The organism is Bradyrhizobium sp. 192 (assembly GCF_023100965.1).
Lineage (GTDB): Bacteria > Pseudomonadota > Alphaproteobacteria > Rhizobiales > Xanthobacteraceae > Bradyrhizobium > Bradyrhizobium symbiodeficiens.
Window position 1 is genome coordinate 4,802,022 of record NZ_CP064690.1, and the last position, 446,824, is coordinate 5,248,845.

Annotated in this window: 450 protein-coding genes, 6 tRNA genes and 6 pseudogenes (1 of these 462 running past the window's edge); 197 read left to right on the plus strand and 265 right to left on the minus strand. The window is 64.3% G+C overall.

Annotation, left to right across the window (positions count from 1 at the left end):
• Nucleotides 1-300, minus strand: partial view of a tyrosine-type recombinase/integrase gene (locus IVB24_RS21960; RefSeq protein ID WP_247768668.1) — the 5' portion only. The gene continues 210 nt to the left of window position 1, outside the view; only the first 300 of its 510 coding nucleotides appear in the window; its start codon is at nt 298-300; its stop codon lies off the left edge, out of view.
• A 472-nt stretch (nt 301-772) separates the two neighbouring features.
• Between IVB24_RS21960 and IVB24_RS21965 the strand changes: the two genes are divergently transcribed.
• From IVB24_RS21965 to IVB24_RS21990, 6 genes are all read left to right on the plus strand, one after another.
• Nucleotides 773-1,618, plus strand: coding sequence for a hypothetical protein (locus IVB24_RS21965; protein WP_247768670.1), 846 nt, complete (start codon nt 773-775; stop codon nt 1,616-1,618).
• Nucleotides 1,615-3,828 (plus strand): Mu transposase C-terminal domain-containing protein, encoded by a 2,214-nt coding sequence (locus IVB24_RS21970; RefSeq protein ID WP_247768672.1) that lies wholly within the window; start codon nt 1,615-1,617, stop codon nt 3,826-3,828. The genes IVB24_RS21965 and IVB24_RS21970 overlap by 4 nt, the downstream gene beginning before the upstream one ends.
• On the plus strand, nt 3,825-4,817 hold the full coding sequence (locus tag IVB24_RS21975; protein WP_247768673.1) for a TniB family NTP-binding protein: 993 nt from the start codon (nt 3,825-3,827) through the stop codon (nt 4,815-4,817). Before IVB24_RS21970 ends, IVB24_RS21975 begins: the two co-directional genes overlap by 4 nt.
• Nucleotides 4,814-5,722: a hypothetical protein gene (locus tag IVB24_RS21980; RefSeq protein WP_247768675.1), complete on the plus strand. Its 909-nt coding sequence runs from the start codon at nt 4,814-4,816 to the stop codon at nt 5,720-5,722. Before IVB24_RS21975 ends, IVB24_RS21980 begins: the two co-directional genes overlap by 4 nt.
• Nucleotides 5,719-6,597: a hypothetical protein gene (locus IVB24_RS21985; RefSeq protein ID WP_247768676.1), complete on the plus strand. Its 879-nt coding sequence runs from the start codon at nt 5,719-5,721 to the stop codon at nt 6,595-6,597. The genes IVB24_RS21980 and IVB24_RS21985 overlap by 4 nt, the downstream gene beginning before the upstream one ends.
• 492 nt (nt 6,598-7,089) lie before the next feature.
• Nucleotides 7,090-7,953, plus strand: a complete 864-nt coding sequence (locus IVB24_RS21990) for a transglutaminase family protein (protein WP_247774150.1) — start codon at nt 7,090-7,092, stop codon at nt 7,951-7,953.
• Here the strand turns inward: IVB24_RS21990 and IVB24_RS21995 are convergent.
• Nucleotides 7,950-8,177, minus strand: a complete 228-nt coding sequence (locus IVB24_RS21995) for a hypothetical protein (RefSeq protein WP_247768678.1) — start codon at nt 8,175-8,177, stop codon at nt 7,950-7,952. The two genes, IVB24_RS21990 and IVB24_RS21995, sit on opposite strands and share 4 nt — an antisense overlap.
• 142 nt (nt 8,178-8,319) lie before the next feature.
• On the opposite strand from IVB24_RS21995, the gene IVB24_RS22000 reads away from it, so the two are divergent.
• Nucleotides 8,320-8,730, plus strand: a complete 411-nt coding sequence (locus IVB24_RS22000; protein WP_247768680.1) for a BA14K family protein — start codon at nt 8,320-8,322, stop codon at nt 8,728-8,730.
• Between the two features lie 378 nt (nt 8,731-9,108).
• On the opposite strand, the gene istB is transcribed toward IVB24_RS22000, so the two are convergent.
• The 7 genes and pseudogenes from istB to IVB24_RS22035 all read right to left on the minus strand — a co-directional run bounded on the left by istB (nt 9,109) and on the right by IVB24_RS22035 (nt 19,179).
• Nucleotides 9,109-9,972, minus strand: coding sequence for an IS21-like element helper ATPase IstB (gene istB, locus IVB24_RS22005; RefSeq protein ID WP_346771335.1), 864 nt, complete (start codon nt 9,970-9,972; stop codon nt 9,109-9,111).
• A gap of 8 nt (nt 9,973-9,980) precedes the next feature.
• Nucleotides 9,981-11,471: pseudogene (gene istA / locus IVB24_RS22010) on the minus strand (IS21 family transposase); the annotation flags it as partial.
• A 113-nt stretch (nt 11,472-11,584) separates the two neighbouring features.
• Nucleotides 11,585-11,857, minus strand: a pseudogene (locus IVB24_RS22015) (hypothetical protein); the annotation flags it as partial.
• Between the two features lie 85 nt (nt 11,858-11,942).
• A complete protein-coding gene (gene fsrB / locus IVB24_RS22020; RefSeq protein WP_247768681.1) occupies nt 11,943-13,232 on the minus strand; it encodes a siderophore utilization protein FsrB in 1,290 nt (429 codons plus the stop codon).
• A 167-nt stretch (nt 13,233-13,399) separates the two neighbouring features.
• Nucleotides 13,400-15,388, minus strand: a complete 1,989-nt coding sequence (locus IVB24_RS22025) for a TonB-dependent siderophore receptor (protein ID WP_247774151.1) — start codon at nt 15,386-15,388, stop codon at nt 13,400-13,402.
• 584 nt (nt 15,389-15,972) lie between these two features.
• Nucleotides 15,973-17,967, minus strand: coding sequence for a primary-amine oxidase (locus tag IVB24_RS22030; protein ID WP_247768683.1), 1,995 nt, complete (start codon nt 17,965-17,967; stop codon nt 15,973-15,975).
• A gap of 15 nt (nt 17,968-17,982) precedes the next feature.
• A complete protein-coding gene (locus IVB24_RS22035; RefSeq protein ID WP_247768685.1) occupies nt 17,983-19,179 on the minus strand; it encodes a serine hydrolase in 1,197 nt (398 codons plus the stop codon).
• A gap of 180 nt (nt 19,180-19,359) precedes the next feature.
• Here IVB24_RS22035 and IVB24_RS22040 point away from each other — a divergent pair, with 180 nt between their 5' ends.
• Nucleotides 19,360-20,349: a helix-turn-helix domain-containing protein gene (locus IVB24_RS22040; RefSeq protein WP_247768687.1), complete on the plus strand. Its 990-nt coding sequence runs from the start codon at nt 19,360-19,362 to the stop codon at nt 20,347-20,349.
• Between the two features lie 35 nt (nt 20,350-20,384).
• On the opposite strand, the gene IVB24_RS22045 is transcribed toward IVB24_RS22040, so the two are convergent.
• Nucleotides 20,385-21,191: an enoyl-CoA hydratase/isomerase family protein gene (locus tag IVB24_RS22045; protein ID WP_094974176.1), complete on the minus strand. Its 807-nt coding sequence runs from the start codon at nt 21,189-21,191 to the stop codon at nt 20,385-20,387.
• A 120-nt stretch (nt 21,192-21,311) separates the two neighbouring features.
• Here IVB24_RS22045 and nthA point away from each other — a divergent pair, with 120 nt between their 5' ends.
• From nthA to IVB24_RS22060, 3 genes are read left to right on the plus strand one after another with little or no spacing between them, the layout of a single operon-like run.
• Nucleotides 21,312-21,947 (plus strand): nitrile hydratase subunit alpha, encoded by a 636-nt coding sequence (gene nthA, locus IVB24_RS22050; RefSeq protein WP_247768689.1) that lies wholly within the window; start codon nt 21,312-21,314, stop codon nt 21,945-21,947.
• Nucleotides 21,944-22,603, plus strand: a complete 660-nt coding sequence (gene nthB / locus IVB24_RS22055) for a nitrile hydratase subunit beta (RefSeq protein WP_247768691.1) — start codon at nt 21,944-21,946, stop codon at nt 22,601-22,603. The genes nthA and nthB overlap by 4 nt, the downstream gene beginning before the upstream one ends.
• Nucleotides 22,603-22,980 (plus strand): nitrile hydratase accessory protein, encoded by a 378-nt coding sequence (locus tag IVB24_RS22060; protein WP_162308544.1) that lies wholly within the window; start codon nt 22,603-22,605, stop codon nt 22,978-22,980. Before nthB ends, IVB24_RS22060 begins: the two co-directional genes overlap by 1 nt.
• 75 nt (nt 22,981-23,055) lie before the next feature.
• Here the strand turns inward: IVB24_RS22060 and queC are convergent, their stop codons facing one another.
• Nucleotides 23,056-23,769 carry a 7-cyano-7-deazaguanine synthase QueC gene (gene queC, locus IVB24_RS22065; protein WP_247768693.1) on the minus strand — a complete coding sequence of 238 codons (714 nt, stop codon included), beginning with the start codon at nt 23,767-23,769 and terminating at the stop codon, nt 23,056-23,058.
• Between the two features lie 137 nt (nt 23,770-23,906).
• Here queC and mazG point away from each other — a divergent pair, with 137 nt between their 5' ends.
• Nucleotides 23,907-24,725 (plus strand): nucleoside triphosphate pyrophosphohydrolase, encoded by an 819-nt coding sequence (gene mazG / locus IVB24_RS22070; protein ID WP_166475082.1) that lies wholly within the window; start codon nt 23,907-23,909, stop codon nt 24,723-24,725.
• A gap of 38 nt (nt 24,726-24,763) precedes the next feature.
• Here the strand turns inward: mazG and hflX are convergent, their stop codons facing one another.
• The 7 genes from hflX to dusB all read right to left on the minus strand — a co-directional run bounded on the left by hflX (nt 24,764) and on the right by dusB (nt 34,652).
• Nucleotides 24,764-26,143, minus strand: coding sequence for a GTPase HflX (gene hflX, locus IVB24_RS22075; protein ID WP_162406499.1), 1,380 nt, complete (start codon nt 26,141-26,143; stop codon nt 24,764-24,766).
• A gap of 11 nt (nt 26,144-26,154) precedes the next feature.
• Entirely contained in the window at nt 26,155-26,403 is a 249-nt protein-coding gene (hfq, locus tag IVB24_RS22080) for an RNA chaperone Hfq (protein ID WP_007591126.1), read from the minus strand.
• A 307-nt stretch (nt 26,404-26,710) separates the two neighbouring features.
• Nucleotides 26,711-28,081, minus strand: coding sequence for a sigma-54 dependent transcriptional regulator (locus IVB24_RS22085; protein WP_094974183.1), 1,371 nt, complete (start codon nt 28,079-28,081; stop codon nt 26,711-26,713).
• A gap of 17 nt (nt 28,082-28,098) precedes the next feature.
• A complete protein-coding gene (locus tag IVB24_RS22090; RefSeq protein ID WP_247768695.1) occupies nt 28,099-30,516 on the minus strand; it encodes a PAS domain-containing sensor histidine kinase in 2,418 nt (805 codons plus the stop codon).
• A 510-nt stretch (nt 30,517-31,026) separates the two neighbouring features.
• Nucleotides 31,027-32,469 (minus strand): nitrogen regulation protein NR(I), encoded by a 1,443-nt coding sequence (gene ntrC, locus IVB24_RS22095; protein WP_028144677.1) that lies wholly within the window; start codon nt 32,467-32,469, stop codon nt 31,027-31,029.
• 9 nt (nt 32,470-32,478) lie between these two features.
• On the minus strand, nt 32,479-33,654 hold the full coding sequence (locus IVB24_RS22100; protein WP_094974255.1) for a nitrogen regulation protein NR(II): 1,176 nt from the start codon (nt 33,652-33,654) through the stop codon (nt 32,479-32,481).
• Nucleotides 33,651-34,652 carry a tRNA dihydrouridine synthase DusB gene (gene dusB / locus IVB24_RS22105; protein ID WP_247774152.1) on the minus strand — a complete coding sequence of 334 codons (1,002 nt, stop codon included), beginning with the start codon at nt 34,650-34,652 and terminating at the stop codon, nt 33,651-33,653. Before dusB ends, IVB24_RS22100 begins: the two co-directional genes overlap by 4 nt.
• Before the next feature lie 283 nt (nt 34,653-34,935).
• Here dusB and IVB24_RS22110 point away from each other — a divergent pair, with 283 nt between their 5' ends.
• Both IVB24_RS22110 and IVB24_RS22115 read left to right on the plus strand, forming a co-directional pair.
• The gene (locus tag IVB24_RS22110) at nt 34,936-36,117 is read left to right on the plus strand and encodes a bifunctional 2-C-methyl-D-erythritol 4-phosphate cytidylyltransferase/2-C-methyl-D-erythritol 2,4-cyclodiphosphate synthase (protein WP_247768697.1); all 1,182 of its coding nucleotides are present in this window, start codon (nt 34,936-34,938) and stop codon (nt 36,115-36,117) included.
• A 4-nt stretch (nt 36,118-36,121) separates the two neighbouring features.
• Nucleotides 36,122-36,733, plus strand: a complete 612-nt coding sequence (locus IVB24_RS22115; RefSeq protein ID WP_140479618.1) for a CinA family protein — start codon at nt 36,122-36,124, stop codon at nt 36,731-36,733.
• Between the two features lie 5 nt (nt 36,734-36,738).
• On the opposite strand, the gene IVB24_RS22120 is transcribed toward IVB24_RS22115, so the two are convergent.
• Entirely contained in the window at nt 36,739-37,518 is a 780-nt protein-coding gene (locus IVB24_RS22120) for a mechanosensitive ion channel domain-containing protein (protein ID WP_247768699.1), read from the minus strand.
• A gap of 933 nt (nt 37,519-38,451) precedes the next feature.
• Between IVB24_RS22120 and IVB24_RS22125 the strand changes: the two genes are divergently transcribed.
• Genes IVB24_RS22125 through IVB24_RS22150 form a run of 6 tightly spaced genes read left to right on the plus strand, consistent with a single transcriptional unit; the run spans nt 38,452 to nt 43,581 of the window.
• Nucleotides 38,452-39,159, plus strand: coding sequence for a c-type cytochrome (locus tag IVB24_RS22125; RefSeq protein ID WP_247768701.1), 708 nt, complete (start codon nt 38,452-38,454; stop codon nt 39,157-39,159).
• A gap of 11 nt (nt 39,160-39,170) precedes the next feature.
• Complete coding sequence (locus tag IVB24_RS22130; RefSeq protein ID WP_247774153.1) at nt 39,171-40,409, plus strand: cytochrome c; 1,239 nt, start codon at nt 39,171-39,173, stop codon at nt 40,407-40,409.
• 8 nt (nt 40,410-40,417) lie between these two features.
• Nucleotides 40,418-40,594 (plus strand): hypothetical protein, encoded by a 177-nt coding sequence (locus tag IVB24_RS22135; RefSeq protein WP_247768703.1) that lies wholly within the window; start codon nt 40,418-40,420, stop codon nt 40,592-40,594.
• The gene (locus IVB24_RS22140) at nt 40,591-41,157 is read left to right on the plus strand and encodes a cytochrome C oxidase subunit II (RefSeq protein WP_140479612.1); all 567 of its coding nucleotides are present in this window, start codon (nt 40,591-40,593) and stop codon (nt 41,155-41,157) included. Before IVB24_RS22135 ends, IVB24_RS22140 begins: the two co-directional genes overlap by 4 nt.
• Nucleotides 41,144-42,766 carry a b(o/a)3-type cytochrome-c oxidase subunit 1 gene (locus IVB24_RS22145; protein WP_166475078.1) on the plus strand — a complete coding sequence of 541 codons (1,623 nt, stop codon included), beginning with the start codon at nt 41,144-41,146 and terminating at the stop codon, nt 42,764-42,766. The genes IVB24_RS22140 and IVB24_RS22145 overlap by 14 nt, the downstream gene beginning before the upstream one ends.
• Nucleotides 42,766-43,581: a c-type cytochrome gene (locus IVB24_RS22150; protein WP_247768705.1), complete on the plus strand. Its 816-nt coding sequence runs from the start codon at nt 42,766-42,768 to the stop codon at nt 43,579-43,581. The genes IVB24_RS22145 and IVB24_RS22150 overlap by 1 nt, the downstream gene beginning before the upstream one ends.
• 162 nt (nt 43,582-43,743) lie before the next feature.
• On the opposite strand, the gene IVB24_RS22155 is transcribed toward IVB24_RS22150, so the two are convergent.
• Both IVB24_RS22155 and lipA read right to left on the minus strand, forming a co-directional pair.
• Nucleotides 43,744-44,211 (minus strand): type II toxin-antitoxin system RatA family toxin, encoded by a 468-nt coding sequence (locus IVB24_RS22155; protein ID WP_247768706.1) that lies wholly within the window; start codon nt 44,209-44,211, stop codon nt 43,744-43,746.
• An 18-nt stretch (nt 44,212-44,229) separates the two neighbouring features.
• Complete coding sequence (lipA, locus tag IVB24_RS22160; RefSeq protein ID WP_247768708.1) at nt 44,230-45,186, minus strand: lipoyl synthase; 957 nt, start codon at nt 45,184-45,186, stop codon at nt 44,230-44,232.
• 130 nt (nt 45,187-45,316) lie between these two features.
• Between lipA and IVB24_RS22165 the strand changes: the two genes are divergently transcribed.
• Entirely contained in the window at nt 45,317-45,919 is a 603-nt protein-coding gene (locus IVB24_RS22165; protein ID WP_247768710.1) for a DNA-3-methyladenine glycosylase, read from the plus strand.
• A 2-nt stretch (nt 45,920-45,921) separates the two neighbouring features.
• Here IVB24_RS22165 and IVB24_RS22170 read toward each other — a convergent pair whose 3' ends face one another.
• The 12 genes from IVB24_RS22170 to IVB24_RS22225 all read right to left on the minus strand — a co-directional run bounded on the left by IVB24_RS22170 (nt 45,922) and on the right by IVB24_RS22225 (nt 60,674).
• A complete protein-coding gene (locus IVB24_RS22170; protein ID WP_247768712.1) occupies nt 45,922-48,798 on the minus strand; it encodes a valine--tRNA ligase in 2,877 nt (958 codons plus the stop codon).
• A 124-nt stretch (nt 48,799-48,922) separates the two neighbouring features.
• Nucleotides 48,923-49,699: a DUF2497 domain-containing protein gene (locus IVB24_RS22175; protein WP_247768714.1), complete on the minus strand. Its 777-nt coding sequence runs from the start codon at nt 49,697-49,699 to the stop codon at nt 48,923-48,925.
• A gap of 303 nt (nt 49,700-50,002) precedes the next feature.
• Nucleotides 50,003-51,388, minus strand: coding sequence for a TolC family outer membrane protein (locus tag IVB24_RS22180; RefSeq protein ID WP_094974199.1), 1,386 nt, complete (start codon nt 51,386-51,388; stop codon nt 50,003-50,005).
• A 206-nt stretch (nt 51,389-51,594) separates the two neighbouring features.
• Nucleotides 51,595-52,257 carry a protein-L-isoaspartate O-methyltransferase gene (locus tag IVB24_RS22185; RefSeq protein WP_247768716.1) on the minus strand — a complete coding sequence of 221 codons (663 nt, stop codon included), beginning with the start codon at nt 52,255-52,257 and terminating at the stop codon, nt 51,595-51,597.
• A gap of 136 nt (nt 52,258-52,393) precedes the next feature.
• Complete coding sequence (locus tag IVB24_RS22190) at nt 52,394-52,567, minus strand: hypothetical protein (protein WP_094974201.1); 174 nt, start codon at nt 52,565-52,567, stop codon at nt 52,394-52,396.
• Nucleotides 52,568-52,784: 217 nt separating this feature from the next.
• Nucleotides 52,785-52,859 (minus strand) — tRNA-Asn (locus IVB24_RS22195).
• A gap of 247 nt (nt 52,860-53,106) precedes the next feature.
• The gene (locus IVB24_RS22200; protein ID WP_166469392.1) at nt 53,107-53,490 is read right to left on the minus strand and encodes a RidA family protein; all 384 of its coding nucleotides are present in this window, start codon (nt 53,488-53,490) and stop codon (nt 53,107-53,109) included.
• Between the two features lie 14 nt (nt 53,491-53,504).
• Nucleotides 53,505-55,838 (minus strand): acetamidase/formamidase family protein, encoded by a 2,334-nt coding sequence (locus IVB24_RS22205; protein ID WP_247774154.1) that lies wholly within the window; start codon nt 55,836-55,838, stop codon nt 53,505-53,507.
• Nucleotides 55,839-55,972: 134 nt separating this feature from the next.
• Nucleotides 55,973-57,214: an acetamidase/formamidase family protein gene (locus IVB24_RS22210; RefSeq protein WP_140479590.1), complete on the minus strand. Its 1,242-nt coding sequence runs from the start codon at nt 57,212-57,214 to the stop codon at nt 55,973-55,975.
• A 58-nt stretch (nt 57,215-57,272) separates the two neighbouring features.
• Complete coding sequence (locus tag IVB24_RS22215) at nt 57,273-58,895, minus strand: amino acid ABC transporter permease/ATP-binding protein (RefSeq protein ID WP_247768718.1); 1,623 nt, start codon at nt 58,893-58,895, stop codon at nt 57,273-57,275.
• 194 nt (nt 58,896-59,089) lie between these two features.
• On the minus strand, nt 59,090-60,007 hold the full coding sequence (locus IVB24_RS22220) for an ABC transporter substrate-binding protein (protein ID WP_247768719.1): 918 nt from the start codon (nt 60,005-60,007) through the stop codon (nt 59,090-59,092).
• A 406-nt stretch (nt 60,008-60,413) separates the two neighbouring features.
• Nucleotides 60,414-60,674, minus strand: coding sequence for a hypothetical protein (locus tag IVB24_RS22225; protein WP_094974207.1), 261 nt, complete (start codon nt 60,672-60,674; stop codon nt 60,414-60,416).
• Between the two features lie 260 nt (nt 60,675-60,934).
• Here IVB24_RS22225 and IVB24_RS22230 point away from each other — a divergent pair, with 260 nt between their 5' ends.
• A complete protein-coding gene (locus tag IVB24_RS22230; RefSeq protein ID WP_094974208.1) occupies nt 60,935-61,144 on the plus strand; it encodes a hypothetical protein in 210 nt (69 codons plus the stop codon).
• Between the two features lie 81 nt (nt 61,145-61,225).
• On the opposite strand, the gene IVB24_RS22235 is transcribed toward IVB24_RS22230, so the two are convergent.
• The 9 genes from IVB24_RS22235 to IVB24_RS22275 form a co-directional block, all read right to left on the minus strand.
• Nucleotides 61,226-61,372 (minus strand): hypothetical protein, encoded by a 147-nt coding sequence (locus IVB24_RS22235; protein WP_155527929.1) that lies wholly within the window; start codon nt 61,370-61,372, stop codon nt 61,226-61,228.
• 188 nt (nt 61,373-61,560) lie between these two features.
• Nucleotides 61,561-61,634 (minus strand) — tRNA-Cys (locus tag IVB24_RS22240).
• A gap of 313 nt (nt 61,635-61,947) precedes the next feature.
• Nucleotides 61,948-62,337, minus strand: a complete 390-nt coding sequence (locus IVB24_RS22245) for a hypothetical protein (RefSeq protein WP_247768721.1) — start codon at nt 62,335-62,337, stop codon at nt 61,948-61,950.
• Between the two features lie 117 nt (nt 62,338-62,454).
• Nucleotides 62,455-63,186: a tRNA-uridine aminocarboxypropyltransferase gene (locus tag IVB24_RS22250; protein WP_247768723.1), complete on the minus strand. Its 732-nt coding sequence runs from the start codon at nt 63,184-63,186 to the stop codon at nt 62,455-62,457.
• A 37-nt stretch (nt 63,187-63,223) separates the two neighbouring features.
• Complete coding sequence (locus IVB24_RS22255; protein ID WP_247768725.1) at nt 63,224-66,328, minus strand: efflux RND transporter permease subunit; 3,105 nt, start codon at nt 66,326-66,328, stop codon at nt 63,224-63,226.
• Nucleotides 66,328-69,477 (minus strand): efflux RND transporter permease subunit, encoded by a 3,150-nt coding sequence (locus IVB24_RS22260; protein ID WP_094974212.1) that lies wholly within the window; start codon nt 69,475-69,477, stop codon nt 66,328-66,330. Before IVB24_RS22260 ends, IVB24_RS22255 begins: the two co-directional genes overlap by 1 nt.
• A gap of 43 nt (nt 69,478-69,520) precedes the next feature.
• Nucleotides 69,521-70,918 (minus strand): efflux RND transporter periplasmic adaptor subunit, encoded by a 1,398-nt coding sequence (locus IVB24_RS22265; protein ID WP_247768735.1) that lies wholly within the window; start codon nt 70,916-70,918, stop codon nt 69,521-69,523.
• Complete coding sequence (locus IVB24_RS22270; protein ID WP_247768737.1) at nt 70,908-72,395, minus strand: efflux transporter outer membrane subunit; 1,488 nt, start codon at nt 72,393-72,395, stop codon at nt 70,908-70,910. Before IVB24_RS22270 ends, IVB24_RS22265 begins: the two co-directional genes overlap by 11 nt.
• A gap of 234 nt (nt 72,396-72,629) precedes the next feature.
• Nucleotides 72,630-72,905, minus strand: a complete 276-nt coding sequence (locus tag IVB24_RS22275; RefSeq protein WP_247768739.1) for a hypothetical protein — start codon at nt 72,903-72,905, stop codon at nt 72,630-72,632.
• 213 nt (nt 72,906-73,118) lie between these two features.
• On the opposite strand from IVB24_RS22275, the gene IVB24_RS22280 reads away from it, so the two are divergent.
• Nucleotides 73,119-74,153, plus strand: coding sequence for a cysteine synthase A (locus IVB24_RS22280; RefSeq protein WP_140479574.1), 1,035 nt, complete (start codon nt 73,119-73,121; stop codon nt 74,151-74,153).
• A 31-nt stretch (nt 74,154-74,184) separates the two neighbouring features.
• Here IVB24_RS22280 and IVB24_RS22285 read toward each other — a convergent pair whose 3' ends face one another.
• The 8 genes from IVB24_RS22285 to IVB24_RS22320 all read right to left on the minus strand — a co-directional run bounded on the left by IVB24_RS22285 (nt 74,185) and on the right by IVB24_RS22320 (nt 86,344).
• Entirely contained in the window at nt 74,185-74,613 is a 429-nt protein-coding gene (locus tag IVB24_RS22285) for a hypothetical protein (RefSeq protein WP_181956769.1), read from the minus strand.
• Nucleotides 74,614-74,749: 136 nt separating this feature from the next.
• Complete coding sequence (locus IVB24_RS22290) at nt 74,750-76,990, minus strand: glycosyltransferase family 41 protein (RefSeq protein ID WP_247768740.1); 2,241 nt, start codon at nt 76,988-76,990, stop codon at nt 74,750-74,752.
• Nucleotides 76,991-77,103: 113 nt separating this feature from the next.
• Nucleotides 77,104-79,377, minus strand: coding sequence for a glycosyltransferase family 41 protein (locus IVB24_RS22295; RefSeq protein ID WP_247768742.1), 2,274 nt, complete (start codon nt 79,375-79,377; stop codon nt 77,104-77,106).
• Between the two features lie 112 nt (nt 79,378-79,489).
• Entirely contained in the window at nt 79,490-81,730 is a 2,241-nt protein-coding gene (locus tag IVB24_RS22300) for a tetratricopeptide repeat protein (RefSeq protein ID WP_247768744.1), read from the minus strand.
• Nucleotides 81,731-81,830: 100 nt separating this feature from the next.
• Nucleotides 81,831-82,568 carry an amino acid ABC transporter ATP-binding protein gene (locus IVB24_RS22305; RefSeq protein ID WP_247768751.1) on the minus strand — a complete coding sequence of 246 codons (738 nt, stop codon included), beginning with the start codon at nt 82,566-82,568 and terminating at the stop codon, nt 81,831-81,833.
• A gap of 11 nt (nt 82,569-82,579) precedes the next feature.
• The gene (locus IVB24_RS22310) at nt 82,580-84,100 is read right to left on the minus strand and encodes an amino acid ABC transporter permease (RefSeq protein WP_247768757.1); all 1,521 of its coding nucleotides are present in this window, start codon (nt 84,098-84,100) and stop codon (nt 82,580-82,582) included.
• Nucleotides 84,097-85,302 (minus strand): ABC transporter permease subunit, encoded by a 1,206-nt coding sequence (locus IVB24_RS22315; RefSeq protein WP_247768759.1) that lies wholly within the window; start codon nt 85,300-85,302, stop codon nt 84,097-84,099. Before IVB24_RS22315 ends, IVB24_RS22310 begins: the two co-directional genes overlap by 4 nt.
• 25 nt (nt 85,303-85,327) lie before the next feature.
• Entirely contained in the window at nt 85,328-86,344 is a 1,017-nt protein-coding gene (locus IVB24_RS22320; protein ID WP_247768761.1) for an amino acid ABC transporter substrate-binding protein, read from the minus strand.
• A 389-nt stretch (nt 86,345-86,733) separates the two neighbouring features.
• Here IVB24_RS22320 and metC point away from each other — a divergent pair, with 389 nt between their 5' ends.
• Complete coding sequence (gene metC / locus IVB24_RS22325; RefSeq protein WP_247768810.1) at nt 86,734-87,918, plus strand: cystathionine beta-lyase; 1,185 nt, start codon at nt 86,734-86,736, stop codon at nt 87,916-87,918.
• A 155-nt stretch (nt 87,919-88,073) separates the two neighbouring features.
• Complete coding sequence (locus tag IVB24_RS22330) at nt 88,074-89,765, plus strand: Na/Pi cotransporter family protein (RefSeq protein ID WP_247768822.1); 1,692 nt, start codon at nt 88,074-88,076, stop codon at nt 89,763-89,765.
• A 34-nt stretch (nt 89,766-89,799) separates the two neighbouring features.
• On the opposite strand, the gene IVB24_RS22335 is transcribed toward IVB24_RS22330, so the two are convergent.
• From IVB24_RS22335 to IVB24_RS22370, 8 genes are all read right to left on the minus strand, one after another.
• Entirely contained in the window at nt 89,800-90,660 is an 861-nt protein-coding gene (locus IVB24_RS22335; protein ID WP_247768824.1) for an EamA family transporter, read from the minus strand.
• A gap of 69 nt (nt 90,661-90,729) precedes the next feature.
• A complete protein-coding gene (locus IVB24_RS22340) occupies nt 90,730-91,266 on the minus strand; it encodes a TetR/AcrR family transcriptional regulator (RefSeq protein WP_247768831.1) in 537 nt (178 codons plus the stop codon).
• A gap of 172 nt (nt 91,267-91,438) precedes the next feature.
• Nucleotides 91,439-91,777, minus strand: coding sequence for a lipid-A-disaccharide synthase N-terminal domain-containing protein (locus tag IVB24_RS22345; RefSeq protein ID WP_212278634.1), 339 nt, complete (start codon nt 91,775-91,777; stop codon nt 91,439-91,441).
• Nucleotides 91,774-92,532: a glycosyltransferase family 2 protein gene (locus IVB24_RS22350; RefSeq protein ID WP_247768833.1), complete on the minus strand. Its 759-nt coding sequence runs from the start codon at nt 92,530-92,532 to the stop codon at nt 91,774-91,776. Before IVB24_RS22350 ends, IVB24_RS22345 begins: the two co-directional genes overlap by 4 nt.
• Nucleotides 92,533-92,575: 43 nt before the next feature.
• Nucleotides 92,576-93,421, minus strand: a complete 846-nt coding sequence (locus IVB24_RS22355) for a phosphatase PAP2 family protein (protein ID WP_247768841.1) — start codon at nt 93,419-93,421, stop codon at nt 92,576-92,578.
• 1 nt (nt 93,422) lies between these two features.
• A complete protein-coding gene (locus IVB24_RS22360; RefSeq protein WP_247768853.1) occupies nt 93,423-95,165 on the minus strand; it encodes a glycosyltransferase family 39 protein in 1,743 nt (580 codons plus the stop codon).
• 50 nt (nt 95,166-95,215) lie between these two features.
• Complete coding sequence (pbpC, locus tag IVB24_RS22365) at nt 95,216-97,327, minus strand: penicillin-binding protein 1C (RefSeq protein WP_247768861.1); 2,112 nt, start codon at nt 97,325-97,327, stop codon at nt 95,216-95,218.
• Between the two features lie 99 nt (nt 97,328-97,426).
• Complete coding sequence (locus tag IVB24_RS22370) at nt 97,427-102,631, minus strand: alpha-2-macroglobulin (protein WP_247768863.1); 5,205 nt, start codon at nt 102,629-102,631, stop codon at nt 97,427-97,429.
• 405 nt (nt 102,632-103,036) lie between these two features.
• On the opposite strand from IVB24_RS22370, the gene IVB24_RS22375 reads away from it, so the two are divergent.
• Both IVB24_RS22375 and IVB24_RS22380 read left to right on the plus strand, forming a co-directional pair.
• Nucleotides 103,037-103,113: transfer RNA gene (locus tag IVB24_RS22375), tRNA-Arg, on the plus strand.
• A 141-nt stretch (nt 103,114-103,254) separates the two neighbouring features.
• Entirely contained in the window at nt 103,255-103,482 is a 228-nt protein-coding gene (locus IVB24_RS22380; RefSeq protein ID WP_247768864.1) for a hypothetical protein, read from the plus strand.
• Nucleotides 103,483-103,515: 33 nt separating this feature from the next.
• On the opposite strand, the gene IVB24_RS22385 is transcribed toward IVB24_RS22380, so the two are convergent.
• Nucleotides 103,516-104,802 (minus strand): hypothetical protein, encoded by a 1,287-nt coding sequence (locus IVB24_RS22385; RefSeq protein ID WP_247768871.1) that lies wholly within the window; start codon nt 104,800-104,802, stop codon nt 103,516-103,518.
• A gap of 116 nt (nt 104,803-104,918) precedes the next feature.
• On the opposite strand from IVB24_RS22385, the gene IVB24_RS22390 reads away from it, so the two are divergent.
• Nucleotides 104,919-105,146, plus strand: a complete 228-nt coding sequence (locus tag IVB24_RS22390; protein ID WP_018323146.1) for a DUF2171 domain-containing protein — start codon at nt 104,919-104,921, stop codon at nt 105,144-105,146.
• Nucleotides 105,147-105,275: 129 nt separating this feature from the next.
• Here the strand turns inward: IVB24_RS22390 and IVB24_RS22395 are convergent, their stop codons facing one another.
• Entirely contained in the window at nt 105,276-105,494 is a 219-nt protein-coding gene (locus IVB24_RS22395; RefSeq protein ID WP_094974232.1) for a hypothetical protein, read from the minus strand.
• 692 nt (nt 105,495-106,186) lie between these two features.
• Between IVB24_RS22395 and IVB24_RS22400 the strand changes: the two genes are divergently transcribed.
• The gene (locus tag IVB24_RS22400; RefSeq protein ID WP_247774285.1) at nt 106,187-106,360 is read left to right on the plus strand and encodes a hypothetical protein; all 174 of its coding nucleotides are present in this window, start codon (nt 106,187-106,189) and stop codon (nt 106,358-106,360) included.
• Between the two features lie 345 nt (nt 106,361-106,705).
• Here IVB24_RS22400 and IVB24_RS22405 read toward each other — a convergent pair whose 3' ends face one another.
• The 3 genes from IVB24_RS22405 to IVB24_RS22415 all read right to left on the minus strand — a co-directional run bounded on the left by IVB24_RS22405 (nt 106,706) and on the right by IVB24_RS22415 (nt 108,213).
• Entirely contained in the window at nt 106,706-107,479 is a 774-nt protein-coding gene (locus IVB24_RS22405) for a hypothetical protein (protein ID WP_247768873.1), read from the minus strand.
• Nucleotides 107,480-107,654: 175 nt separating this feature from the next.
• Nucleotides 107,655-107,897, minus strand: coding sequence for a hypothetical protein (locus IVB24_RS22410; protein WP_140479544.1), 243 nt, complete (start codon nt 107,895-107,897; stop codon nt 107,655-107,657).
• Between the two features lie 79 nt (nt 107,898-107,976).
• Nucleotides 107,977-108,213, minus strand: coding sequence for a hypothetical protein (locus IVB24_RS22415; RefSeq protein WP_094974236.1), 237 nt, complete (start codon nt 108,211-108,213; stop codon nt 107,977-107,979).
• A gap of 266 nt (nt 108,214-108,479) precedes the next feature.
• On the opposite strand from IVB24_RS22415, the gene IVB24_RS22420 reads away from it, so the two are divergent.
• Nucleotides 108,480-108,827 (plus strand): DUF6481 family protein, encoded by a 348-nt coding sequence (locus IVB24_RS22420; RefSeq protein ID WP_247768875.1) that lies wholly within the window; start codon nt 108,480-108,482, stop codon nt 108,825-108,827.
• 137 nt (nt 108,828-108,964) lie between these two features.
• Here IVB24_RS22420 and IVB24_RS22425 read toward each other — a convergent pair whose 3' ends face one another.
• Nucleotides 108,965-109,207: a pentapeptide MXKDX repeat protein gene (locus IVB24_RS22425; protein WP_094974238.1), complete on the minus strand. Its 243-nt coding sequence runs from the start codon at nt 109,205-109,207 to the stop codon at nt 108,965-108,967.
• Between the two features lie 335 nt (nt 109,208-109,542).
• Between IVB24_RS22425 and dctP the strand changes: the two genes are divergently transcribed.
• Genes dctP through IVB24_RS22440 form a run of 3 tightly spaced genes read left to right on the plus strand, consistent with a single transcriptional unit; the run spans nt 109,543 to nt 112,471 of the window.
• A complete protein-coding gene (gene dctP / locus IVB24_RS22430) occupies nt 109,543-110,565 on the plus strand; it encodes a TRAP transporter substrate-binding protein DctP (protein ID WP_247768885.1) in 1,023 nt (340 codons plus the stop codon).
• Complete coding sequence (locus IVB24_RS22435) at nt 110,562-111,116, plus strand: TRAP transporter small permease (RefSeq protein WP_247768890.1); 555 nt, start codon at nt 110,562-110,564, stop codon at nt 111,114-111,116. Before dctP ends, IVB24_RS22435 begins: the two co-directional genes overlap by 4 nt.
• Entirely contained in the window at nt 111,113-112,471 is a 1,359-nt protein-coding gene (locus IVB24_RS22440; RefSeq protein WP_247768891.1) for a TRAP transporter large permease, read from the plus strand. The genes IVB24_RS22435 and IVB24_RS22440 overlap by 4 nt, the downstream gene beginning before the upstream one ends.
• 18 nt (nt 112,472-112,489) lie before the next feature.
• Here the strand turns inward: IVB24_RS22440 and IVB24_RS22445 are convergent, their stop codons facing one another.
• The 4 genes from IVB24_RS22445 to IVB24_RS22460 are packed head-to-tail and all read right to left on the minus strand — an operon-like array spanning nt 112,490 to nt 118,226.
• Nucleotides 112,490-113,401, minus strand: coding sequence for a hydroxymethylglutaryl-CoA lyase (locus tag IVB24_RS22445; RefSeq protein WP_247768892.1), 912 nt, complete (start codon nt 113,399-113,401; stop codon nt 112,490-112,492).
• 15 nt (nt 113,402-113,416) lie between these two features.
• Nucleotides 113,417-115,420 carry an acetyl/propionyl/methylcrotonyl-CoA carboxylase subunit alpha gene (locus IVB24_RS22450; protein WP_247768893.1) on the minus strand — a complete coding sequence of 668 codons (2,004 nt, stop codon included), beginning with the start codon at nt 115,418-115,420 and terminating at the stop codon, nt 113,417-113,419.
• A 4-nt stretch (nt 115,421-115,424) separates the two neighbouring features.
• Complete coding sequence (locus IVB24_RS22455; protein WP_094974244.1) at nt 115,425-117,029, minus strand: carboxyl transferase domain-containing protein; 1,605 nt, start codon at nt 117,027-117,029, stop codon at nt 115,425-115,427.
• Between the two features lie 24 nt (nt 117,030-117,053).
• On the minus strand, nt 117,054-118,226 hold the full coding sequence (locus IVB24_RS22460) for an isovaleryl-CoA dehydrogenase (RefSeq protein ID WP_162308535.1): 1,173 nt from the start codon (nt 118,224-118,226) through the stop codon (nt 117,054-117,056).
• Between the two features lie 123 nt (nt 118,227-118,349).
• Here IVB24_RS22460 and IVB24_RS22465 point away from each other — a divergent pair, with 123 nt between their 5' ends.
• Nucleotides 118,350-119,378 (plus strand): AraC family transcriptional regulator, encoded by a 1,029-nt coding sequence (locus tag IVB24_RS22465; protein ID WP_247768894.1) that lies wholly within the window; start codon nt 118,350-118,352, stop codon nt 119,376-119,378.
• Nucleotides 119,379-119,476: 98 nt separating this feature from the next.
• On the opposite strand, the gene IVB24_RS22470 is transcribed toward IVB24_RS22465, so the two are convergent.
• The 4 genes from IVB24_RS22470 to IVB24_RS22485 form a co-directional block, all read right to left on the minus strand.
• Entirely contained in the window at nt 119,477-119,773 is a 297-nt protein-coding gene (locus tag IVB24_RS22470; protein WP_094974246.1) for a DUF3551 domain-containing protein, read from the minus strand.
• Nucleotides 119,774-119,990: 217 nt separating this feature from the next.
• Complete coding sequence (locus IVB24_RS22475) at nt 119,991-120,479, minus strand: Lrp/AsnC family transcriptional regulator (RefSeq protein WP_247768895.1); 489 nt, start codon at nt 120,477-120,479, stop codon at nt 119,991-119,993.
• Between the two features lie 187 nt (nt 120,480-120,666).
• The gene (locus tag IVB24_RS22480; protein ID WP_247768896.1) at nt 120,667-120,897 is read right to left on the minus strand and encodes a hypothetical protein; all 231 of its coding nucleotides are present in this window, start codon (nt 120,895-120,897) and stop codon (nt 120,667-120,669) included.
• Between the two features lie 103 nt (nt 120,898-121,000).
• On the minus strand, nt 121,001-121,306 hold the full coding sequence (locus IVB24_RS22485; protein WP_094974248.1) for an ETC complex I subunit: 306 nt from the start codon (nt 121,304-121,306) through the stop codon (nt 121,001-121,003).
• 253 nt (nt 121,307-121,559) lie between these two features.
• Between IVB24_RS22485 and IVB24_RS22490 the strand changes: the two genes are divergently transcribed.
• Nucleotides 121,560-122,735 carry an OpgC domain-containing protein gene (locus IVB24_RS22490; RefSeq protein WP_094974249.1) on the plus strand — a complete coding sequence of 392 codons (1,176 nt, stop codon included), beginning with the start codon at nt 121,560-121,562 and terminating at the stop codon, nt 122,733-122,735.
• Nucleotides 122,736-122,903: 168 nt separating this feature from the next.
• Complete coding sequence (locus tag IVB24_RS22495) at nt 122,904-123,302, plus strand: translational machinery protein (RefSeq protein ID WP_162308534.1); 399 nt, start codon at nt 122,904-122,906, stop codon at nt 123,300-123,302.
• A gap of 89 nt (nt 123,303-123,391) precedes the next feature.
• Here the strand turns inward: IVB24_RS22495 and IVB24_RS22500 are convergent, their stop codons facing one another.
• The gene (locus IVB24_RS22500) at nt 123,392-123,586 is read right to left on the minus strand and encodes a hypothetical protein (RefSeq protein WP_094974251.1); all 195 of its coding nucleotides are present in this window, start codon (nt 123,584-123,586) and stop codon (nt 123,392-123,394) included.
• Nucleotides 123,587-124,015: 429 nt separating this feature from the next.
• Here IVB24_RS22500 and IVB24_RS22505 point away from each other — a divergent pair, with 429 nt between their 5' ends.
• Nucleotides 124,016-124,156, plus strand: coding sequence for a hypothetical protein (locus tag IVB24_RS22505; RefSeq protein WP_247768897.1), 141 nt, complete (start codon nt 124,016-124,018; stop codon nt 124,154-124,156).
• A gap of 88 nt (nt 124,157-124,244) precedes the next feature.
• Here the strand turns inward: IVB24_RS22505 and IVB24_RS22510 are convergent, their stop codons facing one another.
• Nucleotides 124,245-124,628, minus strand: a complete 384-nt coding sequence (locus IVB24_RS22510) for a hypothetical protein (RefSeq protein WP_166469416.1) — start codon at nt 124,626-124,628, stop codon at nt 124,245-124,247.
• A 201-nt stretch (nt 124,629-124,829) separates the two neighbouring features.
• A tRNA-OTHER gene (locus IVB24_RS22515) sits at nt 124,830-124,913 on the minus strand.
• A 371-nt stretch (nt 124,914-125,284) separates the two neighbouring features.
• On the opposite strand from IVB24_RS22515, the gene IVB24_RS22520 reads away from it, so the two are divergent.
• The 4 genes from IVB24_RS22520 to IVB24_RS22535 are packed head-to-tail and all read left to right on the plus strand — an operon-like array spanning nt 125,285 to nt 129,796.
• The gene (locus IVB24_RS22520; protein WP_247768898.1) at nt 125,285-126,562 is read left to right on the plus strand and encodes a DUF87 domain-containing protein; all 1,278 of its coding nucleotides are present in this window, start codon (nt 125,285-125,287) and stop codon (nt 126,560-126,562) included.
• Entirely contained in the window at nt 126,559-127,410 is an 852-nt protein-coding gene (locus IVB24_RS22525) for a hypothetical protein (RefSeq protein ID WP_247768899.1), read from the plus strand. The genes IVB24_RS22520 and IVB24_RS22525 overlap by 4 nt, the downstream gene beginning before the upstream one ends.
• Nucleotides 127,407-128,072 (plus strand): hypothetical protein, encoded by a 666-nt coding sequence (locus IVB24_RS22530; RefSeq protein ID WP_247768900.1) that lies wholly within the window; start codon nt 127,407-127,409, stop codon nt 128,070-128,072. The genes IVB24_RS22525 and IVB24_RS22530 overlap by 4 nt, the downstream gene beginning before the upstream one ends.
• Nucleotides 128,069-129,796, plus strand: coding sequence for a DUF87 domain-containing protein (locus IVB24_RS22535; RefSeq protein ID WP_247768901.1), 1,728 nt, complete (start codon nt 128,069-128,071; stop codon nt 129,794-129,796). Before IVB24_RS22530 ends, IVB24_RS22535 begins: the two co-directional genes overlap by 4 nt.
• 138 nt (nt 129,797-129,934) lie before the next feature.
• On the opposite strand, the gene IVB24_RS22540 is transcribed toward IVB24_RS22535, so the two are convergent.
• A complete protein-coding gene (locus tag IVB24_RS22540; RefSeq protein WP_247768902.1) occupies nt 129,935-131,515 on the minus strand; it encodes a recombinase family protein in 1,581 nt (526 codons plus the stop codon).
• 746 nt (nt 131,516-132,261) lie between these two features.
• On the opposite strand from IVB24_RS22540, the gene IVB24_RS22545 reads away from it, so the two are divergent.
• The gene (locus IVB24_RS22545) at nt 132,262-132,615 is read left to right on the plus strand and encodes a hypothetical protein (RefSeq protein ID WP_247768903.1); all 354 of its coding nucleotides are present in this window, start codon (nt 132,262-132,264) and stop codon (nt 132,613-132,615) included.
• Here IVB24_RS22545 and IVB24_RS22550 read toward each other — a convergent pair.
• From IVB24_RS22550 to IVB24_RS22570, 5 genes are all read right to left on the minus strand, one after another.
• Nucleotides 132,585-132,980, minus strand: coding sequence for a hypothetical protein (locus IVB24_RS22550; protein WP_247768904.1), 396 nt, complete (start codon nt 132,978-132,980; stop codon nt 132,585-132,587). The genes IVB24_RS22545 and IVB24_RS22550 overlap by 31 nt on opposite strands.
• Before the next feature lie 105 nt (nt 132,981-133,085).
• A complete protein-coding gene (locus tag IVB24_RS22555) occupies nt 133,086-133,352 on the minus strand; it encodes a hypothetical protein (RefSeq protein ID WP_247768905.1) in 267 nt (88 codons plus the stop codon).
• Nucleotides 133,352-133,597, minus strand: coding sequence for a hypothetical protein (locus IVB24_RS22560; RefSeq protein ID WP_247768906.1), 246 nt, complete (start codon nt 133,595-133,597; stop codon nt 133,352-133,354). The genes IVB24_RS22555 and IVB24_RS22560 overlap by 1 nt, the downstream gene beginning before the upstream one ends.
• Nucleotides 133,563-133,988 (minus strand): hypothetical protein, encoded by a 426-nt coding sequence (locus IVB24_RS22565; RefSeq protein ID WP_247768907.1) that lies wholly within the window; start codon nt 133,986-133,988, stop codon nt 133,563-133,565. Before IVB24_RS22565 ends, IVB24_RS22560 begins: the two co-directional genes overlap by 35 nt.
• Nucleotides 133,989-133,990: 2 nt before the next feature.
• Nucleotides 133,991-135,247: a peptidoglycan-binding protein gene (locus IVB24_RS22570; RefSeq protein ID WP_247768908.1), complete on the minus strand. Its 1,257-nt coding sequence runs from the start codon at nt 135,245-135,247 to the stop codon at nt 133,991-133,993.
• Between the two features lie 58 nt (nt 135,248-135,305).
• Between IVB24_RS22570 and IVB24_RS22575 the strand changes: the two genes are divergently transcribed.
• Entirely contained in the window at nt 135,306-135,944 is a 639-nt protein-coding gene (locus tag IVB24_RS22575) for a hypothetical protein (RefSeq protein WP_247768909.1), read from the plus strand.
• On the opposite strand, the gene IVB24_RS22580 is transcribed toward IVB24_RS22575, so the two are convergent.
• The 21 genes from IVB24_RS22580 to IVB24_RS22680 form a co-directional block, all read right to left on the minus strand.
• Nucleotides 135,928-137,115, minus strand: coding sequence for a tail fiber protein (locus tag IVB24_RS22580; RefSeq protein WP_247768910.1), 1,188 nt, complete (start codon nt 137,113-137,115; stop codon nt 135,928-135,930). The genes IVB24_RS22575 and IVB24_RS22580 overlap by 17 nt on opposite strands.
• Before the next feature lie 2 nt (nt 137,116-137,117).
• Complete coding sequence (locus IVB24_RS22585; RefSeq protein WP_247768911.1) at nt 137,118-138,503, minus strand: hypothetical protein; 1,386 nt, start codon at nt 138,501-138,503, stop codon at nt 137,118-137,120.
• A 2-nt stretch (nt 138,504-138,505) separates the two neighbouring features.
• On the minus strand, nt 138,506-139,306 hold the full coding sequence (locus IVB24_RS22590) for a hypothetical protein (RefSeq protein WP_247768912.1): 801 nt from the start codon (nt 139,304-139,306) through the stop codon (nt 138,506-138,508).
• Nucleotides 139,299-140,264, minus strand: a complete 966-nt coding sequence (locus IVB24_RS22595; RefSeq protein ID WP_247768913.1) for a hypothetical protein — start codon at nt 140,262-140,264, stop codon at nt 139,299-139,301. The genes IVB24_RS22590 and IVB24_RS22595 overlap by 8 nt, the downstream gene beginning before the upstream one ends.
• 613 nt (nt 140,265-140,877) lie before the next feature.
• Nucleotides 140,878-141,294 carry a hypothetical protein gene (locus IVB24_RS22600; protein WP_247768914.1) on the minus strand — a complete coding sequence of 139 codons (417 nt, stop codon included), beginning with the start codon at nt 141,292-141,294 and terminating at the stop codon, nt 140,878-140,880.
• 27 nt (nt 141,295-141,321) lie between these two features.
• The gene (locus IVB24_RS22605) at nt 141,322-141,753 is read right to left on the minus strand and encodes a hypothetical protein (RefSeq protein WP_247768915.1); all 432 of its coding nucleotides are present in this window, start codon (nt 141,751-141,753) and stop codon (nt 141,322-141,324) included.
• 24 nt (nt 141,754-141,777) lie between these two features.
• Nucleotides 141,778-142,176 (minus strand): hypothetical protein, encoded by a 399-nt coding sequence (locus IVB24_RS22610; protein WP_247768916.1) that lies wholly within the window; start codon nt 142,174-142,176, stop codon nt 141,778-141,780.
• Nucleotides 142,173-145,730, minus strand: coding sequence for a hypothetical protein (locus tag IVB24_RS22615; RefSeq protein WP_247768917.1), 3,558 nt, complete (start codon nt 145,728-145,730; stop codon nt 142,173-142,175). The genes IVB24_RS22610 and IVB24_RS22615 overlap by 4 nt, the downstream gene beginning before the upstream one ends.
• Before the next feature lie 6 nt (nt 145,731-145,736).
• Nucleotides 145,737-145,931: a hypothetical protein gene (locus IVB24_RS22620; RefSeq protein ID WP_247768918.1), complete on the minus strand. Its 195-nt coding sequence runs from the start codon at nt 145,929-145,931 to the stop codon at nt 145,737-145,739.
• 98 nt (nt 145,932-146,029) lie between these two features.
• Nucleotides 146,030-146,482, minus strand: a complete 453-nt coding sequence (locus tag IVB24_RS22625) for a hypothetical protein (RefSeq protein WP_247768919.1) — start codon at nt 146,480-146,482, stop codon at nt 146,030-146,032.
• Nucleotides 146,483-146,612: 130 nt separating this feature from the next.
• On the minus strand, nt 146,613-148,103 hold the full coding sequence (locus IVB24_RS22630) for a phage tail tube protein (protein WP_247768920.1): 1,491 nt from the start codon (nt 148,101-148,103) through the stop codon (nt 146,613-146,615).
• Nucleotides 148,104-148,147: 44 nt separating this feature from the next.
• On the minus strand, nt 148,148-148,558 hold the full coding sequence (locus tag IVB24_RS22635) for a hypothetical protein (RefSeq protein WP_247768921.1): 411 nt from the start codon (nt 148,556-148,558) through the stop codon (nt 148,148-148,150).
• 1 nt (nt 148,559) lies between these two features.
• A complete protein-coding gene (locus tag IVB24_RS22640) occupies nt 148,560-149,210 on the minus strand; it encodes a hypothetical protein (protein ID WP_247768922.1) in 651 nt (216 codons plus the stop codon).
• Complete coding sequence (locus IVB24_RS22645) at nt 149,207-149,530, minus strand: hypothetical protein (RefSeq protein ID WP_247768923.1); 324 nt, start codon at nt 149,528-149,530, stop codon at nt 149,207-149,209. The genes IVB24_RS22640 and IVB24_RS22645 overlap by 4 nt, the downstream gene beginning before the upstream one ends.
• 3 nt (nt 149,531-149,533) lie before the next feature.
• A complete protein-coding gene (locus IVB24_RS22650; RefSeq protein ID WP_247768924.1) occupies nt 149,534-150,562 on the minus strand; it encodes a major capsid protein in 1,029 nt (342 codons plus the stop codon).
• Between the two features lie 110 nt (nt 150,563-150,672).
• Complete coding sequence (locus tag IVB24_RS22655) at nt 150,673-151,347, minus strand: head decoration protein (RefSeq protein WP_247768925.1); 675 nt, start codon at nt 151,345-151,347, stop codon at nt 150,673-150,675.
• A gap of 65 nt (nt 151,348-151,412) precedes the next feature.
• Nucleotides 151,413-152,897, minus strand: coding sequence for a S49 family peptidase (locus IVB24_RS22660; RefSeq protein ID WP_247768926.1), 1,485 nt, complete (start codon nt 152,895-152,897; stop codon nt 151,413-151,415).
• Nucleotides 152,894-154,477 carry a phage portal protein gene (locus tag IVB24_RS22665; protein WP_247768927.1) on the minus strand — a complete coding sequence of 528 codons (1,584 nt, stop codon included), beginning with the start codon at nt 154,475-154,477 and terminating at the stop codon, nt 152,894-152,896. Before IVB24_RS22665 ends, IVB24_RS22660 begins: the two co-directional genes overlap by 4 nt.
• 2 nt (nt 154,478-154,479) lie before the next feature.
• Nucleotides 154,480-154,698: a hypothetical protein gene (locus tag IVB24_RS22670; RefSeq protein ID WP_247768928.1), complete on the minus strand. Its 219-nt coding sequence runs from the start codon at nt 154,696-154,698 to the stop codon at nt 154,480-154,482.
• 3 nt (nt 154,699-154,701) lie between these two features.
• Nucleotides 154,702-156,690, minus strand: a complete 1,989-nt coding sequence (locus IVB24_RS22675; RefSeq protein WP_247768929.1) for a terminase gpA endonuclease subunit — start codon at nt 156,688-156,690, stop codon at nt 154,702-154,704.
• A gap of 46 nt (nt 156,691-156,736) precedes the next feature.
• Nucleotides 156,737-157,381 (minus strand): hypothetical protein, encoded by a 645-nt coding sequence (locus IVB24_RS22680; protein WP_247768930.1) that lies wholly within the window; start codon nt 157,379-157,381, stop codon nt 156,737-156,739.
• Between the two features lie 118 nt (nt 157,382-157,499).
• Between IVB24_RS22680 and IVB24_RS22685 the strand changes: the two genes are divergently transcribed.
• From IVB24_RS22685 to IVB24_RS22720, 8 genes are all read left to right on the plus strand, one after another.
• Nucleotides 157,500-158,252 carry a hypothetical protein gene (locus IVB24_RS22685; RefSeq protein WP_247768931.1) on the plus strand — a complete coding sequence of 251 codons (753 nt, stop codon included), beginning with the start codon at nt 157,500-157,502 and terminating at the stop codon, nt 158,250-158,252.
• 62 nt (nt 158,253-158,314) lie between these two features.
• Nucleotides 158,315-159,226: a hypothetical protein gene (locus tag IVB24_RS22690; RefSeq protein WP_247768932.1), complete on the plus strand. Its 912-nt coding sequence runs from the start codon at nt 158,315-158,317 to the stop codon at nt 159,224-159,226.
• Between the two features lie 167 nt (nt 159,227-159,393).
• On the plus strand, nt 159,394-160,218 hold the full coding sequence (locus tag IVB24_RS22695) for an outer membrane beta-barrel protein (protein ID WP_247768933.1): 825 nt from the start codon (nt 159,394-159,396) through the stop codon (nt 160,216-160,218).
• A 668-nt stretch (nt 160,219-160,886) separates the two neighbouring features.
• Nucleotides 160,887-161,153, plus strand: a complete 267-nt coding sequence (locus IVB24_RS22700; RefSeq protein WP_247768934.1) for a hypothetical protein — start codon at nt 160,887-160,889, stop codon at nt 161,151-161,153.
• A gap of 336 nt (nt 161,154-161,489) precedes the next feature.
• Nucleotides 161,490-161,732, plus strand: coding sequence for a hypothetical protein (locus IVB24_RS22705; protein ID WP_247768935.1), 243 nt, complete (start codon nt 161,490-161,492; stop codon nt 161,730-161,732).
• 158 nt (nt 161,733-161,890) lie between these two features.
• Complete coding sequence (locus IVB24_RS22710) at nt 161,891-162,619, plus strand: Crp/Fnr family transcriptional regulator (protein ID WP_247768936.1); 729 nt, start codon at nt 161,891-161,893, stop codon at nt 162,617-162,619.
• Between the two features lie 87 nt (nt 162,620-162,706).
• Nucleotides 162,707-163,018, plus strand: a complete 312-nt coding sequence (locus tag IVB24_RS22715; RefSeq protein WP_247768937.1) for a hypothetical protein — start codon at nt 162,707-162,709, stop codon at nt 163,016-163,018.
• A gap of 900 nt (nt 163,019-163,918) precedes the next feature.
• A complete protein-coding gene (locus tag IVB24_RS22720) occupies nt 163,919-164,077 on the plus strand; it encodes a hypothetical protein (RefSeq protein WP_247768938.1) in 159 nt (52 codons plus the stop codon).
• Nucleotides 164,078-164,331: 254 nt separating this feature from the next.
• Here the strand turns inward: IVB24_RS22720 and IVB24_RS22725 are convergent, their stop codons facing one another.
• The 4 genes from IVB24_RS22725 to IVB24_RS22740 are packed head-to-tail and all read right to left on the minus strand — an operon-like array spanning nt 164,332 to nt 167,463.
• Nucleotides 164,332-164,631, minus strand: a complete 300-nt coding sequence (locus IVB24_RS22725; RefSeq protein ID WP_247768939.1) for a hypothetical protein — start codon at nt 164,629-164,631, stop codon at nt 164,332-164,334.
• Nucleotides 164,631-166,202, minus strand: a complete 1,572-nt coding sequence (locus IVB24_RS22730; RefSeq protein WP_247768940.1) for a hypothetical protein — start codon at nt 166,200-166,202, stop codon at nt 164,631-164,633. Before IVB24_RS22730 ends, IVB24_RS22725 begins: the two co-directional genes overlap by 1 nt.
• Nucleotides 166,203-166,242: 40 nt before the next feature.
• Complete coding sequence (locus IVB24_RS22735) at nt 166,243-166,521, minus strand: hypothetical protein (protein ID WP_247768941.1); 279 nt, start codon at nt 166,519-166,521, stop codon at nt 166,243-166,245.
• A 15-nt stretch (nt 166,522-166,536) separates the two neighbouring features.
• Nucleotides 166,537-167,463: a site-specific integrase gene (locus IVB24_RS22740; protein WP_247768947.1), complete on the minus strand. Its 927-nt coding sequence runs from the start codon at nt 167,461-167,463 to the stop codon at nt 166,537-166,539.
• A 304-nt stretch (nt 167,464-167,767) separates the two neighbouring features.
• On the opposite strand from IVB24_RS22740, the gene IVB24_RS22745 reads away from it, so the two are divergent.
• The gene (locus IVB24_RS22745) at nt 167,768-168,022 is read left to right on the plus strand and encodes a hypothetical protein (protein ID WP_247768949.1); all 255 of its coding nucleotides are present in this window, start codon (nt 167,768-167,770) and stop codon (nt 168,020-168,022) included.
• 56 nt (nt 168,023-168,078) lie between these two features.
• On the opposite strand, the gene IVB24_RS22750 is transcribed toward IVB24_RS22745, so the two are convergent.
• The 6 genes from IVB24_RS22750 to IVB24_RS22775 all read right to left on the minus strand — a co-directional run bounded on the left by IVB24_RS22750 (nt 168,079) and on the right by IVB24_RS22775 (nt 171,354).
• On the minus strand, nt 168,079-168,867 hold the full coding sequence (locus tag IVB24_RS22750; protein ID WP_247768950.1) for a site-specific DNA-methyltransferase: 789 nt from the start codon (nt 168,865-168,867) through the stop codon (nt 168,079-168,081).
• A gap of 145 nt (nt 168,868-169,012) precedes the next feature.
• Nucleotides 169,013-169,258, minus strand: coding sequence for a hypothetical protein (locus IVB24_RS22755; protein WP_247768951.1), 246 nt, complete (start codon nt 169,256-169,258; stop codon nt 169,013-169,015).
• A gap of 211 nt (nt 169,259-169,469) precedes the next feature.
• On the minus strand, nt 169,470-170,096 hold the full coding sequence (locus IVB24_RS22760; RefSeq protein ID WP_247768952.1) for a transcription termination/antitermination NusG family protein: 627 nt from the start codon (nt 170,094-170,096) through the stop codon (nt 169,470-169,472).
• A gap of 181 nt (nt 170,097-170,277) precedes the next feature.
• Nucleotides 170,278-170,568, minus strand: a complete 291-nt coding sequence (locus tag IVB24_RS22765; protein WP_247768954.1) for a hypothetical protein — start codon at nt 170,566-170,568, stop codon at nt 170,278-170,280.
• Between the two features lie 27 nt (nt 170,569-170,595).
• Nucleotides 170,596-170,925: a hypothetical protein gene (locus IVB24_RS22770; protein ID WP_247768956.1), complete on the minus strand. Its 330-nt coding sequence runs from the start codon at nt 170,923-170,925 to the stop codon at nt 170,596-170,598.
• A 69-nt stretch (nt 170,926-170,994) separates the two neighbouring features.
• Nucleotides 170,995-171,354: a hypothetical protein gene (locus IVB24_RS22775; protein ID WP_247768962.1), complete on the minus strand. Its 360-nt coding sequence runs from the start codon at nt 171,352-171,354 to the stop codon at nt 170,995-170,997.
• A 184-nt stretch (nt 171,355-171,538) separates the two neighbouring features.
• On the opposite strand from IVB24_RS22775, the gene IVB24_RS22780 reads away from it, so the two are divergent.
• Nucleotides 171,539-171,724 carry a hypothetical protein gene (locus IVB24_RS22780; RefSeq protein ID WP_247768964.1) on the plus strand — a complete coding sequence of 62 codons (186 nt, stop codon included), beginning with the start codon at nt 171,539-171,541 and terminating at the stop codon, nt 171,722-171,724.
• Nucleotides 171,725-171,928: 204 nt separating this feature from the next.
• On the opposite strand, the gene IVB24_RS22785 is transcribed toward IVB24_RS22780, so the two are convergent.
• The 6 genes from IVB24_RS22785 to IVB24_RS22810 form a co-directional block, all read right to left on the minus strand.
• Nucleotides 171,929-172,189 (minus strand): DUF2312 domain-containing protein, encoded by a 261-nt coding sequence (locus tag IVB24_RS22785; RefSeq protein WP_247768966.1) that lies wholly within the window; start codon nt 172,187-172,189, stop codon nt 171,929-171,931.
• Nucleotides 172,189-172,428, minus strand: a complete 240-nt coding sequence (locus IVB24_RS22790; RefSeq protein WP_247768968.1) for a hypothetical protein — start codon at nt 172,426-172,428, stop codon at nt 172,189-172,191. The genes IVB24_RS22785 and IVB24_RS22790 overlap by 1 nt, the downstream gene beginning before the upstream one ends.
• On the minus strand, nt 172,425-173,489 hold the full coding sequence (locus IVB24_RS22795) for a DnaA N-terminal domain-containing protein (protein ID WP_247768969.1): 1,065 nt from the start codon (nt 173,487-173,489) through the stop codon (nt 172,425-172,427). Before IVB24_RS22795 ends, IVB24_RS22790 begins: the two co-directional genes overlap by 4 nt.
• Nucleotides 173,486-173,779: a hypothetical protein gene (locus IVB24_RS22800; protein ID WP_247768970.1), complete on the minus strand. Its 294-nt coding sequence runs from the start codon at nt 173,777-173,779 to the stop codon at nt 173,486-173,488. Before IVB24_RS22800 ends, IVB24_RS22795 begins: the two co-directional genes overlap by 4 nt.
• Complete coding sequence (locus IVB24_RS22805) at nt 173,779-173,997, minus strand: hypothetical protein (protein WP_247768971.1); 219 nt, start codon at nt 173,995-173,997, stop codon at nt 173,779-173,781. The genes IVB24_RS22800 and IVB24_RS22805 overlap by 1 nt, the downstream gene beginning before the upstream one ends.
• A 215-nt stretch (nt 173,998-174,212) precedes the next feature.
• Complete coding sequence (locus IVB24_RS22810; protein WP_247768973.1) at nt 174,213-174,464, minus strand: hypothetical protein; 252 nt, start codon at nt 174,462-174,464, stop codon at nt 174,213-174,215.
• 45 nt (nt 174,465-174,509) lie between these two features.
• On the opposite strand from IVB24_RS22810, the gene IVB24_RS22815 reads away from it, so the two are divergent.
• The 9 genes from IVB24_RS22815 to IVB24_RS22855 all read left to right on the plus strand — a co-directional run bounded on the left by IVB24_RS22815 (nt 174,510) and on the right by IVB24_RS22855 (nt 178,892).
• Nucleotides 174,510-174,866 carry a helix-turn-helix transcriptional regulator gene (locus tag IVB24_RS22815; RefSeq protein WP_247768975.1) on the plus strand — a complete coding sequence of 119 codons (357 nt, stop codon included), beginning with the start codon at nt 174,510-174,512 and terminating at the stop codon, nt 174,864-174,866.
• A 512-nt stretch (nt 174,867-175,378) separates the two neighbouring features.
• Nucleotides 175,379-175,774, plus strand: coding sequence for a hypothetical protein (locus IVB24_RS22820; RefSeq protein ID WP_247768976.1), 396 nt, complete (start codon nt 175,379-175,381; stop codon nt 175,772-175,774).
• A complete protein-coding gene (locus IVB24_RS22825) occupies nt 175,771-176,064 on the plus strand; it encodes a hypothetical protein (RefSeq protein WP_247768978.1) in 294 nt (97 codons plus the stop codon). The genes IVB24_RS22820 and IVB24_RS22825 overlap by 4 nt, the downstream gene beginning before the upstream one ends.
• On the plus strand, nt 176,061-176,315 hold the full coding sequence (locus IVB24_RS22830; protein WP_247768979.1) for a hypothetical protein: 255 nt from the start codon (nt 176,061-176,063) through the stop codon (nt 176,313-176,315). The genes IVB24_RS22825 and IVB24_RS22830 overlap by 4 nt, the downstream gene beginning before the upstream one ends.
• A 161-nt stretch (nt 176,316-176,476) precedes the next feature.
• Nucleotides 176,477-176,896 carry a hypothetical protein gene (locus IVB24_RS22835; protein WP_247768981.1) on the plus strand — a complete coding sequence of 140 codons (420 nt, stop codon included), beginning with the start codon at nt 176,477-176,479 and terminating at the stop codon, nt 176,894-176,896.
• Nucleotides 176,897-176,913: 17 nt separating this feature from the next.
• The gene (locus IVB24_RS22840) at nt 176,914-177,129 is read left to right on the plus strand and encodes a hypothetical protein (protein WP_247768982.1); all 216 of its coding nucleotides are present in this window, start codon (nt 176,914-176,916) and stop codon (nt 177,127-177,129) included.
• Entirely contained in the window at nt 177,126-177,308 is a 183-nt protein-coding gene (locus IVB24_RS22845; RefSeq protein ID WP_247768983.1) for a hypothetical protein, read from the plus strand. The genes IVB24_RS22840 and IVB24_RS22845 overlap by 4 nt, the downstream gene beginning before the upstream one ends.
• A complete protein-coding gene (locus IVB24_RS22850; RefSeq protein WP_247768990.1) occupies nt 177,305-177,721 on the plus strand; it encodes a hypothetical protein in 417 nt (138 codons plus the stop codon). Before IVB24_RS22845 ends, IVB24_RS22850 begins: the two co-directional genes overlap by 4 nt.
• Nucleotides 177,675-178,892 carry a hypothetical protein gene (locus IVB24_RS22855; RefSeq protein ID WP_247769002.1) on the plus strand — a complete coding sequence of 406 codons (1,218 nt, stop codon included), beginning with the start codon at nt 177,675-177,677 and terminating at the stop codon, nt 178,890-178,892. Before IVB24_RS22850 ends, IVB24_RS22855 begins: the two co-directional genes overlap by 47 nt.
• 64 nt (nt 178,893-178,956) lie before the next feature.
• Here the strand turns inward: IVB24_RS22855 and IVB24_RS22860 are convergent.
• The 4 genes from IVB24_RS22860 to IVB24_RS22875 all read right to left on the minus strand — a co-directional run bounded on the left by IVB24_RS22860 (nt 178,957) and on the right by IVB24_RS22875 (nt 181,340).
• Nucleotides 178,957-179,033 (minus strand) — tRNA-Pro (locus IVB24_RS22860).
• A 63-nt stretch (nt 179,034-179,096) separates the two neighbouring features.
• Nucleotides 179,097-179,582: a DUF192 domain-containing protein gene (locus tag IVB24_RS22865; protein WP_166475038.1), complete on the minus strand. Its 486-nt coding sequence runs from the start codon at nt 179,580-179,582 to the stop codon at nt 179,097-179,099.
• A 135-nt stretch (nt 179,583-179,717) separates the two neighbouring features.
• The gene (locus tag IVB24_RS22870) at nt 179,718-180,380 is read right to left on the minus strand and encodes a cold-shock protein (protein ID WP_247769004.1); all 663 of its coding nucleotides are present in this window, start codon (nt 180,378-180,380) and stop codon (nt 179,718-179,720) included.
• Between the two features lie 198 nt (nt 180,381-180,578).
• Nucleotides 180,579-181,340, minus strand: a complete 762-nt coding sequence (locus IVB24_RS22875) for an NAD-dependent protein deacetylase (protein ID WP_166475037.1) — start codon at nt 181,338-181,340, stop codon at nt 180,579-180,581.
• A gap of 239 nt (nt 181,341-181,579) precedes the next feature.
• Between IVB24_RS22875 and IVB24_RS22880 the strand changes: the two genes are divergently transcribed.
• On the plus strand, nt 181,580-181,744 hold the full coding sequence (locus tag IVB24_RS22880) for a hypothetical protein (RefSeq protein ID WP_162848652.1): 165 nt from the start codon (nt 181,580-181,582) through the stop codon (nt 181,742-181,744).
• Between the two features lie 68 nt (nt 181,745-181,812).
• Here the strand turns inward: IVB24_RS22880 and IVB24_RS22885 are convergent, their stop codons facing one another.
• Complete coding sequence (locus IVB24_RS22885) at nt 181,813-182,103, minus strand: hypothetical protein (protein ID WP_247769006.1); 291 nt, start codon at nt 182,101-182,103, stop codon at nt 181,813-181,815.
• A 50-nt stretch (nt 182,104-182,153) separates the two neighbouring features.
• Between IVB24_RS22885 and IVB24_RS22890 the strand changes: the two genes are divergently transcribed.
• Nucleotides 182,154-182,543 carry a hypothetical protein gene (locus IVB24_RS22890; protein ID WP_247769008.1) on the plus strand — a complete coding sequence of 130 codons (390 nt, stop codon included), beginning with the start codon at nt 182,154-182,156 and terminating at the stop codon, nt 182,541-182,543.
• Nucleotides 182,544-182,699: 156 nt separating this feature from the next.
• Nucleotides 182,700-182,825: a hypothetical protein gene (locus IVB24_RS40065; RefSeq protein ID WP_256471481.1), complete on the plus strand. Its 126-nt coding sequence runs from the start codon at nt 182,700-182,702 to the stop codon at nt 182,823-182,825.
• A 15-nt stretch (nt 182,826-182,840) separates the two neighbouring features.
• Here IVB24_RS40065 and IVB24_RS22895 read toward each other — a convergent pair whose 3' ends face one another.
• The 5 genes from IVB24_RS22895 to IVB24_RS22915 form a co-directional block, all read right to left on the minus strand.
• Nucleotides 182,841-183,038, minus strand: coding sequence for a hypothetical protein (locus IVB24_RS22895; protein WP_094974265.1), 198 nt, complete (start codon nt 183,036-183,038; stop codon nt 182,841-182,843).
• Nucleotides 183,039-183,359: 321 nt separating this feature from the next.
• Nucleotides 183,360-183,506 carry a hypothetical protein gene (locus IVB24_RS22900; RefSeq protein ID WP_162848651.1) on the minus strand — a complete coding sequence of 49 codons (147 nt, stop codon included), beginning with the start codon at nt 183,504-183,506 and terminating at the stop codon, nt 183,360-183,362.
• Nucleotides 183,507-183,689: 183 nt separating this feature from the next.
• Entirely contained in the window at nt 183,690-183,839 is a 150-nt protein-coding gene (locus IVB24_RS22905) for a hypothetical protein (protein ID WP_166469418.1), read from the minus strand.
• Nucleotides 183,840-184,064: 225 nt separating this feature from the next.
• Entirely contained in the window at nt 184,065-184,202 is a 138-nt protein-coding gene (locus IVB24_RS22910; protein WP_162848650.1) for a hypothetical protein, read from the minus strand.
• 458 nt (nt 184,203-184,660) lie between these two features.
• Nucleotides 184,661-184,957: an HU family DNA-binding protein gene (locus IVB24_RS22915; RefSeq protein ID WP_094896974.1), complete on the minus strand. Its 297-nt coding sequence runs from the start codon at nt 184,955-184,957 to the stop codon at nt 184,661-184,663.
• Between the two features lie 350 nt (nt 184,958-185,307).
• Here IVB24_RS22915 and IVB24_RS22920 point away from each other — a divergent pair, with 350 nt between their 5' ends.
• The 3 genes from IVB24_RS22920 (at nt 185,308) to IVB24_RS22930 (ending at nt 186,709) form a co-directional block, all read left to right on the plus strand.
• On the plus strand, nt 185,308-185,799 hold the full coding sequence (locus tag IVB24_RS22920; RefSeq protein WP_247769010.1) for a hypothetical protein: 492 nt from the start codon (nt 185,308-185,310) through the stop codon (nt 185,797-185,799).
• A 112-nt stretch (nt 185,800-185,911) separates the two neighbouring features.
• On the plus strand, nt 185,912-186,214 hold the full coding sequence (locus IVB24_RS22925; RefSeq protein ID WP_094974268.1) for a hypothetical protein: 303 nt from the start codon (nt 185,912-185,914) through the stop codon (nt 186,212-186,214).
• 222 nt (nt 186,215-186,436) lie between these two features.
• Nucleotides 186,437-186,709 carry a hypothetical protein gene (locus tag IVB24_RS22930; RefSeq protein WP_247769012.1) on the plus strand — a complete coding sequence of 91 codons (273 nt, stop codon included), beginning with the start codon at nt 186,437-186,439 and terminating at the stop codon, nt 186,707-186,709.
• 176 nt (nt 186,710-186,885) lie between these two features.
• Here the strand turns inward: IVB24_RS22930 and IVB24_RS22935 are convergent, their stop codons facing one another.
• Together IVB24_RS22935 and IVB24_RS22940 are read right to left on the minus strand one after the other, a co-directional pair.
• Nucleotides 186,886-187,050 (minus strand): hypothetical protein, encoded by a 165-nt coding sequence (locus IVB24_RS22935; protein WP_247769013.1) that lies wholly within the window; start codon nt 187,048-187,050, stop codon nt 186,886-186,888.
• Between the two features lie 104 nt (nt 187,051-187,154).
• Nucleotides 187,155-187,433, minus strand: a complete 279-nt coding sequence (locus IVB24_RS22940; protein WP_247769015.1) for a hypothetical protein — start codon at nt 187,431-187,433, stop codon at nt 187,155-187,157.
• Nucleotides 187,434-187,503: 70 nt separating this feature from the next.
• On the opposite strand from IVB24_RS22940, the gene IVB24_RS22945 reads away from it, so the two are divergent.
• The 4 genes and pseudogenes from IVB24_RS22945 (at nt 187,504) to IVB24_RS22960 (ending at nt 190,256) form a co-directional block, all read left to right on the plus strand.
• Nucleotides 187,504-187,812 carry a type II toxin-antitoxin system RelB/DinJ family antitoxin gene (locus IVB24_RS22945; RefSeq protein WP_140479520.1) on the plus strand — a complete coding sequence of 103 codons (309 nt, stop codon included), beginning with the start codon at nt 187,504-187,506 and terminating at the stop codon, nt 187,810-187,812.
• Nucleotides 187,809-188,101 (plus strand): annotated as a pseudogene (locus IVB24_RS22950) (type II toxin-antitoxin system RelE/ParE family toxin). The gene IVB24_RS22945 and the pseudogene IVB24_RS22950 overlap by 4 nt, the downstream one beginning before the upstream one ends.
• Nucleotides 188,102-188,862: 761 nt before the next feature.
• Nucleotides 188,863-189,315, plus strand: a complete 453-nt coding sequence (locus IVB24_RS22955; protein ID WP_106950805.1) for a VOC family protein — start codon at nt 188,863-188,865, stop codon at nt 189,313-189,315.
• A gap of 302 nt (nt 189,316-189,617) precedes the next feature.
• A complete protein-coding gene (locus tag IVB24_RS22960; RefSeq protein ID WP_247769017.1) occupies nt 189,618-190,256 on the plus strand; it encodes a glutathione S-transferase in 639 nt (212 codons plus the stop codon).
• Between the two features lie 125 nt (nt 190,257-190,381).
• Here the strand turns inward: IVB24_RS22960 and IVB24_RS22965 are convergent, their stop codons facing one another.
• From IVB24_RS22965 to IVB24_RS22975, 3 genes are read right to left on the minus strand one after another with little or no spacing between them, the layout of a single operon-like run.
• Nucleotides 190,382-190,549, minus strand: a complete 168-nt coding sequence (locus IVB24_RS22965) for a hypothetical protein (protein ID WP_140479510.1) — start codon at nt 190,547-190,549, stop codon at nt 190,382-190,384.
• Nucleotides 190,550-190,554: 5 nt separating this feature from the next.
• Nucleotides 190,555-190,800: a hypothetical protein gene (locus IVB24_RS22970; RefSeq protein ID WP_094974273.1), complete on the minus strand. Its 246-nt coding sequence runs from the start codon at nt 190,798-190,800 to the stop codon at nt 190,555-190,557.
• Nucleotides 190,801-190,856: 56 nt separating this feature from the next.
• Nucleotides 190,857-191,111, minus strand: a complete 255-nt coding sequence (locus tag IVB24_RS22975) for a PilZ domain-containing protein (protein WP_094974274.1) — start codon at nt 191,109-191,111, stop codon at nt 190,857-190,859.
• Between the two features lie 222 nt (nt 191,112-191,333).
• Between IVB24_RS22975 and IVB24_RS22980 the strand changes: the two genes are divergently transcribed.
• Nucleotides 191,334-191,408: transfer RNA gene (locus IVB24_RS22980), tRNA-Glu, on the plus strand.
• 18 nt (nt 191,409-191,426) lie between these two features.
• On the opposite strand, the gene IVB24_RS22985 is transcribed toward IVB24_RS22980, so the two are convergent.
• Complete coding sequence (locus IVB24_RS22985; protein ID WP_247769019.1) at nt 191,427-193,091, minus strand: hypothetical protein; 1,665 nt, start codon at nt 193,089-193,091, stop codon at nt 191,427-191,429.
• A gap of 5 nt (nt 193,092-193,096) precedes the next feature.
• Nucleotides 193,097-194,548, minus strand: a complete 1,452-nt coding sequence (locus IVB24_RS22990; protein WP_166469425.1) for a glycosyltransferase — start codon at nt 194,546-194,548, stop codon at nt 193,097-193,099.
• 18 nt (nt 194,549-194,566) lie between these two features.
• Here IVB24_RS22990 and IVB24_RS22995 point away from each other — a divergent pair, with 18 nt between their 5' ends.
• The 8 genes from IVB24_RS22995 (at nt 194,567) to IVB24_RS23030 (ending at nt 201,482) form a co-directional block, all read left to right on the plus strand.
• On the plus strand, nt 194,567-194,833 hold the full coding sequence (locus IVB24_RS22995; RefSeq protein WP_247769021.1) for a hypothetical protein: 267 nt from the start codon (nt 194,567-194,569) through the stop codon (nt 194,831-194,833).
• A 70-nt stretch (nt 194,834-194,903) separates the two neighbouring features.
• A complete protein-coding gene (locus IVB24_RS23000; protein WP_247769022.1) occupies nt 194,904-195,599 on the plus strand; it encodes a hypothetical protein in 696 nt (231 codons plus the stop codon).
• Nucleotides 195,600-195,821: 222 nt separating this feature from the next.
• Complete coding sequence (locus IVB24_RS23005) at nt 195,822-196,448, plus strand: PilZ domain-containing protein (protein ID WP_166469427.1); 627 nt, start codon at nt 195,822-195,824, stop codon at nt 196,446-196,448.
• Between the two features lie 122 nt (nt 196,449-196,570).
• A complete protein-coding gene (locus IVB24_RS23010) occupies nt 196,571-197,578 on the plus strand; it encodes an acyl-CoA desaturase (RefSeq protein ID WP_247769024.1) in 1,008 nt (335 codons plus the stop codon).
• 137 nt (nt 197,579-197,715) lie between these two features.
• Entirely contained in the window at nt 197,716-197,979 is a 264-nt protein-coding gene (locus IVB24_RS23015) for a hypothetical protein (RefSeq protein WP_166469428.1), read from the plus strand.
• Nucleotides 197,980-198,474: 495 nt separating this feature from the next.
• Nucleotides 198,475-199,515: a PrsW family glutamic-type intramembrane protease gene (locus IVB24_RS23020; protein WP_094974279.1), complete on the plus strand. Its 1,041-nt coding sequence runs from the start codon at nt 198,475-198,477 to the stop codon at nt 199,513-199,515.
• 69 nt (nt 199,516-199,584) lie between these two features.
• On the plus strand, nt 199,585-200,163 hold the full coding sequence (locus tag IVB24_RS23025; RefSeq protein WP_094974280.1) for an HdeD family acid-resistance protein: 579 nt from the start codon (nt 199,585-199,587) through the stop codon (nt 200,161-200,163).
• Between the two features lie 233 nt (nt 200,164-200,396).
• A complete protein-coding gene (locus IVB24_RS23030; RefSeq protein WP_276578211.1) occupies nt 200,397-201,482 on the plus strand; it encodes a 3-deoxy-7-phosphoheptulonate synthase in 1,086 nt (361 codons plus the stop codon).
• 68 nt (nt 201,483-201,550) lie between these two features.
• On the opposite strand, the gene IVB24_RS23035 is transcribed toward IVB24_RS23030, so the two are convergent.
• The 3 genes from IVB24_RS23035 to epmA are packed head-to-tail and all read right to left on the minus strand — an operon-like array spanning nt 201,551 to nt 204,013.
• Nucleotides 201,551-201,814 carry a hypothetical protein gene (locus IVB24_RS23035; protein WP_094974282.1) on the minus strand — a complete coding sequence of 88 codons (264 nt, stop codon included), beginning with the start codon at nt 201,812-201,814 and terminating at the stop codon, nt 201,551-201,553.
• A 43-nt stretch (nt 201,815-201,857) separates the two neighbouring features.
• On the minus strand, nt 201,858-202,952 hold the full coding sequence (locus tag IVB24_RS23040) for a lysine-2,3-aminomutase-like protein (protein WP_247769026.1): 1,095 nt from the start codon (nt 202,950-202,952) through the stop codon (nt 201,858-201,860).
• On the minus strand, nt 202,949-204,013 hold the full coding sequence (gene epmA / locus IVB24_RS23045; protein WP_094974284.1) for an EF-P lysine aminoacylase EpmA: 1,065 nt from the start codon (nt 204,011-204,013) through the stop codon (nt 202,949-202,951). The genes IVB24_RS23040 and epmA overlap by 4 nt, the downstream gene beginning before the upstream one ends.
• Before the next feature lie 162 nt (nt 204,014-204,175).
• Between epmA and efp the strand changes: the two genes are divergently transcribed.
• The 3 genes from efp (at nt 204,176) to IVB24_RS23060 (ending at nt 207,457) form a co-directional block, all read left to right on the plus strand.
• Nucleotides 204,176-204,742: an elongation factor P gene (gene efp / locus IVB24_RS23050; RefSeq protein ID WP_028161298.1), complete on the plus strand. Its 567-nt coding sequence runs from the start codon at nt 204,176-204,178 to the stop codon at nt 204,740-204,742.
• 23 nt (nt 204,743-204,765) lie between these two features.
• On the plus strand, nt 204,766-206,388 hold the full coding sequence (locus IVB24_RS23055; RefSeq protein ID WP_247769028.1) for a M23 family peptidase: 1,623 nt from the start codon (nt 204,766-204,768) through the stop codon (nt 206,386-206,388).
• Nucleotides 206,389-206,473: 85 nt separating this feature from the next.
• Entirely contained in the window at nt 206,474-207,457 is a 984-nt protein-coding gene (locus IVB24_RS23060) for a DUF808 domain-containing protein (RefSeq protein WP_247769030.1), read from the plus strand.
• A gap of 10 nt (nt 207,458-207,467) precedes the next feature.
• Here IVB24_RS23060 and IVB24_RS23065 read toward each other — a convergent pair whose 3' ends face one another.
• Together IVB24_RS23065 and IVB24_RS23070 are read right to left on the minus strand one after the other, a co-directional pair.
• On the minus strand, nt 207,468-207,971 hold the full coding sequence (locus IVB24_RS23065) for a cupin domain-containing protein (protein WP_247769034.1): 504 nt from the start codon (nt 207,969-207,971) through the stop codon (nt 207,468-207,470).
• Nucleotides 207,972-207,992: 21 nt separating this feature from the next.
• A complete protein-coding gene (locus IVB24_RS23070; protein WP_247769040.1) occupies nt 207,993-208,472 on the minus strand; it encodes a carboxymuconolactone decarboxylase family protein in 480 nt (159 codons plus the stop codon).
• A 53-nt stretch (nt 208,473-208,525) separates the two neighbouring features.
• Here IVB24_RS23070 and IVB24_RS23075 point away from each other — a divergent pair, with 53 nt between their 5' ends.
• Nucleotides 208,526-209,047, plus strand: a complete 522-nt coding sequence (locus IVB24_RS23075) for a MarR family transcriptional regulator (RefSeq protein WP_247769050.1) — start codon at nt 208,526-208,528, stop codon at nt 209,045-209,047.
• A gap of 7 nt (nt 209,048-209,054) precedes the next feature.
• Here the strand turns inward: IVB24_RS23075 and IVB24_RS23080 are convergent, their stop codons facing one another.
• The 3 genes from IVB24_RS23080 to IVB24_RS23090 form a co-directional block, all read right to left on the minus strand.
• The gene (locus IVB24_RS23080; RefSeq protein ID WP_247769055.1) at nt 209,055-209,240 is read right to left on the minus strand and encodes a hypothetical protein; all 186 of its coding nucleotides are present in this window, start codon (nt 209,238-209,240) and stop codon (nt 209,055-209,057) included.
• Nucleotides 209,241-209,324: 84 nt separating this feature from the next.
• Nucleotides 209,325-209,576 carry a hypothetical protein gene (locus IVB24_RS23085; protein ID WP_166469436.1) on the minus strand — a complete coding sequence of 84 codons (252 nt, stop codon included), beginning with the start codon at nt 209,574-209,576 and terminating at the stop codon, nt 209,325-209,327.
• 60 nt (nt 209,577-209,636) lie between these two features.
• Nucleotides 209,637-209,891 carry a hypothetical protein gene (locus IVB24_RS23090; RefSeq protein WP_094974291.1) on the minus strand — a complete coding sequence of 85 codons (255 nt, stop codon included), beginning with the start codon at nt 209,889-209,891 and terminating at the stop codon, nt 209,637-209,639.
• Between the two features lie 124 nt (nt 209,892-210,015).
• On the opposite strand from IVB24_RS23090, the gene IVB24_RS23095 reads away from it, so the two are divergent.
• Entirely contained in the window at nt 210,016-211,245 is a 1,230-nt protein-coding gene (locus IVB24_RS23095) for a lytic murein transglycosylase (RefSeq protein WP_247769060.1), read from the plus strand.
• Nucleotides 211,246-211,374: 129 nt separating this feature from the next.
• Here IVB24_RS23095 and IVB24_RS23100 read toward each other — a convergent pair whose 3' ends face one another.
• The 3 genes from IVB24_RS23100 to recJ all read right to left on the minus strand — a co-directional run bounded on the left by IVB24_RS23100 (nt 211,375) and on the right by recJ (nt 215,010).
• Nucleotides 211,375-212,172 (minus strand): aldolase, encoded by a 798-nt coding sequence (locus IVB24_RS23100; RefSeq protein ID WP_247769062.1) that lies wholly within the window; start codon nt 212,170-212,172, stop codon nt 211,375-211,377.
• Nucleotides 212,173-212,267: 95 nt separating this feature from the next.
• The gene (locus tag IVB24_RS23105; RefSeq protein ID WP_162308528.1) at nt 212,268-213,077 is read right to left on the minus strand and encodes a glucose 1-dehydrogenase; all 810 of its coding nucleotides are present in this window, start codon (nt 213,075-213,077) and stop codon (nt 212,268-212,270) included.
• A gap of 91 nt (nt 213,078-213,168) precedes the next feature.
• Nucleotides 213,169-215,010 carry a single-stranded-DNA-specific exonuclease RecJ gene (recJ, locus tag IVB24_RS23110; RefSeq protein WP_247769069.1) on the minus strand — a complete coding sequence of 614 codons (1,842 nt, stop codon included), beginning with the start codon at nt 215,008-215,010 and terminating at the stop codon, nt 213,169-213,171.
• A gap of 279 nt (nt 215,011-215,289) precedes the next feature.
• On the opposite strand from recJ, the gene IVB24_RS23115 reads away from it, so the two are divergent.
• From IVB24_RS23115 to IVB24_RS23125, 3 genes are all read left to right on the plus strand, one after another.
• Entirely contained in the window at nt 215,290-216,366 is a 1,077-nt protein-coding gene (locus IVB24_RS23115) for a methyl-accepting chemotaxis protein (RefSeq protein ID WP_247769074.1), read from the plus strand.
• Between the two features lie 364 nt (nt 216,367-216,730).
• Nucleotides 216,731-217,474: an SDR family oxidoreductase gene (locus IVB24_RS23120; protein ID WP_247769076.1), complete on the plus strand. Its 744-nt coding sequence runs from the start codon at nt 216,731-216,733 to the stop codon at nt 217,472-217,474.
• A gap of 39 nt (nt 217,475-217,513) precedes the next feature.
• Nucleotides 217,514-217,930, plus strand: a complete 417-nt coding sequence (locus IVB24_RS23125) for a cupin domain-containing protein (protein WP_247769078.1) — start codon at nt 217,514-217,516, stop codon at nt 217,928-217,930.
• 3 nt (nt 217,931-217,933) lie between these two features.
• Here the strand turns inward: IVB24_RS23125 and IVB24_RS23130 are convergent.
• Nucleotides 217,934-218,479: pseudogene (locus tag IVB24_RS23130) on the minus strand (4-hydroxythreonine-4-phosphate dehydrogenase PdxA); the annotation flags it as partial.
• Between the two features lie 290 nt (nt 218,480-218,769).
• On the opposite strand from IVB24_RS23130, the gene IVB24_RS23135 reads away from it, so the two are divergent.
• The gene (locus tag IVB24_RS23135) at nt 218,770-219,753 is read left to right on the plus strand and encodes an MBL fold metallo-hydrolase (RefSeq protein ID WP_247769079.1); all 984 of its coding nucleotides are present in this window, start codon (nt 218,770-218,772) and stop codon (nt 219,751-219,753) included.
• A gap of 49 nt (nt 219,754-219,802) precedes the next feature.
• Here IVB24_RS23135 and IVB24_RS23140 read toward each other — a convergent pair whose 3' ends face one another.
• The 3 genes from IVB24_RS23140 to IVB24_RS23150 are packed head-to-tail and all read right to left on the minus strand — an operon-like array spanning nt 219,803 to nt 221,355.
• Entirely contained in the window at nt 219,803-220,006 is a 204-nt protein-coding gene (locus IVB24_RS23140; RefSeq protein WP_148667316.1) for an efflux RND transporter permease subunit, read from the minus strand.
• 20 nt (nt 220,007-220,026) lie between these two features.
• On the minus strand, nt 220,027-220,569 hold the full coding sequence (locus IVB24_RS23145) for a hypothetical protein (protein WP_247769081.1): 543 nt from the start codon (nt 220,567-220,569) through the stop codon (nt 220,027-220,029).
• Nucleotides 220,570-220,626: 57 nt separating this feature from the next.
• Entirely contained in the window at nt 220,627-221,355 is a 729-nt protein-coding gene (locus IVB24_RS23150; protein WP_247769087.1) for a haloacid dehalogenase type II, read from the minus strand.
• Between IVB24_RS23150 and IVB24_RS23155 the strand changes: the two genes are divergently transcribed.
• A complete protein-coding gene (locus IVB24_RS23155) occupies nt 221,354-222,709 on the plus strand; it encodes a hypothetical protein (RefSeq protein ID WP_247769092.1) in 1,356 nt (451 codons plus the stop codon). The two genes, IVB24_RS23150 and IVB24_RS23155, sit on opposite strands and share 2 nt — an antisense overlap.
• A 77-nt stretch (nt 222,710-222,786) precedes the next feature.
• On the opposite strand, the gene glpX is transcribed toward IVB24_RS23155, so the two are convergent.
• From glpX to IVB24_RS23175, 4 genes are all read right to left on the minus strand, one after another.
• The gene (gene glpX, locus IVB24_RS23160; protein ID WP_094974310.1) at nt 222,787-223,788 is read right to left on the minus strand and encodes a class II fructose-bisphosphatase; all 1,002 of its coding nucleotides are present in this window, start codon (nt 223,786-223,788) and stop codon (nt 222,787-222,789) included.
• Nucleotides 223,789-223,882: 94 nt separating this feature from the next.
• Complete coding sequence (locus IVB24_RS23165) at nt 223,883-225,199, minus strand: homoserine dehydrogenase (protein ID WP_247769094.1); 1,317 nt, start codon at nt 225,197-225,199, stop codon at nt 223,883-223,885.
• A 29-nt stretch (nt 225,200-225,228) separates the two neighbouring features.
• The gene (locus tag IVB24_RS23170; RefSeq protein ID WP_094974312.1) at nt 225,229-226,449 is read right to left on the minus strand and encodes an LL-diaminopimelate aminotransferase; all 1,221 of its coding nucleotides are present in this window, start codon (nt 226,447-226,449) and stop codon (nt 225,229-225,231) included.
• A 216-nt stretch (nt 226,450-226,665) separates the two neighbouring features.
• A complete protein-coding gene (locus IVB24_RS23175) occupies nt 226,666-226,941 on the minus strand; it encodes a hypothetical protein (RefSeq protein WP_094974313.1) in 276 nt (91 codons plus the stop codon).
• A 251-nt stretch (nt 226,942-227,192) separates the two neighbouring features.
• Between IVB24_RS23175 and phaC the strand changes: the two genes are divergently transcribed.
• Entirely contained in the window at nt 227,193-229,001 is a 1,809-nt protein-coding gene (phaC, locus tag IVB24_RS23180; RefSeq protein WP_247769096.1) for a class I poly(R)-hydroxyalkanoic acid synthase, read from the plus strand.
• A 64-nt stretch (nt 229,002-229,065) separates the two neighbouring features.
• Nucleotides 229,066-229,464 (plus strand): MAPEG family protein, encoded by a 399-nt coding sequence (locus tag IVB24_RS23185; RefSeq protein ID WP_094974315.1) that lies wholly within the window; start codon nt 229,066-229,068, stop codon nt 229,462-229,464.
• Nucleotides 229,465-229,499: 35 nt separating this feature from the next.
• Here the strand turns inward: IVB24_RS23185 and IVB24_RS23190 are convergent, their stop codons facing one another.
• The 5 genes from IVB24_RS23190 to IVB24_RS23210 all read right to left on the minus strand — a co-directional run bounded on the left by IVB24_RS23190 (nt 229,500) and on the right by IVB24_RS23210 (nt 233,645).
• Nucleotides 229,500-230,087, minus strand: coding sequence for a class I SAM-dependent methyltransferase (locus tag IVB24_RS23190; protein WP_094974316.1), 588 nt, complete (start codon nt 230,085-230,087; stop codon nt 229,500-229,502).
• A gap of 14 nt (nt 230,088-230,101) precedes the next feature.
• The gene (gene argC / locus IVB24_RS23195; protein WP_247769102.1) at nt 230,102-231,148 is read right to left on the minus strand and encodes an N-acetyl-gamma-glutamyl-phosphate reductase; all 1,047 of its coding nucleotides are present in this window, start codon (nt 231,146-231,148) and stop codon (nt 230,102-230,104) included.
• Between the two features lie 96 nt (nt 231,149-231,244).
• Nucleotides 231,245-232,228, minus strand: coding sequence for an N-acetyl-gamma-glutamyl-phosphate reductase (argC, locus tag IVB24_RS23200; RefSeq protein ID WP_247769114.1), 984 nt, complete (start codon nt 232,226-232,228; stop codon nt 231,245-231,247).
• The gene (locus IVB24_RS23205; protein ID WP_247769116.1) at nt 232,225-232,890 is read right to left on the minus strand and encodes an FMN-binding negative transcriptional regulator; all 666 of its coding nucleotides are present in this window, start codon (nt 232,888-232,890) and stop codon (nt 232,225-232,227) included. The genes argC (IVB24_RS23200) and IVB24_RS23205 overlap by 4 nt, the downstream gene beginning before the upstream one ends.
• A 224-nt stretch (nt 232,891-233,114) precedes the next feature.
• The gene (locus IVB24_RS23210) at nt 233,115-233,645 is read right to left on the minus strand and encodes a DedA family protein (protein ID WP_094974319.1); all 531 of its coding nucleotides are present in this window, start codon (nt 233,643-233,645) and stop codon (nt 233,115-233,117) included.
• A 274-nt stretch (nt 233,646-233,919) separates the two neighbouring features.
• On the opposite strand from IVB24_RS23210, the gene parE reads away from it, so the two are divergent.
• The 4 genes from parE to IVB24_RS23230 all read left to right on the plus strand — a co-directional run bounded on the left by parE (nt 233,920) and on the right by IVB24_RS23230 (nt 238,432).
• A complete protein-coding gene (parE, locus tag IVB24_RS23215) occupies nt 233,920-235,965 on the plus strand; it encodes a DNA topoisomerase IV subunit B (RefSeq protein WP_140479465.1) in 2,046 nt (681 codons plus the stop codon).
• A gap of 424 nt (nt 235,966-236,389) precedes the next feature.
• Complete coding sequence (locus IVB24_RS23220; RefSeq protein WP_247769118.1) at nt 236,390-237,172, plus strand: porin family protein; 783 nt, start codon at nt 236,390-236,392, stop codon at nt 237,170-237,172.
• A gap of 282 nt (nt 237,173-237,454) precedes the next feature.
• Complete coding sequence (locus tag IVB24_RS23225) at nt 237,455-237,640, plus strand: hypothetical protein (RefSeq protein ID WP_094974322.1); 186 nt, start codon at nt 237,455-237,457, stop codon at nt 237,638-237,640.
• Nucleotides 237,641-237,661: 21 nt separating this feature from the next.
• The gene (locus tag IVB24_RS23230) at nt 237,662-238,432 is read left to right on the plus strand and encodes a glucose 1-dehydrogenase (RefSeq protein ID WP_247769119.1); all 771 of its coding nucleotides are present in this window, start codon (nt 237,662-237,664) and stop codon (nt 238,430-238,432) included.
• A gap of 112 nt (nt 238,433-238,544) precedes the next feature.
• On the opposite strand, the gene IVB24_RS23235 is transcribed toward IVB24_RS23230, so the two are convergent.
• From IVB24_RS23235 to IVB24_RS23245, 3 genes are all read right to left on the minus strand, one after another.
• Entirely contained in the window at nt 238,545-239,309 is a 765-nt protein-coding gene (locus tag IVB24_RS23235; protein ID WP_094974324.1) for an outer membrane beta-barrel protein, read from the minus strand.
• Nucleotides 239,310-239,488: 179 nt separating this feature from the next.
• Nucleotides 239,489-240,736 carry an FAD-dependent oxidoreductase gene (locus tag IVB24_RS23240; RefSeq protein ID WP_247769121.1) on the minus strand — a complete coding sequence of 416 codons (1,248 nt, stop codon included), beginning with the start codon at nt 240,734-240,736 and terminating at the stop codon, nt 239,489-239,491.
• Between the two features lie 700 nt (nt 240,737-241,436).
• Complete coding sequence (locus IVB24_RS23245) at nt 241,437-242,951, minus strand: caspase family protein (protein ID WP_247769123.1); 1,515 nt, start codon at nt 242,949-242,951, stop codon at nt 241,437-241,439.
• Between the two features lie 207 nt (nt 242,952-243,158).
• Between IVB24_RS23245 and IVB24_RS23250 the strand changes: the two genes are divergently transcribed.
• The 4 genes from IVB24_RS23250 (at nt 243,159) to fabA (ending at nt 247,822) form a co-directional block, all read left to right on the plus strand.
• Nucleotides 243,159-244,118 carry a helix-turn-helix domain-containing protein gene (locus IVB24_RS23250; RefSeq protein WP_247769125.1) on the plus strand — a complete coding sequence of 320 codons (960 nt, stop codon included), beginning with the start codon at nt 243,159-243,161 and terminating at the stop codon, nt 244,116-244,118.
• A 300-nt stretch (nt 244,119-244,418) separates the two neighbouring features.
• A complete protein-coding gene (locus IVB24_RS23255; RefSeq protein WP_247769127.1) occupies nt 244,419-245,960 on the plus strand; it encodes a DEAD/DEAH box helicase in 1,542 nt (513 codons plus the stop codon).
• Between the two features lie 166 nt (nt 245,961-246,126).
• Nucleotides 246,127-247,194, plus strand: coding sequence for a GGDEF domain-containing protein (locus IVB24_RS23260; protein ID WP_247769128.1), 1,068 nt, complete (start codon nt 246,127-246,129; stop codon nt 247,192-247,194).
• A 97-nt stretch (nt 247,195-247,291) separates the two neighbouring features.
• Nucleotides 247,292-247,822 (plus strand): bifunctional 3-hydroxydecanoyl-ACP dehydratase/trans-2-decenoyl-ACP isomerase, encoded by a 531-nt coding sequence (gene fabA, locus IVB24_RS23265; protein WP_247769134.1) that lies wholly within the window; start codon nt 247,292-247,294, stop codon nt 247,820-247,822.
• Nucleotides 247,823-247,948: 126 nt separating this feature from the next.
• On the opposite strand, the gene IVB24_RS23270 is transcribed toward fabA, so the two are convergent.
• From IVB24_RS23270 to IVB24_RS23305, 8 genes are all read right to left on the minus strand, one after another.
• On the minus strand, nt 247,949-248,368 hold the full coding sequence (locus IVB24_RS23270) for a TfoX/Sxy family protein (protein ID WP_247769136.1): 420 nt from the start codon (nt 248,366-248,368) through the stop codon (nt 247,949-247,951).
• 179 nt (nt 248,369-248,547) lie between these two features.
• The gene (locus IVB24_RS23275) at nt 248,548-248,958 is read right to left on the minus strand and encodes an iron-sulfur cluster assembly accessory protein (protein ID WP_166469460.1); all 411 of its coding nucleotides are present in this window, start codon (nt 248,956-248,958) and stop codon (nt 248,548-248,550) included.
• Nucleotides 248,959-249,021: 63 nt separating this feature from the next.
• Entirely contained in the window at nt 249,022-249,393 is a 372-nt protein-coding gene (locus IVB24_RS23280; RefSeq protein WP_007609827.1) for an SUF system Fe-S cluster assembly protein, read from the minus strand.
• Entirely contained in the window at nt 249,390-250,637 is a 1,248-nt protein-coding gene (locus IVB24_RS23285) for a cysteine desulfurase (protein WP_247769138.1), read from the minus strand. Before IVB24_RS23285 ends, IVB24_RS23280 begins: the two co-directional genes overlap by 4 nt.
• Complete coding sequence (gene sufD, locus IVB24_RS23290; RefSeq protein WP_247769140.1) at nt 250,634-251,938, minus strand: Fe-S cluster assembly protein SufD; 1,305 nt, start codon at nt 251,936-251,938, stop codon at nt 250,634-250,636. The genes IVB24_RS23285 and sufD overlap by 4 nt, the downstream gene beginning before the upstream one ends.
• An 11-nt stretch (nt 251,939-251,949) precedes the next feature.
• Nucleotides 251,950-252,702: a Fe-S cluster assembly ATPase SufC gene (sufC, locus tag IVB24_RS23295; RefSeq protein ID WP_162406473.1), complete on the minus strand. Its 753-nt coding sequence runs from the start codon at nt 252,700-252,702 to the stop codon at nt 251,950-251,952.
• 62 nt (nt 252,703-252,764) lie between these two features.
• A complete protein-coding gene (gene sufB, locus IVB24_RS23300; protein ID WP_247769142.1) occupies nt 252,765-254,261 on the minus strand; it encodes a Fe-S cluster assembly protein SufB in 1,497 nt (498 codons plus the stop codon).
• A gap of 125 nt (nt 254,262-254,386) precedes the next feature.
• Nucleotides 254,387-255,526, minus strand: a complete 1,140-nt coding sequence (locus IVB24_RS23305) for a cysteine desulfurase family protein (RefSeq protein WP_247769144.1) — start codon at nt 255,524-255,526, stop codon at nt 254,387-254,389.
• 350 nt (nt 255,527-255,876) lie between these two features.
• Between IVB24_RS23305 and IVB24_RS23310 the strand changes: the two genes are divergently transcribed.
• Entirely contained in the window at nt 255,877-256,524 is a 648-nt protein-coding gene (locus IVB24_RS23310; RefSeq protein ID WP_014495555.1) for an alpha/beta hydrolase, read from the plus strand.
• A gap of 102 nt (nt 256,525-256,626) precedes the next feature.
• Here IVB24_RS23310 and IVB24_RS23315 read toward each other — a convergent pair whose 3' ends face one another.
• Entirely contained in the window at nt 256,627-257,304 is a 678-nt protein-coding gene (locus tag IVB24_RS23315; RefSeq protein WP_247769146.1) for a glutathione S-transferase family protein, read from the minus strand.
• Nucleotides 257,305-257,659: 355 nt separating this feature from the next.
• Between IVB24_RS23315 and IVB24_RS23320 the strand changes: the two genes are divergently transcribed.
• Nucleotides 257,660-258,595: a DUF4238 domain-containing protein gene (locus tag IVB24_RS23320; protein ID WP_247769148.1), complete on the plus strand. Its 936-nt coding sequence runs from the start codon at nt 257,660-257,662 to the stop codon at nt 258,593-258,595.
• Nucleotides 258,596-258,601: 6 nt separating this feature from the next.
• Here IVB24_RS23320 and IVB24_RS23325 read toward each other — a convergent pair whose 3' ends face one another.
• A complete protein-coding gene (locus tag IVB24_RS23325; protein ID WP_166469465.1) occupies nt 258,602-259,114 on the minus strand; it encodes a hypothetical protein in 513 nt (170 codons plus the stop codon).
• A 561-nt stretch (nt 259,115-259,675) separates the two neighbouring features.
• On the opposite strand from IVB24_RS23325, the gene IVB24_RS23330 reads away from it, so the two are divergent.
• Nucleotides 259,676-261,280 carry an IS1182 family transposase gene (locus IVB24_RS23330; protein ID WP_247769155.1) on the plus strand — a complete coding sequence of 535 codons (1,605 nt, stop codon included), beginning with the start codon at nt 259,676-259,678 and terminating at the stop codon, nt 261,278-261,280.
• Between the two features lie 766 nt (nt 261,281-262,046).
• Here the strand turns inward: IVB24_RS23330 and IVB24_RS23335 are convergent.
• Entirely contained in the window at nt 262,047-263,150 is a 1,104-nt protein-coding gene (locus IVB24_RS23335; RefSeq protein WP_247769157.1) for an anhydro-N-acetylmuramic acid kinase, read from the minus strand.
• Nucleotides 263,151-263,315: 165 nt separating this feature from the next.
• Between IVB24_RS23335 and tyrS the strand changes: the two genes are divergently transcribed.
• From tyrS to IVB24_RS23355, 4 genes are all read left to right on the plus strand, one after another.
• Complete coding sequence (tyrS, locus tag IVB24_RS23340) at nt 263,316-264,569, plus strand: tyrosine--tRNA ligase (RefSeq protein ID WP_140479445.1); 1,254 nt, start codon at nt 263,316-263,318, stop codon at nt 264,567-264,569.
• Nucleotides 264,570-264,626: 57 nt separating this feature from the next.
• Nucleotides 264,627-265,919, plus strand: a complete 1,293-nt coding sequence (locus tag IVB24_RS23345; RefSeq protein WP_247769159.1) for an MFS transporter — start codon at nt 264,627-264,629, stop codon at nt 265,917-265,919.
• A 210-nt stretch (nt 265,920-266,129) separates the two neighbouring features.
• Nucleotides 266,130-266,534, plus strand: a complete 405-nt coding sequence (locus IVB24_RS23350) for a DoxX family protein (RefSeq protein ID WP_247769161.1) — start codon at nt 266,130-266,132, stop codon at nt 266,532-266,534.
• A gap of 384 nt (nt 266,535-266,918) precedes the next feature.
• Nucleotides 266,919-268,613 (plus strand): methyl-accepting chemotaxis protein, encoded by a 1,695-nt coding sequence (locus tag IVB24_RS23355; RefSeq protein WP_247769175.1) that lies wholly within the window; start codon nt 266,919-266,921, stop codon nt 268,611-268,613.
• 163 nt (nt 268,614-268,776) lie between these two features.
• Here IVB24_RS23355 and IVB24_RS23360 read toward each other — a convergent pair whose 3' ends face one another.
• Nucleotides 268,777-272,589 (minus strand): AsmA-like C-terminal region-containing protein, encoded by a 3,813-nt coding sequence (locus tag IVB24_RS23360; protein WP_247769177.1) that lies wholly within the window; start codon nt 272,587-272,589, stop codon nt 268,777-268,779.
• A 204-nt stretch (nt 272,590-272,793) separates the two neighbouring features.
• Here IVB24_RS23360 and IVB24_RS23365 point away from each other — a divergent pair, with 204 nt between their 5' ends.
• A complete protein-coding gene (locus IVB24_RS23365; RefSeq protein WP_247774156.1) occupies nt 272,794-273,483 on the plus strand; it encodes a peroxiredoxin in 690 nt (229 codons plus the stop codon).
• A 110-nt stretch (nt 273,484-273,593) separates the two neighbouring features.
• A complete protein-coding gene (locus tag IVB24_RS23370) occupies nt 273,594-274,946 on the plus strand; it encodes a M23 family metallopeptidase (RefSeq protein ID WP_247769179.1) in 1,353 nt (450 codons plus the stop codon).
• A 29-nt stretch (nt 274,947-274,975) separates the two neighbouring features.
• Here the strand turns inward: IVB24_RS23370 and IVB24_RS23375 are convergent, their stop codons facing one another.
• The 6 genes from IVB24_RS23375 to IVB24_RS23400 all read right to left on the minus strand — a co-directional run bounded on the left by IVB24_RS23375 (nt 274,976) and on the right by IVB24_RS23400 (nt 283,570).
• Nucleotides 274,976-276,208 (minus strand): ABC transporter substrate-binding protein, encoded by a 1,233-nt coding sequence (locus IVB24_RS23375; protein WP_247769181.1) that lies wholly within the window; start codon nt 276,206-276,208, stop codon nt 274,976-274,978.
• Between the two features lie 106 nt (nt 276,209-276,314).
• Nucleotides 276,315-277,226, minus strand: coding sequence for a DMT family transporter (locus IVB24_RS23380; RefSeq protein ID WP_140479433.1), 912 nt, complete (start codon nt 277,224-277,226; stop codon nt 276,315-276,317).
• 86 nt (nt 277,227-277,312) lie between these two features.
• Complete coding sequence (locus IVB24_RS23385) at nt 277,313-278,185, minus strand: NAD(P)-dependent oxidoreductase (RefSeq protein WP_247769183.1); 873 nt, start codon at nt 278,183-278,185, stop codon at nt 277,313-277,315.
• A 2-nt stretch (nt 278,186-278,187) separates the two neighbouring features.
• Nucleotides 278,188-279,319 (minus strand): peptide chain release factor 2 gene (prfB, locus tag IVB24_RS23390; protein WP_247769185.1). Its coding sequence is split into 2 segments (ribosomal slippage): nt 278,188-279,249 and nt 279,251-279,319, totalling 1,131 coding nucleotides; the frame shifts between segments, so codons are not numbered across the junction.
• Nucleotides 279,320-279,428: 109 nt separating this feature from the next.
• Nucleotides 279,429-281,936, minus strand: coding sequence for a penicillin-binding protein 1A (locus tag IVB24_RS23395; RefSeq protein WP_247769187.1), 2,508 nt, complete (start codon nt 281,934-281,936; stop codon nt 279,429-279,431).
• Nucleotides 281,937-282,274: 338 nt separating this feature from the next.
• Nucleotides 282,275-283,570 (minus strand): N-acetylmuramoyl-L-alanine amidase, encoded by a 1,296-nt coding sequence (locus IVB24_RS23400; protein WP_247769189.1) that lies wholly within the window; start codon nt 283,568-283,570, stop codon nt 282,275-282,277.
• Nucleotides 283,571-284,275: 705 nt separating this feature from the next.
• Here IVB24_RS23400 and IVB24_RS23405 point away from each other — a divergent pair.
• Nucleotides 284,276-287,344 (plus strand): ribonuclease E/G, encoded by a 3,069-nt coding sequence (locus tag IVB24_RS23405; RefSeq protein ID WP_247769191.1) that lies wholly within the window; start codon nt 284,276-284,278, stop codon nt 287,342-287,344.
• 68 nt (nt 287,345-287,412) lie between these two features.
• Nucleotides 287,413-288,645 carry an FAD-binding oxidoreductase gene (locus tag IVB24_RS23410; RefSeq protein WP_247769193.1) on the plus strand — a complete coding sequence of 411 codons (1,233 nt, stop codon included), beginning with the start codon at nt 287,413-287,415 and terminating at the stop codon, nt 288,643-288,645.
• 27 nt (nt 288,646-288,672) lie between these two features.
• On the opposite strand, the gene IVB24_RS23415 is transcribed toward IVB24_RS23410, so the two are convergent.
• Nucleotides 288,673-289,509, minus strand: coding sequence for a helix-turn-helix transcriptional regulator (locus IVB24_RS23415; RefSeq protein ID WP_166469472.1), 837 nt, complete (start codon nt 289,507-289,509; stop codon nt 288,673-288,675).
• Between the two features lie 105 nt (nt 289,510-289,614).
• Between IVB24_RS23415 and IVB24_RS23420 the strand changes: the two genes are divergently transcribed.
• Complete coding sequence (locus IVB24_RS23420) at nt 289,615-290,499, plus strand: SDR family oxidoreductase (protein ID WP_247769195.1); 885 nt, start codon at nt 289,615-289,617, stop codon at nt 290,497-290,499.
• A gap of 28 nt (nt 290,500-290,527) precedes the next feature.
• Here IVB24_RS23420 and IVB24_RS23425 read toward each other — a convergent pair whose 3' ends face one another.
• The 3 genes from IVB24_RS23425 to IVB24_RS23435 form a co-directional block, all read right to left on the minus strand.
• Nucleotides 290,528-291,862: a dicarboxylate/amino acid:cation symporter gene (locus tag IVB24_RS23425; RefSeq protein WP_247769197.1), complete on the minus strand. Its 1,335-nt coding sequence runs from the start codon at nt 291,860-291,862 to the stop codon at nt 290,528-290,530.
• Nucleotides 291,863-291,945: 83 nt separating this feature from the next.
• Entirely contained in the window at nt 291,946-292,503 is a 558-nt protein-coding gene (locus IVB24_RS23430; RefSeq protein ID WP_140483379.1) for a biotin transporter BioY, read from the minus strand.
• 88 nt (nt 292,504-292,591) lie between these two features.
• On the minus strand, nt 292,592-293,779 hold the full coding sequence (locus tag IVB24_RS23435; RefSeq protein ID WP_247769202.1) for an aminotransferase class I/II-fold pyridoxal phosphate-dependent enzyme: 1,188 nt from the start codon (nt 293,777-293,779) through the stop codon (nt 292,592-292,594).
• 190 nt (nt 293,780-293,969) lie between these two features.
• Here IVB24_RS23435 and IVB24_RS23440 point away from each other — a divergent pair, with 190 nt between their 5' ends.
• The 10 genes from IVB24_RS23440 (at nt 293,970) to aat (ending at nt 303,864) form a co-directional block, all read left to right on the plus strand.
• Complete coding sequence (locus tag IVB24_RS23440; RefSeq protein WP_247769203.1) at nt 293,970-295,370, plus strand: M48 family metalloprotease; 1,401 nt, start codon at nt 293,970-293,972, stop codon at nt 295,368-295,370.
• A 98-nt stretch (nt 295,371-295,468) separates the two neighbouring features.
• A complete protein-coding gene (locus IVB24_RS23445) occupies nt 295,469-296,236 on the plus strand; it encodes a DsbA family protein (protein WP_094974362.1) in 768 nt (255 codons plus the stop codon).
• A 209-nt stretch (nt 296,237-296,445) separates the two neighbouring features.
• Nucleotides 296,446-297,246, plus strand: a complete 801-nt coding sequence (locus IVB24_RS23450) for a DUF1236 domain-containing protein (protein WP_247769204.1) — start codon at nt 296,446-296,448, stop codon at nt 297,244-297,246.
• A 257-nt stretch (nt 297,247-297,503) separates the two neighbouring features.
• Entirely contained in the window at nt 297,504-297,971 is a 468-nt protein-coding gene (gene aroQ / locus IVB24_RS23455) for a type II 3-dehydroquinate dehydratase (protein WP_247769205.1), read from the plus strand.
• 38 nt (nt 297,972-298,009) lie between these two features.
• Nucleotides 298,010-298,498, plus strand: coding sequence for an acetyl-CoA carboxylase biotin carboxyl carrier protein (gene accB / locus IVB24_RS23460; RefSeq protein ID WP_094974364.1), 489 nt, complete (start codon nt 298,010-298,012; stop codon nt 298,496-298,498).
• Nucleotides 298,499-298,579: 81 nt separating this feature from the next.
• A complete protein-coding gene (accC, locus tag IVB24_RS23465) occupies nt 298,580-299,938 on the plus strand; it encodes an acetyl-CoA carboxylase biotin carboxylase subunit (protein WP_247769206.1) in 1,359 nt (452 codons plus the stop codon).
• Between the two features lie 105 nt (nt 299,939-300,043).
• Nucleotides 300,044-301,570 carry a CHASE3 domain-containing protein gene (locus tag IVB24_RS23470; RefSeq protein WP_247769207.1) on the plus strand — a complete coding sequence of 509 codons (1,527 nt, stop codon included), beginning with the start codon at nt 300,044-300,046 and terminating at the stop codon, nt 301,568-301,570.
• Nucleotides 301,567-302,007: a response regulator gene (locus IVB24_RS23475; protein ID WP_094896865.1), complete on the plus strand. Its 441-nt coding sequence runs from the start codon at nt 301,567-301,569 to the stop codon at nt 302,005-302,007. The genes IVB24_RS23470 and IVB24_RS23475 overlap by 4 nt, the downstream gene beginning before the upstream one ends.
• Entirely contained in the window at nt 302,004-303,119 is a 1,116-nt protein-coding gene (locus IVB24_RS23480) for a histidine kinase dimerization/phosphoacceptor domain -containing protein (RefSeq protein ID WP_094974366.1), read from the plus strand. The genes IVB24_RS23475 and IVB24_RS23480 overlap by 4 nt, the downstream gene beginning before the upstream one ends.
• A gap of 64 nt (nt 303,120-303,183) precedes the next feature.
• Entirely contained in the window at nt 303,184-303,864 is a 681-nt protein-coding gene (aat, locus tag IVB24_RS23485; protein WP_247769208.1) for a leucyl/phenylalanyl-tRNA--protein transferase, read from the plus strand.
• A 40-nt stretch (nt 303,865-303,904) separates the two neighbouring features.
• On the opposite strand, the gene IVB24_RS23490 is transcribed toward aat, so the two are convergent.
• Nucleotides 303,905-304,915: a DUF2155 domain-containing protein gene (locus tag IVB24_RS23490; RefSeq protein ID WP_247769209.1), complete on the minus strand. Its 1,011-nt coding sequence runs from the start codon at nt 304,913-304,915 to the stop codon at nt 303,905-303,907.
• 207 nt (nt 304,916-305,122) lie between these two features.
• On the opposite strand from IVB24_RS23490, the gene IVB24_RS23495 reads away from it, so the two are divergent.
• Both IVB24_RS23495 and IVB24_RS23500 read left to right on the plus strand, forming a co-directional pair.
• Entirely contained in the window at nt 305,123-306,070 is a 948-nt protein-coding gene (locus IVB24_RS23495; protein ID WP_247769210.1) for an alpha/beta hydrolase, read from the plus strand.
• 117 nt (nt 306,071-306,187) lie between these two features.
• Nucleotides 306,188-307,195: a Na+-dependent transporter gene (locus tag IVB24_RS23500; protein ID WP_247769211.1), complete on the plus strand. Its 1,008-nt coding sequence runs from the start codon at nt 306,188-306,190 to the stop codon at nt 307,193-307,195.
• A 53-nt stretch (nt 307,196-307,248) separates the two neighbouring features.
• On the opposite strand, the gene IVB24_RS23505 is transcribed toward IVB24_RS23500, so the two are convergent.
• Nucleotides 307,249-307,413 carry a hypothetical protein gene (locus IVB24_RS23505; RefSeq protein ID WP_155526020.1) on the minus strand — a complete coding sequence of 55 codons (165 nt, stop codon included), beginning with the start codon at nt 307,411-307,413 and terminating at the stop codon, nt 307,249-307,251.
• A gap of 224 nt (nt 307,414-307,637) precedes the next feature.
• Here IVB24_RS23505 and IVB24_RS23510 point away from each other — a divergent pair, with 224 nt between their 5' ends.
• Nucleotides 307,638-307,793 (plus strand): hypothetical protein, encoded by a 156-nt coding sequence (locus tag IVB24_RS23510; RefSeq protein ID WP_247769212.1) that lies wholly within the window; start codon nt 307,638-307,640, stop codon nt 307,791-307,793.
• Between the two features lie 91 nt (nt 307,794-307,884).
• Here the strand turns inward: IVB24_RS23510 and IVB24_RS23515 are convergent, their stop codons facing one another.
• The gene (locus IVB24_RS23515; RefSeq protein WP_247769213.1) at nt 307,885-308,787 is read right to left on the minus strand and encodes a LysR family transcriptional regulator; all 903 of its coding nucleotides are present in this window, start codon (nt 308,785-308,787) and stop codon (nt 307,885-307,887) included.
• Between the two features lie 98 nt (nt 308,788-308,885).
• Here IVB24_RS23515 and bla point away from each other — a divergent pair, with 98 nt between their 5' ends.
• Both bla and IVB24_RS23525 read left to right on the plus strand, forming a co-directional pair.
• Complete coding sequence (gene bla / locus IVB24_RS23520; RefSeq protein ID WP_247769214.1) at nt 308,886-309,770, plus strand: class A beta-lactamase; 885 nt, start codon at nt 308,886-308,888, stop codon at nt 309,768-309,770.
• Nucleotides 309,771-310,009: 239 nt separating this feature from the next.
• Nucleotides 310,010-310,225, plus strand: a complete 216-nt coding sequence (locus tag IVB24_RS23525; RefSeq protein WP_244637452.1) for a PepSY domain-containing protein — start codon at nt 310,010-310,012, stop codon at nt 310,223-310,225.
• A 33-nt stretch (nt 310,226-310,258) separates the two neighbouring features.
• Here the strand turns inward: IVB24_RS23525 and IVB24_RS23530 are convergent, their stop codons facing one another.
• Nucleotides 310,259-311,197, minus strand: coding sequence for a GlxA family transcriptional regulator (locus IVB24_RS23530; protein ID WP_247769215.1), 939 nt, complete (start codon nt 311,195-311,197; stop codon nt 310,259-310,261).
• Nucleotides 311,198-311,292: 95 nt separating this feature from the next.
• On the opposite strand from IVB24_RS23530, the gene IVB24_RS23535 reads away from it, so the two are divergent.
• The gene (locus IVB24_RS23535; RefSeq protein WP_247769216.1) at nt 311,293-311,979 is read left to right on the plus strand and encodes a DJ-1/PfpI family protein; all 687 of its coding nucleotides are present in this window, start codon (nt 311,293-311,295) and stop codon (nt 311,977-311,979) included.
• Nucleotides 311,980-312,465: 486 nt separating this feature from the next.
• On the opposite strand, the gene IVB24_RS23540 is transcribed toward IVB24_RS23535, so the two are convergent.
• Nucleotides 312,466-312,873: an NADH:ubiquinone oxidoreductase subunit NDUFA12 gene (locus IVB24_RS23540; RefSeq protein ID WP_166469487.1), complete on the minus strand. Its 408-nt coding sequence runs from the start codon at nt 312,871-312,873 to the stop codon at nt 312,466-312,468.
• Between the two features lie 245 nt (nt 312,874-313,118).
• On the opposite strand from IVB24_RS23540, the gene IVB24_RS23545 reads away from it, so the two are divergent.
• From IVB24_RS23545 to IVB24_RS23555, 3 genes are all read left to right on the plus strand, one after another.
• Nucleotides 313,119-313,781 carry a BA14K family protein gene (locus IVB24_RS23545; protein WP_247769217.1) on the plus strand — a complete coding sequence of 221 codons (663 nt, stop codon included), beginning with the start codon at nt 313,119-313,121 and terminating at the stop codon, nt 313,779-313,781.
• Nucleotides 313,782-314,026: 245 nt separating this feature from the next.
• Nucleotides 314,027-314,446: a response regulator gene (locus IVB24_RS23550; RefSeq protein ID WP_247769218.1), complete on the plus strand. Its 420-nt coding sequence runs from the start codon at nt 314,027-314,029 to the stop codon at nt 314,444-314,446.
• Nucleotides 314,443-316,701 (plus strand): CHASE3 domain-containing protein, encoded by a 2,259-nt coding sequence (locus tag IVB24_RS23555; RefSeq protein ID WP_247769219.1) that lies wholly within the window; start codon nt 314,443-314,445, stop codon nt 316,699-316,701. Before IVB24_RS23550 ends, IVB24_RS23555 begins: the two co-directional genes overlap by 4 nt.
• A 63-nt stretch (nt 316,702-316,764) precedes the next feature.
• On the opposite strand, the gene IVB24_RS23560 is transcribed toward IVB24_RS23555, so the two are convergent.
• From IVB24_RS23560 to IVB24_RS23570, 3 genes are all read right to left on the minus strand, one after another.
• Nucleotides 316,765-317,823 (minus strand): transporter, encoded by a 1,059-nt coding sequence (locus IVB24_RS23560; RefSeq protein WP_247769220.1) that lies wholly within the window; start codon nt 317,821-317,823, stop codon nt 316,765-316,767.
• Nucleotides 317,824-317,900: 77 nt separating this feature from the next.
• The gene (locus IVB24_RS23565) at nt 317,901-320,339 is read right to left on the minus strand and encodes an arylsulfatase (RefSeq protein WP_247769221.1); all 2,439 of its coding nucleotides are present in this window, start codon (nt 320,337-320,339) and stop codon (nt 317,901-317,903) included.
• A 103-nt stretch (nt 320,340-320,442) separates the two neighbouring features.
• Nucleotides 320,443-320,676: a hypothetical protein gene (locus IVB24_RS23570; protein ID WP_247774157.1), complete on the minus strand. Its 234-nt coding sequence runs from the start codon at nt 320,674-320,676 to the stop codon at nt 320,443-320,445.
• A 71-nt stretch (nt 320,677-320,747) separates the two neighbouring features.
• On the opposite strand from IVB24_RS23570, the gene IVB24_RS23575 reads away from it, so the two are divergent.
• Both IVB24_RS23575 and IVB24_RS23580 read left to right on the plus strand, forming a co-directional pair.
• A complete protein-coding gene (locus tag IVB24_RS23575; RefSeq protein ID WP_247769222.1) occupies nt 320,748-322,304 on the plus strand; it encodes a DUF1254 domain-containing protein in 1,557 nt (518 codons plus the stop codon).
• A 283-nt stretch (nt 322,305-322,587) separates the two neighbouring features.
• Nucleotides 322,588-324,957 carry a tetratricopeptide repeat protein gene (locus IVB24_RS23580; protein WP_247769223.1) on the plus strand — a complete coding sequence of 790 codons (2,370 nt, stop codon included), beginning with the start codon at nt 322,588-322,590 and terminating at the stop codon, nt 324,955-324,957.
• Here the strand turns inward: IVB24_RS23580 and IVB24_RS23585 are convergent.
• A complete protein-coding gene (locus tag IVB24_RS23585; protein ID WP_247769224.1) occupies nt 324,954-325,850 on the minus strand; it encodes a DMT family transporter in 897 nt (298 codons plus the stop codon). The genes IVB24_RS23580 and IVB24_RS23585 overlap by 4 nt on opposite strands.
• A 765-nt stretch (nt 325,851-326,615) precedes the next feature.
• On the opposite strand from IVB24_RS23585, the gene IVB24_RS23590 reads away from it, so the two are divergent.
• The 3 genes from IVB24_RS23590 (at nt 326,616) to IVB24_RS23600 (ending at nt 333,077) form a co-directional block, all read left to right on the plus strand.
• The gene (locus IVB24_RS23590; RefSeq protein ID WP_247769225.1) at nt 326,616-330,386 is read left to right on the plus strand and encodes a vitamin B12-dependent ribonucleotide reductase; all 3,771 of its coding nucleotides are present in this window, start codon (nt 326,616-326,618) and stop codon (nt 330,384-330,386) included.
• Nucleotides 330,387-330,550: 164 nt separating this feature from the next.
• Nucleotides 330,551-332,323 carry an ATP-binding protein gene (locus tag IVB24_RS23595; RefSeq protein ID WP_247769226.1) on the plus strand — a complete coding sequence of 591 codons (1,773 nt, stop codon included), beginning with the start codon at nt 330,551-330,553 and terminating at the stop codon, nt 332,321-332,323.
• Nucleotides 332,324-332,564: 241 nt separating this feature from the next.
• The gene (locus IVB24_RS23600; protein WP_247769227.1) at nt 332,565-333,077 is read left to right on the plus strand and encodes a ParB N-terminal domain-containing protein; all 513 of its coding nucleotides are present in this window, start codon (nt 332,565-332,567) and stop codon (nt 333,075-333,077) included.
• Between the two features lie 228 nt (nt 333,078-333,305).
• Here the strand turns inward: IVB24_RS23600 and IVB24_RS23605 are convergent, their stop codons facing one another.
• Nucleotides 333,306-333,572 (minus strand): DUF2312 domain-containing protein, encoded by a 267-nt coding sequence (locus tag IVB24_RS23605; protein ID WP_246927820.1) that lies wholly within the window; start codon nt 333,570-333,572, stop codon nt 333,306-333,308.
• A gap of 107 nt (nt 333,573-333,679) precedes the next feature.
• Here IVB24_RS23605 and IVB24_RS23610 point away from each other — a divergent pair, with 107 nt between their 5' ends.
• Entirely contained in the window at nt 333,680-334,462 is a 783-nt protein-coding gene (locus IVB24_RS23610) for a class I SAM-dependent methyltransferase (protein ID WP_276578212.1), read from the plus strand.
• Between the two features lie 34 nt (nt 334,463-334,496).
• Here IVB24_RS23610 and IVB24_RS23615 read toward each other — a convergent pair whose 3' ends face one another.
• From IVB24_RS23615 to IVB24_RS23645, 7 genes are all read right to left on the minus strand, one after another.
• Nucleotides 334,497-334,715 (minus strand): hypothetical protein, encoded by a 219-nt coding sequence (locus tag IVB24_RS23615; RefSeq protein ID WP_166474966.1) that lies wholly within the window; start codon nt 334,713-334,715, stop codon nt 334,497-334,499.
• 82 nt (nt 334,716-334,797) lie between these two features.
• Complete coding sequence (locus tag IVB24_RS23620) at nt 334,798-335,103, minus strand: GlsB/YeaQ/YmgE family stress response membrane protein (protein WP_094974392.1); 306 nt, start codon at nt 335,101-335,103, stop codon at nt 334,798-334,800.
• Between the two features lie 767 nt (nt 335,104-335,870).
• On the minus strand, nt 335,871-336,152 hold the full coding sequence (locus tag IVB24_RS23625; protein WP_094974393.1) for a hypothetical protein: 282 nt from the start codon (nt 336,150-336,152) through the stop codon (nt 335,871-335,873).
• A gap of 244 nt (nt 336,153-336,396) precedes the next feature.
• Nucleotides 336,397-336,723, minus strand: coding sequence for a hypothetical protein (locus IVB24_RS23630; RefSeq protein WP_247769228.1), 327 nt, complete (start codon nt 336,721-336,723; stop codon nt 336,397-336,399).
• 88 nt (nt 336,724-336,811) lie between these two features.
• On the minus strand, nt 336,812-337,483 hold the full coding sequence (locus IVB24_RS23635) for a cell envelope biogenesis protein TolA (protein WP_247769229.1): 672 nt from the start codon (nt 337,481-337,483) through the stop codon (nt 336,812-336,814).
• Nucleotides 337,484-337,604: 121 nt separating this feature from the next.
• A complete protein-coding gene (locus tag IVB24_RS23640) occupies nt 337,605-338,009 on the minus strand; it encodes a VOC family protein (protein ID WP_247769230.1) in 405 nt (134 codons plus the stop codon).
• 173 nt (nt 338,010-338,182) lie between these two features.
• Nucleotides 338,183-338,542, minus strand: a complete 360-nt coding sequence (locus tag IVB24_RS23645) for a cytochrome c (protein WP_247769231.1) — start codon at nt 338,540-338,542, stop codon at nt 338,183-338,185.
• Between the two features lie 219 nt (nt 338,543-338,761).
• On the opposite strand from IVB24_RS23645, the gene IVB24_RS23650 reads away from it, so the two are divergent.
• Nucleotides 338,762-339,145, plus strand: coding sequence for a zinc ribbon domain-containing protein YjdM (locus tag IVB24_RS23650; protein ID WP_247769232.1), 384 nt, complete (start codon nt 338,762-338,764; stop codon nt 339,143-339,145).
• On the opposite strand, the gene IVB24_RS23655 is transcribed toward IVB24_RS23650, so the two are convergent.
• From IVB24_RS23655 to IVB24_RS23670, 4 genes are all read right to left on the minus strand, one after another.
• Nucleotides 339,121-340,041, minus strand: a complete 921-nt coding sequence (locus IVB24_RS23655) for a DMT family transporter (RefSeq protein WP_247769233.1) — start codon at nt 340,039-340,041, stop codon at nt 339,121-339,123. The two genes, IVB24_RS23650 and IVB24_RS23655, sit on opposite strands and share 25 nt — an antisense overlap.
• Nucleotides 340,042-340,143: 102 nt before the next feature.
• The gene (locus tag IVB24_RS23660; RefSeq protein ID WP_166473872.1) at nt 340,144-340,341 is read right to left on the minus strand and encodes a hypothetical protein; all 198 of its coding nucleotides are present in this window, start codon (nt 340,339-340,341) and stop codon (nt 340,144-340,146) included.
• 237 nt (nt 340,342-340,578) lie between these two features.
• Nucleotides 340,579-340,827: a hypothetical protein gene (locus tag IVB24_RS23665; RefSeq protein WP_166474960.1), complete on the minus strand. Its 249-nt coding sequence runs from the start codon at nt 340,825-340,827 to the stop codon at nt 340,579-340,581.
• 211 nt (nt 340,828-341,038) lie between these two features.
• On the minus strand, nt 341,039-341,209 hold the full coding sequence (locus IVB24_RS23670) for a Flp family type IVb pilin (RefSeq protein WP_140479345.1): 171 nt from the start codon (nt 341,207-341,209) through the stop codon (nt 341,039-341,041).
• A 325-nt stretch (nt 341,210-341,534) separates the two neighbouring features.
• Here IVB24_RS23670 and IVB24_RS23675 point away from each other — a divergent pair, with 325 nt between their 5' ends.
• The gene (locus IVB24_RS23675; RefSeq protein ID WP_247769234.1) at nt 341,535-342,845 is read left to right on the plus strand and encodes a hypothetical protein; all 1,311 of its coding nucleotides are present in this window, start codon (nt 341,535-341,537) and stop codon (nt 342,843-342,845) included.
• Between the two features lie 5 nt (nt 342,846-342,850).
• On the opposite strand, the gene pdxY is transcribed toward IVB24_RS23675, so the two are convergent.
• From pdxY to IVB24_RS23690, 3 genes are all read right to left on the minus strand, one after another.
• The gene (gene pdxY, locus IVB24_RS23680) at nt 342,851-343,669 is read right to left on the minus strand and encodes a pyridoxal kinase (RefSeq protein ID WP_247769235.1); all 819 of its coding nucleotides are present in this window, start codon (nt 343,667-343,669) and stop codon (nt 342,851-342,853) included.
• Nucleotides 343,670-343,718: 49 nt separating this feature from the next.
• Nucleotides 343,719-344,360, minus strand: a complete 642-nt coding sequence (locus IVB24_RS23685; protein ID WP_247769236.1) for an FMN-binding negative transcriptional regulator — start codon at nt 344,358-344,360, stop codon at nt 343,719-343,721.
• Nucleotides 344,361-344,453: 93 nt separating this feature from the next.
• Entirely contained in the window at nt 344,454-345,098 is a 645-nt protein-coding gene (locus IVB24_RS23690) for a TetR family transcriptional regulator (RefSeq protein ID WP_247769237.1), read from the minus strand.
• Between the two features lie 98 nt (nt 345,099-345,196).
• On the opposite strand from IVB24_RS23690, the gene IVB24_RS23695 reads away from it, so the two are divergent.
• The gene (locus tag IVB24_RS23695; RefSeq protein ID WP_247769238.1) at nt 345,197-345,862 is read left to right on the plus strand and encodes a class I SAM-dependent methyltransferase; all 666 of its coding nucleotides are present in this window, start codon (nt 345,197-345,199) and stop codon (nt 345,860-345,862) included.
• Between the two features lie 128 nt (nt 345,863-345,990).
• Complete coding sequence (locus IVB24_RS23700; protein WP_094974405.1) at nt 345,991-346,335, plus strand: multidrug efflux SMR transporter; 345 nt, start codon at nt 345,991-345,993, stop codon at nt 346,333-346,335.
• Between the two features lie 22 nt (nt 346,336-346,357).
• Here IVB24_RS23700 and IVB24_RS23705 read toward each other — a convergent pair whose 3' ends face one another.
• The 5 genes from IVB24_RS23705 to IVB24_RS23725 all read right to left on the minus strand — a co-directional run bounded on the left by IVB24_RS23705 (nt 346,358) and on the right by IVB24_RS23725 (nt 350,622).
• Nucleotides 346,358-346,675, minus strand: coding sequence for a hypothetical protein (locus IVB24_RS23705; protein ID WP_247769239.1), 318 nt, complete (start codon nt 346,673-346,675; stop codon nt 346,358-346,360).
• 70 nt (nt 346,676-346,745) lie between these two features.
• A complete protein-coding gene (locus IVB24_RS23710) occupies nt 346,746-346,925 on the minus strand; it encodes a hypothetical protein (protein WP_244607589.1) in 180 nt (59 codons plus the stop codon).
• Nucleotides 346,926-347,088: 163 nt separating this feature from the next.
• Complete coding sequence (locus IVB24_RS23715) at nt 347,089-347,367, minus strand: hypothetical protein (protein ID WP_247769240.1); 279 nt, start codon at nt 347,365-347,367, stop codon at nt 347,089-347,091.
• Between the two features lie 160 nt (nt 347,368-347,527).
• Nucleotides 347,528-348,544 (minus strand): SH3 domain-containing protein, encoded by a 1,017-nt coding sequence (locus IVB24_RS23720; RefSeq protein ID WP_247769241.1) that lies wholly within the window; start codon nt 348,542-348,544, stop codon nt 347,528-347,530.
• Nucleotides 348,545-348,699: 155 nt separating this feature from the next.
• Nucleotides 348,700-350,622: an FAD-binding monooxygenase gene (locus IVB24_RS23725; protein ID WP_247769242.1), complete on the minus strand. Its 1,923-nt coding sequence runs from the start codon at nt 350,620-350,622 to the stop codon at nt 348,700-348,702.
• Between the two features lie 102 nt (nt 350,623-350,724).
• Here IVB24_RS23725 and IVB24_RS23730 point away from each other — a divergent pair, with 102 nt between their 5' ends.
• Both IVB24_RS23730 and IVB24_RS23735 read left to right on the plus strand, forming a co-directional pair.
• Nucleotides 350,725-351,189, plus strand: a complete 465-nt coding sequence (locus IVB24_RS23730; RefSeq protein ID WP_094974410.1) for a MarR family winged helix-turn-helix transcriptional regulator — start codon at nt 350,725-350,727, stop codon at nt 351,187-351,189.
• Nucleotides 351,190-351,310: 121 nt separating this feature from the next.
• Complete coding sequence (locus tag IVB24_RS23735; protein ID WP_094974411.1) at nt 351,311-351,745, plus strand: hypothetical protein; 435 nt, start codon at nt 351,311-351,313, stop codon at nt 351,743-351,745.
• A gap of 46 nt (nt 351,746-351,791) precedes the next feature.
• Here IVB24_RS23735 and IVB24_RS23740 read toward each other — a convergent pair whose 3' ends face one another.
• Entirely contained in the window at nt 351,792-352,388 is a 597-nt protein-coding gene (locus IVB24_RS23740) for a L,D-transpeptidase (RefSeq protein WP_162848648.1), read from the minus strand.
• A 371-nt stretch (nt 352,389-352,759) separates the two neighbouring features.
• Here IVB24_RS23740 and IVB24_RS23745 point away from each other — a divergent pair, with 371 nt between their 5' ends.
• The gene (locus IVB24_RS23745) at nt 352,760-353,776 is read left to right on the plus strand and encodes a hypothetical protein (protein ID WP_247769243.1); all 1,017 of its coding nucleotides are present in this window, start codon (nt 352,760-352,762) and stop codon (nt 353,774-353,776) included.
• A 376-nt stretch (nt 353,777-354,152) separates the two neighbouring features.
• Entirely contained in the window at nt 354,153-354,383 is a 231-nt protein-coding gene (locus tag IVB24_RS23750; RefSeq protein ID WP_094896824.1) for a hypothetical protein, read from the plus strand.
• On the opposite strand, the gene IVB24_RS23755 is transcribed toward IVB24_RS23750, so the two are convergent.
• Entirely contained in the window at nt 354,384-355,169 is a 786-nt protein-coding gene (locus IVB24_RS23755; protein WP_247769244.1) for an SDR family oxidoreductase, read from the minus strand.
• Between the two features lie 130 nt (nt 355,170-355,299).
• On the opposite strand from IVB24_RS23755, the gene IVB24_RS23760 reads away from it, so the two are divergent.
• Both IVB24_RS23760 and IVB24_RS23765 read left to right on the plus strand, forming a co-directional pair.
• Nucleotides 355,300-355,689, plus strand: coding sequence for a hypothetical protein (locus IVB24_RS23760; protein ID WP_094974413.1), 390 nt, complete (start codon nt 355,300-355,302; stop codon nt 355,687-355,689).
• A gap of 108 nt (nt 355,690-355,797) precedes the next feature.
• Nucleotides 355,798-356,046, plus strand: coding sequence for a hypothetical protein (locus IVB24_RS23765; protein ID WP_247769245.1), 249 nt, complete (start codon nt 355,798-355,800; stop codon nt 356,044-356,046).
• Nucleotides 356,047-356,065: 19 nt separating this feature from the next.
• Here IVB24_RS23765 and IVB24_RS23770 read toward each other — a convergent pair whose 3' ends face one another.
• From IVB24_RS23770 to IVB24_RS23790, 5 genes are all read right to left on the minus strand, one after another.
• A complete protein-coding gene (locus IVB24_RS23770) occupies nt 356,066-356,251 on the minus strand; it encodes a hypothetical protein (protein WP_094974415.1) in 186 nt (61 codons plus the stop codon).
• Nucleotides 356,252-356,428: 177 nt separating this feature from the next.
• On the minus strand, nt 356,429-356,710 hold the full coding sequence (gene minE / locus IVB24_RS23775; RefSeq protein ID WP_247769246.1) for a cell division topological specificity factor MinE: 282 nt from the start codon (nt 356,708-356,710) through the stop codon (nt 356,429-356,431).
• Nucleotides 356,707-357,522 (minus strand): septum site-determining protein MinD, encoded by an 816-nt coding sequence (minD, locus tag IVB24_RS23780; RefSeq protein ID WP_140479319.1) that lies wholly within the window; start codon nt 357,520-357,522, stop codon nt 356,707-356,709. Before minD ends, minE begins: the two co-directional genes overlap by 4 nt.
• 19 nt (nt 357,523-357,541) lie before the next feature.
• Nucleotides 357,542-358,240 (minus strand): septum site-determining protein MinC, encoded by a 699-nt coding sequence (gene minC, locus IVB24_RS23785; RefSeq protein ID WP_094974418.1) that lies wholly within the window; start codon nt 358,238-358,240, stop codon nt 357,542-357,544.
• A gap of 295 nt (nt 358,241-358,535) precedes the next feature.
• On the minus strand, nt 358,536-359,540 hold the full coding sequence (locus IVB24_RS23790) for an ABC transporter substrate-binding protein (protein WP_247769247.1): 1,005 nt from the start codon (nt 359,538-359,540) through the stop codon (nt 358,536-358,538).
• Between the two features lie 101 nt (nt 359,541-359,641).
• Here IVB24_RS23790 and IVB24_RS23795 point away from each other — a divergent pair, with 101 nt between their 5' ends.
• From IVB24_RS23795 to IVB24_RS23820, 6 genes are all read left to right on the plus strand, one after another.
• On the plus strand, nt 359,642-360,289 hold the full coding sequence (locus IVB24_RS23795) for a TetR/AcrR family transcriptional regulator (RefSeq protein WP_094974420.1): 648 nt from the start codon (nt 359,642-359,644) through the stop codon (nt 360,287-360,289).
• Between the two features lie 83 nt (nt 360,290-360,372).
• Complete coding sequence (locus IVB24_RS23800; protein ID WP_247769248.1) at nt 360,373-361,143, plus strand: ABC transporter permease; 771 nt, start codon at nt 360,373-360,375, stop codon at nt 361,141-361,143.
• Nucleotides 361,144-361,156: 13 nt separating this feature from the next.
• Nucleotides 361,157-362,194, plus strand: a complete 1,038-nt coding sequence (locus IVB24_RS23805) for an NAD(P)-dependent oxidoreductase (protein ID WP_247769249.1) — start codon at nt 361,157-361,159, stop codon at nt 362,192-362,194.
• A complete protein-coding gene (locus IVB24_RS23810; protein WP_247769250.1) occupies nt 362,181-363,002 on the plus strand; it encodes a GNAT family N-acetyltransferase in 822 nt (273 codons plus the stop codon). Before IVB24_RS23805 ends, IVB24_RS23810 begins: the two co-directional genes overlap by 14 nt.
• Before the next feature lie 6 nt (nt 363,003-363,008).
• Nucleotides 363,009-364,064 carry a dihydrodipicolinate synthase family protein gene (locus tag IVB24_RS23815; protein ID WP_247769251.1) on the plus strand — a complete coding sequence of 352 codons (1,056 nt, stop codon included), beginning with the start codon at nt 363,009-363,011 and terminating at the stop codon, nt 364,062-364,064.
• A complete protein-coding gene (locus tag IVB24_RS23820; RefSeq protein WP_094974425.1) occupies nt 364,052-364,834 on the plus strand; it encodes an ABC transporter ATP-binding protein in 783 nt (260 codons plus the stop codon). Before IVB24_RS23815 ends, IVB24_RS23820 begins: the two co-directional genes overlap by 13 nt.
• A 147-nt stretch (nt 364,835-364,981) precedes the next feature.
• Here IVB24_RS23820 and IVB24_RS23825 read toward each other — a convergent pair whose 3' ends face one another.
• The 3 genes from IVB24_RS23825 to IVB24_RS23835 all read right to left on the minus strand — a co-directional run bounded on the left by IVB24_RS23825 (nt 364,982) and on the right by IVB24_RS23835 (nt 367,527).
• On the minus strand, nt 364,982-366,073 hold the full coding sequence (locus IVB24_RS23825) for a substrate-binding domain-containing protein (protein WP_094974426.1): 1,092 nt from the start codon (nt 366,071-366,073) through the stop codon (nt 364,982-364,984).
• A gap of 176 nt (nt 366,074-366,249) precedes the next feature.
• A complete protein-coding gene (locus tag IVB24_RS23830) occupies nt 366,250-366,507 on the minus strand; it encodes a hypothetical protein (RefSeq protein ID WP_094974427.1) in 258 nt (85 codons plus the stop codon).
• 66 nt (nt 366,508-366,573) lie between these two features.
• Nucleotides 366,574-367,527, minus strand: coding sequence for a DUF2778 domain-containing protein (locus IVB24_RS23835; RefSeq protein ID WP_247769252.1), 954 nt, complete (start codon nt 367,525-367,527; stop codon nt 366,574-366,576).
• Between the two features lie 200 nt (nt 367,528-367,727).
• Between IVB24_RS23835 and IVB24_RS23840 the strand changes: the two genes are divergently transcribed.
• On the plus strand, nt 367,728-368,159 hold the full coding sequence (locus IVB24_RS23840) for a DUF1810 domain-containing protein (protein ID WP_094974429.1): 432 nt from the start codon (nt 367,728-367,730) through the stop codon (nt 368,157-368,159).
• A gap of 109 nt (nt 368,160-368,268) precedes the next feature.
• Nucleotides 368,269-370,350 (plus strand): HAMP domain-containing methyl-accepting chemotaxis protein, encoded by a 2,082-nt coding sequence (locus IVB24_RS23845; RefSeq protein ID WP_247769253.1) that lies wholly within the window; start codon nt 368,269-368,271, stop codon nt 370,348-370,350.
• Nucleotides 370,351-370,585: 235 nt separating this feature from the next.
• Here IVB24_RS23845 and IVB24_RS23850 read toward each other — a convergent pair whose 3' ends face one another.
• The 4 genes from IVB24_RS23850 to IVB24_RS23865 form a co-directional block, all read right to left on the minus strand.
• Nucleotides 370,586-372,976 carry an arylsulfatase gene (locus IVB24_RS23850; RefSeq protein WP_247769254.1) on the minus strand — a complete coding sequence of 797 codons (2,391 nt, stop codon included), beginning with the start codon at nt 372,974-372,976 and terminating at the stop codon, nt 370,586-370,588.
• Between the two features lie 227 nt (nt 372,977-373,203).
• On the minus strand, nt 373,204-373,575 hold the full coding sequence (locus IVB24_RS23855) for a hypothetical protein (protein WP_247769255.1): 372 nt from the start codon (nt 373,573-373,575) through the stop codon (nt 373,204-373,206).
• A 481-nt stretch (nt 373,576-374,056) separates the two neighbouring features.
• Nucleotides 374,057-374,647 (minus strand): NADPH-dependent FMN reductase, encoded by a 591-nt coding sequence (locus IVB24_RS23860; protein WP_247769256.1) that lies wholly within the window; start codon nt 374,645-374,647, stop codon nt 374,057-374,059.
• 48 nt (nt 374,648-374,695) lie between these two features.
• A complete protein-coding gene (locus IVB24_RS23865) occupies nt 374,696-375,643 on the minus strand; it encodes a helix-turn-helix domain-containing protein (protein ID WP_247769257.1) in 948 nt (315 codons plus the stop codon).
• A gap of 284 nt (nt 375,644-375,927) precedes the next feature.
• Between IVB24_RS23865 and IVB24_RS23870 the strand changes: the two genes are divergently transcribed.
• Genes IVB24_RS23870 through IVB24_RS23880 form a run of 3 tightly spaced genes read left to right on the plus strand, consistent with a single transcriptional unit; the run spans nt 375,928 to nt 378,540 of the window.
• A complete protein-coding gene (locus IVB24_RS23870) occupies nt 375,928-377,037 on the plus strand; it encodes a DUF2336 domain-containing protein (RefSeq protein WP_247769258.1) in 1,110 nt (369 codons plus the stop codon).
• Nucleotides 377,034-377,366, plus strand: coding sequence for a PilZ domain-containing protein (locus IVB24_RS23875; RefSeq protein WP_247769259.1), 333 nt, complete (start codon nt 377,034-377,036; stop codon nt 377,364-377,366). Before IVB24_RS23870 ends, IVB24_RS23875 begins: the two co-directional genes overlap by 4 nt.
• Before the next feature lie 52 nt (nt 377,367-377,418).
• Nucleotides 377,419-378,540: an HD domain-containing phosphohydrolase gene (locus IVB24_RS23880; RefSeq protein WP_094974437.1), complete on the plus strand. Its 1,122-nt coding sequence runs from the start codon at nt 377,419-377,421 to the stop codon at nt 378,538-378,540.
• 45 nt (nt 378,541-378,585) lie between these two features.
• Here the strand turns inward: IVB24_RS23880 and IVB24_RS23885 are convergent, their stop codons facing one another.
• Nucleotides 378,586-378,789, minus strand: a complete 204-nt coding sequence (locus tag IVB24_RS23885; protein WP_094974438.1) for a hypothetical protein — start codon at nt 378,787-378,789, stop codon at nt 378,586-378,588.
• Nucleotides 378,790-378,920: 131 nt separating this feature from the next.
• Complete coding sequence (locus IVB24_RS23890) at nt 378,921-379,598, minus strand: nitroreductase (RefSeq protein WP_247769260.1); 678 nt, start codon at nt 379,596-379,598, stop codon at nt 378,921-378,923.
• 105 nt (nt 379,599-379,703) lie between these two features.
• Here IVB24_RS23890 and IVB24_RS23895 point away from each other — a divergent pair, with 105 nt between their 5' ends.
• Nucleotides 379,704-380,666, plus strand: coding sequence for an alpha/beta hydrolase (locus tag IVB24_RS23895; protein WP_247769261.1), 963 nt, complete (start codon nt 379,704-379,706; stop codon nt 380,664-380,666).
• A gap of 7 nt (nt 380,667-380,673) precedes the next feature.
• Here IVB24_RS23895 and IVB24_RS23900 read toward each other — a convergent pair whose 3' ends face one another.
• Complete coding sequence (locus IVB24_RS23900; RefSeq protein ID WP_247769262.1) at nt 380,674-381,138, minus strand: cupin domain-containing protein; 465 nt, start codon at nt 381,136-381,138, stop codon at nt 380,674-380,676.
• Between the two features lie 206 nt (nt 381,139-381,344).
• Here IVB24_RS23900 and IVB24_RS23905 point away from each other — a divergent pair, with 206 nt between their 5' ends.
• Nucleotides 381,345-381,593: a hypothetical protein gene (locus IVB24_RS23905; RefSeq protein ID WP_094974441.1), complete on the plus strand. Its 249-nt coding sequence runs from the start codon at nt 381,345-381,347 to the stop codon at nt 381,591-381,593.
• Between the two features lie 168 nt (nt 381,594-381,761).
• Nucleotides 381,762-382,625: a DMT family transporter gene (locus IVB24_RS23910; protein ID WP_247769263.1), complete on the plus strand. Its 864-nt coding sequence runs from the start codon at nt 381,762-381,764 to the stop codon at nt 382,623-382,625.
• Nucleotides 382,626-382,699: 74 nt separating this feature from the next.
• On the opposite strand, the gene IVB24_RS23915 is transcribed toward IVB24_RS23910, so the two are convergent.
• Both IVB24_RS23915 and IVB24_RS23920 read right to left on the minus strand, forming a co-directional pair.
• Entirely contained in the window at nt 382,700-383,575 is an 876-nt protein-coding gene (locus tag IVB24_RS23915) for an MBL fold metallo-hydrolase (protein WP_247769264.1), read from the minus strand.
• Nucleotides 383,576-383,645: 70 nt separating this feature from the next.
• A complete protein-coding gene (locus tag IVB24_RS23920) occupies nt 383,646-385,268 on the minus strand; it encodes an ABC-F family ATP-binding cassette domain-containing protein (RefSeq protein WP_247769265.1) in 1,623 nt (540 codons plus the stop codon).
• 318 nt (nt 385,269-385,586) lie between these two features.
• Between IVB24_RS23920 and IVB24_RS23925 the strand changes: the two genes are divergently transcribed.
• The 4 genes from IVB24_RS23925 (at nt 385,587) to IVB24_RS23940 (ending at nt 387,754) form a co-directional block, all read left to right on the plus strand.
• On the plus strand, nt 385,587-386,003 hold the full coding sequence (locus tag IVB24_RS23925; protein WP_166474937.1) for an SRPBCC family protein: 417 nt from the start codon (nt 385,587-385,589) through the stop codon (nt 386,001-386,003).
• Complete coding sequence (locus IVB24_RS23930) at nt 386,000-386,197, plus strand: hypothetical protein (protein ID WP_247769266.1); 198 nt, start codon at nt 386,000-386,002, stop codon at nt 386,195-386,197. The genes IVB24_RS23925 and IVB24_RS23930 overlap by 4 nt, the downstream gene beginning before the upstream one ends.
• 643 nt (nt 386,198-386,840) lie before the next feature.
• A complete protein-coding gene (locus tag IVB24_RS23935) occupies nt 386,841-387,050 on the plus strand; it encodes a cold-shock protein (RefSeq protein ID WP_094974446.1) in 210 nt (69 codons plus the stop codon).
• A gap of 497 nt (nt 387,051-387,547) precedes the next feature.
• Complete coding sequence (locus IVB24_RS23940) at nt 387,548-387,754, plus strand: hypothetical protein (RefSeq protein WP_094896792.1); 207 nt, start codon at nt 387,548-387,550, stop codon at nt 387,752-387,754.
• 129 nt (nt 387,755-387,883) lie between these two features.
• On the opposite strand, the gene IVB24_RS23945 is transcribed toward IVB24_RS23940, so the two are convergent.
• From IVB24_RS23945 to IVB24_RS23970, 6 genes are all read right to left on the minus strand, one after another.
• Entirely contained in the window at nt 387,884-388,588 is a 705-nt protein-coding gene (locus IVB24_RS23945) for a hypothetical protein (protein ID WP_094974447.1), read from the minus strand.
• Between the two features lie 280 nt (nt 388,589-388,868).
• Nucleotides 388,869-389,018, minus strand: a complete 150-nt coding sequence (locus IVB24_RS23950; RefSeq protein WP_007591825.1) for a hypothetical protein — start codon at nt 389,016-389,018, stop codon at nt 388,869-388,871.
• A gap of 69 nt (nt 389,019-389,087) precedes the next feature.
• Entirely contained in the window at nt 389,088-389,900 is an 813-nt protein-coding gene (locus tag IVB24_RS23955; protein WP_247769267.1) for a tetratricopeptide repeat protein, read from the minus strand.
• Nucleotides 389,901-389,940: 40 nt separating this feature from the next.
• Complete coding sequence (locus tag IVB24_RS23960; RefSeq protein ID WP_247769268.1) at nt 389,941-390,624, minus strand: substrate-binding domain-containing protein; 684 nt, start codon at nt 390,622-390,624, stop codon at nt 389,941-389,943.
• A gap of 18 nt (nt 390,625-390,642) precedes the next feature.
• Nucleotides 390,643-391,344 (minus strand): GrlR family regulatory protein, encoded by a 702-nt coding sequence (locus IVB24_RS23965; protein WP_247769269.1) that lies wholly within the window; start codon nt 391,342-391,344, stop codon nt 390,643-390,645.
• Nucleotides 391,345-391,543: 199 nt separating this feature from the next.
• Nucleotides 391,544-392,578, minus strand: coding sequence for a glutamine synthetase beta-grasp domain-containing protein (locus IVB24_RS23970; RefSeq protein WP_094896739.1), 1,035 nt, complete (start codon nt 392,576-392,578; stop codon nt 391,544-391,546).
• Nucleotides 392,579-393,115: 537 nt separating this feature from the next.
• On the opposite strand from IVB24_RS23970, the gene IVB24_RS23975 reads away from it, so the two are divergent.
• Nucleotides 393,116-393,319 carry a DUF2735 domain-containing protein gene (locus tag IVB24_RS23975; RefSeq protein WP_094974450.1) on the plus strand — a complete coding sequence of 68 codons (204 nt, stop codon included), beginning with the start codon at nt 393,116-393,118 and terminating at the stop codon, nt 393,317-393,319.
• A 132-nt stretch (nt 393,320-393,451) separates the two neighbouring features.
• Here IVB24_RS23975 and IVB24_RS23980 read toward each other — a convergent pair whose 3' ends face one another.
• Nucleotides 393,452-393,757: an MliC family protein gene (locus tag IVB24_RS23980; RefSeq protein WP_247769270.1), complete on the minus strand. Its 306-nt coding sequence runs from the start codon at nt 393,755-393,757 to the stop codon at nt 393,452-393,454.
• Between the two features lie 71 nt (nt 393,758-393,828).
• Here IVB24_RS23980 and IVB24_RS23985 point away from each other — a divergent pair, with 71 nt between their 5' ends.
• The 4 genes from IVB24_RS23985 (at nt 393,829) to IVB24_RS24000 (ending at nt 396,460) form a co-directional block, all read left to right on the plus strand.
• Nucleotides 393,829-394,572 (plus strand): tyrosine-protein phosphatase, encoded by a 744-nt coding sequence (locus IVB24_RS23985; RefSeq protein ID WP_247769271.1) that lies wholly within the window; start codon nt 393,829-393,831, stop codon nt 394,570-394,572.
• A gap of 23 nt (nt 394,573-394,595) precedes the next feature.
• Entirely contained in the window at nt 394,596-395,276 is a 681-nt protein-coding gene (locus IVB24_RS23990; RefSeq protein WP_247774159.1) for an SDR family oxidoreductase, read from the plus strand.
• 97 nt (nt 395,277-395,373) lie between these two features.
• Entirely contained in the window at nt 395,374-396,060 is a 687-nt protein-coding gene (locus IVB24_RS23995) for a DUF2161 family putative PD-(D/E)XK-type phosphodiesterase (RefSeq protein ID WP_247769272.1), read from the plus strand.
• A gap of 94 nt (nt 396,061-396,154) precedes the next feature.
• A complete protein-coding gene (locus IVB24_RS24000; RefSeq protein ID WP_028136768.1) occupies nt 396,155-396,460 on the plus strand; it encodes a hypothetical protein in 306 nt (101 codons plus the stop codon).
• A gap of 74 nt (nt 396,461-396,534) precedes the next feature.
• Here the strand turns inward: IVB24_RS24000 and IVB24_RS24005 are convergent, their stop codons facing one another.
• From IVB24_RS24005 to IVB24_RS24035, 7 genes are all read right to left on the minus strand, one after another.
• Nucleotides 396,535-397,140 (minus strand): GNAT family N-acetyltransferase, encoded by a 606-nt coding sequence (locus tag IVB24_RS24005; protein WP_094974454.1) that lies wholly within the window; start codon nt 397,138-397,140, stop codon nt 396,535-396,537.
• 152 nt (nt 397,141-397,292) lie between these two features.
• A complete protein-coding gene (locus tag IVB24_RS24010; protein WP_247769273.1) occupies nt 397,293-397,691 on the minus strand; it encodes a PaaI family thioesterase in 399 nt (132 codons plus the stop codon).
• Between the two features lie 260 nt (nt 397,692-397,951).
• On the minus strand, nt 397,952-399,154 hold the full coding sequence (gene kynU, locus IVB24_RS24015; RefSeq protein WP_247769274.1) for a kynureninase: 1,203 nt from the start codon (nt 399,152-399,154) through the stop codon (nt 397,952-397,954).
• A 19-nt stretch (nt 399,155-399,173) separates the two neighbouring features.
• Entirely contained in the window at nt 399,174-400,013 is an 840-nt protein-coding gene (gene kynA / locus IVB24_RS24020) for a tryptophan 2,3-dioxygenase (protein WP_247769275.1), read from the minus strand.
• 41 nt (nt 400,014-400,054) lie between these two features.
• Nucleotides 400,055-400,864 carry an alpha/beta hydrolase gene (locus IVB24_RS24025; RefSeq protein WP_247769276.1) on the minus strand — a complete coding sequence of 270 codons (810 nt, stop codon included), beginning with the start codon at nt 400,862-400,864 and terminating at the stop codon, nt 400,055-400,057.
• Between the two features lie 277 nt (nt 400,865-401,141).
• Nucleotides 401,142-402,419, minus strand: a complete 1,278-nt coding sequence (locus tag IVB24_RS24030) for an ArgE/DapE family deacylase (RefSeq protein ID WP_247769277.1) — start codon at nt 402,417-402,419, stop codon at nt 401,142-401,144.
• Nucleotides 402,420-402,471: 52 nt separating this feature from the next.
• The gene (locus IVB24_RS24035) at nt 402,472-403,197 is read right to left on the minus strand and encodes a pyridoxamine 5'-phosphate oxidase family protein (protein WP_247769278.1); all 726 of its coding nucleotides are present in this window, start codon (nt 403,195-403,197) and stop codon (nt 402,472-402,474) included.
• Nucleotides 403,198-403,273: 76 nt separating this feature from the next.
• On the opposite strand from IVB24_RS24035, the gene IVB24_RS24040 reads away from it, so the two are divergent.
• Complete coding sequence (locus IVB24_RS24040) at nt 403,274-404,764, plus strand: PLP-dependent aminotransferase family protein (RefSeq protein ID WP_247769279.1); 1,491 nt, start codon at nt 403,274-403,276, stop codon at nt 404,762-404,764.
• Nucleotides 404,765-404,831: 67 nt separating this feature from the next.
• Nucleotides 404,832-405,077 carry a DUF6719 family protein gene (locus IVB24_RS24045; RefSeq protein WP_166469546.1) on the plus strand — a complete coding sequence of 82 codons (246 nt, stop codon included), beginning with the start codon at nt 404,832-404,834 and terminating at the stop codon, nt 405,075-405,077.
• Here the strand turns inward: IVB24_RS24045 and IVB24_RS24050 are convergent, their stop codons facing one another.
• Entirely contained in the window at nt 405,078-405,443 is a 366-nt protein-coding gene (locus IVB24_RS24050; RefSeq protein ID WP_247774160.1) for a hypothetical protein, read from the minus strand. It abuts the gene before it with no gap.
• Between the two features lie 34 nt (nt 405,444-405,477).
• Entirely contained in the window at nt 405,478-405,642 is a 165-nt protein-coding gene (locus IVB24_RS24055; protein ID WP_162848647.1) for a hypothetical protein, read from the minus strand.
• Nucleotides 405,643-406,056: 414 nt separating this feature from the next.
• On the opposite strand from IVB24_RS24055, the gene IVB24_RS24060 reads away from it, so the two are divergent.
• A complete protein-coding gene (locus IVB24_RS24060; protein WP_247769280.1) occupies nt 406,057-406,251 on the plus strand; it encodes a hypothetical protein in 195 nt (64 codons plus the stop codon).
• 12 nt (nt 406,252-406,263) lie between these two features.
• On the opposite strand, the gene IVB24_RS24065 is transcribed toward IVB24_RS24060, so the two are convergent.
• Nucleotides 406,264-406,812 (minus strand): CreA family protein, encoded by a 549-nt coding sequence (locus IVB24_RS24065; protein WP_247769281.1) that lies wholly within the window; start codon nt 406,810-406,812, stop codon nt 406,264-406,266.
• A 207-nt stretch (nt 406,813-407,019) separates the two neighbouring features.
• On the opposite strand from IVB24_RS24065, the gene IVB24_RS24070 reads away from it, so the two are divergent.
• From IVB24_RS24070 to IVB24_RS24085, 4 genes are all read left to right on the plus strand, one after another.
• Nucleotides 407,020-408,609 (plus strand): L,D-transpeptidase, encoded by a 1,590-nt coding sequence (locus tag IVB24_RS24070; protein WP_247769282.1) that lies wholly within the window; start codon nt 407,020-407,022, stop codon nt 408,607-408,609.
• Nucleotides 408,610-408,757: 148 nt separating this feature from the next.
• Nucleotides 408,758-409,327, plus strand: coding sequence for a glutathione peroxidase (locus IVB24_RS24075; RefSeq protein ID WP_247769283.1), 570 nt, complete (start codon nt 408,758-408,760; stop codon nt 409,325-409,327).
• Nucleotides 409,328-409,494: 167 nt separating this feature from the next.
• A complete protein-coding gene (locus tag IVB24_RS24080; protein WP_247769284.1) occupies nt 409,495-410,520 on the plus strand; it encodes a polysaccharide deacetylase family protein in 1,026 nt (341 codons plus the stop codon).
• 6 nt (nt 410,521-410,526) lie between these two features.
• On the plus strand, nt 410,527-411,078 hold the full coding sequence (locus IVB24_RS24085; RefSeq protein WP_162308518.1) for a dihydrofolate reductase: 552 nt from the start codon (nt 410,527-410,529) through the stop codon (nt 411,076-411,078).
• Between the two features lie 4 nt (nt 411,079-411,082).
• Here IVB24_RS24085 and IVB24_RS24090 read toward each other — a convergent pair whose 3' ends face one another.
• Nucleotides 411,083-411,535, minus strand: coding sequence for a DoxX family membrane protein (locus IVB24_RS24090; RefSeq protein WP_094974468.1), 453 nt, complete (start codon nt 411,533-411,535; stop codon nt 411,083-411,085).
• 341 nt (nt 411,536-411,876) lie between these two features.
• Nucleotides 411,877-414,183, minus strand: coding sequence for an NADP-dependent malic enzyme (locus IVB24_RS24095; RefSeq protein WP_094974469.1), 2,307 nt, complete (start codon nt 414,181-414,183; stop codon nt 411,877-411,879).
• 246 nt (nt 414,184-414,429) lie between these two features.
• Between IVB24_RS24095 and IVB24_RS24100 the strand changes: the two genes are divergently transcribed.
• Entirely contained in the window at nt 414,430-416,397 is a 1,968-nt protein-coding gene (locus IVB24_RS24100; RefSeq protein ID WP_247769285.1) for a hypothetical protein, read from the plus strand.
• A 64-nt stretch (nt 416,398-416,461) separates the two neighbouring features.
• Here the strand turns inward: IVB24_RS24100 and aspS are convergent, their stop codons facing one another.
• A complete protein-coding gene (aspS, locus tag IVB24_RS24105) occupies nt 416,462-418,234 on the minus strand; it encodes an aspartate--tRNA ligase (RefSeq protein ID WP_094974471.1) in 1,773 nt (590 codons plus the stop codon).
• 196 nt (nt 418,235-418,430) lie between these two features.
• On the opposite strand from aspS, the gene IVB24_RS24110 reads away from it, so the two are divergent.
• The 6 genes from IVB24_RS24110 (at nt 418,431) to rnd (ending at nt 425,681) form a co-directional block, all read left to right on the plus strand.
• Nucleotides 418,431-419,903: a protein adenylyltransferase SelO gene (locus IVB24_RS24110; protein WP_247769286.1), complete on the plus strand. Its 1,473-nt coding sequence runs from the start codon at nt 418,431-418,433 to the stop codon at nt 419,901-419,903.
• Nucleotides 419,904-420,105: 202 nt separating this feature from the next.
• On the plus strand, nt 420,106-420,954 hold the full coding sequence (locus IVB24_RS24115) for a phosphodiesterase (protein WP_247769287.1): 849 nt from the start codon (nt 420,106-420,108) through the stop codon (nt 420,952-420,954).
• Between the two features lies 1 nt (nt 420,955).
• A complete protein-coding gene (locus IVB24_RS24120; protein ID WP_247769288.1) occupies nt 420,956-421,906 on the plus strand; it encodes a sugar ABC transporter permease in 951 nt (316 codons plus the stop codon).
• Nucleotides 421,903-422,772, plus strand: a complete 870-nt coding sequence (locus IVB24_RS24125) for a carbohydrate ABC transporter permease (RefSeq protein WP_247769289.1) — start codon at nt 421,903-421,905, stop codon at nt 422,770-422,772. Before IVB24_RS24120 ends, IVB24_RS24125 begins: the two co-directional genes overlap by 4 nt.
• 11 nt (nt 422,773-422,783) lie before the next feature.
• The gene (locus tag IVB24_RS24130; protein ID WP_247769290.1) at nt 422,784-424,118 is read left to right on the plus strand and encodes an ABC transporter substrate-binding protein; all 1,335 of its coding nucleotides are present in this window, start codon (nt 422,784-422,786) and stop codon (nt 424,116-424,118) included.
• Between the two features lie 411 nt (nt 424,119-424,529).
• A complete protein-coding gene (gene rnd / locus IVB24_RS24135) occupies nt 424,530-425,681 on the plus strand; it encodes a ribonuclease D (protein ID WP_094974477.1) in 1,152 nt (383 codons plus the stop codon).
• 89 nt (nt 425,682-425,770) lie between these two features.
• On the opposite strand, the gene IVB24_RS24140 is transcribed toward rnd, so the two are convergent.
• From IVB24_RS24140 to IVB24_RS24160, 5 genes are all read right to left on the minus strand, one after another.
• The gene (locus IVB24_RS24140) at nt 425,771-427,153 is read right to left on the minus strand and encodes an aspartate aminotransferase family protein (RefSeq protein ID WP_247769291.1); all 1,383 of its coding nucleotides are present in this window, start codon (nt 427,151-427,153) and stop codon (nt 425,771-425,773) included.
• A gap of 216 nt (nt 427,154-427,369) precedes the next feature.
• Entirely contained in the window at nt 427,370-427,540 is a 171-nt protein-coding gene (locus IVB24_RS24145; RefSeq protein ID WP_162848646.1) for a hypothetical protein, read from the minus strand.
• A gap of 29 nt (nt 427,541-427,569) precedes the next feature.
• Nucleotides 427,570-428,133, minus strand: a complete 564-nt coding sequence (locus IVB24_RS24150) for an isochorismatase family protein (RefSeq protein WP_140479246.1) — start codon at nt 428,131-428,133, stop codon at nt 427,570-427,572.
• A gap of 25 nt (nt 428,134-428,158) precedes the next feature.
• A complete protein-coding gene (locus tag IVB24_RS24155) occupies nt 428,159-428,779 on the minus strand; it encodes a GNAT family N-acetyltransferase (protein ID WP_094974481.1) in 621 nt (206 codons plus the stop codon).
• The gene (locus tag IVB24_RS24160) at nt 428,766-429,383 is read right to left on the minus strand and encodes a hypothetical protein (RefSeq protein WP_247769292.1); all 618 of its coding nucleotides are present in this window, start codon (nt 429,381-429,383) and stop codon (nt 428,766-428,768) included. Before IVB24_RS24160 ends, IVB24_RS24155 begins: the two co-directional genes overlap by 14 nt.
• Nucleotides 429,384-429,454: 71 nt before the next feature.
• Here IVB24_RS24160 and IVB24_RS24165 point away from each other — a divergent pair, with 71 nt between their 5' ends.
• A complete protein-coding gene (locus tag IVB24_RS24165; protein WP_094974483.1) occupies nt 429,455-430,495 on the plus strand; it encodes a LysR family transcriptional regulator in 1,041 nt (346 codons plus the stop codon).
• Between the two features lie 11 nt (nt 430,496-430,506).
• On the opposite strand, the gene IVB24_RS24170 is transcribed toward IVB24_RS24165, so the two are convergent.
• On the minus strand, nt 430,507-431,631 hold the full coding sequence (locus tag IVB24_RS24170) for an autotransporter outer membrane beta-barrel domain-containing protein (protein ID WP_247769293.1): 1,125 nt from the start codon (nt 431,629-431,631) through the stop codon (nt 430,507-430,509).
• Between the two features lie 374 nt (nt 431,632-432,005).
• Here IVB24_RS24170 and IVB24_RS24175 point away from each other — a divergent pair, with 374 nt between their 5' ends.
• Together IVB24_RS24175 and IVB24_RS24180 are read left to right on the plus strand one after the other, a co-directional pair.
• Nucleotides 432,006-432,212: a cold-shock protein gene (locus IVB24_RS24175; RefSeq protein ID WP_007591938.1), complete on the plus strand. Its 207-nt coding sequence runs from the start codon at nt 432,006-432,008 to the stop codon at nt 432,210-432,212.
• Nucleotides 432,213-432,284: 72 nt separating this feature from the next.
• The gene (locus tag IVB24_RS24180) at nt 432,285-432,524 is read left to right on the plus strand and encodes a hypothetical protein (protein WP_094974485.1); all 240 of its coding nucleotides are present in this window, start codon (nt 432,285-432,287) and stop codon (nt 432,522-432,524) included.
• Nucleotides 432,525-432,538: 14 nt separating this feature from the next.
• Here IVB24_RS24180 and purN read toward each other — a convergent pair whose 3' ends face one another.
• Nucleotides 432,539-433,192 (minus strand): phosphoribosylglycinamide formyltransferase, encoded by a 654-nt coding sequence (gene purN / locus IVB24_RS24185; protein ID WP_247769294.1) that lies wholly within the window; start codon nt 433,190-433,192, stop codon nt 432,539-432,541.
• Nucleotides 433,193-433,206: 14 nt separating this feature from the next.
• A complete protein-coding gene (gene purM, locus IVB24_RS24190; RefSeq protein WP_247769295.1) occupies nt 433,207-434,280 on the minus strand; it encodes a phosphoribosylformylglycinamidine cyclo-ligase in 1,074 nt (357 codons plus the stop codon).
• Nucleotides 434,281-434,436: 156 nt separating this feature from the next.
• On the opposite strand from purM, the gene IVB24_RS24195 reads away from it, so the two are divergent.
• The 4 genes from IVB24_RS24195 (at nt 434,437) to ppx (ending at nt 439,609) form a co-directional block, all read left to right on the plus strand.
• Nucleotides 434,437-434,979 carry a CDP-alcohol phosphatidyltransferase family protein gene (locus tag IVB24_RS24195; protein ID WP_094974743.1) on the plus strand — a complete coding sequence of 181 codons (543 nt, stop codon included), beginning with the start codon at nt 434,437-434,439 and terminating at the stop codon, nt 434,977-434,979.
• 92 nt (nt 434,980-435,071) lie between these two features.
• A complete protein-coding gene (locus IVB24_RS24200; protein WP_166470125.1) occupies nt 435,072-435,749 on the plus strand; it encodes a DnaA/Hda family protein in 678 nt (225 codons plus the stop codon).
• Nucleotides 435,750-435,898: 149 nt separating this feature from the next.
• Nucleotides 435,899-438,091: an RNA degradosome polyphosphate kinase gene (locus IVB24_RS24205; protein ID WP_247769296.1), complete on the plus strand. Its 2,193-nt coding sequence runs from the start codon at nt 435,899-435,901 to the stop codon at nt 438,089-438,091.
• A 15-nt stretch (nt 438,092-438,106) separates the two neighbouring features.
• Complete coding sequence (gene ppx, locus IVB24_RS24210) at nt 438,107-439,609, plus strand: exopolyphosphatase (RefSeq protein ID WP_140479240.1); 1,503 nt, start codon at nt 438,107-438,109, stop codon at nt 439,607-439,609.
• A 36-nt stretch (nt 439,610-439,645) separates the two neighbouring features.
• Here the strand turns inward: ppx and IVB24_RS24215 are convergent, their stop codons facing one another.
• Genes IVB24_RS24215 through IVB24_RS24225 form a run of 3 tightly spaced genes read right to left on the minus strand, consistent with a single transcriptional unit; the run spans nt 439,646 to nt 442,013 of the window.
• On the minus strand, nt 439,646-441,025 hold the full coding sequence (locus IVB24_RS24215; protein ID WP_247769297.1) for a sensor histidine kinase: 1,380 nt from the start codon (nt 441,023-441,025) through the stop codon (nt 439,646-439,648).
• Nucleotides 441,022-441,687 (minus strand): response regulator transcription factor, encoded by a 666-nt coding sequence (locus tag IVB24_RS24220; protein ID WP_247769298.1) that lies wholly within the window; start codon nt 441,685-441,687, stop codon nt 441,022-441,024. The genes IVB24_RS24215 and IVB24_RS24220 overlap by 4 nt, the downstream gene beginning before the upstream one ends.
• Nucleotides 441,687-442,013 carry a PepSY domain-containing protein gene (locus IVB24_RS24225; protein ID WP_247769299.1) on the minus strand — a complete coding sequence of 109 codons (327 nt, stop codon included), beginning with the start codon at nt 442,011-442,013 and terminating at the stop codon, nt 441,687-441,689. The genes IVB24_RS24220 and IVB24_RS24225 overlap by 1 nt, the downstream gene beginning before the upstream one ends.
• A 133-nt stretch (nt 442,014-442,146) precedes the next feature.
• Between IVB24_RS24225 and IVB24_RS24230 the strand changes: the two genes are divergently transcribed.
• The 4 genes and pseudogenes from IVB24_RS24230 (at nt 442,147) to IVB24_RS24245 (ending at nt 444,710) form a co-directional block, all read left to right on the plus strand.
• Nucleotides 442,147-442,422, plus strand: coding sequence for a PepSY domain-containing protein (locus tag IVB24_RS24230; protein WP_247769300.1), 276 nt, complete (start codon nt 442,147-442,149; stop codon nt 442,420-442,422).
• A gap of 11 nt (nt 442,423-442,433) precedes the next feature.
• Nucleotides 442,434-442,754: pseudogene (locus IVB24_RS24235) on the plus strand (cytochrome b/b6 domain-containing protein); the annotation flags it as partial.
• Nucleotides 442,753-444,402, plus strand: a pseudogene (locus IVB24_RS24240) (efflux RND transporter permease subunit); the annotation flags it as partial. The pseudogenes IVB24_RS24235 and IVB24_RS24240, both read left to right, overlap by 2 nt.
• Nucleotides 444,399-444,710 carry a DUF3240 family protein gene (locus IVB24_RS24245; RefSeq protein ID WP_094974496.1) on the plus strand — a complete coding sequence of 104 codons (312 nt, stop codon included), beginning with the start codon at nt 444,399-444,401 and terminating at the stop codon, nt 444,708-444,710. The pseudogene IVB24_RS24240 and the gene IVB24_RS24245, both read left to right, overlap by 4 nt.
• A 110-nt stretch (nt 444,711-444,820) precedes the next feature.
• Here IVB24_RS24245 and IVB24_RS24250 read toward each other — a convergent pair whose 3' ends face one another.
• Together IVB24_RS24250 and ndk are read right to left on the minus strand one after the other, a co-directional pair.
• Nucleotides 444,821-445,681, minus strand: coding sequence for a TerC family protein (locus IVB24_RS24250; RefSeq protein ID WP_094974497.1), 861 nt, complete (start codon nt 445,679-445,681; stop codon nt 444,821-444,823).
• Nucleotides 445,682-445,722: 41 nt separating this feature from the next.
• The gene (ndk, locus tag IVB24_RS24255; RefSeq protein ID WP_094896700.1) at nt 445,723-446,145 is read right to left on the minus strand and encodes a nucleoside-diphosphate kinase; all 423 of its coding nucleotides are present in this window, start codon (nt 446,143-446,145) and stop codon (nt 445,723-445,725) included.
• A gap of 314 nt (nt 446,146-446,459) precedes the next feature.
• On the opposite strand from ndk, the gene IVB24_RS24260 reads away from it, so the two are divergent.
• Nucleotides 446,460-446,714 (plus strand): sulfur globule protein precursor, encoded by a 255-nt coding sequence (locus IVB24_RS24260; RefSeq protein ID WP_166474906.1) that lies wholly within the window; start codon nt 446,460-446,462, stop codon nt 446,712-446,714.
• The last annotated feature ends 110 nt before the right edge of the window (nt 446,715-446,824 follow it).

The following is a 446,824-nucleotide window of genomic DNA, read 5'->3' on the forward strand; positions in this document are numbered from 1 at the left end:
GTGCCCCCTGCGGAAGACGAACTCGTCGTCGCCGCTCTCCGCGTCCTGTTGCATCAAGATCGACAGTCGCTCGCTTGCGCCCTTCGGGACCGGCAGCGTCCGCGCCCTGGCGCCGAGCACAGTGAGCAGCGTTCGTTGCGAAACCGCGACATCGCCCCTCTTGAGGTCGAGCACTTCCGAATTGAACATGCCGCAACCGTACAGAAGCGCGAAGGCCGCGTTGTATAAATACGCGTCGGCACGGTCATCGAACGACACGATCGCGATGCATTGTGCGGCGGAGGGAATGAGCTGCTGCATCCCATCTCGCTACCCGACGTGCCCGAAAAGATCGACAGGCGATCACGCGCCCGGCCACCCGATTCGGCCCGCTGCGATTGCTAGTTCTGAGATCACCCGCTTGGGTCGTGCGCCAAATCGGTTGACAACAGGCCGATTGGCAAGGCCATTTTGGGTCGGAAAAGTGCTTACAAAACAAGTGCTTGCTGAGTCAGCGCTCGACTCGGTAAAGTTGTCGTTAGGAGAACCTAGAATGACCTAGCATCCCAGACGATGGGAAGACGACGCGAGACCTTCTTAGCCTAGCCAGCAGGAGCAATCTCGCGTCGTCCGATCCACATCGACAATCCAAAACCGCGGGAAGTCCTCGGACATCCATCGGAAATTGAACGGCTCGTCGAGAGCACGGAAAGAATCGCACACCGGCGGAATCTCCGTCAAGCGAATTTTTCCGGCGTCGACTTCGGCCGCCTTCAAGTCGAGCAGCCGGCGCATGTACAACGCGATAAACGATTTCGATCGCTTTCCGCCCGATATCGGCAGCGTGGTGCCGCGCTCGATGATCGAGGCTGCCGTCGGCCTTGAAGCGTTCCTCACCATTCCCCTCAGCGCCGAACTGAAGCTGCATCGGCGCCGCGACTTCGACCGCGTGCGCAAGCCCGTCGACGGCAAGAGAGGTCACAAGACAGGAAAATTCCACACGCGCAAGGATCCGCGCCGGCCGGTCATCATGAACGAGTCCTTCGTCGGAGAGCGCTGGCGCAATCTATACTACGAAGTTCATCCTTCCATTCTGCGTCATCTGGATCAGAGGTTCATAGTCGAGATCAACGACAGGAACGGTGCCTGCTGGGCCGTCCCGGATTCGTACCTCGAAGGCTCTGACGGCACCTTTGCAATCTGCGAGGGAAAGACAGCGCTGATCTTCGAATTCCTGCCGGAAGGCGGAAAGAAGCTCGTTCGCGGTTTGACGGACAGGGTCCAAAACCAGCAACTGCGAATTCAGGACGCGTTCAGGCAAGCGGGACACATTTACGAGGTGTTCGATCAGGCCTGGTCTGCACATCCGATCCGCACGGGCAACATCCGCAAGATCCTGTCCGCAACGAAGAAGCTGCCGTTCGGAGTCGCCGAGCGTCTCGCGATGGAGCGCTTGTTGAGGGGCGACGATCTTACGGTCGGCGACTGCGCGCGCGAATTCGCCGGTCGCGGCGATTGCCCGGAAGAGTGGATTTGCGCGGCGATGGGCAATGGCGTTCTGGAGATTGACTTCGATCGTCCCATCGACCGCGCGTCGCGCGTCTCACTTCCCTCGCCTCCGTTCTGGAGCGACCGATGAACGCGCCTTTCACGATCACCGTTCGGACAAACACGGGCACTGTCCTCATATCACGCGGCCAGTTCATGAAGCTGGACGACGTCCTTTGGCAATTCGTTGGGCTGAGCGAAGACGGGCTCCAGGAGTTTTACAGCCGAACTCTGAAAAGGCACCAGCCCTTCCACCCCGACGAACTGCACGAATTCTGGAAAGCCGGGCGCCTGGTGGTTTTGCCGGACACGAAGAGGCCCACCAAGCCCTCGGTCCTCCGCAACATCCAGGTTCCTTTCGAGAACAACTACACCCCCGAACAGAAGCGGATCATGCTTATTCGCGAGCATTTCGCGAAGCGGTTTCATGAAGATCATCCAGGGAAGGTTGGCAGAAGCCCGGTCAGCGTCGAGAAGTGGCTTGAAGGCGTCGAACCGCCCCCGGTGCCCCATGAACCTAAGGAGCGCTTGTCGAAATGGAGCGTCGTTCGCGCCTACGACGACTGGATCGCAGGCGGCCGCCGCATCGAGGCCCTGGCGCATGGCAACGCCCACGGAACGCACGAGAGCACGCTCGCGCCGGTACGCCACATCATCGAGGAAGTGATCGAGCAGTTTCACGTTCCCTATAAGGAAATCGAGGTGCCGGAAGTGCTCGGCATCATCCTGAAGGAGATCGAGCGGGCGCAGCAGGACGGCGAAGTCCCGGCGACGGACGAAAGCGGTGCGCCGCTGGTTTTCGAACCGTGCCGGCAGACTATTCACAACTACATCAAGAAGCTGAGCGGCTGGGAGGTGGAGCGGATCCGTGGAGGGATCGACGAGGCAGACGACAAGCACGCGCCGAAGGGGCGCAAGCCGCGCGTCGAATATGCCTTTCAGGAATGGCAGGGCGACCATGCCCTCATCCCGATCGAGGTCGGCACGAGCATCATCGATCAATACGGGACCGCGCACGACATCAGCATGGGCGGGCTCTGGCAGACCGCCATCGTAGACGTCGCGACCCAGTACGTTTTCCCGCTGGGTCTCGGCGTGGACGCTCCTTCCACTGCGCGCAGCATGGAGGTCCTCCGGACGGCGATGTGCCCGAAGGGCGAATACTTCGAGCGAATGGGACTGAGCGGCCAGTACGACCCGACGATCATTCCGGAGATGCTGTTTCTGGACAACCAGATCGACAATCACGGTAGAGACCAGGCCGCTGCCATGATGGATCTCGACATCGAGAACGGCTACGCGGGAGCCTACAAAGGCAGCCATAAGGAAAGCGTCGAACGTTGGAATAGAAAGTTCAAGAAGCACTGGCGGAAGTTTCCGGGCGCGCTGCCAAGGGCCGAGGACCTCGGTCGCGGCAAGCGTCCGCGCAAGCGCGCCGCAGTTCCGTTGAGCATCGAGGACATTCGCCTGGAGTCGGCGCGCTTCGTCGCCGAACACAACGACACCCCGCAAAAACGGCTCGGCTACATCTCGCCCAACGAGGCTATGCGGCGCCACGTCGCCAAAATCGAGGACGAACGGCGGAAGGGTAACCCGCTTCCGTTCCGCCCCATCCACGAGAAGAGCGCCGTCGACGTCCAGCGCATATTCTCGATCCGCGCGGTCGTGACCGTTCGCGAACACGGCGTGCGCTACCGGTATCTCGAATGGGTCTGCGACGCGTTCAAGGACAGGGAGGGGCACCGGGTCGAGCTTTTCATTCCGCCGGCCGACGTCTCGGAGATCTGGGCCTTCGATCTGGACGACAAGGTCTGGATCCAAGCCTACGGTGCCTGGCCGTTCTACATGGTCGGACTTCCGTGGACCGAGCATATGTTTGTTCGCGCCCGAATCCTTAAGCACGAGGCCTCGCTGGACGAGGGCGGCACGCGGCGCTCGGTGGATTTCAAGCGCAAGTATATGGCGAACAAGGCAGAGGGCCTGCGCCGTTTGTTCGATCTCGCAGGCAAGTCCTTCGAATTACAGCGCGGCAAGCCGCGCAACGAGCGCCTTTGGAAGCGATCCCTCCCCGTCGGCCATCTCGACTTTGCACTCCTCTCGACGCGGGCCGCCGCGGTCGACATGCGCGAAGGTCGCATCCCGCCCGGCATGGAGAGAACGTTCAAGCTCGCGGAGAACAAGGGGACGAAGCGGCCGATGCAGATCATGAACCCCTCGCTCGATAAGGCGCCCGCGTACTGGGAAACCGAGGACTATACGGAAGATCCGCTGGCTCGCGGCGACGGAGGCGAAGATCTATGAGCAAGAGTGTGCCTGCAGTCGTCGGCCGGAACCCGGTCACATCGTCGGCGAAATGGATGGAGATGTCCGCGTCGGACCGTCTTAAGGAATTGCGGTCGCTCAGGGTCTTTGCGCCGGACGCGGCGAAATGTTTGACACGGCTAAATGCTCGGCTTCGTGGCGACAGTCCTGCCTCCAGCGGAAACGCCGGCATTCTCATTACCGGACCGGCCCATATCGGAAAGCATTCGTTGATCGCACATCTTGCCGATAGCAATCCTCCGACGCCGACCGAGACGATTGATCGCCACAGCATCGTGGTTGTTCCGCCTATCGCGCGGCCGGACCCGGGCGGACTGACCGAGGCCATCGAATTGGCAACGGGTTGGAGATATCAAGGGGCACGTCTCCTGGGTGGCGCCGGCCCGGCTTTCCAGGTCAACAGGATCTGCCAAGCGAAAGGCGTCAGAATCCTGGCGTTCGATCGCGCGATGTTTCTGTGCGGCCGGCACGCGATAGCGCCGGAGGCGGTCCCGTTCCTCAGCGGCATCATGGATGCCGGACAGACGCTGGTCGTCCTCGTGGGGCCGAAGACACTGGAGGATCGGATCAGGAAGACCTCGGGGCTTTCTGAAAGGTTCTTCTTCTGGCGCCTCGCGCCTTTCGCGTACGGAGACGAATGGGTCGCCGTGCTCGGAAGTTACGAGCGAGCGATGCCGTTTGCCCCCGGTAGCCTGACTTCCGGAACGATGCCGGCACGGCTTTATCTCGCGTGCTGGGGAAAGCTGCCTCGTTTCGGGCAACTGACAATCGAGGCCGCCCGCAACCGGCTGAGGAACCGCAGCTCGAACGCCGTCATCGAGCTTCAGGACTATTACGACGCCTACGCCGAGTTGATGCCCGACGACAAAAAGAACCCGTTCCGAAAAGACTATACCGCGCAGGTCCTCGCCGAGGACATCGAGCGCGGCCCGCGGGTCGACGCCGCCACGCTGACGGGAGTCGAATGATGATCGAGACCCGATGGACCGATAGTTTTCCTCTGATGAACGGGGAAAGCGCGAGCTCGTTCTCGCTCAGGCTCGCCAATTTCCTGACGGTCAGGCCGGAGGGGTTCCTGAAATCCGCCTTCGGCGACCCGCGCAGCCTTGCCCACGCGGTGCACCGTCACGACAGGCTGGAGTTCTTGAGCGACGCGAGTGGGCTCGATCCAGTCGCACTTTCACGCGCGTTCGTCCTGCCGACCGATGGCTCGTCGCGCGAGCTTGCCGTCTTGGACTTCACCCTGTCCGAGAACCATCTCGATCAGAGCGTCCGCCGCGTCAGTCCGCTCGCTCTTTCGCTCGACGTGGCGGCGTCGACGCCACCGTATCACCGTATCACCTGGTGTTTGCGGGATCTCAGGTTCGATCCGGCGACCAACGCCCCTCTTATTTCGGCGTGCGATCATTGCGGGAGAGCTCTTACCTGGGAGACTTGCTCGGATCCGGGGACGTGCGGTCGGTGTGGCAGGCCACTGTGGCGGGCTGCGGCGCCGCACGTGCCCATGACCCAGTTCGATCTTTTCCTCTGTGATCTCTTTCATCCGAACGCGGCGGTGCGCTGGGACCGGAGAACGAAATTGGCATCGCCCCTCAGGAACTGGCCTGAGGGCGACTTGATCGACCTGCTGCGCGCGCTGCAGCGTGTGCAACGTCTTTTTCCGTCCGCGCATTCGACCGACGACGCCGTCGGACCGTCCGTCATCGAAGCGGACGGTTCGATAAGCGAGATGCTGAATCAGAACATAAAGGCAGCCGGATCGGGCTCGAGCACGGCCGTCACGGTTGCCGCTGCGGCCACGATGGCTGTGCTGAAAGAGTCCCCTCGCCCAGTCGCGGAATTCCTGACCTCCTTACTGGTGAGCCGAACATGACGATTCGCCAACGCATCGTGGATCACATCGCTCGAACGATCAGCGCCGGCGAAGCCCGCGAGGCGAACATTCTGCTCGGCTTGCTGATCGCAAATTTCGCAGGGATCGATGGCTTCCTGGACGCCACTACCGCGCAACTCGGCGGGTTCCTATCGGCGCGCTATCACTCCGCGGCTACCTTCGCACGGCGTTTGAGTACGATGCGGTTGATCTACACCACGTTGATTATGTGGAGGATGCTTGAATTCAATCCAGCGACCGACATCCGGCGCCCGACCGTTGTCGTCCACGCGACCGACTTCGATGTCTCTCCGGCGGACGTACAACGGCTCATAGAGGCACAGGAGACTGTCGTACGGTGCGGCAACGCGTCCGACTATTACTGGGCGCACCAGCAACGCGTCGTTTTGGCCTCGATGTATCTCGTCGCGAGCGGGGTGCTTCTTTCGGAGCTTGAGGACCTGAAAATGCGCGACTTGGGCTGCGGAATCCTGAAGGTAGGGTGCGGCACGCTACGCGAACGCGTAATTTGGCCTTCGAATGCCGCCCTTGAGGCGATCGGGAACGCTGCTCATTCCACTCGCATACTGCCGCCTGTGCCAGGCGCGCCGTTGTTCGTGCAACCCCACGGAGCTCTTCTGAACACGAAGCTTGTATCAAAATGGTTCAGAAGGGCAATCGAACGCGCTGACATACCCGGCCTAACGCCCGCAAAAATTCATCGATCCGCCGCCAAGGGCGTTCTCGAAAACGGGCTTGGATGGGACGTTGCGCGGAACCCATCCGGTTACCGTCGGATCCCAAAGATGAGCGACGTTCCGTCTTTGACCGACATGGAACGCGCGATCGCGCGCCATCCGCTCGAGTCGGTCTAAAAACCGTCCGCGACTGTTTTCCTAGCCTGACCACCGCTGGTTATGTAGCCGGCGGGCTTTCGTGCGCTCGCGCCAAACGGCGCGCGATTTCCGATGGACAGTCCTGACGAAAAGCAAGTTCTGATGGACCGTCGCAACGAAAAGCAGTTTCCAATGGACCATTCGACGGCAAAAAGCAGATTTGGATGGACGCAGATTTTGAGGGAAGCAAATTCACTTCGACCAGGTGCATTGAAATAATTGGAGTTTTTTAGAAAGACGGTGCAAATTCATCTGGATTCTTCACCAGCCAAATCCAGGGCTACCCCGAACCCCGCTCCCGGCCGACAATCCCGGCGCGCTACGACCATCGATGTTTTGCTTGCACTTTGATGCCCGTCAACCTGGTCGCGCCTGGATCGACATTTGCATGGGCAGGTTCAACCCGGCCATACTTCCCGAGGGGCCATTGGATAAGAGCCCAGGTCACAAGCTGCCCGATTGGAGCTTTCGCTGACGACGCTGAAGGTTCTTCACACGACAACCTATCGATTCAACGAACATGTGCGCCTGTTGCCGCACCGCCTCATGCTTCGTCCGCGCGAAAGCCGCGAGCTTCGTCTGATCTCGAGCAACGTCACGGTGACGCCGCCTGCGGCCTTGACCTGGGCGCACGATGTGTTTGGCAATGCGATCGCGACGGCGACGTTTCAGATGACGGCCTCCAATCTGGTGATCGCCAGCGTCGCGGAGCTTCAGCTCGACGCCGTCGCATGGCCTGTGTTCGATATCGCGGTCTCCGCCATGTCTTACCCATTCCGCTATTCTGGCGACGACTGGACCGACCTCGGCGCCCTCGCCCTCCCCCAGTTCTCGGACCCGGCGGGGGTCCTGCGAAATTGGGCACAAATGTTCGTCCGAGGAAGTCGGACTGACACGCTGTCGTTGCTAAAGGACCTCAGCGTCGGCGTTTCCGAAGCTGTCCGGTATCAGAGCCGTGAGGACGAGGGCACCCAAACGCCGGTAGAAACCCTGCATCGTGGCTGGGGGTCATGCCGGGATTTCGCGGTGCTTTTCACGGAAGCAGCACGCATGCTCGGGTTCGGAGCCAGAATCGTCTCCGGCTATCTTTACAATCCAGAACGACGGAGCATCGGGTCGAGCGGTGCAGGATCGACCCACGCGTGGGCGGAGGTCTTCGTACCGGGAGCCGGCTGGATCACATTCGACCCCACCAATCGCAGCCTCGGCGGCTTCAATCTAATCCCGGTCGCGGTCGCGCGCGATATCCGGCAAACGATCCCGGTGTCCGGCAGCTTCGTCGGCAGCACCGGTGCCTTTGCCGGGATGTCCGTAGAAGTTTTTGTCTCGTCTTAGGTCGACCTTCGGCGGATTGCCGGCCGGCTTTCGTTGACGAACCTGTCGATGGCCCAGAAGCAAAGTGCCCCGACGACGCAAATGATCAGGATCCCGCTGATGAGCGAAAGCATGGAAGCGCCCTGTGCTGCCTTGGCAGCGAAGCGCGCGCGACTGGGGATGAAGGAAAGATCGCCCATCGCTCCCGCGCCGGACACTGCTTCGCGAATTTCTCCGATCGGCAAGACCAAGTCTGTCCAATCGATGCGCGCTCACGTTGCGCTAGATCAATTCACGTAAGGCCTCCTGGATCATTATCGCGCATCCTTCCGAAGACGCCGGCTTCAGACCGCCGCGCTACCCGAAAACGCATCTGGAGATGCTGTTATGAGCAAATCGTCCAAAACCACGCTTGTTGCGCTCATCGCCGCCACGACGCCGTGGCTAGTCGCGCCCGTCGCTGCGGCGCCGCTCACTTCCCCGCTGATGCTGCGCGGCGCGGTAGCACCATCGGTAGAGACGGTGCAATATCGCCGCGGCTGGCGCGGCGGCTATCATGGCGGTGCAGGAATTGGAATTGGTGCGGGCATCGCCGGCGCTCTGATCGGCGGAGCGATCATTGGCGCAACGCAACCCTACGGGTATTATGGCTATGGCCCCGGCTACGGGCCGGCCTACGTCGCTCCGCCTCCCTATGTTGACGACGCGGTCGGCTATTGCGCACGGCGCTTCAGGTCCTATGACCCGTATTCCGGAACCTATCTCGGCTATGATGGCCTGCGGCATCCCTGCCCGTAACGACGGCAACCTCGGTCTGGGCAGTCTGATATGCTGGTCGGGCTGCCCACAGATATTCGAAGCCGTCGTTGATCCACGTCAATTCGTTCGCGAAAAACAAATCCGCCATAGGCGGGAACGCCTGTCCGCCGCTTCTATTCGTTCTTTGTCCGATCCCGGACGAACAAGAATTGGTGGATTCCATGAAACGCACCCTATTGGCGACGGTCGCAGTCCTCGCACTCGCATCTCCGTTATTCGCGGCTGAGACCGGCAAGACCGTTGGGCAATCGCCCTCGTCGTTTTACCTCGCTCAGGATACCGCGACGATGAAGTGTCAGATCGTCGAGAGCCAGCCTGCTACCGGCAGCAACATGAAGGTCGTCGGCGCCGCCCATGTCAATCGGCGTTTGACTGGGACCCCCTATCGGCATCCAAAATGGACCCCTTTGATCGGCGTGCTCTGCTGGTAGCGCTCGGGTCGTCGGAGCTGGTCGGGGTTGCGGAGACGGCGCGAGCGCGGGTTGTTTGAACATCGTCGCGGCTTTTGAATCGCCAGCTGTCGTTGCCGGTCTCGACGATGTCGCAGTGATGGGTCAATCGGTCGAGTAGCGCGGCGGTCATTTTGGCATCGCCGAACACGCTCGGCCATTCGCCGAACGCAAGATTGGTGGTCACGATGACGGAGGCGCGCTCATAGAGCCGGCTGACGAGATGGAACAGAAGCTGGCCACCGGACTGGGCGAAGGGCAAATAGCCGAGTTCATCCAGCACGATGAAGTTCATCCGGGTCAGATGCTCGGCGAGCCGTCCTTGCCGTCCGTTGCGGGTCTCGGTCTCGAGGCGATTGACGAGGTCGACGACGTTGAAGAAGCGGCCGCGGGCACCGGATCGGATGCAGCTTCTTGCAATTGCAATGGCCAGGTGGGTTTTGCCGGTGCCAGTGCCGCCAACCAGCACGACGTTGCGTTGCTGGGCGATGAAGCCGCCGCCAGCGAGATCATTGACGAGAGTCTGATTGATCGGCGTGCCGTCGAACTGAAAGTCGGCGATGTCCTTGGCAAGCGGCAGCTTGGCAATGGTGAGCTGATATTTGATCGACCTGGCTTGCTTCTCGTTGATCTCGGCGTTGAGCAGATCGCCGACAATGCGCTGAGGTTCGTGCTGGCGCTTGACGGCAGTTGCCATGATCTCGTCGAAGGCAGCCTTCATGCCGTAGAGCTTGAGTTCGCCCATGAGGTCGAAGATTTGGGTTCGTTCCATCAGATGGTCCTCCGGAGGTTGTCGTAGCGGGCACAATCGGCGATCGGTGCATGACGGAGCGTCAGTGCGGCCGGTGTCATGATGTTGGCCGGTGGGGCGGGTTCACGTTGACGGGCCAGGATGTTGAGCACCACATCGGCGGAATGGACGCTGTGACTGAGCGCTTCGGCACAGGCCGCTTCCACCGCGGGCAGACCGTCAGTCAGCACCGCGTTGAGGATATCGACCATCTGCCGATTGCCATCGTCGGTGCTGGCAAGCTTGCGCCGGATCCGCTCGATCGCGGCCGGCAACACCCAGTCTTTGAAGGGAGCACCGTTGCGCAAGGCGCCGGGTTTGCGGGCGAGCACCGGCACATAATGCCAGGGGTCGTAAACGGTATCGCCGCGCCCAAAGGATCGCGGGTGCTCGGCAACGATGCGTCCATCCTGACGGATCACGATGCGATCGGCATAGGCTTGAACCTCGACCGGTCGTCCGACTGCGCTGGCTGCGACCGAGTATTTGTTGTTGTCGAAGCGCACCAGGCAGGTCTTCGAGACCGATGCCGTCACCGCATGGAAGCCGTCGAAGCGGCCGGCATAGGGAACGAGTTTGGGGCGTTCGGCTTCGAACACGTCCCAGATCGTCTGATCGACTAGCTCCGGATGGCGATGAGCCTTGGCGTAGGCGATGCATTTGTCGAGCAGCCAAGCGTTTAATTCCTCGAGGTTTTTGAACCGCAGCCGCGGCGTGAAGAAGCGTTCCCTGACCAGCCCGACCTGGTTCTCGACCTGCCCCTTCTCCCAGCCCGACGCTGGCGTGCAGGCGACCGGATCGACCAGATAGTGGCTGCACATCTGCAGGAAGCGACGATTGTAGAGACGCCCTTTGCCGACGAAGATCGTCTCTACGGCGGTCTTCATGTTGTCGTAGATGCCGCGGGTGCAGGTGCCTTTGAACAAGGCGAACGCCCGGTCGTGGGCGTCGAACACCATCTCCTGCGTCTCCCGCGGATAGGCCCGCACGAACAGCATGCGGCTGTGACAGAGCCGGACATGGGCGGCCTTCACCATTACCGTGGTGCCGCTCAACAGGACCACCTCGTGGCTCCAGTCGAACTGGTAGGCTTCGCCTGGGTCAAAGCTCAGCGGGACATAAGCGGCCGCGGTCGATTGCCCGCGTTCCTTGCTCCAGCGCCTGGCGTATCGACGAACCGCATCATAGCCGCCGGCATAACCCAGGCCGCGAAGCTCCTCGAATAGCCGGATCAGTGTCAGCCGTTCCCGCGCCGCCTTGCTCTCATTCCCTGCCAGCAACCGATCAAGCTCGGCACTCCAGGCACCCATCTTCGGGAGCGGCTGCGTCTCGCGCTCGTACCGGAACTCCGTCGCTTGAGAACGAATGACCTTGCGAACCACCTTCCGCGATACGCCAAGTTCTCGGCAGATCGCCTTGATCGGACGACCATCAACAAAGTAGGCGCGACGGATCTTACCAATCGTCTCCACCACCAGCATCCCAACCTCGGCTTCCATGACTCGATGGAAGCCACTGTGGACCCTTATCCCGGGGTCCCGATTGGATGCCGATCACCCCGAAAACGGGGTCCTTATTCCATGCCGAAACACAGGCCGAAGCCGGAGTCATCCCTGAAGAGCGTGTCGACGTTGGACTTGCCGTCTCTCGAGAGCTCTTTGATCGTGACCCGACCCATCAGGCCGCGCAACACGCTCGTCAGCTCTTTCAGAGCCGCGTCATGCTGCTTGGAGAGCTCGTCGCTCTCCTTCGCCTTCGAGAACTTTGCGATGTAGCGATCGCGGAGGTCGAGATAAGACTGCTCGGGCGCTGCGGCCTGGACGGGCGCCGCCAGGACGATCAGGCAGAGCAAGGCATAGGATTTCATGGGGATCCGCGGAACTGGGGATATCTCCCATCTTTGTGGCCCTGCGAAACCGGAAGGTTCATCCCGACGACCGTTTCACCGTGCCCTACTCCGCCGGCGTCAGCTGCCGGCTCAGCCGCATCGCAGCGGTCTCGCGCACCCGAACCCGGGCACGGCGCTTGCGCCACCAGATCACGACGCCGGTGACGGAGAGCACGGCGACCACCAGCCCCATGATCGAGATCAGGATGCGGCCGAACAGGCCGACGATGCGGCCCGAATGCAGGGGGAATTGCGCCTGGACGAAGATGTCGGCGGCGGTGCCGACCCAGGGCAGCCGTTCGCCGATCGGGCGGCCGTCCTCGCTGTCGTAATAGAGCTGGGCCGGGCCTACGCCGCCGGCGCCGTGATCGTCGCCGGGGTGGAAGAAGGCGGCGGCGTAGACGCCATGAGCCGGGCCGTAATTGATCGAGCCGACCGGGATGGTCCAGCCGCGCGCCTTGCCGTCGGCGGCAGCGCGTGCGGCAATGTCGGCGAAGCTGACCTTGGGCTCGATGGGATCGTCGAGATCGCGATAAGGCCGCTGCTCATAGGGTGTCGGCGTGTAGTTCGACACCATCTTCATCAGCGGCGAGAACACCTCGAAATAGAGGTTCAGCGAGAACGCCGTGAAGGCGATGACGAACAACACGCCCCAGGTCCAGAGACTGAAGGCGCGGTGGATGTCGAAATTGATCCGGTAGGCGCTGCCGGAGGTCTTGATGGTCCAGGCCGGCGCCCATCGCGCCCAGAAGCCGCGCTCGAGCTGGCGCGTGACGGCAGGTGCCCGCGCCGCCTTGGCCCGCCGGCGCGACGGCAGCGTCAGATAGAAGCCGACGAAGCAATCGATGGTCCAGATGATCGCGATGACGCCGAGCACGCGCATGCCCCAGCGGTCGCTGCCCCAGAATTCCGGAATGTGCATCGTGTAGTGCAGCTTGTAGAGAAACGAGACGAAGTTTTCCCGCGTCACCGGCCACACCGCGCCCCAATAGCGGCGGCCCAGCTCCGCGCCGGTGTTGGGATCGAGGAAGACCTGATTGTAGTCGAGCGCGTAGCGCTTGCCGGTCGCCGGATCGATCCGCGGCATCACGAAGAACCACAGCGAATGGCCCTCCTCCGGCGTCATGAAGAGGTAGACGACGCGCGCACGGGGATCGCGCTGCTCGATTGTCCTGGCGAGCTCGATCGAGGGGATCGCCGGGCCTTTGCTGCTGACGTCGAACAGATGGCTGTTGAGGACGTCGTCGAGTTCGTGATCCCAGGAGATGATCGCTCCGGTGATGCCGGAGAAGAACAGGAATCCGGCCGTGAGCAGTCCCGCCCAGCGATGCAGTCTGCCGAATATCGCTCTCATGGTTGTCTTTCACAGAGCTTCGACGCCGTCATGGCCGGGCTCGTCCCGGCCATCCACGTCTTGCGGCGACGCTCGAAGAACGTGGTTGCCCGGGACAAGCCCCGGGCATGACGACGTTTTGTGGAGGACCATATCTGCCTGCTCTGGCCATCGATCACCGTGTCTACTCACCAGCGGTAAGTCAGCTTGCCGATCGCCTTGCGTCCCTCCGCGTAGAAGCAGCCCGACAGGCTGTAGCAGGCGGCGACATAGCGGGTGTCGGCAAGATTGGTGACGTTCAGCGACAAGCGCCAATTGTCACGGGTGTAGGCGAGCAGCGCGTCGAGCACGGTCGCCGATCCCACCTTGAAGGTGTTGGCATCATCGCCCCAGGTCGCGCCGACATAGCGGATGCCGCCGCCGAACTGCAAGCCGCCGAGCAGCCCGTTCTGGAGCGTGTAGTCGCTCCACAACGAGGCGCGGTTGAGCGGCACGGTGACCGGAGCCTTGCCGACATTCACCGGATCCTGCGTGACCATGCCATCGACATAGGCAAAGGCGGCACGCAGGTTCCAGCCGTCGGCGAGCGACATCGTGCCTTCGAGCTCGATGCCGCGCGATTTCACCTGCCCGGTTTGCTCCGCGATGTAGAGCGGCGGTGCGTAGGTGACGACGTTATCGCGTGTCAGGTCGAAGGCCGCGAAGGTGAACAGCGCATTCCAGCCGAGCGGCTGGTACTTGACGCCGACCTCGTACTGGACGCCGGTCTCGGGATTGAGCATCTGTCCGGACGCGCCGGTCGCGAGCACCGGCAGGAACGATTCCGAGTAGCTGAAGTAAGGTGCGATGCCGTTGTCGAAATTGTACATCACGGCCGCGCGGCCGGTGAAGGCCGATGCATCCTTCGCGACAGTCGTGTTAGCGAGGCCGCTGTCGACCTGCGTCGTCACGAAATCCTGGCGGCCGCCGAGCTGGAACGACAACCGGCCGAGCTTGATCTGGTCCTGGGCATAGAGGCCCACCTGCGACTGCTTGACCCCGGTATTGTCGCTCATGGCGCCGACGGTCCAGTCGTAGCTATAGGCCGGATTGAAGACGTTGATCTCCGGCGCTGACGTCGTGACCGAGAAAGCGGTGTCGCGGAAGGAGGTGTTGCGATAGTCGACGCCGACCAGCGTGGTGTGGCTGAAAATGCCCGTGGTGAACTTGCCCTGGAGCTGATTATCCACCGCGAAGGAATTGATGTAGGAGTTGCTGTAGCTGCCGAAGCGCGCGAGCTGCCCCGCGGCCTCGTCGGTGTAGCCGCCGCCGTAAAACACCTTCTCCTCGTTGTGCTGATAGGCATAGCGCAGGTTCTGCCGGAACGTGATGTTGTCGGTGAAATTGTGCGAGAGCTGGTAGCCCGCGGTTGCGATCTCGGTGTTGAAAGCGTTGAAGCTCGGCACGCCCGCGAAGAACGAGACCGGGATGGTGCGGCCGTTGTTCGGCCACACCGTGCCCGAGGCCGGCAGGAACTGCAGGCCCCACCCTGCCCGGTCGCGCTGGTAATTGGCGAGCAACGTGATGGTGGTGTCCTCGTTCGGCTTGAACGTGACGGCGGGCGCGATGAAGACGCGGTTGTCCTTGGTGAAGTCGACCTGGGTCTCGCCGTCGCGGACGACGCCGGTGAGGCGCCACAGTACCGTGCCGTCCTTGTTGGCGGAGCCGCCCATGTCGAACTGGCCCTGATAGCGGTTGAAGCTGCCGCCGGAGACTGAGACCTCGCCGAACTGCTGCGCCGTCGGCAGCTTGGTCACGTAGTTGAGGATGCCGCCGGTGCCGCTGCCGCCGTACATCGCCGATGACGGGCCCTTGAGCACCTCCAGGCGCTCGGCGCCGTAGGGACCGAGGCCGTTGAAGTGCACGTAGTTGCTGGAGGGGATCCGCAGGCCGTCGACGTAGAGGCCCGACATGGTGGTGTCGAAGCCGCGGATCTGCAGAGCGCCGAAGCGGGTGTCGGAGCCGCCATTGACGTCGCCGCTGACGCCGGCGGTATAGCGCAGGGCCTCGCCGATCGAGACCGCGCCCTGGTTCCTGACCTGGTCGGTGGTGACGACGGAGACCGACTGCGGGGTTTCGATCAACGGCGTATCGGTCTTGGTTGCCGTGCCGCTTCGCGTCGCAACGAAACCGCGCACCGGACCATTGGCGCGTTCGCCCGTCACGCCGTTCGACGACGCCGACTGGGTCGGCGTGGCCGGCTGCGCGGGAGAGCGACGATTGGCGCGCGAGGTGCGTGTCGCCGCCCTTCGCGACGAAGCAACCGCCGCAGGGCGGGCGCGCTGAGTTGGCGCGTCGACGGTGACGGCGGGAATCTGCGTCTGCGCCTCCACGGAACCAAAGGGAACCACGAGCGAGAATGTACTGACCGCCCCGAGCAGCAGCACCCGAATCTGTCGATGGCGCGTGTCCCCACGCGAAGAAAATTGGAAGTCGGTCACGTCGTTTTAGGCCCCACGCACTGCCGGCTTTGCCGGTATCATTTTTGATGACCCGCCCTAACTCAGGCAATTTGCGAGTGCGATAGGAACGCCGTTAGAATTTCTCCAGACCTGTGTGCCGCACGTGCGACGAATGCGCTCACGCGCAATGCGCTGTCGCTTCTTTAGAATTGGAATATTTCCAGACTGACTTGGCAATCTGTTTGAGACGCCGCCGTATGCGATGGCTGCATCGCGCGATCAGCGTTGCGAGCGAAGCAGAAGGCGCGAGCCGTTGAAGGTTACGCTTCGGCCGCGTGACAACAGGTTGCGGCGGTGCTCTTTTCGCCGGCTACCACGCTGCGGCTATTGCGGTCCGGCGGGATGTCGCCGGCAGCATTGGCCGCGAAGAAGCCGGTCGGCTTCAGTATGAATCCGGCGTATTCGACCGGCATGATCGGAAAGTCCTCGGGCTTGCAGACATGGGTGTGGCCGAAGGAATGCCACACCACAATGTCGGCATTCTCGATGTTGCGGTTCTGCGCGGCGTAACGCGGCAGGCCGTCGCCGCCGGCATGGACGTTCGGATAATCGCCGCTGGCGTATTTCTCGGCGGGATCGAATGCAGTCACCCAGACATGCTTGGTTGCAAAGCCGCCGCGCTTGCGCACATAGCTGCCCTCCTGCGCCAGCATCAAGGGGCTTGGATTGACCACGAGCTTGTAGGCCGGCGCGCCGCCGACCGAATTGGTCTCGTTGGGATTATTGATCTTCCAGAACCGGCCGGTCTCGCCGTTGGCAACCGCCGCGGCATCACGCTCGCGCGACAGCACGCGCGTCGTGGTGTCGAAGACGTTGCCGTGCGGATTGTCGTCGCCCCAGGGCCGCGGCACGAACTCGTGCTCCGTCACCGTGTTGCCGCCGCCGTCGAGATCCATGTGCAGGCGCACGTTGAAGAAGTGCTGGTGCGTTGGGCCGCCGAGATTGTCGTCGACCATGCCGCCCCATTTGTAGGTCTTGCCTGACGGCACGGCGGCGGTCTGGATGATGCCGGTGAGTTTTGTCTCCAGCTGGATCGTGCCGTCCTGGTATAGATACCAGTAGAAACCGTAATCGTAATTGCCGACAGTCGCGAAGAACGAGATCACGAGCCGCCGGGATCTGCGGACCTCAAACAGGCCGTTGCGGAATTCGTAGTGTTTCCAGGCAATTCCGTAGTCTTCTTCATGCATGCAGATCGCGTTCTGCATGACGAAGGGCTCGCCCTTGTTGTCGGCGGCGGGCACGTCGAAATAATGGATGTTGCCGAGACAGTCGCAGCCGAGCTCGAGCGCGTTGGCGAGCATGCCGAGCCCATATTCGCCCGCATCGAACGCCGACTTCCAGAAATGGTTCGCGGTCGGGTCCGCGTAAGGAACCACCATCTCGGTGACGCTGGCGCGATGGATCAGCGAGCGCTTGCGCGCGCCGTCCTGGTAGGCGAGCTGATGCAGCACCAGGCCCTCGCGCGGCGTGAAACCGACGCGGAAGCTCCATTTCTGCCAATCCACTTTCCAGCCATCGACCTTGAAGCTTGCACCCTCGGGCTGCTCGATATGCAGCGGCTTGATGTCGGTGCGCGGATTGGTGACTTCATGCGCGCCGTAGTTCCGCTTCTTGCGCGGGATCGGCACGATCGGATCTGCGTCCGTGAGATCGATCACCTTACCGGCGATCAGGTCGACCACGGCCACCACGCCCTCGATCGGGTGGGCGTAGCCGTTGTCCTGCAGATGCTCGCGGAAAAAGCTGACGGCGCGCACGATGCGGGCGCCGCGCTCGTACTCGAAATCGAAGAAGCCCGAGGAGAACGGATCGACCTGTACCAGTTCGATGTCCTTGTCGGTCAACCCGCGCCGAACCATCGCCGCGCGCCAGCCGGGATCGGCCTTCACCACGGCCTCACACTTGAAGAATTCCTCCAGCATCACCGGCGGCTGCCCATAAGGCGCCTCGCGGTTCGGAATGACCTTGCGGCCGACCATCTCACTGCGGCCGAGATCGACGATGTGCTCGATCGCTTCGCCCGTGGTGATGTCCAGGGTCAGCGCGAAGGCGCGGCGCCCTGCTGCGCCCGCAGCCAGCTCCTGCCTGGTCGGCTCCTCCAGCCGCACCGTCGGGAAGCGGCAGTTTTCCGGCGAGGCCGCAGCGGCGCGCACCAGCGTGCAGGCGGCCGCGATCTCCTCGGCTGTCAGCGGATCGAGCGGATGCGGCGTCGCGGTCTGCGCGGGGGATTTGGCTTTGACGGTATCGAGCATGGTGATGTCCAGAGGTCAGCGCGGGGCAAGATGCGCGGTGATGGCGCGGAAGGCGGCGAGCCAGCGATGGTCGAGCGGAATGTCCATCGCCTTCGGCTGGGTCGCGAGCTTAACGATGACGGTGTCGGTGGCCGCGTCGATGTAGAGCCACTGGCCGTGGATGCCGATCCCGGCCAGATCGTTACGTGAGGGATCGATCGTGTACCATTTGCTGCGGTAGCGGGCGCCCGGGAAGATGTCGGCGAGATCGCCGTCGGCCCAGGCCTTGGGATCGCCGTTCTCGTGGATGTCGTCGATCCACCAGCCCGGCACCACCTGCCGCCCCTCGACCACGCCGCGGTTGCGGATCATCTCGCCGAAGCGCAACAGGTCGCGCGCAGTCACTGAGAGCCCGCCGGCGATGCGGCCCATGCCGTGGCCGTCAAGCGTCATGGAGCCGTCTTCCTCGGCACCCAGCGGCTGCCAGAGATAGTCCGACAGGATGCGCGGATAAGGCATGCCGCAGGCACGCTCATAGAACCAGCCGAGCACCTCGGTATTGGTCGAGACGTAGTGGAATACCTTGCCGTGCGGCTTGCCGGTGCCGCGCAGCGTCGTCAGGTAAGCACGCTGATTGCCGGGCTCGACGCCGGGCGGCGGCACGTCCCAGCCCGAGGAGAAGCGATAGCGCGCGACATCGCCCGCGGGATCCTCGTAGTCTTCCTCGAACTTGATCGCGACCGCCATATCGAGGACGTTGCGCACGGTGCAGCTGCCATAGACCGAGCTCTCCAGCTCCGGCACGTAGCGCACCACCCTCGCCTCCGGATCGAGCAGCCCACGCGCGGCCAGCACGCCGCCGAGCGTGCCCGCGACCGACTTGCTGATCGAGCAGATCAGATGCGGCGTGATCGCGCTCATGCCGTCGCCGTACCATTCGTGGATCAGCGTGCCCCGCTGCATGACCAGCAGCGCATCGCCAAAGGTCTCGCGCAGCGTCGCCTCGATCGTGGTCGGCTTGCCGTCGGGTGCCGTGAAGCCGAGCTTCTGAAGCTCGTGCGGCGCGCTCGGTATCGGCGTCGGACGCGCGGAGCGGCGGACCTCCGCGGTCGGCAGCACTTCGCGGGTGTGGGTAAAGCCCCAGCGGATCGCCGGAAAGCTGCGCCAGTTGGCGCGCGTCACCTGGGCCTCGGGCGCCGGCGGGCTGCCGCGCATGACATCGGTCGGTCGCATCTCGATCCTCCGCGAAGTGCCACCCCGACTGCGATGTCGGAACGGCAGGACGCAAGCCTGCACCGCGGCGTCGTCAGGCGTTATCGAGATCCGGCAATATTTTGCTGGACTCGAGCGTCGGGCGTGCCAGTCTGGGCGCTATGCCCTCTGGTTTGGGCTGATCATTTTCCACGTATCGTCATGATCTTGAGCGCAACTCCTCCGATTCAGGACTCGGCTGCCAGCCTGCTTCAGGTGAGCAGCACGGATGTCGACGAACACTGCGGCGGCCTCGGCCGCTGGCGGCTGAGCTACGATCAGATCAGCGCTGGCTCTTTCCGGGGCAGCTTCACGCAACTCTCCCTGCCCCACCTGGAGGTGTTCCGCGAGATCACCAGCCAGCAGGTCCGCCAGTACGGCCAGCTCGGTGCCGACAGTTTTGGCATCGGCCTGCCCTGGCACGGGGATGGCGAGGTCAATTGCAACGGCGCCAGCGTGGCCGGCGCCCAGGTCATCGCCTGCGTCGACGCAGAGGTCGACATGTGCACACCGAAGGCGTTCGAGCTGCGCGGCGTCGTCGCCAGCGCGGCCCTGATCGAGGAGCTGGCCGCCCGCCTCGACATCGCGCTGCCGCGCGCCGTCTGGCATCAGCTGAGGGTCATCGAAATGGCGGAGGCGCCGGTCTTGCGGCTGCGCGCCCATCTTGCCGCGATCTACGAGACCGTCTCCGCCGCCCCCAAACGGTTCGACGATCCCGTGGCGCGGCAGGCGCTGGAAGACGCGCTCCTCGTCGAGATCATGGACATGCTGCCGACGGCGCGCACCAGCGATCCCGGCCGCAGCGCGGCTGCACGGAGGCGAACCGTCGATCGCGCCCGCGAGTTGATGCATGGCAGCGGCGATCGCTCGCTCTCGCTGCTGGAGGTCTGCAAGGCGGTTGGCGCCAGCCCGCGCAAGCTCGGCTATTGCTTCAAGGAGGTCTTGGGCACGAGCCCGATGCACTACTGGCGGGCGATGCGGCTGAACCGCGTGCGCCGTGACCTCAAGCGCGCCGGCGGCATCGAGACGTCGATCTACGACATCGCCGTGCAGCACGGCTTCTGGCACTTCAGCCAATTCTCGCTCGACTACAAGCGCCACTTCTCCGAAAAGCCCTCGGAGACGCTGCGGCGCGCCAGGCTGGCCGCCTGACGCGCTCGTTCGCCTTGTCAATGGGCTGGCATAATCTACCGCCCCTTGAAGCGCGGCTTGCGGCGGCCCAGGAACGCATCGACTCCCTCTTTGTGATCCTCGCTGAGGCTGGCGAGCGCGAACTGGTCGACGTCCATGTGGCTGGCGAGATCGTCCAGCGCATGCGCGAGCCGGTTGACGGTCAGCTTCGTCATCGCGACCGAGAGCGGCGGCTGCGCGGCGACCTTGCGGGCGAGCTCCATGGCGGCATCGAAGGCATGGCCGGGATCGACCACCTCCTCCACAAGACGCCACTCATGGGCCTCGTCCGCCGAGATGCGCTGGTCGGCCAAAATCACCGCCTGCTTGGTGCGGGCGGGTCCCATCAGATGCAGCATGCGCGGGATGCTCTGCCAGCTCATGTTCATGCCGAGCCCGATTTCGGGCACGCGCAGATGCGCATCGCGGCCCATGATCCGGAAGTCGAGCGCGACGGCCAGCGCGACGCCGCCGCCGACACAGAAACCCTCGATCGCCGCGATCGTGATCTGCTCCATCTCCTGCCAGGCGTGCGTCAGACGCGGCCCGAGCTTGAGGTGCCGCCGCAGGGTGCCGAGATCCATCTCCTTGCGCGAGCGCCCTTCGGTATCCTTGAGATCGAAGCCGGCGCTGAACGCGCCCGAGCTGCCGGTCAATACGACGACCGACGTCGCGGAATCGTCCTCGAAGCTGCGCGCCGCCGCGGTGAGCTGCCGCAACGCCTCGGGCGACAGGGCATTGATGCCGTCGCCCCGATCGAAACGCACCACCGCAATCCGGCCCTCGGGCCCGAGGCCCTTTTCGATCTTCACGTAGTCCGTCAACGAAATCTCCCCTCTGCTTTGCGGCAATGCTAGCCTACATCCGGCCTCACGAATACGGGACCCGGTTGCGCCGCAGCGCATACTCGACAGGCCCGGGCCATTGCGCTTATCTTCGCCACCATGAGCCATGATCACGACCACCATCACCACCACGATCACGACCATTCCGAGCTGTCGGAGACCGAGCTGCGCGTGCGGGCGCTCGAGACAATCCTGACCGAAAAAGGCTATGTCGAGCCGGCCGCGCTCGACGCCATCATCCAGGCCTATGAGACCAAAATCGGCCCGCATAACGGCGCCCGCGTCGTTGCCAAGGCCTGGACCGATCCGGCGTTCAAGAAAGCGCTGCTGGAGGATGGCTCCAAGGCGATCGGCACGCTCGGCCATGTCAGCCGCGTCGGCGACCATCTCGTCGTGGTCGAGAACACGCCGCAGCGCCACAACATGGTCGTGTGCACGCTGTGCTCCTGCTACCCCTGGGAAATGCTGGGATTACCGCCGGTCTGGTACAAGGCGGCGCCCTACCGCTCGCGCGCGGTGAAGGACCCGCGCGGCGTGCTCGCCGATTTCGACGTCAGCCTGCCGAAGGACGTGGAGATCCGGGTGTGGGATTCCACCGCCGAGACGCGGTTTCTGGTGCTGCCAATGCGCCCCGCAGGCACCGAGGGGTGGAGCGAGGAGCAGCTCGCCGAACTCGTCACGCGCGATTCCATGATCGGCACCGGATTCCCGCGACAGCCGGGGGCGCCGTCATGAACGGCGTGCACGACATGGGCGGCATGGACGGGTTCGGCAAGGTCGAGCCGGAGCCGGACGGGCCGATGTTTCACGCGCATTGGGAAGAGCGTGTGCTGGCGATGGTGCGCGCGATGGGCGCGGCCGGTGCCTTCAACATCGACACCTCGCGCTTCTATCGCGAGACGCTGCCGCCGGAGGTTTATCTCTCGAGCTCCTATTACAAGAAATGGTTTCTCGGTCTCGAGGAGATGCTGATCGAGAAGGGCTACCTCTCCCGCGAAGAGGTCGCCGCCGGCCATGCGATGCAGCCGGCCAAGGCGCTCAAGCACGGCAAATTCGATCTCACCCAGGTCGAGCGCGTCATGGTGCGCGGCAAGTTCGGCCGCACGGCGCCTGCGCCCGCCAGGTTCAACATCGGCGATCGCGTGCGCGCCAGGAACATCCATCCGGCCACGCACACGCGGCTGCCGCGCTATGTCCGCGGCCATGTCGGCGTGGTCGAGCTGAACCATGGCTGCCACGTGTTTCCTGATACGGCGGCGATGGAGCGCGGCGAACATCCGCAATGGCTCTACACGGTCGTGTTCGAGGGTCGCGATCTCTGGGGCGAGGACGGTGATCCCACCCTGAAGGTCTCGATCGACGCCTTCGAGCCTTATCTGGATCCGGCGTGATGAGCAGTGCGGCAGCGGCGGTCGCGACGGCGGCCATTCCAAGCATTCCCCGCGATGACGACGGCCCGGTGTTCCGCGCACCTTGGGAGGCGCATGCCTTCGCGATGGCCTTGACGCTGCACGAGCGCGGCGTGTTCACCTGGCCGGAATGGGCGGCCGCCCTCGCCGCGGAGATCAAGCGCGCGCAGGCGGCGGGCGATCCCGATACGGGCGAGACCTATTATCTGCACTGGCTCGCGACGCTGGAGGGCTTGGTTGCGCGCAAGGGCGTTGCGTCGACGGAGACGCTGCATCGCTATCGCGATGCCTGGGACCATGCGGCCGATCGCACCCCGCACGGCAAGCCGATCGAGCTCAGGCCGGAGGATTTTGGGTAGGTCGCGCTGCACTCGTGTCCCGGAAAGCTGCAACGCGCAAGCGCCGCGTCCGGGCACGCGAGAAATGCGTGGCTCCTATCGCCCCGCCACGAACTCCCGCCATCCCTTCGCCCGCAGGCTGCATGCCGGGCACTCGCCGCAGCCATAGCCCCACTCGTGCTGCGCGCCGCGTTCGCCGAGATAGCAGGTGTGGGAGTGCTCGCGGATCAGGTCGACCAGCCCCTCGCCGCCGAGATCCTGCGCGAGCTGCCACGTCGCGGCCTTGTCGATCCACATCAGCGGTGTATGCAGCTCGAATTTTCTGGCCATTCCCAGCGACAACGCGGCCTGCATGGCGCGGATGGTATCGTCGCGGCAATCGGGATAGCCGGAATAATCGGTCTCGCACATGCCGCCGACGATATGCGTGATACCGCGCCGGTAGGCCAGCGCCGCGGCGAACGTCAGGAACACCAGATTGCGGCCGGGCACGAACGTATTCGGCAGGCCGTCAGCGCCCATTGCGATCGCGACGTCGCGCGTCAGCGCGGTCTCGGACACCGCCGCCAGCGTCGGGATCGACAGCGTATGGCTCTCACCGAGTTTTGCCGCCCAATCCGCACGCAGGCCCTTGATGCCGCCGAACAGCCGCTCACGGCAGGTGAGCTCGATGGCGTGGCGCTGGCCGTAGTCGAACCCCAGCGTCTCCACGCGCGCAAAACGGTTCAGCGCCCAAGCGAGGCAGGTGGTGGAATCCTGGCCGCCGGAGAACAGGACCAGCGCGGTTTGTGATGAAAATGCGTCACTCATGGCCCGCGCTTTAGCACTGCGGGCGCTCCTCGCCAATTGGCGGCCATTCGTTGGAAATCCGCCCGTTCCGCGCGCCCGCGCTGGGAACGGCGGCCCGCTTTTGGCATAAGGCTTTGGACCCAGGAGACCGTCCCGCAATGACCCCTTCCCACGACATTTCCCGCCTGATCGAGATCATGGCGGCGTTGCGCACGCCGGTGACCGGCTGCCCCTGGGACCTCGAACAGGATTTTGCGACGATCGCGCCCTACACGATCGAGGAGGCCTATGAGGTGGTCGACGCCATCGACCGTGGCGATCTCGATGATCTCAAGGACGAGCTCGGCGACCTCCTGCTCCAGGTGGTGTTCCACGCCCAGATGGCGTCCGAGCAGAACGCTTTCGCGTTCGGCGATGTCGTCGAAGCCATCACGCGAAAAATGATCCGCCGCCATCCTCACGTCTTCGTCGACAAGGACGGCAATCTCGCCGCCTCCCACGTCAAGGAAGTCTGGGACCGCATCAAGGCCGAGGAGAAAGCCGAGCGCGCCGCGCGCCGGCCGCCGGAGGCAACGCCACCTCACAAATCACTGCTGTCGGGCGTGAAGGCCGGCCAGCCCGCGCTGACGCGGGCCATGGAGCTACAGCGCAAAGCGTCCACCGTCGGGTTCGACTGGAACGACCCGCGCGCGGTGCTGGCCAAGATCCGCGAGGAAGCCGACGAGATCGAGGCCGCGCTCGACCGCAACGACAGCGAGGGGCTTGCGGAAGAGACCGGCGACCTGATGTTCGCCCTGGTCAATCTCGCCCGCCATGTTGACGCCGATCCGGAAGCCGCGTTGCGCGCGACCAATGCGAAATTCGAGCGGCGCTTCGCCTATATCGAACGGGCGCTTGAGGCGCAGGGCCGGACACTGGAGCAGGCGTCGCTGGCTGAGATGGATGCACTGTGGAATGCGGCGAAGACGGCTACCTGATACGAGGATACCCAGTGGACATCATCGCACCCTCGGGATCAAGCCACGCGCGGCACCGCGTCGAACCTCGACACCACGATATCCCGCTTGGTCTCGTCCACCCTCACGGTCATATCAAAACGGCCGTCGTGCAGCTCTTTCGCGAGCACCTCGGCGTTGCGATGCAGCCAGCTGATGCCGGCGCCATCGGCGGCGTCGATCGAGAGGTCGAGCGTGGTTCGCTTGGCCGCCAGCCGCTCCTCGATCGCGGCGAGCAAGGCGTCGACGCCCTCGCCTGACACGGCGGACACAAGCATCGCGGGATGATCCTCCGGCCTGCGCGCGGCGATGTTCAAAAGCTCCTCGCGCTGCTCGGAATCGTAGCGGTCGATCTTGTTCCAGACCTCGATGATGCGGCCGCTGTCATCAGGGTTGATGCCGAGCTGGCGCAGCACGGCATCGACGTCGCTCTGCTGGGCCTCGGCATCTTCATGGGATATGTCGCGCACATGCAGGATGACGTCGGCTTCGAGCACCTCCTCCAGCGTGGCGCGGAACGCGGCGACGAGCTGGGTCGGCAGGTTGGAGATGAAGCCGACGGTGTCCGACAGCATAGCCTTGCCGCCATGCGGCAGGTTGAGGGCGCGCAAGGTCGGATCGAGTGTCGCAAAAAGCATATCCGCCGCCTGCACATCGGCGCGGGTCAGGCGGTTGAACAGCGTCGACTTGCCGGCATTGGTGTAGCCGACCAGCGCGACGACGCGATACGGCACGCGCTGGCGGCCGGCACGATGCAGTCGCCGCGTCGCCTGCACCTTCTTCAGCTCGCTTTCGAGCTTGGAGATGCGCTCCTGGATCAGGCGTCGGTCCGCTTCGATCTGCGTCTCGCCGGGACCGCCCATGAAGCCGAAGCCGCCGCGCTGGCGCTCCAGATGGGTCCATGAGCGCACCAGGCGCGAGCGCTGATAGTTGAGATGCGCCAATTCGACCTGGAGCGAACCTTCCTTGGTCTTGGCGCGGCGGCCGAAGATTTCCAGAATCAGCCCGGTGCGGTCGAGCACCTTGGCTTGCAACTCCTTCTCGAGATTGCGCTGCTGGATCGGTGCCAGCGCGCAATCCATCACCACGAGCTCGACATCGAGGCTCTTGGCCAGCGCGGCGATCTCTTCGACCTTGCCCTTGCCAATGTAGGTCGCGGGGCGGATCTGGTTGATCGGCGCGATGATTGCGTCTGCAACGACGAGATCAATCGCGCGCGCGAGGCCGGCGGCTTCATCGAGCCGGGCTTCGGCATTGCGTTGGATATGACTCTCCGATTGCGCGTCGGCACCGCCTGCGCGCACCCGCAAATAGGGGCCGATGACAAGCACCCGCCCCGTCTGCTTAGCCCCTGCCGACCGCGGACGGTCGGCATCCCCGTCGAAATTCCGGGGTTCCAATCAGATCACTCTCAAGCCGGCTGATCCTCGCCACCTTCGAACAACTGGATCGGCGCACCCGGCATGATGGTCGAGATCGCATGCTTGTAGACGAGCTGCGAATGACCGTCGCGCCGAAGCAGCAAACAGAAATTGTCGAACCAGGTCACGATGCCCTGGAGCTTCACTCCGTTGACCAGAAAGATCGTCAGTGGCGTCTTGGTTTTGCGAACGTGGTTGAGGAAGGTGTCCTGCAGGTTTTGTGCGCGGTCTGCCGCCATTGTTTTTTTCTCGCTTTGAGTTTCTTTTTATTGCGCCGGTTGCGGCCCTCTTTGTGACGTTCGGGGCCTCTCCCGGTTGCCGTTCCTCATGAGATCCCCCTCGGAAGGAACAGCCGTGCGATTAGAGGACAGGTGGACTTATTAGGCAAGCCGCTTCAAGCGGCAGCCGGCGCCGTACTGCCCCGAAAAACTACGGAATTCGATCAATTTCCTCGCTTTACGCATAAGGTGACGTCGCGGCGTTAGAATCTTGTTTTAACGGCGTTTTCCCAACGCGAACCGGTGCCCTGCGTGGTACGAAAACGGGTCAGCCGACACCGAGTGCTTTCAACTTTCGATGCAGCGCCGACCGTTCCATGCCAACGAACTCGGCTGTGCGAGAAATATTTCCTGAAAAACGGCTGATCTGTGCAATCAAATAGTCGCGTTCGAACACTTCGCGGGCCTCGCGCAGCGGCAGGCCCATGATGTGCTCGCCATTGTTGCTGGTCGGCATCGCCGGCACCATGGAGCCGACATCCTGCGGCAACATGTCAGCGGTGATAATGACCTCGGGTCCGCCCGCAGCCAGAATCATGACTCTCTCAACGTTGTTGCGGAGCTGGCGCACATTGCCCGGCCAGACGTGCGATTGCAGCACCGCCATCGCGTCCTGCCCGATCTGCCGCTTGGGCAGGCCGCTGCCGGCCGAGATCTGCTCCATGAAATAATCGATCAATTCCGGGATGTCCTCCCGCCGCTCCGACAGCGCAGGCACGCGGATCGGCACCACCGACAGCCTATGATAGAGGTCCTCGCGGAAATGGCCGGCGGCGATCTCCTCTTCGAGATTGCGCGCGGTCGAGGAGATGATGCGGACGTCGACCTGCATCTTGGCGGTGCCGCCGACGCGCTGGAACGACTGCTCCACCAGCACGCGCAGGATCTTGTTCTGGGTTTCGCGCGGCATGTCCGCGATCTCGTCGATGAACAGCGTGCCGCCATGGGCTTCCTCGAGCGCGCCGGGCTTGCGCGCCTGCTCGCCGTTGGACTGTTCCACGCCGAACAGCTCGTGCTCCATGCGGTCGGGCGTGATCGCGGCTGCGTTGATGACGACGAAGGGACCGTCGGCCCGGCCCGAGGCCGTATGCAGCGTGCGCGCCGTCAATTCCTTGCCGGCGCCGGCGGGACCGACGATCAGGATGCGGCTGTTGGCCTTCGCGGCGCGCTCGATGGTCTGGCGCAGCTGATTCATGCTGGGCGAACGGCCGACGAGCGAGCTGGCGCTCGGCGCCAGCTGCTTCAGCTCCTTGACCTCGCGCTTGAGCCGCGAGTTCTCCAGCGCTCTGGTCGCGACCAGGATCAGCCGGTCGGCCTTGAACGGCTTTTCGATGAAGTCGTAGGCGCCGCGCTTGATCGCGGCGACGGCGGTCTCGATGTTGCCGTGGCCGGAGATCATCACGACCGGCAGGTCGGCATTATCCTTCTTGACCTGCTCCAGCAACTGCAAGCCGTCGAGCTTCGAGCCCTGCAGCCAGATGTCGAGAAACACCAGATGCGGCCTGCGGTTGCCGATTTCAGCCAGCGCGGAGTCGCTGTCGCGTGCGGTCCGCGTGACGAAACCCTCGTCCTCGAGAATGCCCGCAACGAGATCGCGAATATCGGCTTCGTCATCGACAATCAGAATTTCACTAGCCATGGGTCGCGCCTGTCTTGTCAGCTGCCTGTTGAGGCTTCGATTTTCGTTGAATCATTGGTCTTTTCAGCGGCCTCTTTGGTTTCGGCCGCCGGCTTATTTGTTTCCTGCGCCAGGTCCTTGACAGGAGCGCCAGCCTGCCCGCCGGTTGCGTCCTTGACCGCGGCCGCCGGGGCCTGTTCGGCTCCCACCGGGGCCTGCTCGGCTCCCTCGGCCTTCGCGGGCAGGCCCGAGATCGCAAAGCGCATCCGCATCCAGGCGCCGCGCTGGCCCGCGCGGAAGTCGGAAGCATCCTTCAGCTCGATGCGCCCGCCATGGTCTTCCAGCACGCGGCCGACGATGGCAAGGCCGAGGCCGGTGCCCTTGGCGCGTGTCGTCACATAGGGCTCGAGCAGCCGCGAGCGCGCGACCTTGGGCAGGCCGATACCGTTGTCGATGACGTCGATCAGCACGTCCTCGCCCTGGCGCGACACCACGACGTCGATGCGGCCTTTGCCGAGCTCCTCGGGCGGGACCTGCTCGATCGCCTCGGTGGCGTTCTTGACGATGTTGGTGACCGCCTGCGAGATCAGCCGCCGGTCGAACTGGGCGCGAAGCGGATCGTCTTTGAACTCGACCTCGATATCGATCTCGGGATGGGCGACCTTCATCAGGAACACCGCCTGCCGCACCGCGTCGGCGACGTCCTCGCCCTCCATCACGGGCTTCGGCATCCGAGCAAAGCGCGAGAACTCGTCGACCATGCGGCGGATGTCGTCGACCTGGCGCACGATGGTGTCGGTGCACTGCTCGAAGATCTGCTTGTCCTTGGCCTCGGTGATGTCCTTCCCGAACTTGCGGCGGATGCGCTCGGCCGAGAGCTGGATCGGCGTCAGCGGGTTCTTGATCTCGTGGGCGATGCGCCGCGCCACGTCGCCCCAGGCCGAGGTGCGCTGCGCCGAGACCAACTCGGTGATGTCGTCGAGCGTGATGATGTAGCTGTCGTGCGGCTGGTTCTTCTCGGCGCTGACGCGGACCGAGAGATTGCGCTCGGTGCCGTCGCGGGTGATCGTGATCTGGCCCTGCACCAGACGCTGGCTCCCTTCCCGCGCCGCGGTCATCGTCTCGTCGAGCTCTGGCAACACGTCGGAGAGCGGATGACCGAGCGTCTCCGCCTCGGAGTGCCCGATCAGCTTCTCCGCCGAGCGGTTCAAAATGCCGACGCTGCCTGATGTATCGACGCCGATGATGCCCGCGCTTGCGGAAGACAGCACCGCTTCGATGAAGCGGCGGCGGCTGTCGATGAGGTCGCTGGCGTTGACGAGCTCATCACGCTGGCTGCGCAACTCCTGCGTCATCTTGTTGAAGGTCTCCCCCAGTTGGGCGAGATCGCCTTCCGACTGCTGCACGGGCACCTTGACATTAAGGTCGCCGGTCGAGACCGTGTGGGCCGCGTTCATCAGCCGCCGGATCGGCGAGACCAACGAATTGGCGAAGTTGAGGCCGATCAGCACCGAGGCCATCAGGATGGTCAGCGCGATCACGGCGAACATCAGCGCGAAGGCCACCTGGATACCGAGCCGGCGCGACTCGATCTGGGCGTATTCGGCGACGCTGACCTCGGTCTGCTTGACCTGATTGACGACATTCGGATCGAGGGGGCGGGCGACATAGAGGAAGGTGTCGCTGAAGGCGCGCAGCCGGATCACCGCGGCCACGTAGCTCGCATCGGGAAGGATCGCGATCTCGGGCTCGGATTCGTTGACGTTGCTGAGGAAGTCCGGCGCGGGCGGCGAATAGGCGAGCCGCATCCCGGTGTCGGCGGATTCCAGGATGTTGGTGTTCTTGTCGATGATCATCGCGCCCGGCAGGTTGCGCGAAGCGGCGCTGGCGCTCAGCATCTCCCGGAACGAGCGGCGATCCTGGTCGTAGAGTGGCCGGGCATGCGCGATGTCGTTGGCCATGCCGAGAATGTCGCCACGGATCAGCTGCGCATGGTCCTGCATATAGGCCCGCGCGATCGTCAGCGAATTCTGGATCACCTCCTTGGTCGGGCCGGAGAACAACCGGTCGAGGCCGCGTTCGATGGTGACGTTGGCGACCACGGCGACCAACACCGCCGGCAGCACCGCCACGATCGAGAACAGGCTGACGATCTGGACATGGAGCCGCGCCGCCGCCCTGCCCCGCCGCCGCGCCAGGATCAGCTGCCAGAGCTCGCGGATGATGATGCCGACCAGCAGCAGGATCGTGGCCGCGTTGGTCAGGTAGATCGAGCGGACCACCGCCGGCGTCGGGTCGATTGTGGTCAGGCCGGTCAGAACCAGGAAGGTCAGGAAGGCCGAGAGCAGCGCGAGCACCACGGCAAAGGGCGCCAGCCAGCGCCGCGCCGACCAACGCCGGGGCTCTTCCGCTGGTGCCGTGTCAAAGTGTGCGGCCGAGGTGTCTGCGCTGGTCATTCCGGCAATGGCGATGCTGAAAACGGGTCCGCGATTGGCGGCCACTGATGTATTCGTACCACATTGTTGCCGAATTGCGACAATTCCGCGGCGCCTTCGCCGCGACGGACCGGCGCATCCACAGGGCAATGCCGGATCAGCGGGAACAGACTCGGGCCGTTCCGGCTTGATCCGGCATGGACAGGATCTTTCTCGCGATAATGACTTCCGCTGTGCTGCTACTGATCGTGGCCTCTGACCTGCTGGTCAACGGCCCGGGTCTGCAGGAGCCGGCTGACTTGGCCATGCTGCCGACATCAGCCCGCTTGGTCAGATAGGAGTGGCGATGCGCTTAGCGGATCAAAAAGCCGAGATCGTCCTCTTTCAGTGGAACGTTCAGGCCCGATACCGACTTCTGCTCACCGCGTCAGCCACAACGGCCAGCGCGATCCGGACAGGCTCGGCTCCGCTCTGGTAGGGGGAGCCGAGCCACCGTCCGCGCAAGCGTGATTAGCGTTCGTCGCGGAAGAGCTATCCCCCGCTCCGATACACCTGGATGTCGAGGTCCCGGATCTTCTTGCGCAGCGTGTTGCGGTTGAGGCCGAGCAGGTCTGCGGCGCGGATCTGGTTGCCGCGGGTGGCGGCGAGCGCGGCCGTGAGCAGCGGCACCTCGATCTCTTTGAGGATGCGGTGATAGAGGCCCGGCGGCGGCACGCCGTTCGGGAAACCCTGGAAGTGCGAGGACAGATAGGCCTCCACGGCGCCGCCGAGATTGTCGACGCCCTGCTGCACGGCTGCACCCGGGCTGACCGAGGGCGGCGCGAGCTCGCCGTCGATGACGGAGGCCGTGATCACATCCTGCGGATAGAGCGCAGCGAGCCGCCGGGCGAGGTTTTCCAGTTCGCGCACGTTGCCCGGCCAGCGATGCTGCTTCAGCCGCTCCAGCGCCAGCACGTCGAGCTTCTTGGGCGGCAGGCCGTCCTTCTCGGCCAGCGCGAAGAAGTGACGGATGAGATCGGGCAGGTCCTCGATGCGTTCGCGCAGCGGCGGTAGCCGCAGCGGCACCACGTTGAGGCGGAAGAACAGGTCTTCCCGGAACAGCCCCTGCTGGATCAGGACGCGCAGATCCTTGTTGGAGGCCGCGACGATGCGCACGTCGGTCTTGATCGGGGTGCGGCCGCCGACGGTGGTGTATTCGCCCTGCTGCAGCACGCGTAAGAGACGGGTCTGTGCCTCCATCGGCATGTCGCCGATTTCGTCGAGGAATAGCGTGCCGCCCTCGGCCTGCTCGAACCGGCCGGAGGCGCGGGTGTTGGCGCCGGTGAAGGCGCCGCGCTCATGGCCGAACAGCTCGGATTCGATGAGGTCGCGCGGGATCGCCGCCATGTTGACCGCGACGAACGGGCCGTTGCGGCGCTTGCCGTAATCGTGCAGCGCGCGCGCCACCAGCTCCTTGCCGGTGCCGGACTCGCCGGTGATCATCACGGTGAGATCGGTCTGCATCAGCCGCGCCAGCACGCGGTAGATTTCCTGCATCGCCGGCGAGCGGCCGACCAGCGGGATCGCCTCCATCTCGGCGTCCTCGTCCGGCGTCGAGACCCGCTCCTTCGGCTCGGCCAGCGCGCGGCCGACGATGGCAATCAGCTCCTTGAGGTCGAACGGCTTCGGCAGATACTCGTAAGCCCCGCGCTCGGAGGCGCGGATCGCCGTCATGAAGGTGTTTTGCGCGCTCATGACGATGACGGGCAAATTCGGCCGCATCTTCTTGATCCGCGGCAAGAGGTCGAAGGCGTTTTCATCCGGCATCACCACGTCGGTGATGACGAGATCGCCCTCCCCTTGGCTGACCCAGCGCCACAGCGTCGCGGCATTGCCGGTCAGCCTGACTTCATACCCGGCGCGGGAAAGTGCCTGGTTGAGAACCGTGCGGATGGCGGTGTCGTCATCAGCTACGAGAATGCTACCTGCGGGCATCGTTGATCCTCATTTTGCCCCCTGAGATGCAGCCGACGACTTCCCGGCAGAGCCGTCGTGACTGCCGTGATCGGCATGTTTCACCGATGTGGAATACATCGGCATCAGCACGCGGAAGGTGGTTTTGCGCGGCTGAGATTCGCATTCGATGATGCCCCCGTGATCGCCGATGATCTTGGCGACCAGTGCGAGACCGAGGCCAGAGCCGGTCTGCTTGGTGGTCACGAAGGGATCGAACAGGTTGGGCAGAAGATCGTCCGGTACGCCTGGTCCATTGTCCCTCACGCAGAATTCGAGCGGCAGGGAGACCCGGGATTTTTGACCGGGGACCGACAGGCGCACGCCGGGGCGGAACGCGGTGGTGAGCTGGATCTCGCCGTCGGGAACGTCGATCAGCGCTTCGGCGGCGTTCTTCACGAGATTGAGGAACACCTGGATCAACTGGTCCTGGTTCGCCAGCACCGGCGGCAGCGAGGGATCGTAGTCCTCGATGAAGCGGATGTTGCGGGCAAAGCCGGACTGCGCCAGCCGCTTGACGTGGTCGAGCACCGAATGGATGTTGACGGGGCCGCGCAACACGGGGCGCTCGTCGCCGAACACCTCCATGCGGTCGACCAGCGTCACGATGCGGTCGGCCTCGTCGCAGATCAGGCGCGTCAGCATGCGGTCCTCGGACGAGGCCTGCTGCTCGAGAAGCTGCGCCGCGCCGCGGATGCCCGAGAGCGGATTCTTGATTTCGTGCGCCAGCATCGCGGCCAGCGCGATCACCGAGCGCGCCGCGCTGCGATGGGTGAGCTGGCGGTCCATCTTGTCGGCGATCGAGCGCTCCTGCAGCATCACCACGATATGGCCGGGCCGCTCGGTCAGCGGCGCAACGTGAAGATCGACCTGGCGGTCGCCGCCCATGCGCGGCGTGCCGAGATCGACCTTGTATTCGTTGACCGGCGCGTTCGACGAGCGCACCTGGTCGATCAGCGCCAACAAGGGACTGCCGAACGGCACCAGCTCTTTCAGCGACTGCCGCTTCAAAAACTGTGTCGAAATGTCGAAGAAGGCTTCGGTCGCGATGTTGGCGGCGACGATCTTCCCGTCCGGCCCGATCATGAGCACGGGATTGGGCAAGGCATCCAGGATCGCGTCGCTGTCGGACGGAACCGGCCGACGATGTTCAGCAGCTGAGCTCATGCAGCAGCGCTCCATGCGAAGTCGTCGAAGGCATCTTGCAGTGATTGGTGGACGCGGCCCGGATCCTCGGAGGTGAGGATTGTCTGCCGCCAGGATTTCAGCTTCTCGGCCGGCGCGCGGCTCGCCTGCGCTGCGACGTCGAGGGCCCAGCCGAGATGCTTGCGGGCATGCCTGAGACCGATGCACAGACCATAGAGCGCGCAGACGCCCTCATAGAGCGTGCGGACATAATGCAGCTGCGTGTCCAGCGAGGGCACAGCCTCCTCGGCCCCGCCCTTCAGGCGGCGGCCGATCTGACCCGGCAGCCAGGGCTGGCCATTGGCGCCGCGCCCGATCATCACGGCGTCGGCGCCGGAGGCCTCGAGCGCCGCGAGCGCCTTCTCGTAAGTCGTGATGTCGCCATTGACGACGAGCGGAATCGAGACCGCCTCGCGCACGGCACGGATCGCATCCCAATCGGCCTCGCCTTTGTAGAACTGGCTGCGGGTGCGGCCGTGGACGGTAACGAGCTTGACGCCGGCGGCTTCCGCGCGCCGTGCCAGCTCCGGCGCGTTGCGGGTCTGGTCGTCCCAGCCGAGCCGCATCTTCAGCGTCACCGGCACCTTCACCGCCGCGATGGTGGCATCGATCAGGCTGACGGCATGGTCGAGGTCGCGCATCAAGGCCGAGCCGGACTGGCCGCCGGTGACGTGGCGGGCTGGACAGCCCATATTGATGTCGATGATGTCGGCGCCCTCGGCCTCGGCGATCCGGGCGCCCTCGCCCATCCAATGGGTCTCGCAGCCGGCGAGCTGGACCACGTGCGGGCCGATGCCGGTGGCTTCGCAGCGCAACCGGGACATCCGGTGACCATTGGCGAGTTCATCGCTGGCGGTCATTTCCGAGACGACGAGACCGGCCCCAAGCTCGGCGGCCAGCCGGCGGACGGGCGAGTCCGTCACTCCCGACATCGGCGCCAGGAAGACCGGGGTGACGACATCAATATCGCCTATTTTCAACGGCTTAGAGCCGAATACTGCCGAACCGGTCACAGGGGTCTCGTCGACTGGGCAGGGGCCTCATCGCGCCTGCCATGATCTATCTTGCGCACAATTCTTGTGCAGTCAAGCGTCATGCCTACAGTTTAGACAATTCTGCAAATCTTTCAAGTGCAGTGCAGCAAAATGCTGTCTCCAACAATCCGGGGAAACCCCCTTTTTTTGCGGGCCTGCCGTGCTAGAGGCATGCGGCAATCACCCCACTCCCCGACTCTTTCCATCACCGACTGAGTATTTGAGTCCTATGGCGAAATCACAACGCACCGCAGTCGTCCTCGTCGCAGCCGGACGGGGATTGCGCGCCGGCGCCGGCGGGCCGAAGCAATATCGCGAGATCGGCGGCGTGCCCGTGATCTACCGCGCGATGGAAGCCTTCAGCCGCCATCCTGACGTGTTCGCGGTACAGCCGGTGGTGAACCCCGATGACAGCGCCATGTTCACGGCGGCAGTCGCAGGATTGAAGCACGAGGCGCCGACCAGTGGCGGCGCTACCCGCCAGGCTTCGGTGCTCGCCGGTCTCGAAGCGCTCGCCAGGCACAAGCCGGACGTCGTCCTGATTCACGACGCCGCCCGTCCCTTCGTCTCGGAAGGCCTGATCTCGCGCGCGATCGAAGCCGCAGGCCGCACCGGTGCGGCGATCCCCGTCGTCGCCGTCACCGACACGATCAAGATCACCGGTGCGGGCGGCGATGTCGAGGGCACGCCGGAGCGGGCTTCCTTGCGCATCGCGCAGACGCCGCAATCCTTTCGTTTCGACATCATCCTTGAGGCGCATCGTCGTGCCGCGAAGGACGGCCGCAGCGATTTCACCGACGATGCCGCGATTGCCGAATGGGCGGGATTGACGGTTGCAACCTTTGAAGGCGATGTTGCCAATATGAAGCTCACCACTCCCGAGGATTTCGTGCGCGAGGAAGCGCGCCTGGCCGCCCAGCTCGGCGACATCAGGACCGGCACCGGCTACGACGTCCACGCCTTCGGCGAAGGCGACCATCTCATGCTCTGCGGCGTGCGCGTGCCGCACACAAGGGGTTTTCTCGCCCATTCCGACGGCGATGTCGGCCTCCATGCGCTGGTCGACGCCATCCTCGGCGCGCTCGCCGACGGCGACATCGGCTCGCACTTTCCGCCGAGCGACGCGAAGTGGAAGGGCGCCTCCTCCGACCAGTTCCTGAAATACGCCATCGAGCGCGTCACGGCGCGCAGCGGCCGCATCGCCAATCTCGAGGTCACGATGATCTGCGAGCGGCCGAAGATCGGCCCGTTGCGCGACACCATGCGCGCGCGCATCGCCGAGATCTCCGGCGTCGACATCTCGCGCGTCGCGGTGAAGGCGACCACCAGCGAGCGGCTCGGCTTCACCGGCCGCGAGGAAGGCATCGCCGCCACCGCCAGCGCCACCATCCGCCTCCCCTGGAGCGCGTAAGGCCATGGCCGGCAGCGACGCACGTGCCCTCTCCCGCTCGCTGCTCGACCTCTGCCGGATGCGCAAGCTGACGATCGCCACGGCTGAATCCTGCACCGGTGGCCTCGTCGCGGGCGCGCTGACCGACATCCCCGGATCGTCTGACGTGATCGACCGTGGCTTCGTCACCTATTCCAACGATGCCAAGCGCGCGATGCTCGGGGTCGAAGCCGGCACGCTTGCCAATTTCGGCGCCGTCAGCAAGGAGACCGCGATTGCCATGGCGGTCGGTGCGCTGGAGCGCGCCGATGTCGATCTCGCCGTTGCCATCACCGGCATTGCCGGCCCGGGCGGTGCGACGCCCGGCAAGCCGGTCGGTCTCGTGCACTTCGCCGCCGCGGCGCGCGACGGCCGCATCATCCACCGCGAGCACCGGTTTGGCGCGATCGGCCGCAGCGCCGTACGTGCCCGCTCGGTGGTCGAGGCGCTGCGCATGCTGATGGATCTGGCCCGCGGCCCGCAGGCGCAGGCCAAGCCGAAGCGCGCCGCCGCAGTAACCCGCCTGCGCCCACGCGTGACCCGCTCGCCCCGCCGGCATGTCGCCAAACGACGGACCCCGCGCGCGCCGCGCGGTTGAGCGCCTCAGGCTGCCGCCAACAGCGCGCTCGCGTGGTCGAGCACGCACTGCTTGACCGCAACGGCCTCAGAAGGTTTCGCCTTCGCGCTGACGGTCAATTCCAGGATCGGCGCCGCGGGATTGCCGACATCGAGGACCTTCGTGACGGAGACGCTCGGTTGCGCCTGAGCGTCGATGCGGGAATCGTTGCGCAGCTCCCTCAGAATGCGATCCGCGAGCGCGTTGGCCGCACTGGCCGGGACGGGAAACGCCACCTTGACCTCGCCCGTGCCGGGATAGACGCTGTGATTGACGATCGCCGCGCCCCACACCTGTCCGTTCGGCAACAGGATCTGCGTGTTGTCGGCCGCGACCAGCTCGGTCATGAACAGCGACAACGACCTCACCTTGCCGGCCTTGCCGGCCACCTCGACATCGTCACCGATGCGGAAGGGCCGGAACAGCAGCAGCATCACGCCTGCGGCGAGATTGGAGAGCGTGCCCTGTAGCGCCAGACCGATGGCGAGCGATGTCGCGCCCAGCACGGCAACCAGGCTCGCGGTCTGGATGCCGAACAGCTGAAGCACGGCGATGCCGACCACCGCCAGCACGCCGTAACGGACGAGGCTGCCCACGAACAGCGTCACCAGCGGGTCGACGCGGTGCGTGACGCTCAACAGGCGCGTGACGAAGCGCTGCATGGCGCCGGAAAGATACCAGCCGACGGCGAGCAGGAGGATCGCGTAAAGCGCGTTCAAGCCATACAGGACGAGCGAGGCCTTCAGCGTGTCGAAATTGATGGTCATGGCGGCTCCAACCCGGACGATCCGTTGCAAACTCGCCGCGGCGCGAATTGATCCCGGCAATAGGCGCCGCAGAATTTCGTAGCCCGGGTAACCTAAGTGAGACCCGGGCCACCGCCCGCGTGCCCCCCCCGGATGTCGCTACGCTCATCCGAGCTACAAGCCGTTGCGCTGCCGACGGGCAAAACACGCCAGCCGTAGGGCAAGACAGCGGCACCAAAATATTCGCCTTTACAGAATTTCTGATTTGTCGCACTGTGCCGCCACCTCACCCCGGTCAGAGGGGCGTATCGCGATCGTCACGAAACGTGGGGTGAGCCGTGGTGGACGCTCGTCACATCGGCGCGAAAGGCATCGCAGGGCGGGCAACCGTGAGCGACAGCCAATCGCGCACACGACCGGTGTGATCTGCGTACGGCAAAACCGTGTCGTCCTGACGCCCGGGGTCTGTGCGTCAAGTCTTGCGGTGATGTGTGTTGCCCGACCGGGTGCGCATGTCAGCGATCTGCAAGGCGACGGGGGCAATAGTGCATCGCTCCCCGGGGAGAGCTCGGCATAAGCCGTAAACCCACTGCGCAGGGAAGGCCGGGTTGTCCTGGCTACACCTGTATGCCGCTGTGCAGCTTCTTGTCACGCAGGATTCGCACAGTGGACCGCGGGTGCCAGCCGGCACCCGGTCTTCCCTGCGCCCTCTGACAAAAGAGGGGGCCGAGATGAAGCAAGACTCGGACAGAACCTGTCGCGAGACTGCGGGGTTATGCCCATTTTTCCAAAAAGCACGCAAGTTTGTCGAATTCGATCGAAATCGCAACGCAGACGGCGCGACCAAATGCCTTCGCTCGTGTCCGATCTTGCGCGAGAATATATTGGCGCAATAATGCCGCTCTACGTTGTGATCCGGAATCAACCGGACCAGCCCAGTGGAGGGCGACGAAATTGTTCGCTCGCGCCGCGACCTCAGTCGCCGTGATCATCACCTTGGCCGCCCTTGATGGTGCGGTCGCACAAACGGCGAGCCAGCCGCCTGATACGATGGCGGCACGGGTCGAGGCCTGCACACCCTGTCACGGCAACAAGGGCGAAGGCACCAGCGACGTCTATTTCCCGCGGCTTGCCGGCAAGCCGGCCGGCTATCTCTACAACCAGCTGCTCGCCTTCCGCAGCGGCCGCCGCAAATACCCGCCGATGAACTATCTGCTGGAGTTTCTGCCTGATCCCTATCTCGAGGCGATGGCAGAGTATTTTGCCGGCGAGCATCCGCCGCTGCCGCAGCCGGCTCCGAGCGAGGTCAGCAAGGACGTGCTGGCGCTGGGCGAGCAGCTCGCCACCAGCGGCGATGCCGGCCGCAACATTCCGGCCTGCGTCAGCTGTCACGGCCCGGGACTCGCAGGCATGCAACCCGGCATCCCCGGTCTGCTCGGCTTGCGCGCCAATTACATCAGCGCCCAGCTCGGCGCCTGGCGCTACGGCACCCGCACGGCGAAGTCGCCCGACTGCATGCAGCTTGTCGCCGGCCATCTGACCGAGGCCGACGTCACCGCAGTCGCCGCCTGGCTTGCGACACGCCCGGCCCCTGCAAACCCTGCTCCCGTCCCGAAAGGCACCTACGCGCTGCCCTTCGGGTGCGGCAGTCAGCCCAACTGACGAGGCGGATGATGGGCTCGAAACTGTCGATCGCACTGCTCGCTCTCGCCGCGCTCACGCCGGCCGCGCAGGCGCAGGACAAGAGCAGCGACATCATCGCGCGCGGCGAATATCTGGCGCGAGCCGGCGACTGCACGGCGTGCCACACCGCGCCGGAGGGCCGCCTGTTCGCCGGCGGCCGTGCCATGCCGACGCCATTCGGTACGCTCTACACCTCCAACATCACGCCGGACCCGGACACGGGAATCGGCAAGTGGAGCGCCGACGATTTCTACAAGACCATGCACAGCGGCCGCTTTCCGGACGGCGGGCTGATCTATCCGGCGATGCCGTTTGCGTCCTACACCAAGGTCACGCGCGCCGACAGCGACGCGATCTACGCCTATCTGCGCGTGATCGCCCCGGTGAGCCAGAAGAACAAGCCGCACGAGCTGCGCTTTCCCTACGACAACCGGCAGCTCATCCTGGGATGGCGCACGCTGTTCTTCAGCGAGGGCGAGTTCAAGCCCGATCCGAAGAAATCGGCGGAATGGAATCGCGGCGCTTATCTGGTCGAAGGCCTCGGCCATTGCGGCATGTGCCATTCGCCAATCAACGCGCTCGGCGGCACCTCGCAATCGGATGCCTTCAAGGGCGGCCTGATCCCGATGCAGAACTGGTACGCGCCCTCGCTCACGTCGAACCGCGAGGCCGGGCTCGGCGACTGGAGCATCAAGGACATCACCGACCTGCTCCAGACCGGCGTCTCCATGCGCGGCGTGGTCTACGGCCCGATGGCCGAGGTCGTGCACAACAGCCTGCAATATCTCAACGACGAGGACACGCGCGCCATGGCAGTGTACCTCAAGGGCATCGCCGAGGGTTCGTCGCCGCCGGCGGCAGCTACAGCGCTGCCGACCACCGAAAGCAGCCTGCTGATCAGTCTCGGCAAGACCGTCTACGACAAGCATTGCGCGAGCTGTCATGGCACGCAGGGCGAAGGCAAGCCGCCGCACTGGCCGCCGCTCGCCAACAACCAGTCGATCGAGATGCAGTCGGCGGTCAACCCGATCCGCATGGTGCTCAATGGCGGCTATCCGCCAGGCACCAAGGGCAACCCGATGCCCTACGGCATGCCGCCGTTTGCGGGTCTGTTGTCCGACAACGAGATCGCCGCCGTCGTCTCCTACATCCGCACCGCCTGGGGCAATCGCGGCACGCCGGTCGCGGCGCGCGAGGCCAACGAGCTACGCTCCGCACCGCTGAACTGAGAGGCCGCATGTTCAACTCCGATCCGCCGACCAGCCCGGCCACCGCCGACCAGGCCGTCGAGGAGGTCGTCGCGCAGGGCCCGTCCGGCGCGATCATGCTGGCCGGCATCGCCACCGCCTGCGTGGTCGCGATGTGGTTCGCCTTCTATCTGTTCGTCTTCCTGCCGCGCGGATCGCTGCAATGAGCGCAGAGGAAACGCATCACGCCAGCGCCGAGGTCGCGGCCCGCGTCGAGCGGCGCTGGGCCACCATCGCCGTGATCATCGTCGTGATGATGGCGTTGCTGGCGGCCTTCGCCGGCATCCATCGCGCCACCATGCCGCAGCCGCGCGTCGAGACCATCGACCCGTCGCGAATTCATCTCTCGGGCGAGTTCGTCGAGAGCAATCTCGGCAGCGTGCTCGAGGCCAACGGCACCGTGACCGTGCGCGCGATCGGCCAGCAATATTCCTTCACGCCGGCCTGCATCGTGGTTCCCGCCGACACGCCGATCACGCTGCGGGCCACCAGCGCCGACGTCGTGCATGGCATCCTGATCCAGGCCACCAACGTCAACACCATGCTGGTGCCGGGCTATATCTCCGAGCAGCTGATGCGCTTCACCAGGACCGGCGACTATCTGATGCCCTGCCAGGAGTTTTGCAGCTTCGGCCATGAGGGTATGTGGGGCAAGGTCAAGGTGATCGACAAGGCCGAATTCGCCGATCGCGCGAAGGGTGGCGGGAGGCTGAGCTGTGTTGGTCAATAGGAAGCTCATCCTCGCCCATTTCTGGCTGGCCTTCGCCGTATTCGGCATCGCGCTCACGCTCGGCGCGTGGCAGATGTTCATCCGCAGCCCGATCGGCACCTGGCTGTCCAATCCCGAGCTCTATTACCGGTCGCTGACCGCGCACGGCACGGTGATGGGCTACGTCTTCCCGACGCTGGTCGCGATGGGCTTCGGCTACGCCATCAGTGAAGCCGCGCTGCAGCAGCGCCTGGTCGGCGTGCGCTGGGCCTGGACCGGCTTCTGGCTGATCGTGATCGGCAGCATCATGGCGGTGATCCCGATCGCGCTCGGCCGCGCCTCGGTGCTCTACACGTTTTACCCGCCGCTGATCGGTAACGTTTTCTATTATCTCGGCGTCGTCCTGGTCGTGGTCGGCTCGTGGATCTGGGTCGCGCTGATGTCGGTCAATCTGCGCGTCTGGCGCAAGGCCCATCCCGGCGCCCCGGTACCGCTCGCTATGTTCGCCAATGTTGCGGGTTCGTACTTGTGGGCCTGGACCGCGGTCGGCGCCGCGCTCGAATTGCTGCTGCAGATCATTCCGGTCGCGGCCGGCCTGAAAAACACCATCGATGCCGGCCTCGCTCGCGTGTTCTTCTCGTGGACGTTGCACGCCATCGTCTATTTCTGGCTGATGCCGACCTACATCGCCTATTACACCATCGTGCCGCGCGCGATCGGAGGCCGGGTCTATTCCGACTCGATGGCACGAATCTCCTTCATCCTGTTCCTGGTGGTGGCGATGCCGATCGGCATGCATCACACCTTTGCCGACCCGCAGGTCGGCGCCGGCTTCAAGTTCATCCATTCCGCCTTCACGGCACTGGTCGCGCTGCCGACGCTGCTGACTGTGTTCACGATCTGCGCCTCGGTCGAGATCGCGGCGCGACTGAGGGGCGGCCGCGGCATGTTCGGCTGGATCAGGGCCCTGCCCTGGGACAATCCGATGATGCTGGCGCTGGCGTTCTCGTTCGTCATGCTCGGCTTTGGCGGCGCCGGTGGCCTCATCAACATGAGCTATCAGCTCGATGCGTCGATCCACAACACGCAGTGGATCACCGGCCATTTCCACCTGATCTTCGGCGGCGCCATCGTGATCATGTATTTCGCCATCGCCTATGATCTGTGGCCGCACTTAACGGGACGCGAGCTGATCGATGTCAGGCTGATCCGGACCCAGCTCTGGCTGTGGTTCATCGGCATGATCGTCACGACGTTCCCGTGGCACTGGGTCGGCATTCTGGGCATGCCGCGCCGCATGGCCTATTTCGACTTCGGCGATCCCGCGATCGCGCCGCAGGCACTCTCCGTCACCCTGTCGGCGATCGGCGGCTTCATCCTGCTGGCGTCGGGCATCATGTTCATCGTCATCCTGGCGCGTGGCATGCGTACGTCCAAGATTGACCCCGGCCCCTACCGCTTCGCGCTGGCCGTGCATCAGCCGGCGACCGTGCCGGTCGCGCTCAACACCCACGCGCTGTGGGTCGCGCTGATGATCGGTCTCACGCTGACTAATTACGGCTATCCGATCCTGAATCTGGCGCTGAGTTCGGGCACCTCGGTGCCGGCCGTCTATGTGGGAGCGCAGTGATGAGCACGCGCGACCTCTTCACCCTCCGCAACGGCCATTTCAGGATTGGCGTCGGCATCACCGCCGCGATCCTGATCGTGACGGCAATTGCGGGCTTCATCGTGCTGCCCTTCGCGCAGCCCTGGGTGCAATTCGCTAATGTCTGGGACGCGATCTGCAGTGCCGCCGGCGTGCCGCAGCGGGCGGCCAGTGTGACGGCGCCCGAACAGGCAAAACGATTGTCGGAGGTCGTGCTGACCTCGAATACGTTGTCGCGCCCGAGCCAGGAAGCGATTGGCCGCGGCGCGACGCTGGCGCAGCGCTGCGCGATCTGTCATGGCCCGACCGGCGTCAGCCGCGCGGACTCGCCCAATCTCGCCGGCCAATATGCGGCCGTGATCTACAAACAGCTGCACGATTTCCGCTCCGGCGCACGCACCAACGCCGTGATGTCGCCGTTCGCGGTCAACCTGACGGACCAGGAGATTGCCGATCTCTCCAACTATTACGCCTATCTGCCGCGGCTTCCGGCCTATCATCCGACGCCGCAACTGCCGAAGCCCAACATCGTCATCTACGGCGCGCCGATGCGTGGCATCGCCCCCTGCGGCGCCTGCCATGGCAGCCTCGACAACAAGACTGGCAGCCCGTGGTTGGAAGGGCAATCCGAGGCCTACATGAAGGCTCAGCTCCACGCCTTCGCCTCCGGTGAACGGCGCAACGACATCAGCCAGCAGATGCGCAACATCGCGCGCGCAATGACGCCGCAGGAGATCGAGGCGGCCGCGGCGTATTATGCCTCGCAGCCGCCGAACGTGGTGAAGGCGGTGGATTGAAGTGGGGAGCTCGTGCCGCGGACGCAGCGCAGCGCTCCTTCAACGGTGCGCTGCAGAGCCGGGGCCCATCCATCCACGCGAGGAGACTGCGGCCATGGGTCCCGGCTCTACGCAGCAACACTCCGCGTTGCACCGCGTCCGGGACACGAGAGTTGCCACTGGTTACGACGGCGCCAGCTTGCGCCCGTAAATCGCGTCCGCCCGCTTTTCGAACGCGGTCGAGAACCGCGCGAAGGCAGCATCGAACATCGAGCCCATCAGCAGCGCCAGCATGCGGCTCTTGAACTCGTAGGCGAGGTAGAACCCGACGTCGCAGACGCCCTCGCCCTTGGGCTCGAACGTCCAGCGATTCTCGAGATTGCTGAACGGACCTTGCAGATATTCGACCAAGATCGTCAGGTTGGCACGGTCGAGGCTCACGCGGCTGGTGAAGGATTCCCTGACCAGCTTGAACGACACCGTCATGTCGGCGACCAGCACCTCGGTGCCGTCGGGCTTCGCCATGCGCTGGCGCACCTTCAGCGCGCTGCACAGCGGCACGAATTCCGGATAGCGCTCGACGTCGGCGACCAGATCGAACATCTCGGAGGCGCTGTGATTGACACGGCGCTTGCTCGAAAATTTGGGCATGGTGACTCAGATGGCGGTTCAGCGGGCGCTGGCGGCCCGCGCGGCCTTCAGTCTCGCAAAATCCTCGCCGGCATGATGCGACGAGCGCGTGAGCGGGCTCGCCGACACCATCAGGAATCCCTTCGTATAGGCGACCTTTTCGTAGGAGGCGAACTCGTCCGGCGGCACGTAGCGCATTACGGCGTGGTGCTTGCGGGTCGGTTGCAGATACTGGCCGATGGTCAGGAAATCGACGTCGGCCGAGCGCAGATCGTCCATCACCTGCTGCACCTCGTGGCGCTCCTCGCCGAGGCCGACCATGATGCCGGACTTGGTGAAGATGGTGGGATCGAGCTCCTTGACCCGCTGCAACAGCCGGATCGAATGGAAGTAGCGCGCGCCCGGCCGCACCGTCAGATAGCGCGACGGCACGGTCTCGAGATTGTGGTTGAAGACGTCGGGCTTGGCAGCAACGACCACCTCGAGCGCCCCCTCCTTGCGCAGGAAGTCGGGCGTCAGGATCTCGATCGTGGTCGAGGGGCACGCGGTGCGGATTGCGCGGATGGTCTCGGCAAAATGCTCGGCGCCGCCATCGGCGAGATCGTCGCGGTCGACAGAAGTGATGACCACGTGGGCAAGGCCGAGCTTGGCCACGGCCCCCGCGACGTTCCGCGGCTCGGCCGCATCCAGCGCGTTCGGCAGGCCGGTCTTGACGTTGCAGAAGGCGCAGGCCCGGGTGCAGGTGTCACCCATGATCATGAAGGTTGCGTGCTTTTTGTCCCAGCACTCGCCGATATTCGGGCAGCCCGCCTCCTCACACACCGTGTGCAGGCCGTTCGACCGCACGATATTGCGGGTGTCGGCATAACCGCGGGTGTTGGGCGCGCGCACGCGAATCCAGTCCGGCTTCGGCGGCGAAGCGGAGTCGGGACGATTCACCTTTTCAGGGTGACGCGGGCGCAGCGGGTTCGTGATGGTATCGACAATAACGACCATGGTCTGTCCGGTCTGTTCAGGTCCTACCTAGTCTGTCTGCCTGCCTGCCGCAACCCGGCTCGCGCCGCTTCAGGGAACATGGCAGATATGGGCAATATCCTGCTCTGTTCTCAGGCGATTCTCACCTCGAATGGCTCCAGTATCGAAGACTTCCACACCGCGGCTCGGCAAGGTCCTGAAGCGAGCCTTTTTCGATCGCGACGTCCGCCAGGTCGCGCCGGACCTGATCGGTGCGACCATGCTGGTAGACGGCGTCGGCGGCCTCATCGTCGAGGTCGAGGCCTATCATCATACCGAACCGGCGGCGCATTCCTTCAACGGGCCGACGCCGCGGAACCAGATCATGTTCGGCCCGCCCGGCTATGCCTATGTCTACCGCTCCTACGGCATCCATTGGTGCGTCAACTTCGTTTGCGAGGAGGCTGGCTCAGCGGCCGCCGTGCTGATCCGCGCGCTGGAGCCGACACATGGCTTGGCGGCGATGCGCCGCCGCCGCCATCTCCAGGATGTGCACGCGCTGTGCTCGGGCCCGGGCAAGCTGACCGAGGCGCTCGGCATCACCATCGCCCACAACACCCTGCCCCTCGATCGACCGCCGATCGTGCTGCATGCGCGGACGGAAGACGTCGAGGTGGTGGCCGGCATCCGGATCGGCATCACCAAGGCGGTCGAGCTGCCCTGGCGCTATGGCGTCAGGGGCTCGAAGTTTCTGAGCAAGCCGTTTCCGAAATAGGCTTACGAGGCCTGCTTCAGCCGCTCCAGCGCCTCGAGCAGCTTGGCCTTGCGGGCCAGCGCGGCCTCACGCTTTTCGCGCTCCTCCTCGACGACCTCCTCGGCCGCGTTGGCGACGAATTTCTCGTTCGCAAGCTTGGACTCGGCGCGCTTGATATCGGCGTCGGCCTTGCCGATCTCCTTGTCGAGACGCGTGCGCTCGGCGGCGACGTCGATCACGCCCTTGAGCGGCAGCGCGGCCACTTCGCCACGCACGAGCAGCTGGACCGCACCGTCGGGCGCGCGGTCGGCGAAGGAGATGTCCGAGAGACGCGCCATGCGCTTGATGATTTCGGTCCAGCGCGGCGCGCGCTCCCTGGTTTCGGCGGACGCGCCGACCAGCACCAGCGCCGTCAGCGTTGACGGCGGAATGTTCATCTCGGCACGTATCGAACGGATCTGCGTGATCAGGTCGATCACCCAGCCGATCTCGGCTTCCGCCTGGGGATCGGTGAAGTCGGCATGGTCGAAGATCGGCATGACCAGCATCGGCGACACCAGCGGATCGGTCGGTCCGGCCGCCGCAGCAAGCATTGCGAGCTGCTCCGGCGTCGGCTCGGCCGGCTTCAACGGCCATTGCGCCAATGCGAGCAAACCGTCGCGCTTGGCCGTCACTTCCCACAGCTCCTCGGTGATGAAGGGCATGAAGGGGTGCAGCAGCTTCAGGATCTCGTCGCGGGCCCAGGCGACCATGGCGCGGGTCTCGTCCTTGGCCGGGCTGTCCGGTCCGAGCAGGACGGGCTTTGCGAGCTCGACATACCAGTCGCAATAGACGTTCCAGACGAAGCGGTAGATCGCACCGGCCGCATCGTTGAAGCGATAGGCTTCGATGGCCTCGGTCACCTCGCGCGTGGTGTGCGCGCTCTCATGCGCGATCCAGCGGTTCAGCGTCTCCTTGGCCTTCGCCGGCTCGAAACCGTCGGGCACGGCGCACTGGTTCATCTCGGCGAAGCGCGACGCATTCCACAGCTTGGTCGCGAAATTGCGGTAGCCCTCGACACGGCTGGTGGCGAGCTTGATGTCGCGCCCCTGCGCCGCCATCGCGGCCAGCGTGAAGCGCAGCGCGTCCGCGCCGTATTCGTCGATCAGGTTGAGCGGATCGATGACGTTGCCCTTCGACTTCGACATCTTGGCGCCCTTCTCGTCGCGGACGAGGGCGTGGATGTAGATGGTCGAGAACGGCACCTCCTTCATGAAGTGCAGGCCCATCATCATCATGCGGGCGACCCAGAAGAAGATGATATCGAAGCCGGTCACCAGCGCATTGGTCGGATAGTAGCGCTGCACCTCGGGCGCGTCCGCGGGCCAGCCGAGCGTCGAGAACGGCCACAGCGCCGAAGAGAACCAGGTGTCGAGCACGTCCTCGTCGCGGGTGATAAAGCCTTCGCGCTTGTTGCGGTCGAGCGCCATCTCGCGGCCCTGCTCGGCCGTGATGACTTCCTGCTCGACGTAATAGCCGAGCGCGTGGCTAACGGCCTCCTCCTCGGTCTCGGCGACGAACACCTTGCCGTCCGGACCGTACCAGGCCGGGATCTGGTGGCCCCACCAGAGCTGGCGCGAGATGCACCAGGGCTGGATGTTCTCCATCCACTCGAAATAGGTTTTTTCCCAGTTTTTCGGCACGAAATTCGTCTCGCCCGAACGCACCGCCGCAATCGCGGGCTTTGCCAGCGTCTTGGCATCGACATACCATTGGTCGGTCAGGTACGGCTCGATCACGCTGTTGGAGCGGTCGCCGTGCGGCACCATGTGGGTGTGCGGCTCGATCCGCTCGACGAAGCCGAACGATTCCAGCCGCTCGACGATACGCTTGCGCGCGACGAAGCGGTCGACCTTGTGGAATTCCTCGGCGAACTGCGCGGCGCCTTCCGGCAGGTCGCGCAGATAGTCCTCGTTGTCGACGAGATCGAGACAACCTTCCCGGTCGATCACGCTGATGCGGGCGAGGCCGTGGCGATTGCCGACCTCGAAATCGTTGAAGTCGTGCGCCGGCGTGATCTTGACCGCGCCCGAGCCCTTTTCCGGATCGGAATAGTCGTCTGCGACGATCGCAATCTTGCGGCCGACCAGCGGCAGGATCACGTTTTTGCCGACCAGCTTCAGATAGCGCTCGTCGTCCGGATGCACGGCAACGCCGGTATCGCCGAGCATGGTCTCGGGGCGCGTGGTGGCGACGACGATGAAGCTCGAGGGATCCTCGGGGCTGAATGTTTTGCCTTCGATAGGGTAGCGCAGATACCAGAGGTGGCCCTTGACCTCGGTCTGCTGCACTTCGAGATCCGAGATCGCGGTGAGCAGCTTGGTGTCCCAGTTCACCAGCCGCTTGTCCTTGTAGATCAGGCCGTCACGGTGCAGCTCGACGAACACCTTGACGACGGCCTTCGAGAGGCCCTCGTCCATGGTGAAGCGCTCGCGCGACCAGTCGCAGGAGGCGCCGAGCCGCTTGAGCTGGTTGATGATGGTGTCGCCGCTCTCGGCCTTCCACTGCCAGACCCGCTCCAAAAACTTCTCGCGGCCCATCTCGCGTCGGCCGGGCTGCTGGCGCTCCATCAGCTGCCGCTCGACCACCATCTGGGTGGCGATGCCGGCGTGGTCGGTGCCGGGCTGCCACAGCACGTCGCGACCGCGCATGCGCTCGAACCGGCACAGGATGTCCTGCAGCGTGTTGTTGAGGGCATGGCCCATGTGCAGCGAGCCCGTCACGTTCGGCGGCGGGATCACGATGGTAAAGGGCACGGCGTCGCTGCGGTCGGGACGGCCGGCCTTGAACGCAAGGCTGTCCTCCCACACCACGGACATGCGGGCTTCGATATCGGCGGGCTGGTAATTTTTCTCGATCATGGGCGCTAGAAAGCCGCGTGCGCGGGTCAAGTCAACGGGAAGCTCAGCGGCAGCGGCTTTCCGGCCCGATCCGCAGGCCGAATATGCCGTAGGAGCAGGGCTTTATCGGGGCCGCAGGGCCGTGTCAGCGGCCGCCACGCGAGACCCGCTCAATTTCGGCCTTCACGATGCGTTCAACCATGCCCGGCAGATTGTCGTCGAGCCAGGATTTCAGCATCGGACGCAGCATCTCCTTGACCAAATCCTCCAGCGTCCGCGCATTGCTGCTGAGCACCGTATGGGCCAGGGAATTGAAGGCGGATTCGACCGCCGAGACCGTCGATTGCGCCAGGATTGGCTGCTGCGGCGGCACCGGGGGCGCGTCGAAGTCCACCGGCGCGTAGGACGGCGGCGGCGTCGGGCGCGGCGGCGATTCGGCGAATTCGAGATCGTCGCGCGGCTCGACCTTGCGGAAGCTCGGCGGCGGCGGAGGCGGCGTCGGGTCCATCGCCATCTCGTCGGTCAGTTCGAGCACGTCGGCCTCAGGCTCAGGCTCAGGCTCCGGCTCAGGCTCGGGTTCCGGCGCGCGGACCTCGGGCGCAGGCGTGGCCGCATCAAGCCCTGCCAGCAGAGCGTCGATATCGTCCTGGTTGTTTGACGCATCCGCCGCAGGGGCAGCTGGCGGAGGCGGAGCCGGCTTTGCGGCGGGGGCTGGTGCGGGCTTCTCGGCGGCCGGTTTACCGGCTGCGACCTTGGACGGCGGAATGTCGTTCATGACCTGCGGCTTTGGCGCAGCCGCGGCCGGCGCTGGCTTGGCGGCTTCTGCCGGCGGCGGCTTGGCTTCATCGTCGGCAATGATGCGCCGGATCGAGGCCAGAATCTCCTCCATCGAGGGTTCTGTGACCTTTGCAGGCTGCGTCATCTCCGACTCCACATCATCAACGCCCTCGCATGCGTTGTTTTACACCAAGCACGACGGGATTGGCCGGTTCCGGATGGGTGGCCCGACATTTTCGTCGCGGCAGCCCGACTTGTCCCCAGATCACGGCTCAACGTACAGCGGTGCGCCCCTGCCCCCGGTACTCAAGCTTTACGCACGCAGCATCAATGCGAGCCGAATCGACCCGCATCGTCTTGCCAAGGCTATGTCAGGGAATTTGACGATTGCAAGCAAAGCGCTGGTCGGCCTCGTCTCATCGCGAGGCCGACCGGACGCCTACGGGTGTTAGCGCCCGTCAGGCGTACGCACGCCGGCCCAGCTGTCGCGGACCTGTTGGTAGTGAACGCTCGGATCGTAAATCGTGGTCGCAAGGCCCAGGACCTGCGGCGCCAGACGGCCGACGGCAGCCAGCACCTGATAGGAAGCGACGACGCGGTCGTGCTGCGCGGTCACCAGCGCGACGCGCGCATTGACCAGCGCCTGCTGCGCGTTGAGCACGTCGAGCGTGGTGCGCTGACCGGCCTTGGCCTCTTCACGAACGCCGTTCAGCGCGATCTCGGACGCCGTCACCTGCGCCTGCGCCGACTGCACCTGCGCCTTGCCGGCCTGCAACGACCCCCACCACTGCACCACGGTCGCACGGGTCTGGTCGCGCGTGGTTTCGAGGTTGAGACGCTGCTGCGCCAGGTTTTCCTTGGACTGGCGGATCAACGCATATTCTGAGCCGCCCTGATAGATCGGCACCGAAAGCTGAGCAGTCGCGGCGGCGTTGAAGGATCGCAATTGAATGATGGACTGTTCGTTGGCCTGCGTGGCCGATGCCTGGATCGTAAGCGTTGGCAGCAACGCACCTTCGGCGACCTTGACCTGCAAATAGTTGACGTCGATGCCGTACATGGCGGCGGTGACGTTGGGATGCTCAATCAAGCCGAGCTCCACCGCGGCGGCGAGCGACGGGGGCAGGAAACGGTCGACCGGCGAGCCTGGCGCAAGGTTTGTCGGCTCGTTGCCGATGATGCGGCGATAAGTGGCACGGGTCGTGTTGAGATTCGCTTCAGCAGTCAGCGCCTGCGTCCTGCCGGCTGCCAGCTGTGCTTCCGATTGTGCGACGTCGGTGCGCGTCACTTCGCCGACATTGAAGCGGTCACGAGTCTGCTTGAGCGTCTGCTCGAGCACCCGAACGTTGCTGCGCTGGACTTCGAGCGTGGCCGAGTCGCGCAGATAGTCCATGTAAGTCGTGGCGGCTTGGAGAAGGACGCTTTGATCGAGGCTGCGCAGCGCTTCGCGCGAGCCGGACACCTGACTCTCCGCGGCGCGTGTCCGGTTGGCAGTCTGGTTACCGTTGTAGAGCGTCTGGGAAGCGGTGATTCCAACGCTGCGAGGCATGGTGGTTCCATGGATCGCGTTGGTACCCACGCCACTCTGGAGGTCCTGATATTGATAGCCACCGCTCGCCGTGAGCGAGGCCCGGGGCCGATAGCCGGACAGGGCCTGAGGCACGTTTTCGTCGGTCGAGCGCACCTGGGCGCGCTGTGCGTTGAGCTGCGGATTGTTCTGATAGGCGCGCACCAGCGCGGACTCGATCGTATCCGCCAAGGCAGGCGTCGGCCCGGCAAGCGCGAGCAGCAGGACCGAAACCGCAGCTCCGGTGAAGAGCTTCACCCCATGCATCCCAAAATTTCCGTTCATTCTAGCGCCCGGCTCGTGCCCGCGAGCTGGGTTACCATCTACCGAGTGGAGTCGTTGCCCCGCCGCAACATAGGATGCGAATCGGCGCGACGGAACTACCTCAGCGTAGTTCCCGGTGGAAACTCTTAACGTGCAGCATCCCGGCCACACTTCTGATTCAGAACGGGATTTTAACGGGCTTTGGGCCGTCAGAAGACGAAGGCGGCAGCCCGTGCCAGCCCGGGAAGGACCGGGGCGGCGGCGTCGAACAGGGCCCGATGGCCGAATTCGCCGTGGGTATGGGTCACGATCATCGCCCGCGGCGGCCTGGATTCGGCGGACACCCCCACCAGACGCCCGCCCTCCTTCAGCTGCCCGAGCAGCGCTTCCGGCGTCACCTCAGTCGCGCCATTGAGGATGATCACGTCGTAGGGAGCGGCGGACGGATCGCCTTCGGCGCAGGCCGCGGCCTTACAGGTGACGTTGGCAAGGTTCAGCGCAGCCAGGGCGGCCTTGGCCTTCGTAGCCAAAGCCGAATCGCATTCGGTCGCGGTCACCTGCCGCGCGAGCTTGGCGGTCAGTGCGGCGAGGTAGCCCGTGGCGCAGCCGACCACCAGCACGTTGTCGCCCTCGCCGATCTCGGCGGCCTGGAGCAGCTTGCCGGTCAACTGCGGCTTGATCAGGAAGCGCTTGGCTTCGCCCTCGCTCACATCGAGGTCGAGATCGAGATAGGCCAGCGCCTGCCGGTCGGCCGGCACAAAGGCCTCGCGCGGAACCGCGAGCATGGCATCGAGAACACGACGGTCTGTGACGTCATTGGTGCGCACCTGGCCATCGACCATTTTAAGGCGCGCGGTCGAGAAACCGGACATTTGCGGACCCTGCAAGGCGGACGACGCCGCGGACGAAATTCGCGGCATCTTTGGAGCATGCACGGCCAAAACGCAACACGGCCGTTAGCCTGCGGGGCTAGGCTTCCGCATCTTACCGCCTCGGGGGCGGGCGGGATTATTCGATCGCTACCGCCAGGCGACCGATCAGGGCGGCGACCTCGTCCAGCCGTGCCGAATCGGGCGTCTCGACCGCTCGCGCCAGACAGGCCAGGCATTCGTCGTCGCTCAGTTCGGGAATCTCGGCCGGAAGAATCGAGGGGGCCATATGGTCGACCTGGACGTCTGGCATGGGAATCAGCTCCGTTAAGATCCGGCTATCGCGAAGCTCGATTTCAATTGAGTCGATTTGGCGCCGTCCGCATGGCGTGACGGGGCCACTCCACAACACATCTGCTTGAATGCGATTCCCGGCCGCGATCGCGCAAAGCGTCGTTCAGAAGCCACGGCAACGAGATCGCGCATCGCGCGAGGGCGCAACCGTAAACTGTTGAATGTGCGGTAGAATTTGGCTCCCCGGGCTGGATTCGAACCAGCGACCATCCGATTAACAGTCGGATGCTCTACCGCTGAGCTACCGAGGAAAAGGCGAACCAGTCGTTCGCGCGCGGCTGCGTATAACAAAGCCGCTTGCGCTTGCAAAGGACGAATTCGTCATCACCCGCAACGCGCCGGAGGAAGGTTGGGATGCTCCCTCCTCCGGACCATCCCGGCCGAGGGCTACTCCGCGAGGAACGAGGTCGTCTTGGTGCCGGGATCGTAGCGCAGCCGCAGCGCGGTCATCTTGCAGAGGTTGCGGATTGCGCTTCGCTAATCCACCCCACGCTGCTATCACGGCCGCCGACAGACCAGATCGATCTCGATCAATGCGTCATACGCCAAGCCAGTGACACCGACGCAGGTCCGGGCTGGCAGGCGGCCGGGCGCGAAGTACGTGCGGTAGGTCTCGTTCATCGCCGCATAATCTTCCTTGAAACGCGTCAGATAGATCCGCGTCATCACGACGTGCTCGAGGCCGAGATCGAGGCCTGCCAAGACGATCTTCAAGTTCTCCATCACTGCGCGGGTCTGCGCGACGATGCCCTCGGGCAACTCGCCCGGCGCTTGCGGCGTGTCCGGCATCTGGCCGGTGACGAAGACGAAGCCATCGGTCTCCACGGCGTGGCTGAAGGGTGCGACCGGCTTCGGGCCGCCGCTGATCATGTGGAATTTCACCAAAAATGTCCTTGTTAAGGTGCGTCCTGAAACAGGCGCTTGCTGAGGATGGCGTGCACGCCCCAATTGCCGTCGACGACTTGCGTGACGCCGAAATCGACGGCGGCCGACATCAGCGCGATCGCCTCGTCCTCGCTGAGGCCTTTGACGTTCATCAGGAAGCGCCGCATCTTCCGGAATGCGTCCTTCATGGCGAGATCGAGCGACGACTTCGCGTAAACCTCGCTCTGCCCCTGGGCGCCGAACTCCGCGAGGTAGTTCGGATGGCTGAAGCCGGTCAGCACCCAATCGGTTGCAGTCTCGATCAGGGGATAAGAGAGATCGGCGAAGGGCTGTCCGGCGAGATCGGCCTTCTTGTGCAGGATCACCTCGAAGGTGCCGGTCATCGAGCATTCGATCGCGGTGCCGCTGAGTTCGCCGTCGCCCTGGGTGGCATGGGGATCGCCGACCGACAACAGCGCGCCGGGAACCGAAACCGGAAGATAGACCGTCGACCCCTTCCCCAGCCGCCAATTGTCGAGATTGCCGCCGAAATATGAGGGTGGCACGGAGTCGATGAAATCCACCTCGCGCGGGGCCACCGCGATCACGCCGAAATGCGGCCGCAAGGGAATCTTGATCCCATCGAGCACGGCATGCCGGCGCTTCACCGTGCCGGGCGCCACGGGAACTCCGGGATAATCATAGGCCGCGTGCACCACCCCGAACGGATCGGTTTGCGGTTCCCAGCGGTAGGAATAGAGCGCGCGGGCGTGCGGCGCGTCGATGTCGTCGAATATCTCATAGATCGTCACGACCTCGCGCGGCTTCGGACCCGCGAGAAACTCGTTGTAGTGATATCCCCACCAGGCTGCGACGGAGGAGCCGAACACGCGGCCTGAATGTTTGGGATGACGGCTCGCGCGCGGCACGATGTCGAGGATCCGCACCTCCAGCACGTCGCCCGGCTGGGCGTCCTTCACTGCCACGGGACCCGTGCAGATGTGCACGCCAAAGCCTTCGCCGGCGCCGCGTCCGAACACGCTGGCATCCATCGGACCCGCGCCGCGGCGATCCACGTTCTTCCTGGCCTTGGTCCAGCCGAACACGCTTTCAGCGGCGGCATCGCCCGCGATCATCAGCTCGGGGTCGTCGGAGGCATGCTGGGTCAGCGTCTCGATGGTGACGGTATCGCCCGAAGCGATCTCGAGCTGCGGCTGCAGCGAGCGGCTGAAATAGCCCCAGTGAACACGGTTGGCTTCGATCGGGAGATGATGGTGCTTGCGACCCTCAGCTCTCGGCGCGTCGAAGTCGGCGAGGCAGACATTGCTGCGCGCCTCCGTCCCCGTCTGATGCGCGCGGAGCTGTGCCAGCGCGTCCTGCGGCCAGCCGCGCTGACCGATGATTCCGTGCTGTGCCGTCGCGCGCTCCGCCTCCTGCTGGCGAAACTCGCGCGGCGGCAGGCCGAAGCGATGGCGGAAGGCGCGGCTGAAATGCGCGGAGTCGCCAAAGCCGTAGGCGTAGGCGATCTCCGAGATCGAACGATGCGCCTCGGTCGGATTGGACAGGTCGGCCCAGGCGCGCTGAAGCCGCCGCTCGCGAACGTAGTGGGTGAAATTGTCGCCGACCGTCTCGAACAGTTTCTGCAAATAGCGTTCGGAAATTCCCTCGGCTTGCGCCACGCGGGCCGGCACCAGATCGGGATCGTCGAGGCGACGCTCGATAATCTGGCAGATCCGGTGCAGCAGCGCAGACTGCGCCGCGCTGGATCCAGCATCGGAGGTCGACGCCGCCAGCTGATGCGCGAGCGTCAGGAGAAGATCGACGAGCGACTGCGCGAGCGAATTCCATTCGGCGTCACTCAGCGTGTCGAGCGTGCGCGCGGCCGCGTCCAGCAGGCGCGAGAACACGTCGGCAAAGCCGGTGGTCGGCACGACCCGAGCCTCGCCGAGCCGCGGCTTGCCCGAAAGGCGCCCGTGCAGTGCTTCGGACGTCACCGACAGCACGATGGCGCGCATGTCGCGCTGGAACACGATGCTCCAATCGCCGCTGCGCGGCAGCAGCACGAGGTGGCCGACGGGAACGATACGATGACTGCCGGCGCTTTTCAGCACCATGCCGTCCTCGACCGGCATCAGAGCGATGGGGAGGTCCTCGTTCGCTCGCGAGAGCGGACCAACGCTCTGCGCGCCCGCGGCCATCCGCGTCAATGCGACGCCCGCGGAGTGCCGGTGCGAGGCGGTCGCGTGTCCGTCGAACAGGCCGTGACCACCCGCGGGTTGCAGGCCGACCGCAGCCAGCACGTCCCGCCACGCATCGGGCCGGTCGTCTTGCGCGTAGGACTCGCTCGTGAACGGGCGGAAGCTCATCGGATCGACCCAGATTGCAGTCGATCGAAGCAACCTCCGTGCCAGACGTGCGCGGTCATCGGTCGCAGCGACGGGCCGCAGATGCGGGTTCTCCTTCACGCCTTCATCCCGAATATCGAATACACATCAATGCATTAGTCGCACCGAAAAATGTTCTTGCGGATCGTGCCATGGACGCCCCAATTGGCGTCGACGACCTGGGTGACGCCGAAATCGGCGCCGACCGACAGCAGCGAGATCGCCTCGTCCTCGCTGAGACCGTGCACTGTCATCAGAAACCGACGGAGTTTTCTGAACGCATCGCGCATCGCACGGTCGAGACTCGCGTGATTGGCAATCTCGGTTTGCGCATCTGCGCCGAGCGCGGCGAGATAGTTCGGATAGGTAAAGCCGTAGAACGACCAGGCATGATCGGTCTCGAGCATGGGGTGGTCGAGGCCTTCGAGGCTGGTGCCGGCCAGATCGGCCTTCTTGTGCAGGATGAATTCGAAGTCGCCGGTCAGCGAGGTCTCGATCGCGGTGCCGCCGAGTTCGCTGTCACCTTGCGCGGCGTGGGGATCGCCGACCGAGAAATAGGCCCCTGATACGGCGACGGGATAGAACATCCGCGCGCCCTTGCCGATGCGCCAGTCGTCGATGTTGCCGCCGGTATAGCTTGGCGGGATCGAGCTGACGAAATCGGCTTCCGATGGCGCAAGGCCCATGGTGCCGAAGTGCAACCGCGCCGGCACCTTCACGCTCGAGAGGATGTTCTCGCGCTTCCTGATGGTGGCGTGGTCCACGCGCACGCCGGGATAGTCGATGGTCGGATGCACGATGCCGTCGGGGTCGGTCTGCGGCGTCCAGACGTAATTGTAGACGGCCTTCGCGTAGGGCTCGCCGGAGGTGTCGAGCTCGAAAATGGTGACGACCTCGCGCGGCTTCGGCTCCTCGATGAGGTCGTGGTAGTGAAAGCCCCAGTTCGCTGCGACGTTGGAGCCGAAGCAACGGCCGGCGTGGCAGGCACTGCAACTCGGCCGGGGCCGGACGTCGAGGATGCGCACTTCGAGAATATCGCCGGGCTCGGCGCCTTCGATTGCGACCGGACCGGTGAGGAGATGCACGCCGATCCCCTCGCCTGCCCCGCGGATGAACGGGCCCTCGACGGGGCCGGAGCCGCGGCGCGCCACCGCCTTGTGCTCCCGGGTCCACTGGAACACGCTCTCGGCGCCCGGGTCGCCCTGGATCATGCGCTCGTAATCGTCATTCGCATGATGCGTGAGCGTCTCGATTGTGGCGCGATCTCCGGAACGCAGCGTCAGGGCCGGTGCGACCGCCTTGGAGAAATAGCCCCAGTGAACGGTCTTCGGCGAAACCGGCAGCGTGACATGCTTCATGACTTCAACTCTTCTGACCTGGCCTGTTTGGGAGTCGTGAATCTTGCGGCGACGGCACTCAACGCACCGCCTCCGGCGTCTTGTCGGCTTCCATCACGTTGAGGAAACGCGCCGTCAGCGGGTTGCGGGGATTGGAGAGCACCTCATGCGCCGGCCCCTCCTCGATGATCGCGCCCCCGCTGAGGAACGCGACGCGGTCGGCGACCTCATCGGCGAAGCGGATCTGGTGCGTCGAGATGATCATCGTGAGGCCGTCGTCGATGGCAAGGCGGCGGATTACCTCCAGCACTTCGTTGACGAGCTCGGGATCTAGCGCGGAGGTCGGTTCGTCGAGCAGCAGCACGCTCGGGTTCGGAGCGAGCGCGCGGGCGATGGCCACACGCTGCTGCTGGCCGCCCGAGAGATGCCGGGGCAGCGCGTCGGCGCGATGCGAGAGACCGACGCGGTCGAGCAGCTCGGTGGCACGGCGGTCGGCATCGATGCGGGTCATGCCGTGCACCCAGCGCAGGGGGCCGGCGACGTTCTCCTTGGCCGACAGATGCGCGAACAGATTGAACTGCTGGAACACCATGCCGACGCCGACGCTGGCGCGCTCATCGGCGATGGCGCGCGGCGACAGCCGCTTGCCGTTATCGTCGAAGCCGAGGCGGCGGCCGCCGACGCGCACGGTGCCGGCGTCCCAGTTTTCAAGATGGTTGATGCAGCGAAGCAGCGTGCTCTTGCCGGAGCCGCTGGGACCGAGCAGCGCAACGACCTCCCCGACCCGCACCGTGAGGTCGAGGCCGCCGAGCACTTTTTGCGCGCCATAACTCTTGGTGAGGTCCTTGGTCTCGACCGCGATGTTGTTGCGCGCGATCGTCGCCGCACGCCGGGTGCGCTCCTCACGGGTCAACGCCAGCGGCGGTGTGTCGGCAGGCTCGGCCTGCACGGGTTCGGGATCGGCGACGGTCGTCTCGGCCAATTCGACCTTGGTGGTGAGGTCAACACGACGCCACGGCAGACAATCGGCGAGCTTGCGCTCGCGGCGCGTGGTGCGGTCGAGATCGAGCCACCATTCGACCACAAGCTGGATGACGCTGATGGCGAAGGTCAGCACGAGGTACAGCAAGCCTGAGGCGAAGAAGATCGAGAAAAAGTCGAAGGTCGAGGACGCCAGCTGCGTCGAGCGCAGGGTCAGCTCCAGCACCGCGACGACGGAAGCGAGCGAGGAATTCTTCAGTGCGCTGACGGCCTCGTTGCCGAAGGCCGGGATCATGGTGCGGATGGCCTGCGGCGCGATCACCCGGCGCATCAGCACCGACGGCGTCATGCCGAGCGCCTGCCCCGCCGTCACCTGACCGCGGTCGACGCCCAGCACGCCGGCGCGCAGCATCTCCGCGATGAACGGCGCCTCGTTGCAGGCGAGCGCGAGGCCGGCGGCCAGCACCGCCGGCAGCTTGATGCCGATATGCGGCAACGCGTCGTAGGCGAACACCATCTGCAGGATCAATGGCGTGCCGCGGAAGATCACGGTGTAGGCCCTGGCGATTGCCGCAAGGAGCCAGAAGCGCGAGAGCTGCATGCCGGCGAGGATTAATCCGAGGATCAATCCGCCGCCGAGCCCGAGGGCGGTCACCTCGAGGGTGAGCTCGATGCCCTCGAGCAGATACGGCATGCTCAGATAGTGGAGGAACAGCGACATCAGCCAGCCGTCATGAGAGCGGGATCAAGTTTGGTCGAAGGCGGTGGATGGGCTGATCACCTCTCCCTTAGGGAGAGGTCGGATCGCGTCGTTCGATGCGATCCGGGCGAGGGTTACGCTTGCACCGAGTTTGCCGCGCCCCCTCACCCGGCGTTTCGCGCCGAGCTCTCCCCGTCGGGAGAGGTGAGCCGCACTCAATCGGCGGTCAGGATGTCCGGCTCCTTGAAGTTGTTCACGTCGAGCCCATGCTTCTTCAGAAGCTCCATATGCGTGCCGGCCTTCTGCACCTCGATCAGCGCAGCCAGCACGGCGTCGCGGAATTTCGGCTTGTCCTTGGGCACGGCGATACCGACAGAATACGGGATCGTCACCGCGATGGCCTTCTCCAGCTTGTCCGGATAGGCCTTCACCGCGCTGTCGACGGTGTTGACGTCGTTGACATAGGTGTCGGCACGGCCGGCGAGGATCGCCTGGATGCAGTTGGCGTTGTTGTCGTAGAGCTGGATGGTCGGCTCGGCCTTGCTGGCCTTCTTGCACTCGGGGATCAGGGCCTGGATCAGGGGCACCTCGACGTAGCCGGTGTTTTCGGCGGCAGCCGCGCCGCACATCGACATGTTGATGCCGTTGATGCCCTTCGGATTGCCCTTGGCGACCAGCACACCGTCGAACACCTTCGAGTAGGTGATGAAGTCGGCCGCCTTGGCACGCTCCTTGGTGGCATAGATGTCGGAGATGACGATGTCGGCCTGGCCCGCGGCCAATGTGGTCAGCAGTGCCGCGAATGTCACCGGCTTGTAGGTCAGCTTGAAGCCGAGGCATTCACCGATGGCCTCGCCGAGATCGATGTCGAAGCCGATATACTTGCTGGGATTCTTCGGATCGATCGTCTCATAGCCCGGCGTGTGCGGATTGATAGCGTTGACGAGCGTCTTGCCCTTCCAGTCCGGATATTTCTCCTGCAACGCGGCACAGGCGGCGGGCGCCGCAGCCTGTGCGCTCAGCGGTGCTGCGGCAACCAGGCCAAGGACGACGCTGGCGCCGAGCGCGAGCTTGCGCAAAGGCGTTGCGCGCGCCGTTCCCCGCCGCGCCTGGGGCAATACCCGTCTCTCCATGTCCCGCTCCTTCGAATTGTCATGGCAAAGGCCATGTTCCAGATCTCGGAGGCGAGCCTAGGGGGAGAGCCGGCGGGAAAGCTTGTCCGCGGGCGTACAAAAAATTGGATGGAGGGGGCCTGCGATTTGGGCAGGCGTCTGCCCAAAAACTGCTCGGGGCGCGAATTGGCGCGATACGCAATTGTCGAATTCGGGGGAATCAATGGTTTCGATTGAGAGAGATCTGCACGATCAAAGCCTCACACAGTGAGGCCGCTTGACCGAGATAAGACGGGCGCTGGACGCATCTGCCCGCCGACGCCGCGATATCCACAGCCTGTCCGCAGCATATCCACAGGCCGGCTATGCCGGATTCGCCAGCCCTCGCGAGGCACTTGCTGCGCACAAATCCACCGAGCCAGCCATGTCAGCCGCCGGCCTGATCGAACACGCTGCGGCAAGCCTCGCTCAAGCTTGAGCGGTTACGGCGCAGGCAGGCTGTGATGGCGCGGACATTGGGGATCTCGCCGGCGCAGAGCCGGTAGACGTCGGGCGTGCAGGCCCGGCGCTGTTCGGCCGTCCCCTGCCCGTGGGCGGCGGAGGCAAACAGCGTCAGGAACAGCCCGACCGTGGAGGCGCGGCGCGCCCGGCTCTTCACACCCGCAAACCGCAAGAACCTCGCCTTCATGACCAGTCTCCCATTCCGCCCTGCCCGCTCCGGCCTGCATTGGCCGGTATGCCAATGGGTTAAGAGAAATAAACCGCTGAAGATGTGATCTCTTTCACACTGCCGGCGCAGCGGAGGAACCTAGAGTTTCGCCGGGGATTTTTAGAAATCGCTAACCAATCGGGGCCCGATCGCCGGATCGTTAAAATGCGAACGATCGGCTCAACCGGGTAACAAACCGGCTTTGCGACATTGCGCCGTCCGCGTTCTGCGAGGGTGCGATGAGAAGCGAAGCCGAATTCAATCTGCTGCTGGATGCCGTCCGGGACGCCATGGTCGTTGAAGATTTTGCGCCCGCGCCGGAGGAGGAGTTCGTGCCACGCTCGTGGAGTTTTGACGCGACGTCCGGGAGAACTCCGATGGCCGCCAATGACAACGAGGGTGCCTGGCCCCTCCTGCCGTTCCCCGACGGCTGGTATGCGGCCTGCTGAGGCTGCTATCACTTTGAGCCGTAGCGACCGCCTCGCCGGCGTTTTGCCGTAGGCGCTGTGTGAAAGCCGGCGCCGCGACGATCAGGTCTTGACGCGTTCCTCGCCATCCTGCGGCACCCGGTCGGGTGCGGCCGATGGAAAGATGCTGTCATAGATCGCACGGGCCTCACGGATGAGACGAGCCCGCTCCAGCTCGGATTTCGGGACAAATCGGACGATGTCGCCCACGGGTGCTCCAGCGCTCGTTGATGTCAGTCGCATCACTTCGCAGATGCGAAGTGTATGCCAACGGGCGTGAATCCAGGGTTTCCAGCGCCCCCCGGGCAAATCCGGGGGACACCAAGAGGCGAGCCTCTCCGGCGCACCCAACGGAATACGTCAGAACTGAGTTCCGCTGGAAAATCAGACATTTATGATGGAGGCCACGTCGGGACTCGAACCCGAGTAAACGGTTTTGCAGACCGGCGCGTAACCACTCCGCCACGTGGCCCCGTAAGGGCGGACCAATATAGGGGATCAACGGGTTAGGCAACCGCCTTCGCCCAATTTTGGCCGGAGGCCGCCCCTAAAGCGCAATGAGATCTGGATGCATCCTCATCGCGCCCTAGCTCGTTGTTTGCGCATGATCTCTTCCGAAAACCGCTTCGCACTTTTCCGGATCATGCCTTAGCGGGGACCTTCGCACCGCTACGCGTTCCTCGCGCCGACCCGAGCCAGATATTGCGCGAGAATCGTATCGGTTACCCCGGCCGCGATGATCCGCCCCTGCTCCAGCAGAATCGCCCGGTTGCAGGTGCTCTGGATCAGCTCGATGTCGTGCGAGGCAAGCACCAGGACGCCGGCGCGGGCGACGATCTCATCGAGCCGCTGCCGCGCGCGCTGTCCTCGGTCCAGATGATCGGCGTGAGAAAGAAGACGAATTGCAGGCCGCTGACGATCGCCGAACCAATGTCGCGGAAACGCACGCAGAGCATGCCGAGCGCGACCGAGCCGCCGAGCAGCGCGAGGAACAGGATCGCAAAGCCGGGCAGCGCGAGCGGCATGCTCCAGTGCAGCGGCCAGGGCATCACGACGTAGAGCAGCACGACGATGACCAGATGATGCGCGAAGATGCGCACGTTGCGTGCGATCATCTGAAGGACATGAACGATCAGCGGCGCCGGCACCGCCGTGATGAGATGGCCGGACGCCACGAAGACGTTGGAGCCGTCCTGCAGCGTCGCGGCTAGATCCGCGACCTGTGCCGCCGACGGTCTCTAGACGCCCGCGCCTCGCGGTGCGATCGACCGTACAGATGAGTTCGGCCGAAGTCAGGCCCGTTTGCGCCGCCGGAAGTCGCGCCGGCCCTTCGGGGCAGGTTTGGGCGCCAGTTCCGGCATCTCGGCCTGGACCTCCCGGTAGCGTGTTAACAGCCGTTCGAAACTGGCGTTCAGGGTCTCCGCGATGTCGGGACGCCGCTCGAGGCCGGCGAGAATCGTTGCCGCGGCCTCGATGGTCGACAGCCCGTCCTTGCGCGGCTCCTTGCGCAGACGCCCATAGCGCGAGGGGTGCGCGGGGTTGAGGATCACGCGCTGGCACTTGAGCATCCAGGGATTGCGCCACCACAGCGCCTTGGCCTGGCTCCAGGTGCCGTCGAGCAGCACGATGCCTTCGAGCTTGCCGAGGATGGCGCGCTGGTTGTCCGCGACCTCGCCCTTGCGGTTGAGCGCGACGACCTCGGCTGCCGCTTCGAGATCGGCGGCACGGGCCGAACCGAGATAAAGCACGGCCCAGTGCGAAGCGTTCTCGACGTGATGGCCCAGCGCCTTGGACAGGCTCGGCCAGGACAGGCCGACCCGCACCGTCGCCTTGGCGAAATGCCCGGCAAGCAGGCGCGCTGTGCCGAGCGCCCTGTCCTGCTCCTGCGGGTGCTGCAGGATCAGGAGCGACAGCCGATTTTCAATCGGCGTGATGCTGTCGCAGATGCACAGCGGCATCGGCTTCTGGCAATGCGGGCACTCAGGAATCGGCTCGGCCGCGGCTGGATCTGGTGAGTTCGACATGGGCGCCGCTATACGCTTGATGCGGCGCTTCAACAACCTATTCCGCCGGCGCAGGCACCGGACGCGGCTCCGACCGCCGCCGCAGGCGGTCGATCAGCAGGTAGATCACGGGCGTGGTGTAGAGCGTCAGGATCTGCGAGACGAACAGACCGCCGATGATGGTGATGCCGAGCGGACGGCGCAGCTCCGTGCCGGGGCCGGTCGCCACCACGAGCGGAATGCCGGCGAACAGCGCCGCCATGGTCGTCATCAGGATCGGGCGGAAGCGCGCCTGGCAGGCCTCGAAGATCGCCTCCGCCGAGGACAGGCCGCGCTGGCGTTCGGCGTCGAGCGCGAAATCCACCATCATGATGCCGTTCTTCTTGACGATGCCGATCAAGAGGATGATGCCGACGAAGGCGATCACCGTCAGCGGCGTATTGGTGAGCTGCAGGGCGAGCAGCGCACCCAACCCGGCCGAGGGCAGCGTCGAGATGATCGTGAGCGGATGGGCGAGGCTCTCATAGAGCACCCCGAGCACGATATACATCGCCACCAGCGCGCCGAGGATCAGCAGCGGCTGGCGGCCGCTGGTCTTGGCGAAGTCGGCGGCATTGCCGTCGAAGCTGCCGCGGATGCCTTCGGGCATGTGCAGTTCTTCCACCGCGCGCTGGATGTTCTGCGTCGCCGCCTGAAGCTGCACGTCCGGCAGCAGGTTGAACGACACCGTGGTCGAAGGGAACGACTGCGAATGATAGACCGCGAGCGCGGCCAGTCCGCGCGTCGCATGCACCACGGCCGACAGCGGCACCTGCGCATCGCCCGCGCCGGCAACGTAGATACGCTCGAGGTTGGAGGGATCGACCTGGAATTTCGGATTGATCTCCAGCACGGTCATGTACTGGTTGCGCTGGGTGTAGATGATCGAGATCTGCCGCTGCGAGAACGCGTTGTTCAGCGCGTTGTCGATATCCTGAACCCTGACACCGAGCGCCGAGGCCTTCTGGCGGTCGATCGTGAGCGTGAGCTGGAGGCCGCCGGGATCGCGATCGCTGGAGACGTCGGTGATACCCTCGACGCTTTCCATGCGCTTGGCGACAATCGGAGCCCATTTCTGCAGCAAACCGAGGTCGGTGCTGGTCAGCGTGTACTGGTAGTCGGAGTCGCTCTGCCGTCCGCCGGCGCGCACATCCTGGGCGGCGAACATGAAGAGGCGGATGCCGGGCACCGGGAACAATGCGCGCCGCAGGCGATCGATCACGACCTGCGTCGAAACGTGATTGCGCTCCTCCGGCGGCTTCAGGCTGATGAACATGGTGCCGCGGTTCGAGGTTGCGCCGCCCGGCCCGCCTCCGCCGCCGACCGTCGAGCCGATGCCGGCCACCGCCGGATCCTGCATGACGATGTCGGCGAGCCGCTGCTGAAGGCTAAGCATAGACTGGAACGAGATGTCCGCGGAGGCGCGCGTCGCGCCGATGACGAAGCCAGAATCGTCGGTCGGAAAATAGCCCTTGGGGACCTTGATGTAGAGCATCACCGTCAGCCCGATCGTGGCGAAGAACACCAGCAGCGTCAGCAGCGGGAATTCCAGGACGGTACGCAGGGTGCGGGCATAGAATGCGACGATTCGCGACAGCGATCCCTCGATGATGCGATCGAACAGCGTCGCGGTGCCGGACGTGGTTTGCCGGATGTAATGGGCGCAGATCATCGGCGTGACCGTCAGCGACACCAGCGTCGACACCACGATCGCGAAGGTCAGCGTCAGCGAAAACTCGCGCAGCAGACGACCGACAATGCCGTCCATGAAGATCAACGGCGTGAACGCTGCGATCAGCGACAGGCTGATCGAGACCACGGTGAAGCCGATCTGCCTGGCGCCCTCGATCGCCGCTTGGAACGGCCGCATGCCGTGCTCGAGATTGCGGTACATGTTCTCGATCATGACGATGGCGTCGTCGACCACGAATCCGACCGAGATCGCCAGCGCCATCAGCGACAGATTGTCGATCGAGAAGCCCGCGACCCACATGCCGGCGCAGGTGCCGGCCAGCGCCAGCGGCACCGAGATGCCAGCCGCGATCGTCGGCGTCAGACGGCGCAGGAACACGAACACCACGACCATCACCAGGATGGCAGTCGCCAGCAGCGTCCATTGCATGTCCATGACGCTGGCGCGGATCGTGCTGGTGCGGTCGACCAGGGTGGAGACCTCCACGCCGGCCGGAATCCACTGCTTCAGCTCGGGGATCAGCGCCTTCACCCGGTCGACGGTATCGATGACGTTGGCGTCGCCCTGTTTGGTGATCTGGATCAGCACCGCCGGCTGCTTGTTAAACCACGCGATCGAACGGGCATTGCGGACGCCATCCTCGATCTCGGCGACGTCGGACAGCCGCAGGAAACTGCCGTTCGCGCTCTTGATGATGATGTCCCGGAATTCCTTGGCCGTGCGCATCTGCTTGTTTAGCGACAGCGTCTCACTCTGGCGCTCGCCGTTGAAGATGCCGACGGGGCCGAGCGGATTGGCGTTGATGATGGCAGTCCGGACGTCGTCGGTGGCGATGCCGGCGTTCGACAGCGCCACAGGATTGAGCTGGATCCGCACCGCCGGCTGGTCCGCGCCGCTGATCGTCACGTTGCCGACGCCGGGGACCTGGGAGATGCGCTGGGCCAGCACGGTGTCGGCGACATCGTAGATCGCGCTTGCCGCAAGGGTCTTCGAGGTCAGCGCCAATACGAAGACGGGCGCTCCGGCGGTGTTGGCCTTGCGGAAGCGCGGAAGCGCCGGCAGGTCGCTCGGCAGGTCGACCAGCGATGCGTTGATCGCCGCCTGCACGTCGCGCGCGGCCTTGTCGATGTTGCGGCCGATGTCGAACTGGAGCTGGATGTTGGTGGTGCCCAGCGACGACGTCGATGTGATCTGGTTGATGCCGGCAATCTCGCCGAGCCGCCGCTCCAACGGCGAAGCCACGGTCGCCGCCATCACGGACGGATCGGCGCCCGGCCGGCTGGCCGAGACGAAGATGGCGGGAAAATCGACGTTCGGGACCGAGGCGACGGGAAGGAAATCGTAGGCCACGACACCCAGCAGGAACAACCCGATCGACAGCAGCGTGGTCGCGACCGGGCGGCGAATGAAGGGTTCCGAGATCGATGCCATCACTGCATCCCCTCGGTCGCGCCCGCGACCGGCGGACCTCCCGGCTCGGCCGGCGGCAGCGCGCGCTCGAGGCGGCGGTTGATGCGGTCGAGCGCGAGGTAGATCACGGGCGTGGTGTAGAGCGTCAGCAACTGGCTCAGCAACAGGCCGCCGATGATGGAGATGCCGAGCGGGAAGCGCAGCTCGGCGCCGGTGCCGCTCTCGATTGCGAGCGGCAGCGCACCGAACAGCGCTGCCAGCGTCGTCATCATGATCGGTCGAAAGCGCAAAAGGCACGCCTGCACGATCGCTTCCTGCGGCGACATGCCCTGCCCGCGCTCGGCTTCGAGCGCGAAGTCGATCATCATGATCGCGTTCTTCTTGACGATGCCCATCAGCAGGATGATGCCGATCAGGCCGATCACCGAGAGGTCCTGCCCGCACAGCATCAGCGCGAGGATGGCGCCGACGCCGGCCGAGGGCAGCGTCGAGAGGATCGTGATCGGGTGGATGTAACTCTCATAGAGCACGCCCAGCACGATGTAGATCGTGATCACGGCGGCGAGCAGCAGCCATGGCTGTCCTGCCAGCGCCTTGGCAAATTCGGCGGCGTCGCCGGAATAAACGCCGACGATGCTGTTGGGCATTGCGATACGGGTCTCGATCGTCTTGACCGCTTCGACGGCATCGCCGAGCGCTGCGCCCGGCGCCAGGTTGAAGCTGAGGGAGATCGCGGGGAATTGCGCCTGATGGGAGATCGCCAGCGGCGCAGTGGTGCGCTTCAGCGTCGCCACGGCCGACAGCGGCACCTGCGCGTTGGGCGTGCCTGCGGTCGCGCTCGCGGCCCCCGGCAGATAGAGCTTCGACAGGATCGAGGGATCGCGCTGGTACATCGGCAGCGCCTCCAGCACCACGCGGTACTGGTTGGCCTGGCCGTAGATGGTCGAGATCTGTCGCTGTGCGAAGGCGTCGTTCAGCGTGTCGGTGATGCCTTGCAGGCTGACGCCGAGCTGGCCGGCACGGGTGCGGTCGACATCGAGCTGCGCGCGCAGGCCGCCTTCCTGCGCCTCCGAGGAGACATCGCGGAACAATGGATCGCGCCGCATCTCCGCGACCAGCTTGCGCGCCCATTCCGACACCAGCGCCGCATCCGTGCCGGTCAACGTGTACTGGTACTGCGAGCGGCTCGACTGGGTCGAGATCTGCACGTCCTGCACCGGCTGGAAATAGACGGTCATTCCGGGGATGCCGGACACCCTCTCCTTCAGCCGGACAATGACCGCGCTGACATCGTCGCGCCGCTCGCCGCGCGGCTTCAGCGACATGACGAGGCGGCCGACATTCGTAGTCGGGTTGACCGAGCCCGCCCCGATGACCGACACCACCCCGGTCACATCAGGATCGGCCTTGATGGCATCGGCAACCTCGGTCTGCCGCTTCCGCATCTCCGCAAACGACACGTCGGGCCCCGCCTCCGTCACCGCCGTGATCGAGGCGGTGTCCTGAAGCGGCAGGAAGCCTTTTGGCGCGACGACGTAGAGGACGAGAGTCGCGACCAGCGTGGCGAAGGTCACGACCAGCGTCGTGCGCTGGTGCTGCAACACCACCAGCAGCGTACGGTGGTAGGCCTCGACGGTGCGGTCGATGAAACGGCTGATGGCGGCGAGGCCCGGCACCGCCAGCTCCTCATGCGCGTGCTTGAGCAGCCGCGAGCACATCATCGGCGTCAGCGTCAGCGAGACCACGGCCGAGGTCACGACCGCGATCGTCAGTGTCAGCGCGAATTCGCGGAACATTCGCCCGACGAGGCCTGACATGAACAGCAGCGGGATGAACACCGCGATCAGCGACACCGTCAGCGAGATCACGGTGAAGCCGATCTCGCTGGCGCCCTTCAGCGAGGCCTCCATCGCGCTGTCGCCGTTCTCCATGTGGCGGACGATGTTCTCGATCATCACGATGGCGTCGTCGACGACGAAGCCGGTGCCGATCGTCAGCGCCATCAGCGACAGATTGTCGAGGCTGAAGCCGGCGAAATACATGATGCCGAAGCTCGTGATCAGCGACAGCGGCAATGCCACGCCGGCGATCAGGGTCGCCCGCAGCGAGCGCAGGAACAGCAGCACCACCAGCGTCACCAGCACGACACTGAGGACCAGCGTGAACTGCACATCGTGGACCGAAGCGCGGATGGTCACGGTGCGGTCGGAGACGATAGTGAGGTTCACGCCGGCTGGGATCGCGCGCTGCACCTTGGGGATTTCGGCGCGGATCTGGCTAACGACGTCGATGACATTGGCGCCGGGCTGGCGCTGGATGTCGATGATGACGGCCGGCGTGCCCTGGTACCAGCCGCCGGTGCGGTCGTTCTCCAGGCCGTCGACGATCTGCGCGACGTCGGCGATAGTGACCGGCGAACCGTTGCGGTAGGCGATGATGATGGGCTTGTAGGCGTCGGCGGCGGCGATCTGGTCGTTGGCCGCGATGATGTAGGCCTGCTGGGCGCCGTCGAGCGAGCCTTTCGGCCCGGAGACATTGGCATTGGCGATCGCAGTGCGCAGATCTTCCATGGCAATGCCGTAGGCGGCGAGCCGCGCCAGGTCTGCCTGGATGCGTACGGCCGGCTTCAGACCGCCCAGCACCGAGACGCGCCCGACGCCGGAAATCTGGCTCAGCCGCTGCGCCAGCAGCGTATCCGCGATGTCGCTCATGGCCCGCAGCGAGATGGTGTCGGAGCGCAGCGCCAGCGTCATCACCGGAGCGTCCGCCGGGTTCACCTTGGCGTAGGTCGGCGGATAAGGCAGCGTCTTGGGCAGCACGCCCGCCGCGGCGTTGATCGCGGCCTGCACGTCCTGGGTCGCGCCGTCGATGTCGCGGTTGAGATCGAACTGCAGCGATATCTGGCTGACGCCGAAGGAGCTGGTCGAATTCATCGCCGACAGCGAAGGGATCTGGCCGAGCTGCCGCTCCAGGGGCGCTGTGATCAGCGAGGCGATCACGTCGGGGCTCGCGCCTGGAAGCTGCGTCGTCACCTGCACGGTCGGGAAATCGACCTGCGGCAGCGCCGAGACCGGCAGCGCGAAATAGCCCAGCAGCCCGCCGATCAGAAGCGCGATGCCAAGCAGCGAGGTCGCGATGGGACGGCGGATGAAGGGTTCGGAGACACCCATGGGATCTGCCTACCGCGTCAAGCGGCTGTTGTCGGGATCGGGATCATGGTTGTTTGGCTCCACTTCCCGATGCACCAGGCCCTGGTGCCGGCCCGGTCTGTCCCTTCTGGTCACCCTCGCTGCTCCTGCGCTTGGCGCGGAACTCGCTGTCCTTACCTTGTCCGTCCTTTTGGCCTTCCTTGGCACCGTCCTTCTTCTGGCCGTCCGGACCGCGCGTGCGCTTGCGGGGCGCGAGATCGGCCGACGGGGTCTGGTCATCGCGGCCGATGACCACCTTCGAGCCGTCGGACAGATTGGCAAAGCCCGTGGTCACGACCCTGTCGTTCGCCGACAGGCCGCTCGCGATGACAGCATCATGCTCGTTTTGCTGGGTCACCGTCACGGGTTTGGCCGAGACCAGATTATCCTCGCCGATGACGTAGCTGAACGTCCCGATCGGGCCGCGCTGTACGGCCGACGTCGGCACCACCAGCGCCTGCATCAGCGTCTCGACCTTGAGGCGAACGTTCACGAACTGGCCCGGCCAGAGCTGGTAGTTGGCGTTGGGAAATTCCGCCTTGAGCTTGAGCGTGCCGGTGGTCTGGTCGACCTGGTTGTCGATGCCGGTGAGCTTGCCGGTGTCGATCACCGTGACGCCGTCGTTGCCGAACACATCGACTGCGAGCGGACCCTTGGCGGCCGCGGCGTTGACGCGCATGATCTGTTGCTGCGGCAAGCTGAACCACACCGCGATCGGCTGCAATTGCGTGATCACCACGAGCCCCGTGGTGTCGGAGGCGTGGACGATGTTGCCCTGGTCGACCTGACGCAGACCGGCCCGACCGGAGATCGGCGCCACGATCTTGGTATAGCTTAGCGTCGCCGCCGCGTTGTCGATCGCGGCCTGGTCGGCCTTGACCAACGCCTCGGTCTGCGCGACCAGCGCGCGCTGGGTGTCGGCCTGCTGCTTGGAGCCGGCATTGGAGGCAGCGAGCTGCTCATACCGTGTCAGGTCGATGCGCTGGTTGGCGAGCTGGGCCTGATCCTGCGCCTTCTTGGCGACCGCCTGATCGTAGGTGGCCTGGTAGAGCGCGGGATCGATCTCGCCTAGCACGTCGCCCTTCTTGACGTCCTGCCCTTCCGTAAAATTCACGGCGATGAGCTTGCCGTCGACCTGCGAGCGCACGGTCACGGTGTTGAGCGCGCGAATCGCGCCGACGCCGTCGAGATAGACAGGAACATCCTGGATGCGCGGCGTCGCCGCCAGCACCGGCACCGGCAGATCGGGCCGCTGGTTGCGGCCGTTCGCCTGCTGCGGCTGCTGATGCCAGACGGTCCAGCCGTAATAACCGAGCCCGCCGAGGATCGCGAGCGTGATCAGGGTCATGATGAAGCCGCGGCCGCGCGGTTTCTTCGCCGTCCCCTGCTCTACGCCTTGCTTGCTATCCGGCTTAAAGAGCATTGACCGGTTTCTCCATGCGCGGCTCCCAGCCGCCGCCGAGCGCCTGATACAGGCTGACGATGGCGAGCAAGCGGGCCAGTTGCGCCTGTGACAGCGCGTCTTCCGCCTGGAACAGGGTCAGTTGAGTGTTGAGCACGGTCACGATGTCGGCGGTGCCGGCGCGCAATTGCTGCTCGGCGAGATCGAAGGCGCGCCGCGAGGCCGTGACGACATCGCGCTGCAATTGAAGCTTGATCGTGGTCTGCTTGATCGAGAACAGCGCATTGTCGACGTCGGCAAAGGACTGAATGATCGTCTTGCGATAGGTCTGGAGCAACTCGTCCTGCCGCGCCTTGGCGAACTCGAAATTGCCAAGGATCCTGCCGCCGTCGAAGATCGGTTGCGTAGCGCTGCCGACGAGCTGGAAGAAGGCCGCATGGGGCTGGAACAGCGAGACCAGGGCCGAGCTCTGATAGCCGCCATTCCCGGTGAGCTGGATGGTCGGAAAGAACTGCGCGCGGGCGTTGCCGATATTCGCCGTCGCCGAGGCGAGCTGCGCCTCCTGCCGGCGAATATCCGGCCGCTGCGTCAGCAGCTCCGACGGCAGGCCGGGTGTCACACGCGGGATCGCGATCCGGTCCAGCGAGCCGCCAAGCACGCGCACGCTTTCCGGCGGGCGCGAGACCAGCACGGCGAGCGCGTTGACGTTCTGGTCGAGCGTCTGGCGCAGCGGCGGCACCAGGGCCTTCTGGTTGGCAAGCACGCTCTCCTGCTGGGCGACGTCGAGATCGGTGCCGGTGCCGGCCTTGCGCCGCTCCCTCACGGCATCGAGGATGCGCTGCGCGCTCGCAATGTTGCGCTGTGAAGTCCTGATGCGGTCCTGCGAGGACAGCACCTGGAAATAGGCATTGGCAACGGCTGCGAGCGTCGTCAGCGCGACGGTGTCGCGGTCAAAGCGGTTGGCGTTCGCCGTCTCCTCAGCCGTCTGCAGCGCATCCCGGTTCTGACCCCAGAAGTCGAGCTGGTAGCTCGCGCTCAGCGATGCCTGGTAGTTGACGACCTCGCGGCCGCCATTGGTAAGCCCTGAAGCGGAGGAGCCGGAGGTGCGCGAATAGGCCTCCTGCCCGGTGCCGGACAAGTTCGGCAGCAGCGCCGCGCCCGCCTGCCGGGCCTGGGCGTCAGCCTGGACGATGCGCGCCACTGCGGCGGCGATGTCGAGATTGACGGTCTGCGCCTCCTCCATCAACTGCGTCAGCTCCGCGGAGCGGAAGCTGCGCCACCAATCCAGCGACGGCGGCGCATCCGCCTTCCCGGCATATTTGTACTGCGCGGGAACATCGAGGGCGGGATCGGGAAGATCCTGGGTCAGCACGCAAGCGCCGGAACCGACGGCGAGGCACACCACCGCAAGCCAGCGCGCCGCGCGCAGCGTCGTCCGGGATGCAGAACCTTCAGACCGCTGCACGGCGATCCCAGGAACATCCTGTGTCACATCCATCCCCCGCGGGGCAGATCGAACCGCCGCGCAGCCGGATTAACCGATTCGCGGCGGGACAGTCGGGGGTCTTTGGACAACTCATTCACAGGCGGCGATGCTTTCTGCGGAACCTCAAAAATCATACTAGCCGGGCGCCGAACTGCGGGACAGTCCCGCAGTTGCGAAATGGCCACGCAAACGAAGTGGAACGAACCACCTTAAATTCAAAAGGTCGTTGTCTTGCAGTTATTTTTCTCATTTTGAAATATTGAGATGCCCAATCAAGCTTACCAAGATTTCATGTGATATTGCTGCCACAGCGACACTTGGGCCTTTTCCGTCCGAACGCACCGTGCCGCTTCGGTCGCGCTCACTGGCTGAGTCATCCCACAAGCCCGTCAATCGCCGAGAGAAGGCCGTTCTTCGGGCAGATTTGATTTCGGCCATCCAGGCGCCATCTACAGCCATCGATGGCGGGAAGTCCCGCTCTTGGCAAAAATTGGTCGCGAGGAGGCGGATGACGACTGTCATCTTCCCTGGCCGGACGGAGCGCGGGCATTTCCTCCTCCCGATGTCCCGGCTTGCGGCCGAGCGCATCGTCGCCGGGCGCGTCTCTCAGGAATATCGTTGTTTGAGCAGAGGTTTCGCCCGGTTTCGCCGCAGCGCAAAAGCCTTCCCCTTTGGCCTCCCAGGCACTACGTTCTGGCCAACCAGATCAACCTCCTTGGTAGCGATTTCCCCGACATGATCATTCGAAACGACGTTGTCGAAGCCATCGGCAACACCCCGCTCATCAAGCTGAAGCGCGCCTCGGAATTGACCGGCTGCACCATTCTCGGCAAGGCCGAGTTCATGAATCCCGGCCAGTCGGTGAAGGATCGCGCCGGCAAATGGATGATCCTCGAAGCCGAGAAGCGCGGCGAGCTCAAGCCCGGCGGTCTCGTGGTGGAATCGACCGCCGGCAATACCGGCATTGGCCTTGCGGTCGTCGCGAGCGCGCGCGGCTATCGCACCCTGATCGTGATCCCGGAGACGCAGAGCCAGGAGAAGAAGGACTTTCTGAAGCTGTGCGGCGCCGAGCTGCTGGAATCGCCGGCACTGCCCTACTCCAATCCCAACAACTACCAGCATGTCGGCCGCCGCCTCGCCGACGAGTTGCGCAAGACCGAACCTAATGGCGTGCTGTTCGCGGACCAGTGGAACAATCTCGACAATGCCAAGGCGCATTACGAGTCGACGGGACCCGAAATCTGGCAGCAGACCGGCGGCACGGTCGACGGTTTCGTCTGCTCGGTCGGCAGCGGCGGCACGCTCGCCGGCACCAGTCGCTACCTCAAGGAGAAGAACAAGAACATTCGTATCGCTTGTGCAGACCCGCACGGCGCCGGCATGTACGAATACTTCAGGACCGGCGATGCCAAGGCGACGCCGGGCGGCTCGATCACCGAGGGCATCGGCCTCAACCGGGCGACCGCGATCGTCGAGACCGCGAAGGTCGATGACGCCTATCTCATTCCCGATGCCGAAGCCGTCGGCGTGATCTACGAGCTGCTGCAGCACGAGGGCCTGTGCCTCGGCGGCTCGACCGGCGTCAACGTCGTGGGCGCCATGCGCCTCGCCAGGCAGCTCGGACCCGGCAAGACGATCGTCACCGTGCTGTGCGATTCCGGCAGCCGCTATCAGTCGAAGCTGTTCAACGCGGACTTCATGCGCGCCAAGAACCTGCCCGTGCCGGAATGGCTCGAGAAGCGCAGCAACATCAAGCTGCCGTTCGTCTAGAAAGTCGAACGGCACCTCATCTCGTCGTGCTTCAGGCGTGATCGTCGCCGCTCGGCCAGAACAACAGCGCCAGCGTCAGCACGAGATTGGCGATGCCGCCGACGATCGTGCCGGTATGATTCTGGCCGATCGCATAGGCGGGAAACCGCGTCGCGACGACATAGTCGACGATCATGAGCGCGATCCAGGCCGGGACCACGCAAACCGGGTCCCACCCGATGTCCCGGAAGCGCATCGAGTAAAGCGTCACGGTCGCCAGCGCGAAGAATGCGATCGCTGCGATCATCCCCCAACTCTTCAGGAGATCCGCGGGACGAACATTGGCCGGCGTGATGTCGCGCAGCACGGACATCGCGACAGCAAAGCAGATCGCGGTCGTCACCACCGCAAGCACGATCGTGGCTAGGAAGAACTGCAAGCGTCCCAGCCGGGTATTGAGGCCGAATACGAGGTCGAGCATTGGCACACCCTTTTGGTGCCACATGCGCCCAAACAGCTTTCGGACCGGTGAAGCGGGCTGCTGCAAGCAGCCTCATGGTTTCCGGACGACTAAGCCGGTTCCGGCAATGCGCGGCTTTTGTCCCGGGCAGGCAGCATCACGCCCCCTCGCCGCCCTTCGAAGCCGCGGCGCAATAGTCGCGCCAGAACTGGCGATAGCCCTCCTCGACCCCGCGCGTGTAGATCTCGACATTGCCGGCGGGCGAACCTGCGATCAGAGCCGGCAATCCCGCGCGCAACTTCGCCAGCTGCTCGGGCCGCGAGGCAAATTTGCGAGCGATCTCGACATAACCATCGTCATCCTCGGCGACCCAGTCGCCGAGACCGACGGCGGTCACGATGGAGGCGCCGGCACGCGAGGAGGCGCCGTGGCCGAGCTTGGCGACGACGGGAACGCCCGCATAGAGGGATTCCCAGGTGCTGACGCCGCCATTCTGCGGAAATGGATCGAGCGAAATATCGACTTGCGCGAAGGCTCGCAGATGCTCTTTGCGCTCGGTCGAGCCCAGGCAGGTGATGTTCTCTTCGGCAATGCCTTGGGCCATGAACCGCGCGAGCAGACCATCGCGCAGCATGGGATCGTCAAGCTGCGTGTGCTTGATGATGATCTTCGATCCGGGCACCTCCCGCATCACCCTGGACCACACGCGGATGACCTCATCCGATATCTTGGAGATGCGATTAAAGACGCCAAACGTCACGTGGCCGTTGCGGAGCATGGGAAGCTCCGAAGCGCAAACATCCAGGATCGGATCGATCGTGATCAGGCACGGCAGATCGTAGACCTTTTCGGCCAGCAGATGACGGGCCGATTCCGGAATGAAGATCGGATCGGCGAGCACGTATTCCATGGTCTGAAGGCCGGTGCCCGTGGCATGTCCGAAGCCCGTGACCTGGATCGGGGCCGGCTTGCGGGCGAACACCGGGAGCCTGTTGCCGGTCGTATGCCCTGACACGTCGATCAGGATATCGACCTTGTCGGCCTCGATACGGTCGGCCAGTTCATCGTCCGAAAGCTGCCGGGCGTCGACCCAGACATCCGCCGACGATTTGAACTTTGCAGTCATTTCATCTCGGACCGGCGAGCAGGAATAGCAGACGATCTCGAACTTGGCGTGGTCATGGTGGCGCAGCACCGGTAACAGGCCGAACGCCGCCGAGTGGTACCAGAACTCGGCCGCGACATAGCCGACCACGATCCGCCTGTCGGGATCGAGCTGCCGGGGCGCGAGCTTTCTCCGTGGCAATCTGGCGCCGACCGCATCCCACCAGGATTTGCGTGCCGCCTGCTGGACCGCGAAATCGGCATCCGAGAGAAAGTCCAGAAAATAGATCTTCCGCGCGATCAGCTCCGGCTGGTCCGGCGCGATTGCGAGGGCGGCGTCGAGATGTTCGATCGCAGCCGCGATCTCGCCCTGGTTGGCGAAGCAGGAACTCAGCAGCGCCAACGCGATTGCCGAGCGCGGATTTTCCTCGAGCAACGCCGTGCAGGCCAGAATCGCCTGCGCCGTATTCCCCATGCTCAGCGCGACTTCTGCCTTTCCCCGCAGGGCCACTTCAAGCTTCGGTGACAGCGCAAGCGCTGCGTCAAAATCCGCTGCCGCCTGTTCCGGCCGCGACAGCGCAAGATTAAGCCGTCCACGGTGCGCGAGGACCTTCGCCGAACCTGGCCTGATCGCGAACGCCGCTGCGAGCGCGGCTTCCGCCTCGTCATAATGCTTGAGCTCGATCCCGACCACGCCCTTGCCGATAAGCGCTTCGGCGTGACGCGGCTGAAACAACAGAGCGCGCTCGAAACTCTGCTTGGCGCGGTCTAATCGGCCCAGCGCCAGCTCGGCCAGACCACGATTGCAGAGCGCATCGGCGTTGTCGGGCTTCAGAGCGATGGCGCGGTCATACAGTTCGATGGCTTGCTCCGGCAGGTTCATCTGGAGCAAGGCGTTGCCGAGGCCTGCCAAGGCCGGCGGAAAATTCGGCTTCAGTGCGATCGCTCTTTCCTGACACGCGCGGGCGGCCTCGAATTTCTGAAGCGACAGGTGGACAGCGGCGAGATTGTGATGCGCCTTGTGCGAACGCGGATCGATTGCGATCGCGCGCTCAAGCAGGTGTTGCGCCTCGACGAGACGCCCGCCTTGTTGCACGCTCAAACCGAGCAGATGCGTGGCGTCGAAATGATCCGGAACGGCCTGCACGATCTGGCGGCAGAGCGCCTCGCTCTCCGCATATCTGCCTTGGCCATAAGCGCTCGCCGCGGCGGAGATGATGGCATCGGCCTGCTTCTTCAACTTCTTCTGCAATCGCGCATTCTGGAATGCGCGCGCGCCGGCGCTGCTTTGCAAAGTGTTTCTCCGGGAGATGGCCCGGGGCGAGTCTAACTGATTCGCGCGGGCCAGCCGGTCGGCGGGACCGGAAATCCTTCCGGGCTATTCCGGGGCTCGCCGCAGGATCCGGCTCAGGAGCCGCTAGGTGCTGTCCCGCCTACCGCAGCGTCGTTGCTCTTCTCCGGGGCGCCAGCACAATAGTCGCGCCAGAACTGACGGTACCCCCCCTCGAGCTCGCGCGTGTAGATCTCGACATTGCCGGCGGGCGAGGCTGCGATCTGAGCCGGTAATCCCGCCCGCAACTTCGCCAGATACTCGGGCTGCAAGGCGAACTTGCGGGCGATCTCGACGTAGCCGTCGTCATCCTCGGCGACCCAGTCGCCGAGACCGACAGCGGCTACGATCGAGCCACCGGCACGCGAGGATGCTCCAATGCCGAGCTTGGCGACGACCGGAACGCCCTTGTAGAGGGATTCCCAAGTGCTGATGCCGCCGTTTTGTGGGAACGTGTCGAGGGAAATATCGATCTGATCAAAGGCCTTCAGATGGTCGTCGCGCGAGGTGGTGCCGAGACAGGTAATGTTCTCCTCCGCGATGCCCTGCGCGATGAAGCGTGCGACCAAGCTGTCGCGCAGCAAGGGATCATCGAGCAAACCATGCTTGAGGACGATCTTCGATCCCGGCACCTCCCGCATGATGCGCGACCACACACGAATGGCATCATCCGAGATCTTGTAGATGCGGTTGAACACGCCGAAGGTGACATAGCCGTTGCGGAGCATCGGCAGCTCGGAGGGCTGCTGATTGGTGACGGGCTCCATCGTGATCAGGCATGGCAGATCGTAGATCTTTTCCGGAAACAAATGCCGAGCCGATGGCGGAATGAAAATGGGATCCGCGAGCACATAGTCCATGGTCTGCATGCCCGTGCCCGTCGCGTGTCCGAAGCCCGTGGCCTGGATCGGGGCCGGCTTCCGCGCGAAACACTGCAGCCGGTTGCCGGTCGTGTGGCCGGACACGTCGATCAGGATGTCGACATTGTCCGCCTGAATGCGATCGGCGAGCTCGTCGTCCGACATCTGCCAGGCGTTCACCCAGACGTCCGCCAACTCCTTGAACTTGGCGGTGTACTCGTCCTCTCCCGGCCAGGAATAATAGCAGATGATCTCAAACTTGGTGTGATCATGGTTGCGCAGCACGGGTAGCAGGGTGAGTCCCGCCGAGTGCTGCCTGAATTCAGCGGCGACATAGCCGACCACGATCCGTTTGTCGGGATCGAGCGGCCGCTTGGGCAACGTCCTTTGCGGAATCTTCGAACCGATCGCATCCCACCAGGACTTTCGCACCGCCTGCTGGACCGCGAAATCGGCGTCTGCGAGGTAGTCCAGCAAGAAAATCTTGCCCCTGATCGCATCTCCGTAATCCGGTCGGAGCGCAAGCGCGCGATCGAGATATTGGATCGCGGAGTCCATGTCTCCCTGGTTCGAATAAGCGAATCCCATCAACGCCAACCCCATCTCGGAGCGCGGATTTCGCTCGATCAAGGTCGTCGCGGCCCCCATCGCCTGCGCGGTCCTTCCCATGACGAGGCAGACCTGGGCCTTGCCCCGAAGGGCCAGTTCGAGCTTGGGCGAAATCGCAAGCGCCGCATCAAAATCCGCAAGCGCGGGCTCCAGGCGCTGCAGCTCGTAACTGAGCCGCCCGCGCTGGGCCAGGATCCTCGGCGCGCCCGGCTTGATCGCGAGCGCCGTGGCGAACTTGGCTGCCGCCTCCTCGTGGTGCCGCAGCTCCATGCTGACCATGCCGCTGCCGACGATGGCCTCAGCGTGACGCGGCTGAAACAGCAGGGCGCGATCGAAACTCTCCTTGGCGCGCATGATCTGCCCGAGCACGATCTCGACCATGCCGCGATTGCAGAGGGCATCGGCATAATTCGGTTTGATCTTGATGGCGCGCTCGTGCATCTCGAGCGCCTTTTCGTAGAACCCCAGATGCATCAGCGTGTTGCCGAGATTGGTCAACGCCACCGCGAAATTCGGCTTCAGCGCGATCGCCCTCTCCTGGCACCGGCGCGCCTCCTCGTAATTGCCGAGGTCGAAATGCACGGTGGCGAGGTTGTTATGGGCATCGTGCAGGCGCGGATCGAGCGCGATCACGCGCTCCAGCAGCTGCTGTGCCTCCTCCAGGCGCCGGCCGTCATGGGCGCACATGCCGAGCAGGTGCAGGGCATCGACATGATCCGGAAGGGCTTTCAGGATCTCGCGGCACAGCGCCTCGGTCTCGGCATAGCGGCCTTGGCCATAGGCGTTCGCCGCAGCGGCGATGACGGCGTCGGCCTGCTTCAACAACTTCTTCTGCAATCGCGCATTCTGGAATGCGCGCGCGCCGCCGCCGCTGTTCTGCAAGGTGTCTCTCCGGAGGATGCCCTCAGACGAGTCTAACTGATTCTCAGCCCCGGCCGGCCGGTGACCCGACTTGCAGCGACTCCGGGATTTCCCGGGGGCGGCGCAAGGTCGGCTACCCGACCTCGCCGCGTTCCGAGGCGCCGGCACAGTAGTCATGCCAGAACCGGCGATAGGCCGCTTCGACCTCACGCGTGTAAAGTTCGACGTTGCCGGCGGGCGAGGCTGCGATCCGAGCCGGCAGATCCGCCCGCAATTTGGCCAGGCGAGCGGGCTGCGTCGCATATTTGCACGCGATCGCGGCGTAGCCGTCATCATCTTCGGCGACCCAGTCGTCGAGGCCGACGGCCGCCACGATCGAGCCGCCAGCACGCGCCGAAGAGCCGTTGCCGAGCTTGGCGACGACCGGAACGCCCGCATAGAGGGATTCCCAGGTGCTGATGCCGCCATTTTGCGGAAAGGTGTCGAGCGAGATGTCGACTTGCGCAAAGGCCAACAGATGCTCGTGGCGCGTGGTCGAGCCAAGGCAGGTGATATTGTCCTCGGCAATGCCCTGGGCCACGAAGCGTGCGACCAGGCCGTCGCGCAGCAAGGGATCGTCGAGCAGCCCGTGCTTGATGATGATCTTCGATCCCGGCACCTCCCGCATGAGGCGCGACCACACACGGATCGCGTCGTCCGATATTTTGTAGATGCGGTTGAACACGCCGAAGGTGACGTGGCCATTCCGGAGCATGGGAAGCTCCGAAGGCGGCACGTCCAGAATGGGATCGATCGTGATCAGGCATGGCAGATCATGGACCTTTTCGGCCAGCAAATGCCGCGTCGATTGCGGGATGAAGACTGAATCGGCGAGCACGTAATCCATGGTCTGAAGGCCCGTGCCCGTGGCGTGTCCGAAACCCGTGACCTGGATCGGGGCCGGCTTGCAGGCAAATACCGGGAGCCTGTTGCCGGCCGTATGCCCGGACACGTCGATCAGGATGTCGATCCTGTCCGCCTGGATGCGATCGGCCAGTTCGTTGTCCGAAAGCTGCGCGGCGTCGACCCAGACGTCCGCGAGAAGCTTGAATCGCTCGGTGATCTCGTCCTGCAACGGCCAGCAGGAATAGCAGACGATCTGGAACCTGGTATGATCGTGATGGCGCAGCACCGGCAACAGCGCGAACGCTGCCGAGTGGTTCCTGAATTCCGAGGCGACATACCCGACGACGATCCGCCTGTCAGGATCGAACTCTCCGGGCGGCAGCGTCCGTTGCGGCAGTCTGGCGCCGACCGCATCCCACCAGGACTTTCGCGCCGCCTGCTGGACCGCGAAGTCGGCCTCGGGCCAATAATCCAGGATGAATATCTTGCGTGCGATGGCATCCGCATAGTCAGGCGTGATCTCGAGTGCCGCGTCGAGGTGCTCGAGCGCGGTGGCGACGTCTCCCTGGTTCGCATAGCAGGCGCCGAGCAGCACGATGGCGTAATCCGACCGCGGATTGTCTTCGAGCAGGGTCTTGACGGCCGCGATCGCCTGCGTCGTGTTCCCCAGCAGAAGGTTGACCTGCGCCTTGCCACGCAGCGCAAGCTCGAGCCGTGGCGATTGGGCCAGCGCCGCATCGAAGTCCGCCGCCGCCTGTTCCAGCCGGTGCAGATCGAAATTGAGCCGTCCGCGCTGCGCCAAAATCCGCGGTGAACCCGGCTTGATTGCGAGACCAGCTGCGAGGGCGGCTTCCGCCTCCTGGTAGTGCCGGAGCGCGATGCACACCATGCCCTTGCCGGCGATCGCTTCCGCATGACGCGGTTGAAACGAGAGGGCGCGATCGAAACTGTCCTTGGCGCGCTCGGACCGGCCAATCATCAGCTCCGCCATGCCACGGTTGCAGAAGGCATCGGCATAGTCTGGCCGCAGCCTGATAGCGCGTTCGTGCAGTCCGATCGCCTGCTCGCCGAGGCCAATGTTCAGGAGCGTATTGCCGAGATTGGTCAAGGTGATCGGACAATTCGGCTTCAACGCAAGGGCCTTTTCCTGGCATGCACGCGCGTCCTGGAATTTCTGAAGGTCGAAATACACGGCGCCGAGATTGCCATGGGCATCGGGCGAGCGCGGATCGAGGGCAATCGCGCGCTCGAACAGCTGTTGCGCCTCCTCAAGCCGCCCGCCCTCATAGGCGCGCAGGCCGAGCAAATGCGTGGCGTGGAAATGATCCGGAACCTCCTCCACGATCCCGCGACAGAGCGTCTCGGACTCCGCAAATCTGCCCTGCCGGAGAGCCTCGATCGCGAGGGACATGACGGCGTCCGCCTGCTTCCTCAACTTCTTCTGCAATCGCGCATTCTGGTATGCGCGCGCGCCGACACTGCTCTGCAAGGTCTCTCTCCGGAGGATGGTCCGAAGGGAGGCAAAGCTGATTCGCTGGTGCCAGGCTGGCGGGTCAGTCAGCCGGCGCGGCCTAGGGGATGGCAGCTGCTCAGCGCAGGATCTGGCTCAGGAACAGCTTCGTGCGGGCGTGCTGGGGCGCCGCAAAGAACTCGTTCGGCGTGTTGGCCTCGATGATCTGGCCGGCGTCCATGAAGACCACGCGGTTGGCGACCTCGCGGGCAAAGCCCATTTCATGGGTGACGACCAGCATGGTCATGCCTTCCTCGGCAAGGTCCACCATGGTGTCCAGCACCTCCTTGACCATCTCGGGATCGAGCGCCGAGGTCGGCTCGTCGAACAGCATGACCTTCGGGTTCATGGTCAGTGCCCGCGCGATCGCGACGCGCTGCTGCTGGCCGCCGGACATCTGCCCCGGGAACTTGCTGGCCTGATGCGGGATCTTGACCCGCTCCAGGAACTTCATCGCGTTGATCTCGGCGTCCTTCTTCGGGATGTTCCGCACCCAGATCGGCGCCAGCGTGCAGTTCTCCAGCACGGTCAGATGCGGGAACAGGTTGAAGCTCTGGAACACCATGCCGACCTCGCGACGTACCGCGTCGACGTGCTTGAGGTTTGGCCCGAGCGCGATGCCATCGACGACGATCTCACCCTCCTGGAACTCCTCCAGCGCGTTGATGCAGCGGATCAGGGTCGACTTGCCGGAGCCCGAGGGCCCGCAGATCACGATGCGCTCGCCCTTCTCGACCGCGAGGTCGATGTCACGCAGCACGTGAAAATCGCCGTACCATTTGTTGAGGCCGGAAATCTTGACGATGGGGTCGGACATGGTGACCTCGATCAGTTGCGACGGTGGGCGTTGAGGCGATGCTCGACGAACAGCGAGTAGCGCGACATTCCAAAGCAGAAGATGAAATAGATGATACCGGCGAAAGCGAAGCCGGTGAATGCGGTCGACGGCGTCGACCATTTCGGGTCCGAGAACGAGGCCCTGAGCGATCCCAGCAGGTCGAACAGCGCCACGATCGAGACCAGCGACGTGTCCTTGAACAGCGAGATGAAACTGTTGACCAGATTCGGAATGACGTGCCGCAGCGCCTGCGGCAACACGATCAGCGAGGTCGTCTTCCACCAGGACAGGCCCAAGGCTGCGGCCGCCTCGCCCTGCCCGCGCGGGATCGCTGCGAGCCCGCCGCGGACGTTCTCGGCCTGGTAGGCGCCCGTGAACAACGCGATGCCGATCAGCGCGCGGACGAGGCCGTCGACCGTGAAGTTGCCGGGCAGGAACAGCGGCAGCATGTAGGTGGCGAAGAACAGCACGGTGATCAGCGGCACGCCGCGCCAGAACTCGATGAAGGCGATCGAGAAGATCCGGATCAGCGGAATCGTGGAGCGGCGGCCGAGCGCCAGCGCGATGCCGATCGGCAGCGAGGTGACGATGCCGGTGACGGAGACCACCAGCGTCACCAGCAGGCCGCCCCACAAATTCGTCGTCACGACGGGCAGTCCACCGCGATCGAGCCCCATCAGCTTGATCACGAGGGCGATGGCGACGAAGGTCGCGATGCTCGAGGCGAGCGCGCGCCAACCGGTGCGCAAGCCGCCGCCGAGGCCGAAGGCGATCAACGAGACGATGACGGTCGTCATGGCGAAATCGCCCCAGACCGGCTGGCCCGCCCCCTGGATCTGATCGCGCAGCCAGGTCAGCGGGAGGATCAGCCAGGAGATCGCCACGCCGACCAGCACGATGAAATTCCCGACCACCCAGAACAACGGCGCGACGGCGGATGTCTTGCTGACACCGAGCACGGCCTGCCCGGCACCGATGATGCTGTCGTCGAACAATTCCAGCACGCCGGCGGTCCAGCTGAGGCCGAAGCCCTTGATACCGCCACCGTGCAGCAGAAAGAACGCGACCACAGGAAATGCGAAGAAGAACAGGCCGGCGTTGAGCCCTTTCGCCGGCAGACGCGGTACGAGCAGCGGCACCAGTAGGGCCACCGCCAGGATGAAGGTGAGGTCGACCCGCCAGCGCTCGGCCTCGGGATAAAAGCCGTAGATCAGTTGCGGCAGCTTGGCCTGGATGTAGGGCCAGCAGGCGCCGACCGCAAAGCCGGCATTCTCCGTGAGGCATGCTGCGCGGTCCTTGCCGCTCCAGACCGCATCGACCATCAGGAACTTGACCGCGGGAATGATGGTGAACCACAACAGCAAGACGCCCACGATCGTGAGCAGGATGTTGGTCGGCGAGTTGAACAGGCGCGTGCGCATCAGCCCGACGAAGCCCGTGGTCTTCACCGGCGCCGGACGTTCGGTGAGCAGATCCTTCCGGACGAAGCTGGTCGAGGCGATATCGCTCATGCGCCCAGACTCCGGCTGACGCGCCAACCGTAGACGCTCATGATCGCGCTGGTGAGCAGCGAGATCAGGAGATAGATGCCCATGGTCATGGCGATGATCTCGATCGCCTGCCCGGTCTGGCTCAGCGACGTGCCGGCGAACACCGAGACGAGGTCGGGGTAGCCGATCGCGACCGCCAGCGACGAGTTCTTGGTGAGATTGAGGTACTGGTTGGTCAGCGGCGGCACGATGACGCGCATGGCCTGCGGCACGACGACCAGCCGGAGCGTGGCGCCGCGGCTGAGGCCGAGCGAGGCCCCCGCCTCCATCTGCCCCTTGTGGACGGACAGGATTCCGGCGCGCACGATCTCGGCGATGAAGGCAGCGGTATAGGTCGACAGCGCCAGCGTCAGCGCCACGAATTCCGGGATGATCCGCGAGCCGCCGGCGAAGTTGAAGCCCTTGAGCTGCGGCAGCTCGAAGGTGAACGGCAAGCCGAACACCAGCATGGTGGCGAGCGGGAGTCCGACCAGCAGACCCAGCACAGTGGGCCAGATCCGGATCATTCGCCCTTCCTGAAACAGCGCGCGCCGCGCATGGAAGCGCAGGGCGAGTGACGCGACGACGCCGAGCGCCAGCATCGCCAGGAATGGCTCCAGGCCGCTCCCGCCGATCGGGCTTGGAATGACGAGGCCGCGATTGCTGATGAAGGCGATGCCGAGCAGCGAGATGCTCTGGCGCGGATTGGGCAAGGCCGCGAGAACCGCGAGGTACCAGAACAGGATCTGGAACAGCACCGGCAGGTTACGGATGATCTCGACGTAGATCTCGCCGACGCGCGACAACAGCCAATTGGGCGAGAGCCGGCACAACGCGACGACGAAGCCGATCAGTGTGGCGAAGACGATGCCCACCACGGAGACCACGAGCGTGTTCAGGAGCCCGACCACGAAGACGCGCAGGAACGTGTCCGAGCCGCTATAGGAAATCAGGGTCTGGTTGACGTCGAAGCCGGCATTGTTCCTGAGGAAGCCGAAGCCGGCGGCAATATGCTGGTTCTCCAGATTGGCGCGGGCATTGGAGACGATCTCATAGCCGATCCAGCCCAGAATCCCCGCGAAGGCAAACTGGACGGCAACGCCGTTCCAGCCTGCCTTTCCGCCCAGAATGCGCCTGATCTTCAGGGCGATCTGGGGCGGCGGATTTCGGGCCTCGGTGCTCATGCCGCTGCCAGCGGGTCAGAGGCGATCAGCGGATCGGCGGCGCGTACTGAAGACCGCCCTTGTTCCACAGATTGTTGAGACCGCGATTGATGGCGAGCGGCGAGCCCGCGCCGACATTGCGATCGAACACTTCGCCGTAATTGCCGACCGCCTTCACGATCCGCACCACCCAGTCCTTGGTCAGGCCGAGCTGTTCGCCGAAATTGCCGTCGGTGCCGAGGACGCGCTTCAACTCCGGATTTTCCAGCTTCGCTTTCTCATCGACGTTCTTCGAGGTCACGCCAAGCTCTTCGGCGGTGACCATCGCGAACAGCGTCCACTTCACGATGTCGAACCATTGGTCGTCGCCATGACGCACCATGGGGCCGAGCGGCTCCTTCGAGATGATCTCGGGAAGCACCATGTGGTCGTTGGGATTGGCAAGTTTGAGACGGTTGGCGTACAGGCCCGACTGGTCGGTGGTGAAGACGTCGCAGCGTCCGGCCTCGTAGGCCTTGACCGTTTCGTCGTTGGTGCCGAACGCGATCACCTCATACTTCATGTTGTTGGCCTTGAAGTAGTCGGCCAGATTCTGCTCGGTGGTGGTGCCGGTCTGCACGCAGACCGAGGCGCTGTTGAGCTCGAGCGCCGAATTCACCTTGAGCGACTTCTTCACCATGAAGCCCTGCCCGTCATAATAGGTCACACCGGTGAAGTTGGCGCCCAGCGAGGTATCGCGCGAGATGGTCCAGGTGGTGTTGCGCGAGAGCACGTCGATCTCGCCGGATTGCAGCGCGGTGAAGCGGTCCTTGGCGGACAGCGGCACATACTTGACCTTGGTCGGATCGTTGAAGATCGCTCCGGCGATCGCGCGGCAAACGTCGACGTCGAGGCCGGTCCAGTTGCCCTTGTCGTCGGGCGAGGAGAAGCCCGGCAAGCCCTGGCTGACGCCGCAGGACAGCATGCCCCGGTCCTTGATGGTCTTGAGCGTTTGCGCATCGGCGGCTTGGGCGCCGAGGCCGGCGGCGAGAGCAAGGGTGAGAGCCAGGGTTACGCGTTTCATGGGCTTTGGGCCTTTCAAAGTCGTCTCAAGGATCGTTGTCTCAGGATCATCGCTGCCAGGGCCAGGCGTATCAAGGCCAGCCCTGCAAGAGTCATGCTGGAAAACCTTGCCGAACACTCGCCGATCCCGGGAGGCCATACCTTAATCCCCGCCGCAGCGCCCGCCGATATGGCTGTGGCGCAAGGTCCGGTCAGACGGTGGACGAAGGTCGCGGCAGGCCCCTCAACATGCGGCGACTGAATAGCACCTGCGCATCACAGAACGACTGGCGTGCCGGGTCAAGGGGTTGACGGGAGTCTTCTGTGTTCTGTTATTAACGACAGCGGCCACCGGCCGGCCTCCAGGGCGCCTCTCGCGTCCGGCGGAAACGCGGTTTTGAAAGCAGACGCATGGATTCCTCGCACCCCTCCCAGCAGCATGCCGAGACCCGGCTGGTCACCTCCGGCCGCGACACCAAGGCGCAGAAGGGGTTCGTCAATCCGCCGGTCTTTCACGGCTCGACCGTGCTCTACCCGACCGCCGAGGATCTGCACGCCCATCGCGGCGAGTTTACCTATGGCCGCCACGGTTCCCCCACCACCAAGGCATTCCAGGAAACGCTGATGGCGCTGGAGGGACCGCAATGCGCCGGCGTCGGCATCGTCCCGTCGGGGCTCTCGGCGATCTCCACCACCCTGCTCTCGGTGTTGAAGGCTGGCGACCATATCCTGGTCATCGACAACGTCTACCGGCCCTCGCGCAATTTCTGCAACGGTATGCTCGCCCGCTTTGGCGTCGAGACCACCTATTTCGATCCGTTGATCGGCACCGGTATCGACAAGCTGTTCAAGCCGAACACCCGCGCCGTGCTGGTGGAGGCCCCGGGCTCGCAGTCGTTCGAGATGCCGGACATTCGCGCCATCGCCGAGGTTACGCATGGGCGCGGCGCGCTCGTCATCGACGACAACACCTGGGCGACGCCGCTCTATCACCGCTCGCTCGAACAGGGCGTCGACATCAGCATGCAGGCCGCGACCAAATATATCGGCGGCCATTCCGACATCATGTTCGGCACGATCTCGGCCAACGCCAAGGCCTGGCCGCAGATTGCGGAAGGCATCCGTCTGCTCGGCGTCTGCGCCGGTCCCGACGATGTCTTCCTCGCGCTGCGCGGCCTGCGCACGCTGTCGGTGCGGCTGGCGCAGCATCACCGCTCCGGGCTCGACATGGCGCGATGGCTCGCTGCTAGACCCGAGGTCGCGCGCGTGCTGCACCCGGGGCTCGAGACCGATCCCGGCCACGCGATCTGGAAGCGCGACTTCACTGGCGCCTCCGGCCTGTTCAGCATCGTGCTGAAGCCAGCGCCACAGAAGGCCGTCGACACCATGCTCAACACGCTCAAGCTGTTCGGCATGGGTTTTTCATGGGGCGGATTCGAGAGCCTCGCGATTCCCTTCGATTGCGACGCCTATCGCACCGCGACCAAGTGGTCGCCCGGCGGCCCGACGCTGCGTCTGCACATCGGGCTCGAGTGCGTCGATGATCTCAAGGCCGATCTCGATCGCGGCTTCGCTGCCTTCAAGGCGGCAATGTGAGCTAGCTCACAAGGCACAACGCCTGCGGACGCGCCAACGCGCGCCACGGGAACGTGCAGCTGGCGCAAACGTTAACGCTGATGCGCCAACAAAAGGTTTGAACCTCAAGCATTTGGCGCTAGCCTCACCAATCGACTCCAATCCGGACACGGAGCATGGGAACGTTGGTTCTGCTCGATCTGATGGGCGGCGTTGCGCTGTTGCTGTGGGGCCTGCACATGGTCCACAGCGGGATCCTGCGCGCCTTCGGTCCTGACCTCAGGCGTCTGCTCGGCAAGGCGCTGAGCAACCGCCTCAGTGCTTTCGCTGCCGGACTCGGCCTCACCGCACTGCTCCAGAGCAGCACGGCGACTGCCCTGATCACCTCCTCGTTCGCCGCCGAGGGGCTCGTCAGTCTCGCCGCCGCGCTCGCCATCATGCTCGGGGCCAATGTCGGCACGACACTGATCGTGCAGGTGCTGTCGTTCAACATCGCAGCCGTTGCGCCGGTGCTGTTCGTGCTCGGCCTCGTCGCCTTCCGCTCCGGCCCGCGATCGCGGATCAAGGACATCGGCCGCGTCTGCATCGGCCTCGGCCTGATGCTGCTCTCGCTGCACATCCTGCTCGACACGCTTGCGCCGGCGGAGAACGCACCGGGCGTCCGGATCATGATGTCGGCCATCACGGGCGATCCCATACTGTGCATCGTCATTGCCGCCCTCGTCACATGGGCCGTGCATTCGAGCGTCGCCAGCGTGCTGCTGATCATGTCGCTGGCCTATTCGCAATTCATTACGCCTGAGGCGGCGCTGGCGCTGGTGCTCGGTGCCAATCTCGGCAGCGCCATCAATCCCGTGTTCGAGGGTGCCAAGCGTGACGATCCCGCGAGCTATCGCTTGCCGGTCGGCAATCTCGTCAACCGCGTTGTCGGCATCGCCCTCGTCCTGCCCTTCCTCGGCACGATCGCCGAGCACATGCATGCCTGGCAGCCCGATCTCGCCAGGATGACGGCGGCGTTCCACATCGCCTTCAACGTCGGCACCGCCGTGATCTTCATCGGCCTGCTCGACACCATGTCGCGCCTGCTGACCCGCCTCTTGCCGGATCGCGTGCAGGAGGCCGACCCGGCCCGCCCGCGCTATCTCGACGAGACCGCGCTGGAGACGCCGTCCCTGGCGCTCGCCGACGCCTCTCGCGAGACGTTGCGGATGGGCGATCTCGTCGAAGTCATGCTGCGCAAGGTGATGGCGGCGATGATGACGGGCGACCGGGCGCTGGTCGACCAGGTCACCAAGATGGACAATCTCGTCGACGGTCTCGACGAGGCTATCAAGCTCTACGTGACCAAGCTGATGCGGGGCAGCCTCGACGAGAGCGAAGGACGGCGCGCAATGGAGATCATCTCCTTCGCCATCAACCTCGAGCATATCGGCGACATCATCGACAAGAGCCTGAGCGAACTCGCCACCAAGAAGATCAAGCGGCGTTTCCAGTTCTCGGCGGAAGGGGCGGACGAGCTCGCTGCCTTCCACAAGCGCACGATGGACTCACTGCGGATCGCCTTCGGCGTCTTCATGTCGGGTGACGCCAACGAGGCGCGCAAGCTGCTGGTGGAGAAAACCGCGCTGCGCAACACCGAGCTCGCCGCGGTCGAGCGGCATCTCGACCGCCTGCGCGAGGGCCGTCCCGAAACCATCGAAACGACCTCGCTGCATCTGGACGTGCTGCGCGACCTCCGGCGCATCCACTCGCACATCTGCTCGGTCGCCTATCCCGTGCTGGATGCGGCCGGCGAGCCTTATCGCCGGACCCAGGCGGAGACAGCTGCCCTGCCCGCCTCAGGCGCTGCGTCGGCAGTGCCGCGCTAGGCGGCCGGGCGCCGACTGAAGTCATGCCCGACGATCAGGCTGGTTGGGCGCGTGGGCGCACCTGCGTCATGGCGACGCCCGAGATCGCGAGCAACCCGCCGGCGATCAGCTTTGGGCTTATGCGTTCGTCGAGGAAGATGACGCTGGAAGTCAATGCGAACACCGGCAGCAGCAGACCGAAGGGCGCGACGCGCACCATCGAGCAACGGGCGATCAGCCAGAACCAAAGGCCAAACCCAACAATTCCGCCGATGAAGATTGTGTAGGCGAGCGCCAGCCAGCCACGTTCGTCTGCCGTGACAAGGCTCGCCATTTGTCCGGATTCGAGCAGCAACGACATCAGCATGACCTGCGGCACCGTGAGCAGCGACGACCAGCCCATCAACATCAGGGGATCAAAAGGGCCATAGCGCTTCGTCAAGACGTTGGACACCGCAAATGCGAAAGCTGCCCCGACAACAAGCAGCAGCGGAAGCGCGTTTTCCGACACGCCAGGCCCCGCTGCCAGCACGACCACACCGATGAAGGCAAGTAGCACGCTGGCGGACGTAGTTAGAGACGGCCTCTCCGCGAGCAGCGGCCAGGCCAACAAGACGGTGAAAGGTGCGGCGAGTTGATATGCGACGGCTGACATGCTTCCCGAGCCGAGCCCGAGACCAACGTAGAACAGGCCGAAGTTCAATCCACCAAGGAAAAGCGAAATGGCTGCGACAGGTCCGAGCTGCCCGCGCCTCGGCCTTTCGACGAACGGAACGAGCAGCAGCGCGATTGCCAGGAAGCGCAGTGCGAGGAAGAAGAGAGGCGGAAACTCCCCCACGCCCACTTTGATGACCACGAATTGATAACCCCAGAGCAAAGGAACGACCACCGCGCAGACAATCTGCAGGGCGGACATGGCATCGTCACCTTCAAGACCATTCGGTCCAGATATAGGCCTGCGCACGGGGGAAACCTCCATGGTTGTCTACCTGATGAAGCGGTCGAGAAGAGCGTCGACGGTGGCTTGCGAAATGGTCCGTGTCGGCGCCGTCTTACCGACCACCCGCAGGCCCTCGACGAAACAGACGAGAATTCGCGCGGCACTCGAAGGCTCGACACCATCGGCCAGTCGGCCCGCTGCCTTCGCACGGGAAAATGCACCAGCCACCCGAGTCTCCATGGCTTTGAAAAAGCTCTCGATGCGACGATCAACCTCGACGTCACGGCCAGCCAGTTCCATGGCTGTGGCTACCAGCAGGCATCCGCGCCGGCCATTAGCGCCGCTGTTGCGGTCGACGTAGCCGGCAAGGTAGGCCCTTAGGCCCTCGACCGGCTCTCTGCGGTGGTCGAGTTCGGTATCCATCCGCGTCAAGGCAATGGCAATGTAGCGATCGAGCGCACGCAAGAACAGCGAGTGCTTGTCACCAAAAGCGGCGTAAAGGCTGCCACGCGAGAGTTTCGTCGCACGAAGCAGGTCCGGCAGCGCCGTGGCGTGATAGCCGAGCGACCAGAATACATTCATCGCGCGTTCGACAGCGGCTTCCGTGTCGAAACTCCGGGGGCGGCCACGGGGCAGCTGTACTGGGGCGGGGCGACGCATGGCGATATATGAACCAATCGGTCGTGAAATAGCAAGAGTTGATTAGGCCACATATCCCACAGTTTTAGGAGAAGTCCCGGAGGCTGGTTCGGGTTTAGCGCTCCAGCGTCTTCGACGCCTTGCTGCGGTTCTTGATGATCAGCATGATGTTGCGGATATAGATCACCGTCGCGAGCGATTGTCCGAGGATGATGACTGGCTCGCGCTTCACGACGCCGTAGACCAGCGTCATCAGCCCGCCGCCCATCGAGCAGAACCAGAACGCCATCGGCACCACGCTGTTGCCGGCGCGCTCGCTCGCGATCCACTGCACCAGGAAGCGCGCGGTGAAGAACAGCTGCGCGACGAGGCCGAACGCCAGCCAGAAATCGAACTTGGCGACGAAGACGTCGTAGAGATAGTTGCTCAGCGCCTGACCGTATTGGATGATCATGCGTTCACCTCAGTCACTTCCGGTGTCGGCTTCTTGCGGCGGATCAGCCACCATACCCCAGCGAGGTCCATGATGCCGATCCACAGCCGGTCGAAGAAGCCGTAGTTCGACACGCCGGAATGGCGCGGCCGGTCGATCACGTCGACATAGGCGATGTCGTAGCCTTCGCGCCGGACCAGCGCCGGCAGGAAGCGATGCAGCCCGTCGAAATAGGGCATTATCAGGAAGACCTCGCGGCGGAATGCCTTCAGCCCGCAGCCGGTATCCCGCGTGCCGTCCTTCAGGATGGAGTTGCGGACGCCGTTGGCGACGCGCGACTGGAATTTCTTGAAGCCGGTATCCTTGCGCCCGACGCGCTGCCCCGCGGCGAGACCGACGCGCCCTGCCCCCTTCTCGACCGCCGAAATCAGGTCGGGCAGGAAGGCCGGATTGTTCTGGCCGTCGCCATCGAGCGTCGCCACGATCGCGCCGCGCGCCGCGCGCACGCCGCTGCGCACCGCCGCGGATTGACCGCCTGATCTGGCATGGCGAAGCTGACGCAGATTGTCTCGCTGCGCCATGATTGCTGCGAGGCGTTCGCCGGTCGCATCGGTCGAGCCGTCGTTGATGTAGATGATCTCATAGGCCCAGCGGCCATCGAGCGCCGCGCCGATCTCCGCGATCAGCGGCGCGATGTTGTCGGCTTCGTTGCGCACGGGAACGACGATGGAAACCGAAGGCTGGGGCGTCGACAATTCAGAGCTCGTGGTTGGCATTGGCCAGCGACATGGAACCGAGGGCTCCCGCAGGCAGCCGCTTTTATGGGGCGGATGCCCCGTGGGCAACCCTTTTGAGGCGGGTCGAGACCGGCCCCGCAAGCGGCACGATGGTGCCGTCGGCGCGGATGGCAAAGCCCAGCCGCCGGGCCGCGAACCAGTAGCGGACCGCCATGGCGCCGACCATGCCGACCAGCGCGCCGGCCACGACGTCGCTCGGGTGGTGCGCCAGCAGCACCAGCCTGGTCAGCAGGATCACGATTGCGTAAGTGAACATGAACACGCGCAGCCGCGGCCAGAGTGCGGAGACCGCAAATGCCAGGGCGAACGCCGCGATCGCATGCCCCGACGGCAGGCTGGCATGAGCCCCCGTTCCCTCGAACGGAACGAAGTTGAAGGGGTTGGCTGTTCCACCGACGAATGGTCGCCCCCGGCCGATGACGTATTTCAGGACCTCGCCAACGAGCGCCGACAGAGCCACCGACAGAAACAGGTACTGCAAGCGGGTGCCGAGTCCGAGCAGCAGCGTACGGCGCGTATCGCGAAGCCCAGCCGCAAAAAGCGCCACGATCACCAATGCCGCCCCCAGCGCCGACAGCACATACTCGTCCTTGCCGAAATCGGTGAGGATGCGGATCGGCCACAGGCTCGGCGTGCCGCGCGCCGGCATCAACTGGATCTCGGACTGGTCGAACGCGACCATCAGCGCAATGACCAGTGCTGCGCCCGCCGCGCTGAGCCACAGCGAATGCCGCGCCAGTTTTCGCGCGGCCTCTGCGCGGCGTGAATGCGAGGGCGTGCGAACCAGCTGCGCCAGCGCGCGGCCCGACACGGTAAGCAACTGCGCGGGATAGCCCGAACGCAGATCGGGGCTGGTCAGGGACGGCATCCTATTCGGTGCCTTCCGAGCGGAAGATCGAGATCGAGATCGCGCGTCCCTGCGAGAAATTGTAGCCGTCGATGCGGGTACCGACCTTGTAGCGCAGCCCGATCGCCTCGGCACGCTGAACGAAGTTCCGCTCCGAACGCTGCTCGATCAGCGCGAAGCGGCAGCTGCCCTGCCGCAGGAAATCCGCCGCGCCCGAGCCGTCCGTGAGCACGGTCTGGGTACCCGTCAGGAACACCAGGCTCGGCTCGTGATAGCCGGCAGCAGCAGCCTTCGGTCCGACGCAGGTGACGTTGCGCAGCGCCCGCGCGATTTCGATGCTCGGAAACAGCGGCGTCAGCGACGGCAGCACGATGCCGTACACCACAACCGCCAGCATCAGGGCCGCGACCAGCGCATTGAGCAGCGAGCGCTCGGCGCGGTTGTTGTCGTAGAGCCACCAGGCGAACAGGCCGAAGATCAGCGCCGCCGCGATGAACGGCCAGGCCACGAAAGCCGGATGCCGCGTCAGCATCACCGCACCCACCACCGCGGTGATCGAGGCGGCCGCGGGGATCGCGAACCACCAGGCCGAACCGCGCATCAGCCAGGAGCGCGACAGCACGCGTCGCTCCACGGCGCCGGCGGTGAGGATGGCGATCGCCGGATAGAGCGGCAGCACGTAATGCGGCAGCTTGGTCAGGACCGCCTCGAACACGATCCAGGACGGGATCAGCCAGGCCAGCAGAAACTGCGCGCCCGGCTCGCGTCTGGCCCGCCACACCGCGGGCGCCGCCATCGCCGCGAGCGGCGCGCCCGGCCAGAACGTGATCCAGAACAGCGCGAGGTACAATCCGGGCGGCGCGCCGTGGGATTCCTGGGCGCCGATCTTGCTCAGCATGTCGCCGCCGACGGAGTCCGCAAAGAAGGCATCGCCCGCGCGCCAGAAGATCGCGATGAACCAGGGCAGCACCAGCACCAGCATCCACATCAGGCCCCAGAGCGGACGCAGCTTCCACAGCCAGGAGGAATCGCGGTCCTGGATCGCGAGCGCGACGATGGTCAGGCCTGCAAACATCAGGATCAGCGGGCCCTTGATCAGGATGCCCACCGCAAGCGCTGTCCAGAAGATCGCGGGCCAACTCCAGGGCGGATGTGTCTCATCCTCAGCGCGCTGCCACGACAGATAGGCCCGCGCCATCGCGCCCATCGCGGCGACCACGCAGAACAGCAGCATCGCGTCGGTCTTGGCGAGACGCGCCTCGACGCCGAGCAGCACGGAGGCACACATCATCAGCGCCGCCAGCACCGCGGCACGTCGCGTGACGAAGCCGAGCGCGGCCCAATAGGTCATGAGCACGGCGCCGACAGCGCCGATCAGCGACGGAATCCGGTAGACCCAGATCCGCAATTCGGCCTTCGGCAACTTCAACGCCGAGGCGATCTCGACTGCCGCCGATTGCAGCCAGTAGATGCCGACCGGCTTCTTGTAGCGGACGTCTTCCTGGAAGCGGATGTCGACGTAATCGCCGCTCTCGACCATCTGCTTGGTGGCCTGGGCGAACCGCGCCTCGTCGCGATCGACCGGCGGGATCGTGAAGAAGCCCGGCAGGAACAACAGCAGTGCGCACACCAGCAGGAAGGCAACGGCGCGGGTATGGCTGGCCGTGACGACATCGAGCATGCTCACGAGCCGGCTGCCCGGATTCGCGGACGATTTCGGCTCGCGGGGCGCTCCAAAACGGGGGGTAGGATAGGTCTCGGCCATTGGTTCCGCTTACGCCGAAACCGCCATCGCCACAACCGCTTGAGGCGGGGTCATTGAATTCGAATGACGACTGTGTCCGCGGCGCCCGTGGCATCGATCACGGTGAGGCGCGCAAAGCCGGGACCGGGTGGATCGATCAGGCGTTGGCGGCGGCCGTCGATCTCGCCGAGCGCCGTACCGTTAACCATGACGGTCATGGGCAGCACCCCACCGGCGACCTTGACCGGCATCGCGGCGCTCTCCTGCCCCCCGGAGCGATCGACATCGATCCGCGAGCCGTTCAGCGGAAACTGGATGTGCAGCGCCTGCTCGCGGCCCGTTCGCACCAGCTCTCCCACCGGCCGGAACCGTTTCAGCGGCAACGGCAGCTTGGCATTGCTGGCAACCAGGGTTCCCCGTGGCGGCTTCGGCAAGGCGGCCAACGTCTTGCCGGTGCGGGCGAAGGCATCGAACAGGATCGGTGCCGCGGCGACGCGGCCGATCAGGCCCGGAACCGGCGCGCCGTCGGGACGGCCGACCCAGACGCCGATGGTCATGCGGCCGTCGAACCCGACCGACCAGGCGTCGCGATAGCCGTAGGAGGTGCCGGTCTTGAAGGCGATGCGGTTGTGTGCGGCATTCTCCGGTGGCGGCGTTCCCAGCAGAATGTTGCCGACCTGCCAGGCCGCGACCTGATCCAGCAGCCGAAGCGGCTCCCGGTCGTCCTTGTCAGCCATCACCTCGCGCAACGGCTTGGTGGTGCCGAGCCGGGCGAAGCCGGTGTAGAGCTGGGCGAGATCCTGCAGCGTCACGCCGACGCCGCCGAGCCCCATGGCGAGCCCCGGCGCTTCGTCCTTGGGCAGAACCACATTGCCGCCGGCCTGCCGCAGCCGCGAGGCCAGCCGGCTGGAGCCGACGCGATCGAGCAGCACGATTGCGGGCACGTTCAGCGAGAGTTGCAGCGCCTTCCTCACCGGCACCGTACCCTGGAAGGTCATGTCGAAATTCTCGGGCGCGTAGGAGCCGAAGCGGACCGGCCGGTCGTCGATCAGGCTCTCCGGATGAACGAAGCCGTCCTCGAAGGCGAGCCCGTAGATGAAGGGCTTGAGCGTTGAGCCCGGCGAGCGGATCGCACGGGTCATGTCGACCTGCCCTGCCCGGCTCTCGTCGAAATAATCGGCCGACCCGACACGCGCCAGCACGTCGCCGCTCTCATTGTCGACCACGATGATGCCGACCGAGATGTTGGGCCCCAGCGCAATTGCGCGATCACGGGCCAGCGGCTCCAGCACCTTCTGCAGGTTCGCATCCAGCGTCAGCTTGATGACCGCCGTGTCCTTGACCGTCGACAGCGCGGTGTCGGAGGCATGAGGCGCCAGGATCGGCATCGGCTTGCGCAGCTTCGGCACGGGCACGGCCTTGGCCTGCCTGGCGTCGTCCGCGCTGACCACATGCTCCTCGACCATGCGGTCGAGCACGCGGTCGCGCGCCTTGCGTGCGGCCTCGGGATGGCGGTCGAGGCGGCGCCTCTCCGGCGATTGCGGCAGCGCGACCAGCAGCGCGGCTTCGGCCAGCGACAACCGCTTCGGCTCCTTGCCGAGATAGCCGATCGAGGCGGCGCGGATGCCTTCGAGATTGCCGCCGTAGGGCGCCAGCGCAAGATAGAGATCGAGAATCTGGTCCTTGCTCATGCTGCGCTCGATCTCGATCGCACGAACCATCTGCCGCAGCTTGGCGTAGAGCGAGCGGTGCCGCCGCGGCTCCATCAGCCGCGCCAGCTGCATGCTGATGGTCGAACCGCCCGACACGATGTGGCCGCGTGTCGCGAGCTGCAGGACGGCACGCCCGAGCGCCAGCGGGTCGAGACCGTTATGCGCGTAGAAGCGCTGGTCCTCATAGGCGAACAGCAGTTTCAGATAGGTCGGATCGACGTTGGATTTGGCATCGACCGGCAACCGCCAGCGACCGTCCGGCATCGCATAGGCGCGCAGCAGCTTGCCGTTGCGGTCGACGATGGTGGTGGAGACGTGCCGGGCTTCGTCGAGCGGGAGAGGTCCGAGGGAGTAAACCCAGCCGACGAAGGTGCAAATGGCGATGATTAAGGTGAGAGCAGTTGCCGAGAGAAGGCGAAGAGCGATCCGCCCTCTGTGCCCGTCGCGGCCGGGCTTGTCCCGGCCATCCACGTTCTTAACTCCGGCCCCAAAGTCCGTGGATGCCCGGGACAAGCCCGGGCATGACGACGGAGAATTTGGCTCGTTCAGAGCGTCACTCATCCTCGTTACTCACTTCGCCGCCCGCACCTCGACCGTCCCCGTGCCCGTCCGACCGTAGCGCGAGGGATTGTACATGTCCTCGACATAGGCCTGGGGCAGCACGTATTTGCCGGGAGAGACCACGCGCACGATATAAGCGACGGTGAAGACCGACTTGGAGTCCGCGGCGCGATCGACCGCGGCGGTGAAGCGGTCGTCGCGGAACTCGGTGTCCTCAGGCTCCTCGCCGTCCTCGATCCAGTCCAGCGTGCCGCTGTCGCCCGACGACACCAGCCTCGGGTTGTCGATCTCGAGGCCCGCCGGCAGATAGTCGGACACCATGATGTGGCCGTACTCGGGCTTGGCCTCGGTGATCTTCAGCACCACCGCAAAGCGCTGGTTCTGCTTTACCTTGCTGATGTCGGCCGGCTTCCCGTCGAGCGTGAAGTAATTGCGCTCGATCTTGAAACCGTTGGACGCTGCCGGCTCCGGCGTCACCGGCGAGCCCGACACCGAGATCACCGCCTGCACGGGCGCGTCGCCGGTGTTGGTGATCTTCAGCGGCTTGCCCTCCAGCGTCGCAGCCTTGTAGCTGCGGTAGAGCGCGGTCTTGACCGGCTGGCCGTCCACGTCCATGGACAGGTTCTCCTTGGCCAGCGCGCGCGCCGCCAGCACCAGCCACGCATTCTCCTGCGTGGAGGTGTAAGGCGTAAGCCCGCGCGCGGTCTCGACCCGGGACACCGCCTGCGTCAGCGTCGCCTTCGGCGCGTTGCCTTCGCTGGCCAGCGACACCAGAGCCGCGGCATCGCGAAGCTGCGAGCCGTAGTCGGTGCGGCCGAACTCCAGGACCGGCTTTGGCGCGAGGCTGTCGAGCGCGGCACCATAGACCCGCTCGGCGCGGTTGCGGTCGCCGACGAGAGCGAGCGCCGCCGCGAGCTGCGACTTCGCGATCGGGGTCGCGAGGTTGTTCAGCTTGGTGTCGGCGAGATAGCGGAGATCGCCGATCGGCGCCGCGCCGTTGCGGGCGAGCACGTAGAGGCCGTAAGCGAGATCGCGCCCGCCGTCCTTCTCCGGCTCGTTGCCGTTGACGACGGAGTTTCTGACACGGTCGAGCGCGTTCTTGAACAGCACGTCCGGCACCACAAAGCCCTTTTCGCGGGCACGGGTCAGGAAGTCCGTCACGTAGGCATCGAGCCAGGCATCGTCGCCACCGGCCGACCACAGGCCGAACGAGCCGTTCGAACCCTGACGGGCCAACAACCGCTCGATCGCATCGCGGATGCGTTGATCGACTTCGGTGTCCATGGCCAGGTGGGCACCGGCCGCGAGGTCGTTGACATAGAGCAGCGGCATGGCGCGGCTCGTGATCTGCTCCGAGCAGCCATAGGGATAGCGATCGAGCGCTTTGAGGATCGTCGCGGCGTCGAGCGCGGTCGACAGGCTGGCCGAGACCGAGACGGTGCCGGTGCCCGGCACCAGGTCAGAGAACATGTCCGAGGTCAGCGTCAGGCTCTCGCCCTTCGCCAGCGTCCGGATCGAGCGCCGCGCCAGCACCTGCGTCGCCGCCTTGACGTCGAACGCGTAATGGCGCGCCAGCGTCAGGCCGTTCGGCCCCTTGATGTCGACGTCGAGCGTCGCCTGCCCCGCCGCGGTCGCGTCGATCGCGAGCGCGAAGGAGTTGCGCTGCTTGGCGGCGAGCTTGACCGTGGTCGCGGGGTTGCCGGTCATCTTCACCGGGCCACCGGTCTTCACGTTGATGACGTAGTCGCCGGCCTGGCCCTCGACATTGTCGATCTCGAGATTGACCGTGCCGTGATCGCCATTGAGCAGGAAGCGCGGCAGGGTCGTGGTCAGCACCACGGGGTCGCGGATCACGACATCGGTGTTGGCACGGCCAAGCTTGGTCGCGGTCCACGCCACTGCCATCACGCGCGCGGTGCCGGCGAACTCCGGAATGTCGAAGCTGACTTCCGCTGTGCCGTCAGCGCCGACCGTCACGATGCCCGAATAGAGCGCGAGCGGCTTTTGTGTGGGCGGCGAGCCCTGCAGCTCCGCCGCACCGGCGTCACCGCCGGACTTGATCTGGCCGCGCGTGCCCGACATGCCGTCGATCAGCTGCCCATAGAGATCGCGGATCTCGGCGCTCAGACGGCGCTGGCCGAGATAATAATCGTCCGGCGCCGGCGGCTTGTAATTGGTGAGGTTGAGGATGCCGACATCGACCGCAGCGATGACGATCTTGGCGTCCTCGCCCGGATTGAGCCCGTCGAGCTTGACCGGGATCTTCAACGCCGCGTTCGGCCGGATCAGTGCCGGCGGCGACAGCTTCACCTGCAAGGTGCGGGTCTGCTTGTCGATGCCGAACCATTTCAGGCCGATCGCCCGGCCCGGCATGCGCTGGGCCGCCGCGTCGAGCGGACGGCGCAGCGTCGCCACCACGTAAGCGCCCGTGCCCCAGTCCTTGCCGACCGGGAGCTTCACCTGGGCGGTGCCTTCCTTGACGTCGATAGTCTGGGTCGTCAGCAGGCGGTCGCCGAGCACATTTATGGTGAGCTTGCCGGCGCTGCGGACATTGACCGACACGGTCATAGTGTCGCCGGAGGAATATTGCGGCTTGTCGATCGAGGTCTCCAGCAGGTCCGGCGTGTCGGCGCTGCCGTCGGAATACCAGCCGACGTCGAACTGCACCGAAGTCACCGGGCCATCGGCATCGTTCGACTTCACGTCGAGGCGGTAGCGGCCGGGTTGGGGGTTGAACGAAATCCGCGCCGGCTTGTCGGCCGCAATGGTCACGTCACCGTCGGCGACGCGCGAGGTCGACTTGACCGGCTCGTACTCCCAGTAATTGTTCTGGCGATACCATTGGTAGCGCGCCTCCATCTTCAGGAGTTCGTAGCGCAGGCCGTCGCGGTGCAGCTTCTCGCCCTCGGGCGAGACGAACAGAACGTCGAACTCGGCCTTGTCGCCCTCGGCGACGTTCTTGGCGCCGAACAGCGGCTTGACGCCGATCTGCGCCGCACTGGGCGCCACCGGCAGCACGATCTTGCGCTCGACGGCGCGGCCGCCGGTCTCGACCATGCGCACGAAGATCTGCGCCTCCTGCGGACGGGTCGAGGCCGGCTGCTTGTCCAGCGTCACCGGGAAGGTCGCAACGCCGTTGGCGTCGGCCTCGGGCAGATTCTCCAGCGGCGTACGCTCGTTCGAGGTGGTTTCCTCGTCGGCAACGCCGAACTGATAGCCGGCAAAGCCCGGGCGCTCGGCCGCTGGCGCGACCAGCAGGTCGCCTTCGAGCTGCAGGCCCGAGGCCGGCGCGCCATAGAGGAAATGGCCGTCCGCCTTAAGCTCCATTGGAGCGTTAGCTTTGATCAGCTTGTCCTTGGCGGACAAGTCGAATTCGATCCGATCAGGAACGTAGTCCTCGACCATGAAAGTGGTCTCGCCGACCGAGGGGCCCTTCGGATCGGTGAAGGCACGCGCCCGCCACGTCCCGGTCGGCACGGCCGAGTTGAGCGGCACTGACAGCGTACGGCCGCCCGCGCCCTGGTCGGCGAGCACGGCGCGTCGGTATTCGACGCCGTCGGGACGCTCGATCACCATCGTCAGCGGCCCGCCGCTGACGGCATTGCCCTGCCCGTCGCGCAACAGCGCGGTGAGATAGACGGTCTCGCTGGAGCGGTAGACGCCGCGCTCGGCATAGACGAAGGCATCGGCGCCTGCGGGCACCGGGCGGCCGGAGACGCCGCGATCGGACAGATCGAAGGCAGAGGACTTCAGGCTGAGGAAGGCATAATCCGCCTTCTCGCCGGTGACCGTCAGCATCGCCGGCGACAAGCCGCCCTCGCCGCGCGCAAGGCCCGCCTCGAACAGCACATGGCCGCTGTCGTCGGTCTTGCGGGTCGCCAGGATCTCGTTGTTGCGGGCAACCAGCCGCACCTCGGCCTTGCCGACCGGATCGGTCGAGGCCAGCGAGTTGACGAACACGTGGATGCCGTCATTGCCGGAATAGGCGGCGACGCCGAGATCGGAGACGATGAACCATTGCGTGGCGAGCTGATAATCGTCGTCCGAGCTCGGGCCCTTGGCGGCGGCCGTCATCACGTAGACGCCGGGCTGGAGCTCGCCGAGCGCCTGGTCGACCGGGAATGCCGTGGTGACGTCCTGGTTCAGCGTCATCGCGGTGGCGAGCTCGCCGGTCCAGACCTTCACGCCGCGCTCGTCGCCGAGATCGGAGAGCTGGTATTTCGACAGCGTCTTCTGGAAATCGCTGTCGACCACCGTGTTGATCAGATTGCGGTCACCGATCCGGAAGACGTTGATGTTGACCGCGGGCGTGTTGACGCTGACCACAGGAATGCCGCGCTGGCCGGTTCGGGGCAGCACATAGGCCCGGCTGGTGAAGCGCACGAACGGCTTGCGGTCGCGCACATAGACGTTGAACTCGGCCGATTTCGGCAGCCCCTCCTTCACCGTGGACGGCAGGCCGGCGCGCAGATTGATGTTGTAGCGCTCGCCGTGCTTGAGGCCGTCGACGCAGAGCTGCTTGCCTTCGACCGAGAGCGCCGGCTTGTCCTGCCCCGCCAACGCCAGGTACGGCGCGAAGTCGGTGCGCTTGGCCAACTCCTCGGAGAACTGGAAGCAGGCGCGCGGGCTCGCCGAATCCGAGTCCACGGTATAGTCGAGCAGCCGGAAGCCGTGCTCGTCGCGCATCTTCTCATATTGGCCGCGGACGTCGGCGACCTCGCGCATGTCGAGCGACAGCCGCAGCGAATCCAGCGCCGGCCGCCACAGCTTGCGCTCCGACAGCGACTTGCCGAGCACCGCGAGCGCGTCGGCCTCCTCGCCCGGATTGCCGGCGCGCAGATAGGCGATGTAGGCCGCGGTCGAGGCGCGCTCCAGCAGGAAGGTCTGCTCGCTCGAGTTCTTCGGCGATATCTGGAAGATGACCTTGGCGAGCCGCAGCCAATTGCCGGCGTCCTCGGGCGTGGTCGCCGCGATCTGACCGAGGACCGACAGGCCGGTACGATAATCGTTGCGCCGGAAGGCGGCGTCGGCGTCCGTCTTGAGCGTCGCGTTGGTCTTGGCGACGGGCCCCGCCTCGCTCTTGATCTGGGCCTCGAGCTTGATCGCGGAATCGGCGAGGTCGTCCCGCTTGAACGCCTTGTCGGCGGCATGCGCTGCGCCGAGGCCGAGTGCCAGCGTGGCGCAGATTGTGACGGCGCGAACAAGACCGATCATGATGGACTCCCGGAAGTCGCGGACAGCCGCCCGCAGGCAGCATGAAATGCGCGAAAAGGTGACGGACTCAAGGCGATGGAACCAAAGGTGCAAATCGTCGCATTCGCCATGGAAAGGCAAGCCCAGAGGAGACCGATCAAGATACCGCCGCTCACGCCGTCCTGATGGCGCAGCGATACCCGACCCGTCGACCGGCGGCCACATCCCGGAAGCTGGCCAGCGTTCCCGGCGATGTAATCCATCGTCCAGTCCGCTGCCGCTCAACCCGGCACCCTGACATGCCACGGTCTCGCTTTGTCGCGGCTCTGAGCAAAACGGTTCGGTTCAGACTTGGCGAAAGACGATATTTTTCATATTTGGCATGGTAGATGAACAGCCAGCCTCGCCTCTGGGGCGGCTCAAGACGGTCCCGTAGCTCAACTGGATAGAGCATCAGATTTCTACTCTGAGGGTTGCAGGTTCGATTCCTGCCGGGATCGCCAGCCCCATTCTAATCCACCGCCCTTCACGAACGCGTGGGTAACCATACGCCGGCCTTTGATCGGCGCCGATCAGTCCTATGTATGCGCCGGGCGAATTGCGCCCGGTCAAGGACTCCGATGCTTCCAGCCGAATGGACGAGAATGGCTATCGCATCTGCGGTGGCAATCGTCGCGATGTCGTATCTGGCAATTGACGCAGGCGTTGTGAACACCAGCGTGGTCACGAGGCCCATCAAGGTGGCTCAAGCATCGATCATTGGCGCCGCCATGGGCCAGCATCAGCTTTCCTTCGCCGTTCAGGAGTGGGCGCGTCCCAGCCGCGACAACGACGAAAAGCCTGCCCTGGAGCATTGCCTGGCGATCGACTAATCGAGGCGTCCTCTGTCGCGCAAGCGACGATATTCATCCTCCGCCACCTCTCGATTGACGAACCTGCCACCACCGCGCAATGGCCGCGGTGAGATCGTCCCACACCTGCGTCGGCAGGTCGGATACCGCCACGCGGACGCTGTACTGGTCCGTGGTCACGTCGTGAAACCATTCGGTCGCGGCAAAGTCGAAACCGAAGCTGCCGGCATGACGAATCGGGAGGCCCTCGGCACGCAGTTCGTTGCTCATGTCCTCAGCGGCCTGCCGCGCGCTCGCCTCGTCGAGAGGGCGACTGCCTCGCAAGGTGACGTAGAGACCATGGGCGAAATGGAGTTCCGCCGAGAGCGCCGGGAGCCTTGCTGCAAAATAGCGGGCCGTGCTTCGGCCGTTGCGCAGGATCGCCGCGACACGCCGCTTCGTGAGGTCCCGGTAGGCCGCGCTGCCGACAAAGGGCGGGAAATGCGCCGGCAAGGCCGCGCCGCCGAGCAGTCGCACCGCGTTGCGGGTTTCGGCTTCAAGACGTCTCCATTCAGGCCGCCCTGCCCGCTGCCGGTCATCATTCCCCTGCACGAAAACCGCCGAGCCGAGGCGGCCATATTCAGCCCCGAGCGAGTCGAGCTTGTTGTGGCTTCGCACCAGTACCAACGGAATGCCGCAGCGCCGGGCCCAGCTCAGGACACGCCGGATCCGGCCCGAGCTGCCCGCGAAGCATGTCGTATCGAACAGCACGAGATCGAGACCCGAGCCGTCGCTTCGGACCGCCGCCTCGAAAGCACCGGCGAGGGAGCAGGAATCCAGTAACAGAATCTTCGGCGAGTTCGCCGAAACGAACGCATCGCCCAGCGGCAGACTCAAAGCCACGAGCCGCAGATGAGGAACAAGGCCCCGGATCAGCTCCAGCGTCTCGCCATAGGAGCCGGGAAGCACCAACAAATCAGCTTTCTCGACGATTTGCGCGGAGGCGAGCAGCACGGCGGAGATCGCAGCCATGCCTGAGGCCGTATAGACCGCCGCGCTTATGCAGCCGCCATCGAACTCATAGAAGGAAGGACCGCGCACCGTGAAATCGGCACGCTGGTAGTCGTAACGGAACTCGAAGGGCCCGCTGACGGGATCGGCGGCATGCGACCAGGCTGTTTCCGTTGCCTTCCACGCCTGCAGCTCGTGCTCTGCCCTGAGCGCCGCAGTGATCTGGAATTTGGACCCGACGACCTCGTCGACCGATCGCGGAGGCGCCAGATCCAGCGGCTTTGTCAGGCAGTCGTTCAACAGCCTGAGTTCCCTGTGCTTCCGTTCGAGATAGGCCTGAATGGTCTCCATGCGCGTCTTGGGCAGATCCGAGAGGACGTCAACGCGTGGAGATCGCCTTGGGTCCAACGCGCGCCCGCTGCAACGAACGTCGATCATGGCCGTTGAGACGGTGCAAGGAGGACATCATGTCTGAGATCAGAGAGCACATGAAAATCATCGGCAAGGACGGCGCACATGTCGGCACAGTCGACCGCGTCGAGGGCAACCGCATCAAGCTGACGCGGAAGGACAGCCCGGAAGGTCACAAGGACCATCATCATTACATCGACACGAAATATGTCGGCGCCGTCGAAGGCGATGTCGTCAAGCTTTCAATGAATGCCGATGCGGTCCCAAAGACGGAAGCCGCCTGAGCATTGAGCCCCTTCGGAGGCCTTTTGTTTGTTCACGATCCGACTCCGCTTCGTTCCAAAAGCACGAATCGTAATCGCAAAATCGGCGCTGCCGACGTCTTAACGTTGCGTTTCGTCGGATCGGATCGGTCACGTAGCCATGGACACGAGCATCGGTCGCAAGCGGTAGGCGTCGATCGCGGCGTTCGACAACAGCAGCCTGCGCCGCTCCCCTCGCAGCATCAACCTGTCGATCCGGTTCAGGATGAAGCGAGCGGAGTCCTCGCGCTCGCCTGTGAGCAAGCCGGATCGGTCCAGATATTTCCAGGCGATGTCGAAGGACTGTGCGCGTAACTCGGGGTCGGTCATGGACGGCCAACGTCCGCGAGGAACGGAGGTTCCTGTTCGAGCGGGAGCAAGCCGAGCCGCCCCGCGCAACGCCAGGCCTGTCGAGCACGGCACAACAAAATGCGCAGCGGCGCGGAACGAGATCACGACCGGCACGTTGGATGGCATGAAATCAGGTGGTGCCGACCTCCCTGCCCCGGTCGGCTTTGAAGGGCCCCGTGCTTGTCCCCCGAGCACGGGGCTTTCTCATCGAGATCAACCGTCTGACCCGATCTCGGCCCGCATCGTTGACGCGACAATCCCCTGCGAATGCCCTCAGTCCGCCCGCTCATCGCGACGATCGCGGGCCAGTTCGTGCCAGGCCAGGGCCAATTGGATCAGCCGCTGCCGGTCGGCGCCTTCCGATGCCGCGGCCCGCTTCATTGCGGCCTCCGCTTCGTGCTGTGGGTCGTACTTGATACACATGAGACCGAACTCTAGCCGGCCATCTGGACAAGCACATGGCAATTTCGTCCGTATGATTGCGGGGTAACGTCCGCGTCTGCCGGACTGCGGCAATCGCGCCGGCACGATTGCCTCGCTATGCGCATGCGCCGATTGCGAAGCCATTCGGCTGGGCTTCTTCCAGGAGATCTGTGAATTGGGTCACAGTCTGCGACCTGTATCTCGGTTAAACCGTGTTTCGACGCTCCCGGCAGCACGTGGAGGCATCGATGGTATTTCCCGTCATGACGCAAGACGCAGCAACTCCGGCCAACGTCCCGACGCAACGACAAAGGACCGACCTGCTCGGTATCGCCTATCTCGGGACCATCGGCATCGTGATGCTGGCCTGGATCACCGGCCTCGTCTGGGGCGCGATTGCGTTCTTCAACTGGCTGGTGTGACGCCGCGCGATCCGCCGCGTTGGCGCGCAGGGCTCGCACCGCTTTAGAACAGGCAGTGCACCACCTGCCCCAGCTTGATCCCGCCGCAAACGATCATGGCCCAAAGCGCCAAGCTGATCTGGATTGCATCCAGCATGTCCCACGTCCCCGCGAATCGCTTTCCCAACTTTTTTCTTTTGAGAATCGCGTGAAGCGGCGCCGGGAGCCAGTGCTTTTTTCAGGCAGTTGTTGTGCGCCGCCGAACGCCGCCCCGAGATACGCATCCAGACAATCGGTTGACAGCACCAGAATAAAAAGAGGCGGACAATTCGCCCGCCTCTTTCAGCTCAGGATGCGAGCAGTGCCTTAGCGGCACGCCCGCGGATCGGTCGGTACGTACTGCCCGTCCGGATAGCGGTAGTAGCAATTGCCTTGTGACCAGTAGTAGCCCGGCTGGGATGCGGCGGTGGCACCGGCGATGGCTCCGGTCGCGCCGCCGAGAACCGCGCCCGCGGCAGCCCCGGTCGCGTTGCCCGAGATCAGTCCACCCAGCACGCCGCCGACGATGGCGCCGCCAAGCGCGCTCGCGCCGGGATCAGCCGGTGGCGGAGGCGGAGGTGGCGGTGCATAGGCGACCGGAGGCGGCGGCGGGGCATAGGCCACCGGCACGTCGTCGTAATACTCTTCAGAGATGTAGCCGGGCGGACCAGCCATCCGTTGCGGATAATAATACCAGACACCGCCAACGTCCCACCACCAGCCGGAGCGACCGTTGTGGACTTCGTGGCGCCAGCGCCCGCCGTCCCAGGAGCGATTGCCACGATAGGCATGTCCGCCCCAGTCGCGCGTTGGAGCGGGACCGCGGGCCACATAACGTCCCGGCGGCGGACCGCCGGCGCCGTGCGGACCGGGACCCGCATGGGGCTGGTCAGCGGGCCGCGGCGCGGGCCGGGCCGCCTGCTGCGGCGGTCTCTTGCGGATGTTCTGACTGTCCGGAGGCGGTGCCCCTGCGCCCGGGCGGGCCGGAGGGTGGCCGGCGTCCCTCGGTGGCCTGGCGTCCTGGGCCTGCGCCGAAAGCGCGAGCAACGACATGGCCGAAACCAAGGGAATGATGATCTTCATGCGGCTGGACGCACTCATGCGTGCTTGACCCCCTACTTTCTCGATTGCCGTGGTGCCTGGCGCAACAGACGATTCGAATCGCGCTTGGCTTGATGCCGGCTGATATAGCTGCCCCGCTTGGTCGGCTAAGTCGCGTTACAAATGATTAAGATCACGGCATTTTTTCGGCTCGACGGGCCGCGGTGGAGCGCTTCTAGCGGGCCGGCTCGATCACGTTGCAATTGCGTCGCCCGGACATCAGGCAGTCCTGCATCTTGCTGGCCGCGGTCAGGTCCCGCGCGAGCCACCAGCCGACACCGAGGATCAGGATCGCGATGATCAAGCCGGCGACCGCGCCGCGGCGGTTATCACCGGATTGAGGCTTCGGCCGGGATTTCGCCTTCTCGCCCGGTTCGGGCTTGGACTCGAGCTTGGACTCGGGCTTGAACGTGGGCATGGCTACCTACCGCGCGGGCGAGCCGGCTTACCACCTCTGCGACGTCCCGTCACATCCCGATCAGCCCAGATCGTCAGGTTCAGCCCCGGGTCGCCCGGATCGCATCCTTGCGCGAGGTTTCGACCGCGGGGATCGCCTGCTGGAGCCGCGGTGCACAGGTGGTGAGCACGAGCGCGGTCTGGGTGCATTCCCAGTCGGCCCCCAGGACGGTACTTTCGATCGGCTGCGGACGGGCGAGCAGCAGCACCGTGCCGGCCATTGCTGCCACCGCGACGGCGATTGCGAGCGCCTTCAGGCTCAGTCTGGAGATCGTCATGCCCGTGCTCCGCGTTTCGTAGCGGGCGAACGCTAGGCGCCGCTCCGCGTGCCCCTTATGAGGGACATCACAATTCGGCAGTTTTTCGGGGCTACGAGAGATCGTCGGGGGAGCGATTTTTCGTCTACCTGATCGGCTGCGATTATGGGTGGCGTCGCGACGCGCGGCGATGTAAACGCTTCTGCGTCGCGTGGCGCCTGCTATGCCCAGCCGACGTACCAACCGCAGTGATGTAGGATCGGAAGCGAGGAAGACAAGGCTCGTCGATGAGTGGATTTAGGGAACCAGGCTTCTCCGACCGACAAAAGGCGGCACAGGAAGCACGCAAAAACCTTTTGAACAAATTCAAGTCGCAGCCGGGACCGGATGATCCAGCGGTTGTGGCGAAGCGTGCCGAGCGCGAGGCCCTCGCGGCCAAGCGTGCCGAGGCAAAGGCTGCGCGCGAGGCGGAAAAGGCCGAGCAGAAGCGCCTTGCAGAAGAAGTTGCCGCGCTCGAGGCCGCACGGATCGCCCGCGAAGCCGAAGAAGCCCTCGCAAAGGCGGCTGAAGCCGAGGCCGAGCAAAAGGCAAGGCGAGACGCCCGTTACGCCGCGCGCAAGGCGAAGCGCAAGTAACGTCCGCAAGTAACGTTTGAATTTGAGCTGAGACATGATTCCGGGGCGGCCCACGTGACCGCCCCGGAATTTTGCCGTTCCGGTCGTTTCAAGCGCGTGTTTGGCTTTGCGTAAACACCCGTGACGAGGACCGAAGATCAGTGCTTCTTCATCATCCCGTCGTCTTTCTTCATCCCGTCCTTCGACATCGTATCCTTCTTCATGCCGTCGTCCTTGGACATGGTGTCCTTCTTCATGCCGTCCTTGGCCATGGTGTCCTTTTTCATCATGCCGTCATCCTTGCCCATCTTGTCCTGGGCAAAGGCGGCCGGTGCGAGCGCGAGACCGAGCGAGAGGGCGGCAGCGGAGACGCCGAGCACGATGCGGGTACGAATGGTCATGAGCGAAATTCCCTTCAGGATGGAGTTTGTCAGCGACGGACGCCGCTATTCAGTCTCGACGGATTGAAGCCCTGCGTTGTTACGGCCTCGCCGATAAATTTCTGGAGGCGCCGCCGTTCATCGCAATCACGTCCGCGCGAGCCGCACTGATTGCGAACGGCCCAAGTGCTGCAGCGCAGCACGACCACCCCTTGCCCCGGCAATCGGTCTCGAACTATCAGATGAGAGAATATCGGGTGAAAGACCGGCTAGGATGGGCCTACGCACCGGTTACATGACCTGCCCACATCACGCCAACAAGAACCGTTCGAAGAAACGCTCAAGGGGATTACACCATGCTCACGCGCCGCCATCTGCTCGCGACCGCCGTCGCTGCACCCGCCATCCTCCGCTTCGGCACCGGCACCGCGCATGCCGCGACCACGCTGAAGATCTCGCATCAATTCCCGGGCGGCACGATAGACAAGGGTGATTTCCGGGACCGGCTCTGCCGCATGTTCGCTGCCGAGGTCGCCAAGCGCAGCAACGGCGACATCGCCGCCGAGATCTATCCGAACTCTTCGCTGATCAAGACCAACGCGCAGTTCTCCGCGATGCGCAAGGGCGCGCTCGACATCAGCCTCTATCCGATGCCCTACGCCGGCGGCGAGCTGCCGGAGACCAATATCGGTCTGATGCCCGGCCTCGTGACCACCTACGACCAGGGCCTGCGCTGGAAAAAGGAGCCGGTCGGCAAGGCGCTGACCGACTTCCTCGCCGACAAGGGCATCATCCTGCTCACCTGGGTTTGGCAGGCCGGCGGCGTCGCCAGCCGCTCCAGGCCGATCGTCGCGCCGGAAGACGCCAAAGGCCTCAAGGTTCGCGGCGGCTCGCGCGAGATGGACATGGTGCTGCAGACCGCCGGCGCATCGGTGCTGTCGGTGCCCTCGAACGAGATCTATGCGGCAATGCAGACCGGCGCCTGCGATGCCGGCATCACCTCCTCCACCAGCCTGATCTCCTTCCGACTGGAAGAGGTCGCGAAGTCGCTGACGTCGGGTGCCGGCGCATCCTACTGGTTCATGCTCGAGCCGCTGATGATGTCGAAGGCGATCTTCGACAAGCTGCCCAAGAACCAACAGGACATCCTGCTCGCGGTCGGCACCGAGCTCGAAGCCTTCGGCCGCAAGGGAGCGCAGGACGACGACGTCGAGGTTGCCAAGGTCTACGAGAAGGCCGGCGCCAAGGTCTCGGCGCTGGATGCCGCGACCGTCGGCAAGTGGCGCGACATCGCCCGCGACACCGCCTGGAAGGATTACGGCGCCAAGACCGCGACCTCGGCGAACCTGCTCAAGCTCGCCACCGACGTCGCTGCATGAGCCACGGTCCGCTTCCGGATCGCGACCACCATGCCAACGCTGCCGCAAGCTCAGGCCTTGCGGCGGCGCTCGATCGCGGTCTCGCCATCCTCAACAACATCATCGTCGTGTTCGCCGCGATCGCGCTGGTCGCGGCCTGCGCCATTCTCAGCTACAGCGTGCTCAGCCGTGCCTTGTTCAAGGCCGCCAATTACTGGCAGGACGAGGCCGCGGTGTTCCTGCTGGTCGGAGCGACCTTCATGACAGCTGCCTACGTACAGCAGAACCGCGGTCACATCGGCATCGAGGCCTTCGTCGGCCTCTTGTCGCCGCTGGCGAACAAGATCCGGCTCTGGCTGGTCGATGCTGTCACGTTCCTGTTCTGCGCCTTCTTCACCTGGAAGTCCTGGACGCTGGCCCATGAGGCCTATGTCGACGGCCAGGTCTCGAACTCGATGTGGTCGCCGCCGCTCGCCATTCCCTATTCGCTGATGGCGCTCGGCATGAGTCTGCTCTGCATCCAGATCCTCGTGCAGCTTGCGCTGCCCTTCACCGGAGCCAAGCGTTCATGAGCGTATTCGGTATCGGCGTTGCCTACGGCGTTGCGACGCTGCTCGCGATGTTCTCGGGCATGCCGATCGCGTTCGCGCTCGGTGCGGTCGCGATCGTGTTCATGGGCATCTACATGCCCACAGCGTCCCTCGATACGGTGACGCAGAACGTCTACGAGGAGATGGCCTCGATCACGCTGTTGTCGATCCCGCTCTTCATCCTGAAGGGCGCAGCGATCGGCAAGTCGCGCGCGGGCCAGGATCTCTATTCGGCTCTGCATGCCTGGCTGCACCGCGTGCCCGGCGGCCTCGGCGTCGCCAACGTGTTTGCCTGCGCGCTGTTCGCGGCGATGGCGGGCTCTTCGCCCGCGACCTGCTCGGCGATCGGCTCGGCCGGCATCCCCGAGATGCGCAAGCGCGGCTATTCCGGCGGCTTCGCGGCCGGCATCATCGCGGCCGGCGGCACGCTCGGCATCCTGCTGCCGCCCTCGATCACCATGATCCTGTTCGCAGTCGCTGCGGAAAAGTCGCTCGGCCGGCTGTTCCTCGCCGGCATCGGTCCCGGGCTGCTGCTGGTCACGCTATTCGGCGCCTACGCGGTGTTCCGCTTCCGCCGGGAATATGCCGCAGCTGAAGCGGTCTACAAGAACGGCGGACCGGAGCATGCGATCCTCGCCCGCGACGAATACACGCTCGCCGAACGCTTCAGCGTGCTGCCGCGGGTAATCCCGTTCGTGCTGCTGCTCACCGGCGTCATGATCGCGCTCTATGGCGGCTATGCCACGCCGTCTGAGACCGCCGGCCTCGGCGGCCTGCTTGCACTGGCGCTGATCGCTGCGATCTACAGCGTGTGGCGGCCGAGCGACCTCGCGCCGATCATGAAGTCGACGATCCGGGAATCGACCATGCTGATGATGATCATCGGCATGTCGCTGCTCTATTCCTACGTGATGAGCTATCTGCACATCTCGCAGTCGGTCGCCGAATCCATCGTCGCGATGCACCTGCCGCGCTGGGAGCTGCTGTTCGCGATCCTCGTCATGGTGGTCGTGCTCGGCTTCTTCCTGCCGCCGGTCTCGATCATCCTGATGACGGCGCCGATCATCCTGCCTCCGTTACGTGCCGCCAATTTCGACATCATCTGGTTCGGCGTGGTCATGACCATCGTGATGGAGATGGGACTGATCCATCCCCCGGTCGGCCTCAACATCTTCGTCATCCGCAACGTCGCACCGGACATTCCCCTGCGCGAGGTGATCTGGGGCACGCTCCCGTTCGTGCTGCTGATGATGCTCGCGGTGCTGCTGCTGTGTTTCGTGCCGGAGATCTCGACCGGGCTGCCCGATCTGGTGATGGGGCCAGACGGGAGCAGGTGACGGTGCAATGACGGAGAGTTAGGAAACAGCCCGCTTCTTCTTCGCATTCAGCGCGGACGCCACCCGGCTCACGGGCGCCTTGCCCAGCACACCGCTCATCCCGTTCGTGGCCGCAAGCAGCTTCTCCATGTCGACCCCGGTCCTGACGCCCATGCCTTCGAGCATGTAGACGACATCCTCGGTCGCGACATTGCCGGTCGCGCCGGGGGCGTAGGGACAGCCGCCGAGGCCGCCGGCGGCGGCATCGATGACGCTCACGCCCTCCTCCAGGCCGGCATAGAGGTTGGCCAGCGCCTGCCCGTAGGTGTCGTGGAAATGCATTGCGAGCCTGGCTGCGGGTACGTTGGCGGCAACCGCGCGCAGCATCTCCTTGGCCTTGGTTGGCGTGCCGACGCCGATGGTGTCGCCGAGCGAAACCTCGTAGCAGCCGAGATCCCACAGCGTATTGGCGAGATCGGCGACGGCCTTCGGCTTGATCTCGCCGTCGAACGGGCAGCCCAGCACGCAGGAGATATAGCCGCGCACCGGCACGCCGTCCGCCTTGGCACGTGCCAGCACCGGCTTGAACCGGTCGATGGATTCCGCGACCGTGCAGTTGATGTTGGCGCGCGAAAACCCCTCGGAGGCCGCGGCGAACACCGAGACAACTTTCGCGCCAGCGGCGCGCGCGGCATCATAGCCCTTCTCGTTCGGCACCAGCACGTGGAACTCGGCGCCCGTCAAATGGGCGACGCCGCGCAGCACGGCATCCGAGCTCGCCATTTGCGGGATCGCCTTGGGCGAGACGAAGGCGCCGACCTCGACGGTCGTCAGGCCGGCTGCGACCAGCGCCTCGACAAAGTCGATGCGGGCCTCGACGCTGACCGGAATCTTCTCGTTCTGGAGCCCGTCGCGCGGCCCCATTTCGATGATGCGAACCTCGTCGTTCATCTCACTCTCCCCAAGTCATTCTTCCGAAGGCTCGACCACCGCGAGCTCGACGCCCTCCTGCACGATGTCGCCGACCTTGCACTTGATGGACTTGAGCACGCCGGCATAGGGCGCGCGCAACGTCTGCTCCATCTTCATCACTTCCAGCGTCAGGATGGGCGCGCCCTTGTCGAGCTTCGCCCCCTCCTCGGCCAGCACGGCGACGACGGTACCCGGCAGCGGCGCTGCGATCTTGTCCTCGCCGGTCTGCTCTTCGGTCTCGCCGCCGAACGGGTCGACCCAGTGCAGGTCGAAGCGGCCGTTACGCGTGCGCAAGTAAAGCTCGTGGCCGGTGATGACCGCGGCGACCGACGATTTGACGCCGTCAAGCGTCAGGTCGAAGCCGCCGTCCTTGGCTACGGTCGCGAACGCCAATTCGCGCTCGTCGATGACCAGCGTCGACGGTCCGCTGCCGTAGTTCAGCACGACCCTCTGCTCCGGGCCGTGCCCGACGCGAAAGGCAAAGCTGCGCTGCCGACGACCGACCGGCTGCCAGCCGAAGGTCTGCCATGGCGAATTCGCCTCGCTTTGAGCGGCCCGCTGCTCGTCGTTGATGACAGCAGCCACCGCCGCGCAGAGCTCGAGCTCACCGGGCACCGGCGCCGCCTGTGTCAGCACGGCCAGTTCGCGCTCGATGAAACCGGTGTCGATCGCATTGGTCCGCACCTTCGGATGCGTCATCAGCGCCGACAGGAACGGGATGTTGGTGACGATGCCGCGAACGTCGGACTCTTCCAGCCCCCGGTTCAACCGTTCGATCGCGACATCCCGCGTCGGCGCCCACGCGATCATCTTTGCGAGCATGGCGTCGTAATAGGGCGAGACACTATCACCCTCGCGATAGCCGGCATCGATGCGCAAGCCCCCGCCTTCCGCCGGCAAGCGCCAGGTCGAAATCCTGCCGACCGACGGCATGAAATTCTTGGTCGGGTTCTCGGCATAGACGCGCGCCTCGACGGCGTGGCCGTTGAGCCGGATCTCGTCCTGCTTCAGCGGCAGCGCCTCGCCGAAAGCGACGCGCAATTGCCATTCGACCAGATCGATCCCCGTGATCAACTCGGTCACGGGGTGTTCGACCTGGAGACGGGTGTTCATCTCGATGAAGAACACGTCCTTGCCGTCGGAGACGAACTCGATGGTACCGGCGCCGACATAATTCACGGCGCCCGCCGCCTTTCGCGCGGCGGCGCAGACCGTCTCGCGCTGGGCAGCGTTGAGCGTCGGCGACGGCGCCTCCTCGATCACCTTCTGATGGCGCCGCTGCAACGTGCATTCGCGCTCGAACAGCGACAGCAGATTGCCCTGGCTGTCGCCGACGATCTGCACCTCGATATGGCGGGGATTGTCGACATATTTTTCGATCAGCATGCGATCGTCGCCGAACGCGGCCTTGGCCTCGCGCTTGGCGCTGACGATCGCTGGCGCAAGCTCGTCGGCCGAGCGCACGATGCGCATGCCGCGGCCGCCGCCGCCGGCGGAGGCCTTCACCAGGATGGGGAAGCCGACCTTGTCGGCCGCCTTCGCCAGCGTCGCGTCGTCCTGCGCATCGCCGTGATAGCCGGGTACCAGCGGCACGCCGGCCTTTTCCATCAGCGCTTTCGAGCCGGACTTCGAGCCCATCGCATTCATCATTTCGGCGGTCGGGCCGACAAAGACGAGGCCGGCATCGAAACACGCTTGGGCAAATTCGGCATTTTCGGACAGGAAGCCATAGCCGGGATGCACGGCCTCGGCGCCGGTCTTGCGCGCGGCCTCGATCAGCCGCTCGACATTGAGGTAGCTGTCGCGGGCCCGCGCGGGTCCGAGCAGCACGGCTTCATCCGCGAGCGCGACATGCATCGCGTCGCGATCGGCCTCGGAATAGACCGCGACGGTGCGCAGGCCCATGGCGCGGGCGGTGCGGATGACACGGCACGCGATCTCGCCGCGGTTGGCGATCAGGAGCGTGCGAAAACGCCGGTAGAGCTTTGAGCGGTCCATCGCATCACATCCTGAACAGGCCGAATTTCGTCGGCTCGATCGGCGCATTCGACGCCGCCGAGAGGCCAAGGCCGAGCACGAGGCGCGTGTCGGCGGGGTCGATCACGCCGTCGTCCCACAGCCGCGCGGTGGCGTAATAAGGATGCCCCTGGCTCTCATATTGCGCGCGGATCGGCTCGCGGAATTTGTCTTCGTCTTCCTTCGACCAGTGATCGCCCTTGGCCTCGATATTGTCGCGGCGGACCTGGCTCAGCACCATCGAGGCCTGTTCGCCGCCCATCACCGAGATGCGCGCGTTCGGCCACATCCAGAGAAAGCGCGGCGAATAAGCCCGGCCGCACATGCCGTAATTGCCGGCACCGTAGGAGCCGCCGATCACCACGGTGAATTTAGGCACCGAGGCGGTCGCGACCGCCGTGACCAGCTTGGCGCCGTCGCGCGCAATGCCGCCCGCCTCGTATTTCTTGCCGACCATGAAGCCGGTGATGTTCTGCAGGAACACCAGGGGAATGCCGCGCTGGCAGCACAGCTCGATGAAATGAGCGCCCTTCAGCGAGCTCTCGCTGAACAGGATGCCGTTGTTGGCGATGATACCGACCGGATAGCCCCAGATGTGGGCGAAGCCGCACACCAGAGTCGTGCCGTAAAGCTTTTTGAATTCGTCGAACTCGGAGCCGTCCACGACGCGGGCGATGATGTCGCGCACGTCGAACGGCTTGCGGCCGTCGACCGGCACCACGCCGTAGATCTCCTCCGCCGCGTACAGCGGATCGCGCGGCTTGTGCATGTTGAGGTTCGGCCGCATCGAAGGCTTCAGCGTGCCGACGATGCGCCGGGCGATGCCGATCGCATGGGCATCGTTCTGGGCGTAATGGTCCGTGACGCCCGACTGCCGCGAATGCACGTCGGCGCCGCCGAGCTCTTCCGCGCTGACGACCTCGCCGGTCGCGGCCTTTACCAGCGGCGGGCCGCCGAGGAAGATGGTGCCCTGATTGCGCACGATGATGCTCTCATCCGACATCGCCGGAACATAGGCGCCGCCGGCTGTGCAGGAGCCCATCACGATCGCAACCTGCGGAATGCCCTGAGAGGACATCTGCGCCTGGTTGTAGAAGATGCGGCCGAAATGCCGCTCATCCGGAAAGATCTCGTCCTGCAGCGGCAGGAAGGCGCCGCCGGAATCGACCATGTAGACGCAAGGAAGATTGTTCTGCCGCGCCACGTCCTGCGCGCGCAGATGCTTCTTCACGGTCATGGGGTAATAGGTGCCGCCCTTGATGGTGGCATCGTTGGCGACGATCACGCATTCGCGACCGGCAACGCGCCCTACCCCCGTCACGACGCTGGCCGAATGCACGTCACCACCATAGAGGCCGTAAGCCGCCAGCGGCGACAGCTCCAGGAACGAGGTACCGGGATCGACCAGGAGATCGACCCGCTGGCGCGCCAGCATCTTGCCGCGCGAGGTGTGGCGGTTGCGCGAGACCTCGCCGCCGCCGCCGGCGACTTGGCTGAGCTTTTCGCGCAAGTCCGCGACAAGCGAGCGCATGGCCTCGGAGTTACGCGCAAAGTCTGACGAAGACGGATCGATGCTGGAATGGAGCGGCATGTTGATTCCAATTGGGTGAAGGTTTTAAGCCGTCTCGGACATCAGTTCGCGACCGATCAGCATGCGGCGAACTTCGGACGTCCCCGCGCCGATCTCGTAAAGTTTTGCGTCGCGCCAGAGGCGCCCCACAGGAAATTCGCTGGTGTAGCCGACGCCGCCAAGCGCCTGGATCGCCTCGCCCGCCATCCACGTTGCCTTCTCCGCGGAATAAAGGATCGCAGCCGCCGCGTCCTTGCGCAAGCTGCGGGCGTGGTCGGCGCGGTCGCAGGCGCGGCCTACCGCATAGACGTAAGCGCGCGTGGCCTGCCAGGTCGCGTACATGTCGGCGAGCTTGCCCTGCATCAGCTGGAAATCGCCGATCGGCTGGCCGAACTGCTTGCGCTCGTGCATGTAGGGCACGACCGCGTCCATGCAGGCCGCCATGATGCCGAGCGGGCCGCCCGACAGCACCGTGCGCTCATAGTCGAGGCCGGACATCAGCACCTTGACGCCCTCGCCCACCTTGCCGAGCACGTTCTCCTCCGGCACCTCGCACTCGTCGAAGAACAACGGATAGGTGTTGGAGCCGCGCATGCCGAGCTTGTCGAGATGTTGGCCGTGGGTAAACCCCTTGAAACCCTTCTCGATCAGGAAAGCGGTCATGCCGCGCGGGCCGGCCGCCGGATCGGTCTTGGCGTAGACGACGAGCACGTCGGCATCGCCGCCATTGGTGATCCACATCTTCGAGCCATTGAGCACGTAGCGATCGCCGCGCTTGTCGGCGCGCAGCTTCATCGAGACAACGTCGGAGCCGGCACCCGGCTCCGACATCGCGAGTGCGCCGACATAATCGCCGGAGATCAGCTTCGGCAGATAGCGCTGGCGCTGCGCGTCGTTGCCGTTGCGGCGGATCTGGTTGACGCAGAGGTTTGAATGAGCGCCGTAGGACAGGCCGACGGCCGCAGAGCCGCGCGAAACCTCCTCCATGGCGACGATGTGGGCGAGATAGCCCATGTTCGAGCCGCCATATTGCTCCGGCGCGGTCATGCCGAGCAGGCCGAGATCGCCGAGGCGCTTCCATAGGTCCGCGGGGAACAGATTGGCCTTTTCGATCTCGGCCGCCCGCGGCGTGATCTCCGCCTCCACGAAGGCGCGCAGCGTGTCGCGCAGCAGGCTGATGTCTTCGCCCAGATCGAAATCGATGCTCGGGATGTTCAAGGCGATTCCTCCGTATTTTGTGGACCGAACCTAGCGGGGTCAGGGCCCTCTTGCGGTCGAAAAGGTTGCATTTTCCGCCAAACTTGGCGAGGATTTTCCCGAGGGAGTTCCCAAAGGTTCGTAATGCCTTTTCAAGCCGCAACCGCAATCCCGCGCCGCGCCGTCACCCCCGCCGCCTTCGTCCGGGGCGTGGTTGCCGCCTATGCGCGATACGGACGGGATCCGGCCGAGGCATTGCAGCGGGGGCAGGTCGGGCCAGACCTTGTCAGTTCTCGGGACGGGCGGGTCACGGCAGCCCAGTTCGAGGCCCTGGCGGGCCATGCCATGCGCGAACTGGACGACGAGGCGCTCGGCTGGTTCTCGCGCCGCCTGCCTTTCGGCACCTACGGCATGCTGTGCCGCGCCTCGATCACGGCACCGACGCTGGAGGTGGCGCTCAAGCGTTGGTGCCGGCATCATCGCCTGCTCACCGAGGACGTGCTGCTCGATCTCGAGGTCGGCGAGGAGACCGCTTTGGTGTCCATCCGGGAGCTGCGCGATCTCGGGCCGCTGCGTGAATTCTGCCTGGTCACCCTGCTCCGTTACGTGCTCGGCTTCTCCTGCTGGGCCGTCGATTCCAGGATCGCTTTGCGCGCCGCGGAGTTTCCTTATCCGGAGCCTCACCACGTCTCGGTCTACCCGACCATCTTTTGTCGTAACATCCGCTTCGACGCGGACCGCGCGGCGATCACCTTCGACAAGCATTATCTCTCGCTGCCGCTGACGCGCAGCGCCGCCGATCTCGACAACATGCTCAAGGGCGCGCTCAGGCTGACCGTGCTGCCCTATCGGCGTGACCGGCTGCTGGTCGAGCGTGTCCGCCGCGTGCTGCGCAGTGCGCGTGGACGCAGCCTCGGTGCCGAGGATGTCGCAAGCGAACTGGCGCTCTCCACCCGTACCATGCATCGGCGCCTGCGCGAGGAAGCCACCTCGCTGCGTGAGCTCAAGGAAGAGACGAAGTTCGAATTGGCAAAACAGGAGCTGATGCGCGGCCGCACGCCAATCAAACGCATCGCGGAGATCTCCGGCTTTCGCAACGAAAAGAGCTTTTCTCGCGCCTTCCGCAGCTGGACCGGCGCGAGCCCGCGCGAATTTCGCGGCCGTTACCGGTGAGGCGCGAGCCAGCGGCACCTTGCGCGTCCATCATGGATGGCGGCCCCGAGATGGATCCCGGAGGCCGCTACGTCCCTGAGCCGGTCCAGATTGCAACGTCAGTTCGAGTTGGTCTGCCCACCCGGTCGGAGCTTGCGCGATTGCGACCGCTTGGGCTGATAGGCCAATGCATCGTTCGAGGTCTTCGCGCCAGCGCTCTGCGAGCAAATGCCGCCGATGCCGCCGGCCGCGGCCCGGCAGGCTTCCATCGTCGGATAGCCGCAGCCGTGAGCGGCCTGGGCACCGTTGGTGATACAGTACTCCTCCGCCTGCGCGGCCGGCGCAGCCATGATGAGGAACGCAGATGCAAACAGCATCGCAGCGGATGCGACAAACGTTTTCGAGATCGATGTCATGGTGTCTTTCCTGCTAAAGGGTCCCGCAAAGGAGGCCTCGGCATGCCAACACGCTGGGGTTCGCACCTCGCATCTAGGCGGCACACGAGAACCGGCAATCACGGCTCCCCGCATTGCAGGGCTTCCCGGTTCACATGTCACAGTTACGTGACTTACTAATGTATAATAATTCGGATTACCGATATTTCGGTTGTCGCCGGGGGAGTGTTCGGATTCCCTATCCTGCAGTCGCCGCAACGTCCTGCAGCGGCAGCGGCACATCCTTCGCAACACCCAGCACCGGGAAGCTGCGGACGTTCTTCACGTCAGGCATGGCTGCGAAATGCAGCAGCTGCTGGCGCATACTCTCGACGCTCGGCGCCACGCATTTGAGGAGATAGTCGGTGTCGCCAGAAATCCGCCAGCACTGCTGGATGCGCGGGATCGCGGCAATCGAGCTCTCGAACGCCTCGAGCACCGGTTGCGCCTGGCTGCCAAGCTGGATCGAGACGAACGACACCACCTCATAGCCGAGGCGCCGCTCGTCGATGACGGCCCGCACCGCCCGTATCACGCCGCGACTGAACAGCGATTTCAGCCGCCGCAGGCAGTTCGGCGCCGACACGCCGACGCGCAGCGCCAGCTCGTTGTTGCGGATACGCCCGTCCTGCTGCAGCTCGGATAAGATCTTCAGATCGATGCCATCGAGCTGGTCCCGCCCGGCCATCCCCCCACCTCGCCCTTGATCTGGTCACGGGAGGCAGCGAAGCACGAGGCGGAATTGGCGCCAAGGGCTTTCCAGGACATCGGCGGAACAGTTCGGCTCAGCTGTAGACACCAGGCGCGCATAGAGATGCTGCCGACCGCTGGGCTTCCGGAATGCGCCGGCAAATCGCGGCCTGGCTATAGGGCGCTTATTCGCGGCTGGCTTCGCGCGCCGCAAGGCGCTTCCGGAAAGCTATGGTGCCATCCGCAAAGCTGGCGACGCAGTTATGACCCCTTGCAAAATTGCGCAAACGCCCAACGGCTACATCATTCTCGCCAAACAGGCGCTCGTAATCGCCTCGCGGCAGATCGTGAATGGCGCCCTCCTCGAGGCCGTTCAACATGACCTCAAGCTCGGGCAGCGTGAAGTTGCGCCGCATCTTCGACCCTTCCGCCAAATGCCGGCCCATATAAGCCCGGCCTCACGCGGTAGAGTTGATGCACGTCAACCGAAACCGGGGTGTCTCTGGCTCGGTCAGCCCCTCAATGCGTCCAGGGCTCGCCGCGGCGGAACGAGAAATTGTCGGCATAGGCGACCGGCCGGCGGATCGAATCCTGGGGCTCGATGACTTGGTAGGCGATGCCCTTGCGCTCGCAATAGGCGACCGCCTCTTCCTTGCTGTGGAAGTGCAGCGTGATCTGCTGCTTCATGTCGCCCGACGAGGTCCAGCCCATCAGCGGCTCGACCGAACGGGGCTGCTCCGGCTCGTAGTCGAGCTGCCATTCCTTCGTCTTGGACCGGCCGGATTGCATCGCGTTCTTGGCGGGCTTGAAAATGCGTGCGGTCATGGGTGATCCGGGCCTCTTCGTCTTTTCGTTCGATTTCGGTGCGTCACGGTGGCAGTTGGTGGAAACCGCGGGCATAGTATAGAGACACCGGTCGGGAACTGATCGGTGATTCCGGCCCTGGCACCCTCCCCGACGGTATAGTCATTATGCTGCACCGTGACAATTGCGTACCCGCCTTCCGCGCCGGGGTCCCGCCCGGCGGCACCACCTCGCCGACCTCGGCGTATCCGTCCCCTTCGAGAGCTTCCGTCGCATGGCCTTCCTGAACATCAACGCCACGCTTCCTGAAAAAGGCCGTGACCTCCGGCTCGACCTGTTTCGCGGCGTCGCGAACTGGGCGATCTTCCTCGACCACATTCCCGACAACGTCGTGAACTGGGTGACGACGCGCAATTACGGCTTTTCCGACGCCGCCGATCTGTTCGTGTTCATCTCCGGCTATACCGCCTCGTTCGTCTATGCCCGGATGATGCTGGACCGCGGCTTCCTGGTCGGCGCCACCAGGTTGACCAAACGGGTCTGGCAACTCTACGTCGCCCACATCATCCTGTTCGTGATCTATATCGCCTCGATCAGCTATCTGGCGCTGCGTTTCGGCGATAGCGAGATGATCAACGAGTTCAACGTCGCCGGCCTCGTGGACAACGCCACCGAGACGCTGCGCCAGGGCTTGTTCCTGCGATTCAAGCCGCTCAATCTCGACGTGCTGCCGCTCTACATCGTGCTGATGGGCCTGTTTCCGCCGGTGCTGTGGTTCATGCTGCGCAAGCCCGATTTGACGATGGGACTGTCGATCGTGCTGTGGCTGACGGCACGCCATTTCGGCTGGAATTTGACCGCCTATCCGGCCGGCCAGTGGTACTTCAACCCGTATTGCTGGCAGGTGCTGTTCGTGTTCGGCGCCTGGTGTGCGATGGGCGGCGCGCGGCGTTCGATGGGTTTGATCAATGCGCCGGTCACGCTGTGGCTGTGCCTCGGTTACATGCTGTTCGCGCTGGTGATGACCATGGCCGGCCGCTTCCCGGCCTTGGGCGGGCTGTTCCCGGAGTGGCTGTTCTCGGCCTTCAACCCGAACGACAAGACCAACCTCGCGCCCTACCGCTTCCTGCATTTCGTCGTGATCGTGATCCTGGTGATCCGCTTCGTGCCCAAGGAATGGCCGGGGCTGGAATGGAAGGTGTTCGATCCCCTGATCGTCTGCGGCCAGCAATCGCTCGCCGTGTTCTGCGTCGGCGTGTTCCTGTCCTTCGTCGGCCATTTCGAGCTGTCGATGAGCTCCGGCTCGCTGCTCGCACAGATCTTCGTCAGCATCGCCGGCATCGCGATCATGACGACGGTGGCCTATTACATTTCGTGGTCGAAGAAGCAGGACAAGCCGCTCAAGCCACCGCCACCCAAGCCTGCGGCAGCCGCGACGAAGGCGGCCTGAGCCGGGAACGCCTGCCGGTTGCAGCGCCCCCTTCAATCGCCATCGGCGCAGATCGATTGACAAAGACTGGTTGACTTGGGTCAACCAGAGGCGGTGGCGGCCGGCCTAGTGTCGTCATGACACGCGCTGCCGCACCGGCGGCCTCCTCTCGGACAAGGCCAAAAGCACATGCCCTCTCATTTTCACGCCGTGGTATGGATCGACCATTCGCAGGCTAGGATCTTCCATCTCGGCTTGAGCGGCTCGGACGAAATCACGTTGCATCCGCAACTGGCGACGCGTCACCTTCATCACAAGGCAAACGCAATCGGCAGCGGCCATGCCGCCCCTGACAAGGCGTTCTACGGCGAGGTGACCAAAGCCCTGGCCGATGCCGGTGAGATCCTCATCATCGGTCCGGCCAGCGCAAAGACGGAGCTTGCCAGCCACATTCGCGCGAGCGCACCCGATATCGCCAAGCGGATTGCCGCGGTGGAAGCCGCCGATCATCCCTCGGACGCCGAAATCGTCGCCTATGCCAAACGTCACTTCAAGCTGCCGCTGCCGCGTGTGCAGGCGCCGGGATAGGCTGGGGGAAAACGACACGCGGGCTGGGGCCGCACGGCCTCAGCAATAGCCCAGGGCGCCATAATGGCTCATACCGAGCTCATCGCGCTTCAGGCGGCTTCTTCGCCATCGAACTCAGTGAATTTCTTGTAGATCCAGTCGCGGCCGTCGTGGCGGCGCCAGACCTTGCCGACCACGAGCTGTCCGTTGATCGAGCGGCGGGGCACGATCACGGTCCAGAGGTGCCAGATCTCGCTCCAGCTCGATTGCGGACCGGTGGTTTTGAAGTTGCGATCTAAGGACATGACGCAGAACTCACAGGATACGCGCGCTGCGACGAACCGTCACCGTGTCTGAGCACGAAGTTCAGGCAGCCCATCGCGAGCCGGAATCGATCTGATAACGATCGCCGAAGCGGCCGCAACAACCGCTCGTCCTTAACCTAACCGGTCAACCTTACCTCTCCCGGCCTGGAGCCGAGATCGGTTGAAAGCGGCCGCCGAATTACCTAGAATGCACGCACGATTTGAGAATGACCGCGCCATCTGGGCGCGTAGCTAATTGATTGAGCTGACGTCCGATTTTGTAAGTTGAATTTCGAGGCGATTCGTCAGGGCGACCACAATGAATTTGCAATGTGAACGTCTGCGCCTGGCGCTGGCATCGACACCTCCTGTGCCGATCGCGAGGACGTCAGCGCAACAGCCGAAAGCCGCCAACGACAACCACGGGATATGGCCGCTGCTGCCATTTCCGCTCGGCTGGTACGCTTCCAGCTGATCGGCCGGATTCCAAAAAGCGACACGAAAAAACGAGACCTGGAAAAGCGCAACGCCGCGCAAGCGGAATATCATCGCTTGGCGGCGTCCGTTTAGACATTGGGCGCTGAAATCCCCAACATACATATGTCTATGGCGACAGCCAAAGGTTCGATGAAGCCTTGGTTATTCTGACCGGGGTCCCTCAGAGGCCGGCGCTGGACGCCGTCTGGCCGCTGCCTTGAAGCCCGCCTTGCGCGTTGTAGGTCTGTCCCGACTGACTGCCCTGACCGTCTTGCGCACTCGCCGAAGTCTGCACCTCGGTGGTACCGTCGGAGTAGGTAATCGTCGTGGTGGTGACCCCGTCGAGGGTGATGGAGACCTCGCTGACAATCGTCTTGGCCGAGCCGCCGCCACCCGATCCCGCGCTGCCGCCCGCCGATTGCGAGGACGACGTCTCCGACGTCGACGATGCCGCCGATGCCGCCGATGCCGCCGACGTCGTGGAAGCCGTGGAAGCCGGCGTCGTGGCGGCCGAAGGGGACGACGTCACCGTTGCACTGGCCGAAGCAATCGCACTGATCGACATGAAGACCTCGCCCTGGACCAGATATCGGGCGTCGCGTCGATCGCGCGCCCTCTCCTTCAACGCGGCGGGCGGTCGAAGCAGGCGCTGGATTTGCGCCCCTCGGCCGGATCGCCGAGCCTGACGCACAAGCGGTGGCGCGCCGGGCAACATGCTGCGCGGGTCGAAATCTCGAAGAAATTGAAAGGGATTCAACCCGGGGACTGGTCGGGGCAGCTGGATTCGAACCAACCCCAACCCATTGGAATCGTTGAAAGCGATTCTGACCGACGTCTCGATCAAGCCCTGACGGGCTCCTAAACGTCCCCGCGATTCTGACAACTCAAGTTGGAGCTGTCAGATCGTGCGACCACTTCATCAGCACCGTTTGAACGCCGGCCTGTCACGCCGGAGGTCGCGGGTTCGAGCCCCGTCTCTCGCGCCATTATTTCAATGGCTTAGCACCCCCTCCCAGCCCACGATTCGACTCCTCGCGAAGCAGCGATTCGACTCCTGCGCTCCCCTTCCGTTCCGTTTTGACCGCCTAGCGGCTCCGCCGCACCGCGTTCGCGCGCCTGCTCGCCCCTCGCCCTGATCGGACCGAGGGCGGCGTTCGCGCGCCCGTTTGTTGCGTCTGTTGCGTCGAGTTCCCCACCCAACCCAAACCTATGGAGGCTCCGATGAGCGTCGCGGCTCGCGTCGATCCACTTCTCAAAGCTTTGCGCGATGTAGCTCCGGCTGCGACGCCAGTCCGGCCCGCGATCGCTACATCCTCACCTGCCAAGCCGCCGCCATCGCCGTTGCGCGTCGGTGACATAGATCTCGGCGAGCTCGACACCGGCGGCCCGCTCGGCATCAGCCTCGGCAAGCTGATCGCCGGCCGACTACTGATCCAGGCACTGTCCGGCGCCGGCAAGTCCTGGACGCTGCGTCGCCTGATCGAGCAGACCCGGTTCCACGTCCAGCAGATCGTCGTGGATCCCGAAGGAGACTTCCGCGGCCTGGCCGAGCAGCTCGGCCTGCTCCACCTCGACGGCGCCAGGCTCGACGCGGCTGCGCTTGCCACGGCGGCGGCGCGGGCCCGGGAGCATCGGGTCTCGCTGGTGCTGGATCTGTCCGACCTGACCCCGGAAGATCAGATGAAGGCGCTGACCGCCTTCCTGACGGCGCTGATCGCGGTCCCGCGCGAGCACTGGCATCCCTGCCTGGTCGCGATCGACGAAGCCCATTTGTTCGCGCCATTCGGCGGCTTTTCGGAGCTGCCGCTGGTCCGCAGGGCCTGCATTGCGGCGATGGTCGACCTGATGAGCCGCGGTCGCAAGCGCGGCCTGACCGGGATCCTCGCCACCCAGCGCCTGGCGCGGCTGCACAAGTCGGTCGTCTCCGACATCCAGAACTTCATGATCGGCCTCAACACGCTCGATCTCGATATCCGCCGGGCGACCGAGACGATCGGCTGGGATGCCCGCAAGGGCTTTGACCGCCTGCCAGTCCTGGCGCCGGGCGAGTTCGTCGCCGTCGGCGCTGCGTTCTCGCGTACGCCGGCGGCGGTCAAGGTCGGCCCCGTGCAAACGAAGCACGCCGGCGCAACGCCGGAGCTGCTTGTCCCCGAAGCGTTCGACCCCAGCACGGCCGCCCAGCGCCTCAGCCTCGACCAGCTGCTCGCCGAAAGCGCCGCCGACCAGGAGGCAATCGAGGCGCGGGCCAAGGCGCCGAACTTGCGCGCCGTCCGCATGTTCCTGCGGGAGCCCGCATTCTGCGATGCGGCCCGCGTCTATGGCGCGCTGTTGAAGCTCGCACCGAACGGCGCGCGCGTGAAGGATCTGCCGAAGCATCTGTCGCGGACGCCTGACCAGGTCACGGCCGCGCTGTCGCTGCTCGACGAAAAAGGCGCGCTCGAATTCGACGGCGATGGCGACGCGCGCGCCGTGCGCATCGAGAAGGGTCTCCTGGCATGAGCGAGCTGCAACCCGTCTCCTTCCGCAAGGGCCGCGCGCACGAGCCGCGGCTATCGGAGCCCCGGGTGCCCGGCAAGCGTCACGAGCGTTTCTGGACCGAGGAAGAAAACGCGATCATCAAGGCGCATTACCCGAACGGCGGCGCCGCCGCGGTCCTCGCGCGACTGCCGAGCCGCACCCTCTCGGGTGTGTACGGACAGGCCAAGAAGCTTGGCGCAGCCGCAACCCGGGTTGACCGCATCACTGCGCCGAAGGGCTTCGACGACAAGCTGCGTGCTTTGTACGAGCAGGGCGATGGCAGGAAGAAGGGCGAGCTCAACGCCTTCGCAGACGAGCACAAGCTCCCGCGCTGGTGGATCACCAAACGGGCAACGAAGCTTGGCCTGGTCATCCCTCACAAGAAAGAGCCGCCCTGGACTGCAGCTGAGAACGAGCTGATGAAGCGCGTGCCGTTGCACAATCCCGATCGTTGTGCCGAGCTCTTCCGCGAGCACGGTTTCGCGCGATCGGCGACAGCCATCATGGTCCGCGCCAAGCGGCTCGATCTCTCACGCCGTTTCCGAGAGACGCTGTCGGCCACCGCGGTCTCCAAGATCCTCGGCATCGACAGCAAGGGCGTCACCGCCGAGTGCATCAACGGCCGGCTCGAAGCTTCGAAGCGGCAGACCCGGCGGCTCAACCAGCAGGGCGGCGATCCCTGGTCGATCGAGCCGGCCGCTTTGCGCGCCTACATCATCGAGCACCTTGAACGCATCGACCTGCGCAAGGTCGAAAAGTTCGCCTTTATCCAGATCGTCGCCGGCGAGCCGCTCGAAAAGCACGCTCGCGGGAAAGCCGAGGCGGCATGAGCCAGAAGCACGCGCCCTCGATGCACCACCGCAAGCGCAAGGGCAATAAGCGCATGTGGGACCGGCATCCGGAGGATTGGTACATCGAGGAGGAATGGGTCAACGATCGCCTCTTCGCGGTCGAGGCCTTCGAGGGCCGCGTCCACGATCCCGCCTGCGGTTCGGGGCGCATCGTGCGCGCGGCCAGGCGCGCGGGCCTGCGCGCGACCGGCAGCGATATCGTCCAGCGCGCACCGGGATTCCGCGTCGGCAATTTCTTCGAGCAGACCCACAGCGTCCACAACATCGTCTGCAATCTGCCGTTCCGCTTTGCCATGGCCTTCATCGGCCACGCCCTCAATCTCGCCGACCGCAAGGTCGCGATGATCGTGCCGACGGCATGGGTCGGCGGCGACGGGCGCTCGCGCTGGCTCGAGCGCACGCCGCTGCGACGGGTCTGGCAGTTGTCGCCGCGCCCATCGATGCCGCCGGGCCCGGTGGTGATGGCCGGCAAGCAGAAGATCGGCAACGGCACCACCGACTATTCCTGGGCCGTGTGGGAGCAAGGTTACGCCGGCCGGCCCGAGCTCTGCTTTCTCCGTCGCGACGACGTCTCCTCGATCACCAGCGTTCCCGCGCCCGGATCTGCGGCGCAACTCTCACATGCGAGCGCAGCATCATGAAGAAATTCCTCATCCCGGAGGCTGCGCTCGGTCAGCACGCCCTCCTCCTCGGCAAGACCAGGTCCGGCAAGTCGTCGAAGATGCGGCTGATCGTCGAGCACTTTCTCGACCAGAAGATTCCGGTCTGCGTCATCGACCCCAAGGGCGATTGGTGGGGCCTGAAATCCTCAGCCGATGGAAAAAAGGCTGGCTATCCCATTATCATCTTCGGCACTGAGCACGCTCGGCACGCCGATATCCGGATCAACGCGCGCAGTGGCGCCGGCGTCGCCGAACTCGTTGCCACCGGCAATCGCCCTTGCCTGATTGATCTGCGTGGCATGCGCGTCGGCGAGCGCGCGCAGTTCTTCATCGACTTCGCCTCGACCTTCTTCACCCATGCCCGCGGTCATCGCGTGCTCGCGATCGACGAGGTCCACAACTTCGCGCCGCAGGGCAAGATTCCGGATCCGCAGACCGGCGAAATGCTGCATTGGGCGAACCGCCTGATCAGCGAGGGCGCCGGTATGGGCATCACGATGCTGTCGGCGTCGCAGCGGCCGCAAAAGGTGCACAAGGACTACGTCACCTCGCATGAAACGCTGATCGCCACCCGGGTCATCCACAAGCTCGATCGCGAAGCGATCAAGGACTGGATCGACGCCTGCGGAGATCCCGCGCTTGGCAGGGAGGTGCTCGGCTCGCTCGCCGGCATGCAGCGCGCCGAGGCCTGGGTCTATTCGCCAGAGGCCGGCTTCGGGCCCGAGCAGCTCACCTTCCCGCTGTTCAAGACCTTCGACAGCTTCAAGCCGCAATCCGACAAGGCGCCCGCCAAACTCAAGGGCTGGGCGCAGGTCGACCTCGTGGAGGTCCAGGGCAAGCTCACCAAAGTCATCGAAGAGGCCAAGGCCAACGATCCGAAGGAGCTGAAGAAGCGCATCGCCGAGCTCGAGCAGCGGCTGAAGAAGGCGCCGCCGGCGCCGGCGACCGATCCCGCCGACATCGGCATGGCGGAGCTGCGCGGCTACAAGCGCGGCCTGCAAGAATGCGCAGTGGCCTATGGCGCCTTCGCGAAGATCCTCGGTTTGATCCAGGCGCCGCTCGAGCGCGCGATCGCCGACACCGAAAAGCGCCACGCCATTGTGGTCGAACAACTCCAGAAATCGGGCCAGCAGGCGGTGAAACAAGCCGCCGTAGACGCCCCAAAGCGCGAGCCGGCCGCTTCTGCCGGTAACGCGCGCAAGTCATCGCCGGCGCCTGCTGGCGGCGATGGCGACGTTTCCGGGCCCGAGCAGAAGATCCTGGACGCGATCCGCTGGTGGAACGTGCTCGGCATTGCCGCGCCCAGCCACGCGCAGACCGCCTTCATCGCCGGCTATTCGCACAAGTCGGGCAGCTGGGCGACCTATCTCAGCCGTCTCCGGACCAAGGGCTTGATCGAAGGCCGCGGCGATTTGGTGCTGACCGACCAGGGCGCGGCGATCGCGGCCGAGCCCGAGACGCCGCCCTCCACCGAGGCGCTGCATCGCGCGGTCCTGGGCAAGATCGACGGCCCGATGCAGCGGATCCTCGGGCCGCTGCTCGAGGCTTATCCTAACGGTCTGTCGCATCTCGAAGCCGCCGAGAAAGCCGGCTACAGCCATCAGTCCGGCAGCTGGGCCACCTATCTGAGCCGGCTGCGCTCGCTCGACCTGATCGCCGGCCGCGGCGAACTCAAGGCCGAGCCCTGGCTCTTTGCAGCATGAGGGCGGGCACCATGACCGACCTCTTCCTGACCTTCTCGTCGGACCCGTACCATCTCGACGATACGCAGCCGACCAGGTGGGCGCTCGAGATCTGCGCGTGCCGCAGCACCATGGCAAGAGGGCCGCGGCATCGCTTCCTCAGGTCAACATCGCCGCAACCTTGCCGATCACAGCCCGCAACACATCATCAAGCGTGGGACAGCGATAGGCTGAGAACCGAGAGCGGGACGTCGCCGTGAGGCTGATTGAGTGTTTGCCCATTTCGCTCAAGGGCAAGAGGAAGTAATCAATGACTTCTCTATTTGTCTCCTTGTCCAATCGCAGCGCGAGAATGACTTCGGCTGGCTCAACCCTTCGCCGATGGACCAACCAAACCGGCGCATGATGCCGCGCGACATAGTACCGAGCCATGCGTAGCGATATGGTGAGATTGCCTGCGATCGTCATTACGTCGGCACCAGCTTCAAGTACAGCGGAGATACCACGCGCTCTTATGTGAGTAGCCAAGATTGATGCCTGCTTCGACAATTCAGCGGCCAACTCTCCTTGCCCTTCAATGTAATCGAAATCTATCTCGGGGTTGACGTAGCCAACCCGGCGAAACGCTTCTCGTAAGCTGCCGAATCGATATGCATATAGTGCCGCGCTCGGCATGTTGTCAGTAGCAGCCATAATCGTTGAGCTGAGCTTCCCGTGCAGTGCGAGTGTCTCTTGCAACTTCTTCAGCAGATGCTCATTCGACAACCTGCTCTGCTGCTGTTTCAACAACTCCTGAGCTTTGAGAAAAATGCTCTTGTCGACGATAGGCTCATAGAGATCCGTAGTTCGAATCCACAATTCCGGGGGATTCGCTTTCCTGGCCTGCTTTAGTCGGACCGAGGTACGGTTATAGACACAATTCCCGATGTAGGCTTCGTTGCTCAGGAGATGGCGGACCATCGCTAACGACCAGGCTGTTCCTCGATGGTTGGGCACTTGCGCATCATTTAGCCAGCGAACAATAGCTCCGCGCGATCTCCTATGAACGACATACTCTCGAAAAATCTGCGCGACGATGCGTTGCTCGTTCTCCGGCCCGGGCTGGATCAGCACGCGGTCAGTCTGCAAATGCTTGCGCTGGCCCTTGCGCAGGAGGCCCTTCGAACATCGGGATTCATCAATGAGCTCCCGCTGAAGCCCGTAACCTACAGGGCCGCCCTGCTTGAAGCCCAAGCTCGCTACCCTGCAAGCCCCCGCGTGCACCTTCACCGAAAGTTCTCTGGAATATTCGGCGGCCATTACCCGCTTGAGGTTCTTCACGATGCTCGCAATCACGCTGCCATCGTTATCGAATTCCTCAGCGCAATAACACACCTTGATCCCGACCTGACGGCAGCTGAATTCGTAGTGGGCGCTTTCATCGACATCCTGAAACCTCCCCCATCGGCTCACGTCATAGACAAGGATGTGGTCGAAATCCGCTCGACCACTGCGAACGTCGTCAAGCAGCTCAATCAAGCCGTCACGCCGATGAATGCTCAGGCCGCTCCGACCCTCGTCTGCATAGGTGCGAACGATTACAAGACCATGTTGCGCGGCATAGACAGCAATTGCCGCAGCCTGGTTTTGTGTCGAATATCGCTGGTTTTCAGTCGACATCCGGACATACTGAGCTGCCCTGCCGGTGCCGGTGGGCAGCAACAGATCGGATCCAGGACGAATGATCAGGGCGTTGGCCATGCGCGCCTCCGCTACAAAGCCGGACCGCTTCAATTTTGGGGGCGGTCACCAGAACCATGACAGGCCACTCTTGCTTAGCCATCCTAGCACGCCGGAGCATACGAGGCCGCCCCACAGCCATGAGTTTCGGCGCGCAGCACTTATCGATCTCAGATACAGAAATGCCCCGAGCAGCGTGCCGTAATTTCTCCTGAAGTCCCCGTTAAGCTTGGCAATATTCGACAGTTCCGACGATACACCCGCTTCATCGGCCATTGCGCTGGTTCCTTTCGCACTGTTAGAGCCAGCGCCCTATGAACCACTGTTTTGCCCGACGAAGCAAGCATAAGTTCGGTAATTTCGAATGCTCTTCATATTGCGACGCCGCTCGTTGTTGACCAACCCTTGGGGACGATTCCGCGCGGCGTCTTTGGGCGTAGCGGCTTGCCTCCCGCCCTGTTCGGCGGAATATATCGACCACGGGCAACAAGTCGCGCGCGAAGTCGTTTGAGGCGGTTGGATCATGGGTGCGAAGATCCGCGCGCCGGGAGCCCGCGATCGGCCCATCGCTAGCGTTCGGCGATCACGGAGGTCCTGGTCGACTCTCCGCGTCCATCCGAGGCCGAAAGCGGACATCCCGCTATAGCAACGAGAGCCGGCGAGCCCGAACAACGGGCGCCAGGCAACCTCTCGTTAACAAGATTATGGAACATTTCGCTCGCGCGCGGCCATGTACCGCGTTCCGCGCGCGACCAGGACCTGTGCCCATGCCGGCGCCCGCCTCCCACAACGCTCGCCGCAGCTCCGCCAAGGATCTGCTCGACCTCGAGCGCAAGATCGGCGCCGACCGCGCCAGGATGGAAGATCTCAAGCGCGGCCTGCGCGAGATCGCCACCGACCAGGGCGAGAACTTCAAGGAAGAGTTCGCCGGCGAAGGAGTCGTCAAGGTCGCCGGCCGCAAGGAAGGCGCGCTGAAGGGCATCCTCCCTGTGCTCGATGCCGAGCAATTCCTCGGCCTCAGCGAACGCCGGCGCCAGACGCTGCTCGACAGCGGCCTGGTCAGGATGGAAGAGCAGCGCTCCGGCACGTTTTACGGCAGCGTCACCATCGAAGTCTTCTGAGAACGCCCGTCCTCATCACCGCCGGCCGCTTGCGCGGCCGCCCCGGATCGATCGCCGGCACGCTCGAAGACCGCAGATCCCGCGGCATCACTAAAGCCATCGTTCGCGCCGGTACCGAGGTCGAGCTGCTCTCGATCGAGAACCTGCGTGCCGACGATCAGGGCCAGCTCTTTCCCTGCGACCTCGGGAATTGCCCTTAGTTGTCGGGAGCACTGCCCGGGGCTTAGGGTCCACCCATGGCACGCCCTGTTCTTATCCACTGTCCGCACACTGGGATGAACGTCCAGCATGCGCTGGCCGACGAGATCACGTTGTCCGACGGCCTTTACGAGCGGTTCGACTGCCCGGCCTGCGGCGGCATTCATTTCATAGATCGAAAGACCGGGCAGCTCCTGGGCCAGAGCGCAAAATGAAAACGCCGCCGGCGCTAGGGCGCCGACGGCGTTGAAGAGCTGATCCTGTTCGGCTGGTCAGTGAGCGAAGAAGAACTTCCAGATCGCGACGCCGGCGGCGCCGATCGAGGCGACATAACCGATATACTTGAAGGCGCCGTCGACCAGCTCCTTCATGCCCTTCGCCTTGGTCAGCAGCGTCACCAGCTCACCGAGCTTGGTCTCGATCCCGACCAGGCGGGCCTCGTGCTTCTCGTCCCTCTCCCCGCGCGCGCGCTCGCGCTCCTCGAGCGCGGCGATGCGCTCGACCTGGGTGCGCGGTTTCACGGCCGTCAATGTGCCCATCACGTCGCTCCCTTTCCGGCATAGTCCAGCCGCTGCCGCCGCAGGCATTCCCGCGCGAGCTCGATCACGCCGTGCTGCTCGATCATGATCGCCTCGAGCCGCAGGAAGGCCTCGATCGCATCATCGTCGGGCCCGAACGCCGGCAGCGCGATCTGCTCGAGCAGATCCTCGCACATCAGGGGGACGTCGACGCGCAGCGCCGGCGCGAGCTCAGCGAGCCTTGGGCCGCAGGAGGCCAGCGGCATCGCCAAGGCGGCAAGCAGAAGGCTTGCGAGCAGCCGCGGCCGGCGCCTTTCGTTTCGCATAGTCGTTGACCTTCTTCTGGAGGGCTTCGTTTTGCTTGCGGAGCGCATCGAGCTTCGGGGTGAAAAATCCGCCGAGATCCTTGGCGATATCGGCATCGCGCTGCGCGGCCGCGGCCGCCGCCGTGGTGCGCTCGTCAGCGATGCGGGCATCGCAACGCGCCACCTCCTCGCGGTGCACGTGCAGCGCCGTGAAGCCGACGGCGAACAGCACCGCGAGGATCTTGAGGCAGGTGCCGCAGCGGAGCAGCCAGCCGACGGCGTTGACGGCCGCGGCTGCGGCCGTGCCGCCGCCAGGAATGAGCGCGATCGCGCCCGCGAACGAGGTCAGCATGATCAGCGCCCCATGTTGGCTGCGGAGCGGTGGTCCTCGACCCGGGCCCGGGCGATGCGGCCGGCGTCGATCAGCACCAGGATTCCGACCACCGCCGCGGCAATGCCGATCGGCAGCGCCCAGGAGCTCGAGAACAGGGCCTTGAGCAGCGGCCGCACCTGGTCGAGCATGCCGGCGGCCTGGTGCGCCTTGTCGATGCCGGCCTGGACGGTGTCGAGGTCGAAGCCCCCGGCCTGGTCGGCGCCGACGCCGCCGAGGGTCGACAGCCCCAGGGCAATCTTCAGCTTGGCGAGGAGGCTGAGCCGATCGGCCCCGGCGATGGTCCGCGAGCCCGCCTGGCGCAGGTCCTGGACCGTGGCGGTCGCCCGGGCCTCGGCCACGGGGACGCCCGGGGAGCTCGCCAGGGCCTCGCGGGTGGGCTGGTCGACCACGCCGGTGGCCGGAAGGCCGTGGTTGAGTTGGAGGGCCGCCACGGCGCCCCGGGTGGCCTCGTGGAAGTCGCCATCGTCCCGGCCGACGGCGTAACCCTTGGCCTTGAGCTCGGCCTGGAGGCCTTTCACCTCGAAGCCGGCGTCGCCATAGCCCAGTTCGCCCGCCGGACGGGCCACAGGCGCCGGAAACAGCGCTGCCTGGCCATGCTCGGGCATCAGGGCGGTCTTCCACCGCCGCGTCAGATCCTCGCGCTGCTTGAGCCCGATAAAGCCGCCGTTGAGGTGGTAAGTCACCCCGCGGATATCGTCCTTCTGGGCAAAGGGCACGCAGCCGCACAGCACGAAGTCGACCACGGCGCATTCCAGGAACAGATCCGGCCGGTTGACCAGGTCGGGATCGCCCAGGAAGTCCTGGGCCATCTTCCGGGCCAGGCGGAAATAGCCGTCATGGCCGGTGGTGTTGGTGCCGCCCCTGCCCCGGAACGACCAGCCGTCGTTCGAGGCCGGCCGGTTGCCCATGCGGCCGTTATAGACCTTGTTGGCCAGCTTCTGCGGCGCATGCGCAAACGGCAGCGCCTCGGCCACCGATTTGAAGCGGCTCGGCCAGGTCCGGACGATTCCCTCGGGGGAATAATTCAGGTTCTCGACCAGCTCGCGCCCGGCCCCGCACTCGTGGGTGATCTGGGCCATGAAATGCGTGATCACCAACGGCGTGAAGCCGTACTTGGCGAACACCTCTGCCGCGGTGGCATTGATGCCGACGAGCAGATCCTGCGGGCAACGCGGCCACAGGCGCGCGAGCGCCTGGCCGAAGACGGTATCGGTCATGGGGACTACTCTCATTTTAAGATTGCGCAATTTTTGGTTGTCGAGCACGTTGCGGTCTATGTTGACCCGCATCCTTCGATTGCTCCCGTCCTCGACCATCGAGGGCTACGAACACCCTGAATTGGTTTCGGAGATATTCGCCAAAACCGTCGCAACGGATCCGACTGGCGAATGGCCTGAGATCCGCGGCACTGGGAGCGTTTTGGACTTTGGCGGCGCTTGCGGAATCCACTACAAACTCGCACGCCGCGAAGTTCCGCTCATCCGCTGGGCTGTCGTCGAAACGCCGGCCATGGTGCAGCAGGCCATGCAGCTCGAAACAGATAGGCTCCGCTTCTTCACCAACATCGGAGCTGCTCGTTCTTGGCTCGGCACCGTCGACCTGATGCATTCAAATGGGGCGGTTCAATACACCGCCGATCCAACGGAAACGGTGCTGCAGCTGGTAAATGTTGGTGCCGCGCGCATGCAGTGGCGACGCCTCTTCTTCTCCGAGCATCCCGTGGCCGAACACCAGCGCTCGATGCTGATTGAAAATGGGCCACGTACCGGAGGCCAGCGCCTCCGCCTCACAACAAAGGCCGTTTCCTACGAGCGCAAGAGCCTGTCGCGGAGCGAGTTTGAAGCTGCGCACTCAGGCTACCACATCGCAGCAAGCGGGGACGATTGGTGCGACTTCGTCAAAGCACCCGAATGATGTAATTGCAGATGATCGTCGGCTGGACGTTGTTGTGAGCACCGCCCCCGGTGTTGCTCGACGTTACGCTGATGCTGTTGTTTCCCGACAGCGAGGAGATTGTCTGAGGCGATTGCGCACCGTTGAATTGAGCGGTTTGAAAACTGCCGGTGCCAGCGCCGAGGCCTGCCCAGCCTCCCGTGATAGCCGGCATACCTAACCCGCCGGTCGTGCCCACCGTGATCCCTTGAGACCCGTTTGTTGACGTGATCGACGGAATTTGCCCCGCAGACAGCGTGTGGGATTGCGCACCGCCGGCATCGCCAGGACTGTCTATGCCAGCGACGGCGTCGGTAAGGCGACCAGCCGCAATGCCGCCCATAGCATCGGCACTTGCTGAGACACGACCGCGTTTGTCCGGCAAGTTGAACGTGGTCGATCCATCACCGGTGCCGTAGGTTGTTCCGAGCAGAGCGAAGAGATCAGCATAGATTGCCCGGGAGATCGCCTGACCAACCGGGAACGCAAAAGCGCTGCTCGGCGCTGTTGCCCCCCAATAGTCGAGGCCCCCGCCAAGAGGGATGTTGTAGGGTGTGCCGAAGACGCCGTGCAGCAGGAAAAGCCCGTTGACGTTATCATACCGCGCCGTGTACGGCGTGCCGGCGATCAGAACGCCCGGCGGCAGTTCGCGGGTTGGATCGGCGCGTAGCGATTTCGCCCCCAGCCCATCGACATTGAGTGAGACGTGCGGCGATCCGAGAGCGTTGGTGACGTGCGGGGTGAAGGCAATGATGTTGCCGTCGAGCTCGGCCAGCGAGCCGTACTTCCGGAAAGACGCCACCGTGTAGGCCGTCGACGTGCCCCCGGTAACGATCGCTCCGGAAATGTCCTCGCGCAGCATCGAGCTCGACGCCAGCGGCGACGCCATCACCTCCTTGGTGCCGGCGCCGAAGCTGCCCTTGGTCTCCTCGACCGTGGTCAGCGTGATCTCGTTGGCCGCGCTGTAGGTCGCAATCCCGCTCCAGAACGCGAAGCCCGGCTCGACCACGGTGACGAAGGTCTGGTCGCCCACCGACATGAACGATGCGAACGTGTTGTAGGAGCCGTCGGCGGCGCCGGCGAGTGCGAACGGTCCGCTGCCCGACGTCGTCGAGATCTCGAGAATGCGCGCGCGGGTGCGGACGAAGGTCATGGTTACAGCCTCGCGCTGAATTTCGTCGGCGTCGTCCCGCCGAACACGACGATCGCATCCGCGATCGCCGAGCCCGCGGACCCCGACCATGTGAGCGACAGCATCAACGAGGCATGACCAGTCGCGACCGCCGTGACCCCTGTCAGCGCGGCGGTGGTCGGGCCGTTGGTCACGACTGCCGACGTCCCGATCGTCACGGTCGGATCGGTCCGCATCGGCACAGGGCACGGCATCGACGAGAACTTGCCGCTGGTTGCCCCGCTCAGAAGTGTGCCGGAGATCGGCAGATATTCGTTCGCCGCGGTCTGCCAGTAGTGCCGTTGGCACTTCCGCAGCTCATCGTCATAGTCCGGCAGCTGGAAGGACGGCGCGGCGCCGCCCTCATACATGCCGACGTCGAACAGCTCGAACACGTTGCCGTTCGTGCCCATCAAATTGAACTGGTTCGAGGTCGCAAATCCGCCGGATGCAGCCCCCCACGTGTTGACGGTCTGCTGGAACGAGCTGCCCGCCATCAGCATGATGCAGACCTCGATGCCGATCGTGGTGTCGACAGCCCATGTTCCGGTGGTGTCGCCCGCGAACGTGACGGTCTTGACGACGTCGGTGTTGGCCTCGCCGCCGGCGATCGTGAACTCGCCGGCGATGCTGCGATTGGGCGTGCCGTTGCGCAGGCCGATGCAATAGGTTCCGGCCGGGGCCTTGACGCCGATCTGAACCGTGATCGATTTGGCGGAAGCCGAGCCGAATCTGAGATCGCAGGCGCGCCGGCCTTCGATCCGTTGCGTCAGCATCGCGTAGTCCGCCGATCCGACCGACGCGTCGGCCCCCGTGACGGTGACCCGCGTCCGGTTCGGCGACCCGCCCGGGGTCGCGCTCGCCACCTGGGCGACGCTGACGGAGCCGGCGTTGGAAAAGTCCATGCGCCACTGGTCGACCGGGTAATAGCCGTTGGTGGTGCCAGCCGTCGTCCCGTTCTCTTGCGACACCATCATGCCGGGGTTGAGAAGGTAGTTCTTCCTGGTGACATCGAGGTTGGCACGCCCCTGCGCCTTCCTCGCGGTCGAGAGGCCTTGCGCGCCGTCCAGGCCCAGGGCGCTTGCCGCCGGCATCCCCATGAACACCTGCTTGACGCCGCCGGCGGAGAAGGTGCCCTTGCTCTCGAATGCGGTGGTGACGGTGACCTCGTTGGTGTTGCTGTAGGTGAGCAGGCCCGACTTGAAGGCGACACCGGGCTCCACCACCGCGCCGACCGTGGTGTCGCCGACGGCCATCGACGCGCTGAAGGCGTTGTAACCGGCATCGAGAGCGCCGGTGACCACGAACACGCTCTGGCTGTTCGAGCTCGACTGTTCGAGCACGCGGTCCTTAGGGGCAACGAAGGCCATGATCAGAGTCTCTCGTCGATGCGGAGCTGCTTGCCAAACAGCGGCTTGCCGTCGACGGCGAAGGCATTGCTGAAGGCGATGGGGGTCTGGTCGATGACCAGGCCGTAGATCGAATCCCGCGGGAGGTTCTCGCTCTCGGGATCGATGATCAGCAGCACGTTGCGCTTGCGGCCCTTGACCCGGTCGAGCCGCTCGACCAGGCCATAGCGCTGCGCGGTTGTGACGGCATTGAAGGACAGGTTGATCCGGCGAAAGCCGTTGTCGTCCCAGATCAGCGTGATGCCCGAAGCCGTCGTCGACACCCGGCTGCGATCGACGTTCTGCACAGTATCGCCGGGCGCGAAATTGTAGGTGAAGGCCTCGCGGCCGCCCTCGACCAGGCATCCGGCCTCGACATAGAGGGCGTCGGGATCTGCAATGTCGAAGCGGGTGTAGCGCCAGACCGCCGTGGTGGACAGCAGCCACAGGAAGGCGCCGTATTCGATGTCGAAGGCCGGGCCGGCCAGGCTTGCGATCGGGCCGGTGTCCAGCACGTCGCCGGCGACCCCGGTGGCGTCGATCGAGGACAGCCGCAGCCGCACTTGCGTGTTCGGCCCGCAGGTCAGGCCGTTGATCAGCACGGTATCGGCGGAGACCCCTGCGCCCTTGTCGGCGACGAACCAGTCGGCCGGGCTCAGGCTACGCCAGCGCTGCGAGGGATGCGGCGTCTTCAAGTTCGACGCCGGCATGGTCAGCACCTGGCTCGAGGCGGCGATGCCGGCGCCCGCGGCGACATTGTCGATCAGCAGCGCGGCGTTAGCCATAGGCGGCGATCTCCACGGTGTCGACGCCGGCCCCGTTGAACTGGAGCTTGACGCCCCACTCGACGATCCGCATCGGCCGGCCCGACCTCAGGTCGAAGCGCGGGTGGGTGACGCGGATGACGTTGCCCATCTCGCGCCGCAGTGCCCGGCGCGGCAGCGACATGCGGTAGATCGCGCGCGTGGTCTTGAACAGATTGATCAGGCGAGCGGCCTCGGCCGCGGCATCGGAGGCCTCGGAGAAATAGGCCTGCACGGGATCGCGGTCCTGCGCAAAGGGATGGTCCAGCTGGATCGTGCTCGAGGTCGCCTCGGCCAGCCGGTAGGGTTCGGCGACAAAGGCCTTGTGCGCGGCCGTGACGCCTTCGGCGAGATCGGTCTGCACCGTCCAGCAGCGCTGGTACGGCACGCGCCAGCGCCAGCGCGGCGGCCGGTAGGCGTCAGGCAGCGGCTCGCGGCTGATGTCGACGATCATGTCGTCGCGGGTGAACGAGGCGACGGGCTCGCCCGTGGGAGCCGCGAAGATCTGGACTTCGAAGATGCCGTCGAGGCGATGCCCGCCCCAGCCGCCGATGCCGGCCATGATGGCCTGGATGAAAGCGGCCACCGTGAGGTTCTCGTCGGGCCCAAGGAAATAGTCGATCGGCGCCGGCTGGTCGGTGTTGACCTGGTCGAACGAGGCGACGTCGAGATCGTCAGCGTCCGACAGCACCGTCCGGTGCCGCAGTGCCCAGCGCACGATATCGGCGGTCCGGACCAGGTAGCCGTCGGTGGCATCGCCCTTGACGTCCGCGGTCACCGTGCCGCTGGCACTGAAGCCGAGCTTGAACAGGCCAGCGGCCAGGCAGGTCTTGAACTGGCCTGCGGTGACGCTGGCGGCCGCGAGCGCGGCGTAATTGGCGACGTCGCCAGCGCCGGTGAGCGCGACGCCGCGATCGTACACCGTATCGATCGCCTGCATCGCGCCGTCGTGGACCTGGTAGATGAGGAGGTTCGGCACCAAAAACACCGGCGAGACGTTGCGGGCATTGCCGAATACCAGGGCTTGCGCTTGCCGGCGAGATCCGCGCCGCCATCGGCGCCGCCGGTACCGCCGTAGGTGTTGGGCTGCATCGGCACTTCGAGCTTGTAGGAGAAGTCCTCGAGGTCGATCGCGATCTGGCTCGTGTCGATGTTCCAGCCCGAGGCGGTGAGCCGCGCCAGCGGCATGGTCTCGGCATAGGGCCGGTCGGGACGGCCGGCACGGATGGTGATGGGACGGCCGTCGATCGCATAGGACTGTGGCAGGAAATCGTAATCGGCATCGGCATTGGAGATGGTCAGCTTGCCGGTGCCGGTGGCGAACTGGCCGATGTCGCCCTGCAGGATCGAGCGCGTGAACTCGAAGCTCTCGAGCACGCCCTTGAACGGCTGGCTCGACGGCGTGTCGGCCGGCTCGGTGGCATAGTCAGCGGTGCCGACATAGAGCTTCAGCGTCAGATCTGCCGACAGATCCGTCGTCATGTCGAAATAGACGCGCATGTCCCGCCGGGAGGCCGACCACGGCAGCGCGCACATCGGAGCTACGCCATACATCAGGAGCGATCCGTCAGAACCCAGGGTTCTATCTCGGCGAAATAAGCGAACGGCGTTTCCTGGGTCTCGAGCATGAGGTCCCAGCTGGTCGTACCTGCGCCGACGGCGGTACCGACACCCGCGGCCGTGCCGCGGCCCGCATGCCCGCCGATTGAGAGCGCAGTCGCGACGCCTGCGGCCGTGCCCCTTGCCGCGCGGGCGCCGATGCCAGGCGCGGCCGCGGCGCCATTGGCGCTGCCCTTGCCGGCCCGCGCGCCCTTGCCCGCCGCCGTGGCGGCGCCGACGGCCGCACCCGTTCCGGCCCGCGCGCCCTTGCCGATCGCCGTCGCAGCGCCGGTGGCGGCGCCGCTCGAGCTGCTCGGGGTCTGGTCCGATTCCGAGAAGCGGTAGCGGCTGAACGGCCCGATGCTGAACACGGCGGCGCCCCCTCAAAACGCCGGCAATCAGCTCTCGGTGATGCTGGTGCTGTTATGGACTACCGGCGGAACGCCGTTCGAGATCGCGATCGCCGGCGACAGCGCGCCGCGATAGAGGATCTTGCCGGCGCCGTTCGCGGCGGTACCAACCGACCAATAGGTCGCCGTCTCGCTGCCGCAGGTCGCGATCGGAAAATTGACGTCGTTGACCGGCGTCACGCTGGTCCCGGCGACGGTGAAACCCACCGGGGTGCGCAAGACTGCCGCGCGCGCATAGGAGGTGTAGGCGCATTCGCTGGTGGTCTGGGCACCGCCGACGCCGGGATCGGCGGTATGCAATGCGAAATAGAGAGTGGCGAGCGGCGAGGACGCCGCGTTATCGGCAATGTTGGCGATCGCCGTGCCATTGAAGATCAGCTTGAGCCAATCGTTGCAGAAGGTGGTGCCTTTGTCGCCCATGGTGGTCGCCGCTCCCTTAGAGGATCATGCTTTTCGAAGCCGTAGCTGCCCGACGGGGATCTGGAACGGCTGGCCGGTGGTGATAGTGCGCGGCATGGTCGGCGCGCCCGGGCACAGCATGTTGCCGGCGCCGACGACCGCGGAATCCTCGATGCCAAGATAAGCGACGGTGCCCCAGTCGGTGCTGGCGGGACCGACGCTGATCACGCTGGTGTTGACGCTGATGCCGTCGGCATCGGCCGCGCCCATCACGCCGGCGAGCGAGACCCTGGTATAGCCCCCGCCTGAAATCTCGTTGGCATGCGAGCCGGCGACGCCGGGATCGGCGGTGTGCAGCGACAGATACAGCGTGGGCGCCGCATAGGCCGCAACGCCGGTGAGGTTGTCGAGGTCCTTGCGACGGTAATAGCTGGTTGCGCTCATGCCGCCCCCCGCGCATTCGGCCGCGGTGCTGCCGGCCGCCGCCCTTCGACCGCGTTCTTGAGATTGTCGAGCTTGGCAGACAGCATGTCGCGCAGGTCCTGGATGGCCGCGACGTCGGTGCTGGCGGCCGCGGCGATCGCCTGCACCAGCGTCGAGGTCTGCTGCGCGAAATACGCGCCGTTGTCGTTGGCCGCGGCCGTGCCGGTCGAGATGACAGGCGTGATGCCCTGGACGCTTGAGCTCGCAGTGGCCGAACTCGGCTGCGTTGCCGAATAGCTCGAGCCACTGGACCCGACGAGGCCGGAGAGCGCTGCGGTCACAGCTTGCTGAATGGCAGCAAACCCCTCTGACGAGGCATAGAAGTTCTTGGCCTGGCCGAGCAGGTGGTCGGCGTATTTGGTGATGGAGCCGAGCGCATCGGCATTGCCGCCCTGCGCGAGCGCGAGCTGCTGGCTGAATTGCGCCTGCGCGGCGGCGAGCTGCTCTTGCGGCGACAGGATCGAGTTCGAGCCGACCTGCAGGCTCTCCAGATACTGGCTGATGGTCTTGATCGAATCCGTGATGTCGACGGTGGCCTCGTGCACGACGTCGGCGAGATCCGGAAACAGCTTGATGAAGTCCTGGAACTGGTCGCCGACCAGGCCGGCATCCTGGATGATCTTCTGCGCCTCGGCGCCGAAGGTCGCCGAGATCTGCGCCAGGATGGCGGGATCGTTGCCGAGCAAGGCCGCGGTCGACAGATCCGTCGCGTGCTGGTTCAGGAGCGTTGTGGCGTCGTTGAGATAGGACTTGCCCTGCGCCGTGTTGAGGCGCGCGGCAAGGCTCGCCGTCAGCGTGTCGGCCGCGTCTTCCATCAGTTTCTTGATCTGGGCCTTCACCGCGGCGTCGATCGCGCCGAACTCGCCGGTCAGATCCCAGTGCTGGGCGTTGCCGATCTCGGTGAGCGTGTCCTTGAGCCCCGCGGCCTCGTCGTTGACGCCCTTGATCGACTTCTGCAGCGGGGAAAGCTCGTCGGCGCTGCGATAGAATTCGCCGAGGACGCGGCCGATGCCGCTGGACAGCGTCTGCGCAAGGCTGCCGCGCGCGGCCTCGTCCTTGGCCTTGCGTGCCGCCTCCTCGAGGCCCTGGTAGGACCCGAACAGGGACTGCAGCTCGTTGGTGAGCGGCCCGAGGTCGACGCCGGCGGCGGCCTGGTTGAACTTGGTGACCTCGCCGGCCATCCTGGCCCACTGCGCCTGGGCCTCCTGCAGCTCCTTCTTGGCCTTCTGGTCGCCGGCGAACAACGCAGTACCGATCGCCGCAACGCCCTCGATGCCGCCCTTGATGAAATTGCCCGACAGGATGTCCGTGATCGCGCTGTCGGCCAGCTTGGAAGACAATTGCTGCGCCGAATCCGCCAGCGCGTCCATGGCGGACTTGCCCTGCAGCAGGCCCTGGAAGAACGTCTTGGCGAAGTCGACGCCGGCGTCGCGACCTTCCTTGATCGCGTTGGTGACCCGGATGGCCGCGGCCTCGCTCGAGGCCAGCGCAGCCGGCACATCGTTGCCGTAGATGCCCCTCAGCTGTTGGGCGATCTGAAGATCCTCCGGACCGAGCAGCGCGGTCTGCCGGCCGAAGTCGATCTGCGAGGCGACCTTGGTCCTTTCAAGCGCGTCGGCCGCCTGCCCAGCCGCCTTCGCCTGGTCCTCGATCTCTCGGGTGAGGTCTTCAGTAGGCTTCCTTCCGGCCTGCTGCGCGGCAATGGTGAGCGCGGTCCGGGTGCGGTACTCCTCAAGGGCGCCGGCGCCGAGGCCGACCGCGTCCTTCTCTGCGGCCAGCATCGCGATATGCTTCTGCGACGCGCTGAGCGCGCGATCGTAAGCGTCGGCGACCGCCTGCGCGTTGTCGGTGATGGCCTTGGACGTGTCCTTCCAGACCGCGCGCTGCACCGCGTTGGTCTGAGCGATTGCCTGCTGCACCGAATTGGCGTTGCGCAGGCCAACGGCAAGCCGGTTGAGCGCCGCGGAATATTCATCAGCCGCCTTGGCGTTGCCGTCATTGCCGCCGTACAGGCCGGTCGCGGCACCTGCTGCAGCGCCGGCCACCGGCGTTGCCAGGGCGCCGGCCGCAAGGCTCGCCCCGGCTTTCGCACCGGTCTTGGCCCACTCAGGAAGCCGATCGATGATCTTTCCGACCCACCCGAAGGCTTGAGACAGCATGTCGACCACCTTCAGCGCAAAGCCCGTGACCATGTCGACAGCCTTCGCGATGACCTCGACGATGCTCACCCAGACTTCGTGCATCTTGACGCCGGCGGCCGTGAGCAGATCCTGGATCGGATGCCAGCGCTGCTCCAGGATCTTCACCGCAGCGTCGTAGCGGTTCTGCAGGTCGAGTGCCCGCGAGATGTCCTCGTCGGAGACGAGCTGCGTGCTTTCGATCTTCTCGGCGCTGACGAGAAGCCGATTGAGAAACTCATCGTCCTCGCGCAGGCGCGCGGTGATCGCCGGACCGAAGGCCGTGTTGGCGAGATCCAGCGCAGCCAGTCGCTCGCCCTTCTGCATGGCCTGGTCGATCAGGGAAACGATGGCCTTGAACTGCTGCTCGGTGTTCGTCGCGCGCCCGAGGTCGCCGACTCCGGCATTGCCGGAGAAGTTGCCGGCCTTCACCAGGTCTTTCAGGCGGTTTTGCAAGTCCGAACCGCCGAGCTTGTCCGTCGCGGTCTCGACCAGCTTTTTCAGGGCGGCGGTGAGATCGTCGATCGGGAGCTTTGCGTCAGTCGCCGCCTTGTCGAGGCGCTGGATAAAGCCCGTAGAAAGGTCGACCTTGGCGGCGCGTTCCGCGATGTCGGTCCATTCCTTCAGCTTCTCGCCGCCCAGCCGCCATGCCTCGGCGGCCGTCTGCACCGCGTTGACGACAAGTCCGACGGTGCCCAGCATGCGCAGCGCCGGCATCAGCCGCGAAACGATGCTGCTGGCGACGCCGTAGAGGCTCGGGCTAAAGGCCTCGAGCGCGGCACCGACGCCGACCAGCTGCCGCGCGAACGGCGCGAGCGAGCTGCTCGAGGCGCCGATGGCAAGCCCGAGCTTGATGATGCCGGTGCCCGCATAATTGGTCGCAGTCACCATGCCGACGGCCGTCGCCTCGAGCGCGACCGCGGTGCCCTTCAGGATCGGCACCGCCATGGCGTTGACCACGTTCCGGAACGCGGGCGAGAACAGATAGGCCGCTTCGGCCGCCTGCCTCAGATGGTTGGCCACCTCGGCCCATTCGAGCGCATTGGCACGCGCCGAGGCGCTGTTGTCGTTGGCGGCGACGCCAACCTGTTGCAGCGCCTGGCTCTGCTGGCGCAACGAATCCGAGATGCGCTCCTGCTGCCGGACATTGTCGTTGAGCTGCGCGCCGAGCTTGGCGATGGCAGCTTCGGCGATTGCCGCGCTGGAGCCGGACTTCGCCATCGACGCGGCGGTGTTGTCCGAGGCGTCCGCGACCTGGTCATAGGCGCGCGCGACCTGGTCCATACCCTGGACCTGGCCGCGCACCGTCACCTCGCGAACAACCTGCTGGATGTCCATCAGACCTCAGGATTGGGGCTTGGGCTTGTTGATCCGGACCAACTCGTGGGTGTCGAGCCGGCGCAGGATCTCGGCGAAGCGATCGAATTCGCAGATGTCGTCGACGCCGTAACGGGCGGCGAAGGTCACAAGCGAGCCGAACGGGATCGCATTGGTGAAGGCGGCGCCGAAACCGATCGAGACCGGACGGTCACCGCGCAACGCGCGCAGCGCGGTGAGGTAGATGCCCGATGCAGGCGGGAGCTCCGGCGGATAAAAATGCGCCGGATGCTCCGCGCCGATCTCATCGTAACGCTGCTTCAGGAGCTCGACTTCACTTCCCCACTCGCGCTCCCAGTCGAGGAAGGCGGTGAGTTTCCCACGAGGTCCTCGGTCTCCGCCTTGACGCCCTGCTGGACGCGCTTGGCCGCGGCCACCACGCCGTCACGGAACGGCTTGGCCTTGGGATTGACGAGCAGCTGCTCGGCATAGGCCGGATCGAAGGCCTTCTCGACGCCGGCGCTCTTCAGGTTACGCCAACCGAACAGGATGGTGCGTGCCATCGCGCGGCCGAGCACGCCTGCATAGGCCGCCGGGTCGATGTTGCCGTCAGCGCGCAGCGCCGGCGGGAGCGCGCGGATGCCCTTCTGCATCGCACGCTCGAAGGCCGGATTTTCCCAGGGCGCCACCAGCACCTCGAGGTCGCCCAGTTCGGGCAGGTCCTTCTGCCACTCGCGGCCGTCGACGACGACCACCGCATTCTCGATATCCATTTGAATTCCTCGTGGGGTTGGGGTGGCCGGGCAGCCCCACGACTGCCCGGCCGGGCCCGCGGCCGCCCCGGGGAGGAAGGCGGCTGGACGGGCTTCTCTGCGCGCGTGGGGGCGCGTCCGAGGGGCGGCTTTACGGCATGAACCAGAAGCGGCCGATCGACAGGGTGTAGCCCAGCGTCGCGTGGGGCTCGGCCTCGTAGGGGCCGGAGACCTTGCGGGACTGGTTGGAGGCACCGACCTCGGAATCCGGCGCCAGGCGGATCGCCGGGACGTCCCAGCGATAGCCTTCCTTGTCGCCGGAATTGTTGCCGGTGAAGCAGGTGAAGGAGGACAGCGTGTTGTTGATGCCCTTCGCCATGATGGTGGGATCGGCGAGATAGGTATCGACATTGCCGGACACCGTGAAGGCGCCGACGTTGATGGCGGCGGCGCCGAGAGGGCCGACCACCGGCTCGCGCGAGACGTTGTTGGCGATCTTGATCGAGCCGGAGCTCATGACGTTGACGCCGCCCATCAGGGTGACGCCGCCCTCGGTGAGATCGCCGACGTTGGTGGTCGCGGTCATGGTGCCGTAAGTGGGCGCGGCAACGTCGGTCGACCCGGTGTAGCGCACCGTGCCGATCGGATCGGCCAGGTTGCCCATGACGTCGAAGGAAATCGTGATCTCCTTGCCGCCGGCCACCGTCATGGTCATGCCGTTGATGATGGTGTCGTAGAAGTACTCGTACATCGAAGCGGCAACGCCGGTCTGCTGGCCCTCCCAGTCGAAGGCGTAGATCGTGGTGCCGTTCTTGAGGAAGTCGCCGGTGTAGACCGAGATGGTTTTGCCGGTGCCGGCATCTGCCGCAAAGCCACTCGGGACGATATCGAAGGACAGCCGCTGCGCCGCCACTGCGGAGATCCGCGCCCAGCCGTTGCAGCCTGCGGTGGCGAACTTCTCGCCGGCGGCTGCGCCACCGATCCAAACCCAGCGGCCAACGCCGACGCCGTTGCCGAGCGTCGTAAAGTCCAGGGCGGTCGAGGTGAGCGCATTGCCGAGCGTGGTGGTCGCCACGATATCGCCGCTGACGCCCTGGAAGCCGACCACGCGGACGCTGGCGCCGACCGGAATGGGCGCGCTCTCGGCGGTGAAGGTCGAAGCCGGATAGGTGATCGCCGTCGCGGTCGAGGATGATACGCGCGCGACCTTGTTGTTGCCGGCGGTCGGGAAGCCGAGCGTGCGCGTCAGGTGACCGGCCTTGAAACTGGCACCGCCGGCGGAGACGGTCAGCGCCGTGGTCGTGACGTCGCTGATCTCGGTGTCCGGCGTCAGAACCTGGATGACCGCCTGGGTCAGCCACTGGCCCTTGACCATCGCCTCGAAGAGATCGTCGAGGTGCTGGAACTTCAGCTCGGTCGCGATCGCACCAGCGTTATTGATGTCGGTCAGGAAGGTACCGGCGGCCTGGCCGTCACCGCGGCGGTCGTTGCTGCGGCCGCGCACGGGCGAAGCCTTGAGACCGAATTGCCCGTTCTGCATCTCATTCCAGGCAGGGTTGGTCGGCTTGACGCCGTAATTGGCCGATGCCTTGCGCACATAGGACTGTTTCGTCTGGTTGGTTGAGGGGACAAGGCCGCTCATCTGCAGGCTCCTTCGTCAGAGAGGTCAGGGGGAGAAGCGACGGCCTATTTGAGGGCGTCGAATTTGTAGGCGACGGCGAACGGCACGTGGAATTTGGTGCCATCGCGGTTGCGCTCGTCGATCACCGCCGGCGAGGCCTCGTCGGTCTCGACGCCGCCGAAGGCCTTTGATCGAAACAGATCTCGCAGCTCGTCGGCCCAGGCGAGAACCTGGGCTTTCCAGCCACGCTTGTTGGTGGTGACGGTGAAGATGAAACGGGCGCCGCCGCGCTCCCGAAAGACCGCCGGCGAGCCGACGCTCATGCGATCTTCAACCGCGGCCGGCCACTCAAGCTCGAGATACGGCGGCTTCGGGACCTCGGAGACCTCATTGAGGTCGACCAGGGGGCACGCGGAGATATTCGGCCACGATTGCAGCCGTGTCTCGAAGGCGTCGGAAACGGCTTTGCTCGGCATGTCAGCTCGGCTGAATGATGATGACTGGCTGGCGCAGATCGCGCGGGCTGTAGGGACGCGCCTGCTGCTCAACCTTGGTTTCGGTGAGGCCGGCGATCTCGCGATAGCCGAAGGCGATCTTGGCGAAATGGCCGAAGGTCGCTTTCACCATCACCGCAACGACCTGATAGATCCCGTCCGGCGCCTGCTTCGACCAGCCGCCTTCCAAGGGCCTGGCGTAGGAGACGGACGGTGCAAAGACGAACTCGCCCACCCCGGCTGGTACCGACGAGAGGGACCACCCATCGGTGACGGCCGCGATCTCATTGCCGTCGGCGAGCAGCCGGTGCGATTGTTGATAGGCGCCTGTTTTGACCGGCGAGTGGATCCAGAGCAGCCGGCCGATCTCCATCAGCAGGATCGGCATCACGTCATAGGTCCGGACGATAACGCCGTCGGCGCGCACGCGCTCGAGCGCCTCGGACGGGGTGCCGTCGACGACGGTCCGGTGCGGCACATCCTGCTCGAGGGCGTTGCGGTTGCGCGCGTCGGTCTGGGCGAGGATCTCGCTGGCGGTCTTGACCAGCATCCCTGCCCTCGCCTCCGGACCAAGCCAGGACGCGACCGCGAGGTCGAGTTCGCGGCGGATCGGCTGGATTTTGACCTGGATCATTCGACCCACATTTTCCAGGCGTAGCCGTCGGCATCGGTTGGAAGTGGACGGCTGGCGATCTCGTGGGTTTTGCCGCCAACCGTCATGGTGAAGGTGCCACCGGCCAATGGCACGGCGACTTCCCTGGCGCGGACCTCGATCCAGGACTGGCCCGCCGGCGGCGAGCCATCCTCCGGCCGGGCGCTGGAATCCCTGCCATCGAACAGCACCGTGCACGGCACCGAGATCCCGCCGCCCGGCGGCGTATACGACGCGGCCTTGCCATAAATGACATAGGCCGCGTCGGCCGCCGCGGCGGCGAGAGTTTCGGCGAGAGCCACGGACTAGGTCCGCTTGCCCTGGTAGAGCGCCGACGGCATGGTGCAAACGAAGAGCGGGTAGGAGAATAGCTCGACGTCCGCCCAGGAGTTGCGGTCCTTGTCCGTCACGATGCCCGAATAGACCGCCTGGCCCGGCGTGTTGACGAACTCGAAGCTTTCGCCGGGCGACATCGCAACCTGGAAGACGTTGGCGCCGATCGGGAAGAACTTGGCCTTGTCGGTATTGATGCCGACGACGCCATCGTCCGAACCGCGATAGTTGATCCAGGTGATGTCCCCATACTTGAAGATCGACCAGGCGGTACCGAAGCCAGCGCGAAGATCCTGCGCCTGCTGGGTGGCGAGAAAGGTCTTCTCCACCTCGGGATGGCTCGTCAGATCATCCCAGAAGGCATCTCCGCACAGCGCGCCGATGCTGACGCCATTGCCGCCGAGGCCCTTGAGTGCGGCCAGCATCGAACGTTTGACGGTATTGCACTTCTTCCGGACGGCGCCGGTGGCCGGGTTTGCGTTGTCGAGGTCAAAATCCAGCTCGGCCGGGATCGCCTGGTTGAACTCGGCAGCCCAGTCATAGATTACCGATGTGCCGTCGGCATCGAGGACCTTGCCCTGGAGAGCGCCAAGACGGTGGAATTCCCAGGTGAGCTCGAAATCGCCGCGGATGAGCCCCTGGCGGCGCGCGACCTCGGTCTGCAGCTGCTTCAACTCGGTCTCAGAGCCGAAGGCACGAATGCCCTGGAGCTCAGAGGCGGTGATCCGGCTGCCCTCGGCCAGGCGCACCGTTTCGAAGGCGCGAACCTTCGACTTCTCACCGCCACGCTGCTTGGGCGGCGCACCACGCGGCGAGGTCTGGATGAGCGCGGGACCATTCGTCCGCTCTTCGATGAAGACGGCGGTGGTTCGGATCGGGACCGGATTGAAAAGGCCGGGGATGGTGCCGAGGAGACTGGGGGTGTAGCCGAGCTTGTCGACGACGGCGGTCAGCGTGGTGGAGCTGAACGCATCCTGCTTGAAGACGTCCATGGTGAGCATTGTCGAATTCCCTTCGTGGAATGGAGCGCGTGAAGCGCGAGGAGACGTGTGCGCGCCGGCGGCGCCGGCGCGGGTTGCTTCAAGCGACCGTGGGGAAGTCGGCTTGCCGGTTAGCGGAGGATGATGCCGAGGTCGGCGAGGTCCTGGATCGCCTGCGCCTTCTGCGCGGCGGTCAGGTTGCTGCCCGGCCAGACCAGGTCGGAAGCGCGCAGCTCGCAGGAGCGGCGCATCACGACGCCCCGCTTCTTGGTCGAGCCGTCGGTGGTGATGGCGCTGAACAGCACGCCGGCGGCGCGCTGGCAACCATCAGTGGCCGTGGTGTCGAACGCCTTGAAGTCGTAGTCGACGGGATCCTCGATGCCGACCGTGACCGAGAAGGCGTCGCCGGCGACGAAGTCGGTGGCGCCGTCCGCGATCGCGAACTTGATCTGGTTCGCAAAGGTGGAGCCGACGATGGCCCGGCCGATCTCGATGCCCTTGGGGTCCATCACGGCGAAGGTGCCGAGGTTGGTGACGGGCTCGATGCAGACTACGCGATAGACGCCGTTCTTGGCATCGGCCAGCACCGGCGTGGTGGCGTCGATGGTGAAGACGCCGTTGCCGGTGTTGCCGGCGTCGGCCGCGGCGGAGGAGGTCACGCTTGCGGCGACCGGCGCACGGCCGACCACCTGGGCGGTGAGGAGGGTCTGCGAAAGGCCGATGGTGACCTCGTCGCGGGAGCGCTTGCCGTTGGCTTCGCTAACGATGAAGCCCCCGGCGTGAAGAGTTTCAGTCAAGGTGGTCATGATCAATTTACTCCTGTTGTCAGGACCGGGGTTCCCGCCCGCGCGGATGCGCGGGCGTCACAACGTCACTTCGTGGGGATTCCGTTGAGCTTGTTCGCCTGGGCGATCGCCGCGTCCCAGCCGGCCGTGGCATGCTGCGCGGTCGAGCTGGCCGGCGGCGCGGCGTTGAGGGAGACGGCGTCGGACGCGTTGGCCTTGGCCGCGGCGAGATCGGCGCGAACCTTCTCGATCGGCGCCTTGGCGGTAATGAACTTGCGCGCCTCACCGGCGCCGACGCCCGCGATCGCGCAGAGCTCGAGCGTCTCGGCAGCCATCTCGGCGGTGTAGCCATCGGCGGGCGTGGCGGCCGCTGCCGGAGCCGCAGCCTGGGACGCGGGCTGTGCCGCAGCGGCCTGCGCCTTCTTGCCCGAGCCATTGCAGGTCGGGCACTTGTCGCCATCGTCGGCCGGCGCTTCGGCCGCCGGCGCCGCCGCAGCCGCGGCGGGCTGATCGGTCGTCGCAGCCGCTCCGGTCGTAGCGGGGGTCAGAGCCGTGGTGGAAAGCAGCTTGTTGCGGTCGGTCTCGGCCGCGGTCGTCTGGGTCGTCATGGGCTGAGGCCCTCCGGTTGAACCCGCGCTCGCAGCGGCGGAAGTGCTGCGCGACCTTCCGGCCGCGAGATCTGTGAGCTCGGCTAGAGCGTCCTCAAAGGTGGCGACGGCGTCGGCATACCGGCCGTCGACGGCGGTGCTGTCGGCGGCCACGCCAGCCTCGGTTTTCATCGCCTGGCTCCCGGTCATGCGGCCCTGGCGGTCGACCAGGTCGCAGAACTGCTGGCGGCAATTGTCGACGTTGGCCTGGAGAGTCTTGGCGGCGCCGTCGGACAGCGGGGCATGGGCCCAGCCGTCGATCTTGCGCTCGCCGGAATAGATCGCCGTGTACTTGTCGCCCACGGCCTGGTCGTAGGCGGACTGGTCGACGTGGACGATGACGGCGCCAATCGAGCCCACCTGCCCCAGCCGCGGCAGGAGCAGGCGCTCGGCGCTGCCGGCGACGCCATAGGCGGCCGAGGCGGCGAACGTGTTGGCCACCGCCCACACCGGCTTAGCGCTACGCGCCGCGATGATCTTGTCGCAGATGTCCAGCATGCCGGCGGCCTCACCGCCCGGGCTTTCGACATCCATCAGGATCGCCTTGACGCGGCTGTCGGCGAGCATCTGGTCGAAGGCGGCACTGAGGCCCTCATAGGTGGTCCAGCCGCACAGCGCCGTGAGCCAGTCGAAGCGGCGCGAGAGCACGCCGCAGACAGGGAGGATCGCGACGCCCTCCTCTGTCAGGCCGAACTCGGCCACGCCGCCGGCAACGATCACCGGCTGGCAATCGACGATCGCCGACAGGCGCGAGGTCGCGGCCTTGGTCTGCTGCTTGTGCTTCTTGCCGCCACGCCCCTCGGCCAGCTCGCCCGACAGGACGCGCTTGGCCAGCGGCCCCTCCAGGATCGTCCGAAACGCCGTCGGCTCGATGCAGTGCGGATGGCCGAACAGACGCTCGGCGATGTGCGGATAGGCGATCATTGCTGCTGCGCTCCCTGCTGGTTCGGCTGCGCGTCTTCAGGCGGTGTCTGGGCGACCTGCTTGCCGGCCGGCGCAGTTCCGCGAAGCTTGATGCCGAGCCGCTTTTCGCGCCGCTGGTCTGCGGCAATGCGTCGGTCGTTTTCGTCCGGGTCCCGCCCCTGCTCTTCGACTACGAGCGAGCGCGGCTTGAGGCCGTTGTCGATCGACAGCACCTCCGCCTGGAGATCCTTGAGCGGATCGATCCATTGCCAGCTCGGCGGGATCCACGTCACGCGGTTGTAGGGTTTGGGATCGTCGGCAAAGCCAGGCAGCTCGATCGCGCCGGCGAGCACCGCCTGCTTGAGCCAGAAGGCCCACACGGCACGGCACATCTGGAACGCAACGACCCCGTGTTGCAGGGCATCGCATCGCCTGCGCAGATCGATGTTGGCCGAGCGCTCCGAGGAATAGTTCGCCCGGCTGCGATCGCCGGTCATGCCGGCATAGGGCAGCCCCAGCGCGGCGCAGATCCGCAGCAGCGTGCGGTATTGAAACGGCTCGTAGCTGGCGCCGACGTCGGCCGGCGCCGCGGTTTCGATCTCCTCGCCCGGCAGCAGCTCGTGCACGGTGCCCGGCGCCAGGTTGATCGCGGCCGGCTTGTTGTTCGGATCCTTGGCGGCGTTGAGGGCCTCCTCAAAAAACTCGCCGTTCGGGTCGACGCGCTTGATGAAAACCGAGAACAGCGCCGCAGTCTTCTTCCGCTCGAGCTCGGCGTCGTCGAAATTGTCGAGCATCCAGAGCGAGACGATCGCCGGCGTCAGCTTGGAGAGTCCGCGGATCTGTCCGGCCTCGACCGGATCGAAGACGTGGAGGACGCTTTCCGCCGGGACGCGAACGAGCTCGCCGGTGTTGGCCTCGACGGTCTGGTCGCCCGGATGTTCCTTGTAGAAGTGGTAGGCGACGCGGCGACCGATGCGGTCGAACTCGATGCCCTGGCGAATATAGTTGCCGTTGACTGCAGGCTCCGTCTTCCACAGCGGCAGCATCTCGCTGGGCAGGATCTGCAACTGCAGCGGCACGGAAAGCCCGTCGGATAGCAGCCGCGGCCGCATGCGTACGAAGACCTCGCCGGCGATGAACAGCTCGCGCCCGACGCGACGCTGCAGGCCGTAAAAATCAGTCAGCCCGTCGGAATCGGCTTCGTCGGTCCAGTCGGTCCAGAGTTGCTGCAGCTTCGCCTTGAGCGGGGACTCCGCCTTGTCCGGCTGCGGCTCCTCCTCGAGCTTCGGGCCGCCATTGGCACCGATCGCCTGCACGCCGCTCTTCGGTTCGTTGGTCTCTTCGGGCGGCGGATTCCAGCTCGGCACGATACCGGCGCCGATCAGGTTCGACGTGAACACTTCCACGGCATTCGATGCGTAGCCGTTGTTGCGCACCAGGTAGCGGGCCCGGGACAGCGCCGTGCTACCCGAAGCCGAAATCAGGGTGTTGACGTGCGTGCGGCTCGGCACCCAGTTGGCCATGCGCCGCGCCATGCGTCCGGCCTCGAGGCCGTCGCTGAAGGCTTTCGCCTTCCCGCCCATGAACGAGAACAGCCCCACCCTCAGAGATCCTTGCAGTAGATGATGCGCCGGGACCGGCGCGTCGACGACGACTGCAGCGTGCCGATCTGCGCCTGCACGGCCGCGATCGCGTCGCGCAGCTCGGCCATGTCGCGAAACTCGGCGCGCTTGTCGCCGGAGCTCGACGCCTTGATGCCGGTGGCTTGCAGCTCATAGAGCGCGTCGAGACGCGCCTGCAGCTGCTCGAGGGAAGCGGCCATTGATCAGTCCATGTAGTTGGAGCGAGAGGAGCGCCGGGTCAGAGGCTGCCGCGCCGGCGCCGGTGACCTCGTTGCCGCACTTGCCGGCGCTGTACCGGCCGCGGCCGGCTCACCCGCCGGCGGCGGATTGTCGTTGTGGGGAACGCCCAGCTGGTCCTCGAGCTCGCGGAATTTATTTGGGCGCCAGCGGTCCCATCCTCGCATCGCGGCGAGCGCGCGCGCGTAGTTGGCGCAGTCGAGGACCTCGTTGCGTCGGCCGGACATCACGGTCCAGGTGCGACGGGTGCGGCCGCGGACCACGTTGATTTTCAGCTCTTCCGACGTCAGCTGCTTGACCTGGTCTTCGCTGACGTCCTCCGGCAGATGCACATAACCGGGTGGGAAGGCCTTGCCCTCCTCCGGCCGGTCGAGGCCCAGCTGGCCCATCAGCTCCTGCTTGCAGAACGACGAACCGACTTTCACGGTCTTGAGGCCGCGGCGCAGCTTCTTGCCTTGGACGGTGACATCGAGGGCGCCGACGCCGACATAGGGCATCAACGAATTGTCGTGGCCGTCGATCGCGTGGACGTTGCCGCGGCCCATCTGGCTGCGGACGAAGGAGCCAACCTCCGCGGCAAACGCGCCGGAATCGATCCCCCAATCCTTGACCGACATTTCCGCCCCGCTCTCGTGGCGCCAGACGTCGTCGAACATCTTGGCGAGCTCGTCCCAGGTCGCCTGGTGGATGACCTGGCCGGGGATGACCCGGTGCTCGATCAGCCAGCGCTCGCGGTTGCGGCCGAAACCCCAGATGCTGATCTCGAGGCGGTCCTTCTGGACGTCGACGCCGGCGAATAGGATCAGCACGCCCCAGGGGATCGTGCCGGATCGATAGCCGCCGCGGCGGCCGAACACGCGGTCCCAGTCGGGTGCTTCGCCGGCTTCCTTCCAGGTCCGGGCGAGCTGCGTGTTGTAGAACGTCTTCAGCTCCTCGAGGCCGGCCCTGAGCGCGCTCCGGTACTTCTTCACGAGCTGGCGGATGCTCTGCTTCGGGGCGTACAGCTTCGACGCGATGCCGCCGGCATGATCGTTCGGGACGGCGCGCTTGCCACAGTCGGCACAGACCGCATACTCCACGCCGGGCGCCGCCGGCTCGCAGATCCATCTCTCCGGTTTCTGTTTCTTGCCGCAGCAATAGAATTCGCGCGTCTGGCGCCAGGTCACCCGCTCGAGCGCGCGTAGCCGATCGGCCTCTGTCCACACCACCCCACAGCAAAGGCCGACATAGGTGGCCGTCTCGGGCTTGGGCAGATCTTGCGCATCTTTCTCGAAGCGAACCTGCTCCCACTCCATGACCTGCGAGGTCTGGCAATGCGGGCATATAACGAATGGCTTGCGCTGGTCGCTGGCCTCGTAGGACTTGGCGATCGCGCTACGCCCCTCGATCGTCGGTGAGCACACGCGCGCGGAAAGGCTGTTGGCGGCGAACTCGGCCTGGCGCTCCTCGGCCAGGACGATGGGCGAGCCTTCGTTGCCCGACGACAGCGGGTACTTGTCGATTTCGTCGAACAGCACGATGCGGATTGGCCGCATCGCGAGGTTGGTCGGGCTGTTGGCGCCGACCATGGTGATATGCCCGCCCGGGAACTGCTTATGGGTGAGCGTGTTGCCGGCGTCGCGGGCCTGGCTGCGGAAGATATCCCGCAGCACAGGCGTGTCGCGGATCATCGGCGCCAGGCGATCCTTCGAGAACGTCTCGGCCGCGGCGTCCTTGGGCTGGACCACCAGGATCGGGCACGGGTCCAAGTGCATGTAGTAGCCGGCGACGTTCTCCAGGAAGGTGGTCTTGAGCAGCTGCGTGCAGGCCTGCAGCGTGATGATCTTGACGCCCGGCTCGGTGGCCCACAGCATCGGCCCGCGGGCGACCTCCACGCGCGCGACGATGAACCGGCCGCCGTTGGAAGATTCCTTCGAGAGCTTCCGGTGCGCCTCCGCCCATTCGACAACGGTCATGTTCGGCGGAGGCCTCAGCCCCGCGCGCCACGACGCCCGGAGATCCTCAGCCTGGCGGAGCGAGCTCGGGAGCAGCGGGCTCGCCGAGCTCGTCGAGGTGCTCGCGGACATACTTCGTCAGGACCTCGACCAGCTTGCGATCGTCGACCTGGAGATCCGACGCCATCAGGGTGACCACGCGGACCGGCCAGGCCAGCCAGGCGTCGCGAAGCTCGCGGGCCTGGTCGAAGAACGCCTTGTTGGCGGCAGCGCGGTCGACCAGGCGGCCGACGTCCTTCTCGAAGTCGACCGCCCGCTGGCGCGCCAGGTAATTCTCTTTGACGCGCTGGGCCCCGGCGAAGGGGAGCATCTTGCCGTCGGCGAGCTGCTGCTCGAAATCGCCGTCCGTTGCATCCGTCGCGCCGGGCGTTGCATTGGGCGGGCCTGGCGTTGCATCAGGGGATGCAACGGCGACGAGCGTCGAGCCGCCCTTCCCGCCTTTCGGCTTGGCCGGCCGGCGTCGCGACTGGGCTAAATTGACGTTGGCACTTCGGTCTGCAACCACTTCAACCAAAACGACTTTTCCGCCGTGAGACCGCACCGCCCCGCTGTCGACCTGGCGGCTCAAGGTGGACTTGTTGACCCCGATCTTCCGGGCCGCCTCGCTGATCGAAATCAGCTCCAAAGGCGTTGCATCAGGGGGGCGTTGCATCAGATTTGACCCCCGCAGCTAGCAAGAATCTGGGGCCGGGCCACCGGTTTTGCGTTTTGAGTGGGGAGGACCCGCGCGACTCGTCTACTCTGGGGGCGAGTAAACAGATTGCAACCGGATGAAGATGCCGCAGCCGATCACCAGTCTCGTGGCCGCTCCTCACATCGTTATTGACAGCAAGGTGCTTTGCGATAAGCCGCAGATGGCAGCGCTGGTTACGCAAATCTTTGCGCTATGGGCACTTCTTGAAAGAGAACTGGGCGTTTTGCTCATTCGGCTTTTGGGAGCTGAGGCCGTTCCTTCTCATGCAATCTTCGCTGTTCTGCAAACACAAAGCTTGCAAGAGAAAGCGATCGTCGCCGCAGCGCGTAGCGTGATGCCACCTGATGAATTCGCGATCTTCTCAGCCGTAATGGATGTCGTAGGAGGCGTTAAGAAGACCAGAAACAAGCTCGCGCATTGGAATTGGGCGAGATGCGAAGGCCATCCCGAGTTGTTGCTCCTGGGAGATCCGCGGCGCTTGAAGCAACGCGATGAGCGTATAGCCGCATTTTTTCAGGGTCTTGATGAAAGCGATGGCGTGAACTTGCTTGAGACCTGGACATTAATCCAGTTCGACGAGGATGCGTTCTTGGCTTATCGAGCCTCTGATCTTGAACGTGAAGTCCGCGACCTTACCGAAGCAGACAGACTAATGTTTTTATACGGCATTTATTTGGATCCGTCGTTCTCCGTTGCCCAAGCCAAGAATTTGGCCGGGCCAGCGGTGACGAGGCAGGACGTTCGGGAACGCATGCTCCAGGATATGCTCGAAATGCGGTTGTTCAAGGACGCCTTGGACCGAGTCAAAAGTCGAGTTCAATCTACCTAAATGCTGGAGTCCGATAAGAGCCCTTAGCGGACTCCAGCACGACAATCGGCGGAGCCAGTGAATTGGCTCCGACGCTGCGACAGGGGGATCGGTTGGGTGCAGCGACACGACACCGGCAAGCATTCCTGCGCAACCACAAGACGTGCGCGTTCTGCGGCGGCGGGGCGCCGTCTTCGACGATCGAGCATTGCCCACCGCGCGCGTTGTTTCAGCATCGCCAGTGGCCCGAAGGCTTCGAGTTTCCTGCCTGTCAGGCGTGCAACAACGGCAGCAGTAACCACGATCTCGTGATTGCGATGCTCGCGCGTATGGATCCGTTCGAAAATAAGGGCGACCTCGATGGCGCTGCGGTGGGTCTCATGAAGGCGGCGCATCGTCAGCACCCGGAGCTCCTTCAGAACATGATGATGCGTGCGAACCAGGCGCGCCGTGCAAACCGTGAATTGGGCCTGCGGCCGCGACCGGGCCAGACGCACCAAGACACGCTGCTTGCTAACGTGACCGACGAAATGCGCAAAGCTGTCGAAGTGTTCGCGGGCAAGCTCGCAAAGGCCATTTACTACATGCACGCAGACACAATTTTCCCCGCCGACGGCTCTCTCGTGATGTGCTGGTGTACGAACACAGACTTGCTGCGCCACGGCAAGTTTCAGTTGTTCGAGGTCGTGAAGGACGTGCCCGGCGAGGCTCCGCATTTGATTCGATCCGGCAAGTTCTTGAACGATCAATTCGAGTACAAGTTTTCACTGTCCGACGAGCAGCACCTATTTGCACTGCAGGCGAGGTTCGGAAACGCGTTCGGTCTCATCGTGTTCGGCGCCACGACGCCTGGCCTTCTCGAGCAGCACATTCGGCGGTTGGAATGTACGATAGCGCGCGAAGACGAGGGCCCGTTCCGAATCCTTCAATCGACCGTGCTGCCCTTGGGCCTTAGACCTGTCGGTATGCACTTGGAGTCCGATAACAGCCCTTAGCGGACTCCAGCAGATCAACGCCCTGCTCTGCCAGCGTCGGCTTGTGACCCCATTTCGGACACTTAGCAGGTGCTGGCGTTTCTTAATTAAGGACTGCGACCTATCTGCAACATCGCCTGAATGAGACCGTGGTATTTACGACGGTTCATTGAATGGAAGGGTTTGGGATGAAGAAGTTCGCATTGACGCTGACAGCAATTGCGGCCTTTGGCGGTTCGGCTGCTGCGGCCGATTTACCGGCCCGTGTCTACACAAAGGCTCCACCGCCGGTGGAAGCAGCCTATACTTGGACAGGCTTTTACGTGGGCGGCAACATCGGTGGCGGATGGAGCCATGACTCCGGTGCGCCGCGATGTAATGACGGGGCCGGAGTGCCAAACGGTGCGCTCTGCCAGAATGTGCCCGGCAGCACTATCAATGGCTCTGGACTAATTGGCGGTGGCCAGATCGGTTACAATTGGCTGGTTGGTCCCTCCTGGCTGCTTGGTGTCGAGGCTGATATTCAGGCTACCGACATCAGCGGCTCGACCATCGTGAATGGCCCCTTCACGTTCTTCGGCGGCGGTCTGGCACTGCCTGCCGCCGAATTCTCGGCCAGCGAGAAACTCGACTGGTTTGGGACCGCGCGCGGCAGAGTTGGTGCGATCATCGGCCCGGCGCTTTTCTATGTCACGGGAGGCCTTGCTTATGGGCACGCTCAGCTAGATACGAAATTCACTTCTCCGACTGCGTTCCCAGCGAGTGCTGGTGTTCAAAAGACCGGTTGGACAGCCGGTGCCGGCGTCGAATGGGGTTTTGCAAGCAATTGGTCCGCAAAGCTGGAGGGCCTATATTACGATCTGGGAACCACGACCCTCACCGCGGGGCCAGCGGCGCCGGTGGGGCCGGGCGCACTTGGTTTTGTTCGGGGCAAAGACTTCGATCTGCGCGGCGTAATCGCGCGTGTAGGCCTGAACTATCATTTTGGCGGGCCGGTGGTCGCGAAGTACTGATCTCCTCCATCCCTTGACTAACTTAAGCTCCGGTATCGTCCGGGGCTTTTTGTCTGATGAATGAGCGCGCGCTCACAATGTACTACTTCCGTTGTTGTCCCCTTAGCCGACATCCCTGTCCGCCCTCGCTTGGCGTCCGATAACCGCCCTTAGTGGACTCCAGCATTCGCTTCCTTAAAGGGAGTGGACGCGCGGCGGCTCGCTACCTTGATGGGAGTGAACGGCCCGCACTTGCGCTGGATCAAGTCACCCATGCGCAAGTATGCGAGAAGGGTCGATGGTCGAAACGGTTTTCACCTGCCCCCAAACAGGCCTCAGCGTTCAGCATCGGCTCGACAGCGAGGCCGCGGCAGACGATGAGTTCGTCCAAGTGGTCTGCCTCGCCTGCACTCGCCTCCACCTGATCAATCGTAAGACTGGAAAGCTCCTCGGCTCAAAGCCCTGAAGGTTGCTAGTCGTCCCAAACACGCTCTCCGCATGGCATAGGAACAAGCGCACGGAACGGCCGCTTGCGGAATCCAGAAAGTACTGGAGGAGCCGAGGGATTGAACCGCACTTTGAGCACGTAGGCTGCGGCCTTTCCTTAGTGTTCTCAGTCGTTGACATCAGCCGAAGTTAACCCACTGGGGTAACTTCGACTGTCCGACGTATTTGGTATTGACATCTCATTGGAACATGCGGCCCGATTAGGCATTCTCGAGCTTATGCCCAAATACTTCTTCCATGTTCACAGCGCGAAGCCGAGCCACGATGAAGTCGGAGAGGATCTGCCCGATGACGAAACCGCCTGGCGCGCAGCCACGCGTTTGGTTGGCGAGGTTATGAGAGACATCAACGGAAAGTTTAGGCCAGGGCAAGACTGGTCGCTTGAGGTGACGAACGAGGCCCGCAAGCCGATCTACTTTATCACCATTGGATCTCGAAAATTGGCCTGACGCGCGGCGGCTCGCTACCCTGAAGGGAGCGGACGGTAACCTTGTTGCGTTACCCTAATTCCAGCTCCCGATTGCTGCCTGCCTGCATTCCGCAGCAGGATAGTTGGCGCCAGTCGTCTGACCATTTGCGGCCAGAATTTTCATGATTGGCGAGGGCCGCCAGTGGATACTGGCTGGAAAGCTGGCGGCCCACCTGGCTTGAAGGGAGTGGACAACCGTCGCCGAAGCAGGCTCAGGCAGCACCGACCGGGCAAGGGCGGACTTTCGTTCCGCAAACCAGGCCCATACCGGGAGCGGGACGTTAGGAACGATAAGCATCCACCAAATTTTCCTCTGATGACCCGCTACTATTTTGATACCCGCGATAACGAGAAGTTCATTCCGGATGATATCGGGGTGGAGATTTCCACGCTGGACGAGGTGAAGCTCGCCGCTTCGCGAGCAATGGCAGATTTCGCCAAGGACGCGCTGCCCGGTTCAGTCGTCCGTATTCTCACGATCGAAGTTCGTGATGAATTTCGTCCCGTTTTGCTGGTTTCGTTACGCTTTGAGATCGGACACCCACCGTCTCGCAATTAGCATAGGCAGATTTGGAACCTTCCTCTTAACCTATGCTTATCGCTCATCGCCGGCCAGATCTCGGGCGCCAGCGGCTGAGAGTTTTTGTGCTCCCCCTGTCGGTCGGAGCGGTGAGTTCCATGCCGTCTTCAGCTTCCTCAAGCAAGAAGTGGCGTGTGATGCCCAGTACCTCGACGGCCACCCTCATTCTGAAGCTCAAGAAGAACAATCGGCTCGACCATGACGACGTCCTGGCTATTCAACAACTGCCTATTCATAGCAAGCGGGTAGCTGCCCACCATCGCATCGTGCGCGATGGTGATCGGCCTTCGGAATCCTGTCTGATCATGGAAGGGTTTGCGTTTCGGTCCAAGCTCACGCCCGATGGAAACCGCCAAATTCTCTCGATAGACGTCCCGGGAGACATTCCCGACCTTCAGAGCCTCCACCTGCACGTCATGGATCATGACCTAACTACTCTCTCGGATTGCACTCTCGGCTTTATCCCGCACGATGCACTCCGCGAATTGGTTCACCGCCGTCCAAACGTATCAGCCGCGCTCTGGCGAGAGACGTTGATCGATTCAGCAATTTTCCGAGAATGGATCGTTAACGTCGGGTGCCGGCCCGCGCTTCCTCGTATGGCGCATCTGCTTGCCGAGATTCATGCAAGACTTGACATGATCGGCCGGACGGCAAATGGCTCATTTGAGCTACCGATCACGCAAGTCGAACTGGCCGATTGCCTCGGCTTATCGGTCGTTCACCTCAACCGAACCCTGCAGCAGCTTAGGCACGAGGGCCTCGTCGCGACAGAGCGGAAATCCTTCTGTCTGCTCGAAAAGGAGCGGCTGGAAGAGCTGGGTCAATTTGATCCGACCTATCTCCATCAAAATCCCTCGCTATGAAGTGCGCCCGCTCCCGTCTTCCGCTCGGGGCCTTTAGCTGACCTCCACACCCCTGAGCGAGCAACTCATGTCCCCAGGCAAGTCTCGATGATCGAACAGGCCCTCACCCTGCGACCTACTGTGATCGGCGGTGAGACAGCGGAGGGCGACTTTACCGTGATCCACGATGGGCGCGAGGTGGGTCGCATCAGGAAGACGCAAGACCTCCTCCACGGCACAGAAGTGAGCGCTTGGAACATCACCGTTCCACTGCCGATGCCGGCTTGGTGCCATGGATCGGCTGAAAGTCTCGAAGCCGCCAAGTGGGCCTTCCGGTGCGCCTGGGAGCGGTTTCATTCCGAGCTGAGCAAGGACGAGATCGCGCGCTGGCACCACACGCACGATGCGCGAAAGCCCTGAAGGACTGATTGGCTACTCGTCCCAAACACGCCTCCCCGCATTGTCAGTGACATCTACGATAACCACCGGGGTACCTTACGATGTGCAGCAAACTACGGGGAATCGACGAGATTTCCGGCAAGCCTGACGGGAGAGGACCAAAAAAGGAGTGAGGAACGCTGCCTTATCGACGGGATTACCCTTCTTCAATAGGAGCGAACTTCATGAAAACCAAGTTTCTTCTCGTCGCTGCCGCTCTTATCGCCGGGTCGTCGTTGCAAGCGGTCGCCCAAGGTGGTGGTGGTGGTGGCGGCGCCGGCGGTAGCGGCTCATCAGGGGGCGCTAGCGGATCATCGTCTAGCAGCGGAAGCGGCAACACATCATCGGGAGGCACCGCCACGAGCGGAAATCCTTCACAGAGTGGCAACACCGGCGGTACGCAGCAAAACTCAAATCAGCTCAACAACAGCAAGAGCGCCGCACCCACGGGCTCCCCAACAGCAGCACAGGCCGAGCGCAACTCAGGCGCCGGAACTGCCCCAAACGGTCAGCCTATCGGCAGCCCCGGCTCAGGCGAAGGCTCCCCGGAACAGCCGGTCGGCGGTCGAAAATGAAGCACCACTCCCCCTGGAGGGAGTGAACTGCAAACGGTTTGCCGTTTCGACGAGAGGCAGAGCGGAACAGGCGGCGCCTCGTTGAAGCCTCTTATCAAGGAGATTCGTGATGAAACTTGCCGCAATCCTGGTGCTCGGTTTCCTCACCGTTGGCTCTGTAGCTACGGCGGATCAACCCGGACTCCTGAGGTGAAGGTGCCCGCCGAAATGGGGCAGTGATGCTCCCTGATTTATTTTATTGTCGAACGTCGATCGGAGAACTACGATCACCGTATTTAAATCCCGTTAGTTTTGAGAGAGCGGCGTCATGATTTTCCAGGACCTCAGGAAGGCGGCCGTCCTCAGTCCAGTCAACGCAGAAGACTGGTTTATAGGGATCGGCTATCTCACCATCGCGGTCTTGGCCATGGCAGTTTGGTTGTACGCTCTCGCGCGGCTCGCGACAAAGATCCTCGGCTGGCTTTGAGCATGGCCCCGATCTCCACCGCTGGCATCATCACGTGCTTCTACCAAACCTGATTGCCTGTTCGATCGGGAGTGCGAACGATGGATCTATTGATCTTCGTGGCAGCTTTCGGACTTGGCTTCGCCGCGGGTTACGGGTTGAGGCATTTTCAATCGTTAAGCCGCCGCCGACGCAGGCGCGAATGGTCTCCACACGCGATGTCGACCTTGCGGACCGAACGAAAAACGTCCGCGCGCGAATCGCAGGTCTCACAGTCACTCGACTTCCGCAAGCCGATAAACCGCCGCGGGTCCGCGCGTTGATACGATCTGCACACCGTGCTTCCTGATCAGCCCGTTGACGATCCACCTCCACTGCGAGATGGGATGTGTCAGAAGTCCGCCGTGCGGGTCATCCGCATAGAGCCGGGCGGCCGCCCGATCGCGCGTAATCCCGACCCGTCCTGCGGAAGCGATGATCTCATAGAGCCGAAGAGCTTTGCCGGTCAGAGATGCAGCAATCTCGTCCCTCGGAATCGGATGACCGCAGCACTTGCAGAGGGTGACCTCAGGCATCAGATGCCCAGCCACTGTCGAAGCTGCGGCATGAACGCCGTCGCCATCCGGCGATAGCCAAGCACGCTGATGTGGTCGCCGCTCAAGTTCGACGGATCGTTGAAGAAATCAAACGGCCCCTGCAGCACCTCGTATCCGCCGGCGGCCGCGCCGGCGAGCACCCAACGATTATACTCGACGCCGTCGGGATCGGTGCCGTCATCGGCCTCGGGAAAGATCGCCGTCGCGATCTTGTACCAGGGGTCTGCCTGGGCAGCAGCCATGTAGGCGGTGAAGTCCGTCTTGATCTGTGCGATCGTGCGTCCCTGGAAGCCGCTGTTGCCATACTGGCTGTTCGGCCCGATCAGGATGTTCTTCGCCAGAGCCGGATTGAACAGCTTCCGATTGCCGATCGAGTTATAGAAATCCGTCCCCTGGTCGATCCGGAAGCCGCTGCCAGCCACGTTGTTCCAGTTGATCGGGTAGCTCGACAGATCGTCCATCAGGAATTCCGGCCAACCCATGCCGCCGCCGACCAGCTCGTCGGTGTAGAGCGTGCCGGGCACGCCGCCTTGCCCCTGGTCGAGCGAAGCGCCGTCGATGAGCACGTTCGCGATCAGCGGTGACGTCGGCATGTTGAGGATGCGGTAAAGCGACGCCTTCATCGCCGCTTCCTGCGCGGGGCTGAATACCGTGGAAGAGATCAGCACGGCGTAACCGCGGCCGCAGAAGCCATTGTCGCCGATGCCGCCGCTTGCAGGGTAGGAGCCGATGTTGCCGCCGGCGGGGCTCGCAGCCGTGATCGCGGGACCGGTCTCACTATATTCGTTCCAGCCGTACTTCGCCGCGGCTGCCGACAGGATGGCATAGGACACCTGGTTCTGGATGCCCACGGTTGGCGGAAACACCTGAACACTCTCGAAGTTGGAGAGGTCGAAGACTGACGCCAACGATCCAGCATCATCTGCGAAAAATGAGTTCGGCGCCTCCAAGGCGAAACCCGTGTTCGAGACGATCGTGTTGAGGCGGCCGGCACCGAAGAAGTTCGTGACCGAAGATGCCGTCCTCGCAGTCGTCGAATACGGCTTTACGAGGCTGAAGATTGAACAGCTCTGCGTGTTCATAACGACAGAAGGCGGCAGATTGAGAAATTGCGCCTTCATGGTCGGGTGATCGATATCCGACGACAGCACGCCGCCAAAGCCGAGGCAAATCCTGCCGTAGATCAGTCCGACCCACGGCCTGTTTGCCGCGGTGGTCTGAATTGCGTCGCCCTCGTTACTGCTCTGATCGAACCAGCCGGAGATCGTGTCGCCGCCGACGCCGGTATACGGATCGATGCCGAGTGCCGCGGCGAACGCCTTGATATCGGGATAGCCGCCCTTGACCGTCTTGATCGTCACGCCCGACGTCGTGAGCGTGAACAGGTTCTTGTTCGGCGCCGTCCATGCCGCGCCGACAGCGCAGATGCCGTAGGTCGCGGTCCACATCACACCGCTGACGGCGTCCATCGGCAGCGGGCCGGACAGGTTGAGCCCCCCGGTTGGTACCCCCGCTCCCCCAACGCCATCGGACGCCGAAACCGCAGCCATCAGTGGCCGCGAGAGCGATCTGGTCAACGGCTGCCCGTTCTCAGGCACTGAACACACCACAGGAATCGCTCGTGGCGATACGGCTGAAACGATACGTGCCGGCGGCGACGATCATCACCGCTTTCTTGCGAGCGCCTAGACTATCGACCTGGAAGTATTGCCCGGCGTCGTCCTTCAGGAGGATATCGACCTGGACGTTCGGTCCGAGGTCAGGTCCCGCCGTATCCTTCAGGCAATAGGTGACGGGCGTGCCGGCGCTAACGACCTGGTCGATCGAATTGGCTGCGCCCGTGCCAATCGCAAGTATCTCCGTCGGCATTGTCAAAGCCCTCTTCTAAAGAAAATCGCCGCCGGCGTGGTCGTCGAAGCCGTTCTCGCGGCGGTCATAGACCGCGAGCGTGTCGAGCTTGACGTGACGGCTGTGGCCCTTGACCTTCAGCGGATCCTCGCCGGCCTCGAGCGCCGACGTGACGAAGCCGGCGCGCATCGAATGTCCGGAAAAGGCTGCCTCATCCAGGCCCGCCGCCTTGATCGCCCGCTTGACGATTCGCGCGATGGATCTTCCCGACAGCGGACCGGCGCCAACGCGCCCGTGTCGATCGACTTCGCGGAAGACGGGTCCTCCGGTGATCGCGGCCGCTGCCAGCCAGGCGTCGAGAGCGTCGACCGGACGCAGCTTCTTCCCGTTCGGGACCCGAAGAGTGGTGCCCTTGCCTTCCTGGTCACTCTTGGAATGGCCGAGGTGGACCAGGACGCCGCCGGCGCGACGCTCGATGTCGTCGAGCTGCAAACCAATCAGCTCGGATCTGCGCAGCGCCGCGGCGAAGCCGACCAGCAGGATTGCCCGATCGCGGACGCCAGCGAGGGTGTTTGGCAAGTGCTCGAGCACTTTTGACAAGAGCCCGGCGGTGGTTGGTTTCTTGCGCGTCGTCTTCGACCGCAGAGTGCGGCGGATGCCGCGCATGGTCGCCTTGACGCCCTCTGAATTGGTCGGTGGCTCGAAGCCGGCCGCCTTGTGGGCGCTACGGATCGCGGCGACGCGCCGTTGGATCGTCGAGGACTTCCGCCCGCCGTCGGCGAGCTGCGCCAGGTAGCGGGCGACGGTCGTCGGATCTGCTGGCAAGGCATGAAGACCAGCAGCCATGCACCAGCCGCCAAAATCGTTCCAGTCGGCGGCATAGCCTTTCCGCGTATTGTGCGACTTCTCAGCTGCGAGATAGGCTCTGACCGAGCCCATCGAGTCGATCAGCTCATTGGGCATCGCAAGACCAGGGAGTTACGTCACATGCCAATAACGACCGGCAAAGCCGGCGCGGACATCAAACGAGGAGACGCTTTGAAACTGTCGGACGGAAAGCTGTATCCGGCTCTCTCTAACGAGCAGGCCATCGGCGCCGCTGCAGAGCCGGCTGCCGAAGGCCAAGAGATGTTTTGCGACCAGGACACGAGTTGGCGAATAAAGCAGCGATCCAGGCTAGGAGGCTAGAGTCCCTTAAGGGCCCTTATCGAACGTCAGACATTAATGCCGCCTACCGTGGGAACTTTGTGCTACGGCCGATCGTAGTATGGCAATGCCGATATACTTTTTGGATCAGCACGCTGGTGACGAAATCGAGATCGATCGCGAAGGGACTGATCTGCTTGATTTAAGCACCGCGAAAAGCCTGGCCTTTGAGTTGCTGGGTGAATCGATTATCTTAGAAAGAGCTCGTCTTCCCCTCGGGGAAGTGGCTATCGTGGTGCGGGACGAGAGCGGTGCTGTGCTGCGCGTATCTGCCAAGGTCGCCGTCGAAGAACTATCGCCTCCGCAGACAATTTAGAAGCAGCAAGGAAGCTGGCCGCCGGCGCGCAAGCATTAGGCCGACCCCTCCTCCGCTCACGCGGCTCTCGAAATCAGTTTGGCCTTGCGGCCCGTCAGCTGCTCCCAGCGGGCGATCGCCAGGCCGCAGTACTCCGGGCTCAGCTCGATGCCGTAGCAGCTGCGGCCCGTCATCTCGGCCGCGATGATCGTGGTCCCGCTGCCGAGGAAGGGGTCGTAGACCGCGTCTCCCTGGAGCGTGTGGTGCAGGATCGGCCGGCGCATGCACTCGACCGGCTTCTGCGTGCCGTGGCCGGTGTCGCTGCGCCGGTGCGGGATCTGCCAGACGGTGGTCTGCTTGCGATCGCCCTGCCAGTTGGCCGTCTTCAGCTTGCGGACCGCGTACCAGCAGGCCTCGTGCCGCCAGTGATAGTGCCCGCGCGAGATGATCAGGCGGCCCTTGTCCCAGATGATCTGGGCTCGCACCCGGAAGTCGGCCGCGGCCAGGCTCAGCTCGACGCTGGAGGCGTGCAGGCCGGCATGCCAGACATAGGCGATATCGCCGGGAAACAGCGCCCAGGCCTCGCGCCAGTCGCTGCGGTCATCGTTGAGCACTTTCCCGGCGGCCAGGACCGCGCCGCCGCTGCCCTTCAGCTTGCGCCGCCATTCCGGCTCGTAGCCGACACCGTATGGAGGATCCGTGGCCATCAACCGCGGCCGGGCACGGCCGAGCAGCTTGCTGACAATGGCGGGATCTGTTGCGTCGCCGCAGGCCAGGCGGTGCCGGCCGAGCTGCCAGATGTCGCCGTTAACGACGACAGCGAATTTAGCCGGCCGGACGAACGCCGGAGACTCCAGATTGTGCATGATCTCTGAAACAACTTGTCCCGCCGCGTGCGCGGTGGCGGGATGGCCGGGTAGCGGCCGGATCAGGTCATGCGAGTTTCGAGCTCGCGGCTTAGGGCGTTGACGCGCCCGCAGCCCCCGTCTCTTCCTTGCAGAAGAGCCGTGGCTAATCAGGAATGTCGAGCGGCTGGACCTTGATGGTCGCGCTCGAATAGGGCGACGAGTCGCCGTCGTTGAGGTGGCCGGAGGCCTCGATCAGGAACACGCGCTGCGCGTCGCCGAGCGCCTTGGTGTTCTCGAGCGAAGACTTGATGAAAGCGTGGACCTGCGCCGGCACGTCGGCCTTGCGCTGATCCAGAACGCGCAGCGCGTGAAGACGCGAGCGCGCGACGAAGCTCATGTGGAAAGACATCAGAGGGCAGCCGGGTCTTATTTCATCGTCATAGCTTCGCAGTAGCTAATCTCCGGCGGAGATCAGGGGCGGAACGGCCAAAGCCGCGCCGCGGCACTCCCCGGGTTACGCCGGTCGATGCCGCGAACCGCGCACCGGCAAGCCGGCCGCGTCACTTGCAGGAACGGATCATACGGCAGCGGAATCCTGACCTGATCCAGATTCGAGAGAATTATTGCTCGACGAAGTGCAGCAGGCCCGGCTTCACCGGCCAGACCCTGCGGCCGAAGATCTCGACCTCGGTGAGAACGTTCACCCGCCCCTGCTCGTCCAGGTCGACGATCTTGCAGAGCATCTTGCGCAGCGGCAGGATCTCGGCCCACACGTCCCGCCCCGAATAATACGGGGTCTCCTTCGCGCGCGTCAGCTTCCTGATGTACTGCGCGTCCTTCTTTGCCTCGACCTTCCGGACCTCATCGACGACGATCTGCGGCAATGTCGCGAGTTTCTGGCTGCCGGACTGGGTCATGAAATCGACCACGCCGCGCGCGAACCGGACGCGGTGCCAGGCCTCGTCCGTCTGCGGCATCGGCAGCAGGATCCGGCTAGGGAACATCGAGACGGTGATCTCGCGCGATCGCCGGCGGCCGCCAGGCGTCTTGCGGTGGAGGTGCGGCCAATAGGGATGCAGGCCGAGCTGCTGGATGCTCTCGATCGCGCGCGCCTCGCGGCCGGGCTCGGTGATCACGACGTGCCAGAGCAGGTCATAGCCGGCAGTCTGCACCGGCTCCGGCTTTACGGTGTCGACGTAGCCGACGAATGTCCCTTTGACCCATGTGGAGGTGTCGATGTGCGGCATGCATGGGCCTTTTCTAGTTTTGCAGTTTCGAGGCCGTGCTCGACGTGTTCGCGCACGATCTCGGCAACAGAGACCCCGCGCTTCTCCGCGGCCGCGGCGAGCTCGGCGAATGTGTCCTTCTCGAAGCCGACCGGGATCCGCGGCATCTGATTGCCGCCGGCGGAGTGACCCTTGGCGCGCATCAGCTTTGCTGCGAGCGGATCTTGTGGGCCTTCGCTTCGAGCTCGAGAAGCGAAGCGCGAAGCCGCGTTCGCTGGTCCTCGATCTCCGCGAGCAACAGATCGTCGAGATCTCTCTGCAGATCCTCGGGCAGCACGCGGTTCTCATCGCATACGATGTCGAGCTTTGCCTTCAATTCATGCGATAGTTTTGCTGCAAATCGAAAGCGAGCATTCGGCCCGTCTTTGTTGCGCCTCACGAAGGAATCGAGCTGATCTGCGAGGGTAACCCCGGTGACCAGCTGCATAGGCATGGCTTCTCCGCTCAACTGGGGCCTCCCTCACGCAGGTCTTGGAAAATACGGATCGAGCCCGGTTGGCGAGAACGCCACCGGCGCGCCGACGATGATGTGCCAGGGGTCGAAGCCCGACGGCGTGGTGGGCGTGTGCAGAATGGCGCCGACCGCAGTGGGGCCGCCGCGCGCGGCGCCCTGGAGCAGCCTCGCCGCCGCATCGAATACGGCCGGCTGGCTGCCACCGCGAATCCGCACGAACGGCAGCTGGACCTCGAGAACGCAGCCGCCCTGCTCGACCAGGCCGCGCTGCAGGCCCGCATAGACCGGCCGCGGCAGCAGGAACGACAGATCAAATGAACCAATTGGGGAACGCATGCACATAACCCCCTGAGCGAGCAGGGTTACGGCAGACGGGTAATGAAGCCGTTAACGGCTCGGCAACGATCAATCGCCGGGGCGATGGATACGGGTGACGTTGGACCGCTTGGTCCAGAACTTCTGGGTGTAGCCCTCGCCCTCGACCCGGAGCATCACGTCGGGACCCATGTCCTGCTCGATCTTGCACCGGATCTCGACCAGTTCGCCAGGCCGCAGAGAGGCCGGCGTCGCCTCCTCGGGCTGGACCAAGGTGTCGTAGACCAGCCAGCCAAACGCGTCGCGCCTGGCAAGATACGTCACCGACCACAGACGGCCTTGGAGCTCGATCATCCTGCTGGTGACCGGACCGTTCTCATAATGATCGATGCCGGGCGACATGAAGTCGCTCGCGACCGGAACGTCCGCCAGATCAGTGCCTCGCCCCATGCTCTCTCCCGACGCAGAATATAGCGGCGGTCGAAAAATCAGGCAATCCAATCGCTTGTTGCGGAAGGCTAACCCGGTTTCTCGCGGGTATAGGCCGGCCGAAATCTGGATTCAGTCACGCGACAGAGACTCGACCTAGAAACCACCAAAGGTTAAATTCTACGGGATTTACGGAGGTGCAATCGTGCCCGAGTTTCGCGCCTACTTTATTGACGAGGGCGGTCACATCACGCAGCGCATTGACCTGCCCACCGATGATGAAGCGGAGGCAAGGGAGCAGGCCCAGGCGTTGGTTGATGGCCAAGCCGTGGAGCTCTGGGACGGCGCTCGCAGGCTCGTCCAATTCGAGGCAAACAAGAGCGTTCCTTGATAGTTAGACGCTCGTTGCGGCGAAAAATGAGATCAGTCCGGCAGCATGAGGCTGCAAATATGAGCGCCCCAGGTTTTCGTAAAACACTTTCAGAAAGGCTTCGTCGCCGTATCCGACAAACGCCTCAAGGGCGCGGGCTTCCCTTTCGTTGATCGTGAAGGTGATCTCCAGAACGACATCCGCCTTCGGGTGCGACTTTGGCCATCACAGCATCCCCAGCGCCCGCAGGTACGTCTCCAGGATCGTCTCGGCCTCGGCGCGTTCGTTCGGGTCTTGCTTGCGCATCTTGACGATCGTCTTCAGCGCCTTGACGTCGTAGCCGTTGCCCTTCGATTCCGAATAGACATCGTTGATGTCGTCGGTGATCGCCTTCTTCTCGCCCTCGAGCCGCTCGATGCGTTCGATGATCGATTTGAGCTGGTCTTTGGCGAATTGCGTCGCCGGCCCGTCTCCGGAAACGGCCATCAGCCTCGCTCCTTCGCCAGCGCATCGGCGATCGCCGCGGCCTCGCTGCGCAACCGCCTGAGCTCGTCGAGCGAGGCGACCATCGTCATCTCGAGTGCGCCCATCTTTCCGTGCAGGGCGCGCAAGCTCTCGATCGAATGCCCGATGCGCACGCGGCCGGCGAAGCTCTCGGCTTTCGCGGCACCCGGGGTTGGCGCGGCGCCGCCCTCGGCCGCGGCCTGGTTCTCGTCGCTCATCATGCGCTCCGCTTCTTCAGCCGGTCTTCGGGACCGAATTTCAGCTCGGCCTGGTGGAACGAGCGCGCGTCCTGCTTCACCTTGCTGCGGAAGCGATCGCCACGAAGATCGAACCGTGCCGCGTTCACGATGATCTGCCGCAGCGCCGCCGGGTCGTTGCGGCAGCGTCCCATCCAGTCGGTGATCTCCTCGGCCGCGCGATGGCGCTTGACGCCGAGCTGATCCGCGACAAGGTCGGTGCCGACCTCGAGCAGCCAGCGCGCGTCGGGGTTCTCGCCGGGCGCCGACGCCTCCCTGGCCGGCTCTTCGGGCGTCTGTTTCTCGGCGACGATGCGGAGGTGTGTCAGCGCCGGATTGCCGACGCGCCAGGCCGCGAGCACCGCCTCGGCGAAGTTGTTCTGGATGTAGCTGGCGATGAACCGGTTCGGCGCCTGCAGGACGAGTTCGTCCTCGCCAAGCGAGACCACCGCGACATTGCCGAGCCAACTCCGGAAAGTCGCATCGCCGAGCCTGCGCCTCAGCGCGACGCCGGGAATGCCGAGATCGAACCAGGGGCCGGCGGCGCCGTCAGGCGCAGCGCCGACGGCCCCTGCCGCAGCGAGCCCAGAAGTGTCGAGAGGAGTCCTAAGAGAAGTAGGGGGTCCTTTTTTGCACCTATCCGGTGACGTTTTTTGCACCTGTTCAGGACGGATTTTGCACCTGTCGGCGTCCAATAGGTGCAAATTCTGCCCCTGTTGCCCCTCTGACAGGTGCAAATTTTGCACCTTTTCGGCGGGCTCGTAGATCGGGACATAACGGTTGCAGCGTCCCCTCTTCACCACGGTGAAGTACCCCTGCTCCTGGAGCGCCCTCACCGCCATCTTCACCGTGCGCGGAGCCAAGCCCAACTTCTCCTCGAGGTGCTCGATCGAGGGATAGGCATCACCGGTGTCGAAATCGACCTTGGCGAACAGCTCGCCGCCGACCGCGCGGAAGGACGCGGACAGGCTGGTGTCCCGGCGCACCCGATCCATCGCGGCCAGACGCTTGCGGTTGAAGTCCTTGAGGGCTTCCTCGCGCGTCATCGGGGCTGCCCCCGATCGAGCGGCGGAGGTGGTCTGCCCCAGTTGATGAGTTTGGCGAAGCCCACGGCTTGGATTTCCCGCGCGAGCTCTCTCTCTCGCTTGGATATCTCGTCACGAACCAGGAAGCGAATTGCTTCCTCGTCGCGGGACACCTTGATGCCCGGCGCGAACACGATGGTGCCGTCATCGAGCCGAGTGCCATATCGAAAGCCATCCGAACTGGCGAGCGGTTCACCTGGTGGCCAACGGGGCTCGGAGAGCTTCGACAACCATGACTTGACGCGCCGCATCACCTGCCCGTCTCCGCAAAACGCACGTCGAATGGAGGCGCGGCGAATTGCGGGCCGACACGTTCAGCCGACCAGGCGCGCGCGATCGCCTGGATGCTGACCGCCGCGGCGAAGGCGAGCGCGACGCCGATCACGAAGGTGGCGCGATCGATGCGGTCGAGGCCGAGCCAATATTGATGGATAGCGGAGCGCCGCCAGCGATCGCGCAGAAGATTCATTGCGGCCTCAGCCACTTGGAGGGAAAGGGACGCGAACGCAACAAAACGCCAAAAAACGCGAAACGAGTTATCCACAGGGCAACTTTTGCTGCCGTGTCGGCGCGAGATCGGCGCCCAAATCAGTTATCCACAGGGCCGATTTCGCGGCCTTGCGAGCGATTCGACTCTGTGCCTGCGGCCGTGATGACTCCGCGGCATGTTCCCGCGTACCCCGCTCATGCCGCCGCCTTTTCCATCTCAGCTGTCGTCACCTGCCCCCACAGCGATGGGTGCGCTGTGTATCCTTTGCGCCGCAACGCCCAAGACATCAGCGCGTGATACCGCGCCGGGAACGTACGTGCCCGGCTCCAATTTTCGGTGGCCTTGTAGGAACTGCCGGTGAGATCGGACAATCCCGAAATTCCCCCAAGGACGCGCATTACGTCGGCCTTGGCCTGCAGCTTTCGCGACTCAGCAAGTCGTTTCATGGAATCACGCCTAAACCAAATCTCTTGGGTCGCCAAGGACCAAGCATGATTGGTGGCGCAACAGGCGGCGCAAATGCACTTTCTTTGGCGATGCCGAAGAAACAAAAACCGAACGAACCCGCCCCGATCGACGATCAGGCGAAACGACTGAAGACCCTCCGCGAGGCGCTAGGCCATCCGACATCGAATGGCTTCGCCGCGTGGCTCGGCATCGGAGCTAACCGCTACAACAACTTTGAGAACGGCACTCCACTCAGCCGCGAAGTCGTGTTTTTGCTGGTTCAAAGCATCCCGGGCCTAACGAGCGATTGGCTCTACTTCGGCAAGCCCGATGGACTGACCCTGGAATTGGCGCGTCGCTTGGGCGAGCTCGGGCCTCCGGGGAAACGCACCACAGCCTGATCATTCCAGACGTTCCGCGACGCCGGACGTTCGTCGAAGAAGCCGACCAACTGTTCGACTAGCGCCAATATTTCGCGCGCGTGATCCTGCTCTTGAGGCAGCTGCGACGCGATGTTCAATGCCTGCCGGCGGATCCAGCCCTGTTTTTCTATCATTTTCTTTTACGCCTCCGGTTACTCTGGCCTCTTTGCCATTGGAACTGATGCTACCTCTAGGCGTGTACGACGCCAGCTTCGCTTTTAGTCGAATACCAAATGTTTTGGTTAATGCGGATTGACTACCAAATTTTTTGGGTGATAGGGTCTGTGTAGTCCGGCGGTTGAGTCGGACGGCCGGCGATCTGGCGAGAGCCGGTCAATTTCAACCCGAGACTGCTGCCGGTGCTCGTTCGGGTCCGGCCAAACAGCGCGCGGATCGGTCCCAGCAATAGAACGGACCTGGGTTCGATACCGGACATCAAAACCGGTCCGCGCGCTGCATTTTCAACCGCATCAACTGCATGAGGGGTAGCCATGCGACAGGTCAGCGAAGCGCTGAAGCGCGCCGCATCAGTTGATTTTCTTGATCTCGTGACCTTCGGCATCCAGCGCCATGCCGAAGCCGACCGCCTCAACAGCCGGTTCATCTTCGTGTCGGAGATCTACGAAGGCGCCGACCGGATGTCCTCGCGGCTGGAGCAATTCCAGTCGGCCGCCAAGTTCAGCATTGGGATAGCCCGCGACCATAACCGCGCCTGCATCTTGCTGGCGCGCGCCCAAGACGGCTGGTACGTCGCCGAGCACGCCCATTGCAGCGTAGACGATCTCGACGCCGTCAACGCCCATCTGCGCGAGATCGCTACCGCGGCGGCGGGCGTGAAATTGGTCCAGGTCGACGACTTCTCCGCACCGTTCGAGGTGCAGCGATGAGCGCCACCTACACCCGTGCCTATTGCTTCCCGTCCGGTTTGATCGAGTTCGGCTTCGCCATCCCGAAGGGCGCCACCGTGATCGCCCGCGGACCCGCGGAGCAGCTGCGCGCCTTCATCGGCGCCAACGCGCGCCAGGCTCGGCTGCACCGGACCAAGAGGACGCCTGATCTCGTGGTCCCCGGCATGCCCGAGGCCGACAACCAGCTCGCGCTCGACGCTGCGCTGGCGACCTGGTCGAAATGGATTGCGGCCAACGCGCCGAAGGGCGTGCGGGTGGTGCGGCGATGACCGGGATCTCGTACGCCTCCCTGATGACCCAGCGCGTGGAATCCTGCTTCCGCGAGATCGCGGCCGCCGCCCGCGGCGATCGCGCATCCGATGCCGGCGGCACCTATGCCAACCGCGGCGCCGTGCTTGCCGAGATCCGGCTGATCAAGGCCAAGGCGCGCGAGGCCGAGATCCTTTTGCGTGCTGCGCGCAGCAATTGGCCTTTGATTGACGGCAGTTTGTCCTCGTTCCCGGGCCGCGGCGATGACTGACACTCTTTTTGCGGGGATAGCTCAAGACAGAGCGCCGGCGTCTACCCACGCCGGAGGTGAGGTATCGAATCCTCTTCCCCGCTCCACCGCTCACGATCGCCTGTCATGGCAGCTGGGCTTTGACGACGCCTTGGCCGGCCGGCCCTGGCGCGTCGGGCCCGATGAGATCCTGGCGCGTACCTTCGACGGCGATCGCGACGTCCTCTCCTACCTCCTCGGGCATGCCGATGGTCGGCGCCAGCGAAACAGGGAGCACCGCAATGCCGCTGCGCTGTGAACAGGCCGATATCGTCGCGCGCCCGCGCACCGCGGGCCTCGCCTGCCAGGTCTGCGGCTGCACCGACGACAACGCATGCCCGGGAGGCTGCAGCTGGGTCTCGATCGACCCGCCAGTCTGCTCGGCCTGCATCGCCGCGGAAGCCATGGCCGAGGCCGAAGCGCAGGTTGCGCTCGAGGACGCGGGGTTCTTCTTCGGAGAGGAGCGCTGCCCGGCCTCACCCACGCCGGCGCTGCACGTCCAGCTCTACGTCGACGAGACCTCGGGCTACTGCGCCCGCTGCAAGGCGGGGTTCACGCTATGACGCCCGAAGCCCAGCTGATGCAGCAGGCGCTCGAATTCGCCACCGGCCGCACCAACATGATCACCGCGCATGTGATTAAGGCTCGCGTCGCGAAGACCACCGAGGCGCGCCTGCAGCATCTGGATTCCGCGATCGTCGCCGCCCGCGCCATCACCGACGATCTCATGACCAAGCGCGCCCAGGTCGTCCATGGCGCCGGCAAAAGTGACGACGTCAAGGGAGATGCGGCGTGATCGGGCTCGATGTCACCGACGTCGGCCGCCTGGTCCGGATGATCCGGGCCTGCCGCGTCACGGCCGCCGCGATCGAGATGAAGCTCTGCCGCTGCCCCCCGGCGAACGCCGAGCAGCTGGCGCGCGTGCGTCGGAAACTGCTCGACGTCGCGGCCAAGCTCGAAGGTCGGGACTCATGAGCGAGACCGACGCTAAACGCGACGAATCGGTCGGCCTCTACGTCGGCTGGGACGAGCTTCATCGCCGCGTCGCGCCCGCGATGGGCCGGGATTCGTTTCGGTCATTGGTCAAGGACAAGGTCGCAAAGGCGGGTTTTCCACCGTTCAGCGACACTTGGCGGGGATTCTACTGGCCGAAAGTGAGGGCATGGCTGGACTCGCAGAACGAGGTTGGAACAGATGCACGGGTCACCATCAGCGCCCCGGAAGTCGAGGACGGCGCCGACGAAGGCTTCAAGCATGCCCCGCCGCGGAGAAAGGCCCGGGTTCAAGATCGGCCGCAACAACCTGGGATACTGGCTGGCCAGCCAGGTCACACGCGACCCCATGGGGTTTCCCGACACCTGCATTCCGTTGCCACCGGGCGCGACTGACGAGGAGATCGGGGAGCTATGCCGCGGCTACACGGCGCAGCTGCGCCAGCACATCGAGGCCGAAAAGAAGAAGCTCGAGACCAGCGATCCGTCGCTGACGAAGACGCGGTACGACGGGACGATCAAGGCAGCGTGCCAGATCTATCAGGAGCACCCCAACTCGGCTTTCAACCACGGCATCAGCGACACGACCAGGCGAGGCTATCTCGCGGACCTCAAAGTCATCATCGAGAGCGTCGGTCATCGCCGGGTAAAGGGCTGCACAACGCTCGACGTCGAAGCCTGGTACCGGGAATGGCGCAAGGGTGCCGAATACATCGACGACGACGGCACCGCCTGGTTCGGACCGGAGCGTATAGCTCGGGCGCACAACGCGGTCGCTATGGTGCGGACCGTGTTGCGCTTTATGGCGAGACTGCGTCATCCGGATTGCAAGCTGCTGGCGGAGGAGCTTGCCAAGGTCAAGTTCGAACGCGAGGGCGCGCGCGAACAGGAGCTCACCTTTCAGCACGTCCGCGACTTCATCCGCGCGGCCGGCGAGATGGCGGACAAGGATTTGATCCCGCGCGATCGCGCGCTCTACCTCTCAATTGCGACGGCGGCCCAGTTCGAGCTAATGCTCCGCCAAGGCGACATCATCGGCAAATGGCAGCCTCGCAAGGAAGGCGCAAAATTCCCTCGCGGAGTAGAGCTGCTGCACCTCGACAAGGAGACCTGGTCCGGCTTCTTCACCTGGGAGAAGATCCCGGGCTGGCGCTGGCGCACGCGCACCTCGAAGTCAAAGTATCGCGCGGCGGTCGAATTCGATCTGCAAATTTACGATCTGCTATTTCCCCTTCTCGACCAGGTGCCCATGGAAGAGCGGACTGGGGCCATCATCAAGGGCGAGCTCGGCCTGCCGATCCGGTACCGGACCTTCGTGAAGGCGTTCCGCAAGATTGCTCAGTTTGCGAATATCCCGGACGAGGTCTGGAGCATGGACGCTCGTGCCGGCGGCGCCGGCGAGGCCGACGAGGCGGGTGTCGACACCACGCTGATTTCGGCCGGCTTGACCCACACCAACGTGACCACGACCGGTCGCTATCTGCGCCGACGGGCCAAAAAGATTGTCACCATCGCCGAGGCGCGCAAGCAGTCGCGCGTCGCGGGCGGTGAGGACGGAACAGCGTAAGAACCGCGTGTCAGAATCACGTCAGAATCGCAGGGAAAAAGTTTAGGAGATTCAACGTCGGGACTGGTCGGGGCAGCTGGATTCGAACCAACGACCTGCAGTACCCAAAACTGCCGCGCTACCAGGCTGCGCTATACCCCGAATGTCCGGCGAACTCCGTCGATACACGCTTCCAAAGCGGCCAGCAAGGCTGACCGGCGGGTCTTATTTGCTGCCGAACAGCGGATGGCCGACGCGGTCGCCGGGCCGGATGCCGTATTTCTGCGCCGTTCCCGCCACCACCTCCAGCACGGCCCGGGCAGGCCCGCGGGACGAGATGATCTTGGTCGACATCGGCTCGGTATTCTCGGCGATGCGCAGGATGCGGCCGTCGGCACGGATGAAGATCATGTCCAGCGAGACATAGGTGTTCTTCATCCACATCGACACCTCCTGCTCGGGATTGAAGTCGAACAGCATGCCTTTGCCGTCCGCCAGCTCCTTGCGGTACATCAGGCCGGTCTGCTTCTCCTCCTCGGTCGTCGCCACCTCCACCGAGAACACCTGCACGCCGTTCTTGGTGACGATCTCGAGCGGCTGGAAGCTGGCGGCGCTGACGGGCGCGCCGGCAACCGCACAGCCGGCGATGACGAGGACGGCGGCAAGCCAGCCCTTCAGAGCGGACCAGACAGCCTTACGATCAGGATTCATGGGGGCACTCGAGGCGTGGGACTGGACCAGTCCTTACGCGGCGGTCGCCGGAAAATCCAGAGCCGCACCGGTCTGCCAGCGCGCCCTTGCTCACGATTGCGGGAAATGAAAGCCAGAGCCCGAGATGCGTCGCGCTTAGTGCGACTGCAATCCCGGCGAACCGGTCTCGGGATGGATCTCGGCCGCCATCATGCCCTTGGAGCCGGGCCCGAAGCGGACCAGGACATATTGGCCGGGCCTGAGCTCGGTCATGCCGAAGCGGCGCAGCGTCTCCATGTGGACGAAGATGTCGGGCGTGCCCTCGCCGCAGGTCAGGAAGCCGAAGCCGCGCAGCCGGTTGAACCATTTGACCTGGGCCCGTTCCAGCCCGCTGGTCGCGGTGACCGTGACGTGGGTGCGCGGCGGCAGCATCTGCGCCGGATGGATCGCGGTCGACTCGTCCATCGAGACCACGCGGAACGCCTGGTAACCCTTGGCGCGCTGGATGCACTCGACGACGATGCGGGCACCCTCATAAGCGGTCTGGAAGCCGTCGCGCCTAAGCACGGTAACGTGCAGGAGCACGTCCGGCCACCCGTTGTCGGGAACGATGAAGCCGTAACCTTTGGAAGCGTCGAACCATTTGATGACGCCGTGGACTTCGACGAGATTGGCGCTGGCCTCCCCCAATCCGCTGAACGGACTGAGCGCGCTGTCGCGACTGGCACCGCCGTGTTCGCCCGGCGCGATCCGCCCAGGCGATACTCCCTGCCCGGGAACCCCGAGCTTCTTGGACTCAAATCCGTCCGACGACCCCATAACCCCGGACCCCACACTGCCATGCAACCCGCCACATCGGCGGGGCTCGAATCACGCGTCTTAAGAGAATGTTCTCAATTGGACGCGACGCGAATCTTTCGACTCAAAAGATAACACTCCCGGTTGCGAGGCATAGACAAAAAAGAGATTCGGCGGAACCTATGAACAGCTTGCACAGCCGCGAATCAAACTGACGCCTCAATTGGCGACAAAGGGCCCGAGCGCTTCGCCGATGTCGTCGTGGATGACGAGGTCGGCAATGTCGTCCTGTTCGGTCGGCTCGCGGTTGATGATCACCAGACGGGCACCGGCGTTCTTCGCCATCATCGGAAAGCCCGCCGCGGGCCAAACCACGAGCGAGGAACCGATCGCGATGAAGAGATCGCAGGCTTGCGACAGCGCGGTCGCGCGCTGCATTTCATCGTCGGGCATCATCTGGCCGAAGGAGATCGTGGCGGTCTTCACCGGTTCGTCGCAGGCAGTGCAGTTGGGCGCGAGGCCATCGCCGTCGAAGCGATGCCTCACCCAATCGAGCGGGTAGGCCTGCCCGCATCCGATGCAGCGCGCGTAAGTGGTGTTGCCGTGGAGTTCAATCACGTGCTCGCCGGCGAAGCCGGAGGCCTGGTGCAGATTGTCGATGTTCTGGGTGATGACGGCGGGAACCTTGCCGGCGCGGTGCAGCGAGGCCAGCGCGCGATGGCCGCGGCCGGGCTTCGCCGCAGCGAAGACCTCCTCCATCGCAAAACGGCGGCGCCAGGATTCGTCCCGCGCCTCCTGGCTCGCGACAAACTCGTCGAACGGGATCGGACGGTTGCGCGTCCAGATTCCGCCCGGCGAGCGGAAGTCGGGAATGCCGCATTCGGTCGAAATGCCGGCGCCAGTGAACGGCACGATGACCCTCGCCTCGGCGATCATCTCGCCGAGCCGTTCAACGCCGCTCTGAAGATCCGATGCAATCAATCGCAACTCCCGATTCGTTTTGCCTGACAGCAACGAGCGCAAGCGACAAGATTGCTGACGCTCTTATCAAGCGCTAACGCGATGCGCTCGGCAATTTTTTCCGACCCGCGCATATCACAATCCTGCAATGCCTCCTCCCCATTGACGCCCCATTCGGGAGCATCAATGGATGTGTCAATGCGACTCAAGATGATGCGGCGGCAGTGCTTGGGTTCAGTAGCAAACTCGAGGGGATGGCTATGACCGAAGACGAAGAACGCAAAGCCCGTGAGCGCGACGAGATCGCCGCCCGTGTCGCCGCCTTCCGTGCCACGCAGGAAAAATTCAAACGCGAGCGCGATGAGTATTTCGTGTCGACCTTGGAGAACGCCCGCAAGGTCGAACGGCCCTCGCTCTGGCCGTAACACGCCTCCCGATCAATGCGCATGAAAAAAGCCCGGAGCATCGCTCCGGGCTTTTCGTTTGAGAATGGCTACCAATGGCGCCAATGGTGATGGTGCCGGTAGTACGGTCCGCCGCCGTAATAGGCGTAGGGTCCCGGTCCGTAGTAGCCGGGGCCGCCATAATAACCGTAGCGGGGGCCATATCCGTATCCGTAGGGCTGCGACGCTGCGACGGCGCCCGCGGTGATCGCGCCGGCCGCAAGGCCGAATGCGAGGCCCGGGCCGATGCCGCGCCCGCGCGCTTCGGCAGGCGCAGGGGCCGCGATCGCGGTGACACCGACGGCTGCAACCGTGGCCAGGACTGCCAGTGTTTTCTTCATGCTTCTCCTCCTTCGCGTCTTGCTGAGATAACGACGAGCGCGGGCGATGGTTGCGCAACGGCGCGGAAGCGGGCGCGACAAAAACATTCGATACAGCCGGAACCAAATCGCCGGCCGCGGATTGCCTCGTCAAGTGCGTGAGCCTCCGCTATCCGGTTGAGGCGACGGCACCGAGACCCCGTCAGCATCTTCGCGATGCCGGCGGGGTTTTCAGTTTCACGGGAGCAGATGGCAGCAGACGAAGATTGCTGCCAGCGGGGCGAACGACCGAGGAGGAGAGTTTGCCGTTATCCGCTTTGCTGGCCCGTATCCGCAGGCTGGTTCCCCGATCCGACGATCGGCACTACGACGAGATCGTTCGCAACTTCGGCGTCGGCACGCTGCACCCGCCGCCGACGCCGATGAGCGATGGCGAGCTGGCGCGATCGCCGAGTTCCTGAAACAACAGCCGTCGAGCGAATCCGTCGCGACCCTCGGCCGCCGGCTCGACCCCTCCTCTCCGCTTTGAGTTCTCTTTGCGTTTTCGGACAGGAGCATGAAACCAGAATTGCGCGCGGCCGTTGATGCCGACTTCATGCAAATCGGAAGAGGCCAACATGCCCGTGTGGCTGGAAGTATTGCTCAATTTGTCCGGCTATGCCGGCTTCGTGGCGCTCGCCTCGCACGGCGGAGCATCAGCCTCCGTGCGTACCGACGAGCATATTTGTGGCGACGGGCGCTAGCGGGCGTGTCGCGCTCTAGTTGGCGTGCGCTGGCTGGCCCGCCGTGCGTACCAGCCGGTCGGCCTTGACCGCGACGCGCGTGTCCTCGAACTGCGGCCGCAGCGAGAAGCTGATCAGCACGAAAGCGAGACAGAACAGCGTGCCGACGATCGCGACGCGCCGGTAGGTGTGGCGGTCGCCCTGGTAAAAGGACGGCTCTGAAAAAGGCGTCATGGCAAAATTGCTTCTTGGCAAAGGTCGTTTCTTGCTTGTCCTTGCCAGACACCTACCGCAACGAGCGCCAGGCGCAACGCGATTGGGCTTTTAACCTAACCGAATAGGGTTATCGGTTTCGGCGCAAACTCTCGTTAGGAATTGATGGAAGTCTCCCATCGATGAGCAGCGATGGGTCTTGCGTGAAGCTGAGACCTGCCGCGCTCCACCCGACCGGCTTTGTTCCAGCTTCGACACCATTTCGTTCTCGAAGAACGAATCGGAATCGAAGAAATCGGCGCGGAGCAGGTCTTAACAAAGCGTGCGTGCGCGACGATCCGATCACGTCGCGTCGGGAGACGATGCATCGGGAGATTTCGATCCCGGTGGCGGCACTTGCGGCACCGACGGCTTGCCTTTGCGCAAGCGCGGGTGCCGATCGTACCAGAACACTTTCGCGATCTCGGCGAGAAACCAGCACGCATTCATGTCGCTCTCCCTCGCCTCACGGCTTACGGAGGAGGCGAGGACGCGACTGTGCGAAGCATCACGCTGTCTCGTTATGATACGTGCGGCAACATCGCCGCCGGCAGGCACAACATGTTCTGCATCCGACTCCATTTCGTTCTCGAAGAACGAATCGGAGTCGGAAAAATCAGCGCGAATCGATTCCTAACGATCGATGAAAGCGCGCGGCGCGATCTCCTGAGCGGCGGCACTCGGCACAATCTTCGGCGGCAGGAATTTCGAGACGACCGCGAACACGATGACGATCTCACGGCAAGGTTCGCATCGAAAGCTGTTGGTGGAAGTCGCCATCATCGGCTTGGCGCATCGCGGGCATGTCATGCAGGCCGAACGCTGACGGCACATCTTCGTTCCTGAAGCATCAGCGGCGAATGCTTGCGCCGCAGCGCCGCCCCACCAAGGCGACCTTCAAAATGCTCGCCCCGTTGCGGATGCGACAACCGTCCGATCAAGCGCGAGCGGTCCGATTGAGGCCGCACTTGCCGTGTGCCCGATGTCGTCGGCGTCCACCGGCGCAGGTCAAGCCGCCCGCTTCGCTCTGCTCTTCTCCGAAAAGCATTCCAGGATCTGGATGCGCAGCTCTTCCGCTGCCGGGCCCTCGAGCTTCCGGAGCTCGTTCCAGAGCCTGATCACTTCGCGCTGCTTTTCGACGGTCATGAGTCACCTCCCAAGCGGTCCTAAGGTGGCTCACTAGAACAAAATAGGAACAAAAAGTCTAGTCCCCGGCGCGCGATTTCCCGGCATGTCGCATTGAACCTTTTCAACGCCCCGTGGACCCATGGAAGCTGGGGATTTCAGCGCCCAGTCATATCGCAGCGCCGCGGTGGACGAACATATTCCGTCATCGCGGCGCTGTTGCTTTTTGGGTTTTCAACTTTAAGTTAGGAATAAGGCTGGCGGCCAAGCGCTGAAAATCCCAACGCCGTCAGCCCGAAGAGCCCCGTGCGAAAGCGCGGGGTTTTTCTTTCGAGCCGTGTCGGGCTGGAATGGCGCGGCGGGCTCTGTGGTTCGTCCCGATCGTCATGGTGATGTTCGGGACCGCAATCGCCGAGCACCGTCTTGTCTTCAGTCCTCGCGTTGCGGCATCACCCGGCCGCAACGATATCGCCGGCGCCTTAGACGGCGTCCTTGGCGACCTTCAGCGGCGAAGCCTTCACCGACTTGCTGGCGGGCTTGGCCGCGAACTGCATCGGCTCCTTGGTGAAGGGATTGACGCCCATGCGGGCTTCGGTCGCCGGCTTGTTCACGACCGACATCTTCGCGAAGCCGGGAATGACGAACTCACCGGACTCGTTGAGCTCCTTGTAGCCGACCGTGGCCATGTACTCGATCACAGACTTCACGTCGTTCTTCGAAAGTTGCGTGCCCTCGGCAATTGCATCAATCAATTGGGTCTTCGTCATCTTCGCCATGTCTGAATTCCTTTGAAGGGGTGCGCGCGAATACTCTGTTGTGACGCGGCCGGACCGCGGAGGCGCGCTTCTGATTCATGCCCGAGGTCATGAAGTGACGGGCTTAGAGCCTATCAAGGGCAAAAACGCAAGCAGGGCTTCTGCGGGGTTCCCGACTTCCTGTGCAAGGTGCCGCAGGGACACGCAATTTCCCTTTGAACCATTTTGCAGCTGGCGCGTCATATCATTGAAGTCCCCAAGCTTCACCCCACCAGAAAGCCCCGCTTCCCCCAGGCGGGGTTTTCGCTTTTGGGTCATGGCAGAACGCTCCTTCTGCCTATAATGGTCTGAAGGTTTTCCAAGGGGTGTTCATGAAGGTCGCTATCGTCATCGCAGGCTTGATCGTCGTTGCCGTCGCAGCCCTCGTTGCGATCCAGCCCAGCTTCCTGAAGCCTGCCTCCCTCGCCCTGGTGAAGAAGTCCGACATCTTCGGCTTCTCGCCCGGAATGACATTCGACGAGACCAGCAAGCTCGTCAGTCAACGCCGCTATCTCTGCCGCCGAGGCCACGACTCCTACACCTTCGACTGCGACATCAACGGCGCCAAGGTTTCGGTCGACAGCGACGAGACCGACGCCAGGCACAAAATCTGGCGAGTCAAGGCGGAGTTGAACAATCCGGGGGCACAGGACGCTACCGTCAAATCGATCTCCGACCAGTTCAACGCGGAAGCCATCAGGGAGCGCGAGGGATGGACATGGATCGTCGGCCGCGGGCTCAAGCTGAGCTATGACGGCCTCGCCTTGAACCTCGTCGACGAGGCCGCCGAGGCGCGGCTTCGCAACAAGGAAGTAAAGCGCTAGAGCCTGAAGTCACCTCGTCGTGAAACCTGTGGCCCGGCACGCCTTGTTGACACTTCAGTAACCCAACGCCGCCAAGCTCCATTCAGTCTCGTTGCGTTGGAGTAACCCCACAGTGCTGGATTTTGAAGAGCTGCGTGAACTCGCGGCTGATGTTCGTGTCTTCGTCGACGTCGCCGAGGACAAGGCCGAAGCGCTCAGAGCCGTCATCGCGGCCTATGACGTGGTGCTGGCGATCTTCCCCACCGAGGAAGGCATGGGCCTTCATGTCATCAAGGGCAGCCAGATCCTGGACACGATTGCAAACTCGAGGACGCATGCGGTCTACAGCCATACGGCGATCGCAGTCCCCGACCTGCAACACGCCCAGGCGCTCAAGCTGCTGACGGCCCCGGTCGAGCAACGGATTGCGGCCTAAGCTGCATCGCAAGAAAGCTAGCCGCCGTCTTCCTCGTACGAACGCGAAACGCGTTCGCACGCGGATTTCGCATCAACGACATCTCAGCGCGATGACGATTCATCCTCATCGCATTGCGCCCGAGCTGGAACCCTCTTCAGAAATAACTTTCTCCTCGATCGCCCGATTTAGGAACAGGACTTCAGCCCTCCAGTTGGTTCATGCAAACAACAGGAGTTCACAATGAAGAAGTTCATGATCGCTACCGCCGCCCTTGGTCTGATGTGCGGCTCGGCTTTTGCGCAGAGCGGAACCGGTCCTGCGCCGCAGTCCGACAACATGCAGAAACCCGGCATGACCAACACGGACAAGGGCTCGATGCACAACAGCACGACCGGCATGAGCAATGACGGCATGAACAAGGGTGGAATGGTGAAGCCCGACGCCTCCGGCCAGGGCGGCTCAGGCCCGGGCAGCGACCAGGGCGGCACGAAGACCCGCAGCAACATGAAGTAAGCCGGCGTTCTGCCCGGCTCACGTTCCGGCCGCGTCGTTCTCCACAGAACGGCGCGGTCGTCTCATGCCGACGCTTCAGACGGCGTTGCCGTTCGAGTCGCGAGACAAGGCAACCGCATCCCAGGATCGACGAGGCGAGAAGCTCGCCTGTCGCGATGCCTTTCGACCCGCGCTCGTCAGTGCCCCAACAACAAGACCGCAAAACCGATCACGATACAGCCAAGGCCGAAGATCGCGGTCACGATCTCGACGACGTTTTCCAGGCCGAAGAACCTGACGATTGCGCTCCATACGGCAGACAGGAGCATATCCACGATAGCGCTGATCAAGGCCTGGAGCATACGAATGAGTCGCGCCTGTCCTCACCGGAGTTCAGTGACATCGGATTAAATACGTCCGCGGGTCACTACCAGGTGTTGGGATCGTCAACCGCATGTACAGGCGATCACGCAAAACCCTTGCGGTAGCTGCGCACGATCGTAAGCCGGTATTCTTCTGCGGACGAAGCCGCCCTTGCCGGCTTTTCCAGCTTGGTGCTTTTGCTTTGGCATCCTACGAGCTCATCGCGTTTTTCTCGTTTTGCGATGTTGTCCTGAGCCCTTGTCTCCAACGACTCCCCGGCTTCGGGGCATTGCTTGTTGTCTCCGCGAGCAATCGAATGACGCAACGCGTTGAGCGTTCTGGCAATTCGTAATTCCGTAATTGGGGTCGATCCCCACGCCATGATGACCGCCCGCCCTTGCGCTTGTCATTCGATTGAATTACATTGCCGTCGAGGATCCCAGGAGGCGCCTATGGCCGCAAATGCCCTTGTCCAGACCCGCATCGACGCGAAAGTCCGTGATCGCGCATCTGCTGTGCTTGAGGGTATGGGGCTGACGGTATCGGACGCGGTACGCATCCTGCTGACCCGGACCGCCAACGAGGGCGCGCTGCCGCTCGAACTCGTCACGAACAGCAAGGCTCACGACGCCTGGTTTCGCGCGAAGGTTCTGGAAGCGTTGAACGACACACGGCCCGATACCTCTGACGAACAGGCCGAGGCGCATTTCGCCGAGCGGCGCGCGGCGGCCCGACGCAGAACGGATGAACTGGAGTCGTGAAGCTCGTCTGGTCTGCCTTCGCGATGTCGGACCGCGACGGCATCTTCACTCACATCGAGGCCGAAAATCCTCGGGCGGCCATCGCGCTCGACGAACGGATCGCCGCGGCTGCGCGTCGACTTATCGAGTTTCCCGAGAGTGGGCGTGCAGGCATGTAGCCGGCACACGCGAGCTCGTCATTGTCGGCACACCGTATGTCGCTGCCTATACCGTAACGGAAAGCTTGATCCGGATATTGCGCATCCTGCACGGCGCCCAGCAATGGCCCGATGAGCTTCCGGAAGATTGAGTCTAGAGCGAGCCGTATAGGCTCCGACCCTGTCACCGTAACACGCGTAACATGAGTGCGTAGGATGGTTGAACGAAGCGAAACGGGATGCCACAAGCGGCGCACGATTCTGCATCAGATGGCGGCGTGGAAAGTAGACACGCAACAGTGCCAGGTGGTGAGGCGTAAGAGTGAGGTGGGGCTTAGCGGCCCAGAAGCTACTTAACGTCAAAGACCGTAAACCCTTTAGTGGGCTTAGCCACCAAGCCGGAGTAACGCCCGGCCCATCGGAATAGAGGCGCTACTGTCTAAAAGCTCGCAGGCCAGCCGCAAGGCGGGTTCTTTATGCGCGGTACTGTTCGAGCGTATCGCCCTTCAGCTTCGCCCACGCCGGCATCGTCCGACACCGCTCCAGGTGTTCTCACCGTCGCGATACTTCACAGGCCGCTTAGGACGCGCTGTGGGGGGCTTTGAGGTGACGAGCGCACCGACTTTCTCGACCTCCGCCAAAAGCTCTTTCTGGCGCGCGGCAACCTTGTCAGCGAGGGTCTGAGTGACCTTGTCTCTTAGTGCGGCGAGTTCTTCGATGGAAAGGGATTCGATTTGCATGGGAGCAATGAAGCTCGCGAACTGTTGAGAACGCAAAGGGCACATGAGTGCTTTTAGTCGCCCGCAATCCGCCCGCTATCCCTGCCCTTCTCTGCGATTTGCTGCTATTTAGTGCCCCGTCATACGCAAACGGGAAAAACAATCCCGAAACGTTCTCAAGGAGATAAGAAAAAATGCGATACCTCCACACCATGCTGCGCGTGCGCAATCTCGATGTCGCGCTGAAATTCTATGTCGATGCTTTCGGGCTGAAGGAGGTGCGGCGGATCGAGAACGACAAGGGGCGGTTCACACTGGTGTTCCTGTGCTCGTCGGACGATCTCGAGGCGCTGAAGAAGCAACCGCAAACGCGCGGCGCGCCGCTGGTCGAGCTGACCTGGAATTGGGACGAGGAGAAATATGGCGAGGACCGCTTCTTCGGCCATCTCGCCTACGAGGTCGACGACATCTACGCGACCTGCGAGAAGCTACAGAAGGCCGGCGTCACCATCAACCGCCCGCCGCGCGACGGCAACATGGCCTTCGTCCGCTCGCCGGATCTGCACTCAATCGAGCTGTTGCAGAAGGGCGAGCCGAAGCCGCCGCAGGAGCCCTGGGCATCGATGCCCAACACCGGCCATTGGTAGGCGCAAAACGCTGGAACAAGCCCTCGCCGCCCGCGTTCACTCTCCGACAATTCAATTGGAGGAGGACATCATGGGACGCGGAATTCTGTTGTGGATGCTGGGCGTGCCGATTCCGGTCATCATTCTGTTGTGGCTGTTCTTCGGCCGCTGAGCGACGGATTCGACTGGCCGGGTTGTTTTGCAACGAAGCTCCGCCTCGGGCGGAGCTTTTTGCATGAGGGCGCGCCGCAATCGCCCATCGCGCGTTTCAGGAAATTCCGCTATCACCCGCGCAAGCGACAAAGCCGCGGGGGAGACGCTTCATGCCGGACACCAAGCTCACGATCTGGGGCCGTGCCAATTCCGTCAACGTGCAGAAGGTGCTGTGGTGCCTGACCGAGCTTGCTCTGCCCTATGAGCGCATCGACGCCGGCATGAGTTACGGCCGGACCCGCGAGACCGATTATCTCGCGATGAACCCCAATGCGCGGATCCCGACTCTGGTCGAGGGCGATTTCGTGCTGTGGGAGTCCAATTCCATCATGCGCTATCTCTGCCTCGCGCATGGCAGCGGCACGCCGATCTACCCGGAGGCGCCGAAGAGCCGCGCCTCCGTAGATCGCTGGCTCGACTGGACGCTGTCGACCGTGCAGCCGGTCGACCGCCCGGTGTTCTGGGGCATCGTGCGCACGGCGCCCGCCGAGCGCGACATGATCCAGGTGCAGCGCGATGCCGATGCCGCCGCCGAGGTCTGGGCGATCGCCGACCGCCTGCTCTCCTCGCGCCGCTTCATGGAGGGCGATGCGTTCACGCTCGCCGACATCGCGCTCGGCTCTTATGCGCGGCGCTGGCTCGGCGTCGAGGGCATCAGCCGGCCGGCCCAGCCGCATCTGACGCGCTGGCTCGCCGAGCTCGGCCAACGGCCCGGATTTGCGCAACATGTCGCACCGCCGATGTCGTGAGCCGGCAGCGCTGTGCAAGCTGCAGTGGGAACGCGATAAATCCGCCTTTTGGCGCAATCTCCGGCGTAACCTCAGCACTTGACGGCTACTGTGCATGGGGTTGTTTTCGCGTTTTTTGTTTTGGCTCAGCGCCAGCCCCGCTCGACCAGCAGCACGCAGCCAATCAGCACCAAGGTCACCACAGCGGTCGCCAGCCGTGCCGTCCAGCTCAGGCCGCGGCCGACCCACCACAGCAGCGCGCAATACATCAGCACGGGGACGACGAGGTCGAGGCGCAGCAGATCCTGAGGCATCGGCTCTAGCGCCTCACGGTGGTGTCGATGCTGATCGAGCCGCCGATCTTCACGCAGGTGCCGGTGCCCTCGACCATGACGAAGCGCGGACCGTAATTGGCGCAGGAGCCGGCTTGGGCCTTCCCGGCCGCGCCCTTCAGCGGCAGCGCCTTGCCGGCCTGCGGCCGCTCATTGGGCGGAAGACGAAGGGCCTCCGTCGCCACGGCGGGTGTGGCCAGCAACGAGATCAGGGTGAGGAGCGGCGCGCGCATGACCGCGTTCTAGCCCGGAGCTGCGCCGCGCGCCATCGGGGCGGCCGCGGCTGCGATCAGATGAACTTGATGCCGGCGGATTTGCCGCGGCGCCACACCACCTGGCAGCTCCGCCCGGTGCGCGCATCGCGTGCGAAGGCGAGCCGAATCACGCCAGGGAGCTGGCTCGCGTCCTCGTCCAGCGTGATCTTCGCGCCGGAATCCGAGATGTCCTGAACCAGGCACTGCCGCGCGGCGAAGCCGCCGTCGAGCGTGATCCAGGCTTGCCGCGACAGCAGCTTGCGGGCTGCGCGCTTTTTCGGCGGTGGCATTGGAAATCTCCCCTCCCAGCGCTACGCAGGGAACCCTAAGAAACCGTTGCGTTTGCCTCCGAATGATCCGGGTCCGGCGCTGTCCACTGCCGGTGAAAAGACCGTTCCTGAACGGCTTGCCCGGAGCCAGAAAGGCAACTATACGTTCGCCCGCTGCAAGCCGCCGGGCCCTGTTCGGCCGGCCAGTGGCCATGCCGGCAAAATCGGCGGGGCCCTGCGTTTGCTCCCTTCGTCTATCGGTTAGGACGCCACCCTTTCACGGTGGAGAGAGCGGTTCGATTCCGCTAGGGAGCGCCAGGCAGCCCGGTTTCTCCCTCACCTTTGCTCCAGAAAGCTGCTTCGCACCTTCGCGCAGGCGAGCCCGACGGTATAGACGTGGGTCCCCTCGATCACGCAATGGTCCGGGTTGAGCGCCAACAGTCCGATCGAACTTTCGGCATCGAGCACCACTGCCGAGCGGACGATGATGCAGGGATAGTCCGCCCCGAGCTTGGCGTAGCTGTACGGTCGAAAGTTGTTCTTCAGGACGTGCGTATAGCCGTTGTGGTCCAGCAGCGGGACCCTGAAAGCGCTCGCATACGCCGCGGAAAACCTGTCCCGCATCGGCTGGTCGCCCCAGAGCTGCAGCGTCATGTCCCAGCCGTGATTCATGTCGTTCTCAGGCGCGCGCACGAACATGCCGGAGACGTTGGCGCAGGCGGGGCCTGCCGCGACCACGGCCTTCGAGAGCCGGGCCCCGATCGCGTTCAAGTGAGACGCCTGCAGCGCTGCGGCGCGGGCGTCGACCAGCGTCATCGCGCTCATGGCGGCACACAGGCCGCCCGCAAGCAGGCTGAGCGCGACCGGAGGGACAGCCGGGACCAGCCGTCGGACCTGCACCACGATCAGGACCAGCACACCGCCGGTCAGAACCCACGGCGCCATCATGTAATGCAGCGCATAATGCTTCGACGTCGCCACGAGATGGGCTGCATGGATGAGGACGGCGGCACCGAGCGTCAGGCTGACCGGATCGCGCCAGCTCCGGCGCCCGATCCACCAAGCCAGCGCCACGGCCGCCGCTGCGACGTACACGCCGAACACGAGCGGCGCGGCGTTGATGATCTCGGCCATGTTCGACCAGAACATTCCGAAATCAATGAAACCGGGCTCGCCCTCGCCGTAATTTCCCTTGTGGGTGGCGATTTGCACGAGCCATCCGAACCCGCGCGTGATCGTTCCCGGATTGAAGATCAGGCTGAAGCCAATGAAGCCGATCGCCCCGGTGACGGCGGCGGCGACGAACGCGCGCCTGTTTCGGAGCAGACACACGGCGAACAGCGCCTGCGGCAGATAGAGATATTTCGTCGAGAACCCGAGCGCAAAGATGGCCCCACATACGATGCCGAGACCCGTCGACGGCGGATGCGCATCGAGCGTGGCCTTGGTCACGATCGCCATGCCAAACAACGCGATCGCTGCCATCAGGCTTTCCGGCGCAAGCACCATCTGGAAGTGAAATGCGTCCGCGTTCACGAACGCGCCGGCCTGAAACAGCATCGCAGCGATCGCGGAGTGCGTCGCCCGGCCGACGATGATCCCGCCGGCCAGCAGCGCGGCCGTGAGCACCAGCGCCTCGCCGGCCCGCGCCGCCCATGTGATCGCGTCGTAACGTTCGAGCCCGAACGCGACGATGTCCTCGGCCCTGGCGAGCAGGGCCCAGCCCCGGACGATCAGTTCGACGAGCAGCGTCGTCGTCGTTCCCGGATGATCGAATTTCAACGAGCCGTATCCCGCCGCCGCCACCAGCCCGTTCATGGTGTACGCCGATTCCGGATCGACCTGGACGCCCCAGACGGCCTGGTAGGCCGAATAGAGCAGCGTCGCCGCCAGATACAGCGACGGCACGACGAGGATCAGCAGCGTTCTGATCCTTCCGCTCACACGCGCGTCGGGAAAGCAGCAATCGTCCGGCATCATCGTCGTCGAACCGTGGTTCACGCGCTTTAGATCGCCTTGATCTTGAGGAAGGCGAAAGCCACCATCTTCAGCAGCATCCAGCCATGGCGAAACCTGGAGATCTGGGTTTCGCCATACGTGCGCGCGGCATAGCGGATCGGGAGATCCACGGATTTCAGGTTGAGCTTCGATGCGCCGAAGATCAGGTCGAAGTCGCCGAACGGATCGAAATCACCGAAATAGGCCTTGCCGGCCTTCAGGCGCTGATAGTCGCTGCGGCGCAGGACCTTGGTGCCACACAGGGTGTCGGTATAGCGCTGATTGAGCAGCCAGGAGAATAGATAGGAAAATATCTTGTTGGCGATCAGATTGAGGAAGCGCATCGCGCCATCGTCCATGGGATAGACCAGGCGGGATCCATTGACGAACTCGCCCTTGCCCGCCAGCAGCGCCTCGACGAATTTCGGAATCTGCTCCGGCGGCATGGTGAGGTCGGCGTCGAGAATGATCAGCACGTCGCCGCGCGCCGCGTCGAACGCGGTGAAGACGGCGTCGGCCTTGCCCTTGCCGGGCTGGCGCATCACCTTGATGTCCTTGGACGGATACGCCTGCCTGACCCGCTCCATCTCCTCGAAGGTGCCGTCCTGGCTGTGGCCTTCGATGAAGATGATCTCGATGTCGCTGCAGAAGTCGGGAATTCGCAGGACCGCGGGCTCGATATTGCCGCGCTCGTTGCGCGCCGGGACGACGACTGTGGCCGAGGCGAACTCTTCCCTCGCCCTGCGGCTCGACCGTGCGACCAGATAATGCCGAAGCGCCAATTGGCGGATTCCCGGCAGCACGCTGACGAAACGATTGAGAAAACGCCCGAGCCCGAACATCCGCACCGGCGAGAGCACGCGCTGCTCCGACTTCACCGGATCGAAATCCGCAAGCCTGGCAAGGCTGCGCAGGTCGGACGGCGACAGCACGTTCTGGTCCGGGTGCGGCATCCGCAGGCCGACGAATTCGGCGAGTTTCAGCAGGGGGTACCACAGATGCGAGAAGTACCCGATCACCAGCCGCGTATCCCGCGTGCAGAACGGATGCAGCTGGGCGATGAACTTCTGACAATCCTCCATCGAACCGATCGTATCGAGGACGAGGATGTAGTCGAACGGACCTTGCAGCGCATCGAGCGTCGCGGGGTCCTCGACATCGCCTTCGACGAAAGTGAGACCGGCGTGGCGCTGCCGCGCGATCGCGATTTGTTTGCGACAGAAATCGACCCCGACACCGTGTGATGGCGCGAGACTCGCGAGCGTATCGCCAATGCCGCAGCCGATGTCGAGGACGCGACTTCCCGGCGGAATCAGGAACCGGAGATAGCGTTCATCCTCGTCGTGAAAAAAGCTGTTCTTCGCGCGCCATGCCACCCGGTCCGTGGCGATACGGTCGGCGTGATCGAGAATGCCTGCCTTCCGCGGCGACGGGCAGCCGGACGTTACGGTCACGTCCATGGCAGGACGCTGGTTTCATTGAGCCTGCCCGAACTGAAATTGACTGCAAAATCCAACACCGCGGCGCGCGACGCCGCAGCCACAAAAATAGACATCAATAGGGTCCCCCAGACCTGCCGGTACTCAAGCGCAACTGTGGGGCGAGATCAACAAGAAGATCATGACCAAGGATTGCCGCCGGACGCGGAGCACCTTCGGCAGGAACGCGAAATCACCCCCTGCGGATTGCTGAAATCCGCCGCCAACTCGCCCTCGGCCCTGGGCGATATCCGTCACCCCGCATGAACCTCCCCGGCCCTTGCCTCCGACCAACGTCCGGAAGGAACCGCCTCGCCCGCCGCGATGGCGTCACGGATTGAAGGATCTGGTTCGGCTCATGGAGCAGCGCAAGTCGACCCCGGAAGGCCACTCCGGCACCCCCGCGATGACGACCACGCCACCGGCATGGATGCCCCGTACGGCGCCATATTCGCCGGACCGGCGCGCCAAAATGCTGGAGCACCTGGCACGCGCCAGATCGCTTCCGCAGCCGCAGCCAGAATTTGCTCCGGCCGCACCTGGGCTGCCGGGCCGGAGCGCCAAGGATATTCTCGGCGATCTCATCGGCTACGCCGTCGTGTTCGGTATCCTCGCTTTGCTCTTCCAGTCGCGCATTCCGCTCTATCTCGGCGCGTTCGTCGTCCTGACCGACGCCGATCGCATCGAAAGCGCACTGGCTACGATCGGTATCCGCTTCGAGCCCGAAACGATCGGCCCCGACATCGTCAAGCGCTCCGCATTCTTGTTCGGCTGGTTCGCGTTGCTTGCCGCCTTGAAAGGCTCTGTCCCGGCCTGGCTCGCGCCATGGATGCCTTCCGCCGAGTCATGGTCTTTCATCGCCGGTATCGCACTCCTGCTCGCCATCGTCGAAGCACTCACGGCGCTGGCGATGCGGCGTGCATTGCCGCCGCTGGGATTGGAGATCAGCCGGAACGGCCTGACATGGACGACGATCCAGCTCGTCCTGGCCGTGGGCACGCTGGCTTTGCTGGTGCTGTTCGGATTTCTCTAGGTGCCGCAGCGCCTCGTTGCTTCACTGAGCTACCGAGCCCTCAATAACGAGTTTGTGAGACGGCCTGAAGCCTAACGGGTCTTTTTGCCGCGTATTCCGCTACGCCACCGAGGCGCGCGTTTACTGGAAATTTACCCCTGCTCCTGAGCGCCGGTATCATTTGCTTAGAATATGGCCTCTACCGTGGAATTACGGAAATAATCCGAAACACGATTGGCCCGCATGTCCGTCGCAGAGTTCCTCAGGCAACGAGCAGTGGAAGTCACGGTCAGCGGCAGCTACTCGCTGTCCCGCTGGTACGATTGCGAGGGCAAGCTGCGCAGCTTCGCCTGCCGCACCAAACGCGTTTCGCCCTTCCGGATGATCGTGGACGTGCCTGTCGTCGGCAAGGTCGGAGAGCGCCTCACCTCCTATTTCCAGGATTTCGGCGAATTTCAGTGCACGATCAGCGCGACGCTGAAGTCGGGTTTCCTGATGGAGCTCGACATGACGCGGGCGCGGCGAGCCTGGATGTCGGAAAAGCTCACCTGGCTCGAAAAAAAGCAGAAGGACGACAGCGTCAAGGAACTGCGGCGCGACGCACGTTTCGTTCCGCAGGTCTCGCACACCGTCCTGACGCTCGCCGATGGCCACACCTATTCCTGCTTCATCATCGACGTCTCCACGGCGGGGGTGGCGATCTCCTGCGAGTACGACCCACCGGTGGGAACCCCGCTTGCCGTCGGCGCCTGCGTCGGGCGGGTCATCCGCAAATTCGACAACGGCTTTGCGGTCAAATTCGCCGAAAAGCAGCCGCGGGACGACCTCGTCCGCCTCATCGTGCGCTCGCCGCTGCAGCAGTCGGCCTGAAGCCGGCCCGACCGATTTTAACCTTTTCTTAACTAAATACTGGAGATGGCATCGCTCGCGCGGTAAGGTGTGGCTCAGCACGTCCGCAATCACTGCGGGCCCCGAGTATCGGAAGTCCTGGAATGTCCATCGCCGACGCCGAGTTCGCCCTGGCAGAGATCGCGCCGAACGCGCCCGTTACGTCCAAACCGCAGCTTCCACCCGGCGTCGTCACCGAAGGACCGCTGGTTCAGGCCAAGCTGCGCGAGAGCTATCTCCTGCTCGGCATCCTCTATGTCGGCGCGGTCGCCGGCATCGTCTGGGCCGTGACGCAAGGCGTCGGCAAGGTCGAGCTGTTCACATTCGCCTGGATGTTCGCGCTGACGACATTCGGCATCGGCGCCGGCATGCACCGCCTGTTCGTCCATCGCAGCTTCCGCACCGGCCCGATCATGCGCGTGTTCTTCTGCGCCATCGCCCAGATGGCGATCCAGGGATCGATCGCGAAATGGGTCGCCAACCACCGCCGCCATCATCTCTACGCCGATGACGTCGGCGATCCCCACAGCCCGCAATTCGACGGCTTCGGCAATCGCTATGTCAGCGCGCTCAAGGGCTTTCTGCACGCCCAGGGCAGCTGGGTGTTCGACCAGGCGACCACCGACAACGAATACTACGCCAAGGACATCCTCGTCGATCCGATCGCGATGTTCTTCGTGCGCACGCGCTGGGTCTGGTACGGGATGTCCGCCGTCTTCATTCCCGGCGTGATCGGCTACACCTTCGGCGGCGTGCACGGCATGATCGGCTGCGTGCTGTTCTCCGGCCTGCTCCGCGCCTATCTGCTGATCCTCACCAGCCAGCTCACCGGCTCGGTCTGCCACGCCTACGGCTATCGCCGCTTCGAGGTCGAGGACGCCTCGACCAACGAATTCGTGACCACGATCCTCACCTTCGGCGAGGGTCTGCACAACAACCATCACCGCTTCCCGCGGGACGCCTACATCTCGCACGCTTGGTGGGAGATCGATCTCAACGGCCTGATCATCCTGGGCATGGAGAAGATCGGCCTCGTCCACGACGTCTTCCACGCCTCGCACCGTCAGCTGGAGCGGGCGGCCGAAGCAGAGGCAGCCTCGACGGCGCGCTGAATCGGCAGGCAGCGGCCACCGCCACGCCGTCTTGCCTCCGCATCGCTGCCCTATCGCGGCCCCATTGCGGGATCAGCTTTTGAACGTCCGTGCCTTGGGGCCGGACGTCATTTGCAGACTTGCGATCGGGGGACCGAATGGCAGTCACGCTTGATAAGATCACAGTCGACAAGATCACTTGGGACAGGGTCGGCCGGGTCACCGAGCCCGGACGCTACATGTACACGTTCGGCTGGCTCACCATCACCGCCGGCGATCTGGAGATCTGGAAGCTCTACCCGCAGGCCGCGTTCACGCTGCTGACGCAGCCGGGCGAGGCTGACGCATCCCTTGGCGAGGAATTCCATCTCGGCGCCTTTGACGTCGCTCCCGGGGCGCCGCCGCCGTTCACCACGCACTGAAGGCGGAAAACGCCGGCCGTTCCGGAACGGATGGCATGGGCGTTGCTTTATCAACGCCATGATACACATCCCCGCCGTGGACCAGGCCTTCCTGCTGTTGCTCATCGTCTTCTGCCTCGGCACGTGCCTCGTGCGCGTCTTTTGGGAGCTGGAGCAGACGCGGACGCGCCGGATCGCCTCACCGCCCCGTCAGGGACCAACGAAGCGCAGCTAGCTGGCCTCCCTCGCGCACGGCTGCGTGGTGAATCGAAGAAATTTGCGCACGTCCTTGATCCAGCTTGCCAATCGCATCCCGACCTCGGTCGGGCTGTCGTTGCCGCGGATGACGAACGGGTGCTGTCATGCGATTGATGACGCGTGTATTTTGTCCCCACGGGCGACTGCAGATGAACGGAAGCGATCACGTTCATTAAGCGAGCCGACAGCAAGGGCATGACAGATGGTCGCATCGGTCAATGTAGATAAGCGGATCAAGGGAACCTATTTTCGGCGCCGATGTACCTGATCGAAGCATTGCCCACCGTCATCGGAACGGCCGCCATCGCCCCGGCGCTGCTGATGCTGTGGCTTGTCATCGCCGCCGAAGAGCGCCCGGGCCCGCCGGCCCAGGTCTGGACCGCGTTCCTGTTAGGAGCGGCCAGCATTTCGCTGCTGGGCCTCGCCCGCGCGCCCTTCGCCAAGATGGTCGCAGCCCCCGATGACCCCTGGGCGGCCCTCGCCATGCATTCGATCTTCGGCGTCGCGCTGCCCGAGGAAGCCGTCAAGGTGATCGCCATCGTGGTGATCTCCTCGGCCAAGCGGCGGACCTTCGCCAATCCGATGGATACCGTGGTCTACGGTGCCGCGGTCGGCCTCGGCTTCGCCGCTTACGAGAACCTGGCTTATCTGGTTCAGCACGCCGAGATGTGGCGCTCGTTGGCTGCCTTGCGCAGCGTGCTGACCGTGCCGTTCCACGGCGCGCTCGGCATCATCGCGGGCGCTTACCTGACGATCGCGCGCGCCGGGACGGCGCTCGGCGCGAACCGCCACCATCGAGACTGGGCCCGCCTCTCCAGCCGCCTTCTGATGCTCGCCGGCCCGCTCGCGCTGCATTCGGCCTTCGACTTTCCGCTGCTGACCCTGCAAAGAATGCCCGACCTCGATCCGACACTCCGGATGTGGCTCGGCGCCGCCAGCCTCCTGATCGGCTTCAGCTCGATCGCCTTCGCGATCCGCCTGGTTCGGCGCGTCGCCCGCCACCACGCCCCCCGGACCGACGTCGCGCGGGAGCGGCTCAGCCAGCTCCGCCGGATGTGGGCGCTGCTGCTTGCCGGCGGCGGAGTCGGCTTTCTCGGCCTCGCCTTCGTGCTGACCTCGATCCATCACTGGCTCATCGACCCCGAGCGCAATCTGACACTGGCCCTGATCCCGATCGGTTTCGTCTCGATCCTGCTCGGCCTGGCGCTTCTGATTGCCACAACGGCGATCTATGTTCTCGGCCGCAACCGCATCCGCACCACCGCGGAAGGTTTTTCCTCGGCGCCCGGCGGCGGGTGAGCCGCGGGATGGCAAGCGCGCCGCACGCATACTAGATTGAGCGCTGACCTTTCGACCTGGAGCCTGCCGATGACGTCGCCCGAAGATTTTTCACGGCTGCAATCCATGATGGGCCGGACGGTCAAGGCCCACTGGAAGGCCTTCCTGTTCGAGGGCATCCTGCTCGTCATTCTCGGCGTCGCGGCGCTGATCCTGCCGCCGCTCGCCAGCCTTGCGATCGCGATCTTCCTCGGCTGGATGTTCCTGATCAGCGGTATCGGCGGGCTGATCGTGACTTATTGGGCGCGCAGCACGCCGGGATTCTGGTGGTCGCTGATTTCGGCTGCGCTTGCCGTGCTTGCCGGCCTGCTGCTGCTCGCCCGGCCGATGCAGGCCGTGCTGACGCTGACCATCGTGGTCGGCGCCTACTTCCTGGCCGAGGGCGTCGCCACCATCATGTACGCGCTGGAGCACCGCCGCGAGCTCAGCGGCCGCTGGTCGTGGCTTCTGATCTCGGGCCTCGTCGACATCGCGATCTCCTTCATGGTGATCACGGGACTGCCGAGCTCGGCGGAATGGGCCATCGGCGTCCTCGTCGGTATCAACCTCCTGTTCGGCGGCGCCAGCCTGATCGGCATGGCGCTGGCGGCGCGCAACAGCAACACCTGACCCGCCTCGGCACCTGCCGCGCCGATTGGGGGGTGACAATCCGCCGATGGCGCGCTATATGCCGCTCCATGATCACCGTCGCCACCAGCTATTTTTGGTACTTTAGCTACGACAGCTCGCTGGCGGCAGGAGGATCGCGCTCAATCTGAATATTGAAGCAAACGTCCGAACAAGCCGCCAGACCTGGCGGCTTTTTTATTGGCCGGCAGGTTCGAAACAAACAGGAGCCCGCCGTGCTGAGCACGACCGACGATCTTCGTATCCGCGAACTGAAAGAGCTGAGCACGCCGGAGGAGGTGATGCGGGAAGTCCCGCGCACGCTCACCGCGACGCGCGTGGTGATGGCCGCGCGCAACGCCATCCACGCCAATCTCGCCGGCCAGGACGACCGCCTGCTGGTCGTGGTCGGCCCCTGCTCGGTGCATGACTCCAAAGCCGCGCTCGAATATGCCGAGCGACTGGCGAGCTTGCGCGAAGAGCTCGCCGACCAGCTCGAAATCGTGATGCGGGTCTATTTCGAGAAGCCGCGCACCACCGTCGGCTGGAAGGGCCTGATCAACGATCCCGATCTGGACGGCAGCTTCGACATCAACAAGGGCCTTCGGCTGGCGCGCAACGTGCTGTCGGCGGTGAACAATCTCGGCCTGCCCGCCGGCACGGAATTCCTCGACATGACGACGCCGCAATACATCGCCGACCTCGTGTCCTGGGCCGCGATCGGCGCGCGCACGACCGAGAGCCAGATCCATCGCGAGCTGGCCTCGGGCCTGTCCTGTCCGGTCGGCTTCAAGAACGGCACCGACGGCAATGTGCGGATCGCGGCGGACGCGGTGAAGTCGGCCTCGCATCCGCATCACTTCATGGCGGTGACGAAACTCGGCCGCTCGGCGATCGCCTCGACCGCGGGCAACGAGGACTGCCACATCATCCTGCGCGGCGGCAGCAAGCCGAACTACGACGCGGCAAGCGTCGCGACCGCCTGCAACGAGCTGACCAAATCCGGCGTCGCACCGCTGGTGATGGTCGATGCGAGCCACGCCAATTCGAGCAAGAAGCCCGAGAACCAGCCGCTTGTGGCGGCCGACATCGCTGGCCAGATCTCAGGCGGCGAGAACCGTATCATGGGCGTGATGATCGAGAGCAATCTCGTTGCCGGCCGCCAGGACGTCGCGCCGGGCAAGCCGCTCGTCTACGGCCAGAGCATCACCGATGGCTGCATTGATTGGGCGGCCACCGCGACCGTGCTCGAGCAGCTCGCTGACGCGGTGGAGGTCCGGCGCAACCTCCGCGGTGCAGGCCTGCATGAGCGGTCGGCATAGGGATGACGTGACGAAGCGTCGGTCGCGGGCCCGTTATCAACCTCTCCCCGTCGGGGAGAGGTTGAGCCTCAGCAGCCGCGGCAGATGCTCTTGATCTTCTTGTCGAGCGCCTGATTTTCCTTGCTGAGCGGATCGTTCGGATCGCTCAAATTCTTCTCACTCGGCACGTCGCTGGCGCGCGGCTGACGATGACCGACGGGTGCAGGCGGCACAGAGCCCGCCGACGGCCCGGACGTGGCGCCGCCTGACGTTGATCCCTTGCTCCCGGTCTGCGCGACCGCCGCGCCACCGAGCAAGACCACGAGCGATGCCGCCACGATGATCTTCTTCATGTCTCTCCTCCATTCCTCAAACCAGCGTCGCCGCTTTCACCGCTCAGGTCTCGGGCGGATAGAGATGAACGTCGCCGCAATAATCGACGATACGATAGCGCGTTTCGGTGTCGGCATCACGCGCGTCAGGTGCGGTATTTTGCTCCGCCAACACGTAATTCGGTCCGACCGGCGACTTCCCGGCACCACCGGGAATATCGATGACATAGTCCGGCTGACAGAGCCCTGACACCCGCCCGCGCAACTGCCGCATCAGGTCCTGCCCCTCCGCCAGGGTCGTCCGCAGATGCGCGGTGCCCGGCGCGAGATCGCCGTGATGCAGATAATAGGGCTTGATCCGGCATTCGACGAAAGCTCGCATCAAATCCGACAGAGCGGCGATGTTGTCATTGACCCCGCGCAAAAGGACGGACTGGCTCACCAGCGGAATGCCGGAATCGACGAGCCGCGCGCAGGCGGCGCGCGCCGTTCCCGTCAATTCCCGCGCATGGTTGGCATGCACGGCCACCCAGGTGGTCGCACCCTCGACCTTGAGCGCCGCGACCATCTCGTCGCTGATCCGCGCGGGATCGGCCACCGGCAACCTCGTGTGAAGGCGGATGACCTTGACGTGATCGATCGCCGCGAGTTCGGTCATGATCTCGCCCATCCGCCGCGGCGACAGCATCAGGGGATCGCCACCGGTCAGGATCACTTCCCATATCTCGTGATGCGAACGGATGTAGTCGATCGCCGCGCGATAGGCGCTGTCCGACAGCGCATTCTCCTTGCCGGGGCCGACCATCTCGCGGCGGAAGCAGAAGCGGCAATAGACCGCGCAGACGTGAACCAGCTTGAACAACACGCGGTCGGGATAGCGGTGCACGATGCCGGATACCGGCGTGTGCGGATGATCTCCGATCGGATCGGCGTCCTCGCCCGGCTGCATCTCCAATTCGTCTGCACTCGGAACAAACTGACGGGCGATAGGATCGTCGGGGTCGGACGGATCGATCATTTCGACCAGCGCCGGCGTGATGGCCACGGCATAGCGTGCGGCAACGCGTTCGAGCGCCGGCAGCGCTGCTGCGGGCGCCAGACCTTCGGCGACCAGCTCAGCCGGCTCGCGCAGAGTGCGTGCAAGGTTCGTTTTCGTCATGTCTCGAAAGATGCTTCATTTGCAGGTGGCGTCCAGACCACCTGATCGATCCGCGATGCGCCGCTTGCCAGCATCACCAGCCGGTCGAGGCCGAGCGCCACACCGCTCGCCTCCGGCATTGCGGCGACTGCGGCCAGAAAGTCCTCGTCGAGCGGATAGGCTTCGCCGTAGCGGCGCTGCTTCTCCGTCATCGATTCCGTGAAGCGCTTTCGCAGCTCCCGGGCATCGGTCAGTTCCCCAAAGCCGTTGGCGAGCTCGACGCCGCAGGCGTAGACCTCGAAGCGCTCGGCAACCCTGGGATCCCCAGCCTTAACCCGCGCCAGCGCCGCCTCCGGAGATGGGTATTCGAACAAAACGGTCAAACGCCCCTGCCCCAGATGCGGCTCGACGTGCTCGACCAGAACCTTGCTGAAGATATCCGACCAGGTGTCGTCCCCGGCCACACGGACCTTGCCGCTGGCCGCCTCGGCCAGCGCAGCACGGTTACCCTCGCCGTCCCTGATTGTCGACAGCAGGTCGATGCCGGCGAACCGTTCGAAGGCGCCCGCGACCGTCAGGAGCTCGGGCTCGGCGAACGGATCGGCGGTCCGGCCGCGGAACGAGAAGGTCCCGATGCCGGTCGCCTGCGCGGCGCGGGCGATGACGACGACGCAATCGGCCATGATGGCGTCGTAGGAGGCGCCCGCCCGATACCATTCCAGCATGGTGAATTCGGGCAGATGCAAGTCGCCGCGCTCACGGTCCCGGAACACCCGGGCGAGCTCGAAAATCCGCGTCTCGCCCGCCGCCAGCAGCTTCTTGCAGGCGAATTCGGGCGAAGTCCGCAAATATCGGCTGGCCCGGCTGCCGTCCGGCCGCATGATCTCGGTCCGGGGGGCATGCAGATGGGTCTCGTTGCCCGGGGAGACCTGGAGGATGGAGGTTTCGACCTCCACGAACCCCTGCTCGGCAAAAAAGCCCCTGAGAGACCCGGTAATGGCCCCCCTGGCCTGCAGGAAGGGCCGGCGGTCGAGATGCCGCCCGGGCGACCAGAACGGTGAGATGGGCTTGTCCCCAGCCATTACCGGACCGCCCCAGGTCCGAGCAAAATGCTGGCATCTAGCGGCAAAATCAGTATGTTGCGGCCCGAAACGGGTGCCGCGGTCTGATTTGAGGCCCCAGGTCCCCCATCAATTTGATCACGTCCTGGCCGGTGCCGGGCCAAGCAAGCAGGAAATATAGCTTTGAGAGTCATCGCCAGTTCTATTCGCAAGGGCAACGTGATCGAGCAAGACGGCAAGCTCTATGTCGTCGTGAGCGCCGAGAACATCCATCCCGGCAAGGGCACTCCGGTCAGCCAGATCGAAATGCGCCGAATCTCGGACGGGGTAAAGATCTCCGAACGCTACAAGACCACCGACCAGGTCGAAAAGGCCACCATCGAAGAGCGCAACTACACCTTCCTGTATGAAGACGGCGACGGCTACCACTTCATGAACCCGGAGACCTACGACCAGGTCCAGGTCTCCAAGGACGTCGTCGGCGACGCGGCCTCCTATCTTCAACCGGACATGACCGTCAAGCTGTCGACCCACGACGTCAACGTGGTCTCGCTCGCGCTGCCCCAGCGCGTCACGCTGGAAGTGGTCGAGACCGAGCCGGTGACCAAGGGCCAGACCGCCTCGTCCTCCTACAAGCCTGCGGTGCTCTCCAACGGCGTGCGCACCACGGTGCCGCCGCACATCGCGGTCGGCACCCGCATCGTGGTCATGACCGAAGACGGCTCCTACTCCGAACGCGCCAAGGACTGACGGGAACAGAGCGAGCGCAACAGGTGCCGCCGGGGGGCGAGACAGTGGTTGGGAAGGGTTTCCGCTTCGTTTCGCTGCTCCTGGCGTCGCTCTCGCTCCTCATTGCCACTCCGCTCGCTGCGGATGAATTCCGCAGCCCTTCGCTCACGGCCCTGCGCGTCGACTGGCGCGCAGCGCTCGACCAGCTCCGCACCGAGATCAACGGCCGCCCCAGGGTCGCGGGCGATTTCGTCTTTGCACCTCGCCGCACGGTGCCGCGTTACGATCCCCGCGCGATGCCCGCATTGGTGCAGCTCAACGCGGTTTCCTCGCGTTTCTTCACCGGCATCACGCGCAGTCCCGTGCCGGTGCTGCTGCCGTTCGACGCCGCGGCTTACCTCGAGGCGCAGCGCAGCGGCGCGACGGCGACGCTGGCGCTGTCCCGCTACCAGGCGGACTTCAATCCCGTCGACATGTTCGATGCCGGCCCCGCCGGCTACAGCGCGACCTTCTCGCTCGAGCCCGGCGCCGGTGACGGCATGCCGGTCCGGGTGTTCACAAGGCCGGTCGAGGTGCAGATCACAGGCTCGGCGCTGGTCTACGACATCGCCGATCCCGCCGGCGGCAAGGGCGAGCCGGTCAAGCCGCTCGCGACAACCTACCCGGACCTGCGCAGGTTCATCCGGGAAGGCTATGTCCGCTACGCTTTCACTCGTTTCGGCGTCGCCTATGTAGTGTCGATCCAGTGCCTCGACAGCGTCGCCAAACCGCGGCGGCTGGCCTGCAAGGAAGCCTCTCCGGTCGCCGAGCGCTTCCTGAAGGCCCTACGCGTCGCCGGCGGCCAGCGCATGCGGCCATTGACGGACATCGCCTCCAACATCCTCGATCGTCCGGCTGGCCGTTCACCGGATTTCAGCTATCGGCCGAGCGGCGACATCATCCCGAACACCGGCTATCGCAAGCAGGGCGGCCATCCCGACGCCATGGCCTATGCACAAATCCGCTTTCCGCTCGAAAAGGCGCCCGCCTTCGTCCGCTCGCAATCCTATGCCAAGCGCGACAGGACGGAGAGCATGACCGCCTATCCCTGGCGCGACAATTTCTGCGAGTCCCGCAGTTTCGAGGTCTGGCAATGCGCGGGCGGTTACGGCCATCAGGGCGAGGACATCCGCGCCGCCGACTGCCCGCCGCCCGGCGAAGGCCGCGAGCCCTGCGATCCCAAGCAGCGCGGCGTCGTCGCCGTGCGCGATGCCATCGTGATCCGTGCGTCCAAGGACCAGGCCGCGACGCTTCAGGTCAACAGCCGCACCGAGCACATCCGCTTCCGCTACATGCACATGAATCCGCAGGCGATGAATGCCGATGGCGTGCTCAATGGCCGCATCGTCACAGAAGGCGAGAAAATCGGTGTGATCTCGAACTATCTCGACCATCCCGCGGGAACGTCGATGCATCTGCATTTCGACGTGCAGGTGTTCACGCGCGACGGCTGGATCTGGGTCAGCCCCTACGTCACTCTGGTCTCCGCCTACGAACGCCTCATCCGCGCCCGCGGCCGCGAGGTTGGCCCGGAGATCGCGGTCACGGCGCAGCCGGTCGCCCATGCGCTGCCGGAGGACGTGATCAAGCCGGACCTGCGCGAGGGGTCAGGCGGCGAAGAGAATTAAGAGCTTGCTCGCTTCCAAATGAAGGGCGGTGCAAGTGCATGCAGTCGCGGACACCGCTGGCTCGAACGAACAAGGGATCGGGTTGATGAGTGTCGGACTGCTTGGCCTTCTCGACGATATCGCGGCGATCGCAAAAGTGGCAGCGGCCTCGCTCGACGACGTGGCGGGTCAGGCTGCCAAAGCGGGTGCAAAGGCGGCCGGCGTGGTCATCGACGACGCAGCCGTCACGCCGAACTACGTCATCGGTTTTGCCGCGAAGCGCGAACTGCCGATCGTCGGCAAGATTGCGGTCGGATCGCTGCGCAACAAATTGCTGATTTTGCTTCCGGTTGCCCTATTGCTTGGCTATTTCCTTCCAACCGCGGTAACCCCGCTGCTCATGCTGGGCGGAGCCTTTCTCTGCTACGAAGGCGCCGAGAAGGTGCTCGAAGCCGTGATGCCCCATCATGCGCACCACGAGGCTCAGCTCCAGCCGATGGCGGCGGATGCCAGGTCGGTCGAGGACGAGAAGGTCGCGAGCGCCATCAAGACGGATTTCATCCTCTCGGCGGAGATCATGGCGATCACGCTGGCAGCTATCCCCGCAGGCAATATCTGGACCCAGGCATTGGTGCTGGCTTTGGTCGGCTTCGGTATAACGGTCGGGGTCTACGGCGTGGTGGCCCTGATCGTGAAGGCGGACGATGCCGGGCTGGCCCTTGCGCGCTACGACGGCGCCTCCATCATTGGCGCAGCGATCCGCTCGCTTGGCCGCGCACTCGTCCGCGGTATGCCTACCTTCCTGGCAGTGCTGAGCACCGTCGGCACGGCGGCCATGATCTGGGTTGGCGGCGGCATCATCCTGCACGGCATCGAAAAATACGGCCCGCCCGTGGTCGGCCGCATGGTCCATGCCGCAACCGAGGTTGCCGCGCACGCCCTTCCATCCATTGCCGGCATCATCGAATGGTCGGTCGAGGCGGCCATCTCAGGGATCGTCGGATTGATTGTCGGCGCAGTTGCGATTCCGACAGTCCAATACGGTCTCTCGCCGGCATGGAAGCGGGTGAAGGGCTTGCGGCAAGCCTGAAGGCTATCGGCTATTCGAGCAACGTCGTGAGCTGCGCGCCCTCGTCGGCCACGAACACCGCGATCAACTCCGCGGGTTCGGTCATGCTGGCGTTGGCCGAGACCAGATGCGTCGAGCCTGGCGGCTCGAAGAAGGACTGGCCGACGCCGAACGTCTCGACAGGACCGCCGCCAAGCTGGGAGCGGATCTCGCCCTTGGTGATGTAGGCGGTCACCGATCCTGCGTGACGATGCGGGCGCGAGAATCCGCCCGGACCATAGGTCACGCGCACGATGGTGACGCGCTTGCCCGGCACGTTCGGCAAGGCGTAGGAGCCGATCGGTTCGACCTTGTCGAGCGGCGAGCTCTCCGCCGCCGTGGCGCAGAGCGGCGCCAGCGCGCCGGAGACGGCATCCATCGTCAGCGGCAGCGTTTTGCCGATCGCAAATGCGCAGGCAAGTCCTGCGACGACGGCAAGCGCAGTCGAAGGTGACGGCGCCGGCCGTCGTACGGTAGATAAACTCGTTGCTGTCATCGTAACCTCCGTTCGTGTCGGTCAGGATGCTGCAGCATTCGCGGCCACCGGCCGCGGTGCCGGCGTCCAGCGAAACGCAGCGCCGAAACGGTTCCAGACATTGATCGAGGCGACCGCCGAGGTCAGGTACATCAGCTCGGTCTCGGAGAACTCCCGGGCAGCTTCGGCATAGACGTCCTCGCTGACGCCGTCGGGCAGCAAGGTCAGCGCCTCCGCCCAGGCCAGCGCGGCGCGCTCGCGCGGCGAAAAGATCGGCGCCTCGCGCCAAACCGCGACCAGATGGAGCTTGTCGGCGGGCACGCCAATCCGTTCCGACAGCACGACATGGTGCTGCACGCAGAAGGCGCAGCCGTTGATCTGCGAAGCGCGCAGCTTGACGAGCTCGAGAAGCTGCCTGTCGAGGCCGGCCTTGGCCGCAAGTTGACCCAGCGCGAGCACCAGATCATACGCATCGGGCGCGATCCGCTTGAAATCCTCGTATTCACTGCGGGCATGTGACATTGCCGTCCACCTCGTCTATTATAAGATTGCTTACATCTTATAAGAGCTCTTACATGTTGCGCAAGGCACCCAATATCACGAGATCGAAATCCCGGGGCAAACCCGTCGAGCCTGGTCCCATGCAGGTGCCCGCCGTGGGCGAAGGCAAGCGCGGCGAGCAAGGGTATCTCGGCTATCTCCTGCGCCAGGCCCATGCCGCGGTCCGCCTGACGATGGAGCGGACGCTCGCAGACCTCGGGGTGACGTCGCCGCAATTTGCGGTGCTGACGATGCTGAATGCCTATCCGGGCCTATCAGGCGCCGACGTGGCCCGTCTCACTTTCCTCACCCCGCAAACGGTCGGGGTCATCATCCGCAATCTTGAGCGTGACGGAGCGATCGTGATGACGCCTCATCCCGTCCACGGCCGTATCCAGCAATGGACGCTGACCAAGCGGGGAACGACGTTGTTGAGGGCGTGCAGGGAACGCGTGATCACGCTGGAGAAGCGTCTGGCTAGCGGGCTCGACGCCAAGGCCGAGGCGAGCATTCGCCGCTGGCTCGCCAACGTCGCGACGGAGTTGCAGGAGGACTAGGCGAGGATCAGTCGCCGCCTCCCCCGTCGCCGCCGTCACAGCCGGCAGCATCCGGGAAATCGCCGCCCCCACCGGCATCGCCGCCCTGGATGCCGCGGCCGAAATTCTCGGCGATGATCATCAGGACGACGACGAGGAGCCCGGCGCCGAAGGGCCAGGGATTGGCACGGATGATGTCGAAAAGCTCCCGCATGCCGCATCCTGCGCAGGTGGAAGCGAACCAACCGTAAAACGACAGGCCTGAAAGCCAGAGATATTCAGGAAGCGCGGGAGCCCGCTAACCGTCCTTCAAAACATTCTTAACCTCACCATCGACCCAGGTCCCGTCCGCCGCGATCACCCGTACGCGGCTGTTGTCGGTGGCATTCACCAGCACATGCGAACTCACCCGGTCGCCGCTCGGCTCCAGGTGCAAATCGGTCTCGGGCTTCCAGCTCAGCGTCGTCGCGAGATCGCCGGGAAAGATCTGCCATAACGATCCGTCGTCGAGTTCGACGACGTGGCTCTCCGCATGCGCGCGTATCTTCATTCCACCCCGAATTCTCGATGAAGGGGAGCGGCCCCGGCGCTCAGGCCGGGGCCAATTCCGTCAGTCGTTGTCGTGATGGATCACGGTCTTGCTGCGATTGCCGTACGCATCTTCCTTCTTGATCACGGTGGTGCGGCTCGACGGCTCGCGTTCCCGGACGACCGTGGTGCGGTCACGCTCGCGGACGCGATAGTCCGGCGACTGGCCGACCGTTACACCGGCACCGACCGGGCCGACGTGAACACCAACTTCATCGGCGAATGCAGGGGCCGCAATGGCAGTCACCATGGCGGCGGCAAACAGATATTTCCTCATCTTGTCCTCCTCGTTGTCATGGGGAGGGAATGCAGGACTGCGACACTTTGTTCCGCATGAACGGCCTATTCCCGCGTACCCGGAACCGGCTCACACCGGCCATGTTTCCGGCTAGACTGGATCCATGAAACAAGCTGATTCCTCGGCCCATCACACCCGCCGCACATTGTTGAAGTCCGTGCTCGGCGCGGCCGCTGTCCTCGCGTCACCCGCAGGCGTCCTCGCAGCACCGCCGGGCTTTGACGAATGGCGCGAAAGCTTTCGCGCACGTGCGATGGCCAAGGGCATCTCGGCCGCGACCTGGCAGCGCGCGATGGCACGGGTCGAGCCCGACATGAGCGTGTTCAAGCAGATGCGCAGCCAGCCCGAATTCCACGAACAGGTCTGGCAATACATCAACCGCCGCGTCTCCGACTGGCGCATCATCAACGGCAAGATCGCGCTGAAGAACAACGAGGCGCTGCTGGCGCGCATCGAGCGGGATTTCGGTGTCGAGCGCGGCACGCTGCTGGCACTGTGGGGCGTCGAGTCCGCCTATGGCGACCCCCTGGTGCAACAGAACCACATGACGCCGGTGTTTCCCTCCCTCGCCGCGCTCGCCTGGAACGAGCCGCGCCGCAAGGCCTATTGGGAGACCGAGCTGATCAACGCGCTCCGCATCGTCGACAAGGGCTGGAGCACGCCGGAGCAGATGCAGGGCTCCTGGGCCGGCGCGATGGGCCATTCGCAATGGATGCCGGAAGTCTGGCTCAATGTCGGCATCGACTATGACGGCGACGGCAAGGTCTCCCCCTTCGGAAAGCCCGACGACGCGCTGGGCTCCACCGCAAAATATCTCGTCAACCGGGGCAAATGGCATCGCGGCGAGCATTGGGGCTACGAGGTGCGGGCGGCCGGCAATATGAGCGGCAGCCGCACCTATGCGGCCTGGGCATCTTCCGGCGTCACCCGCGCCGACGGCCAGCCGTTCCCGCAGCCGAACGCATCCGCGCAAATGTGGACGCCGGTCGCTGGCGGACCGACATTCCTGCTGGGACCGAATTTCTACTCGGTGAAGAGCTACAACCCTTCCATGAATTATGCGCTGGCGATCTGCCATCTCGGCGACCGCTGCCTCGGCGGGCCGGCCTTTATCCAACCCTTCCCCGGCTCCGAGCGCGCGCTGACGCTCGCCGAGGTGCAGGAAATGCAGACGCGATTGACGAAAGCCGGCTTCGACACCGGCGGCACCGACGGCCGGGTCGGCAACGACACCATGAAGGCGATCAAGGATTTCCAGCAGCGCGCGGGGATTGCGCCTGCGGACGGATATGGCGGGCTGAAGGTGCTGGCCAAGCTGCGGCAGGGGTCATAGGAGCCTGCGCCCTCACTTTGTCATTCCGGGGCGCGCCCTTTGCGCGAGCCCGGAATCCATTTCTCCGCCCGACTTGCTGCACGATGGATTCCGGGCTCGCGCTTCGCGTGCCCCGGAATGACGACCAGTTCAGTGCCTGTACTGCGGCTCTTCCGCATCCAGTTGCCGGCGGATCGCGGCGAGATGCAGTTGCGCGGATTCGGAATCGCCCTCACGCATCTGCCGATAGGTCTCGGCCGCAATCGCGGGATCGACCGGCAGCACGTTCCGTCCCGTCGACATCGCCAGCACCTGTACCTCGGCGGCGCGTTCGAGGTAATAGAGATCGTCCCAGGCTTCCGCGATGGTCGGGGCCAGCACCATCACGCCGTGATGCTTCATGAAGACGATATCGGCGTCACCCACGGCCGAGGCGATCCGGGCGCCCTCGCGGTTGTCGAGCGCGAGGCCGTTGTAGTCGCGGTCGACCGCGGTGCGGCCGTAGAATTTCAGCGCGGTCTGGCCGGCCCAGATCAAGGGCTCGCCTTCGGTCATCGATAGCGCCGTCGCATAGGGCATGTGCGTGTGGAACGCGACCTTGGCGCGCGGCAGCAACCTGTGCATCTCGGCGTGGATGTAGAACGCGGTCGCCTCTGGCACGCCCTCGCCGTCGAGCACATTGCCGTGGAAATCGCAGATCAGCAGCTTTGAGGCTGTGATCTCGCGAAAGGCATAGCCGTAGGGATTGACGAGAAATAGATCGTCATGGCCGGGCACGACGGCCGAGAAGTGGTTGCAGATGCCCTCCTCGAAACCGTTGCGCGCCGCCATGCGGAAGCAGGCGGCGAGATCCTCGCGCGCGGTGCGGATCGCATCGGTGGCGAGGTCCGGCCGGTTCGAGCGGAATGGCGCGGGCGCGGGTGAGGAAGCGTGAAGGCTGTGCGCCATGGCGAAGGACACCTCTGTCGGTCGAAAGCTGTCCGCCTTGTACAGGGGCTGCGCCTGCGCGTCAGCCCCTGCGCGTGCCACCCTGCCCTGCGCGCTCAGGCCCGCCGCGGCACGCCGCCGGCGTTCATGCCGCCGTCGATAACGAGCTCGCTACCGGTGACGTAGCGCGAGGCATCGGAGGCCAGATACAGCACGCCCGAGGCGATCTCCGCGGCCTGTCCGGCGCGGCCGAGCGGGGTTGCGACCTTGGCGCGCTCCTCGGGATCGATCGGCGCGTTCTGGCCGGCGCCGGTCGCGCCCGTCGGGATCTTGCCCCAGATCGGGGTGTCGATGATGCCGGGATGCACGGAATTGACCCGGATGCCGTCGCCGGCCGCCGCGCATTCCATCGCGATCGACTTGGCGAACAGCCGCACGCCGCCCTTGGTCGCCGAATAGGCCGACAGGCCCGGCGCGCCGCGCAGGCCTGCGAGCGAGGACATCATGACGATCGAACCGCCGCCATGCTTGCGCATCAGCGGCAGGCAATGCTTGACCGAGAGAAACACACCGTCGAGATTGATCGCGTTCTGCTTGCGCCAGTCGGCGAGCGTCATGTCGACGATCGAGGGCACGGCGATGCCGATGCCGGCGTTGGAGACCATGATATCGAGCCGGCCGTGGCGCTTGGCGATTTCGCCGACGATTTCGATCCAGCGTTCCTCGCTGGTGACGTCCTGCTCCAGGAAGATCGCCTTGCCGCCGGCTTTTGTCACGCGCTTGGCGAGCTCGGGCCCGCGCAGCTCATCGATGTCGGTGATGACGACGGTCGCGCCTTCGCGCGCGAACAGCTCGACGATGGCCTCGCCGATACCCGAGGCGCCGCCGGTCACCAGCGCGACCTTGCCCTCAACCTGCCCTGCCATGTTCACTCCCTTTTTTGTTGTTTGAGCGATCTTATTTTTGCGCATGATCTCCGCGCAAACGCGTTCCGCGTTTGTCGCGTCGGATCATGCGTTATCTAATCACGGATGGCCCCTGGTCCGGTAGCGCGACGTCGATGACACGGAATTGCACCCGCTCGGCGCCCTGGTAGCGATCGACCGAAAGCGAGCCGGCGACATGCAGTTGCTGGCCGCGGTTGGCAAGAAGCGCATTGCCGAGCTTCTGGCCGACCGAGCGGAACGCGATGCCGTTGACGATGGCGCCATCCCCCGACTTGAAGCGCAGACGCAGATGCGCCTGCCCAACCTCGTCGGCAAACACGAGCTGATGTGCCGGCAGCGCCAGCACGGCTTCCGGATTGCCGCTGCCGAACGGACCGGCACGGTTCAGCGTCGCCGCAAGCTCCGTCGTCACGGCGCGCGCAGAGACCGCGCCGTCGATGTAGAGCTCGTTGACGTGGCGCGCCTCGGCAACGTCCCGCGCCAGCGCGTTCTCGAGATAGGCGCGAAATTCGGCGAGCTTCTCTTTCCGCAACGTCACGCCCGCGGCCATCGCGTGGCCGCCGCCTTTCAGCAGAATGCCGTCAGTGACCGCCTGCCGCACCGCCTTGCCGATATCGATGCCTGCGATCGAGCGCCCCGATCCGGTACCGATGCCGCCGGGCTCGAGCGCAATGGCGAAAGCGGGCCGCGAAAACTTTTCTTTCAGCCGGGAAGCAACGAGGCCGACGACGCCGGGATGCCAGCCTTCGGACGCCGTGACGATGACGCCGAGCTTGTCCTCCAGCCCGATCGAGGCCAGCGCCTCGGCTTCGGCCTGCGCTTCGGCCGCCTGCTCGATGACCCGGCGCTCGCTGTTGAGGCGGTCGAGCTCGGCGGCGATCCGCGCGGCCTCGACGCTGTCGCCTTCCAGCAGCAGCCGCACGCCGAGATCGGCGCGGCCGATGCGGCCGCCGGCATTGATGCGCGGCCCCAGCATGAAGCCGAGATGCCAGGCCTCCGGCGGCCCGTTCAGCCGCGCCACATCCATCAGCGCGGTATGGCCGACATGGTCGCGCCGCCGCATCGCGATCAGTCCCTTGGCGACGAAAGCGCGGTTGAGACCGATCAGGGGGGCGACGTCGGCAACCGTCCCGAGCGCGACGTGGTGCAGCATGCCGAGCAGATCCGGTTCGGGCATTTCCGCATTCCAGAAACCGCGCTGGCGCAGCTCGCGATTGACCGCAACCAGCGTCACCAGCACGAGACCGACCGCGGCGAGATGGCCGAGACCGGAGAGATCGTCGAGCCGGTTCGGATTGACCAGCGCGTCGACCTCCGGCAGCTCCGTGCCGGCCTGGTGATGGTCGATCACGACCACGGACATGCCGAGGCGCTTGGCCTCCGCCAGCGGCTCGATGCTGGTGGTGCCGCAATCGACGGTGACGAGCAGCGTGGCGCCCTTGGCCGCCAGCCCGCGAACCGCTTCGACATTGGGCCCGTAGCCCTCGAAAATGCGGTCGGGAATGTGGATCAGCGGATCGAGCCCGCAATGGCGCAGGTGCCAGGCGAGCAGTGCCGCCGAGGTCGCTCCGTCGACGTCGTAGTCGCCGAAGATCGCGACCTTTTCGCCCTTCGCCGCAGCATCCGCGATCCGCTTCGACGCGGCCTCCATCTCCGTCACGGTAAAGGGGTCCGGCATGAGCTTACGGATGGTCGGATCGAGAAAGTCGGGCACCGCGTCGATGTCGACGCCGCGGCCGGCCAGCACCCGGGCCAGCAGTTCGGGCAGCTGGTGCCGCTGCACGATAGCGAGCGCCTGGGCCGCCCCGCGGGCATCCAGCCGGTCGCGCCAGAGCTTGTCGGTCAGCGAACGCGCGACGCCGAGAAACGCCTGGGGCGCTTCGACGGGCAAGGCGGTGGCGGGCGGCGTCATGGGTCGCAGTCGGTTTGAGGAACCCGCAATCGACGGTATCGCGTCGGTCCGGCTTGCAGGACGATTGACCCGGAATCCTCAGGGATTTGCAATCTCCGCGCCGCACAAAGCGGTGGATTGCCGATTTGCGGCGCCGACTGACTATCATTTGGGCATCCGCCGGAACAGCAAATTAAGCGGGCGTTAGGCGGAATCTTCGAAAAAAGAATCGTATTCGATCTGTAAGCGATTGTTCCGGGTTCGTTGCAGATCAGAGCTCATTGCCAAGGGAAAGCCCCGATGTCTGCTGCGCTGGGTCTGAAGGCCAAGCCGATCGCCACCGAACCCGCTGAGGACGATTCCGACATTTCCGCGCTGATCAACCGCCTGACCGCGGAGGTCAACCAGATCGCGGTCGACAAGACCAAGTCGATCCAGCAGATCACCAACCAGATGAAGATGCTGGCGCTGAACGCGCTGATCGAAAGTTCGCGCGCCGGCGCGCAAGGCGCGGGCTTTGCGGTGGTGGCGCAGGAGGTGCGTGGGGTCGGTCAGCAGGTCGAGACCATCGCCCGCGAACTTGAAAGCCAGTTGACGAAGCGGACCGGCGATCTCGTCTCCTCGATCGAGCGCATGAGCCAGCGTTCACGCGGCGAGCGCATGATGGATCTGTCGCTGAACGCAATCGAGCTGATCGACCGCAACCTTTATGAACGCACCTGCGACGTGCGCTGGTGGGCGACTGATTCCGCGGTGGTCGATTGCGCCGCCTCACCCGGCGCTGCGGCCGTCTCCCACGCCTCGCAGCGCCTGGGCGTGATCCTCGGGGCCTACACCGTCTATCTCGACCTGTGGCTCTGCGACCTCGACGGCAACGTCATTGCCAATGGCCGTGCCGACCGCTTCCGCGTCGTCGGCCAGAACGTCGCCCACACCAAATGGTTTCGCGAGGCCAGGGGCCTGCGGTCCGGCGACGACTACGTTGCCGGCGACGTCGAGAACCAGCCGCTGCTCGGCAACGCGCAGGTTGCGACCTATTGCGCCAGCGTGCGCGCCGGCGGCCAGGCCAACGGCGCCCCGATCGGCGTGCTCGCCATCCATTTCGACTGGGAGCCGCAGGCCCGCGCCATCGTACAAGGGATTCGCGTCGGCGACAGCGACAAGGCCCGCGTGCTGCTGGTCGATTCGAGTTTGCGCGTGATCGCGGCGTCGGACGGCCAGGGCATCCTCAGCGAGCGCATCTCGATCTCGCTGAACGGCCAGGCCTCCGGCTTCCATCACGACCGCACGGGCGCACTGGTGGCCTTCCATGCGACGCCGGGCTACGAGACCTATCGCGGGCTCGGCTGGTACGGTGTGATCGTCTGCGGGGCGTGAGACGGCAGGCGAGTAAAAAACGCGAAAACAACCCCATGCACAGTAGCGACAGGGTTGTTTTCACTGGCCTTTTCAGTTGAACTTTCCGCCTTATCCCGCGAAGATTTTGACACGACGGGCAAAACACTGGCAATCTGCGATCCATCGCAGAGTGTGTTGCGGCACGAGGGAATGCCCCCTAGCGGCTTTGTGAAATCCCACCCCGGCTTCTGAAGCATTTTCCGGCAAGCCGCGCCCGTTACAGGCAAGAGCCCCGCGCCCTCAATCGAATAGAGTCGCTTCGCATCACGTTCATCGACGTGGGCGCGCGAATTCGTACTGGCATTGGCCATCTCGCGCTCGTCACTTGCCAAGGAGACAGGCCATGAAGATCGTCGTAATCGGCGGAACTGGATTGATCGGGTCCAAGCTCGTGGCGCGGCTCAGGCAGCAAGGCCACGAGACCGTGGCGGCTTCACCGAAATCAGGCGTCAATGCCGTGACCGGGGATGGCCTCGCCGCCGCGCTGACAGGCGCGGATGTCGTCGTCGACGTCGCCAATGCGCCGTCGTGGGAGCCCGCCGCCGTGCTCGAATTCTTCGAGCGGTCGAGCAGGAATCTGGTCGCGGCAGAAGCTGCCGCCGCCGTGAAGCATCACGTGGCCCTGTCGATCGTCGGGACTGAGCGGTCGCCCGACAACGCCTATTTCCGTGCCAAGCTCGCCCAGGAGACCATCATCAAGTCATCCTCGGTCCCCTACTCGATCGTGCGCGCCACCCAGTTCTTCGAATTCCTCGCCGCCATTGCCGACATGGGTGCGGTTGACGGCAGGATCGTCGTTCCCTCGGCATTGTTTCAGCCGATCGCCGCTGACGACGTCGCTGCTCGCCTCGCGGAGGTCGCAACGGGCAAGCCACTCAATGGCACGATCGACATCGCAGGCCCCGAGAAGGCTCCCTTCAACGAATTCATCGCACGCCGTCTGAAGGCATCGGGCGACACTCGTCCGGTGGTCGGAGATCCGAAGGCGCCGTACTACGGCGGCCCCATCGACGACACATCGCTGGTCCCGCTCGGCGAGGCGCGCCTCGGACCAACGAAGCTCGCAACATGGCTCGCTCGCCTCTGAGATTGGCAACCACGAAACCACCGCAGATAAGGAGCTCCCATGCGCAGATTGCTGATCGCGACAGCGGTTTATGCCGCCTCATTGCTGACGGCCCACGCAGCCGAGCCGGCGGCGCCATTGGCGAAAGTCACGGTCGTGTTCGACCAAGCACTGCCCAACGTTCCCGGCAAGAGCATGAAGGGCGTGCTGGTCGAGTACGGTCCCGGGGGCTCCTCACCCGCGCATATCCACGCCCCCTCCGCCTTCATCTATGCCACGGTGTTGGAAGGCGCGATCCGCAGCCAGGTCAATGACGGCCCCGCTAAGGTCTTTCACAAGGGAGAGAACTTCTCCGAACACCCCGGTGACCGCCACGGCATCAGCGCGAATGCCAGCGATACCGAGCCTGCCAAGCTGCTGGCCGTGTTCGTGGTTGATACGGCTGACAAGGAACTGACGACGCGGATCACGAAGTAACGTTTACCCAAGACGCTTTCCGGCCGCCGCCATCTCCGCCGCGAGCAACACGGCCGCACGGCTGGCGCCGATCGAGGCGATGCCCTGTCCTGCGATGTCGTAAGCGGTGCCGTGCGCGGGCGTGCAGATCGGGAACGGGAAGCCGCCGAGCAAGGTGACGCCGCGATCGAAGCCCATCAGCTTCATCGCGATCTGGCCCTGGTCGTGATACATCGTCAGCACCGCATCGAAGGCACCGCCCTTGGCGCGCAGAAACACGGTGTCGGCGGGAAACGGTCCTTCCGCCGCGATGCCCTCGCGCTGGCCGGCTGCGACCACAGGCGCGATGATATCGATCTCCTCGCGGCCGAAATTGCCGCCGTCGCCCGCGTGCGGGTTCAGTCCGGCGACGGCGATGCGCGGCCGCGCGAAGCCGGCGTTGCGCATGCAGGCATCGGTCAGCTCGAGCGCAAGGTGGATGCGTTCGCTGGTCAGCTTGGCAGCGACGTCCCTCAACGGGATGTGGGACGTGACGCGCGCGTTCCACAGCCGGTCCAGCACGTTGAACTCGAGGAAGTGTTGCAGGCGGGCTTTGCCGAGACGGAAGGAAACGATCTCACGCTGAAAATTGCGTAAGACGCAATTCGCGTCGTCCGTGCGGGCGGAGAGCGACTGCACGCTGCCGTCCCGCTGCCGCAGCCCGTTCTCGCCCCGCGTGAATCCGCGCACTAATTCCACTTGCTAGCTTGTCGCGGCCGGAGCAGCATACTTTTCTGCCGGGCCGCGGCCGCGTGGCCGATCAGGCCGGCCCCAACGCGCGAACAATCGCGCAAAACAAAAGACAAAAGCGGAGGAAATGCATGACAATCGATGTCTCCCGTCGATCCCTACTCGCACTTGGAGCCGGCCTTGGAGCCGGCCTCGGTGCCAGCGCCATGCTCGGCACCAGCGCATTGGCGCGGGCTCCCAAGCTCGGCACCCAGACGCCATACTGGCACCGCTTCGTCCTCGGCGATGCCGAGGTCACCGTCGTCTCCGACGGGCCGCTGCCGCTTGGCGATCCCTCCGGAACCTTCACCGGTGTCCCCAAGGAAGAGGTGAAGAAGATGCTGGCGGAGAATTTCCTGTCGCCGGACAACGTCGTGCTCGAACAGAACTCGCCGATCGTGAACACCGGCGACAAGCTGATCCTGTTCGACACCGGCATGGGCTCGTCCAAGGCGTTCGGCCCAACCACCGGCCGCCAGCAGAAGAGCATGGCCGAGGCGGGGATCAAGCCGGAGGACATCGATGCCGTGGTCTGTTCGCACGCGCATATCGACCACATCGGTGGCATCGTGGATGCCAACAACAAGGCGCTGTTTCCGAACGCGCAGATCTACATCGCCCAAAGCGATTTCGACTTCTGGACCGATGAAGGCAAGCTCGGCGGCCCGGCCAAGGACTTCGTCGTCCACGCCCGCAAGAACCTGATGCCGGTGCGCGAGCGGATCAAGTTCTTCAAGGACGGTGAGGAATTCCTACCCGGCGTGCAGGCGATCTCCGCGCCCGGTCATACCGTCGGCCACACCATCTTCATGGTCTCCTCGGCCGGCAAATCGTTCGCCTTCCTCGGCGACCTCTCGCACCATTCCGTGCTGCTGCTCGAGCGGCCCCGGATGGAATTTTCCTACGACACCGACCCCAAGCAGGCGGCCGAGTCGCGCGTCAAACTGCTGACGATGCTCGCGGCCAACAAGACGCCGGTGATGTCCTATCACTTCGCCTGGCCCGGCTACGGCCACGTCGCCAAGGCCGGTGAAGGCTTCCACTATTACCCGGAGCCGATGAAGATGACGCTGTAGCTCGAGATCAACCCCGGGGGGGCGCAAGCGCCTCCCGGGTCGTTGCTCGCTACTCGGCGGGCTCTGCGACCGCGCGCGGCTGCGAGGCTGTCGCGTCGGCTCGAGCGCCGGTGAATATGCGGCGGACAAGCACGTACAGCGCGGGTACGAAGAAGATGCGGAGACCGGTCGCCGCGATCATGCCGCTGGCGACTCCGATGCCGACCGCGTTCCGGCTTTCATAGAATTCAGCGCCGACCAAGCGGTACGACATCGCAGGCCCTGGCGCGATCATCAAGACGCAGGAAGCTCCAAATCTGGGCGCTTCGTGTAGAGAAACGCATCCAGAGCGCCGTGGCCCCTGTAGAGATAACTCCAATAAACCCGTCTGCCGTCCCGACTCTCGACGAACCAGTAGCCGGTCATCGTCGTTCCGGTTCTCAAAATATCGCGCCACAGGATTTTGGTTCTTCGCGAACCCAGTGTGGGACCAAACAGGTTCGAGGGGCCTTCAACCGACTCTTCGTCCCATGTCACGCGGTGCACGGATGTGAGTGATGGCGACATGAAGCCGGCAGCGCCAAGCCCCAAGAGCGTCATCGCCAAGGCTCCCCAGCCGGCCTCGCGAAACAGGACCCCGTACAAGCCGGCAAGCGACATCAGGAAACCGCCGATGACCGTGAACCAGGCAGTACTTTTATCCGGCTCGATGGCTCCTGCGGTATCGCCGAGCTCAATCGGCCTTGCCTGTTGGAGCGTCCACGATATGAGCGCAATGATGGCTGCGGTCACCACCGCCCCGAACAAGACTTGCAAAACCGACGGTGAGGAGGCCAACCAGCAACTCTTGTTCTTGCCTATGTCCTGACTCGCAGCCGATCACGCGTCACGCTGCTAGCAGCCGAGCTTGTCGGCGATCCCGCCGAAATCCTTCGCGACGATGTCCCAGTTGCCGGTAGCCTCAAAGTCCACCTTCTGCAACGGACCGTACTCCGTCGGCCGCGCCACGAAGGCGGTCTTGAGCCCGTTCTTCTGGGCGGCCGCGAGATCGCCGTTGTGGGCGGCGACCATCATCACCTCGTCCGGCTTGAGGCAGAGCAGCTTTGCTGCGCCGAGATAGGTCTCGGGATCGGGCTTGTAGTGCTCGAACAGCTCGGCCGACATGATGAGGTCCCACGGCAGGCCTGCGAACTTCGCCATGTTGGTGAGCAATGCGACGTTACCGTTGGAGAGCGGCGCGATCACGAACTTCGTCTTCAGCCGCGTCAGGCCCGCGACGCTGTCCGGCCAGGGATTGAGGCGGTGCCAGCCCTTGGTGAGATAATCGAGATCGGCCTCGGTGAGACCCTTGATCGCGAACTGCGCGACCAGCTTTTCCAGCGAGCGGCGGTGCAGATCATCCAGCATGACATAGCCACGCTCCGGATGTTTGCGCACGTCGTCCATCGAGGCCATGTACATGCCGCGCCAGCCGTCGACGAGCGCGGTCCAGTCGGCACTGATGCCGCGTCCCTTGGCCCACCACATGAAGTCGGTGATCAGGCTGGTGCGCCAATCCACGACGGTGCCGAACACGTCGAAGACAAGGGCTTTGACGGCGGAGAGATCGGATGCTGGTGTCATGTTCGCTCCGCGGATTTTTCCTGCGCCCGGTCGGCTCCGGCTGAGATCGAGGGCTTTAAAGCATGATCCTTTCCGTGCAACAATAGCAGTTGTCCGCCAGACCTCGTTCGTCCGCGACGAGCAAAAACTTTCGCCCCAGCGTGCGCATGCATCTGCCATGACAGACCTCCCTGTCGCATACGTTCTGCTCGATCATGTCCGCCTCCCGGATGAGGAGGCGTTGATCCGGACATTGCGCATTCGTCATCCCGACGTGCAGTGGGGTCCCGGCGGGCTCTCACGCAGCAACGATGCCGACCGTCCGATGTTCATCCGTGCCGGCGATCATCTCATGACGATCCTCATGATGCCGGCGCCGATACCTTACGATCAGGAATTGTGGCAGCGGGCTTCCTGGCTTTGGCCGGAAGCTTTCCACGCCGTTGGCCGGCATCGTGCGCACCTCATCGTGGCGCCGATGGGCTCTGCCGAAAGCAATAAGGCAACGAAGGCGCTGAATTTTGCCGAGAACACGCAGCTCACGACCGCTTTTGTCGGGGCCGTGGTCGCGGCATTGCCGGAAGTTGCCGCTGTCGTCTGGCGGGGAAATGTCGGCCGCTCGCCCGAGATGTGGCTGAACCAGTCACGTAGCGCCTTTGCTTCCTATCCAGATCAACCCTTCGCATTGTGGATCGAGATCGTCCCCTACCTTGCGGGCAAGACCATCGGAGCCTTGACGATCGGATTGTCCGCATTCACGGGACGAGAGATCGAATTCGAGGTGGATGGGCTCGATCATGGCACCGTCACCTCCCGTGTTGCCCAGCTTTCATCCTACCTTATTGCCCACGGCCTGGACGACGGTCCCGCGAGTGGCGCGGTGTTCGAGGCCGACTCCGAAATTGATCATCGTGTCGCGGTGTTTCACCGCAACTCCCGCTTCAACATCGGGCCCGTCATTTCGTTCGCTTCCCTTGATGATCGATCCGGGAGAGTCAGGACCTTTCCGATCATTCCCTCCGCCATCGCCCGAGATCATCCGTTGCTGGTCATGCTGGGCAAGGTCGGGCTTTTCGATCCGGCACAGGCCGAGAACCAAATCAGGCTCAGGCCGGATCATTATGAATCGGAGGTCCGCCTTGAGGCCTTCGACCGAGGCCTCTCGCAGGCCCTGTCCCGCATGATCGCAACCGACATCTATGCCGAGGCCGATACGAACGCGCGCCGCGCGCTCGCGAATGGAGACATGGCGTCCGCGAAGGCCATTCTCCAGCCCTGGGCCGATGAAGTCGGCGAGCTTCAACTGACCGTCAAGTTCGCCCTGACCGTTTGCGACGCGTTCCTGTTCATGCCCGCGCCGCCCCGCAGCCCATAACAGACAAGCGCGAAATCAAGTCTGCGGCGCGCGTCCGATCGGAGCAGCCGAACGATCGCGCGCGGACGGTCGCGAGATCAGTCTAGATGGAACTTGGCAAGTTCCCGGTGCTCGGCCTTGATGTAGCGCACCGTGCCGGTGACGGAGCGCATCACGACCGTCTCGGTCTCGATCACGCCGTCCTTGCGGAATTTGACGCCCGACAGCAGCGAGCCGGTCGTGACGCCGGTGGCGGCGAACAGACAGTCGCCGCGCGCCATGTCCTCGATGCCGTAGATCATCTTGGGATCGTTGACGCCCATCTTGGCGGCGCGCTCGATCTTCTCAGCGGAATCGAGAATCAGGCGGCACTGCATCTGGCCGCCGATGCAGCGCAACGCTACGGCCGCGAGCACGCCTTCAGGCGCGCCGCCGGTGCCGAGATACATGTCGACGCCGGTGTTATCAGGGTCGGCGCAATGGATCACGCCGGCGACGTCGCCGTCGGTGATCAGGCGCACGGCAGCGCCGGTCGAGCGCACGCTCTCGATGATGCTGGCATGGCGCGGACGGTCGAGCACGAGAACGGTGATGCCATCAGGCTGGACGCCCTTGGCCTTGGCGAGGCGGCGAACGTTCTCGGCCGGCGTGGCATCGAGTTCGACGACGCCCTTGGCGTAGCCGGGGCCGATCGCGAGCTTCTGCATGTAGACGTCGGGCGCGTGCAACAGCGTGCCGCCGTCGGCCATTGCCATGGTGGCGATCGAGCCCGGCATGTTCTTGGCGCACAGCGTGGTGCCTTCGAGCGGATCGACCGCGATGTCGACCTGCGGGCCTGCGTTCATGCCGACCTTCTCGCCGATGAAGAGCATCGGCGCCTCGTCGCGCTCGCCCTCGCCGATCACGATGGTGCCCTCGATCGGGAGCTTGTTGAGCTCGCGGCGCATCGCATCCACCGCGGCCTGGTCGGCCGCCTTCTCGTTACCGTGTCCGCGCAGCCGCGCCGACGACACCGCCGCCCGCTCCGTCACCCGCACGATCTCCAGCGTGAGGATGCGCTCGAGCAACGCTTGCGGGGGGACTGAAATATGGGTCGACATCGGCTCACTCCTTCGAAACGTTTGGGACGGAAATCTCCGTCCGCATCAACTCGCAACACCCATGGTTCGTTCGAACCGCTCGTCTGTTCACGCTCTAATTCTTCTCGATCCGGATCACCTGCGGCCGTCCACTGATCACCTTGTCCTTCTGCACGGCGGCGAGCGCGCGGCGCACCGCGTCTTCGTGAGTGGCGTAAGTGATCAGGATGACCGGCACGGGGACCGCCTTGCCGTTATCGGGCGCAACGCCGCCATTGGGATGACGCTGCACGATCGACTCGATCGAAATCTTCTGTTCTGCCAGCCGCGTCGCGATCGCGGCCGCGGTGCCGGGGAAATCGCGCGCCAGAAGACGGATGTAATAGCCGCCCTCGTGCCGCTCCATCGGCGCCTTCTTGGTGTCGCGCAGTTGCGAAATGGGCCGGCCGAACGGGTTGGCGCGGATGCCGCGCGCGACGTCGGCGATGTCGGCGACGACGGCAGATGCGGTCGCAGCACCACCGGCGCCGGGGCCGACCAGCGTGATCGGCGGAATGCCCTCGCCGTCGATCGTGACCGCATTGGTGACGCCCATCACCTGCGCGATCGAGGAGGATTTCGGCACCATGGTCGGATGCACGCGCTGCTCGATGCCCTTGGCGGTGCGCACCGCAACGCCGAGCAGCTTGACGCGGTAACCGAGATCGGCGGCCGCACGCAGATCTTCCGGCGCGATGGAGGAGATGCCTTCGACATACACCGCGCTTTGAGCAACTTTCGTGCCGAAGGCGAGGCTGGCGAGAATGGCGAGCTTCTGCGCGGTGTCGTGGCCGTCGACGTCGAAGGACGGGTTGGCCTCGGCATAACCGAGCCGCTGCGCATCCGCGAGGCATTCGGCGAAAGACAGGCCCTCCTGCTCCATCCGTGTCAGGATGTAATTGCAGGTGCCGTTGAGGATGCCGTAGACGCGGTTGATGCCGGTTCCGGCAAGACCCTCGCGTAACGTTTTGATGACGGGGATCGCGGCGCCGACCGCTGCCTCGTAATTCAGCGCACCGCCGTGCTTTTCAGCGGCTTTCGCCAGCTTCAAACCGTGCTTCGCGAGCAGCGCCTTGTTGGCGGTGACCACTGACTTGCCGGCGCTGAGCGCAGCCTCGACCGCCGACAGCGCGGGATCGCCGGCGCCGCCCATCAGCTCGACGAAGCAGTCGACGCCGGGATGGGTGGCCAGAGCCATGGGATCCCTGACCCATTCGACGCCGCGCAGGTCGATGCCGCGCTTCTTCGCCTTCGAGCGCGCGGTGACGGCAACGACGCGGATGCCGCGGCCGCTGCGGCCTGCGAGCACGCGGGCCTGCGTTTCAATCAAACGGACAACTTCGGCGCCCACGGTGCCGAGCCCCGCTATGCCCACTTTCAGGGGTGCAACCATGATGACTTAGAAAACCTGCCGAAGAGAACCTAACGCCGATTGGCGAGCGGAACGACGTTGTGCAACGTTTCGATGCCGCTTTCAAGGAAGCGTCGCACGCCGCGCGCGGCCTGCCTGATCCGTTGCTCGTTTTCCACCATGGCGATGCGGACATATCCTTCACCATGCTCGCCGAAGCCGACGCCGGGCGAAACCGCGACACCGGATTTCTCCACCATCAGGGTTGCGAATTGCATGCTGCCGACGCTGCGGAAGGCCTCCGGCAGCGGCACCCAGGCGAACATCGAGGCCTCAGGCGGCGGGATCTCCCAGCCGGCGCGGCCGAACGATTCCACCAGCGCGTCGCGGCGCTTGCGGTAAGTATCGCGCATCTCCTTGATGCAATCGTCCGGGCCGTTCAGTGCGGCGGTCGCCGCGACCTGCACCGGCGTGAAGGCGCCGTAATCGAGGTAGGATTTGACGCGGGCAAGAGCTGCGATCACGCGCTCATTGCCGACCGCAAAGCCCATGCGCCAGCCGGCCATCGAATAGGTCTTCGACATCGAGGTGAACTCGACGGTGACGTCCATTGCGCCGGGCACCTGGAGCACCGAGGGCGGCGGGTTGTTCTCGTCGAAATAGACCTCGGCATAAGCGAGGTCGGACAGGATCAGGATCTCGTGCTTCTTGGCGAACGCAACGAGGTCCTTGTAGAAATCGAGGCTCGCCACATAGGCGGTCGGGTTCGAAGGATAGCAGACGACGAGCGCGAGCGGCTTCGGGATCGAATGCACGATCGCCCGCTCCGCTGCCTCGAAGAACTGCGGGGTCGGCTCCGAGGGCACCGAGCGGATCACGCCGCCCGCCATCAGGAAGCCGAAGGCGTGAATCGGGTAGCTCGGGTTCGGACAGAGGATGACGTCGCCGGGCGCGGTGATCGCCTGCGCCACGTTGGCAAAGCCTTCCTTCGAGCCCAGCGTTGCCACGACCTGGGTGTCCGGGTTGAGCTTCACGCCGAAGCGGCGGGCGTAGTAGCCGGCCTGGGCCTTGCGCAGGCCATTGATCCCTCGGGAGGCGGAGTAGCGGTCGGTGCGCGGCTTGCCCAGCGTCTCTTTCAGCTTCTCCAGCACATGCGCAGGCGCCGGCAGGTCCGGGTTGCCCATGCCGAGGTCGATGATATCGGCGCCGGCATTCCGCGCGGCCGCCTTGGCCCGATTGACCTGCTCGAACACGTAAGGTGGAAGGCGGCGGATGCGGTAAAATTCTTCCATGGCTCTCTGGGCTCCGGGGCAACCGGTCAGGACAGAATCGACAGGCCGGGACGGCAGTTCGGAAAGGCGTCCATTTTCGTCGAGAAAATTACTCAAAATCAAACGCTTAGAGCAATCACCGACGACGAAGACTGAAGTCGTTCGCCCTGACTCTCGGCTGAACCGGGATCTTTTAGCACGGCAAGGCGGGGGCGCCAGCGATTACCTTGGAGCGGCTCATTTCCCATCCTTGCCGGCGACCGCCTGACGGTCGCGCGCGGCGGCGAGCTCAGCCTCGATCTTGGCGCGCTGCTCCGGCGGGATGACTGCCTCATCGCGATCCGGCGGCAAGTCGTGCACCGGCAGATAGCTGCCGGGCTCCCTGGGATGCGCCTGCGCGTCGGTGGGCGTCATATCCGCGAGCTGGCTCGAACATCCGCCGACGGCGAGCGCCGCGATCAGCAGCGCGCCGCGGATCGGCAGCGTCTTTTGCAGGTCCCATAACGCCAACACTTGGGAAATCCCCTACTCGTCCCAAAGCACGGCCCCGGGCAATGTTACCCAAGACCGCGCCCAAGCTCAAACCATTGTGCCCAAATGGTGCGAGCGAGAAAACAGCCATTGCCACCAAACCGAGCCGTGCGGCCCGATTGTGACGGAACCGAGAAGATTTGTCGCAGTGCAACACATCTTCGAGAGGGTTTAACGTCAAACATGCGAGCTTCGCGGTGACGAATACGGAATGAATCGTTACTGTTCTGCTCATGAGTATGGCCACGACCGATACGCCCAAACCCGAGCCGAAGTTCGATGCGGAAGCCTTCGCGATGAATGTCGCGCGGGCGATGGAGAACGGCGGCAAGGCGCTCGCCGCCTATCTGAAGCCGCGCAAAAGCGGCGAGGTGCAGGATCGCCCGCCGGCCGAGCTCACCGAGGTCGTCAAGACCTTCACATCGGTTGCCGAGTACTGGCTGTCGGATACGTCCCGCTCCTCCGATCTGCAGACCAAGCTCGCCAAGGACTATCTCGACCTCTGGGGTTCGGCGGCGCGCCGCATGGCCGGCCAGGACGCAGCGCCGGCGATCGCGCCCTCGCCGCGCGACAAGCGCTTTGCCGACCCGGAATGGAAGTCGAACCAGTTCTTCGATTTCGTCATGCAGCTCTATCTGCTCACGACCAGATGGGCGCAGGAGCTGGTGCGCGACGCCGAGGGGCTCGATCCGCAGACCCGCCGCAAGGCGGAGTTCTACATGCAGCAGCTCACCAATGCCCTGTCGCCCTCCAACTTCGTGCTGACCAATCCGGAAGTGCTGCGCGAGACGATGGCGAGCAGCGGCGAGAATCTGGCGCGCGGCCTGAAGATGCTGGCCGAGGACATCGCCGCCGGCAACGGCATGCTGAAGATCCGCCAGTCCGATCCGGACAATCTCGTCGTCGGCGTCAACATGGCGACGACGCCGGGCAAGGTGATCTACCAGAACGAGTTGATGCAGCTGATCCAGTATTCGCCGACCACGGAGACGGTGCTGCGCACCCCGCTCCTGATCGTGCCGCCCTGGATCAACAAGTTCTACATCCTCGATCTCAAGCCGGAGAAATCCTACATCAAATGGTGCGTCGACCAGGGCATCACCGTGTTCGTGATCTCATGGGTCAATCCCGACAAGCGGCTCGGCAACAAGAGCTGGGAAGACTACATGAAGGAAGGCCCGCTCACGGCGATGGACGTGATCGAGAAGGTCACCGGCGAGATGAAGGTGCACACCGCCGGCTATTGCGTCGGCGGCACCATGCTCGCGACCACGCTGGCCTGGCTCGCCGAGAAGCGCCGCCAGCGGGTGTCGTCGGCGACGTTCTTCGCGGCCCAGGTCGACTTCAGCCATGCCGGCGATCTCCTGGTGTTCGTCGACGAGGAGCAGATCGCATCGCTCGAGCAGGACATGAAGGCCGCCGGCGTGCTCGAAGGCTCGAAGATGGCGATGGCCTTCAACATGCTGCGCTCCAACGATCTGATCTGGTCCTACGTCGTCAGCAACTATCTGAAGGGCAAGCAGCCGAGCGCATTCGACCTGTTGCACTGGAACTCCGACGCGACGCGCATGACGGCATCGAACCATTCCTATTATCTGCGCAATTGCTATCTGGAGAACCGGCTCTCCACCGGCACGATGGTGCTCGACAATACGCTGCTCGATCTCTCCAAGGTCAAGGTCCCCGTTTATAACCTCGCCACCCGCGAGGACCACATCGCGCCAGCTGAATCGGTGCTGTACGGCTCGCAGTTCTTCGGTGGCCCCGTGAAATACGTGCTTTCGGGCTCGGGCCACATCGCCGGCGTGGTCAATCCGCCCGCCTCGAACAAGTACCAATACTGGACCAACGACAACATCAAGGACGTCAACGTCGCCGAGTGGATGAAGGGCGCGGTCGAGCACAAGGGCTCGTGGTGGCCGGACTGGCGCCAATGGCTCGGCGAGCTCGATCCGGAGCAAGTCCCGGCGCGCAGCGTCGGCAGCGACGCCCTGCCGCCGATCGAGGACGCGCCCGGCAGCTATGTCAGGGTCCGCGCATAGCGGAATCTTCCACGCTTTTGTATAGACTCGCGCTCAACGCAGCGACGACAGAGAGGATCGAACCATGACGCGCGAATTGTTCTGGCTGACACTGACGGTGATCCTGACCGGGATCCTCTGGATTCCCTACACCATCAACCGGTGCCAGGTCCGCGGTCTCACTGGCGCCATGGCCAATCCCTCGCGCGGCGACAAGCCGCAATCGGAATGGGCGAACCGCCTGATGTTCGCGCACGACAACGCGGTCGAGAACCTCGTGCTGTTCGCACCGCTGGTGCTGATCCTCAACGCGATCGACTATTCCACGAAATGGACCGTGCTCGCCTGCGCCGTCTATTTCTGGTCACGCGTCGCGCATCTGATCGTCTACGCGCTCGGGATTCCCGTGTTCCGCACGCTGGCCTTCACCGTCGGCTTCCTCGCCCAGGCCGTGCTGGCGCTGGCGATCTTCAAGGTGTTCTAGAAATCACGCCTTTTGAAGATCAGGCCTCTTGAAAATCAGGCCTTGCGCACGACGAGATTCAGCATGTTGGCTGGCGTTTGGTCGAAGCTCTGGATCACGCTGATTTCGGATGACAGCGTGATCCACGGACCCGCATTGGCGTAGGTCGCATCTAGCCACTCTGGCGAGACATAGCTGTAATAGCGCCCGAGGCTGTCGCGGCCGTCGCTCTCGCCCATCTTGTAGCTGGCATAGAAGACGCCTGACGGTTTCAGGGCGAGGTGAATCCGCGCAAGGATGCCTGCGAGTTCGCCGCGCGGTACGTGCAGCAGGCAGGCGCTTGCCCAGACGCCGTCGTAAGCCTCGTGCGCCTCAAGCTGGTCGAACCGCATCGCCTCGACCGGATGACCTAGCCGCTGCGACGCGATCTCGGCCATTTCGGGCGAGCCATCAGTCGCACGCACCGAAAACCCTTCGGCCAGCATCACCGCCGAATGATTGCCGGCGCCGCAGCCGAGCTCGAGGATCGCGCCGCCTGGCGGCAGCAGGGCAAGGAAGCCACGCAGCCGTGTCGAGGGCGCCTTCGCCCAGTCGGCGTAGGACTGGGCGTTGCTCCGATAGAATTGCAGGGTCGCATCGTCCACTGCAGGACCTCGTGTCATGGAAACAGCGCGATCTGCTCCAGCCCCGCCGTCTCCGGCAGCCCGAACATCAGGTTCATGTTCTGGATCGCCTGCCCGGCCGACCCCTTCACCAGATTGTCGAGCGTGGAAATCACGATCGCCCGGTTCTTGATGCGATCGGCGACGACGCCGATCTGCACATAGTTGGAGCCGCGCACATTCTGGGTCTGTGGCAGCACGCCCTTCCTGGCGACATGCACGAAGGGCTCGTTGGCATAAGCCTGCTCCAACGCTGTTCGCAGATCGTCCGGCGTCGCGCCTTTGAGCTTGACGTAGGACGTGCACAGTTCGCCGCGCGCCATCGGAATAAGATGCGGCGTGAAGTTGATCGTCACCGCGGAGCCGGCGGCGACGCCGATCTCCTGCTCGATCTCGGGCGCGTGCCGGTGGGTGCCGACCGAATAGGGCGACAGCCCCTCGCCCGCCTCGCTGAACAACGTGTTCTGTTTCAGCCCGCGGCCGGCGCCGGTGACGCCCGATTTCGCGTCGATGATGATGTCGTCGACGTCGATCAGTTTGGCTTTCGCAAGCGGCACCAGCGCGAGCAGCGCCGCCGTGGGATAGCAGCCGGGACAGGCGACCAGCCGCGCCGACGTAATCTTGTCGCGATAGAATTCGGTCAGGCCATAGACCGCTTCGCCCTGCAGTTCGAGCGCCCGGTGCTCATGGCCGTACCATTGGGCATAGGTGTTCTTGTCCCGCAGCCTGAAATCGGCGGACATGTCGAGGACCTTGATTTTGGAATTTGCCTTGAGGACAGCGGCGATGATTTCCTGCGTGGTGCCGTGCGGCAGCCCGCAGAACACCGCATCGAGCCTGCTCCAGTCGACCTTTTCCCATTCCACGAGTTTCGGCAGGTCCAGCATGAAGAAATGCGGAAACACGTCACCCATCGACTTGCCGGCGTGGGTGTTGGCGGTGAGTGCGATGATCTCGGCATTCGGATGCCGCGCCAACAGGCGCACTGCATCGGCCCCGGTGTAGCCGGAAGCGCCGAGAATGCCGATCTTCTTCGAGCTCATCGCGCGTGCCTTTCAGGCGTCATTTGATCGTCTTGCCGGGGTCGAAAGTTGCAGCGTCGCCTCGTCCAATGGATTGGACTCGCGAGCAAGGCTTGATCAGCCACTTGTCGGCAATCCCAGCATCAGCCGCATGTTCTGCACGGCCGCGCCGGACGCACCCTTGCCGAGATTGTCGAGCCGGGCGACCAGCACCGCCTGGTGATATTTGTCATTGGCGAAGACGTAGAGCTCAAGCTGATTGGTCTCGTTCAGCGCCTCCGGCTCGATCCGGCCGCCTTTGCTCGCCTCGTTCTGGAGCGGCATCGCCGAGACGTATGTCGAGCCGGCGTAGCGCCTTGCCAGCGCAGCTTGCAGGTCTGCACCTGTGGGCTTGCCGGGCAGCGTGTCGAGCTGCAGCGGCACCGAGACCAGCATGCCCTGCCGGTAGTTGCCGACTGAGGGAATGAAGATCGGCCGCCGCGTCAGGTTCGAATAGAGTTGCATCTCCGGCAGATGCTTGTGCTCGAAGCCGAGGCCGTAGAGCTCGAAGGACGGCGCACTGCCGTCCTCGAAGCTCGCGATCATCGACTTGCCGCCGCCGGAGTAGCCGCTCACCGCGTTGACCGTGACGGGATAATCCTGCGGCAACAGGCCGGCATCTACGATTGGCCGCAGCAGCGCGATCGCGCCGGTCGGATAGCAGCCGGGATTGGAGACCTTCTTCGCCGCCTCGATCTTGCCGGCCTGCTCGGGCGTCAGTTCCGGAAAACCGTAGGCCCAATCGGGCGCGACCCGGTAGGCGGTCGAGGCGTCGAGCACCTTCGGGCCCGAGGCGCCCATGCTGTCGACCAGCGCGACCGTCTCCTTGGCGGCATCGTCGGGCAGACAGAGGATGACGAGGTCCACCTCCTCCATCAGCGCCTTCTTGGCAGCGGGGTCCTTGCGCTTGTCGTCAGGGATCGTCTTCACGACGACGTCGTTCTGGTGCTTCAGCCGCTCGTTGATGCCAAGCCCGGTGGTGCCGGAGCCGCCGTCGACGAAGACGGTTGCGGGTTTGGTGGCAGCGCCCTTCGGGGCCTGTTTGATGTCAGCGAGGCTCATGGCGCGCTCCCTTCGAGCATGTTCGTGTCGTCTGCAAAAACCTGCGGCCTTGCCTGCCGCATCAAATGTGAGATCTGCCTGGCGTCGGCATCGCCGGCACTGAGCGCATTGGCGATCGCCGCATAGTCGGCGTCGGATTTGTGCTGGTTGAGCTTGAAGCTGCCTTCGACCTCCTCAACCGTCATCACCAGGCCCACGATCGCCTTCTTCATCGCCTCGAGCCGTCCGGCCGTCATCTTGTCCGATGTCCATGGCTTCTTCGGCAACAGCCAGGTCTCGAACTTGTCGCTGAGCGTGTCGATCTGCACTGCCAGCTCGTCATCCGACAACATCCGCACCGGCCCGCTCAGATGCACCGACTGGTAGAGCCAGGTCGGCACCTGGTCCGGCGAGACGTACCAATCCGGCGACACATAGGCATCGGGGCCGTTGACCGCGAGCAGCCAGGACGCATCGCCGCCCGCGAGCTTTAGCAGCGGATTGTGACGGGCGACATGAAGGGCGGCCTGCGGCGTGCCGTCGGCAGCATAGGTGAGATAGAACGGCAGCGGCGAAGCCACCGGCTTCTTGCCGTCAAAGGCACACATGGTGCCGAAGCCCCGATCGCTTGCGAATTTCAGGCTCGCGGCGCGGTCCTGCTTGAAAAAGGGTGGCGTGTACATCGTGGTCTCCTGCTGGGCCTCTTTGGGGGCCGCCGGATCAGATCGCGCTGACAGGAGAAAGAATGCCGCGGATCGGATCCAGCGGCAAAGACGATGATCTCAAACGCGATCGACCGCCCAAACCGCAAGACTGCGGCGGCGGTGACGAGCGAACAGAATGGTCGCGGCGTTGATCATGGCGCGCGGCTATAAGGCTAGATCAGGCTTTCGTCAAGGTTCCGGCGTCAGATCACCCGCCAGATCCATTCCATGATCTTCGCGAGCACGTCGCCGAACAGCAGGAGCACGGCCGACCAGATCAGGGCCGAGACGAAATTGGCGGCCTGGAAGCTCCAATAAGGCATCTCGAAGATGCCGGCCGCCAGCGGCACCGAGGCGCGGAAAGGACCGAAGAAGCGGCCGATGAAGATGCTGGGGATGCCCCAGCTTCGCACGAAGGCCTCGCCTCTGGGCAGGAGATCCGGATAGCGCGAGAGCGGCCACATCTGGGCGACCTTCTCCTTGTAGCGGTAGCCGAACCAGTACGAGACCCAGTCGCCCAGCGCCGCACCGAGGCCGCCGGCGATCCAGACCGGATAGAAGCTGATGCCACTCACCCCGATCAGCGCACCGATCGCAACCAGCGCGCCCCAGGCCGGGATCAGCAGCGAAATGAAGGCGAGCGACTCTCCGAAGGCGAGCAGGAACACGATCGGAGCCGCCCAGGCCTGGTGAACGCGCACGAAATCGGCCAGGGCGTGCGCAAACTGCTCCATCTAAAAAAGCCTTCCCGCCCCATCTCAAGGTGCTGCTCGATGAAAAGGACTGGTAAGCCAAGGGCTTGTGTGACATCAAGTCACAAAGCTCGGCTCAGCCCGGACCAACCGGTCAAATTGCCGGCAATTGCAGGGCCTGCGGCGTAAAATCGCCGGGATTGGCTCCCAACCACACCGCCCGGCCCGCCCCGCGGTAACCTTTCCAAGTCAGAAGTGGCATAGTCGGCCCAACCGATTCGCCGCCGATGCGGCCCCTCAAAGCGTATCAAGATATATGTCCAAACAGTTGAAACCCAAAGTAAAAGACGATTTTTTCGGCGGCGATGAGTCGAAGCCCCGCAGCGCGCCCAAGGCGGCGCCGCGCGGAAGCGGCGGCGAAGCCGACTACACCGCGGCCGACATCGAGGTGCTCGAAGGCCTGGAACCGGTGCGGCGGCGGCCCGGTATGTATATCGGCGGCACCGACGAGAAGGCGCTGCATCATCTGTTCGCCGAAGTCATCGACAACTCGATGGACGAGGCGCTGGCCGGACACGCGACCTTCATCGGCGTCGAACTCTCCGCGGATGGTTTCCTCACCGTCACCGACAACGGCCGCGGCATCCCGATCGATCCGCATCCGAAGTTCCCGAAGAAGTCGGCGCTGGAAGTCATCATGTGCACGCTGCATTCGGGCGGCAAATTCGACAGCAAGGTCTACGAGACCTCGGGCGGCCTGCACGGCGTCGGCATCTCCGTGGTCAACGCCCTCTCCTCGCTGCTTGAGGTGGAGGTCGCGCGCAGCCAGAAGCTCTACCGCATGACGTTCGAGCGCGGCCATCCCAAGGGCAAGCTCGAGGACCTCGGCAAGATCAACAACCGGCGCGGCACGCGCGTCCGCTTCAAGCCCGATACCGACATCTTCGGCGCCAAGGCTGCGTTCAAGCCGCAGCGCCTGTTCAAGATGACGCGCTCGAAGGCGTACCTGTTCGGCGGCGTCGAGATCCGCTGGAATTGCGCGCCCGAGTTGCTCAAGGGCATCGAAGACGTACCGGCCGAAGCCACCTTCCACTTCCCCGGCGGCCTCAAGGACTATCTTGCGGCTGCAATCCACGCCGACACGCTGGTGCACCCGGATATCTTCTCCGGCAAGTCGGGCCGCAACGGCGCGCATGGCGCCTGCGAATGGGCGGTGGCCTGGACCGCGGATGCCGACGGCTTCCTGTCCTCCTACACCAACACCGTCCCGACGCCAGATGGCGGCACGCACGAATCCGGCTTGCGCAGCGCGCTGCTGCGCGGCCTGAAGGATCACGCCGAGCGCGTCGGCCAGGGCAAGCGCGCCTCGTCCATTACGTCGGAAGACGTGATGGTCGGTGCCGCCGTGATGCTCTCGGTGTTCGTGCGCGAACCTGAATTCCAGGGTCAGACCAAGGATCGCCTCGCAACGGCCGAAGCGCAGCGCATCGTCGAGCAGGCGATGAAGGATCCGTTCGATCATTGGCTGTCAGGCAATCCGAACATGGCCAACCGGCTGCTCGACTTCGTGATCGACCGCGCCGAGGAACGGCTGCGGCGGCGGCAGGAGAAAGAGACCGCGCGGAAAACCGCCGGCAAGAAGCTGCGCCTGCCCGGCAAGCTCGCCGATTGCACCGATGCCGGCACAGACGGCTCCGAGCTCTTCATCGTCGAAGGCGACTCGGCCGGCGGCAGCGCCAAGCAGGCGCGTGATCGCAAGACGCAAGCGGTGCTGCCCTTGCGTGGAAAAATCCTCAACGTCGCCTCCGCCGGCAAGGACAAGCTGACGGCGAATGCGCAGCTCTCCGACCTTGTGCAGGCGATCGGCTGCGGCCAGCTCCTGCAATACCGCGAAGAGGATCTGCGCTATCAGCGCATCATCATCATGACCGACGCCGACGTCGACGGCGCCCACATCGCGTCGCTGCTGATCACCTTCTTCTACCGGCAGATGCCGCGGCTGATCGACGAAGGGCACCTCTTCCTCGCGGTGCCGCCGCTCTACAAGCTGACCGTCGGCACCAAGTCGGTCTACGCGCGCGACGACAAGCACAAGGAAGAGCTGATCAAGAGCGTGTTCAACGCCAACGCCAAGGTCGAGGTGAACCGCTTCAAAGGCCTCGGCGAGATGATGCCGGCGCAGCTCAAGGAGACCACCATGGATCCAGCCAAGCGCACACTTCTCAAGGTGGTGCTGCTCGCCGACGACCGCGACACCACCGCGGATTCGGTCGAGCGCCTGATGGGCACCAAGGCCGAGGCGCGATTCGCCTTCATCACGGACAAGGCCGAATTCGCCAGCGACGAGCTGCTGGACGTTTGAGTCCGCGGCGCAATAGCACTCCGTCGAGAGCCCCGGCGAAGAGCCGGGGCTCTTTTGCGTTTCGGGCCGCGACAACGTCGCCGCGCGGCATGGCTTCGAACGATTCGCGGCGCCGGCGCTGCGACTCGGCCAGCGACTCACGGCGCTCGGGCCGAGGCGCAGCTGCCTCCATTTCGGACAAGGTTGAATTTCCTAACGAAACCCTACCTGAATTTGAGTTTCGAGAATCCATTCAAACTATTGAATATATGCAACTTTTTCAGATTTCGGCAATTGCGGCTGAAATACCCGCGCACCGGCGTTTTCCGGCGACTGTGCTTGCCCGGCAACAGCATTCCGGCAGGAAACGTCTATAGTCCGGGCATCAGTTGACACGAACTCCAGTGCGCTCGCGCTGCTACACAGACCAAGTTGGGGATTTGACATGAAGAAGATTTTGCTCGCTCTGACCGCGGTTGCCGCGATGACCGGTTCGGCCTCGGCGGCTGATCTCGGTGCCCGTCCCTACGTGAAGGCCCCCATGCCGGCGCCCGTCGCCAACTGGACCGGCTTCTACGCCTTCGGCGGTGGCGGCGGCGGCCTCTCGAATGCCGACCAGAGCATTGTGGATACGGCCACCGGCACGCCTTTGACGATCACGCAGCGCCAGGGCGGTTCCGGCTGGTTTGGCACCGTCGGCGCTGGTTACGACTGGCAGTTCAACGGCACTTGGGTCGCCGGTATCTTTGGCGACGCCCAGTTCGGCAGCATCCGTTCCACCATCCAGGATCCCATTTTCAGCCTCACGGGCAGCCAGAAGCTGGAAACCTCTTGGGCCGCGGGTGTGCGCCTCGGCTGGCTGGTCGCCCCGAACGTTCTCTCCTACGTCAACGGCGGTTACTCCGGCGCTCACTTCGGCCAGACCAACTTCACGACGCTGGGCGGCACTCCCGCGGGCGTCCACCTCAACAGCTACAACCGCAACGGCTGGTTCATCGGCGGCGGTGTCGAGAACAGCCTGAACATCTTCGGTGTCTCTTCGCCCGGCTGGTTCATGAAGACCGAGTATCGTTCGGCCTTCTACAACGCCAAGACCCAAACCGAGCTGTTGGATGGCACCAACGCGCCGCTCATCAACAGCGTCCGCGCCAACAGCTGGAACCAGACGATCTCGACCTCTCTGGTTTACCGCTTCAACTGGACGGGTCCGGTCGTCGCGAAGTACTGATCTGATCTCACGATCAAACGTCAAAGCCCCGGCATCGCCCGGGGCTTTTTCGTTGTGGGCTTGTCGGCAGCCAATGCTCGTCTTCAGCAACGGTGCGCAGCGCTGAGCTGGTCTTCGACCCAGCACAACATTGCTGATTGCCCTGCCCACGCATCGCACCGGTTCTGCCGGCGCCATTGTATCCGAACCAAAGCTACGGTTACTGTGTGCCCAAGCTTTCGGGACCGCGGCAATCGTTCATGCCGCGAGTCGCGAGGGAAGCGGATCGACGGGGAGGAATGCATGCGCAGATTTCTGCTTGTAGCAGGCCTGTTTGCCCTCGCCATCGGACTGCTCTGGATCGGACAGGGCACGGGTACGGTTCCCTGGCCGCGATCGAGCTTCATGGTCAACCAGCTGCATTGGGCTGGCTATGGCGCCGCCATGGCCGGCTTCGGGCTGGTGCTGATCTGGCAGAGCAACCAATAAAAGAAACCAGGGAATACAAGCATGACATCCAGCCGGTTCGATCTCCGCGGCAAGGTCGCGATCGTCACAGGAGGTAATGGCGGCATCGGGCTTGGCATGGCGCGCGGCCTTGCCGATGCCGGCGCCGACATCGCCGTGGTCGGACGCAACGAAGCCAAGTCCAAGGCAGCAGTCGAAGATCTCAGGCAGCGCGGCGTCAAGGCGATCGCGGTTGCGACCGACGTCACCGACAAGGCGGCGATCGAGGCCATGATCGCGCGCGTGGTGAAGGATCTCGGCCGCATCGACATCCTCGTCAACAACGCCGGCATGAGCATCCGCAAGCCGCCGCACGAGCTCGAGCTCGACGAGTGGAACAAGGTGATCGAAACCAACCTCACCAGCGCCTTCCTGTGCTCCAAGCTCGCCTATCCGGCCTTGAAGGCCTCAGGCAACGGCAAGGTGATCAACATCGGCTCGATGATGTTGATCTTCGGTGCGAGCTTCGCCACCGCCTATGCTGCGAGCAAGGGCGGTATCGTGCAGTACACGCGGGCCTGCGCCAATGCCTGGGCGCCCGACAACATCCAGGTCAATGCGATCCTGCCGGGCTGGATCGACACCGACCTCACCCGCGGTGCGCGGCAGCAGGTGTCGGGATTGCACGAGCGGGTGCTGGCGCGCACGCCTGCGGGGCGCTGGGGCGACATCGACGATTTCGCCGGCATCGCCGTGTTCCTGGCATCGCCTGCATCGAACTTCGTCACGGGCACCGCAATCCCCGTCGATGGCGGCTTCTCGGTGATGGCCTGAGGCCGGGCCGCACGCTATCCGACGACGCAAAAAAGAAGCCCCGGACAAGTCCGGGGCTTTTGAATTTTGGCAGTGCTTTTTTTAATCGTTGGTCGCGTTGCGGTCGACTTGCTCAGTAACGGGCGATGGTCGGGGCGTCGAACTTGTAGCTCGCGCGCACGACGGCCCATTGAATGTCGCGCGGCTTGGCATCGAAGGTGTAATTCCCCGAGGTGCCGCCGAGCTGATAGGTCTGGCTGCCGAAGGCCGCGTAGTTGTATTCGAGGCCGACGATCCAGTTGCGGGTGACGCCGTATTCCCAGCCGGCGCCGACGGTCCAGCCGTTGGCCCAGTGGGTCTGTCCGCCGGAGCCCGACACACCGACGGTGTCGCTGACGGAGAGACGGTTGTTCACACCGGCATAGCCGCCCTTGATGTAGAAGAGGTTGTTCTGCACGGCGAAGCCGGCGCGGCCGACCACGGTCGCGAGCACGTTGGCGCGCCAGGAGAACACGTCGTCACCGGCACCGAACGCGGTATTGGTGAACGAGCCCTTGTTGTCGAGGCCGGAGATCGTGCCTTCCATGCCGAACACGTAATTGTTGGCCTGCCAGTTGTAGCCGATCTGGGCACCGCCCATGATGCCGGATCCGCGCTGACGATAGCCCTCGCCCGGGACGAGATCGCCGAACGGCGCACCGATCCCGTTGTTGATGAACTGCTCATTGGTCCACGCGCCACCGATATGGCCGCCGACATAGAAGCCGGTCCAGTTGAACAGCGGCTCCACATAGGCGGGCGCCTTCGTGTAGCGCGCGCCGAGATCGGCGGCGGAGGCCGCGCCGGTCGAAACCAGAGCGGTCGTGCAGGCGAAGGCGGCAATCAACTTGTTACGCATGGTACACCCCGTGTCCTTTGATGCACGCACGGTCACAGACGGGTGTTACTAAAATTCGAATCAACAGAGTTAACGCGGCGCGTGGGCACGCGCTGGTCCGCAAATCCGTCGGCGCTGTTGCACGAACGCAACGCCGCAGGCGCGATTTAACGCGACATTATCCCTACCGAATTGCTGCGCTACGATGACGGCGCAGCCTTCGAATACACATGCTCGGGTCGCACGCCGAGCGCAAGCAGGCGCGCCGGAATGCCCTGCAACCACGGCAGCGCGGTGATCAGGCGCACGATCAGCGGCACTCGGAGCGGCCGATCGTTCCCCTGCAGGGCGCCGCTGATGATCTTGTTCTGCACGATCACCTGCATCCGCTGCGTCATCCTCGCCGGAAACTCGCGGCGACGGCGTACGGCGTCGAGATCGTTCTCGGACGGGCAGCCGTGCTGCAGCTTGTCCGCCAAAAGATTGGCGGTCGCGACCGCGTCCTGCACGGCGAGATTGACGCCGACGCCGCCGACCGGCGACATCGCATGCGCGGCATCGCCGATGCAGAGCAGGCCCGGCCGCGTCCAGCGCGCCATGCGGTTGATCGCGACGGTCAGCAGCTTGACGTCGTCGAAGCTCTTCACGTCGGCGATGCCGCCCTTCAGGATCGGCGCCATGCGTACGACGTCGTCGAGCAGCGCCTGCAGTCCCCTCGCCTTCACGGCGTCATACTGTCCCTTGGCGATGACATAGGCGCATTGCCAATAGTCGCCGCGATCGAACATGATCATCATCTTGCCGGGCTCGACGCGCGCAAACACGTTTTCCGTTTCGTCGGGTTTGCGACCGACGCGGAACCACAGCACGTCCATCGGCGCGCCGATCTCCTCGACGCTGAGGCCCGCACGCTCTCGCACGGTCGAATGCCGGCCGTCGCAGGCGATGGTGAGATCGGATTCGATGTCGACGATGCCGTCGGGCGTCTTCGCCCGCACCCCGGCTATCGCTTCACCGCGGCGGATCAGGTCGACCGCCTCGGTGCTCATCATCACCTCGAGCGAGGCAAAGCGCCGGCTGGCCTCGCGCAGGAAATTCAGGAAGTCCCATTGCGGCATGAAGGCGATGAAGGGGTATTTGGTGTGGAGCCGGCGGAGATCTGCGATGCGCACCGGCGTGCCGCCGAACAGGCCGTCCATCTTCTGCAGGCGCTGATGCGGCAGCTTCAGGAAGCCGTCGATCAGGCCAAGCTCGTCCATCACTTGAAGCGTCGACGGATGCACGGTGTCGCCGCGGAAATCGCGGAAGAAGTCGGCATGCTTCTCCAGCACCACGACCTCGATGCCGGCCCGCCCCAGGAGATAGCCGAGCATCATGCCGGCGGGCCCACCGCCGACGACGCAGCAGCGGACTTTCTTCGTCCGGTTCGATTGTTGGCCGGAGGTCATTGCAGCCACGATCCGCGATGCGAGTATCGATCAAGACATGGCGGGTAGTGTAGCGCCGATTCCGGCCGGGCCGAGCCTGAATCTGGTTGCGCCATGTCAACGCCGGCCGGCAGAAGCCGCGATGCGGAAGAGAGCGAGCCGCGGATTTAGAGCCGGGATCTGGCGTTTTGCCTGCGGCGAAAACCGCCAGCATCTGCCGTGCGCGTCAGGCCGCCGGCCGCCCCGGATACCAGAAAGGCCCGCATTGCGCGGGCCAGTCATGGACGGAACCCAAACTATTTCTGATCCTCATTGCCGGTCCCGGTCCCCGGGCTGCCAATCGGCGCATGACCGACCCCAGCGTTCCGCTCAGCTTGCGCGGCTGTCGGCGTTCCTTCCGACTGCGGCGAACGGCAATCTGCTCGCCTCAGGGCTTTGACGACTTCCGTTCCCACGGACGTTTGCCGTCGGCGTCGCGATCCCACGGACGGGTTGCCGGAGCCACCTTGTCATCCTGGGCTTCTTTCGCACGCTCCGCCTGGACGCGTTCCCTGTCGGTGGCTGGCGGCGCGGGCATTTGAGCAGTTTGCGCCACCGCCGGAAGCGTCGAGAGGAGCGCAACGATAATGAATTTTATCATCCCCGGCTCTAACACTTCCACAGTTGGCTTGTCCGATTAAACTTCGTCCATCCTGTCAGGCCCCGCTCGATCAAGACGGCCTCAATTATTACTGCGGTTCGCGGCCCGAAAACTCTTGATCTCCGAGACGCTGCCGTCGCGATAGGTCAGTTCCACCGAGATGGACTGCGTGCTCGGTGCAAGCTTCATGTAGAGCGGCATGCCGGCGGTGATCGCACTGGGGTCGCGCATGTCGCAAGCGGGCATCTTCAGCACCTGGTTGGGCACGGCGCTGTCGATGCCGATGCGCACTTCGCGGATGGCGCAGCGATACGACACGAGATGCGTGTAGTAGACCAGCAGCCCGTTGAACTCGCGGAACGACAGCCAGCTCGTCGCCGTCATGTCGAGGATCTTGCGCTGGTCGCGGATCAGTGCGGCCTCGGGATCGAACCGGATCGGGAACGGCCCCTGCATGTCGCCGGACTGATCGACATAGCGGACCTCGATGGTGCCGGCCGCGGCGTCCGGCGGCAATTCGATCGACGGGTTCGGCATCCGCTTGCGCGTGCGCGGATCGAGCGTGTCGATGAAGCCGGTCTCGCGGAAATCGCCCTTGCCGGCCATGCGCCAGGAAATGCCAAGCGTCGGGTCGGCAAAGGAGAACACGACGCTCCAGCCGCCATTGTGCCGCGAAAAGCTCGCGATCGGCGCGTTGATGGTTTCTTCCTTTGGCATCTGCGGCACCGACACCGGCGGCAGCGCCGCAAGCTTCTGCGGCGGCGGATCGGCCGGCCGCGCGACGGCATCCTTCGCCATGCCGCTGAGGAAGACGTCGTCGACCATCTGGTCGAAATAGACCGGCACCTGCCTGTGCTTGACGGTGCCGGCCATCTCGCTGACGAGACGGCGGGTGCGCTGCGCCACCTGTACGAGATTTTCGCCGGGCTGCAGCAGCTCCTTGGCGAAAGTACGTGTGAACACCGAATTGGGATTGGCGTCGTCGTTGGAGAGCCGATCGAGCGCGGTTTGGCGGGGACCGGCCGAAAACACCGAGAACACGCCTTCGGGCAGCTGCACCATCGGAGCAAGCCCGCCGCCGCCGGCGACTGCGCGCGTGCCCTTGCGCTCGAACGGGTTGTTGCGGCATGCGTCGAACACCAGAATCGATGTCCGCACCTTCTTGTTCTGGAGGCGCTCGACAATGCGGTCGGCCAGGATCGAGGCGTCGCGCACCAGCTCTTCCTGCCCTTCGGTCGCCGCCGGCACGTCGGTCGGCAACAGGTAGTTCTGGCCCGCGATCTCGAAGCCGTGGCCGGCGTAGAAGAAGAACGCGGTGTCGCCGGGCTCGATCGCCTTGTCGAAGGCGAGCAGGGTCTCGGAGAATTGCTGCCGGCTCTGGTTCTCGGCGACCATCACCGAGAAGCCGAGCTGCTTCAGTGTATCGCCCATGGTGCGGGCGTCGTTGACCGCCTTGAGTAGCTTCGGGACATTCCTGTAATCGTTGTTGCCGACGACGAGCGCGACACGCTTCTCGGCATGGGCGGGGGCGACGAAGCCGCTCAGGCTCGCCGCCAGGCCAAGGGCCGCCAGAATTCCGAAAAGCCGACGCGTCATCGCAAAATTCCCGTTACAGAACGGCGCCACGCCGCTTCCCTCGAACGGCAGTTCATTGGACCCCCTGCCGCTGTGTGATAGTCGGCCCAGACGTAACGAGGGTTCAAGCGCCCGGGCCCCGGTTCCACGATCTGCCTATGGCAGATTGCGCTGGAATCTGCTTTTTCTTTGGCATCGGCCAAACGCACTGGAAGCGAGGGGGCTGCCGTGTATCGCTGGTGTACCGACGAAGTCGAGCCGAAGGATCGCTTCGACTATTGGCGCGAGGTGCGCTCCAAGGGTTTGTTCGGCGTCACCGCCGAACTCGATCGCGAACGGCGCGGGGATTTCTTCGGCGAATTTTCGCTGCGCCAATTCGGCGGCGCCGGCCTCGTCGAGCTGAAGGCCTCGCAATATTCAGTCGAACGCAGCAGCTCCGACATCGCCTACGCACCCGGCGACAGCATCTGCGTCTACCAGCAGCTCGGCAGCGGCGGCTGGTTCGGCGGCATGCGCGGAAACGACTTCGCGATCGCCCCGGGAAGTTTCGCCACCAGCCATACCGACCTGCCCTACCGCACCGCGCCGCTCGGCGCCGGAGGCTTCCATTTGCGGATCCTGAAGATCCCGGTCAGCAGCATTCCGGCGCAAGACAAACGCATGCGCGAGCTTGCGCCCCGGACATTCGGCGATCCTACCCTGGCGCCGCTGCTCGGCGCCTGCTTTGCCGATCTCGATGAGGCCGCTGATGGTAGCGTCGTCGATGCGACCTCCCTCGTCCAGGCTTTGGCCCATCTGGCGCTGATCGAGCGCGGCATCGTCAGGCCCGGCAGCCGGCGCGGACAGGCCGCGTTGCGGACCGCCCGCCTCTCGCAGGCCCGACGCCTGATCGCGGGCCACCTGCAAAACCCGGATCTGGCGCCGGCGATGGTGGCCGACCAGCTCGGCGTGTCCGTGCGCCACCTGCACATGCTGTTCGAGACCGCGGCGAAGAGCTTCTCGCAGACGGTGACCGACGAACGCCTGAAGCAGAGCCGCCGCCTGATGCGCGAGGCACCGGAGCGGCTGATCGCCGACATCGCGACCTCCTGCGGCTTCGAGAGCCTGGCGACCTATTACCGGGTCTTCAATGCCGCCTATGGCATGGCCCCCGGTGACTTCCGGGCGCAGGCCTCGGATGGGCGTTAGCCGCCGTTTTGGCGGCCCCGGCCTGGACGTGCGGCGGGGCGGAAAAAACCCAGTCGCACCCGCTATTAGGTAAAAACCTCAGGTTTTTTAGGACCTTCCCGCGCCCGCTCCATTGACTTTGGCCGATTCCCGCCTATGTTCCGGGTCGACGCGGCTCGGTATCGAAGAGCGATTCCTGAGCTTGGCGCTTTGTTCGCGTGAGTCAGCACCCCCAGCTTCTTTGAGAGCGCGCCGTTTTGGGGTGGAACGCGACAGCCTTATTACTCTCGATTCCGAACGGCGGTTTCGACCAGAGGCTCAATGTCCTTTTCAGATCTCGGACTGTCCGAAAAAGTCCTCGCCGCAGTGGCGGCCACCGGTTACACCACCCCCACCCCCATTCAGGAACAGGCGATCCCACACGTCCTCGCACGCAAGGACGTGCTCGGCATCGCCCAGACCGGCACCGGCAAGACCGCGGCCTTCGTGCTGCCGATGCTCACCATCCTCGAGAAGGGTCGCGCCCGCGCACGCATGCCGCGCACGCTGATCCTCGAGCCGACCCGCGAGCTCGCGGCGCAGGTCAAGGAAAACTTCGACCGCTACGGCGCCGGCCAGAAACTCAACGTCGCCCTCCTGATCGGCGGCGTTTCCTTCGGCGACCAGGATGCGAAGCTGACGCGCGGCGTCGACGTGCTGATCGCCACCCCCGGCCGCCTGCTCGACCATACCGAGCGCGGCGGTCTGCTCCTCACCGGCGTTGAGCTGCTCGTCATCGACGAAGCCGATCGCATGCTGGACATGGGTTTCATCCCCGACATCGAACGCGTCTGCAAGCTCGTCCCGTTCACGCGGCAGACCCTGTTCTTCACCGCGACCATGCCGCCGGAAATCCGGCGTATCACCGAGACCTTCCTGCACAACCCGCAGAAGGTCGAAGTGTCCAAGCCCGCCACCACCGCCGTGACCGTCACGCAGTGTCAGGTCCCGGCCGGGCGCGAAGCGCATGAGAAGCGCGAATTGCTGCGACGCCTGCTGCGCGAAGCCAAGGACCTCCAGAACGCGATCATCTTCTGCAATCGCAAGCGCGAGGTCGCGATCGTTCACAAATCGCTGCAGAAGCACGGCTTCAGCGTCGGCGCGCTGCACGGCGACATGGACCAGTCGGCCCGCACGGCGGCGCTGGAACAGTTCCGCAAGGGTGAGCTGCCGCTGCTCGTCGCCTCCGACGTCGCCGCCCGCGGTCTCGACATTCCCGAGGTCAGCCACGTCTTCAATTTCGACGTCCCCCACCATCCCGACGACTACGTCCATCGCGTCGGCCGCACCGGTCGCGCCGGCCGCACCGGCACCGCGATCTCGCTCGTGACGCCGCTCGACCAGAAGTCGATCGTGGCGATCGAGAAGCTGATCGGGCAGAGCATTCCGCGCGCCGAAGGCGACTACGAAGTGAGTGCCGACACCGGCGAACACAGTGATCGCCCGCGCGAGTCGCGCGGCCGCGAGCGCTCACGTGGCGGACGCGGCAAGCCGCAGCGCGGCGGTCGCGACCGAGAGCGCAGCCACGAGCCGCGCGTCGAGGCTCGGCCAGCAGCCGAAACACGGCCCGCTCCCGAGGCAAGACCTGAACGCGAGGCAAGACCTGAACGCGAAGCGAGGCCCGCACGCGAGGCAAGACCTCCGCGTGAAGCCAGGCAATCATCCGAGCGTCATGGCTCGCGCCAGCAAGCCAATCCGTCGCATGTGCCGTCGATTGGCCGGCCCGAGCCACGCCGCCAGCGCGAGGCCGACACCGAGCCGGGCGATCATTCGCATCTGCCGGCGTTCCTGCTGCGGCCGGTTCGCTCCCCCGCCGGGGCCTGAAGCGCGACGCGCGCCAGGCTTTCGGTTGAGCAAAGCCCCCTCACAATTTTTTAGATGTATCCGTGAACGTATATTTACGGGGCATTCACGATCGTCCGTTAGCCTACGAACATAATTTAAGCATTGCTGCGGTCGACGGCGCATCGACCGCTGTGGGGTATGTTCCGTGGTCAAGGTTCTCGACGAACACGAACGCACGATGGCGTTCGCCGAGGTAGCGCTCGGGCAGATCCGATCGCTGCGGCAGACGGCAATTCCCCGCAACTACGAGATTTGGTACGTCTACGCCACCGGCTACAACGCGCCGCTCAACAAGATCATCAACGAGACGCTGGCGCGCAGCGGCAAGCTGACTGAAGCCGACCTCGATCAGATCTACGAGACCTATCTCTCCCACATCAAGACCACCGACCGCATCGACAAGGTCGGCGCGCGCGTCATCGGCGAGATCGACGACGTGATGAAGGTCTTGAGCGACGCACTCGGCGTGACCGGTTCCTACGATGCCAGCCTGTCGGGCGCCACCGAGAAACTGGCGTCGGCCAAGAGCCGCGAGCAGATCAAGTCGATCGTCGAAACGCTGCTGCGTTCGACCAGCGAGATGCGCGAGACCAACAAGACGCTGGAAGACCGGCTGACGCTGTCGAAGAACGAGATCAGCAATCTCCAGCTGAGCCTGGAGGCGATCCGCGCCGAAAGCCTGACCGATCCGCTCACCGGCCTTGGCAACCGCAAATATTTCGACCGCATGATCGACATGGCGGTGCAAACCGCGCTCGCCTCGGGCGAGCCGCTGTCGCTGCTGCTGTTCGACATCGATCACTTCAAGTCCTTCAACGATTCCTACGGCCATCTCACCGGCGACCAGGTGCTGCGGCTCGTCGGCCTTTCGCTGAAGCAGACCATCAAGGGCCAGGATATCACCGCGCGCTATGGCGGCGAGGAATTCGCGGTGGTGCTGCCCAACACCGCGCTGCGTCAGGCCCTCACGGTGGCCGACCACATCCGCCGCGCGGTGATGGCGAAGGAATTGAAGAAGAAGTCCACCGGCGAGATCCTCGGCCGCGTCACCATCTCCGTCGGCGTCTCCATGCTCAAGCCGGGCGACGACACCGATGCGCTGATCGAGCGTGCGGATGCCTGCCTCTACGCCGCCAAGCGCAACGGCCGCAACCGCGTGATCTGCGAGGCCGATCCGGAATACGCGGACGAGACCCACAGCCGCGTGGCGTGAAGCGATCGCGGCGGGCCGGAGGGCTGCGCTTGACATTCCAACCTGACGACCGACATCCTCTGCGCCGCCGGACCGCGAGCATCGAGGATTTGTCGTCGTGCCCAATCCGCATGATTTCCACACGCCGCAACCGTCCTACACCCGGGACGAACTGCTGAAATCGGGCGACGGCGGTTATTTCGGGCCGGGCAATGCGCAATTGCCGGCGCCGCCGATGCTGATGATGGACCGCATCACGGAAATCAGCCTGGACGGCGGCGAGTTCGGCAAGGGCCATATCGTCGGCGAGCTCGACATCGTGCCGGACCAATGGTTTTTCGGTTGTCACTATCGCGGCGATGCGATGATGCCGGGAAGCCTGGGGCTGGATGCGATGTGGCAGATGGTCGGCTACTGGCTCGGCTGGTCGGGCTCACCCGGCAAGGGCCGGGCGATCGGCGTCGGCGAGGTGGAGGTCACCGGAGTGGTCACGCCGGAGACGCGACGCGTGCGCTACGAGGTCGCCATGCGCATGGTCCGCCGCGGCAAGCTGGTGCTCGGAATCGCCGATGGCCGTGTGCTGGCTGACGGCGTCTGCGTATTCACCGCCAAGGACATGAGAGTTGGCCTGACTAAGGCCGTGGATTGAAGCTCTCGTAGAGTGAGCAAAGGCGCGTAAGCGCCGTGCCCACGATCTCGGCATTGATCATTTAAAACCGTGGGCACGCTTCCGCCGTCGCTCTTCGAGCTATGGCGGACAAGTCGCTTCGCCTTCCTATCGCACCTTCCTTTTGGCTGCCTTCTTGGCCAACCGCTTCTTCGGCACGGCTTTTCTTGTCGCCTCCTTCGCCGCCGCCTTTTTCTTCGGCCGCGTCTTCACCTTGGCGCGCTGGGCGGCTGCGAGCGCCGCCCTCGCCCATTGCGCAAGCTCGGCGGAATCGTCGAACAGGCGCGCAGGCAGCTCCCAATAGGAGTTCACCACCACGGTCTTGGCACGGGTCGAATATTGGAACGGTTTTGAGCCTTCGGCTTCAAAGTCCGGGATCGTCACCTCGTCGGCCCGAAAGAACAGGCCGGCACGCAGCGACAGCGCGAAGTTGATGCCGTCGGCTGAGATGCCATAGCCGGAGAACATTTTTCGGATGGTGACGGGGCCGAAATCGGCGAACAGGTCGGTCAGGAATTCGCGGTCCATGGCCTACACTCTCTCCCCCGCGTCGTCCCCGCGAAAGCAGGGACCCATAAACCACAGGGAGAAGTTTAGCGAAGACTGGCAGCTAAGGAAGCGTGGTACTGATACCGCACATCACCGCCGGATCACGCGGTATGGGTCCCGTTCGCCGGCACGACAGTGGAGCAAGGCGCTAGCCAAGCTTACCCGTCGATCTTGGCCGGACGCAGCTCTACCGACTCGCCGCAGCCGCAGGCGGAGATCTGGTTGGGATTATTGAAGACGAACTGGGCCTGCATCTTGTCGGCCTTGTAGTCCATCTCGGTGCCGAGCAGGAACAGCACGGCCTTGGGGTCGACCAGGATCTTGACGCCCTTGTCCTCGACGACCTCGTCGGTCGGGCGGACGTCATGGGCGTATTCGACCGTGTAGGACTGGCCGGCGCAGCCGCCGTTCTTCACCCCGACACGCAGGCCGACGATCTCGGAGTCGGCGCGGTTTGTCAGTTCGCTGATGCGCTGGGCGGCAGCGTCGGTCAGCCGCATTACCTGCGGGCGTGGCCGCCGCGGCTTCGGGGGGGATGCTGGTGTCGAGCCTGACGATATCTGGGTCATGTCAATGATGTGGTCCGTTGCGGCGCGAATTCAATGCCAAGGATTCAAAGCAAGCGTTACGCGTCACCACATGTTGAGGACGAGGCGGGCCTCGTCGCTCATGCGCTCGGGCGTCCAGGCCGGCTCCCAGACGACCTTGACGTCGACCACGCCGACGCCGGGAACGCTGGCGACCGCGTTCTCGACCATGGTCGGCAGCTCACCGGCGGCCGGACAGTTCGGCGTCGTCAGCGTCATCTGGACGTCGACGGAGCGGTCGTCCTTGATCTCGACCTTGTAGATCAGGCCGAGTTCGTAGATGTCCGCCGGGATTTCCGGGTCGAACACGGTCTTCAGCCCGGCGATGATCTCGGTGGTGAGACGCTCGGTCTCCTCCGGCGGCAGCGCCGAACGGGTCTCCATCGGATTGGCTTTGATTTCGGCCGTGTCACTCATGCGAACAAATCCCGCGCCTTCAGCAGCGCCTGTGCCAGATGATCGACTTCTTCCCGCGTATTATACATGCCGAACGAGGCCCGGCATGTGGCCGTGACGTTGAACCGCTCTAAAAGCGGCATCACGCAATGGGTGCCGGCGCGCACTGCGATGCCCTGGCGGTCGATCACGGTGGCGACGTCATGGGCATGCGCGCCCTTCAGCTCGAAGGAGATCACCGGACCCTTGCCCCGAGCGGTGCCGATCAGCCGCAGCGAGTTGATCTCGCGCAGCTTCTCCTGGGCATAGGTGGTGAGATCGTGCTCGTGCGCGGCGATGCGCTCCTTGCCGATCGAATTGACGTAGTCGATGGCGGCGCCAAGGCCGACGGCCTCGACGATCGCGGGCGTGCCCGCTTCGAATTTATGCGGAGGATCGCCGTAGGTGACGACATCGCGCGAAACCTCGCGGATCATCTCGCCGCCGCCATTGAAGGGACGCATCGCGACGAGATGGTCGTACTTGGCCCAGAGCACGCCGATGCCGGTCGGACCGTACACCTTGTGGCCGGTGAAGACATAGAAGTCGCAGCCGATGTCCTGGACGTCGACGGGCAGATGCACCGCACCCTGGCTGCCGTCGACCAGCACGGGAATGCCGCGCGCGTGAGCGATCTTCACGACTTCCTTGACCGGCACGATGGTGCCGAGCGCGTTCGACATCTGGGTGATCGCGACCAGCCTGGTCTTCGCCGTCAGCAGCTTCTCGAACTCGTCGATGAGGAAATTGCCCTCGTCGTCGACCGGCGCCCATTTGATCACGGCACCCTGACGTTCCCTGAGGAAATGCCAGGGCACGATATTGGAATGGTGCTCCATGATCGAGAGGACGATCTCGTCGCCCTCTTTGATGTTCGGCCCGCCCCAGGACGAGGCGACCAGGTTGATGGCCTCCGTCGCGTTGCGGGTGAAGATCACTTCCTCGGTCCGGGGCGCATTGATGAACTGCGCGACCTTGGTGCGACCGCCCTCATAGGCTTCGGTCGCGGCATTGGCGAGGTAATGCAGGCCGCGATGCACGTTGGCGTATTCGCTCGTATAGGCCTGCGTCATGCGATCGAGCACGGCGCTGGGCTTCTGCGCCGAGGCGGCGTTGTCCAGATACACCAGATTCTTGCCATAGACCTGCAAGGCGAGCGCCGGGAAATCCTGGCGGACGCGCGCGACGTCATAGGCGCCGTTCTTGACTGCCGGATGCGTGCTCATTGGCGCCGCTCCAGCCAGCGCTCGGCGATGCCGATCACATGCTCGCGCAAGCCGTCATCGGCGATCTGCTCGATCGCTTCACCGACGAAGGCCTGGATCAGCAGCGCCTGGGCCTGCTTCTCCGGCAGGCCACGCGCCTTCAGATAGAACAGCAGGCTGTCGTCCAGCGCGCCGGCGGTGGCGCCGTGGCCGCAGGAAACGTCGTCGGCGAAGATTTCCAGCTCGGGCTTGTTATCGGCCTCGGCTTCGTCCGAGAGCAGCAGCGCGCGGATCATCATCTTGCCGTCGGTCTTCTGCGCGTCGGGACGGACGATGATGCGGCCCTGGAATACCGAGTGCGCACGGTCGTCGAGCACGGCGCGGAAGACCTCGCGGCTGACGCAGTTCGGCACCGCATGGTCGACCACTAGCGTGGTGTCGCCATGCTCGGTCTTCTGCAACAAATTGACGCCATTGGCCGAGAGTTCGCTGCCCTCGCCTGCCAGCGTGATGAACCCCTGCAGACGGCTGACCGCGGCACCCGTGGTCATGTTGAAGAAGTTCAGCTTCGTGTTCGCTCCGACGGTCACGAAGTGCGAGCTGATGTTCACCGCGTCAGGCGCATCGTCCATCAGACGGATATGTGCGACATCAGCGTTGTCGCCGATCGAGAGGATGACGGCATCGTTGACTTGGTAGGCTTTCGCACCGACTGCGACAAAGCTCTCGATGATGGTGGCGCGGACGCCCTTCCCAACCATGACCCGCGAGCGGGTGAAGGCCGAGGCGGAAGCCGCGGTTGCGAGATGGATGATCTGGATCGGCGCAGAGAGTTGCGCACCATCCGCAATCGACAGCACGACGCCGTCGGTCGCCATCGCCGCGTTCAGCGCGATCACGGCATCGGTGGTCGCGGTTTTCAGCAGACCGGCATCCTTCTCCAGCGTCTCCCGCAACGTCTTGAAGCCGGCCTCGGCGGCGAGCGCCTTCACGTCGGACAGATCGCCTGCGAACACGCCGTCGACCAGCACCAGCTTGCGGGCACCCTCGATCGCATGCGCCTTGACGGCTTCCGCGGCGCGCTTCAGCGCAGACGCATCGGGCACGGCCGCCAGCGGCAACACCTCGCCGACCAGCGCGCGCAGGTCGGTGTATTTCCATTCCTCGATCCGGCGGTGCGGCAGGCCGAGACGCTCATAGGTCTCGAACGCCTCGCGGCGCACCGCGATCACGGAAGGCGAACCCGGCAGCCGGCCTTCGGCGCTGGCGAAGAGATCGCTCACCGCGCGGCCCTTTCCGGTCTTTGCCACAGCAACGTTCATCGCAAAATTCCTTACGCGGCGTCCTCGAACTGGGCGTAGCCGGAGGCTTCCAGCTCCAGCGCCAGTTCCTTGCCGCCGCTCTTCACGACACGGCCCTTCGACATCACGTGCACGATGTCGGGTACGATGTAGTTCAGCAGCCGCTGATAATGGGTGATGACGACCATCGCGCGCTTGGGCGAATGCAGCGCGTTGACGCCGTCGGCCGCGATGCGCAGCGCGTCGATGTCGAGGCCGGAATCCATCTCGTCGAGGATGCACAGGCTCGGCTCGAACAGCGCCATCTGCAGCACCTCGTTGCGCTTCTTCTCGCCGCCGGAGAAGCCGACATTGACGCCGCGCTTGAGCATGTCCTGCGGGATGTTCAGCGACTTCGAGACCTCGCGGACCTTCTTCAGGAAGTCGGGCGTCGAATATTCGCTCTCGCCGCGCGCCTTGCGCTGCGCGTTGAGCGCGGTGCGCAGGAAGGTCATGGTGGCGACGCCGGGAATCTCGACCGGATACTGAAACGCCAGGAACACGCCTTTCGCGGCACGCTCCTCAGGAGCCATCTCCAGCAGGTCCTCGCCCTTGAACAAGATCTGACCGTCGGTGACCTCATAGCCGGGCTTGCCGGCGATGACGTGGGAGAGCGTCGACTTGCCGGAGCCGTTCGGCCCCATGATCGCGTGGATCTCGCCCTCGTTCACGGTCAGATTCAGCCCGTGGAGGATCTCACGCTCCTCGACACGAACCTTGAGGTCTTTCACTTCAAGCAAAGCCATCTTGGTATCCAGTTTATTCAATTGATGCATGGAGCGCCCGAGGCGCACCGCGAGGGTCGGAGCTAACCGACCGACCCTTCGAGCGAGATCGAAATCAGCTTCTGCGCTTCCACCGCGAATTCCATCGGCAGCTGCTGCAGCACGTCCTTGACGAAGCCGTTGACGACGAGGCCGACCGCTTCTTCCTGCGAAAGGCCGCGCTGGATGCAGTAGAACAGCACGTCCTCGGAGATCTTCGACGTCGTCGCCTCGTGCTCGAAGGTTGCCGAGGAGTTCTTGGCTTCGATGTAGGGCACGGTGTGCGCGCCGCATTTGTCGCCGATCAGCAGCGAATCGCAGGCCGTGAAGTTGCGGGCGCCGGTCGCCTTGCGATGCGCGGTGACGAGGCCGCGATAGGTGTTCTGCGATTTGCCCGCGGCGATGCCCTTGGAGATGATCCGGCTCGACGTGTTCTTGCCGAGATGGATCATCTTGGTGCCGCTGTCGACCTGCTGGTAGCCGTTCGAGATCGCGATCGAGTAGAACTCGCCGCTGGAATTGTCGCCGCGCAGGATGCAGCTCGGATATTTCCAGGTAATCGCGGAGCCGGTCTCGACCTGGGTCCAGGAAATCTTGGAGCGGTCGCCGCGGCAGTCGCCACGCTTGGTGACGAAATTGTAGATGCCGCCCTTGCCTTCCGAATTGCCGGGATACCAGTTCTGCACCGTCGAATATTTGATCTCGGCATCGTCATGCGCGACGAGCTCGACCACGGCGGCATGCAGCTGGTTCTCGTCGCGCTGCGGCGCGGTGCAGCCTTCGAGATAGCTGACGTAGGCGCCCTTGTCGGCGATGATCAGCGTGCGCTCGAACTGGCCGGTGTTGCGCTCGTTGATACGGAAATAGGTCGACAGCTCCATCGGGCAGCGCACGCCAGGCGGCACGTAGACGAACGAGCCGTCGGAGAACACCGCCGAGTTCAGCGTCGCGTAGAAATTGTCCGAGGTCGGAACCACCGATCCCAGATATTTCTGCACCAGCTCAGGATGCTCGCGGATCGCCTCCGAGATCGGCATGAAGATCACGCCGGCCTTCTTCAGCTCCGCCTTGAAGGTGGTCGCAACCGAGACCGAATCGAAGACGGCATCGACCGCGATCTTGCGGCGCGCCGGGTCTTCCTCGCCGGGCTTGGGCTCGACGCCTTCGAGCATGGCAACTTCCCGCAAGGGAATGCCTAGCTTCTCGTAGGTCTTGAGAATCTCCGGATCGATCTCGTCGAGCGAGGTGATCGTCTTCTTCGGCTTCGGCGCCGAATAGTAATAGAGGTCCTGGAAATCGATCTTGGGATAGTCGACGCGGGCCCAGGTCGGCTCGGTCATGGTCAGCCAGCGCCGATAGGCCTCAAGCCGCCACTGGAGCATCCAGGCGGGCTCGTTCTTCTTCTCGGAGATGAACTTGACGGTCTCTTCCGACAGCCCCTTGGGGGCCTTGTCGGATTCGATCAGGGTCTCAAACCCATAGCGGTATTGGTCGACGTCGATGCGCTTGACGCGCTCGACCGTCTCTTGCACGGCTGGCATTCTATCCTCCGCTCGCGGTTTCAAGGACCGCGGTGGATCAAACTCGGACGAGTATTACGATGTCTATTACGATGTTTTTTGGCGGAAAGCACGGGCTTAGAACCGTTCAAGCCCTGTTTCATCGCCTATCCCTTAAGTAGGGTATTACCGAGCTTTCGCCAAGCCTCTAACGCCCTATTGATGTCATCCGGTTCCGTGGACCAGCCCAGACTGAGGCGCACCGCCCCCTGGGCCACCGCGGGATCGTACCCCATGGCCGACAGCACGTGGGACGGCTGGACCTTGCCTGAGGAACAGGCCGACCCCGAGGAGACTGCGATGCCTTCGAGGTCAAAGCCGATCACGGCAGTCTCGGCCTTGAGGCCGGGCGCGGCGAAAAGAACGGTATTTGGCAACCGCTCCATTTTATCCGAGAAGATGGTTGCGCCGGCGGTTCCCCGGATGCCATTTTCCAAGCGAACTCTGAGGGTTGCCATCTGCTCCGCATCTTCCGAAAGAGTCTGAAGCGCGACCTTCACCGCTGCGCCGAAGCCGGCGATTCCCGCAACATTCTCGGTTCCGGCGCGCCGGTTCAGCTCCTGGCCGCCTCCCCGCAGCAAGGGCTCCAATCCGCTCAGTCCCTCGGCCACGACCAGGGCGCCGACACCCTTGGGGCCGCCGACCTTATGTGCAGAAAAAGTCGCAAGATCCGCGCCCACGATGTTGATCTCGAACGGAATTTTCCCGAGTGCCTGGATGGCATCGACGTGCAGGAGGCCGCCGGCCTCGTGGACGATCCGGGCGACCTCCGCGACCGGCTGGAGCGCGCCGGTTTCGTTGTTCGCGGCCATGACGGAAACCAGGGCCGGAGGGCCGTCAGCGAGCAGGCCTCTGAGCTGGTCGAGATCAACCACACCGGAACGCAGCACCGGGATCAGACCAATCTTGTCCGCCGGGAACCGGCCGCCGGCGAGCACCGAGGCATGCTCCACAGCCGAGACCAGCAGCCGTTCAACCGCGCCGCCGGATGACCGCCGCAGACCAGGCGACAGCGCCATCGCGTTGGCTTCCGTTCCAGCGGAGGTGAAGACGACGTTGCGCGGCAGCGCCCCCACCGCCGCTGCCAGTGCGGCGCGGGCCTCCTCGACCAGCCGTCGCGCCTCCCGTCCCTCGGCGTGGACCGAGGACGGGTTGCCGACCAGGTCCCAGGCACCGAGCATGGCGCGTCGCGCTTCCGCGCGCAGCGGCGTGGTCGCATTCCAGTCGAGATAGACGCGATTCCTCATGTAGTATTATATTACCTTGCTCGAGAAACCCGGCCTGTGGGACCCGTCTGGCCCGAGATGGCGCCCCGGCCCGCGCTTGGCAACGGGCGATTCCATGTCCGCGGCCGCCGATGACGCGACCATGACACGCTAACATCTTGAGCCCATTGAGTGATGTTCAAGATGCTTGCTTTTTGACCCTCAGCCTATGTTAGAACCCGCACCGTCAAGTCACCGCGCGCCTTCAGCGCATCACCGCAAGGCGCGCCTTCTCACCCTTCATTCGCGCTTCCGTCGGCACCCGCCGACGAGGCCACAATCGGTTGATTGCCGAGGATCGTCGCTCCAGCAAATCAATCAAGAGATCATCGATGCCTGAAGTTATTTTCACTGGCCCTGCCGGCCGTCTCGAAGGCCGCTATCACCCGGCCAAGCAGAAGAACGCGCCGATCGCGATGATCCTGCATCCGCATCCGCAGTTTCACGGCACGATGAACCATCAGATCGTGTACCAGTGCTACTATGCTTTCGCGCATCGCGGCTTCTCGGTGCTGCGCTTCAATTTCCGCGGCGTCGGCCGCAGCCAGGGCTCGTTCGACCACGGTACCGGCGAATTGTCGGATGCCGCCGCAGCCCTCGACTGGGCCCAGACCATCAATCCCGAAGCGCGCGCCTGCTGGGTCGCCGGCTTCTCATTCGGCGCCTGGATCGGCATGCAGCTCCTGATGCGCCGCCCCGAGGTCGAGGGCTTCATCTCGATCGCGCCGCCGGCCAATCTCTACGACTTCTCCTTCCTCGCGCCCTGCCCGTCCTCCGGCCTGATCGTGCATGGCGAGAAGGACGCGGTGGTGCCGCCCAAGGACGTCAACACGCTGGTCGAGAAGCTGAAGACGCAGAAGGGCATCGTGATCGACCAGCAGGTCATCCCCGGCGCCAACCATTTCTTCGATGCCAAGCTCGAGCCGCTGATGGAAACCATCACGGCGTATCTTGATATGCGTCTGGCGAACGTGCGCTGAGGCTAGCAACCGTGTAGCCCGGATGAGCGAAGCGATATCCGGGAAATCCCATCCGCTGAAACAAAAACCCGATTGCGCTTCGCTCATTCGGGCTACATGCGCTCAGGCCGCGAGCTTGAGCAGATGCGCGTCGTGCCGCACGAGGAAGGCGCGCAGCAATTGCGGATAGTCGGCGCCGACTACCGTCCGCACGCTCTGACGTTTTGACAGAGCAACGCGCCACGCCTGCACCTTCGGCACGTCCTTGAAGACGCCGAGCTCGGTCAGTTCGTCGAACACGTCGAAATAGCGGAAGATCGGTGCGAACACCGCATCGACCAGACTGAATTTATCGCCAGCGAAATACGGCCCCGCGCCGAGCGCCCCTTCGACACGCGCGAATTTCGCGGCGAGCGCCTGCCGCTTGCTCTCGAACGTCGCCGGATCCGTCGTGGTCTCCAGACCCCAGAGATCGCCGAGGATCACCGAGCCGAACTCCATCCAGGCGCGGTGCTGGGCGCGCGTCAACGCATCCGCCGGATGCAGTACGAGGCCCACTTGCGTCTCCTCGATGTATTCACAGATCACGTTGCTCTCGAACAGCGCGACCTCGCCCTCGTCAGTCGTCACTACCAGCACCGGCACTTTGCCGAGCGGCGACAGTTTGAGAAACCAGTCGGGCTTATCGGCGAGATCGATGTCGATCCGCTCGAACGGCACCCCCTTCTCCTTCAGCGCGATCACGGCGCGCTGCACGTAGGGGCAAAGCTTGTGGCTGATCAGTTTGAGTGAGGTCGTCATGGCAATGATCCTGGCGGTTCGATGCAGCTGCATTCAATATAGATGCATTTGCATGAATGCGTCAAGATCGATCAACGAGGGACGTTGCAGATCCCCGATCTCTCCTCGTCATTGCGAGGAGCCTTTGCGACGAAGCAATCCAGTCTTCCTATATCGATGACGGTGCACTTAACTATTCCTCCTCGCCGTCGTCCCAGCCCCAGGGCTTCGCTTTTGACGACTTCGACGACCTAATTGGAATCCGAAATTTTGATAATTGTTACGCCCCTTGGAAATCCTTTAGTTAAGGTTCGGCGCCTCCTCCCCCTCGGCGCTAGGACGAAGTCCCTTCGTGGGCTTTTTGATGGGTTTGAGCATGGAGCTGCCGCGTAAGCATCACTACAACCCGGCGTTCTACCTAGATCGGTTCGTTGGTCCCGATGGCTACGTGCGCGAGATGCGCCTTGTGCGTGGCAAGGTGGTCTTGAAGTCCAGGCATCCCGACGCAACTGGCTTTCAGCGCGATCTGTACCGCATCGAAGGCGCCCCCGAGGAGCATTCTCAGCACCTTGAAGTTCACTTCATGTCCCCGCTGGACAACGGTGCAGCAAGGGCGTTGGAGCGCATCGAGGCCGGCGATACGATGGATTGGTCTGCGGACGAACGCAGCGAATGGGTTCGGTTCGTCATTGGATTTCTCTTCCGACACCCGGCGAGCGTGGCCTTGATAAAAAAGCACTTCGCCGACATGTTTCAAGGAGCGATCGAAGCGCTCGAACGGCACTACGATGAGGTTCGTGGTCCAAACGATCCCGCTACCTTTGCCGAAGCATACGCCCAAAGTAATCCAGCCGCTGCCGAAATACATGCCACGAACATGATCGCGGAGCTGATCGACAACGATCGACTTGGCCCGACGATCTTCGACATGCGTTGGGCCGTTCTGGAGATGAAACGCTCAAAGTTTTCAGTCCTCACATCTGATCGTCCCATCTATTTGCCTGTGCCTCTGGGAAGGCCGGATGCCTACATTCTGCTTCCTATTTCCCCGACCAAATACTTCGTCGCGGCACGCCAGCATCCAACTATCAAGGCACTTAACCAACTCGACCGAACCACGTTGGTCCGAGAGGTCAATACAGCACTCGTCCAACAGGCCCGCGAATTTGTGTGGGGATGCGATGACTCACAGCGACGTTTTGTCGAAAAGCATTTTGCCAAACTGCCCGAACGCGAGCTACTGACCGAGGCCCAAATGCAGGAAGCCATCAACGCCGCTCGCGGGGCAACAGCAAAAGACTTTGAGGAGTAAGCGGCCTCACGCCGGAGCTTTTTCGTCCCTGTACCTCTTGGTATGCTCGTTCTCCAAGTCCTTCTCCTCGTAGATCCGGCGAAACAACGTCAACACCCGCTCGCAGTAGTTTGTGATGTCATCAGCTGCCTGACGCAAACGCACGAGATCGGTCCCCCCACGCATGAGGCCGAATTGACCTTCACCGGTTCGCTGGTAGCGCAGGAATTCGATCTTGATGTTTCCCGCCTTGTCCATCTCGGCAGAGACCCAGCCATGGGCCATAAATAGGCGGATGTCATCGAACTCGCTGAGGCCATCACAAATCGCATGTAGTTCGTCCCGGTACTTCTCGTATCCAGGTCGATTGGCTATGTCCTTCGCCGCCTTGATCCGCTTATCAATCAGATAAGGAAACTTCAGATGGAGAAGCACTGATATGTCAGCCAGCATGAATTCGACCTGGCTGTACGAGGTCATGATACGGCCGCGCTGGAATATGCACTCGTCCACCAGCGCCTTCTGTTCGTCGGTCAGCATGGTAAAGCCTCTAATCAAAGGGGCGCGGTATAGACACTCGAATTGTGGCGATTCTAGAACCGGTAGAATGCGAGCAACATCGCCACCACACTTACGGCGGCGACGACCCCCACGACTCCTTGAGCACTAATCTTGCAGCCCCAGAAGTCGAACTCGAATTTCGGTGGTTCAGACATGACACAGCTCTCCACTGAAATCAGAAGCTGTGTTTCCGGGGGATTTAGATTTGTCGGCTGATTTGAATCGGGATTCAAGTGAAACAGGCCAGTTCCCCACGATTTCCCGCGACAGATTTTATTCACCCACGCATAATCTCGTCAGATCAACGGGTTACGCGGGAAGTGAGCACTACGGTGACAGTGCACTTAATCACTTCTCGCGAGCTGCGAGGGTCCGCACGTAAGCCCGGTATGCATCACGCCGCACGCGCTCCGCACATGGATTCCGGGCGCGTCCTTTCAGGGCCCCCGGAATGACGGCGAAGGCGTGGACGGTACCACGTGAGCCGTCGAGGCTGGGCAAGAACTCGGCATTTTGGGGAGTTGATGTACGATTCCGTTCATGACGAATCGCACATTCAAGACCGGCGAGAGCCGAGAGCAACCCAGTCTGCTTCCTGCGCGAGTTGAGGACTATGTCGGGGCGGACAACCCGGTCCGGGCGATCGAGAGCTTCGTTGGCGTCCTCGACCTTGCCAAGCTCGGCTTTCGCCATGCTGACCGCAAGGCCGAAGGGGTCGGCCAGCCGCCTTACGATCCGGCCGATCTGCTGAAGCTGTACCTTTACGGCTACATCAACCAAATCAGGTCGTCGCGTCGGTTGGAGCGGGAAGCTGGCCGCAATCTGGAACTGATCTGGCTGCTGAAGGGATTGAAGCCAGGCTATCGGACGATCGCCAACTTCCGCAAGGAGAACTGGGCGGCTCTGAAGGCGGCCAACCGCAGCTTCGTGCTGCTGATGCGCGAGCTTGGTCTTGTCGGCGGCAGCGTTGTTGCGATTGACGGCTCGTTTTTCCATGGCGACGCCAGCAAGGCTAGTATCTTTACGCGCAAGAGGCTTGCCGATCAGATCGCAAAACTTGACCAGGAGATCGAGGCTTACGGCAAGTCCCTCGAGGACAATGATGCCGCGGAAGCCAAGAAGCCCGGCAAGGATGGGCCCGATGGTGGCAGCGCAGGTGGAGGTGACCTTGGCGCGAAGGTCGCGGCGCTGATGGCCAAGCGCTCGCGCGCACAAGCCGATCTTGCTCGGTTGGAAGAGAACGGCGAGACGCAATTGTCCCTGACCGATCCGGATGCCCGGCTTCTGGTCAAGAGCGGCCAAGGGGTCGCAGGCTATAACGTGCAGACCGCCGTCGACGACAAGCACAAGCTCATTGTCGCCAGCGAGGTGGTGAACGACAGCAGCGACGTCGGCCAGCTACATGCGATGGCCATGGCCGCAAAAGAAGCCCTTGAGGTCAAGGCCCTGCAGGTGCTGGCAGATGAGGGCTATTACAGCAGTCGCGAACTGAAGGCCTGTGAGGATGATGGCATCGTGGCCTATGTGCCGGTGCCGGAGGGCAACTCCCGGCTTGAGAAGCAAGGCCGCTTTGTCCTCAAGGACTTCAACTATGATGGCGTATCCGACACCTACCGTTGTCCCGCCGGCCAACTGCTACATCCGATGAAGAGCAGGCAGAAGAACACCAGTGGCCGCATCGAGATCCGCTACGCGGCGCGTGGGGCGATCTGCAGGACCTGTCCCCTCAAGGTCCGTTGCCTCGGCTCGAACGCGGCCTACCGGGCGATCGGTCGCTGGGAGCATGAAGACGTTCTTGAGCGTCATCGCGCACGGATGCAGGGCGCAGGCGAACTGATGCGCCGTCGTTCCGGCATCGTCGAGCATCCCTTCGGCACGCTCAAATGCCGTGCCGGCTATCGTCATTTCCTGGTCCGCGGATTCAACAAGGTTGGCGGCGAGTGGAGCTTGATGGCGCTCTGCTACAATTTCACCCGCGTGCTCAACATCCTCAGCTTCGACGCGTTCTTGGCCGCGCTCGCAAAGACGCTCGCTCCTCGCCGATGCCCCTTCGCAGCCCTCCTGCAGGGCATGAAGGTCGCTCTAGCGACGTTCTGGCGAATATTTCGGCCTCCGCTCGCAACTCCCCGGTGCGCTACCGCCTAGGACGGCCAACGACCAATTCTTGCCCAGCCTCGTCGGGCAAAACACCCAAAACCCGTCAATCCCTCCTCGCAAAAATATTTCACTTTCCCGAATTTCGGATTTGTGGCATATGTGCGCCATCCCGGCCCTTCCAGAGGGGCGCTTCGCGATCGTCACGAGATGCGGGCCGGGGTGCGGTGGACGCGGTAGCGCCGGCGCGATGGGCGTGAGGACAGGGCGGGCGACCGTGAGTCCCGGCACAACGCGCATACGACACGGCGCGGTCACAGCGGTTTGGTCGATGGTCTGGGGCGGGCACACGCAAGCCCCGGATGTTGAGGCCAAGCCGTCCGCGGACGGAGAAGTCGTGTGGTCCCGACGCCCGGGGTTCTGGCGTCAAGGTTTGCGGTGATGTGGCGACCAACCGGCACGCATCGATCAGCCGCAAGGCGACGGGGGCAATAGTGCAACGCTCCCCGAGGAGAGCACGAAGGACACCGTTAAAACCATCCGCGCAGGGAAGGCCGGGCGACCGGCACACCTGTGGTCCACCCCGTGTGCGCTCTTATCGCCCACGGACCTGCGGGTGCCGCCGGCGCCCGGCCTTCCCTGCGCCCTTTGGTCTTCAAAGAGCGCGAAACGACCTGCAAAGCTCGGGCGAAATCTGCCGCGAGAACGAGAAGGTGCGTCTTGCGAGAAAGCGCGCGGAATGAACCGCAATCGCCGACGCATGCGCCATGATTGCGCGCGCAGCGAAGCAACGACGATGGACCAACCGGGGCCGCCCTCAGGGCCGCGCGATCACTCCACCTGTCATCGGCATCGGCACCCCCGTGGTCGCCGGATAGGACAATGGCAGGCCTTTCAGGCCGCGGGCGGCGAGGAAGCCGAAGGCCTGGGCCTCGATGGCGTCGGAGGCCCAGCCGAGCGTCTCGGCGGCCTCGACGGTGGCCGATCCCATCCGCTCCCTCAGCATCCGCAGCATGGTGAGGTTGCGCGCGCCGCCGCCGCAGACGATCCAGCTCCGTGGCCGCCGTGGCAACAACGGGATGATGCGGGCGATTGCCGCTGCGGTGAAGGCGGTCAGGGTCGCCGCGCCATCGGCCGGCGCGACCTCGCCGAGCTTGAGCGCGGCAAAGTCGTTGCGATCGAGCGATTTCGGCGGAGGCAACGCAAAGAACGGCAGCTCCAGCGCGCGGGCAATCCAGGCCTCGTCCACCTTTCCGAGAGCTGCAAACTTTCCCTCCGTATCGAACGACTGGTTCATCGTGCGGTACATGAAATCGTCCAGCAGCGCGTTGCCGGGCCCGGTGTCGCAGGCGATCAGCGTGTCGTTGCCGTCGATATAGGTGATGTTGGAGACACCGCCGATATTGACGACGACGATCGGGCCCTCGCGATCCAGCGAGTTGGCGAGCGCACGGTGGTAGACCGGTACGAACGGCGCGCCCTGCCCGCCGGCCTCGACGTCGGCGGCGCGGAAATCGTGCATCACCGGAATATGGATCGCCTTGGCCAGCGCCGGCCCGTCGCCGATCTGCACCGTCAGCCGCCGCTCGGGGCGATGCAGCACGGTCTGGCCGTGGAAGCCGACGATGTCGATGTCCTCCGGCTTCATGCGGTTCTGGGCGAAGAAGGCCGCAACCGCCTCGGCATGGGCCTGTGTCACCGCGCGCTCGGCCTCAGCCAGGATGCCTGGCCGGGCGTCACGTTGCGACAGGTGCACGGCCTCGCTCAGCGCCTGGCGCAGCAGATTGCGCTCCGCCGGGCTATAGGCCCGGTAGCCGGACGGGCCGAACGCCTTCACCTGCTTTCCATCGGTTTCGATCAGCGCGACATCCACCCCGTCCAGCGAGGTGCCGCTCATCAAACCGAGTGCCGTCAACATCATGGGATCAGCGCCCTCAAAATACCCCTACAGCATGCCGATCTTGTGCCAGAGGGACACATCTTATAATGCCACAGCGCCAAGTGGCGGGCAGCAATCGGGTTCCGACCGAAGACCCTTAAATTGCTCCCAAAACAGTAAACCAAGAATTGTCAGGCATGCCGACAGATGACTGCATTTAAATCGGATTTCCTCAATATCCTGCAGGAACGTGGTTTCGTCCACCAATGCTCCGATTTCGAGGGGCTGGACGCGCTGGCCGCCAAGGGCGAAGCGACCGCCTATGTCGGCTACGATTGCACCGCCCGCTCGCTGCATATCGGCAATTACCTGACCATGATGATGCTGCACTGGCTGCAGGAGTCCGGCAACAAGCCGATCACGCTGATGGGCGGCGGGACCACCATGGTGGGCGATCCCTCCGGCAAGGACGAGACGCGCGCGATGCGCACCGTCGCCGAGATCGAGGCCAACAAGGAATCGATCCGCGGCGTGTTCGCAAAGGTGCTCCGCTACGGCGAGGGCAAGAGCGACGCGATCATGCTCGACAATGCGGAGTGGCTGACCAGGCTGAACTGGATCGAGATGCTGCGCGACGTCGGCCGGCACTTCTCGGTCAACCGCATGCTGACCATGGACTCCGTGCGGCTGCGCCTCGAGCGCGAGCAGGAGATGAGCTTCATCGAGTTCAACTACATGGTCTGCCAGGCCTACGACTTCGTCGAGCTCGCCAAGCGCACCGGCTGCAAATTGCAGATGGGCGGCTCGGACCAGTGGGGCAACATCATCATGGGCGTCGACCTCGGCCGCCGCATGGGCACCCACCAGCTGTTCGCGCTGACGACGCCGCTGCTGACGACGGCATCGGGCGCCAAGATGGGCAAGACGGCGCAAGGCGCGGTCTGGCTCAACGCCGACGCGTTCTCGCCCTATGATTTCTGGCAGTACTGGCGCAACACCGAGGATGCCGACGTCGGCAAGTTCCTGAAGCTGTTCACGACGCTGCCGATGGCCGAGATCAGGAAGCTCGAGGCGCTCGGCGGATCCGAGATCAACGAGGCCAAGAAGGTGCTCGCCACCGAAGCGACCGCGCTGCTGCACGGCCGCGACGCCGCGAACGAGGCGGCGGAGACCGCGCGCCGCACCTTCGAGGAAGGCGCACTGGCCGAAACCCTGCCGACCGTGGAAATTCCGCGCAGCGAGCTGGACGCAGGCCTCGGCGTGCTCAACGCCTTCGTCAAGGCGGGCCTCGTTGCCTCCAACGGCGAAGCAAGGCGCCAGATCAAGGGCGGCGGCCTTCGCGTCAACGACGAGCCGGTTACTGACGAGAAAATGGCGCTCTCGGCAAACAATCTGACACCCGAGGGCGTGATCAAGCTGTCCTTCGGCAAGAAGAAGCACGTCCTGATCAAGCCTGCATAGGCGTATGAGCTTTTCGCTGCTTGTCAGGGCGCACGGATGCGCGCTCCCTGACGGGCAATGGATCAGAACACGCCCAGAGAAACGGCCAAGGAAACGACCAAGGAGGCGCCCGCGGTAGCGATCATGGAACCAGAGCGCTCGCAGCAAGCTGCGGTGCGCACCGCGCTCGTCGTGCTCGCGCTGTGCTTCACGCTGGCGGTCCTGGGCCGCGGCCTGAGCGAGAGCTTCACCGTCTTCCTCAAACCGATCTCCGAAAACTTCGGCTGGGACCGCGCGCAGGTCGTTTCGATCTATTCACTGACCTGGCTGATCAGCGGGTTGACCGCGCCGCTGGTGGGACGATTGTTCGACCATTCCGGACCGCGCATCGTTTACGCGCTCGGTCTGTTCCTGCTCGGTGCGGCCTTCCTGATCGCAAGCCAGGCGCAGGCGCTGTGGCAATTCCAGCTTTCAATCGGACTCTGCGTCGGCATCGGCGTCGCCTTCATCGGCAATGTGCCGAACTCGATGCTGCTCGGCCGCTGGTTCGGTCCAAAGCTGCCGACCGCAATGGCGGTGGTGTATTCGGCGATGGGCGGCGGCGTGCTGGCGCTGCTGCCGGCCTCGCAGCTCCTGATCGACCATCTCGGCTGGCGTGAGACCTACCAGCTGTTCGGCTTTGTCGCGCTCGGCCTGCTGGTGCCGCTGCTGCTGCTGCCCTGGCGGATGTTTTCGGCCGGCTCGCCGCATGTGACCAAGAGAAGCGATCCCGACTTCATCGACCACGGCTGGACGCTTCCGAGCGCCATGCGTCACCACGCGTTCTGGGCGCTGTTCTCGACCTTCTTCTTCACCGCCGTCGGTATGTATGCGATCGCCGCACAGATCGTCGCCTATTTGATAGATGCCGGCTTTCCGCCGTTGCAGGCCGCGACCGCCTGGGGGTTTTCGGGCGTCGTGCTGGTGTTCGGAATGCTCGGCGTGTCCGCGCTCGACGGCCTGATCGGGCGCCGGCCGTCGGTGCTGCTGAGCTACGCGATCTCGATTCTCGGCATCGTCCTGCTCTGGCTGCTTCAGTACTATCCGAACATCATCCTGCTCACCGGCTTCGTCTTCTGCTTCGGCAGCATGATGGGCTCTCGCGGCCCGCTGATCACGGCAACCGCGATGAAGATCTTTCGCGGCAAGCGCGTCGGCACGATTTTCGGCACCATCTCGATCGGCAGCGGCCTCGGCTCCGCCTTCGGCTCATGGAGCGGCGGCCTCATCCACGATTTCACACACGGCTACAACCTGCTGCTCGTGTTCGCGCTAGCGAGCGTGATCCTCGGAATGATTCCATTCCTGATCGTGCCCGCCTTGCGGGAATAGGTCTCCCCAACGTAACCTGCATCCCTCGGTGTCACCGGGAAAATACTGATGATGTACGAACATCGTGCGCAAAAAAATCCGGCGTGAACGGACGAACTGCGGTGTTTTGTCCGACATGACAAAAATGTCAGCGCAAATTGACGCGGGATCGCTTGCGGGGTTGAACTGAATACGATCCTAGTCGGGCATTGGATGGAGGGCACAAACCAAATGAACTTTCCTTATCTCACTCGCTTTCAACCGGTTCTCTTGAGCCTGTTTCGCTTCATCACCGGATTGCTGCTGTTCCAGTACGGCGTCGCAAAGATCTTCAAATTCCCGGTGCTCCCCTACTTCGCCAACATCCCGCCGCTGATCTGGACGGCAGGCGCGATCGAGCTCGTGCTCGGCGCGCTTCTGATGATCGGCCTGTTCACCCGCCTCGCCGCTTTCATTCTCGCGGGCGAAATGGCCTTCGCTTACTTCATGGGCCACATGCTCAAGGGCGAAACGCCGGTGTTCCTGCCGCTGCTCAATAACGGCACCGCGGCGATCCTGTTCTGCTTCGCCTGCCTCTATCTGTCGGCCGCCGGCGGCGGCTCGGTCAGCGCCGATGCGGCGATGGGCAAGGACTAGCGGCACGTTCGTGCGGCGCCGAGGCGCTCGCGAATTAACCTGAAAGCAAGACGGCACCGGCGGATCTGCCGGTGCCGACTCAGCGCGCCCCCAGCACGTTCCAGATCAGAACGAGGACCGCCACGAGCAGCACGGCCATGACAAGGCGGTGAACGAATCGGTTCATTGCCGCTCCGATAGAGCTCGATCAGCAACAAAGTCCGGGTGCGCGATCCTCCCGCAAGAATGCAGGCGCGCGGCGATGCATGGCCTTCTGCCTGCACGCTTGCGCATGAGGCTGCGGGGCGTCCTTCGCGCGGCCGGCGCCCACAGGCCTACGTTCATGATTGGTAAGAACTTCATGCTACCCATGCGAGCAACAACAACCATTCCGTAGGGGCTGTGATGAAGCTGTTGAGCCATCTGACGATCCGCACCAAGCTTGCCAGCATGGTCTGCCTTGCGGCTCTCACGGTCACGGCCATCATCGGCGTATCGTCCGTCCTCAGCAAGAGCCGCATGATGGAGGACCGGGTCCAGCAGATGCGGACTGCGGTGGAGCTGCTCTACAACTACGCACAATCGCTTCAGGAAGAGGTGACCGCCGGCAAGCTGACGCTGGCCGACGCCAAGGCCCAATTCCACCAGCGTGGCCGCCGCATGAACTTCAACGGCAACCAAGGCTACCCCGTCGTCTACAACCCCGACACCTCCATCCTGGTGAACGGCGCCAACCAGCAGCTGGAAGGCAAGATCACCGGGGCCAAGGATTCCAACGGAGTCCTGATCGCCGACGCCATCATCAAGGCCGGCGGCGAGACCGCGCAGGGCGGCGTGACCTCCTATCTCTATCCCCGCCCCGGCCAGACCGAACCCGTGCGCAAGACCGTGTTCGCGCGCAAATTCGCGCCCTGGAACGCGACCATCAGCTACGGCCTCTATGTCGACGACATCGACGCCGACGTGCGCGCACTGACGCTGGAGCTCGCCGCGATCGGCGTCGGCCTGATGCTGCTGATGGCGACGCTGTCCTGGCTGATCGCCCGCGACGTGCTCAGCGCACTCGATCGCCAGAAGAACCGCATGCAGGAGATCTCCGCAGGCGCCATCGACAAGCCGGTCGAGGAGACCGATCGCGGCGACGAGATCGGCCGCATGGCCGAGACGCTCGAAGTGCTCAGGCAGACCGCGCTGACGGCGCGTAATCTGGAAGCCGAGCAGGTCGCCACCAAGACCCGCACCGAGCAGGAGAAGCGCGATGCGCTGATCTCGCTTGCCGACCGCTTTGACGCCTCCGTCGGTCAGCTCGTCGGCCTGATGGCCTCCGGCTCCGGCGAGTTGGAAACCACCGCCAAGTCGATGTCGTCCACCGCCGAAGGCACCAACCGCCGCGCCGCCGTGGTCGGTACCGCCGCGACCGAAGCCAGCCAGCGCGTCCAGACGGTCGCAGCCGCCGCCGAAGAACTCTCCTCCTCCATCACCGAGATCAGCCGCCAGGTCGCACAATCCGCCGAAGTCACCGGCCGCGCCGTGGACAGCGCCCGCCGCACCGACACCATCGTGCGTGCGCTCTCGGACGGCGCCCAGCAGATCGAGCACGTCGCCGAGCTGATCTCCAGCATCGCCGCCCAGACCAACCTGCTCGCGCTCAACGCCACCATCGAGGCCGCACGCGCCGGCGAGGCCGGCCGTGGCTTTGCCGTCGTCGCCTCCGAGGTGAAGTCGCTGGCGAGTCAGACTGCCGAAGCCACCCGCGAGATCGGCGACAAGATCGCGCAGATCCAGGGCGCGACCAAGGAGGCCGTGGACGCCATCGGCGGCATCACCGCCACCATCGAGGAGGTCAGCCGCATCGCCACCTCGATCGGGGCCGCCATCGAGGAGCAAGGCGCCGCCACCGCCGAGATCGCCCGCAGCGTCTCGCAGACTGCGGAAGCCACCCAGGAAGTCACCACCAATATCGGCGGCGTCTCGACCGCCGCGAACGAGACCGGCAACGCCGCCGGCATGGTGCTCGCCGCAGCCAGCAACCTCTCCAAGCAGGCCGAGCAGCTCTCCGGCGAAGTCGGGACGTTCCTCGCCGGCGTGCGCGCGGCGTAAGGGGCAAACGCCCAACTCCCCAACATTCGTCGTGGCCGGGCTTGTCCCGGCCATCCACGTTCTCCGTACCCATAGCAAGAAATTACGTGGATGCCCGGGCCTTCGCCTCGCCGAAGCGGCTTCGGCCGCGCAGGCGGGACAAGCCCGGGCATGACGATTTCGGTTACCGCCGCGTCAGCGTGCAGCCGCTCGAGAGCTGGCGCGTCGAGCCGGTCGAGCCGTCGTTCGACTGCGAGGGGAATTCCTCGAAGGGTGAGTTCTGCTTGCCGGTGTTGAACTCGAAGATCTTGCGGAACAGGCCCGGGGCCATCGCCGAGATTGGATTGACGCGCATCACGGGCGCCGACGGCGTTCCGACGACCTCATAGGTCACGCCGATCAAGCCTTCATTGTTGCCGCCGCCGAGGAAGATGCCGAACAGGGGGATCTGGCCGAAGATGTTGTTGACGCCGTACATCGGCACGAAGGTGCCGCTCATGCACACCTGGTTGCCGGGATAGTCGATCGAGCCCTCGATGGTGGCACCGATCATGGGACCCTTGACCACGCCGTCGCGGACCGTGAGTGCGCCGTTCTGCCGCGTGAACTCGGCGCGCAACGCGCTGAAGGAGACCCCGCTGCCGGTGCCGTTGGGCGCGCCGGCGGCAACGCGTTCGAGCTGTGCCTCGCCCTTCACCATGAAGTCGCGAACATTGATGAGGCCCTCGCGCGAGGTGTTCGGCTCAGACGTCGGCGGCTCCATCGCCACCACCATCTGGCCGCCGACCGCCTTGGTGTAGGTGTCGGTGAACCGCAGCAGCGCGCCGGCATCGTTGGTCTGGAGGTAGATCACCTCGCGGCTGCCCTGCGCACGTCCGCCGCGCAGATCGGCGGCCACCGGCGTGTCCTTGCCGATCTTGCCGCTCAGCGTGAACGCCTTGATCGCACCATTGCGTTTCGACATCTTGGCATCGACGCTGCGCATCGCCTCGCCATTGAAGCCGGCGACGGCGCCGAGTTTCACGTCGATATCGAAATCGACGTTTTTCAACTTGTTGTTCTTCTCGTCCTTGGAATTGCCCGAGATCGCCGATTTCAGGAAGCCGCGGCCGTCGAACACGTCGCCGCGCATGGTGCCCTTGACCACGCCATCCTGGCTGCGCTCCACCTTCAGCGAGGCCTTGTCGCCATCGGAAGGTGAATAGGTCGGGAAGTTCGCATTCATGAGATCGCCGTTCGCGTCGACTTCGAGCGAGCCCTTGATCGAGGCGCCACCGCCTTCGATGACGATGTCTTCCAGACGCGTCGATTGCGCGGTCGGCACGACCTTGAAGCTGGCCTTGCCGGACTTGCCCGGCAGCTTGACCCAGCCCGGAAGGATATTGTCCAGCTTGACCGAGGTCAGGTCGGCCTCGACGCCGAGCTTGGTCGTCTGCTCGGGACCGCCGGCGATCTTGCCCGAAAGCTTGATCGGCAACGATCCGCTGACGGCGGGGCCGAGATCGAATCCCAGGCGCGCCCGGCTCGCATCGTCCAGCGTCGCTTGCAACCTGACATCCGCGTCGCCCTCGGCGGGCTTGCGATAGTCGATTGAGGCCGCCTGCCCGTTGATCTTGACGTCGCCCTTGACCTGATAGCCCTGGTTGTTCGCAACGATCTTGAGAGTGTTGGCCTCCAGCTTCTGGTTCATCACCAGCTTGTCGGCGGCAAAACCGTTGAGATCGGCGGTGACGGCGTAGGTCGTGTCTTCCTTGGTCAACTCGCCCTTGACCGGAAGGCCGAGCTGGATGTTCGCCGTGAACGTCCCCTTGCTGGTGTTGGGGTCGATGACGGTCGACGACAGATCACTCAGGCGATCATTCGAGAGCATCTCGGCCGCCGCAGGCACCGGTCCGTCGACGCGGAACCTGGTCCGCGACGGCGACGGCTTGGGCGCCATGTCAGGCACCTCGAAAACGAAATCGGAAATCGTGACCTTGCGGCCAGCGGGCGTATCGGCAATGCCCTGGCCGATGGTCACGGTCGCGGTGCGGCCGGTCACGCGCGCCTTCAGATCGGCATCGTGCACGACAGGCATGCCGTCCACGGGACGGACCGCGACGCCGCTCGCCACGATGTTGACCGAGAGGCCGTCGTCGGGAATCGGCGGCCCCTTGCGGGGAAGGTTTTTCGTCGGCGAATTGACGCCGATCTCGATGCGCTGGAGCGTACCGCGCTCGATCCGCTCGATCACCCATTCGCGCAACTCGGGAACGACCAGCGTCGGCCACATCCGCTTCAGCGCGGAGGCCGACATCGGCGTTCCCGCAAAGCCCAGCGTCAGCCGCGGCTCGCCGGAATAGTCGATGGCACCGGTGCCGGCGACGCCGATCTCGCCATTGCTGATGTCGGCCTGCGTCAGCAGGAGGCGCTTGTGATCGGTGTCGAAGCGGAAGCCGACGGCGATGCGGTTGAAGACGAGCGGCGGCTCGTTGTCGATGCCGCCGAGCAGGATCGAACCGCCGCTGAAGCCGAGCTGCCAGTCATTGACGGTCCCGTTGGGCGGCTCGAGATGAGCCAGAAGCGTCAGACGGTTCGCCCCCGACAGGATCTTGAACGGGGCGACCAGCACCCGCCGATTGGCGTCCCACTCGACGTTGATCTCGGCCTGGTCGATCGCCATCGGATAGTCCGGCGTATCGGTGTCGATGATATTGCCGGCGCCGACCGCGATCTTGCCGCGGAAGAAGGTCGGCACGCCGTCGCGGCCGAGCTCGCCCTTGAGCTCGCCCGTCAGCGGCAGGTCGGCCGTGTAGGTGAGATCCTTGACCCGCAGCGCCAGGAGGATGTTGGAGGTCGAGAGCTTGTCGGCCTTGATGTCGACCGAGCGCACGCCGTTCTCGGCCGGCCCGATCGTGGCGCGCAGCATCCACGGGCGCGCGCCCTCTTCGCCCAGGCTGAGCGTGACGCCGCCGCGGCTCGGCCGGCGCAGGCTGAGCGTGATGTTCTCAAACGACCATTTGCTGCCGCGCTGCTGATCGTCGACGATCAGATTGCCGTTCTTCAGGCCGATCTCGTTGAGGTTCTGGCCGTCGAGGCCGGTCATGCTCAGACTGTCGAGCCAGTCGAGGCCCTGAAGGATGCCGCTCTGCGCCGTCACCTGAGGCGGGCCTTGAGAGGCGGCTTGGGATGGATCCTGACTCGCAGGCGCCGTGGCGAATGGCGGCGGCGGGACGCCATTGCGCGGGAATGTCGGCGGCAGGCCCGCATCCTTCTTCGAGGCGACGCCGGTTGCCAGCGGCTTTGCGGTATCGCCGGCGGACACGGTGACGGTGCCGTCAGGCGCGATGCGGATGGCGAGCTCGGCATCGACCAGATTGAGACTTTCGGCGCGCAGGTGCCCCATCAAGAGGCCTGCACCCGACAGCTTCACTTCGGCCTTCGGCGCGCTGGCAACGACGGCGTGATCGCGATCGCGGACGATGATGTCCCGGATGCGGACGGCGATGCGGACCCGGCCGGCGCGCTCGATCTGGGTGCCTCCGATCTCGACCGTGTTGCCGTGACCGATATTGTCCTCGATCGCGGACGCCAGCCACGGCGTTGCGATATCGAGATTGATGGGGCCGGCACCGAGCCGCCACCACAGCGCCCCGAAGCAGCCGACGAAGACGACGGCGAGGGTCCCGACGACGAGCGCGACCCGCTTCAGCCAGCGATCGGCGGCCAGCCAGCGCCGCACCCCGCGAAACCCGTCGCCGAAGCGATGAAAGCCCGAATTGGAACGCGACAACAGCCGGCGCGCGCGATGGCCCGCGGCCGCCTCCTGATCCGGATCCCAATCGGCGTCGTCCCATTCCTGCGGCTGTTGCTGAACGCCGCGCCGATCGAAGTCCGGATTGTAATCCTGGGGCGACTTGTTCCTTGCCATTGCCTCTCGATACAGGCGCCCGTCATAGGATTGAGCGCCGCCGGGACCGCAGCCGTCCACTGGAAGCGAAGCTCCCTGTGCCGGCATTGCCGCCATACCTCGAATATTCCTGCTGTTCGTCATTTCGCCCCGGGAGTGCGTTCAACGAGCAGTGGGGTGGTGCGTGGAATTCCTTGTAACCATACTCCGGCGCCGCGAGACTTGCCCAGCCGAGGGCGCGATTCCGGCACGCCGGACGAGAGCTGCAATACCGTTTCGATTGACCCGCCGAAAGCGTCGAAAGGAAGGCGTATGTCCAAGAAATCCCGAACGAAATCGTCCAAAACGCCCTCCGGCAGTCCGACGGCTAAAAAGAAGGCCCTCAAGACGCAGGCCTCGACTCCGGCCAGGTCCGCGAAAACACCGCGGACCCCGGCGAGCAAATCAACCGGGACCCTAGCAAAACCAGGATCACATAGGGCCGCATCGAAACAGTTAAATTCCTCCAAATCGGCATCCCCGCCCGCGAAGGCGAAATCCGGCCTGACCGAGGGCCAGAAGGCCCCCGCTTTCCGCCTGACCCGCGACGGCGGCGACGTCGTCACATTGGCGGACTATGCCGGCCGAAAGCTCGTGCTGTTCTTCTACCCCCGCGCCGACACCCCGGGCTGCACCCGGGAAGCGATCGACTTCACCCGCCTGGCCGGCGCCTTCGCCGCTGCCGGCACCGCCGTGCTCGGCGTCTCCGCCGATCCGTTAAAGGCCCAGGAGAAATTCCGCGACAAGCACGGCCTCGGTATCCCCCTGATCTCGGATGAGACGCACCAGATGCTTGAAGCCTATGGCACCTGGGGCGAAAAGTCGATGTATGGCAAGAGCTTCCTTGGAATTCTTCGCACCACGATACTGGTCGGAGCCGATGGCAAACTGGCCAGGATCTGGCGCAACGTGCGGGTCGACGGCCATGCCGACGAGGTGCTGGAAGCGGCAAGAAGTCTTTAACCAGTTCATTAAATTCGCGCGTTCCCATTTCCGGAAAATTAACCATGACCGGCCCAGATTGCTGCGGCAATTAGGCCGTACGGACTCATCCGACCGGCGCGGGAGTGCCGATGTCGAAAAGTTCTGCCCAATATTCGCAGTACGCCCAACATCATCCTCACGACCACGGACGGGCCTTCCAACGCCGTCCCGCCCTTGCGGCAGCTGCAGCGATTCCCCTTCCCGAGACCGACGACGCCTACACCATCGTCCATGCCGGCAAGCAGGTCCGCTTCGGGCCCGTGGTGTTCTGGATCGTGGTCGGCACGGTGGTGCTGCTCGGTCTCTGGTCGGCGGCAACCGCCACCTATTTCGCGTTCCGTGACGACGTCCTGACCCGGCTAATCGCTCGCCAGGCCGAGATGCAGTACGCCTATGAGGACCGCATCGCGGAGCTGCGCGCCAAGGTCGACCGGACCACCAGCCGCCAGCTGCTCGACCAGGAACAGTTCGACCAGAAACTCGACCAGATCATGAAGCGCCAGACGGCGCTGGAGTCCCGGGCCACGGCGCTCGGAGCCATGCCTGATGTAACCGGCTCGATTCCGCGCGCGACGCCTCAGCGCGGCGATTCGAGCCAGGTGACGCCAAAACCCTCGCCGATCAGCGACACCGTGATCTTCGTGGCACCGCCGGACCGTGAGGCGCGCCTCGAGTCGCGCGCTCCGACTGTTGCCACTCCCCCAACCAACCAGTTCGCCAAGAACCAGGGTTTCGACAACGTCCTGGTCCGGCTCACGACCTCGCTCGACCAGGTGGAACGGCGCCAGATGGCGGCGCTCAGCGCCGTCGAGGAAAGCATGGATTCACGGATGCGCCGGATGCGCGGTGTCGTCAGCGATCTCGGCCTGAATCTCGCCAATCTCGAATCCGCCGTGCCGCGCACCGCGATGGGCGGTCCATTCGTACCGGTCAAACTGACGGCGAACGCCGGACCGTTCGAGAAGCAGCTCTCACGCATCAACACCACGCGCGCCGAGATGGACCGTCTCAATCGCACGCTGGCGCTGGTGCCTTATCGCAAGCCCGTGATCGGCGAGGTCGAATTCACCTCCGGCTTCGGCGTTCGCAGCGATCCCTTCCTCGGTCGGCCCGCGATGCATACCGGGCTCGATTTCCGCGCCGCCACCGGCGATCCGGTTCGCGTCACCGCCAACGGCAAGGTGGTGTCCGCCGGCTGGTCCGGCGGTTACGGCCGCATGGTCGAGGTCGACCATGGTAACGGGCTTTCGACCCGCTACGGCCATCTCTCCGAGATCAACGTCAAGGTCGGCGAGATCGTGAAGATCGGCCATGTCGTCGGTCTGGTCGGGTCGACCGGTCGCTCGACCGGTCCGCATCTGCATTACGAGACCCGCATCGATGGCGAAGCGGTCGATCCGCAGAAATTCCTGCGCGCCGGCGTGCGTCTCAGCGCGGGCTGAGCCCCTAGCAGGAGCGTTTATAGCCCTGACTACTGACTGCGCTCGTGGCCGACCTCGCCGGTGATGACGTCGCCGAACAGCTCCCAGGCCTGCCCGTTGAAACGCATCAGCTGCATCTGCTCGATCGGGAAGTAGTCGTCGGCTGAGGTGTTGACCATGATGCCGGGCAGCATCAGGTCGGTGTGAAAATTCTTCAGGCTGGTGGCCTGCTTCATCGCGTTCTCGCGCGTGAGGTTGTCGCCGCACTGCTTCAGCACCTGCGCCATCGCCTCGGCCTGCACATAGCCATAGAGGTTGTTGGCGTTGGTCTTGTCGCCATCGGGGTAATATTTGTCCATGAATTCGCGCCACTTCACCACGGCCGGATCCTTGTCCCAGGTCGGATCGGTCGGGTCCTTCAGATAGGCGGTCGAGATGATGTCCTTGGCATAGTCGAGCCCGGCGGGCTTCAGCACCGACGCAATGGATGTGGCCGTGTTGGCGAGGAAGAATTTCGGCTTCCAGCCGAGCTCGCCGACCTTCCGGATCGCCTGCGCCGATCCCTTCGGCGCGGCCCACGAGAAGAAGATATCAGCGCCGGAATCGTGCAAGGCGACGATCTGCGAGTCGATCGAGGGATCGCTGACCTCGTAGGATTTGTCGGCGATGATCATATTGACCTTGTCGCCGAGGCCGTCCTTCAATCCCTTGAACTGATCCTTGCCGGCGTCGTCATTTTGCCAGAGCACCGCGATCTTGCTGTTCGGAAACTTGTCACGGATATATTTCGCGTAGATTCGTCCTTCGCTCTGGTAGTTCGGCTGGAAGCCCATCGTCCACGGGAAGTTCTTGGGGTCGCCGAACTTGGTGCCGCCGGAGGCGACGAACAGCTGCGGCACCTTCTTGGCGTTCATGTATTTCATGATCGCGGAGTTCGAGGGCGTTCCGAGAGGCTGGAAGATCAAGAGGACCTCGTCACTCTCGACCAGCTTGCGCGCCTGCTCGATCGCCTTCGGCGGAGAGTAGGCATCATCGTAGCTGATGAAATTGATCTTGCGGCCGTTGATGCCGCCCTGATCGTTGATCATCCTGAAGAAGGCCGCCTCGGTCTTGCCGATCACGCCATAGGACGACGCCGGCCCGCTATAGGGCATGATGTTGCCGATCTTGATTTCGGTGTCGGTGGCTCCGGGATCGTATTTCTTCTGCGCCGAGGCCGGTGTCGTGACGAGCACGCCGGCAAGAATGGCGAGGGCAGCAAGGTTTTCGCGACGACCCGGCATCGGTCTCTCCCCTGTTTTGTAGTCTTGTTTTGTGGGGAGTGTCGCAAGGCGGACGATGGCTGGCAAGCGCCGGGATTTTCCGCAAGGTGAAACAGCAGACGCGGAACTACACGCTGCGCCGCAGCAGGTGCAAGACGCGCCCATCAATCACCAGCAACGCGCTGGCGATGACGATGGCGCCGGCAATCTCACGCATCGAAATCGGCTCACCAAGGACCAGATAGCCGAGCAGGATTGCAGTCACGGGAAGAAGGAGCGTTACCAGCGTTACGTTGGTCGCCCCTGAGCGCCGCAGCACCTGGAAAAAGACGAGATACGCGAGCGCGGTCGAGAGGCCCGCCGAGCCGAGCACGGCGAGCCAGGTCGTCATGCCAGGCATCGGCAGGCGCCATGGCCGGTCGAATACGAAAGCCAGCACCGTCATCATGATCGTCGATGCGAGCAACTGACATGTCGCCGTCGCAAGCGGTGGCGATTTGGACAGCCAGCGCCGTGCCACCAAAGCCGCGAATCCGTAGCTGAGTGCCGCACCGAGACAAAGCAGAATCCCGATTCCCTGCCCCGTCACCAACTCGACCCCGCCTCCCTTCAGAATGATGACGCCGATTAGGCCCACGACGACACCCGCCGCCCGACGCGCGATCAGCCTCTCCTCTCCGACAGCAGCCATCACCACGACGGTGAATAAAGGCGTGGTCGCGTTGAGGATAGACGCCAGCCCACTCGAAATGAACAATTGCGCCGTCACGATCATGGAAAAAGGCAACACGTTGTTGAGCAACGCCATGGCGATATACGGGCGCCAACTCGCGATGTCCCCGGGAAGAATGATCCGATAAAGCCGCAGGAGCGGCAGAAGGAAGGCCGCACCCACCGCCACTCGCAGCAGCACCAGCGTCAATGGCGGCAATTCCCTCAACGCTGCGCTGTTGAAAAAGAACGAGCCGCCCCACAGGATCGAAAGGAGGCCCAGCAGCAACCAGTCACGCGCGTCGATCCTGTTATCGGTGGTAAGCATGACGTCTCGCATCTGGTGGCCGGAGCCGTCGCCTAGCGCGAAGCCATGGGAGTGACCACCCGATTTCCGCAACAGAGCTGTGCAGCTTACTTCGGCCGCGACACCAGCTCGATCATCCTGCCCTCATCTTCGTCGGGCATCGCCGCCTTCGCCTGCGCGTAGGACTCGACCGCGGCGCGCGCGACCAGCGGCTTGTCGGCCAGCAGACTCTCCGCCAACTTGACGGCATAGGCTGCATCCTTGTGGCGCAGTGCTGTGGTGAACGTCGCGCCGGAGAAATCGCGGGCGACCATGCGCTTGGAGTGGCGTTGCACCTGCGGGCTTGCGGCCACGCCTGCCTGGATCGATTCCAGCACGAGGTTCATGTCGAGCCCGGCCTGCTCGGCGATGGCAAGGCCCTCGGCCAGGCCGGCGATCTGGATCGCGCCCATCAGGTTGTTGATGAGCTTGTAGACCGTGCCGGCGCCCACCGGTCCGAAATGGCGGATGGTCGAGCCGATTGGCTCGAGATAGGGCCGCGCGCGATCGAGGTCAGCCGCGTTGGCGCCGACCAGCAGGGTCAGTTTTCCGGCAGCGGCCGCATCCGGCAAACCCGTCACGGGACAATCGAGATAGATGAGGCTGCGCGCGTTGAGCTCGCGGCCCATCTCGCGCGCATGGTCATGAGAGACGGTGGAGCATTCGATCGCGATGGTGCCTGATTTCGCCGTCTTGGCCGCGCCCTTCGGGCCGAGCCAGACCACGCGCGAGGCTTCGTCATCGGCCACCATGGTCACGACGGCGTCGGCGTCGATCGCGGCGTCTTCAGGCGAGGTCGCCCAATGCGCGCCGCGCGCGATCAGGTCTTCCGCTTTTGCCTTGCTGCGATTCCACAACGTCACCGTGAAGCCGGCATCGAGATAGCGGCCGGCCATGCCATGACCCATCCGCCCCAATCCGATGAAGGCGATGCGGGGCATGGTCAGTCCACGTCCTCGATGTCGGCGCCAGTTGTGCCGAAGGCGCGCTGCGCCAGCGTCGCGGCCATGAAGTCGTCGAGATCGCCGCCGAGCACGCCCGAGGTGTCCGAGGTCTGCACGCCCGTGCGCAGGTCTTTCACCATCTGGTAGGGCTGCAGCACGTAGGAGCGGATCTGGTGGCCCCAGCCGATATCGGTCTTGGCGGCCTGGTCGGCGGCGGCCTTCTCCTCGCGCTTCTTCAGCTCGATTTCATAAAGACGCGCACGCAGCATGTCCCAGGCCTGCGCCTTGTTCTTGTGCTGGGAACGGCCGGCCTGGCAGACCACGGCAACGCCGGTCGGGATGTGCGTCAGCCGCACCGCGGATTCGGTCTTGTTGACGTGCTGGCCGCCGGCGCCGCCCGAGCGCATGGTGTCGACGCGGACATCGGATTCCTTGATGTCGATCTTGATGCTGTCGTCGATGACCGGGAAGACCTGCACGCTGGAGAAAGACGTGTGCCGCCGCGCGTTGGAATCGAACGGCGAGATGCGCACCAGGCGATGCACGCCCGCTTCGGTCTTCAGCCAGCCATAGGCGTTGTGGCCGGAGACCTGGATGGTCGCGGACTTGATGCCGGCCTCTTCGCCCTCGGACTCTTCCAGCACTTCGACCTTGAAGCCGTGGGTGTCGGCCCAGCGCGTGTACATGCGCAGCAGCATCTGGGCCCAATCCTGGCTCTCGGTGCCGCCGGCGCCGGCATGGACTTCGAGATAGGAATCGAACCGGTCGGCTTCGCCCGAGAGCAGCGCCTCGAGTTCGCGCCGCGCCACTTCCTTCTTGAGATTCTTCAACGCGGCTTCGGCCTCAGCCACGACGCCCGCATCGCCCTCGGCCTCGCCGAGCTCGATCATGCCGATGTCGTCTTCGAGCTCCTGCTCGACCTTGCCGATACCGCCAAGCGAATCCTCAAGCGAGGTCCGCTCCTGCATCAGCTTCTGGGCCTTCTGGGGGTCGTTCCAGAGGTTGGGATCTTCTGCGAGCTTGTTCAGCTCAGCGAGGCGCGCCGTCGATTTCTCGACGTCAAAGATGCCTCCTCAGCAGCCCGACTGACTGCTTGATCTCTTCTACCAACCGTTCGATTTCGGCGCGCATGGTGTTCTCTGGTCTCGCGGAATTGGTGACGCGTCAACTGAAATGCGGGATGTAGCGGCGGCGGCAGCAAAGCGCAACCGCCCGCCTCGCCCGTATCAAACGTTTTCCGCTACCACAGCCCACCCGTGCCCGGCCGCATGATGAAGCCGGAGTCCGGCTGCTGCTGCTGCGAGGCCGGCATGCCGCCGCGCCCGTCGGCGTCGGCCACGCCGATGACCGAATAATTATCCGGCGGCGCCGTGCCCGGCTTGAAGGCTTCGAGGATGGTTCCGCCGGTTTCGCCGGGGCCGGCGCGCATGCCGGTCTTGGCGACGACCCGAACCAGCTTGATGCCGGCCGGGACCTTGAACGGAACGGCGGGCTTGTCGGCGAGCGCGAGCTGGAGGAAGTCGCGCGCGATAGGAGCCGCGAGATGGCCGCCGGTCGCGGCGTTGCCTTTGCCGAGCGGACGCGGCTTGTCGTAGCCCATATAGATGGCGACGGCGATATCGGGCGAGAAGCCGACGAACCAGGCGTCCTTGGCCTCATTGGTGGTGCCGGTCTTGCCGGCGATCGGCTTGCCGACCGCCTTGACCACGGTCGCGGTGCCGGCCTGAACCACACCTTCCATCAGCTCGGTGATCTGATAGGCGGTCATGGAGTCCAGCACCTGCTCGCGGCGGTCGATCAGCTGCGGCTCGGGCTGGTTCTTCCAGCCGCCCGGCGCGTCGCAGCCGCGGCATTCGCGCTGGTCGTGCTTGAAGATGGTGTGGCCGTAGCGGTCCTGGATACGATCGATCAGCGTCGGTTTCACGCGGCGGCCGCCATTGGCGAGCATCGAGTAGGCCGTGACCATGCGCATCGCCGTCGTCTCGCCGGCGCCCAGCGCGTAGGAGAGATAGTTCGGCAGTTCGTCATAGACACCGAAACGGCGGGCATATTCGCCGATCAAGGGCATGCCGATGTCCTGCGCCAGCCGCACCGTCACGGTGTTGAGCGACTGCCGCAGCGCGTTGCGCAGCGTCACCGGTCCCTGGAATTTGCCCGAGGAGAAGTTTTCCGGCCGCCATACGCCGGCGCCCTGCCCCTGGTCGATTTCGATGGGTGCGTCGAGCACCACGGTCGAGGGCGTATAGCCGTTGTCGAGCGCGGCCGAATAGACGATCGGCTTGAACGACGAACCCGGCTGCCGATAGGCCTGCGTGGCGCGGTTGAACTGGCTCTGGTCGAACGAGAAGCCGCCGACCATCGCGAGCACGCGGCCGGTCCAGGGATCCATCGCCACCATCGCGCCGGACACTTCGGGGATCTGGCGCAACCGGTACTGGCCCTCGACCGGCTGGCCGTCCTTGTAGAGCGGATCGGCATAGATCACGTCGCCGGGCTGCAGCACCTGCGACACCGCCGTCGGCGTCTTGCCTTTGGTTCCGCCCTGCGCGGCCCGCGCCCAGCGCACGCCGTCAAGCGTGACGATGCCGGTCTCGCGCTGCTTGCTCACGGCGCCGCCAAGCTCCCGGCTCGGCTGGAAACCGATGCGGGCAGACTGGTCGCTGGTCTCCAGCACCACCGCCATCCGCCATGGCGAGATGTCGGAGAGCGATTTGATCTCGGCGAGCTTGACGCCCCAGTCGCCCGAAATATCGAGCTTGCTCATGGCGCCCCGATAGCCCTGCTGCTCGTCGTAGTTCACGAGGCCGGTGACCATCGCCTTGCGCGCCATCACCTGGATCTTCGGGTCGAGCGTCGTGCGCACCGACAGACCGCCTTCATACAGCTTCTTCTCGCCATAGCGCTCGAAGATGTCGCGGCGGACTTCCTCGGCGAAATATTCGCCGGCGAAGGTGTGGGCGCCGTTGGAACGGCTGGTGACGGCCAGCGGCTCCTTGCGAGCCTTGTCGGCGTCGGCCTGCTTGATCCAGCCGTTCTCCAGCAGACGGTCGATCACGTAGTTGCGGCGCTCGATGGCGCGGTCGCGATTGCGGACCGGATGCAGCGTTGCCGGCATCTTCGGCAGCGCGGCCAGATAGGACGCTTCCGCCACCGTCAGCTCGTTCACCGACTTGTCGAAATAGACCAGCGACGCGGCCGCGATGCCGTAGGCGCCGAGGCCGAGATAGATTTCGTTCAGATACAGCTCGAGGATCTTGTCCTTCGAATAGGTCTTCTCGATCCGCATCGCCAGCAAGGCTTCCTTGATCTTGCGGGAGAAGGAGACCTCGTTGGTCAGCAGGAAGTTCTTGGCGACCTGCTGGGTGATGGTCGAGGCGCCCTGCGGACGGCGGTTGGAGCCGTAGTTCTGGATGTAGGCCACGCCGGCGCGCGCCATGCCGGTGTAGTCGATGCCGCCATGCTCGTAGAAATTCTTGTCTTCGGCCGCCAGGAACGCGTTGATCACGAGCTTGGGCACCGCCTGGATCGGCAGGTACAGCCGCCGCTCCTTCGCATATTCGCCGAGCAGCGAGCCGTCGACCGCGTGCACGCGGGTCATCACAGGCGGCTCGTAATCCTGAAGCTGAGAGTAGTCGGGCAAGTCCTTGGAGAAATGCCAGATCAAGCCTGCCACGGCCCCGACACCGACAAGGAACAATACCGTTCCCGCGGCGAACAGGAAGCCCATGAACCGCACCAGCAAGCGCATTATGTGTTTATCCGTTCAAACTCTGGATCAGACCAGTATCAGCCCATCGGACCAAAAAACTGGCACCCCAAACAGGCGCCAATCTCCCGTCGCGAATTCACCGGCTAACGCAATACCATCAGTGCCGGACTTAAGACGCCTGCCGAACAAGGATTCTCGCCGATTCCGGAACCCCCTGCGGGATTTTTATAAAGCGCCCGCTGTGGCCAAACTAGGGCTTTTGCGGCGGGACTGGAAAACCCCTTCAATTCGACGATCCCCGGGTCGCCCAATTGGGGCGATCCCGAGGTCGTCAATTCGGCAATCCCCGGGTCGTCAATTTGACGATCCCCGGGGCGTCAATTCGACGATCCCGCCGTGGCCATCCGTTTGGTCAGGAACCCGTCGATCGCCTGCGCCATCGAGCCCACGGCACGGGACCGCCAACCCTCCGAGACTAAATGCTCGAGGTCACCTTTATTTGAGACGTAGCCGATCTCGACCAGCACCGAGGGCACATCCGGCGCCTTCAGCACCCGGAAGCCCGCCGACTTCAGGGGATGCTTGTGCATCCGCACCGTCGACTTCATCTCGCCCATCAGAAGGCGGGCGAAACGGTTTGAAAAGGTGCGGGTTTCCCGCTGGGTGAGGTCGATCAGGATATCGGCGACGTCGGTCGGCTCTTCGGCGAGGTTGAAGCCGGCGATCGCATCCGCCCGGTTTTCGGCGTCAGCCAGCCGCTGTGCCTCTGCGTCGGACGCCTTGTCGGACAGCGTATAGATGGTCGCGCCCTGCGCATCGCCCTCGGCGCGAGGCAGCGCATCGGCATGAATGGAGACGAACAAGGCCGCCTTCAGATTCCGGGCGACCTTGGTCCGGTCATTGAGGGGAATGAAGGTGTCGTCGTCCCGCGTCATGACCACACGGTATTTGCCGGCCTTTTCCAGCTTGTCGCGGAGCGCCAGCCCGAAGGCCAGCACAAGGTTCTTCTCGCTCTCGCCGCTCGACTGCGTGCCGTTGTCGATGCCGCCATGGCCGGGATCGATCACGACCACCGGGCGGCCGTCGGCCTTCTGCTGCGCCGCCGTGTCCGGGGCCGTCGCGGGAGCCGTTGCAGGCTGCGCTTCCGCGATCGTCGGACGCAGCTCGGGGCGGTGTTCGGGTGCGAGCGACTGCACGAAGGCGGTCCGGTCGACCTCCTCCAGCTCCAGCACGAGCCGGGCCGGCTGACCGTTGGCCGCCTCCAGCACATAGGAATTGGCGATCCGGGCCGGTCCGGTCAGGTCGAACACGATTCGCGAGCCGCCGGGCATGACGAGTCCATAGCGGAAGGCCTTGACCAGTCCGCGCCCCCCGCTCCCTGCCCCCGCGGGCAGCTGAAAATTCACCTGCGGCACGTCAACGACGACCCGGTACGGGTCGGCCAGCGTGACGGCGCGAAAGGTGACGGTCTGGTCGAGGTCGAGAATGAAGCGAGTCTGCTTGCCATCGCCGGCCAGCCGGGCGGCGGAGGCGACCGGAAAATTCGCTACTGCAACAATGGGTTGCGGCTGGCTTTCCGCGGCGCTCAGGCGCGAGGAATCGGCACACGGCAACGCCGCTGCGCACAGCAGAGCGCATCCCAGCAAAACCCGTTGATTTGCGCGGCTCGCCACCGATTCCGTGCCTCCGAGCAGCCCTTTTAACGCAATAGAACCACAGGGTTAATCGATCCTTAATGACAGAAGCGCGAAACTCGCTGACTGTGACCGCCGTGCGACGCTCCCTTGCACCGATGGCTCATTCCTCGTATGTACGGAATGCTGACGGCCGATATTTCCGGTTGTGTCGCATTCAGCCTCCCGGTGCAGCGCCGGAACTCTCAAGGTTTGGGAATTCCAGCGTTTTCCGTTCCCCTCTAAGACCAGCGCGGTGCGCGGCAGCGAGGTGGAGCGGGTCAAGCGCCGGTGGCGGACGGTCCTGGGTTACCACTCGCGTTTCCGGGACAGTTCTGACAGCGACGTAACCCATTACCCGGTCCCTTGATCCCAAGGGAGCGGTTCGTGACCCCCAAGGCGAGCGCGCTCGCGCCATGCCTGGCCTGCAGCAACTGATTGAAGGGCGGCCTCGCCGCCCAATGTTTCATACGGGCCGACGCTTGATGCGCCAGACTGTGCCGACGAATTCTGAAGGATCATTCGCGACGCTGCGGAGTGAAAATCCCGCGCGCCGCCTTGGCCCTGAAGCTTCCGGTTCGGCAAGGCGCGAGAGACGGCGTTTCGGCCTTCCCCTCACCCCCGAATCAGGTGGACCGTCGCGTCACCCGGCAGCGCAGCTCGCGCCCACGGTGAAAAGCGCCCGCCGCCGCCAAGAGTTAAGACATGCCCAACAAGATGTTGATCGATGCCACCCACCCGGAGGAGACCCGGGTCGTCGTGGTCCGCGGCAATCGCGTCGAAGAGTTTGATTTCGAGACCGCGCAACGCAAGCAACTGCGCGGGAATATCTACCTCGCCAAGGTCACAAGGGTCGAACCCTCGCTCCAGGCCGCCTTCGTCGAATATGGCGGCAACCGCCACGGCTTCCTCGCTTTCAGCGAAATCCATCCCGACTATTATCAGATCCCGGTCGCCGACCGGCAGGCGCTGATCGAGGCCGAGGAACAGGCCCATCGCGAGGCCGAGGAAGAGAGCGAGAACCGCTCCAACGGCCGCCGCCGCTCGCGCCACCGCAACTCCCGCCGCCGCGGTCATGGCGAACGCGTCCGTAGCGATGTCGTTGAAGGCACCGATCCCACGGCCCAGCCGGTCGAGGGCGAGGCCATGTTCGCCGAAGGCGCGTCGCACGAAGGCGAGCATCTGCACGCCGATGCGGAGCATCCGGGCGAGCACGATCATCACGACCACGAACATGGCGATCATGATCACCACGATCATGACCACGAAGGACACGCGCACGACCATCATCATGCCCATGGTGACGATCACGCGCATGATCATGACCATGGTCACGATCATGACGAGTATCATCATGCCGATGAGACCCCCGCGCCTGTCGCGGCCGTCGGCGCCGAACCCGTGGTTGCTGCCGAACCGCAGGAGGCCCAGACCTTCGAGGCTCACGCCTCCTATTCCCACGAAACGCATGCCGAGGATCTCGCCGAAGCCGTGACCGCTTCAACTGAGCCGGCCGACGCCGTCTACGGCGAGGCCCCTCATGCCGAGGCTGCGGAAACAACCGGCGAAGACGACGAGGATGAGGACGAGGACGACGAGGAAGCCGAAGAGGAAGTCGTTGAATCCGTCGGCGGCGACGACGTGCTGGAGGAAGTGCCGGAGCGCACCTTCCGCCCGCGCCGCCAGTACAAGATCCAGGAAGTCATCAAGCGCCGCCAGGTCATGCTGGTGCAGGTCGTCAAGGAAGAGCGCGGCAACAAGGGCGCGGCGCTGACCACCTACCTCTCGCTCGCCGGCCGCTATGCCGTGTTGATGCCGAACACCGCGCGCGGCGGCGGCATCAGCCGCAAGATCACCAGCGCCCAGGACCGTTCGCGCCTGAAGGAAGTGGTGCAGGATCTCGACGTGCCGGAAGGCATGGGCATCATCCTGCGCACCGCCGGCGCCGCCCGCACCAAGCCCGAGATCAAGCGCGACTTCGAATATCTGATCCGGATGTGGGAGACGGTGCGCGACCTGACGCTGAAGTCGCAGGCTCCGACCCTCGTCTACGAGGAAGGCTCGCTGATCAAGCGATCGCTGCGCGACCTCTACAACAAGGAGATCGACGAGATCTCGGTGGCCGGTGAAGCCGGCTACCGCGAAGCCCGCGACTTCATGAAGATGCTGATGCCCGCCAATGTCAGCGCGGTGAAACAGTATCGCGACGGCCAACCGCTGTTCTCGCGCATGGGCGTCGAAAGCCAGCTCGACGCGATGTTCTCGCCGACCGTGCAGCTGCGCTCCGGCGGCTACATCGTGATCAACCAGACCGAGGCGCTGGTCTCGATCGACGTCAACTCCGGCCGCTCGACCCGCGAGCACCATATCGAGGACACCGCGCTCAAGACCAATCTGGAAGCGTCCGAAGAGGTCGCCCGCCAGCTTCGTCTGCGCGACCTCGCCGGCCTGATCGTCATCGACTTCATCGACATGGACGAGAAGCGCAACAACCGCGCGGTCGAGCGCAAGCTGTCGGACTGCCTGCGGCAGGACCGCGCGCGCATCCAGGTCGGCCGCATCTCGCATTTCGGCCTGCTCGAGATGTCGCGCCAGCGCATCCGCGCCAGCGTGCTCGAGAGCTCGACCGATCCGTGCCCGCATTGCGGCGGCACCGGCCATGTCCGTTCGGTGTCTTCGGTGGCTCTGCAGCTGCTGCGCGGCCTCGAAGAGATCCTGATGAAGGGCGCGACCCACAATCTGGTGGTCCGCACCCGCACCGACGTCGCGCTCTATGTGCTGAACCACAAGCGCGGCCATCTGCGCGATCTCGAGAACGGCTTCAAGGTGACGCTGTCGGTCATCGCCGACGCAAGCGTCAGCGGACCGCAGGCCTACGTCATCGACCGCGGCGAGCAGGTCCACACACTGGAAGCCGCCAAGGCACTGCTGGTGGCGCAGGCGGCCGCGAGCCCGCCCCCGCTGGCGGAAGAAGCCTTCGACGACGAGGACGGCTTCGACATCGAGACCGAATCCGAAGTCGAGACCGACGAGAGTGAAGGTCTCGCTGAAGAGGCCGCGGGCGAAGCAGGTTCCGAGCAGGACGGCCAGCGCCGCAAGCGCCGCCGGCGCCGGCGCGGCCGCGGTGGCCAGCGCGACGGCGAGTTGCGTGAGGATAGCCCTGCCACCCTTCCCGAGCCGGCTGTCGCGGCCGGCGAAGGCGAAGAGGATGCAGAGTCCGAACAGGATGGCGAAGAGGGCGAGGAGCAGGCGGCCCGCGGCGAGCAGCAGGGCAGCGCGGACCGACGCCGCCGGCGTGGTCGTCGGGGTGGACGCCGTCGGCGTGGCAGCGGCGAGGAAGGTCTTGCCGGCTCGATCGGCGACGAACTCGGTACCAGTCAGCCGTCGGAAGCGTCCGACGCAGTCGCCGATTTCGACGGCTTCAGCAGCGAGGCTGCACCCTCGATCGCCCAAGCCGAGCACACCGCCGAGCCTGAGGTCTCGCAGCCCGAGCCGCGCGCCGAGGTGCGAACCGAGGTGGCGCCGGCCCAGCCGGAGCCCGTTGCCGCGGAGGAAGAGCCCGCCGACGACAAGGCCGCGCGGCGCCGCTCCACGGTCCGGGAAAAGGTGAGCTTCCTGTCGAGCAGCCCGAGCGAGCCGGCAGCCCCGGTCGCGCAGGCGCCTGAGCCGGCCACTCCGCCGGCGGCTGAGCCCGCGCCGGAACCGGCAAGTGAAACGCCGGCCACGCCACGCCGCGCCGGCTGGTGGTCCCGCCGCTTCGGCGGCGGCGAATAAAACCGAACACGCAAGAGAAAACGCCCGGGTCAAGCCGGGCGTTTTTTGATTTGGCGAGGTCAGTTTCAATGCAAAGCGCAATCGTTCTCGGCGGCGGCATGATCGGCGTGAGCGCGGCGCTGCACCTCCAGCAGCGCGGCTGGACCGTCACGCTCGTCGACCGCAGGGAGCCGGGCCGCGAGACCAGCTACGGCAACGCCGGGATGATCCAGGCCGAAGCAGTTCGCCCCTATCCGATGCCGCGGGACCTTGCGACCCTCCTGAAGATCGCGACCGGCCGCACCAACGATGTACGCTACAGCCTGTCGTCGCTTCATCTCCATATCGAGCCCCTGCTCCGTTACTGGTGGCATTCGGCGCCGAAGCGCCATCGCGAGGCGATCGAGGCCTGGGCGCGGCTGATCGCCTACGCGACGAGCGAGCACGACATCTTCATTCGCGAGGCCCATGCCGACAATCTCATCCGCCGCGCCGGCTACCGCGCGCTGTATCGTGATGCTGCCGCCCTGGAGCACTCGATCAAGGACGCCGAACAAGACCGGAGCGAGTTCGGCGTGAATTTTCGCGTGCTCTCGGGCAGCGATCTCGCCAAGGCCGAGCCGGTCCTGCGCGACGACCTCCCCGGCGCGATCCATTGGCTCGACACCTGGACCGTGTCCGATCCCGGCGCGCTGGTCACGGCCTATGCCGAGCTGTTCGAGCGCCGCGGCGGCACCATCGTGCTCGGCGATGCGCAGTCGCTGCGGCAGACCGCGAGCGGCTGGTCGGTCGATACGGACCAGGGGCGCCTCGACGCCGCCCACGCTGTCGTGACCCTCGGGCCGTGGTCGCCCGATCTCCTCCACAAATTCGGCTATCGCATCCCCCTGGTGCGCAAGCGCGGCTATCACATGCATTACAGCGGCGGCGCTTCGCTCGACCTGCCGCTGATCGACAAGTCCGGCGGCTATGCCATGGGGCCGATGGCCAAGGGCATTCGCATCACCACGGGAGCCGAGCTAACGAGCCCTGAGGCTCTCGCCACGCCCGTACAGCTCGCCAGCGCGGAAGCATCCGCACGCGAGCTGATTGATCTCGGCAAGCGCGTCGAGCCGGATCCGTGGTTCGGCACCCGCCCCTGCACGCCCGACATGCTGCCGGTGCTCGGGCAAGCGTCGCGCCATCCGGGCCTCTGGATGAATTTCGGCCACGGCCACCAGGGCTTCACCCTCGGACCGGCGACGGGGCACCTGCTCGCGGAGATGATGAGCGGCGAGACGCCTGCGATCGATCCGACTCCGTACCGGCCGGGGCGGTTCTAAGCCCTTCGGGCAAGCTGCCTGCTTCAGTCAATCTGTTCGCTCGGCGAGCAGCTTTCTGATGCGCTCGGCGTCTTCGGGCGTCGCCGGGTTGTAGACGATCATGCTGAGATCGGAGCGGCCCTCGACGTTGAAGCTCGAAAATTCGAACGACATCATGCCGTGAACCGGGTGGCGCAGCCGCTTGGTGCCATCGCCGTGATGGCGCACGTCGTTGTCGCGCCAGAGCGCGGCGAATTCCGGACTGGTGCGGCACAGCTCATCCACGAAGTCGGCGACATGCGAGACCGCGCCCGCGCGCGCGGCATCCGCCCGGAACGCGGCCACGACGAAGCGGGCCACGCTGTCCCAATCATATTGCGCCGCGCGCACGCGCGGATCGCAGAAGATGAAGCGCAGGATGTTGCGCTGTCCCGGCGGGATCGCGCCGTAGTCCGTCAGCACGGCGGTTGCGGCACGATTCCAGGCGACGACGTCCCAGGTCGCGGTCCGCACCAGCGCCGGGCTGAATGCGAGTGCGTCGAGCACGCGCTGCAGCCGCGGCGAGACGCCTTCGCTGGCCTGGTAGCGCACCTCGGGCGGGCGGCCGAGGCCGATCAGGAACAAATGCTCGCGCTCGACATCGGTCAGCATCAACGCGCGGGCGATGCGGTCGAGCACGTCGGCCGACGGTGCTCCGCCGCGGCCCTGCTCCAGCCACGTGTACCAGGTCGGGCTGATATTGGCGCGCTGCGCCACCTCCTCGCGACGCAAGCCGGGCGTGCGCCTGCGACTGCCGGCAAGGCCGAACGCGGCGGCATCGAGCCTGGTGCGGCGATCCCGGAGATAGGCCCCGAGCAGGTTCTCGGCGGTGGCGGTCTCGCTCATGCTGTTAGCTATTATACCCTGATAACGTCACTACTTTACCCGGATATTTGTAATGCGGATGGTCGTCTCCACCAACCCCTCGCCGCCAATTCCTGGAGATTGCTCATGCGTGTCTTCGTCACCGGCGCCACCGGCTTCGTCGGCTCCGCCGTCGTTGCCGACCTGATCGCCGCCGGGCACCGCGTCGCCGGCCTTGCCCGGACGGATGCCGGTGCCGCCGCCCTCACCGCGATGGGCGCGGAGGTCCATCACGGCTCGCTGGAGGATCACGCCTCCTTGCGCAGCGGCGCGGCTGCCTCCGACGGCGTGCTGCACCTCGCATTCAACCACGACTTCTCGAAATTCACCGAGAATTGCGAACTCGACCGCCGTGCGATCCTCGCGCTCGGCGACGAACTGAATGGCTCCGAGCGTCCGCTGATCGTCACCTCGGGCGTCGCGCTGCTCGCGCCCGGACGGCTCGCGACCGAGGACGATGCGGCGGCCCGCCACTTTCCGCGCGTGTCGGAAGCGACCGCCGAAGAGCTCGCCGACCGAGGCGTCCGCGCCGGCATCGTGCGGCTGCCGCCCACGACCCATGGCGAGGGCGACCACGGCTTTGTCCCGCGCCTGATTGCGATCGCCCGGGAGAAAGGAGCTGCAGCCTATATCGGCGACGGCATGAACCGCTGGCCGGCCGCCCATCGCCTCGATGCCGCGCGCGTCTATCGCCTCGCGCTCGAACAAGGCGCATCCGCTCGCCGCTATCACGCCATTGGCGAGGAAGGCGTGCCGTTCAAGGTGATCGCGGAGGTGATCGGCAAGAGGCTCGGCGTGCCCGTGGTCTCGAAATCTCCCGACGACGCCGAATCTCATTTCGGCTGGTTCGCGCGGTTTGCGGCCGTCGACGTTCCGACCTCGAGCGCGAAGACGCGGGCTGCGCTCGGCTGGGCGCCCAAAGAAAAAGGGCTGATCGAAGATCTCGACCAGCCCCATTACTTCAAGGTCTGACAACGCAGCTCGTGTCGTCAGATCCAGATCAGTCCGTCGTGATCGCCGTCTCCATGTCGGTCGGATCGATCTGCCTGGAGAGGTTGGCGTTCAGCTTGTCGCGGTCGAGCTCACCCTCCCACCAGGCGACGATCACGCAGGCGACGCCGTTGCCGCACAGGTTGGTCAGCGCGCGGCACTCGCTCATGAACTTGTCGATGCCGAGCACGATCGCCATGCCCGGCACGAGGCGCGGATCGACCACGGCCAGCGTCGCCGCCAGGGTGATGAAGCCCGCGCCGGTGATTCCGGAGGCGCCCTTCGAGGTCAGCATCGCCACGACCAGGATGGTCAGTTGCTGGCTGAAGCTGAGATCGACGCCGAGTGCCTGCGCGATGAAGAGCGTCGCCAGCGTCATGTAGATGTTGGTGCCGTCGAGATTGAACGAATAACCCGTCGGCACGACGAGCCCGACCACCGACTTGGAGCAGCCGAGCCGCTCCAGCTTCTCCATCATGGACGGAAGCGCGCTTTCCGAGGATGAGGTGCCGAGCACGATCAGGAGTTCGTCCTTGATGTAGGCCAGGAACTTGAAGATCGAGAACCCGGCGATGCGCGCGATGATTCCGAGCACCACGAACACGAACAGCGCTGCGGTGACGTAGAACGTGGCGATCAGCCCGATCAGGTTACCGAGCGCCGTCGGTCCGTACACGCCGATCGTATAGGCCATCGCGCCGAACGCGCCGAACGGCGCTGCGCGCATCACGATGGAGATGACACCGAACACCGCATGCGCGGCGTCGTCGATGAAACTGCGGATGGTGTGGCCGCGCTCGCCGAGGCTCATGATGGCGAAGCCGAACAGCACCGAGAACAACAACACCTGAAGGATCTCACCCTGGGCGAACGCACCGACCACGGTATCGGGAATGATATGCAGGACGAATTCGGAACTCCTTTGCGCCTTGGCCTGATCTGCGAACTTTGCAACCGCCTGCGCATTCGCCGCCGCGTTGCCGAAGCCGGCGCCGGGCTTGACGAGGTTGCCAACGACAAGTCCGATCAACAATGCGAAGGTCGAGACGACCTCGAAATAGACCAGCGCCTTGACGCCGATGCGGCCGACCTTCTTGGCATCCTGGATATGGGCGATGCCCGAGACCACGGTGCAGAAGATGATCGGTGCGATCACCATCTTGATCAGCTTGATGAAGCCGTCGCCGAGCGCCTTGATCCATTCGTTCTTGGCGAATTCCGGCCAGAGCCAGCCAACGATGGCGCCGAGCACGATGGCGATCAGCACCTGGACGTAGAGAACTTTGTACCACGGCTTGGCGACGGGCGGCGCGACCGGCGCCCCCGTCATGACGGTCGTCGTCATCGTTTCACTCCCCTCAAAACACTGGGCCAGCCAAGATCAACTTGGCCGGCCCTGTCAATCGGAACTGCCCGCGCTTGCGCGTTTTACCGGCGGCGATCGATCAGTCTGCGCGCTGCCGGCATCAACGTTGCGCCAAGCGCATTCTTCACCAGCGAGGCCGCAACGAACGGCACGATGCCGACCTGAAAGGCCTTCGCAGCGCCAAGCCCGAGGCCGAACGCCAGCCAGCCAAAGCCAGCCGCCAGAATGACGATATGGCCGACAGCCATCGCTGCGAACAGCAGCATCACGCTGCGATCCCAACCACGTTCGGCGAGCCAGCCGGTCACGAAAGCGGCCGCAATGAAGCCGAACAGATAGCCCGCGGTCGGTCCGACCAGCGGCGCAATGCCACCGATCGGCCCGGCAAACACCGGCGCCCCGAGCGCGCCTTCCACGAGGTAGGCGACCATGGTTGCGCTGCCAAGACGCCAGCCATAGGCAGCGCCGATCATCAGCACCACCAGCGTCTGCAACGTCATGGGCACATAGGGCAGCGGCAGGTTGACCTTAGCCGACAGCGCCATCAATGCGGTGCCGAGTGCAACCAGAACGACGGCACGCACCGCGCCGACGGTTTCGCCCGGTCGGGTCGGCCACATCAATGCGGCGAGAGGAAAATGCGGCGTGGCAGAGGTCGGGACAGATCGGTCAGACAAGATGAACTCCGGAATTGGTCGAAACTGGCGGCTATTTAAGCCAGTGAGCGATCCGGTCAACTGCCTCGCGCATCTCGCCGGGCGAGCGCGCATAGGAAAGACGAATGAAAGAGCGGCCGTGAACGGGATCGAAATCGAGCCCCGGCGTGGCCGCGACGCGTGCCTGTTCGAGCATCTGCTTGGCGAATTCGAAACTGTCGGAGGTGAAGTCCGAGACGTCGGCATAGAGATAAAATGCACCATCGGCCGGCAGGAATTTGGTGAGGCCGGCTTTCGGCAAACCCTCGATCAAAATCCGCCGGTTTTCGTGATAGCCGTGCTTGATCGCCTCCATCTCGGCTGCACCGTCGAAGGCGGCTTCAGCGGCAATCTGCGAGAGCGACGGCACCGAGATCGAGAGGTTCTGCTGCAGCCGCTCGATCGGCCGCACCAGGATGTCAGGCACGACCATCCAGCCGACGCGCCAGCCGGTCATGCAAAAATACTTCGAGAACGAGTTGATCACGAGTGCGTGCTCGGAAAGCGCCGCTGCGGTGACTGCCGGAAACGCATAATCGAGCCCGTGATAGATCTCGTCAGAGATGAAGCGGATGCCGGCGTCTTCGGCAGCCGCCATCAGGCCGGCGAGCGCTTCGCGCGACATCATGGTCCCCGTCGGATTGGCGGGGCTGCCGACCAGCACACCCTTCAGCGGCGCTTTGCGATGCGCCGCGAGCAACGCCTCGCCGGTGAGCGCATGGCGCGTCTCGTGGGTGGTCTCGATCAGCACCGGCTCGCAGCCGAGCGCAGTGAGAATATGGCGATAAGGCGGATAGCCCGGCACCGTCACGGCGACGCGGTCGCCGGGCTCGAACATCGACAGGAAGGCCAGGATGAACCCGCCCGAGGAGCCGGTGGTCACCACAATCCGGTCAGGGCTGACGTCGCAGCCATAGGCATCGCGATAATGGCGCGCGATGCGCTGCCGCAGGCTGGGAATGCCAAGCGCTGAGGTATAGTCGATCCGCCCGGCCTCCAGCGCCGCATGGGCGGCTGCGATCGCGGTGCTGGGTGCGCCGGCGGCGGGCTGGCCGACCTCCATATGGATGACATGCCCCCCGGCGGCCTCGATTCGGGCCGCCGCGGCCATGACGTCCATTACCATGAACGGGGGAACATCGCTGCGGCGGGAGGGCTCGAGCCACTGCCCCAACCGGGTCCTCAATGTCGCATCGTGCATCGATTTCTGCTATTTCGCTGGCGGACCGGTGCGTCCGGTCCGGAAAACGGAGCGCTTGCGCCCCAGACTGGCCGCATTGTACGGCTCATAAGGGTAACGCTCGTAAGGGCATATCGCGTATCCGGTCCGCCGCCAATCGCCAAAACCAATCACGAAACTGCTGTCCAGACCGTTTGACCAAGACCGTTTGATGTCGTTCCAGATCGCATTGCGCAAGAAGGCCTCCGCCCTCACCGCCCTCGTCACGGCTGCGGCGATCGCGCTGCTGCCGCTCCCGGCGGCGCGGGCGCAGCAGAAGGGGCCGCCGGTCCTGCGCGATACCGAGACCGAGCAGCTGCTGCGCGAATACACGCGCCCGATCCTGCGCGCCGCGGGTCTGGAGAAGCAGAACATCCAGATGGTGATCATCAACGACAGTTCGTTCAACGCGTTCGTCGCCGACGGCCGCCGCATCTTCGTCAATTACGGCGCGATCCTTCAATCGGAGACGCCGAACCAGATCATCGGCGTGCTCGCGCACGAGACCGGGCATCTGGCCGGTGGCCATCTGTCCAAGCTGCGCGAGCAGCTCGCGGCCGCCCAGACCCAGATGATCATCGCGATGCTGCTCGGCGCCGGCGCGATCGCCGCGGGCAGCACCCAGCGCAGCAGCGCCGGCAACAACGGGCTCGCCAATGCCGGCGCCGCTGTGATCGCCGCTCCGCAGGAGGTGATCCGCCGGACGCTGCTGTCCTACCAGCGCCAGCAGGAGGAGAACGCCGACCGCGCCGGCGTGAAATTCCTGACCGCGACCCAGCAATCGCCGAAGGGCATGTACGAGACCTTCAAGCGCTTCACCAGCGAGAGCCTGTTCGCGTCGCGCGGCGCCGATCCCTATCTTCAGTCGCATCCGATGCCGGCCGAGCGCGTCGCCGCGCTTCAGGAACTCGCCAGTTCCAGCCCCTATTGGAACAAGAAGGACGATCCCGCGCTGCAGCTCCGCCACGACATGGTTCGTGCCAAGATCTCCGCGTTCATGGAGCGGCCGGAAACGGTGTACCGCCGCTATCCCCAGACCAACGACAGCATGCCGGCACGTTATGCCCGCGCCATCAGCACCTATCTGCACGGGGATTTGCGCAGCGCGCTCGCGCAGATCGACGCGCTGATCCAGGTCCAGCCCAACAATCCGTACTTTTACGAGGTCCGCGGCCAGGCCCTGTTGGAAAGCGGCAAGCCGGCCGAGGCGATCGCTCCGCTGCGCAAGGCCGCACAGCTTTCCAACAACGCCCCCCTCATCGAGATGTTACTTGGGCAGGCTCTGGTTGGAACCGATAATAAGGCCTACACCGATGACGCCGTTCGGATTCTCCGCGGTGCGGTAGCCCGAGAACCCGAGGCGGTGCTCGGCTATACCCAGCTCGCGATGGCCTACGGCCGGAAGGGCGACTATGCCGAAGCGGATCTCGCCTCGGCGCAAGCCGCTTACCTGCGCGGCGACAACAAGACCGCCCGCGAGCTCGCCACGCGCGCGAAAACCCGTTTCGCCGTCGGCACGCCCGGATGGGTCAGGGCCGACGACATCGTGGCGGCGAAGCCGCCACGCAACTGACGTAACTCGAACGACGCCCGATACCACGACGTCACGACACCGAGCTTAAGTCCGCCGGGACGTATTCCGAAACCTGCTTTGGATAAGAGGATTTACCCATGCCTTCGCTGCGCCTGCTTGCTCCCGCGCTGTTTGCGCTCGCTTTGTTCGGCGCGGCCGCGCCCGCCTCGGCCGACAGTTTCTCCGATGGCCAGCGCACCGATATCGAGAAGATCATCAAGAACTATCTCGTCAGCCATCCCGAGGTGCTCGAAGAGGCGATGGCCGAGCTCAGCAAGCGCCAGGCCGCGGCCGAGACGCAGAAGCACGAGGCCAGCGTCACGCAGAATGCGGACGCGATCTTCAACTCGCCGCGCCAGGTCGTGCTCGGCAACAAGGACGGCGACGTCACCTTCGTCGAGTTCTTCGATTACAATTGCGGCTACTGCAAGCGCGCGATGGACGACATGCTCACCCTGATGAAAAGCGATCCGAAGCTGAAGGTGGTGCTGAAGGAGTTTCCGGTGCTGAGTCAGGGCTCGGTCGAGGCGGCGCAGGTGGCGGTTGCCGTGCGCATGCAGGATCCCTCCGGCAAGAAATATCTCGACTTCCACCAGAAGCTGCTCGGCGGCCGCGGCGCCGCCGACAAGGCGCGCGCGCTTCAAGCCGCCAAGGAAGCCGGCCTCGACACCGCCAGGATCGAGAAGGACCTCGCCAGCCCCGAGGTGCGCGCCACCATCGAGGAGAACTTCAAGCTCGCCGAAGCCATGGGCATGAACGGCACGCCGAGCTACGTGATCGGCAAACAGATCGTGATCGGCGCCGTCGGCGTCGAAGGCCTGAAGGAAAAGATCGGCATTGCCCGCTGTGGCAAGGCGACCTGCTGATCACACGATCTACGATATTGACGACCCAAAGGCCGGCTGAAAAAGCCGGCCTTTTTCTTGCGCGCCGAACGTTGGCAGCTTCGTGCAAAGTCATTCATCTGGCGTTCAACAAACAAATGCCGCGGAACAGCCGAAGTTCCGGAACAACTCAAATCCCCTTTCGTTGTCGGCGCGGGCAATGACGCAAAGAACCACGTGAGGAGAATTCGATGTTGAACCGCTTTATGATCTCGGTTGCCGCGGCCGCACTCGTCGCCGGCGCCGGTGTGGCGAACGCACAGGGCATGAAAGGTGACACCGGTGGTGCGGCCGGCGCACAGCCGACGCAGCACGCGCAGCCTTCGGGTGGTGCGGCAGACCATGGCGGCGCCATGGGCAGGGACAAGGGCACTGTCGGCCAGGCCGGCGGCGCCATGAAGCCCGGCGGAGCCGCCGAGGAGAAGTCGTCCGGCACCATGGAGAAATCCGGCGGGATGGAAAAGTCCGGTGCGATGAACAAGAACGCGGCCGACGACAAGGCCGGCGCGAGCAAGGGCGACGTCAAGGGTGAGCACGCCCAGGGCGCCCAGGACAAGTCGAAGAGCATGAGTTCGGACTCGACGACCAAGTCGGATTCCACCAAGTCCGGCGCGAAGGACATGAAGGCCGAGGACAACAAGGCGGGCGGCGCCGCCAAGAGCAACAATGCCGAGAACCGTCCGGGCACCACCGACAGCAAGTCTCAGACCACCACGGGTAACGCCCCCGCGACCGCGGCTGCGCCGCCCGCAGAGAAGCGGACTGAAATCTCGACGGCGATCAAGTCGGCCAAGATCCAGGAGACCACCAACGTCAACTTCAACATCTCGGTCGGCACCGCGATCCCGGCATCGGTCCACGTCCATCCGCTGCCGCCCCGGATCGTGGAGATCTATCCGCAATGGCGTGGCTATGAAGTCATCTACGTCCGCGGCCAGTACGTGATCGTCCGTCCGCAGACGCGCGAGATCGTCTACATCATCGAAGGCTAAGCTGCCTCGCTGAACCCCAAATGGGCCCTTGCCGAAACATCGGCAGGGGCCTTTTTCCTATGCGTCGCCCTCCCCGGCGAGCCTCCCTCCGGCAGCCACGATTGGAACTGGTTAACAAGCAATTTCCGTGGCTTGCGCACAGGTTTTTGCACCGGGGATGAGGTACCTGAAGGCCCTTGGGAGGCCCTTCAAGGCTTCCCCTAGGCCGCTTTGTTACCTATAACCCCCGCCACGCCGAAGCACCTGCCGGGATAGGAATGGCCGAACCAGCAACCGATACGATCCTCGTTCTCAACGGGCCGAACCTCAACATGTTGGGGACGCGCGAGCCCGAGAAGTACGGCCAGGCCACGCTGGCCGACGTCGAGGCGCTGTGCCGGGACACGGCCGCCAGTTTCGGCCTCAAGGCTGACTGCCGGCAGTCCAATCGCGAGGGCGAGCTGATCGACTTCGTCCACGAGGCGCATGCCCGCAAGATGAAGGGCATCATCGTCAATGCCGGCGGCTATTCGCACACCTCGATCGCGCTGCACGACGCGCTGTTAGCGGTTCAGATCCCGACGGTCGAAGTGCATGTGACCAACATCCACGCCCGCGAGAGCTTTCGTCACCACTCCTACACCGCGCGCGCGGCTTTCGCCTCGCTCTGCGGATTCGGCATCGAGGGCTACCGCCTCGCCATCCAGGGCCTTGCCGCCAAGCTTGCCATCAAGCCCAAAGCCTGAAGCCCCCTTCATCAAACAGAACATTCGGATCAAACAACATGGCGCGCCAGCCAGACGACAAAGCAGCCGCAAAGTTTTCTAGCGAGGATTCCGCGCTCGTCCGCGAGCTCGCCCTGCTGCTCGATGAGACCAGTCTCACCGAGATCGAGATCGAACGGGCAGGCCTGCGCCTGCGCGTCGCCCGCAACATCAGCGTTGCCGCGACCATGCCAATGCAGATGGCAGCCGCTCCCGCCGCCCTGCCGGCAGCCTCCGCCGCGCCTGCCGCCACCGGACCCGACCTGTCGAAGCATCCCGGCGCCGTCAGTTCGCCGATGGTCGGCACCGCCTATTGGTCACCGGAGCCCGGCGCCAAGCCGTTCATCGAGGTCGGCAGCAAGGTTTCGGTCGGACAGACGCTGCTGATCATCGAAGCCATGAAGACCATGAACCAGATCCCCTCGCCGCGCGCCGGCACGGTGACGCAGATCCTGGTCGAGGACGGCCAGCCGGTCGAGTACGGCGAGCCGCTGGTGATTATTGAGTAAGCGAATGGGGAATAGCGAATAGCGAATGGTCCACCCCTTCCCTACTCGCCATTCGCCACTCGCCATTCGCGACAGGACACCATGTTCGACAAAATACTCATAGCCAATCGCGGCGAGATCGCCCTTCGCATCCTCAGGGCCTGCAAGGAGCTCGGCATCGCGACCGTCGCCGTGCACTCCACCGCCGACGCCGACGCCATGCATGTGCGCCTGTCGGACGAGAGTGTTTGCATCGGACCGCCGGCGTCCAAGGACAGCTATCTCAACGTGCCCGCGCTGCTCGCGGCCTGCGAGATCACGGGCGCCGATGCCGTGCATCCCGGTTACGGCTTCCTGTCCGAGAATGCCCGCTTTGCGGAGATCCTCTCAGAGCACAATCTGCATTTCATCGGTCCCAAGGCCGAGCACATCCGCCTGATGGGCGACAAGATCGAGGCGAAGAAGACCGCCAAGAAGCTCGGCATTCCCGTGGTGCCCGGCTCGGACGGTGCGGTCGGCCCCGATGACGACGCGCTGGGGATCGCCAGGACGATCGGCTTTCCAGTGCTGGTGAAAGCAGCGGCCGGCGGCGGTGGCCGCGGCATGAAGGTGGCGCACAGCGAGGCCGACCTCCTGATGGCGCTGTCGACGGCGGCCAACGAAGCCAAATCCGCCTTCGGCGATGCCTCCGTCTATCTCGAAAAATATCTCCAGAAGCCGCGCCACATCGAGATCCAGATTCTCGGCGACGGTCGCGGCGGCGCGATCCATCTCGGCGAGCGCGACTGCTCGCTGCAACGCCGTCACCAGAAGGTCTGGGAAGAGGGCCCCTCGCCTGTCCTTTCCGCCGCCGCGCGCGCCAAGATCGGCGAAACCTGCGCCAAGGCGATGCGCGACATGAAATATCTCGGCGTCGGCACCATCGAATTCCTCTACGAGGACGGCGAGTTCTACTTCATCGAGATGAACACCCGCATCCAGGTCGAGCATCCCGTCACCGAGAGCATCACCGACATCGACCTCGTGCTGGAGCAGATCCGCATCGCGGCCGGCGGCGATTTGCCGGCAAGGCAGGAAGACATCCAGGTCATCGGCCATGCGATCGAGTGCCGCATCAACGCCGAGAATCCCCAGACCTTCCGCCCCTCGCCCGGCCGCATCTTGCAATACCATCCGCCCGGCGGCCTCGGCGTCCGCATCGATTCCGCGGTCTACCAAGGCTACACGATCCCGCCCTATTACGATTCCCTGGTCGGCAAGCTGATCGTGCACGGCAAGACCCGCGCCGAATGCTTGATGCGATTGCGCCGGGCCCTGGACGAGATGGTCGTGGAAGGCATCGAGACCACGCTGCCGCTGTTCCGCGCGCTGGTGCGGGAAGACGACATCATCAACGGCGACTATCACATCCACTGGCTGGAACAGTACCTCGCCGGCAAGACGGAACCCGCTCCGCGATAAATCCGCTTTCGTCGTGGAACCCTTTGGCCCCCATCGCGTTCTCGACGCGGGACAGTTCCAAGGGGGCGTTTTGACTTCCGCTGAGTGTGACAGAGCGAGGCCGTGGTGACGGCCAAAGCCCAACGACGGCGCGCATTTTGGCAGATCCTGCTGTTTTCAGCGGGACTTTTGGTGCTGACAGGCATCAGCGCGGGTTCAGTCTATCTCGTCAACAAGGCGAGAGATGACAACAAATGGGTGGTTCACACCATCGAGGCGGAGAACCAGATCAACGCCCTGCTGTTGGAAATCCGGCGTGCGGAAAGTGCCGCGCGCGGCTACCTCCTGACGCAAGAAGCGGTTTTCAGGATCGACCATGAGAGGGCGATCGCGGCAATAATGCCGGCCCTCGACAGGCTCACGCGCCTGACCGGCGACAACCCGGTGCAGCGCGAAAGCATCGCGAAACTCAGCGAGGCGATCAAGACCCGGCTCGGGCAGTTCGGGCAAGAGATGGGTTTCATCGCTCAGGGTCAGCCGGAGAAGGCCGCCGCGGTCGTCCGTGAGGTTGCCTCCACTGACGCGACCGCCGAGATCGCCAAAATCGCCTCTGGGATGCTCCAGGAGGAGGAACGGCTATTCCGGCAACGCTCGGAAAACGCCGACCGTAGCCAGACATTCGCGGCCTCGATGACCGGGATCGGCTCCGGCCTCGTCGTGGTGCTGGCGCTGATCTCGATCTGGCTGGTGCGGCGCTCGGCTCGCGCCCGAGACGAGGCTGAAGCGCGGCTCCGCGATGCCAATTTCAATCTCGAATCCATCGTCGACGCGCGCACGGCCGATTTGCGCGAGGCCAACGACGAGATCCAGCGCTTTGCCTATATCGTCAGTCACGATCTGCGCTCGCCGCTCGTCAACATCATGGGCTTCACCAGCGAGCTCGAAGAGCTCAGCGGCGATGTCTTCCGCCGCATCGGCGGCCTCACCCAAGTCCCCGCCGGCGGGCCGCCGCTGGCGCCCGGCGCCCCCGGCGAGATCATGCTCGAAGCGGCCGACAAGCAGCTCTCGGACGATGTTTCTGAAGCGCTCCGGTTCATCAAGACGTCGATCGCCAAGATGGACCGGCTGATTTCGGCCATTCTGAACCTCACCCGCGAGGGCCGGCGCGAATTCCAGCCAGTGAAGATCGACACGCGCGAACTGATCGAGGCGATCGTGTCGACGCTGGCGCACCAGGCGGCCGAGGCGCAGGCCGAGATCCACATCGAGCCCCTGCCTGACATCGTGAGCGACCGCCTCGCACTCGAACAGATCTTCTCCAATCTGGTCGACAATGCGATCAAATATCTGAAGCGCGGCGTACCCGGCGAGATCAGAATCCGCGGGCGGACCAAGCTCGGCTACGCCATCTTCGAGATCAGCGACAACGGCCGCGGGATCGACCCGAAGGATCACCAGCGGATCTTCGACCTATTCCGCCGGGCGGGAACCCAGGACAAGCCTGGCCAGGGCATCGGTCTTGCGCATGTGCGTGCACTTGTGCGTCGCCTCGGCGGCACCATGTCGGTATCATCGGAACTGAACGCGGGCAGCACCTTCACCATCACGTTGCCGATCGCCTGGAACGTGAACAACCGGAACGCAGATCGATGACCCAGCCTGTCACCATCATCATGATCGAGGACGACGAGGGCCACGCCCGCCTGATCGAGCGCAACATCCGCCGCTCGGGGGTCAACAACGAGATCGTCGCGTTCCCCAACGGCACGGACGCGATGCAGCATCTGTTCGGCGCCGACGGCAGCGGACTCGTGCAGAAGGGCAACGCGCTGCTGATCCTGCTCGACCTCAACCTGCCCGACATGAGCGGGATCGACATCCTGAGGCAGATCAAGGAAAACAAATATCTGAAGGCTTCGCCCGTGGTGGTGCTGACCACCACGGACGATTCCCAGGAAATCAAGCGTTGCTACGAGCTCGGTTGTAACGTCTACATCACCAAGCCCGTCAACTACGAGAATTTCGCCAATGCCATCCGGCAGCTTGGCTTGTTCTTCTCGGTCATCCAGGTCCCGCCCGCCGCCCCATGAACCAGCGCACGCCAACCCTGCTCTACATCGACGACGACGGCGCGCTGGCGCGCCTGGTCGATCGCGGCCTGACGCGGCGCGGCTACAGGGTCATCCACGCCGCCAGCGGCGAGGACGGCCTGGAGCGCATCCGCCGCGCGTGTGCCCAAAGCAACGTCGACGGCATCATCGACGTGGTGGCACTCGACCAGTACATGCCCGGCCTCGACGGGCTGGAGACGCTGGAGCAGATCATGGCGATCCCGGGCTCGCCGCCGGTGGTATTCGTCACGGCCTCGCAGGATTCCAGCATCGCGGTCACCGCGCTGAAGGCCGGCGCGGCCGACTATCTGGTCAAGGACGTCACCGGCGATTTCATCCCCCTGCTCCACGTCGCCGCCGAAGGCGCGCTGCGCCAGGCCGAATTGCAGAGGGCACGCGAGGAAGCCGAAGCCGAGATCCACGCCTCGCGCGACCGCTACGCAGCTCTCGCCGCCGAGCGCGAAATGCTGCTGCGCGAAGTCAACCACCGCGTCGGCAACTCGCTCCAGATCATCGCCTCGCTGCTGCACCTGCAGGCAAGCTCAGCCGCCCAGGACGAGGTCAAGGCAGCGCTGACCAACGCGATGGGCCGCGTCGCCGCGGTCGCGCAGGTGCACCGCCGCCTCTACACCTCGCAAGATCTGAAGAGCGTGGTCCTGAACCAGTATCTGGACTCGCTGCTCGAGGATCTCCGCCGCTCGGCCGAAGGCAACCGGATGTCGCGCCTGACGTTGAAGGCCGAGCCGATCGAGATCGATCCCGACCGCGCGGTCGCCGTCGGCATCATCGTCAACGAACTGGTGATGAACGCGGTGAAATACGCCTATCCCGACCGCGCCGGCCCGATTCATGTGGAGTTGCACGGGCACGGCGAGGATGTCCTGCTGTCGATCACCGACAACGGCGTCGGCGACAACGTCAAGGTCGATCCGCGCTCCACCGGCATGGGCCAGCGCATCGTCGCGGCCATGGCCTCCAAGCTCGACGCCGTGGTCGAGCGCGATCCCGCCCATTCGGGAACACGGATCGTGCTGAAGTTCGCGCGCATGCCCGCAGCCCCCGGCAGGACCAGCACCGCCGCCGCGAGCTGATCTTCGCGCCCCGCCGCGCAACCCCCATCGCAACCGCATCGCGATCCTGCTATGATTGCGAACCATGACTTCGCGCGACTCCGCTCCGTCTGAAATCACACCGGCCGTGCTGCTGCGCGCCTACGCCTGCGGCATCTTTCCGATGGCCGAAAGCGCCGAAGATCCGACCCTGTTCTGGGTCGAGCCGGAGCTGCGCGGCGTCATTCCCCTCGACGGATTTCGCGTCGCCTCGCGGCTCGCGCGCACCGTGCGTTCGGATGTATTTCGCGTCACCGTCAACACCGCATTCAAGGCGACGATCGCCGGCTGCGCCGCGCCGCAGGCCGGACGCGAGGACACCTGGATCAACAAGCGCATCCGTGACCTCTATGGCGGCCTGTACGAGCTCGGTCATTGCCACAGCGTCGAGGCCTGGCAGGGCGAGGACCTCGTCGGCGGTCTGTATGGCGTGAGCCTCGGACGGGCCTTCTTCGGCGAGAGCATGTTCCACACCGCGCGCGATGCCTCCAAGGTCGCGCTGGTGCATCTGGTCGCGCGGCTGATCCATGGCGGCTTCGAGCTGCTCGACACCCAATATGTCACGGACCATCTGAAGAGCTTTGGCGCGGCCGAGATCTCGCGGCGGCGCTACACCGCGCTGCTCGACAAGGCGCTCGCGGGCGAGCCCGGCGATTTCCTGAAGCTCTCTGCGGGTGAGGCGATCCCGGGCGCACGCGCACTCGAGATCATCGCGACCAGGCAATGATCGATAGCCAGGCCGAACGGCCAAACCGCCGGGATTTGGCCTATCGGCCAAACCCGGGGATGCCGAACAGACCCGGTCGCTGCTCCGGCGGCGGAGGCGGTGCCGGTTGCTGTTGCTGGATCGGCGGCAGAGGCTGCGGCGGACGCTGTTGCACCTGCTTCGGCGCGGCCTTCTTCTGCGCGGGCGGCGGCGGCGCAGGCTTGGTCGCAGGATCCGGCGCTGCGGTCGCAATGGTCTGCTGCGGCTCTTTGCAGTCGGTGAGCCAGATGTCGTAGATCGGATGCTCGACGCCATGCAGGCCCGGGCTTGCCGCATACATCCAGCCCGAGAAGATCCGCTTCACCTCACCCTGCAAGGTGATCTCGTCGACCTCGACGAAGGCGTCGGTGTTGGCGGCTTCAGTCGCGGGCCGCGTGTAGCAGGCGTCGGTCTTGACCCTAAGCGCGCCGAACTGGACGGTCTCGCCGATCTCCTCGTCGAAATTGATGATCCGCCCGGTGATCTTGTCGAGGCCTGAGAACGTCGCCTTCTTGTTCACGATCTTCTGGGCGGGCGGCTCGGTGACGACCTCGTCGCCCGGCTGCAGGCTTGCGGGGGTCTGCGGCACGGCACCACCCGGCCCGCCCTTCTGCTGCGGCTGGCGACCCGGCGCGCCCGGCGGTGCGACCGCGGTGGACGGCAGCTGGTTTGGGGGCGCGACGGTGGAGCCCGGTGGCGGCGCCAGCGGCTGGATCTCGACCGGCCCCGGCATCACATTGCCCTGCCGTCCCTGAGGCGGAGGCATCGGGCGCGACGGCAGCACGCGGCCCTGCGGCGGCAGTTCCGGCACTTCCTCGTCGTCATCGGGGATCTGCTGCGGCTGGGGCTGGCCGCGCGGAATGTTGCCGGGCGGCCGCAGCGGCGGCGGATCGGAAAAGATCGTGCCGATCTGCGCCTGGGCCGGCGTCGCAGCCGTCAGTGCGGTGGCGGCCAAAAGCGCCGCAAAACCTGTCAGGGTAATGGTTCGAAACATCTCGCGCGGCTTCAACAGCGAATCGGGCTTGTTGGACATTTTACAGGGGATACCGCCGCTCGCAGGCCCTCCGGTTAACACGGGGAATACGGCGGGGGAAGGGCGGCATCCCTGCCCTGTCCGCCGCCCGCTGGCCAGGGCTGCTGACGGGTGGGATAGTCGGACGCCCCACCCAAGGGCGCGAGGCGCCATCGCCCCGAAAACGACGTCCAACGATAACCGGAAACCCCAGAGGTGCGCCCTTCCATGCCCGTTGTGCTCGATCCCGATGCCGCCGCCGTCTACAAGGCTTTCCAGGAGGCCGGCCGGCCTGCCTACGAAGCCCTGACCGCGCCGGAAGCGCGCGCCTATTATTCGCAGGCCCGGTTTGCCACCAACCCAGAGCCGCCCGAGCTCGCCCGGATTGCACCGCTCTCGATCCCAGCCCCACACGGGGCGATCCCCGCCCGCCTCTACGTGCCCAAGGAGCCGCGCCGGCACGACGGCCTGGCGCCGGCGCTGGTGTTCTTCCATGGCGGCGGCTGGGTGATCGGCGATCTCGACTCCCACGACGTCGTCTGCCGCCAATTGGCCGCCGCCGGCGCGCTGATCGTGATCTCGGTCGACTACCGCCTCGCGCCCGAGCACAAGTTTCCCGCTGCCGCCGAGGACGCCATCGCCGCGACCCAATGGATCGCGGCGAACGCGCGAGAGCTCGGCATCGATGCCTCGCGCCTGTCGATCGGCGGCGACAGCGCCGGCGGAAACCTCACCGCGGTCGTGGCGCTCGCCGCGCGCGACGCCGGCGGCCCCGCGCTCGCAGGCCAGGTGCTGATCTATCCCGCCACCGATTTCGCCATGACCCACGGCTCCCACAGCGAGCCCGAGACCAGCGTGCTGCTGACGCATTCGGTGATCCGCTGGTTTCGCGACCACTACCTCAATGGCGTCGCCGACATCCACGACTGGCGCGCTTCACCGGCGCGTGCGCAAAACCTGGCCGGCCTGCCGCCGGCCTATGTGCTGACCGCCGGCGCCGATCCGCTGCGCGACGAAGGCGACGAATATGCCGCGCGGCTCGAGCAGGCCGGCGTATCGGTCACGACCAAGCACTATCCCGGCCAATTCCATGGCTTCTTCACGATGGGCAAGCTGTTGCAGCAGGCCAATGTCGCCGTCGGCGAGATCGGCGCGTGGCTGAAGGGATTGGGTTAGCGAACTCCCGTAGCCCGCATGAGCGACAGCGACATGCGGGACCGCTCTCACCCCTCGCAAATATCTGTCCCGGATATCGCTGCGCTCATCCGGGCTACGCAGGCGACACTCATCGCAATGCCGTCCACCCTCCAAACGACTCTCGCCGTCCCGCTGCGCGTCCTGACATGGCTCGGCAGCCAGGGCACGCGCGGAGTCGCCGCTGTGGTCTTCATCGCGGCCGCGGTGCCACCCCTCGGCGCGCTGCTGCGTCCCTATCTCACCGAGGCAATCCTCTGCCTGCTCTGCATCTCCTTCATGCGGGTCGATCTGGCCGCCCTCTACAGCCATCTGCGCCGACCGGCGCTGGTGGCAACTGCCACGGCCTGGACCACGATCGGCGTGCCACTGATCGTCGGATTGATCGCCCAGGCAACCGGGCTCACGGCGCGCGCCCCTGGCCTTTCGCTCGCGCTGATGCTCCAGGGCATGGCCTCGCCGATGATGGCCTCTCCGGCACTGGCCGCGCTGATGGGTCTCGATGCCACGCTCGTGCTGATCACGCTGGTGACCTCGACCGCGCTGGTGCCCTTCACGGCCTCGCTGTTCGCCGGGCTCTTCCTCGGCGACATGCTCAGCGTCACGCCGTTGGCGTTGGGCCTGAAACTGCTCGGCATCCTCGCGGCCTCTCTGCTGGCCGCAACCGCCATCCGATGGATCTTCGGCGCGCAGGCGATCCAGCGTCACAAGACGCCGATCGACGGCCTCAACATCATCATCCTCTTCATGTTCGCTGCCGCGATCATGGGCGACGTCGTGCGCGACCTCCTCGCACAGCCGCTGTTCACCCTTGGCCTCGCAGCTCTCTCGTTCGCGATCTATTTCACCCTGCTCGCGGTCACCACGCTGCTGTTCCGCCGCATCGGCACCGAGCGCGCGCTCGCACTCGGACTGATGGTGTCACAGCGCAATCTCGGCCTGATGCTGGCGGCAACCGCCGGCGCATTGCCGCCCACCACCTGGCTCTATTTCGCGATGACGCAGTTTCCGATCCACCTTGCGCCATACCTGCTGATGCCGATCGCGCGGCGCTTCACGGCGCGCGCGGATGCATCCTGCGGAGCGGCGGCGAAGAGGACCAGCTAGGCAAGCGGAACGTGGAGCCGAATTCGATTGACGCAATCTACGGGCGCTCCAGATCAGGTGTCAGGCCAATCGTCCGGCCGCACGTCCTTGGCTCTTTCTTCGGCCAGGAGTCGTAACAGCGTCTGATGCCGTGCTTCATCGCGTGACGGGTCACCCTCACTGATGGCGATGAGCTTCTGATAACGTCTGATATTTTCGTGGTTTACGTAGCTCTGCATTGCGCCCTCCGACGTCTGAACAGCATGGCGCGCTGAGGCTGACACTAGCTACCCATTGCGCAGGCGGTGCAAGGGTTATCTTCGGGCGGATGGAACATGCCTCAACGGCGTTGTTCCCTTGATGACGCTTTGCGGAATTGATCCAAGCCCGGGCGCGGAGTGGAACAAGAAACTCGCTCTGGAACGATAGACATCAGGGAGTCTTGCCCTTGAGAGGTCCAGTGATGATGTTCATTGAAAAGAACGACCCGCCGCTAACGCTGCAGCTAACGGATGAAGATAAGTTGAAATTGAAGACTGAGGCGCTCGCGAGAGAGGACCGCTGGGTCAAGTACATTATCGACGGCTTGGCGGGCGACCTCAGAGACGTGAAGCACTGAAGTCTGCCGCCTGGGGCAAGGGCGGGGGCCCGACTGAGTTCTGGTTAGCATTGAGGACCGCGCTCAACGCACTTTGCGAGACGGAGAAGGCTTACGCGCTGCGTGGTCTCTTTTTCTTGCACTCGGCCAATATCCAGTCGCGAAATGCTTTCATCGCAGGTGAGAGCTTTTTCGATTTCAGGGTCGTGAGCCAATAGGATCCCAGAAAGGCTTGACTGTCATAGGGGCAAACCAGCCGCTTGCGCGCCAGGTCGTCGGAAAACAGCACGACCGGCAACAGCGAGACGCCGGCGCCTTGAGCTGCCGCATGCGCCAGGGAGACCGACGAGTCAAAAATCGGGCCGGTCATCCGCGGTTGCCTGCATTTTGCCGCCTCGAACCAGTGCGCCCATTCGCCCGGCCGATACGAGCGCAACAGCACCTCCTTGTGGAGGTCGACCGGATGTTTGAGGCGCTTCGCGACATCAGGCGCGCACATCGGTGTGAAATGAGCCTCGACCAGACGCTCGGCGTTCGTTCCGTGCCAAGCACCGTCGCCAAAGCGAATGGCGTAGTCCAATCCTTCGCCGCCGAGGTCCACGCGGTTGTTGTTCGCGAAGATCCTGACGTCGATATGCGGATGGCTCGAGGTGAAGCTCCCGAGGCGAGGAAGCAGCCAACCCGACGCAAACGTTCCGACCACGCCGATGGCGAGGCTCTCACGCATGCGGCCATTCTCGAACCGATCCAGGACCTGACTGATCTGGCTGAAGGCGCTCGCTATGACGGGCTGTAGCGTCTCGCCTTCTTCCGTGAGAGCAAGCCCGCGGGTCAGTCGCTTGAAGAGCTTGACGCGCAGACTCTCTTCCAGGGTCCGCACCTGCTGGCTCACGGCTGCCTGCGATACCCGAAGTTCGAGACCGGCCTTGGTGAAGCTCAGATGGCGCGCCGCCGCCTCGAATGAGCGGAGCGCGTTTAGAGGCAGACTGGAAATGCTGGCGGGACGGCGGGCCATTTTGATCCAAGTTTTACTTATGGATGGCCTTACGAAGCATCGTTTGTCAATTGCCGGAGCCAGACGCAAAACCTCGCTGCAATCTTCGGGAGGTCACGATGCTCACACGACGTCAATTCGGCTCATCAACACTGGCGGTGGCCGGAAGTCTCTTCCTGCCGGGCGTCTCAGGCGCTGCGTCAAGTGGAACCGCACCGCTGATCGAAGCCATCAAACAGTTGGAGCTGAAGAGTGGCGGCCGGCTCGGCGTGTCCGTGCTCGATACAATGACCGGCGTTCCGATCCATCACAAGGGAGACGAACGCTTTCCGATGTGCAGCACATTCAAGGTCCTGGCCGCCGCGGCAATCCTCAAAGCCGCGGGCAGCAAGCTGGAAGCGCTTGAACGACGAGTTCGTATCGAACAGGCCGATCTCGTCGAGTACTCGCCCGTCACCCGCGAACACATCGGCGGAGAAGGAATGACCCTCCGCGAGCTCTGCGACGCGGCCATCACCCGGAGCGACAACACGGCCGGTAACGCGCTTCTGAAAAATATCGGCGGTCCAGCCGGCTTGACCAGCTTTGCGCGGAGCCTCGGCGACGACATCACGAGATTGGACCGGACTGAAACCGGGTTGAACGAGGCCAAGCCCGGCGATCCCCGCGACACCACGACTCCAAATGCGATGGCCGCCAACTACCGACGCTTGCTGCTCGGTGACGTCCTGCTCCCGGAAGGGCGTGATCAACTCGGCCAATGGCTCATCGCCAACAAGACCGGGGATACTCGTTTACGCGCCGGGTTGCCGCAAGGCTGGCGGGTGGGCGACAAGACCGGAGCAGGTGAAAATGGCACTGCCAATGACGTCGCGATCGTTTGGCCGCCCAAGCGTTCGCCGCTCATCATCGCAGTCTACCTCACCGGCGCATCGCTCGACCCAAATGGACGGAATGATGTGATCGCATCAGTCGGTCGGGAGGTCGGCAAGGCCTTCGGCTGACGATCGTGTGCCCGTCTTACCCCGCTCTTGCCGCGCGTCGCAGCGCCTGCGAGGGCAACGCGCAAGCCGACCAGCCGGTCGCGCACCCATTGTGAGGCGCGCCCCCAAAGCCGAGCTTGATGGTTTGCGGCTCACCGACGCCGCGAGGAACATCAATTCAAAGATCCAGTTAAAGCCGCTCATCCCAAGGAGATTCCACGATGAGATTTGCCGTAATCCTGGTTCTCGGTTCGCTCGCCATGAGCTCAGCAGCCAAAGCAGATCAACCCGGCCCCGACTGGATGCCGATGGAGCAAGTGAAGGCCAAGTTGATGGAGTCCGGCTATTCGCAGGTCACGAAGCTCGAAGCCGACGATGGGCGGTGGGAGGGCGAAGGCATCAAGAACGGAAAGAAGATGGAATTCCATGCCGACCCGAAGACGGGTGCCCTTTTGAAAGAAAAGCCCGATCACTGAGCATATCGAGGGCGCTCGCGGGCATGGAGAGCCCTACCCCGCCCGCGCCGCGCGGCGCAGCGCCTGCGGCGGCTGGCCGAAGGCGCGGATGAAGGCGCGGCGCATGCGCTCGGGATCGCCGAAGCCGGTCGCCTCTGCGACCAGCTCGATCGCCTCGCGCGAGGACTGCACGCGCTCGCGTGCGACTTCGAGGCGAAGCCGCTCGATCGCCTTCGACGGCGTCGTGCCGGTCTCGGCGGCGAAGGCGCGGGCAAAATGCCGCGCGCTCATGCCGGCGCGATCGGCGAGGTCCTCCACCGTCAGCGGCGCGTCGAGATTTTCGCGCGCCCAGGACAACAGCGCGCCGAAGCGGCCGTTCGGCGTCTTCAGCTCCAGCAGCGAGGAGAACTGCGACTGGCCGCCGCTGCGGCGATGGTAGAGCACGAGGTGCCGCGCGGCCTCTTGCGCGACCTCCTCGCCATGGTCCTCGGTGACCATCGCGAGCGCCAGATCGATGCCCGCGGTGATGCCGGCCGAGGTCCAGACATTGCCGTCGCGGGTGAAGATCTGGTCCGGCTCGAACTTCACCTTCGGATAGCGCGCGACGAAATCGCGCGTCCGTCCCCAATGCGTGGTGGCGCGGCGGCCGTCGAGCAGCCCCGCCTCGGCGAGCACATAGGCGCCCGAGCAGACGCTCGCGACGCGCACGCCGCGCCGCGCCAGCCGCTGCACGAAGGCGCACGTGAGCTCGCAGCGCGCGGCATCCGCAACGCCCGCACCGCCCGCGACCACCAGCGTCGTGATCGCATTCGCCGACTTGAAATCACGCGCCATCATCTCGACGCCCGACGAGCTGCGCACCAGTCCCGCGCTCGCGGCCAGCACGCGCAGCGCAAGCGTCTTGCCCGTGCAGCGCGCCGCGACCTCGAACACCGAGATCGGACCGGCCGCATCAAGCAGCTGGAAATCCGGGAAAATCAGGATGCCGATCATAGCCGATGTCCGAAATAGAGGGAATTACGCCATTTCAGACACAACCGCACCATGCCAGTCTTCGCGCGTCAAGCTCATCTTTGGAGGACCTGCCGATGTCGTCACCGCTCCAGATCGGTCTTCTGGTATTTCCGCGCGTCACCCAGCTCGACTTCACCGGTCCCTTGCAGGTGTTCTCCATGGTGCCCGGCGCGAATCTGCATCTGATCTGGAAGCGGATCGAGCCGGTGCCGAGCGATTCCGTGCTGACGCTGACGCCGACCACGACGTTCGCCGACTGCCCGCAACTCGACGTGATCTGCGTGCCCGGCGGCGCCGGCACCAACGACCTGCTCAACGATGAGGAGGTGCTCGATTTCCTGCGCAAGCAGGCCGAAGGCGCAAAGTATGTCACCTCCGTCTGCACGGGCTCGCTGGCGCTCGGCGCCGCCGGTCTGTTGAAGGGCTACCGCGCCGCGACCCATTGGAGCGCGATGGAGATGCTCGGCCAGTTCGGCGCCACGCCGACCAGGATGCGCGTCTGTGTCGACCGCAACCGCATCACCGGCGGCGGCGTCACCGCGGGAATCGATTTCGCGTTGACGCTGGTTTCTCTCATGATCGATCGCACTACCGCGGAAGCAATCCAGCTCCAGATGGAATACAATCCCGCCCCGCCATTCAATTCGGGCTCGCCCGACACCGCGCCCGCTGAAGTATTGGCCTTGCTGAGAGAGCGCGGCGCGCAAAACCAGGCGCGGAGGCTCGAGGCGGTCAAGCGAGCGGCGGAGCGGGTGAACTAGCCTCTCCTCTCGTGTCCCGGACGCGGTGCGGCACGCAGTGACGCCCCGCAGAGCCGGGACCCACGCCACTGGGGTGCTCTTGGATACCTTGGTCCCGGCTCAGCAGCGCATCACTGCGTGCTGCGCAGCGTCCGGGGCACGAGCTCGGCACAACAGAAAAAGGCCGCTCGGTTTCCCAAGCGGCCTTTCCTGTCTTACGGCGGCTGCACATTCCATCGGGCGATTTCGGAACTTCCAGACCGGGGGCCTATCTCCCGATCGAGTCCTGGTCGGCGGCCGCTGCATTTCGGGACAGTCGCGAACTGTGGCCCGAACCGAACGCGATGGTCTCCCATCTCCGTAAGATGGGGGCATTGAGCCGCATGGCTCGCACGGCCGCAACGTTCGCGCAGACGCCGTCCCCGCTGTTCCCGTTGTCCACAGCAGGGGTGAGGCGGATGGGCGTGCATCCAACCGAACGATCGAGATTGATGGCGGACGGAAAGCCTAGCCAGGCGTCCAGGGCTGATAATCGCCGGTCGCCTTCGGCCGCTTGCCGCTGGCGAGCGTTGAGCCCGAGGGCCGATAGGCCTTTGCCGTGCCGGTGAGATTCGGCTGGTGCGGCTTTTCCCACTCGCGCGGCTGATAATTGGCCTCGGTCGGCGGAACATCGACGGTGTGATGCATCCAGCCATGCCAGGACGGCGGGATCCGGCTGGCTTCGGCGTAGCCGTTATAGACCACCCAGCGCCGCTCGAAGCCAAGCGTCGGGTCGACCACCCCACCGCGGGTGCGATAGTAGAGATTGCCCTGCTCGTCCTGGCCGACCAGCTCGCCGTACCGCCTGGTCCAGAGTTGGGTGCCAAAAGTCTGGCCATTCCACCAGGTGAAGAACTTGAGGAAGAACTGTTTCATGCGGCAAGGGCCCTGCTTCGTCGGGTCCTGATGCCATCCGGGCGGCGAAATGTCCAGTTCGGCGGGAGCGGCGGTCCCCTCCGCAATGAGCGGCCCTCGAAACGAAGGTTGCCGCAAATCGGACGCGATCCGTTCATGCCGGGTACAGCGCTCGTGCGCGAGCCTTTCATTCACGCGCAAACCGGCGTGATCGCAGGAACCCTGGCCCGTTCATAGGGTTTGCTTCCGGGAAAAGGAGTTTACTCATGAAAAGTCTGAAAGTTTTGAGTGCCGCTGCCGCGGTAGCATTGGTTCTCCCGCTGGCGACGCCGAGCTTCGCACAGGGTCACGGTGGTCGTGGTGGTGGCGGTGGCGGCGCACATTTCGGCGGCGGTGGTGGCGGTGGCGCTCACTTCGGTGGCGGCGGCGCACGCATGGGCGGCGGCGGATTCGGTGGCGGTGCGCGGATGGGCGGCGGCGGCGCCGCCTTCCACGGCGGTGGCGGCAATTTCGCAGCCGGTGCAGCGGTCCGCCCGAGCGGCGGCACGTCGTTCACCGGTGGCGCAGCCCGTAACTTTGCGGCCGCCAGCGGCGGCACTTGGCAGGGTCGCGGTGGCAACTGGAGCGGCCGCGGCGGCACTTGGAACGGCGGGCACCATCATCGTCACGGCGGCCGCGGCGGCTTCTGGCCCGGCTTCGCGGCGGGTGCTGCGATCGGCGGACTTGGCTCCTACGCTTATTATGGCGGCGGCGGCTATTACGGCGACCCCTATTACTATGGCGACAGCTACTATGACGAGCCGTCGGTAGCGGTCGTTCCCGATAGCGGCGGCGATTCCGTGGCCTATTGCTCGCAGCGCTTCAAGTCATATGACCCGGCTTCGGGCACCTATCTCGGCTATGACGGCCAGCGTCACCCCTGTCCGTAAGCACTCCAGTCACGCTTGAAGGAAGGCGTCGCATCGCTGCGACGCCTTTTTTCGCATCCTGTACGCCTCGGCGATTTCGCCGCATCGGGCCCATCGCCGGCAATGATGCTGCTTACAAGTCGACATAACGGGACCTTAATTCACCGCACCGTGCATATCTACCCCGACCCAATCCAAAATTGACCAGGGACACGATTCGCGGATATCACCAACAACGATGGGGATTTCGATTACTGGGAAGTGTCATGCCGCGTCTCGTGGTTGACGACGATCCGATGGTCGGCGCGACCATCGAGGTCCTCCTCCAACGTCAGGGCTTCGACGTCACGCTGGCCGACGGTGGCGAAACAGGACTGGCTGCGCTGGAAGCGCAGGCCTTTGAGGTGATGCTCGTTGATATCTTCATGCCGCATATGCGCGGCTTCGAGTCCATCCGCATCTTCCATGAGCGCGCGCCGGCTACTCCGTTGATCGCGATGTCCGGCTACGCCTTCGCCTCATCCGCCTCGCCCTCTCCCGATTTCCTCCGCATGGCGCTGGAGCTCGGCGCTACGCGCTGCCTGCGCAAGCCGTTCACGCCGGAAGCGCTGCTGACTACGATCCGGGAATGCCTCGCCGGTCCGGGCGAGAGCACACAGCCGAAGGACAAGAAAGAAGCCCCTTGATCCCAACGCAGCGCGTCATTCTCGGTGCTGGACTTGCCATCCTCCTGATCATCACGGCCGCCTCGATCGCCCTTGACGTCAAGTCGCGGTCCGACGCGGCCTGGGTCCATCAGACCGTCCGGGTACAGAAGAAGATCTCCGATCTGCGCGTGCTGCTGCGCCGCGCCGAAAGCGCCGCGCGCGGCTACGAACTCTACCGCAGCCCGGCCTTCAACGCCGAATTCCAGGCCGTCCGAGCCGAGATCGCGCCGGCCCTCGCCGAACTCAAGCGCGCCGTGCGCGACAATCCGGATCAGGTCAAGCTGCTGGAAGGCACCGAACCGCTGGCCCTGCGCCGGGTCGAGATCGCGGCCGAGGCGATGCGCCTTCGCGCGGCGGGCGACCAGGCCGGCATAGCCGCGCTCAACGGCAAGGCCGAGGGCCGCGGCCTGATGGACGCCGTGATGGGCAACCTCGACCATCTGAGCGCGGAGGAGGAACGCGTGCTCGCCGCGCGCTCCCAGGATTCGCGCCGCACCGGCATCGTGCTGCTCGGCATCGACGTCGCCGGCGCCCTGCTGATCCTGCTGCTGGTCGCGCTGGTGATGCGCGAGAGCCGGCGCGCGACGGTCGAGCTCGAGAGCACGCTGAGCGAGACCACGGCTGCCAACCACGCGCTCGAAGCGGCGGTGGCCGAGCGCACCGAACACCTCGTCAACGCGCATGACGAACTGCGCCTGTCGGTCAATGTGCTCCAGAGCACGTTTCACAGCATGGCGGAGGCGGTGCTGGTCATCGACGCCGAGGGCAACGTCCTGCTGTCCAATCCGGCCGCGGAGCGCATGCTGCTGCATCGCACCGGCATGAACCTGCGCAATCTGCGCTCGCTGTCGGATGTGTTTCACGGCGACGGCGTCACGCCGCTCAAGGCCGACGAGCTGCCCTCGGTGCGCGTGCTGCGCGGCGAGAAATTCGAGGACATGGAGATGATCGTCCGCCCCCACAGCGGCAATCCTCCGCGTCATCTCATGATCAGCGGCCGGCCGATGCTGGACGGGCAAGGCGACATTTCCGGCGCGGTGCTGGTCTATCACGACGCGACCATGTCGCGCGAGACCGAGCGGCAGCTGTACCAGTCGCAGAAGCTGGATGCGATCGGCAAGCTGACCGGCGGCGTCGCACACGACTTCAACAACATGCTGACCGTGATCTCCGGCAACACCGAGACGCTGGTGGCGAGCCTGAAAGAGCAGCCCGAGCTGCAGCGCGTGGCGAGGCTGATCGACGAGGCCGCCGAGCGCTGCGCCGAGCTGATCCAGCATCTGCTCGCGTTCGCGCGCAGGCAGCCGCTGCAGCCGCGCGACGTCGAGATCAACGCCGCAATCGCCGACATCGCAAAACTACTGCGCCCCACCCTCGGCGAGCAGATCCAGATCGAGACCGTGCTGGAACAGGGGCCGATGACCGCGCATATCGATCCGTCCCGGCTCACCAATGCCGTGCTCAACATGGCGATCAACGCGCGCGATGCCATGCCGAACGGCGGCAAGCTGCTGCTGGAGACTCACCGCGTCGTGCTGGACGAGGCCTATGCGCAGGCCCATGCAGACGTGGTGGCCGGCCCCTACGTGATGCTCGCCGTCAGCGACACCGGCACCGGCATGTCGCCCGACATCCAGCTGAAGGCGTTCGAGCCCTTCTTCACCACCAAAGAGGTCGGCAAGGGGTCAGGCCTCGGCCTCTCCATGGTGTACGGCTTCGTCAAGCAGTCCGGCGGACACATCAAGATCTACAGCGAGGAAAGCCACGGCACCACGATCAAGCTCTATCTGCCGCCGGGCGATGGCATGGCGGACGTGGCCGCGACCGGCGCGCCGCAGATCGAAGGCGGTGCCGAGACCATCTTCGTCGTCGAGGACGATAGCCTCGTGCGCACCTTCGTCACCGCGCAGCTGCAGAGCCTCGGCTACAAGACGATTGCCGCCCCCGACGGCAAGACCGCACTGGAACTGATCCATGCGGGCCAGCCGTTCGATCTCCTCTTCACCGACGTCGTCATCCCCGGCGGCATGAGCGGGCGCGAGCTTGCCGACGAGGTGGCCAAGCTGCGGCCGGGCGTGAAGGTGCTCTACACCTCCGGCTACACCGACAACGCCATCGTGCACCACGGCAAGCTCGACGACGGCGTGATGCTTCTGACGAAGCCCTATCGGAGAAACCAGCTCGCGGAGACGATCCGCAAGGCACTGGGCGGCGACGGGATGGCCGCGGGCTAACGCGCCGCGAGCGAACCAGGAATCGTGCTCCTAAATCCGGGTCCTAGAGCGCGATTCTCTATCTCATTTCGACGCGCTGTGCCGCGTCGGCGTCAACGTGCTGGTAAGGACGGCCTCGGAGATCGAGAATGTCAGCCAGGTGTTCCAGCCTGACGGCCGGTTGGCAGCGGCAAACTCGCCATAACCCTTCAAGCCGAGAAAAGCATGGTTGCTCCCGATCGGGAAGATATATCCGATCTGGGGGCCGACGCCGAAAACGCGCGAGCGGAAGCCGCCGAGAACGGCCGGCTGTCCGGAATCATCCGTGATCTGCTGGTAGCCGTAACCGACGAAGCCGACGAAGATCTGCTTCGACAGGAATTGCGACACGCCCCAGTCGAAATGGAAATCGATGCCACTCTGGTACTGGGTGTCGGGGTTCTTGAAATTGTAGGTGAAGCCACCGACGCCGGAAAGTTCCGTGCCTGTCGTGGGATTCAAGTAAGTGTAGCCGCCGCCAAAATCGATGGCGCCGTGGCCGAGGCCGATATTGGACAGTCTGAGCGCACTGTAGTCGCCGACCGGTATGTCGCCCGCGCCATAAACCATGTAGTTGTGGACGCCATTATTCCATTTCAGCCTGAAAGTCGGATAGAGGTCGCCATAAGAGACGAGCGCGTCCTCTAGGAAGCCATTATGCGTAGAGACGATCGGTCCCGCCGCCGTCGTCAACGTCCCGGCAAGGCTCGCTGAATTTCTACCGTAGACGCTGGCCAGCGTCGCCGACAACTGGCCTCCGAGCACGGGCGTCGCAAATGTGTAGGTCGGCGCAATGAGCATCAGGTCGGCTTGGCCGTGCAAGGACAAATTGAGATCGATGTTGACGTTCGGCGAGAACCGCCCGACCTGGAATTCGCGCGACGCGGCAGCCCCGCCCGAAGCGCCCACGCTCGCGTGGTAATAGATCGCGGCGATCGACCAACCAGGTGTGCTCGGAGTTGCGGAGAGACTGCCGTAAAGGCCCGGCAACCAGAATGAAATGCCGCTTTCGTCGGCAAGGGCCATTTGCGGAGAAAGCACGGCAAGTGCCGCGGCAGCGAGTGCGCCACTCAACCGTCGTCCGCGCGCGATGTAACTCGTCATAACTGCTGCCCCCCGTCAATCTGCTGTCGTTTGATCGCCCGACTTTGGAACGAACCGTATCCTGCACTGCCGGTTGTTCAATCGGACAAACCTTTCTTCAACATCGCCGCCTTACGGCCCTCTACAGCTTCTTCACTGTCCGCCTTCTTCATGTCTTTCAACTCGACCGTCACCTGACTGATCTTGCCGGAGAACTTGAATGGCACCTTATAGGCTTCTGTTACTGGAGTACCCTCGTCCGCTCCGACATCCGCACCCTCGTCCGCCGAGAAGCCACAGCATTGGGTGCGATCTATCCGGCCCGAGGCAACATTCCTGCCGTTGACGAACAGCGTGCCGACTGCACCCTTTCCGATCCCACCGCCGTCATAGGCGAACTCGAAGCGGATCGTGGACTTTCCGGCGGGCAATGCCTGCTTCGCGGCTATTGTAAATCGCTGCAAACCAAGGAAATTGTAGGTGTAGGTGGGCTTGCCGTCCTTCAGGTACAAACTCCAGCCGCCGAACCTGCCAGCCTGGGCAAGGATCGCTCCGCTTGCCCCTGTGCCGGGAATTTCCACATCGGCGGTGATCGCATGCGAGCGGTTCTTCGTATTGATGAAGACGTTCTCGGACATTCCGATCATGCCCTCGTGAACCGTCAGCGAGGTGCGGCCGGCCATCAAGTCGGGCCGCCCGACCATGGCCGCGTTCAGCCGCTCCAAAGTCCGGTCGTCGAGCGGCAATACGGAATACTTGACCGCTTCACTGAGAAAGAGATCCTGGAGCTCCTTCAGCTTGTCCGGACTCTTTGCTGCAAGATCGTTCGTCAGGCTGAAATCGGACCGCGTGTCGTAGAGCTCCCAGATATCCTGATCGAGCGGCCTGCGATTGGTGGTTTCCCACGCCGCACGGTGAATCGTGCCGGCCAGCCAACCGTCGCTATAGATCGCGCGGTTGCCGAATATCTCGAAATACTGCGTCTTGTGCGAGCTTGGGGCTTTGGCGTCGGAAAAACTATAGGCCATGCTGACACCCTCGATGGGCGTCTGTGCCGTTCCATTGACGCTCTTCGGCTCGGGAACCTTCACGGCCTCGAGGATGGTCGGGACGATGTCGATGACGTGATGCCACTGCGAGCGCACCTCACCCTTGGCCGCAATGCCCTTGGGCCAATGCACAACCATGCCGTTGCGGGTGCCGCCGTAGCTCGATGCGACCTGCTTGGTCCAGGTGAAAGGCGTATCGCCTGCCACCGCCCAGCCAGCCGCATAGTGGCTGTATGTCATCGGGCTACCGAGTTCATCGTAATGCTTGAGAATGTCCTGAACGCTCTCCTGCACGCCGTTGAAATAGGTCATCTCGTTGAACAAACCGTTCATGCCGCCTTCGGCACTCGCGCCGTTGTCGCCGACGATGTAGAAGACCAGCGTGTTGTCGAGCTGGCCGGTCGCTTTGACGGCATCGATCAGGCGGCCGATCTCGGTGTCGGCGTATTCGCCAAAGCCGGCGAACACCTCCATCTGGCGAGCGAAGAGCTTCTTCTCGTCAGGGCTCAGCGCGGCCCAGTCCTTGATGGCTTCCGGCTTGGGAGCGAGCTTCGTACCGGGGGGCACCACACCGAGCTTGATCTGGCGGGCCAGCGTCTCCTCGCGCAGCTTGTCCCAGCCCTGGTCGAACTTGCCCTTGTACTTGGCGATCCATTCCTTCGGCACATGGTGCGGCGCGTGGGTGGCGCCTGGCGCGAAGTACATGAAGAACGGCTTATCGGGCGTCAGCGACTTCTGGTACTGCATCCAGTCGATCGCTTTGTCGGTCATGTCCGTCATGAAGTTGTACTTTGGATCTTTCGACGGCTCGACCTGAGTCATGCCGTCATAGATCAGCGGAGCCCATTGGTTGGTCTCGCCGCCCATGAAACCGTAGAACTTGTCGAAGCCCTGGCGCGTCGGCCAGCGATCGGTTGGACCGGAGGGGCTCACTTCCCACGCGGCAGTCTCGTGGTTCTTGCCGAAATGCGCGGTGCTGTAGCCGTTCAGCCGCAGCATCTCCGCGACGGTCGCCACGTTGTTGGGACGCTGTCCGGTCTGCCCCGGGAAGGTCGTCGCGGTCTCCGCGATCGATCCGAAATTGTTCATGTGATGGTTGCGACCGCTCAACAGCGCAGAGCGCGTTGGCGAACAGAGCGCGGTGGTATGGAATTCGTTGTAGCGCAGACCCTCGTTCGCCAGCTTCTCCACCGCCGGCATGTGGATCGGCCCTCCGAAGGCGCTCGACTGACCGAAACCCATGTCATCGATGAGGACGATCAGGACGTTGGGTGCACTGGCAGGCGCCTTGACCTCGAAGCGCGGCGGCGGCGTCGCATTGCGCGCGTCGAACACGGTGCTGTGCGGATATGCCGGCTCGGGAATGGGCAGAACGGTGCGATCGGTCGGCAGCACGACCGCGGGCGGAGCGACCTGTTGGGCATTCGCAGAAATTGGCAGCAGGGCGATCAAGGACAGCGCGGTGACGGCCGTTGTCATACGTCTCATGTCGGCTACCTCGGCGAGAGCAGAAACAGCAAATTCATTGATGAAATGCCGGGATGCGAACAGGGCGCATCCCGCAGCTCGGCGGCAGCAGTTAGACGCCGGATCAGCGCCGCCCGACGCGATTGACGGGACCGCCGCGATTCATCGGTCTCCCCACCACCCCAACGCGGGGGGTTACGACCGCGCGCGCCACCGGCCGCGGCCGCAGCACGACCCCGGGCCTGACGATGCATCCGACGGGATATTCGACATATTGGCAGTACACCACAGCACTGGCCTTTTCGGTGCTTGCCGCAACGAAGCCGGCGACCAATCCAGCTGTCAGCAGTGCAGATATTCCAATCGAGAGTTCATCCCTGCGTCCTCCGTTATTGATTGCCGAATTTACCCGGTCGAGCGATCGGGGGGTTGACGCAGATCAATCCCCTTGGCGGGCGGTCGTCGCCTAATACTTCGACTTCGAAGGGATTGGCTCATGAAGCGAATAGCGATTGCAATTTCAGTTCTGTCGCTGATGGTGAGTTCTGCGGCACCGGCGCAGCAATACAAGATGGAAACTCCAATTCCGCCGGGCATCCCCTCCCGGATAAAGTCGAGACTCGCCTCGGCACGCTGAAGTTCTTTGACGGATTCCCCGACAAGGCCACCGTCGAAAAGCTTTACGACAATCTCGACTTCCAGCGCGCGGTGCAGGCCTACCTACTGGCACTTCCCGCGGTGAACATGGCCGGATTGCGTGAGGGACTGCTCCAGGTTGGGGCTGCCAACTCCACGATTCCGACCTTTGAGACGCTGATGGATGCCCGTTCGCTGTTTCTGACAGCCAACGCCAACGTTGCCTACACGTGGATATGGATCAACTTGCACGACGGCCCACTGGTGGCCGAGGTACCACCCATGGTGCTGGGTATGATCGACGACTTCTGGTTTCGCTATGTCACCGACATCGGAGTGGTCGGCCCCGACAAGGGCAAAGGAGGCAAGTATCTGCTGTTGCCGCCCGGCTACAAGGGAGAAGTGCCCGAGGGGTATCTCGTGGTCCGTGTTCCCACCTATGAATCAATTCTCGTCTGGCGCAATTTTTCCGTGAACGGGGACATGACCCCGGCCATCGAAAGCCTGAAGAAGCTCACGCGCATCTATCCCTTGTCGAAAGGGACCAATCCTCCGGCCAACACATTCGTCAATGTGTCGGGCCGAGCCTTCAACACGGTGGCACCGGCAGACGACAAGGTCTGGACGTTGCTCAATCAGGTCGTTCAGAGCGAGCCGATCGAGTCGCTCGACCCGGTTACGCTCGGCTACTTCGCTTCCATCGGTATCGAGAAGGGCAAGCCGTTCGCTCCCGATGCCCGCATGAAGAAGATTCTGACAGAGGCGGCCGCGGTCGGCGATGCTACGGTGCGCGCCCTGCTCTTCAGGAGCCGGATTCCGGAAGCGTTCTACTATCCGAACAGCACCTGGCGTCAGTGGCTTGGCGGCTACAATTTTGAATCGCAACCCGGCGTGCGCTTCCTCGATGCCGCGTCGTTCTTCTACTTCTATGCGACCGGCGTGACACCCGCGATGGAAGCAAAAATGGTCGGTCAGGGTTCTCAATACGCGGTGGGGCTGGTCGATTCCAAGAGCGCTGCTCTGGATGGCGGCAAAAACTACAGGCTGCATCTGCCCCCGAACATTCCAGCGAAAGAGTTCTGGTCAGTGATCCTGTACGACAACCAGACGCGCTCGATGCTCCAGACGGACCAGCGGTTCCCGATGGTGAGCAGCCAGGACAAGGCCATCCTGACCAACGCAGACGGTTCGGTGGACGTTTATTTCGGACCGAAGGCCCCGGCCGGTAAGGAGCACAATTGGGTGCAGACTGTTCCTGGCAAAGGCTGGAATACCCTTCTGCGTCTCTACGGCCCGCTCGAACCGTGGTTCGACAAGACCTGGAGGCCAGGAGAAATCGAGCTGCAGTAGAGATACGCGCGGGCATCGCCTCCGTGGCCAATCAATTGTCCGGAGCCGCCGCCCGGTTCGATATCCCGCCGTGATCCATCGCTCCTTGACTCGATAGGGCTGAGGCTGAAGATTGGTGTGGCTATCTTGATCGATGCTGGACGCCTGATCGCAAGACAGAAGGCAGCCGTTGGCACGCAAGCGTCACAGATCGGGCCGGGATTCACCGAGGGCCCTTGCCCAAGCGCCGTCACCGACTTCGCAGTCGCCGATGCGTGCTGGGCAGAGCGCCGCGCAGTTGCCGATGCGTCGCATCTGGATTGGGGTCGCGGCGGTCGCCGTCGTCGCTTTCGGTGCTGCCTTCCAGTTTCTCAATCATAGCAGTCCGGCCTCGCAGACCTACGCTCCCTCTGCCGCGGCCTATGTCGGCAGCGAAACCTGCGCGGGCTGCCACCAGGCCGAAGCGAAATTATGGGGCGCCTCGCAGCACAAGGCGGCGATGCAGCACGCCACCGACCAGACCGTGCTCGGCAATTTCAACGACGCGAGCTTCGACTATTACGGCGTGCGCTCCCGTTTCTTTCGCAAGGATGGCAAATTCCTGGTCGAGACCGACGGTGCCGATGGCAAGCTCGCCGTGTTCGAGCTGAAGTATACTTTTGGCGTCGATCCACTGCAGCAATACCTCGTCGAGTTTCCTGACGGGCGCATTCAGGCCTTGCCAATTGCATGGGACAGCCGGTCACACGACAAGGGTGGCCAGCGTTGGCTTCATCTCTCGCCCGATGAAGCCATCAAGCACGACGATATCCTGCACTGGACCAAACTGAACCAGAACTGGAATTTCATGTGCGCGGAGTGCCACTCCACCGGCCTGCGCAAGAACTACGATGCCGCGACCGACCGCTTTGCTACCACATGGGCGGACATCAGCGTCGGCTGCGAGGCCTGTCACGGCCAAGGCTCGAACCACACCAACTGGGCGCGCAAGCAACAAAGCTGGTGGCCGTTCGGCAAGCGCCAGGAGCCAGGCAAGGGATTGCTCGTGCGTTTCGACGAACGCCGGGGCGTCGCCTGGCCAATCGATCCCCAGACCGGAAACGCACGGCGCTCCGCGGCGCCGGCAATGCTGCGCAAGGAAGTCGAGACCTGCGGCTTATGTCACGCACGGCGGGCCGGCTTCCGCGAGGACTGGATACCCGGCGAATGGCTGTCGCAAACCCATGTGGTGGAGCCGCTCGCGCGCAACACCTATCATGCCGACGGGCAGATCCGTGACGTCGAGGAGCCGTATAATTATACGCCCTTCAAGCAAGGCAAAATGTTTGCGGCCGGCGTCACCTGCAGCGATTGCCACGAGCCGCACAGCGCCAAGCTTCGCCTGCAAGGCGAAGGCACCTGTCTGCAATGCCATGCGTCCGACAAATATGCCGATGTGAAACACAGCCACCACGCAGAGGCCGATCCGGCGCCGACCTGTATCTCGTGCCACATGCCGGCTCGGACCTACATGGTGGTCGATGTCAGGCACGATCACGCTTTCAGGGTGCCTCGGCCAGACCAGTCTGTCTCGCTCGGAACGCCGAACGCCTGCAACGACTGTCATCGCGACAAGGCTGCGCAATGGGCCGCGTCGGCGATCGAGCGGTGGTTCGGACCAGCCCGCAAGGGTTTCCAGACCTACGGACAGGCATTCCATGCCGCCCGCACCGGCCAGAGCGATGCCGCTGAACTGCTTTCGGTCCTGTCCGCGGATCGCCAGGCTCCGGCCGTGGCGCGGGCAAGTGCGCTCGGCGAACTTGCCTCGCGCGTGACGCCGGCGAACATCGCGGCGGCGCGCACCGCGCTCACCGATCCCGATCCGATGGTGCGGATCGGCGGCCTCGCCATGCTGGAAAACGTGGCGGCCAGCCAGATCTGGCCGCTGGCCTCGCCGCTGCTCGCAGATCCCGTACGTGGCGTTCGCATCAGGGCAGCCTCCCTGCTCGCGTCGGTCCCGACCGCAAGCCAGCCGTCGGGCGATCGCGCCAGCTTTGATCAGGCGGCCGGGGAATTCGTCACGGCGCAGCGCGCCAATGCCGAACGACCCGAGGCGCGCGCCGCGCTTGCAGATTTCCTCGCACGCCGCGGCCAGACCGGGGATGCGGAGATGGAGTACCGGGCCGCGCTCAGGCTGAGCCCGCAATATGCGACGGCGGCGATCAATCTGGCGGACCTCTATCGCCGCACCGGCCGCGAAAGCGACGGCGAAACGGTTCTCCGCGAAGCGATCGCGGCGTCGCCGGGTGATGCCGCCGCGCATCACGCACTCGGCTTGGCGCTGACCCGGCTGAAGCGGCCTGACGAGGCGCTCGCCGAGTTGCGGAGGGCAACCGAACTTGACCCCGATCAGCCACGCTACCTCTATGTCTACGCGGTGGCGTTGCATTCCCGTGGGCAAGCCGGTGAGGCCGTGAAGATGTTGAATACGGCGCTGGAACGTCATCCGGGCGACAGGGACGTCCTGTCAGCCCTGGTCTCGTTCAGCCGCGCGGCTGGCGATGCGAGGGCGGCGCTGGACTACGCTGAAAGGCTCGCGATCATCGTGCCGGACGACCGCAATCTGGCGGCGCTGATCGCTCAGATCAAACGGCAGATCGGCGCGCCAAGCGAGGCCACACGACCCAGGCATTAGCGCGTTGCCAGCACCACGGCCGCCAGCGTGAAGATCAACGCGGCGATCTGCCCCGGTCCCAGCGGCTCATGCAGCGCAATCGCCGAGGCGACCACGCCGATCACCGGCACCGCCATGGTGCCGATCGCGGCGACCGAGGCCGGCAGGCGGGCGAGCGCTGCGAACCAGCTGACATAGGCGATGCAGAACTGCACCACAGTTGAATAGACCAGCAGCCACCAGCCGGCCGGCGTCACCTTGTCCAGATGTGTGGTCTCGATCAGGAGGCCAATGATCGAGATCGGCAGGCAGCCGATCCCGATCTGCCAGGCCGCAGCCGTGATCGGCGGCAGATGGATCGGGTACTTCTTCGAGAACACCGTGCCCACCGCGAAACCGAGCGCGCCGGCGAGCGCCATGACGATGCCCGGCAGCTTCTCGACGCTGGCGGCGATGCCGTTGCCGCCCATGATCGAGGCAAGCCCCACGAAGGCCATCACCAGCCCCAGCGTGCGCAGCACGGTCGGCCGCTCGCCCAGCACCGGCCAGGCGATGATCGAGGCCCAGACCGGCATTGTGTAGGCGATCAGCGCCGCCTCGCTCGCGGGCAGCCAGAGCAGCGCCAGGCCCATCAGCACCATCCAGCCGGTGACGTTGAGCACGGCGGCGATTAGGAGGCGCGGCCAGATCGCGGGGTCCACCCTGAGGCTGTCGCGGCGGATGATCGCCAGCGCCGCCAGCAGCACCGCCCCGAGCACACCGGTCACCCCGCGCAGCGTCAGCGGCGGCAACTCGGAGAGCAGGAATTTGGTCACCGGCCAGTTGAAGCCCCAGCCGATCGAGGTGATGGCAAGGAACATCAGGCCGGCCGGGGCGATGCGCGGCCGCGCATCCCGGCGAGTCGAATCAAGCATGTGGGTGGTCCGGCAAATTCTGGGGTCAGCTTGGCCCGGATTCGCAGGCCAAACCACCACCACAGAGGGCATGCCTGCCCTCACCTTCCGTACCCCTACGTGAGTCCCGTCGTGGCAACCCCGTCGCTCAAAAATATACCTGCCCTGTGAACAGCGGGATGAAGCATCCGCAGCACTACCGAATGCAAATTTTTTCGGTTGGGAATCTCTGAGGACTCACTGATACTTGCCTCCACAACAGGCGCGGGCTTGCCCCCTGTTATCCCCCACAATCCACCATATTTAGTATTTGATTCAGGAACTCGCACTAGTTCTTGACGGGCGCAATGGAGAGTCCTAGTTTTCGATCCGTTCGGCGCGAGTGAGTTTGCGTCCCGCCGGCACTCCCCCAAAGGGTCTCGCAAATCTCATCTCCGCCAGCCGGCCGAAGGCTGCGGAATGAGGGCTTGTCTGCCCGCGATGAGCGGACTTTTCGGGCGCCAGAACGGGCCGGCAACAGGCTCGAATGGCACGGTAGACGTTGTGATGTTGTGGGGCGTTGAACGCATGTCACGCGCATCCCCTTGGGGGCGGATGGGTGTGGGCATGCCGGCCGATGAAAGGTGCACGCACCGACCCATCGCGCCGGGAGAAACTGGGCCGGAACCACCGGCTGAACTGCGAAGCCTTTGGGCCGGCATGGCCGCTGAAGGACTCGCGAACTGAAATATCGACCCGGTCGCCTTGCGGAGGCGCGCCGGTTAAAAATAAGGACGGGGCAATACGATGCGGATTGAGCGGCGCCACACCACTTCGGGACAGTCACCTTACGCGGGAATCGATTTCCGCCAGACCACGTCGGAGATCAGGAATCCCGACGGCTCGGTCGTGTTCAAGCTCGACGGCGTCGAGGTCCCGACCGCCTGGTCGCAGGTCGCCTCCGACGTGCTGGCCCAGAAGTACTTCCGCAAGGCCGGCGTTGCCGCGCGCCTGAAGAAGGTCGAGGAGGAATCCGTCCCCTCCTTCCTGTGGCGCTCCGTGCCCGACACCGAGGCGCTGGCCCTCCTGCCCGAGAAGGAGCGCTATGTCAGCGAGCTCTCGTCAAAGCAGGTGTTCGACCGCCTCGCCGGCTGCTGGACCTATTGGGGCTGGAAGGGCAAGTATTTCTCGACCGACGAGGACGCGCAGGCCTTCTACGACGAGCTCCGCTACATGCTCGCGATGCAGATGGTCGCGCCGAACTCGCCGCAATGGTTCAACACCGGCCTGCATTGGGCCTATGGCATCGACGGTCCCGGCCAGGGCCATTATTACGTCGACCCCTTCACCGGCAAGCTGACCCGCTCGAAATCGTCCTACGAGCACCCGCAGCCGCACGCCTGCTTCATCCAGGGCGTCGGTGACGACCTCGTCAACGAGGGCGGCATCATGGACCTCTGGGTCCGCGAAGCGCGCCTGTTCAAATACGGCTCCGGCACCGGCTCCAACTTCTCGCGGCTGCGCGGCGAAGGCGAAAGGCTCTCCGGCGGCGGCCGCTCGTCCGGCCTGATGAGCTTCCTCAAGATCGGCGACCGCGCCGCCGGCGCGATCAAGTCGGGCGGCACCACGCGACGTGCGGCCAAGATGGTCGTCGTCGACGTCGATCACCCCGACATCGAGACCTATATCGACTGGAAGGTGAAGGAGGAGCAGAAGGTTGCGGCCCTCGTCACCGGATCCAAGATCAACCAGAAGCACCTCAAGGCGGTGCTGAAGGCCTGCGTGAACTGCGAAGGCTCGGGCGACGATTGCTTCGACCCCGAGAAGAACCCGGCCCTGCGCCGCGAGATCAAGCTCGCGCGCCGCAGTCTCGTGCCTGACAATTACATCAAGCGCGTCATCCAGTTCGCCAAGCAGGGCTACAAGGACATCCAGTTCGACGTCTACGACACCGACTGGGACAGCGAAGCCTACCTCACGGTCTCAGGCCAGAACTCCAACAACTCGGTCTCGCTGAAGGACGATTTCCTGCGCGCGGTCGAGACCGACGGCGACTGGAATCTGGTCGGACGCACCACCAAGAAGATCACCAAGACCCTGAAGGCGCGCGACCTCTGGGAAAAAATCGGTTACGCCGCCTGGGCCTCGGCCGATCCGGGCCTGCACTTCAACACCACCATGAACGACTGGCACACCTGCAAGGCGTCCGGCGACATCCGCGCGTCCAATCCGTGCTCGGAATACATGTTCCTGGACGACACGGCGTGCAACCTCGCCTCCGCCAACCTGCTGACGTTCTACGACATCCCCACCAAGCGTTTCGACGTCGACAGCTACGAGCATCTCTGCCGGCTCTGGACCATCGTGCTCGAAATCTCGGTGATGATGGCGCAGTTTCCGTCGAAGGCGATCGCCGAGCTCTCCTACGAGTTCCGCACGCTCGGCCTCGGCTACGCCAACATCGGCGGCCTGCTGATGACCATGGGCCTGCCCTATGACAGCAAGGAAGGCCGCGCCATCGCCGGCGCGCTGACCGCCGTGATGACCGGCATCACCTACAAGACCTCCGCGGAGATGGCGGCCGAACTCGGCACCTTCCCCGGCTACAAGAAGAACGCCGCGCACATGCTGCGCGTGATCCGCAACCACCGCCGCGCCGCCCACGGCCAGTCCAATGGCTACGAGGCGCTCAGCGTCAATCCCGTGCCGATGGACCTCGTGTCCTGCCCGCAGACTGATCTCGTCACCCACGCGCAGGCAGCCTGGGATGCGGCGCTCGAACTCGGCGAGAAGCACGGCTATCGCAACGCCCAGACCACGGTGATCGCGCCCACGGGCACGATCGGCCTCGTGATGGATTGCGACACCACCGGCATCGAGCCCGACTTCGCGCTGGTGAAGTTCAAGAAGCTCGCCGGCGGCGGCTACTTCAAGATCATCAACCGCGCGGTCCCCGCAGCGCTGCGCGCGCTCGGCTATCGCGAAGCTGATATCGCGGAGATCGAAGCCTACGCCGTCGGCCACGGCTCGCTCTCCAACGCGCCCGGCATCAACGCCTCGACGCTGAAGTCCAAGGGCTTCACCGATGAAGCCATCGCCAAGGTCGAAAAGGCGCTTCCGACCGCCTTCGACATCAAGTTCGCCTTCAACAAATGGACCTTCGGCGAAGACTTCATCCGCGACCAGCTCGGCATCGGTGCCGAGGCGATCGCGGCCCCCGGCTTCGACCTGCTTCAGGCCGTCGGCTTCACCAAGCGCGAGATCGAGGCGGCCAACGTCCACATCTGCGGCGCGATGACGGTGGAAGGTGCCCCGCACCTCAAGGCCGAGCACTATCCGGTGTTCGACTGCGCCAACCCCTGCGGCAAGGTCGGCAAGCGCTATCTGTCGGTCGAGAGCCACATCCGCATGATGTCGGCGGCGCAGCCCTTCATCTCGGGTGCGATCTCCAAGACCATCAACATGCCCAACGACGCCACGGTGGAGGACTGCAAGTCCGCCTACATGCTGTCGTGGAAGCTGGCGCTGAAGGCCAACGCGCTCTATCGCGACGGCTCGAAGCTCAGCCAGCCGCTCAACTCGCAGCTCATCGCCGACGATGAGGACGAGGACGATGCGGTCGAGAGCCTCTACGAGAAGCCGATGGCGGCGCGTGCCGCCCAGGTCTCGGAGAAGATCGTCGAGAAGCTGGTCGAGCGCATCATCGTGATGCGCGAGCGCGAGAAGATGCCGGATCGCCGCAAGGGCTACACCCAGAAGGCGGTCGTCGGCGGCCACAAGGTCTATCTCCGTACCGGCGAATATGACGACGGCCGTCTCGGCGAGATCTTCATCGACATGCACAAGGAAGGCGCCGCGCTCCGCTCCTTCATCAACAACTTCGCCATCGCGGTGTCGCTCGGCCTGCAATACGGCGTGCCGCTCGAAGAGTATGTCGACGCCTTCACCTTCACCCGCTTCGAGCCGGCGGGCCCCGTGCAGGGCAACGACAGCATCAAGTACGCGACCTCGATCCTCGACTACGTCTTCCGCGAGCTCGCGGTGAGCTACATGTCGCGCTTCGATCTCGCCCATGTCGATCCGACCGAGTCGAACTTCGACGCGCTCGGCAAGGGCGTCGAGGAAGGCAAGGAGCCGGAGGATCAGAACCACCAGGCGACCAGGCTGGTGTCGCGTGGCCTCACCCGCTCCCGCACCGACAATCTGTTCGTGATGCGCGGCGGCTCCGCTGCGGTGGTCTCGGGCAACGACAGCGCCCCGACCGGCGGCTCCAAGGTCACCGCCCTCGCCGGCCACGGCGCGAGCGCCCGGGTCGGCGACGTCCTGGAAGGCGCCGTCGCGCTGAAGCAGGAAGTGCAGCACGACCTCTCGCCGACGGAGAAGCTGGAGGCGCTGCAATGGAGCAAGTCCGGCAGCGCCGCCCAGACTGCGGTGCCCAGCAAGGCCGAGCGCCGCGCGGAAGCCAAGGCCAAGGGCTACGAGGGCGAGATGTGCTCGGAGTGCGGCAACTTCACGCTGGTGCGGAATGGCACGTGCATGAAGTGCGATACTTGCGGCTCGACGACGGGGTGTTCGTGAGGGGTTAACGTACGCGGATAGCTTGGTCCTGGGCTTGGAGCCCGGGTCGCCGAAAAACAAGGGGGTGGCGCACGCCATCCCCTTTTTGCTTGTTTGATAACAATTAGGCTTGTGACAACTTTCGCGTGCAATCGATTAACCTTCGAAAGCCAACAGGACCAATAATGTTCAAGTCCATTCGATTTCGCAATTTCAAGTCCTTGAGGGACTATACCGTCCAGTTGCGGACAATGAATGTATTGGTAGGCCCGAATAACGCGGGAAAATCGACAATTCTAGATGCATTCCGGGCCATGGCAGCAGCTCACCGCTATGCTTCACGTCGAGTTCAATCCCCGATTTCAGTTAATGGGAATACTGTCTCGGGCTACGAGATTCCAACGACAAACTTTCCTATATCGTTGGCCAATATTCATTCTGACTATCAGACTAATGTGGAAACCTCGGTAACTTTTTCGCTCGAGAACGGCAACAAGCTGCAACTTAGCTTCTACGACAATGCCCGTTGCATAATGACTGTTGTGGAAGCGAAACAGCGAACGACAACGACAGCACAATTTCGAAAGAATTTTCCAGTCGCAATCTACCCTTTTCCGACCTTAGGTCCTCTGGAGGAAGAAGAGCTTCTGCTAACTGACGACTACGTTCGCCAGTCTGAGGATACACGAAGATCGCACAGGGTGTTTCGCAACGTTTGGCATCGACGACGAGACCAATTCTCAGCATTTGAGGCGCTCGTCGCAAATACATGGGAAGGGATGACAATATCTCAGCCTGAACTCGATCCGACCTATCCGCCTCGCCTATCGATGTTCTGTAAAGAAGGACGCATAGACCGAGAGGTTCATTGGGCCGGGTTCGGCTTCCAGGTTTGGCTCCAAATACTAACGCACTTGACGGGTTCCGCCGCCGATAACGTTCTTATAGTCGACGAACCCGAAATTTATCTGCATCCAGACCTCCAACGAAGACTGTTCCAGTTGCTTAAGAATGCCAACAAACAAGTTATCTTGGCGACACACTCAGCCGAAATTGTGAACGAGGCAGATCATGACGATGTTGTGCTCATCAATCGGGCCAAGAAAACGGCATTGCGAGTGAGCGACGCTGATAGTCTCCAGGAAGCCTTGAACAGCATTGGATCTGCACAAAACATTCACTTGGCTAGACTGACGAAGGGGCGCCGCATCCTCTTCTTAGAAGGCAACGACTACCGCCTGCTTCGGCGCTACGCGTCACAGTTCAACTTTGACTCGATCGCCGACGACGTTGTCATAACGGTGGTTCCAATAGGGGGCTTTAGTCAAAACAAACGAATTCAAGACACGGCGTGGGCCTTTGAGAAAATTTTAAAGGCGAACATCTCGATAGCCGCGGTGTTGGACCGAGACTTTCGCTGCGGCGACGAAATAGCGGAGCTTCTAAAGGACGGCAGAGCGACGGTACCGCACTTTCACATACTGGGCTCAAAAGAGATCGAGAACTATCTACTCGTGCCTTCCGCGATTGCAAAGGCAGCTCAACAGAAGCTCAAAGAACGCAAATCGTCCGCTGCCCTATCAGTGAGCGACGTCTGCCAAATGCTTGAGAGCATCATGGCTGACCAGAAGGCTGACGTACTGGGCCAATATATTTCAAATCGTGTAAGGTACTTTGGGACACGGAGCGCGAAGGACGCTTCCACAGTCGTCAAAGAGGCTCTCGAACTCTTCGAGCAAGAATGGAAAGAGCCTCTTCGAAGGACAGCCATATCCTCAGGAAAGAAGGCTTTCGCCGCGCTAAATGGGCAGCTTCAGGAAAAGCTGGGTATTTCGATCACGTCAAACCAAGTTATCAAATATTTGGAGCAAAGCGACGCAGGCGATTTGGTGGATGTTCTTCGTGATCTAAATGAATTTGCAAGGATAATGCCACCCTTAGCAACGGGTTTCACTTAAGCGGCGTACAACTGGACCAAGCAATAGCTAGCCGCGCTGACTCAGGGGTACGGTGACAGCAGCCGTTTGATGGGTTGAACTCTTGCGAAACCCATCTTTTCCACCAAGACTGTTGATGGGTTTCGCAAGAGCTCAACCTATTCTACGAGCCGAATTGCCTTTGCGGTCGAGCCCATCCCCCTTAAAGTCATGACCTTGCCGGCATGAGTTCCAACGGCCCCGGTAGAAGCGGAGTCGAGTTATGCCCAAACCGGAAAGCTTCCCGATCGAGAAGATCTTCGTTCCCACGAAGCTGAAGAAGACCCTCAAGCCCGAGAGCGTCGCGGAGATCGCGGAAAGCATGCTGGACATCGGGCAACAGACCCCTATTTCCCTGCGGCTCGACGGAGACCGCCTCGTTCTGGTCGAGGGACTGCATCGGTTGGAGGCCTGCAAGGCGCTCGGCGAGACGACCATTCTCGGCGTCCTGGTTCCGACCGAGCTTGCTCAACACAAGCCGCTGCTCGCCGAGCGACCCGAAGTCGAGGCAGAGCGCATCAAGATGGCGCGATTGAAACAGTTGCGCCTCGAGAAGGAAGCCGCGGAGGCATCGACGGCGGCCTCGAGAGGCAACGCAACGCAAGCGCCGCGCGCAGGTTCGACGAAAGGCCTGCGCGATAATCCGAAGGCATCCCCCGTCCGGATGGTGAAAGCGAAACCGAAATCATTGTCGGACTGGATCACGCAGCAGAAGGGCACCGGCAGCCGCTATTGATGGCGGGCTTCGGTTGAGGCCGTCATTCCGGGGCGCGCCCGCTTGGGCGCGAGCCCGGAATCCATCAAGCGACACGACGCGTGGCGCAATGGATTCCGGGCTCGCGCTTCGCGCGCCCCGGAATGACGGTGAGGTCTGCTGCGCGCTACCTTGCGTGTCTGCCAGCGCATGACGGCCGCAATCCCTGCGATCGCGGCCGTCTTGCCGTCACCTATCAACCCGATCGTCTCACGCCGCCTTCGCCTGCTCCGGCGAGGCGGTCTCCATCGCGCGCATGTAGAGGTCGAGCAGGCTTTCGCGCTCGTCGCGCTCGTTCTTGTCTTCCTTGCGCAGCTTGATGATCTCCTTGAGAATCTTCACGTCGAAACCATCGCCCTTGGCTTCCGCGAAAACTTCCTTCTTCTGTTCGCTCAACTCCTGCATTTCGCTGTCGAGGTTCTCGATCCGCTCGACGAACGAACGGATCTTGCCGCCGGGAATGGTGATGTCGGACATGGTGCCTCTTTGCTGACTGAGGTCGTGAAAATGACCGCAAAGAAATGACCAATGTGTTAACCTCACAGGCCGCGCATTGCCCGCTGAAACGCCGAGGGAGCCGTTCCATGGCCGAGCTTCGCTTCGATGACGGTGCCGCCTATGAGCAAATGATGGGAGTCTGGAGCCGTTCGGTCGGCGTGGTCTTTCTCGACTGGCTCAAGCCGGCGCAAGGGCTGCGCTGGATCGATGTCGGCTGCGGCAGCGGCGCCTTCACCGAGCTCATCGTTGCGCGCTGCGCCCCCAGCGACGTGCAGGGCATCGATCCGTCCGAGGGCCAGCTCGCCTTTGCCCGCACGCGTGCCGGCGCGCGCGGCGCTGCGTTTCAAACCGGCGACGCCATGGCGCTGCCGTTTCCGACGGCGAGTTTCGATGTCGCGGTGATGGCATTGGTTCTCGTGTTCGTGCCGGACCCATCGAAAGGTGTCGCGGAATTGGCGCGGGTCGTTCGTCCCGGCGGCCTGGTCGCGACCTACATGTGGGACATGCTGGGCGGCGGCTTTCCGCTCGATCCGATCCTCGACGAGATGCGCGCGATGGGGCTGTCGCCCACGCGTCCGGGGCATATGGAAGTGTCCACCCTTGCGGCGCTTCAGGCCTTTTGGAGCGCGGCCGGGTTGCAGCAGATCGCCACCCGCGAGATCACCGTGCAGCGGACCTTTGCCGATTTCAACGAGTTCTGGAACGTGGAGACGAAAGCCCCCTCCATCGCGCCGGTGATCGCAGCCATGCCGGCGGCCGACCTCACCGCGCTCATGCAGCGCGTGAGGGCGCGTCTCCCCGCTGCCACAGACGGCCGCATCACCTACAACGCCCGCGCGCACGCGATCAGCGGACGCAAGCCGGGCTGAAGATGTGGCGAAGACCGTCGCCGCAATTCCGAGATCAGCAACGCGGCAAGATCTGAAGCTCCATCAGCGCCATGCGCTGCAGGATAACGGGGTCTCGCTCGCCCTCCTTCGCGGTGCGAAGGATCGTTTCCGCGATGGCCTTGATATGCGCGGAGCTGACCGGGGCTGGCAATGACGCAACCGCCGTGTCCAGCGCGGCTTTCATGACGTCGATCGTTTCAGGCGAAAATGATGCGTTCGAAAAGTCTAACATGCCTGCACCGATCCGGAGGTAAGCACGAGCGCCCTCGTCTCCCGCGCCTCACCGGCGCCTGATGCCGCTGCGTGAGCATGGGTCACCAGCGCCGACCCCAGCTCCCGCGCCAGTTGCTTCCCCATCCACCGCCACCGCGGACCAGCCGGACGACGAGGAGCAGCAGGACTGCGCCTATGGTGGCGTTGACGATCGCGCTGATGGTGCCGCTGCCAAGATGCACGCCGAGCTGAGGCAACAACCAGCTGCCGACAAACGCGCCGAGAATTCCGATGATGATATCACCGACGAGCCCAAAACCGGTCCCGCGGACGATCTGGCCCGCCAACCAGCCGGCGACGAGACCAACAAACAAGATAACCAAAAGGCTTTCGCCGGACATGTTCATTCTGTGACCTCGATCGCTTGGTTCGAATGGCTGCGGATCGGCGCATTCTGGTCGGCCAGGATCGTCAGATGTTGCGGCAATTTGGTCGAGCTCGCCGAGCTTGATCCGCTTAGGGCACAATAGCTGCAATGACCAAGAGTTCCCCCTCGATACAACTTATATTTGAAATCGTTCGATCGTTTCCAAGCTGCACCGGAAACAAGACTCCGCTCGCCGTGCATTTCGTAGTCTTTTTGGTATCGCGACCCCTGGCGTAACTAAACCAGAAATAGAAACGGAACTTCGGCCGGTCCAGGCCTTTCGGGCCCCATGGCTGACCTTCGTGTCCGCGCACCCACGAAATCATCTATATCATCGAGGGTTAATCCGAGAGATCACGCGCAAACCGACGGGCGGCTTAACAGCGCCCCTTCGTCGTTTGGTCCCGATGCGATCTGTAGGGCAAACGCATATGACAGCTTTCCCTGCGGCCATCCTTCGAGACGCCCGCCGTAAGCGGGCTCCTCAGGATGAGGACGGAGTGCGCGGCAGCTGTTTCAACGGGCACCGGCGCCGATCAGCCTCATCCTGAGGAGGCGCGCAAGCGCCGTCTCGAAGGAAGAGGCGCGCGCTCGGACGGCTCTCAAGAGCCATAGGCGATAGCCCCGATGCGATCTGCACGAACACCAGGCCTGAACGCACAAAGGATGACGCGTCGTTCGCCGCGTTCGCGCCAGCAACGGCCGTCTTCGTTACAGACCATGCGAACCCCTACAGATTTTCGCTCCCTACCACCAATACGGCCAGCGCCATCCCTCGTAGCGCACATAGGACGGCACCAGCGGCGGGCCGTAGGGATCGACCTTGTCGTCCTCGGGGCGATAGCGATAGCGCGGAACGACGTTGTAATCCCACGGCGTCGGCCTCAGCACGGGCGCCGTGACGATGAGGCGCTCCTGGGGTGCGCGAACGACGACGGCTTTCCGCGTCCGGGCTTCAGCGCCCGATGTTGCGAGGCTGCTCAGCACCAGGGCGGTTCCGAGCGCGCAGGCGGCGGCGATTTTTGTCATGCATGGGTCTCCTTCGCGGCAAGAGTGCAAAAGGACTCGGAACAAGGCAAGCAAATTTCGCGCGATCTTTTCTGCGGCCATCCTTCGAGACGCCCGCTCTGGCGGGCTCCTCAGGATGAGGGCGGAGTGCGCGGCGAGAGCTTCAACGGGCACGGATGTCGCTCAGCCTCATCCTGAGGAGGCGCGTCAGCGCCGTCTCGAAGGACGAGGCGCGCGCTCCGGCGCTTCAGCCGCAGCCGTGGGATCAACCGTCGCGCTCGCCGTTCAGCAGCGCGAGCGCGCGCGGCACCTGGGCGCGGTCCTCGACCAGCACATATTCCTGCCGCTGCAGGCTGGCGCCGCTCGCGACCACGATCGATCGCTTCGGGCACAGGCCGAAGCATCCGGTCATGACCAGCTTGGCCGGCTTGAGGCCATCAGGCCTCCGCGCCTTCAATTCGGATTTGAGCGCGCGACCGACATCGCGGCCCTCGTCGCTGCGCTTGAGACATTTGCGGCAGACCAGCACCGGCGCCGCGCGCTTGGGACGTACGAGCATCGGACTTGCGGATTTCGAGCGCTTTTCGGGCATGGAGAACCTGCATGAGACATCAGCTCATATAGGGATGGAACCGCGATCTCGCCGCTGCGCCAGACAAGTTGGTCCCGGCGCTCGCGCCCTATTCCCGCGCCCGGCGCAGCGCCTCCTGAAGCTTGATCCGCTGCTTGTCCCAGCGGTCCTGTTCCGCTTCCGCGCGCTCGTCCAGTGCGGCGCGCTCGGCTTCGATCGCCTCCGCCCTGGAATCGTGTTCCCGTCGTGCCTTGTCCAGCGCGGCCTCGGCGGCAGCGACCGCCTTGTCGCGGCGTGCGCGGTCCCTGGCGCGGGCGGCCTCCTCCTTGGCGCGCGCGGCCTCGCGCCGCCGCTCCTCCTTCTCGAACGCGGCTGCGGCCTTGCGGGCTGCCTGTTCGTCGCTCTTGCCGGATGATTTCCTTGCGGCCTTGGCGGGACGCTTCGCCGATCGCGTCTCGCGCTTCGGTTGCTTCTTGGGATGTTTCTTGCGCTTGCTGCCGGGCTCGGCGTCGTCATCGCCGAGATCGGTCGGCAGTTCGGCGCTTTCGCTGAACGCACCGTCCGAGCCGACCGGGCGCCTGAGCACGACGCCCGGCTTCGCCATGGTCGCCGCGACGACATCGGGATCGTCAGTCTCCTTCGCCGCGCCCTGATGGAACAGGTTGGAGCTGGCGCCCCAGGCCTCGAGCGCCGCCTTCATCGAGGGTGCGGCGATGGCCTGGTCATAGAAGCCGAGCGAGGTCTGGTAGGTCTTGAGTTTTCGTTTCGGCTTTGCCGGCATGTCGTCCCGATTGTGATTTCGCTGTCTGTTAGCGATCGTAGCCCGGATGAGCGAAGCGATATCCGGGGACTTATCCTGCGAGGTATATCCCGGATGTCGCTTCGCTCATCCGGGCTACGAACTACGAACTTCCAATCAGCGCATCGTATCCCTTCTCGCTGAACGCCAGCAGACAAAACCCGTGCCCGAACGGATCGGCCAGCATCGCGATCCGCCCATAGGGCGCATCGCGCGCCGGCGCCTCCAGGATCGCGCCGGCGCCGAGCGCGCGCGCGACCGCGGCGTCGACATCCTCGACGACGACGTCGATATGCATCGGCGTCCAGTGCCGCTCGTAGCGGCGGCGGTCGCCGCCGGCACCGATCGTGCCGGCCTGCTTGGTCAGGAGATAGACCGGCGCGGGCCAGCCGAGCAGTTCGACGAAATCAGTGCCGAAGCGGCGGCCGACGCTGAGGCCGAAGGCGGCGGTGTAGAAGCGCGTGGCCTGCGCCACGTCGGGGACGTCGATGTTGAGCAGGAAGGTCATGGCGGGCTCGTCGCGGGTTGCGCGGCGAGCGTAGCCCGGATGGAGCGCAGCGCAATCCGGTGTTTTGCCCGACGCCGCAAGTCATCATTCGGCGTTACCGAAATATACGAGCCTTATCAAAGACATCTCTACTGTGCATGGGGTTGTTTTCGCAAAAATCGCTTTCGGCGGCCTCACTTGTCTCGAAGGCTCAGGATGTAGGCCGACAGCGCGTCGGCCTGCTGCGGCGAGATCACGAGGTTCGGCATGTTCCGGTGGCTGGTCCGCCAGAACACCCTGAGCGACAGCGCGGTGGTGCCGCTGCGGTCGGCGATGGCCTGGAAGCTCGGGGCCTCGTCGAAGAATCCGGCCGTGTGCGCATCGACGGCGTGACAGGTCTGGCACCACGCCTCTGCCAGACGATGCCCCTCGGCCACGGCGCGCGGGCCGGACCGCGGCTCCCCCGCGGCGGTGTGAACGACGCCCAGCAGAAACAGCACCGACAACGCGATCAGAACGATCAAGCCGAGATAGATTCGAACGCTGTGCGACATCGCCATTCCCCGCTGTTGGTTCGAGGGCATGTGAAGCGTAGGTCGCACCGAGCGGCTGAAGTTGATCTGCGTCAAGCGAGCGCCTCGGCTGGCTCATCGCGATCCGGATCGCGCCGTTTCGGTGATATCGCACCGGCGCTTCCCGCAGCTTTCGCTTGCTTTCCGCGATCCCGCCCCTACGGTCGCGCCGCAAACGAAGCGCTTTTACGAGACCAGCCAATGACCGACGCGATGAAATGCCCCGCCTGCAACTCCGAGCACGCCTATCAGGACCGCGATCTCTGGGTCTGCCCGGAATGCGGCCATGAATGGAGCGGTGCGGCGGAGGCGGCAGCGGACACCGCGCAGGCGGCCGGCGTGCGCGATGCCAACGGCAACGTGCTCACCGATGGCGACAGCGTCATCGTGATCAAGGATCTCAAGATCAAGGGCTCCTCCTCGGTGGTCAAGGGCGGCACCAAGGTGCGCAACATCCGCCTGCAGGACGCCAGCGACGGCCACGACATCGCCTGCAAGATCGACGGCATCGGCGCGATGAACCTGAAATCGGATTTCGGAAGAAGGCTTGAGCCTCGCGCCTACCTCTGCCGCTGCGCCAGATAGAATCCGCACAGCACCGTCACCAGCCCCGCGCCCTGCAGCATCGTCGGCGCCTCGCCGAGCAGCAGCCAGCCGGTGAGCAGCGTCAGCGCCGGCACGCAGGCCGGAAACACCGCGGCGCGGGCGACGCCGAGGCGCTGCACCGAAACCGCGTAGAGATAGAGCGCGGCGGGGCCGGCGAGCACGCCCTGCGCCAGCGCCTGGATCACATTCTCGGTCACGCCGATCGCCGCAACATGGGCCAGGCCGACGTTTGCGATGTAGACCGGCAGCAGCAGCAGCGACAGCACGTTGATCACCAGCGCAGCCGACACGGCCGAGACGCGCCAATGGCGCAGTGCCGCGCCGAAGCCTGCGAACATCAATCCGGTGAGCACGAAGGTCAAATCGCCGAGCACGCCGTCGGCCCCGATGTGGCCGATCGATTCCGCGCCGATCACGCCGAGGCCGCCGACGATGACGACCGCACCGGCAAGGCGCGAGGCCGAGATGTGCTCCTTCAGCACCACCGCCGCGAGCAAGAGGCCGCCGAGCGTCGCGCAGGAGGGCTGGATCACGCTGCCATGGCCGAGCGGCACGAACAGGAATCCGGTGTAGGAGATCAGCGACATCACGGGGCCGCCGAGCACCATCAGCACGAGGCCCCTGCTCCAGCCGATGCCGCAGAGATCGGAGATGCCGGCGCGGAACACCAGCGGCAGGAACACGAGTCCCGACCAGACATAGCGATGCACCAGCAGATCGACCGGCGTGAAGCCGACCTTGAGGCCATGCCGCGTGGCGGCAAAGCCGAGCGCCCAGAACAGCGCCGCGGCAAGGCCGCAAAGGACGCCGAGCAGTGCCGGCGCCGTATCGTGCTTCTGAGAGAGAGCGCCAGCGCCGCTCGTCCGCTGATCCATGGGCTTCAGCCTTATGTCAGCGCCCATATCGGCTCAACCCACGCGGCTGCAGGGCTGGCACGCGGGGTGATTACCGGGCTTCAGCGCAACGCCGGATATCGCTCAGAAAAATCCGGGGCTGAGATCGAGGCCGTAGGTCAGGCTCAGCACGAACACGAACAAAGCGGCCGCGGCGAACAAGACCGCGTGCTTGAGAATGAACGCACGCGGCGAAATGGTGACGATACCGGCTTTCTGCGCAACGGGCATGACGGCCTCCAATATGATTTCAAAATTGGCCGCAACGATGCGCGGCCGCATCAACGCGACGTGCAAAGCAACTCTTAAAGGGATCACGCTCGTTATGAACGGGGATACATCTCCGGCACATTCACGCGAACTTGTTCGCGGCCGGATTCTCGATCAGCGCATCGGCGTCGATTCGCCGTGCCGAGACGTTGCACCATGCGCGCACCCGATGCGCAAGCAGCGGCGCTTTCGATTGAGGCAGTGGGTCCCGCTTCTCCGCGGAGCCCACCTGCCGTTCAAAATGTCAGCTTAGCGCGCCACGCCGACGGTGGCGGTCTTCACCTTGCGAGGGCTGAGCACGTTCACCTGGTGGACCGAGGCGAGCGTGGTCGGCGCAGCGGACTGCTGCTCGACATGCGCGGCACCGAGGACGCGAACCTGCAAGGGCGAGACCGGAAATCCGTTGGTCTCGTAAGTCGGCAACTCGGCGGCGAAAGCCGCGGTGCTGCCCGCGATCGCCAGGATGGCGGCGGCGATCGACAGAGTCTTCTTGTTCATTGTCATGCTCCTGAGTGGAAGAGTCGGAGCCTATTTAGGCGCGGTTTGCTGCATTGCGACATACTTTGTTGCATTGCAACAGCGCGTGCGGTGCATGGCGATATGTTTAACGCGTACAAGGCGTTGACCGAATCACGGCCGGCCGCGACATGACGGTTTTATGGACGGTGTTCAGCCACCGAGCACACCGCCCCGGCCATCGCGCGACGCCCTATTTCAATGCAGTCGCCAGCGACTGCAGCTTTGCGACGAGATTGATGCCGAGCGCATGGATGATCTCGATGATCGCGAGCGCGATCCCGGCTGCGATCAGGCCGTATTCGATCGCGGTGGCGCCGGATTCATCGGCGAGGAATTCGGTCCATTTGCATTTCAACGTCACAATCGCGTCCTTCCCAACTCTGCCGGAACGCCGGCAAGCGAGAAATGCACCACCACAATCCAAGATTGAGTAAATCCGATCGCTTCAAGTTGACGACAATGAACGCCGCTTTTGCTCGCGGTCCCCTCCAAAACGACAGTGGAACCCGCGTTGCAGCTTGGCAACACCCCCACGAAAAGCCCGTTTTCGCCGATTTACGCCATTGCGCCGCCACACGGTCCTCCGAACAATCGAGGCGCTGCGTGCCTTTCCGTGCAAGACTGTTTTTGCATCATGACTGTTCCGACAGAGCGTGTCCGAACAGAACCGTTTGGAGGCAGGGATCATGAACGATCGGCGGTCTCTTCTGGTGGCGGTCGCGTGCCCCTCGGCCGTTCTCGCCGGCTGGCTGGCGCTCTCCCTCTCCGCCTATGCCCCTGCCCTCATCGAGAACAGCGGCGCCAATGCGGCTGCCGTGTCCCGTGCCAAAGATCTCAGCCGGCTCGACCTCGCCGACGTGCCGCGCGCTGCGACGATCGAGGACGGCGTCGCCTTGACCGCCGACATCGCGGCTGCTGTCGCCGCGGCACCGGCCCCGACGATCACTGAAACGGTGCCCGAGCCGCCCGCCATCAAGCTCGCCTCGGCCGATCCGGCGCTGATCCTGCCGGCGGAGACGCCGCCCGCGCCGCAGATCTCGCCTGAACCAGAGCCCGCCGTCAGCGAGGCTGTCCCGGTTGCAGCGCCAGCAACCGTCAAGCTCGCCTCTGCCGATCCCACCGAGATCGTGACGACGGACGAACTGTCGCCCGCGGCGATCGCGACCGGCCCCGCCACACCTGCGAGCAAGGCATCGCCGCCGGCCGACACCGTCGCCGTGCTCGACGAATGCTTCGTCATGGATGCCTGCATCGACCGTTATCTCTGGGCGCTCTATCAGCGCACCGCGAAAGAGGACTCGATCAAGGTCCAGGAGCGCCGTGCCGTCACCGTCAAGCGCAAGGGCAAGGGCAAGACGGTCACGGTGATGCGCAGTTTCACCAAGCTGGTCGACCAGGATTTCGGCTGGAAGGATCCGAAGGCGGCCGAGCATGCCGGCATGTCGATGATGGACTACGTCATCGGCGGCATGGACAAGAGCTTCAAGCGGAAGCTGTTCCGCACGCTGCTCGCCGCGGAGGCCGCCGGCCTCTCGCCCGGCATCACCAGCGCGTTCCGCGACGATTACCGCCAGTCGATCGCGAGCGGCCTGAAGGCCGCCTCCGACCGCTCCTATCACGGTGGCAGCACGCGCGGCGGCTACGGCCACGGCATGGCCGCAGACATCGTCAGCACCCAGGGCAATAATCGCGCGCAGCGCTGGGTCTCGACCGAAATCCTGTGGAAGTGGGTCGACGCCAACGGCAAGGCATATGGCATCGGCCGGCCCTATCTCGGCCGCGACCCGCCGCATGTCGGCCCGGTCGACGGCGCCGAATACATATCAAAGCGTGGCACGAGTGAGCGCAAGGAAGTCGCCAGCGCCAAACCTAAGAAGTCGCGGGCTGTCGCGAGCGCCAAGCCGCCAAAGGCCCAAAAGGCACAAGCCGCGCGTGAGCAGAAGAGCCCGGCCAAGCCACAGAAGGCGGCGCAATCGACCGGCAAGCGCGCGACCTGAGGCCGTTACGGCTGGTGTATCGGCCTCGGCAGCGGCACCAGCCGCATCTCGGCTGTACCGGCATCCTGGGTACGCACCAGCACCGCGAAGATGGTTTCGACCGCAAGCCGCACGGCGGCCTCGATGGCCTCGCCCTTGGCCAGATGCGCGGCGATCAGGCCGGTGAGGAGATCGCCGGTGCCAGAGGGGCGGATCGGCAGGCGCGGCGTCGCAAAGCGCGACAACTGCCCCGCGGCGCACAGGATCGTCTCCACCTGCCCTGCCGCCGTATCAGCGAGCGTGCAGCCGGTCGCGACCACGTCGATGCGGCCGGTCCCCGCCAGCGTTGAACAGGCCGCACGCAGGTCCTGCGCATTCGCGATCGTGAGGCCTGAGAGCAACTCGAGCTCGAACTGGTTCGGCGTGGTGAGGTTGGCTGCCGGCAGCAGCCGGTGCCGGACCACATCCAGAATGCCGTCGGCGACATAGACGCGGCCGTCATCGCCGATCACGGGATCGCAGAGATAGACGAGCCTTGAATTCCGCGTGAGCGCCCGCTCGACGAAATCGGCGATCACGGCGGCGTTGCCCGGCGAGCCGAGATAGCCGGTGACGAGCACGGCGGCCTCGTCGACCAGACCGCGCTCCTCCACACCGGTCAGAAGATCGGCAACGAGCTCGGTCTCCAGCACCCGCCCGCGCAGGCTCGGATAGCGCGGATGGTTGGACAGCAGCGTCGTCGGCACCGCCGCAACATTCACGCCCTCCGCCTGAATGGCATAGGCGGCCGCGCTGTTGCCGACATGGCCGTGGACCACCTGGCTTTGAATGGAGATGACGAGCATGGAAGAGGTCCGTAGGGTCAAACGTGCCGCAAGGCAAGCATGGCCCGGATCACGAAATGTCGTAGCCAAGCCCCGGCCGCAACGCCTGCATCTTCCGCGCCAGCCGCCGGTGTCCGCTCTCCTCCGACCGCGCCAGCCGGCAAGCGACGGCGACATGATCCGCATCGCTCTTGTGCTGGTTGAGCTTGGCCTGACCTTCGACGGTGTCGATCACGAGATCGACGACGCGGATCGCCGCCAGCATGCTCTCCCGCTTGGCCACCTCCATCTGCGCGAGGTCCCAGGGCTGCTTCGGCAGCCGCGCCTCGGAGACCGCAAGCAGCGCGTCGCCATGACCGCGGTTCTGGTCCAGCTCGCGCGGATGGGCAACGCCCGACAGATGCACCGCCTCGTAGAGCCAGGTCGAGACGTTGTCGCGCGAGGAATACCAGTCGTTGGAGATGTAGGCATCGTCGCCGGCAACGATCAGCAGGAAGCGCCGCGTGCCATCCGCGAGCGGCACGAGCGGATTTTTGGCGGTGAAATGGATCTGCACGATGGCACGCCCGTCGCGCTGATCCAGCACGAACGGCACATGCGAGGCGCGCGGGCCGCGCTCGTCCGCTGCCACGATCATGCCGAAGCCGCGCCTGCTCGCGAATTCCAACGCGCGCTGCTCCTCGATGTGGAACTGGGGACGAAGGACATGCATGGCGCGGCGCTCGATGGCTGGACGAGGGACGATTTGAGGCTAACCCATCGTCTGTTGGAATCAGAAACGATATTGTCCCGCAAAACGCAGATGTCAGGAATGATCTCGGCGCCGTGCCAGCTCGCCGAGATAGGCGCAGAACATGTCGGCCAGCCCGTCGGCATGACGTGCGATCTCGGCCTCACTGCGCGGCGTCTCCGAAAACCGCTTGCCGACCGCGCTCAGCGTGGTCTTGATCAGCTCGCCGGCAAGCGCACGGGTCGCCTCCGAGGCTTTGGGCAGCGCTTCCCGCATGAACGCCGCGATGATCCCCTCACCGGCGGCCCGCGCGTCCTGCGCCTCGGGCGCGTCGCGATAGAGCGGCGCTGCATCGCTGAGCGCGCCGCGGATCGCGGCCTCCTCGCACTCGGACAGAATGAAGGCATGCACCAGCGCGCGCAGCCGCACCGGCGGTGGCTTCGCCCGGTCTTCGAGGATGCCGCGCAGCAGCTCGCTCGTTTGCCGCCACTCGTCGCTCTGGAGACGGAACAGGATCGCGGCCTTGTTCGGAAAATATTGGTAGAGCGATCCGACGCTCACCCCGGCCCGCTCCGCCACCCGCGCCGTGGTGAAACGCTGCGCGCCCTCCTTCGTCAGAACCTGAACAGCGGCATCGAGGATGGCCGCGACAAGCTCGCTGGAGCGGACCTGTTGCGGCTGTTTTCGTGAAGAAATTGAACGGCTTCGACGCTCGGCCATGGCTCACTTGGGGAATGCGAATAGGAAATGCGACGAATTAGTCGTATTTCACGCGGGCACGCAAGCACGCGTTTCTTCGCCACCTCTGGAGACCTAAAATGACCATCCCGACCATCACATCGCTTGCGCCCCTGCTGGAGCGCCTGTTCGAGGAGGCCGAAGCAGCAAACGGCGCAACGCTGGCCGCCGTCGCAGATTTGTCCGATGCCGACCGGGCGCGCTTGATGCGGAGCAAGACCGACTATCGCGACCTCTACGGACGCCTGAAGGAGGCGCCGCTTGCGGTCTCGCGCGAAACAGGCCGCCTGCTCTACATGCTAGCCCGCGCCTCCCGCGCCAGGGCGATCGTCGAGTTTGGCACGTCGTTCGGCATCTCGACACTGCACCTTGCCGCAGGCCTGCGCGACAATGGCGGCGGCCACCTCATCACCAGCGAGTTCGAGCCGTCCAAGGCGGCGCGGGCACGGCAGAACCTCATCGCCGGCGGTTTGATCGATCTCGTCGAGATCCGCGAAGGCGACGCGCTGAAGACGCTCAGCATCGATCTGCCCGACACGATCGATCTCGTGCTGCTCGACGGCGCCAAGGCGCTCTATCCGGAGATCCTCGATCTGCTGGAAGGCCATCTCGGTCCGGGCGCGATCATCGTCGCCGACAATGCCGACGACAGCCCGGACTATCTGGCGCGCGTGCGCGCGCCCGGCAGCGGCTACATGTCCACACCCTTCGCCGAAGACGTCGAGCTAACCGTGCGGATCAACTGACACTGCACGGTCCGTTTCCAGCCGGTGTCGCAGCTTCGTCACTTACAAATGATATTCGCTGTCAGCGAAGAGTCTGTTCATGGCTGACCTTGGCTGTCGCGCTGCACCTATCACCCGCTGAGAGACTCATGACCCCGGCTTTCAATGCCTACGCGGCACTCGCGCTCGCCATCGTGTTCGAGGTCACCGCGTCGGCGTTGTTGCAGCAGTCGGCGCAGTTCACCCGTCCGTGGCCGACACTGGGGATGGTCCTGCTCTACGTCGCCTCGTTCTATGCGCTGTCGTTGGCGATCCGGGTTGTCCCGTTGAGCATCGCCTATGCGATCTGGGGTGGGGTCGGCATCATCCTGACCGCCACCGTGTCCTTCGTGCTGTTCCGCCAGATACTGGACGCCGCAGCCTTCGTCGGCATTGCCCTGATCGTATCAGGTGTCGTGGTCATCAACTTGTTCTCGGAGACCAATGTGCATTGATGCCGGGGAGCCGACGCGCCGGCTATTGGCTCTGCACGGGCTTTGCCGAACGCGGAGCGGACCGCGCGGGCTTCTTGGGCCTGACCGCAGCGCGCGGCGGCGGCTCGTCAACAGACTGCAGATAAGCAGCGAGCGCCTTGGCCGAATCCAAACTGGTCGCGTAGTGATCCTTGAGGAACCAGGACAGCGTCAGGCTGAAGCGCCCCTTGGCAAGGCCGCGCGGGCTGCGATGGCAGGTCGCGCAGCCGTCAGCGAACAGCTTGGCGGGTGGCTTGCCGGCGTCGAGATTTTGCGCGGCGGCAACCGTCACCGTCAGAACAGCGGCGGCCGCAACACTCATCAGGGGCACGATCCGGTCGCGCCCAGGTCGAAACAGCGATGTCAAATGCCGTCCCCTCGCCCGCTTTCGGTCACGCCGCCGACAGCTGATCGAACTCCGGCGGAGCGTAGGCCTTGCCGTCCTGGTCGGTGATGACGACCTGCCACCCCTCGCTCACCCACACCTTCGCCTTCGCCACGATGAGCAGCCGGCTCTCGCGGTCGAAACTGTACTTCGCGTTGTCGCGTTCTGCGACCATTTTGTAGGCCAATTCGCATCCCCTTGCGTCGCCCTGCACCCGGCCTCCTCGTGGCAGCGGGCTTTGGCGGCAATTCGCCGGGAGCGTGGCAATTTGGTGCCATCCGCAGGCATGTCGCCGATGATCGGCGCTGGCGACCGGCGTCGATGGAACCGATCATCCCGATTCCGGAGCCCTAATGCACGCGGATGATGTGGGGGCGCCCGAGATCGATTAGCCCTTGCACCGCGGAGAGACGGTCGTCGAGGGCCGCGATGGTGAGCAGCAGGTTGTTGCGGCGCTCGTCGAGCATGCCAATCTCGGCGCCGGTGAGCTTTGTGCCCGTCCGTTCCTTGTGGATCCTTTCGAGGGACTCGCGCAGTCCGGCAATGAGGCCGGTCAGCTGTCTGGCTTCCTTCGTCATCGAACGCTTCGCGACGTTTTGGCGGCGCATCTCCGCCTGGCCCTGTTTCATATCATCCTCCCGTGCCCCGCTGCCCCGAGTGGATGCTTACAGCTTTGGGTAGACATGTTACGATCGATGAAATCTGCCAGCGAAGAACTATCTTAAATTGTAAAAGCCTCGACAAGCGAGGAAAAAGCCCGGCACCAGGGCCGGGCTTCCCTTTGCGATGCTAGTGCCTCTGATGTCCGCCACCGGGGCCGGCCGCCGGGGCGCTGCCGCCACGCGGGCCGGCATTGATATGCGGAGCACCGCCCCCGCCGCCGTGCGGCATTGCAGGCGCGGCGGCGCGCGGCGCCGGCATCTGCGCACGGGCATTCATCGGCGAACCATGGCTCACGTTTGGCTGGGCGACATGCGGCATCGCCGGACGCGCTGGAGGCGCGGCCGATACGCGGGGCGCTTCGTGCGCGCGGGCCATCGGCTGCGCACGCACCGGAGCGCGGGTCGCAGCCCGCTCGTGCATCATGCGTGCCTGTGCATCGCGCGGATTGCTGCTCTGCGCGTTGGTCCGTTCATGCGCGATGCGCTCGTTTCGTCCAGCGCGGGCCCGGTCGGACGTAACAGCAGCGCCGCGCTTCGCAATCGCAGCGTCGGGTCTCGCGATCGCCGCGTCGCGCTTCGCGATCGTGGCATCGTGCGGTGTGGTCGCGGCGTCACGCCTTGAAATCGCGGCGGCGCCCTTGCCGCGCACTCCGCTGCGTTCGAGCGCGATTGCGGCATCGCGAGTCGCCGCACGGCCGATGCGAGCCGCACGCGGATCAATCGTCATCCGCGTCGCGACGCGCTCGTGCGAGGTCCAGTACTTATTCCAGTAAGCGTGGCGGCGATAAAAAGGACGCCCTTCGTAGTGGCTGGACCAGTACGAGGTCAGCACGAAGGGAACGACGGGAACGTCGATCTCATCGACATAGTCGGGGAGATACACGTAATGATTGCGGTAGAGATATTCGAGATATTGCGACGACACCCAGCCGCGGTCATCGGAGAAGCTGACGTCGCACCAGGCATTGCCGCGCAGGCAGCCATGGATGTTGACGCGGGCGCCCTCGGGGACGCGATCGACCAGGGGAAAGCCCGGCCCCGGCCCGGCCCGCAATCCGGTCGAGACCGTGACGATGCCCGGCGCGGCCAGCGCGGCCGTCGGGACCAGCAACAATGCTGCAACTAAAGCGGTTCTGAACTTCATGGCGCAGTCCTCCTTTGAGAGGCGGAACGCGCCAGCAGAACAGGCGTTCCGCGTACGGCGCGCCATCCATCGAAAGATCGAGATGCGCGCCCGTGCGCGGTTCAATATTCATCCGCCGTTCATCGGCGCACCGCCTATGGCGCGCTGAAGGACCGTCAGTTGACCTGCAACATGAACGCGTCGAAGTACGACGCAAGCCCGGCAAAGTCGGAGAGCGGCAGCACGTTCGCGACATACTGGTCCGGCCGCACCACGACCACGCAGCCGGCTTTCCGATCGATGCCGCGCATCGTGAAAATGTCCTGGCCGCTCTTGAGGTCCGGACAGAACATCTTTTCGTAGTCGCGCAAACCATACCGCCCCTTGCGCGGGAGCAGCAGCGACGGCATCGCCGCGACGGCGAGTTCGCGATGATTTTGCTGGAACACCGCCCGCAGATCGATCACGCTGTCGATGTCGGCGTCAACGGGGGTGTATCGTCTCACCGGAGACTCCCTGGCTTCGGTGAGGAAGTTGCACAGCGCACGAATGGCGGAGCCTGCGGCCGCAGGATCTTCGGCAGGCGAAAACGCGTAGATCCGGAAGCGGCCATCAGCCTGCGCGGCGTGGCCGAGATGAACCGGCTTGGCATCCGCCAGCCGGATCACCGGTGCGGAGTGGAAGCGCTTGCCGATCACGAGGCCTTGCGCGAGGCGCTGATGCGAGGCTGCACCGGTGAGGATCGATGGCGTGTAATGCGTCGCCGTGCCCGCGGTGTAGCGGCCGTGCCTGACGAAATAATCCTGCGTCCTGGCGGCATCGGCGCCACCCGCTTTTGCTGACGACGCCAAAATCCCCGCCCATTCGCGATCGAAATCGATCAGCTCTTTCGCAACCGACTGGCGCTCCGCCGAATAGGAATGCAGCAGGTTTGGGGCGCACTGCTTCCGCAGGACGGCGGCAAGTTTCCAGCCGAGATTGAAGGCGTCCTGCATCGAGACGTTCATGCCCTGTCCGGCCTTGGGGCTGTGGGTATGGCAGGCATCGCCGGCGATGAAGATACGCGGCAGGCGCGATGCGATCTCGGACTCCGGCACATCGTCGAACTTGTCGGTGAGACGCTGGCCGATCTCGTAGACCGACCACCAGGCGATCTCCTTCACCTCCAGCGTATGCGGCTTCAGGATCCGCTGCGCCTTCGCAATCACATCGTCGGCGGTGATGTTGCGGTTCGCGACGCGCTCGCCGACCTCGAGCTTGGCGAGCTCGACATAGATGCGGACCATGTAGCCGCCCTCACGCGGAATGATCAGCAGGCTGCCGTCCTTCGCCGACTGGATCAGGGACTTGAAGCGGATGTCCGGGAAATCGGTCACCGCCAGCACGTCCATCACGCCCCAGGCATGGTTGGCGGAATCGCCGTGTAGCTCTCGCCCGATCGACTTTCGCACCATGCTGCGCGCACCGTCGCAGCCGACGACATAGCGCGCCTTGATCGTTTCGACCTTCCCCTCGTTCGCAGCGTCGAGGCGTTCCAGACGCACGGTCACGGCAGGATCGGCGGGACCTGCCGCCAGATCGACCTGGAGGTCGAGCAGGCGGCGGCTGTAATGAGGTTCGAGCTTGGCCGGCGATTTGCGCATGACATCGAGAAAGCCGTCATGGATGCGCGCCTGGTTGAGGATGACGTGCGGGAATTCCGACAGCCCGTCCTCGACGTCCTGCACTCTTCCGCTGCGGACAATGGTCTCGGGCAGCCGCTCGTCCGGCTTCCAGAACGTGGTCTCGTTGACCCAATAGGCCTCCTTCAGCACGCGCTCGCTGAAGCCGTAGGCATGGAACATTTCCATGGTGCGGCAGGCGATGCCGTCGGCCTGCCCGACCAGCAGGCGATCCGGCTTCTGCTCGACGATGCAGGTCTTGATATCAGGGAATTGCGCAAGCTGGGCGGCGAGCGTGAGGCCCGCAGGGCCACAGCCGACGATGAGGACATCGACCTCGTCAGGCACGGCGCCCGCCGCGCCCGGGGCCTGAACGCGCTCGGCGGGGTCGGCGATGTCAGGGTCGCCCGGCTGAAATCCATTCAGATGGAATTGCATGCGCCTCTCCCGTCAACTCTCTGTCTGTTTTGATATTGCTCAGTATGCTGATTATCAGTATACTTGTCAACGACGGTGCACCCTGGCTCCTAGGAGAATTCGGTGAAAGATAACAACGACATGCCCGGGCATCTCGCGCGCCGGTTCCAGCAGATCGCCGTTGCGGTGTTCCTGGCCGAGGTCGCGGACGCCGGCTTCGACCTCACGCCGGTGCAATACGCCGCGCTCGCGACCATCAAGGCCAATCCGGGGCTCGACCAGGTAACGCTCGCAGGCTTGATCGCCTATGACCGCACCACCATCACCGGCGTGATCGATCGCCTCGTGCAGAAGGGACTGGCCGAGCGCCGCGCCTCCAGCCGCGATCGCCGCGCCCGCGAGCTCGAGATCACCGACGAGGGCCGGCGCACGCTGCGCAAGATCACACCATCAGTGGAATCGGCCCAGCGCATCCTGCTGCGCGGCCTCAGCGACAGAGAGGGCGAGGAATTGATGCGGCTGCTGCGCAAGGCGATTGCCGCCGGCAACGATCTGAGCCGCGCGCCGCTGCGCCACGTGCAGGCCTGATCCCGTATCCGTGCGGGTGATTGTCGCAGCATCGCGAAACCAGGAACTAACCTTCGGCCGCTACGCTCGGCAACATTCTGCGTTTAACGCGCGATTAACTTTGCCGGTTCGGGAGATCATGATGTTCAGGTTCGTCATTGCGGCAGCGACCATCGCGCTCTCGACTGGCTTTGCGCTCGCAAACGGCCATGGCGGCGGCGATGCCGCGCCTGCGCCCAAGCCTGAGGCGGCGACCGCGCCGGCGAAGGTGATCATCACCAAGCAGGGTCCCAAGCTCGTCGATCTCAAGGGCATGACGCTCTACACTTACGAGCGCGACACCACGGGAAAGACGTCGAACTGCAACGGCAAATGTACCGAGAGCTGGGTACCGCTCGCCGCGACGGCCGACGCCAGGGCGGTCGGCGACTTCACGGTGATCAGCCGCAACGACGGCAGCAAGATGTGGGCGTACCGTTATCGCCCGCTCTACACCTCCCCCGCCGACAAGACGCCAGGTGAAGCCAACGGCACCGCAACCACGCTGCAATGGCGCATTGCCCGGCCTGAGGACTAGAGCGAGATCAGACCGCGCGCGTCCGCACCAGAGCGCGCCTGAGCCTTCACCCGCGCCAGCTTCCGCCCGCCTCGGCCTGCGCGCTCTGTCCCGGCGGCAGCACCACGACCGTCGAATTGAGCTTCACCCGGTCGTAGAGATCGATCACGTCCTCGTTGCGCATGCGGATACAACCGGACGAGATCGCCTGTCCGATATATTCCGGCTGGTTGGTGCCGTGGATGCGGTAGAGCGTGTCCTTGTTACCGGAATAGAGATAGATGCCCCGCGCGCCCAAGGGATTGGCGGGACCGCCGGGAACGCGTGCCGGATATGGTCCGAGCCGCGCCTGGATATCTGCCGTCGGAACCCAGTCCGGCCATTCCGCCAGACGGCCGACCCGCGCGACGCCGGAGAACGCCATGGCTTCCTCGCCGACCGCAACGCCGTAGCGGATCGCCTTGCCCTCGGGCAGCACGAAATAGAGGTAGCGCGCGTCGGTATCGACCAGGATGGTACCCGGCTGCTCCTTGCGCTGGTAGTCGACGACGTGACGGAGAAATTGCTCGGGCACGTTCGCTTGCGCGTAAGGCGTATGCGCGAGCAACTGCCGGTCGCGCGGTGTCATGCTCGCGTCGGTCGATGGCGAAAGTGTAGTCTGCATGCAGCCGCCCAGCGGCAGCAAGGCGACAGCGAATAGAGCGATTAGTAATCTTGGCACCGCGCCGGCCCCCGATAGCGGATAGAAGTGCCCCCAGCGTTTCCAGATGCCGCCAAAATCGTGCTGAAAACAAGGCCGCGCGGAACAATTGCGCGTGTTCGACGAGGCGGGTTCCATCACCACAAACGGCGGAAGAGCGTCGCATCATCTCCATCCCCTCGCCTTGCTTTGGTCAAACCCGGCTGGACTCGTGCGTCATCGTTCGAGCTCGTCCGATCGGGATGGGCTCACCTCAATAGATCGGCTCGCGCCAATGCGGACGACCAGTATTTCAAGCGCCCGGGCTTCAAACACCCGGCTTCAAAGGAGCTGCGATGCTCGCGACGCTGAACCCCAAGCAAATCGTCGATGAGATCGTGAAGGACACGGTCAAGGACAACGATCCGCACGACGCGATTCAGATTTCGCCCGACATTGTGCTGGCTTCGCGCCCCATCAGCGTTGCGCCCGCGCTGGCACCTGACATCGCGACCCGTCCGGAGCCGAAATTCGTGCCGGAGCCCAAAGCCTCGTTCGAGCGCAAAATCTCTCTGGAGCCCAGGTTCAGTCCTATCTCGGAGTCGCAGGCGGCACCCCCGCCCTCTGTCGACACCGCCATCCGCGTCGCCGCGAACGATGGTGCCGGTCCGCGGAAGCGATCCGCCGCCGGCAAGTGGCTGCGCGGCGCTTTCGTCACGTTTCTGTTCGCGGGCGGCAGTGCGGCCGCCACGATCGTCTGGGCGCAACACGGCGACGCCGCCAAGCAGATGCTCGCCGAATGGACACCGGCATTGGCGTCGCTGCTGCCGTCGACATCGCAGACCGCGCCGGTCGCTGCCGCGCAGGCCGCACCGCCCACGGAGCAGGCGGCAACCGATCAAACGGCCGATCAATCTGCGACGCCGCCCGCAGTCCAGGTCGCCGCAGTTGCGCCTGCAGCGACGCAGCCCGATGCAGCGCAGTCGGTGCAATCGATGACGCACGATCTCGCCGCGATGGCGCAGCAGATCGAAGCGCTCAAAGCCAGCATCGCCGAGTTGAAGGCCGGACAGGAGCAGATGGCGCGCGAGATGGCAAAACCGCCCGTGCCGAAGCCGACAGCTGAGGTCAAGCCGGTCGATCCGCGCGCACGCGCCGCTGCGCTCCCACCGCGAGCTCCGTCACCGCCGCCGGTTCGCAAACCGAAACCGGCCGTGTCGCATACCTACATGCCGGCCTATTCTCCCGCCCCGCTTGCGCCACCGCCGTCGCAGGCTGCCGCGGTGCCGCCGCCGGTCCCGCCTGTTACCACGACTCAAGCCGTCGCCGATGACGACGGACCAATCGTGCGTCCGCCGATGCCGTTGCGCTAAGACTGAGACCACGCAACAGCACGGCGCGCTGCGACAACGTCGCATAGGCTGTCCTGGTCGATGTGATGCGTTGAGTCCGGGCAATTACGGATAAGCAACTTTTTCGCTCAAGAGAAAAGGCCGTCGGGATCTATGCCGGCGGCCTTCTCTTGCAGCTGCCGGTTCCCGGAGCCCGGTTCTGCTGCAATTCCATGCCTCATGATCGCGTCGAGATGTTTAATAAAATGTTAACGATCCCACACGCTGCACATCATTTCTGCGCCATAAGCACAGAGATTGCGCGGTCCGTTCACCCGATAGATATCGACTCAGTGGTACCATCCGACATGTGTTGAGACTTCCACTGAAGCTCATCTCGTCACACCGGGGAATTCGGATGCCGTACTACTCTTTCGATCTTGTGGTTGGTGGAGAGTTCAGGAACCAGGGCGGAATCATCCTCGAAGACATCGAGGTTGCCTCCGATCGAGCCGACCAGCTCGCCACCGAGCTGTCGCAGGTGAAACCGGAGCTGCAGCAGAGGGGTTGCGCGGTGCGCGTCACCGATCGCGACGACAACGAGCTTTACCGCACGCCGCTCGATCCCGTGCCGGCCTGGCAACGCTGACTACTCTTCCAGCGCCGGCGGCTCGAACCAGTTCGTCAGCGACAATCCGCCGTCGACGACGAAGGCCGCGCCGGTGACGTAAGCGGAGAGCTTGTTCGACAATACGGTGAGCGCCATCGGCGCAAGGTCATGGGCCTCGCCGAGGCGCCCGAGCGGAATGTGCCGCGCCAGCGCGGGATCCGCGACGAACCCGCCGGCTGCGATCGCGCCGGGCACCAGCGCATTGACGCGGATGCCGTGGCGGCCGAACGACTTCGCCAGTTCCTTCACCAGCATCGCCATCCCCGCCTTTGCCGTCGAATAATGCGGCAGGTTGCGCGGCGTGCCCGCATGCAGCGAGGTGAGAAACAGGAACGAGCCCGGCCGCTTCGCCGCGATAAGCCGCTTTGCGAGCTCGCGCGCCAGATGAAAGCCGGCATCGAGATTGACGGCATGCATCTGCTGCCAGGTCCTGCGATCGACCGCGAGCGCGTGATCGGCCTCCCGCCGCGGCGGCGAGGCGCTGTGGACGAAATGCGTGATCCCGCCCCACGCTGCCTCCGCCGCAGCAAGCAGTTCGTCGCACGCATCGGGCTCCGCGAGATCGCCGATCCAGGGCACCGCCAGCTCAGGCTTCTTGCTCGCGCTGATCGCGGCACTCACCCGTTCCGCGCTGATATCGGCGAACACGGTCCGGACGCCCTCGCCGACCAGGGCCTGCGCGATGGCGCGGCCGATGCCGTTGCCCGCGCCGGTGACGAGCGCGGTGTCGCGGGTAGGATCGAACGGCGTGCTGAACAGGCTCATGTCGCTCTCCGAGGCCGGGATGCGGGCCACGATAGCGCACCGCAGCGGGGCGCGACAAATTTGCCCTTCGCGCCATTGCGGAGCAACCCGCCGGACGCTAGCCTCCCAAAAAACGGAGGAGATACCTGGGATGCGCTACGGTTTCCTGATGGCTGGCCTGTTGCTGATCGCCGCTCCGGTCCAAGCCGAGGACCATCCACGCTCGACCTATGTGACCCTGGTCCTGCAGGCCTTCGCCGCCAAGGTCGAATGTCCGGGCACGGATGTCGTCTACCAGGATCTCGTGCAGAAGGCGGAGCAGATGAAGCTGCCCGAAGGCACGACGGAGAAGGTGCGCAAGGCGATTGCCTGGATGCACACCGGCGGCAAGATGGGCGAGAAGCAGGACGACGATTTGATGGCCGAGGTCGCGGTGGCGACCCAGGCGACCGATCTCAACCAGCGCCGCCTCGGCATGCCCAACTGGTGCGAGGCCCAGAAGACCAACCTCGCCGGCCTGATCCGCGCCAAGGGCGGCTAGCGAGCCCGCTGTCGCGGCGTTAAGGACACCGCGACGGAACCCGTGTTTCGGCCAATAATTGTCACATTCCTCGCCAGCATGCGGGCTCCTTTCGCACAGGAGAAGCCAATGCGGATGACCCATCTCATCGTTGCCGGCGTGCTCTCGGTGAGCGCAGCGCTGGCCACCCCGGCACAGGCAAAGAATTCCGACGCCCAAAAGGGCGAGGACAAATCGACCTCGTCCTCCTGCAGCGCCTATCAGCAGGCGCCGGACGGATCGTGGGAACCGCTGCCCTGCAAGGAGTCGGGCGAGCGCGACCAGCCGCAGACGCAGCATCGATCCCCGTCACGGGGGTCGGGTCGCGAGGAACGCTGAAGCGTTTCCGGTCCTGCGGTCAGCTGTGGGCAGGCCCGCGCATGATCTTCATGGCATCGGCGATGTGACGCCACTCCTTGGCCTCATCGGCCTCGCCGCGGCCCTCGCAAGCCTGGGCCTGCTCGGCGGCCTTCGCGATCGCAGCAAAGCCGTGCTGCTCGAGCATCTGCCGCGCGACTGTGTGGACCTGGACCTCGGACATCATGGGCGCTCTCCCGTCTGACCAGACCGCAGGCCGCATGGCTCCCGCGGTTGGTCTTAACGATTGAGGGCAGGACCTCGTTCCGCTCCCGTCCCGACGGTCCCAAAACGAAGGCGGCCCGCTATGCCCAGCGGACCGCCTTCTCACCCACCCCAAATTGGGACCCGCCGGCCGCGTCCCCTACGCGACCGCCGCTTTCTTGCGCTCGAAGTCGTTAGGCACCTCGATATCGACCTCCAGAGTCGAGACCTCGTCGCCGCGATCGAGCCGGACGATGACCTTGGTCGGGTCCAGCGTGACGTGCCTGGAAACGACCGCGAGAATTTCCTCACGCAGCACACCGAGCAGATCGGGCTGGCCGCGCATTCCGCGTTCATGGGCAAGCAGGATCTGCAGCCGTTCGCGAGCGACGGGTGCAGAGGCCTTGTTGCCGCGGAGAAGCCGAAGCAAACTCATGCTCATGCAGCCCTCCGTCGCAGCAGACGATCCATGAATCCCTTGCGCTCGGTCGGCACCTGCATGGGGACGGTCTCGCCGCACAGACGGCGCGCCGCGTCGATATAGGCCCGCGCCGGTGCGCCATCCGCGTTCGACAACGTGACCGGCGTGCCGACATTGGAGGCGCGCAGCACGTCCTGGCTTTCGGGAATGATCCCGAGCAAGGGTGTTGCAAGGATCTCGAGGATGTCCTCGATGGTCAGCATCTCGCCGCGCGCGGCGCGTGAGGGATCGTAGCGGGTGATGAGGATGTGCTTCTCGACGCGCTCGCCCTTCTCGGCCCGCACGGTCTTGGAATCGAGCATGCCGATGATGCGGTCGGAATCTCGCACCGAGGAGACTTCCGGATTGGTGACGATCACGGCCTCGTCGGCGAAGCGCATGGCCATGGAGGCGCCGCGCTCGATGCCGGCCGGGCTGTCGCAGATCACCCAATCGAAGCGGGCGCGCAGATCGTCGATCACCTTGCCGACGCCCTCTTCCGTCAACGCGTCCTTGTCGCGGGTCTGCGAGGCCGGCAGCAGCCAGAGGTTCTCCAGCCGCTTGTCCTTGATCAGCGCCTGCGGGAGTTTCGCAACGCCCTGCACCACGTTGATGAGGTCGAACACGACGCGGCGCTCGGCTCCCATCACGAGGTCGAGGTTGCGCAAACCGACGTCGAAATCGACGACGACGACCTTTTCGCCGCGTTGCGCCAGCGCAGCCCCTAGCGCGGCGGTCGTCGTGGTCTTGCCGACCCCGCCCTTGCCTGATGTCACGACCAGTACCTTGGCCATTTCTGAAATCTCCTTCTGGTCAGTTCAGCGCGGTAATTCGCATGGTGTTGCCCTGCAGCCAGGCCTGGGCCGGCCGGCCACGAAGAGCGGCATCGATATCGTCGGCGGTCTGATAAAATCCATCGATTGCAAGCAGTTCGGCCTCGATCTTCTGGCAATAGATGCGCGCGCTCGTGTGACCGTTCACGCCGGCCATGGCGCGGCCGCGGAGCGCGCCGTAGATATGGATGGAGCCCCCGGCAACAACTTCCGCGCCGGAGCCGACCGAGCCCAGGATGGTGACGTCGCCGTCGGGGAAGATCACGGTCTGGCCGGAACGTACAGGGCTATCGAGCAGCAGCGAGGTCGGCTTGGCCTCGGCCTTCGCCTCGACCTTCTTAGGTGCACTCGGCTCGACCACGCAGCTGCGCCCGCCCGACAGCAGCGGCGGCATCATCGCCGTCAGCTTCGCCTCCTCCACACCCTCGATGCCGAGCACGCGGATGTTACGGTCCTGAAGGCTGGTGAGCAGATGGCCGATGCCGGCCTGACTGAGATCGACCGAGGACAGGTCGATCACCACGGGCCGGCCGGCAAAGAAGCCCGGCGAGCGCGCAATGGTGGCATCGATCTCGTGCAGCCAGTCCTGCACCGGAACCGTCGGCGTGAACACGAAGGCCACATAGGACCGCCCGCGCAGGCGCACCATTTGGCGTTGTGGTTTGACTGCAGCCTCCATAGCGGCCGACTCGTTCCCTGTTATTGAATGGTTAACGATGCGGCAGATATGGTTAACGGCCGGTTAATTCTCCGTGGGGTTATGCGGCTGGGTCGGGCAGGAGCGGGCCGCTCTCGTGTCCCGGACGCGCTGCAACGCGTCAGCGTTGCTGCGCAGGCCGGGACGCAGAAGGTGGCACGGGAAGATGCGGAGAGATGGGCCCCGGACGCGGCGCACCGCTACGCGCTGCGCCGCGTCCGGGGCACCAGCGAATGGCGCAGCTGTTTCCCCATCGCTGTTGCGAGCGCAGCGCCCCCTACTTCTTCACCTTGCTCGCATCCATCTTGATGGCGGGATCCAGCATCTTGGTCGTGAACGCCGTCGTCACGTCGAACGGCTTCTCCATGCCGAGATAAGTCTGGACCAGGTCATAGTCCTTCTTCATCCGCTCGCCGTCGATCCACCCAAGACCCTTGGTCGTCGTGAACTCGTCGGTCATCAGGAACTTGATGCGCTCCCACTGGCGCTCCTGGTTCGCCTGGTCGAGACCGGAGACATGGTCGAGCAGCGCCTTCAGGCACGGCGCGACGTCGGCAACGCAGGCCGCAAAGGCCTTTTGCGTGACACGCACGAAGTCCTCGACGACCTTCGGGTTCTTCTGCAGATAAGCGCCGTTGACGATCAGCGAATTGCCGTAGGGATTGAGCCCGATGTCCTTCCAGTTGACGTAGCCGAGGTCCTGGCCGAACTCGATCACCTTGAGGTCGTGCTCGTTGTAGAAGTCGCTGATGATGTCGACGGTGTGGCTCTTCAGTGCCGCGATCTTCGCGGTCGGTCCGACATTGACAAAGCCGACGGCGTCCGGCGCGATGCCGGCGGCCTTGGCGAAGGCCGGCCACATCACGCGCGAGGCGTCCCCAGGCGGATTGCCGATCTTGTGGCCGGCAAAATCCTTCACGCCGTTCACGCCGTAGCTCTTCAGCCAGTAGAACGTCTGCCCGGTGTTGGCATAGACGCTCATCACCGCGACGGTGTCGGCGCCCTTGCTCTTGGCCACCAGCATGGTGGCGAGATCGGCGACGCCGAACGGCGAGCCGCCGGAGCCGACCTTGGCGGCGGAGACGGCCGAGCCCTTGCCGGTCTCGATGGTGAGGTCGATGCCCGCCTTCTCGTACCAGCCTTGCGCCTTGGCATAATAATACGGCGCGTGATCGGCCGTCGGCGTCCAGTTGAGGATCAGGTTCACCGCCTCGCCCGCGCTCGCCGGCACCGCCGGCAAACCGAGCATCAGGGCCACAACAGCCGCCTGCAAACGCTTCATCGCATCTCTCCTCATTGCCAGCGACCCGGCTTGTCGCTCTCCCCGTGTGAGGATACCAATGCAACAAGCCCGCCCTCCACTTGTCAACTGTTTGGTTGGAAATGCCCGCAAAACGATCTGGCGACACCGTGCCGCAGCGCCGCGACCCCGTCGCCACCCGCAAAAAACTGCTCACCGCGGCGCGGCTGGAATTTGCCCGGCACGGATTTGCGGGTGCCCGCGTCGACGAGATCGCCGAGCGCGCAGGCGTCAACAAACAGCTGGTCTACCACTATTTCGGCGACAAGGACGCGCTCTACCTCGCCGTGCTCGAATGGGTCTATGAAGACATCCGCGAGCAGGAGCGCCGGCTCAATCTCGAGGGCCTGCCGCCGGAGAAGGCGATCCGCAAGCTGATCGAGGCTTCGTTCGACCACCTGGCCGCAAACCCTGATTTCATCGTGCTTTTGAACGACGAGAACCGCGGCGGCGCCCGCCACGTCCGCGGCTCGACCCGGCTGGAAGCGATGCACTCCCCGCTAGTAAAGAGCGTGTCCCACATTCTCAACGAGGGGGTGCGCGCGGGCGTGTTCCGCAAGGGCATCGATCCCGTCCAGCTCTATATCTCCATCGCGGGCCTCAGCTATTTCTTCTTCTCCAACACGCCGACGCTGTCGGCGATCTTCGGCAAGGACCTGTCGAGCCGCACCGCACGGCGCGCCCGCCGCCGCCATGTCGCCGACCTGGTGCTGCAGTCGCTCCGGCCCTAATCAACCAACTGGTTGAAACTTTCGCCGAGGAGGGTTAGGCTTTCGACCAGCGGCATCGCCGCCGCGCCAACAGGGAGCAATCGGTGGCAGGAGACAGCGCACGGGCCTCGCGCAGCTTTGCGATCATCCTGATCGTGCACCTCGCCGTGCTCGTGCTCTGGCAGGTCGCGGTCGACGCCTTCCACGTGCCGAAATTCATTCTGCCCTCCCCGCTCGCGACAATCCAGACGCTGGGAACCGCGAACTACGCCTGGGGCGCCAACACGCTGGTGACGGCGATCGAGATCCTCGGCGGCTTCGCGCTCGGCGCATTCGTCGGGGTCGCGCTCGCCGCGATCTTCAGCTGGGCGCCGCTGCTCAGCATGGCTTTGCTGCCGCTGTTCGTGACGCTGAACATGATCCCGAAGGTCGCGCTCGGCCCGCTCTTCATCGTCTGGTTCTCCTACGGCATCATCCCGAACATCCTGATCGCCTTCAGCATCTGCTTCTTTCCGATCCTGCTCACCACCGCGCGCGGCCTGCGCGAGGTCGAGCCTGACCTGCTCGACCTCGTCAAATCGCTGCGCGGCTCGCGTTGGACGCTGTTCCGCAAGATCCAGCTGCCGGGATCGCTGCCTTACGTATTCTCCGGCATGAAGGTCGGCGCCATCCTCGCGGTCGCCGGCGCCATCGTCGGCGAGTTCATCGCCTCCGAGCGCGGGCTCGGCTACCTCATGATCCAGGTGCAGTCCTCGCTCGACACGCCCGCGATGGTGATGGCCGTCGTGCTGCTGACCGTGCTCGGCGTCGCTCTCTACGGCCTGGTCCTCGTCCTCGAACGCATGTTCGTCGTCGGCGACGCCAGACAAAACTAACGAAGGACCGACCATGCTGCTCACCCGCGAGACCCTGCCGAAGACGATTCCCGATATCGCGGCGCTCGACGATCTCCTCTGCCGTCCGACGCAAGCGCTGATCGACGACCTCGCCAAGGTCGAGGGCGACATCATGATCCTCGGCGTCGGCGGCAAGATGGGTCCGACGCTGGCGGGACTTGCGAAGGCGGCCGCTCCCGATCGCCGCGTCATTGGCGTCGCCCGCTTCAGCGAGGCCGGCGTGAAGGAATGGCTGCACGCGCGCGGCGTCGAAACCATCAATTGCGATCTGATGGACGAAAGCGCCATTCAGACGCTGCCCAAGGCGCCGAACATCGTCTTCATGGCAGGCCGCAAGTTCGGCGCCGAGGGTGATCTGTCGCTGACCTGGGCGATGAACGCGCATGTGCCGGCGCTGGTCGCGCAGGCCTTTCCGTCGTCGCGCATCGTGGCGTTCTCGACCGGCTGCATCTATCCTTTCGTGCCCGTCGACGGCAAAGGCTCGACCGAGGAGATGGCGCCGAACCCGCCCGGCGAATACGCCCAGTCCTGCGTCGGCCGCGAACGGATGTTCGAATATTTCTCGCGCAAGTTTTCGACGCCCGGCCGGCTGTTCCGCCTCAACTACGCGATCGACATGCGCTACGGCGTGCTGCACGACATCGCGACGAAAGTGCTGACGGGTGCGCCGATCGACGTCAGCCTGGGCCACGTCAACTTCATCTGGCAGGGCGACGCCTCCGCGCAGGCGCTGCGCTGCCTCGCCCATTGCACCGCGCCAACCTCGCCGATCAATGTCAGCGGCCACGAGATTTTGGCGGTGCGTGATCTCGCGGCAAAATTCGGCGCGAGGTTCGGCCGCGCGCCGGTGCTTGTCGGCGAGGAGCAGCCGACGGCATGGCTGACCGACACCTCGAAGGCCGTGGACCTGTTCGGCCTGCCGGTCGTGGACACCGAGCAGCTGATCGCCTGGACCGCCGATTGGGTCTCGCGGGCCATGCCGAGCCTCGGCAAGCCCACCAAATACGAGGTCCGCGATGGCCGTTACTGACGCCCCGCACATCGTCCGGCTCGGCGTCGACGACGCGATCGCGGGGCTGGCGTTGTCGACGGAAGCGCACTGGAACCAGACCGATGAGGACTGGCGCATCTTCCTGCGCGACGGAATCGTGTTCGGCATTCGCGACGGCATGCGGCTGGTCGCCACGGCCGCCCTGCTGCCCTATTCCGGCAACAACGCCTGGATCAGCATGGTGCTGGTATCAGGCACGCATCGCCGCCGTGGGTTTGCCACGCACCTCGTCGATAGTTGCCTGGAGACGGCGCGCCAGAACGGCCTGACCAGCTGGCTCGACGCCACACCCGACGGCGCCGCCGTCTACGGACCACTGGGGTTCACGCCGACGCTGCAATTGCGCCGCCTGAAGCTGGCGAATCCTGCGCCGGCCGAAACGCCGCCATCGTCATCCGCGACCATCGAAGCGCTTCGTACGCGGGACTTGCGGGCCACCGGTTTCGACCGGACCGCGCTGCTCGAAGCCTTCGCACAGCGTTCCGGCTCGCGCATCGTCGGCGCGAACGGCGCCATCGCGCTGGTGCGCGACGGCCGCACCGCCCGCCATGTCGGCCCGTTGTTGGCCGACGATGCGCCGGCAGCGCTGGGCCTGGTCGACGCGATCGCGGGATCCGAGGCCGGTCCGCTGCTGCTCGACGCTGTCGCCTCGCAAAGGACGTTTCTGGAAGGCCTGACGGCATCCGGCTGGACCATCGAACGGCCGTTCCAGCGCATGCGGTTCGGCCCCGCCACCACTGCCGGTGAAGAAATGCCATTCGCCGTCGCCGGCCCGGAATTCGGATAGGACATCATGCACCACAGCCAGATCAATGCCGACATCCGCAAGCTGATTGCCGAGGGCACCGTAATGCCGGCGCATCCCCTCGCGCTCACCGCCGAGCGCCAGCTCGACGAAACGCGTCAGCGCGCGCTGACGCGCTACTACATCGACGCCGGCTCCGGCGGCCTTGCGGTCGGTGTCCACACCACGCAGTTCGCCATCCGCGAGGTCGGGCTCTATCGGCCCGTGCTCGAGCTTGCCGCCGAGACCGCGGCCAACTGGACCAAGCGTCCGCTGGCGATGGTCGCAGGCCTCGCCGGCCCGACCACGCAGGCCGTTGCCGAGGCCCGTACCGCGCGGGACATCGGCTATCATGCGGGCCTCCTCAGTCTTGCCGCGATGAAGAACGCCTCCGAGGACGAGATCATCGCGCACTGCACGGCGGTCGCCGCCGAGATTCCGCTGGTCGGCTTTTATCTCCAGCCGGCCGTCGGCGGCGTCATCGTGTCGAGCCGGTTCTGGCAGCGCTTCGCCTCGATCGACAACGTCATCGCGATCAAGATCGCCCCGTTCAACCGCTATCGCACCCTCGACGTCCTGCGCGGCGTCGCAGCCGCAGGTGCGCTCGACCGCGTCGCGCTCTACACCGGCAATGACGACCACATCCTGCTTGACCTGATGTTGCCGTTCGATCTGCGCGACAAAGGCGTGACGACGCGCACGTACTTCAAGGGCGGACTGCTCGGCCATTGGTCGGTGTGGACAGCGAGTGCGATCAAGCAGTTCGAACGCTGCAAGGCGGCACGGCACAAGGACAGCGTGCCGGCCGACCTGCTGGCCCTCGATGCCCGCGTCACCGACTGCAACAGCGCCTTCTTCGACGTCGCCAACAATTTTCACGGCTGCATCGCCGGCTGCCACGAAGTGCTGCGGCGCCAGGGCCTCATGCGGGGCCTGTGGTGCCTCGATCCGGACGAGGGCCTCAGCCCCGGTCAGAAGGAGGAGATCGACCGCGTCTACCGCGAGCATGCCGACCTCAGCGACGATGCCTTCGTCGCCGCCCATTTGAGCAAATGGCTGGCATGAGTTCAGAACCCTTCATCAGCCTGCGAGGCGTCCGCAAGGTTTATCGCAGCGGCGGCGCTGAATTTTTGGCAGTCTCCGACGTCACCATGGACGTGCAGGAGGGTGAGCTGGTCTCGCTGGTCGGGCCGTCCGGCTGCGGCAAGACCACGGTAATGAAGATCCTGGCCGGCCTGCACGGCGCCGACGGCGGTACGGTGAAGATCGGCAACGCCGAAAGCCCGTTCGATCCGACCCGCGACATCGGCATGGTGTTCCAGCAAGCGCTGCTGCTGAAATGGCGCACCATCCTGGACAACGTGCTGCTGCCGGCCGAGATCGTCGGCCTGCCGATGAAGGCCGCGCGCGAACGCGCGCGCGACCTGCTCAACCTGGTGGGCCTCTCAGGCTTCGAGCAGAAATATCCGCGAGAACTCTCCGGCGGCATGCAGCAACGCACCGCGATCGCGCGCGCCTTCATCCACGATCCAAAACTGATCCTGATGGACGAGCCGTTCGGCGCGCTGGACGCCCTGACGCGCGAGCAGATGAACCTGGAGATGCTGCGGATCTGGCGCGAGAGCGGCAAGACCATCATCTTCGTCACGCACTCGATCCAGGAAGCGGTATTCCTGTCGTCACACTGCGCGGTGCTGACGGCGGGACCTGCGAAGATGGCCGACTACTTCCCGATCGACCTGCCCTTCCCGCGTGACCTTCCGCTCAAGACGACCGATGCGTTCGGTGTCTATGCGCGGCGGATTTATGCGAAACTGGGGTTGGGGACGGCGTAATTCAACACACGATAGATCTCGTAGGGTGGGCAAAGCGCAGCGTGCCCACCATGACGAGTCAAGCAAGTAGTGGTGGGCACGGCGCAAATGCGCCTTTGCCCACCCTACAAGAGCGCGGCGCAATCGCAGAGCCGCGCCCTCTCGCCGTCAGCTCTTGTTGCGCATCTTGCTGAGCAGATAGTTGTCGTAAAAATTCTCCGCGATCTGCGTATAGAACAGCAGCTCCTTCATATACGCGTCGTGGCTTTCCTTGGTCCGCTTGAACAGGTCGCTCTTGGCGGCGAGTTCGTTCAGATGGTCCTGGGTCGCGTTGTAGCAGGCCTCCAGCACCGGCTGCGGGAACGCCTTCAGCTCCGCGCCGTTGGCGATCAGCCGTTTCAGCGCCGCCGGATTCACGCTGTCGTACTTCTCGAGCATCCAGGCGCCGGCCGCCGCGCCCGCCTGGTTGACGATCGCCTGGTACTGCTTGGGCAGCGAGGCCCATTTCTCGTCGTTGACGATCATGTGCAGCATCGCGCCGCCTTCCCACCAGCCGGGGAAATAATAGTATTTGGCGACCTTCTGGAAGCCGAGCTTCTCGTCGTCATAGGGGCCGACGAACTCGACCGCGTCGATCGTGCCCTTCTCCAGCGCCGGATAGATATCGCCGCCCGCGATTTGCTGCGGCACGACGCCGAGCCGTGCCAGCACATGGCCGCCCATGCCGGCGATGCGGAATTTGAGGCCCTTGAGATCGTCGACGGTCTTGATCTCCTTACGGAACCAGCCGCCCATTTGGGTGCCGGAATTGCCGCAGAGGATGGCGTGCGCCTTGAACGGCTTGAGCGCTTCGTTGGTGAGATCGGCGCCGCCGCCGAAGTGCCACCACGATTCCTGATGGCGATGATTCATGCCGAACGGGGCGCCGGTGGCATAGGCCAGCGCCGGCTCCTTGCCGATGTAGAAATAGAGCGGGGTCTGCGCCATCTCTACCGAGGCGGTGCTGACGGCATCGAGCGCCTGCAAGCCCGGAACGATCTCGCCGGCGCCGAAGGTCTGGATCTGGAATTTGTTGTCGGTGGCCTCGGCGACGTATTTCGCGAAGGTCTGCGCCGTGCCGTAGATGGTGTCGAGCGACTTCGGGAAGCTCGAGGTCAGGCGCCATTTGATCTCGGGCGCGCTCTGCGCGATCGCAGGTGCAGCAACCAGCGTCGTCGCGCCGGCAACTGCGCCGCCCTTGAGAAATGTACGGCGTTTCATGATGGGTCTCTCCCTGAACTAAATTTCAAACATATGGGCTTGCAGCGACGATCTTCGCGGATCGTTTGCCCGTTCCCGTCGTGGAGTTCAAGATGCGCGAGGAGAAGGCTCTGGCCGGTAGCCCGCATGACGCAGCGCGCTCCACCCCGGGCTACGAGACCGTGAGCAGACGAGCTTCAGAGCAGCCTGGCGCTGACGAACAGCGCGCGCACGGCGTTGGTTGCCTGCACCGCCAGCATCGCGTTACCGGCCGCACCTTCCAGAGCCTCGACGGCGTCCTCGTGCAGGGAGCGGAATTCCATCCATTCGACCGACTTGAAGTTGGTGAGGAATTGATAGGCCTGCCCGACGGTCGCTATCGCCAACGTGTCACCGTTCAGCTTGATCTTGAACGTCGTGCGCAGCGGGGTCTCGGAACTTGATGGATCACTCATGGGCTGCTTCTGGACGATGGCGGCTTAACGAAGGGGAAACGGCAGCCCCGCCGCAGCAGGCGACTATCAGGAGTCAGTGCTGGCGCGCTGCGAGGCGGTCGCCGATCCGCTCAGGCTCGGCACCACGACAAGACGGTTGAACTCGCCATTGTCCCAGGCCTTGAGGAAACGATCATAATCCTTGATCGAGACGCAGCCGTTGGAATCGCCGCGCGGGCCCAGCATGTAATTGTGGGTGAGAAGGCCGACGCGGCCGAGTGCGCTGGTGCCCTCGGTCGGCGTCAGGCGCAAAGCGCGGACACCGTGGAACAGCTTTTCGCGCGGCTTCAGGTCGTAGATCGCGGGCGGAGTCGCACCGACCATGCGCTGATCGACATGATCGGGGTCGTCCATCAGCGCGCCCATGCCGGAATGGGCCTCCAGCGCGACGCCGCTCGGCAAGTAAAGCGCCTTGGCCTTGATGTCATAGACCGCCGTCCGCGAATCGTAGCCAAGGGCGGCCAGGTCCGGCGCCTTGCCGAACAGGCCGTCGCCGGGCGTCAGCGAGGCGAGCCTGATCTTGTCGGTGAATTTTTCGAACAAGTTGCGGTTGTCGACCCTGGGGTTGGTCTCCGCGTACGCTTGGCTCGACGCAATCTGGGCGGAGAGGTCCGCCTGCGCCGGGCGCGAGCGCGGCATGGGCACCGCGTCGGCGTGCTGCGTACCGGGCCTGGTCTCATCAACCATGTGCCGGTCGTCATCGGTCAGGGTCGAGCGCCAATCGTCGCCCTGGAGCTTCTGGGCGAGCATCGCCTTGGCGTCGCGGAGCTTGAGTTGGACCGCACTCAGGGCGGAACGCTCCATCGTCCGCAGGCCGAGCTCGCGGGCCGGCGGATTGCCGGACGCCGACGCGAAACGGTCCTCGAAAGACGGGCTATTGGCCGGCGGCAGTGCAGCAGTGACCAGCGAGGTCGTATCGCCGATATCGGCGACCCAGGCAGCAGCCCCCAGTGCCAGCGCGACGGCAGCCAAAGACAGCAATATCGTCTCCGCTCGCCCCATACGGCGGCGCGGCAACAGCCTCTCGGCGCTTGCGCGGTCGGAAACCATCAGATCCCCAAAACGACCCCCGGGGGGCCCAACCCCCACCCGGCGACTCTATACCAGCTATCACATTGGGAGCCAAAAGTTAGGCATAATCGCGGCCGGCAAGGGTGCGACAAGGCACCTTGAGGTATCTAATGACCGATCTTTTCGATCTAGAGCGCTTTCTCCGGGCCCAGGATCCGGTCTACCGCAACGTTCTGGAGGAGCTGACCCGGGGCCGGAAGCAGACTCACTGGATGTGGTTTGTCTTTCCGCAGGTCGCCGGACTCGGGTCCAGCGCCATGTCGCAGCGCTACGCCATCGGCTCCCGCGCGGAGGCTAAGGCCTATCTCGCCCATTCCTTGCTCGGGACGCGCCTGATCGAATGTACCAGGCTCGTGCTCGCGGTTCAGGGCCGGAGCATCAACGCGATCCTCGGCGCCCCGGATGACGCCAAATTCCGCTCGTCGATGACGCTGTTCGGCGCGGTGTCCAACGAGCCCGTGTTCGGCGAGGCGCTCGCCCGCTATTTCGCAGGCGAGCGCGACGCCGTGACGCTGGAGATCCTTGCTACCCTTGGTCGCTAGGCCAGGCCCGCACCCGCGGACCCCGGCAGCGTAAACCCCCGATTAATACGGGTCTGTCAATTTCCGGAGAATATCTTTCTCCCCTCCCGCGCCAATTGCCGGACAGATCATGAAAATCGGAACGCTCCTGACCACCGCCATCGTCTCGCTCTCGACCGTCGGCGGCGGCCTCGCCGTCTACGTCGCCGTGACCAAGTACCAGACCATGGAGCGGATCACCGAAGCCCAGGGGCGGCTGGCAATCGTCCGCGCGGCCAGCGACATCCCGCGCTACCTCAACCCCGAACGCGGCTTTTCCACCAACATCCTCTACGGCCCTGCCACCATCGATCCGGCACAGCTCGCCGAGCAGGACAAGCTGCGCAAGCAGACCGACGGCGCCCGCGACAGGATGAATGCCCTGCGCAAGGAGCTGCCCGGATCGTTCGACGACGGCAACACCATCGGCAGCAACATCGACGGCATCAATGCGAAATTCACCGCGCTCCGCGCGGCCATCGACAAGGCGCTCGCGGGACCGGCCGAGGCACGCAAGGACGCGGCCAAGAAGATCGTCGCCGAGAACGCTGTGCTCAACGGCGGCGTGACCGCGCTGCTCAACGAGCAGGTCCGCCGCATGGCGATCCTCAACGGCGACGCCTACCGGCAGGCCAGCTACGCCAACACCGCCATGACGCTGCGCGACGTCGGCGGTTTCAACTCCAGCCTTCATAAGAATCTCGTCGGCGGCAAGAAGCCGGCGACCGACACCGAGAAGGCCGACATCGGCCGCTCGCAGGGTCGCAACGACCAGCTCGTGATGGCGCTGCTGGAATTACGCGGCAATCCGGCAACCCCGGCGAACGTCGCTAGCGCGCTGGAGAAGTTCAGCTCGATCTATGTCGAGGAGTTCGGCCGCGAGCTCAAGCTCGTCAAGGACGGTGCGATCAGCGGCAAGTACGAACACGACATGGAGACCTATTACGCCGCCACGCAGCGCGGCCTCAGCACCATCATCGAGGTCCGTGACGCGTTCTACGACAATGCCGAGCAGATCCTCGCCGGCGCGTCCTCCGCCGCGCGCATGAGCTTCACCATCGCGCTGCTCGGCCTTGCTGCCGTGTTGATCGCGAGCGCCGGCCTCATCGTGATGGTTCGCCGCCGCGTCTGCGCGCCGATCGTCAACCTGACCAGCCGGATGTCGCGGCTCGCCGAGGGCGAGGTTGCGGACAGCATCCCGGGCGCCGAGCGCTCCGACGAGATCGGGGCGATGGCCGCGGCCGTCCAGGTCTTCAAGGACAACATGATCCGGGCCGACCGGCTCGCGGCCGAGAAGCAGGCCGAGAACGACGGCAAGATGCGCCGCGCGCAGGCGCTCGACGAACTCACCCGCGCGTTCGAGGCCAAGGTCACCGAGCTCGTCGGCGGCCTGTCGAACGCGTCCTCGACCATGGAAAGCACGGCACAGTCGATGACCTCGACGGCGGCCCAGACCAACAGCCAGGCCGCGGTCGTCGCCACAGCCTCCGAGCAGACCTCGACCAACGTGCAGACCGTCGCCAGCGCCACCGAAGAGCTGACCTCCTCGATCTCCGAGATCGGCCGTCAGGTCGCACAATCCACCGAGATCGCGGCCCGCGCGGTCGAGAACGCCCGCCGCACCGGCGACACTGCGCGCACCCTCGCCGAGGGCGCGCAAAAGATCGGCGACGTCGTCACCCTGATCCAGAGCATAGCCGAGCAGACCAACCTGCTCGCGCTGAACGCGACTATCGAGGCCGCCCGCGCCGGCGAGGCCGGCCGCGGCTTTGCCGTGGTCGCCTCCGAGGTGAAATCGCTGGCGGGCCAGACCGCCAAGGCCACCACCGAAATCTCCGAGCAGATCACGGCGATCCAGACCGCGAGCGACGAGACCGTGGCCGCGATCCGCAACGTCGCCGACGTCATCGGCGAGATCGACCAGATCGGCACCGCGATCGCCGCGGCGATCGAGCAACAGGGCTCGGCGACCAAGGAGATCTCCCGCAGCGTCCAGGAGGCCGCCCGCGGCACCCAGGAGGTCAACACCAACATCGCAGGCGTGCAGCGTGCCGCCGACGACACCGGAGCTGCTGCCAGGGACGTGCTCGGCGCGGCCGAGCAGCTTTCGACGCAATCGCGCGATCTCGCCGGACAGTTCGACCGCTTCCTCGGCGAGGTCAGGGCGGCGTAAGGCGCCCTTTTCGCTGCGGCCAGAGGCCGGAGGGCGGAAAGGCCCGGGCGAGCACCTGCGCAGCCATCGCCAGGCGAACCAAGCGTTGTGGACGAGAGGGAACACGGATTCCTGCGGGAGACGTTCCATCGATGTTGTTCTTTGTGATCATCGCAAGCTCCTTCCGACCAAATCGTGATGCAGCACTGACAATTGACTGAGAGCGGCTCAGAGGTCTCCCGCTCGTCGGCGTGTCCTACTGCCGTTGCGCAGCCGCCTCCGCGATCTGCTCCGGCGTGAAGGGCTCGAGCTTGACAGTCAGCTTGTCGATCTTGCCCGTGAACTTGAACGGAGAGTCGTAACGATACTCCAAGAGCGCGACCCCGGTCCGGGTGTCCCGGCCGATATCGAAGGTTTCATCCTCCGGAAACGTGATCGGCGTGGTGTGCTCCAGGGAGTTCTTGGCTACGATCTTTCCATCGACGGAGAGAACGCCCGTCCCTCCCTTGCCCAGGCCAGGACCATCGGCCTTGAATTCGAAGACGATGGTGTGCTTGCCGGATTCAAGCTCGGGGCCTTCCCACATGGTGCGCTTGAGGTCGAGCAGGTTGTAGAGGAACACCACCCTGCCGTGGCCCACGCCGAAGTCGCCCTTGCTCAGGAACAGGCCATAGCCGCCGAAGCGTCCGCCTTCGGTGACGATCATGCCCTCCGCGCCGCCCTCGGGCACGTCGACCTCGGCCGTGATGGTGTACGACTTGTTGAGGATGCTGGGCGCGGCGCTTGCAGGCACGCCAGTCAGTTCGCCCGAATAGTTGAACACCGTGCGTCCCGCCGTGAGGCTCGGGCGCGGCGTATTCCAGCGGGCGAGCGAGGAGTTGTCGAGCGGCAGCACATTGTATTTCCTCGCCTCGGCGTAGAAGGCGTCCTGAAGCTGCTTGAGCTTGTCCGGCAGCTGGCTGGCGAGATCGTTGAACTGGGTCGGATCCTCGTTGACGTTGTAGAGTTCCCAATTATAGCCGGTGATGACGTCCGGAGGCGTCTTGGTGCTGAGCTCCCAGGGGATCGTCGCCGGCGTCGTGGCCGCCACCCAGCCGTCCTTGTAGATCGCGCGGTTGCCGAGCATCTCGAAGTATTGCGTCGCGTGCCGGGTGGCAGCGTTGCCGTTCGCCTTGTCCCAGGTGTACGCCATGCTAACCCCTTCGACAGGGCTCTGCTTGATCCCGTTGATTGTCTCGGGTTGCGGAATTCGGGTCGCTTCCAGGATGGTCGGAACGATGTCGATCACGTGATGGAATTGGCGCCGGATGCCGCCCGCGTCGTTGATGTGACCGGGCCACGACATGACGACGCCCTGGGCCGTGCCGCCGAAGTGCGACGGCACCTGCTTGACCCACTTGAACGGCGTGTCCATCGCCCATGCCCAGGGCGCCGCGAAGTGCGGGAACGTCCGCTCCGAGCCCCAGAACGGGTACCAGAGAAACTGGTCCTTCACCGGAACGGCGACGCCATTGAAGGTGGTGAACTCGTTCGGCGTGCCGTTGATCATACCTTCGGAGCTCGCACCGTTGTCGCCGCCGATATAGATGATCAGGGTGTTGTCGAGCTCGCCGAGATCTTCGACGGCCTGGATCACACGGCCGATTTCATGATCGGCATAAGCCAGGAAAGCGCCATACACGTCCGCTTGCTTGATGAAGAGCTTCTTCTCGTCGAAGCTGAGCGAATCCCACTGTGGCAGGTCTTTCGGCCAGGGCGTCAGCTTGGCGTTGTCGGGCATGATGCCCAGGCGCTTCTGGTTGGCGAAGATGGTCTCGCGCACCTTATTCCAGCCGTCGTCGAACAGGTGCATTTCACTGATCTTCTTGATCCACTCAGGCGTCGGATGATGTGGCGCATGTGTGGCTCCGGGCACATAGTACACGAAGAACGGCTTGTCGGGCGCGACCTCCTTGAGCTGCTTGATGTGCTGGATGGCGTCGTCCGCCATCGCCGTCTCCAGATTCCACTTGGGATTGCCCTCGAACGGATAGATGGCCGTGGTGTTGCGGAACAGGTTCGGCTGCCACTGGCTCGCGTCTCCGCCGACGAAACCGTAGAAATAGTCGAAGCCCATTCCGTTGGGCCATTGCTCGAAGGGTCCAGCCTGGCTCGACTGGTAGGAGGGCGTGTTGTGATCCTTGCCGAACCACGAGGTGTCGTAGCCGTTCGCCTTCAGGATCGTGCCGATGGTGCCCTTCTCGATGGGAATGATCGAGTCGTAGCCGGGAAAGCCAGTTGCTATTTCGCCGACCACGCCGAATCCGACCGAATGATGGTTGCGGCCGGTGATGAGTGCTGCGCGGGTCGGCGAGCAAAGTGACGTCGAGTGAAAGTTCGTGAACCGCAGCCCCGCTTTCGCGATGCGATCCATGGAAGGTGTAGGTATGACGCCGCCGAATGTGCTGGGTGCGCCGAACCCCTGGTCATCGGTCATAATGAGCAATACGTTGGGTGCGCCCTTCGGCGGCACCACGCGCGGCGCCCACCACGGCTTCGATTCGGTGGCCTTCTCCCTGATGACACCGCCGAACTTCGGGTCTGGAGGCGGGATCTGCTTGCCGTCGATCGTGATAGTGGCGCCGGGATCACCCGAAACGCCAGTCATCTGCTGAGCCGACACCGGGGCACCGATGATAAGGACAAGAAGACTCGCGCCTGCGAGCAAGCAGCCAAAGATTTTCATGACGCAGGTCTCCCGTCATCTGAGAAAGGGCCGACACGCTTCAAAAATGAGTCAGACGTTCGTCCCGCTCGCAGGAGGGACGTTCGGAGGCGATCAGCAGGGTCGATTCGAATAGTGGTCAGGCGCCGCAAATGCTCCTTCGCGGCGTCTCACAGCTTGTTTCGGTTCTTGCTCGCGCCCCTCAATTTTGGAGCGTCCGCCGTCGATTTCGCCCAATCCGCCATTTGCATACAGGTCAGCAGGTCGACATAGCTGTCACTGCCGCCGGCAGTCGCCTCACCTTCGCACTGGTTTCGAAGGGTGTCGGAATTCTGGAGCCAGACGGTGTTGAGCTGTTTGAGCGCGGTATTCTCGTCGCGCATGCAGTTGTCGTAGCTCTCCGGCAAAGTCAAACCCATTGCCTTGTCGGTGGCTACGGTCGCCTTGCACAGCGCCTCGACATCGAAGTGAGGGACGCGGTCGCTGACGGAAATCGGCGGCTGGCCGACCATCATTGCCAACGAGAGCAATGCAATTTTCATGGTAGAATTCCCCGGGTGAGACCTTACCGAAGTTGAAACTCCATCCGACGACATCCGTGCGAGTGGATGTTGATCTGAATCAAGGAATAGATGTGGGTTGGCTCCTCACTGAATAGGGCGCGAGAGCTGAGCACTCTGTCGATGGCCGCCGTTGAGCGGATGCCATCCTTACCTTTCTTTGCCTTCGTGATTTTTCTTCGCCAGCGCTCGGAGGGTAAGCTGGTGGCACACGAGCGAGGCATTCCGGCACCAGGAGCGGATCGCGCCAGGGACGTGCGACCCGACCCGCGCAGGACATGTCGCTTAAGCAGCGCGCTCACCAGCGATCCGGAGCAGGCTTCCCGCTCCGTTCCGTCGCGGTCGCCGCGGCCATCCTGACTGTATTCTTCGCAGCCCCCGGTATTTTGGTCTACCTTCGCAACATGGGCGAGGCCGCCGGGCTCACAATCGGCAACGCTGCGAGGTCGCCGGCCAGACGGGTTCAGTAAGGCGGCGCCTTGCGCGCCCGCTGCGCTTTCGCCGCCTCGATCCACCAGGCGAGGTCGTCGGCAAAGCGCGGGAACGCGCGCTCCAGGGCCTTGCCGCCGTCGCCGATCGGCTCGCCCTCGGCCGACAGCGTCTGCGCGATCGGACCGACGCCGATGGTGCTCGACACCACCACCATTCCCATCTCGGAGAGCGTGCCGTGCCAGGCGGTTGCGGCGCGCGCGCCGGACAGGCGGCCGGCCGAATAGCTCACGATCGCGGCCGGACGCCAAAACCACTCTTCGAGGAAATGGTCGGTGAGATTCTTCAGGCCGGGCTGGATGCCCCAATTGTACTCGCCGGTGACGAAGACGAAGCCGTCGGCGCTGCGGATCTGCCCGGCCAGATTCTCCAGCGCCTCGGGCGCCGAGCCCTTCGGATACTCCTTGTACATGCGGTCGAGCATTGGCAGCCCGATCGCCTTGGCGTCGATGAAGGTCACCTCGTCGCCGCGCTCGCGCAGCCGATTGATGACGAAATTTGCAAGGCGGATGCCCATGCGGTCGGAGCGGTAGGAACCGTAGAGAACGAGGATGCGATTGCTCATCCCCTGACGGTAGCACGAAACCGGCGGCCGCCCTACTCGATTTGCCAACTATCGCCCGCGTCCGCACTCCAGCGTTTGCGACGGCGTCTCGCCAAACTGGTCGCGGTAACTTCGGGAGAAGTCGCTGAGATGCCAGAAGCCGAACGCGAGCGCCACGGCTTTGACACTGCCGGCGCCCGCGAGCAGGCGCTGGCGCACCAGCCACAGCCGGCGCAGACGCAGGTAACGGTGCAGGCTCATGCCGCGATAGCGGCGGACGACGTCGTGCATCGTGCGGACGGACAATCCGAGCTTGCGGGCAATCTCCTCGCTGTAGATCGGCTGCGAGAGATCGTCGGACAGGAGAGCGCTGATATCCCTGAATATCCTGAAGTTCCGCTCGTCGTTGGGACGCAGGGTCCAGCGGGCCGAAACGACGTTTTCCAACGCGTGGTCGACGGCCGCGAGAAGAGACTCCCTCATTGCTCTCGCCTTGAGCGGAATATCTGACGCCTCGACCGGCGCTGAGGCCGCGGCGACGATCTCGCGAACCACACTGCGCAACCGATGAATGCCAACGGCGCTCGTTTCGAAAATCTTGAAGCTCTGGGTTGGTCTCGGCCAGCCGCGCTCAGTCACCTCCGGCCTGAAAATCACAGAGGCGATCTGCCGCTGCACTTCCTCGATGATGGTATAGGCCGCGCCGCCGCTGCCGATGACGACAGCCGGACGCATACGCTGCGAGCCGTTGAAGCGTATCGGCACGTCGAGGTCGTCCATCGTGAAACCAACCGCCGTGCAATTCTCGACAAGCTGGGCGTCGACCACGCGCGGAAATGCGGTCGTCAGATTCACGTCGCATCCAGGCATCGACAGAATGATCTGCTCGGCCGAAATCCTCCGAACAAAAGGCGTAAACTCGAAGTTCAGGCCTCGGATGGCATTTCGAAATTCATCGACATCTGAAAAGCGAAATATTCTGGGTGCCAAGCTGGGCACATCATCAATGCTGTTCATGGCGACGAGAAGCGCAGCGTCGCAACGACACGCGCCCGGCAATGAGCCGTTCGCTCCCCCCTTCGGTTTTACGTCAGACCGAGGGAATCGATCTGAGCGTGTGCCCTCAGGAGACGAGCGTCCAGTCCTGAGGACAAGGAGGGACGCGGGATCTCGCCAAATTTCGATAGCGTTTTCCGGTCATTCGGTACCCGGCTGCGCAATCCATAAAAAGCAAATTAACGCCTTTCGGGCGAAATGAACCGCGTTAGATCGTCAAAGTCATTGCATCCGGGCCCCCTGCCATGATGGCAAACGCGCCTGCTAATATATTGATCGAGCTGGAGGATGCGGTCGCAACCTGCCCGTTGGACCGTTGCGCCCGCATCCTCGAAGGCATTTTGCAGCTGCTCAGCGGCAGCCGTGAGCAGCCGCAGCAATTGCTTGCCAATGTGGTCGACCGGGTCCTGCTGCGGTTGATGGAGCGGCTCGACGCCAGCGCGTTGATCCAACTCGGCGATGCGCTCGCCGAACTCAAAGCAGCTCCACCGGAGACATCGAGACGCCTTGCCTCGCACGATGATCCCGACGTCGCCTGCCGCGTTCTGCTCAAATCGCTGGCGCTGTCCGCGTCCGATCTTGAAACGATCGCGATCTCGAGCGGCGAACCACAGCAGCTCGCGATTGCTGCCCGCGCGCGCATCGAGCCGCAATTGACCGAGACGCTCATCAGGCGCGGCGTCCGAGCCGTCCACCTTGCCCTGATCGGCAACGCAGGTGCACAATTCTCCGATGCCGCCTACGTCGCACTCGTCGAGACGTGCGCAGGCGATGACGAACTCACAAAGGCTCTGGCGCTGAGACCAGGCACGCCAGATCCGATCTTGAAGAAATTGCTGTCGGCCTCGCCGGCCCCCAACGCTCGCGCGGAGACAAAGGCTCCCTCCGTTTCGGCTCCACAAGCGGCAGCGCCGATTGTGCCCCGGTTGCCCAGTGCGGCCGCCTATGCGAGCGCTCGGCCGGAGATCGTCGCGCTCAACCGCATCGGCAAGCTCAACGATTCCACGGTCAATCGCTTCGCGATCCGCGGCGAGACCGCCAATTTGCTCACGGCCTTGTCGGTGCTTTCGGGGACTCCCGTCGAGATCGTCGAGCGCGTCATGACCGACGACGATTGCGAAGGACTGGTCATGGCCTGCCGGGCTTCGCGGCTGAACTGGCAGACCACGCTCGCCATCCTGAGCAACCGCAGCTGGACCAGACTTTCCTTTGCCGAGCGCGAACGCGCACAACTCATTTTCGAGACGCTGCTTCTGTCGACCAGCCAGTGGACGGTGCGGTGGGGGGAAATCGCCGCAAGCGTCAAGGGGAGCAGTCGGGGAAGTCGCGGCGCAAAAGCGGGGGCTAGCCGATGAAGTTCGACGGCCGCAAGGCGGCGCGCGTGAAGTTGGATCACAAGCAGCCGGTCAATCTGATGGGCTCGGACGGCACGTGGCGCCGCGGCTGCGTTCTGCTCGACATCTCACAAAGCGGAGCCAAGATCGAGGTCGAGGGCACGCTCGACGTACTCCAGGCCAAAGAATTCTTCCTGCTGCTGTCTTCGACTGGGCTCGCCTACCGGCGCTGCGAGCTGGTCTGGATCGACGGCACCACGGCGGGCGTGCGCTTCGTCACCGCAGAGGGCAAGAAGAAGCCGGCAGACCGACAGATCGCGGCAACGCAGAACTCGATTCAGAGCAAGTAAGCCGGGGGAATCCTTTCCCCGGATTGAACTATGGCAACGTCGAGGTCGAACCGTGCAGAACGCGCGAACCTTACCAAGCCCCGTCAAGCGTGACGCCGGGATCCGAGAGCGGGAAGTCGCCCGCCCATTCGTTCATGTGCTGGCCGACACGTCCGATAAGCTGTCAGGCGTGTGCTCGATCGTCGAAGACAAATTCACCGTTGCGGGCGAACGGCTCGACGCCGATTCCAAATTGTCACAGCAGCCGTTCGCCTTCGTCATCCGCGCGGAGCTGCGCGACGTCGGGACCATCGCGGCCATCAAGAAGCGGGCCGGCAAGCTGGCGAAGGCGAAAAAACGCATCTTTCTGCTCGATCACACCTCCCACGCGGTCGTATCGCAGGCCTACGCACTCGGCGCGACGCTCGTCCTTCCCGGACCGGTCAACCGGGTCAAATTGCTGGCGGCGCTGTCCGATCCGGCAGAGCCGTCGTCTGCCTCGTCAGGCGAAACCGCGCAATCCGGCAACGCCGTCGAGACCGCGGCGACCGCCATCGCGTCGATGTTCACTTCGGTGACGTTGAGCCAGCCGCTCGATGTTGACGGCGCCAGGGAAGCCGGCCGCCAGATCGCCGATCGCATCACCCAGCATGGCCTGTCGGAATGGCTCACGACGGTGCGGCGTCATCACGAGGGGACCTATCAGCATTGCCTGCTCGTGACCGGCCTCGCCATCGACTTCGGCCTGAGCCTCGGCATCGGCAGGCCCGATCTGGAGCGTCTGTATACGGCAGCCATGTTCCACGATATCGGCAAGGCCCGGATCCCGCTTGCGATCCTCGACAAGCCCGGCCGCCTCGATCCCGAGGAACGTGCCATGATCGAGACTCACCCGGCGGCGGGCTACGATTTCCTGAAGGGCCACGACAAGATCTCGCCCGAGATTCTCGACGCCGTGCGTCATCATCACGAATATCTCGACGGCAGCGGGTATCCGGATGCTCTCTGCGGCGAGAGCATCAGCGACCTCGTTCGTATTCTCACGATCTCGGACATCTTCGCGGCATTGATCGAGCATCGCCGCTACAAGCCGACGATGCCGCGCCTGGAGGCTTATAACATCCTGTGCGGAATGAACGGCAAGCTGGAGAAGGCTCTTGTAGCCTCCTTCAGGCAGGTTGCGCTCACGAGGTGAGCGCAACGGCGCGACAATCATGACGGGACCGGCGCAACGAACCCGCTAGTGGGTGGCGCGATGGCTGGCGCGGCGCGGGATGGACCGGCAGGCCAGCCCTTCGGCCAGCAGCTTCATGTCCTCATGCCGGCCACTGCGAATCAGCCGGCCGAACTCTTCGGGGGTGAAGGGGAGACTTGGATCAGCATCGATCGGGCGCCGCAGCCGCGGGCCGAAGAACCGTCGAACCAGGCTAGCCAGCCGCCGCATGTCAATTCCCTCGCGCCAGCAACAAAGCTCTCAGGAGGCATATTGTTCCTCCCGCATCTTCGAGATTGCAAGAGGCCGCAAGGAGTCCACACCAAAAATTTCTGCCAGAGAATAATCTCCTCTCCGTCGTCCTAATCGACAAAACCGACGTAACGCACAAACTCCTGATTGTGCTCGCGGTCCGAGCGCACCGCGTTGGCGGCAAAGTCGTCGTCGGGATAGCCCATCGCGACGCAGGTCATGATCACCTCGTCTTCCGGAATTTCCGCGACCTCGCGCACGATGTCGGAGCGCATGATGCCCTGCCCGTTGATGACGGAGCCGAGACCGCGATCCCATGCCGCGAGCACGATGCCGTAGCAGAGCGCGCCGAGATCGAAATGGCAGACGGCGCCGGGGTCGAGCACGCGGTCGTAGGTCAGGACGAGCGAGACCGGCGCGTCGAACTGGCGGAAGCCGCGCAGCACCCAGTCCTGCCGCATCGGCTTGTCGTCGCGCGCGATCCCCATCGCGCCGAACAGCTTCTTGGCGACGTCGACCTGCCGCGTGCGATGCACACCCTGGTACTCGCCGTGGCTGATGATGTCGCGCTTGACCTTGGCCCCGCCGATCATCTCTTCCATGTTGCGGCGGCGAACCTCCTCGAGCGGCGAGCCGGTGAGTACATGGACGTGCCAGGGCTGGGTGTTCATCGATGACGGCGCGCGCTTGGCGCTCTCGATGATCGCCTCGATCACCGCGCGCGGCACCGGCTCGTTCCGGAAGCCGCGCACGCTGCGGCGCGACTGGACCAGCGTTTCGAATTCCACCTCGTGAACCTCCCTGCCCTTCATCCGGCCCTGAACACCGTTGCCGATGCGGCACGCAAAACCTATGCTACCCCGCAAGCAAGTCCAAGAATCCAGTGAGGAACAATGCCCGCACCGCTCGATCCCGTCATCGCCCAGATCATTCCGCTGCTGCCGCTGCGCGATCCCACCGCGATGACGCCACAGAGCGCGCGCGATTCCTTGCGTGCACTGGCTGCCTCCCGCGCCGCCATTCCGCCGCCGCCGGTCGAGACCGTGCAGGATATCGAGGTGAGCGGCGGCGCCGGGCCGCTTCCTGCCCGCCTCTACCGGATCGGCACCACGCCCGCGCCGACCGTGGTGTTCTTCCACGGCGGCGGCTGGGTCGCCGGCGACATCGAGACCCACGACCGGCAGGCGCGCAATCTCGCGATCGAGACCGGCGCCGTTGTCATCTCGGTCGATTATCGCCGCCCGCCCGAGACGCGGTTTCCCGGCGCCTTCGAGGATGCGTTCGCGGCCGTAAGCGACATCTTCAACCGCGTCGCGGAATTTGGCGGCGACGCAAAACGCCTTGGTGTTGCCGGCGATAGCGCCGGCGGCAATCTCGCCGCCACCACCGCGATTGCCTGCCGCGATGCCGGCATCAGGCTTGCCGGGCAATTGCTGGTTTATCCCGTGACCGACGTCCTTGGCGCCTACGCCGATGCGGGCGAGAACGCGCGCTATCCCTCGCGCGCCGAGAATGCCGACGGCTACTTCCTGACGCGTGCCACCATGGAATGGTTCTGCGGCCACTATCTCGCCGACCCCAATCACGCCCTTGACTGGCGCGTCTCGCCGCTGCGTGCACCGTCGCTCAAGGGCCTCGCGCCCGCGATCGTGACCACCGCCTGGTTCGATCCCCTGCGCGACGAGGGCGCGGCCTATGCGCGGGCGCTGGAGGCTGCCGGCGTGCCCGTGAAACACCATGAAGGCCCCGGCCTGATCCACGGCTATTTTGGCCTCGGCGATGCCTCCGAGGTCGCGCGCGCCGAAGCACAGCGCGCACGGGCCGGCTTCAAGGCCCTGCTCATGCGGGGCGCATGAGGAGGCGCTAGGTGCTCGGCACTGGCTGCGCCGCCGTGTGCCCCCAGGTTTCGTCCCAATCCTGACCGGCGGCGTCGACGACGCGGCCGTCGGCTTCGAAGAACTTGTTCGGCACCTGGAAGATCGCCAGGATCAAGGCGCCCTCTGGACACCAGGCGGCATGCCGGCTGCCCGCCTCGCGCCAGATGAATTCGCCGGCGTTGCAGGCGATGCCCTCGGCCGGCCCCTCCTTGTCGACGAGCGCGCCTTCGATCACCCAGCTCTGCTCGATGCCGACATGCTCATGATCGGGCAGCACCGATCCCGGCGCAAATCGCATCAAGGCGGTCATCAGGCCGGTGCGGCGATCGAACAGCAGCGTCTTGGCCTCGCAGCCTGGAAAGCGCGTCGTCTGCCAATCCATGTCTTGAGGCCGAACCAGATGCGAATGCTGATCGGCGGCTTCCGAGTGTTTCGGGATCACGGCGTCCATCACGATGCTCCGTCCGGCTAAGCTGGCCAAGGCTAGCAGGGTTGCCCGCCGCGGTCAGCGAGCAGTGCAACAGGAAGCGAGCCCGGCCAGAGCTCCCGCTCGGAAAAATTCGCCAGCCGAACCGGACGGCGGGCCCTCATCCAGCTTGATTGCGCCACGATTCCCGGTTCCAATCTCTCCGCCATTTCTGGTTTACGGAGATACCCATGATGAAGCGGATTTTCCTGGCTGCGATCGTTGCCACCTTTGCAGCGGGCTCGGCCTTCGCGGACGACACCTGTGAGAGCAAGGCGGTCGGCAAGGACGGCAAGGCGCTGGCCGGCGCCGCCAAGGCCTCGTTCCTGAAGAAGTGCAAGGCGGACGCCTGCACGCCCAAGGCCGTCAGCGCCGACGGCAAGCCGCTCGCCGGCGCCGCCAAGAACAGCTTCATGAAGAAGTGCGAGATGGGCGCGTAAGCGCCTGGAGAGATCCTCGAAAGTCATCCCAAGACGTCATCGGGCTCGATTGAGACCGTATCGAGCTCGATTTGCTGATTCTAATATCTCCAATTTGGCCGCTTCGATGCGTTTGCGGCTTCAGCTCCCTGCGCCGACTCAGGGGCACGACCGGCGAGTGTCCTGATCTTGGTCACCACAGCTTCGCAACCGACCAAAGCGGCCGTGCTGACGGGCGCAACGATGATCTGCTTCGCGGCGAACTCGTTGCTGTGCCGGCTCGCGCTGGGGCCGGGGCTGATCGATCCCGCAAGCTTCACGACCGTGCGCGTTCTGGCGGCGGTCGTCATTCTGGCGCTGGTGGTCTGGCAACGCTACGGGCATTTGCCGTCATTTGCCTACGCCAAGGTCAGGTCGGTGGCCGCCCTGTTCGTCTATCTGATCTGCTTCTCGTTCGCTTATGTGCGGCTGACGGCAGGCACGGGCGCCCTGATCCTGTTCACCGCCGTGCAGCTCACGATGTTCTGCGTCGCGCTGCGGGAGGGAGAGCGTTTCTCCGCAGCCGGCTGGATCGGGCTTTCAATCGCAAGCCTCGGCCTCATCTGCCTGGTTCTGCCGGGCGTCAGCGCGCCCGATCCCCTCGGCGCGATCCTGATCGCCGTATCGGGAATCGCCTGGGGCGTGTTCTCGCTGTCGGCAAGAGGCGTCGATCATCCCATCGAGGCCAACGCTATCAATTTCCTCTGCTGCCTGCCGCTTGCCGCCGCGGTGAACCTCTGGCAGCTCTCCGATGTCCATGTCACGTCGACCGGGCTTGCCTATGCCATCGCATCCGGCGCGGTGGCCTCGGGGCTCGGTTATGTGATGTGGTACGTCACGCTGCGCCATCTGTCGGCAGCACGCGCGGCCTCCGTTCAGCTTTCCGTCCCTGCCATCGCCGCGATCGGCGGCGCGCTCTTCCTGGCCGAGCCGGTCACGCTCCGATTGCTGCTCGCCTCCCCCGCCATGCTTGGCGGCATCGCCTTGGTGCTCGCGCAACGCAGCCAGCGATAAAGCGCCTTCCGAATCTTGAGCCCCGTTTTCGATCCGATCGGAACGGTAACCGCTCTAGCGGCTCCGCTAGCGCTTCAAGCCCGCTTGAACCGGTAGTCGAACGCCCCATCCAGCGGCTTGATCAGTCCGACCGTCGGCGCCGGAAAATGAACCGGCAGGATCAGCGTGTCGGTGTCCGCAACTGACGCAAAAAACTTCCGCCGCGACACCGCCGACTGCTTCGGGTCCCAATCCGGCTTCGCCGACCAGTCCGGCTCGCGGCACTGGATCTGGTGATGCATGAGATCGCCCGCGACCACCGCGCGCTGCCCCTTCGAAAAGATGTTCACGCAGCAATGGCAGGGCGAATGCCCCGGCGTCGGCGTCAGCGTGACGGTATCGTCGAGCGCGTAATCGTCGTCGACCAGGAGCGCCTGCCCGGCCTCGACGATCGGCAGGCAATTGTCGCGAAACACGGTACCGGGCGGATTGCTGCCCTTGGCGTGCTCGGCCTCCCAGGCCGCATACTCACCCTTGTGGAAGACGTATTTCGCATTCGGGAACGTCGGCACCCAGCGCCCGTCGCGCAAACTCGTGTTCCAGCCGGTGTGGTCGATATGCAGATGCGTGCAGAACACGTAGTCGATCTGCTCAAAACCGATGCCGAACGCGAACAGCTCGTTACGCCAGCGCTCCTTGCCGGGAAAATCGAACGGCGGCGGATGGCCCTTGTCCTCGCCAGTGCAGGTATCGACCAGAATAGTGTAGCGCGGCGTGCGCACGACGAAGGTCTGATAGGTGATCACCATCATGCCGCGCGCGGCGTCGAACACCTCCGGCTCCATCGTCGGCAGATGACGGGCGAACACGCTCTCGTCATAGGCCGGGAAGAAATCCTGCGGTCGCCGCCACGGCCCCTCCCGCTCGATGACGGCGTCGATGGTGATGTCGCCGATCCGCAGTTGCTTCATGATGGTTCGCTCCCTTTTTTGCAGGGAGCGTAGCGCAGGGCGCTAACCCGTCAAGCCACGCCGCGGAATGCTAGCTTCGCAGTCCCGGCGCTTCCTGCCCGGTGCGCGCGACATATTCCGTGTAGCCGCCGCCGAACTGGTGGATGCCTTCCGGCGTCAGCTCCAGCACGCGGTTCGAAAGCGTCGCCAGGAAGTGCCGGTCATGCGAGACGAACAGCATGGTGCCCTCGAAATCCGACAGCGCATTGATCAGCATTTCCTTGGTGGCGAGGTCGAGATGGTTGGTCGGCTCGTCCAGCACCAAAAAGTTCGGCGGGTCGAACAGCATCTTGGCCATCACCAGGCGCGCCTTCTCGCCGCCCGAGAGCACGCGGCAGCGTTTCTCGACGTCGTCGCCGGAGAACCCGAAGCAGCCCGCAAGCGCGCGCAAGGATCCCTGCGCCGCGGTCGGAAACGCGTATTCGAGCGACTGAAACACCGTCTGCTCGCCGTCGAGCAGGTCCATCGCGTGCTGGGCGAAATAACCCATCTTGACGCTGCCGCCGACCGCCACCGTGCCCTGGTCCGGCTCGCTCGCGCCCGCAACGAGCTTGAGCAGCGTCGATTTGCCCGCGCCGTTGACGCCCATCACGGCCCAGCGCTCCCTGCGGCGGATCATGAAATCCAGTCCGTCATAGATCCGCTTGCTGCCGTAACCCTTGTGGACGCTCTTGAGCGCCACGACATCCTCGCCCGAGCGCGGCGCCGGCGGAAAATCGAATGCCACGCTCTGGCGCCGCCGCGGCGGCTCGACCCGCTCGATCTTGTCGAGCTTCTTCACCCGGCTCTGCACCTGGGCCGCATGCGAGGCGCGCGCCTTGAAGCGCTCGATGAACTTGATCTCCTTGGCGAGCATGGCCTGCTGGCGCTCGAACTGCGCCTGCTGCTGCTTCTCGTTCTGCGCGCGCTGCTGCTCGTAGAATTCGTAATCGCCGGTATAGGTGGTGAGCGAGCCGCTATCGATCTCGATCACCTTGGAGATCACGCGGTTGATGAACTCGCGGTCGTGCGAGGTCATCAGCAGCGTGCCTTCGTAATCGTGCAGGAATTTTTCCAGCCAGATTAGGCTTTCGAGATCGAGATGGTTGCTCGGCTCGTCGAGCAGCATGACATCAGGACGCATCAGGAGGATGCGGGCGAGCGCCACGCGCATCTTCCAGCCGCCGGAGAGTTTTCCGACGTCGCCCTCCATCATCTCCTGGCTGAAGCCGAGGCCGGACAGCGCCTCGCGCGCGCGGCCATCGAGCGCATAGCCGTCGAGCTCCTCGAACCGGTGCTGCACCTCGCCGTAGCGGGTGATGATCTCGTCCATCTGGTCGGCCTTGTCGGGATCGGCCATGGCGGCCTCGAGCTCGCGCAGCTCGGCCGCGACCTCGCTGACGGGACCTGCTCCATCCATCACCTCGGCCACGGCACTGCGGCCAGACATCTCGCCGACGTCCTGGTTGAAATAGCCGATGGTGATGCCGCGATCGGTCGAAACCTGCCCCTCGTCGGGCAATTCCTCACCAGCGATCATCCGGAACAGGGTGGTCTTGCCGGCGCCGTTCGGCCCGACCAGGCCGATCTTCTCGCCCTTGTTGAGGGCAGCGGAGGCTTCGATGAAAAGGATCTGGTGGCCGGCTTGCTTGCTGACGTTGTCGAGGCGGATCATGGGGTCTTTTCAGGGGGATTTTTGCGTTGCAGCGTCATAGGCCATGCGGGCCGCCGGGGGAAGCCCGGCGGGGTACGGATTCCTGCCCACATGGGGCGCCAATTCGGTGGCTTCACCCGGCGGCTTGGGGCGGATGGCCGACAGGCGTTCTGATGACACCCTTTCGCTTCTTTTACGCATTCACGGCGCGACCATGTCGGTATGGGCTGGCCTCGACCGTCCTGCGGTCGACACGTCTCTGAAGTACCGTGCATGCACCCGTGCACGTGACGTGATGTCATCACCTCGAGCCGCCAAAATGAACCTGGAGCAATGCCCATGAGGATCGCCGTCGAGACCAACGTAGCAGCGCCCATCGATCAGGTCTGGCGTGCCTATACGACGCCTGCCGACATCGTGAAGTGGAACGCCGCGTCCGACGACTGGCATACGACGAGGGCTACGGTCGAGCTGCGTGACGGCGGCGCGTTCTCGTCGCGTATGGAAGCCAAGGACGGCAGCATGGGTTTCGACTTCGCCGGCACTTACACGAAGATCGTTGAACACAAGCGGATCGAATACGCGTTCGGCGATCGAAAGGCCGAAGTCGAGTTCGTGCCGGGCCCAAAGGGCGTTGTCGTCCGCGTCGTCTTCGACAGCGAGCCGACGCACTCGGTCGAGCAGCAGCAAGGCGGTTGGCAGGCGATTCTCGACAGCTTCGCGCGATATGTGGAGGCAAAACAGACTAAGTCGTGACGTCGTGCAGGCAGGAGAAACGCATCTCTCCGGGCATCGAACCAAACTATGCCGGCGAACTCGTCCGCGAAGGCGTCGAAAAGGACTTGCCCTGTATCTTCACCGACCTGGAATTCGAGCCGTTGGTCGAAGCGCGCTTCGCCGCAGTCAAGCAAGGCTTTGATCACAACCGCGGGCGCCCCCCGAAACGTTGAGGGTGCCGCCCGGATTCAAAACGGTTGCGTAGTGGACCGCCGATGTCGCAGTCGGAATGAGCGATCGGCCACCAGCGGTCATGCGCCTACTTGCCGCGGTGAGAGCCTCGACAGTCGGAGGAAGGAGTCATCAGGTCACTTCGCGTAACCCTGTGATCGGAGCCACGCGATCCGACGCTCACCATTCATCCAATCGTCAATTTCGGCCTTGCTCGTGAAGCCCGTGATTTCTCGGGGTTCTGCGCCCGGGTACTCGGCGATAATCGCCCAGTCGCCCTCTGCCTTACGAATTGGTTTGAAGCTCACTTTTACTTTTGCCATGCCCTACCTATGCAGGAAAGTGCGCTAAAAGGGAACCTCTCCAAGCACCCGAGGTCGCCTCCGCAATCACTCACCGGTTCGCGCGGCCCTTAGCTACGGAACAAATGCACCAACCATAAGAAGGAGCCGTCGGCTTCTACTTGAAGTCTCGCGGCTGCTGATGTAAGGTGTCGAGCATCGATACTGGCCGAACAACTGTTCCGCTTTCGCCTCAGATCCTGACGGCGCGCACGTTTCAGACATTCTCCAAAATCGACTAACCGGAACGCTGGCCGCACGTCCGCGCGCCAGCTGTCCTGCGCGCATACGAAAGGAAGACCCGATGAATACGGGAACAGTGAAGTGGTTTAACAGCCAAAAGGGCTTCGGCTTTATCCAGCCGGCAAACGGCAGCACCGACGTTTTTGTTCATATCAGTGCGGTCGAACGCGCCGGCATGGGCACCCTGAACGAGGGACAGACGGTGTCTTATGACGTCGTCGCAGACCGTCGTACGGGCAAGTCCGCTGCCGATAATCTTCGTGCTGCTTAATTAAGAGCACGACAGACCTGTCGCTCTCGCCACGGATGTACTGGCAGAGCTTGTGGTCCCGCCCCGCTCCTGAGTCTTCAGGGCGGGGTTTTTGCGTCACCCCCTGCAAGCGACTGTAAAGTACGCTTCTCGTGGCTTCTCGTCACTGTCGGCCCTGTGGTTGCCCTGCTGGTAAGCCAACAGATTGAACCGGTGAAACGAGCGAGGCTTCTCGGTCTCTGACCTCACGGCCATCGAATTTCGAAGTGGCTTGTTTTGTGTTTCGGGCGCATAGACAGGGATGCTCGAATCTCATCACCGATCCTGTCGGTGCGGCGCCGTCTATGGCCGAAGCGAGGCAATAGCCCCGGTCGGCAGATCGCCAGCTGCGAATGCTCGGTTTGCGGCGCGCCCCTGGAATCGTGGAACAGTGCTTACGAGCCAGGTCGGGAGCCGACAGCATGCGTTACGTCACTCCACGCTTCACGCGAGAGCAGCCGCAAACATCGAGGTAACACATGTCGTATGCCTATAAGCTGAATGAAGACGTTCGCCATCAACCCCAGGGGCCGCAAGGACGTGCCACCACCGAACCGCCAATGATTTATACCATCATTCAACACATGCCCATCGAGTCCGATGGACGCGTGAGATATCGCATCAGGGCCAAGTCCGAGAAGATCGAGCGAGTCGTTACGGAAGATCAGCTTTCGTATTTTCAATGATCGACCGGCCGAGACCGGCAGCAGATGCGCGCGACGAGAACCTCGTGACGACGTCTCCCTACGCCCAGAACGCGAGGGCACTCGTTCTGGTTGAAAATTACAAGATTGCCGGATGAACAAGCACGGGCTCTAAGCCCTTCTCATCAACCTGAGCGAAGCCGCCAGCCGCAGGCTACGCTTGCCGGCGAGCGCGATGCCTTCGAGCTCGCCGCTGTCTTCGTTGCAGGTTCCGGAGAAGCCGATCCCGACCTCATAGCCGCCGAACACGGGATTCTCGCCCTTCGCAGGCGTGTGCTCCTGGTTGAGCATCTCGCCCTTCCAGCGGCCGTCCGCCGAGGAATAGGAGCCGAGATAGTAGAAGAACGCATCCCCGCCGAGGATGCGGCCGTCGATCAGCAGCATCACGCCGGAGAGTCCGGCATCGACGCCGTCGAGCGCGCGCAGGCTCATTCCGTAGAACCCGTTGGCGATGCCGCCCTGCCCGATCGTGCCGCGGGGCGGCAACGCCCCGTCATCGAGCCGCGTGAGATTGGCCCAGAAGTGGGCGCCCGGCATGGTGTTCGCACCGCCCTGCAGACGGATCTCGTTGCCAACCAGCCGGCCGCGCGCCTCGATCGAGGCGACGTCCGCCCCCATCAGCGGCTTGTAGTTGGGATCGTGGTTATGCCGCTCGGTGATGACTTCGGCGATGATCTCGCCGTCGCGCTCGACATAGGTGCCGAGATGCGCAAAGCCCGAATTGCCGCCTAGCATCTTGCCGTCATGCAGGCACATGATGCTGCGGCCGAGCGCATCGTTGACGCCGTATTCAACCTTGTAGAGTCCGTCCAGCAACGTAACCAGCCCACAACATCGGAAAAGAATGCAGGCTACCTAGCATTGCCGCCGCATCTCGGCCACCCGGCTTTTCCGCGCAGGGCCTTGCGAAACCGCGGCGGCCCGATGCCATCATCTTCCTGTTTTGCCCGACAGGCCAAAGCGGAATTCTTTGTCCGATAGGTCAAAGTGGACTTCGCAAAATCCGTAGCTCGCAATTCCGCTGCGATTTCAAGGACCTTCTACTGTGCATGGGGTTGTTTTCGAGATTTTTGCTTTGGCGGGCCTTCATCGCGCGTCAGTGCCGCTTGAAATACTGCACCTCGCGCTCGTGCTTTTCGGCAGCCGCTCGGCTCCTGAAGGTCCCGAGGTTACGACGCTTGCCGGTCTTCGGATTCACCTTGCGTGAATAGAGGCGGTATTCGCCCGACGCCAGTTTGCGGATCATGATCGCGCTCCGTTTTGTCTTGAAGTCAACGGGTGCGCGCGATTGAGGTTCCGCCGCATACGGCTCTGCTCAGAAGCACAGCGTGGTGACGAGCTTGCCCTGCTTGTCCTTGATCGCATAGGGGCAGCGCAGCCGCTCCAGCGCTGCCTTGGCGTCTGCGTCGCCGAGCGCGGCGGCGCGCTCGTAATAGGCCTTCGCGGCGTCCTTGTCCTTCGGCCCGCCGCGGCCGCCTTCCGCGAAGGCCCCCATCCGCTCCAGCGCGCCGGGATGGTTTTGCGCCGCCGCCTTCTCGAACAGCGCACGCGCCGCGACGTCGTCCTTCGCACCGCCCGAACCTTCGGAGAGCATCAGGCCAAGCTGGTACTGCGCCTCCGCATTGGTCTCGGCGGCCTTGCCGAGCAGCGCGCGCGCCTGCGCGGGATCGGCCGGCGTGGCGCCACCCGCACCGCCGAGCGCGGCGAGGTTGCTGACGCCGCGGGGGTTGCCTGATTGCGCCGCCTTCTCGAACAGCTTTCGCGCCTGAGCCTCGTCCTTGGCGATGCCGGAGCCGGTGCCATAGGCAACGCCGAGCTCGACCATGGCCGCACTCGATCCCTTGTCGGCCGCCTTGCGCCAGGCGGCGATCGCCTCCGCGGTCTGCCGGTTGGCGGCATAGGCGCGGCCGAGCGCGAACATCGCGCGGCGCGACGATGCTGCGGCCTGCTTGCAGAACCTGATCGCGGTGGCGACGTCGGCGGCTGCGATCTCGGCCACGCCCCTCACGTCCGCCGGCTTGTCGGGATCGCTGGGATCGGCCGCGACCCGGTCGCACAAGACGAGATCGGCCGATTGCGCGCGCGCCGCCAGGGGCGCGGCAAGCACGAGAACGATGGCAAGGAACAAATCCGCATGGTCGTCACGTTGCGTCCTCGCTCCGGCAAATTCAAGGCTCGAGTCCCGATTGACGCAGGACCGGTACGACCTCGGGCGATGCCAGATAGCGCAGCAGGCGGTCCGCGGCGTCGGCATGCCTCGCGCCTGCCATGCGGCCGGCAGAGAACACCGCCGGTGTCTGCAGCGCGTGCGGGATGGGACCGACCACCTCGATGCCGCCGACCTGCTTCAGCTCGCTGATCTGCTGCACGGCGAGGTCGGCCTCGCCGCAGACGAGACGCTCGGCCGTAAAACCCTGCTCGACGACGGTGGCCCTGGCGTTGATCTCGGCTGCGATCCCCATCCGCGCGATCAGCCGGGCGAAGTAGACGCCGCTGGCGCCCAGCCGCGAATAGGCAACGGACCGCGCTGCGAGCAGCGTCCCGCGCAGCGCCGCTTCGCTTCCGATATCGGGATGCGCCTGCCCTGCCCGCACCGCAATGCCGACATAGGAGCGCGCCAGGTCGGCCGCGCTTTCGGCGAGCACGCGGCCTTCCGCGATCATCTCGTCCAGCCCCTCGCGCGTGAGGATCACGAGATCGGCGGCCTCGCCCTCACGCAACCGCTTCAGCAAGGCGAGCGTCGGCGCAAAGTCGGCGTCGATGCGGACGCCGGTTGCGGCTTCGTACCCGGACGACAGGCTGCGCATCGCCCCCATCAGGCCGAGCGTCGAGAGCATGCGAAGGTTTTCCATGAGTTATTCCCGTCACGATCAGGCGCGATGCATCAGCTTGAGCGAAGCGGTCAGGCGCAGGCTGCGCTTGCCGGCAAGCGCGGTCGCCTCCAGCACCGCCTGCTCTGAATCGTACGTGCCGGCAAAGCCGATGCCGACCTCGTGGCCACCGAAGATCGGGTCATCCTTGGCCGGCGTGTGCTCCTGGTTGAGAAGCTGGCCCTTCCAGCGCCCGTTCGCGGCGGTGTAGCTGCCGAGATAATAGAACGACCCATCGCCGCCGAGGATGCGGCCCTGGTTGAGCAGCATCACGCCGGTGAGGCCGCCGTCGAGACCATCGAGCATCCGCAGATGGATGGAGTAGAGGCCGTCGGCGATGCCGGCTTCGCCGACGCCACCGGCGATCGGCACCTCGTCTTCCGTGATCGGCGTCATCACCGACTGGAAGGGAATGCCCGGCAGCTCCTTCAGCTCGCCCTTGAAGCGATAGAGGTCGCCATCCGCCCAGCCCTCGGCGAGCAAGGTGGCATCATCGGTGCCCGCCATGGCGCGGTAGTTCGGATCGGGGTTGTGGCGGACGGTGTTGATCACGACGTCGACGCCGCTGGCGGTCTTCTCGTAGGTGCCGATATGGGCGAAGGCCGAATTGCCGCCAAGCATCTTGCCGTTGCCGGCATGCATCACGCTCCGGCCGACGGCGTCGCCGAGCTGAAATTTCACCTTGTAGAAGCCTTCAAACACCAGCCGTCCCCGGCCCTGCGCGCATCCTGCGGGCACTCTATCGCGCTTTGGGCTGAGATGGACAGGCTTCACGCGACGCAGCCCTGCTGCGTCACGGGAATGGCCCTCATCAGGATGCTAAAAAATCCGCCGGAGCCTTTCAGCTCCGGCGGATTGAAAGCCAACCCGGGCCAGCCCCCCAGCCCGGGCCGGGAGGATCTTAGGCCGCGGCCTTCTTGTCGGCCGGCACGGACGCGATCGTCTTCAGGATCTGCGAAGCGATCTGGTATGGGTCGCCCTGCGAGTTCGGACGGCGGTCTTCCAGATAGCCCTTGTAGCCGTTGTTGACGAAGGAGTGCGGCACGCGGATCGAAGCACCGCGGTCGGCAATGCCGTAGCTGAACTTGTTCCACGGCGCGGTCTCGTGCTTGCCGGTCAGACGCTTGTCGTTGTCCGGGCCGTAGACGGCGATGTGGTCCATCAGGTTCTTGTCGAAGGCGGCCATCAGGGCCTCGAAGTACTCCTTGCCGCCGACCGTGCGCATGTACTCGGTCGAGAAGTTGGCGTGCATGCCGGAGCCGTTCCAGTCGGTGTCGCCGAGCGGCTTGCAGTGGAATTCGATGTCGATGCCGTACTTCTCGGTGAGGCGCAGCATCAAATAGCGGGCCATCCACATTTCGTCAGCGGCTTTCTTGGAGCCCTTGCCGAAGATCTGGAATTCCCACTGGCCCTTCGCGACTTCCGCGTTGATGCCTTCATGGTTGATGCCGGCGGCCAGGCAGAGGTCGAGATGCTCTTCGACGATCTTGCGGGCGACGTCGCCGACGTTCGAGAAGCCGACGCCGGTGTAGTACGGGCCCTGCGGCGCCGGGTAGCCAGCGGTCGGGAAGCCGAGCGGACGGCCGTCCTTGTAGAAGAAGTATTCCTGCTCGAAGCCGAACCACGCGCCGGAGTCGTCGAGAATGGTGGCGCGCTTGTTGGAGGCGTGCGGGGTCTTGCCATCGGGCATCATGACTTCGCACATCACGAGCACGCCGTTGGTGCGCGCGGCGTCCGGGAAGACGGCGACCGGCTTCAGCACGCAATCGGAGCTGTGGCCTTCGGCCTGCTGGGTGGAGGAGCCATCGAAGCCCCAGAGCGGAAGCTGCTCGAGCGTCGGGAACGACGCGAATTCCTTGATCTGAGTTTTGCCGCGCAGGTTCGGAGTCGGCGTATATCCGTCGAGCCAGATGTACTCGAGCTTATACTTGGTCATTGAGCCTCTCTGTAGATGATGCGAAAGGTTGGGGGCCCGGAGGCCACCGAACGTTTTGTACCCGGCCATCATCGGCCGGCTATTTACAAGCATTTTACGTGCCAAAAGGCCGCAGTGCTGAAGGTCTCCACCGGCAACCGAGGTCTCCCCGTCGCGAGGAGATGTCCCCGGTAATATGCGTCATAGCCGCGCACCTTCGCGTGAAGCTGCATCGCAAAAACCCACGGAAATCGCCCGATTCTGAAGCAGCCAAGCTGGCGTGGAGGTTGCCGATGAAACGCGCATCAACGTCCAGCAATTTTCGCAAAGTCTTCAGCCCCGGCCCAGCAACCTTTGGAATGGCTCAGGCGTTAGTCATCGACAGGCTGCCTTGGAGGATGCAGAGCTCCATCTGCCCACAAATTGGGCGGCAACTGATTTCCTTTTCAGCACTTTCCAATTCGGGAGGCGCGGCCGATATGGGGAGTCCGGTAACCACAATCGAACGAGTCGGGCGCACCATGGGAGGCTATGGCGCTTCGACCAAGGAGAATCTCGATGATGAACAATGGTCTGAGTCAGGGATCGGCAACGATCTACCAGTTTCCGGTCGGGGGCCGCGCTGCTCTCGCCCGAGGCCGCTATGGCGAGACCCGCCTTGCTGCCGATCATGCTTCGCTTCCCGCGAACGTCTCGATCTGCAGCGACAGCTGGTACCATCAGGACGCGGTCGACGAAGCCAAGCCGAAATGGGATCGCTGATGCCTATTGCTGGTTTGAGACCGCCGCGCCCTCGCAGGTGCCCGGCGGCAGTTTGAAAAGGGGTCGAAACAACGAGGTTTCGGCCCTTTTTGATTCCAGCTCGTCCTCGCAGCTAGATCCCGGGCTTTTCGATCACCGCGCAAGCGTGACCGGCCGCCTCAGGTGCTTCACCGTGGTGGGTCCGGCCTTGGGAATCTTCAGAGTCACCCCTGCCCCCGAATAGCGTGCGCCCGAAACCGACAGCCGCTTTGCAAGCGTGACCGGCTCACCGTCGATCTGGAGGAACGCGCGCTTGTCGTCGTCATAAAACCCAGCGATGAACTGCGTACCATCGGCGCAGCGATAGGTCCGGAACGTCTGCGCTTCAGTCTGCGGCGCACCGGTCAATCCAGCCGCCAGCATGGTGATCCCCAAAAGAATGGCCTTGTGCCGGCCCATGATCGCCCCCTGTAATGCTTTCAAGGATGCCCCCTAGTGCGTCCAATGGAACTATAACCATAGCCGATCCCATGTCAGATTCCCCTGCTCGTCACCTCGCCCTGCAAGGCGCCAGCAATTTTCGCGATCTCGGCGGTTACCCGACCACCGACGGCCGCACCACGCGCTGGCGGCACATCTTCCGCTCCAACCATCTCGGCCTGCTCACCGCTGATGATGTCGAGATCGTTCGCGCGCTCGGCGTGCGAAGCGCTTTCGATTTCCGTGGGGTTGAGGAGCGCGCGGCCGGCGTCTGCGTTGTCAGCGAGATCACGGTGCATTCGCTGCCGATCGAGCCGAGCGTCGTGGCTGCGCTGCGGAGCGAACTCGCGAGGGGAACACTGACTGCACCGGTCGCGCTGGAGCTCATGCGCGAATCCTATCGCAACTACGTTCGCCACAACACGAACAGCTTTCGCAACCTGTTCGGCCATCTCCTGGAAGATCGCGCGCCGCTGGTGATCCATTGCACGGCGGGCAAGGACCGCACCGGCTTTGCCAGTGCGCTGATCCTGCATGCGCTCGGCGTCGCCGATGAAATCATTGCCGAGGACTACCTGCTCACCAACCGGCATTACAAGCGCGATGCGACGGCTGCCACCGACCTGCCGGAGGACGTACTCAATGCCATCGGCAGCGTCGAGGCCTCGTATCTTGCTGCGGCTTTCGAGGCCATCGGCAGCGAATATGGCGATCTCGAAACCTATCTGCGCGACGGACTCAAGCTCGGCGCGACCGAACGGACCGCGCTGAAAGAGCGCTATCTGGAATCATAGGCGGCCGTGCCAGGAGAACAATGATGCAAGACAAGGTCCTGATCGTGACAGGCGCGCTCGGTGCGCTCGGCAAGGTCGTCGCGGAGGTCGCGCAGTCACGCGGCGCGCGCATTGCCGGCATCGATCACGCGCCTTCACAGAGCTCCGCGACGCCTGATAGCATCGAGATCGGCGGCGTCGATCTCTCCGATGCGGCGCAGGCGAAGACGGCGGTCGAGATGGCGGCAAAGCATTTCGGCCGCCTCGACGCACTCGTCAACATCGCCGGCGGCTTCGCCTTCGAGACCATCGGCGACGGCGACATCAAGACCTGGCAGCGCATGTACGCGCTGAACGTCCTGACCGCGCTCAACACCTCGCGCGCGGCGCTGCCGCATCTGGCCGCATCCAGGGCCGGCCGCATCGTCAATATCGGCGCCATGGGCGCCCTTCAGGCCGGCTCCGGCATGGGCCCCTACGCTGCGTCGAAGGCAGGTGTGCATCGCCTCACTGAAGCGCTCGCGAGTGAGTGGAAGGGCAAGGTCACCGTCAACGCCGTGTTGCCGTCGATCATCGACACCACAGCCAACCGCGCCGACATGCCGAAGGCGGACTTCTCCAAATGGGTGACGCCACAGGAACTCGCCGAGGTGATCCTGTTCCTCGCCAGCGAGGCCGCCAGCGGCATTACCGGCGCGCTGATTCCGGTCAGCGGGCGGGTGTAATCGCAGTCTGATTGTCCGTGCTGGGCGCCAGCTCGGATTCAATAGGGGCCGGGAAGGCTCTAAACTGCCCGCAACTGATTCGCTGATCGGATCCCCTTTGGAAACCGCGCTCTACCTGCCCGTCAAACGCTTCCTCGAAGAGCTCGGCTTCACGGTCAAGGGCGAGATCGGCGGCTGCGATCTCGTCGGCCTCAGCGCCGGCGATCCACCTGTGGTGGTGATCGGCGAGCTCAAGCTCGCCTTCAATCTCGAACTGATCCTCCAGGCGGTCGACCGCGCGCCGGCCGGCGACGAGGTCTGGATCGCGGCAAAGATGTCGATCCGGGGCAAGGGGCGCGAGAGCGACGCGCGCTATCGCAACCTGTGCCGCCGCCTCGGCTTTGGCATGCTCGGCGTCACCGACCGCGGTCAGGTCGAGGTGCTGGTGAAGCCTCCGACCGCAGCGCCACGCCGCGAGCCGAAGGTGCGCTCGCGCCTCGTCGCCGAACACCAGCGCCGCCAGGGCGATCCCGTGCTCGGCGGCAGCACCCGCGCGCCGATCATGACGGCCTATCGGCAGCAGGCTCTGGCCTGCGCCTCGGCGCTCGCCGACGGGCCGCGGCCCGTGCGCGAGTTGCGCGGGCGCTGCCCTGACGCCGGCAAGATCTTGCTTAACAATGTGTATGGCTGGTTCGAACGGGCCGACCGGGGAATCTACGGGCTCACCGAAGCCGGGCATGCCGCCCTGAAGCGCTGGCCGCAACAACGGATTGAGATCGAGGCCGGTGTCACGTCACCGCCCTGACACCCGACCGGTGCATAGCTGAGATGCCACACCAAATTCATATTGCAATGCAACATTCCCGGCACTAGGTATCCCGGCATCAAACGAGGCCGTTATGAGCGCAGACTGGAATACCAAATATGGCACGCGGCGCGTCCGCCATGATCCGCCGACCCTGGACGAGGCGATCTTCGCCGCTATCGGCATCACCGACGATCAGGGACAGCAGGCCGAGATCGCCGCAGCCTTGATGGGGATGCCGCTCGATGTCGTGCAGGCCGAGGTGAAGAAGCAGGCGCGTACCAACAGCCGCATCACCGCGACGCGCGTGATCGCCGGCGAACAGGGCGCACAGCGCTCCGTCGTGGTCGAACGCCGCGTCGTCCGCCGTTTCGGCAACGACAAGCGCACCGGCACCTGAGCGCTTCATTCTTTGTTTCAAGGAAAAAGCGGACCGGTTAGCCGGTCCGCTTTTTTGATTCAGGCCCGCTGATGTCAGGCCGCGCGATTGCCGTACATGCTGGAGATCAGCTTCCAGCAGGTCGAGTTGAAGCTGATAAGAGCGCGTCCCGCCTTGAACGGCGCTGCGGCAAGCTCCGCAAGCTCGTCTTCAGGCGTCTTCGCAAGATCAATCGTACCGGTGGACTCGCCATGGCGGAAAGCGAGATGCGCGCCGAATTTCCTGGCGAGCGCGCGCATGGCGTGATTCTCCGCGCCTGTGGTGATGCGCAGAGTCTTGTAGCCCTTCCAGCGCGCTTCGGCGATCAAGCGACTGAACAGCACGGTGCCGACGTTCTGGCGGCGCGCGGAGGCCTCGACACTGAAGGCGACTTCGGGGAGCGAGGCGCCTTCCGGCGGGTGCAGCTCGGCCGCACCGCGGACCACGCCGTCGACGATATAGGCGACGATCACGGTGCCGTCCTCGGCGCAGCGGGCGGCGTAACGCTCGATGAAGCTGTCGTCGAGAAAGCCGTTGAAACGGTCGTGCCGGCTTTCGGCATCGAGCCTCAGCAAATGATCGCGCAAGAGCGGCAATTCTTCGTGCTGGATCAGGGTCCGCACATAGCCAGGAGCGGTGCGGACGGTTTCTTCAAGTACCACGTCAAAACTCCTCTTGGTGTCCCTCGAGGAGGCGTTCGAATCCCTAGACCTCCTATATTGTGCATCGCAACATCTTTTGCAAGACGAGGACCTGCCCAAGTTAAAGGCATTGCAAACGACTAATTCGTTAATAGAATCAAAGACCCGTAGTCTTACAGGACCAGCTGAGTCTGGGTGACCACGGCAACCAGCTTGCCATCCTCAGTTTCCAACCGGGTGGTCCAGACCTGGGTCCGCCGACCACGATGGACCGGGGTCGCGGTGGCAACGACCGTGGTTCCCTCCTTGGCCCCACCGATGAAATTGGTCTTGCTCTCCAGCGTGGTCGTGCCCTTGGCGTCCTCGGGCAGGTTGATCACGGTCGCCGCCGCCCCGACGGAATCGGCCAGCGCCATCACCGCCCCGCCATGGATGGTGTGGTGGAGCGTACAGAGATCAGGCCGGACCATCATGCGCGCCACCACGCGGTCCTTCCCGGCCTCGATGAACTCGACGCCCTTGAGCTCGGCGAACGGCATCTTCATCGCTTTAAGCTTTTCGAGCGGCGTCATCGAAAGTCCTCCCAATTGATTGTTGTCCCAGCGTGAATTGCTTCGTGCGGCAAAGCAATGACGTCAGAGGTAATGGGCGGGCTGACATGGGGGCGCAGGGCAAATACTCTCGTATCCCGGACGCGCGGCAACGCCCCAGCGTTGCTGCGCAGAGCCGGGACCCATCTCGCGACGGAGCACGATGCGGCATGAGCCCCGGCTCTGCAGCGCATCACGCCCCAAGTGCGGCGCGCCGCGCTGCGTCCGGGGCGCGGCTTCGTTCACGTCACCGCGTTCACCACCTGATATTCCGGCCGTCGCCAGACCTCGCCCGCGATCACCTCCTCGATGATCTCGGCCGCACGGATAATCTCGCTCTCGCCAATGTACAGCGGCGTGATCCCGAACCGCATGATGTCGGGCGCGCGGAAGTCGCCGATGAGTCCGCGGGCGATCAGCGCCTGCATGGCGGCGTAGCCGCCGTCGAAGGCGAAGGAGACCTGCGAGCCGCGGCGCTCACGTGCGCGCGGGGTGACGAGCTTCAAAGTCGAGCAGCGCCGCGCCACCTCGGCGATCAGCAAATCACCGAGCGCCAACGAACGCGCACGGACCTCTGCCATATCGACGCGGTCCCATATGTCGAGCGAGGCCTCCAGCGCCGCCATCGCCAGCACCGGCGGTGTGCCGACGCGCATGCGTTCGACGCCGCCCGCAGCCGCATAGCCCAGCTCGAACGCAAATGGTTTTGCATGCCCCATCCACCCCGACAGCGCGGCGCGTGCGCTGTCGGCGTGGCGCGGCGCGACGTAGAGGAAAGCGGGCGCACCCGGGCCGGCGTTGAGATATTTGTAGGTGCAGCCCGCCGCGAAATCCGCGCCGCACCCGGCAAGATCGACCGGCAGCGCGCCGGCGGAGTGCGCGAGATCCCAGACCGTGACGATGCCGAGCGCATGAGCCTTTGCCGTGAGCTTCGCCATGTCGTGACGGCGGCCTGTTCGGTAGTCGATCTCGGTGACGTAAAGCACCGCGACCTCCTCCGACAGGGCGGCCTCGATCTCCTCCGGCGCCACCAGGCGCAATTGATGGCCGCACCCGAGCGTCGCGATCAGGCCTTCGGCCATGTAGAGGTCGGTCGGGAAGTTGCCGGTGTCCGACAGGACGATCTTGCGGGACGCGTTCATGTCGAGCGCGGCGGCGAGCGCCTGATAGACCTTGAGCGACAGCGTGTCTCCAACCATCACCGAGCCGGCTTCGGCGCCGATCAGCCGCGCGATGCGATCGCCGACATGGCGTGGCTGGGCATACCATCCTGCACTGTTCCAGGCGCGGATCAGCTCGTTACCCCATTCAGTCGTGATGACGCGGTTGACGCGCTCGGCAACGCCGAGCGGCAACGCGCCGAGCGAGTTGCCGTCGAGATAGATCACGCCATCAGGCAGATGGAACAGCGCTTTGGTGTCGTCATAGACGCGATATCTGGTCATGGATATTTCTTGGGCATTTCTACAGAATGGTGCGGACGCGCCAGAGTTCGGGGAACAGCTCGACCTCCAGCATGCGCTTGAGATAGCTGACGCCACCGGTGCCGCCGGTGCCGCGCTTGAAGCCGATGACGCGCTCGACCGTCGTCACGTGGTTGAAGCGCCAGCGACGAAAATAGTCCTCGAAGTCGACCAGTTTTTCGGCGAGCTCGTAGAGCATCCAATGCGTCTCCGGCGCCTCGTAGACGATCCGCCAGGCCTGCAGCACACCCTCGTTGAAGCTGTGGGTCTCGCGAACATCGCGCGCCAGCACCGCGGCCGGCATCTTCAGCCCGTTGCGGTCGGCGAGCCTGAGCACCTCGTCGTAGAGGCTCGGCGTCGCCAGTTCTGCCTCGAGCAGCTTCGTCGTCTCCGCATCGTGCGCATGCGGCTTGAGCATGGCGTGGTTGCGGTTGCCGAGCAGGAATTCGATCAGCCGGTACTGGCGCGACTGAAAACCGGAGGACTGTCCTAGCTGCGAACGGAAACGCGTGTACTCGCTCGGCGTCATCGTGCGAAGAACGTCCCAGGCGTTGTTGAGCTGCTCGAAGATCCGCGACATCCGCGCCAGCATCTTCATCGCAGGCTGCACCTCATCTTTGGAGATGGCGCGGCGTGCGGCGCTGAGCTCGTGGATGGCGAGCCGCATCCACAGCTCCGTGGTCTGATGCTGGATGATGAACAGCATCTCGTCATGCGCTTCCGACAGGGGGTGCTGCGCGCCCAAAATCGCATCCAGCGCAAGGTAGTCGCCGTAGGACATCCGCCTTGCGAAATCGGTCTCGGCGCCTTCGCTGCTGGGATCGTAATCGCTGGACGTCATGGGCAGGCCCTTTCGATCAATCTTCCCCGGCCCGGCTTTGCTCAGTCGAGGCCGATCAGGCGCGCGGTGATCGGCGACGACGGATCCTTCAGCCCGTCGATCACGGTAAAATGGTTCAGGCCGGGATCGACGACGAGGCGCGTCGGCACGTCGAGGCCGGTCCAGACATTGGCCATCAGGTCGGACTGGCGGATGAATTCCGGCCGCTCGCTGCCGCCGACCCAGGCGGTGACGGGCGAATGCCCGCGCGGCAGATGCAACGCCGCGCTTTCGAGCGTCGCCTCCTCCATGCTCAGGCCGAGCGTCTCGTTCATCTTAGTCTTCAGCAGCGGACGCAAATCATGCAGGCCGCTGATCGAGAGGGTGCCAGCGACGCGGTTGTAGACGGCCGGCTCCAGCCGGCTGTCGTCACATAGCATGCGCGTGACGAGGTGGCCGCCAGCCGAATGCCCGGCGAGCCGGATCGGCCCGGAGACGAGTGAGGCCGCCTTGGCGATCGCCGCGGCGATCTCGGCCGTAATGTCGGAGATGCGGGCGGCCGGCGTCAGCGTATAGCTCGGCAGCGCCACGCTCCAGCCATGGCGGCGCGCGCCTTCGGCCAGATCAGTCCAAGTCGACTTGTCGAAGCGCATCCAATAGCCGCCATGGACGAAGACGACGAGCCCGTTGCTGTCGCCGTCGGGCAGGATCAGGTCGAGCTTCTGGCGCTCACCTGCGCCGTAGGCAATGTCGGGTCGAAAATTCTTCAGCCCGGCACGATAGGCCGCGGCCCGCTCCGCCCACTGTGCCGGCATCTTGTCCGAGCCCGGGATATGGGCCGAATTGGCGTAGGCATCATCCCAATCGCGCATTGTCACTCCCGGGGGACTCGTCCAGCAACCTGACCAGTCTGCCACCGGCAAAGCCCGCCTCCTAGTCTTTATTTTAAGCTTAAAGGATCGGGATCAGCCCGTGTTTCGTCCAGCGAAGCGGCAAGATATTCCCTGCCCTGAGTAGATCAGGTCGTCGCTTCAAAAATGGGGCCGTAGGGTGGGCAAAGCGGAGCGTGCCCACGCACCTGGTTATGTTGGATGAAAGTCGTGGGCACGGCGCAAGGGCGCCTTTGCCCACCCTACGAGATCTTGCTCGCTACGCCTTCTCCACCCCGCACCATTCCGCAATGAACAGCGCCATCGCCCTGGTCGTCTTCTTCAGCGACTCCAACTCGACGAACTCGTTGAAACCGTGCATCTCGCCGCCGCTGGCGCCGAAGCACAGGCTCGGGATGCCGTGGTTGAGGCCGTAGAAGCGGGTGTCGGTGAGCGCGGTGAAGACGAGATCCTCCGGCATGCCGCCATAGACCTTGCCGAACGCCTTGGCGAACGCGGCCTCCGGCGCGGCGGCATCGGTCAATTCATAGCCTTCCGACAGGAAGCCCGACCATTCGATCTCCGGCGGATTGTTGGCGAGGAAGCGGTGGTTGCGCGCCGCGGCAGCGACGCAGGCCATGATCTCCTTCTGGTGATCGGCGATCGACCAACCTGGCAGCACTGCAATCCGGCAATCGACGTCGCACCAGGCCGGCACGCTGGAGGCCCAGTCGCCGCCCTTGATGATGCCGGGGTTGAAGTTGATGGGATGGTCGAGCGTCTTGAAGTGCTGGTCAGCTTTGGCGCGCTCGTTCCACTCGATCTCGAGCTTCTGCAGCGCCTGAATCAGATGATAGGCAGCCATGATCGCGTTCGCGCCGGAGCCGGCAAAGGCGACATGGGTCGGGTGCCCCTTCACACGCAGGCGAAACCAGATCACGCCGACTTGCGAGCGCACCATCTTGCCGCCGGTCGGCTCCGGAATGAAGCAGGCGTCCGCGCGATAGCCGCGCTGCAGCGTCGAAAGCGCGCCGACGCCGGTGCTCTCCTCCTCGATGACGGACTGGAAGTGGATCCGCGCCGTCGGCTTGAAACCCGCGGCCTTGATCGCATCCAGCGCATAGAGCGCGCCGATGGTCCCCGACTTCATGTCGCAGGCGCCGCGGCCGAACATCTTGCCGTCCTTGACGACGGGCGAGAATGGCGGCGTGTCCCACAATTCCAGGGGGCCTGCGGGCACCACGTCACAGTGCCCTTGCAGGATCAGCGATTTGCCGGCGTTCGTTTGCGGGCGGTAGGTACCCACCACCGAACGCGCCTTGGAGAAGTCATGCTCGATCGGACCGAAGCCGCGCAGATCCTTGAGGTCCTCGACATCGATGTGCCAGTCGTCGACCTCGTAGCCGCGTTCGCGCAGGAGGTCGCCGATCATGTCCTGGCATGGCCCCTCCGCCCCGCGGGTCGAGGGGATCGCGACGAAATCGCGCGTGGTGGCAAGCTGGGCTTCGAAGCCGGCATCGACGGCGTCGAGAATCCTCTGCTGCGTTTCGGCATTCATCAGGCAACTCCAGGCAGTTCATTGGTCCCAAGGAGGCGCAAGCTAGCCGATTTCAGCCGTTCGGGTACTCCACAAAATATGCATCCCGCAATGCATCTTCGAGCAAGCGGCCTTCCGAATAGCCATTGAGCGTCGCGGGCCGGCCGACGCCGTCGGGCAGGCGCGGGCACGGCTCGGGCGCGCCGAGCACGGTGCGAACCGGGATGCGCTCGGCATAGATCGGCAACGCATAGTCCTCGTCGTCGTCGGCAACACCCTTGGCGCGTATCTTGGCAGAGGCTTCCTCGATCTCCATCGCAATGAAGGACGTCGCCTTGATCTCCTGCGTGGTGCTCGCCCGCAGGCTGGCGGTGCGATCCGGGAAGAAGCGGTCGACCATCGCGATCACCGCCCGCTCCTTCTCCTCGGCGTCGGTGACGAGATAGGCGGTGCCGAACGCCATCACCGCGCGATAGTCGGCCGAGTGATTGAAGCCGCAGCGCGCCAGCACGAGGCTGTCGAGATGGGCGACCGTCAGGCACACGCGCTCGCCTGTGGTCTGGTTGCGCAGCATGCGGCTCGCGCTCGAACCGTGCCAATAGAGCTTCGTGCCTTCGCGCCAGAAGAAGGTCGGCGTGCAATAGGGCTGGCCGTCGATCACGTAGGAGACGTGACAGAGCATCGAGGAGTCCAGGATCCGATGGACGGTCTCGTGATCGTAGAAGCCGCGGTCGTGCCGGCGCTTCACCTGGTTGCGCGCCGATGTCGGATAGGAATTCGAAGTCTCGGTCTGGCTCACGGCCGCTCCTGCTCGGATTGGAAGAAATCTGGAAGCAGTTGTAGCGGCGCCTTTGGTCTGCGATAGTTCCAATTCCATGCGAAATATTCCAACCAATTCTCTGCCCTCGGCTACCAAGTCTTCCTTGCCGACCAAGACCGGGCTGCCGCTCGACCTTACCGGCCCGCACGTCACGCCCGCCGCCTCCGCCGCGCACCGGCTCTATCAGGCGCTGTGCGAGATGATCGTCTCCGGCCTGGTCAAGCCTGGCGAGCCGCTGCCGCCGTCGCGCACGCTGGCCACGCAGACCGGCTTCGGGCGCAACGCCGTCGTCATCGCCTATGAGCGCCTGATCGCCGACGGCTTCGCCGAGGCGACCGTCGGCTCCGGAACCTTCGTCGCCGCGCGCATCCCTGCGCGCACGGCCGAACCGAACAAGCCGAAAGTCATTGTGGAAACGCCGGGGCAAGGCGCGTTCGCGCTCGGCTGCACCCACATCGACGAACGCGCCGTGCAACGCTTCCGTGCCTTCGTCGGCCGGCGGATGCGCAACTTCGGGTCTGAGCATCTGCACTATGGCGATCCCCGCGGCAGCCGCGAGCTGCGCGCGGCGATCGCCGATCATCTGTTGTCGGCGCGCGGGCTGCGCTGCGATCCCGATCAGATCATGCTGACCTCAGGCACGTTGCACGCGTTGCGCATCGTGCTGAGCGCGATCCTCAAGGCGGGCGACCAGGTCTGGTGCGAAGACCCCGGTTACCCGGCCGCGCGGAAAACCATCGCGAATTGCGGCTATCGCGCCGTGGGCGTTCCCGTCGATGAGTATGGGATGCGGGTCGCCAAGGGCCGCATCGCCGGGCCGTCCGCGCGCGCGGCCTATGTCACGCCGTCGCATCAGTTTCCGCTGGGCGTGCAGATGTCGATGCCGCGGCGGCTCGAGCTTCTGGACTGGGCGAGGCAGGCCGGCGCTTTCGTGCTGGAGGACGATTACGACAGCGAGTTTCGCTATGACGGCGCGCCGCTGATGTCGCTCGCCGGCATCGACCGCCTCCAGCGCGTGATCTATCTCGGCACCTTTGCCAAGACGCTGTTTCCCGGCCTGCGCATCGGCTATTGCGCCCTGCCCGAACGCCTGATCGCGGACGTGACGGCTGCGCGCGCGGCGCTTGACCGCTTCCCCGGGACGCTGATGGAAGGCGCGGTAGCCGACATGCTCAACTCGGGCGCGTTCGCCGCGAACCTCAAGCGCGTGCGAAAGCTCTATCGCGAAGCGCGTGACGCATTGGCGGAAACGCTGGAGGCTGAGTCCGACGGCGCGCTGTCGGTACCGGTGCCGTCACAAGGCCTGCATCTCGTCGCCCGGTTCGATCGCTCGGTCGACCTTTCCGTGGCCGCGCGGGCCAAGCAGGCGGCCGGCGCGGAAGGCTGGCTATTGGCCGACACCTATTCACGCGCGCGACCTCTGCCCGGCTTCGTGCTGGGATTTTCCGGCCATTCGGTTCCACAGCTCGTCGCCTCCGCCGAACGGCTCGCGCGGGAATCGCGCGCAGCCCTGCGCATCGGGAACAGATCGGCCCGGCAGACCTGACGAAGGTTCACTATCAGAATCGCAAGCCCGTCTTTACACTGCGGTATCAATGCCGGGATCTTTCGCCATGCTTTTCCGCCGTGTTGCTTGCCTCTCGGTCCTGATCTCCGCCGCCCTCGTGACGACGGCGCACGCCGTCACGGTCGGACGCGAACAGGACATCGTCGACCTCAAGCTGGGTCAGCGCGTGCAGGTGGACGACGGAACCTGTCCCGCCGGACAGGTCAAGGAAGTGCGCGGAACGAAGATGACAGAGAAGGGCGTCGCGCGCACCGCCGCCTGCGTGCCGCGCTACGGTCCGAAGACGAGATAGTTACTGCTTCGCCGGGTCGAACATGCACTGAAGGGTCGGCTTGGCGATCTTGGTGAAGGTCGGACCGATCTCGCCCTGCTTCGATGACGGCACCCAGTCGGTCTCGATGGTGGGCACGCCGGTCTCGCTGATGCCGCGCAACAGCGCTTCGCGCAGATCGCGGTCCTCGACGGCGGCTGCGGCATGATCGTGCAGGCAGCCGCAAACTTCCTCGGGATGTTCCCACCGCCCCAGCATCCGCGGCGCACATTGGCGCACGAATTCAGTGCGGGGATCCGGTAACCTTGAGGGCGCGCGCACCTGTGCCTGGGCGGCATTGATCGTCAGAACAGACACGAACACAGCGGCGCAAAATCGAACGATCATGACGGCCTTTATCGGCTGATTTTCTTGGTGTTGATCAGAAGCGCGCGGCAACCACGATCGACTGCGTCGCGGCGGTCGTGATCGGCGAGCCGCTGTACTGGAAGGTGCCGACACCGGGTATACTGCCGTCCGGCGAGCCTGCGAACGAAGAACCGGCAACAACGAAACCAAAGGCAAGGATGAAGCTGAGCGCGCGCATGGTCTTGTCTCCGAGTTCCGGTGGCCGGCGGTGCGCCGTTCGTCGTTGTGAAGCTGATAACCATGGGCGGTTTCGCCCGTGATGCGCCAAAAGCGCAAAACGGTTTCATCTCCGTGAGAATTGTTTCGTCCGGCCCGAGACGACGACACAATTCGCGGAAAAGGCCAATCATTTCAGATGGGTCTCACCGCAGATCAAAATAGCCTGCCATGTTCCGGCTGCTGTGCGCGAACACTCGGGAGGCAGCACCGTCATGCTCCCGCCTCACCTGCTTCACACGCATTTTACGTTTTTCTGCTGAATGGAGCGGCAAACGAAGGCTGTGGTCGAACCGAGGGCGCATCGGCTGCGACCCAAGCCATCGAAGCCAGGACGCCCGGATCACCGGGCGCGTTCACTTGAGGGATGGCCATTATGGTGGCGCAAGATCGCGCAATGACGCGCGAGGCGGAGCAACCGACCGACCGCGAAAATCACCGATCGAATCGCGTCGCGTCAGCCGGCGCGATGTCGCAGCAATCCGGCCGGGGGTTTGAAGCCGCGCCGCAAGCGTTCGTGCGGCTGACCGGCTCGCACCTCGTCAAACCGCAGTCCCGCCGCGCTGAGTGAAGCGCCAACGCGTCACTGCGTGAAGAACTCGCCGCACTTCTGGACGTTTACGTCTGCCGGCCCCCACGGCATGATCGGCACGGTCGAGGTCGAGTTCTTCGGCGAGCCCTCGATAATCCTGTCCGAATAGACCATGTAGACCAGCACGTTGCGCTTGGTGTCGCAGCCGCGCACGATCTGCATCTTCTTGAAGAACAGCGAGCGGCGCCGGCGGAACATGTCATCGCCCTGCTCCATCTTGTTCTTGAACTTGATCGGGCCGATCTGACGGCAGGCCAGCGAGATGTCCGAAACCTCCTCGGCAAGGCCCAGCCAGCCCTTGAAGCCGCCCTTCTCCGGCACGGTGAAATGACAGGCGACGCCCTCGACTTCAGGATCGTCGAGACCATAAGTCGCGAGTTTGTCGTTCGGGCTCATCCATTTGAACACGGTGGAGCGGCGGAAGATCAGATCGGGCTCGTCGGCGGCCGACGCGGACACTGCCGGCACGATCAGGGCCAGAAGGAGGAAAGCAAAGCCTTTCAAGCGGATGCCGGAAAGACCGGGGAAACGAGATGACATGAAGTTCTCCGGTAACAAGTCGCCACAATGTAGGTATGAGACGGCCGCTCAGGAAGACGACGGACCGACGGCGCGGCCGCCGTTTACCGCTCCGTGAGGCTTTTTTGCTACGACTTGGACAAAAGTAGCTGACGGCAGAACCGCCATGCTGGTGAACGCGTATCCCCTTTGCGAGACTAACGTCTGATTTGGATTATGGATTCGAGGATGAACAGCGTGAACGGGTCGAGTTTTTCTGCCAAGCCGGCGCTGCTGTGGCAGGTCGCTATTGTGACGGCGGCGGCTGCGATCGGCGCGACCAGTCAGGCAGACGCAGCATTTTACTATTGGACGGATTATCCCGACGGATCCTATTACACCCGGCAGAACCGGCATCCCGAAATACCGCGCCAGAAGCCGCAGAAGCACGGCGCTGGCGCCAAGAAAGAGGTTGTCGCCGAGAAGGCCGGCAGCAAGCCACAGGGGCCGCTGGTCATCGTCGTCTCGATCGACCGGCAGAAGGTCACGGTCTACGACACCAACGGCGTGTTCGCGGAATCGCCGGTGTCGACGGGCATGAAGGGCCATTCGACGCCGATGGGTGTGTTCAGCGTCATCCAGAAGCACAAATTCCACCACTCCAACATCTATAGTGGCGCGCCGATGCCGTACATGCAGCGGATCACCTGGTCCGGTGTCGCCATGCATGCCGGCGTGCTGCCGGGCTATCCGGCCTCGCATGGCTGCATCCGCATGCCAATGGCGTTCGCGGTGAAGATGTGGAATTGGACCAGGATGGGCGCCCGCGTCATCGTCGCGCCCGGCGAGATGTCACCGCACAGCTTCTCCCATCCCCTGCTCGCCTCCTTGCGCGTGCCGCCACAACCCACCGCCAGCCTCGAGCCGCAGACCAATGTCGGCGACAAGGCCGACAAGGGCGCCGCGCAAACCAAAGCCGCCGAAGCCAAACCGGTCGAAACCAAGCCCGTCCAAACCAAGACCGCCAGCGCCGACAGCCTATTGGAGCTGCGCACCTCCCTCGGTCACACCGTGATGTCGGATGTGACGACGGGCAATGCGGCAGCCCACGAAGAAGCCACCGCGCCGGCCGACAACGCCAGGACGGCCGAAGCATCGGATGCAGCCAAGCCTCCGGCGAATGACGTTGCCAAGCCGGTGAACGCGGACAAGCCTGCCGACAAAGTCGAGGCCGTCAAGAGCGAGCCGGCCAAGACGGACGCTGCGGACTCCGCGAAGACACCCGATGCACCGGCACTTGCGATCGCCGCCTCGCCCGACGCGAAGAAGGACGAGAGCCGTGTTGCCGAACCGGCGCCGGCCGCAAAGCCGGAAGCGCCAAAACGGGCCGGACAGATCGCCGTCTTCATCAGCCGCAAGGATTCCAAGCTCTACGTGCGGCAGAATTTTGCGCCGCTGTTCGAGGTGCCGATCACCATCGCCACGAGCGAGCGGCCGCTCGGCACGCATATCTTCACCGCCGAACTCGACAAATCCGATTCCAATGCGCTGCATTGGTCGGTGGTGTCGCTGCCCGTCTCCGCCCGCTCCGCGGCCCGCGATGACGACGGTCGCCTCACGCGCCGCCAGCGTGGCGTGGCCGTGATCCCCGTCGCCGCCAAACCCGTGGTCACGCCGGACAGCCCGGCCGCGGCCCTCGACCGCATCTCGATCCCCGCCGACACCATGGCGAAGATCAACGAAATGCTGACATCGGGCGGCTCCATCATCATCTCGGACCAGGGCATCAACCAGGGCGAGACCGGCGAAGGCACCGACTTCATCGTCCGCCTGTACTAAAGCGCTTTCGAGCGATGTGGATACCGGTTCGCGTCGAGAAAACGCGTCAACAGCTTACCGTTGCACTGCGCCCGATAACGCGGTGTTGACGAGGCAGGTCGCAGCGGCGGAGTAACATGCGGCCCGGATCATTTCGGGGGACGCCGTCATGATGAATCGCAGAACCATGCTCATAACCGCGCTGGCCGGCACGCTGGCGCCGGCAACGCGCGCGCTTGCCGATAGCGGCATGAGCCGGATTTCGGCCTACGCCTTCTCCTTCCCCGCTTTGTCCGGCGACGACATCCGCCTCGCCGCTTCCACCGGTAAGCCGCTGCTGGTGGTCAACACGGCCTCGCTCTGTGGCTACACGCCGCAATATGCCGGCCTGCAGGAGCTCTGGAACGAGTTTCGCGCGCGCGGGCTCACGGTGATCGGCGTGCCTTCCAACGATTTCGGCGGCCAGGAGCCCGGCGGCAGCAGCGAGATCACGGAGACCGCGCACCACCAATATGGTGTTACCTTTCCGATCATGGCCAAGGCCATCGTGGTCGGCGCAAAGGCTCATCCGTTCTACAAATGGGCCGCTGAGGCGCGGCCAAGGGAAGTTCCGCGCTGGAACTTCCACAAATATCTGATCGGCCGCGACGGCTATATCGCCGAGGTCTTTCCGTCCGCGGTCGAACCCGCCGACACACGGATCAAGACGGCCATTGCCAGGACGCTGGCCGCCAGTTGATGCAAGGCGCGCCAATCCGGCTGGGCACAATTGTGGCAAGGTGCCAAACAGCCGTTGCAAAGGCGATGGCCCACCATCTAGGCTAGGATCGTTTGGGGCAGGATGGGTTTTGCCCGCGTCGAAAAAAGACGCGGCGGAACAACGGGATCAATCTCGAGGACAACACCATGCGTGTGGCGGCAGGACTGATTTTGGCAAGCGCGATATCGGTCGCGATGACCGGCGCAGCGTGGTCGCAGACGCCGGCGGCAAAGCCCGCAGCCGCGACGCAAGCCGCACCCGCGGCGACGGCGGCCGCAGCCGCGCCTGCGGCCGCTACACCCGCAACTCCCGCGGTCGCCGCAGCACCAGCGGGCTTCGTCAATCCGCCCCCGCCCAAGCAGGCGCCGCAGCCGGCGCGCGCGGCCTGCAACACGCCCGGCGCGCTCGGTGTCGCCCGCACCGTCGAGATCGATACTACGGGCGGTCCCGGCTTCGGCTTCGAGCATTTCAAGGAGCTCGACTTCCTGCGCGACAAGGAGGTGGTGCTGACCTTCGACGACGGCCCCTGGCCGCGTAACACGCCCGCCGTACTGAAGGCGCTCGCCGACGAATGCACCACCGGCATCTTCTTCTCGATCGGCAAGCACGCGACCTACGAGCCGGAGATCCTGAAGCAGGTCTACAACGCCGGCCACACCGTGGGCACTCACACCTGGTCGCACGCCAACCTCAACAACAAGAAGCTCACCGAAGCGCAGCGCAAGGAAGAGATCGAGAAGGGCCTTTCCGCGGTGAAATGGGCACTCGGCGGCATCTCGCCCTCGCCGTTCTTCCGCTTCCCCGCGCTCCAGCATCCGCCGGAGATGGTCACCTATCTCGGCAACCGCAACACCGCGATCTTCTCCTGTGACATCGACTCCTTCGACTTCAAGGCCTCCAAGCCTGAGAAGGTGGTCGAGACCGTGATGAAGAAGCTCGACACCAAGGGCAAGGGCATCATCCTGATGCACGACTTCCAGAAGCACACCGCGGAGGCCCTGCCCGAGTTGCTCAAGCGCCTGAAGGCCGGCGGCTACAAGGTGGTGGCGATGCGCGCCAAATTCCCGGCCTCGTCGCTGCCCGAATACGACCAGGAGCTGCTCAAGGACGCCAAGCTGCCGACGGTGAGCCAGCGCCCGGTCAATTCCGTGGTGACGACCGTTTCCGAATAGACGGCATTGTCTTTCCGTATCGAAGGCTACGTCATCGTCTCCGCCGACGGCATGCTCGCCGACGCCGGCCATGTCATGCCCGACAGCCTGAAGTTCGACGGCGACAAGCTGTTCTTCGAGCAGGCGCTCGATCGCGCCGCGCTGATCGTGCACGGCCGCAACTCGCATGAGCAGCAGCCGAACTCGCCGCAGCGCAGGCGGCTGATCCTGACCCGCAGGATCAAGGCGCTCACCGTCGATCCGGAGATGCCGAACGCGATGCTGTGGAATCCTGAACAAGCGAGCTTCGAGGAGGCCTGCGCCTTTGCCGGTGTCGCCTCCGGAATGGTCGCCGTCATCGGCGGCCCCGTCGTGTTCGAAATGTTCATGGGCCGCTACGATACGTTCTGGCTGTCGCAAGCCCCGCATGTGCGCCTGCCCGGCGGCGAAGGCTGTTTCGTCGGGGTGCCGGCGCGGACGCCGCAGCAGGTGCTGACGTCGCACGGGCTGCAGCCTGATGCGCCGTATTTGCTCGACGCGGCGCATGGCGTGACCGTGACCCCGTGGCGACGAACGTAGGCCCTCAGACGTCCCCGTAGGCCGCCTCGGCCGGACGCGTGGTGCGGCCGTATCCCATGATCATGAACAAGGCGCCCATGATCGACAGGTTTTTCAGCGCGTCGACCACCATCCTGGCATTGTCGGGCGGCGCCTGGTTCCAGAAATCGTCGAACAGCACGGTCGCAATCGCGACGTAGATGATCATCAGCATTGCGAAGAACCGCGCGCCGAAATTCAGCGCGATCATCAACCCCGCTATGATCTCGAGACCGCCGACCGCGATCGCCAGCAGTTGCGGCGTGGTCATGGCAGTGGCCGTCTCGATTTGCTTGGCGTAAGGCGCGACGATGTCGGGCACCACCACCTTGGTGGCGATGAAGTCGGCAGTCGCCTGGATGGCAAAGAGCTTGGTCGCGCCCGTGTAGACGAACAGCACGGCGAACAGGATTCGCCCGAAAGTCACGAACGCTGGCATGATCGGCCTCTTGGCAAAGTGCTAAGCACGGAACGCACGTGGGATTATGAAGAGTCGTGCGCTGGTTTACAAACGGGGAAATGGAGAACTGAAAGTATTACAAGATTTGCGAGACGGGCGCGTAGTGGTTCTCCCTAGCGGAATCGAACCGCCTGGACGAATTCAACCACCACTCTCTCGGCGTCATGGCCGGGCTTGACCGCCATCCACGGCTTGTCCCGCGGCACTGAGATCGTGGATGCCCGCGCCTTCGCCTCGCCGAAGCGGCTTCGGCCGCGCAGGCGGGACAAGCCCGGGCATGACGAGTTCGGGGAATGTTGATCCCTTACGTGAACCAGCCCTTACGTGAACAACGTCGGCTGCCGCGCGGCGCGCTCCTGCGCTTCGACGACTGCCACTGCCGTCATGTTGAGGATGCCGCGTGCCGTCACCGAGGGGGTGAGGATATGTGCCGGGCGCGCCGGGCCGATCAGGATCGGGCCGACCGGAAGCGCGTCCGCCAGCGACTTGATCATCTGATAGGCGACGTTGGCGGTATCCAGCGTCGGCATGATCAGGATGTTGGCCTCGCCCTCGAGATTGGAGTGCGGCAGCACCATTTTCCGCGCGGCCGCCGAAAGTGCCGTGTCGCCCTGCATCTCGCCGTCGGCCTCGATCTCCGGATGCTTTTCCTTGAGCAGCTGGGTCGCACGGCGCATCTTGCGCGAGGAATCGGTGTCGTAGCTGCCGAAATCCGAATGCGAGACGAAGGCGATCTTCGGCTTGATGTTGAATCGCTGGACGTGGACCGCCGCGAGCGAGGCGATTTCCGCGAGCTCTTCCGCGCTCGGATTGGGCCTAACCTGGGTGTCGGCAATGAAGAAGGCGCCCTTGCTCGTGATCAGCAGCGCCAATGCCGCGTAGTCGCTGATGCCCGGACAGAATCCGACGATCTCGCGGACATGGCGCAGATGGCTCATATAGCGGCCCTCGACACCGCACAGCATGGCATCCGCCTCGCCGCGCATGACCGCGAGCGCGGCGATCACCGTGTTGTTGGTGCGCACCACGGTGCGAGCCGCATCCGGCGTCACACCGCGGCGGCCGGCGACCTCGACATAGGACTGCACGTAGGAGCGGTAGCGCGGATCGTCCTCGGGATTGACGAGGTCGAAATCCTTGCCGGCGCGGATCGAGAGGCCGAAGCGCTTGATACGGGCATCCACGACCGACGGACGGCCGACCAGGATCGGCCGCGCCAGATTCTCCTCCAGCACCACCTGCGTGGCGCGCAGCACGCGCTCATCCTCGCCTTCGGCGTAGATCACGCGCACCGGCTGGGTCTTGGCCTTGGCGAACATCGGCTTCATGACGAGGCCGGAGCGGAAGGCGAAGCGCTCCAGCAGCGCGGTGTATTCGTCGAAATTGGTGATCGGCCGCGTCGCGACGCCGGATTCCATTGCCGCCTTCGCCACCGCCGGCGAGATGCGCAGAATCAACCTGGGATCGAACGGGCTCGGGATCAGCGAGCCCGGGCCGAAGCCTTGCGTCTCGCCGGTGTCGAAACCCTGCGCGACGGCATCCGATGGCGCCTCGCGCGCGAGCTGCGCGATGGCCTCGACGGCCGCGAGCTTCATCTCCTCGTTGATGGCGCTGGCGCCGACATCGAGCGCGCCGCGGAAGATGAAGGGGAAGCAGAGGACGTTGTTGACCTGGTTCGGATAGTCGGAGCGACCGGTGCAGATCATCGCATCAGGGCGCACCTTGCGCGCCTCCTCCGGCATGATCTCGGGGGTCGGGTTGGCAAGCGCCATGATCAGCGGCTTGTCGCCCATCGCCTTGGCCATGTCAGGCTTGAGCACGCCGGGCGCGGAGAGCCCGATGAAGATGTCGGCGCCGCCGATGACGTCACCGAGCGTGCGCTTGTCGGTTTTCTGCGCATATACCGCCTTCCAGCGGTCCATCGTGGTGTTGCGGCCTTCGTGAACGAGGCCATCGATGTCGCAGACCCAGATGTTCTTGCGCTGCGCGCCCATCGACACGAGCAGATTGAGTGTCGCGATCGCGGCAGCTCCTGCTCCCGACGCCACGATCTTGACGTCGGAGAGCTTCTTCCCGTTGAGTCGCAGGGCGTTGGTGACGGCGGCGGCGACGATGATGGCGGTGCCATGCTGGTCGTCATGGAAGACCGGGATCTTCATGCGCTCCTTGAGCTGCGCCTCGATCTCGAAGCATTCCGGCCCGCGGATGTCTTCCAGATTGATGCCGCCGAAGGTCGGCTCCAGCGCCGCCACGGTCTCGACCACGCGCTCGATGGTATCGGCGGCGATCTCGATGTCGAACACGTCGATGCCGGCGAACTTCTTGAACAGGACCGCCTTGCCCTCCATCACCGGCTTGGAGGCCAGCGGGCCGATATTGCCGAGGCCGAGCACGGCGGTGCCGTTCGAGACCACCGCGACCAGATTGGAGCGGATCGTTAACGAGGCTGCTTCGCCCGGGTTCTGGGCGATCTCCATGCAGGCCGCAGCAACGCCCGGCGAATAGGCCAGCGCGAGGTCGCGCTGATTGGCAAGCGGCTTGCTCGCCTGGATCTCGAGTTTTCCGGGGCGCGGCAGACGGTGATAGGCCAGCGCCGCCTGGTGGAGATCATCGGAATAGGACGACATGCGGTCTCTTGCCTCGCGTTACCGGCCTCAAACTACGGTGTTCTGACCGGTCTGTCGCGGGTCGCGGTATTCCGGGTCATGGAAACGGGATGAAGCACGCCGGGCGCCCCGGTGGCAACATCGGATTGCGACCCCATCAACAGGCCGCGCGGTCAAACATTTGAAAACCATAGCTTTCCATGGACCGCGCCGCGTTTTGCGAATATGGCAGGTTGCGCGGTGCAAAATGAGCAACTGGAGCTGAGAATGAAGCGGATTCTGGTCGGCCTGGTCGCACTCCTCGTGCTCGGCGCGGGCGGATGGTTCGGCTTCAATCTCTATGTCCAGCACCGGGCCACCGCCGAGGTCGAGACGGCGTTCGAACGGATGCGCTCCGGCGGCGGCAAGGCGAGCCACGGCAAGATCACGTTCGAACTCGCGAGCCGGACGCTGACGATCGAGGACATCAATGTCGAGCCCGGCCAGCCGCAACTCGCCAACGTCAAGATCGCAAAGGTCACGGCCGTCGGCGTAAGCCAACCGGATGACGCCCGTTTCTCGGCCGACAGCATTGAAGTGTCCGGGGTCGAGGTCGCCTTCTCGTATACCGAGCCCACAAAGCTGAAGGCGAACTACAAGATTCCGCAGATCAGCGCCCGCGATTTTTCGGGCCCGACCCGTGCAGACGGCGCTCCGTTGTCCGGCTCGATCATCGACATGTACCGCTTCATGCTCGCGCAATACGCGACCGTCTCGGCCTCCTCGATCGCGGTGCCGACCGTCACGGTCAACGTCGATGCGGGCACCGGCAATGCCGGCAGCGGAGATTACGTCTATGCGGGCCTGTCGGTCCAGAACGTCAATCGCGGCAAGATCGGAGCGGCAAAGACGGACCGCTTCACCTATTCGCTCGATCTGGCCCAGCCGGGCAAGCCCGCGAGAATGACCGGCGAGCTGTCCGGACTTGCCGCCTACGATTTCGACGCGACCCCTGTGAGGGCCGCGCTCGAACAGCAAGGGTCGAGCGACGACAGTTTCCACAAGGTCTATCGGCGCGTCACCGCCAATTCATATGTGGTGACGACGGCACCGGGCGTGCGCGTACAGGTTGACGGCTTCACCTTCGACGACATTGCGATCCGGCCTTCGAAATTCCGCCCGGCCGAGATCATCGCGCTGGTGCCGGCCGAGGGCTCGACCCCCACGCCGGCGCAGTCGCGCGACATCATGGAAAAGGTGGCCGACTTCTTCGAGGGCTTTCAGATCGCCAAGGTCGAAGTCGGCAAGCAGACGGTCGAGACGCCGCAAGGGACGGGACGACTCAATGCCGTCAAATACGACCAGGACAAGATCGCGCTGGAAGGCCTCGTCATGCCGCTGCCGCAGGGGCAGCTCAAGATGGAGAGCTTCGCTCTGAAGTCCTTCAGCGCGGCGAAACTGATGCGCTGGGCCGCAAGTCTTCGATCGCCCGGACAACCGCCCTCGCCCGATCAGATGCTCGGCTTGTTCCGTGTGCTCGAAGGCGCCGAAATCAAGGGCGTGGTGGCGCCCTACAAGAACACGCGCCAGCTCGTCACCATCGACACGCTGAGCCTGAACTGGGGGCAATTGGTCGGCTCGATCCCAAGCAAGGCCAATCTGGTCGTGAAGATGGTCACTCCCACCGATCCTGCCAATCCCGCGCAGCGGCCGCTGATCATGGCGGGCGTGGACAAGCTCGCGATCGACCTCGATCTCGGCGCCGCCTGGACGGAGTCGTCAGGCGCATTCGCGCTTGCGCCGGCCACGATCGATCTCGGCAATCTCGCCAGGGCACAGGCCCGCTTCGCACTCGCCAACGTGCCGCGCAGCCTGTTCACGATCGACCCGGTGCAGGCGATGAGCCAGGCAGCGCAGGTCGAAACCGGTGCGTTCGAGCTCTCCTTGCGCGACAGCGGCGTCGTCGATCTCGTCGTGGCGCAGTTCTCGCGAATGCAGAATGTCAGCCGCGATGCCGCGCGCAGCGCCATCGTCGAGATGATCCGGGCCCAGGGCGAGAAGATCGCCGGGTCCAATGCCGATACCAGGGGCGCGGTGGATGCGCTCGCTGGCTTCGTCGAAACGCCGGGGCAGACGCTGACCATCAAGCTCGCGCCCCGCGCCAAGGTGCCGCTGCTGCAATTGATGCAGCTCGTCCAGAGCGACCCGGAGAGCGCACTCGCGCAGTTCAAGATCGAGGCGTCGACGGGGCTTTAGAACTTTTCCGGCATCGGCACGCTCACGGGCCGTAGCCTCGTTCGGGTGTGAAGGGCTTCGCCCCTCACTTCTGCGGCAGATTCACCCGCACATGCAACTCGCGGAGCTGTTTGGTCGATGCTTCCGACGGCGCGCCCATCAGCAAATCCATGGCCTGCTGGTTCATCGGGAACAGCGAGATCTCGCGCAGATTGTTGGTGCCGCACAAGAGCATCACGATGCGGTCCACACCCGCGGCCATGCCGCCATGCGGCGGCGCGCCGTACTGGAAGGCGCGGTACATGCCGCCGAAGCGGTCGACCACTTCCTGCTCGCCGTAGCCTGCGATCTCGAACGCCTTCACCATGGCTTCCGGCACGTGATTGCGGATGCCGCCCGAGGCGATCTCGTAGCCGTTGCAGGTGATGTCGTACTGGAACGCCTTGATGGTCAGCGGGTCCTGGCCCTTCAGCGCGTCGAGGCCACCCTGCGGCATCGAGAACGGATTGTGCGAGAAATCGACCTTCTTGTCCTCCTCGTTGTACTCGTACATCGGGAAGTCGACGATCCAGGCGAGCTCGAACCGCTCCTTGTCGGTGAGATTCAATTCCTCGCCGACCTTGTTGCGGGCCAAACCAGAAAACTTCCAGAACTTGTCGGGATCGCCGGCGACGAAGAAGGCGGCATCGCCTTCCTTGGTGCCGATCTGCGCGCGGATCGCGGCGGTGCGCTCCGGCCCGATGTTGTTCGCCAAGGGACCAGCGCCCTCACCGCCCTCGCGCCACATGATGTAGCCCAGCCCAGGCTGGCCCTCACCTTGTGCCCACGAATTCATGCGGTCGCAGAACGCACGGCTGCCGCCGCCCGGCGCCGGGATCGCCCAGACCTGGTTCTTGGGATCTTCGAGCATGCGCGCGAACACCTTGAAGCCACTTCCGCGGAAGTGCTCGGAGACATCCTGCATCTCGATGGGGTTGCGCAAATCCGGCTTGTCGCTGCCGTATTTGCGCAGCGCCTCGGCAAACGGAATACGGCGCCAATTCTTCGACACCGGCTTGCCCTTGGCAAACTCCTCGAACACGCCGGTGATGACGGGCTCCATCGCCGCGAACACGTCTTCCTGGGTGACAAAGCTCATCTCGACGTCGAGCTGATAAAACTCGCCGGGCAGGCGGTCGGCGCGCGGGTCCTCGTCGCGGAAGCACGGCGCGATCTGGAAATAGCGGTCGAAGCCCGACATCATCAGCAGCTGCTTGTACTGCTGTGGCGCCTGCGGCAACGCGTAGAACTTGCCGGGGTGGATGCGCGACGGCACCAGGAAGTCGCGCGCGCCTTCCGGCGAGGACGCGGTCAGGATCGGCGTGTTGAACTCGAAGAAGCCCTGCCCCTCCATCCGCCGGCGCATCGACTTGATGATTTCGATGCGCGTCATGATGTTCTGGTGCAGCTTTTCGCGGCGCAGGTCGAGGAAGCGGTACTTCAGGCGGATGTCTTCAGGATATTCCTGGTCGCCGAACACCGGCAGCGGCAGGTCGCCGGCCGGGCCCAGCACCTCGATCTCGGTGACGTAGATTTCGATCTTGCCGGTCGGCAGATCATCATTGTCGGTGCCCTCGGGGCGGCGGCGGGCCTTGCCGTCCATCCGCACCACGAATTCCGAGCGCAGCTTCTCGGCCTGCGCGAAGGCCGGCGAGTCCGGATCGACCACGCATTGGGTCAGGCCGTAATGGTCGCGCAGGTCGATGAACAGCACGCCGCCATGGTCGCGAACGCGATGGACCCAGCCTGAGAGGCGGACCGTCTCGCCGATGTTGCTCTCGCGGAGCGCGCCGCATGTATGTGACCGGTAGCGATGCATGGTCGTCCCAAAAATGATGTCGGAGGAAACGAATCGGACGACCTGTCACGGCCGGTCCGAGATTGCGGCAGGGTTTACCCGACGAGGCCGGGGGCGGCAACCAAGGGAACGCCCTGTTTTGGGCCGGAAGCGCCCAATTTTACCCAATCTCGGCCCATCCCTTTGCCATCAGCCGTTCCAGCCCTATCTTGAGGCCATGACAGTGCATTTCCCCTTCCAGAACTCCTATTCGGCGCTGCCGGACAGCTTCTTTGCCCGCGTTGCGCCGACCCCGGTCGCGGCCCCCCGGCTGATCAAGTTGAACCGGCCGCTGGCGCTCCAGCTCGGGCTCGATCCCGACTTGCTGGAGACCCCCGAAGGCGCGGCGATCCTGGCCGGCAAGACGGTTCCGGAAGGCGCCGATCCCATTGCCATGGCCTATGCCGGCCACCAGTTCGGGCATTTCGTGCCCCAGCTCGGCGACGGCCGCGCCATCCTGCTCGGCGAGGTCATCGACAGAGACGGCGTCCGCCGCGACATCCAGCTCAAGGGATCTGGTCCCACCCCGTTCTCCCGCCGCGGCGACGGCCGCGCCGCGCTCGGGCCGGTGCTGCGCGAATACATCGTCAGCGAAGCGATGTTCGCGCTCGGCATTCCGACCACCCGCTCGCTCGCGGCCGTGATCACTGGCGAGCACGTCATCCGCGAGACCGCGCTGCCCGGCGCGGTGCTGACGCGTGTCGCAGCGAGCCACATCCGGGTCGGCACCTTCCAGTTCTTCGCCGCCCGCCGGGATACCGAGGCGGTCCGGCGGCTCGCCGACCACGTGATCGTCAGGCACTATCCGGAGCTGCGCGACCTGGAGCGGCCCTATCACGCGCTGCTCGCCGGCGTGGTCGCGCGCCAGGCCGAGCTCGTCGCGCGCTGGCTGCTGGTCGGCTTCATCCACGGCGTGATGAACACCGACAATTCCTCGATCTCCGGCGAGACCATCGATTACGGCCCCTGCGCCTTCATGGACGCCTACAACCCTTCGCAGGTGTTTTCGTCGATTGACGAGATGGGCCGCTACGCCTACGCCAACCAACCGCGCATCGCGCTGTGGAATCTGACGCGCCTCGCCGAATGCCTGCTGCCGCTGTTCTCCGACGAGCAGGAGAAGGCGGTCGCCGAAGCCCAGGATATTCTCGGCGCCTTCTCCGACCAATTCAGCGCCGCCTATCAGGCCGGCCTGCGCAGGAAGGTCGGCTTGTTCACGGAGCGCGACGGCGACGAGGCGCTGATTCAGGACCTGCTGGATGCCATGGCCAAGAACCAGGCCGACTTCACCCTCACCTTCCGCAAGCTCGGCGACGCCGCCGTTGAAGACAGCGCGGATGCGCGCGCGCAGTTCATGGAGCCCGCAGCCTTCGACGAATGGGCCGGCCGCTGGCGCGCGCGTATCGCGCTGGAGCAGCAAGGCGCTACCGAGCGGCAGGCCGCGATGCACGCGGTCAATCCCATGTTCATCCCGCGCAACCATCGCGTCGAAGCCGTGATCCAGGCCGCCGTCAACGACGACAATTACGCGCCGTTCGAGGAATTGGTGAAGGTACTGGCCAAGCCGTTCGACGATCAGCCCGCGTATGCCGCCTACGCCGATCCGCCGCTGCCGGACCAGCGTGTGCTGCAGACGTTCTGCGGGACGTGAGGCGGGTTCGACCGTTCACTACCATCCCTGAATTATCCACTGCGTGGATCGCGCCTTGCGCGGTCCGTTGCTGTCCCGCGGGCCCTGTGGACACGTCTGCCCGCCGGAACCGCTGTCATCAAACTGAAACACACACGCTCTAACCGCCTGTCAGGGTCGTCTTGCCGGAGACGTCCTTTCTCCAACACCCCTGACAAGCGCCATGCCCTTCAAATTCATCCACCTCACCGACACGCATCTGGCGAACCCCGGCTCGACCCTCTATGGCCTCGATCCGCGCGCCCGGCTGGACGCGGCCATTGCCGACATCAACAAGCATCAATCCGACGCCGCCTTCGCGGTCGTGACCGGCGATCTCACCCATTGGGGCGAGGCTCAGTCCTACGCCAATTTCGCCGACGCGATGGCCGCGCTCAAGATTCCCTACATCGCCATGGTCGGCAATCACGACCGCCGCGTCACCTGCCTCGACGCGCTCAAGGCCGCGCCGCGCGATCCCAACGGCTTCGTGCAGGGCACGCGCACCACCGAGCACGGCCTGTTCGTCTTCCTCGACACACTGGACGAGACCAGCCACGCCGGCGAGATGTGCGCCAAGCGCTTCGACTGGCTCGCGAAGACGCTTGCCAACGCGCCCGCCGACCAGCCCTTCGTCGTGTTCATGCATCACCCGCCTTTCCCGATCGGCGTCCATGCGATGGACGAGATCGGACTGAAACAGAGCGCGGAGTTCGCCGAGGTGATCGCGCCCCATCGCTCCCGCATCCGCCACCTCTTCTTCGGTCATGTGCACCGTCCCATCTTCGGCAGCTACGGCAAGATTCCGTTCTCCACCCTGCGCGGCACCAACCATCAGGTCTGGTTCGAGCTCGACGCCGGCGCGCCGCATCTGGCCAGCCACGAGTCGCCCGCCTATGGCGTGGTGCTGATCGACGACGAGAACCTGGTCGTACACAGCCACGACTTCCTCGACACCAGTCTGCGCTTCCCCTTCGAGCCACCGGCGGGGGTGGACGGCCGCGACTATGCACTCAACTTTCCGGCGCGGTGAGATGAGCCTCGCCGAACCCGCGACTCTTCCGGTCGCGACCTCGGCGGCGCCGCGCCTGGACGTGCCCAAGCGCCTCGTCGCGCGCTTCAAAGCTTCGCTGCCCGCCTATCTCCTGCTGCTCCCCTCGCTGGTCTTCCTCGCGCTGTTCACCTATGGCGCGATGGGCCGCGTGCTGATCGATGCGCTCTACCAGCGCGCCACGCCGAAGGCCCCCGTCCGCTTCGTCGGTCTCGACAACATCGCGGCGGTGCTGGCCGACCCCGCCTTCTCCGGCGCGGTCGTCAACAATCTCGTCTATGCGGTCGGCACGGCGATCCCGAGCATCGGCCTCGCGCTCCTGTTCGCGCTGACGCTGTCGCGCACCCATGCCGTGAGCAGCGCGCTGCGCGCCGCGCTGTTCCTGCCGGTGTTGATCCCGATGGTCGCGGCCTCCGCGCTGTTCATGTTCATCTTCCTGCCCAATGTCGGCCTGCTCGATTACTACATCGGCCGCCTGCTTCCGGTGCTGCCGAACTGGCTCGGCGATCCCGACATCGCGCTTTACGCGATCATGATCATCACGATCTGGAAGAACGCCGGCTATTACATGCTGTTCTTCCTCGCCGGCCTGCAGGCCGTGCCCGAAGACGTGATGGAAGCCGCGCATCTCGACGGCGCCGGGCCTTATCAGCGCCTGCGCCATATCATTCTGCCGGAGCTCAAGCCCACCTTCCTGTTCGTCATCGTCATCGCGATCCTCAACGCGGTGACGCAGGTCGACCACGTCTTCGTCATGACCCAGGGTGGGCCGTCGAATTCGACCAACCTCGTGCTGTTCTACATCTACCAGCAGGCGGTCGAGCATTACGACGTCGGCAAGGCCTCGGCCGCGACCCTGCTGACGCTCGCCGCGCTGATGGGCCTGACCGCGCTCTCCTTCCGCACCATGGCCAACCGCGAGGGCGGGCCATGAAGCTGATCGACTGGCTCTACAAGGACACCCCGCTCGCCACACGGGGCGAGATCACGCCCAATCTCGGCTTCCTGCTGACCGTGCTGCTCGCGATCGTCTGGCTCATCCCCTTCCTGTGGATGGTCGTCGCGACGCTGCGCCCGGCCTCCGACGGCATCAACGCCATGGCCGAGCTGATGCCGAGCCTGAAGCCGACGCTCGACAATGTCAGGGACGCCTGGGAGATCGGCGACTTCCCGCGCTACACGCTCAACACCACGATCATCTGCGCCGGCATTCTGCTGGTGCAGTTCGTCACGATCACGCTGGCGGGCTTTGCCTTTGCGCGCCTCGACTTCGCCGGCAAGTCGCTGATCTTCTATCTATTCCTGATGCAGCTGATGCTGGTGCCGGTGCTGCTGATCGTGCCGAATCTCAGCCTCGTGGCGCGGCTCGGCCTCTACGACACGCTCGCCGGCGTGATGATGCCGTTCTTCGCCTCCGCCTTCGGCACCTTCCTGATGCGCCAGGCATTCGAGGCGATTCCGACCGAGCTCGAGGATGCCGCCCTGATCGACGGAGCGAGCCTGCTCCAGCGCATCCGCCACATCTACGTGCCGCTGTCGATGCCGAGCTTCTCGGCCTTCGCCATCATCTCGGTGACCAGCCACTGGAACGACTTCCTGTGGCCGCTGATGGTGATCAACTCGCCGGACAAGCGGCCGCTCACGGTCGGGCTCTCGGTCTTCACCAAGACCGCCGAAGGCACGCAGGCCTGGGGCACCATCGCCGCCGGCACGCTGATGGTGATCGCACCGCTGCTCATCACGTTCCTGATTTTCCAGAAGCGCTTCATCAGCTCTTTCGTCACCTCAGGCATCAAATAGGAGATTCTTCGATGCTGTTTTCCCGCAGGCTCATGTTCGGCCTCGCTATGGCAGGTACTCTGGCAAGCGCCCTCGCCTTTCCGGCTCTTGCCGGCGAAGGCCCGACCGAGATCGATCTGTTCTTTCCCGTCCCCGTCGACGGCAAGCTCGCCCGCGACATGGGCACCCTGATCAAGGAGTTCAACGACGGTCACCCCGATATCAAGGCGACCGCCGTCTACACCGGCTCCTATGACGACACGCTGATCAAGACGCGCGCCGCGATCAAGGCCGGCAAGCCGCCGTCCGCCGTGATCATGTCGGCGAACTTCCTGCTCGACATGCAGATCGAGAACGAACTGACCAATCTCGATGCCCTGATCAAGGCCGACGGCACCACCAAGGAGCAGTTCCTCGGCCAGTTCTTCCCCGCGCTGCAGGGCAACGCGGTGATCAACCGCTCCGTCTACGGCGTGCCGTTCCACAATTCGACGCCGCTGCTCTACATCAACGCCGACAAGGCCAAGGAAGCCGGCCTCGACCCGAGCAAGCCGCCGCAGACCTGGGCCGAGCTCACCGACTGGGCCAAGAAGCTCACCAAGCGCGAGGGCGACAAGGTGACCCAATGGGGCATCGCGATCCCCTGCGCCTACGACTATTGCGGCTGGATGATGGAAACGCTCACCATGAGCAATGGCGGGCGCTACTACAACGAGGAGTTCGGCGGCGAGGTCTATTACGACACGCCCTCGATGCTGGGCGCGCTCACCTGGTGGAACGACCTCGTGTACAAGCACAAGGTCCACGCCCCCGGCGCCACGCCGGGACCAGCCGTCAGCACCTCCTTCATCTCGGGCAATGCCGCGATGATGATGCTCTCGACGGGCTCGCTGACCTATGTGCGCGACAACGCCAAGTTCGCCTACAAGGTCGCGTTCATCCCGCGCAACGTCCGCAACGCCGTGCCGATCGGCGGCGCCTCGCTGATCATTCCGGCAGGGCTCGAGGCCGACAAGCAGAAGGCGGCCTGGACGCTGATCAAGTGGATGACCTCGCCGGAGAAAAGCGGCTGGTGGAGCCGCGCCACCGGCTATTTCGCGCCCAACATGGCGGCGTACAAGACGCCCGAGATGGTCGACTTCCTCAACAAGAACCCGGACGCCAAGACCGCCGTCGAGCAGCTCGACGTCGCCAAGCCGTGGTTCGCGACCTACAAGACCGTGCCGGTGCGCAAGACGCTGGAGGACGAGGTGATGCTGGTCCTCAACGGCAAGAAGCAGCCGAAGGAAGCCCTCGTCGCCGCGCAAAAGGCCGCCGACGAGACGCTCAAGCCGTACAACGCGGATACCTCGCTGAAGCTGCCGTAAGGCTCGCTGCAACCGCCAACGACCATCGGCGCTCCGTCATGCGGGGCGCCGATTTCGCTTTAGGCGGCCCCCGCCATTAACCCCCCGTCCACCATCCGACCGACCGCGCCGCCGGTAACCATTGCAATTAACAGACCCTCAACGCACCCCCGACAAATCTACCTATGTTTCTGGAGGTTTCGCCGTGGATCTGTTGGTTATCGAGTTCCTGGGGTTGGCGCTGGTCGCCATGTGCGTGGTCGTGGTGGCGCTGCCCCGCGGCCGCAAATCCTCGCACCGGGTCCGCTACGAATAGGAATTTCGTCGGAAAAAGCGATTCCGGCCCGAATGCAAGGCTCGAATTCGCACTGAGCCCCTTGACATCACAGCACTTTCGGCAGATCGGCTGATATCACGTGTCATGGGTCGTTCATGGATTTGATTACCACCACCGCTGACCTCGCGGCTGCCTGCAGCCGACTGGCCAAGCACCCCGTCATAACCGTCGATACCGAGTTCCTGCGAGAGACCACCTACTACCCGCTGCTATGCGTGGTGCAGATGGCCAGCGCCGAGGAAGCCATCGTCGTCGATACCCTGGCCGCAGGCATCGACCTCAAGCCGTTCTTCGAGCTGATGGCCAACGAGGCCGTGCTGAAGGTCTTCCACGCCGCCCGCCAGGACATCGAGATCATCTGGCACCAGGCCAACATCATCCCGCACCCGGTGTTCGACACCCAGGTTGCCGCGATGGTGCTCGGTTACGGCGACAGCATCGCCTACGACGCCCTGGTCGAGAAGGTCACCGGCCACCGCCCCGACAAGACCCACCGCTTCACCGACTGGTCGCGCCGGCCGCTGACCAAGGAGCAGATGCACTACGCGGTGTCCGACGTCACGCATCTGCGCGACGTGTTTGCAGCGCTCGACGCCGATTTGAAGAAGCGCCGCCGCAGCGAATGGGTCTCCATCGAGATGGAGGTCCTGACCTCGCCCAAGACCTACGACTTCCACCCCGAGCGTGCCTGGGAGCGGCTGAAGACGCGGGTGCGCAAGCCGAAGGATCTCGCAGTGCTGATGGAGGTCGCGGCCTGGCGCGAGCAGGAAGCGCAGAGCCGTGACGTACCGCGCGGCCGCGTGCTGCGCGACGAGGCCATCAGCGATATCGCCACCCACGCGCCGAATACGCTGGAGAAGCTCGCAAACTTGCGCTCGGTGCCGAAGGGCTTTGAGAAATCCAAATGGGGCGCGGACATCGTCGCCGCGGTCACGCGCGGACTGGCGCGCGATCCTGCCACGCTGCCGAAGCTGGAAAAGCCGCGCAACAACAACAATGGCGCCGCCATCGTCGAGCTGTTGAAGGTGCTGCTGCGGATGACCGCCGAGCGCCATGCGGTCGCCAGCAAGGTGATCGCCACGGTCGACGATCTCGAAGAGATCGCAGCCGACGACGAGGCCGACGTCCCCGCCTTGCGCGGCTGGCGCCGCGAGCTGTTCGGCGATGCCGCGCTGAAGCTGAAGCGCGGCGAACTCGCGCTGGCGGTCGAGAAAGGCCGCGTGATCGGGGTTCAGCGGGCGGAATAGGCCCGCGCGCCCTCCCCGAGATCGTCCTGGCTTTCGCCAGGACGACACCAAGAGTGTGGCGAGCCGCTCCGCCCGCTAGGAAGCCCGCCTTACGCCGGCGTCAGCTTCCCGACTTCCGGCTTCATATCGTCGAGCACGCCCGATATCGCCGCGATCAGCTCGTCGATCTGGGCCTTGGTGACGATCAGCGGCGGGCAGATGGCGATGGCGTCCAGCATGTTGCGGGAGATCACGCCGCGCTCCTGCAGCATGCGGCTCGCCATGCCGCCGACGGCGCCGGGCGTCGCCGCGGCGGTCTTGCGGCCCTTGTCGAGCACGAGCTCGATCGCCGCGATCATGCCGACGCCGCGAACCTCGCCGACCAGCGGATGGCTGGTGAGCTCGCGCAGCTTGCCCTGCATGTAGGCACCGAGCTCGGCGGCATGCGCGACCAGGCCGCGTTCCTCGATGATCTTGAGGTTTTCCAGCGCGATCGCCGAGCCGACCGGATGGCCGCCCGCGGTGAAGCCGTGACCGAGCACGCCGATCCTGTTGCTCTCGTCCGCGATCGGCTCGAACATGCGGTCGTTCATGATGATGGCCGAGAGCGGGAAATAGCTCGACGTGATCTGCTTGGAGACGACCATCACGTCCGGCTTGATGCCGTAGGTTTCGCAGCCGAACATCTTGCCGGTGCGGCCGAAGCCGCAGATCACCTCGTCGGCGACCAGCAGGATGTCGTACTTCTTCAGGACCGCCTGGATCTTGTCCCAATAGGTCGCCGGCGGCACGACGACGCCGCCCGCGCCCATCACCGGTTCGCCGAAGAAGGCCGCGATCGTCTCAGGCCCCTCCTTCTGGATCAGCGCATCGAGCTCCTCGGCCCGCCGCGTCGCGAAGGCCTCCTCGCTCTCGCCGGGCGCACCGTCTTTGTAGAAGTGCGGCGAGCCGATGTGCAGGATGTTCGGCAGCGGTAGATCGAACGAGCGATGATTGTTCGGCAGGCCCGTCAGGCTGGCGGATGCAATTGTGACACCGTGATAGCCGCGCATGCGGCTGATGATCTTCTTGCGCTGCGGCTGGCCCAGCGAATTCGAACGATAGGCGATCAGCTTCAGCACGGTGTCGTTGGCTTCCGAGCCGGAATTGGTGAAGAACACCTTGCTCATCGGTACAGGCGCGAGCGCGACCAGCTTCTCGGCAAGGTCGATCGAGGGGCCGTGCGATTTGGCGGAGAAGGTATGGTAGAACGGCAGCGCCAGCATCTGCTTGTGCGCGGCCTCGACCAGCCGCTTCTCGTTGAAGCCGAGACCGACGCTCCACAGGCCTGCCATCGCCTCGAAATAGCGTTTGCCCGATGCGTCGAACACGTAAGGCCCCTCGCCGCGCTCGATCACCAGCGGACCGGCCTGCTGATGCGCGCGCGCATTGGTGTACGAATGGAGCTGGTAGGCCACATCGCGGGCTTCTTGCGAATTGGGCAGCATGGACATTTGCGCAGATCCTTGAAAGCGTCACGTCGCCGGCAGGGCCGGCGTCATCACTCGATGATCAATTACCTTGGCTATTGCGGCAGCGCGGAACTTGCAACGCCAATTCGTCGGCAACAAGCGCTCAGCAGCGATGCACAAAGATGCACGCGACAACGCTGCACGTGACAAATCCGCCCATGACGAAGCGGCACCTCGACGCAGCACCTGGAGCCGCTCTCACGCCGTGTCGTCGTCATGTCCGTCGTCAGTGCCGGCAGCGGCTTCCCTCACCTCCACCAGCGCCATCGAGAGCAGATAGACCGTGGTCGGCAAACCAAGTCCGCGCGCCCTCTCGGCCGCACGCGACAGATCGCTCGCCAGCTCCTTGAGCTCGTCTCCCCGCGACAATCTCCACCCCATCGGCCGGTCGCGGCCGCCTACACCGCAACGGCGCCGCTGGTTCTGAGCAGTTCGGCGCTGGACTGGATTGTAGCAAAATTCCCGATGACATTCACTACCGCATGCTTATAGGCGGCGGCATCGCCTGTACCAGGCTGCCGGCAAGCCACGGCGTCGGCGACCACTAGATAGCGGTGGCTGCGGTGAAACCCATCGGAGGCGGTGGCCAAAATGGTCTCATCCAGGGAGAAACCGATCAGAATGCAGCGTACAGTGCGGATATTGGACATGTAATCCACGAACCGCGACGAGCTATAAGCGGACGGCAGCGGGTGCTCGAACGTCAGCTCCCCCGGCAGCGGCTTGGTCGCCGCGATCCAATCGGTCAGCCTCGATGCCGGATTGAACCAGGCCGCCTGCGCGATGCGCTTCAGATGCATCACCGGCCAGAGATTGCCCCGCCACACGGTCAGGAGTTCCAGGCAGCGCGACGTGACGGCGTCGCCGTCGAGGATGACGTGGCGACGCCCGGGGGTCAGATATTCGCCCTGGAGATCCGCGCAGACCAGGATCGGCGGATCATCATGGATGGAAGCCAGCATTGTCTTGCGCAGAGCTGCATCAGTTTCAACGGTCGGCGAGCGCGAGGTCCCGCAGCGGTGAGGTCACGGCCCGCCCCGCCGAGGCGTCGAGCACGCCCGGCCGGTCCCAATCGCCTTCGGGACGGATGATCACGTAGGGATCGCTGTCCAGCGTGATCGCGTCCGGGCCCGGCTCGATCTCCAGCAGCATTTCCGTGTAGGAAAAATCCGAAAAGGTGACCTTGCGATTGTGGCCGAGCGGCTTGGCGCCGAAATGGGCCCAGAAATCGACCAGCCGGTCCTGTGCCTGGCCATAGATCTTGCGAAAGCCCTTGCGCTTCACATAGTCGACGCTGGCCTGCACCAGCTTGAACGAGACGCGCGAACGCCGGTATTGGTGACGCACCGCGAGCCGCTCCACCTTGGCGAAATCGCCGAAGAAGCGCACCCGCAGGCAGCCTGCGGGCTCGTTGCCGACGAAGCCGATGAAATGGGCCGCGACCATGTCGTTGCCGTCGAACTCCTCCTCGAACGGACAATCCTGCTCGGCGAGATAGACCGCGGAACGGATGGCCGTGACCAGCATGAGATCGCTGGGATCGCGCGCAAGACGGATGGAGATGGCCCGGGAACTGGGCTTGGCGAGAGGAATCCTAGTACCGTGCATCTGCAAAACTCCTTGCCTGTATGATCGCGCCCGGCATGCGCAGCGGCTGGCGATGCCAGGGCCGCTCGTAGCACCAGAGGTCGGGCTGGAAGCTCGGGACCGGCGCAAACCCGGTCGCCTTCATGATGTCGCGTCCGGCCACCGTTGACGGCTGCGCATAGCAATCGGCGCCGCGAAACCTTAGCTGTCGGAGATGTGCTGCAGCCTTGCCGAGACCGGCGATCCCGCGTCGTGTCGCCGCGATCGCCCAGATGTAGATGGCAGCGACGTCTTCTTTCGCGGAAGCGAGATAGTGCGTCTCGGGCGCCGTGAGGCAGATCTCGTCGAGCATCAGCGCATCGTGCCCGCGGTCGTTGAGGAACAGGAACGCCATGCCGCCGACGAGATCGCCCTTCCGGGTGAACGTCAGGATACTCTGGGGGTCGAACGCGACGTATCGCGCAAGCTCGGCGGCCCCGATCCGAACGCCCGGCACCAGCCGGTGCGCCATCTGTGCAAGCACGGCAATTTCGGAAGATTGCGCGCAACGGACTTCGACATCCGGGCTCAGCGGCAAGGCATCGAAATCATGCCTTGCGGCAAACGAGCCCCTTTCCATACACATGTCACGCCTCTATCGTTCGAGGCTTTCGTGCCCCGCTATGCCGATGAGCTTAGCGGCTGGGGATCAGGAGTATGCAGCAGTTATTGCACCGGGGTGCTGCGGTGACGCAGCACGGTGAAGAAGCCCTGGATGCGTCCTGGGACGATTTGAAACTGTTTTTAGCGTGCGCAAAATATAAAAGTTTTCGCAATGCCGCCGAGGAGCTCGGGCTCACCTCGACCACGCTGATGCGCCGGATCGACCGGCTCGAAGAGAGCATCGGCTGCAAGCTGTTCCTGCGCGACCAGAGCGGGCTCACGCTCAGCGATGAAGGCACCGCGATGATCGCCGACGTTGCGCATATGGAGCGTCATGCCTTTAACGTCTTTCGGCGCGCCTCGCGGTCGTCGAACGACACTTCCGGCACCGTGCGCGTCGCGGTGACCGAAGGTCCCGGCAATTTCTGGATCCTTCCGCGACTGATCGACTTCCAGAAGACCTACCGCAAGATCACCGTCGATTTGCGTTGCGCGATGGAGCAGGCCGACGTCGCACGGCTTGAATCCGACATCGCGATCCAGCTCGAGCCTCCGACCAATCCCGACCTGATCGTCGCCAAGCTCGGCCGTCTGCACATCTATCCCTTCGTCTCAAAGGAGTACGAAAGCCTCTACGGCGTGCCGACGACGCTCGCCGAACTGAATAACCACCGCATCATCAAGCAGAGCGCGCCGCAGGTCGACGACAGCGCCTACGCCCGCGTGCTCGGACTGAAGTCGCTCGAGGGCATCGTCGGGATCAAGACCAATTCCTCGGTCGGCGCGCTCTATGCCGTCGAGCGCGGCGCCGGCATCGGCTTCCTGCCGACGGTCTCGATCGCGCTGGGCGCGCCGTTGATCGCCGTCGATCTCGGCGTCAGCCACCACGCCGATCTCTGGCTCACTTATCACAAGGAGTTTCGAACCTCCGAGCGCCACAAGATCGTGATCGACTGGCTGAAGAAGATCTTCGATCCCAAGATCTATCCCTGCTTTCGCGACGAATTCATCCATCCGAACGCGCTGGTGCCGATGATGACGGCCGCGCGCGAGGGATTTGGATTGACGGGATATGTCGCGGCGACGCCGGCTTAGAAGGTCTCTGCCTACCAGCGATATTCGAAGCCGACCGTGCCCTGGTGTGACGTCAGCTCGTTGCGGAACTTGCCGTCGTAATTGACGTAGAGCCGCGCCACACTGGTCAGGCTGAGCGAAGCCGAGGCACCTGCATCCATGCCGTAACGGCTCTCGCCGATGCCGGGCACCACGATGTTCTGGGTGCCGAGGCTGACCTGGATCAATCCCAAATCCTGATGGAAATTGTCGACGAGCTTGCCGTAGGCCGACAGGTCCAGGATTCTCTGGTCGATGATGAAGTAGCGGCCGATCTCGGCCCCGACCATGATGCGTGCGCGCGAGAGCGTGGTCGAACCGACGGTGAGCGGATCGAGGCCGCCGGCCTCCTGGAACGCCGCGCTGGTGGCGCGCACATATTCCAGCGCGCCCTTGGGCACGATCCGCATCTGGTCCTTGGTCCAGTAATAGCTGATCTCGGTCAGCGCGCCGTCGACTGCGGCGCGATAGCCCGCGGTCGCAAGGCCAAGGCCGGTGTCGCGGCTGGAACGGACCTTGCCGAAGCCGTGCACCACGGCAAAGGCCCAGGTCCATGGCCCCTTGTCGACCGAACCGTTGATGCCGACTTGCGTCAGGTCGAGCGTCGCCGATTGCAGCGCCAGCGGCACGTCGACGTCGGTGTGGCTCTGGTCGACGGAGAAGCCGAGATTGACGCCCGGCGACACCCGCGCGCCAAAGCCGGCAACGCCGCCGACCGTCTTGCGCCTGTCGCCGACGAAGTCCCCTTGCGCGTCTGTCCGCACCGAGATGCCGTAGCCCTCGAACCAGGTGCGATAGCGCGGGTCTTCCGCACTCGCGGATGCGCCGCCGCCGCCGGGATTGGTCCGGAACGTCCGGTTGACGCCGCCTGATGCCTGGTTGCCGAGGCGCTCCAGGAAGTTCGAGCCGAGATTGAGCGCGCTGTTGCCGGCCGATTGGTCGTAGTTGGTCGAGACGGCCGAGGGCGTGGGAGGCGGCAGCGGCGGCGCCACCTGAGAAAAAGCGGCCGGCACCATCAAACCAGCCAGGACGGTACCCGCGACGTTGGCCGTCGTCCGGCGAACCCGGGCTCCTCCACTTACCTGCCGTGTCCCGGAGGGCTGCGATGTGCAGCACATGACGAAAATCCCGAAGCAAATGGCGGCGCGCAAAAATGCAACAGGCGCGGCGCACGTCGCGATTTGCGCCGAACTGCTACGGAGGGTCAACCGCTTGGCCCGCTGTCACCGAGGCTATTGCCCTCGATTGTGGTTCCGCGGCCACAGGTCGGAAATTGCGGGTCGGCACAAACGGCTCGCCCTTGAAATCCGCGCACGGCTTGCTAACGGGCGATTTTCATGTTGCAATATCGGACACAATCGGAATTGGCCGCTCGACTGTGCGTTTCGCGACATTGAGACTCAAGACTCGAACAGACTTCCGGAAGCCCGTTTGTGGCGTGGCACGCGAAAAGCGGCCGCGTCGTTTTTGTATCTAGCGGAGGAGACTAGCGATGCCGCAAAAGGGCACCGTCAAATGGTTCAACCCGACCAAGGGCTACGGGTTCATCAAGCCGAACGGCAGCGACAAGGACGTCTTCGTCCACATCTCCGCCGTCGAGCGCGCCGGACTCTCGACCCTCAACGAAAATCAGGTGGTTGAATACGACCTCGTGGAGAACCGCGGCAAGGCATCCGCGGAGAACCTCAAGGTCTCCTGACTTCTCTCAAGGCTACACACGAGAGAACATGACGTTGCCCCCGGCTCTGCCGGGGGATTTTGTTTTTGTTGGATGATATTAGCGAAAGCCGCCGTTGCTTTGGAGCCGACCATCACCACCAAGCCACCACCGATGACGACTGATGAGCAGCAACGCTCGGCTTCGGCAGGCGTTATCGCAGGCACTGATGTCGGGGTGAACGGTGCTTTCGACGTTTTCGGCTCGGAGCTTCCCGATGAGGCGTTCGAAGGTGTGTTCGATCAGCCTCGGCAAATGTACAAACCAGTCGATCTGTTATTTCGCGGCTCGTGAGCCCGGGACCATCTTTACCCTACGACGGGCGAAACTAAGAAATTCTCCGACGCAGCACTCCCGGCCGTCCTGCACACATCGCCCTCGATCCGGACCTTTCCGGTCGCAAGCAACCGCAGCGCTTCGGGATAGATGCGGTGCTCGACTTCGAGGATGCGTTCCGACAGCGTATCTCCCGTATCGTGATCGCCAACGGGCACCGCGCCCTGCATCACGATCGGGCCGGCGTCGGTCTCGGGGATCACGAAGTGCACCGTCGCGCCTGACAGTTTGACGCCGGCGCGCAGGGCCTGGCCGTGCGGGTCGAGGCCGGGGAAGGACGGCAGCAGCGAGGGATGGATGTTGAGCATCCGGCCGTACCAGTTTTGGGTGAACTCGGCCGTGAACAGGCGCATGAAGCCGCCGAGACAAATCAGCTCGATACCGTGCTGGTCGAGGGCCGCCTGAAGCACCTTTTCGAAGCCGGCGCGGTCCTTGCCGAACGGCTTGCTCTCGATCACCAGCGTGTTCACACCAGCCGCTTGGGCCCGCTCCAGCCCGAGCGCATCGGCCTGGTTCGAGATGACGAGCGATATCTCGGCCGGGAAATCCGGCGCGCTGGCGGCCTTGATCAGCGCGGACATGTTGGAGCCGCGGCCGGAAATCAGGATGGCGACGCGGCGCTTCATCACAGCGCCAGTCATTACAAGGCCATGTCGAGATGGCCGTTGTAGACGACGCGGTGCTCGCCTTCGGCCGGGATCACGGTGCCGAGCTGCGCCACGGTCTCGCCGGCGTCGGTGAAGACCTGCACGACCTCGTCGACCTTGTCGGGCTCGACGATCGCGATCATGCCGATGCCGCAGTTGAAGGTGCGCAGCATTTCCAGCTCGGCGATGCCGGCCTGCACGGCCAGCCATTTGAACACCGGCAGCACCGGCAGGCGGGCCAGATCGATGCCGACGCCGAGCTCCTTCGGCAGCACGCGCGGAATGTTGTCGGTGAAGCCGCCGCCGGTGATGTGGGCAAGGCCTTTCACCGCGCCGGTCTCGCGGATCGCGCGCAGGCAGGATTTGACGTAGAGCTTGGTCGGCGTCAGCAGCGCGCCGCCCAGCGTCATCACAGGAGCGAACGGCGCCTGGGCTTCGAAGCCGAGGCCCGATTGCTCGACGATCTTGCGGACCAGCGAGAAGCCGTTGGAATGCACCCCCGACGAGGCGAGCCCGATCACGGCGTCGCCCGCGGCGATGTCCTTGCGCGGCAGCAGCGTGCCCCGCTCCGCAGCACCGACGGCAAAGCCGCCGAGGTCGTAATCGCCGTCCTTGTACAGCCCGGGCATCTCGGCGGTCTCGCCGCCGATCAGGGCACAGCCGGATTCTCGGCAGCCTTCGGCGACGCCCGCGACGATCGAGGCCGTCGCCTCCGGATCGAGCTTGCCGCAGGCGAAATAGTCCAGGAAGAACAGCGGCTCGGCGCCCTGCACCACGAGGTCGTTGACGCTCATGGCGACGAGGTCGATGCCGATCCCGCCGTGCAGCCCGGTCTCGATCGCAATCTTGACCTTGGTGCCGACCCCGTCGGTCGCAGCCACCAGGACCGGGTCCTTGAAACCGGCCGCCTTGAGGTCGAACAGACCGCCGAAGCCGCCGATCTCGGCGTCGGCGCCGGGCCGTGCGGTGGCGCGCACCATCGGCTTGATCAAATCGACCAAGCGGTTGCCCGCGTCGATATCGACGCCTGAATCGGCGTAAGTGAGGCCGTTTTTGCGGTCGGTCATGCCCGATTTCCAGTGGGTTTGCGGCTGGTTACGTCGAATTCCGGGGACGCGCAATGGCAAGCGTGGCGCCCCACCCTATAGTATGTAGATATCAACCGGTTCAGCCTCCCGAGGGGGCCGGATTCGAGGTCAGACCGGGTGCCGGGAAGCGCTTTCGTGAGTATTCCGAATATCATTACCCTGGGCCGCATCATGCTGGTCCCGATCATCGTCTGGGCCATCGTGTCGAGCCAAATGGAGGTCGCGTTCGCCGTCTTCCTGATCGCCGGGATCAGCGATGCCGTGGACGGCTTCCTGGCCAAGCGCTTCAACATGACGAGCGAACTCGGCGCCCTGCTCGATCCGCTCGCGGACAAGGCGCTGCTGGTCTCGATCTACATGGCGCTCGGGATCTGGGGCGCAATCCCGCGCTGGATCGTGATCCTGGTGGTCTCGCGCGACATCATGATCGTCGCCGCCGTGATCGTATCCTGGCTGTTCGACCGGCCGGTCGAGATGAAGCCGTCGAAAGTGTCCAAGCTCAACACCGTGGCGCAAGTGGCGTTCGCGGCCCTCGTGCTGGCGGCGCTTGCCTTCGGCTTCAAGCCGGCCCCTTATGATATCATCCTGATGAGCCTCGTCACGGTCTTCACACTCGCCTCCGTGTCGCTCTATCTGGTCGAGTGGCTGCGGCACATGAGTACGATCGAGGCCAAATGAGAGGCGATGCGGCCCCGCAAAAGGCCAACTCCCGCTCGATACGTTCGATCTCTTCACATCACGCCGGCCCGCCGGCATGGAGCAAAGCAAGCGTGCCAGGCCGCGTTCACCCCCGACAATTGGCGTTTTCGCTTCCGCATGCGGAAAGCCTCAGCCGGGACAATTTCCTCGAAGGCCCCGCCAACGCGGCCGGTCTCGGCCTGATCGACAGCTGGCCGGAATGGCCGAACCGGATCATGTGGCTGGCCGGCCCGGAAGGAAGCGGCAAGAGCCATCTCGCCGCGATCTGGGCTGAGGAATCCGGCGCCCGCTCCACCACGGCCAATGCACTGACCGCCGCGGGCGTTCCGGGCGCGCTCGCCACCGGCGCCCTGGTGGTCGAGGACATCAAGGTCGGGGAATTTGACGAACGCGCCCTCTTCCACCTGATGAACCTTGCCCGCGAGGACGAGGCCAACCTCCTCTTCACCGGACGCGAGGTGCCGGCAGCGCTGGAAATCGAGCTTCGCGACCTGCGCTCGCGTCTGCGGGCCGTGCCGGTGGTCGCGTTGCTGCCGCCCGACGACCGGCTGTTCCGCGGCCTGATCGTCAAATTCTGCGCCGACCGCCAGCTCGCCGTCGACGAGAGCGTGGTCAGCTACCTCGCCACCCGCCTGGAGCGGTCCTCGGCCGCCGCCCGCCAGGCCGTGGAACTGCTCGACAGCGAAGCCCTCAGGCTCGGCCGCCCTGTCACCCGGGCGCTGGCCGCCGAGCTGTTGCGGGACGCCTGACCTGCGCTTCCAAGGCCCACACGAAGCCCGCTTGACGCGGCGAAGCGGCGGAACATCAATGTCATCGAAACGTCATCGCTCTAACACATGCTCCCGGCGGTTTTGCGGGTAAGTCGCAAATTGGGGCGAACTGGATGGACCGACTTCTGATGGACTCTGTGCAAACTGTTGAAACTAAAGAAAAAGCCCCAGAGACCGAGAGCCTGCCGGCGATCGCATCGAGTCCCGAGCGATTCATCAACCGCGAGCTCTCCTGGCTGCATTTCAACCGCCGCGTCCTGGAGGAATCGGTCAATCCAAGCCACCCCATGCTCGAGCGGGTGCGATTCCTGTCGATTTCGGCGAATAACCTCGACGAGTTCTTCATGGTCCGCGTAGCCGGCATCAAGGCCCAGGTGCGCGAGGGCATTGCCGAACGCAGCCCCGACGGTCTGACCCCGTCCGAGCAGCTCGCGCTGATCAACCGCACCGTCTCCGAGCTTGCCTCCGACCAACAGGCAATCTGGCGCGATTTGCGCGGCACCCTGGCCGATGTCGGCATCGTGCTGGTCGAGGGCAAGGACGTCACCAAGGCGGAACGGACCTGGATCGAGGACTACTTCCTCAGCAACGTGTTCCCGCTGCTGACGCCGCTGGCGATCGACCCCGCCCACCCCTTCCCGTTCATCCCGAGCCTCGGCTTCACCATCGCGCTCCAGCTCACGCGCGCCGCCGACGGCAAGCAGATGAACGCGCTGATCCGCATGCCGGGCAAGATCGACCGCTTCATCCGCCTGCCGACCGAGGGCAAGGTGGTCCGGCTGATCTCGCTGGAACAGGCGACCGCCCTGTTCATCAACCGCCTGTTCCCCGGCTACAACCTGCACGGCCAAGGCGCTTTCCGCGTCATCCGCGACTCCGAACTCGAAATCGAGGAAGAGGCCGAGGATCTCGTCCGCCTGTTCGAGACCGCGCTGAAACGCCGCCGCCGCGGCTCGGTGATCCGGCTCGAGATCGACGCCAAGATGCCGGAGCAGCTGCGCAGCTTCGTGCAGCACGCGCTGTCGACCGCCGACGACGAGGTGTTCCTCGTCGACGGCGTGCTCGCCATGAACGAGCTCTCGCAACTCACCCGCCTCGACCGGCCCGATCTGGAATTCACCCCTTACGTGCCCCGGCATCCCGAGCGCGTGCGCGAGCAAGGCGGCGACATCTTCGCTGCGATCCGGCAGAAGGACCTCGTCGTCCATCACCCCTACGAATCCTTCGACGTGGTGGTGCAGTTTCTCCAGCAGGCGACGCGCGACCCCGACGTCGTCGCCATCAAGCAGACGCTTTACCGCACCTCGAGCAACTCGCCGATCGTGCGCGCGCTCGTGGAAGCTGCCGAAGCCGGCAAATCCGTCACCGCACTCATCGAGCTGAAGGCGCGCTTCGACGAGGAGGCCAACATCCGCTGGGCGCGCGATCTCGAACGCGCCGGCGTGCAGGTCGTCTACGGCTTCCTCGAACTGAAGACGCACGCAAAACTCTCGATGGTGGTGCGCCGCGAGGGCGGCAGCCTCACGACTTACGTCCATACCGGCACCGGCAACTATCACCCGGTCACCGCGCGCATCTATACCGACCTCTCCTACTTCACGTCCGATCCGACCATCGGCCGCGATGCTGCGCGCGTGTTCAATTTCATCACCGGCTATGCCGCGCCGAGCGATCTGGAAAAGATGGCGGTGTCGCCGCTCACCCTGCGCAAACGCATCATCGAGCATATCCAGGGCGAGACCGCACACGCTAAGCACGGCCGGTCCGGCGCGGTCTGGATGAAGATGAATGCGCTGGTCGATCCTGATATCATCGATGCGCTGTACGAGGCCTCCCAGGCCGGCGTGCAGGTCGAGCTGGTGGTGCGCGGTATCTGTTGCCTGCGGCCCGGCATTCCCGGCCTGTCCGAGAACATTCGCGTCAAGTCGATCATCGGACGCTTCCTGGAACACGGCCGAATCTACTGCTTCGGCATGGGTCAGGGCCTGCCGAGCGCCAAGGCGGCTGTGTATATCTCGTCGGCCGACATGATGCCCCGCAACCTCGATCGCCGCGTCGAGGTGCTGTGCCCGCTGCAGAATCCCACGGTGCATCAGCAGGTTCTCGAACAGATCATGGTCGCGAACCTGAAGGACAATGAGCAAAGCTGGCAATTGTTGCCGGACGGGTCCTCAACGCGTATGAAGACCGCGAAGGGCGAGGAGCCTTTCAACGTGCACAACTACTTCATGACAAATCCGAGTCTGTCTGGCCGTGGAAAGTCGCTCAAGGAATCCTCGCCGCGTCGTCTCACGCGCCGGAACGAACGCCATCAATCCTGATCGGGGATTTCCGACGTGAAGCGGCCGCGCAAGCGCGGCTCGAGCGTCGCGGTCATCGATATCGGCTCCAACTCGGTCCGTCTCGTCGTCTACGAGGGACTGACGCGGAGTCTCATTCCGATCTTCAACGAGAAGACGCTGTGCGGCCTCGGACGCGAGGTGCAGAGCACCGGGCTGCTCGCGCCCGATGCGGTCGACAAGGCGTTGACCTCGCTGAGGCGCTTCCGCGCATTGTGCCGCGTGATGCAGGTCGGACGCGTGTTCGCGATCGCGACTGCGGCCTGCCGTGACGCCTCCAACGGCCCCGATTTCATCGCCAGGGCCGAGCGTATCTGCGCCGTGAAGATCGAGATCCTCTCGGGGCCGCGCGAGGCGCGGCTGTCGGCGCTCGGCGTGATCTCCGGCATCCACCATCCCGACGGCATCGTCGGCGACCTCGGCGGCGGCTCGCTCGAATTGATCGACGTGCGCAGGAACAGCGTGCGCAGCGGCGTGACGCTGCCGCTCGGCGGGCTCGCACTGCAGGACCTCGCGCATAAATCGCTCAAGCGCGCCGACCGCATCGTGCGCGAGGAGATCGACGAGGTCGAGCTGCTGACCGCGGGCCGCGGCCGCACCTTCTACGCGGTCGGCGGCACCTGGCGCGCACTCGCGCGCATTCACATCATCCAGAGCGGCTATCCGCTCCAGGTGATGCACGGCTATTCGATTTCGGCCGCCGAGGCGCTCGACTTCTCGCGCCGTCTGCGTCGTCTTGCGGCCGCGGACATGCTCGCCGACATCGAGAGCGTCGCCGATGCACGCCGCCCGCTCCTCACCTATGCGGCGCTGGTTCTCGAGCACATCATCCGGGTGGCGAAGCCGAAGACGATCGTGTTCTCGACCTTCGGCGTGCGCGAGGGCCTGCTGCACGAGAAGCTGTCGGAGGCGGAACGCACCAAGGACGGCCTGATCTGCGCCGCGGAAGAGCTCAACCGGCTGCTGTCGCGCTCGGCAAAGCACGCCCACGAGCTGATTGCCTGGACCGACCGCCTCGTTCGCGTGGTGAAGCTGCGCGAGACCGAGGAGGACCGTCGCTTGCGCCACGCCGCGTGCCTGCTGTCCGACATCGGCTGGCGCGTGCATCCCGATCACCGCGGCGAGCAGACGCTGAGCCTCGTCGTCAACGGCAATTTCGGCGCGATCACCCACACCGAGCGGGCCTTCGTCGGCCTGTCGGTGTTCTATCGCTATGCGGGCCTGAGTGAGGAAAACCAGCCGCCGTTGACCATGCAGGAACTGCTGACGCCGGCGCAGCTCGAACGCGCGCGCCTTCTCGGCGCCGCGTTTCGCGTCGCGCATCTGATCTCGGCGGCGCGTCCGGGCGTGCTGCCGGCCACGCATTTCCGCAGCGAGGGCCGCAAGCTGATGCTCATGTTCGAGCACCGCCTCGGCGACCTCGTCGCCGACCGCGTCGGCAGCCGCTTCAAGCAGCTCGCCCGCCTGATCAACCGCGCCGGCTCGATCGTGCGGCGCTGACGACGAGGACAGTGCGTCAAGCGAGCGGCTGGGTCTTCAACCAGCAGTGGCCGTTGAATCTCCGCTACCTTCGGGCGCGATGACGGCTTTCAGTCCGCCGAGCTCGGAATCGGTGAGGACGAGCTGCCATCCATAGGCACTCAGCACGTCCTGAACGATCGCGAGGCCGAGACCGGCACCTTCGCCGCGCTCATCCAGTCTCGCACCGCGTTCGAGCACGCGCGAACGTTCGGCGGGCGCGATGCCCGGGCCGTCGTCTTCGACCGTGATCGCCGGATTTGCAGTGGCGTCTGCGCCAATCCGCACCCGGCTCCTGGCGTGACGGGTGGCGTTTTCCAGGAGATTACCCAACACTTCCGCCAGATCAGCCCGATCGAGCGGTACGCTCGGCTCGCCCGTGATGCAGGTCTTGAATTCAAGCAGCTGGGCAGCAGGCGTGCGCGCCAGCGTCAGCATCAGGGATTCGACAAGCGGTCTGAGGGGTGTGGAAGTACCGCCACGCAGTCGCGCCGTGCCCCGCGCCCGGGCGCGTGCCAGCTCGCGGTCGACATGACGGCTCATCGCATCGGCGACGGCTTCGATGGCCTGGGCGATGTCCGGCTCGCCTCGCTGGCGCAACAGCGCGACATCGGCCGCGAGAGCGGCGAGCGGCGTCTTCAGCCCGTGAGCCAGGTCGGCGGCGCGGCTGCGCGAACGCTCGATCTCGCCTTCCTGGGCGTCGATCAGATTGTTGACCTCTTCCACCAGCGGCTTCACCTCGGCAGGGACATCGACGGGAAGATGCTTGCGTTGGCCGGAGCGGACGTCGGCGACGCCGCGGCGAAGTGCATCGAGCGGCCGGAGGCCCAGTCCGACCTGGACCGAGGTGGCCGCCGCCAGCACCAGGCCCAGCAGGCCGAGCGCCAGCGCCAGATCCCTGGCGAATTGCGAGGCGGCGACCGACACGCGGGCAAGATCGGCCGCCACCGCAACGCGCACCGGAACGCGGCGGTCGCCCACGGTGAGCAGCACGCGGCGTTCACTGACCAAAAGCCGCGCGTTCGCCGGCCCGGCGATGACGTGACGGTGCAATTCGCGAGGCGACGGCTCGTCCTGCGGCAAGTCCAAGGCCGTATCCCACAGCGAGCGCGAACGCAGCACCTGACCGCCGTCGTCCGATACCTGCCAGTACAAGCCCGAAAGCGGGTCGGCAAAACGCGGATCGGCCGGCGGCCGGCCCACCACCAGCTTGCCCTTCGCATCCACGTCGATACCTGCGATGAGTTGCTTCAGATAGACGTCGAGGTCGTCGCCAATGCTGCGCGTGACGTGGCGTTCGAACAGCAGCGTCAGCCCGGCTCCGGCGATGGTCAGCGCGATCAGGATCGCCACCACTCCGCCGGCCACCAGTCGCAGCCGCAGCGAGCCCCAGCTCACGGCGTCGTCTCCGGGACCAGATAGCCGAAGCCGCGCCTGGTCTCGATCAGATCCGCCCCGAGCTTCTTGCGCACCCGGCCGACCAGCACCTCGAGTGCGTTCGACTCGTGGTCCTCGCCATGGCCATAGACGTTCTCGTGGAGCTCGTGCTGCGGCACCACGCGGCCACGATGGTGCAAGAGAAAGGCGACCAGGCGGTATTCCAGCGGCGACAACGCGACGGGTACGCCGCGCAGCGTCACCTTCATCTGGCGCTCGTCGAGTTCGACGTCGCCGGCCACGATCCGGGGAGAAGCATGCCCCGCCGAGCGACGCACGATCGAGCGCAGCCGCGCCAGCAATTCTTCCATGCGGAACGGCTTGGGCAGGTAGTCGTCGGCGCCCGCGTCGATCCCGTCGACGCGCTCGGCCCAGCTGCCGCGCGCCGTCAGGATCAGCACCGGCATGGAGCGTCCGTTCGCGCGCCAGCGCTTGAGCACCGCCAGGCCGTCCATGCCGGGCAAGCCGAGATCGAGGATGACGGCGCCGTAATCCTCGGTATCGCCGCGGAACCAGGCTTCCTCGCCGTTGCGGACGGTCTCGACCACATAGCCGGCCGCGTGGAGCGCCCTCTCCACATCGGCTGCGATCCGTCGGTCGTCCTCCACCAGCAACAGGCGCATCACTTCTCCCTGATGCGTTCGATCTCGCCGCTCCGCGCATCGACGTGCACCTCGTAGAGGCGGCCCTTGTCGTCGACGACGCGAAACTCGTAGACCCAGCGGCCCCGCTCGCGCTCTATCTCGACGCCGGCGACCTCCCCCGGCAGCTTGCCACGAATGGAGGCGAGGATGTCGGCGAGTGACTTGATCTCGCCCGCCTCGACTGCGCGGCGAACCGCGTCTGGCGCGCCTCGATCGTGGCCGCCGGCTGCGGCAGGCACCGGCGCGAGCAGGATGCCTGCCAGCAAAGGCACCGCGAGGAATCCCAGGAAGCTGGCTGGTTGCATTCACAAAGACTGCCCTAATCAACCTGACAAAACGCTGACGTGGATCAACAGGTAGCCGTCAGGGCCCGTCTGCCAATATCCGTACATCGCCTCGCCGCATGACGCGGCCGGACGCCAAAAGTCGGAGAGAATCATGCGCAAGATCACCATCCTCACCGCTGCCGCCGCCTTGCTCGCAGCCGCCGCGACCGCTCATGCCGGCAGCCTCGGGCGTCCCTGCACTGCAGCGCCGCAGACAAGCTGGCTGCCGCTCGAACAATTGCAGGCCAAGGTCGAAGCCCAGGGTTACAAAGTCCAGAAGGCCAAGCTCAAGAATGCCTGTGGCGAACTCTACACCATCGACAAGTCCGGCAGCCGGGTCGAATTGTTCGTCGATCCGACCAGCGGCCAGATCGTCGGTCAGCTGTAAGAGGTCGCACCATGAGCGCCATTCACGACGCGATCGTGGCCGGCGGCGAGAAGCCGCTGGCCACCGTCAAGGTCTGGGACCCCTTTGTGCGCGTGTTCCACTGGTCGCTGGCCGGGCTATTTCTGCTCGCTTATGCGACCGGCGACGAGATCGAGAATGTCCATATCGCCGCCGGCTACACGATCGCGGGATTGCTCGGCTTACGGATCGTGTGGGGCTTCGTGGGACCGCGCCATGCGCGCTTCAGCGACTTCGTACGCTCGCCGCGCGCGGTGCTCGCCTACGCGCGCGACGTGGCGCTGCTGAGGGCGCCGCGCTATCTCGGCCACAGCGCTGGCCGCCTCGCTGCTGCTGGCGCTCACCGTGATCCCGGTCGCGATCTCCTTCGTGCTCAAATCCGCCTCGCATCGCGATCCCCTGCTGGTGCGTGCGGCACAACGGGTCTACGCGCCGGCATTGCACTGGTCCCTCGACAACGAACGCAAGGTGATGGCCGCGGCGCTGATCGGCCTCGTTGCGGCAGGCTTCGCCTATACCCAGCTCGGCAAGACCTTCATGCCGACGATGGACGAAGGCGACGTCATCGTCAGCGTCGAGACGCTGCCCTCGGTCAATCTCGACGAGTCGCTTGCGATGAATACAAGGCTGCAGACCGCCCTGCTGGCCGTGCCTGATATTGCTGGCATCGTCGCCCGGACCGGGTCGGACGAGCTCGGCCTCGATCCCATGGGCCCCAACCAGACCGACACGTTCCTGGTGCTCAAGCCGGCCGCCGAGCGTGCGACCGACAATCGCGAGGCCCTGCTGCAGAAGCTTCGCGAGGTCCTCAACGGCTTTCCCGGCATCTCGCTCAGCTTCACCCAGCCCATCGACATGCGCGTGCAGGAGATGATCAGCGGCGTGCGCGGCGACGTCGCCGTCAAGATCTTCGGCCCCGACATCGCCCGGCTGAACGAGACCGCGGCAAAGCTGTCGGCGATCCTGTCCAGTATCGACGGTGCCGAGGACGTTTACACCACGCTGAACGAAGGCGCTCAATATTACACGGTTGCGGTCAATCGCCTGGAGGCCGGCCGCCTCGGCCTGAGCGTGGATTCCATCGTCGCCTCGCTGCGGACCCAGATCGAGGGTCGCATCATCGGGACCGCGCTCGAGGAAGGACGCCGTACGCCGATCCTGGTCCGGGGCAGCGAGACGACACGGGAGGCGCCGACATTGCTGGCGAGCCTGCCGCTGACGCTGGCGTCCGGGCGGCATGTCGCGCTGTCGCAGGTCGCCCGCATCCAGCGCGTGGATGGCCCTGTGAAGATCGACCGCGAGGACGGTGCCCGCATGAGCGTGGTGCGGGCCAACGTCCGCGGCCGCGACATGGTCGGCTTCGTCGAAGCCGCCCAACAAAAGGTGGCGACCGAACTGCCGCTGCCGAGCGGCTACCGACTGACCTGGGGCGGACAGTTCGAGAACCAACAACGCGCCGCCGCGCGACTGTCCGTCGTGGTCCCCGTCGCGATCGGCCTGATCTTCGTGCTGCTGTTCACCACCTTCGGGGCCATCAGGCAGGCGCTGCTGGTGCTGGTCAACATTCCCTTCGCGCTGATCGGCGGCGTGTTCGCGCTGGTCGTGACGGGCGAGTATCTGTCGGTGCCGGCCTCGGTCGGATTCATCGCGTTGCTCGGCATCGCCGTGCTCAACGGCGTCGTGCTGGTCTCCTACTTCAATCAGCTCCGCGCCCACGGCCTTCCCGAGGATCGCATCGTCGTCGAAGGCGCCATGCGCAGGCTTCGCCCCGTGCTGATGACCGCGAGCATCACGGCGCTGGGCTTGATCCCGCTGCTGTTCGCCACAGGGCCGGGATCCGAGGTGCAGCGGCCGCTCGCCATCGTCGTGATCGGGGGACTGCTGTCCTCCACCCTGCTCACCCTGATTCTCCTGCCGATCCTGTATCGCCGCTATGGCGGGACGTCGAAGGTGACGAAATGACCGAGCACCCCGTCTGTCTCACGCTGATCGTGCCGCATCGCCTCCGCGAGGAGGTGTTCGACTATCTCACTGAGCAGAGCGACCTGGTTTCGGGATTCACGGCATCGCACGGAGCCGGTCACGGCACTGAGGTCCGCTTGCATACGGCCGCCGAACGCGTGAAGGGCCATGCCGATCAGGCCGTCGTGCAGGTGATCCTGGCGAGCAGCGATGCCGGCCGCTTGCTCGACCGCCTGCGGCTCTCGTTCGCCGGAACCAAGCTGGTTTACTGGACGATCCCCGTGACGGAGCTCGGCACGATCGACTGAGGCAGAGCATTTTCGAGCGAAGTGGATACCGGTTCGCGCGAACAAAACGCGTGAAAATAATGATCTAGGAGCTTCGGTTCTGATTCAATCAGAACCGATAGTGCTCTCGCCTACTCCGCCGACGCCCTGGCGTGCCGCTCGGACGATGCCAGTGCGGCAGAGGTCAGTTTGCGCCGGCGCCAGATGCTGCCAACCACCAGCACGACGACGACGCCAAGCGCCGCGCAGAAATATTCGCCGCCGGCACCGCCATGGCCGAACTGCGGCGGGATGCGCAAGGCACCGAGCATGCCGTCGAGCGAGGCGCCGAACGAACCTTCGAACAGCGTGTGCAGCTTGGGCGCAACGCCCGGATCGGTCGCGATCACCTCGCCGGCGATCCAGCCGAGCAGCGCCGCACCGGCCCAGACCAGCACGGGCAGCTTTTCGAGCAGCGCCATGATCAGCGCCGCGCCGGCCACGATCAGCGGCACGCTGATGGCAAGGCCGAGGATCAGCAGCGGCACGCTGCCATTGGCGGCCGCGGCGACCGCAATGACGTTGTCGAGCGACATGACGATGTCGGCGACCACGACGATCTGCACGGCCTGCCAGAGATGCGAGGCAGCATCGACGTCGTCGTCGTCTTCGTGTTCCGGCACCAGCAGCTTGGCCGCGATCACGATCAGCGCGAGACCGCCGATCAGCTTGAGGTACGGCAGCTCCATCAAGGTCGCGACGATGCCGGTGAAGATGATCCGCAGCAGCACCGCGGCGCCAGCACCGAAGATCATGCCCCACAGACGGTGTCGCGGCGACAGGCCGCGGCAGGCGAGCGCGATCACCAGCGCGTTGTCACCGGACAAGAGGATGTTGATCCAGATGATCTTGCCGACCGCAATCCAGAAGGTCGGTTCGGCCATCTCGTTGCGAAACTGGGTGAAGAATGCCCCGATCGTGGCGGGATCGAAGATCTGCCAGAGCCAGTTCACAATAGGTCCTTTCGCCCAGTCTTTAAATTACGGCTGATGGATCAGCCGACGATCTCGTTGCCCGAGAAGAACTGCGCGATCTCGATCGCGGCGGTCTCCGGCGCATCCGAGCCGTGGGCGGAATTCTCGCCGATCGACTTGGCGTAGAGCTTGCGGATGGTGCCGTCGGCAGCCTTGGACGGGTCGGTCGCGCCCATCGCGTCGCGATACTTGGCGACGGCGTTCTCGCCTTCCAGCACCTGCACGACCACGGGGCCCGAGGTCATGAACTCGACGAGCTCGCCGAAGAACGGCCGCGCCTTGTGGACGGCATAGAAGGTCTCGGCCTGTTCCTTGGTCATGCGGATGCGCTTCTGCGCGACGATGCGCAGGCCCGCCTTTTCGATCACGGCGTTGACGGCGCCGGTCAGGTTACGGGCGGTCGCGTCGGGCTTGATGATCGAGAAAGTGCGTTCGATGGCCATAATCTTGTCCTTGGGAAGAAAAGCGGTGATTGTCGAGTTGCCGGGCTTATATCGGCGCCTTTGTCATCCGGCAAGCGACCGCCGGAGTGACGTCACAGGCGCTTCGCCGCAGGACCCGAGGGTGCGGTTCAACATGGATTACGACAATTTCCACCCAGATGAACCCAATCTGAAGGCTCCGTCAGGATTCGGTTCAGCCTCGCCGGTGTAGGGTTGGCCGCATCGAAACCGAAGTCCGATCACCGGGCGGACCGTTTCGGAGGCCTTTCCATCGGACGCGATAGCCCCGCGCCGGCAGTTTTGAGGAGATCACCATGTTGAGGAAACTTTCGCTTGCCGCTGTCGCTGCGGTTGCGCTGGGTGCCGCGCTGGCGCCGACCTCGGCTTCAGCGCACTGGCATGGCGGCGGCCCGGGTTGGCATGGCGGTGGCGGCTGGCACGGCGGCCCCCGTTGGGGCGGACCGCGCTTCTATGCCCCCGTCTCCTACGGTTATGGCGGCTGTTATGTGCGCCGGCTGGTCCCGACCCCCTGGGGACCCCGCTGGCGGATGGTCAACCGCTGCTACTGAGCCCGACAGCACCTTCCTGAAGACCGACAGGTATCTGCGCCCCCACAGGTACCTTCCTAGAGGAGCCCCGGCGATCCCCCCGCCGGGGCTTCGCATTTTGGGCGGACGCG

What these genes read in the sequence shown, in the direction of transcription:
- IVB24_RS23825 (WP_094974426.1), bottom strand. Translation starts at nt 366,073, where the DNA reads ATGAAACGCCGTACATTTCTCAAGGGCGGCGCAGTTGCCGGCGCGACG.
- IVB24_RS23640 (WP_247769230.1), bottom strand. Translation starts at nt 338,009, where the DNA reads ATGACCTTCCTGCTCAACATCGACGTCCCCGACGTGGCGCAGGCCACG.
- IVB24_RS23885 (WP_094974438.1), bottom strand. Translation starts at nt 378,789, where the DNA reads ATGCGGCGGCTGGCTAGCCTGGTTCGACGGTTCTTCGGCCCGCGGCTG.
- IVB24_RS22830 (WP_247768979.1), top strand. Translation starts at nt 176,061, where the DNA reads ATGACCGGGATCTCGTACGCCTCCCTGATGACCCAGCGCGTGGAATCC.
- IVB24_RS22720 (WP_247768938.1), top strand. Translation starts at nt 163,919, where the DNA reads ATGATTTTCCAGGACCTCAGGAAGGCGGCCGTCCTCAGTCCAGTCAAC.
- IVB24_RS22775 (WP_247768962.1), bottom strand. Translation starts at nt 171,354, where the DNA reads ATGGGGCGAGGCACTGATCTGGCGGACGTTCCGGTCGCGAGCGACTTC.
- queC (WP_247768693.1), bottom strand. Translation starts at nt 23,769, where the DNA reads ATGAGTGACGCATTTTCATCACAAACCGCGCTGGTCCTGTTCTCCGGC.
- IVB24_RS23635 (WP_247769229.1), bottom strand. Translation starts at nt 337,483, where the DNA reads ATGCCGGCAAAGCCGAAACGAAAACTCAAGACCTACCAGACCTCGCTC.
- IVB24_RS22260 (WP_094974212.1), bottom strand. Translation starts at nt 69,477, where the DNA reads ATGGGTGTCTCCGAACCCTTCATCCGCCGTCCCATCGCGACCTCGCTG.
- IVB24_RS22405 (WP_247768873.1), bottom strand. Translation starts at nt 107,479, where the DNA reads ATGAGTGCGTCCAGCCGCATGAAGATCATCATTCCCTTGGTTTCGGCC.
- IVB24_RS23285 (WP_247769138.1), bottom strand. Translation starts at nt 250,637, where the DNA reads ATGAGCACGCATCCGGCAGTCAAGAACGGCGCCTATGACGTCGCGCGC.
- IVB24_RS22210 (WP_140479590.1), bottom strand. Translation starts at nt 57,214, where the DNA reads ATGAAGCATGTCACGCTGCCGGTTTCGCCGAAGACCGTTCACTGGGGC.
- IVB24_RS22880 (WP_162848652.1), top strand. Translation starts at nt 181,580, where the DNA reads ATGACCGAAGACGAAGAACGCAAAGCCCGTGAGCGCGACGAGATCGCC.
- IVB24_RS22935 (WP_247769013.1), bottom strand. Translation starts at nt 187,050, where the DNA reads ATGCTCCAGGCCTTGATCAGCGCTATCGTGGATATGCTCCTGTCTGCC.
- IVB24_RS23625 (WP_094974393.1), bottom strand. Translation starts at nt 336,152, where the DNA reads ATGACAAAAATCGCCGCCGCCTGCGCGCTCGGAACCGCCCTGGTGCTG.
- IVB24_RS23975 (WP_094974450.1), top strand. Translation starts at nt 393,116, where the DNA reads ATGATGAACAATGGTCTGAGTCAGGGATCGGCAACGATCTACCAGTTT.
- IVB24_RS22855 (WP_247769002.1), top strand. Translation starts at nt 177,675, where the DNA reads ATGGGGTTTCCCGACACCTGCATTCCGTTGCCACCGGGCGCGACTGAC.
- IVB24_RS23585 (WP_247769224.1), bottom strand. Translation starts at nt 325,850, where the DNA reads ATGCTTGATTCGACTCGCCGGGATGCGCGGCCGCGCATCGCCCCGGCC.
- IVB24_RS23090 (WP_094974291.1), bottom strand. Translation starts at nt 209,891, where the DNA reads ATGAGGAAATATCTGTTTGCCGCCGCCATGGTGACTGCCATTGCGGCC.
- IVB24_RS23095 (WP_247769060.1), top strand. Translation starts at nt 210,016, where the DNA reads ATGAAACAAGCTGATTCCTCGGCCCATCACACCCGCCGCACATTGTTG.
- IVB24_RS23645 (WP_247769231.1), bottom strand. Translation starts at nt 338,542, where the DNA reads ATGTCGCACAGCGTTCGAATCTATCTCGGCTTGATCGTTCTGATCGCG.
- IVB24_RS24065 (WP_247769281.1), bottom strand. Translation starts at nt 406,812, where the DNA reads ATGTCATCTCGTTTCCCCGGTCTTTCCGGCATCCGCTTGAAAGGCTTT.
- IVB24_RS23085 (WP_166469436.1), bottom strand. Translation starts at nt 209,576, where the DNA reads ATGAAGATACGCGCGCATGCGGAGAGCCACGTCGTCGAACTCGACGAC.
- IVB24_RS22905 (WP_166469418.1), bottom strand. Translation starts at nt 183,839, where the DNA reads ATGATGGCGACTTCCACCAACAGCTTTCGATGCGAACCTTGCCGTGAG.
- IVB24_RS22275 (WP_247768739.1), bottom strand. Translation starts at nt 72,905, where the DNA reads ATGACAGTCGTCATCCGCCTCCTCGCGACCAATTTTTGCCAAGAGCGG.
- IVB24_RS23440 (WP_247769203.1), top strand. Translation starts at nt 293,970, where the DNA reads ATGTCGTTCCAGATCGCATTGCGCAAGAAGGCCTCCGCCCTCACCGCC.
- purM (WP_247769295.1), bottom strand. Translation starts at nt 434,280, where the DNA reads ATGACCGACCGCAAAAACGGCCTCACTTACGCCGATTCAGGCGTCGAT.
- IVB24_RS23745 (WP_247769243.1), top strand. Translation starts at nt 352,760, where the DNA reads ATGCTCGCGACGCTGAACCCCAAGCAAATCGTCGATGAGATCGTGAAG.
- hfq (WP_007591126.1), bottom strand. Translation starts at nt 26,403, where the DNA reads ATGGCGGCAGACCGCGCACAAAACCTGCAGGACACCTTCCTCAACCAC.
- IVB24_RS23870 (WP_247769258.1), top strand. Translation starts at nt 375,928, where the DNA reads ATGATGGCAAACGCGCCTGCTAATATATTGATCGAGCTGGAGGATGCG.
- IVB24_RS23270 (WP_247769136.1), bottom strand. Translation starts at nt 248,368, where the DNA reads ATGGACCGCGAATTCCTGACCGACCTGTTCGCCGATTTCGGCCCCGTC.
- IVB24_RS22500 (WP_094974251.1), bottom strand. Translation starts at nt 123,586, where the DNA reads ATGTCCTTAGATCGCAACTTCAAAACCACCGGTCCGCAATCGAGCTGG.
- IVB24_RS22990 (WP_166469425.1), bottom strand. Translation starts at nt 194,548, where the DNA reads ATGGACGTGACCGTAACGTCCGGCTGCCCGTCGCCGCGGAAGGCAGGC.
- nthA (WP_247768689.1), top strand. Translation starts at nt 21,312, where the DNA reads ATGAGCCATGATCACGACCACCATCACCACCACGATCACGACCATTCC.
- IVB24_RS22520 (WP_247768898.1), top strand. Translation starts at nt 125,285, where the DNA reads ATGAGCGTCGCGGCTCGCGTCGATCCACTTCTCAAAGCTTTGCGCGAT.
- IVB24_RS22340 (WP_247768831.1), bottom strand. Translation starts at nt 91,266, where the DNA reads ATGAATGTATTCTGGTCGCTCGGCTATCACGCCACGGCGCTGCCGGAC.
- IVB24_RS23685 (WP_247769236.1), bottom strand. Translation starts at nt 344,360, where the DNA reads ATGCATGTCCTTCGTCCCCAGTTCCACATCGAGGAGCAGCGCGCGTTG.
- IVB24_RS23540 (WP_166469487.1), bottom strand. Translation starts at nt 312,873, where the DNA reads ATGAAACAGTTCTTCCTCAAGTTCTTCACCTGGTGGAATGGCCAGACT.
- IVB24_RS21965 (WP_247768670.1), top strand. Translation starts at nt 773, where the DNA reads ATGTACAACGCGATAAACGATTTCGATCGCTTTCCGCCCGATATCGGC.
- IVB24_RS22305 (WP_247768751.1), bottom strand. Translation starts at nt 82,568, where the DNA reads ATGTCCGACCCCATCGTCAAGATTTCCGGCCTCAACAAATGGTACGGC.
- IVB24_RS22930 (WP_247769012.1), top strand. Translation starts at nt 186,437, where the DNA reads ATGAAGAAGTTCATGATCGCTACCGCCGCCCTTGGTCTGATGTGCGGC.
- IVB24_RS23385 (WP_247769183.1), bottom strand. Translation starts at nt 278,185, where the DNA reads ATGCCCCGCATCGCCTTCATCGGATTGGGGCGGATGGGTCATGGCATG.
- IVB24_RS22510 (WP_166469416.1), bottom strand. Translation starts at nt 124,628, where the DNA reads ATGTCGATCAGTGCGATTGCTTCGGCCAGTGCAACGGTGACGTCGTCC.
- IVB24_RS24110 (WP_247769286.1), top strand. Translation starts at nt 418,431, where the DNA reads ATGACAGTGCATTTCCCCTTCCAGAACTCCTATTCGGCGCTGCCGGAC.
- IVB24_RS22085 (WP_094974183.1), bottom strand. Translation starts at nt 28,081, where the DNA reads ATGGCTAGTGAAATTCTGATTGTCGATGACGAAGCCGATATTCGCGAT.
- IVB24_RS22965 (WP_140479510.1), bottom strand. Translation starts at nt 190,549, where the DNA reads ATGCCTCAGGATCTGCTGCGCCTCGACCTCGTCGTCCCCGTGCTGATG.
- IVB24_RS24115 (WP_247769287.1), top strand. Translation starts at nt 420,106, where the DNA reads ATGCCCTTCAAATTCATCCACCTCACCGACACGCATCTGGCGAACCCC.
- IVB24_RS21980 (WP_247768675.1), top strand. Translation starts at nt 4,814, where the DNA reads ATGATGATCGAGACCCGATGGACCGATAGTTTTCCTCTGATGAACGGG.
- IVB24_RS24055 (WP_162848647.1), bottom strand. Translation starts at nt 405,642, where the DNA reads ATGCGCGCGCTCAGCTTCATCCTTGCCTTTGGTTTCGTTGTTGCCGGT.
- IVB24_RS22940 (WP_247769015.1), bottom strand. Translation starts at nt 187,433, where the DNA reads ATGGCGTGGGGATCGACCCCAATTACGGAATTACGAATTGCCAGAACG.
- tyrS (WP_140479445.1), top strand. Translation starts at nt 263,316, where the DNA reads ATGACTGCATTTAAATCGGATTTCCTCAATATCCTGCAGGAACGTGGT.
- IVB24_RS24160 (WP_247769292.1), bottom strand. Translation starts at nt 429,383, where the DNA reads ATGTGTATGGAAAGGGGCTCGTTTGCCGCAAGGCATGATTTCGATGCC.
- IVB24_RS22800 (WP_247768970.1), bottom strand. Translation starts at nt 173,779, where the DNA reads ATGCGGCGCGTCAAGTCATGGTTGTCGAAGCTCTCCGAGCCCCGTTGG.
- IVB24_RS22750 (WP_247768950.1), bottom strand. Translation starts at nt 168,867, where the DNA reads ATGCACAATCTGGAGTCTCCGGCGTTCGTCCGGCCGGCTAAATTCGCT.
- IVB24_RS23365 (WP_247774156.1), top strand. Translation starts at nt 272,794, where the DNA reads ATGTCCAAGAAATCCCGAACGAAATCGTCCAAAACGCCCTCCGGCAGT.
- IVB24_RS24175 (WP_007591938.1), top strand. Translation starts at nt 432,006, where the DNA reads ATGCCGCAAAAGGGCACCGTCAAATGGTTCAACCCGACCAAGGGCTAC.
- IVB24_RS23450 (WP_247769204.1), top strand. Translation starts at nt 296,446, where the DNA reads ATGTTGAACCGCTTTATGATCTCGGTTGCCGCGGCCGCACTCGTCGCC.
- IVB24_RS23920 (WP_247769265.1), bottom strand. Translation starts at nt 385,268, where the DNA reads ATGATCCGCCTCGACAACGTCAGCAAGCAAGCCGGCCACCAGATCCTT.
- IVB24_RS22765 (WP_247768954.1), bottom strand. Translation starts at nt 170,568, where the DNA reads ATGCCTATGCAGCTGGTCACCGGGGTTACCCTCGCAGATCAGCTCGAT.
- fsrB (WP_247768681.1), bottom strand. Translation starts at nt 13,232, where the DNA reads ATGAGAGCGATATTCGGCAGACTGCATCGCTGGGCGGGACTGCTCACG.
- IVB24_RS23590 (WP_247769225.1), top strand. Translation starts at nt 326,616, where the DNA reads ATGCGGATTGAGCGGCGCCACACCACTTCGGGACAGTCACCTTACGCG.
- IVB24_RS22345 (WP_212278634.1), bottom strand. Translation starts at nt 91,777, where the DNA reads ATGATCATCCAATACGGTCAGGCGCTGAGCAACTATCTCTACGACGTC.
- IVB24_RS23495 (WP_247769210.1), top strand. Translation starts at nt 305,123, where the DNA reads ATGCCCGTTGTGCTCGATCCCGATGCCGCCGCCGTCTACAAGGCTTTC.
- IVB24_RS24030 (WP_247769277.1), bottom strand. Translation starts at nt 402,419, where the DNA reads ATGAATGCCGAAACGCAGCAGAGGATTCTCGACGCCGTCGATGCCGGC.
- IVB24_RS23925 (WP_166474937.1), top strand. Translation starts at nt 385,587, where the DNA reads ATGAGGATCGCCGTCGAGACCAACGTAGCAGCGCCCATCGATCAGGTC.
- IVB24_RS22185 (WP_247768716.1), bottom strand. Translation starts at nt 52,257, where the DNA reads ATGTCCGGTTTCTCGACCGCGCGCCTTAAAATGGTCGATGGCCAGGTG.
- IVB24_RS22595 (WP_247768913.1), bottom strand. Translation starts at nt 140,264, where the DNA reads ATGCAGGCGATCGATACGGTGTACGATCGCGGCGTCGCGCTCACCGGC.
- IVB24_RS22730 (WP_247768940.1), bottom strand. Translation starts at nt 166,202, where the DNA reads ATGGCTGCGGTTTCGGCGTCCGATGGCGTTGGGGGAGCGGGGGTACCA.
- IVB24_RS22915 (WP_094896974.1), bottom strand. Translation starts at nt 184,957, where the DNA reads ATGGCGAAGATGACGAAGACCCAATTGATTGATGCAATTGCCGAGGGC.
- IVB24_RS22470 (WP_094974246.1), bottom strand. Translation starts at nt 119,773, where the DNA reads ATGACATCGATCTCGAAAACGTTTGTCGCATCCGCTGCGATGCTGTTT.
- IVB24_RS23165 (WP_247769094.1), bottom strand. Translation starts at nt 225,199, where the DNA reads ATGGTTGCACCCCTGAAAGTGGGCATAGCGGGGCTCGGCACCGTGGGC.
- IVB24_RS22580 (WP_247768910.1), bottom strand. Translation starts at nt 137,115, where the DNA reads ATGACCTTCGTCCGCACCCGCGCGCGCATTCTCGAGATCTCGACGACG.
- IVB24_RS24050 (WP_247774160.1), bottom strand. Translation starts at nt 405,443, where the DNA reads ATGATCGTTCGATTTTGCGCCGCTGTGTTCGTGTCTGTTCTGACGATC.
- ndk (WP_094896700.1), bottom strand. Translation starts at nt 446,145, where the DNA reads ATGGCCATCGAACGCACTTTCTCGATCATCAAGCCCGACGCGACCGCC.
- IVB24_RS22490 (WP_094974249.1), top strand. Translation starts at nt 121,560, where the DNA reads ATGGCCTTCCTGAACATCAACGCCACGCTTCCTGAAAAAGGCCGTGAC.
- IVB24_RS23820 (WP_094974425.1), top strand. Translation starts at nt 364,052, where the DNA reads ATGGCTGGCATGAGTTCAGAACCCTTCATCAGCCTGCGAGGCGTCCGC.
- IVB24_RS23475 (WP_094896865.1), top strand. Translation starts at nt 301,567, where the DNA reads ATGACCCAGCCTGTCACCATCATCATGATCGAGGACGACGAGGGCCAC.
- IVB24_RS22330 (WP_247768822.1), top strand. Translation starts at nt 88,074, where the DNA reads ATGGGAACGTTGGTTCTGCTCGATCTGATGGGCGGCGTTGCGCTGTTG.
- IVB24_RS22435 (WP_247768890.1), top strand. Translation starts at nt 110,562, where the DNA reads ATGAGCCACGGTCCGCTTCCGGATCGCGACCACCATGCCAACGCTGCC.
- IVB24_RS23720 (WP_247769241.1), bottom strand. Translation starts at nt 348,544, where the DNA reads ATGAAGTTCAGAACCGCTTTAGTTGCAGCATTGTTGCTGGTCCCGACG.
- IVB24_RS22710 (WP_247768936.1), top strand. Translation starts at nt 161,891, where the DNA reads ATGCCCAGTACCTCGACGGCCACCCTCATTCTGAAGCTCAAGAAGAAC.
- IVB24_RS23935 (WP_094974446.1), top strand. Translation starts at nt 386,841, where the DNA reads ATGAATACGGGAACAGTGAAGTGGTTTAACAGCCAAAAGGGCTTCGGC.
- IVB24_RS22885 (WP_247769006.1), bottom strand. Translation starts at nt 182,103, where the DNA reads ATGAAGAAAACACTGGCAGTCCTGGCCACGGTTGCAGCCGTCGGTGTC.
- IVB24_RS22605 (WP_247768915.1), bottom strand. Translation starts at nt 141,753, where the DNA reads ATGGGCGACAAAGGCACCACCTTCTGCAACGATTGGCTCAAGCTGATC.
- IVB24_RS22120 (WP_247768699.1), bottom strand. Translation starts at nt 37,518, where the DNA reads ATGACCATCAATTTCGACACGCTGAAGGCCTCGCTCGTCCTGTATGGC.
- IVB24_RS22450 (WP_247768893.1), bottom strand. Translation starts at nt 115,420, where the DNA reads ATGGACCGCTCAAAGCTCTACCGGCGTTTTCGCACGCTCCTGATCGCC.
- IVB24_RS22865 (WP_166475038.1), bottom strand. Translation starts at nt 179,582, where the DNA reads ATGAATCCTGATCGTAAGGCTGTCTGGTCCGCTCTGAAGGGCTGGCTT.
- IVB24_RS24045 (WP_166469546.1), top strand. Translation starts at nt 404,832, where the DNA reads ATGCTTTTCCGCCGTGTTGCTTGCCTCTCGGTCCTGATCTCCGCCGCC.
- IVB24_RS23305 (WP_247769144.1), bottom strand. Translation starts at nt 255,526, where the DNA reads ATGAGGAATCGCGTCTATCTCGACTGGAATGCGACCACGCCGCTGCGC.
- purN (WP_247769294.1), bottom strand. Translation starts at nt 433,192, where the DNA reads ATGAAGCGCCGCGTCGCCATCCTGATTTCCGGCCGCGGCTCCAACATG.
- IVB24_RS23370 (WP_247769179.1), top strand. Translation starts at nt 273,594, where the DNA reads ATGTCGAAAAGTTCTGCCCAATATTCGCAGTACGCCCAACATCATCCT.
- IVB24_RS24075 (WP_247769283.1), top strand. Translation starts at nt 408,758, where the DNA reads ATGATGAATCGCAGAACCATGCTCATAACCGCGCTGGCCGGCACGCTG.
- IVB24_RS22740 (WP_247768947.1), bottom strand. Translation starts at nt 167,463, where the DNA reads ATGCCCAATGAGCTGATCGACTCGATGGGCTCGGTCAGAGCCTATCTC.
- IVB24_RS22390 (WP_018323146.1), top strand. Translation starts at nt 104,919, where the DNA reads ATGTCTGAGATCAGAGAGCACATGAAAATCATCGGCAAGGACGGCGCA.
- IVB24_RS23760 (WP_094974413.1), top strand. Translation starts at nt 355,300, where the DNA reads ATGCGCTACGGTTTCCTGATGGCTGGCCTGTTGCTGATCGCCGCTCCG.
- IVB24_RS22175 (WP_247768714.1), bottom strand. Translation starts at nt 49,699, where the DNA reads ATGACGCAGCCTGCAAAGGTCACAGAACCCTCGATGGAGGAGATTCTG.
- IVB24_RS23380 (WP_140479433.1), bottom strand. Translation starts at nt 277,226, where the DNA reads ATGCTTACCACCGATAACAGGATCGACGCGCGTGACTGGTTGCTGCTG.
- IVB24_RS23830 (WP_094974427.1), bottom strand. Translation starts at nt 366,507, where the DNA reads ATGAGTGATCCATCAAGTTCCGAGACCCCGCTGCGCACGACGTTCAAG.
- IVB24_RS23805 (WP_247769249.1), top strand. Translation starts at nt 361,157, where the DNA reads ATGCTGCTCACCCGCGAGACCCTGCCGAAGACGATTCCCGATATCGCG.
- IVB24_RS22670 (WP_247768928.1), bottom strand. Translation starts at nt 154,698, where the DNA reads ATGGCCGCTTCCCTCGAGCAGCTGCAGGCGCGTCTCGACGCGCTCTAT.
- IVB24_RS22135 (WP_247768703.1), top strand. Translation starts at nt 40,418, where the DNA reads ATGTTCAACTCCGATCCGCCGACCAGCCCGGCCACCGCCGACCAGGCC.
- IVB24_RS23135 (WP_247769079.1), top strand. Translation starts at nt 218,770, where the DNA reads ATGACAATCGATGTCTCCCGTCGATCCCTACTCGCACTTGGAGCCGGC.
- IVB24_RS24230 (WP_247769300.1), top strand. Translation starts at nt 442,147, where the DNA reads ATGCGCAAGATCACCATCCTCACCGCTGCCGCCGCCTTGCTCGCAGCC.
- IVB24_RS22205 (WP_247774154.1), bottom strand. Translation starts at nt 55,838, where the DNA reads ATGAGCTTCCGCCCGTTCACGAGCGAGTCCTACGCGCAAGACGACCGG.
- IVB24_RS24080 (WP_247769284.1), top strand. Translation starts at nt 409,495, where the DNA reads ATGCGTGTGGCGGCAGGACTGATTTTGGCAAGCGCGATATCGGTCGCG.
- IVB24_RS23445 (WP_094974362.1), top strand. Translation starts at nt 295,469, where the DNA reads ATGCCTTCGCTGCGCCTGCTTGCTCCCGCGCTGTTTGCGCTCGCTTTG.
- sufB (WP_247769142.1), bottom strand. Translation starts at nt 254,261, where the DNA reads ATGCCAGCCGTGCAAGAGACGGTCGAGCGCGTCAAGCGCATCGACGTC.
- IVB24_RS22540 (WP_247768902.1), bottom strand. Translation starts at nt 131,515, where the DNA reads ATGGCCAACGCCCTGATCATTCGTCCTGGATCCGATCTGTTGCTGCCC.
- aat (WP_247769208.1), top strand. Translation starts at nt 303,184, where the DNA reads ATGACTTCGCGCGACTCCGCTCCGTCTGAAATCACACCGGCCGTGCTG.
- IVB24_RS24220 (WP_247769298.1), bottom strand. Translation starts at nt 441,687, where the DNA reads ATGCGCCTGTTGCTGGTGGAGGACGACCGACGGATCGCAGCCGATGTG.
- IVB24_RS24120 (WP_247769288.1), top strand. Translation starts at nt 420,956, where the DNA reads ATGAGCCTCGCCGAACCCGCGACTCTTCCGGTCGCGACCTCGGCGGCG.
- IVB24_RS21975 (WP_247768673.1), top strand. Translation starts at nt 3,825, where the DNA reads ATGAGCAAGAGTGTGCCTGCAGTCGTCGGCCGGAACCCGGTCACATCG.
- IVB24_RS23210 (WP_094974319.1), bottom strand. Translation starts at nt 233,645, where the DNA reads ATGGAGCAGTTTGCGCACGCCCTGGCCGATTTCGTGCGCGTTCACCAG.
- IVB24_RS23550 (WP_247769218.1), top strand. Translation starts at nt 314,027, where the DNA reads ATGCCGCGTCTCGTGGTTGACGACGATCCGATGGTCGGCGCGACCATC.
- phaC (WP_247769096.1), top strand. Translation starts at nt 227,193, where the DNA reads ATGAGTATGGCCACGACCGATACGCCCAAACCCGAGCCGAAGTTCGAT.
- IVB24_RS23140 (WP_148667316.1), bottom strand. Translation starts at nt 220,006, where the DNA reads ATGTCGTACCGCTTGGTCGGCGCTGAATTCTATGAAAGCCGGAACGCG.
- IVB24_RS22130 (WP_247774153.1), top strand. Translation starts at nt 39,171, where the DNA reads ATGGGCTCGAAACTGTCGATCGCACTGCTCGCTCTCGCCGCGCTCACG.
- IVB24_RS22895 (WP_094974265.1), bottom strand. Translation starts at nt 183,038, where the DNA reads ATGACGCCTTTTTCAGAGCCGTCCTTTTACCAGGGCGACCGCCACACC.
- IVB24_RS23125 (WP_247769078.1), top strand. Translation starts at nt 217,514, where the DNA reads ATGCGCAGATTGCTGATCGCGACAGCGGTTTATGCCGCCTCATTGCTG.
- bla (WP_247769214.1), top strand. Translation starts at nt 308,886, where the DNA reads ATGCTCACACGACGTCAATTCGGCTCATCAACACTGGCGGTGGCCGGA.
- IVB24_RS22170 (WP_247768712.1), bottom strand. Translation starts at nt 48,798, where the DNA reads ATGATCGAGAAAAATTACCAGCCCGCCGATATCGAAGCCCGCATGTCC.
- IVB24_RS23075 (WP_247769050.1), top strand. Translation starts at nt 208,526, where the DNA reads ATGTTGCGCAAGGCACCCAATATCACGAGATCGAAATCCCGGGGCAAA.
- IVB24_RS40065 (WP_256471481.1), top strand. Translation starts at nt 182,700, where the DNA reads ATGCCCGTGTGGCTGGAAGTATTGCTCAATTTGTCCGGCTATGCCGGC.
- IVB24_RS23355 (WP_247769175.1), top strand. Translation starts at nt 266,919, where the DNA reads ATGAAGCTGTTGAGCCATCTGACGATCCGCACCAAGCTTGCCAGCATG.
- IVB24_RS22495 (WP_162308534.1), top strand. Translation starts at nt 122,904, where the DNA reads ATGCCCTCTCATTTTCACGCCGTGGTATGGATCGACCATTCGCAGGCT.
- IVB24_RS23280 (WP_007609827.1), bottom strand. Translation starts at nt 249,393, where the DNA reads ATGAGTGACACGGCCGAAATCAAAGCCAATCCGATGGAGACCCGTTCG.
- IVB24_RS23255 (WP_247769127.1), top strand. Translation starts at nt 244,419, where the DNA reads ATGTCCTTTTCAGATCTCGGACTGTCCGAAAAAGTCCTCGCCGCAGTG.
- IVB24_RS24025 (WP_247769276.1), bottom strand. Translation starts at nt 400,864, where the DNA reads ATGCGCGATTGGGATGATGCCTACGCCAATTCGGCCCATATCCCGGGC.
- IVB24_RS23615 (WP_166474966.1), bottom strand. Translation starts at nt 334,715, where the DNA reads ATGTTAGACTTTTCGAACGCATCATTTTCGCCTGAAACGATCGACGTC.
- IVB24_RS22840 (WP_247768982.1), top strand. Translation starts at nt 176,914, where the DNA reads ATGCAGCAGGCGCTCGAATTCGCCACCGGCCGCACCAACATGATCACC.
- IVB24_RS22445 (WP_247768892.1), bottom strand. Translation starts at nt 113,401, where the DNA reads ATGAACGACGAGGTTCGCATCATCGAAATGGGGCCGCGCGACGGGCTC.
- IVB24_RS23505 (WP_155526020.1), bottom strand. Translation starts at nt 307,413, where the DNA reads ATGCAGAGCTACGTAAACCACGAAAATATCAGACGTTATCAGAAGCTC.
- IVB24_RS22310 (WP_247768757.1), bottom strand. Translation starts at nt 84,100, where the DNA reads ATGAGCGATATCGCCTCGACCAGCTTCGTCCGGAAGGATCTGCTCACC.
- IVB24_RS23345 (WP_247769159.1), top strand. Translation starts at nt 264,627, where the DNA reads ATGGATCAGAACACGCCCAGAGAAACGGCCAAGGAAACGACCAAGGAG.
- IVB24_RS23235 (WP_094974324.1), bottom strand. Translation starts at nt 239,309, where the DNA reads ATGCGTAACAAGTTGATTGCCGCCTTCGCCTGCACGACCGCTCTGGTT.
- IVB24_RS23695 (WP_247769238.1), top strand. Translation starts at nt 345,197, where the DNA reads ATGACCATCCCGACCATCACATCGCTTGCGCCCCTGCTGGAGCGCCTG.
- IVB24_RS23705 (WP_247769239.1), bottom strand. Translation starts at nt 346,675, where the DNA reads ATGAGTGTTGCGGCCGCCGCTGTTCTGACGGTGACGGTTGCCGCCGCG.
- IVB24_RS22180 (WP_094974199.1), bottom strand. Translation starts at nt 51,388, where the DNA reads ATGCATGGGGTGAAGCTCTTCACCGGAGCTGCGGTTTCGGTCCTGCTG.
- IVB24_RS22215 (WP_247768718.1), bottom strand. Translation starts at nt 58,895, where the DNA reads ATGTCGCTGTTCCTCCACTATCTGAGCATGCCGTATCTGCTCGAGGGC.
- IVB24_RS22960 (WP_247769017.1), top strand. Translation starts at nt 189,618, where the DNA reads ATGCCGGACACCAAGCTCACGATCTGGGGCCGTGCCAATTCCGTCAAC.
- IVB24_RS23530 (WP_247769215.1), bottom strand. Translation starts at nt 311,197, where the DNA reads ATGATCGGCATCCTGATTTTCCCGGATTTCCAGCTGCTTGATGCGGCC.
- aroQ (WP_247769205.1), top strand. Translation starts at nt 297,504, where the DNA reads ATGGCCGAACCAGCAACCGATACGATCCTCGTTCTCAACGGGCCGAAC.
- IVB24_RS23840 (WP_094974429.1), top strand. Translation starts at nt 367,728, where the DNA reads ATGACCGATCTTTTCGATCTAGAGCGCTTTCTCCGGGCCCAGGATCCG.
- IVB24_RS24180 (WP_094974485.1), top strand. Translation starts at nt 432,285, where the DNA reads ATGATATTAGCGAAAGCCGCCGTTGCTTTGGAGCCGACCATCACCACC.
- IVB24_RS23015 (WP_166469428.1), top strand. Translation starts at nt 197,716, where the DNA reads ATGGCAGTCACGCTTGATAAGATCACAGTCGACAAGATCACTTGGGAC.
- IVB24_RS22360 (WP_247768853.1), bottom strand. Translation starts at nt 95,165, where the DNA reads ATGGCCGAGACCTATCCTACCCCCCGTTTTGGAGCGCCCCGCGAGCCG.
- IVB24_RS23815 (WP_247769251.1), top strand. Translation starts at nt 363,009, where the DNA reads ATGCACCACAGCCAGATCAATGCCGACATCCGCAAGCTGATTGCCGAG.
- IVB24_RS23810 (WP_247769250.1), top strand. Translation starts at nt 362,181, where the DNA reads ATGGCCGTTACTGACGCCCCGCACATCGTCCGGCTCGGCGTCGACGAC.
- IVB24_RS22455 (WP_094974244.1), bottom strand. Translation starts at nt 117,029, where the DNA reads ATGCCGCTCCATTCCAGCATCGATCCGTCTTCGTCAGACTTTGCGCGT.
- IVB24_RS23620 (WP_094974392.1), bottom strand. Translation starts at nt 335,103, where the DNA reads ATGAACATGTCCGGCGAAAGCCTTTTGGTTATCTTGTTTGTTGGTCTC.
- IVB24_RS23395 (WP_247769187.1), bottom strand. Translation starts at nt 281,936, where the DNA reads ATGCGCTTGCTGGTGCGGTTCATGGGCTTCCTGTTCGCCGCGGGAACG.
- IVB24_RS22410 (WP_140479544.1), bottom strand. Translation starts at nt 107,897, where the DNA reads ATGCCCACGTTCAAGCCCGAGTCCAAGCTCGAGTCCAAGCCCGAACCG.
- IVB24_RS23700 (WP_094974405.1), top strand. Translation starts at nt 345,991, where the DNA reads ATGACCCCGGCTTTCAATGCCTACGCGGCACTCGCGCTCGCCATCGTG.
- IVB24_RS22785 (WP_247768966.1), bottom strand. Translation starts at nt 172,189, where the DNA reads ATGGCCGTTTCCGGAGACGGGCCGGCGACGCAATTCGCCAAAGACCAG.
- IVB24_RS22270 (WP_247768737.1), bottom strand. Translation starts at nt 72,395, where the DNA reads ATGGATGTGACACAGGATGTTCCTGGGATCGCCGTGCAGCGGTCTGAA.
- IVB24_RS23315 (WP_247769146.1), bottom strand. Translation starts at nt 257,304, where the DNA reads ATGACGACCTCACTCAAACTGATCAGCCACAAGCTTTGCCCCTACGTG.
- IVB24_RS22705 (WP_247768935.1), top strand. Translation starts at nt 161,490, where the DNA reads ATGACCCGCTACTATTTTGATACCCGCGATAACGAGAAGTTCATTCCG.
- istB (WP_346771335.1), bottom strand. Translation starts at nt 9,972, where the DNA reads ATGGAACGAACCCAAATCTTCGACCTCATGGGCGAACTCAAGCTCTAC.
- IVB24_RS23725 (WP_247769242.1), bottom strand. Translation starts at nt 350,622, where the DNA reads ATGCAATTCCATCTGAATGGATTTCAGCCGGGCGACCCTGACATCGCC.
- accB (WP_094974364.1), top strand. Translation starts at nt 298,010, where the DNA reads ATGGCGCGCCAGCCAGACGACAAAGCAGCCGCAAAGTTTTCTAGCGAG.
- IVB24_RS23245 (WP_247769123.1), bottom strand. Translation starts at nt 242,951, where the DNA reads ATGACGCGTCGGCTTTTCGGAATTCTGGCGGCCCTTGGCCTGGCGGCG.
- IVB24_RS22575 (WP_247768909.1), top strand. Translation starts at nt 135,306, where the DNA reads ATGTTGACCCGCATCCTTCGATTGCTCCCGTCCTCGACCATCGAGGGC.
- recJ (WP_247769069.1), bottom strand. Translation starts at nt 215,010, where the DNA reads ATGACGCCGCCCGCCACCGCCTTGCCCGTCGAAGCGCCCCAGGCGTTT.
- IVB24_RS23170 (WP_094974312.1), bottom strand. Translation starts at nt 226,449, where the DNA reads ATGGAAGAATTTTACCGCATCCGCCGCCTTCCACCTTACGTGTTCGAG.
- IVB24_RS22090 (WP_247768695.1), bottom strand. Translation starts at nt 30,516, where the DNA reads ATGACCAGCGCAGACACCTCGGCCGCACACTTTGACACGGCACCAGCG.
- IVB24_RS23595 (WP_247769226.1), top strand. Translation starts at nt 330,551, where the DNA reads ATGTTCAAGTCCATTCGATTTCGCAATTTCAAGTCCTTGAGGGACTAT.
- IVB24_RS23795 (WP_094974420.1), top strand. Translation starts at nt 359,642, where the DNA reads ATGCCCGCAAAACGATCTGGCGACACCGTGCCGCAGCGCCGCGACCCC.
- IVB24_RS22975 (WP_094974274.1), bottom strand. Translation starts at nt 191,111, where the DNA reads ATGCCACCGCCGAAAAAGCGCGCAGCCCGCAAGCTGCTGTCGCGGCAA.
- IVB24_RS23325 (WP_166469465.1), bottom strand. Translation starts at nt 259,114, where the DNA reads ATGCTGACCGACGAACAGAAGGCGCTGGTGGACGAGTGCATATTCCAG.
- IVB24_RS22555 (WP_247768905.1), bottom strand. Translation starts at nt 133,352, where the DNA reads ATGGGCACATTGACGGCCGTGAAACCGCGCACCCAGGTCGAGCGCATC.
- IVB24_RS23545 (WP_247769217.1), top strand. Translation starts at nt 313,119, where the DNA reads ATGAAAAGTCTGAAAGTTTTGAGTGCCGCTGCCGCGGTAGCATTGGTT.
- minE (WP_247769246.1), bottom strand. Translation starts at nt 356,710, where the DNA reads ATGAGCATGAGTTTGCTTCGGCTTCTCCGCGGCAACAAGGCCTCTGCA.
- IVB24_RS23895 (WP_247769261.1), top strand. Translation starts at nt 379,704, where the DNA reads ATGCCCGCACCGCTCGATCCCGTCATCGCCCAGATCATTCCGCTGCTG.
- IVB24_RS23185 (WP_094974315.1), top strand. Translation starts at nt 229,066, where the DNA reads ATGACGCGCGAATTGTTCTGGCTGACACTGACGGTGATCCTGACCGGG.
- IVB24_RS22805 (WP_247768971.1), bottom strand. Translation starts at nt 173,997, where the DNA reads ATGAATCTTCTGCGCGATCGCTGGCGGCGCTCCGCTATCCATCAATAT.
- argC (WP_247769114.1), bottom strand. Translation starts at nt 232,228, where the DNA reads ATGAGCCTCGCTGACATCAAACAGGCCCCGAAGGGCGCTGCCACCAAA.
- IVB24_RS22545 (WP_247768903.1), top strand. Translation starts at nt 132,262, where the DNA reads ATGCCGGCGCCCGCCTCCCACAACGCTCGCCGCAGCTCCGCCAAGGAT.
- IVB24_RS22350 (WP_247768833.1), bottom strand. Translation starts at nt 92,532, where the DNA reads ATGCCAACCACGAGCTCTGAATTGTCGACGCCCCAGCCTTCGGTTTCC.
- IVB24_RS23330 (WP_247769155.1), top strand. Translation starts at nt 259,676, where the DNA reads ATGACGAATCGCACATTCAAGACCGGCGAGAGCCGAGAGCAACCCAGT.
- glpX (WP_094974310.1), bottom strand. Translation starts at nt 223,788, where the DNA reads ATGTCGACCCATATTTCAGTCCCCCCGCAAGCGTTGCTCGAGCGCATC.
- IVB24_RS23105 (WP_162308528.1), bottom strand. Translation starts at nt 213,077, where the DNA reads ATGGCAGGGCAGGTTGAGGGCAAGGTCGCGCTGGTGACCGGCGGCGCC.
- IVB24_RS23755 (WP_247769244.1), bottom strand. Translation starts at nt 355,169, where the DNA reads ATGAGCCTGTTCAGCACGCCGTTCGATCCTACCCGCGACACCGCGCTC.
- IVB24_RS23420 (WP_247769195.1), top strand. Translation starts at nt 289,615, where the DNA reads ATGCGTGTCTTCGTCACCGGCGCCACCGGCTTCGTCGGCTCCGCCGTC.
- IVB24_RS23940 (WP_094896792.1), top strand. Translation starts at nt 387,548, where the DNA reads ATGTCGTATGCCTATAAGCTGAATGAAGACGTTCGCCATCAACCCCAG.
- IVB24_RS24095 (WP_094974469.1), bottom strand. Translation starts at nt 414,183, where the DNA reads ATGTCGTCCTATTCCGATGATCTCCACCAGGCGGCGCTGGCCTATCAC.
- IVB24_RS22415 (WP_094974236.1), bottom strand. Translation starts at nt 108,213, where the DNA reads ATGACGATCTCCAGACTGAGCCTGAAGGCGCTCGCAATCGCCGTCGCG.
- IVB24_RS23035 (WP_094974282.1), bottom strand. Translation starts at nt 201,814, where the DNA reads ATGAAGAAGATCATCGTGGCGGCATCGCTCGTGGTCTTGCTCGGTGGC.
- IVB24_RS22040 (WP_247768687.1), top strand. Translation starts at nt 19,360, where the DNA reads ATGATCTTGAGCGCAACTCCTCCGATTCAGGACTCGGCTGCCAGCCTG.
- minC (WP_094974418.1), bottom strand. Translation starts at nt 358,240, where the DNA reads ATGGAGGCTGCAGTCAAACCACAACGCCAAATGGTGCGCCTGCGCGGG.
- IVB24_RS22530 (WP_247768900.1), top strand. Translation starts at nt 127,407, where the DNA reads ATGAGCCAGAAGCACGCGCCCTCGATGCACCACCGCAAGCGCAAGGGC.
- IVB24_RS22190 (WP_094974201.1), bottom strand. Translation starts at nt 52,567, where the DNA reads ATGCCAGACGTCCAGGTCGACCATATGGCCCCCTCGATTCTTCCGGCC.
- IVB24_RS23100 (WP_247769062.1), bottom strand. Translation starts at nt 212,172, where the DNA reads ATGGCGCACAGCCTTCACGCTTCCTCACCCGCGCCCGCGCCATTCCGC.
- IVB24_RS23535 (WP_247769216.1), top strand. Translation starts at nt 311,293, where the DNA reads ATGTCGTCACCGCTCCAGATCGGTCTTCTGGTATTTCCGCGCGTCACC.
- IVB24_RS24070 (WP_247769282.1), top strand. Translation starts at nt 407,020, where the DNA reads ATGAACAGCGTGAACGGGTCGAGTTTTTCTGCCAAGCCGGCGCTGCTG.
- IVB24_RS23310 (WP_014495555.1), top strand. Translation starts at nt 255,877, where the DNA reads ATGCCTGAAGTTATTTTCACTGGCCCTGCCGGCCGTCTCGAAGGCCGC.
- IVB24_RS24170 (WP_247769293.1), bottom strand. Translation starts at nt 431,631, where the DNA reads ATGTGCTGCACATCGCAGCCCTCCGGGACACGGCAGGTAAGTGGAGGA.
- IVB24_RS23770 (WP_094974415.1), bottom strand. Translation starts at nt 356,251, where the DNA reads ATGATGTCCGAGGTCCAGGTCCACACAGTCGCGCGGCAGATGCTCGAG.
- IVB24_RS24165 (WP_094974483.1), top strand. Translation starts at nt 429,455, where the DNA reads ATGCAGCAGTTATTGCACCGGGGTGCTGCGGTGACGCAGCACGGTGAA.
- IVB24_RS22590 (WP_247768912.1), bottom strand. Translation starts at nt 139,306, where the DNA reads ATGGCTAACGCCGCGCTGCTGATCGACAATGTCGCCGCGGGCGCCGGC.
- IVB24_RS23650 (WP_247769232.1), top strand. Translation starts at nt 338,762, where the DNA reads ATGACCGACGCGATGAAATGCCCCGCCTGCAACTCCGAGCACGCCTAT.
- IVB24_RS24060 (WP_247769280.1), top strand. Translation starts at nt 406,057, where the DNA reads ATGGTGGCGCAAGATCGCGCAATGACGCGCGAGGCGGAGCAACCGACC.
- IVB24_RS23900 (WP_247769262.1), bottom strand. Translation starts at nt 381,138, where the DNA reads ATGGACGCCGTGATCCCGAAACACTCGGAAGCCGCCGATCAGCATTCG.
- IVB24_RS22770 (WP_247768956.1), bottom strand. Translation starts at nt 170,925, where the DNA reads ATGCGTTCCCCAATTGGTTCATTTGATCTGTCGTTCCTGCTGCCGCGG.
- IVB24_RS23360 (WP_247769177.1), bottom strand. Translation starts at nt 272,589, where the DNA reads ATGCCGGCACAGGGAGCTTCGCTTCCAGTGGACGGCTGCGGTCCCGGC.
- IVB24_RS22420 (WP_247768875.1), top strand. Translation starts at nt 108,480, where the DNA reads ATGAGTGGATTTAGGGAACCAGGCTTCTCCGACCGACAAAAGGCGGCA.
- IVB24_RS22795 (WP_247768969.1), bottom strand. Translation starts at nt 173,489, where the DNA reads ATGACGCGCGAGGAAGCCCTCAAGGACTTCAACCGCAAGCGTCTGGCC.
- IVB24_RS23115 (WP_247769074.1), top strand. Translation starts at nt 215,290, where the DNA reads ATGTCTGCTGCGCTGGGTCTGAAGGCCAAGCCGATCGCCACCGAACCC.
- IVB24_RS22395 (WP_094974232.1), bottom strand. Translation starts at nt 105,494, where the DNA reads ATGACCGACCCCGAGTTACGCGCACAGTCCTTCGACATCGCCTGGAAA.
- IVB24_RS22255 (WP_247768725.1), bottom strand. Translation starts at nt 66,328, where the DNA reads ATGGCATCGATCTCGGAACCCTTCATTCGCCGCCCGGTCGCGACCACG.
- lipA (WP_247768708.1), bottom strand. Translation starts at nt 45,186, where the DNA reads ATGGTCGTTATTGTCGATACCATCACGAACCCGCTGCGCCCGCGTCAC.
- IVB24_RS22685 (WP_247768931.1), top strand. Translation starts at nt 157,500, where the DNA reads ATGAAGATGCCGCAGCCGATCACCAGTCTCGTGGCCGCTCCTCACATC.
- IVB24_RS22465 (WP_247768894.1), top strand. Translation starts at nt 118,350, where the DNA reads ATGCCTTTTCAAGCCGCAACCGCAATCCCGCGCCGCGCCGTCACCCCC.
- IVB24_RS23020 (WP_094974279.1), top strand. Translation starts at nt 198,475, where the DNA reads ATGTACCTGATCGAAGCATTGCCCACCGTCATCGGAACGGCCGCCATC.
- IVB24_RS22060 (WP_162308544.1), top strand. Translation starts at nt 22,603, where the DNA reads ATGAGCAGTGCGGCAGCGGCGGTCGCGACGGCGGCCATTCCAAGCATT.
- IVB24_RS23605 (WP_246927820.1), bottom strand. Translation starts at nt 333,572, where the DNA reads ATGTCCGACATCACCATTCCCGGCGGCAAGATCCGTTCGTTCGTCGAG.
- IVB24_RS22485 (WP_094974248.1), bottom strand. Translation starts at nt 121,306, where the DNA reads ATGACCGCACGCATTTTCAAGCCCGCCAAGAACGCGATGCAATCCGGC.
- IVB24_RS23205 (WP_247769116.1), bottom strand. Translation starts at nt 232,890, where the DNA reads ATGTACACGCCACCCTTTTTCAAGCAGGACCGCGCCGCGAGCCTGAAA.
- IVB24_RS23655 (WP_247769233.1), bottom strand. Translation starts at nt 340,041, where the DNA reads ATGGATCAGCGGACGAGCGGCGCTGGCGCTCTCTCTCAGAAGCACGAT.
- IVB24_RS23510 (WP_247769212.1), top strand. Translation starts at nt 307,638, where the DNA reads ATGATGTTCATTGAAAAGAACGACCCGCCGCTAACGCTGCAGCTAACG.
- IVB24_RS23960 (WP_247769268.1), bottom strand. Translation starts at nt 390,624, where the DNA reads ATGGAAAACCTTCGCATGCTCTCGACGCTCGGCCTGATGGGGGCGATG.
- kynU (WP_247769274.1), bottom strand. Translation starts at nt 399,154, where the DNA reads ATGACCAGATATCGCGTCTATGACGACACCAAAGCGCTGTTCCATCTG.
- IVB24_RS23525 (WP_244637452.1), top strand. Translation starts at nt 310,010, where the DNA reads ATGAGCTCAGCAGCCAAAGCAGATCAACCCGGCCCCGACTGGATGCCG.
- aspS (WP_094974471.1), bottom strand. Translation starts at nt 418,234, where the DNA reads ATGCATCGCTACCGGTCACATACATGCGGCGCGCTCCGCGAGAGCAAC.
- IVB24_RS23665 (WP_166474960.1), bottom strand. Translation starts at nt 340,827, where the DNA reads ATGAACAAGAAGACTCTGTCGATCGCCGCCGCCATCCTGGCGATCGCG.
- IVB24_RS23740 (WP_162848648.1), bottom strand. Translation starts at nt 352,388, where the DNA reads ATGCAGACTACACTTTCGCCATCGACCGACGCGAGCATGACACCGCGC.
- IVB24_RS23660 (WP_166473872.1), bottom strand. Translation starts at nt 340,341, where the DNA reads ATGCGGCCGCGCATCGTTGCGGCCAATTTTGAAATCATATTGGAGGCC.
- sufD (WP_247769140.1), bottom strand. Translation starts at nt 251,938, where the DNA reads ATGAACGTTGCTGTGGCAAAGACCGGAAAGGGCCGCGCGGTGAGCGAT.
- IVB24_RS23600 (WP_247769227.1), top strand. Translation starts at nt 332,565, where the DNA reads ATGCCCAAACCGGAAAGCTTCCCGATCGAGAAGATCTTCGTTCCCACG.
- IVB24_RS22910 (WP_162848650.1), bottom strand. Translation starts at nt 184,202, where the DNA reads ATGACCGTCGAAAAGCAGCGCGAAGTGATCAGGCTCTGGAACGAGCTC.
- IVB24_RS23850 (WP_247769254.1), bottom strand. Translation starts at nt 372,976, where the DNA reads ATGACTGGCGTTTCGGGTGATCCCGGCGCCACTATCACGATCGACGGC.
- IVB24_RS24225 (WP_247769299.1), bottom strand. Translation starts at nt 442,013, where the DNA reads ATGCAACCAGCCAGCTTCCTGGGATTCCTCGCGGTGCCTTTGCTGGCA.
- IVB24_RS23980 (WP_247769270.1), bottom strand. Translation starts at nt 393,757, where the DNA reads ATGGGCCGGCACAAGGCCATTCTTTTGGGGATCACCATGCTGGCGGCT.
- nthB (WP_247768691.1), top strand. Translation starts at nt 21,944, where the DNA reads ATGAACGGCGTGCACGACATGGGCGGCATGGACGGGTTCGGCAAGGTC.
- IVB24_RS23970 (WP_094896739.1), bottom strand. Translation starts at nt 392,578, where the DNA reads ATGACCAAGTATAAGCTCGAGTACATCTGGCTCGACGGATATACGCCG.
- IVB24_RS22335 (WP_247768824.1), bottom strand. Translation starts at nt 90,660, where the DNA reads ATGTCCGCCCTGCAGATTGTCTGCGCGGTGGTCGTTCCTTTGCTCTGG.
- IVB24_RS22035 (WP_247768685.1), bottom strand. Translation starts at nt 19,179, where the DNA reads ATGCGACCGACCGATGTCATGCGCGGCAGCCCGCCGGCGCCCGAGGCC.
- IVB24_RS23855 (WP_247769255.1), bottom strand. Translation starts at nt 373,575, where the DNA reads ATGAAAATTGCATTGCTCTCGTTGGCAATGATGGTCGGCCAGCCGCCG.
- IVB24_RS23515 (WP_247769213.1), bottom strand. Translation starts at nt 308,787, where the DNA reads ATGGCCCGCCGTCCCGCCAGCATTTCCAGTCTGCCTCTAAACGCGCTC.
- IVB24_RS22315 (WP_247768759.1), bottom strand. Translation starts at nt 85,302, where the DNA reads ATGAGCACCGAGGCCCGAAATCCGCCGCCCCAGATCGCCCTGAAGATC.
- IVB24_RS22100 (WP_094974255.1), bottom strand. Translation starts at nt 33,654, where the DNA reads ATGAGCTCAGCTGCTGAACATCGTCGGCCGGTTCCGTCCGACAGCGAC.
- IVB24_RS23915 (WP_247769264.1), bottom strand. Translation starts at nt 383,575, where the DNA reads ATGAAGCAACTGCGGATCGGCGACATCACCATCGACGCCGTCATCGAG.
- IVB24_RS22735 (WP_247768941.1), bottom strand. Translation starts at nt 166,521, where the DNA reads ATGCCGACGGAGATACTTGCGATTGGCACGGGCGCAGCCAATTCGATC.
- IVB24_RS22220 (WP_247768719.1), bottom strand. Translation starts at nt 60,007, where the DNA reads ATGGAGAGACGGGTATTGCCCCAGGCGCGGCGGGGAACGGCGCGCGCA.
- IVB24_RS23120 (WP_247769076.1), top strand. Translation starts at nt 216,731, where the DNA reads ATGAAGATCGTCGTAATCGGCGGAACTGGATTGATCGGGTCCAAGCTC.
- IVB24_RS21985 (WP_247768676.1), top strand. Translation starts at nt 5,719, where the DNA reads ATGACGATTCGCCAACGCATCGTGGATCACATCGCTCGAACGATCAGC.
- IVB24_RS22970 (WP_094974273.1), bottom strand. Translation starts at nt 190,800, where the DNA reads ATGCGCGCGCCGCTCCTCACCCTGATCTCGTTGCTGGCCACACCCGCC.
- IVB24_RS22505 (WP_247768897.1), top strand. Translation starts at nt 124,016, where the DNA reads ATGGCCGCTGCTGCCATTTCCGCTCGGCTGGTACGCTTCCAGCTGATC.
- IVB24_RS23865 (WP_247769257.1), bottom strand. Translation starts at nt 375,643, where the DNA reads ATGAACAGCATTGATGATGTGCCCAGCTTGGCACCCAGAATATTTCGC.
- IVB24_RS22380 (WP_247768864.1), top strand. Translation starts at nt 103,255, where the DNA reads ATGGCTATCGCATCTGCGGTGGCAATCGTCGCGATGTCGTATCTGGCA.
- IVB24_RS22385 (WP_247768871.1), bottom strand. Translation starts at nt 104,802, where the DNA reads ATGGAGACCATTCAGGCCTATCTCGAACGGAAGCACAGGGAACTCAGG.
- IVB24_RS22745 (WP_247768949.1), top strand. Translation starts at nt 167,768, where the DNA reads ATGGCAATGCCGATATACTTTTTGGATCAGCACGCTGGTGACGAAATC.
- IVB24_RS22570 (WP_247768908.1), bottom strand. Translation starts at nt 135,247, where the DNA reads ATGACCGATACCGTCTTCGGCCAGGCGCTCGCGCGCCTGTGGCCGCGT.
- IVB24_RS23790 (WP_247769247.1), bottom strand. Translation starts at nt 359,540, where the DNA reads ATGAAGCGTTTGCAGGCGGCTGTTGTGGCCCTGATGCTCGGTTTGCCG.
- IVB24_RS23415 (WP_166469472.1), bottom strand. Translation starts at nt 289,509, where the DNA reads ATGAGCGAGACCGCCACCGCCGAGAACCTGCTCGGGGCCTATCTCCGG.
- dctP (WP_247768885.1), top strand. Translation starts at nt 109,543, where the DNA reads ATGCTCACGCGCCGCCATCTGCTCGCGACCGCCGTCGCTGCACCCGCC.
- IVB24_RS24155 (WP_094974481.1), bottom strand. Translation starts at nt 428,779, where the DNA reads ATGCACGGTACTAGGATTCCTCTCGCCAAGCCCAGTTCCCGGGCCATC.
- IVB24_RS24130 (WP_247769290.1), top strand. Translation starts at nt 422,784, where the DNA reads ATGCTGTTTTCCCGCAGGCTCATGTTCGGCCTCGCTATGGCAGGTACT.
- IVB24_RS22535 (WP_247768901.1), top strand. Translation starts at nt 128,069, where the DNA reads ATGAAGAAATTCCTCATCCCGGAGGCTGCGCTCGGTCAGCACGCCCTC.
- IVB24_RS22440 (WP_247768891.1), top strand. Translation starts at nt 111,113, where the DNA reads ATGAGCGTATTCGGTATCGGCGTTGCCTACGGCGTTGCGACGCTGCTC.
- IVB24_RS23560 (WP_247769220.1), bottom strand. Translation starts at nt 317,823, where the DNA reads ATGACGAGTTACATCGCGCGCGGACGACGGTTGAGTGGCGCACTCGCT.
- sufC (WP_162406473.1), bottom strand. Translation starts at nt 252,702, where the DNA reads ATGGCTTTGCTTGAAGTGAAAGACCTCAAGGTTCGTGTCGAGGAGCGT.
- IVB24_RS22370 (WP_247768863.1), bottom strand. Translation starts at nt 102,631, where the DNA reads ATGATCGGTCTTGTTCGCGCCGTCACAATCTGCGCCACGCTGGCACTC.
- IVB24_RS22115 (WP_140479618.1), top strand. Translation starts at nt 36,122, where the DNA reads ATGGCCGGCAGCGACGCACGTGCCCTCTCCCGCTCGCTGCTCGACCTC.
- IVB24_RS24205 (WP_247769296.1), top strand. Translation starts at nt 435,899, where the DNA reads ATGGACTCTGTGCAAACTGTTGAAACTAAAGAAAAAGCCCCAGAGACC.
- IVB24_RS22870 (WP_247769004.1), bottom strand. Translation starts at nt 180,380, where the DNA reads ATGGGGTCGTCGGACGGATTTGAGTCCAAGAAGCTCGGGGTTCCCGGG.
- IVB24_RS23580 (WP_247769223.1), top strand. Translation starts at nt 322,588, where the DNA reads ATGCGTCGCATCTGGATTGGGGTCGCGGCGGTCGCCGTCGTCGCTTTC.
- IVB24_RS24150 (WP_140479246.1), bottom strand. Translation starts at nt 428,133, where the DNA reads ATGCTGGCTTCCATCCATGATGATCCGCCGATCCTGGTCTGCGCGGAT.
- IVB24_RS24010 (WP_247769273.1), bottom strand. Translation starts at nt 397,691, where the DNA reads ATGACGCCGCTCGAAAAGCTTAAAGCGATGAAGATGCCGTTCGCCGAG.
- accC (WP_247769206.1), top strand. Translation starts at nt 298,580, where the DNA reads ATGTTCGACAAAATACTCATAGCCAATCGCGGCGAGATCGCCCTTCGC.
- IVB24_RS21970 (WP_247768672.1), top strand. Translation starts at nt 1,615, where the DNA reads ATGAACGCGCCTTTCACGATCACCGTTCGGACAAACACGGGCACTGTC.
- IVB24_RS22165 (WP_247768710.1), top strand. Translation starts at nt 45,317, where the DNA reads ATGGCTCCAGTATCGAAGACTTCCACACCGCGGCTCGGCAAGGTCCTG.
- IVB24_RS23630 (WP_247769228.1), bottom strand. Translation starts at nt 336,723, where the DNA reads ATGCCCGAAAAGCGCTCGAAATCCGCAAGTCCGATGCTCGTACGTCCC.
- IVB24_RS22820 (WP_247768976.1), top strand. Translation starts at nt 175,379, where the DNA reads ATGCGACAGGTCAGCGAAGCGCTGAAGCGCGCCGCATCAGTTGATTTT.
- IVB24_RS23480 (WP_094974366.1), top strand. Translation starts at nt 302,004, where the DNA reads ATGAACCAGCGCACGCCAACCCTGCTCTACATCGACGACGACGGCGCG.
- IVB24_RS22560 (WP_247768906.1), bottom strand. Translation starts at nt 133,597, where the DNA reads ATGCCGCTGGCCTCCTGCGGCCCAAGGCTCGCTGAGCTCGCGCCGGCG.
- IVB24_RS22225 (WP_094974207.1), bottom strand. Translation starts at nt 60,674, where the DNA reads ATGAAGGCGAGGTTCTTGCGGTTTGCGGGTGTGAAGAGCCGGGCGCGC.
- IVB24_RS23375 (WP_247769181.1), bottom strand. Translation starts at nt 276,208, where the DNA reads ATGCCGGGTCGTCGCGAAAACCTTGCTGCCCTCGCCATTCTTGCCGGC.
- IVB24_RS23240 (WP_247769121.1), bottom strand. Translation starts at nt 240,736, where the DNA reads ATGACCTCCGGCCAACAATCGAACCGGACGAAGAAAGTCCGCTGCTGC.
- IVB24_RS22675 (WP_247768929.1), bottom strand. Translation starts at nt 156,690, where the DNA reads ATGACCGTTGTCGAATGGGCGGAGGCGCACCGGAAGCTCTCGAAGGAA.
- IVB24_RS24125 (WP_247769289.1), top strand. Translation starts at nt 421,903, where the DNA reads ATGAAGCTGATCGACTGGCTCTACAAGGACACCCCGCTCGCCACACGG.
- IVB24_RS23490 (WP_247769209.1), bottom strand. Translation starts at nt 304,915, where the DNA reads ATGTCCAACAAGCCCGATTCGCTGTTGAAGCCGCGCGAGATGTTTCGA.
- IVB24_RS22660 (WP_247768926.1), bottom strand. Translation starts at nt 152,897, where the DNA reads ATGATCGCCTATCCGCACATCGCCGAGCGTCTGTTCGGCCATCCGCAC.
- IVB24_RS23690 (WP_247769237.1), bottom strand. Translation starts at nt 345,098, where the DNA reads ATGGCCGAGCGTCGAAGCCGTTCAATTTCTTCACGAAAACAGCCGCAA.
- IVB24_RS22140 (WP_140479612.1), top strand. Translation starts at nt 40,591, where the DNA reads ATGAGCGCAGAGGAAACGCATCACGCCAGCGCCGAGGTCGCGGCCCGC.
- IVB24_RS22755 (WP_247768951.1), bottom strand. Translation starts at nt 169,258, where the DNA reads ATGTCTTTCCACATGAGCTTCGTCGCGCGCTCGCGTCTTCACGCGCTG.
- IVB24_RS23610 (WP_276578212.1), top strand. Translation starts at nt 333,680, where the DNA reads ATGGCCGAGCTTCGCTTCGATGACGGTGCCGCCTATGAGCAAATGATG.
- IVB24_RS22790 (WP_247768968.1), bottom strand. Translation starts at nt 172,428, where the DNA reads ATGATGAGCGACGAGAACCAGGCCGCGGCCGAGGGCGGCGCCGCGCCA.
- IVB24_RS23070 (WP_247769040.1), bottom strand. Translation starts at nt 208,472, where the DNA reads ATGTCACATGCCCGCAGTGAATACGAGGATTTCAAGCGGATCGCGCCC.
- IVB24_RS22640 (WP_247768922.1), bottom strand. Translation starts at nt 149,210, where the DNA reads ATGATCCAGGTCAAAATCCAGCCGATCCGCCGCGAACTCGACCTCGCG.
- IVB24_RS22625 (WP_247768919.1), bottom strand. Translation starts at nt 146,482, where the DNA reads ATGGATATCGAGAATGCGGTGGTCGTCGTCGACGGCCGCGAGTGGCAG.
- IVB24_RS24100 (WP_247769285.1), top strand. Translation starts at nt 414,430, where the DNA reads ATGAAGCGGATTCTGGTCGGCCTGGTCGCACTCCTCGTGCTCGGCGCG.
- IVB24_RS23735 (WP_094974411.1), top strand. Translation starts at nt 351,311, where the DNA reads ATGTTCAGGTTCGTCATTGCGGCAGCGACCATCGCGCTCTCGACTGGC.
- IVB24_RS23005 (WP_166469427.1), top strand. Translation starts at nt 195,822, where the DNA reads ATGTCCGTCGCAGAGTTCCTCAGGCAACGAGCAGTGGAAGTCACGGTC.
- IVB24_RS23715 (WP_247769240.1), bottom strand. Translation starts at nt 347,367, where the DNA reads ATGAAACAGGGCCAGGCGGAGATGCGCCGCCAAAACGTCGCGAAGCGT.
- IVB24_RS23565 (WP_247769221.1), bottom strand. Translation starts at nt 320,339, where the DNA reads ATGAGACGTATGACAACGGCCGTCACCGCGCTGTCCTTGATCGCCCTG.
- IVB24_RS22760 (WP_247768952.1), bottom strand. Translation starts at nt 170,096, where the DNA reads ATGCCGCACATCGACACCTCCACATGGGTCAAAGGGACATTCGTCGGC.
- IVB24_RS23950 (WP_007591825.1), bottom strand. Translation starts at nt 389,018, where the DNA reads ATGATCCGCAAACTGGCGTCGGGCGAATACCGCCTCTATTCACGCAAG.
- IVB24_RS22230 (WP_094974208.1), top strand. Translation starts at nt 60,935, where the DNA reads ATGAGAAGCGAAGCCGAATTCAATCTGCTGCTGGATGCCGTCCGGGAC.
- IVB24_RS23430 (WP_140483379.1), bottom strand. Translation starts at nt 292,503, where the DNA reads ATGTGGCCGACCCGACCGGGCGAAACCGTCGGCGCGGTGCGTGCCGTC.
- IVB24_RS22250 (WP_247768723.1), bottom strand. Translation starts at nt 63,186, where the DNA reads ATGTCGAACTCACCAGATCCAGCCGCGGCCGAGCCGATTCCTGAGTGC.
- IVB24_RS22810 (WP_247768973.1), bottom strand. Translation starts at nt 174,464, where the DNA reads ATGAAACGACTTGCTGAGTCGCGAAAGCTGCAGGCCAAGGCCGACGTA.
- epmA (WP_094974284.1), bottom strand. Translation starts at nt 204,013, where the DNA reads ATGGCTGGGGACAAGCCCATCTCACCGTTCTGGTCGCCCGGGCGGCAT.
- IVB24_RS22265 (WP_247768735.1), bottom strand. Translation starts at nt 70,918, where the DNA reads ATGCTCTTTAAGCCGGATAGCAAGCAAGGCGTAGAGCAGGGGACGGCG.
- IVB24_RS23150 (WP_247769087.1), bottom strand. Translation starts at nt 221,355, where the DNA reads ATGACACCAGCATCCGATCTCTCCGCCGTCAAAGCCCTTGTCTTCGAC.
- IVB24_RS24140 (WP_247769291.1), bottom strand. Translation starts at nt 427,153, where the DNA reads ATGTCCATGCTGCCCAATTCGCAAGAAGCCCGCGATGTGGCCTACCAG.
- IVB24_RS22835 (WP_247768981.1), top strand. Translation starts at nt 176,477, where the DNA reads ATGAGATCCTGGCGCGTACCTTCGACGGCGATCGCGACGTCCTCTCCT.
- rnd (WP_094974477.1), top strand. Translation starts at nt 424,530, where the DNA reads ATGGATTTGATTACCACCACCGCTGACCTCGCGGCTGCCTGCAGCCGA.
- IVB24_RS22680 (WP_247768930.1), bottom strand. Translation starts at nt 157,381, where the DNA reads ATGCAACGCCCCCCTGATGCAACGCCTTTGGAGCTGATTTCGATCAGC.
- IVB24_RS22280 (WP_140479574.1), top strand. Translation starts at nt 73,119, where the DNA reads ATGATCATTCGAAACGACGTTGTCGAAGCCATCGGCAACACCCCGCTC.
- IVB24_RS23425 (WP_247769197.1), bottom strand. Translation starts at nt 291,862, where the DNA reads ATGACGACGACCGTCATGACGGGGGCGCCGGTCGCGCCGCCCGTCGCC.
- IVB24_RS23040 (WP_247769026.1), bottom strand. Translation starts at nt 202,952, where the DNA reads ATGACGAAAACGAACCTTGCACGCACTCTGCGCGAGCCGGCTGAGCTG.
- kynA (WP_247769275.1), bottom strand. Translation starts at nt 400,013, where the DNA reads ATGACGTCCAGCGATTACGATCCCAGCAGCGAAGGCGCCGAGACCGAT.
- IVB24_RS23335 (WP_247769157.1), bottom strand. Translation starts at nt 263,150, where the DNA reads ATGATGTTGACGGCACTCGGTTTGATGAGCGGCACCTCGCTGGACGGG.
- IVB24_RS23675 (WP_247769234.1), top strand. Translation starts at nt 341,535, where the DNA reads ATGAACGATCGGCGGTCTCTTCTGGTGGCGGTCGCGTGCCCCTCGGCC.
- IVB24_RS23010 (WP_247769024.1), top strand. Translation starts at nt 196,571, where the DNA reads ATGTCCATCGCCGACGCCGAGTTCGCCCTGGCAGAGATCGCGCCGAAC.
- IVB24_RS23985 (WP_247769271.1), top strand. Translation starts at nt 393,829, where the DNA reads ATGTCAGATTCCCCTGCTCGTCACCTCGCCCTGCAAGGCGCCAGCAAT.
- IVB24_RS23230 (WP_247769119.1), top strand. Translation starts at nt 237,662, where the DNA reads ATGACATCCAGCCGGTTCGATCTCCGCGGCAAGGTCGCGATCGTCACA.
- IVB24_RS22400 (WP_247774285.1), top strand. Translation starts at nt 106,187, where the DNA reads ATGGTATTTCCCGTCATGACGCAAGACGCAGCAACTCCGGCCAACGTC.
- IVB24_RS22695 (WP_247768933.1), top strand. Translation starts at nt 159,394, where the DNA reads ATGAAGAAGTTCGCATTGACGCTGACAGCAATTGCGGCCTTTGGCGGT.
- IVB24_RS23080 (WP_247769055.1), bottom strand. Translation starts at nt 209,240, where the DNA reads ATGCGGGAGCTTTTCGACATCATCCGTGCCAATCCCTGGCCCTTCGGC.
- IVB24_RS23220 (WP_247769118.1), top strand. Translation starts at nt 236,390, where the DNA reads ATGAAGAAGATTTTGCTCGCTCTGACCGCGGTTGCCGCGATGACCGGT.
- IVB24_RS22355 (WP_247768841.1), bottom strand. Translation starts at nt 93,421, where the DNA reads ATGCCGTCCCTGACCAGCCCCGATCTGCGTTCGGGCTATCCCGCGCAG.
- IVB24_RS23500 (WP_247769211.1), top strand. Translation starts at nt 306,188, where the DNA reads ATGCCGTCCACCCTCCAAACGACTCTCGCCGTCCCGCTGCGCGTCCTG.
- IVB24_RS23860 (WP_247769256.1), bottom strand. Translation starts at nt 374,647, where the DNA reads ATGAGCAATCGCATCCTCGTTCTCTACGGTTCCTACCGCTCCGACCGC.
- IVB24_RS22480 (WP_247768896.1), bottom strand. Translation starts at nt 120,897, where the DNA reads ATGCGGCGCAACTTCACGCTGCCCGAGCTTGAGGTCATGTTGAACGGC.
- IVB24_RS23155 (WP_247769092.1), top strand. Translation starts at nt 221,354, where the DNA reads ATGTTCGCTCCGCGGATTTTTCCTGCGCCCGGTCGGCTCCGGCTGAGA.
- IVB24_RS22815 (WP_247768975.1), top strand. Translation starts at nt 174,510, where the DNA reads ATGATTGGTGGCGCAACAGGCGGCGCAAATGCACTTTCTTTGGCGATG.
- IVB24_RS23405 (WP_247769191.1), top strand. Translation starts at nt 284,276, where the DNA reads ATGCCCAACAAGATGTTGATCGATGCCACCCACCCGGAGGAGACCCGG.
- IVB24_RS23410 (WP_247769193.1), top strand. Translation starts at nt 287,413, where the DNA reads ATGCAAAGCGCAATCGTTCTCGGCGGCGGCATGATCGGCGTGAGCGCG.
- IVB24_RS22320 (WP_247768761.1), bottom strand. Translation starts at nt 86,344, where the DNA reads ATGAAACGCGTAACCCTGGCTCTCACCCTTGCTCTCGCCGCCGGCCTC.
- IVB24_RS22900 (WP_162848651.1), bottom strand. Translation starts at nt 183,506, where the DNA reads ATGAATGCGTGCTGGTTTCTCGCCGAGATCGCGAAAGTGTTCTGGTAC.
- IVB24_RS24040 (WP_247769279.1), top strand. Translation starts at nt 403,274, where the DNA reads ATGCGAAATATTCCAACCAATTCTCTGCCCTCGGCTACCAAGTCTTCC.
- IVB24_RS22610 (WP_247768916.1), bottom strand. Translation starts at nt 142,176, where the DNA reads ATGAGCGCAACCAGCTATTACCGTCGCAAGGACCTCGACAACCTCACC.
- IVB24_RS23275 (WP_166469460.1), bottom strand. Translation starts at nt 248,958, where the DNA reads ATGACCCAGATATCGTCAGGCTCGACACCAGCATCCCCCCCGAAGCCG.
- IVB24_RS22850 (WP_247768990.1), top strand. Translation starts at nt 177,305, where the DNA reads ATGAGCGAGACCGACGCTAAACGCGACGAATCGGTCGGCCTCTACGTC.
- IVB24_RS23990 (WP_247774159.1), top strand. Translation starts at nt 394,596, where the DNA reads ATGCAAGACAAGGTCCTGATCGTGACAGGCGCGCTCGGTGCGCTCGGC.
- IVB24_RS23320 (WP_247769148.1), top strand. Translation starts at nt 257,660, where the DNA reads ATGGAGCTGCCGCGTAAGCATCACTACAACCCGGCGTTCTACCTAGAT.
- IVB24_RS22475 (WP_247768895.1), bottom strand. Translation starts at nt 120,479, where the DNA reads ATGGCCGGGCGGGACCAGCTCGATGGCATCGATCTGAAGATCTTATCC.
- minD (WP_140479319.1), bottom strand. Translation starts at nt 357,522, where the DNA reads ATGGCCAAGGTACTGGTCGTGACATCAGGCAAGGGCGGGGTCGGCAAG.
- IVB24_RS23225 (WP_094974322.1), top strand. Translation starts at nt 237,455, where the DNA reads ATGCGCAGATTTCTGCTTGTAGCAGGCCTGTTTGCCCTCGCCATCGGA.
- IVB24_RS22155 (WP_247768706.1), bottom strand. Translation starts at nt 44,211, where the DNA reads ATGCCCAAATTTTCGAGCAAGCGCCGTGTCAATCACAGCGCCTCCGAG.
- IVB24_RS22030 (WP_247768683.1), bottom strand. Translation starts at nt 17,967, where the DNA reads ATGCTCGATACCGTCAAAGCCAAATCCCCCGCGCAGACCGCGACGCCG.
- IVB24_RS22955 (WP_106950805.1), top strand. Translation starts at nt 188,863, where the DNA reads ATGCGATACCTCCACACCATGCTGCGCGTGCGCAATCTCGATGTCGCG.
- IVB24_RS22000 (WP_247768680.1), top strand. Translation starts at nt 8,320, where the DNA reads ATGAGCAAATCGTCCAAAACCACGCTTGTTGCGCTCATCGCCGCCACG.
- IVB24_RS23750 (WP_094896824.1), top strand. Translation starts at nt 354,153, where the DNA reads ATGCCGTACTACTCTTTCGATCTTGTGGTTGGTGGAGAGTTCAGGAAC.
- IVB24_RS22525 (WP_247768899.1), top strand. Translation starts at nt 126,559, where the DNA reads ATGAGCGAGCTGCAACCCGTCTCCTTCCGCAAGGGCCGCGCGCACGAG.
- IVB24_RS22945 (WP_140479520.1), top strand. Translation starts at nt 187,504, where the DNA reads ATGGCCGCAAATGCCCTTGTCCAGACCCGCATCGACGCGAAAGTCCGT.
- IVB24_RS24000 (WP_028136768.1), top strand. Translation starts at nt 396,155, where the DNA reads ATGAGCGCAGACTGGAATACCAAATATGGCACGCGGCGCGTCCGCCAT.
- metC (WP_247768810.1), top strand. Translation starts at nt 86,734, where the DNA reads ATGGATTCCTCGCACCCCTCCCAGCAGCATGCCGAGACCCGGCTGGTC.
- IVB24_RS22650 (WP_247768924.1), bottom strand. Translation starts at nt 150,562, where the DNA reads ATGCTCACCATGGACGTCTTCAAGCAGGATGCGTTCAGCTCCACCACG.
- IVB24_RS23845 (WP_247769253.1), top strand. Translation starts at nt 368,269, where the DNA reads ATGAAAATCGGAACGCTCCTGACCACCGCCATCGTCTCGCTCTCGACC.
- ntrC (WP_028144677.1), bottom strand. Translation starts at nt 32,469, where the DNA reads ATGCCCGCAGGTAGCATTCTCGTAGCTGATGACGACACCGCCATCCGC.
- IVB24_RS22110 (WP_247768697.1), top strand. Translation starts at nt 34,936, where the DNA reads ATGGCGAAATCACAACGCACCGCAGTCGTCCTCGTCGCAGCCGGACGG.
- IVB24_RS22615 (WP_247768917.1), bottom strand. Translation starts at nt 145,730, where the DNA reads ATGGACATCCAGCAGGTTGTTCGCGAGGTGACGGTGCGCGGCCAGGTC.
- IVB24_RS23765 (WP_247769245.1), top strand. Translation starts at nt 355,798, where the DNA reads ATGCGGATGACCCATCTCATCGTTGCCGGCGTGCTCTCGGTGAGCGCA.
- IVB24_RS22150 (WP_247768705.1), top strand. Translation starts at nt 42,766, where the DNA reads ATGAGCACGCGCGACCTCTTCACCCTCCGCAACGGCCATTTCAGGATT.
- IVB24_RS22425 (WP_094974238.1), bottom strand. Translation starts at nt 109,207, where the DNA reads ATGACCATTCGTACCCGCATCGTGCTCGGCGTCTCCGCTGCCGCCCTC.
- IVB24_RS22285 (WP_181956769.1), bottom strand. Translation starts at nt 74,613, where the DNA reads ATGCTCGACCTCGTATTCGGCCTCAATACCCGGCTGGGACGCTTGCAG.
- IVB24_RS22920 (WP_247769010.1), top strand. Translation starts at nt 185,308, where the DNA reads ATGAAGGTCGCTATCGTCATCGCAGGCTTGATCGTCGTTGCCGTCGCA.
- IVB24_RS23875 (WP_247769259.1), top strand. Translation starts at nt 377,034, where the DNA reads ATGAAGTTCGACGGCCGCAAGGCGGCGCGCGTGAAGTTGGATCACAAG.
- IVB24_RS23065 (WP_247769034.1), bottom strand. Translation starts at nt 207,971, where the DNA reads ATGACAGCAACGAGTTTATCTACCGTACGACGGCCGGCGCCGTCACCT.
- IVB24_RS23060 (WP_247769030.1), top strand. Translation starts at nt 206,474, where the DNA reads ATGAGTGTCGGACTGCTTGGCCTTCTCGACGATATCGCGGCGATCGCA.
- IVB24_RS22585 (WP_247768911.1), bottom strand. Translation starts at nt 138,503, where the DNA reads ATGGCCTTCGTTGCCCCTAAGGACCGCGTGCTCGAACAGTCGAGCTCG.
- IVB24_RS23435 (WP_247769202.1), bottom strand. Translation starts at nt 293,779, where the DNA reads ATGCACGATGCGACATTGAGGACCCGGTTGGGGCAGTGGCTCGAGCCC.
- IVB24_RS22550 (WP_247768904.1), bottom strand. Translation starts at nt 132,980, where the DNA reads ATGAATGCCGCCGCAGGCCGGGCAGTCGAACCGCTCGTAAAGGCCGTC.
- IVB24_RS22565 (WP_247768907.1), bottom strand. Translation starts at nt 133,988, where the DNA reads ATGCTGACCTCGTTCGCGGGCGCGATCGCGCTCATTCCTGGCGGCGGC.
- IVB24_RS23350 (WP_247769161.1), top strand. Translation starts at nt 266,130, where the DNA reads ATGAACTTTCCTTATCTCACTCGCTTTCAACCGGTTCTCTTGAGCCTG.
- IVB24_RS24260 (WP_166474906.1), top strand. Translation starts at nt 446,460, where the DNA reads ATGTTGAGGAAACTTTCGCTTGCCGCTGTCGCTGCGGTTGCGCTGGGT.
- IVB24_RS22635 (WP_247768921.1), bottom strand. Translation starts at nt 148,558, where the DNA reads ATGCCGAGCAAAGCCGTTTCCGACGCCTTCGAGACACGGCTGCAATCG.
- pdxY (WP_247769235.1), bottom strand. Translation starts at nt 343,669, where the DNA reads ATGCTCGTCATCTCCATTCAAAGCCAGGTGGTCCACGGCCATGTCGGC.
- IVB24_RS24090 (WP_094974468.1), bottom strand. Translation starts at nt 411,535, where the DNA reads ATGCCAGCGTTCGTGACTTTCGGGCGAATCCTGTTCGCCGTGCTGTTC.
- IVB24_RS22715 (WP_247768937.1), top strand. Translation starts at nt 162,707, where the DNA reads ATGATCGAACAGGCCCTCACCCTGCGACCTACTGTGATCGGCGGTGAG.
- IVB24_RS23025 (WP_094974280.1), top strand. Translation starts at nt 199,585, where the DNA reads ATGACGTCGCCCGAAGATTTTTCACGGCTGCAATCCATGATGGGCCGG.
- parE (WP_140479465.1), top strand. Translation starts at nt 233,920, where the DNA reads ATGTCCAAACAGTTGAAACCCAAAGTAAAAGACGATTTTTTCGGCGGC.
- IVB24_RS22825 (WP_247768978.1), top strand. Translation starts at nt 175,771, where the DNA reads ATGAGCGCCACCTACACCCGTGCCTATTGCTTCCCGTCCGGTTTGATC.
- argC (WP_247769102.1), bottom strand. Translation starts at nt 231,148, where the DNA reads ATGAGCTCGAAGAAGATCGGCATTCTCGGCGCTTCCGGCTACACCGGG.
- IVB24_RS23905 (WP_094974441.1), top strand. Translation starts at nt 381,345, where the DNA reads ATGATGAAGCGGATTTTCCTGGCTGCGATCGTTGCCACCTTTGCAGCG.
- IVB24_RS22725 (WP_247768939.1), bottom strand. Translation starts at nt 164,631, where the DNA reads ATGCCTGAGGTCACCCTCTGCAAGTGCTGCGGTCATCCGATTCCGAGG.
- IVB24_RS24245 (WP_094974496.1), top strand. Translation starts at nt 444,399, where the DNA reads ATGACCGAGCACCCCGTCTGTCTCACGCTGATCGTGCCGCATCGCCTC.
- IVB24_RS22655 (WP_247768925.1), bottom strand. Translation starts at nt 151,347, where the DNA reads ATGACCACCTTGACTGAAACTCTTCACGCCGGGGGCTTCATCGTTAGC.
- IVB24_RS22630 (WP_247768920.1), bottom strand. Translation starts at nt 148,103, where the DNA reads ATGAGCGGCCTTGTCCCCTCAACCAACCAGACGAAACAGTCCTATGTG.
- mazG (WP_166475082.1), top strand. Translation starts at nt 23,907, where the DNA reads ATGACCCCTTCCCACGACATTTCCCGCCTGATCGAGATCATGGCGGCG.